At 38.9% G+C, this 461373-nt stretch carries 397 protein-coding genes and 15 pseudogenes (2 of these 412 only partly in view); 246 read left to right on the forward strand and 166 right to left on the reverse strand.

Translation table 11 applies throughout. From position 1 onward, the window contains the following. The 9 genes from tssH to PALI_RS17695 form a co-directional block, all read left to right on the forward strand. Positions 1 to 173: the 3' portion of a type VI secretion system ATPase TssH gene (gene tssH / locus PALI_RS17655; RefSeq protein ID WP_193156890.1), read on the forward strand. It extends 2431 nt beyond the left edge of the window; the window shows 173 of its 2604 coding nt (coding positions 2432-2604); the start codon falls outside the window, past its left edge; the stop codon is at positions 171 to 173. A gap of 249 nt (positions 174 to 422) precedes the next feature. Next, positions 423 to 902, forward strand: a complete 480-nt coding sequence (locus tag PALI_RS17660) for an Hcp family type VI secretion system effector (protein ID WP_077535558.1) — start codon at positions 423 to 425, stop codon at positions 900 to 902. A gap of 73 nt (positions 903 to 975) precedes the next feature. Further along, a complete protein-coding gene (gene tssI / locus PALI_RS17665; protein ID WP_193156891.1) occupies positions 976 to 2829 on the forward strand; it encodes a type VI secretion system tip protein TssI/VgrG in 1854 nt (617 codons plus the stop codon). Between the two features lie 7 nt (positions 2830 to 2836). Beyond that, entirely contained in the window at positions 2837 to 3193 is a 357-nt protein-coding gene (locus tag PALI_RS17670) for a hypothetical protein (protein ID WP_077535560.1), read from the forward strand. A gap of 31 nt (positions 3194 to 3224) precedes the next feature. Further along, positions 3225 to 3515: a PAAR domain-containing protein gene (locus tag PALI_RS17675; RefSeq protein ID WP_077535561.1), complete on the forward strand. Its 291-nt coding sequence runs from the start codon at positions 3225 to 3227 to the stop codon at positions 3513 to 3515. A 2-nt stretch (positions 3516 to 3517) separates the two neighbouring features. Further along, positions 3518 to 4546, forward strand: a complete 1029-nt coding sequence (locus PALI_RS17680; RefSeq protein ID WP_193156892.1) for a hypothetical protein — start codon at positions 3518 to 3520, stop codon at positions 4544 to 4546. After that, positions 4543 to 5394 carry a hypothetical protein gene (locus tag PALI_RS17685; RefSeq protein ID WP_193156893.1) on the forward strand — a complete coding sequence of 284 codons (852 nt, stop codon included), beginning with the start codon at positions 4543 to 4545 and terminating at the stop codon, positions 5392 to 5394. Before PALI_RS17680 ends, PALI_RS17685 begins: the two co-directional genes overlap by 4 nt. Then, positions 5394 to 9977: a DNA/RNA non-specific endonuclease gene (locus PALI_RS17690; RefSeq protein ID WP_193156894.1), complete on the forward strand. Its 4584-nt coding sequence runs from the start codon at positions 5394 to 5396 to the stop codon at positions 9975 to 9977. The genes PALI_RS17685 and PALI_RS17690 overlap by 1 nt, the downstream gene beginning before the upstream one ends. 1 nt (position 9978) lies before the next feature. After that, positions 9979 to 10317, forward strand: coding sequence for an immunity protein YezG family protein (locus PALI_RS17695; protein ID WP_193156895.1), 339 nt, complete (start codon positions 9979 to 9981; stop codon positions 10315 to 10317). Between the two features lie 225 nt (positions 10318 to 10542). Here the strand turns inward: PALI_RS17695 and PALI_RS17700 are convergent. Beyond that, positions 10543 to 11262: pseudogene (locus PALI_RS17700) on the reverse strand (transposase); the annotation flags it as partial. Between the two features lie 89 nt (positions 11263 to 11351). Here PALI_RS17700 and PALI_RS17705 point away from each other — a divergent pair. Beyond that, positions 11352 to 12326 carry a transposase gene (locus PALI_RS17705; RefSeq protein WP_193156896.1) on the forward strand — a complete coding sequence of 325 codons (975 nt, stop codon included), beginning with the start codon at positions 11352 to 11354 and terminating at the stop codon, positions 12324 to 12326. A gap of 249 nt (positions 12327 to 12575) precedes the next feature. Here PALI_RS17705 and PALI_RS17710 read toward each other — a convergent pair whose 3' ends face one another. Further along, complete coding sequence (locus PALI_RS17710) at positions 12576 to 13541, reverse strand: IS30 family transposase (protein ID WP_193154360.1); 966 nt, start codon at positions 13539 to 13541, stop codon at positions 12576 to 12578. 103 nt (positions 13542 to 13644) lie between these two features. On the opposite strand from PALI_RS17710, the gene PALI_RS17715 reads away from it, so the two are divergent. From PALI_RS17715 to PALI_RS17765, 11 genes are all read left to right on the forward strand, one after another. After that, complete coding sequence (locus PALI_RS17715) at positions 13645 to 14196, forward strand: hypothetical protein (RefSeq protein ID WP_193156897.1); 552 nt, start codon at positions 13645 to 13647, stop codon at positions 14194 to 14196. 15 nt (positions 14197 to 14211) lie between these two features. Beyond that, complete coding sequence (locus tag PALI_RS17720) at positions 14212 to 15006, forward strand: hypothetical protein (protein WP_193156898.1); 795 nt, start codon at positions 14212 to 14214, stop codon at positions 15004 to 15006. Continuing rightward, complete coding sequence (locus PALI_RS17725; RefSeq protein WP_193156899.1) at positions 14999 to 15637, forward strand: pentapeptide repeat-containing protein; 639 nt, start codon at positions 14999 to 15001, stop codon at positions 15635 to 15637. Before PALI_RS17720 ends, PALI_RS17725 begins: the two co-directional genes overlap by 8 nt. 179 nt (positions 15638 to 15816) lie before the next feature. Beyond that, on the forward strand, positions 15817 to 16314 hold the full coding sequence (locus PALI_RS17730) for a DUF6795 domain-containing protein (RefSeq protein WP_193156900.1): 498 nt from the start codon (positions 15817 to 15819) through the stop codon (positions 16312 to 16314). A 14-nt stretch (positions 16315 to 16328) separates the two neighbouring features. Beyond that, positions 16329 to 17426 (forward strand): lipase family protein, encoded by a 1098-nt coding sequence (locus PALI_RS17735; protein WP_193156901.1) that lies wholly within the window; start codon positions 16329 to 16331, stop codon positions 17424 to 17426. Between the two features lie 191 nt (positions 17427 to 17617). Next, complete coding sequence (locus PALI_RS17740; protein WP_193156902.1) at positions 17618 to 18391, forward strand: ChaN family lipoprotein; 774 nt, start codon at positions 17618 to 17620, stop codon at positions 18389 to 18391. Next, a complete protein-coding gene (locus PALI_RS17745; RefSeq protein WP_193156903.1) occupies positions 18385 to 18972 on the forward strand; it encodes an SEL1-like repeat protein in 588 nt (195 codons plus the stop codon). Before PALI_RS17740 ends, PALI_RS17745 begins: the two co-directional genes overlap by 7 nt. A 20-nt stretch (positions 18973 to 18992) precedes the next feature. After that, entirely contained in the window at positions 18993 to 19595 is a 603-nt protein-coding gene (locus tag PALI_RS17750) for a hypothetical protein (protein WP_193156904.1), read from the forward strand. Between the two features lie 48 nt (positions 19596 to 19643). Beyond that, positions 19644 to 19817: a hypothetical protein gene (locus PALI_RS17755; protein WP_193156906.1), complete on the forward strand. Its 174-nt coding sequence runs from the start codon at positions 19644 to 19646 to the stop codon at positions 19815 to 19817. Between the two features lie 198 nt (positions 19818 to 20015). Beyond that, positions 20016 to 20714, forward strand: coding sequence for a hypothetical protein (locus PALI_RS17760; protein ID WP_182703193.1), 699 nt, complete (start codon positions 20016 to 20018; stop codon positions 20712 to 20714). Between the two features lie 89 nt (positions 20715 to 20803). Beyond that, a complete protein-coding gene (locus PALI_RS17765; RefSeq protein ID WP_193156908.1) occupies positions 20804 to 21178 on the forward strand; it encodes a hypothetical protein in 375 nt (124 codons plus the stop codon). Here the strand turns inward: PALI_RS17765 and PALI_RS17770 are convergent. Continuing rightward, positions 21132 to 21455 (reverse strand): annotated as a pseudogene (locus PALI_RS17770) (alpha/beta hydrolase-fold protein); the annotation flags it as partial. The gene PALI_RS17765 and the pseudogene PALI_RS17770 sit on opposite strands and share 47 nt — an antisense overlap. A gap of 103 nt (positions 21456 to 21558) precedes the next feature. On the opposite strand from PALI_RS17770, the gene PALI_RS17775 reads away from it, so the two are divergent. Beyond that, the gene (locus PALI_RS17775) at positions 21559 to 21702 is read left to right on the forward strand and encodes a hypothetical protein (RefSeq protein ID WP_193156910.1); all 144 of its coding nucleotides are present in this window, start codon (positions 21559 to 21561) and stop codon (positions 21700 to 21702) included. A gap of 370 nt (positions 21703 to 22072) precedes the next feature. Further along, positions 22073 to 22987 carry an aromatic amino acid DMT transporter YddG gene (yddG, locus tag PALI_RS17780; RefSeq protein WP_193156912.1) on the forward strand — a complete coding sequence of 305 codons (915 nt, stop codon included), beginning with the start codon at positions 22073 to 22075 and terminating at the stop codon, positions 22985 to 22987. A gap of 60 nt (positions 22988 to 23047) precedes the next feature. Here the strand turns inward: yddG and PALI_RS17785 are convergent, their stop codons facing one another. From PALI_RS17785 to PALI_RS20370, 3 genes are read right to left on the reverse strand one after another with little or no spacing between them, the layout of a single operon-like run. Continuing rightward, entirely contained in the window at positions 23048 to 23728 is a 681-nt protein-coding gene (locus PALI_RS17785; protein WP_193156913.1) for a LytR/AlgR family response regulator transcription factor, read from the reverse strand. After that, positions 23722 to 24180 (reverse strand): sensor histidine kinase, encoded by a 459-nt coding sequence (locus tag PALI_RS17790; RefSeq protein WP_404935940.1) that lies wholly within the window; start codon positions 24178 to 24180, stop codon positions 23722 to 23724. Before PALI_RS17790 ends, PALI_RS17785 begins: the two co-directional genes overlap by 7 nt. 35 nt (positions 24181 to 24215) lie before the next feature. Further along, complete coding sequence (locus PALI_RS20370; protein ID WP_193156914.1) at positions 24216 to 24311, reverse strand: histidine kinase; 96 nt, start codon at positions 24309 to 24311, stop codon at positions 24216 to 24218. Between the two features lie 2 nt (positions 24312 to 24313). On the opposite strand from PALI_RS20370, the gene PALI_RS17800 reads away from it, so the two are divergent. Then, positions 24314 to 26173, forward strand: a complete 1860-nt coding sequence (locus PALI_RS17800) for a M1 family aminopeptidase (RefSeq protein WP_193156915.1) — start codon at positions 24314 to 24316, stop codon at positions 26171 to 26173. A gap of 54 nt (positions 26174 to 26227) precedes the next feature. Here the strand turns inward: PALI_RS17800 and PALI_RS17805 are convergent, their stop codons facing one another. Both PALI_RS17805 and PALI_RS17810 read right to left on the reverse strand, forming a co-directional pair. Next, entirely contained in the window at positions 26228 to 26743 is a 516-nt protein-coding gene (locus tag PALI_RS17805) for an ankyrin repeat domain-containing protein (RefSeq protein ID WP_193156916.1), read from the reverse strand. 99 nt (positions 26744 to 26842) lie between these two features. After that, positions 26843 to 28378 carry a catalase gene (locus PALI_RS17810; RefSeq protein WP_193156917.1) on the reverse strand — a complete coding sequence of 512 codons (1536 nt, stop codon included), beginning with the start codon at positions 28376 to 28378 and terminating at the stop codon, positions 26843 to 26845. Between the two features lie 417 nt (positions 28379 to 28795). On the opposite strand from PALI_RS17810, the gene PALI_RS17815 reads away from it, so the two are divergent. From PALI_RS17815 to PALI_RS17835, 5 genes are all read left to right on the forward strand, one after another. Beyond that, positions 28796 to 29470: an HAD family hydrolase gene (locus tag PALI_RS17815; RefSeq protein ID WP_193156918.1), complete on the forward strand. Its 675-nt coding sequence runs from the start codon at positions 28796 to 28798 to the stop codon at positions 29468 to 29470. Between the two features lie 275 nt (positions 29471 to 29745). Further along, on the forward strand, positions 29746 to 31467 hold the full coding sequence (locus PALI_RS17820) for a purine-cytosine permease family protein (RefSeq protein ID WP_193156919.1): 1722 nt from the start codon (positions 29746 to 29748) through the stop codon (positions 31465 to 31467). 34 nt (positions 31468 to 31501) lie between these two features. After that, the gene (locus PALI_RS17825) at positions 31502 to 33025 is read left to right on the forward strand and encodes a mannitol dehydrogenase family protein (protein WP_193156921.1); all 1524 of its coding nucleotides are present in this window, start codon (positions 31502 to 31504) and stop codon (positions 33023 to 33025) included. A gap of 2 nt (positions 33026 to 33027) precedes the next feature. After that, on the forward strand, positions 33028 to 33945 hold the full coding sequence (locus PALI_RS17830; RefSeq protein WP_193156923.1) for a carbohydrate kinase family protein: 918 nt from the start codon (positions 33028 to 33030) through the stop codon (positions 33943 to 33945). Between the two features lie 258 nt (positions 33946 to 34203). Next, positions 34204 to 35670 (forward strand): carbon starvation CstA family protein, encoded by a 1467-nt coding sequence (locus PALI_RS17835; RefSeq protein WP_193156925.1) that lies wholly within the window; start codon positions 34204 to 34206, stop codon positions 35668 to 35670. A gap of 86 nt (positions 35671 to 35756) precedes the next feature. On the opposite strand, the gene PALI_RS17840 is transcribed toward PALI_RS17835, so the two are convergent. Then, positions 35757 to 36275, reverse strand: coding sequence for a TetR/AcrR family transcriptional regulator (locus PALI_RS17840; protein ID WP_024597781.1), 519 nt, complete (start codon positions 36273 to 36275; stop codon positions 35757 to 35759). Between the two features lie 227 nt (positions 36276 to 36502). On the opposite strand from PALI_RS17840, the gene PALI_RS17845 reads away from it, so the two are divergent. The 3 genes from PALI_RS17845 (at position 36503) to PALI_RS17855 (ending at position 38344) form a co-directional block, all read left to right on the forward strand. Further along, on the forward strand, positions 36503 to 37123 hold the full coding sequence (locus PALI_RS17845; protein ID WP_193156927.1) for a glutathione S-transferase family protein: 621 nt from the start codon (positions 36503 to 36505) through the stop codon (positions 37121 to 37123). Between the two features lie 49 nt (positions 37124 to 37172). Then, positions 37173 to 37865 carry a cupin domain-containing protein gene (locus PALI_RS17850; RefSeq protein WP_193156929.1) on the forward strand — a complete coding sequence of 231 codons (693 nt, stop codon included), beginning with the start codon at positions 37173 to 37175 and terminating at the stop codon, positions 37863 to 37865. Positions 37866 to 37963: 98 nt separating this feature from the next. Next, positions 37964 to 38344: a SpoIIAA family protein gene (locus PALI_RS17855; protein ID WP_193156931.1), complete on the forward strand. Its 381-nt coding sequence runs from the start codon at positions 37964 to 37966 to the stop codon at positions 38342 to 38344. A 95-nt stretch (positions 38345 to 38439) separates the two neighbouring features. Here the strand turns inward: PALI_RS17855 and PALI_RS17860 are convergent, their stop codons facing one another. Beyond that, the gene (locus PALI_RS17860) at positions 38440 to 39327 is read right to left on the reverse strand and encodes a LysR family transcriptional regulator (protein WP_193156933.1); all 888 of its coding nucleotides are present in this window, start codon (positions 39325 to 39327) and stop codon (positions 38440 to 38442) included. A 119-nt stretch (positions 39328 to 39446) separates the two neighbouring features. Here PALI_RS17860 and PALI_RS17865 point away from each other — a divergent pair, with 119 nt between their 5' ends. The 3 genes from PALI_RS17865 (at position 39447) to PALI_RS17875 (ending at position 41489) form a co-directional block, all read left to right on the forward strand. Then, on the forward strand, positions 39447 to 40325 hold the full coding sequence (locus PALI_RS17865) for an MBL fold metallo-hydrolase (protein ID WP_193156935.1): 879 nt from the start codon (positions 39447 to 39449) through the stop codon (positions 40323 to 40325). Positions 40326 to 40366: 41 nt separating this feature from the next. Next, positions 40367 to 41017 (forward strand): DsbA family protein, encoded by a 651-nt coding sequence (locus PALI_RS17870; protein WP_193156937.1) that lies wholly within the window; start codon positions 40367 to 40369, stop codon positions 41015 to 41017. An 82-nt stretch (positions 41018 to 41099) separates the two neighbouring features. Next, on the forward strand, positions 41100 to 41489 hold the full coding sequence (locus tag PALI_RS17875) for a nuclear transport factor 2 family protein (RefSeq protein WP_007378859.1): 390 nt from the start codon (positions 41100 to 41102) through the stop codon (positions 41487 to 41489). A 45-nt stretch (positions 41490 to 41534) separates the two neighbouring features. On the opposite strand, the gene PALI_RS17880 is transcribed toward PALI_RS17875, so the two are convergent. The 3 genes from PALI_RS17880 to PALI_RS17890 all read right to left on the reverse strand — a co-directional run bounded on the left by PALI_RS17880 (position 41535) and on the right by PALI_RS17890 (position 46386). After that, positions 41535 to 42482 carry a carbohydrate kinase family protein gene (locus tag PALI_RS17880; RefSeq protein WP_193156938.1) on the reverse strand — a complete coding sequence of 316 codons (948 nt, stop codon included), beginning with the start codon at positions 42480 to 42482 and terminating at the stop codon, positions 41535 to 41537. A gap of 109 nt (positions 42483 to 42591) precedes the next feature. Beyond that, positions 42592 to 44988: a TonB-dependent siderophore receptor gene (locus PALI_RS17885; protein ID WP_193156940.1), complete on the reverse strand. Its 2397-nt coding sequence runs from the start codon at positions 44986 to 44988 to the stop codon at positions 42592 to 42594. A 171-nt stretch (positions 44989 to 45159) separates the two neighbouring features. After that, on the reverse strand, positions 45160 to 46386 hold the full coding sequence (locus PALI_RS17890) for an MFS transporter (protein WP_193156942.1): 1227 nt from the start codon (positions 46384 to 46386) through the stop codon (positions 45160 to 45162). A 176-nt stretch (positions 46387 to 46562) separates the two neighbouring features. Here PALI_RS17890 and gtfA point away from each other — a divergent pair, with 176 nt between their 5' ends. Further along, on the forward strand, positions 46563 to 48035 hold the full coding sequence (gene gtfA, locus PALI_RS17895; RefSeq protein ID WP_193156945.1) for a sucrose phosphorylase: 1473 nt from the start codon (positions 46563 to 46565) through the stop codon (positions 48033 to 48035). A 95-nt stretch (positions 48036 to 48130) separates the two neighbouring features. On the opposite strand, the gene PALI_RS17900 is transcribed toward gtfA, so the two are convergent. Both PALI_RS17900 and PALI_RS17905 read right to left on the reverse strand, forming a co-directional pair. Next, a complete protein-coding gene (locus PALI_RS17900; RefSeq protein ID WP_193156947.1) occupies positions 48131 to 49162 on the reverse strand; it encodes a LacI family DNA-binding transcriptional regulator in 1032 nt (343 codons plus the stop codon). A gap of 82 nt (positions 49163 to 49244) precedes the next feature. Beyond that, entirely contained in the window at positions 49245 to 50138 is an 894-nt protein-coding gene (locus PALI_RS17905) for an AraC family transcriptional regulator (RefSeq protein WP_193156949.1), read from the reverse strand. Between the two features lie 172 nt (positions 50139 to 50310). Here PALI_RS17905 and exaC point away from each other — a divergent pair, with 172 nt between their 5' ends. The 8 genes and pseudogenes from exaC to PALI_RS17945 all read left to right on the forward strand — a co-directional run bounded on the left by exaC (position 50311) and on the right by PALI_RS17945 (position 58282). Then, the gene (gene exaC / locus PALI_RS17910) at positions 50311 to 51831 is read left to right on the forward strand and encodes an acetaldehyde dehydrogenase ExaC (protein ID WP_193156951.1); all 1521 of its coding nucleotides are present in this window, start codon (positions 50311 to 50313) and stop codon (positions 51829 to 51831) included. 382 nt (positions 51832 to 52213) lie between these two features. Continuing rightward, on the forward strand, positions 52214 to 53167 hold the full coding sequence (locus PALI_RS17915; protein WP_193156953.1) for a tyrosine-type recombinase/integrase: 954 nt from the start codon (positions 52214 to 52216) through the stop codon (positions 53165 to 53167). 1 nt (position 53168) lies between these two features. Continuing rightward, on the forward strand, positions 53169 to 54293 hold the full coding sequence (locus PALI_RS17920) for an IS91 family transposase (RefSeq protein WP_226894566.1): 1125 nt from the start codon (positions 53169 to 53171) through the stop codon (positions 54291 to 54293). Between the two features lie 388 nt (positions 54294 to 54681). Further along, positions 54682 to 55035, forward strand: coding sequence for a hypothetical protein (locus PALI_RS17925; protein ID WP_193156955.1), 354 nt, complete (start codon positions 54682 to 54684; stop codon positions 55033 to 55035). 192 nt (positions 55036 to 55227) lie between these two features. Further along, positions 55228 to 55518 (forward strand): hypothetical protein, encoded by a 291-nt coding sequence (locus PALI_RS17930; RefSeq protein ID WP_226894580.1) that lies wholly within the window; start codon positions 55228 to 55230, stop codon positions 55516 to 55518. A 93-nt stretch (positions 55519 to 55611) separates the two neighbouring features. Further along, the gene (locus PALI_RS17935) at positions 55612 to 55941 is read left to right on the forward strand and encodes a hypothetical protein (protein ID WP_193156958.1); all 330 of its coding nucleotides are present in this window, start codon (positions 55612 to 55614) and stop codon (positions 55939 to 55941) included. Between the two features lie 217 nt (positions 55942 to 56158). Further along, positions 56159 to 57217 (forward strand): annotated as a pseudogene (locus tag PALI_RS17940) (transposase); the annotation flags it as partial. Between the two features lie 90 nt (positions 57218 to 57307). After that, positions 57308 to 58282, forward strand: coding sequence for a transposase (locus PALI_RS17945; RefSeq protein ID WP_193156960.1), 975 nt, complete (start codon positions 57308 to 57310; stop codon positions 58280 to 58282). A 331-nt stretch (positions 58283 to 58613) separates the two neighbouring features. On the opposite strand, the gene PALI_RS17950 is transcribed toward PALI_RS17945, so the two are convergent. From PALI_RS17950 to PALI_RS17980, 7 genes are all read right to left on the reverse strand, one after another. Then, positions 58614 to 59567, reverse strand: a complete 954-nt coding sequence (locus PALI_RS17950) for a hypothetical protein (RefSeq protein ID WP_193156961.1) — start codon at positions 59565 to 59567, stop codon at positions 58614 to 58616. A gap of 353 nt (positions 59568 to 59920) precedes the next feature. Then, complete coding sequence (locus tag PALI_RS17955) at positions 59921 to 61441, reverse strand: hypothetical protein (protein WP_193156962.1); 1521 nt, start codon at positions 61439 to 61441, stop codon at positions 59921 to 59923. Next, positions 61441 to 62346: an ABC transporter ATP-binding protein gene (locus tag PALI_RS17960; protein WP_193156963.1), complete on the reverse strand. Its 906-nt coding sequence runs from the start codon at positions 62344 to 62346 to the stop codon at positions 61441 to 61443. Before PALI_RS17960 ends, PALI_RS17955 begins: the two co-directional genes overlap by 1 nt. A 214-nt stretch (positions 62347 to 62560) precedes the next feature. Then, positions 62561 to 63781, reverse strand: coding sequence for a hypothetical protein (locus PALI_RS17965; RefSeq protein WP_193156965.1), 1221 nt, complete (start codon positions 63779 to 63781; stop codon positions 62561 to 62563). Continuing rightward, positions 63756 to 65168 carry an MBOAT family O-acyltransferase gene (locus PALI_RS17970; protein ID WP_064435308.1) on the reverse strand — a complete coding sequence of 471 codons (1413 nt, stop codon included), beginning with the start codon at positions 65166 to 65168 and terminating at the stop codon, positions 63756 to 63758. The genes PALI_RS17965 and PALI_RS17970 overlap by 26 nt, the downstream gene beginning before the upstream one ends. A 227-nt stretch (positions 65169 to 65395) precedes the next feature. After that, positions 65396 to 66940, reverse strand: coding sequence for a M56 family metallopeptidase (locus PALI_RS17975; RefSeq protein WP_193156967.1), 1545 nt, complete (start codon positions 66938 to 66940; stop codon positions 65396 to 65398). 26 nt (positions 66941 to 66966) lie between these two features. Beyond that, the gene (locus PALI_RS17980; protein ID WP_193156969.1) at positions 66967 to 67347 is read right to left on the reverse strand and encodes a BlaI/MecI/CopY family transcriptional regulator; all 381 of its coding nucleotides are present in this window, start codon (positions 67345 to 67347) and stop codon (positions 66967 to 66969) included. A gap of 333 nt (positions 67348 to 67680) precedes the next feature. Between PALI_RS17980 and PALI_RS20430 the strand changes: the two are divergent. Both PALI_RS20430 and PALI_RS17985 read left to right on the forward strand, forming a co-directional pair. Then, positions 67681 to 68003, forward strand: a pseudogene (locus PALI_RS20430) (hypothetical protein); the annotation flags it as partial. A 374-nt stretch (positions 68004 to 68377) separates the two neighbouring features. After that, a pseudogene (locus PALI_RS17985) lies at positions 68378 to 68920 on the forward strand (transposase); the annotation flags it as partial. Between the two features lie 138 nt (positions 68921 to 69058). Here the strand turns inward: PALI_RS17985 and PALI_RS17990 are convergent. Then, positions 69059 to 70012 carry a hypothetical protein gene (locus PALI_RS17990; protein ID WP_193156972.1) on the reverse strand — a complete coding sequence of 318 codons (954 nt, stop codon included), beginning with the start codon at positions 70010 to 70012 and terminating at the stop codon, positions 69059 to 69061. 280 nt (positions 70013 to 70292) lie between these two features. Beyond that, positions 70293 to 71265: pseudogene (locus PALI_RS17995) on the reverse strand (IS110 family RNA-guided transposase). Between the two features lie 432 nt (positions 71266 to 71697). Here PALI_RS17995 and PALI_RS18000 point away from each other — a divergent pair. The 4 genes from PALI_RS18000 (at position 71698) to PALI_RS18015 (ending at position 74900) form a co-directional block, all read left to right on the forward strand. Further along, positions 71698 to 72591, forward strand: a complete 894-nt coding sequence (locus PALI_RS18000; RefSeq protein ID WP_193156974.1) for a hypothetical protein — start codon at positions 71698 to 71700, stop codon at positions 72589 to 72591. A gap of 383 nt (positions 72592 to 72974) precedes the next feature. Then, positions 72975 to 73427 carry a DUF6174 domain-containing protein gene (locus PALI_RS18005; protein WP_193156976.1) on the forward strand — a complete coding sequence of 151 codons (453 nt, stop codon included), beginning with the start codon at positions 72975 to 72977 and terminating at the stop codon, positions 73425 to 73427. Between the two features lie 463 nt (positions 73428 to 73890). Beyond that, a complete protein-coding gene (locus PALI_RS18010; RefSeq protein WP_193156978.1) occupies positions 73891 to 74415 on the forward strand; it encodes an urea amidohydrolase in 525 nt (174 codons plus the stop codon). A gap of 323 nt (positions 74416 to 74738) precedes the next feature. Next, positions 74739 to 74900 carry a hypothetical protein gene (locus PALI_RS18015; protein WP_193156979.1) on the forward strand — a complete coding sequence of 54 codons (162 nt, stop codon included), beginning with the start codon at positions 74739 to 74741 and terminating at the stop codon, positions 74898 to 74900. Positions 74901 to 75563: 663 nt separating this feature from the next. On the opposite strand, the gene PALI_RS18020 is transcribed toward PALI_RS18015, so the two are convergent. The 10 genes from PALI_RS18020 to PALI_RS18065 form a co-directional block, all read right to left on the reverse strand. Then, entirely contained in the window at positions 75564 to 76523 is a 960-nt protein-coding gene (locus PALI_RS18020; protein WP_226894582.1) for a hypothetical protein, read from the reverse strand. A gap of 34 nt (positions 76524 to 76557) precedes the next feature. Next, the gene (locus tag PALI_RS18025; protein ID WP_193156982.1) at positions 76558 to 77265 is read right to left on the reverse strand and encodes a hypothetical protein; all 708 of its coding nucleotides are present in this window, start codon (positions 77263 to 77265) and stop codon (positions 76558 to 76560) included. 278 nt (positions 77266 to 77543) lie between these two features. Continuing rightward, positions 77544 to 78332, reverse strand: coding sequence for a sterol desaturase family protein (locus PALI_RS18030; RefSeq protein WP_193156983.1), 789 nt, complete (start codon positions 78330 to 78332; stop codon positions 77544 to 77546). Further along, on the reverse strand, positions 78325 to 79005 hold the full coding sequence (locus tag PALI_RS18035) for a CDP-alcohol phosphatidyltransferase family protein (protein WP_193156984.1): 681 nt from the start codon (positions 79003 to 79005) through the stop codon (positions 78325 to 78327). The genes PALI_RS18030 and PALI_RS18035 overlap by 8 nt, the downstream gene beginning before the upstream one ends. A gap of 31 nt (positions 79006 to 79036) precedes the next feature. Continuing rightward, the gene (locus PALI_RS18040) at positions 79037 to 79675 is read right to left on the reverse strand and encodes an ATP-binding cassette domain-containing protein (RefSeq protein ID WP_193156985.1); all 639 of its coding nucleotides are present in this window, start codon (positions 79673 to 79675) and stop codon (positions 79037 to 79039) included. A gap of 55 nt (positions 79676 to 79730) precedes the next feature. Next, positions 79731 to 81485, reverse strand: coding sequence for an ABC transporter permease (locus tag PALI_RS18045; protein ID WP_193156986.1), 1755 nt, complete (start codon positions 81483 to 81485; stop codon positions 79731 to 79733). Next, positions 81482 to 82816, reverse strand: a complete 1335-nt coding sequence (locus PALI_RS18050) for an ABC transporter substrate-binding protein (protein WP_193156987.1) — start codon at positions 82814 to 82816, stop codon at positions 81482 to 81484. The genes PALI_RS18045 and PALI_RS18050 overlap by 4 nt, the downstream gene beginning before the upstream one ends. Further along, the gene (locus PALI_RS18055) at positions 82803 to 83636 is read right to left on the reverse strand and encodes a DUF547 domain-containing protein (protein ID WP_193156989.1); all 834 of its coding nucleotides are present in this window, start codon (positions 83634 to 83636) and stop codon (positions 82803 to 82805) included. Before PALI_RS18055 ends, PALI_RS18050 begins: the two co-directional genes overlap by 14 nt. Positions 83637 to 83638: 2 nt before the next feature. Next, complete coding sequence (locus tag PALI_RS18060; protein WP_193156991.1) at positions 83639 to 85792, reverse strand: FAD-dependent oxidoreductase; 2154 nt, start codon at positions 85790 to 85792, stop codon at positions 83639 to 83641. Positions 85793 to 85802: 10 nt separating this feature from the next. Then, complete coding sequence (locus PALI_RS18065; protein ID WP_193156993.1) at positions 85803 to 88163, reverse strand: TonB-dependent receptor; 2361 nt, start codon at positions 88161 to 88163, stop codon at positions 85803 to 85805. Positions 88164 to 88552: 389 nt separating this feature from the next. Between PALI_RS18065 and PALI_RS18070 the strand changes: the two genes are divergently transcribed. Further along, entirely contained in the window at positions 88553 to 88966 is a 414-nt protein-coding gene (locus PALI_RS18070) for a hypothetical protein (RefSeq protein ID WP_077535616.1), read from the forward strand. Between the two features lie 93 nt (positions 88967 to 89059). Here PALI_RS18070 and PALI_RS18075 read toward each other — a convergent pair whose 3' ends face one another. After that, positions 89060 to 89485 (reverse strand): hemerythrin domain-containing protein, encoded by a 426-nt coding sequence (locus PALI_RS18075; protein WP_077535617.1) that lies wholly within the window; start codon positions 89483 to 89485, stop codon positions 89060 to 89062. 380 nt (positions 89486 to 89865) lie between these two features. On the opposite strand from PALI_RS18075, the gene PALI_RS18080 reads away from it, so the two are divergent. Then, positions 89866 to 90084: a DUF6500 family protein gene (locus tag PALI_RS18080; protein WP_138584811.1), complete on the forward strand. Its 219-nt coding sequence runs from the start codon at positions 89866 to 89868 to the stop codon at positions 90082 to 90084. 23 nt (positions 90085 to 90107) lie between these two features. Here the strand turns inward: PALI_RS18080 and PALI_RS18085 are convergent, their stop codons facing one another. The 4 genes from PALI_RS18085 to PALI_RS18100 form a co-directional block, all read right to left on the reverse strand. After that, on the reverse strand, positions 90108 to 91763 hold the full coding sequence (locus tag PALI_RS18085; RefSeq protein WP_193156994.1) for an RluA family pseudouridine synthase: 1656 nt from the start codon (positions 91761 to 91763) through the stop codon (positions 90108 to 90110). Positions 91764 to 92020: 257 nt separating this feature from the next. Beyond that, entirely contained in the window at positions 92021 to 93247 is a 1227-nt protein-coding gene (locus tag PALI_RS18090) for a threonine/serine exporter family protein (protein ID WP_077535620.1), read from the reverse strand. A gap of 116 nt (positions 93248 to 93363) precedes the next feature. Beyond that, complete coding sequence (locus PALI_RS18095; RefSeq protein ID WP_193156996.1) at positions 93364 to 94593, reverse strand: glycosyltransferase; 1230 nt, start codon at positions 94591 to 94593, stop codon at positions 93364 to 93366. After that, positions 94590 to 95594 carry a LacI family DNA-binding transcriptional regulator gene (locus PALI_RS18100; RefSeq protein ID WP_193156998.1) on the reverse strand — a complete coding sequence of 335 codons (1005 nt, stop codon included), beginning with the start codon at positions 95592 to 95594 and terminating at the stop codon, positions 94590 to 94592. Before PALI_RS18100 ends, PALI_RS18095 begins: the two co-directional genes overlap by 4 nt. Before the next feature lie 162 nt (positions 95595 to 95756). Between PALI_RS18100 and PALI_RS18105 the strand changes: the two genes are divergently transcribed. The 4 genes and pseudogenes from PALI_RS18105 to PALI_RS18120 all read left to right on the forward strand — a co-directional run bounded on the left by PALI_RS18105 (position 95757) and on the right by PALI_RS18120 (position 99469). Continuing rightward, positions 95757 to 98225, forward strand: coding sequence for a S9 family peptidase (locus tag PALI_RS18105; protein WP_193157000.1), 2469 nt, complete (start codon positions 95757 to 95759; stop codon positions 98223 to 98225). Positions 98226 to 98275: 50 nt separating this feature from the next. Next, positions 98276 to 98506: pseudogene (locus tag PALI_RS18110) on the forward strand (alpha/beta hydrolase family protein); the annotation flags it as partial. Between the two features lie 50 nt (positions 98507 to 98556). Next, positions 98557 to 98781: pseudogene (locus PALI_RS18115) on the forward strand (alpha/beta hydrolase family protein); the annotation flags it as partial. 70 nt (positions 98782 to 98851) lie between these two features. After that, positions 98852 to 99469, forward strand: coding sequence for a LysE family translocator (locus PALI_RS18120; protein ID WP_138586931.1), 618 nt, complete (start codon positions 98852 to 98854; stop codon positions 99467 to 99469). Positions 99470 to 99621: 152 nt separating this feature from the next. Here PALI_RS18120 and fghA read toward each other — a convergent pair whose 3' ends face one another. Together fghA and PALI_RS18130 are read right to left on the reverse strand one after the other, a co-directional pair. After that, positions 99622 to 100461 (reverse strand): S-formylglutathione hydrolase, encoded by an 840-nt coding sequence (gene fghA / locus PALI_RS18125; protein WP_138586933.1) that lies wholly within the window; start codon positions 100459 to 100461, stop codon positions 99622 to 99624. Between the two features lie 279 nt (positions 100462 to 100740). Continuing rightward, entirely contained in the window at positions 100741 to 101871 is a 1131-nt protein-coding gene (locus tag PALI_RS18130) for an S-(hydroxymethyl)glutathione dehydrogenase/class III alcohol dehydrogenase (protein ID WP_138586934.1), read from the reverse strand. A gap of 885 nt (positions 101872 to 102756) precedes the next feature. Here PALI_RS18130 and PALI_RS18135 point away from each other — a divergent pair. Further along, complete coding sequence (locus PALI_RS18135) at positions 102757 to 103623, forward strand: LysR substrate-binding domain-containing protein (RefSeq protein WP_077535630.1); 867 nt, start codon at positions 102757 to 102759, stop codon at positions 103621 to 103623. Positions 103624 to 103669: 46 nt separating this feature from the next. Here PALI_RS18135 and PALI_RS18140 read toward each other — a convergent pair whose 3' ends face one another. Next, positions 103670 to 104182 (reverse strand): MarR family winged helix-turn-helix transcriptional regulator, encoded by a 513-nt coding sequence (locus tag PALI_RS18140; protein ID WP_193157007.1) that lies wholly within the window; start codon positions 104180 to 104182, stop codon positions 103670 to 103672. A gap of 170 nt (positions 104183 to 104352) precedes the next feature. On the opposite strand from PALI_RS18140, the gene PALI_RS18145 reads away from it, so the two are divergent. After that, positions 104353 to 105240 (forward strand): haloalkane dehalogenase, encoded by an 888-nt coding sequence (locus PALI_RS18145; protein ID WP_193157009.1) that lies wholly within the window; start codon positions 104353 to 104355, stop codon positions 105238 to 105240. Positions 105241 to 105310: 70 nt separating this feature from the next. On the opposite strand, the gene uvrA is transcribed toward PALI_RS18145, so the two are convergent. Beyond that, on the reverse strand, positions 105311 to 107839 hold the full coding sequence (uvrA, locus tag PALI_RS18150) for an excinuclease ABC subunit UvrA (protein ID WP_193157011.1): 2529 nt from the start codon (positions 107837 to 107839) through the stop codon (positions 105311 to 105313). Positions 107840 to 108055: 216 nt separating this feature from the next. Between uvrA and PALI_RS18155 the strand changes: the two genes are divergently transcribed. The 5 genes from PALI_RS18155 (at position 108056) to PALI_RS18170 (ending at position 112160) form a co-directional block, all read left to right on the forward strand. Then, positions 108056 to 108457, forward strand: a complete 402-nt coding sequence (locus PALI_RS18155; protein ID WP_193157013.1) for a hypothetical protein — start codon at positions 108056 to 108058, stop codon at positions 108455 to 108457. A gap of 545 nt (positions 108458 to 109002) precedes the next feature. After that, complete coding sequence (locus tag PALI_RS20185; protein WP_226894583.1) at positions 109003 to 109158, forward strand: hypothetical protein; 156 nt, start codon at positions 109003 to 109005, stop codon at positions 109156 to 109158. A gap of 187 nt (positions 109159 to 109345) precedes the next feature. Beyond that, positions 109346 to 109834 carry a tyrosine-type recombinase/integrase gene (locus tag PALI_RS18160; protein ID WP_264299780.1) on the forward strand — a complete coding sequence of 163 codons (489 nt, stop codon included), beginning with the start codon at positions 109346 to 109348 and terminating at the stop codon, positions 109832 to 109834. After that, positions 109831 to 110919 (forward strand): IS91 family transposase, encoded by a 1089-nt coding sequence (locus PALI_RS18165; RefSeq protein WP_193157015.1) that lies wholly within the window; start codon positions 109831 to 109833, stop codon positions 110917 to 110919. Before PALI_RS18160 ends, PALI_RS18165 begins: the two co-directional genes overlap by 4 nt. 338 nt (positions 110920 to 111257) lie before the next feature. Further along, positions 111258 to 112160 carry a hypothetical protein gene (locus PALI_RS18170; RefSeq protein WP_170174618.1) on the forward strand — a complete coding sequence of 301 codons (903 nt, stop codon included), beginning with the start codon at positions 111258 to 111260 and terminating at the stop codon, positions 112158 to 112160. Between the two features lie 75 nt (positions 112161 to 112235). On the opposite strand, the gene PALI_RS18175 is transcribed toward PALI_RS18170, so the two are convergent. Both PALI_RS18175 and PALI_RS18180 read right to left on the reverse strand, forming a co-directional pair. Further along, positions 112236 to 112409 (reverse strand): hypothetical protein, encoded by a 174-nt coding sequence (locus PALI_RS18175; RefSeq protein WP_016899178.1) that lies wholly within the window; start codon positions 112407 to 112409, stop codon positions 112236 to 112238. Between the two features lie 13 nt (positions 112410 to 112422). After that, positions 112423 to 112593 (reverse strand): group II intron maturase-specific domain-containing protein, encoded by a 171-nt coding sequence (locus PALI_RS18180; RefSeq protein ID WP_264299781.1) that lies wholly within the window; start codon positions 112591 to 112593, stop codon positions 112423 to 112425. A gap of 608 nt (positions 112594 to 113201) precedes the next feature. Between PALI_RS18180 and PALI_RS18185 the strand changes: the two genes are divergently transcribed. The 7 genes from PALI_RS18185 (at position 113202) to PALI_RS18215 (ending at position 119239) form a co-directional block, all read left to right on the forward strand. After that, positions 113202 to 113624 (forward strand): DUF2778 domain-containing protein, encoded by a 423-nt coding sequence (locus PALI_RS18185; protein WP_193157019.1) that lies wholly within the window; start codon positions 113202 to 113204, stop codon positions 113622 to 113624. A gap of 647 nt (positions 113625 to 114271) precedes the next feature. After that, positions 114272 to 114868 (forward strand): hypothetical protein, encoded by a 597-nt coding sequence (locus tag PALI_RS18190; protein ID WP_193157021.1) that lies wholly within the window; start codon positions 114272 to 114274, stop codon positions 114866 to 114868. Between the two features lie 626 nt (positions 114869 to 115494). Next, positions 115495 to 115953, forward strand: a complete 459-nt coding sequence (locus tag PALI_RS18195; RefSeq protein WP_193157023.1) for a nuclear transport factor 2 family protein — start codon at positions 115495 to 115497, stop codon at positions 115951 to 115953. Between the two features lie 257 nt (positions 115954 to 116210). Beyond that, on the forward strand, positions 116211 to 116858 hold the full coding sequence (locus PALI_RS18200) for a hypothetical protein (RefSeq protein WP_193157025.1): 648 nt from the start codon (positions 116211 to 116213) through the stop codon (positions 116856 to 116858). Then, positions 116855 to 117964, forward strand: a complete 1110-nt coding sequence (locus tag PALI_RS18205) for a hypothetical protein (protein WP_193157027.1) — start codon at positions 116855 to 116857, stop codon at positions 117962 to 117964. The genes PALI_RS18200 and PALI_RS18205 overlap by 4 nt, the downstream gene beginning before the upstream one ends. Before the next feature lie 160 nt (positions 117965 to 118124). Next, the gene (locus tag PALI_RS18210; RefSeq protein WP_077535639.1) at positions 118125 to 118532 is read left to right on the forward strand and encodes a PH domain-containing protein; all 408 of its coding nucleotides are present in this window, start codon (positions 118125 to 118127) and stop codon (positions 118530 to 118532) included. Then, positions 118529 to 119239, forward strand: coding sequence for a rhomboid family intramembrane serine protease (locus tag PALI_RS18215; RefSeq protein ID WP_077535640.1), 711 nt, complete (start codon positions 118529 to 118531; stop codon positions 119237 to 119239). Before PALI_RS18210 ends, PALI_RS18215 begins: the two co-directional genes overlap by 4 nt. A gap of 713 nt (positions 119240 to 119952) precedes the next feature. Here PALI_RS18215 and PALI_RS18220 read toward each other — a convergent pair. The 3 genes and pseudogenes from PALI_RS18220 to PALI_RS18230 form a co-directional block, all read right to left on the reverse strand. Then, positions 119953 to 125181, reverse strand: a complete 5229-nt coding sequence (locus PALI_RS18220; RefSeq protein WP_193156519.1) for a PKD domain-containing protein — start codon at positions 125179 to 125181, stop codon at positions 119953 to 119955. A 19-nt stretch (positions 125182 to 125200) separates the two neighbouring features. Beyond that, positions 125201 to 125851 (reverse strand): hypothetical protein, encoded by a 651-nt coding sequence (locus PALI_RS18225; protein ID WP_193156520.1) that lies wholly within the window; start codon positions 125849 to 125851, stop codon positions 125201 to 125203. Positions 125852 to 126107: 256 nt separating this feature from the next. After that, positions 126108 to 126344: pseudogene (locus PALI_RS18230) on the reverse strand (IS4-like element ISPtu1 family transposase); the annotation flags it as partial. Between the two features lie 466 nt (positions 126345 to 126810). Between PALI_RS18230 and PALI_RS18235 the strand changes: the two are divergent. Together PALI_RS18235 and PALI_RS18240 are read left to right on the forward strand one after the other, a co-directional pair. After that, positions 126811 to 127785 carry a transposase gene (locus tag PALI_RS18235; protein ID WP_193156521.1) on the forward strand — a complete coding sequence of 325 codons (975 nt, stop codon included), beginning with the start codon at positions 126811 to 126813 and terminating at the stop codon, positions 127783 to 127785. Positions 127786 to 128026: 241 nt separating this feature from the next. Next, positions 128027 to 128443, forward strand: coding sequence for a hypothetical protein (locus PALI_RS18240; RefSeq protein WP_193156522.1), 417 nt, complete (start codon positions 128027 to 128029; stop codon positions 128441 to 128443). Positions 128444 to 128495: 52 nt separating this feature from the next. Here PALI_RS18240 and PALI_RS18245 read toward each other — a convergent pair whose 3' ends face one another. Further along, on the reverse strand, positions 128496 to 128870 hold the full coding sequence (locus tag PALI_RS18245; protein WP_193156523.1) for a winged helix-turn-helix domain-containing protein: 375 nt from the start codon (positions 128868 to 128870) through the stop codon (positions 128496 to 128498). Further along, positions 128867 to 129235 (reverse strand): helix-turn-helix domain-containing protein, encoded by a 369-nt coding sequence (locus PALI_RS18250; protein ID WP_193156524.1) that lies wholly within the window; start codon positions 129233 to 129235, stop codon positions 128867 to 128869. The genes PALI_RS18245 and PALI_RS18250 overlap by 4 nt, the downstream gene beginning before the upstream one ends. Before the next feature lie 38 nt (positions 129236 to 129273). On the opposite strand from PALI_RS18250, the gene istB reads away from it, so the two are divergent. The 7 genes from istB (at position 129274) to PALI_RS18285 (ending at position 140982) form a co-directional block, all read left to right on the forward strand. Next, on the forward strand, positions 129274 to 129981 hold the full coding sequence (gene istB, locus PALI_RS18255; RefSeq protein ID WP_193156525.1) for an IS21-like element helper ATPase IstB: 708 nt from the start codon (positions 129274 to 129276) through the stop codon (positions 129979 to 129981). A 424-nt stretch (positions 129982 to 130405) separates the two neighbouring features. Then, positions 130406 to 134083 (forward strand): PKD domain-containing protein, encoded by a 3678-nt coding sequence (locus PALI_RS18260; RefSeq protein WP_193156526.1) that lies wholly within the window; start codon positions 130406 to 130408, stop codon positions 134081 to 134083. Positions 134084 to 134093: 10 nt separating this feature from the next. After that, positions 134094 to 136046, forward strand: coding sequence for a Hint domain-containing protein (locus PALI_RS18265; RefSeq protein WP_193156527.1), 1953 nt, complete (start codon positions 134094 to 134096; stop codon positions 136044 to 136046). A gap of 56 nt (positions 136047 to 136102) precedes the next feature. Further along, the gene (locus PALI_RS18270; protein WP_193156528.1) at positions 136103 to 137350 is read left to right on the forward strand and encodes an internalin; all 1248 of its coding nucleotides are present in this window, start codon (positions 136103 to 136105) and stop codon (positions 137348 to 137350) included. 11 nt (positions 137351 to 137361) lie between these two features. Then, entirely contained in the window at positions 137362 to 138201 is an 840-nt protein-coding gene (locus tag PALI_RS18275) for a GEVED domain-containing protein (protein ID WP_193156529.1), read from the forward strand. Between the two features lie 11 nt (positions 138202 to 138212). After that, positions 138213 to 139721, forward strand: a complete 1509-nt coding sequence (locus PALI_RS18280) for a hypothetical protein (protein ID WP_007377871.1) — start codon at positions 138213 to 138215, stop codon at positions 139719 to 139721. A gap of 124 nt (positions 139722 to 139845) precedes the next feature. Further along, a complete protein-coding gene (locus tag PALI_RS18285) occupies positions 139846 to 140982 on the forward strand; it encodes a hypothetical protein (RefSeq protein WP_033030909.1) in 1137 nt (378 codons plus the stop codon). A 94-nt stretch (positions 140983 to 141076) separates the two neighbouring features. Here PALI_RS18285 and PALI_RS18290 read toward each other — a convergent pair. Next, positions 141077 to 142327, reverse strand: a pseudogene (locus PALI_RS18290) (IS256 family transposase). 101 nt (positions 142328 to 142428) lie between these two features. Here PALI_RS18290 and PALI_RS18295 point away from each other — a divergent pair. Further along, a pseudogene (locus PALI_RS18295) lies at positions 142429 to 142590 on the forward strand (VOC family protein); the annotation flags it as partial. Positions 142591 to 142677: 87 nt separating this feature from the next. Here PALI_RS18295 and PALI_RS18300 read toward each other — a convergent pair. Continuing rightward, the gene (locus tag PALI_RS18300) at positions 142678 to 144261 is read right to left on the reverse strand and encodes a tetratricopeptide repeat-containing sulfotransferase family protein (protein WP_193156531.1); all 1584 of its coding nucleotides are present in this window, start codon (positions 144259 to 144261) and stop codon (positions 142678 to 142680) included. 104 nt (positions 144262 to 144365) lie between these two features. Then, positions 144366 to 146771 carry a TonB-dependent receptor gene (locus tag PALI_RS18305; RefSeq protein ID WP_193156532.1) on the reverse strand — a complete coding sequence of 802 codons (2406 nt, stop codon included), beginning with the start codon at positions 146769 to 146771 and terminating at the stop codon, positions 144366 to 144368. 476 nt (positions 146772 to 147247) lie between these two features. Here PALI_RS18305 and PALI_RS18310 point away from each other — a divergent pair, with 476 nt between their 5' ends. Together PALI_RS18310 and PALI_RS18315 are read left to right on the forward strand one after the other, a co-directional pair. Then, a complete protein-coding gene (locus PALI_RS18310; protein ID WP_193156533.1) occupies positions 147248 to 148342 on the forward strand; it encodes an NADH:flavin oxidoreductase/NADH oxidase in 1095 nt (364 codons plus the stop codon). A gap of 72 nt (positions 148343 to 148414) precedes the next feature. Then, complete coding sequence (locus PALI_RS18315) at positions 148415 to 149611, forward strand: MFS transporter (RefSeq protein ID WP_193156534.1); 1197 nt, start codon at positions 148415 to 148417, stop codon at positions 149609 to 149611. An 81-nt stretch (positions 149612 to 149692) separates the two neighbouring features. On the opposite strand, the gene PALI_RS18320 is transcribed toward PALI_RS18315, so the two are convergent. From PALI_RS18320 to PALI_RS18330, 3 genes are all read right to left on the reverse strand, one after another. Continuing rightward, positions 149693 to 150556, reverse strand: a complete 864-nt coding sequence (locus tag PALI_RS18320) for an EamA family transporter (RefSeq protein WP_193156535.1) — start codon at positions 150554 to 150556, stop codon at positions 149693 to 149695. Positions 150557 to 150759: 203 nt separating this feature from the next. Then, positions 150760 to 151746, reverse strand: coding sequence for a Gfo/Idh/MocA family protein (locus PALI_RS18325; protein WP_193156536.1), 987 nt, complete (start codon positions 151744 to 151746; stop codon positions 150760 to 150762). 47 nt (positions 151747 to 151793) lie between these two features. Continuing rightward, on the reverse strand, positions 151794 to 152804 hold the full coding sequence (locus PALI_RS18330) for an AraC family transcriptional regulator (protein ID WP_193156537.1): 1011 nt from the start codon (positions 152802 to 152804) through the stop codon (positions 151794 to 151796). A 102-nt stretch (positions 152805 to 152906) separates the two neighbouring features. On the opposite strand from PALI_RS18330, the gene PALI_RS18335 reads away from it, so the two are divergent. Continuing rightward, positions 152907 to 154511 (forward strand): GMC family oxidoreductase, encoded by a 1605-nt coding sequence (locus PALI_RS18335; protein ID WP_193156538.1) that lies wholly within the window; start codon positions 152907 to 152909, stop codon positions 154509 to 154511. Positions 154512 to 154532: 21 nt separating this feature from the next. Here PALI_RS18335 and PALI_RS18340 read toward each other — a convergent pair whose 3' ends face one another. The 3 genes from PALI_RS18340 to PALI_RS18350 form a co-directional block, all read right to left on the reverse strand. Beyond that, on the reverse strand, positions 154533 to 155348 hold the full coding sequence (locus PALI_RS18340) for a class I SAM-dependent methyltransferase (RefSeq protein ID WP_193156539.1): 816 nt from the start codon (positions 155346 to 155348) through the stop codon (positions 154533 to 154535). A 2-nt stretch (positions 155349 to 155350) separates the two neighbouring features. Beyond that, on the reverse strand, positions 155351 to 155752 hold the full coding sequence (locus PALI_RS18345; protein ID WP_138586387.1) for a hypothetical protein: 402 nt from the start codon (positions 155750 to 155752) through the stop codon (positions 155351 to 155353). Between the two features lie 266 nt (positions 155753 to 156018). Beyond that, positions 156019 to 156438 carry a DUF3429 domain-containing protein gene (locus tag PALI_RS18350; RefSeq protein ID WP_077535659.1) on the reverse strand — a complete coding sequence of 140 codons (420 nt, stop codon included), beginning with the start codon at positions 156436 to 156438 and terminating at the stop codon, positions 156019 to 156021. 278 nt (positions 156439 to 156716) lie between these two features. Here PALI_RS18350 and ahpC point away from each other — a divergent pair, with 278 nt between their 5' ends. Together ahpC and ahpF are read left to right on the forward strand one after the other, a co-directional pair. Then, the gene (ahpC, locus tag PALI_RS18355; protein WP_008134426.1) at positions 156717 to 157286 is read left to right on the forward strand and encodes an alkyl hydroperoxide reductase subunit C; all 570 of its coding nucleotides are present in this window, start codon (positions 156717 to 156719) and stop codon (positions 157284 to 157286) included. A gap of 155 nt (positions 157287 to 157441) precedes the next feature. Then, a complete protein-coding gene (gene ahpF / locus PALI_RS18360; protein ID WP_193156540.1) occupies positions 157442 to 159022 on the forward strand; it encodes an alkyl hydroperoxide reductase subunit F in 1581 nt (526 codons plus the stop codon). A 126-nt stretch (positions 159023 to 159148) separates the two neighbouring features. On the opposite strand, the gene PALI_RS18365 is transcribed toward ahpF, so the two are convergent. The 4 genes from PALI_RS18365 to PALI_RS18380 all read right to left on the reverse strand — a co-directional run bounded on the left by PALI_RS18365 (position 159149) and on the right by PALI_RS18380 (position 162861). Further along, positions 159149 to 159388, reverse strand: a complete 240-nt coding sequence (locus PALI_RS18365; protein ID WP_077535661.1) for a hypothetical protein — start codon at positions 159386 to 159388, stop codon at positions 159149 to 159151. Between the two features lie 31 nt (positions 159389 to 159419). Beyond that, positions 159420 to 161444 carry a hybrid sensor histidine kinase/response regulator gene (locus tag PALI_RS18370; protein WP_193156541.1) on the reverse strand — a complete coding sequence of 675 codons (2025 nt, stop codon included), beginning with the start codon at positions 161442 to 161444 and terminating at the stop codon, positions 159420 to 159422. Between the two features lie 216 nt (positions 161445 to 161660). Continuing rightward, positions 161661 to 161882: a hypothetical protein gene (locus tag PALI_RS18375; RefSeq protein ID WP_007375621.1), complete on the reverse strand. Its 222-nt coding sequence runs from the start codon at positions 161880 to 161882 to the stop codon at positions 161661 to 161663. Positions 161883 to 162087: 205 nt separating this feature from the next. Continuing rightward, a complete protein-coding gene (locus PALI_RS18380; protein WP_193156542.1) occupies positions 162088 to 162861 on the reverse strand; it encodes an undecaprenyl-diphosphate phosphatase in 774 nt (257 codons plus the stop codon). 236 nt (positions 162862 to 163097) lie between these two features. Between PALI_RS18380 and PALI_RS18385 the strand changes: the two genes are divergently transcribed. Genes PALI_RS18385 through PALI_RS18395 form a run of 3 tightly spaced genes read left to right on the forward strand, consistent with a single transcriptional unit; the run spans position 163098 to position 165219 of the window. After that, positions 163098 to 163385: a hypothetical protein gene (locus tag PALI_RS18385; RefSeq protein WP_193156543.1), complete on the forward strand. Its 288-nt coding sequence runs from the start codon at positions 163098 to 163100 to the stop codon at positions 163383 to 163385. After that, the gene (locus PALI_RS18390; protein WP_193156544.1) at positions 163382 to 164977 is read left to right on the forward strand and encodes a PepSY-associated TM helix domain-containing protein; all 1596 of its coding nucleotides are present in this window, start codon (positions 163382 to 163384) and stop codon (positions 164975 to 164977) included. Before PALI_RS18385 ends, PALI_RS18390 begins: the two co-directional genes overlap by 4 nt. Beyond that, positions 164974 to 165219, forward strand: coding sequence for a hypothetical protein (locus PALI_RS18395; RefSeq protein WP_193156545.1), 246 nt, complete (start codon positions 164974 to 164976; stop codon positions 165217 to 165219). Before PALI_RS18390 ends, PALI_RS18395 begins: the two co-directional genes overlap by 4 nt. Positions 165220 to 165243: 24 nt before the next feature. On the opposite strand, the gene PALI_RS18400 is transcribed toward PALI_RS18395, so the two are convergent. Beyond that, complete coding sequence (locus tag PALI_RS18400; protein WP_226894565.1) at positions 165244 to 166692, reverse strand: diguanylate cyclase domain-containing protein; 1449 nt, start codon at positions 166690 to 166692, stop codon at positions 165244 to 165246. 213 nt (positions 166693 to 166905) lie between these two features. Between PALI_RS18400 and PALI_RS18405 the strand changes: the two genes are divergently transcribed. Further along, positions 166906 to 167799, forward strand: coding sequence for a cation diffusion facilitator family transporter (locus tag PALI_RS18405; RefSeq protein WP_193156547.1), 894 nt, complete (start codon positions 166906 to 166908; stop codon positions 167797 to 167799). Positions 167800 to 167918: 119 nt separating this feature from the next. Here PALI_RS18405 and PALI_RS18410 read toward each other — a convergent pair whose 3' ends face one another. After that, positions 167919 to 172427 (reverse strand): EAL domain-containing protein, encoded by a 4509-nt coding sequence (locus PALI_RS18410; RefSeq protein WP_193156548.1) that lies wholly within the window; start codon positions 172425 to 172427, stop codon positions 167919 to 167921. A gap of 165 nt (positions 172428 to 172592) precedes the next feature. Here PALI_RS18410 and PALI_RS18415 point away from each other — a divergent pair, with 165 nt between their 5' ends. From PALI_RS18415 to PALI_RS18425, 3 genes are all read left to right on the forward strand, one after another. Further along, positions 172593 to 173147: an isochorismatase family protein gene (locus PALI_RS18415; RefSeq protein WP_193156549.1), complete on the forward strand. Its 555-nt coding sequence runs from the start codon at positions 172593 to 172595 to the stop codon at positions 173145 to 173147. 97 nt (positions 173148 to 173244) lie between these two features. Beyond that, positions 173245 to 174711, forward strand: a complete 1467-nt coding sequence (locus PALI_RS18420; protein WP_193156550.1) for a methyl-accepting chemotaxis protein — start codon at positions 173245 to 173247, stop codon at positions 174709 to 174711. After that, positions 174695 to 175219 carry a DUF6436 domain-containing protein gene (locus PALI_RS18425; protein WP_193156551.1) on the forward strand — a complete coding sequence of 175 codons (525 nt, stop codon included), beginning with the start codon at positions 174695 to 174697 and terminating at the stop codon, positions 175217 to 175219. The genes PALI_RS18420 and PALI_RS18425 overlap by 17 nt, the downstream gene beginning before the upstream one ends. Before the next feature lie 88 nt (positions 175220 to 175307). Here PALI_RS18425 and PALI_RS18430 read toward each other — a convergent pair whose 3' ends face one another. Further along, entirely contained in the window at positions 175308 to 175865 is a 558-nt protein-coding gene (locus tag PALI_RS18430; protein WP_193156552.1) for a TMEM165/GDT1 family protein, read from the reverse strand. A gap of 462 nt (positions 175866 to 176327) precedes the next feature. On the opposite strand from PALI_RS18430, the gene PALI_RS18435 reads away from it, so the two are divergent. The 3 genes from PALI_RS18435 to PALI_RS18445 all read left to right on the forward strand — a co-directional run bounded on the left by PALI_RS18435 (position 176328) and on the right by PALI_RS18445 (position 178640). Continuing rightward, the gene (locus PALI_RS18435; RefSeq protein WP_193156553.1) at positions 176328 to 176666 is read left to right on the forward strand and encodes a hypothetical protein; all 339 of its coding nucleotides are present in this window, start codon (positions 176328 to 176330) and stop codon (positions 176664 to 176666) included. A gap of 616 nt (positions 176667 to 177282) precedes the next feature. Beyond that, a complete protein-coding gene (locus tag PALI_RS18440; RefSeq protein WP_193156554.1) occupies positions 177283 to 177741 on the forward strand; it encodes a hypothetical protein in 459 nt (152 codons plus the stop codon). Between the two features lie 704 nt (positions 177742 to 178445). Then, positions 178446 to 178640 carry a (2Fe-2S)-binding protein gene (locus PALI_RS18445; protein ID WP_002960627.1) on the forward strand — a complete coding sequence of 65 codons (195 nt, stop codon included), beginning with the start codon at positions 178446 to 178448 and terminating at the stop codon, positions 178638 to 178640. 64 nt (positions 178641 to 178704) lie between these two features. Here the strand turns inward: PALI_RS18445 and bfr (PALI_RS18450) are convergent, their stop codons facing one another. The 5 genes from bfr (PALI_RS18450) to PALI_RS18470 form a co-directional block, all read right to left on the reverse strand. Further along, complete coding sequence (gene bfr, locus PALI_RS18450) at positions 178705 to 179169, reverse strand: bacterioferritin (RefSeq protein ID WP_024593101.1); 465 nt, start codon at positions 179167 to 179169, stop codon at positions 178705 to 178707. Positions 179170 to 179181: 12 nt separating this feature from the next. After that, positions 179182 to 179652 (reverse strand): bacterioferritin, encoded by a 471-nt coding sequence (gene bfr, locus PALI_RS18455; protein ID WP_007375598.1) that lies wholly within the window; start codon positions 179650 to 179652, stop codon positions 179182 to 179184. A 730-nt stretch (positions 179653 to 180382) separates the two neighbouring features. Further along, positions 180383 to 182518 carry a TonB-dependent receptor gene (locus tag PALI_RS18460; protein ID WP_138584641.1) on the reverse strand — a complete coding sequence of 712 codons (2136 nt, stop codon included), beginning with the start codon at positions 182516 to 182518 and terminating at the stop codon, positions 180383 to 180385. A gap of 73 nt (positions 182519 to 182591) precedes the next feature. Continuing rightward, positions 182592 to 183662, reverse strand: coding sequence for a PepSY-associated TM helix domain-containing protein (locus PALI_RS18465; RefSeq protein ID WP_193156555.1), 1071 nt, complete (start codon positions 183660 to 183662; stop codon positions 182592 to 182594). Between the two features lie 299 nt (positions 183663 to 183961). Further along, entirely contained in the window at positions 183962 to 184840 is an 879-nt protein-coding gene (locus PALI_RS18470; protein WP_138583965.1) for a cation diffusion facilitator family transporter, read from the reverse strand. A 246-nt stretch (positions 184841 to 185086) separates the two neighbouring features. Between PALI_RS18470 and PALI_RS18475 the strand changes: the two genes are divergently transcribed. The 6 genes from PALI_RS18475 (at position 185087) to PALI_RS18500 (ending at position 189322) form a co-directional block, all read left to right on the forward strand. Then, entirely contained in the window at positions 185087 to 185566 is a 480-nt protein-coding gene (locus PALI_RS18475) for a GNAT family N-acetyltransferase (protein WP_138583964.1), read from the forward strand. Positions 185567 to 185646: 80 nt separating this feature from the next. Continuing rightward, entirely contained in the window at positions 185647 to 186153 is a 507-nt protein-coding gene (locus PALI_RS18480; protein WP_193156556.1) for a hypothetical protein, read from the forward strand. 12 nt (positions 186154 to 186165) lie between these two features. Further along, the gene (locus tag PALI_RS18485) at positions 186166 to 186777 is read left to right on the forward strand and encodes a superoxide dismutase (RefSeq protein ID WP_077535073.1); all 612 of its coding nucleotides are present in this window, start codon (positions 186166 to 186168) and stop codon (positions 186775 to 186777) included. A gap of 74 nt (positions 186778 to 186851) precedes the next feature. Then, the gene (locus tag PALI_RS18490) at positions 186852 to 188204 is read left to right on the forward strand and encodes a DNA-3-methyladenine glycosylase 2 family protein (protein ID WP_138583963.1); all 1353 of its coding nucleotides are present in this window, start codon (positions 186852 to 186854) and stop codon (positions 188202 to 188204) included. Beyond that, positions 188204 to 188680 (forward strand): methylated-DNA--[protein]-cysteine S-methyltransferase, encoded by a 477-nt coding sequence (locus tag PALI_RS18495; protein ID WP_193156557.1) that lies wholly within the window; start codon positions 188204 to 188206, stop codon positions 188678 to 188680. The genes PALI_RS18490 and PALI_RS18495 overlap by 1 nt, the downstream gene beginning before the upstream one ends. A 48-nt stretch (positions 188681 to 188728) precedes the next feature. Beyond that, complete coding sequence (locus PALI_RS18500) at positions 188729 to 189322, forward strand: thymidine kinase (RefSeq protein WP_193156558.1); 594 nt, start codon at positions 188729 to 188731, stop codon at positions 189320 to 189322. On the opposite strand, the gene ltaE is transcribed toward PALI_RS18500, so the two are convergent. Together ltaE and rlmF are read right to left on the reverse strand one after the other, a co-directional pair. Next, complete coding sequence (gene ltaE / locus PALI_RS18505) at positions 189296 to 190300, reverse strand: low-specificity L-threonine aldolase (protein ID WP_193156559.1); 1005 nt, start codon at positions 190298 to 190300, stop codon at positions 189296 to 189298. The genes PALI_RS18500 and ltaE overlap by 27 nt on opposite strands. Positions 190301 to 190323: 23 nt before the next feature. Then, on the reverse strand, positions 190324 to 191256 hold the full coding sequence (rlmF, locus tag PALI_RS18510; RefSeq protein WP_138583959.1) for a 23S rRNA (adenine(1618)-N(6))-methyltransferase RlmF: 933 nt from the start codon (positions 191254 to 191256) through the stop codon (positions 190324 to 190326). 128 nt (positions 191257 to 191384) lie between these two features. Between rlmF and PALI_RS18515 the strand changes: the two genes are divergently transcribed. Continuing rightward, positions 191385 to 192293: an alpha/beta fold hydrolase gene (locus tag PALI_RS18515; protein ID WP_193156560.1), complete on the forward strand. Its 909-nt coding sequence runs from the start codon at positions 191385 to 191387 to the stop codon at positions 192291 to 192293. Here the strand turns inward: PALI_RS18515 and PALI_RS18520 are convergent. From PALI_RS18520 to PALI_RS18530, 3 genes are all read right to left on the reverse strand, one after another. Continuing rightward, a complete protein-coding gene (locus tag PALI_RS18520) occupies positions 192290 to 193720 on the reverse strand; it encodes a tetratricopeptide repeat-containing sulfotransferase family protein (protein ID WP_193156561.1) in 1431 nt (476 codons plus the stop codon). The genes PALI_RS18515 and PALI_RS18520 overlap by 4 nt on opposite strands. 85 nt (positions 193721 to 193805) lie before the next feature. Then, positions 193806 to 196451, reverse strand: coding sequence for a TonB-dependent receptor plug domain-containing protein (locus tag PALI_RS18525; RefSeq protein ID WP_193156562.1), 2646 nt, complete (start codon positions 196449 to 196451; stop codon positions 193806 to 193808). A gap of 337 nt (positions 196452 to 196788) precedes the next feature. Next, positions 196789 to 196953: an oxidoreductase-like domain-containing protein gene (locus tag PALI_RS18530; protein WP_138583967.1), complete on the reverse strand. Its 165-nt coding sequence runs from the start codon at positions 196951 to 196953 to the stop codon at positions 196789 to 196791. Between the two features lie 104 nt (positions 196954 to 197057). Here PALI_RS18530 and PALI_RS18535 point away from each other — a divergent pair, with 104 nt between their 5' ends. Together PALI_RS18535 and PALI_RS18540 are read left to right on the forward strand one after the other, a co-directional pair. Beyond that, positions 197058 to 197480, forward strand: coding sequence for a hypothetical protein (locus PALI_RS18535; RefSeq protein WP_138583955.1), 423 nt, complete (start codon positions 197058 to 197060; stop codon positions 197478 to 197480). A gap of 88 nt (positions 197481 to 197568) precedes the next feature. After that, positions 197569 to 198933 (forward strand): leucyl aminopeptidase family protein, encoded by a 1365-nt coding sequence (locus PALI_RS18540; RefSeq protein WP_193156563.1) that lies wholly within the window; start codon positions 197569 to 197571, stop codon positions 198931 to 198933. A gap of 43 nt (positions 198934 to 198976) precedes the next feature. Here the strand turns inward: PALI_RS18540 and PALI_RS18545 are convergent. Both PALI_RS18545 and PALI_RS18550 read right to left on the reverse strand, forming a co-directional pair. Further along, positions 198977 to 199240: pseudogene (locus PALI_RS18545) on the reverse strand (VOC family protein); the annotation flags it as partial. An 89-nt stretch (positions 199241 to 199329) separates the two neighbouring features. Further along, on the reverse strand, positions 199330 to 200409 hold the full coding sequence (locus tag PALI_RS18550; protein WP_138583953.1) for a ketoacyl-ACP synthase III: 1080 nt from the start codon (positions 200407 to 200409) through the stop codon (positions 199330 to 199332). Positions 200410 to 200951: 542 nt separating this feature from the next. Between PALI_RS18550 and PALI_RS18555 the strand changes: the two genes are divergently transcribed. From PALI_RS18555 to PALI_RS18590, 8 genes are all read left to right on the forward strand, one after another. Further along, positions 200952 to 201356 carry a nuclear transport factor 2 family protein gene (locus PALI_RS18555; RefSeq protein WP_138586579.1) on the forward strand — a complete coding sequence of 135 codons (405 nt, stop codon included), beginning with the start codon at positions 200952 to 200954 and terminating at the stop codon, positions 201354 to 201356. A 61-nt stretch (positions 201357 to 201417) separates the two neighbouring features. Next, positions 201418 to 202659 carry a HAMP domain-containing histidine kinase gene (locus PALI_RS18560; RefSeq protein WP_193157048.1) on the forward strand — a complete coding sequence of 414 codons (1242 nt, stop codon included), beginning with the start codon at positions 201418 to 201420 and terminating at the stop codon, positions 202657 to 202659. Continuing rightward, positions 202656 to 203183 carry a response regulator transcription factor gene (locus PALI_RS18565; protein WP_193156564.1) on the forward strand — a complete coding sequence of 176 codons (528 nt, stop codon included), beginning with the start codon at positions 202656 to 202658 and terminating at the stop codon, positions 203181 to 203183. Before PALI_RS18560 ends, PALI_RS18565 begins: the two co-directional genes overlap by 4 nt. A 24-nt stretch (positions 203184 to 203207) precedes the next feature. Next, entirely contained in the window at positions 203208 to 203630 is a 423-nt protein-coding gene (locus PALI_RS18570; protein ID WP_193156565.1) for a thiol-disulfide oxidoreductase DCC family protein, read from the forward strand. A 241-nt stretch (positions 203631 to 203871) separates the two neighbouring features. After that, positions 203872 to 205665: a flavin monoamine oxidase family protein gene (locus tag PALI_RS18575; RefSeq protein ID WP_193156566.1), complete on the forward strand. Its 1794-nt coding sequence runs from the start codon at positions 203872 to 203874 to the stop codon at positions 205663 to 205665. Beyond that, positions 205652 to 207409 carry a thiamine pyrophosphate-binding protein gene (locus tag PALI_RS18580; RefSeq protein ID WP_077535089.1) on the forward strand — a complete coding sequence of 586 codons (1758 nt, stop codon included), beginning with the start codon at positions 205652 to 205654 and terminating at the stop codon, positions 207407 to 207409. The genes PALI_RS18575 and PALI_RS18580 overlap by 14 nt, the downstream gene beginning before the upstream one ends. Continuing rightward, complete coding sequence (locus PALI_RS18585; RefSeq protein WP_193156567.1) at positions 207406 to 209118, forward strand: FAD-binding oxidoreductase; 1713 nt, start codon at positions 207406 to 207408, stop codon at positions 209116 to 209118. Before PALI_RS18580 ends, PALI_RS18585 begins: the two co-directional genes overlap by 4 nt. A gap of 237 nt (positions 209119 to 209355) precedes the next feature. Continuing rightward, positions 209356 to 209634 (forward strand): peptidylprolyl isomerase, encoded by a 279-nt coding sequence (locus PALI_RS18590; protein WP_008171402.1) that lies wholly within the window; start codon positions 209356 to 209358, stop codon positions 209632 to 209634. Positions 209635 to 209785: 151 nt separating this feature from the next. Here PALI_RS18590 and PALI_RS18595 read toward each other — a convergent pair whose 3' ends face one another. From PALI_RS18595 to PALI_RS18605, 3 genes are all read right to left on the reverse strand, one after another. Further along, a complete protein-coding gene (locus PALI_RS18595) occupies positions 209786 to 210163 on the reverse strand; it encodes a hypothetical protein (protein ID WP_138586572.1) in 378 nt (125 codons plus the stop codon). A gap of 1 nt (position 210164) precedes the next feature. Further along, positions 210165 to 210653 carry a Panacea domain-containing protein gene (locus PALI_RS18600; protein WP_138586571.1) on the reverse strand — a complete coding sequence of 163 codons (489 nt, stop codon included), beginning with the start codon at positions 210651 to 210653 and terminating at the stop codon, positions 210165 to 210167. Positions 210654 to 210970: 317 nt separating this feature from the next. Continuing rightward, positions 210971 to 211630, reverse strand: a complete 660-nt coding sequence (locus PALI_RS18605; RefSeq protein ID WP_077535094.1) for a DsbA family oxidoreductase — start codon at positions 211628 to 211630, stop codon at positions 210971 to 210973. Positions 211631 to 211849: 219 nt separating this feature from the next. Between PALI_RS18605 and PALI_RS18610 the strand changes: the two genes are divergently transcribed. Further along, entirely contained in the window at positions 211850 to 212929 is a 1080-nt protein-coding gene (locus PALI_RS18610) for a M24 family metallopeptidase (protein ID WP_193156568.1), read from the forward strand. Between the two features lie 37 nt (positions 212930 to 212966). Here PALI_RS18610 and PALI_RS18615 read toward each other — a convergent pair whose 3' ends face one another. From PALI_RS18615 to PALI_RS18625, 3 genes are read right to left on the reverse strand one after another with little or no spacing between them, the layout of a single operon-like run. Then, complete coding sequence (locus tag PALI_RS18615; RefSeq protein WP_193156569.1) at positions 212967 to 213575, reverse strand: flavin reductase family protein; 609 nt, start codon at positions 213573 to 213575, stop codon at positions 212967 to 212969. Between the two features lie 9 nt (positions 213576 to 213584). Then, entirely contained in the window at positions 213585 to 214313 is a 729-nt protein-coding gene (locus PALI_RS18620) for an SDR family oxidoreductase (RefSeq protein WP_193156570.1), read from the reverse strand. Next, positions 214310 to 214708 (reverse strand): thiol-disulfide oxidoreductase DCC family protein, encoded by a 399-nt coding sequence (locus tag PALI_RS18625; protein WP_138586567.1) that lies wholly within the window; start codon positions 214706 to 214708, stop codon positions 214310 to 214312. Before PALI_RS18625 ends, PALI_RS18620 begins: the two co-directional genes overlap by 4 nt. Positions 214709 to 215092: 384 nt before the next feature. Here PALI_RS18625 and ppc point away from each other — a divergent pair, with 384 nt between their 5' ends. Then, positions 215093 to 217738 carry a phosphoenolpyruvate carboxylase gene (gene ppc, locus PALI_RS18630; protein ID WP_077535099.1) on the forward strand — a complete coding sequence of 882 codons (2646 nt, stop codon included), beginning with the start codon at positions 215093 to 215095 and terminating at the stop codon, positions 217736 to 217738. Between the two features lie 435 nt (positions 217739 to 218173). Continuing rightward, the gene (gene cdd, locus PALI_RS18635; RefSeq protein ID WP_138586586.1) at positions 218174 to 219103 is read left to right on the forward strand and encodes a cytidine deaminase; all 930 of its coding nucleotides are present in this window, start codon (positions 218174 to 218176) and stop codon (positions 219101 to 219103) included. Between the two features lie 53 nt (positions 219104 to 219156). On the opposite strand, the gene udp is transcribed toward cdd, so the two are convergent. Beyond that, positions 219157 to 219912, reverse strand: a complete 756-nt coding sequence (gene udp, locus PALI_RS18640; protein WP_077535101.1) for a uridine phosphorylase — start codon at positions 219910 to 219912, stop codon at positions 219157 to 219159. A gap of 456 nt (positions 219913 to 220368) precedes the next feature. On the opposite strand from udp, the gene PALI_RS18645 reads away from it, so the two are divergent. The 7 genes from PALI_RS18645 to PALI_RS18675 all read left to right on the forward strand — a co-directional run bounded on the left by PALI_RS18645 (position 220369) and on the right by PALI_RS18675 (position 232786). Next, a complete protein-coding gene (locus PALI_RS18645) occupies positions 220369 to 221478 on the forward strand; it encodes an arginase family protein (protein WP_193156571.1) in 1110 nt (369 codons plus the stop codon). Positions 221479 to 222149: 671 nt separating this feature from the next. Then, positions 222150 to 223448 carry a hemolysin family protein gene (locus PALI_RS18650; protein WP_138585919.1) on the forward strand — a complete coding sequence of 433 codons (1299 nt, stop codon included), beginning with the start codon at positions 222150 to 222152 and terminating at the stop codon, positions 223446 to 223448. 349 nt (positions 223449 to 223797) lie between these two features. Continuing rightward, positions 223798 to 224967, forward strand: a complete 1170-nt coding sequence (locus PALI_RS18655; protein WP_193156572.1) for an efflux RND transporter periplasmic adaptor subunit — start codon at positions 223798 to 223800, stop codon at positions 224965 to 224967. 12 nt (positions 224968 to 224979) lie between these two features. Then, entirely contained in the window at positions 224980 to 228114 is a 3135-nt protein-coding gene (locus tag PALI_RS18660; RefSeq protein WP_138585921.1) for an efflux RND transporter permease subunit, read from the forward strand. After that, complete coding sequence (locus tag PALI_RS18665) at positions 228111 to 229526, forward strand: efflux transporter outer membrane subunit (RefSeq protein WP_193156573.1); 1416 nt, start codon at positions 228111 to 228113, stop codon at positions 229524 to 229526. Before PALI_RS18660 ends, PALI_RS18665 begins: the two co-directional genes overlap by 4 nt. 171 nt (positions 229527 to 229697) lie before the next feature. Further along, entirely contained in the window at positions 229698 to 230321 is a 624-nt protein-coding gene (locus tag PALI_RS18670) for a TetR/AcrR family transcriptional regulator (protein ID WP_193156574.1), read from the forward strand. 845 nt (positions 230322 to 231166) lie between these two features. Next, positions 231167 to 232786, forward strand: coding sequence for a diacylglycerol kinase family protein (locus PALI_RS18675; RefSeq protein ID WP_193156575.1), 1620 nt, complete (start codon positions 231167 to 231169; stop codon positions 232784 to 232786). 52 nt (positions 232787 to 232838) lie between these two features. Here PALI_RS18675 and PALI_RS18680 read toward each other — a convergent pair whose 3' ends face one another. Continuing rightward, on the reverse strand, positions 232839 to 233147 hold the full coding sequence (locus PALI_RS18680; RefSeq protein ID WP_193156576.1) for a VF530 family protein: 309 nt from the start codon (positions 233145 to 233147) through the stop codon (positions 232839 to 232841). A gap of 54 nt (positions 233148 to 233201) precedes the next feature. Then, complete coding sequence (locus PALI_RS18685) at positions 233202 to 233504, reverse strand: DUF1496 domain-containing protein (protein WP_077535109.1); 303 nt, start codon at positions 233502 to 233504, stop codon at positions 233202 to 233204. Between the two features lie 114 nt (positions 233505 to 233618). Here PALI_RS18685 and PALI_RS18690 point away from each other — a divergent pair, with 114 nt between their 5' ends. Next, positions 233619 to 233852: a TIGR02647 family protein gene (locus PALI_RS18690; protein WP_007375551.1), complete on the forward strand. Its 234-nt coding sequence runs from the start codon at positions 233619 to 233621 to the stop codon at positions 233850 to 233852. A gap of 12 nt (positions 233853 to 233864) precedes the next feature. On the opposite strand, the gene maiA is transcribed toward PALI_RS18690, so the two are convergent. Both maiA and hmgA read right to left on the reverse strand, forming a co-directional pair. Continuing rightward, positions 233865 to 234494, reverse strand: a complete 630-nt coding sequence (gene maiA / locus PALI_RS18695; RefSeq protein ID WP_193156577.1) for a maleylacetoacetate isomerase — start codon at positions 234492 to 234494, stop codon at positions 233865 to 233867. Positions 234495 to 234496: 2 nt separating this feature from the next. Further along, positions 234497 to 235798 (reverse strand): homogentisate 1,2-dioxygenase, encoded by a 1302-nt coding sequence (gene hmgA, locus PALI_RS18700; RefSeq protein ID WP_193156578.1) that lies wholly within the window; start codon positions 235796 to 235798, stop codon positions 234497 to 234499. Positions 235799 to 235949: 151 nt separating this feature from the next. Here hmgA and PALI_RS18705 point away from each other — a divergent pair, with 151 nt between their 5' ends. After that, complete coding sequence (locus PALI_RS18705; RefSeq protein WP_193156579.1) at positions 235950 to 236381, forward strand: MarR family winged helix-turn-helix transcriptional regulator; 432 nt, start codon at positions 235950 to 235952, stop codon at positions 236379 to 236381. 51 nt (positions 236382 to 236432) lie between these two features. On the opposite strand, the gene PALI_RS18710 is transcribed toward PALI_RS18705, so the two are convergent. From PALI_RS18710 to PALI_RS18720, 3 genes are all read right to left on the reverse strand, one after another. Further along, entirely contained in the window at positions 236433 to 239549 is a 3117-nt protein-coding gene (locus PALI_RS18710) for a TonB-dependent receptor (protein WP_193156580.1), read from the reverse strand. 335 nt (positions 239550 to 239884) lie between these two features. Then, positions 239885 to 243064, reverse strand: a complete 3180-nt coding sequence (locus tag PALI_RS18715; protein ID WP_193156581.1) for a TonB-dependent receptor — start codon at positions 243062 to 243064, stop codon at positions 239885 to 239887. A gap of 33 nt (positions 243065 to 243097) precedes the next feature. Then, on the reverse strand, positions 243098 to 243964 hold the full coding sequence (locus PALI_RS18720) for a S1/P1 nuclease (RefSeq protein ID WP_077535115.1): 867 nt from the start codon (positions 243962 to 243964) through the stop codon (positions 243098 to 243100). A gap of 239 nt (positions 243965 to 244203) precedes the next feature. Between PALI_RS18720 and PALI_RS18725 the strand changes: the two genes are divergently transcribed. Both PALI_RS18725 and PALI_RS18730 read left to right on the forward strand, forming a co-directional pair. Further along, a complete protein-coding gene (locus PALI_RS18725) occupies positions 244204 to 245082 on the forward strand; it encodes a substrate-binding domain-containing protein (protein WP_193157050.1) in 879 nt (292 codons plus the stop codon). Then, a complete protein-coding gene (locus PALI_RS18730; RefSeq protein WP_193157051.1) occupies positions 245075 to 246019 on the forward strand; it encodes a hypothetical protein in 945 nt (314 codons plus the stop codon). The genes PALI_RS18725 and PALI_RS18730 overlap by 8 nt, the downstream gene beginning before the upstream one ends. A gap of 167 nt (positions 246020 to 246186) precedes the next feature. Here PALI_RS18730 and ushA read toward each other — a convergent pair whose 3' ends face one another. After that, positions 246187 to 247818, reverse strand: a complete 1632-nt coding sequence (ushA, locus tag PALI_RS18735; protein WP_193156582.1) for a bifunctional UDP-sugar hydrolase/5'-nucleotidase UshA — start codon at positions 247816 to 247818, stop codon at positions 246187 to 246189. Between the two features lie 92 nt (positions 247819 to 247910). Further along, the gene (locus tag PALI_RS18740) at positions 247911 to 248081 is read right to left on the reverse strand and encodes a hypothetical protein (protein ID WP_167368296.1); all 171 of its coding nucleotides are present in this window, start codon (positions 248079 to 248081) and stop codon (positions 247911 to 247913) included. A 238-nt stretch (positions 248082 to 248319) separates the two neighbouring features. Here PALI_RS18740 and PALI_RS18745 point away from each other — a divergent pair, with 238 nt between their 5' ends. The 4 genes from PALI_RS18745 to PALI_RS18760 all read left to right on the forward strand — a co-directional run bounded on the left by PALI_RS18745 (position 248320) and on the right by PALI_RS18760 (position 253511). Further along, the gene (locus tag PALI_RS18745) at positions 248320 to 249066 is read left to right on the forward strand and encodes a peptidylprolyl isomerase (RefSeq protein WP_193156583.1); all 747 of its coding nucleotides are present in this window, start codon (positions 248320 to 248322) and stop codon (positions 249064 to 249066) included. A 368-nt stretch (positions 249067 to 249434) separates the two neighbouring features. Further along, positions 249435 to 252317, forward strand: coding sequence for an insulinase family protein (locus PALI_RS18750; protein WP_193156584.1), 2883 nt, complete (start codon positions 249435 to 249437; stop codon positions 252315 to 252317). 355 nt (positions 252318 to 252672) lie between these two features. Further along, positions 252673 to 252828: a hypothetical protein gene (locus PALI_RS18755; RefSeq protein WP_193157069.1), complete on the forward strand. Its 156-nt coding sequence runs from the start codon at positions 252673 to 252675 to the stop codon at positions 252826 to 252828. Positions 252829 to 253046: 218 nt separating this feature from the next. Then, entirely contained in the window at positions 253047 to 253511 is a 465-nt protein-coding gene (locus PALI_RS18760; RefSeq protein ID WP_226894586.1) for a GNAT family N-acetyltransferase, read from the forward strand. 4 nt (positions 253512 to 253515) lie between these two features. On the opposite strand, the gene PALI_RS18765 is transcribed toward PALI_RS18760, so the two are convergent. The 3 genes from PALI_RS18765 to PALI_RS18775 are packed head-to-tail and all read right to left on the reverse strand — an operon-like array spanning position 253516 to position 256942. Further along, a complete protein-coding gene (locus PALI_RS18765; protein WP_193156585.1) occupies positions 253516 to 254124 on the reverse strand; it encodes a PqiC family protein in 609 nt (202 codons plus the stop codon). Next, a complete protein-coding gene (gene pqiB, locus PALI_RS18770; protein WP_193156586.1) occupies positions 254124 to 255779 on the reverse strand; it encodes an intermembrane transport protein PqiB in 1656 nt (551 codons plus the stop codon). The genes PALI_RS18765 and pqiB overlap by 1 nt, the downstream gene beginning before the upstream one ends. Continuing rightward, positions 255776 to 256942, reverse strand: coding sequence for a paraquat-inducible protein A (locus PALI_RS18775; RefSeq protein ID WP_264299783.1), 1167 nt, complete (start codon positions 256940 to 256942; stop codon positions 255776 to 255778). The genes pqiB and PALI_RS18775 overlap by 4 nt, the downstream gene beginning before the upstream one ends. Before the next feature lie 255 nt (positions 256943 to 257197). On the opposite strand from PALI_RS18775, the gene PALI_RS18780 reads away from it, so the two are divergent. Then, positions 257198 to 257944, forward strand: a complete 747-nt coding sequence (locus tag PALI_RS18780) for a type 2 periplasmic-binding domain-containing protein (protein ID WP_193156588.1) — start codon at positions 257198 to 257200, stop codon at positions 257942 to 257944. A gap of 201 nt (positions 257945 to 258145) precedes the next feature. Here the strand turns inward: PALI_RS18780 and PALI_RS18785 are convergent, their stop codons facing one another. After that, positions 258146 to 258961: a thioesterase family protein gene (locus tag PALI_RS18785; protein WP_077535124.1), complete on the reverse strand. Its 816-nt coding sequence runs from the start codon at positions 258959 to 258961 to the stop codon at positions 258146 to 258148. Positions 258962 to 259201: 240 nt separating this feature from the next. Between PALI_RS18785 and dnaK the strand changes: the two genes are divergently transcribed. The 12 genes from dnaK to PALI_RS18845 all read left to right on the forward strand — a co-directional run bounded on the left by dnaK (position 259202) and on the right by PALI_RS18845 (position 272404). Further along, a complete protein-coding gene (gene dnaK / locus PALI_RS18790) occupies positions 259202 to 261118 on the forward strand; it encodes a molecular chaperone DnaK (protein ID WP_077535125.1) in 1917 nt (638 codons plus the stop codon). 202 nt (positions 261119 to 261320) lie between these two features. Beyond that, positions 261321 to 262460, forward strand: coding sequence for a molecular chaperone DnaJ (gene dnaJ / locus PALI_RS18795; protein WP_077535126.1), 1140 nt, complete (start codon positions 261321 to 261323; stop codon positions 262458 to 262460). Between the two features lie 97 nt (positions 262461 to 262557). Further along, the gene (gene ybaK / locus PALI_RS18800; RefSeq protein ID WP_193156589.1) at positions 262558 to 263019 is read left to right on the forward strand and encodes a Cys-tRNA(Pro) deacylase; all 462 of its coding nucleotides are present in this window, start codon (positions 262558 to 262560) and stop codon (positions 263017 to 263019) included. 95 nt (positions 263020 to 263114) lie between these two features. Continuing rightward, positions 263115 to 263519 (forward strand): DUF1761 domain-containing protein, encoded by a 405-nt coding sequence (locus PALI_RS18805; RefSeq protein WP_077535128.1) that lies wholly within the window; start codon positions 263115 to 263117, stop codon positions 263517 to 263519. 106 nt (positions 263520 to 263625) lie between these two features. After that, entirely contained in the window at positions 263626 to 264003 is a 378-nt protein-coding gene (locus tag PALI_RS18810) for a response regulator (protein ID WP_182702701.1), read from the forward strand. A gap of 100 nt (positions 264004 to 264103) precedes the next feature. Continuing rightward, a complete protein-coding gene (locus tag PALI_RS18815) occupies positions 264104 to 264352 on the forward strand; it encodes a hypothetical protein (protein WP_193156590.1) in 249 nt (82 codons plus the stop codon). 164 nt (positions 264353 to 264516) lie between these two features. Then, a complete protein-coding gene (locus PALI_RS18820) occupies positions 264517 to 264780 on the forward strand; it encodes a CBU_0592 family membrane protein (RefSeq protein ID WP_138585296.1) in 264 nt (87 codons plus the stop codon). Between the two features lie 325 nt (positions 264781 to 265105). Further along, complete coding sequence (locus PALI_RS18825) at positions 265106 to 266836, forward strand: sensor histidine kinase (RefSeq protein WP_193156591.1); 1731 nt, start codon at positions 265106 to 265108, stop codon at positions 266834 to 266836. After that, positions 266829 to 268193 carry a sigma-54-dependent transcriptional regulator gene (locus PALI_RS18830; RefSeq protein WP_193156592.1) on the forward strand — a complete coding sequence of 455 codons (1365 nt, stop codon included), beginning with the start codon at positions 266829 to 266831 and terminating at the stop codon, positions 268191 to 268193. Before PALI_RS18825 ends, PALI_RS18830 begins: the two co-directional genes overlap by 8 nt. A gap of 176 nt (positions 268194 to 268369) precedes the next feature. Then, positions 268370 to 269326: a porin gene (locus PALI_RS18835; protein WP_138583850.1), complete on the forward strand. Its 957-nt coding sequence runs from the start codon at positions 268370 to 268372 to the stop codon at positions 269324 to 269326. 8 nt (positions 269327 to 269334) lie between these two features. Then, the gene (locus PALI_RS18840; RefSeq protein ID WP_138583851.1) at positions 269335 to 270810 is read left to right on the forward strand and encodes an SLC13 family permease; all 1476 of its coding nucleotides are present in this window, start codon (positions 269335 to 269337) and stop codon (positions 270808 to 270810) included. A 175-nt stretch (positions 270811 to 270985) separates the two neighbouring features. Then, complete coding sequence (locus tag PALI_RS18845; RefSeq protein WP_193156593.1) at positions 270986 to 272404, forward strand: coniferyl aldehyde dehydrogenase; 1419 nt, start codon at positions 270986 to 270988, stop codon at positions 272402 to 272404. 112 nt (positions 272405 to 272516) lie between these two features. Here the strand turns inward: PALI_RS18845 and PALI_RS18850 are convergent, their stop codons facing one another. After that, the gene (locus PALI_RS18850) at positions 272517 to 273242 is read right to left on the reverse strand and encodes a tetratricopeptide repeat protein (RefSeq protein ID WP_077538754.1); all 726 of its coding nucleotides are present in this window, start codon (positions 273240 to 273242) and stop codon (positions 272517 to 272519) included. Between the two features lie 985 nt (positions 273243 to 274227). Between PALI_RS18850 and PALI_RS18855 the strand changes: the two genes are divergently transcribed. Together PALI_RS18855 and PALI_RS18860 are read left to right on the forward strand one after the other, a co-directional pair. Further along, positions 274228 to 275091 (forward strand): DUF6279 family lipoprotein, encoded by an 864-nt coding sequence (locus PALI_RS18855; RefSeq protein ID WP_193156594.1) that lies wholly within the window; start codon positions 274228 to 274230, stop codon positions 275089 to 275091. Between the two features lie 164 nt (positions 275092 to 275255). Further along, the gene (locus PALI_RS18860) at positions 275256 to 276293 is read left to right on the forward strand and encodes a GGDEF domain-containing protein (protein WP_193156595.1); all 1038 of its coding nucleotides are present in this window, start codon (positions 275256 to 275258) and stop codon (positions 276291 to 276293) included. Here the strand turns inward: PALI_RS18860 and PALI_RS18865 are convergent. Next, entirely contained in the window at positions 276290 to 277228 is a 939-nt protein-coding gene (locus PALI_RS18865) for a LysR family transcriptional regulator (protein ID WP_077535139.1), read from the reverse strand. The genes PALI_RS18860 and PALI_RS18865 overlap by 4 nt on opposite strands. A 119-nt stretch (positions 277229 to 277347) precedes the next feature. Here PALI_RS18865 and PALI_RS18870 point away from each other — a divergent pair, with 119 nt between their 5' ends. The 5 genes from PALI_RS18870 to PALI_RS18890 all read left to right on the forward strand — a co-directional run bounded on the left by PALI_RS18870 (position 277348) and on the right by PALI_RS18890 (position 286872). Continuing rightward, entirely contained in the window at positions 277348 to 278517 is a 1170-nt protein-coding gene (locus PALI_RS18870; RefSeq protein WP_077535140.1) for an efflux RND transporter periplasmic adaptor subunit, read from the forward strand. 9 nt (positions 278518 to 278526) lie between these two features. Continuing rightward, the gene (locus PALI_RS18875; RefSeq protein WP_138586271.1) at positions 278527 to 281679 is read left to right on the forward strand and encodes an efflux RND transporter permease subunit; all 3153 of its coding nucleotides are present in this window, start codon (positions 278527 to 278529) and stop codon (positions 281677 to 281679) included. Next, complete coding sequence (locus PALI_RS18880) at positions 281672 to 283084, forward strand: TolC family protein (protein ID WP_193156596.1); 1413 nt, start codon at positions 281672 to 281674, stop codon at positions 283082 to 283084. Before PALI_RS18875 ends, PALI_RS18880 begins: the two co-directional genes overlap by 8 nt. A gap of 10 nt (positions 283085 to 283094) precedes the next feature. Then, a complete protein-coding gene (locus PALI_RS18885) occupies positions 283095 to 284123 on the forward strand; it encodes a zinc-binding dehydrogenase (protein ID WP_193156597.1) in 1029 nt (342 codons plus the stop codon). Between the two features lie 493 nt (positions 284124 to 284616). Next, positions 284617 to 286872 (forward strand): acyl-CoA dehydrogenase, encoded by a 2256-nt coding sequence (locus tag PALI_RS18890; protein ID WP_193156598.1) that lies wholly within the window; start codon positions 284617 to 284619, stop codon positions 286870 to 286872. Positions 286873 to 287095: 223 nt separating this feature from the next. On the opposite strand, the gene PALI_RS18895 is transcribed toward PALI_RS18890, so the two are convergent. Then, entirely contained in the window at positions 287096 to 288058 is a 963-nt protein-coding gene (locus PALI_RS18895; protein ID WP_193156599.1) for an integron integrase, read from the reverse strand. A 310-nt stretch (positions 288059 to 288368) separates the two neighbouring features. Between PALI_RS18895 and PALI_RS18900 the strand changes: the two genes are divergently transcribed. Both PALI_RS18900 and PALI_RS18905 read left to right on the forward strand, forming a co-directional pair. Continuing rightward, positions 288369 to 289208, forward strand: coding sequence for a tyrosine-type recombinase/integrase (locus PALI_RS18900; RefSeq protein WP_193156600.1), 840 nt, complete (start codon positions 288369 to 288371; stop codon positions 289206 to 289208). A 1-nt stretch (position 289209) separates the two neighbouring features. Continuing rightward, entirely contained in the window at positions 289210 to 290334 is a 1125-nt protein-coding gene (locus PALI_RS18905; RefSeq protein WP_226894566.1) for an IS91 family transposase, read from the forward strand. Positions 290335 to 291412: 1078 nt separating this feature from the next. Here the strand turns inward: PALI_RS18905 and PALI_RS18910 are convergent. Next, on the reverse strand, positions 291413 to 291568 hold the full coding sequence (locus PALI_RS18910; RefSeq protein WP_193156601.1) for a hypothetical protein: 156 nt from the start codon (positions 291566 to 291568) through the stop codon (positions 291413 to 291415). 372 nt (positions 291569 to 291940) lie between these two features. Between PALI_RS18910 and PALI_RS18915 the strand changes: the two genes are divergently transcribed. From PALI_RS18915 to PALI_RS18945, 7 genes are all read left to right on the forward strand, one after another. Then, positions 291941 to 292906, forward strand: a complete 966-nt coding sequence (locus PALI_RS18915; protein ID WP_193156602.1) for a restriction endonuclease — start codon at positions 291941 to 291943, stop codon at positions 292904 to 292906. A 122-nt stretch (positions 292907 to 293028) separates the two neighbouring features. Continuing rightward, positions 293029 to 293925 carry a hypothetical protein gene (locus tag PALI_RS18920; protein ID WP_193156603.1) on the forward strand — a complete coding sequence of 299 codons (897 nt, stop codon included), beginning with the start codon at positions 293029 to 293031 and terminating at the stop codon, positions 293923 to 293925. A 142-nt stretch (positions 293926 to 294067) separates the two neighbouring features. After that, entirely contained in the window at positions 294068 to 294394 is a 327-nt protein-coding gene (locus tag PALI_RS18925) for a hypothetical protein (protein WP_138585493.1), read from the forward strand. Positions 294395 to 294499: 105 nt separating this feature from the next. Next, positions 294500 to 295168, forward strand: a complete 669-nt coding sequence (locus PALI_RS18930; protein ID WP_193156604.1) for a hypothetical protein — start codon at positions 294500 to 294502, stop codon at positions 295166 to 295168. Between the two features lie 117 nt (positions 295169 to 295285). Further along, positions 295286 to 295906 carry a hypothetical protein gene (locus PALI_RS18935; RefSeq protein ID WP_193156605.1) on the forward strand — a complete coding sequence of 207 codons (621 nt, stop codon included), beginning with the start codon at positions 295286 to 295288 and terminating at the stop codon, positions 295904 to 295906. 126 nt (positions 295907 to 296032) lie between these two features. Continuing rightward, on the forward strand, positions 296033 to 296428 hold the full coding sequence (locus PALI_RS18940; protein ID WP_193156606.1) for a hypothetical protein: 396 nt from the start codon (positions 296033 to 296035) through the stop codon (positions 296426 to 296428). Positions 296429 to 296564: 136 nt separating this feature from the next. Continuing rightward, the gene (locus tag PALI_RS18945; protein ID WP_193156607.1) at positions 296565 to 297143 is read left to right on the forward strand and encodes a hypothetical protein; all 579 of its coding nucleotides are present in this window, start codon (positions 296565 to 296567) and stop codon (positions 297141 to 297143) included. Between the two features lie 31 nt (positions 297144 to 297174). On the opposite strand, the pseudogene PALI_RS18950 reads toward PALI_RS18945, so the two are convergent. Continuing rightward, positions 297175 to 298023: pseudogene (locus PALI_RS18950) on the reverse strand (IS30 family transposase); the annotation flags it as partial. Between the two features lie 37 nt (positions 298024 to 298060). Continuing rightward, positions 298061 to 299026, reverse strand: a complete 966-nt coding sequence (locus PALI_RS18955; RefSeq protein ID WP_193154360.1) for an IS30 family transposase — start codon at positions 299024 to 299026, stop codon at positions 298061 to 298063. Positions 299027 to 299238: 212 nt separating this feature from the next. Between PALI_RS18955 and PALI_RS18960 the strand changes: the two genes are divergently transcribed. Continuing rightward, positions 299239 to 300213, forward strand: a complete 975-nt coding sequence (locus PALI_RS18960; protein ID WP_193156609.1) for a transposase — start codon at positions 299239 to 299241, stop codon at positions 300211 to 300213. 520 nt (positions 300214 to 300733) lie between these two features. On the opposite strand, the gene PALI_RS18965 is transcribed toward PALI_RS18960, so the two are convergent. Beyond that, entirely contained in the window at positions 300734 to 301168 is a 435-nt protein-coding gene (locus tag PALI_RS18965; protein ID WP_193156610.1) for an SH2 domain-containing protein, read from the reverse strand. A gap of 421 nt (positions 301169 to 301589) precedes the next feature. Between PALI_RS18965 and PALI_RS18970 the strand changes: the two genes are divergently transcribed. The 8 genes from PALI_RS18970 (at position 301590) to PALI_RS19005 (ending at position 310440) form a co-directional block, all read left to right on the forward strand. Beyond that, positions 301590 to 302558: an oxidoreductase family protein gene (locus PALI_RS18970; RefSeq protein WP_193156611.1), complete on the forward strand. Its 969-nt coding sequence runs from the start codon at positions 301590 to 301592 to the stop codon at positions 302556 to 302558. A 146-nt stretch (positions 302559 to 302704) separates the two neighbouring features. Beyond that, on the forward strand, positions 302705 to 303334 hold the full coding sequence (gene upp / locus PALI_RS18975; RefSeq protein WP_193156612.1) for a uracil phosphoribosyltransferase: 630 nt from the start codon (positions 302705 to 302707) through the stop codon (positions 303332 to 303334). A gap of 9 nt (positions 303335 to 303343) precedes the next feature. Beyond that, complete coding sequence (locus tag PALI_RS18980) at positions 303344 to 304582, forward strand: uracil-xanthine permease family protein (protein WP_193156613.1); 1239 nt, start codon at positions 303344 to 303346, stop codon at positions 304580 to 304582. A gap of 145 nt (positions 304583 to 304727) precedes the next feature. Beyond that, positions 304728 to 306473 (forward strand): HAD-IIB family hydrolase, encoded by a 1746-nt coding sequence (locus PALI_RS18985; RefSeq protein ID WP_193156614.1) that lies wholly within the window; start codon positions 304728 to 304730, stop codon positions 306471 to 306473. Then, positions 306466 to 307686 carry a glycosyltransferase family protein gene (locus tag PALI_RS18990; RefSeq protein ID WP_138585411.1) on the forward strand — a complete coding sequence of 407 codons (1221 nt, stop codon included), beginning with the start codon at positions 306466 to 306468 and terminating at the stop codon, positions 307684 to 307686. Before PALI_RS18985 ends, PALI_RS18990 begins: the two co-directional genes overlap by 8 nt. 55 nt (positions 307687 to 307741) lie before the next feature. Then, positions 307742 to 309520, forward strand: a complete 1779-nt coding sequence (locus PALI_RS18995) for a sugar phosphorylase (protein WP_193156615.1) — start codon at positions 307742 to 307744, stop codon at positions 309518 to 309520. A 134-nt stretch (positions 309521 to 309654) separates the two neighbouring features. Beyond that, on the forward strand, positions 309655 to 310044 hold the full coding sequence (locus PALI_RS19000) for a cytochrome b562 (protein WP_138585409.1): 390 nt from the start codon (positions 309655 to 309657) through the stop codon (positions 310042 to 310044). 9 nt (positions 310045 to 310053) lie between these two features. After that, positions 310054 to 310440, forward strand: coding sequence for an OsmC family protein (locus tag PALI_RS19005; protein WP_138585408.1), 387 nt, complete (start codon positions 310054 to 310056; stop codon positions 310438 to 310440). An 83-nt stretch (positions 310441 to 310523) separates the two neighbouring features. Here the strand turns inward: PALI_RS19005 and ykgO are convergent, their stop codons facing one another. Both ykgO and PALI_RS19015 read right to left on the reverse strand, forming a co-directional pair. Continuing rightward, positions 310524 to 310658 (reverse strand): type B 50S ribosomal protein L36, encoded by a 135-nt coding sequence (gene ykgO, locus PALI_RS19010; RefSeq protein WP_007378871.1) that lies wholly within the window; start codon positions 310656 to 310658, stop codon positions 310524 to 310526. Between the two features lies 1 nt (position 310659). Continuing rightward, the gene (locus tag PALI_RS19015) at positions 310660 to 310923 is read right to left on the reverse strand and encodes a type B 50S ribosomal protein L31 (RefSeq protein WP_077535161.1); all 264 of its coding nucleotides are present in this window, start codon (positions 310921 to 310923) and stop codon (positions 310660 to 310662) included. A 240-nt stretch (positions 310924 to 311163) separates the two neighbouring features. On the opposite strand from PALI_RS19015, the gene PALI_RS19020 reads away from it, so the two are divergent. The 7 genes from PALI_RS19020 (at position 311164) to PALI_RS19050 (ending at position 316331) form a co-directional block, all read left to right on the forward strand. Beyond that, positions 311164 to 311430 (forward strand): hypothetical protein, encoded by a 267-nt coding sequence (locus tag PALI_RS19020; protein ID WP_077535162.1) that lies wholly within the window; start codon positions 311164 to 311166, stop codon positions 311428 to 311430. 315 nt (positions 311431 to 311745) lie between these two features. After that, positions 311746 to 312225: a hypothetical protein gene (locus tag PALI_RS19025; protein WP_138585407.1), complete on the forward strand. Its 480-nt coding sequence runs from the start codon at positions 311746 to 311748 to the stop codon at positions 312223 to 312225. Between the two features lie 590 nt (positions 312226 to 312815). Further along, positions 312816 to 313631 (forward strand): 2,5-didehydrogluconate reductase DkgB, encoded by an 816-nt coding sequence (gene dkgB, locus PALI_RS19030; protein ID WP_193156616.1) that lies wholly within the window; start codon positions 312816 to 312818, stop codon positions 313629 to 313631. A gap of 79 nt (positions 313632 to 313710) precedes the next feature. Next, positions 313711 to 313998 (forward strand): putative quinol monooxygenase, encoded by a 288-nt coding sequence (locus PALI_RS19035; protein WP_193156617.1) that lies wholly within the window; start codon positions 313711 to 313713, stop codon positions 313996 to 313998. Positions 313999 to 314414: 416 nt separating this feature from the next. Further along, positions 314415 to 314765 (forward strand): PDZ domain-containing protein, encoded by a 351-nt coding sequence (locus PALI_RS19040; RefSeq protein WP_226894567.1) that lies wholly within the window; start codon positions 314415 to 314417, stop codon positions 314763 to 314765. Positions 314766 to 314776: 11 nt separating this feature from the next. After that, a complete protein-coding gene (locus tag PALI_RS19045) occupies positions 314777 to 315748 on the forward strand; it encodes a hypothetical protein (RefSeq protein ID WP_193156618.1) in 972 nt (323 codons plus the stop codon). Positions 315749 to 315926: 178 nt separating this feature from the next. Continuing rightward, the gene (locus tag PALI_RS19050; protein WP_193156619.1) at positions 315927 to 316331 is read left to right on the forward strand and encodes a hypothetical protein; all 405 of its coding nucleotides are present in this window, start codon (positions 315927 to 315929) and stop codon (positions 316329 to 316331) included. Between the two features lie 107 nt (positions 316332 to 316438). On the opposite strand, the gene PALI_RS19055 is transcribed toward PALI_RS19050, so the two are convergent. The 3 genes from PALI_RS19055 to PALI_RS19065 form a co-directional block, all read right to left on the reverse strand. Further along, complete coding sequence (locus tag PALI_RS19055; RefSeq protein ID WP_193156620.1) at positions 316439 to 317029, reverse strand: alpha-ketoglutarate-dependent dioxygenase AlkB; 591 nt, start codon at positions 317027 to 317029, stop codon at positions 316439 to 316441. 136 nt (positions 317030 to 317165) lie between these two features. Further along, complete coding sequence (locus tag PALI_RS19060; RefSeq protein ID WP_077535168.1) at positions 317166 to 318026, reverse strand: delta-class carbonic anhydrase; 861 nt, start codon at positions 318024 to 318026, stop codon at positions 317166 to 317168. A 73-nt stretch (positions 318027 to 318099) separates the two neighbouring features. Then, positions 318100 to 318753, reverse strand: a complete 654-nt coding sequence (locus tag PALI_RS19065) for a DUF6058 family natural product biosynthesis protein (protein ID WP_077538758.1) — start codon at positions 318751 to 318753, stop codon at positions 318100 to 318102. A 171-nt stretch (positions 318754 to 318924) separates the two neighbouring features. Between PALI_RS19065 and dapA the strand changes: the two genes are divergently transcribed. Beyond that, positions 318925 to 319842 carry a 4-hydroxy-tetrahydrodipicolinate synthase gene (dapA, locus tag PALI_RS19070; RefSeq protein ID WP_193156621.1) on the forward strand — a complete coding sequence of 306 codons (918 nt, stop codon included), beginning with the start codon at positions 318925 to 318927 and terminating at the stop codon, positions 319840 to 319842. Positions 319843 to 319898: 56 nt separating this feature from the next. Here dapA and PALI_RS19075 read toward each other — a convergent pair whose 3' ends face one another. After that, positions 319899 to 321719: an Lnb N-terminal periplasmic domain-containing protein gene (locus PALI_RS19075; protein ID WP_193156622.1), complete on the reverse strand. Its 1821-nt coding sequence runs from the start codon at positions 321717 to 321719 to the stop codon at positions 319899 to 319901. Positions 321720 to 321777: 58 nt separating this feature from the next. Continuing rightward, positions 321778 to 322239 carry a DUF3015 family protein gene (locus PALI_RS19080; RefSeq protein ID WP_033030137.1) on the reverse strand — a complete coding sequence of 154 codons (462 nt, stop codon included), beginning with the start codon at positions 322237 to 322239 and terminating at the stop codon, positions 321778 to 321780. 297 nt (positions 322240 to 322536) lie between these two features. Between PALI_RS19080 and PALI_RS19085 the strand changes: the two genes are divergently transcribed. Continuing rightward, on the forward strand, positions 322537 to 323841 hold the full coding sequence (locus PALI_RS19085) for a DEAD/DEAH box helicase (protein ID WP_193156623.1): 1305 nt from the start codon (positions 322537 to 322539) through the stop codon (positions 323839 to 323841). A gap of 130 nt (positions 323842 to 323971) precedes the next feature. On the opposite strand, the gene PALI_RS19090 is transcribed toward PALI_RS19085, so the two are convergent. Continuing rightward, a complete protein-coding gene (locus tag PALI_RS19090) occupies positions 323972 to 325579 on the reverse strand; it encodes an NAD(P)/FAD-dependent oxidoreductase (protein ID WP_193156624.1) in 1608 nt (535 codons plus the stop codon). A 195-nt stretch (positions 325580 to 325774) separates the two neighbouring features. Between PALI_RS19090 and fdxA the strand changes: the two genes are divergently transcribed. Further along, positions 325775 to 326098: a ferredoxin FdxA gene (gene fdxA, locus PALI_RS19095; protein WP_077535191.1), complete on the forward strand. Its 324-nt coding sequence runs from the start codon at positions 325775 to 325777 to the stop codon at positions 326096 to 326098. Between the two features lie 145 nt (positions 326099 to 326243). Then, a complete protein-coding gene (locus PALI_RS19100; RefSeq protein WP_193156625.1) occupies positions 326244 to 328484 on the forward strand; it encodes a carbohydrate binding family 9 domain-containing protein in 2241 nt (746 codons plus the stop codon). Between the two features lie 529 nt (positions 328485 to 329013). Here the strand turns inward: PALI_RS19100 and PALI_RS19105 are convergent. The 8 genes from PALI_RS19105 to PALI_RS19140 all read right to left on the reverse strand — a co-directional run bounded on the left by PALI_RS19105 (position 329014) and on the right by PALI_RS19140 (position 336694). Beyond that, positions 329014 to 329718 carry a TorF family putative porin gene (locus PALI_RS19105; protein ID WP_193157058.1) on the reverse strand — a complete coding sequence of 235 codons (705 nt, stop codon included), beginning with the start codon at positions 329716 to 329718 and terminating at the stop codon, positions 329014 to 329016. Between the two features lie 9 nt (positions 329719 to 329727). After that, positions 329728 to 330945, reverse strand: a complete 1218-nt coding sequence (locus PALI_RS19110) for a BCCT family transporter (protein WP_193156626.1) — start codon at positions 330943 to 330945, stop codon at positions 329728 to 329730. A 157-nt stretch (positions 330946 to 331102) separates the two neighbouring features. Next, entirely contained in the window at positions 331103 to 332770 is a 1668-nt protein-coding gene (gene betA, locus PALI_RS19115; protein WP_193156627.1) for a choline dehydrogenase, read from the reverse strand. Positions 332771 to 332781: 11 nt separating this feature from the next. Then, positions 332782 to 334245, reverse strand: a complete 1464-nt coding sequence (gene betB / locus PALI_RS19120) for a betaine-aldehyde dehydrogenase (RefSeq protein WP_193156628.1) — start codon at positions 334243 to 334245, stop codon at positions 332782 to 332784. Between the two features lies 1 nt (position 334246). After that, a complete protein-coding gene (gene betI / locus PALI_RS19125) occupies positions 334247 to 334822 on the reverse strand; it encodes a transcriptional regulator BetI (RefSeq protein ID WP_193156629.1) in 576 nt (191 codons plus the stop codon). Between the two features lie 409 nt (positions 334823 to 335231). Then, positions 335232 to 335537 carry a hypothetical protein gene (locus tag PALI_RS19130; RefSeq protein ID WP_193156630.1) on the reverse strand — a complete coding sequence of 102 codons (306 nt, stop codon included), beginning with the start codon at positions 335535 to 335537 and terminating at the stop codon, positions 335232 to 335234. Further along, entirely contained in the window at positions 335537 to 335794 is a 258-nt protein-coding gene (locus PALI_RS19135; RefSeq protein WP_008169639.1) for a DUF3081 domain-containing protein, read from the reverse strand. Before PALI_RS19135 ends, PALI_RS19130 begins: the two co-directional genes overlap by 1 nt. Positions 335795 to 335878: 84 nt before the next feature. Continuing rightward, the gene (locus PALI_RS19140) at positions 335879 to 336694 is read right to left on the reverse strand and encodes a helix-turn-helix domain-containing protein (protein ID WP_138584472.1); all 816 of its coding nucleotides are present in this window, start codon (positions 336692 to 336694) and stop codon (positions 335879 to 335881) included. Between the two features lie 85 nt (positions 336695 to 336779). On the opposite strand from PALI_RS19140, the gene PALI_RS19145 reads away from it, so the two are divergent. After that, positions 336780 to 337679: a redoxin family protein gene (locus PALI_RS19145; RefSeq protein ID WP_171037461.1), complete on the forward strand. Its 900-nt coding sequence runs from the start codon at positions 336780 to 336782 to the stop codon at positions 337677 to 337679. Positions 337680 to 337742: 63 nt separating this feature from the next. Continuing rightward, the gene (locus PALI_RS19150; protein ID WP_193156631.1) at positions 337743 to 339023 is read left to right on the forward strand and encodes a flavohemoglobin expression-modulating QEGLA motif protein; all 1281 of its coding nucleotides are present in this window, start codon (positions 337743 to 337745) and stop codon (positions 339021 to 339023) included. Between the two features lie 276 nt (positions 339024 to 339299). Here PALI_RS19150 and PALI_RS19155 read toward each other — a convergent pair whose 3' ends face one another. The 5 genes from PALI_RS19155 to PALI_RS19175 all read right to left on the reverse strand — a co-directional run bounded on the left by PALI_RS19155 (position 339300) and on the right by PALI_RS19175 (position 344841). After that, positions 339300 to 340145 (reverse strand): hypothetical protein, encoded by an 846-nt coding sequence (locus tag PALI_RS19155; protein WP_193156632.1) that lies wholly within the window; start codon positions 340143 to 340145, stop codon positions 339300 to 339302. 100 nt (positions 340146 to 340245) lie between these two features. Further along, positions 340246 to 341049: a DUF1338 domain-containing protein gene (locus PALI_RS19160; RefSeq protein WP_193156633.1), complete on the reverse strand. Its 804-nt coding sequence runs from the start codon at positions 341047 to 341049 to the stop codon at positions 340246 to 340248. Positions 341050 to 341076: 27 nt separating this feature from the next. Next, entirely contained in the window at positions 341077 to 342543 is a 1467-nt protein-coding gene (gene astD / locus PALI_RS19165) for a succinylglutamate-semialdehyde dehydrogenase (RefSeq protein WP_193156634.1), read from the reverse strand. A gap of 7 nt (positions 342544 to 342550) precedes the next feature. Continuing rightward, positions 342551 to 343585 (reverse strand): arginine N-succinyltransferase, encoded by a 1035-nt coding sequence (gene astA, locus PALI_RS19170; protein ID WP_193156635.1) that lies wholly within the window; start codon positions 343583 to 343585, stop codon positions 342551 to 342553. Between the two features lie 50 nt (positions 343586 to 343635). After that, the gene (locus PALI_RS19175; protein ID WP_193156636.1) at positions 343636 to 344841 is read right to left on the reverse strand and encodes an aspartate aminotransferase family protein; all 1206 of its coding nucleotides are present in this window, start codon (positions 344839 to 344841) and stop codon (positions 343636 to 343638) included. 194 nt (positions 344842 to 345035) lie between these two features. On the opposite strand from PALI_RS19175, the gene PALI_RS19180 reads away from it, so the two are divergent. Continuing rightward, complete coding sequence (locus PALI_RS19180) at positions 345036 to 345464, forward strand: Lrp/AsnC family transcriptional regulator (RefSeq protein ID WP_077538768.1); 429 nt, start codon at positions 345036 to 345038, stop codon at positions 345462 to 345464. Positions 345465 to 345901: 437 nt separating this feature from the next. Continuing rightward, the gene (locus PALI_RS19185; protein ID WP_193156637.1) at positions 345902 to 346273 is read left to right on the forward strand and encodes a hypothetical protein; all 372 of its coding nucleotides are present in this window, start codon (positions 345902 to 345904) and stop codon (positions 346271 to 346273) included. 32 nt (positions 346274 to 346305) lie between these two features. Here PALI_RS19185 and PALI_RS19190 read toward each other — a convergent pair whose 3' ends face one another. Next, positions 346306 to 347223: a hypothetical protein gene (locus tag PALI_RS19190; RefSeq protein WP_193156638.1), complete on the reverse strand. Its 918-nt coding sequence runs from the start codon at positions 347221 to 347223 to the stop codon at positions 346306 to 346308. Between the two features lie 548 nt (positions 347224 to 347771). Here PALI_RS19190 and PALI_RS19195 point away from each other — a divergent pair. From PALI_RS19195 to PALI_RS20375, 24 genes and pseudogenes are all read left to right on the forward strand, one after another. Beyond that, positions 347772 to 348074 carry an isoamylase early set domain-containing protein gene (locus tag PALI_RS19195; RefSeq protein WP_193156639.1) on the forward strand — a complete coding sequence of 101 codons (303 nt, stop codon included), beginning with the start codon at positions 347772 to 347774 and terminating at the stop codon, positions 348072 to 348074. A gap of 9 nt (positions 348075 to 348083) precedes the next feature. Continuing rightward, entirely contained in the window at positions 348084 to 350075 is a 1992-nt protein-coding gene (gene malQ, locus PALI_RS19200) for a 4-alpha-glucanotransferase (RefSeq protein ID WP_193156640.1), read from the forward strand. Then, positions 350075 to 352303 carry a 1,4-alpha-glucan branching protein GlgB gene (glgB, locus tag PALI_RS19205; RefSeq protein ID WP_193156641.1) on the forward strand — a complete coding sequence of 743 codons (2229 nt, stop codon included), beginning with the start codon at positions 350075 to 350077 and terminating at the stop codon, positions 352301 to 352303. Before malQ ends, glgB begins: the two co-directional genes overlap by 1 nt. Next, positions 352296 to 354359, forward strand: coding sequence for a glycogen debranching protein GlgX (glgX, locus tag PALI_RS19210; protein ID WP_193156642.1), 2064 nt, complete (start codon positions 352296 to 352298; stop codon positions 354357 to 354359). The genes glgB and glgX overlap by 8 nt, the downstream gene beginning before the upstream one ends. Further along, positions 354352 to 356889, forward strand: coding sequence for a glycogen/starch/alpha-glucan phosphorylase (locus PALI_RS19215; protein ID WP_193156643.1), 2538 nt, complete (start codon positions 354352 to 354354; stop codon positions 356887 to 356889). The genes glgX and PALI_RS19215 overlap by 8 nt, the downstream gene beginning before the upstream one ends. Positions 356890 to 356903: 14 nt before the next feature. Continuing rightward, positions 356904 to 358205 carry a glucose-1-phosphate adenylyltransferase gene (gene glgC, locus PALI_RS19220; RefSeq protein ID WP_193156644.1) on the forward strand — a complete coding sequence of 434 codons (1302 nt, stop codon included), beginning with the start codon at positions 356904 to 356906 and terminating at the stop codon, positions 358203 to 358205. Positions 358206 to 358284: 79 nt separating this feature from the next. Beyond that, a complete protein-coding gene (locus PALI_RS19225; protein ID WP_193157061.1) occupies positions 358285 to 359820 on the forward strand; it encodes a glycogen synthase in 1536 nt (511 codons plus the stop codon). A gap of 88 nt (positions 359821 to 359908) precedes the next feature. Continuing rightward, positions 359909 to 361123, forward strand: a complete 1215-nt coding sequence (locus tag PALI_RS19230; RefSeq protein ID WP_193156645.1) for an EAL and HDOD domain-containing protein — start codon at positions 359909 to 359911, stop codon at positions 361121 to 361123. Positions 361124 to 361153: 30 nt separating this feature from the next. Then, the gene (locus PALI_RS19235) at positions 361154 to 362224 is read left to right on the forward strand and encodes a DUF418 domain-containing protein (protein ID WP_193157062.1); all 1071 of its coding nucleotides are present in this window, start codon (positions 361154 to 361156) and stop codon (positions 362222 to 362224) included. A gap of 86 nt (positions 362225 to 362310) precedes the next feature. Beyond that, positions 362311 to 363312: a 23S rRNA pseudouridine(2604) synthase RluF gene (gene rluF, locus PALI_RS19240; RefSeq protein ID WP_193156646.1), complete on the forward strand. Its 1002-nt coding sequence runs from the start codon at positions 362311 to 362313 to the stop codon at positions 363310 to 363312. 885 nt (positions 363313 to 364197) lie between these two features. Next, a complete protein-coding gene (locus tag PALI_RS19245; protein WP_193156647.1) occupies positions 364198 to 366018 on the forward strand; it encodes a hypothetical protein in 1821 nt (606 codons plus the stop codon). Between the two features lie 20 nt (positions 366019 to 366038). After that, positions 366039 to 366956, forward strand: coding sequence for a hypothetical protein (locus tag PALI_RS19250; protein ID WP_193156648.1), 918 nt, complete (start codon positions 366039 to 366041; stop codon positions 366954 to 366956). Positions 366957 to 367018: 62 nt separating this feature from the next. Next, complete coding sequence (locus PALI_RS19255; RefSeq protein WP_193156649.1) at positions 367019 to 368968, forward strand: hypothetical protein; 1950 nt, start codon at positions 367019 to 367021, stop codon at positions 368966 to 368968. Between the two features lie 71 nt (positions 368969 to 369039). Continuing rightward, positions 369040 to 369591, forward strand: a complete 552-nt coding sequence (locus PALI_RS19260; protein WP_193156650.1) for a hypothetical protein — start codon at positions 369040 to 369042, stop codon at positions 369589 to 369591. 30 nt (positions 369592 to 369621) lie between these two features. After that, positions 369622 to 372000: a PKD domain-containing protein gene (locus PALI_RS19265; protein WP_193156651.1), complete on the forward strand. Its 2379-nt coding sequence runs from the start codon at positions 369622 to 369624 to the stop codon at positions 371998 to 372000. A gap of 15 nt (positions 372001 to 372015) precedes the next feature. After that, entirely contained in the window at positions 372016 to 372516 is a 501-nt protein-coding gene (locus PALI_RS19270; RefSeq protein ID WP_193156652.1) for a hypothetical protein, read from the forward strand. A gap of 12 nt (positions 372517 to 372528) precedes the next feature. Beyond that, on the forward strand, positions 372529 to 373104 hold the full coding sequence (locus PALI_RS19275) for a hypothetical protein (RefSeq protein ID WP_193156653.1): 576 nt from the start codon (positions 372529 to 372531) through the stop codon (positions 373102 to 373104). A gap of 25 nt (positions 373105 to 373129) precedes the next feature. Continuing rightward, positions 373130 to 373708 (forward strand): hypothetical protein, encoded by a 579-nt coding sequence (locus PALI_RS19280; protein WP_193156654.1) that lies wholly within the window; start codon positions 373130 to 373132, stop codon positions 373706 to 373708. A gap of 67 nt (positions 373709 to 373775) precedes the next feature. Next, entirely contained in the window at positions 373776 to 374288 is a 513-nt protein-coding gene (locus PALI_RS19285) for a hypothetical protein (RefSeq protein ID WP_193156655.1), read from the forward strand. A gap of 2 nt (positions 374289 to 374290) precedes the next feature. Next, a complete protein-coding gene (locus tag PALI_RS19290) occupies positions 374291 to 374845 on the forward strand; it encodes a hypothetical protein (RefSeq protein ID WP_193156656.1) in 555 nt (184 codons plus the stop codon). Further along, on the forward strand, positions 374842 to 375345 hold the full coding sequence (locus tag PALI_RS19295) for a hypothetical protein (RefSeq protein WP_193156657.1): 504 nt from the start codon (positions 374842 to 374844) through the stop codon (positions 375343 to 375345). Before PALI_RS19290 ends, PALI_RS19295 begins: the two co-directional genes overlap by 4 nt. Positions 375346 to 375603: 258 nt before the next feature. Continuing rightward, positions 375604 to 376107: a hypothetical protein gene (locus PALI_RS19300; RefSeq protein WP_193156658.1), complete on the forward strand. Its 504-nt coding sequence runs from the start codon at positions 375604 to 375606 to the stop codon at positions 376105 to 376107. A 179-nt stretch (positions 376108 to 376286) separates the two neighbouring features. After that, entirely contained in the window at positions 376287 to 376622 is a 336-nt protein-coding gene (locus PALI_RS19305) for a PBPRA1643 family SWIM/SEC-C metal-binding motif protein (protein ID WP_193156659.1), read from the forward strand. Positions 376623 to 376875: 253 nt separating this feature from the next. Continuing rightward, positions 376876 to 376932: pseudogene (locus PALI_RS20375) on the forward strand (SEC-C metal-binding domain-containing protein); the annotation flags it as partial. Positions 376933 to 377037: 105 nt separating this feature from the next. On the opposite strand, the gene PALI_RS19315 reads toward PALI_RS20375, so the two are convergent. Next, positions 377038 to 380106, reverse strand: coding sequence for an efflux RND transporter permease subunit (locus tag PALI_RS19315; RefSeq protein ID WP_193156660.1), 3069 nt, complete (start codon positions 380104 to 380106; stop codon positions 377038 to 377040). A 2-nt stretch (positions 380107 to 380108) separates the two neighbouring features. Then, positions 380109 to 381191, reverse strand: coding sequence for an efflux RND transporter periplasmic adaptor subunit (locus PALI_RS19320; RefSeq protein WP_193156661.1), 1083 nt, complete (start codon positions 381189 to 381191; stop codon positions 380109 to 380111). A gap of 122 nt (positions 381192 to 381313) precedes the next feature. On the opposite strand from PALI_RS19320, the gene PALI_RS19325 reads away from it, so the two are divergent. The 3 genes from PALI_RS19325 to PALI_RS19335 all read left to right on the forward strand — a co-directional run bounded on the left by PALI_RS19325 (position 381314) and on the right by PALI_RS19335 (position 383512). After that, positions 381314 to 382216 (forward strand): LysR family transcriptional regulator, encoded by a 903-nt coding sequence (locus tag PALI_RS19325; protein WP_193156662.1) that lies wholly within the window; start codon positions 381314 to 381316, stop codon positions 382214 to 382216. Beyond that, a complete protein-coding gene (locus PALI_RS19330) occupies positions 382206 to 382511 on the forward strand; it encodes an MGMT family protein (protein ID WP_077535230.1) in 306 nt (101 codons plus the stop codon). Before PALI_RS19325 ends, PALI_RS19330 begins: the two co-directional genes overlap by 11 nt. A 260-nt stretch (positions 382512 to 382771) precedes the next feature. Further along, positions 382772 to 383512 (forward strand): hypothetical protein, encoded by a 741-nt coding sequence (locus tag PALI_RS19335; RefSeq protein ID WP_193156663.1) that lies wholly within the window; start codon positions 382772 to 382774, stop codon positions 383510 to 383512. On the opposite strand, the gene PALI_RS19340 is transcribed toward PALI_RS19335, so the two are convergent. The 4 genes from PALI_RS19340 to trhA all read right to left on the reverse strand — a co-directional run bounded on the left by PALI_RS19340 (position 383479) and on the right by trhA (position 387632). Further along, a protein-coding gene (locus PALI_RS19340) for an IS3 family transposase (protein ID WP_193156664.1) occupies positions 383479 to 384659 on the reverse strand; the annotation gives its coding sequence in 2 pieces (ribosomal slippage) (positions 383479 to 384401 and positions 384401 to 384659; 1182 coding nt in all). The genes PALI_RS19335 and PALI_RS19340 overlap by 34 nt on opposite strands. A 587-nt stretch (positions 384660 to 385246) precedes the next feature. Further along, entirely contained in the window at positions 385247 to 386155 is a 909-nt protein-coding gene (locus PALI_RS19345) for an endonuclease/exonuclease/phosphatase family protein (RefSeq protein ID WP_193156665.1), read from the reverse strand. A gap of 313 nt (positions 386156 to 386468) precedes the next feature. After that, on the reverse strand, positions 386469 to 386933 hold the full coding sequence (locus tag PALI_RS19350) for a GNAT family N-acetyltransferase (RefSeq protein WP_193156666.1): 465 nt from the start codon (positions 386931 to 386933) through the stop codon (positions 386469 to 386471). Positions 386934 to 387002: 69 nt separating this feature from the next. Next, complete coding sequence (gene trhA, locus PALI_RS19355) at positions 387003 to 387632, reverse strand: PAQR family membrane homeostasis protein TrhA (protein ID WP_193156667.1); 630 nt, start codon at positions 387630 to 387632, stop codon at positions 387003 to 387005. 184 nt (positions 387633 to 387816) lie between these two features. On the opposite strand from trhA, the gene PALI_RS19360 reads away from it, so the two are divergent. The 16 genes from PALI_RS19360 to PALI_RS19435 all read left to right on the forward strand — a co-directional run bounded on the left by PALI_RS19360 (position 387817) and on the right by PALI_RS19435 (position 400095). After that, entirely contained in the window at positions 387817 to 388167 is a 351-nt protein-coding gene (locus PALI_RS19360; protein ID WP_077535236.1) for a hypothetical protein, read from the forward strand. Between the two features lie 217 nt (positions 388168 to 388384). Then, positions 388385 to 388657: a hypothetical protein gene (locus PALI_RS19365; protein ID WP_193156668.1), complete on the forward strand. Its 273-nt coding sequence runs from the start codon at positions 388385 to 388387 to the stop codon at positions 388655 to 388657. Positions 388658 to 388893: 236 nt separating this feature from the next. Then, entirely contained in the window at positions 388894 to 389472 is a 579-nt protein-coding gene (locus PALI_RS19370) for an LON peptidase substrate-binding domain-containing protein (RefSeq protein ID WP_193156669.1), read from the forward strand. A 69-nt stretch (positions 389473 to 389541) separates the two neighbouring features. After that, a complete protein-coding gene (locus tag PALI_RS19375) occupies positions 389542 to 390165 on the forward strand; it encodes a sigma-70 family RNA polymerase sigma factor (protein WP_077535239.1) in 624 nt (207 codons plus the stop codon). Next, the gene (locus PALI_RS19380) at positions 390158 to 390838 is read left to right on the forward strand and encodes a ChrR family anti-sigma-E factor (protein ID WP_193156670.1); all 681 of its coding nucleotides are present in this window, start codon (positions 390158 to 390160) and stop codon (positions 390836 to 390838) included. Before PALI_RS19375 ends, PALI_RS19380 begins: the two co-directional genes overlap by 8 nt. Before the next feature lie 8 nt (positions 390839 to 390846). Then, a complete protein-coding gene (locus PALI_RS19385; RefSeq protein ID WP_077535241.1) occupies positions 390847 to 391800 on the forward strand; it encodes a YbgA family protein in 954 nt (317 codons plus the stop codon). After that, complete coding sequence (gene phrB, locus PALI_RS19390; protein ID WP_193156671.1) at positions 391800 to 393194, forward strand: deoxyribodipyrimidine photo-lyase; 1395 nt, start codon at positions 391800 to 391802, stop codon at positions 393192 to 393194. Before PALI_RS19385 ends, phrB begins: the two co-directional genes overlap by 1 nt. Before the next feature lies 1 nt (position 393195). Beyond that, entirely contained in the window at positions 393196 to 393624 is a 429-nt protein-coding gene (locus tag PALI_RS19395) for a nuclear transport factor 2 family protein (RefSeq protein WP_138586340.1), read from the forward strand. Positions 393625 to 393626: 2 nt separating this feature from the next. Continuing rightward, positions 393627 to 394337 carry an SDR family NAD(P)-dependent oxidoreductase gene (locus PALI_RS19400; protein WP_138586339.1) on the forward strand — a complete coding sequence of 237 codons (711 nt, stop codon included), beginning with the start codon at positions 393627 to 393629 and terminating at the stop codon, positions 394335 to 394337. Beyond that, positions 394334 to 395590, forward strand: coding sequence for an NAD(P)/FAD-dependent oxidoreductase (locus tag PALI_RS19405; RefSeq protein WP_193156672.1), 1257 nt, complete (start codon positions 394334 to 394336; stop codon positions 395588 to 395590). The genes PALI_RS19400 and PALI_RS19405 overlap by 4 nt, the downstream gene beginning before the upstream one ends. After that, the gene (locus tag PALI_RS19410; protein ID WP_193156673.1) at positions 395583 to 396320 is read left to right on the forward strand and encodes a DUF1365 domain-containing protein; all 738 of its coding nucleotides are present in this window, start codon (positions 395583 to 395585) and stop codon (positions 396318 to 396320) included. The genes PALI_RS19405 and PALI_RS19410 overlap by 8 nt, the downstream gene beginning before the upstream one ends. A gap of 39 nt (positions 396321 to 396359) precedes the next feature. Continuing rightward, positions 396360 to 397622 (forward strand): SAM-dependent methyltransferase, encoded by a 1263-nt coding sequence (locus PALI_RS19415; protein WP_193156674.1) that lies wholly within the window; start codon positions 396360 to 396362, stop codon positions 397620 to 397622. Next, the gene (locus PALI_RS19420; protein WP_193156675.1) at positions 397597 to 398109 is read left to right on the forward strand and encodes a DUF2878 domain-containing protein; all 513 of its coding nucleotides are present in this window, start codon (positions 397597 to 397599) and stop codon (positions 398107 to 398109) included. Before PALI_RS19415 ends, PALI_RS19420 begins: the two co-directional genes overlap by 26 nt. A gap of 472 nt (positions 398110 to 398581) precedes the next feature. After that, positions 398582 to 399070 (forward strand): chalcone isomerase family protein, encoded by a 489-nt coding sequence (locus tag PALI_RS19425; protein WP_193156676.1) that lies wholly within the window; start codon positions 398582 to 398584, stop codon positions 399068 to 399070. A 1-nt stretch (position 399071) separates the two neighbouring features. Then, entirely contained in the window at positions 399072 to 399611 is a 540-nt protein-coding gene (locus PALI_RS19430) for a DUF3833 domain-containing protein (protein WP_193156677.1), read from the forward strand. A gap of 208 nt (positions 399612 to 399819) precedes the next feature. Next, positions 399820 to 400095 (forward strand): HU family DNA-binding protein, encoded by a 276-nt coding sequence (locus tag PALI_RS19435; RefSeq protein WP_008166804.1) that lies wholly within the window; start codon positions 399820 to 399822, stop codon positions 400093 to 400095. 79 nt (positions 400096 to 400174) lie between these two features. Here the strand turns inward: PALI_RS19435 and ilvN are convergent, their stop codons facing one another. The 8 genes from ilvN to PALI_RS19475 form a co-directional block, all read right to left on the reverse strand. Next, entirely contained in the window at positions 400175 to 400672 is a 498-nt protein-coding gene (ilvN, locus tag PALI_RS19440; RefSeq protein ID WP_193156678.1) for an acetolactate synthase small subunit, read from the reverse strand. Further along, a complete protein-coding gene (locus tag PALI_RS19445; protein WP_193156679.1) occupies positions 400672 to 402396 on the reverse strand; it encodes an acetolactate synthase 3 large subunit in 1725 nt (574 codons plus the stop codon). The genes ilvN and PALI_RS19445 overlap by 1 nt, the downstream gene beginning before the upstream one ends. A gap of 425 nt (positions 402397 to 402821) precedes the next feature. Continuing rightward, entirely contained in the window at positions 402822 to 403829 is a 1008-nt protein-coding gene (locus tag PALI_RS19450) for an isocitrate dehydrogenase (RefSeq protein ID WP_077535252.1), read from the reverse strand. Positions 403830 to 404043: 214 nt separating this feature from the next. Next, complete coding sequence (locus PALI_RS19455) at positions 404044 to 405732, reverse strand: hypothetical protein (RefSeq protein ID WP_193156680.1); 1689 nt, start codon at positions 405730 to 405732, stop codon at positions 404044 to 404046. 10 nt (positions 405733 to 405742) lie between these two features. Continuing rightward, positions 405743 to 406126, reverse strand: a complete 384-nt coding sequence (locus PALI_RS19460) for a DUF3192 domain-containing protein (RefSeq protein WP_077535254.1) — start codon at positions 406124 to 406126, stop codon at positions 405743 to 405745. Positions 406127 to 406320: 194 nt separating this feature from the next. Then, entirely contained in the window at positions 406321 to 407094 is a 774-nt protein-coding gene (gene xni, locus PALI_RS19465) for a flap endonuclease Xni (protein WP_193156681.1), read from the reverse strand. 10 nt (positions 407095 to 407104) lie between these two features. Further along, a complete protein-coding gene (gene ppnN / locus PALI_RS19470; protein WP_193156682.1) occupies positions 407105 to 408448 on the reverse strand; it encodes a nucleotide 5'-monophosphate nucleosidase PpnN in 1344 nt (447 codons plus the stop codon). A 77-nt stretch (positions 408449 to 408525) separates the two neighbouring features. Further along, positions 408526 to 410061 (reverse strand): GGDEF domain-containing protein, encoded by a 1536-nt coding sequence (locus PALI_RS19475; RefSeq protein ID WP_077535257.1) that lies wholly within the window; start codon positions 410059 to 410061, stop codon positions 408526 to 408528. A gap of 204 nt (positions 410062 to 410265) precedes the next feature. Between PALI_RS19475 and PALI_RS19480 the strand changes: the two genes are divergently transcribed. Then, positions 410266 to 412059: a M61 family metallopeptidase gene (locus tag PALI_RS19480; RefSeq protein ID WP_193156683.1), complete on the forward strand. Its 1794-nt coding sequence runs from the start codon at positions 410266 to 410268 to the stop codon at positions 412057 to 412059. A 142-nt stretch (positions 412060 to 412201) separates the two neighbouring features. Continuing rightward, positions 412202 to 414373: a S46 family peptidase gene (locus tag PALI_RS19485; RefSeq protein WP_193156684.1), complete on the forward strand. Its 2172-nt coding sequence runs from the start codon at positions 412202 to 412204 to the stop codon at positions 414371 to 414373. Positions 414374 to 414898: 525 nt separating this feature from the next. On the opposite strand, the gene PALI_RS19490 is transcribed toward PALI_RS19485, so the two are convergent. Together PALI_RS19490 and PALI_RS19495 are read right to left on the reverse strand one after the other, a co-directional pair. Further along, the gene (locus PALI_RS19490; protein ID WP_193156685.1) at positions 414899 to 415246 is read right to left on the reverse strand and encodes a hypothetical protein; all 348 of its coding nucleotides are present in this window, start codon (positions 415244 to 415246) and stop codon (positions 414899 to 414901) included. Between the two features lies 1 nt (position 415247). Continuing rightward, positions 415248 to 415856, reverse strand: coding sequence for a hypothetical protein (locus PALI_RS19495; protein WP_193156686.1), 609 nt, complete (start codon positions 415854 to 415856; stop codon positions 415248 to 415250). Positions 415857 to 416018: 162 nt separating this feature from the next. On the opposite strand from PALI_RS19495, the pseudogene PALI_RS20380 reads away from it, so the two are divergent. Further along, positions 416019 to 416111 (forward strand): annotated as a pseudogene (locus PALI_RS20380) (S46 family peptidase); the annotation flags it as partial. 533 nt (positions 416112 to 416644) lie between these two features. On the opposite strand, the gene PALI_RS19505 reads toward PALI_RS20380, so the two are convergent. Continuing rightward, positions 416645 to 417538 (reverse strand): response regulator, encoded by an 894-nt coding sequence (locus PALI_RS19505; protein WP_193156687.1) that lies wholly within the window; start codon positions 417536 to 417538, stop codon positions 416645 to 416647. Between the two features lie 98 nt (positions 417539 to 417636). Here PALI_RS19505 and PALI_RS19510 point away from each other — a divergent pair, with 98 nt between their 5' ends. Continuing rightward, positions 417637 to 418437, forward strand: a complete 801-nt coding sequence (locus PALI_RS19510) for a chromosome partitioning protein ParA (RefSeq protein ID WP_193156688.1) — start codon at positions 417637 to 417639, stop codon at positions 418435 to 418437. 134 nt (positions 418438 to 418571) lie between these two features. Continuing rightward, entirely contained in the window at positions 418572 to 419843 is a 1272-nt protein-coding gene (locus PALI_RS19515; protein ID WP_193156689.1) for an O-acetylhomoserine aminocarboxypropyltransferase/cysteine synthase family protein, read from the forward strand. 41 nt (positions 419844 to 419884) lie between these two features. Here the strand turns inward: PALI_RS19515 and PALI_RS19520 are convergent, their stop codons facing one another. The 10 genes from PALI_RS19520 to hisG all read right to left on the reverse strand — a co-directional run bounded on the left by PALI_RS19520 (position 419885) and on the right by hisG (position 427826). Continuing rightward, a complete protein-coding gene (locus PALI_RS19520; RefSeq protein ID WP_193156690.1) occupies positions 419885 to 420076 on the reverse strand; it encodes a DUF1289 domain-containing protein in 192 nt (63 codons plus the stop codon). Positions 420077 to 420078: 2 nt separating this feature from the next. Beyond that, positions 420079 to 420633 carry a hypothetical protein gene (locus tag PALI_RS19525; RefSeq protein ID WP_193156691.1) on the reverse strand — a complete coding sequence of 185 codons (555 nt, stop codon included), beginning with the start codon at positions 420631 to 420633 and terminating at the stop codon, positions 420079 to 420081. Positions 420634 to 420741: 108 nt separating this feature from the next. Further along, positions 420742 to 421356, reverse strand: coding sequence for a bifunctional phosphoribosyl-AMP cyclohydrolase/phosphoribosyl-ATP diphosphatase HisIE (gene hisIE / locus PALI_RS19530; protein WP_193156692.1), 615 nt, complete (start codon positions 421354 to 421356; stop codon positions 420742 to 420744). Next, positions 421347 to 422126: an imidazole glycerol phosphate synthase subunit HisF gene (gene hisF, locus PALI_RS19535; protein ID WP_193156693.1), complete on the reverse strand. Its 780-nt coding sequence runs from the start codon at positions 422124 to 422126 to the stop codon at positions 421347 to 421349. Before hisF ends, hisIE begins: the two co-directional genes overlap by 10 nt. Next, the gene (locus tag PALI_RS19540) at positions 422108 to 422842 is read right to left on the reverse strand and encodes a 1-(5-phosphoribosyl)-5-[(5-phosphoribosylamino)methylideneamino] imidazole-4-carboxamide isomerase (protein ID WP_193156694.1); all 735 of its coding nucleotides are present in this window, start codon (positions 422840 to 422842) and stop codon (positions 422108 to 422110) included. The genes hisF and PALI_RS19540 overlap by 19 nt, the downstream gene beginning before the upstream one ends. A gap of 33 nt (positions 422843 to 422875) precedes the next feature. Then, a complete protein-coding gene (gene hisH / locus PALI_RS19545; protein ID WP_193156695.1) occupies positions 422876 to 423466 on the reverse strand; it encodes an imidazole glycerol phosphate synthase subunit HisH in 591 nt (196 codons plus the stop codon). Continuing rightward, positions 423463 to 424524: a bifunctional histidinol-phosphatase/imidazoleglycerol-phosphate dehydratase HisB gene (hisB, locus tag PALI_RS19550; RefSeq protein WP_193156696.1), complete on the reverse strand. Its 1062-nt coding sequence runs from the start codon at positions 424522 to 424524 to the stop codon at positions 423463 to 423465. Before hisB ends, hisH begins: the two co-directional genes overlap by 4 nt. Beyond that, entirely contained in the window at positions 424521 to 425630 is a 1110-nt protein-coding gene (hisC, locus tag PALI_RS19555; protein ID WP_193156697.1) for a histidinol-phosphate transaminase, read from the reverse strand. Before hisC ends, hisB begins: the two co-directional genes overlap by 4 nt. Beyond that, positions 425620 to 426921 carry a histidinol dehydrogenase gene (hisD, locus tag PALI_RS19560; RefSeq protein ID WP_193156698.1) on the reverse strand — a complete coding sequence of 434 codons (1302 nt, stop codon included), beginning with the start codon at positions 426919 to 426921 and terminating at the stop codon, positions 425620 to 425622. Before hisD ends, hisC begins: the two co-directional genes overlap by 11 nt. Before the next feature lie 5 nt (positions 426922 to 426926). Then, positions 426927 to 427826: an ATP phosphoribosyltransferase gene (hisG, locus tag PALI_RS19565; RefSeq protein ID WP_077535269.1), complete on the reverse strand. Its 900-nt coding sequence runs from the start codon at positions 427824 to 427826 to the stop codon at positions 426927 to 426929. A 394-nt stretch (positions 427827 to 428220) separates the two neighbouring features. Here hisG and PALI_RS19570 point away from each other — a divergent pair, with 394 nt between their 5' ends. The 6 genes from PALI_RS19570 to PALI_RS19595 all read left to right on the forward strand — a co-directional run bounded on the left by PALI_RS19570 (position 428221) and on the right by PALI_RS19595 (position 436029). Next, on the forward strand, positions 428221 to 428457 hold the full coding sequence (locus tag PALI_RS19570; RefSeq protein ID WP_193156699.1) for a hypothetical protein: 237 nt from the start codon (positions 428221 to 428223) through the stop codon (positions 428455 to 428457). 339 nt (positions 428458 to 428796) lie between these two features. Beyond that, complete coding sequence (locus PALI_RS19575) at positions 428797 to 430968, forward strand: M4 family metallopeptidase (protein ID WP_193156700.1); 2172 nt, start codon at positions 428797 to 428799, stop codon at positions 430966 to 430968. Positions 430969 to 431055: 87 nt separating this feature from the next. Then, the gene (locus PALI_RS19580; RefSeq protein WP_193156701.1) at positions 431056 to 432909 is read left to right on the forward strand and encodes a M28 family metallopeptidase; all 1854 of its coding nucleotides are present in this window, start codon (positions 431056 to 431058) and stop codon (positions 432907 to 432909) included. A 94-nt stretch (positions 432910 to 433003) separates the two neighbouring features. Next, entirely contained in the window at positions 433004 to 434920 is a 1917-nt protein-coding gene (locus PALI_RS19585) for an ATP-dependent DNA helicase (protein ID WP_077535273.1), read from the forward strand. Positions 434921 to 434929: 9 nt separating this feature from the next. Then, complete coding sequence (tsaB, locus tag PALI_RS19590; protein WP_193156702.1) at positions 434930 to 435631, forward strand: tRNA (adenosine(37)-N6)-threonylcarbamoyltransferase complex dimerization subunit type 1 TsaB; 702 nt, start codon at positions 434930 to 434932, stop codon at positions 435629 to 435631. A gap of 68 nt (positions 435632 to 435699) precedes the next feature. After that, positions 435700 to 436029 carry a hypothetical protein gene (locus PALI_RS19595; protein ID WP_077535275.1) on the forward strand — a complete coding sequence of 110 codons (330 nt, stop codon included), beginning with the start codon at positions 435700 to 435702 and terminating at the stop codon, positions 436027 to 436029. A 77-nt stretch (positions 436030 to 436106) separates the two neighbouring features. On the opposite strand, the gene PALI_RS19600 is transcribed toward PALI_RS19595, so the two are convergent. After that, positions 436107 to 437396: an alkaline phosphatase gene (locus PALI_RS19600; RefSeq protein WP_193156703.1), complete on the reverse strand. Its 1290-nt coding sequence runs from the start codon at positions 437394 to 437396 to the stop codon at positions 436107 to 436109. A 363-nt stretch (positions 437397 to 437759) separates the two neighbouring features. Here PALI_RS19600 and PALI_RS19605 point away from each other — a divergent pair, with 363 nt between their 5' ends. The 3 genes from PALI_RS19605 to rnd all read left to right on the forward strand — a co-directional run bounded on the left by PALI_RS19605 (position 437760) and on the right by rnd (position 441561). Next, positions 437760 to 438611 carry an alpha/beta hydrolase gene (locus PALI_RS19605; RefSeq protein WP_138584025.1) on the forward strand — a complete coding sequence of 284 codons (852 nt, stop codon included), beginning with the start codon at positions 437760 to 437762 and terminating at the stop codon, positions 438609 to 438611. Between the two features lie 115 nt (positions 438612 to 438726). Beyond that, positions 438727 to 440379 (forward strand): long-chain-fatty-acid--CoA ligase FadD, encoded by a 1653-nt coding sequence (fadD, locus tag PALI_RS19610; RefSeq protein WP_138584026.1) that lies wholly within the window; start codon positions 438727 to 438729, stop codon positions 440377 to 440379. 51 nt (positions 440380 to 440430) lie between these two features. After that, positions 440431 to 441561 (forward strand): ribonuclease D, encoded by a 1131-nt coding sequence (rnd, locus tag PALI_RS19615; RefSeq protein ID WP_193156704.1) that lies wholly within the window; start codon positions 440431 to 440433, stop codon positions 441559 to 441561. Between the two features lie 95 nt (positions 441562 to 441656). Here the strand turns inward: rnd and PALI_RS19620 are convergent, their stop codons facing one another. The 7 genes from PALI_RS19620 to PALI_RS19650 form a co-directional block, all read right to left on the reverse strand. Continuing rightward, on the reverse strand, positions 441657 to 442442 hold the full coding sequence (locus PALI_RS19620) for a sugar phosphate isomerase/epimerase family protein (protein WP_226894568.1): 786 nt from the start codon (positions 442440 to 442442) through the stop codon (positions 441657 to 441659). 129 nt (positions 442443 to 442571) lie between these two features. Continuing rightward, the gene (locus tag PALI_RS19625) at positions 442572 to 443321 is read right to left on the reverse strand and encodes a gluconate 2-dehydrogenase subunit 3 family protein (RefSeq protein WP_193156705.1); all 750 of its coding nucleotides are present in this window, start codon (positions 443319 to 443321) and stop codon (positions 442572 to 442574) included. 1 nt (position 443322) lies between these two features. Then, the gene (locus PALI_RS19630) at positions 443323 to 445002 is read right to left on the reverse strand and encodes a GMC family oxidoreductase (protein ID WP_193156706.1); all 1680 of its coding nucleotides are present in this window, start codon (positions 445000 to 445002) and stop codon (positions 443323 to 443325) included. Position 445003: 1 nt separating this feature from the next. Further along, positions 445004 to 445696, reverse strand: a complete 693-nt coding sequence (locus PALI_RS19635; protein ID WP_193156707.1) for a 3-keto-disaccharide hydrolase — start codon at positions 445694 to 445696, stop codon at positions 445004 to 445006. A gap of 20 nt (positions 445697 to 445716) precedes the next feature. Then, on the reverse strand, positions 445717 to 446943 hold the full coding sequence (locus PALI_RS19640; RefSeq protein ID WP_182702245.1) for an MFS transporter: 1227 nt from the start codon (positions 446941 to 446943) through the stop codon (positions 445717 to 445719). Between the two features lie 13 nt (positions 446944 to 446956). After that, on the reverse strand, positions 446957 to 448012 hold the full coding sequence (locus PALI_RS19645; protein ID WP_193156708.1) for a sugar phosphate isomerase/epimerase family protein: 1056 nt from the start codon (positions 448010 to 448012) through the stop codon (positions 446957 to 446959). Then, positions 448009 to 449175: a Gfo/Idh/MocA family protein gene (locus PALI_RS19650; RefSeq protein WP_193156709.1), complete on the reverse strand. Its 1167-nt coding sequence runs from the start codon at positions 449173 to 449175 to the stop codon at positions 448009 to 448011. Before PALI_RS19650 ends, PALI_RS19645 begins: the two co-directional genes overlap by 4 nt. 140 nt (positions 449176 to 449315) lie before the next feature. On the opposite strand from PALI_RS19650, the gene PALI_RS19655 reads away from it, so the two are divergent. From PALI_RS19655 to PALI_RS19665, 3 genes are all read left to right on the forward strand, one after another. After that, complete coding sequence (locus PALI_RS19655) at positions 449316 to 450038, forward strand: AraC family transcriptional regulator (RefSeq protein ID WP_193156710.1); 723 nt, start codon at positions 449316 to 449318, stop codon at positions 450036 to 450038. 489 nt (positions 450039 to 450527) lie between these two features. Further along, positions 450528 to 453512 (forward strand): TonB-dependent receptor, encoded by a 2985-nt coding sequence (locus PALI_RS19660; protein ID WP_193156711.1) that lies wholly within the window; start codon positions 450528 to 450530, stop codon positions 453510 to 453512. A gap of 142 nt (positions 453513 to 453654) precedes the next feature. Next, positions 453655 to 456504: a discoidin domain-containing protein gene (locus tag PALI_RS19665; protein WP_193156712.1), complete on the forward strand. Its 2850-nt coding sequence runs from the start codon at positions 453655 to 453657 to the stop codon at positions 456502 to 456504. A gap of 361 nt (positions 456505 to 456865) precedes the next feature. Here the strand turns inward: PALI_RS19665 and minE are convergent, their stop codons facing one another. The 3 genes from minE to minC are packed head-to-tail and all read right to left on the reverse strand — an operon-like array spanning position 456866 to position 458650. Then, complete coding sequence (gene minE, locus PALI_RS19670) at positions 456866 to 457129, reverse strand: cell division topological specificity factor MinE (RefSeq protein WP_007377619.1); 264 nt, start codon at positions 457127 to 457129, stop codon at positions 456866 to 456868. Position 457130: 1 nt separating this feature from the next. Then, positions 457131 to 457940: a septum site-determining protein MinD gene (gene minD / locus PALI_RS19675; protein WP_077535291.1), complete on the reverse strand. Its 810-nt coding sequence runs from the start codon at positions 457938 to 457940 to the stop codon at positions 457131 to 457133. Between the two features lie 5 nt (positions 457941 to 457945). Continuing rightward, positions 457946 to 458650: a septum site-determining protein MinC gene (minC, locus tag PALI_RS19680; RefSeq protein ID WP_138586662.1), complete on the reverse strand. Its 705-nt coding sequence runs from the start codon at positions 458648 to 458650 to the stop codon at positions 457946 to 457948. A 155-nt stretch (positions 458651 to 458805) separates the two neighbouring features. Here minC and PALI_RS19685 point away from each other — a divergent pair, with 155 nt between their 5' ends. Then, positions 458806 to 459087: a YcgL domain-containing protein gene (locus tag PALI_RS19685; protein ID WP_138586661.1), complete on the forward strand. Its 282-nt coding sequence runs from the start codon at positions 458806 to 458808 to the stop codon at positions 459085 to 459087. Next, on the forward strand, positions 459080 to 460096 hold the full coding sequence (locus PALI_RS19690; protein ID WP_138586660.1) for a lytic murein transglycosylase: 1017 nt from the start codon (positions 459080 to 459082) through the stop codon (positions 460094 to 460096). The genes PALI_RS19685 and PALI_RS19690 overlap by 8 nt, the downstream gene beginning before the upstream one ends. A gap of 40 nt (positions 460097 to 460136) precedes the next feature. Here PALI_RS19690 and PALI_RS19695 read toward each other — a convergent pair whose 3' ends face one another. Further along, the gene (locus PALI_RS19695) at positions 460137 to 460682 is read right to left on the reverse strand and encodes a GbsR/MarR family transcriptional regulator (RefSeq protein WP_138586659.1); all 546 of its coding nucleotides are present in this window, start codon (positions 460680 to 460682) and stop codon (positions 460137 to 460139) included. 199 nt (positions 460683 to 460881) lie between these two features. Between PALI_RS19695 and adhP the strand changes: the two genes are divergently transcribed. Further along, positions 460882 to 461373 carry the beginning of an alcohol dehydrogenase AdhP gene (adhP, locus tag PALI_RS19700; protein WP_182702252.1) on the forward strand. Its footprint extends 519 nt past the window's final position, so the window shows 492 of its 1011 coding nt (coding positions 1-492); the start codon lies at positions 460882 to 460884; the stop codon falls past the right edge of the window.

A 461373-nucleotide genomic window follows, 5' to 3' on the forward strand; every position in this document is an offset into this window, starting at 1 on the left:
TTGCTAATTGTCAAAATGCAGGTTCAGGTGCACGAAATATTCACACGATTTTACAGAATAAAGTATTACCTTTATTATCAGAGGTTTTACTCTCGAATATGGTAGATGGCAACCAAGTTACCGCTATTTCGCTGCTAATCAACGAAAATGAATTTGAACTGGCGCTGAATTAAGATTTAATTCAATTTAATTAAAAATAACTAGTAATTAAGGTTGTTTCTTTAATTCTAGGGCATTATAATTTTAGCCGTCTTAGGTAACTACATGGAATTTTTGAGACATTGTCTTCATCTAGGGAAAGGAATTCTGAAGACCTTTTCGTTGCTGTAGTAAAGATAATGATTTCAAGGAATTTTGGGAAACCAAAGTAAAGAATCCAGTATTAATGGATAACATTGTTTAATTAAAAGGAGCATTATCAAATGCAAGCAAATACATATTTAAAATACGGTTCAATCAAAGGCGAAACTACTGCTGAGTCTTTCAAAGATTTAATTACAGTTTTATCATTAGATTGGAACGTAAGCCGTGAAATTAGCTCAGCCACTGGTACAGCGATGGATCGTGAATCTAGCTCTACTCGTTTAGGCGACGTAACAATTACTAAACTTCAAGATAAAGCATCTCCGGATCTTTTCAAAGAAGCGACTATTGGTAAAGGTTTACCAGCTATTTTCCATATCACTAAACAAGGTGATAAAGTAGAAGAAATCATGAAAATCGAACTAACAGATGCGATGATTTCTAGCTACTCGGTATCAGTACAAAACGATCGTCCAATTGAAACTATCACTATCAGCTACACAGAAATGATGATGACAGTGACACCTACAGACGACCAAAATAACATTACTGCGCCACTAGTATATGGTTACAGCGGTGTTAAAGGTCAACAAATGTAATATTTGTTGTCTAATAATGGCTCTGGGCTTTGCTCAGAGCTTTTTTTGATCTCTAGGATGGGAAAAGCAAGGAATGCAAAAAGCAACACAAGACAAAAACGTAATTCAAATTAGCACCCCTGCTGGTAAAGATGCCCTTTACTTAACTCGTTTTGTTGCCCAAGAAGCAATGTCAGATTTATTTGTAATGTCTGCTAATATGTACACCATTGGCAAGCAAATAACGCATGAAGACTTAGTGGGTAAGCCTGTCTCAATAAAGGTTAAAAATGCAGATGGGGGCGCAGAGCGTTATTACCACGGTATAGTCAGTCATCTTGTTTCTAATGGTAGTCGCACCGCCGATGTTGACGAACAAAAAAACTACATAGATTACCAAGCAACTATAGTCCCTTTTGCTGCGTCAATGCGTAATCGTAAAAATAGTCGCATATTCCAAAAGAAAACAATTAAAGACATTTTTGCCGATTTATTTGGTCAGCATAATGTCGCTTTTTCAGACAAAACTAGCAAAACCTATCCTAAGTACGAATACTGTGTTCAATACCAAGAATCTGATTTTGATTTTATTCAGCGTTTGCTTCAGCATGAAGGTATTTTTTACTTTTTTGAACACTCAAGCAGCAATCATACACTTGTTTTAGCTGATGATATTACAGCTTACGAATTATGCGATGAGGCTAAAGTTGTTTACTCAACCGGTCACCTTAGCGAATCACATGTATCGCGCTGGCAAGGTGGTTTAAGCATTGCGCCGGGCAGCTTTAAACGTATAGGTTACGACTTTAAACAACCGTCAAGATACCCAGACGGAGAGCAATCTAATCCTGAGTTGCCAACACAATCGGTATCAGAAATATTTGAATACACAGGTGAATCTGAGTGTCACCCGCGTGCTGCTAGCATGGCGTCAGTTCAGTTAGAATCACTGCAAAGAGATATGAAACTATCGAGTGGCCGAAGTGATTGTCGCTCATTCACGGTGGGTAAATTATTTGGCTTTAAAAAGCACGAAGACCCTCGATTAGAAGGTAAAACCTTTGTAATCACGTCAATGATGACGTCGATTACGGTGCCTAATCAATCAGGTGGTCAGCAAAGCGCGGCAGACGAGGTTTATTCAAACCATTTTGAGTGCGTACCTAAAGAAATACCCTACAGAGCACAAATTAATAAGAAAAAGCCTGTAATTAATGGGGTACAAACAGCAATAGTCACCGGTGATAGTGCTGACGAAATAATGATTGACCAGTTTGGTCGCGTTAAAGTGCAGTTTGACTGGGATCGTGAAGGTAAAAAAGACTCAAAAAGCTCGTGTTGGATCCGAGTTTCACAAAATTGGGCCGGAAAAAAATGGGGCGCTTTCTTTTTCCCACGTGTTGGGCAAGAGGTGCTTGTTGATTTTATTAATGGCGATCCAGATCAGCCTATTATCAGCGGTGCAATATACAACGCTGATTTAATGCCTCCGTATGCATTACCCGCTGAAAAAACACAAAGCGGGATTAAAACGCGTTCTACAAAAGAGGGCGGCGCAGATAACTTTAACGAATTACGATTTGAAGACAAAAAAGGCAGTGAGCTTGTTTATATTCAAGCCGAAAAAGATAAGCAACTGTATGTTAAAAACGATCAAAATGAAAAAATAGATAACGATCGAAAAGTCGAAATAGGTAATGACGATAGTTTAAACGTTACGGCAAATCGTCTCTCTGATATAAAGAAAAACGACACGCTAAAAGTGGGTAAAACATTAAATATAGAAGCGGGCGATGAGATTATTATTAAAACTGGCTCAGCACAAATAAAAATGAGCAGTAGCGGTAACATCACTATCGAAGGCACTAATATAGATATTAAAGGCAGCAATATAAAAGTTGATGGTAGTGCAATCACTTTATCTGCTGGCTTAATTAAATTAAATTAATGCAATTATGGAAATAATAAATAGTTTTCAAGCAGGACTTCGAAACGGCATTAATAATAATGGGCATGTTGTATATTGTCGTTATGGCTTGCCCCATTTAGTGTGTTTACCGATTAATAGGCCGGATGACCCTTTGTTAAGCCCTGCTATCAGTCATTTAAAAGCGATGAATGGTTACTTTGCTCAGCAGTTTTTTATTTATTTGCATAACACACTCAATAGCGAAGATGTTGTATCTGGTTTGTATCAGTATGCAATGCAAAGCCCTGTGGCGCTGTCGGATTATACAAAAGGCGAGCTAATTGAAGAGCTATCTCTTTTAGTTACTCAAAATAAGTTATTAATTATTCCTTTATACGAATAAACGTTAAACCGTAATAAGACAAGGAGTCTCAATGGGTAAGCCCGCTGCTACAATAGGACATATGCACGTTTGTCCTAAATTTATAGGTAATGTTCCTCATGTTGGCGGTCCTATTGTTTTAGGTTCGGCTAACGTATTAATAGGCGGTATACCTGCGGCGCGTAAAGGCGACATGATGGTATGCGTTGGTCCACCGGATAGTATTAAAAGTGGCTCTGGCACGGTTAAAATTAACGGTAAACCTGCAGCTCGACTGGGCGATGATAGCTCACATGGCGGCAAAATAGTTGTTGGCAATCCGACTGTATTAATAGGTGGGTAACCTTGCTGTCTAACTACTTAAGTAATCACCCAGCTCAATTACTTGCTATTAGTAATGCGCAGCTGTGTCCGTTTACGTCGGTAGGGCATGTAAAAATGCTGAAAAAAAGAGTGTTAGAATTATGCTGGCTAAACGCCAAATGCAATAACTTATCCCGGGCATTTACAGCGCCAAAGTTGGATTTACTTATTTCGCTTATAGAAAGTGACGAAAATCCAGCCATTGTTTCCCAAGCATGTATTGAAATAATGGCAAATTTGCCTCAAAACATAAACATAACGTTTATAAATAATGTCCTAAATGAGCCCAAATTAACGGTGCTCGCAAAACTTATTATAAGTAAAGTATTGTTGCAACAGCATAGTTTTAATCTTATTCGGTTACTTGACGTTACTACGTTGTTTTTTGCTTACACGGCTCAAAGCGAGCATTCAGAACAAGCACTTATTGCAATAAATCAGGCTATATTAGTCACTGAAGAGTCGAGTAATGAAAGCATGCTCACTATTTTCGATGAACTTTGTAAAAATGAGCTAATTAACTCACCGTTAATGTCACTTTTTTTATTATTACTAAGCGCCGACCAAGTTAATAAAATAGGTAATCACGCAAGTAACACGCTTTGTATTGATGATACCTTACAGGTGCTATTACAAAGTGGTTTTGTAAAGCTTGTGCCTCTTGCTAATGCGTCATTACTGCAATTAGAGCAACCAAAAAAAATTATAGCGCTAATTAAACGTACATTAGGCGAAACACTAGATTTGCTTGTTAATTTTGAAACACAAGTTCAAGCATATAATGATGATGAACATGCCCTTATAGATTTTCAGCAACAGTTAAAGCTAAATTGGCCAAAATACGAAACTCAGCTCTCAACACAACGATTAATAGCGGGTAAAGTGCTTGATGAGCCATTAAATGCAATACAAATGTCAGCAATGGACAGCTACAGCCAAGCTTTATTTAATTTATACACCTACTACCGACATGTAGCGGCAGAAAAAGTAAGCTCTGGAGTGCAAAAATGAGCGCTTTCAGCATTGAAATTAATGATTTTTTGGTTATTGCTGAAACAAGCATTGATGAGCTTGTGTATGGTGAGATCACGGTTGCCTCAGCGAAGTCCGTTTGGCAATCGTGGGATATATGTATATACGACTGTATAGTTAAGTCTAAAGCGTTAATGGCTAATGTAGAGGATTTAAATAGACCACTGGTCTGGCTTTTACCTGCGTTGTCATATCAAAATGAGCTTAAGCAAGTTTTTGAAAGTAGTTTAAAGCAGCTGTATCCAGATCATGTTGAGCACTTATTGTTTTATGGTGCAACGGGTGCGCATGCATTGGTTGCATTAGCTAAAAAAAATAACTGGGATAAAGTAAACGTTATTGCACTTGATGCAACCTTTAAAGCAAATGCTCAAGGTGAATACAGTTACCAAGGCGTTGGTGGTGCACTTGCCACGTTTGAGCATATAAAATCGGGCTGGTCACAATCTGGTTTTGAGTTGGCACCGACTGTCGATTTTTTAAAGCATAATCAATTAAATGGTATGTTTTCGCGAATAGTAGAGCAAACTCAGCAGCCAATAGACATCATTTTTGCGCCAGGAAATGGCATTAATCCCGACGGCGACGTGTGGGTGAATAATTTACAATTGCTCAGTACTTTAATTAATGAGCATACACATTATGAGCTGCCTAATTATAAACTAGGCCAAATTGGTGCCCTTGAGGGATTAGTTAATTTGTACCAATTAACAACAAGCCCCGTGATTATTAATCATTACGAACATGCCTTAATGATTTCGCAAGAGCAAGCAAAACACCAAGCAACAGCATCATACTTATGGATAAGTGAGGAAGTACACAACTAATGCAAAATAATACAGTTGTTTTACAAGGAACGAGTTACCCTATTTGCCTAGTTGCTGGTAAAGGTAGTACGCCGTCTGGTTATGCCCCTGCCGTGGCAAATACTCCTGAAAGCGCAAGCAAGCAAATTGCCCAAGTTGGCAGTACATTAACAAGCGATGCCACTAAGCGCCTCGATGTCATTAATTTACTCAATAGTGCGGGTGTGGGGTGCTCCCGCAGTGCAACTGCACGCGAAACAGCGAGCGCACTCACCCAAGCCCTTATTTCAGGCGCTGTGACGTGTTACCACCAAAAAGCCAAGTCGGCTATTCAGGTAAGCGATAACACAAACAGCGGCTCAGCGGGTAAAAAATCAACGAAAAAGAGCGCGTCTCCTGCATCTGGTAAAAGCGCCGCACAAGCGCCTAAATCTAACTCAGGCAGTGCCAGTAATGCGACCGCAAGTGAAACCCCTATTACTGAGCAAGCATGCCGCTCAGACCCAGTTTCAATGCTATCGGGTGAAGAAATACTGCCGCTTATTGATTTTACTTTAGCAGGCAGCCGCCAATTAATATGGCGACGTTTGTACCGTTCATCCCATGCCGATGTGTACAGTGTGATGGGCAATGGTTGGCGACACGACTTTATGGTGCGCTTAACTGAGCATTACCAGCCGCCACCCAAAGTAGGGCCCAAACAAAAAGGCACGTATTGGTTAGAATACCAAGACGAGCATGGCGCTAAACACCGCTTTGAAAAAGTAAAGCCTGGGCAATCGAGCTATCAGTTAAGCAGTAATCTGGCACTGCATTATCAAACCAATGGCAAGCACGTGCTCGTGACGCCTGACGACCAACACTTGACCTTTAAAGCCGGTGAAAATTCATGGTTGCTTGAAAAAATAATCAATGAGAAAGGTCAACGTATTGGTTTTTATTACGATGCAAAAGAGCGCATAAATCGTATAGAAGTCAACAAAGTACGTGGTTGTATTATTAGTTACAACCAACAGGGTTTACTGAGTAAAATTGCAGCGTATCAGAGCGATAAAAATAATAAACAGCAGCTTATATACCCCGTACTTGCAACCTATGAATACGATGAAAACAACAACCTTGTTCAAGCCACTAATCAGCAAAACGAGACTGAACGCTACGCCTACAACGCCGCTAATTTATTAACTAAGCGAACCCGAGCCAGCGGTTTTAGCCATCACTTTGAGTGGGATAGCTATTCACCGAGTGCTAAATGTATAAAGCAATGGGGCGATAACAACACCTATACCTATCAGTTTGAATACAACCTTGAGCGCGGCGAAACAACCTGTATAGATTCACGGGGCCATAAAGAGCACTTTGTACACAACGCGCAAGGTAAATTGGTAAAACACACCGACCCCAATGGTCATGTGTGGCAATACGCGTATAACGCACAGGGCCAAAAAGTAACCGACGTTAAACCCGATAACAGCATAACGCGTTACAGCTATACGCCTTATGGGCAATTAGCCTCCATCACGCAGTCTGATGGCAACCAAACTCAATTTGCGTATAACCAACTCGGGCAACGGGTATTAACCACCTTGCCAGATGGGCAAACCATTACGCGCAAATACAGCGTAGCGGGTTTACTGCAAAGCGAAACCTTTGCCGATGGCCGCACCACGTTGTACAGCTACGATAAGCTTGGCCAGTTAACACAGCATATTAATAAAAACGGCCAAATCACCCAATTTGTATGGAACGAGCAAGGTGAGCTATTAGCCAAGCACCATAACGACGAGCTAATACGTTACAGCTACGATAATTTAGGGCGTGTAAACGCCACCATCAATAACGCAGGGCTGCTGACTCAATACAAATACAACGCGCATGGGCAGCTTGCGCAAACCACCGCCTTTGACGAAAACGAGCCTGAACATAAACAGCATCAACATTTTAGTTACGACGAAGCAGGGCGGCTAATAAGCTCACAAAACAGCAATGGCGACACCACCGAGCAACACTTTGAAGGGCTAAGCCAGCCACATTGTGTGATTCAGCCCGATGGTAGCGCACTGCATTTAACCTATGACAAAGAGCGTAACTTAACCGCCATTGAGCGAAGCGACGGTCACGTATACCGCATAAGTTACGATGCTAACGAAAACCCAACACAAGTCACTGGGTTTGATGGCACGCTACAGCAATATAAATACGATGCCTGTAACCGCTTAGCCTCGGTAACACAAAGCGATAAACGCCACGTAAAAATAGAGCGCGACAGCCTAGGCCGCGTAACCGCACAACATGCAAGCTTGGCAACCGACTCACATATCGTTAATAACGCCAATTATTACGGCTATAACCTGCAAGGTAAAATTACCCGTGCCCACAACGCACAATCAACCTTAAAGCAGCAGTTTGATAAAGGCGGGCGGTTACTGCATGCCGAGCAAGTACATAACCAGCAACAAGCGCATACCCTAAAGTACAGCTACGACGACTACGGCAGGCGCCAAACACTGACGCTGCCAGACTCAAGCACGCTTAACTACAGCTACAATAAGTTTGGTCAGCTAAGTGCTATTCACTTACAGCAAGCCAACAGCAAAACGAATGATTCAGCTAGCGCAGCAAAGCCGCTCGCAACCTTAAGTTACGACAGCCAAGGCAATATTCAAACGCAAAAGTTTGGCAACAGCATAACCCTTACTCAAGAGTTTGATGTATTCAACCGCTTAACACAGCAACAGCTTACACACCCAGCACAAGCACTATTCGATATCTGTACGTACAATTACGACAGCATTAATCAGTTGATTGCCCGTAAAAACGAAGGTGTAAGCAGCCACAATATCAATTTTGAATACAACAGCTTGGGGCAGTTAATACAACAAACTTTAGCAGGCGAGCAGAACAATAAAATCACCCAATACCAGTGGGATAGCTTTGGCAACCCGCAAAGCCAAACAGTGCAAGCAAGCAAAAGCGATACAGACACTAGCGATACAGATAATAGTAATACAGTAAGTCGCGAGCAGAGTACAAAGTATAATGCTGCCAATAATGAGAATACAGCTAGCTCTTCTATTGATTTAACACGCGCCACCCATAGCGAATACAGCGATTTAGCATCAAATAATTTAGCCCCTAGTAATAATGCCGACTCAGTAGTAAACAATGAGTGCACTAACAACACCACAATAAACAGTGCCACCGACGCAGACCGCCTAACTCACTTTGGCGACAGCGACTTTTACTACGACGAGTTCGGTAACCAAATACGCGAAACCGGCAAAGGCATTAAAACCCGCCGTGAATATAACGCGTTTAACCAATTAAGCTGTTTTAACAACAACGGCACGCTTACTCAATACGACTACGACCCACTCGGGCGTCGTATTGCCAAGCACACCGAACACGGTAAAATTGACTACATTTGGGATAACGACCAGTTAATCGGTGAATGCCAACACGGTGAATATACTTGGTATATTAATCTACCGAATCAATTTCACCCAGTCGCGCTAATTAAAAAAGGCGAGGTGTATTATTACCACCTAGACCAACTGAATACCCCACGTTTTGTGACAAACAACAAAGCAGAAGTTGTATGGGAAAATCAAGCCGATGTGTATGGCTACGAAGAGTTAAAAGCAGAATCAAATAAAGAAGACTCTTTCACTCAACCAATCCGTTTTCAAGGGCAGTATTTAGATGAGGAGAGCGGGCTACATTACAACCGCTACCGCTACTACAGCCCCAAACAACAGCGCTTTATAAACCAAGATCCGATTGGACTAGTGGGTGGAATAAACCATTACCAATATGCGCCAAATCCGGTTAATTGGGTGGATCCGTTTGGGTTGAGTTGTAAGGAAACAAAACCGATTGAAGTGCCTGCTTATGATCACACTGATCCAATGGCAGATGCGATAACGCCGATTAGCATTACTCCTGTAGAATGGCTGGTTGAAGGATTAGCTGATGCTGCTGAATCAATAATGCAAATGGTAGATACGGGTCCAACGGCAGCAGGCGCAGCAGCTGTTGCCATTGCTTTAGTACCAGGGAAAGTCGCAGATAAAGCGCTAGAGCCAATTGTTAAAAAGCTGGATGATGTCATAAAGCTAGATCCAGGTAAAAAAGGTGGTTGGAATAAAGCCCTTAATGGTAAGTTAGAACCAAATACTAAGTATGAAGTTGGTAATTACACATACGCGACTGATGAACTTGGACGAGTAAACTCAGTAAGTGGTAAACTGGATTTATCAAAAGCAGATAGAAATACGTACCAACAAGCTAAGGCGGGTAAGCTAGATGGTATTAAAGATGGACTAGATAAAGATGAAGGTGGTCATTTAATAGCCTCTATTTTTGACGGACCAGGCGAACAGATAAATTATGCAGCTATGGATGGCAACCTCAATAAAGGTGCTTGGAAGAGCATGGAAAATAAATGGGCAAAGGCTTTAAAAGAAGAGCCGCCCAAGAGTGTTGAGGTTGATATTCAAGCTGTGTATGAAGGAGAATCTAAGCGCCCAAGTAAATTTGTTGTTCGCTATAAAGTAGATGGAAAGCCATCTAAGCGTATTTTTAAAAATAAATCAGGAGGTTAGAATGAAAAATAGAGAAATACAAGAAATCTATTTGTCTATAGCTGATGGCATCGTCAATAGCATAAAGAATGACTGGGAAACTGCATCTATCGAAATAGAGTGGTTTGGAGATGCTGGCGATTTTTCTGGAAATTATAAAGTTGGAACCTCAGTTAGTTACTTCGAGGTTGATGATAGTATTTTCGATGATGTAGAAGAACTACATGAAATAACTACTGAAAATGATTCGAATAAGTGGAACCGTGCTGTATTTAATTTGAAGCCAACTGGTGAATTCAATATCGATTTTTCTTGGGATCAAGAATTGGCAGATGAAATTGAACAACTGAATAATGAATGAGTCTAGTAAAAAATTACTATGAAAGTTCTCTAAATTTTTTAAATGTCAGCGAATTTTTTCTGCAAGAAGTTAGAAACTCGCTTTTTCATAATTATCAATATCATTTAAATTTGATCTTTAAAAATATGGATGTTTAAAGACTTAAGCAATTTTGCTTAAGTCTTTTATGGCTATGCAGTCAAGGTAATATTAAAACACAGCATTTTGGTAATTATGTAACTGATGTTACGCAGTTGAGGGCTGCATCAGTTGCCAGGCCCTAAGCGCTTCTTTTTGAGCTTTGATATAAAGCTTCGTTTTCAATCCAAATGTGGTTAAGCTTTTTTTAATACTTAACCCCTCCAACTTTGCCGTTGCAAGCAGTGACATAAAAATGTGATTGCTCTGTGTTTTGACTTTTTTCGCTGGTGATTTTGCAAGTCCTGTATTCGATTTTATATTTTTGTGAAAAACTTCTACTTTCCATCGTTTTTGATAGATTGTTTCCATTGACTCTTTATCCTGTTCAATATCATTGCTGATCAAATATAATATCCCTTCACTGCCATCTTTGTTTTTAAAAATTTGTCGATGTAAAATAATGGGAATATCCATTCCTTTTACCCAACCACAAATTGGGGAGTCTGACCAATCTAATGAATCAATACGCACAAAGCGTCCTTGTAATTTATCTTCTTTGCTAAGTGCTATTAAGCGATTACTTTTTAAGGCGAGTAAAAAATATTTTTTCATCTTCTCATGGATAAACTTCATATTTCCAATAGACGAAAACCAGCTGTCAGCTAATACATAGCGCCACTTTAGCTGATTTTTCTTACATGCTTTGAGTATCGAAATTAAATCTTCATTTTTAGTTGTTTCACTTTTCCTTTTTATTTTTTTCGTAGCAATATCAGAATATTTAATTGGCTTTGTTATGAGTTTAAAGGCAACTGGGATACTTGCATAAATAAACTAGACACCCACCCTAATTTTTGCAGTATGGCGAACTAAGTACTAGGCTTTCATCAGTGTGAAAACAAGCAGGGGGTCTTATGGCAATCGCAAGAAAGCGTCAAGTAAGTTTGGTTGATACAAAGTATTACCACTGTATCTCGCGTTGTGTTCGGCGTGCATTTTTATGCGGTGAAGACCATTTTACGGGTCAATCTTACGAGCACCGCAGAGGGTGGGTTGAAGACAAACTGCTTGAGTTAGCTAAGATATTTTGTATTGACGTCTGTGCTTATGCTGTTATGAGTAACCACACGCATTTAGTCCTGTATGTTGATGATAAAAAAGCGAATAGGCTAAATGATAAAGCGATTGTTATTCGCTGGCACAAGCTGTGCAAAGGCACATTGTTAACGCAAAAGTACATACAGGGTGAAAGGCTAAGTAAAGTTGAGCTTATCTTTTTTAATCAAACAGTAATGGAATATCGAGAGCGCTTATCAAGTATTAGTTGGTTTATGCGATTATTAAATGAAAGCATAGCCCGCAGAGCAAATAAAGAAGATAACTGCACTGGCAGGTTTTGGGAGGGACGATTTAGTTCACAAGCATTATTGGATGAAGCTGCATTGGCGGCCTGCATGGCGTATGTAGATTTAAACCCCATTAGGGCCAAAATGGCTTACACCCCAGAAGAATCTGACCATACCAGCGCTCAACTACGCTTAACATGCGCAAAAGAAGGCAAGCAACCGAAAAAATTGCTCCGCTTTGCAGGCATGCCACGTCAAATCATGCCAAAAGGGCTACCGTTTGAGCTTAAATCGTACCTTGAACTTGTTGAGTTAACAGGGCGTTGTATACGAGAAGACAAACGAGGGTATATTGAAAGTACACACTTACCCTTACTCGAAAGAGTCAATATTTCCTCTGAAAACTGGTTAAAACTCACCACACAATTTACACGCGTATTTCACGGCGCAGTAGGCAGGCCGACCTCACAAGCAAGTTATTGTGAAAACTTAAGCAGAAAACGGCGAGCTAATATAAGTAATTGTGAAAAGCTATTAGCATAAACCTTAAATTACTCAGTAGAAAAGTTAAAACTGCATCATGCAGTCATTTTCATGCGTGTAATTTAGGTTTAAGAGTGATGATTGCAGATTTACTGGATGAAATAAAAGTAACGTAGTCGTAAAACATTAATTATTGACCTAAAAAAGTAAATCTAGGCACAGCTTTACCACTCTAAATTAGAGTGGCTGTCTGGTTTAGTTGGTTTGTAAGCCCGAATTCAGGTTCCAAGTGCACCAAACCTTAAACCACTAATTAATAAAGACTTCTTCAGCTGTCTGATAATTTAGTATTTTCCTTGGGCGAGTATTAATTTTCATTACAACCTCTTGGAGTTGTTCATTAGTTATAGTTGAGAAATCAGTTTTCTTTGGGAAATAACGCCTGATCAGACCGTTTGTATGTTCATTTGTTCCTCGTTGCCACGAACAATAAGGATCAGCAAAGTAAATAATAAAATCTAGTTCTTCTTCCAAGGCTTTAAATTTCGAAAATTCTTTTCCATTATCCAAGGTCAGAGTTAACTGTTTATGCTCTGGAATCTCTTTAAACATCTCTACTGTAGCCGTATTGAATGACTCAGCTTGCTTAGTCTCTATTTTTTGCGCGATTAAATATCGAGAGCTACGGTCAACATGGGTTACAAAAAAACCAGAGCCCTTTTTGCCTTCAATTAAATCACCTTCCCAGTCACCTATTCGGCTTCTGTCTTCGACTATTTTTGGTCGTTCGCTAATACTTACTCTATTCTTAATTTGCCCACGTAAATCGCCATATTTACGTTGTTTACGTCTTTTTTTATGCCTCTTCGCTAAGTCTTTGTATAGCTCTCCACCTGCTTTAAAATCCTTAATCACCCATTGATAGATTGTTTCATGGCTGACATGCATTAATTCATCTGACGGGTTATCCTTCTTAAGCCGACCTGCTATAGCATCTGGAGACCATCCCATTACTATCTTACTCAGCACAAGCTCGTACAGTGCCTTATTGTTTCTTTTTCTTGCATGCCTAGCGACCTTCCTTCTTGCCATCGCTTTTTCGTGCGCTGCCTCATCGAAATAATCATAGTAGGGTGGCTTATTTCGCTTAACTTCACGCATGATAGTTGTATGGTGTCGATTTAATAGTTTACCAATGGATCGGCAGCTTTCGCCACTGTTGAATCGATAGTAGATAGCTTTTCGTTCGAAACTGTTAAGATGTTCGTAAGGCATTCTGAATTCCCTCGATAATGAGTTTGGTCGCACTTACTACATTAGCAAATACTTCAGAATGTCATATTTATTGGTGGGTTATGGTCAATGGTGCACTTGCATAATGAATTCGGGAAGTAGGCACAATCGCGAGTTACCACCAAAAACACGTGAAGACTGGGGTAAATCAAACGAAACCGCTAAGAAAAATAGAGAGCTCGGACAACAAAATGAAAAAGCAGCTCGTGAAGCGTTATCAAAGCATAAAGGAGAGTCGCTAGTTGATAATAACAATGCAGTAGCTAGTGGCGGCAAAGTACAACAACGCAGTGGTAACTCTTTAGATTATAAAACTCGCCCAGATAGTTTGGGCGATACCATTGTGCACGAACACAAACATTTTACGGCTGAAAACAGTAACCCGGTTGTTTATAATACAAAACAGTTAGAAGAACAACGTGATGCATTCCCTGACAAAGATCATGTACTGACAATATCGTCAGATTTACCTATAAGAAATGCAGACCCTTTAAATGAATACGAAACATGTGGTCAACCGCCTTGTCGACCGTCGTTAGGAATTAATAGAAAGAGCGAAGTGTTGTATTTTGATAATGATAAGAACACTATTACTCATGAATGGGATACAGAGGTAGAGTGTTGGTATCCAATATAATTATTAGGAGATATTGTGGATTTTAAACCGTTTAAAGTTCAAGTTGAAATGTTGGGCACAAACCCGCTTAACGATGAAGCTTTATTTACCGAGCTATTAGATGTAATAGAAAGTTTTCCTGAGTTTGCGCCCCAATTTTGGAGCTTAGAAGAGCGTGGTAAGCTACCTTATAATCGTGATGATATTTTAAAAAAAATCAAAGCGGTAGAGCTTGGTAGTTATGCGCATATTTATTTAAAACGCAATAAAGCAGTAAAGTACTTTGGAAGTATTGATGTAGCACCAAGGCAAAACATTTTTTTTGAGTTTGATCCAAAACTGAACAGTAAGCATTATCCTGCTTTGTTCGAGTTTGCGGACCGATTAGTGCAAGTATTTAAGCCTGATGTTGCTTCGGTACATATTGACACACCTGTTTACCCTAGACCATTTGAGTCATCAGAGCACAAAAATTCAAGAATAGTGAGCAGTGCTGCTTCACTAGCACCCGTCGATTATTTTAAGGTCGGCCCCAAAGGGTTAGCAATGCGCACTTATTTAGGCCCGCATTACGTGAAGCAGTTTGGCCAAGAGTTGTTACTGAGCACACCAAAAACGCAAACAGAGCTTCAATCTTGGGGCGGTATTCGCCTTGACTTATCAGAAGCGCCTTGGGAGCTAACAGAACAAGCGCTTATAGAGCATTGGCAAACAGCCATGGCATATCTACGCCCTGTTAAAGTTTTTGCTGATTTGGACGTTTATCAAAATAGGAAATTCAAATATACAAAGGCAGAAAACTGCACTATTGGTGGGTTAAATTATGTCTAAAGAGGGTGTCTTAGCGCAGTTGGATGATTCACGCTCACAAGATAATGTTAAGGGAATAGATATTTCAGGGCTTGATTTAACGCAATGCGATATTAGTGAAACCTCGACTGAAATGCTCAAAGGTGAACGCGTTATATTACGTGGTGGTATTTTAGATTTAGCTTACTTTTTAGATGCCGACTTTACTGCCGCTAACCTTGAAGGGGCAAGCTGCAATCAAACGGCGTTTTTTGATTGTATTTTATATCAGGTTATTAGCCCCAATGCAGATTTTAGCTACGCCAAGTTATCAGCGAGCAGTTGTAACGAAGCTAACTTCTCCTCTTGTGAATTTGACTACGCAAACCTGTGGGCTTCAACGTTTGTTGGCAGTAATTTAAGTGATGCGACAATGTCTTATGTAGAGGCTGCTGATGCCTGTTTTGATGACGCGAATTTAACGAATGCCGACTTATCAAACGGAAATTTCACAGGAACCGTGTTTAGAAAGTCCAACCTTACAGGTGCTGACTTAAGCCATGGTAATTTTACAGATTGTGATTTTACCGGTGCTATTTTAACTGATGTATGCTGGGATGGCGCTATTTTAAAGAATGCTAAATTTGATATAGGTACTCAGCCTAATAAATAGTATGGAAATACCTATTTTAATTGGTAGGCAATAGAAAAAAGTTATCCATTTTTATTAAAGCCGTGGGAACAGGTTTTGCTTGTTGAATGCTATAAAGCACGGAAACAAATAATACAATTGAAATAATGGTGTGATGCTCCACACTTAAAGCATTTTTAATATGGAGGTTTTAAATCAAAATGTTTGGTTTAATAAAAAAACACAGTGTACACATGTGCTCTGAAGTTAAAGGGGTTATTACTTTAAACGGTAATCCAGTTGAGGGTGCTTTAATTAATCGCAGCCTTAAATTTGCACATAAAATTGAAAAAGAAGATCAGGTTATTACAGCTTCCGATGGCACGTTTTCTATGCCAGAGGTTGTTGTTGAGTCAAAAATACCCGGTGATATGTTTTCCCATGAGGTTACTTATCAACTTATTACTGCAATTCATGACGGTGAAGAATATGAGCTTTGGAATTGTGAGCTACGAGGTATTGACGAGCCGAATGAGTATAAACAAAAACTAAGCAGTTTAAACGCTGACTTAGTATCACCTAACGTAGATTTTATATTTCCTAATCATGCTAATGAAAATTTAGATTTTTATGGCTCGACTATTTGTAGATGGGAAAATGACTTTGAAATCTACGAAACTGAAGACGACGATACGGATTACTTTAAAGATTTTAAATAATAAAAGGATTTTACATGAAAATTTTATCCCCTAGCATAGCGGCACAATTGGCTAACTTCGCGTATAAAAGCATTGATGTTTCAGCGGTTGGCGATCAGTCAAAAAAAATAAAGTCAAATCCAATCATTAGTAAGCATTTTGCATTTGATTCAAAAACATCAACACTAACTGGTGTAAGTGGCACTGTAGCAGAGCATGTATTGAACCAATCTACTGGTTTTGGCTTTTTTGGTGTGGGCAAAAGCACTGGTAACTATGCGGGCGAGATTGTTATAGCAATACGGGGTACTGCAGGGCTTGCAGATGCGTTAACAGATTTGCACTGCGGTGTTACCGTTGGCCCAAACTGGACTCCAGTGCATTCTGGATTTAACCGTACTTTTGAAACTATTAAACCGCAACTCGCAGCAATATTGAGTAAGGCAGGAGGGCGCCCAGTTCACTGTGTCGGTCATAGTCTTGGGGGAGCTTTAGCAACGTTAGTAGCCAATTGGATAAAAGCTCAATATAAAGTGCCTGTAAAACTTTACACTTTTGGGTCTCCAAGGGTGGGGCTAAACCCTTTTGCAATTAAAACCGAAACAAGATTAGATGGTATTTATCGAGCTGTTCATCGCAGCGATCCCGTGCCTATGGTTCCAGTTTGGCCGTTTGTACATGCAGGAAGCGAATATAGGCTAAGTACATGTGTTTCATTGGTAGGAGCTGCTCACAAAATGGCTGGTAATGCGCCAGGTTATATTAATACTGCATCTGGTTACCCTGATTATAAAAGTATGCAGAAAGGCTCGATATCTAACTTAACAATGACACGTCTAAAGTATAATAACCGCCATCATGCTTCTTTTAATGCACATTGGTCTGAAAAGATCACAAGTGCTCTCATTACTTTATTACGTGAAAGCGGTAAGTTAGCAAGTATTATGGGGCAAATTGGTACATCAGGTGTTTTAACCATTTATGACTTATTAGCTAGATCAATTGTCGAAATTTCACAAATGTCAACTAAGTTTGCTGAAGACAGTAAAGGGTTAATTGGGCACATACTAAACTTTGTAGGAAAGCCATTTGTTGCCGTTGATATTACTTACGCGGGGGTAAAAAAGCTTTAACTTGGATGCTAGAAAAACTTAAAAAACTAGTAATTGCTGCGATTAAAGTTTCACCGCATTTAGGTCTTAGCTAGTAATTTTTAAATTAAGGCTTGGTTAGTTACTGAGCCTATTTTCGTAAAAGTGGTTAGCCATTAGTATTTAGATAAGTGTTAAGCTGCCCTCTAAACACTCAAACATAAGGAAATACAATGAATAAAATAAACACGGATGTAAACTACAGAACAATGGCGGGTAATGCGCGATTAGTTATGCTTGGCGAATCGAGCCATAGTGCTGCTGGCTATAAATATGAGGCTATAAAAGCGATTAGGCAGTTAAAGGCTGCGGGCTTTACACATTTTGCTATAGAAATGCTGCCTAGCTCGATGCAGGAAAAAATAGAATTTTATCAACGAACAGGTAAAGGCTTTAATTTAATACAGCAATATTTTGATAAATATTGGACACATGGTGATTTTACTCCTCAAGCCTATGGTGAGCTGGTAAAGGCGGCACGCAATGCAGGAATGAAGATTGTTGCATTGGATGTTTCTGTAGAAACGATGGAAGTAATGGATAGTGTATGCCCATCGACAAAAGCCGTGACTGGGGAATGTTTTGATGCGCATACGTTTAGAAACGATCTTTGGGCTTACAATTTAGCTACAATCCTCAAGAGATCTAAGCAGAATAAAATTGTTGCTTTTATGAGTCGATGGCACGCAGTTAAGAATTTAAAGTATCAAATAGGTATTGATTCTTTAATTAAAGAGCACGGTATTCAAAATGTTCGTTTTATTGATTTTATTGGTGGCTTATCTTGTTACAGCGACAGGCCATGTAGGGGGATGTCTAGCCAACAAGAGGCCTTGAAAGAACAATACTTCTACAAAGAGGGCTTTCCGTATGAAAGTACGGTTAAATCATTTCAAGTTCATCTACCAGAAAAGCGTATTAATAATGATGGATCATTCCAATGGTAAAAGCACTAGTCACACTTGTGTTAGCAATTAGTTTTTTTACTTCTATGGATACTAAAGCATCTATGTTTCCGAATATCGATATTAATGATCCGAACTTAACCGTTGAAATTGCAGCTAAGCAATGCGAAAAAAGCTATATGCATGCACCTAACAAATTAAAAGAATGGTGTGAAAAAGCTTACGAAATGGGGCACTTAGAGTCCTTGTATTATATTGGTATGTATACTGGGGATGGTTCTCGTTATTTAGATGAATTAAATACTCGAATTGAACAAGGTGACGCTAATGCTATTAACACATTAGCTTGGTTATACCAAAGCGGCCGTTTAGTTAAAAAAGATTTAAGTGAAGCTGCACGCTTATACAAGCTTTATTTAGCTCAAGAAAATAATCAAGCAATTACACTTAAAACTTCTACACATTTTGAGTTAGCCACAATTTATAGAAAGCTGGGTATGTGGGATAAAGTAATAACTCATACTCAATATGTAATTGATAATGCAAAAAGAGAGGGTCGTAGGGAACTTGCACAAAGATGGCGAGATGAGGCTGAAACATCTTTGAAAGAAAGTAATTTGTGAGTTTTTCACTTGGAAGTCATGTGACAAAGTATTTATTAATTAGTGCACTGTTTACTTTTAGCTTAATTAGTAATGCCGCTGGCCCTCGATGGGATAATTCAATAGATATAAATGCTCCAGATTTGACTGTATCAGCTGCCGCAGAGCAGTGCCATAAAAGCTTAATTAACGCGCCTGAGTATCTCGAGGAGTGGTGTGAAAAAGCTTATGAAATGGGATACTGGAAGGCATTGGTTACACTAAGCCTTCATAATGGAGATGGAACTCGATTATTAGAGGAAGCCAAAAAGCGGGTTGCGGCAAAAGAGCCAAAAGCTTATTCAACTTTAGCTTGGTTATATGGCAGTGGTATGTTTGTGGAGCAAGATATTAATTATGCTATTTCCCTTTACAAAGAGTTTTTAGCATTAGATGCAGAATTGCCAAATCCGTTAGTTGCGGCTGCGCGCTTTAAGTTGGCAAACTTATATAAATCGCAGCAGAATTGGCTTGCAGTAAATGAGCATGCAAAATATGTTATTGACCACAGCCCTTTAGCTTATGATAAAGAACGAGCTGTTGATTTGTTAGAGTTAGCTAAAAAAGAAATTTTGATTAAAAATAAATCATTGAATAAAAACTGATACACAAAGGAGCTATAAACGCCAAAATGAAGGCGTTTTAGAATTATTATGGAACAACAACACCAACAAACACTAACTAACCTTGTATACGCTATTTACGAGGACCCAACCAAAATTGAAGAGCATCGTGTGCTTATTCAACCATTATTGAGCGATTTAGTCGCAAGTAGCCCTGCGGGCTTATTAAAGCTTAAAACCTATTTGCAAAAGATAAACCTTTAGTTTTTATATTAAAAAGTTAAATAAAACTTTAAGGCATACCAAATATCACCTTTAAGAGCACTATTAAATATGCTCAAGTGAGGATAGTTGATCAAGCTGTATGGGTTTTAATATGGTAGTAATGTTTTTAATCTTGGCTAAAGTTTAAACGAAAGTTTTTCGTGATTTTGTAGGGCTATTAGGAGTAAGGGAAAGTTTATGGAATTAAGTGTTCTAGCAATGATTATGCTGGTAATTCAGCCAGTGTTTGTTTATTTGTATATAAAAAGTGTTGTAAGACCAAGTATTTTTATAGCAGCTACGGTTGCGATGAGTGTTTTTTATACTAATGATTTTATGCACGCTTTATTGGTTTTTGGTGGAATTAATTTAGTAGGTGTTCTTTTTGTAAAATTAGCAGAACGTAAAGGGTATACTAAGTTTTCTCCTAGCTATTTTTTTTCAGGGGTAATTTGCTGGTTTATTATTTTTGGAATAATTAGTTTTATTTCTTCACTTATCAGCTTGCCTTCTTTGGACAATGTAAGTGAGTCATTTGATGCCTTTTTATCGTTACCAGAGCCTGTAGCGTGGCCAATCATTACATTTTTTTCGGCAAGTCTTGTTGTTTTGTTTGTAAATGCAACAATTCTACTTTCGCTTAAAAATACATCGATTGCTTTTAAGGTGCTCGTTGTTTACGCAGTAATCAGTCCTCTGCTCCCTCTATTTAGTAATTATTTTTGGCTAAGTCAGATAGTTACATTTTTAGCTGTAATAAATGTACTCGGAACTTGCGAAAAGTATTTTTTTAGAACTAAAATTGAAAACGATCAAGCGATAGCTTTGGCATATGCTGGCTCCCTTTTACTCTCATGCGTGATTTATTTAATAAGTGCTTTTTTTAATTTATATTAATTAACCAGAGTTCAGGTTACTTACATTTTTTTACATAGTTACAATAAAAAGTGTATACAATTTAGCTAATATTTTGTTTAGGATGAACTATGAAAGCACTTATTGCACTTTTGTCTTTTTATTGCCTTTCTGGCTGTACAGTTGCTGGCGCTATTATTGACGGACAAGCACAATCTCAGGCGCGTAATGATAAAAATAGTATTAGCCCGGCGCAGTCAACGCCTTATAAAAACCCACTAGAGCCAGTACCTACAGATAAAAACGGATTTAACTTTACTGATATGGGGTTAAAGATAGATTCTGCTCTTGTTAGCCTAGTTAAAGGGGAAAGCACTACAACACAAGTATGTAGGCAGGTCACTAAAAGTCTAAAAGAGTGTGTAGAGGTAGAAAAGTCATCCCTACACACCAATGAGTCTAAGCAGTTAAAAACGGATGATGAAATAATAAGTGTTGGTCAATAAAGCTGCTTATAAAAAAGTAGCTCTGATCGTAGCCTGCGTGCATTTCAAATGTAAGCGGGTAGCCTTTATTATCAGCAATAGCGACTAAGTTTTCAGGCTTAAGTTGCTCTTGTAAAAAGCCATCAGCATCACCTTGACTCACTAACATGGGTAAGTAATGAGCTTGCTCTGCGTTTTTCATTAGCTCGCAGCTATCATATTGCGTCCAAAGCGCTTTCTCATTTCCTAAATAACCAGTAAATGCTTTCACACCTCAAGGGCATTCAATCGGATTAATAAATTACAGCACCTAAAAATTACCGTGACACCCATCCTAATTCTGATGGGATTATAGCATTAGCCTTTGCATATGAGTCGCTGGCACTCACAAAGATCTTTATTTGATATATAAAAAATTAGGCAACTCGGAAAAGGCTGCAGAGCATAAGCGTTATTTAGATGAAAGTAACTATGTTGCAATTAGAAAAGCGATGTTTAAAAAGCATGCAAAGGAAGCTGGAATATCGCTAGATGATTATAATTAAATGATCAGCATTTAATTAAGTTATTTACCATTTTTCTTGGACTAATTAAATCTACAAAGATCAACAGCCCCTAGGTTGAAGCGCATATGAAGTAAAATAATTAGGATGGACTCATCCTAACTATTACAAAAACCACGAATTACATCATAACTATGAGAGCAGTTTAAAGTGCAGTACTGAATAGCTCAAGTATATTAATATCTAAAAACAATAGGCCATGTTACTAAAGTATTTAGCGTTAAGATAATTATTAGAAAGGCAAAATATTAAAAAATAGACGAGAGACTTAAGCTATTGACTTTGGTTGTTTTATTTGAAAATTACTGTTAATTTAGTTTCAAATTTACGAGTAGTGCTTTTGGATTGGCAAATGGATTTTATATGCAAAAATAAATATACACTATATGGAGTTGCTGCAATATTACTGTGGAGCTGCTTAGTGGCATTACTACGAGATATTTCTGAGTTGTTTAGCCCCATTGGTGGTGCTGCGGCTATGTATTCTGTCAGTGCGATATTTTTAATTTTGGTTATGGGAGTGCCCAAGTTTAGTGGATTTTCAAAACGCTACTTGGTCGTAGGTACTTTATTATTTGTGTCGTACGAAATTTGCTTGGCGCTTTCAATTGGTATGGCAAATAGTCGTCATCAGGCAATGGAAATGGCGGTTATTAATTATTTGTGGCCTACGCTGACTATATTGCTCTCTATTATCATTGGTCGTAAAAAAGTGAGTTACTGGGTTTATCCAAGCATGATTATTGCTTTTTTAGGCGTTGCTTGGTGTATTACGGGCGATCAAGAAATGTCGGTCGATACGCTTGTTACTAACTTTGCTGATAATCCTGCTACTTATTTAATGGCATTAGCTGCAGCGTTTATATGGGCTATTTATTGTGTGGTAACGCAAACGCTGAGTAATGGTAAAAATGCCATTACATTATTTTTTACTGTTACGGCAATGAGTTTGTGGGCGCAATATGCTTTTAGTAATGAATCACAGTTAACTTTTTCACTCAACTCAAGCATGACATTATTATTAGCGGGTGTAGTCGTGGGGAGCGGTTATGCACTGTGGAATCAAGCTATTATTGGCGGTAACTTAATGCTGCTTGGCACGCTTTCGTACTTTACACCGGTGTTTTCTACTATTATTTCAGCGCTATATTTATCTATTACGCTGAGCGCTTCGTTTTGGCAAGGGGTTGTACTGGTAACCGTTGGCTCGCTAATTTGCTATTTTGTAACGCGAGAAAAGCCACAAAGGTTAAGTGCTAAAATTTAGAGTCGCTGATAGGGGGAGCTTAAAGTTATGTTTTAGGTAAACATAAAATAAGATTTCCGATTAAATAATGTCGCGCACTTGTTGTTTAAATGACTTGCCAATTTTAACTGACACGCCTGATGCTAGTTGAACGCTTTCATTACTTAACGCGACCACTTTGTGTTTGTTAATAACGTAAGATTTGTGGACTTGAATAAATGAAGTATCAAGCTCTTGCAATATGTATTTGAGAGTACTGCTTGCAAGTAATGCTTTTTCACCTTGCCATACTTTTACATAATTTCCATAAGCCTCAAACATGTCTATATCGCTTAATTGAATTTTATGTTTTTCACGATCGATTTTAAGTGTGATAGTCAGAGGTGCCTTGGAATTTAGCGTTATGTGTTTTCTTTTTTGCCGTACTTTATTGAGTGCTTGTTCAAGGCGTTGCGCAGAGACTGGTTTTAGTAGGTAGTCAGTTACGTCAAGTTCAAAACCGGCTAAAGCATATTCTTGATACGCACTAATAATAATCACTTGTGGTCGATTCGCGAGCACTTTTAGTAATGCAATGCCCGATAGTTCGGGCATGTTTATGTCTAAAAATAACAAATCAATAGATGATGTGGCTAAAGCACATAATGCATCTTTAGCGTTAAGGTATTGTCCGCTTATATTAATGTCTTTATGTGCACTTAAATGATGCAGTATAACGTCATGCGCGAGCGGCTCGTCATCAACAATTATTGTGTTTAGCATGCAGCCAGCTCCAATTTAAGTGTGGTTTGCCAAAGGTTTTTATTTTCATTAATAATTAATGTGTGCTTATTTGGATATAAAAGAGTCAGCCTACGGCGTAAATTGTTAAGTCCCACCCCATGCTCTGAATTGTTATTAGGTAGAATAGGGTTAGAGGAAAATAGCGTTAGTATGTTATCGGCCATGGTGATTTTAAATACAACCGTTACTTTTTGTGACGTGGGCTCTACACCATGCTTTATCGCGTTTTCTAAAATCATTATTAACAGTAGTGGCGAAATTAAATAGTGTTGTTGATATTCATGCCATTGCATATCAAAGTTGCAGCGCTCAGCGCTTCGTAAACGCTGTAATGCAATAAAAACTTTTAAGTAATTAATTTCTTTTTCTAAACTCACCTGTGCTTTTTGGCCTTCGTAAACACTGTAACGCAGTAAATTAGCTAATTGCATAACAAGATCAGGTGCATTATCTGATTTTTTTAATGTCAGAGCATAGAGGTTAGGTTGTTTAATGTATTAAATAAAAAATGAGGGTTAATTTGCTGTTGAAGTACATTTAACCATTCTATTTTTGATGGCAATTGTGCTTGCCATTATTGCGTGTGTATTTTTGTGTGTATTTAATTTGTGTCGTTCGCAGCTTATTGCGGGTTTGCTAATTGCTGTTATTTTACTGATCAAATTTACACCGATAATGACTTACTTTGGTCTCACGCATACATTGTGGAGTGTTGGTTGGACGCCTTTGCAGGCACCGGATAACTTTTGGGGTTATCGCGCAAGTATCAGTAGTTATTGGCCTTATATATCAGTTTGGTTAGTGGCGTGTATAAGTTTAGTTATAATTACGGGGATTTTTAATCACCGAGGTGCCGGGTTGAGCCAAAGAGTAATGGGGGTTAAACATTTTTGGTTACTTATACCTTTACTTATCACTGTGGCACTATTTACTCAATTACATTTAAGACTGGTTGAGGAGAAGCCTTTAACCAACTCGCATAAACGCGAGGCATTTAAAGCACAATACGAAAAAGCATTCTCACAATGGCGCAATGTAACACAGCCAAACATTGTGCACATTGATGCTAATGTAGACTTTTATCCGCATCAGCAGCAAGCTCATTTTTCCTTAATATATACCTTAAAAAACACCCATCAAGCCCCTATTAAAGAGATATTGGTTGGGCGATCAGGTTTTTATACATGGGCTGATATTGAAATTGATGGCGCGCAAAGGGCTAAAAGCTTTCCATTACTTAATCAAGCTGTGTTTAAGTTTGAGAATGAAATACAGCCAGGAGAAATACGTAAGCTAGTTACTCGGTTTGATGTTCATCAAGCTAAGCTTTGGCCAGTGAGAGGCCATCAGGTAATAACTCCTGAATTTAGCTATATACGATCAGTGCCTTTATTGCCGACTGTTGGCTATCAAGAGAATTATGAATTAACCGATCCTATACTTCGTCAGCAACACGCACTTAAAGTAAAGCAGGCTATTAGACCCACGAAGCTATTTGCTAAAACGGCGAAAAAAAGTACTCATTACCAGTGGCTTACTATGTCAAGTAAAGTGAGTACAACAAGAGGTTACCAGGTTATAACCCAAGGAGAGGAAATATCACGTACCAGCAAAGATGACCGAGCAGTATTTCATTTTGAGACTCGTACACCCATAAATGCAATCCCAGCTTGGGTGACGGTGCCTTATTCACCTGTTACCAAGCAGCAAAACGGCGTGATGTTAAACGTGTTTGCCAAAGAAAAAAGCGAGCCAGCACGAGCTGAGTCTATAGCTGTAAACCTTAGCGCAATGGGCGACACAATAAAATGGCTTAATAATATAAGCCCATATAGAGCAAAACAATTGAGCTTAATAGGCTCGCCTAAATTTGGTGGAACAGGTTATGCCCTGCCGCAACTTATACTTATTGAAGACAGTGTTGGCTTTAGAGCAAAGCCAAGTGTTAATGCAGGCTTTGATCAACGTTATCGCCGTGCAGTTCACGAAACTGCGCATCAATGGTTTGGCCATGATATTGGTAATGGTAATGGAGTATTTTCAGATAGTGCTTTTTTAGTGGAGTCTATGGCAAAGTACATTGAGCTTGTTGTTATAGAGCAGCGTTATGGGAAAGCGACCATGCAAGCGCTGGTTGAGTATGAAACAACACGCTACGAGCAAAGTATGTTGATGAACATAAAGGAGCGATCAGCCTTAGTTGATGCTACACAAAGCTTTGATCAATATTCGCGAGCAACCATTGTTTTTGCTAAGCTACGCGCTGCGATTGGGGATAAACCTATTATTAATGCGCTCAAGTGGGTTTGGAAAAATCATGCTTATTCAAACAATCCCGCTAATTCTATGGATTTTATACGAGCATTAAAACATGAAGCCGGAAAAGAACAAGAAAGCTTAATAAATACACTGTTTTTAGAGTAATTTAAAGTTTATAAGAAAAGTGACAGCCCTTTAAGTAGGGCTTTTCATTTAAGTTTATTTTCCATTATTTACCTGTGCTAGTAACTCTATAACTTTTTGTTGACCAAAGGTTTGTGCAAATTGCTCGGCTGTTTGACCGGCTTTGTTTTGATGCGCATTGTCGCAATCAAGTGATACGAGTGTTTTAGCGATACTAAATTCACCTCTAAAAATAGCGGCCATTAGCGCTGTGTTGCCTCGGTTATCTTCTAAACAGGCATTAGCGCCTAACTGCAAAAGCGTATTAACCGACTTTTTATTACCGTGATAAGTGGCAATCATTAACGCGGTATAGCCTTTATTGTTGTAGCTGTCGATAGGAATACCGGCATCTACAAATTGCTCTATTACGTCGATGTCGTTGGTGCGTGCTGCAGCAAAGTAATAAGCAAATAAGCTTTGGTATTGAGCTTGTACAGAGTGTTGGTTTTTAGTTTGTGTACTCGTTATTTGTATATCTGGTGTATTTTGAGCGTAGACGTTACTGGTAAAGCTTAGCAGTAGGGCGACTATAATTAATAAATTACGCATAACCATTGCCTTGTATAAAAAGAGGAAGGGATTTCCCCTTCCTCATGGTTGTGGTTTAAATAGCTATTTAGTTGGGACTAATTGCTTTTAACTAGTTGCTTATAAGTTAGCTGCAAGTTGTTTAACCATTTTAATATCGCCTTTTACAGCTTTAGTTAAGCGTGTACCGTACTCACTATCAGCTTTGTAAAAGTGGCTAAGCATTTTGTGTTTAACTTTGCTGTTTTGCACTTTTCCTAAATCGCCAGCTAGGTTATTTACTAAGTTTGTACGTTCTTGTTTGCTAAAGCCACGATACAAAACACCCGCTTGCGCGAAGTTTTGCTGCTTTTTAATCGCCGCTTGTTGTACAAAGCCTTTAAGCTCTGTTTGGCTTCTACGTGCAATTGGGTTTTCAGCTACGTCTTCGTGGCTTGGTTGGTAATTCACATTGCTTGTTGTGCTGCCAATATTCATTGCGCCGTCTTGGTTGTAGTTAACCACGTCAACTTTTGCACGGTTAATTGGCAGTTGCTGGTGGTTAGCACCTAAGCGGTACATTTGAGTATCTGAGTACGAAAACACACGACCTTGTAATAAACGATCTTCAGATGGCTCAATACCTGGAATTACATTTGCCGGTGCCATTGCTACTTGTTCCGTCGATTGGAAGAAGTTAGTTGGCATACGGTTTAAGGTCATTGTGCCTACTTTGGTTTCTTTAATATCTAACCACATTTTGGTTGCATCTAATGGGTTGTAATCAAAGTCATCAAGCTGCGATGGGTCAAGCGTTTTAATGTACAGATCCCATTTTGGGAAGTTACCTTTACCAATTTCGCTGTATAGGTCGCGTGTTAAGTGTTGGAAGTCTTGGCTTTGCACTTTAGCTACTTCTTTTGCGTCAAGGTTATCAATACCTTGCTGGCTTACCCAATGAAACTTAACGTATTTAACATCACCCGATTTATTAATCATTTTGTATGCATGTACACCCCAACCGTCCATTTTACGAAGACTTGCTGGTGTACCGTAGTCGCTGTAAACCCACGTTAACATGTGAGTAGAACCTGGTTCATACGAGAAAAAATCAAAAAAACGATTAGGATCTTGAATGTTATCAACCGGAGATGGTTTTAAAGAGTGAACCATGTCTGGGAATTTAATCGCATCACGAATAAAGAATACCGGCAGGTTATTACCCACTAGATCCCAGTTACCTTGGTCGGTATAAAACTTAGTCGCAAAGCCACGTGGGTCGCGCAGTGTTTCTGGGCTGCCTTTTGAGTGAATTACCGATGAAAAGCGAACAAACACCTCTGTTTCTTTGCCTGCTTGTACAAAAGGGGCTGCAATTGTTAAATCATTTAGTTCTTTTGAAGCAACAAACACACCATGTGCACCCGTACCGCGAGCATGTACTACACGCTCAGGAATACGCTCACGTGCAAAGCGTTGTAGTTTTTGAATTAGTTGTACGTCTTCTAACAATACACTGCCGCGCTCGCCAGCAGTCATTGAATTTTGGTTGTCGCCAACAGCCGCGCCGTTGTCTTTAGTCAGTGTTGTCGCTGCACTTGCTGGTAGTGCTATTGCAAGTGCTAATGCACTAAGCGTTAATTTAGTTTTATTTGTTTTGTTTATTTGAGTGTTCATTGTCGACCTCATCTATTTTAAAAGTGCCAGCAGTGGTGCAGGCTGTTTAACTGTTAATGAGTGTATTAACTTTATTAACTTCGGTAAAACTGATTAATTAGATTGATGTGATTTGTAAAATGGATGAAATAAATTTCCAATGTGTTTTTAAGCCTTTGTATCTACGACCTTAGTCGATATGCATTTTTATAAAGTTGATTTAATACAGTGATTTTTAGTTTTAGCTAATCATATTTTCATTCCCTTGGTGCGTTTTATACTTACAGTGTGTTGACATATCCGCGCAATAAAGGGAGTATGCTCAGTAGTTGGGCTTATGCTCAGTGCTGGGTGTCACAAAAAGCTGAATAACATTAATCGCAGTTAACTCGTTATACTTAGATTAGCTAAACCAAACAGTTTTAATAAGGTGACAAGATGAGTACCAACATTGAGCTAGTGATCTTTGATTGTGATGGCGTTGTTATTGATAGCGAAATTTTAAGCGCACAAGTACTCATTAATATGCTTGTTGAAAAGGGCGTTGAGATTGACCGTGCTTATGTACAGCAACACTTTTTAGGCTGCAACTTTAAAATAGTAAGCCAAAAAATAGCGGATGCATTTAATGTCACTCTTTCTGAAAGCTTTGAAGGTGACTACCGCGAAGTACTGTTAAACGAATTTGAAACAGTGCTAACCACGACCGACGGTATAAAAGACGTACTTAACAATTTAGCTGTGCCTATTTGTATAGCTACTAGCAGCAGCCCAGCACGCACCGCAAAAGCGTTGAGTGTAGTGAGTTTAAGTAAGTACTTTAGCGATACGGTTTTTACCAGCTGCGAAGTTAAGCGTGGCAAGCCCGCACCCGATTTATTTTTACATGCAGCTAAACACATGGGTGTAAAGCCGGAGCATTGCTTAGTGATTGAAGACAGTAAAGCCGGCGTAAATGCAGGCATTGACGCTAACATGCAAGTGCTGCATTACAGCGGTGGGCAACATATGCAAGGCTCTGTTAATCATGTGCGCAGTGCTTACCCAAATGTTGATCATTTAACGCATTGGCAAGATTTTTTTAGTGCATACCCTGCACTTAAAAAGCAGTAAACACGCCGCTTTTTAAAAACACAAGGTTTTAAACGCGATTTGCTCGCCTTACTCACTGACAGGCAAGCAAACGCAAAATATAAATGGTTTTGCTTTACTAAAAATAAAACAAAACACGGCAAAACATCATGCGTTTATAAGCCAAATTATAAAAGGCAAAGTATGTAGGTACTATACCAATCTGCTTGAATATGGGGTTTATTTAACTCGTTAAATTATTCAAATAGTTATGCAGATTGGTATCAAATACTTTGCTGTTAACAATAGGAAATACCATGGCAACGAGTCCACACACACACACATTTAAAGATGTAAACGAAGAGCAACTTCCTGTTGCTAATAACAAGCTTCACGGCTGGAAGCATTTTGCAGGCTTATACGCTGGCGAACATGTTGCGGCTACTGAATTTGTTATTGGTGCAACGTTTGTTGCATTAGGCGCTTCAACCATCGACATTCTACTGGGTTTATTAATAGGTAACCTGTTAGCAATGTGTTCTTGGTGGCTAATTACTGCACCCATTGCAGTAGAAACCCGCTTAAGTTTATATAACTACTTAAACAAAATTGCTGGTAACTCAATGACCAAGCTCTATAACTGGGCTAACGTGGTTATTTTTAGTGTGATATCGGCTGCGATGATCACGGTATCCTCCACTGCCGTGCGGTTTTTGTTTGATATACCTGCGCAACTTGATTGGTATCCAAATAGCTTTTGGTTTGTGGCCATTGTTTTAGCTGTAGGCTCCATTGTTGTATTTGTTGCTATGTATGGCTTTTCTACGGTTGCTGACTTTTCGAAACTGTGCGCGCCGTGGCTATTTGTTATATTTATTGCAGGTTCGTTCGCGTTATTCCCTGAGCTTTCAAATCACGTATTAGGTTCTACCTCTTTAACTAGCTTTAGCGACTTTATGACCATAGGCGACTCCTCCATATGGACGGGCACCAATGCCGATGGTGAAAAAGGCATTGGCCTCTTAGAAGTGATTGGCTTTGCATGGGCTGCTAACTCAATTACTCACTTTGGTTTAATCGACATGGCTATTTTTAGATTTGCTAAACGCAAAAGCTATGGCTTGTTTTCTGGCGTGGGCATGTTTTTTGGTCATTATTTAGCGTGGATCTCTGCCGGTATTATGGGCGCAGGTGTTGCGGTATTACTTAAAACAACTATTTCATCACTTGATCCGGGCGATGTTGCATACCATGCATTAGGTTGGACTGGCTTTGTTATTGTAATAATTGCCGGTTGGACTACTGCTAACGCAAACCTTTACCGTGCAGGCCTTGCAGCACAATCTATATTTGTTAATCAATCACGTGAACGCACCACCGCTATTGTGGGTGTTGTAACCGTAATTATTGCGTGTTTCCCATTTGTATTTTCACAAATGCTTCCGCTACTTACCTACGCCGGTTTATTAGTTGTACCAGTAGGCGGCATTGTGTTTGCTGAACATGTGTTATTTCCTAAAATTGGTTTAACACGTTACTGGGCTAAATATAAAAATATTACCCGCAGCGTGCCTGCTATTGCCTCATGGGCGCTTGCACTTGTGTTCGGTTTTGGCTTAAACGCAATTGATGTAATGTCGTTTTACTACTTGTTTATCCCTACGTGGATTTTCACAATCGTTATTTACACGCTTTTAGCTAAAAAATACGGCGCCGGTGATGATTACACACAAGAGATTGAAGCCCAAGAGCAAGAGCAACGTGACATTAAAGAATATCAAGCAGCTGAGGCTAAAGACATTCCAAAGCCAATCATTGATAGCTCTGTATTTACCAAAGTACTTAATGCAGTTTCTACGGTTTCACTGGTTATTATTTTTATATTTGCCAGCCAAGTGATGTTTTTCAGTGAAACTATGAATATTTACAGCGCTAATAAATCGCAGTTCGAAATAGCCTGTTTTATTTGTACTGTTATTTATTTTGTTACTGCGTACTGGTCGTTAAAACGCCATAAAGTACTCAATACAGCATCGTAATTTATATTTTATCTTTGTTTAGTAAGGTCGCATCATGACGCAACAACAACACACTGACGCTCTAGTTACAGGGCTAAACCAACAAAGCTTGGCGCAATTACCAAGCCATGTTGATACACCAACCTACGACCGTAGCGCAGTTAAAGCCGGTATTGTACATATTGGTGTGGGTGGCTTTCATCGCGCCCATCAAGCCGTTTATATTAATGAGCTTTTAAAAACGCCAGGTTCTGAGCAGTGGGGCATATGTGGTGTTGGCCTTTTAGAAGGTAACCGTGGTCTGCGTGATGTTTTAAAGCAGCAAGATTACCTTTATACGCTTACTGTTAGACACCCAGACGGTACAATAGATAACAAAGTAATTGGCTCAATGATCGACTTTTTGTTTGCTCCAGAGGACAAGCAAGCGGTAATTAATAAGTTAGCCCACAGCGATACTAAAATTGTGTCGCTTACTATTACCGAAGGCGGCTACAACTTTAACCCTGCAACGGGCGAGTTTGACACCAGCAATCCAGATATTATTAACGACATTAATAACCCGAATGACCCAATTACAGCGTTTGGTTACCTTACTGCTGCGTTAAAACTGCGTAAAGAGCAAGGCCTGGGCGCGTTTACAGTGCAATCGTGCGATAACATTCAGCACAACGGTAACGTAACACGCAAAATGCTTTTAGCCTTTGCTACAGAGCAAGACAAAAACCTAAGTGAGTGGATTGAGCAAAACGTATCGTTTCCAAATGCGATGGTTGACCGTATTACACCAGTATCAAAAAAGAGTGATATTGATTACGTGGTTGATGCATATGGTGTTAGCGACGAGTGGCCAATTACTTGTGAGTCGTTTACACAATGGGTAATAGAGGACACATTTAGTGGCTCTCGTCCAAATTGGGACGTTGTTGGTGCACAGTTTGTTACTGATGTAACGCCTTATGAAACCATGAAAATACGTTTACTTAATGCAGGGCATTCGGTGCTTGGTTTATTAGGTTCAATCCATGGCTATGGCACTATTGACGAAACGGTATCTGATGCATTGTTTGCCACATACCTGCGTGTTTTTATGGATAAAGAAGTAACGCCAAATCTTGAACCACTTGAAGGCATTGACCTTGAAAGCTACAAGGATACGTTAATAGAGCGTTTTGCTAATCCTAATATTAAAGACAGCCTAGCGCGTATTTGCAGTGAAAGCTCAGCTAAACTGCCTAAGTTTTTAATTGCCACAATTAACGAAAACCTAGTACAAGGTCGAGATGTGTCACTGGCAACGCTTGTTATTGCTACTTGGTGTTTATACAGCGATAAAGGTTTAAGTGAAAACGGCAAGCAACTTGAAATTCAAGATGCGATGCACAAAGAGCTTAATTCTTACGCGCAAGAGACTCTAACTAGCCCGACTGCATTTTTAAAGTTAACGAGCTTGTTTGGTAAGCTTGAGCATAACGAGACGTTTACTGCTGAATATAAAAAGTCGATTGCTGCGTTGTATGCACCTAATAGTAAAATTAAAGCCATTATGCAGGCTGTACTTGATCAAAAGAGTAACTAATTATGAGCATTTTAATTAATCATAAATCAGGCGAAAACGTAAGTGTTAGCTGTTTTGGCGAAGTGCTGTGGGATTGTTTTGATTCAGGTAAACGCTTAGGTGGCGCGCCACTTAATATGTGTGTGCGTATTAACTCACTAGGCATTAAAGCCGATATGATCAGCGCTGTTGGTAACGACGAGTTAGGCGCTGAGCTACTCGGTGAAATTACTAGCAAAGGCGTAAGCTGCGAATACATTGCTATCAATAGTGATAAAAAAACTAGCACGGTTGAGGTAACACTCGACAGCAAAGGTTCTGCAAGTTACGAAATAGTGACAGACACTGCGTGGGATAATATAGCGCTTACAGATGAGTTACTTAGTAAAGTTAAAAGTAGCGATGTATTTGTATTTGGCAGCCTAATTGGGCGAAGTGAAGCGTCTTTGGCAACATTAAACCAACTAGTTGATGTAGCAAACTTTAAAGTATTTGACGTAAATCTACGTGCACCGTATTACAAGCTAGAAACACTGGTAGATTTAATGAATAAAGCAGACTTTATTAAATTAAACGATGAAGAGTTATACGAAATAGCAAAAGCGATGGGTTGTAAGTTTCATTCGCTCGAACAAAACTTAGCGTTTATAGCACAGCAAACAAATACCGATTACTTATGTGTAACCAAAGGTAGTCACGGTGCTTTATTAACAATCAAAGGCGAGAATTTTTATAATTCAGGTTATTTAATTAGCGTAATTGACACTGTTGGCGCAGGGGATTCATTTTTAGGTTCGTTAATTTATCAGCTTTGTAGCAATGACGACGCGCAATATGCCGTTGACTTTGCATGTGCCGTTGGCGCTATGGTTGCCGAAAATTCTGGTGCAACACCCACTTTAACGCATCAACAAATTAGTGAGTTTATGAACCCACTTTAAAAAAATTGTGTGTGAAAGCGGTTATAACGTAAAAGTTTAACCGCTTTTTTTGTGCCTTAAATAAGACGCAGGCGATAAGTGAGTTTTAAGTGCGCAGGTTGCGTAAATTATGGCTTATATCGACTATAGTATTAGCTAAACGTCTTATTGTTTGAAAGGTAAAGCTTTGTTAATGTTCGTCGATTATTCACGGATTGAAAAGGCGGGGCGATACACAATGCGCTCTATAACTAAAATACAAAAAGAGAAACGTGCTTTATGATCATCTTTTTTATCTGCCTCACTATTTTAATAATGGGTTATAAGTTTTACAGCCCATTTGTTGAAAAACAAGCCGGCTTGGATCCAACTGCTGACACACCACAAAAACGCTTTAGCGAAGGTGTCGATTACGTCGCTATTCACCCTGTAAGAGCATTTTTAATTCAGTTTTTAAACATTGCTGGCGTAGGCCCAATATTTGGTCCAATTTTAGGTGCATTATACGGCCCTGTTGCACTAGTATGGATTGTACTTGGTAATGTTTTAGGTGGCGCTGTACACGACTTCTTCTCAGGTGTAATGAGTATAAAAGAAGACGGTAAAAGCCTACCAGAAATTGCAGGCCATTATTACAACGTCGTATTTAAAGGTTTTATGCTTGTATTTACTGCCATGTTACTGTTTTTTGTAGGTGTGGTATTTATTATGAGCCCAGCAGGTTTGCTAAGTAACCTTGATTTTTTTGAAGGGACAATACTGGCAAATAATACCTTTTGGGTACTTGCTATTTTAGCGTATTACTTTTTAGCTACCTTGCTACCAATTGATAAAATTATCACTAAGTTTTACCCAATTTTTGGCGCGCTAATGATTGTAATGACAGTGGCAATTGCTATTTCATTACTTATTAATGCGCCGCACTTACCGGTACCAAGTGACTTTTTAGCCTACTTTGAAGCCGACCACGCACATGACTTTTTAGAACCAAACTCTGATGGATTACCAACATGGCCATTGTTATTTATAACAATTACCTGTGGTGCTATTAGTGGTTTTCACTCTACGCAAGCGCCTATTATTGCGCGCTGTTTAACGAACGAAAAATACGTACGTCCAGTTTATTACGGCGCAATGATGTGTGAAGGTATTGTTGGTTGTGTATGGGCACTTGCTGGTATTGCAGCGTTCCCAGAGGGTTACGCAGGCTTAAAAGCATTGCTTGATCAAGGTGGTCCAGGTTTAGTAGTAAACCATGTAGCGAATAGTTACTTAGGTGTATTTGGCGGTATAATGGCAATTATTGCAGTCGCCGTATTCCCAATTACCTCTGGTGATACAGCGTTTCGCTCACTACGTTTAACAGTTGTTGATGCGTTTAATATTCCACAAAGTTTACGTAACCGCTTATTATTGGCTGTTCCTATACTGACGATTGCGTACTTTATGACGAAGCTCGATTTTTCATTAATTTGGCGCTACTTTGCATTCTCAAACATGCTGCTTTCTACAAGCGTATTATGGCTTGCCACTAAGTACTTGTTTGACCGTGGTACATTTCATTGGATCGCCAGTGTTCCTGCTGTTATTGCCACTGCGGTAACACTGTCTTATATTGCGACCGCAGCGATTGGACTTAACTTATCAAGTGATTTAGGTAAACCTATTGGCGCTGTAGTTACAGTGATTGGCTTAATTGTTTTAGCAATTGTGCACTCAAAGCATAAAGTTAAACCAGCAATGTAATAATAATCACATAAGTTATTTCAAGCATTAAAAAAGCGAGCTATTCATAACGAATAGCTCGCTTTTTTGTGTAGAAAATTTAGGTATTACTGAGTTGCAAGTTCAAAGTAACTGTTATCGTCGAGCGTTTTGCTTATCATCATAGCGCCCTCAAGCAAGCTTACTGTTTGAATAGCCGCTTTAGTAGGATTTAGTTCACCATTAGCTAAGTGCGCAGCGCTAAGCCATGTTAAATTTTGATTAAAAAAGCGTTTTACTTCAAGGCGTACTTTATCTGGAAGGCTATCGCTTTCGGCTCCTAGTAACCCACATAAACACATTTTACGGTCGGTAACTAATGCACTTCTAAAAAGCTGAGTGTACACATCAATAGGATTTTTACCGCTTGCTTTAAGCTCGCTTGGCTCGCCTAACGCAGCTAAAAAAGAATTAGTATATTGATGAGCAAGCTCTGCACCTAAATCGGCCTTAGTCGGAAAGTGATAGTGCACACTGGCGCTTTTAATGCCGACTTCGCTGGCGAGCTCTCTAAAACTAAAATTACTGTACCCGCCAAGGCGCACCTTGTTTTCGGCTGCTTTTAATAAAGCTTCTTTCTTACTCATTTTTAATATTTCCTATCGGCAATAGTAAAATTATCAACCGATAGGTAGTTATTTACAAGCATTTTTATTTTTAAGCAACCCCCTAATTTTACAATGAATTAAGTTAAATCCTATAAATCAGAAAAATTTAAACGTTGACTTAAATTTAGTTTAATATTATAAATTACCTATCGATAGGTAGGTTGCTGCCATTAATTCACTTTTAAACAATAAAGATAGAGATTGCTATGAAAATTTATGATGTAGAAAACTTTCCCAATCCACTTCGTGTTCGTATCGCTTTTGCTGAAAAAAATGCTACTGCAAATGTTGAGTTTGTACCTGTTGATTTATTAAATGGTGAGCACAGAACAGAAGCCTTCTTAGCTAAAAATCCATTAGCAGGAGTGCCCGTATTAGAGCTAGATGACGGCACGTTTATATCAGAAAGTACCGCTATTACTGAGTATATTGATACCGCATTTGAAGGCCCATCGTTAATGGGTAAAACAGCAAAAGAGCGTGCAGTAATTAACATGATGCAAAAGCGCGCAGAATCTATGGTGCTTGACGCTGTAGCAACTTACTTTCATCATGCAACTGATGGCTTAGGCCCAGAGCTTGAAACGTATCAAAATGTGGCTTGGGGTGAAAAACAAGGAGAAAAAGCACGCCAAGGGTTTAGCTATTTTAATAATGTACTAGCGCAATCTGCGTTTGTTGGCGGTGAGCAGTTTAGCATTGCAGATATTACATTGTATGCGGGGCTTGTGTTTGCAGGGTTTGCACAAATAGCAATCCCTAATGAGCTTACCCATTTAGTTGCATGGCAAGGAAAAGTAGCACAACGTCCAAGTGTTGCTGGTTAATTAGGTTGTTAGTTTAAGATTTAAGTGGAGTTACGGTTAGGAGCCAAATATGAAAATTGCTGCCGATTTTAGTAAACGAGTTGTTGTACATAGCGAAACGCTCCCGTGGGTTGCATCGCCAATGGCCGGAGTTGATAGGCGAGCGCTCGATAGAGTGGGCGACGAAGTTGCTCGCGCAACGACCATTGTTCGTTATGCACCTGGCAGTGAGTTTTCACCGCATGTACATACAGGCGGTGAAGAGTTTGTTGTGCTTGAAGGGGTATTTCAAGATGAGCATGGTGACTTTGTGGCAGGTTCTTATATCCGTAATCCACCGCAATCAAAGCATAAACCGGGGTCTGAAAATGGCTGTGTTATATTTGTAAAGTTATGGCAGTTTCAGCCAGATGATCGAGCGCATGTGCGTTTGCAAACAAACTTGATGCAAAGTACGGCGCACCCTAGTTTTAAAAATGTCGCCGTAACTCCTTTATACAAAGACGACTTTGAAGACGTAAGCTTGTTGCACTTTAAGCCCAACGCCTGCATGGTTATAAACGCAAAAGGTGGAGCAGAGTTCTTAGTACTTGAAGGCTCATTTGATGAGCAAGCCGATACTCTTGTAAAAAACAGTTGGTTAAGAGTGCCTATTAATAGCTCCGTTAACGTTAAAGCGGGAAGTAATGGTGCAAAAGTATGGCTTAAAACGGGCCATTTAACTGATGTAGAAAACCAGATATCTCGCGTACAAAATGCATAATTGAGTCGTTTATTTGAGACTATTTATTAATTTAGTTCAGGACTAATTAATTTTAGAAGGTGTACTTTTACCACTCAGCCTATTTAAGGAGAGCAGTAATGGTACACACAGCACATGGTTTATCTATTGGTCTTGAACGTGCAGGAAGAGAGTTTTTTTTAAAACTCAAAGCCGTTGGTACGCTTACTCACGACGATTACAAGATAATTACCCCAATGATAAACTCAGCTCTTGGCGAAGTTAAGCACCCAGTCGTGAACGCCTTAATAGATGGTAGCGAACTTGAAGGTTGGGAATTACGCGCAGCGTGGGATGACTTAAAATTAGGTGTTAAGCACTCTAAAGAATTTAAAAAAGTAGCTATTTACGGTAATAAAGAGTGGCAAGCTCGAATGGCAAAAATAGGTAACTGGTTTATATCGGGTGAGGTTCAATACTTTGAAAATGCTACCGCAGCCATAGATTGGTTAGACGAATAATAAATCCCTTCTCCCAAAAAATAGCGCTTACAAAGCGCTATTTCAACTCTTAAATAAAGGACTTATAGCGAGCGTCTAATAGTTTTTGCTTATTGTTAGGTATCAATTTTATCAAAATACGTTACTAAGCTATCAATAAATGAACGAAGTGCAAGTGATTGATGTTTCCTGGAGCGGTAAATACCGTATATGCTCAAAGTTTGTGGTTTAAGGTGTGGTAGTAAATGTATTAACTTTCCATTATTTATATATTTCTGCGCAGCAAACTTAGGTTGTAGAGTTATTCCTTGATTATTAAGAGCAGCTTTTAACAGTAAGCTCGAATCATTAGCACTGAAGTTACCAGCAATCGCCACAGATACGGGTTTTTCAGGGTGTGAAAAATGCCACATACTTTTTTCAAACCGTGAATAGTTTAAACAGTTATGGCGACTCAAATCATCCGTAGTTATAGGCTTAGAGTTTTTTTCTAAATATTCTGGGCTTGCACATAATACTGAATGGCATTTCCCAAGTGGGCGAGCAATTATATTAGGATCTAAGTCATTGGTAATTCTAATTGCTAAATCTATTCGCTCTTCTACTAAATTTGTAACGTGATTACTAATTTGTACATCAATACTGACTTCGGGGTGAGCGCGTAAGAATTGTTGGAACATATCTGGTAGTACATCATGTGCTAAAAAAGGCGAGCACGACAACCTAATTTGCCCGTTTAATTTGTTATTACTTTCTATCGGCGCACTAATGTTTTGGGCGATGGCAATGAGCTCTCGGCTATGATTAAGTACTTTTTCACCCTCTGCCGTGAGTGTTATTTTTCTTGTTGACCGATGGAGTAGTTGGGTATTTGCCCACTTTTCCATTTGATTCAAATACCGTGTAACCATAGATCTAGACATATCTAAAGCACGGGCAGCACCGGCTAGACTTTTCTGCTCTACAATTTTTATAAATACATCAGCTGCAATAATTCTATCCATTCACTTTGCCTATATGTTCGATTTATGCAACAGATAGTTGCATTCTGGCTAGTTTTTAATTCTTAAATTGCAACATACAATAGCCTCATCTTAACGAAATAACAAACAGGCTACTGAGAATGAAAAAAGTTAAACACGTATTAGCAGCAACAGCTTTATTAGCAAGCACATTAATGCAACCGGTATTAGCGCAAAGTGAATTAGTTGTGGATGTATATAACCCACAAGACAAAAGTATTTTTGCTGTCTCATCAAGCATTATAAGTGGTAATAACGAAGTGTTATTAGTGGATGCCCAATTTCAGCGTAATGATGCACAAGCATTGGTTGAAAAAATAAAAGCGAGCGGTAAAACATTAACAGCTGTTTATATTAGTCACAGCGACCCTGATTTTTACTTTGGTTTAGATGTAATTAAAGCTGCTTTTCCAAAAGCAAAGTTATTAGCGACTAAATCAACAGTAGAGAATATTAAACGCTCAATGCAAGGAAAGTTAAATTATTGGGGGCCTATTTTAAAGAGCAACGCACCAAAAGAACTTATTTTGCCAGAAGTAATACTATCAAATACCCTAACTATAGATGGGAAAGAAATTATTATTAAAAATTTACAGCATGATCCAAAGCATACTTACCTTTGGATCCCTTCTATAAAAACAGTGCTGGGTGGGGTTGTAGTATTTGATCAAATGCATGTGTGGTTGGCTGATTCGAGCACTGCCGCAGAGCGTCAAACTTGGCAGTCAACATTAGATAACATTGAGAATTTAAAACCACAGACTGTTATTCCAGGTCACTTTTTACAGGGCAGTAAACAAGACCTTTCTGGTGTGTCATTCATGAAAGGGTACTTAAATAAAGCGGATAGCGCTGCAAAAAGTTCAAAAAACTCAACTGAATTTGTAGAGATCATGACTCAAGCCTACCCTGGTTTAGGTGCAAGAAGCATTTTAGAGTTGGGCTCAAAAGTGGTTATGGGTGAGATGCAATGGCACTAAGTGCCCTTGCGTTAAGCAATTATTTTGATAGGAAATATTTAATGAAAAACGCAACGTTACATATAATTGTTGACCCTTTATGTGGTTGGACTTATGGCAGCGTGCCCTTGATCACCGCTGCTGAAAATATTGATGGTTTAATTGTAAAAGTACACAGTGGAGGCATGCTAACAGGTGATAATGTCAAACCTGTGACTCCTGCATGGCGTGAATTTGCACTTAAAAACGACAGTGTCATAGCGAAGAAAACAGGTCAGGTATTTGGTAGTAACTATACCGATGGGCTTTTAAAAACCAACGATATTATACTCAACTCGGCTCAGGCTATTACCGCTATATTGGCAGCGCAAGAGCTTGGTATATCAGGTGGGGAAATGCTTAATAGTATTCAACATGCTTATTATGCTCAGGGTAAAAACATTATGCAGCTGCATGTACTGGCTGATATTGCATTGGAGCTGGGTTTAAACAAGGCCTTATTTGAAACCCACTTTAATGCGCTAGAAGGCGATGCAACAGATCAACATATAGCACAAAGCCGCGGCTTATTACACGATATTCATGGGCAAGGTTTTCCTAGTGCAGCATTTGAATTTGACACAGGTAAGTGGAAAAAAGCTGATATAGCCCATTATTATGGAAAAACTGAGCAGTGGGTTACCTACTTACAGCAATCAGTTGCGCTAGTATAGTGTGATGAAACTTCTAAATAATAAAGCTGTTTATATTACAGCTTTATTGAGCTTCCTTTTTATAGTGCAAGGGTGTGTGAAAATGAGCAACATAGACATAATTAAAAGTACGTATGAAGGCACAACATCACAAGAGAATGGGCAAAATCTAGTTGCTCATGCAAGTGATACTATTACTTGGAAAGAGGCTGACGGTTTTGCTTATGCTGGTACATACCATGGTATGAATGACATTACTGAACATGTTTTTCAAAAGCTTGCAAGCGAGTGGTATAACTACACGTTTACGCCACAAAACTACTTATCCCAAGATGATACTGTTGTAGTGTATGGCACGTACTCTGGTACTTATATTAAAACGGGTAAAAAAATGCAAGCTAGGGTCGCGCATATTTGGCAGCTTAAAAATCAAAAAATAACGCACTTTGAACAAATAGTGGATAGTAAAATGGTGTTTGATGCTATGCAGTAACAACGCGTTACTGCATATATTTGAACTTACAAAACATTAGGTCTATTAAAGTACATCAGCCAGCACAGGTAATGCCGGAAATGCCCCTTTAGCTAAACAGGCTTTTGAGCCGCATTTTAGGCCAAAGTTGAGGGCGCGTTTTACTATTTTCTCATCATTTATTTTAGTAGTAAGTAATACATCTTCATTGTTATGGTTTAGATAATATAAAACACCAGCAATAAAAGCATCGCCTGCGCTTGTTGTATCAACTGCTGTAATAATTGGTGCCGATTCACTTAGCGTGAATTCGTTATGATAAACTGTCGCAGGCTCAGGACCATCTGTTAAAAATACTACGCTAACACCAACATCTAAAAGTGATTGTAAATAACCCTCGGGTAGCTGCTTTGTTTGTTCTGCTAAAAAGTTTAACTCATCACGAGAGAGTTTAACTATGTCGCAATACTCATAGCAAGCACGTACATTTGCTTCAATATCATCTATGCTTTGCCATAAGCTGTAGCGTAAATTTACATCAAAGCTTACTAATTTATTGTTACTTTTAGCAAGCTGCAAAGCGCTAAATGTAGTTTGCGCAATTGCGTTATTGGTAAGCGTGTTTGAACAAAAGTGTAGGGTACTTAGTTTCTCCCATTGAATTTGCGCCAAGTGAACACTCGTTAAAAGCAAATCGGCCGTATTTTGGCGATAAAAATTAAAACTGCGCTCGCCTGTATCATCAAGGCTAACTATTACCATTGCAGTTTGCGAGCCCATAACTGTAAATAAGTAGTCAGTGCTTACATTGTATTGTGTAAGTGCTTTAGCAAGTTGCTTGGCAAAGTAGTCATCGCCCATACCACCACAAAAAGCAGCTTTACCACCTAACTTTGCATAGCCTACGGCTACATTAGCAGGTGCGCCGCCTGCGATAGGTAAATAAGCACTGTTTTGAGAGTCTTGTGGCAGCATATCAATTAATAGCTCGCCTAAGCACAGAAGTTTAGTCATTTGGAATATCCTAAAAAGCCTAGCAAGGCTAGGCTAAAAAACGTGAAGGGTGTTATTTATACTTTAAAAGGTGCTACAGTGACTACTCACCGCAGCGCAATACACACATTTAGTTAAAAGCGTATTTTAAAGTTACCGACGTTGTGCGGCCGTTAATAGTACGGGCACGAATAATATTGTTTTCAGGTACTGAGCCTTCTTCGGCTTCTGTAATACCTACTGTATCAAATAGGTTATTCACATTAAGCGCAATATTAAGGTTTTCAGATAGGTCGTAGCTTACAAAGCCATTTACCTGCGTGTAACCATCAAATTTAAGGTCATTATTATCTTGCGCGTAAGCATCAGTTGTACCAATAAAGCTTAAACCTGCCGCACCTTTTTCATAGCTGTAACGAGCCATTAGTGAGTAAATTAAATCAGCTTGACGGCGTGGCGTGTTCCCTACAACGTCAGGAGTTAGGGCATCTTTTGCTATTTCTGCATCGGTCCAGGTTAAATTACCGCGAAAATCCCATGCATCAATAAAGTAAGTAGATTCTATTTCAATCCCTTTTGCTTCGTATTCACGGTCAAAAAACGTTTGTGATGTTGCTTCAAAATTTTGCTCTTCAGTTTCGGCAAAAAACGCAGTAGCAAACACTGATAATGAATCAAAGCGCTTTTTAACACCAAACTCAAACTGGTTTACTTCATCAACAGCGTCTTCTTTTGCAACAGAGCCGTCGGCGCGTACTTTACCAAATAAAAGACGGTCAGCATTTGCACGCCCACCTTTACTAATACGTGCAAACGTAGCAAGGCTTGGGTCAATTTGATAATTAGCACCAATTGAATATGAAGAATAGTTCCAGTCGTAATTTACTGGGCTGGCGTTGGCAATATCAATACCTGCAACGTTTTGTTCCGGAATTGATATTTCACCGTCGCGGTTCATATCTACAGTTGATGTTACGGCACCTGCATAGTTACCGCGAGCTTCGCCACTGTCGTAACGGGCACTTGCATCAATGCTTACGTCACCCAATTTAGTAGAGAATGCAACATATGGTGCACGGGTGTCGTACTCTGTGTCGTAATCACGTTGGCAACAGTTTCCCCAGTAAGGTGTGCCATATGCATATAAACCATTTTCTGAAAATTCAGTACCGTCAGCTGCAGTAACATTTAATAATGCTGCATTGTCGCCTTTAAGCTCCATAAGGTATGAATTCCATAACCACGACATAGCAATGTTTTGAGTTGACGCGTAATAACCAAAGGTAATGCTGGTGTCATCATCAAACGATTTAGTTAGTTTAAAGTCGTTAACTAATGAATCGAAGTCGTTCATTGTTACGTCAAACGTATGAATTCGCATAGCGAGGTCGTCGTTAAATGCAGCGCCCGTGTTTGCGTTACTGAGTGTTGCTCCTACACCACCAATGCTCTGTGCAATAGATGATGCGCTGCCAACCTCTGCAGGAATAAGCGAGTTAAAGTTGCCGCTTATTGATGATTTACGAAAACGGTTTTCGATACGCCAATCGTTATCTAAATCAAATACAGCTTCAAAACCAACAGAGTCAACTTTTGGATTCATACCATCGCGGATATCGCCGCTACTGATTTGGTTTTCACCATTTAAACGTACTGTTTTAGTAAATAACGCTGAGTGAGGTGTGTCTGATTGCGCATCAAAGCCAGCAATAGAGTCACCATTTGAGTACATTGGCATAGGAAGGTAGCCAACACTCTTATCGTCTAAGTGTTTGTAATAAAGGCGAACGTAACCGTTGTCGAAATCTTTTGTAAGGTTAGCTTTTATTTGGCCACCTTTATTAGACGTGTAACCTGTTTCGCGCGGGCCTTCGCCTTGTCGAACAAAGCCACCAACATGAAAACGCACGCTATCGGTTAAATAAGTGCCGTATTCAAAGTCTGTACGAACGCTGTCGTAATCTAAGCCAAGAGTTGTAGATACACTGCCAGATTCGTTTTCGCCATTTTTAGAGATAAAGTTAATAATGCCACCAGGTGCATTACTTGCTGCAGTAGATGCTGAGCCACCACGAATCGATTCGATAGTTTGCACAGTGTTATCTAATCGCATAAAAATATCTGAATTACCAAAAGCGATATCACCGTATTGCAGTACAGGTAAACCATCTTCTTGTAATTGTAAAAATTTTGCACCGCCTGAAGCAACTGGCAGGCCACGAACAGCAATATTTGCATTACCTTCGCCACCTGTCGATTCTGCACGAATACCAGGAATGATTCTAAAAGCCTCGGCTGTTGAGCGAGGAGTAGACACCTGAACTTGTTCAAGTGATACGCTACTAACTGAAACGCTTGAAGCCATGATTGTTGTTCGACGTGGTACGCCGGTTACAACTATTGTTTCAAGACCTTTGTTTTGTGATGCTTCAGGTGTTGCTTGGTCTGTTTCTTGTGCGTTAACGCCTTGACTTACGGCAAGTGCTAAAGCGCTGATTAAATATAAAGGTGTATTGTGTGTTGTCATGTGAACGCCTCGTTGTGTTGATCCCAGTAGGATTTGTTATTTTCACTTAATCGATTAAGTAAAAATAACAAATATTTTACAATAAGCAAATTATTTTGTGTTTAATTTGCTCTTTTATTATTCATATGTTGATTTTAAAAGTATTTTTTATTGTATTGAGATACAAATTTATTAAGCTGTTGGGTTATTTTCTTGTAAAGCACTCATTGATGGGTCGCGTAAATAATTGAATAACATAGCTACAAATAAAATCACGGCAAACCCTGTTGCTAAGTAAAAGCCATAGCGCACATGGCCAAAGTAATCGCTGATCATACCCATAAATAAAGGAGCTAAAGCAGCCGATAATGCGGTAAAAAATAATATAACGCCGGCTACGGCTCCATGGCGCTCAGCAGGAAAACACGATATACCTTTAGAGTTTAAAGTTGGATAAACCATAGACATAAATAAACCTGAAAGAGGTAGTAACCCTACAGCCCAGTCAACGCCACCAATAAGTGTACCCACATAACAAAGCGCAATACCTAAGCTTAAATAAGCCATAACACCTTGCCAGCTATAACGATTTAGTAACCATACGGCAATAAAACGACCTGCAGCACGTAGTATAAAAAATATAGTAAGTGCATAAGTGGCAAGGAGCGGCCAAGAGCCTGTGTAGTCCTTTAATAGCGTCGGCATCCATACATAAATAGCCACTTCAGTCGCTACATAAAGTGCAATAGCTAAAGAAAAGCCAAGTGCATAAGGGTTTTTTACCATTTTCATGGTGGTGGCCAAAGAGGCTGGCTTTTCAGTTGTTTTAACTACGTCAGGATAGTCTGCGCGCCATGCTAATAAAGCAAGGATTAAACACATTATGCCCGCAGTAATATACAGGTATGTCCAACTAACGTTTTGCACTAATAAAACACCAACTAGAGCAGGGCCTACAATAGCGCCAATGCCAAAAAAGCCCTCAACCTTGTTCATGGTTTTAGTATGGTCGTCGTTACTATGTGAAATATCGCCAAGCAATGCCAGCGCGCCGGTTTTAAATAAACCAATGGCCAAGCCTATGCAGCAAAGCAATACTAAAAAGAAAGTAAAACTGGTGCTAAATGCAAATAAAAAACAACTCGCGGAAAATATTAATAGACCTAGCATAATGGTTTTTTTACGGCCAAGGCTGTCAGCTAAAAAGCCTAAAAATAATCCACTAAAGGCAATGAGTGCCATAGGAGCGTAATGAAATGCACTAGCTTGAGTCATGCTCAAACCGAAATCTTTTATAAGTTCGGGGATTATCATGCCGACTGCGTCAGAGGTCATGGCAAACATAAAAAACATCATGTATGTAAGCCAGCGTATTTGTTGCAGTGGGTCGCTGCTTACGTGTGTGTGTGATTTTGTCATGTGTTTATTCCTCGTTAAATTCTCTATTAACACTTCGTAAGTCAGTCAGTTGCTTACTGTAGTATTACGTGAGACACGAAATTTGTATGTAAAATTATTAAAAATTACTTGTAAATTATTACTCGCTAGTTAAAGATATATCTTAATCGATTAAGTTTCAACATGGTAATCACACAATGATGAAGAATAAAGTTCAATTGATCACATATGCTGATCGAATCACTGGCCAAAATATAGGCGCGCTAACCACACTTTTAAACGGCCCTTTAAAAGGCGTATTTGGTGGTGTGCACTTATTGCCATTTTATAATCCTATTGATGGCAGCGATGCTGGCTTTGACCCTATTGATCATAGTGAAGTTGATTCTAGAATAGGCACTTGGGAAGACATACAAGTATTAGGTAAAGATCTCGACTTAATGGCAGACCTAATTGTTAACCATGTATCGGCGCAGTCTTTTCAGTTTCAAGATGTATTAGCTAAAGGTAAGCAATCAGAATTTTGGGATTTGTTTTTAACCAAAGATGATGTATTTCCAAATGGTATGAGTGAAGCTGAGCAAAAAGCAATTTACCGCCCACGTCCTGGTAGTTGCTTTACTCCAATGAAATGTGGTGATGGTAAAACGTATGACTTTTGGACCACTTTTACCGATAACCAAATTGACATAAACGTAAAAGTAGAAGCCGGTGTTGCGTATTTAAATAACGTACTTACTAAATTTTCGGCTAACAATGTAAATATTATTCGTTTAGATGCGGCGGGTTACGCCATTAAGCAAGCTGGCACTAACTGCTTTATGCTTGATGAAACGTTTGGCTACCTAGATAACTTATCTAAGCAAGCAAACGATTTAGGCATGGAAACCATTGCAGAAATTCATAGCCATTATCAAACTCAGGTAGAAGTGGCAAAACGCGTAAATATGGTTTACGACTTTGCGTTACCACCGCTTATTTTACACAGCTTATTTAACAACGATGTAGATGCACTGCTCAAATGGTTACAAATTTCGCCACGTAATTGCTTAACTGTACTTGATACACACGACGGTATTGGCATTATTGACGCAGGTCCAATGGGCGACAAACCAGGGCTATTAAATGCACATCAGATTGATAACCTAGTAGAAACTATGCACGCTAACAGCAACAACCAAAGCCGCCAAGCTACGGGCGCTGCGGCGAGTAATGTCGACTTATATCAAGTTAACTGTACGTACTACAACGCATTAGGCGCTAAAGACTTTGATTACTTACTGTCGCGTGCAATTCAATTTTTTGCACCAGGTGTACCACAAGTGTATTACGGCGGCCTATTTGCTTGCGAGAATGATATGGAGCTATTAGCTAATACAAATGTTGGCCGTGATATTAACCGCCCATATTTAGATGCAAATATAATCGACAAGGCCTTAAATAAGCCTGTAGTAAAAGGTTTAATTGAATTAATTAAAATTCGCAATTCACACCCCGCGTTTGCAGGTGAATTTAGCGCCCAAGGTGAAGGCAGTATGTGTTGTTTATCGTGGCAACTAGATGAGCAAACTATTTCACTCACTGTTGATTTTAAATTACGCCATGCACTTATTACGCAGATAAACGGTGATGAAGAAACAACGATTAACTTAAATTCATTTTTAGCTTAATGTTATAAAAGTAATTTACAAACGCCATGTAAAGCAAAAGCCAAGCTACTTAAGCTTGGCTTTTTAACACATAAAACTATTACAAGGTTTGTAAGCTAACTACTCGCACCTATCTCTAATTCGTAACTAACTTCCTGAGTTTTTTCTTCTTTAGAAATAAATAATTCAGCGGCTATAACGCCTTTTTCTTGGCTGTTTTGATGAATAGTGGTGAGGCGAGGTACAAACCGGGCTGCTTCATCAATACCATCAAAGCCCACAATACGCAGTTCTTCACCTATTTTGATGTCTTGTTTTATTGCTTCTCGCATTGTGGCAAGGGCAATTAAATCACTCATACAAATAATAACGTTAGGACGAGGGGAGGCACTTAAAACCTCCTTAGCAGCAATGCTTGCAAAACGCTCGCTACTTTCAGGAATGTTCCAAATACGATCGTCAGCTACCGTAATATTTGCCTCGCTTAAAGCGCGTTGGTACCCGCGTAAACGTTGATGCGAAATAGATTGTCCGGTTTCAAATTCGTGATGCTCATACACGCGGCATAATACGTTTTCATCAAGTAGCCTAAGCCCTAATATAGCCACTTTATCGCTTTGATTATGCAGTACGTGTTTAGCAATTTCGTAACTTGCTTGCTCGTTATTAATATTTACAGAGGCATTGCGAGCAATATCAAAATCAATTGTCACTACATGTTTAGACACTGTTTTTAACTGCTCAACTAACGCGTTATTACGAGGGCGGCCATAACAAATAAAGCCATCTACAAAGTCGACCACGTTATTAAGGTTATCGCTATTACCTGAAAACAATAAAATATTAATGCCGTTTTTTTCAAGCACCGAGGTAACACCGCGCATAAAGCTACTAGCCACAGGGTCCGATACCATGTATTCCACACTATCGGGCAACACTAAAGCCACAATATTAAATGTGCCGTTACGCAATGATTGCGCGGCCTTATTAGGCCCATAATAACCAAGCTCTTTACATGCATTAAGTATGGCTTCACGGCGTTTGGCAGAGAGTTGATCTGGGCGATTAAACGCGTTAGAAACCGTCGCATTAGACACGCCTAATTCTTTAGCGATACTTTTTAGGGTCCAGCGGATTGGTTTGCTCATTAATTACTCTTAGCCATTAAACAGGGTATTAATAAATTAACATATTCAGCGAGTTAGCAAAGTAAAAAATGAGATTTTAGGGCTAATGTCGGCACTCTTTAGGGGCAATGCCAAAGGTTTGTTTAAATAAACGGCTAAAATGACTCGCACTATTAAATCCAACATCAAAACAAACTTTACTAATTGCATGGCCTTGTAGCAATTGAGTACGCGCTTTTTTTAGTCTTAGCTGTTGCTGCCAAAGGGCTGGGGTAGTGCCAAATGCGAGTTTAAATTGTTGATAAAACTTACTTCGGCTCATGCAGGCTATTTTGCACAAGGTGTTTATGTCGAGCGTTTCACTTAAGTGTTCTTCAATATAAAGCAGGGCATCGCTCACTGTTGTTTTAAGGCGTGGCTTATCGCAGCTAGCTAGCAATAGCTCGCGGCTTTGTTGTTGTAATAAACGGGTGATCAATTCGTTTAACGATAAATCAATCAAGTAATGTCGCTGTGCGCCTTGCTCATTAAATAAATGCACCATGCGCTCTAATAACTGCTGCGTTTGAATATTATGCTGGGTATGCACTAACTGAGGTACATATTCAAATAAGCCATCGAGTGCAAAGTTTTGCTGCATGTTAAGTGCATTAGCCACGCTCGTTATTTTGTCTTTGCTAATTTCAATGGCTAAACAGGTGGTAGGGGTACTCATTGAGGCTTGTGGAAAATCAATTAATACACCTTGCTCTGGCGCTAATACAAACGACTCGTGTGGTAAAAATGCTTTATGGTATTGGCTGCTTTCTACGTGCATTACCTTTTTGCCGCTAAGCATGGCACAAAATAGTAACTCGTTTGAGTGCAGTGCCACCTTTTGCGCACTTTGATACGTGTCGTAAATACTCAACTCACTGTTATCGGCCGCAAACGAAACTTTGTTTTCTATTAATACATCAAGTTGTTGGCGTTTTTTATTTAACTGAGATGTGTGCATATCAATCCTTTAGGTTTTTATTAGTGTGGACTCACAGACAACTTTTGTGGACAGCTAATCAAGTTTTTAGGCGTTTGTTAGTTTAATGTCAAACAACACTGATTAAATATAAAGCATTTTGATTTATATAAATGTTCGACCTTTAGCTAATAACAACAAAGAGAGCACACTCATGATATATGCAAATCCAGGCAGCGACGGCGCACTTTTAAACTTTAAACAACAATACGGTAACTACATTGGCGGAGAATGGGTAAAGCCTGTAAATGGCCAATACTTTGATAATATAAGCCCAGTAAATGGGAAAGTATTTTGCCAAATACCGCGCTCAGACAAAGACGACATAGAGCTGGCTCTCGACAAAGCGCATGCAGTGCGAGCGCAGTGGGGCACAACGTCGGTAACTGAACGCAGTAACATACTGCTAAAAATAGCCGATCGTATTGAGCAAAACCTTGAGTTACTGGCTGTTGCCGAAACATGGGATAACGGTAAAGCAATTCGTGAAACACTCGCTGCTGACATTCCGCTAGCGGCTGATCACTTTCGCTACTTTGCAGGGTGCCTGCGATCGCAAGACGGCACAATAGGTGAAATAGACGAAACCACCGTTGCGTATCATTTTCATGAACCACTCGGTGTTGTGGGGCAAATCATCCCGTGGAACTTCCCTATTTTAATGGCCGCCTGGAAACTAGCGCCAGCACTTGCTGCAGGTAACTGCGTAATTTTAAAACCGGCTGAGCAAACCCCAGCTTCTATTTTAGTATTAATGGAAATTATTGGCGACTTACTCCCTGCAGGCGTATTAAATATTGTAAATGGCTTTGGTAAAGAAGCAGGTGAAGCACTGGCTACAAGCAAACGCATCGCTAAAATTGCATTTACGGGTTCAACGCCTGTGGGGTCACATATTTTAAAATGCGCTGCTGAAAATATTATTCCTTCAACGGTCGAGCTTGGCGGTAAATCGCCTAATATATTTTTTAATGATGTAATGGAAAAAGACGACGCGTTTTTATCCAAAGCCATTGAAGGTGCCGTGCTTGCTTATTTTAATCAAGGCGAGGTGTGTACGTGCCCATCAAGGCTGTTTATTCAAGAAGATATTTACGAGCAGTTTATTGAAAAAATACTCGAACGTACCTTAAAAATTAAACGCGGAAACCCACTCGACAGCGAAACTATGGTTGGCGCACAAGCCTCAAAAGCACAGTTTGATAAAATACTCAGCTACATTGAAATAGGTAAAAAAGAAGGCGCAGAAGTGCTCACTGGCGGAAACGTAGAGCAGCTAAGTGATGACTTAAACGGTGGTTATTACATACAACCTACGCTGCTTAAAGGCACAAATGACATGCGTGTGTTCCAAGAAGAAATTTTTGGCCCTGTTATTTCTATGTCGACTTTTAAAGATGAAGCCGAAGCACTCGAGCTTGCCAACAGCTCAGAGTTTGGTTTGGGCGCCGGTGTGTGGAGCAGAAACATGAACCGTGCTTATCGCATGGGTCGTAAAATAGAAGCAGGGCGAGTGTGGACCAACTGCTATCACATGTACCCAGCACACGCTGCTTTCGGTGGGTATAAAAAATCAGGAATAGGCCGCGAAACGCACAAACTAGCACTCGAACATTACCAGCAAACTAAAAACCTATTAGTAAGCTACAGCGAAGATCCGCTTGGCTTCTTTTAAAAAAATTTAAATACAACAGCCACTCAACAATGAGCGCGCTGCATATTTGCAGCGCTTTTTATTTTAAGGGGGTCATTGCACCACTTACAGCTTGTTGTAATACATAAATAGGATACTAATTGAATTAAAATGTTGAAACTTCAGCTCTCTAAATAATTCATTAACTGCGTTAAAATGTGATTTAATAATACGTACTATTTTATAAACAGCCGCTGTATATATCGACAGTAATATATATTTTGTCTGATATTACTGATCTCCACCATTTTGGTACATTTCCGCACTGACTAAAAAAATTGGCAGCTAACTAATTGTTTACAGGTGTTTATTTGATGGCTAAAATAAATAAATTGTAATATATGGACATTTGTCGGTTTGTAAAATGACAAATGTCGTAGACAAAGTTGTTGAACAAAGCCGCTACGCGGAGCTAGCAACCTTCAGCATAATTGCCACACTTGTCATTGGGACTTCCCCCATTTACCGGAGAAAACCAATGACCCCATTAAGACAACGCGTCATAGACGAGATCCGTTTAAGAGGCTACTCACCACGTACCGAAGAATCTTATATAAATGCACTCGCTCAGTTAGCTAATTACTACGATAAATCGCCTGACTTAATTAATAAGGAAGAGCTTGAGGCGTATTTTAGGTATGTAAACCTAACACAGCACTTGTCGCGTGCAACGATTGCAGTAAAACTCAATGCCGTTAATTTTTTATATAAATATGTACTACAGCGCTCATTCAGCATTGATATTGTATTGCCTAAAAAAGCACACAAAATACCGATACTGCTAACACGGGATGAGGTTCATCGCCTGTTTTTAAATACGGTATCTGCACAACAAAAAGTCATGCTTTGTATTTGCTATGGCTGCGGACTCAGAATAAGTGAATTACTGAATTTACGGGTTGTTGATATTGAATTTAGCCAAGACTGCCTATGGGTTAGAGCAGGAAAAGGGAATAAAGACCGTCGTGTCATATTACCTAAAAGCGCAGTAAGGCGATTAAACGCTTATATAGCAGGCTTTTCCCTTGGCAGTATGCTGTTTTGTACTAATTGGGATAAAGAAAAAGCGATAGATGCAAAAACGTTTAGTCGTGGATTAAAACGTGCGGTAGTGCGGGCTGACATTGCAAAAAATGTATCAGCGCATAGTTTGCGTCACGCTTATGCTACACATCAAATTGAAGCCGGTATGCCGCTTCACCAGTTACAAAAGCAGTTGGGACATACGAGTATTCGTACGACAGAGCGTTATTTACACTGGTTGCCAGAGATGGCACATAGTAGCCATGATTTAATGGCTGCGTGGGAGGAGGACTAAGATGGCAACGACGCATCATGTTGCAGATGTCTTAGCGCAACACCTCAGTAACTATAAAGAAATCCATGCATTAACCTATCAACAACAGCGAGTGTGTCAGCACATACAGGACTGTCGAACCGTAAAGTTAGGTGCTCAGCAATGGCAGTGTGATCGCTGCGAGCATAATAAAACAGTGTACTGCGCATGTAGAGATAGACACTGTCCGCAGTGCCAAGGGCATGTTAGCGAGCAATGGAGTGAACAACAAAGTAAAGATGTTATCAATGCGCCTTATTTTCATCTGGTATTTACACTCCCTCATGAACTAAATGGATTAGCAAGGCAATATCCGCGTGAGATTTACAGCTGTTTATTTCATGCTGTATGGCAAACACTCAGTCAGTTTGCGCAGCGTAAAAAACAGCTACAAGGCACGTTAGGAATGACTGCGGTGTTACATACATGGGGGCAAAGCTTTGCTCAACATATTCATTTGCACTGTTTAATTCCAGGTGGCGTATTAACATCGTCAGGTGAGTGGCGCGGTGTTAAAAAGCCGTATTTATTTGCAGTAAAAGCCTTAGCAACCGTGTTTAGAGCAAAAATGCTAGCAGCCATTAGGGCACATAAACTAATGATACCTCAAAGCGAATTGCTCATGAAAAAATCATGGTGCGTACACAGCAAGGTGAATTTGACCGAGCCGAAAACGGTGTTGAAATACCTTGGGCGCTACACACGTAAAGGCATGTTGCATGAAGGACGACTCAAGCAGGTAACAAAAGAAAGTGTCACGTTTAGCTATAAAGACTACCGAGACAGCAAAATAAAGCGAATGACATTAACGGGCATAGAATTTATCAGGCGCTATTTACTGCATGTGCTCCCAAGTGGATTTATGCGAATACGACACTACGGTTTTTTAGCCAGTGCGTGTAGAGCCAAAAAGCGGGATATTATCAGCGCACAAATAGGTAAGTATGAGGCTGTAAATCAAGGAAAGTCAGAGACACCAGTGCCGGTTAGCGTTAATTGGCCGTGTCCATCATGTAAGCAAGGGCGGCTGATACTGAAAAGCCTCTGTATAAAGGATGCAAAAATAGACGGCCTAGCGACGGGAAGCATCATAATGAATAGTGGTTAATAGTAAGTCGAACCGTTAAAATAACTCGTTAACTAAGTTGGTGTAACAGAGGATCAGCTTAGATGTGGTGCTGCCTAAAATAAGCAAAAAAGATAACAGCAGGCAGAAACGCTATAAAAAAGCGTAGAAATGAAATTAATGAACAGTAACTAACCCGTCTAGTAGTAAAAGGGTGTCCAATAAAACTGCAATCAACGACTTCCCTAAAAAAGAGAATTCCTATAGCATTAAGCATACCAATAAAAATGTTGAGTGAGGAGTATGCTTCGTTCAACAAGGTATTTATACGATACAAACAACGTAACGTATAAATACTAAGACGTTAGTGTGATTAGTTTACTACCAGTGCATTTTTTTAGGTTAAGTTTTTATCAAACGGAACATCAAAATGAGAGCGTTATTTTTAATCTTTATGTTTACAGTTTTATCTGGGTGTTTGAGAGATGTTGATCACAACCCTATTGTTGACCGTGAAAAATTAGTTGGAGAGTACTCTAATTATACTGATACGTTGTTAGTTCGTTCGGATAGAACATATCTTAAGCAAATGATTAATGGTTATGAACAAGGGCATTGGTCGGTTTCTGATTCTAATATGAAGCTAAAGTCAGAAAATAAAATAATTACTTATATTAAAGTTTACGAAGTAGATGGAGTATATGAATTGATTATGAAAGATCGCAAGCGACAAGATCCTGATACTTATGATTTAAGTAAAACGATGAAACGTGTGTTCAATTAAATCACACTAACAAGAACATTAAACGGAAAAAATACAGTTGGCTGTTTCACTCCGTGCACATTATAGCCAACAATATTTTTCCGCTTATGTAAGCGTTATAAGCCAAGGTATATGAATCGAATATTGGTGTTACTTTTCACCATTCTGATTTCAGGATGTGAAATTGAAAATGATAATCGCATAGGTTTCGGCATGAGTGTTGACTTCCTTGTTCCTTTGGATTGCATGAAAGCAACAATTGATGAAAGTGAAGGAGTAAGCAGTCTAGTTTTAACTGATTCAGAGTTTTTCTTTCAAATTGAAAACTACAATGTAACGTTAATGGTTCAAGAGCAAAGTGAAGAGAAAACAAGTTTTGAACTTGATATAGATGGTCAGCATTTTGAAGAAGATAATGGTGTTTTTTATCAAAAAGCCGATTTTATTGTAAAAGATTTTAAAAAACGATTAATAGCTAAATGTGCAATTAACAATGGCTTATAACAAAAACATCATGGTGGGAATTTTATTCGCTGAAAAGGCGCTCCTAAAATCCCCATATGTTAAGCGTTAGGTGCACGGAGATTACCCTCACTCATGGATGAAAATTTAGATTATGCAAAGTATATGATTCGTTGGGTTAATAAACTCGAATTACCTTCCGTAAGTGTCTCAGATAAATCATTTAAACTTCTTCAACAATATTGGCTTGCTGGCAATGAGGTTGATCTAGAAGAAGTTAGGGAACAACTATGGACGTGGGTTGATGAAAACGGAGGACCAGCACCTTCAACGGATAAAGCTATGTGTAATGTCCGAATGGTTTTATGCCTTGCTTATGAAAACAATCAAGAGCTCAAGGAAATGGGTTACTTCGAAGACCTTTTGGTTAATGTCGGTGTACCGAGAAGTGAAATTCAACTATAGTGCACCTAACAAGCTAATAAATAAGGACTAAAAACAGTTTGCTGTTTTCGTCCCTCAACATTTTAGCAAACAATTTTTAGCCCATTATTAGGGCGTTGAGGCTGTAGAATTACTCTTTTTAGGAACGTATTCTACTATTTCAAATTGATTGCTTTTTAACCTTGAATCCATCTGTTCGCTGTGATCTAATAGATATTATTCCCCACGGTAAACTGTTATGGCTAACTACAAGCCTGACTTATCCTGTCAAAATAAATTCATTCCTATCAATTTCGCTGAGCAAATTCTGCCTGGCACTTTTGAGTATGCCCTTTGTTATATTGTCGAAAATAAACTCGATTTATCGGGATTTGACGCGTGGTACAACAATGACAAAACGGGCGCGGCGGCGTATCCACCTTCGGTAATGCTAAAGATTATTTTACTTGGTTATGCACATGGTTTAATTAGTAGCCGCCGAATTGCTAAAGCGTGTGAGACGAACATTTTATTTATGAGTGTGTCGGGTGATATCCAGCCACATTACACATCGATAGCGGGTTTTGTGGCTAAAATGCATGAACAGATTGAGCCACTTTTTACGCAAGTGCTGATGATATGTGATGAAGAAGGCTTGATAGGCCGTAACATGTTTGCCATTGATGGGTGTAAATTAAAGTCCAATGCGAGTAAAGAGTGGAGTGGCACATTCGATGAGTTAGGTCGCAAAAAAGCAAAACTAGAACGCGCAAGCAAACGTATTATTGAACGCCACCAATCACAAGATGGGCTGGGCGAAGAATTGATAACTCAGGATTTAAAACAAAAAGAAAAGCTAGATAAAAGTGCAGGTAAAATTACCGAGTTCTTAGCCACTCACAAAGAAAAAATAGGCAGTAAAGGCAAGCCTGTTAAAAGTAATATCACTGATCCAGATAGTGCGAAAATGACCACGTCAAAAGGGACAATTCAAGGCTACAACGGCATCGCGATTAATGACGATAAACACCAAATCATCCTGCAAGCACAAGCGTGGGGCTCAGTGGGTGAGCAACAAACTCTACAGCCAGCTGTTAAGCAATTAAAACAACAGCTCGATAAATTAAACACTGACAAACCCAAAGACGAGCACACGATTAAATTCACCGCAGACAGTGGGTTTAACAGCGAAGTGAACCTTGAATATATGGCGAAAAGTGGGTTCGATACCTACATTGCGGATAACCAATTTAGAAAACGAAATCCGCTGTTTAAAGACAGCGAAACATACGAAACAGAGCAAGAAAAACGCCGACTAACAAACTAATATTGACACCCACTTTAAATTTTGCACTTTTTAAAATTAAAGACTACGTTTTAGTTAATACAAATAAAAGCAGGATGTCTTATGGCAATCGCAAGAAAGCGTCAAGTAAGTTTGGTTGATACAAAGTACTACCACTGTATCTCGCGTTGTGTTCGTCGTGCTTTTTTGTGCGGTGAAGACCATTTTACGGGGCAATCTTACGAGCACCGCAGAGGGTGGGTTGAAGACAAACTGCTTGAGTTAGCTAAGATATTTTGTATTGACGTCTGTGCTTATGCCGTTATGAGTAACCACACGCACTTAGTGTTGTATGTTGATGATAAAAAAGCGAACCGGCTGAATGATAAAGCGATTGTTATTCGCTGGCACAAGCTGTGCAAAGGCACCGTACTCACGCAAAAATACATACAAGGTGAAAAGCTAAGTAAAGCTGAACTTATCTTTTTTAATCAAACGGTAAAGGAATATCGAGAGCGTCTATCAAGTATTAGTTGGTTTATGCGGGTGTTAAATGAAGACATTGCGCGCAGGGCAAATAAAGAAGATAACTGCACTGGCAGGTTTTGGGAGGGACGATTTAGTTCGCAAGCATTATTAGATGAAGCCGCATTGGCGGCCTGCATGGCTTATGTAGATTTAAACCCCATCAGAGCCAAAATGGCAGAAACGCCCGAAGAATCAGAGCATACTAGCATCAAACAACGCTTAACATATGCAAGGGAAGGCAAGCAACCAAAACAACTCCAGCGCTTTGCAGGCATGCCGTGTCAAATAATGCCAAAAGGGCTACCGTTTGAGCTTAAATCGTACCTTGAACTTGTTGAACTAACAGGGCGTTGTATGCGAGAAGATAAACGCGGGTATATTGATAATATGAACCTTCCTTTGCTTGAAAGGCTTAATATATCCCCAGAAAATTGGTTAAAACTCACCACACAATTTACACGCGTATTTCATGGTGCAGTAGGCAGGCCCACCTCACAAGCAAGTTACTGTGAAAACTTAAACAGAAAACGGCGAGTTAATATAAGTAATTGTGAAAAGCTATTAGCATAAACCTTAAATTACCCAGTAGAAAAGTTAAAACTGCATCATGCAGTCATTTTCATGCATGTAATTTAGGTTTAACAGTGATAATGGCTTATTTAATGAGCACTTTATGAATAATGATATAAAAAGAGACAAACGCCGAGTCAAAAAAGTAAATTTCGTGGTGTAGTTTTGGTTGCTCTATTAAAGTGGCTGTCTAGTTACCACTGTCTAGTTACCACTGAGTAATGAGCGCGCTGCATATTTGCAGCGCTTTTTATTTTAAGGGGGTCATTTCACCACTTACAGCTTGTTGAATTAAGGAATGAACTAGGATGACACTCATTCTAATTACCAATTAGTCCATAGGAATACCGCATGGTGTGTCAGCGTATATGTAGCATGGGTTTTCGTACCTATCAGAATCCATATGAATACCAAAGTCACCGGATATATCTACAGTTAATGAAGAACCTATTAGACTCTTAGTGTTAGTTCGAATCTCGATATATTGCCCTTGCAAAAGGCTCGTCAATTTTTGTTTAACAGTTATTCCTAGATTTCCAAACTTATCATTTGGAATTGCGTTATCTAGTGAGAATAGAGCTTTACTCCATCCATTAGTTTTAGTGTCTAAATAATTGGCAATATCGCTTCGAAGTTCTGCTTCGAGCTTGTTATTAATGTAGTTGCTTAATAGTGGAACACTAAAGCCAAAAATACGAGAGTCAACATTAATATTAAGGTTAATAGGGTTTACGTTTATTACTTGTGACTTACCTGTCATAAAGTCATATTTGGCATCTACCACAATATTGTTAATGGATACATTAGCATATACTTTGGCAATAATTGATGGGACATTTTTAAGTGTATATTTGGCGCGAGCTTTAAAACCAAAGCCATTAACACGGGCTAAAATTTCACCATTTGAATTAGCTGTAAGTTTAGTAGCTAGATTACCTGTCAGCTCAAAGTTTGTATATCGGTGTTTAACCGAACCAGAAGCACTACTTCGTAATTGTTCATCAATTTTAGTTCTTAATTTTGACTCAAGCGCGTTTCGCTTATTATATTGCATTTTGAGTATGTCATACACCTCATTGCTATTTGCTGATATTGTTACACATTTATTTTTACTGCCAGCTCGAACTGTTAACCGTTCAACTCGCTCACTTTGCATATACTTATTCATATTGGACTTTATCCAAAATGGGTCGCATTCATCGATACCATTGGCTTTAACTGGTGTAGTAAGTAATAAAATGGGAGTAAGTACAAGTGGTAAGGTAAATTTTAAAAGTGTCATCATTCTCTCCTTAAATAATTACGTTTAAAGTACAGGGACTAATTGCTGCGATCAAGATTTTTTACATTTTTTTCTTTTTGTTTACAAGGTGAGTCAGCTTTACTTCAGGGGATATCTATATATTTAGCTAACCTGAATCTCGTTTAATAAATGTGGTGCACTTCGACCTTGAATCTGACAATACGCAGGTGCGGGGGTACGCGTTGATAAATGTATGATTATAAATGGCCAGAGCGATTGTATGGCACTACGTGTTAGTGATGATAGCCTTTATATCTCGTAAACAATTAAAGGTCGTAACCCCCAAGTACACAAAAGAGCATCAGGTAAGGTAAAGTCCCCTGATGCTCTTTTAATCAACGGGTTCGTTTAATGCTCATTGTTAATAGCAATAATCCACTAGCAATAGCCAAAAAGTAATAAGGCATTCCTGCATCCCAACTCGACTGACTGTTCACGGCTAAAAAGTCTAAATATAACCCAGCTTGCAGAGGCCCTATATACCAAATAACTAAAAACACGACTTCAAACATTCGCTTTGTTTGCGTAAATGCACCGCAAAAATAGGCTAATGAAACCATAAACGAAATAGCCACAAACAATTGTACCAGCAGCAACCACTCCGCCATCACTACGTACCGTGCAATACTACCTAAACACGCTAATGCTAACAGTCCCCAGCCAGCACTAAAACTCGCCATATTTTGCAATAATGGGGATTGCTTACTGTAAGCCATAATTTCAAAGGTATTTGTTTGCCTCTCTAGCTGCCCTAATGGTGATATAACCAATACACACCACAGCAATGAGATAGGTAAAAAAAGGCTCAATAACAGCTCCTGATCAACAAAAGCTTGGCATACATTCAAAGTGACCAACCCGATGAACCACAGATTTGTTTGCCCTTTGAGCATTAACTTAAACTCTAATCGTAATAAACGTGTAAAAGCGAATGACTTTGTTGCGCCAGCAAATAATCTATCGAGTATTCCTGTGACTTTTTCAATTACGCTGACTATTCGCCATGGCTTTTTAGCCTCTTTCAGTGAGCCATTACTGAAACGATCAAAAAATAAAAATGCTAAACTCAAACCTATTAAGCTGATCATCAACAAAGGCAGCATTCCTAAGAGGTGCACAACACTTGGCTCAAACCCATGCCAAACAAATGTGCTTACAGATTCACTCGCTGTTATGCCAACATTGGTGCCACCTTGCTCTGCTGGAAAACGCGCAGCAACCTCCATATCTAAACTTTCAAGCACCGCACCAATGCCTGACACTCCTTCAATGCTTTGCGTTATCGAGCCAATCCACAAGAAAAAATACGCCACATTACCAAAACCACCTTTGAGCCACGTTATCGACTCAAACAAAATAGCAATAGATGCAATTGCTAATAACAGCGGTAAAACAAACACTAATTGCGGCCAAACAAGTGCCCACATATCAATCTGGTAGCTTTCGCCATAATAAAGTTGGATCAATACACTACTGAGCAACATCGCCAATACAATTGAAAGCAAAATCAGTACATTTACTCCCCACTTAGCGAATAAAAAAGCCTGTTTGCTAATCGACGTTGCTGCAATAAGCTCACACGTTTTTGATTGCCTATCTAACTCAAGTGCATTTTTAACTAAGTAAAAACAAATAATTGGTAAGAACATGACATTCAGCATCGCTAAACATACGCCAATCCACGCGCTGTTATAAATCCCGCGGTAGCCATTAATAACCAATGTTTGGTACTGTGCATCAGGGGATGGAAAATACAATAACGTTAATACAGACATAGCCAACAAGGTCACCATATAACTTTGTTGGCGTGTACGTTGTTTAAAGTCAGCTACCATACATTGCCAAATCTGTTTCATTAACTGATCCTCACTGCGCTGTGAGATACTGATTGATCGCTGGTAAAATACAAGTAAGCATCTTCGAGTGATGCCGCCCGTACCGTAGCTTTAGAGTCAGGACAATGATCCGCAACAAGGTTTAATTCAAGCTTTCCTTCTTTTCGAATGCTGTGGCTAACAATATACTCATGCTGGATCTGTTTCAGCTCCGATGGTTCAACCGTTAGTGTCCAGCATTTATCAGCCACTTTTTGCTGTAATACATCTGCTGTTGCTGATTGGATAAGCGTGCCACCGCGCATAATTACAATGCGATCCGCAATCGATTCAACATCTGACACAATATGCGTAGAGAAGATAATGCAACGATCCGCCGCAAGCTCGGTCAATAACTGTCTAAAGTTAGCGCGTTCATGCGGATCAAGACCAACTGTCGGCTCGTCAATGATCAATAATTTAGGATCATTTAATAACGCCTGCGCAATTCCAATGCGTTGTTTCATACCTCCAGAGTAGCCTTTTAGCGGCTGGTGCGCGGCGTGAGTTAAATTAAGTTTATTTAGTAAATCATCAATAACACTCTTGGCATGGGAACTTTCAAGCCCTTTAAGCCCTGCCATGTATTGCAAAAACTCAATACCCGACAGCTGTTCATACACGCCAAAATATTGAGGTAAATAGCCCAGCTCTTTGCGTAACAATTGTGGTGATTTAACAATATCTTGGCCTTGCCATAAAATGACACCTTGTGTTGGCTTAGTAATGGTAGCCAGAATTCTCATCAAACTAGATTTTCCTGCTCCATTAGGGCCTAACAAGGCTAAAATACCAGGTTCAACTTGCAACGATAATGTATTAATTGCGCATTTTGCATCTTTGCTTTTATTATATTGATGACGTAATGATTGAATATCTAATAGCATGAGTGTCTATTCCTAATTAAGTTACACTCATTCAGCAAATATTAAGCCATATAAATAGCAATTAATAATCAATAACTTAAATTTTAAAACTTTTAAATAAACAATATTGAATAACAACTCTCACCAAATAATGGCGAAAAGCATCAACGTGATAAGTTAGGGTCTTTCTCACCCGCTGATGCATGTAACTTATTCAGCCTAACCACTGTAAAAACTAAAACAAACTTTGATACTGATCTATTAGATAATCTGTGTAAGCAATATCGCCACGATAACGCGATAAATGCGTGGTATCACGGTACATTTGCGGGGTTATTTGCGGTATATTTTGATGGTTTTTCAGCTTAATACCAGTAGCTTGTTCTATTTGCGTAATTACCTCAGCTAAACGTTTTTCTGCCTCTGGTGTTGTTTTTATCCACTTGCTGTTTTTTGGCAGCATGATCACTTCAACGTTCTCAGATACACGTTGAAAGTTTTTTACAATGTTAATAAAGTGATCAACTAATAATGGCTCAAAATGAAGCTGCTCTATATCGGCACTATTAATGCGACTGAGGCGGTCATTTCTCATTGCGTTATCGGTTTGCGTAACGCGGTAATAGTCGTTAAATATGGCTAATGTTTCTGCTGAACGCTCTTGTGGAATAGTCCCGCCACCTTGCCATTCATAGCTCCATTCTACCGGCTTATGATCAGGGTATTCTTCATCAAACTTCTGACCAAGCAATCGCCCTAAGCGACGACGTTGCGCAATAGTTTCATCATCATCTTTAAACGTTTGATGTGACTGAGGAGGAAACATCCCTCGGCCAAAAAAGCTGGTGATCATTTCAGCTGATATATTACCGCGCAAATACTTTATATTGAATAACCGTACGCCACGAGTAAGATCATTTTTTGCAATTTCCATTAACTCCTCGTCATTGGCAAGCAACGTTAAAAACGAGTCTAAAACTGGCGCAGCTCTATCCCAGCGTGTTTGCGTGGTTTGAAACGGATTAAACTCAATCATGGTTAGCTTTATTCTGCGATCTTCTTTGATAAATTCATCCGCAATACGCCGTGACAAAAAATCTTGAAAATATGGGTTTAGCCCACCAAAGCCATAATTAAACGATTTAACCTGCTTACCCCGCAGCGCTAAATCAGCATCAAATTTTCGCGGCGAAAACCCAGCTCGCGTCATTGATGAACCAAAAAACATCACAACATCGTTTGGTTCTTTCACTATCTGTGGCAAAGCCGCCCGTGACTCAGTGACCCTGCCTAATACGCCTTGTGAATTTGCCCCCATCCCATGCAAAATAAGATGAATACTGATAAGTGCGAAAGCCATACATAAGCCAATAACAAGAATCGACTTTCCATATAATTTTTGTGATGTCATTGTTGCTGTACCTTGATGATTAGAATTGGAAATAGATAAACTCATTACTTGGCTCCCCGATAAATAAACACACGCCTTGCCCTAACATCATTAACAGCCAAAATAGCCAGGGTTTATTTTCCAGCTTGTCAGCGCCCTTTATTACGTAAAAATCCATAATATGTACAAGTAGCACCCATATACTGGTCATTACAAAAATAGTCATTGCGTTGCTTCCTGCTGCTATTGTTGAATTAAATACATGTAAATTAGTAATAATATCTATGGCAGAAGTTAAGTCGTTGGCTGCAAAAAATACCCAACCTATAAGGACTAAATAAAACGTGATGGCCCACTTAATAAAAGTAACAAGCAGCGCGTTGGATTGATTAAAACGTGCAAATATTTTCAACCCTGCTAAATAATGCGTGACAGTAATAATAGCGCCATGAAATGCGCCCCATGCAACAAAGGTCCACGCCGCACCATGCCATAAACCACCCAATAGCATAGTTAAAAACACATTGCGGGTACGGTTATTATTTCTGTTTCCGCCTAATGAGATATATAAATAATCGCGTAACCATGTAGAGAGGGAAATATGCCAACGACGCCAAAAATCAACCGGTGAAAGCGCAAAATAAGGCACTCTAAAGTTCAATGGGATACTAAAACCAAGTATCAGCGCAATACCAATTGCTATATCGGTATAGCCCGAAAAATCGCCATAGATTTGCCCTGCAAATGCCAGTACTCCAGTCCAAAGTTCAAGCGTGCTAATAGGGCCTTTTGCTTCAAAAGCATGTTGCGCTGGGATAGCTAATATATCAGCCCCCGTTTTCTTGATAAGCCCAACAGTGATCAGTAAGAAGCCATGTTTTACAGCCGTATATTTAGGTAATGCGATGGCGTGCATTTGTGGCAATATATGGCTTGCACGAAGAATAGGCCCTGCAACCAATTGAGGAAAAAACGATAACGCAGCAACAAATTCAACTAGACCTTTACGTGGCTTCATGTCGCCACGATAAACATCAATGGTGTAACTTAAACTTTGAAAAGTATAAAAAGAAATACCAACGGGCAACACCCAACCTAATGTTTCAATAGAGGCATTGTAACCAAGCGAAGATAACAACTCAGACACAGAGTTAAGTGCAAAATCGGCATATTTAAACACTGCAAGTAAACCTAAATTAAGCACCACAGATAAAGTCACCCATTGCTTTTTACGTTGCAGCGTTGATGCTTTATAAATAGCTTGGGCAATAAAGTAATCGGCTACCCCACTGCCTACCAACAATGGAATAAAACTATAATTCCACGCGCCGTAAAATACTAAGCTACCAACTAAAATTAAGTACACTTTGGGTTTTTGTTTTAAAAACACAAACCCGTAAAACAAAATAAAAATGGCAAAAAACCAAAAGAATATGGGGGTATTAAAGATCATGGTGTCACCTTCGTTGTTATTTCTTGTGTGATATGTGTTCTTTGATAAGGAATATTTGGGTATAAACACACTATTTCCTTTATTTAGAACGAGTTTGGCTAACCCACTAAAAGTAGGGTGAAAATCAATCAACAATTAATTGAAGTAATTTAAATAAACGTGATGCAGGCTAAATAAAGCCAATCGACTTAAAGCACGCTAAGGTGGTAAGTGAAGTAAGATATAGATCATTCGCGTGCGCCATTAGCTATTAGTAGCGCTTTAATTGACTCAGTACGCGCACGATTTAGAGGCGAGCGTCGCTGATAACCGTCAGAAACCCCTGTCGTAACTGCTAAGTTAACATCAGCTCCGCGTGCAACTAATAATTGGCTCATGTCGTAAAAACCAAAATACGCTGCATTGATAAGCGGTGTTTCATCTCGCGGCACAATTGCATTTATATCAGCGCCGTTATCTAACAATAGCGTTGCCAGTTCAATATTATTACTCATCGCAGCGACTATCAGCGGGTTACCATCACCACTTGATGACTGATTTACATCAGCACCTAAGTCAATCAATGCCTGTGTCATTGCTTTGTTATTTTGTTTCACCGCAATCATCAACGCAGTGCCATCGCCAATAACTGGCACGTTAATATCAACCCCATCATTTTTCAGTGCTTTAATTGCGCCAATGTCATTACGAGTAACGGCATCAATCAGTAAGGTACTTTCAAATTGCGGTAATAGTGAGTAATGTCGAGCATCAACGACGGTGTGTTTAATGCTGACTTTAGGTGAAAAGGCCTGTGTAGCTTGAATTGTGGTGACTGTTAGCCCTGCACAAACCAGCATAATGATCGTGATACGTGGCTTTTTAAATTGCTTGTTTTCTAAAACCGCGCCGATACGATAATTCAGCTCTTTTTTCTTACTAAATAGTCCCATTGCCAACACGCTCCGCTGCTCCATCACCATTAATTTTGCACAATCAATCAGTGACTGCGCGTATTGCTGCGTATTTTTAATTTCGTTCACTGCGCGTAAATCACACGCTATTTCACGCTCTACATGAATTTGCTTATTAAGCAGGCGGATCACTGGGCTCCACCAAAATAAGATAGCAATGATCTCCTGAAATAAGCCAAACCAGTTATCTTTACGTTTTATATGCGCGTTTTCGTGGAGCACTATCGCCAGTAATTGCTCATGCTTGAGTTGTTCAGTAATGCTTTTTGGAAGGATGATTTTAGGTTGCTTAAACCCAATAACCAAAGGCGAGGATACTTTGCTTGAAGTATAAACATCTGTATTAATATGGGCCGATAAGTGCGGCGCTTTTTCTATCGTAGAGCGGAGTAAGTTTCGTGTTTGCATATATGACGATAACACCGTAAATCCACGCCATATACTACCTATAAACCAAAGTAGGACACCAATACTGAGTAAAAATGAGAAGTTAAATACAATCTCACTGGGTAAATGCCAGTTACTCTCCTGATCACTCATAGCGACTTTATTATCAGTTGCTGAAAAGTTATCTTCTATTTTTGAATCAACCGATTGCGCAACTGAATTTATAACGCTTGAAGTTTTATCTGCATCCATTGTGATCAAAGTGAAGGGGATGACTGTTGCGACAATAAATGCCGTCATCCATAACCAACTGCGCAGCTCCGCACTCGATGGTACACATTTATTAATCAACGCAATTCCCAATAAAAGGATAAAACCAATAACAAGGTGGTGAAATGCCAACGTTGTTAATAAAGTATATTCAATCATCATAGCCTTGGCGTCCTTATCTTGGTTTGTTAGTCTTTACTTTGGTCGACTTTACGTTGCAGCGCTTCTAGATCATCAAGGTCTATGTCGGTCTCTTGCATTAAGTGTTGCGCCAACACCTTGGGTGAGCCACCAAAAAACTTGTTTAACATTGAGGTTAATGCACTTTGTCGGGCCTCTTTTTGAGTGATTTTAGGGATATAAATAAACGCTTTACCCTCTTTTCTAAAATCAGCATAGCCTTTTTCAGTAAGGATCTTACACAGGGTTTGTGTTGTGGTGTAAGCCGTTTGCTTCTCTTTTGATAGTTCATCCGTTATGTCGCGCACAGATGCTTCACCATTTTTCCAAAGCACTTCCATAATACTTTGCTCACCATCAGTAAGCTGGTTTGATTTATTTCTAGCCATCGTATTTAACCCTTTCTTTTAATCTACTAATTAATTAGTTTTAAATACTATAGCGCGCATAATTTCATCTATCAACTAATTAATTAGTTTTTAAACAAGCGACCACTTAACAGCCATTGAAGATGCTAATAGCAAGCTACAAATAATTAGTTGATGATTTGTAAATAATACATCTATGTTCTAGACCTAAAGAGTACCTATCAAATGGAGCACTTTTATGCCGACAACAAATACGGTTGATAAAAACACAGAGTTTGCCCGCTGTTTGCAATGTAATAAGATAAATACATTCGCTGCATTTCATTAAAGTTAGGATGATACCCATTCTAACTGTTACGTAAATTATCAATTAAAGCAGGGCGTTAAGTAAAACTTATAAATAATGAATTACGCAAAAAACTGAGCAATGCAGACAAAATGAAAGTAAAAATAGATAGCCAAATCGGACGACGATAGCTGTTTATTATAGGACGGCAAACGACTCGGCTGTATTGAACCAGCTTTTCTTTAGGTAAAAAGTGCAATATTACAGTGAATAAAGGCATGAATAAATTGACCTTACGGAGCCAAGCGAAAGTGAATGCCTTTAGTTTGCGCTGCGGCAACTGTATTGCCTTGTTCATAATATAGAAAAACTGCAAAACACGATGCATTAAGAAGGGGAAGGCCTTTTAACCTCAAATAAGCCACTCAGACACCTGTAATCCCTTCCAAAACGCCAATTAAAACAACACCAAACACCTACTTTATATTCTGCATAAAATACAGTAATCGATTGAACCAAAATAGGAACTCAGCTATGGTTTGTTTATCAATAAAAACAAATAAAAAACGAGTTAATCTACAGGCTCGTTGGGCTGTAGAATTACTCTTTTCAGGAACATATCTTACTGTTTCGAATTGATTGCCTTTTAACCTTGAACCCATTCGTTCGCTGTGATCTAATAGATATTATTCACTTACGGTAAATCGTTATGGCTCTTTCTTTGGGTGAGAAGTCAAGCCTGACTTATCCTGCCAAAATAAATTCATTCCTATCAATTTTGCTGAGCAAATTTTGCCAGGCACCTTTGAGTATGCCCTTTGTTATATTGTCGAAAATAAACTTGATTTATCGGGCTTTGACGCGTGGTATAACAACGATAAAACGGGCGCGGCGGCGTATCCACCCTCGGTAATGCTAAAGATTATTTTACTGGGTTATGCACATGGTTTAATTAGTAGCCGCCGAATTGCTAAAGCGCGTGAGACGAACATTTTATTTATGAGTGTGTCGGGTGATATCCAGCCGCATTACACATCTATAGCGGGTTTTGTGGCTAAAATGCATGAGCAGATTGAACCGCTGTTCACGCAAGTACAGGTGATATGTGATGAAGAAAGGCTGATAGGCCGCAATATGTTTGCCATTGATGGATGTAAATTAAAGTCCAATGCGAGTAAAGAGTGGAGCGGCACATTCGATGAGTTAGGTCGCAAAAAAGCAAAACTAGAACGCGCAAGCAAACGTATTATTGAACGCCACCAATCACAAGATGGGCTGGGCGAAGAATTGATAACTCAGGATTTAAAACATACCACTAGTCAAGTGGCTGTCTAGTTACCACTGAGTAATGAGCGCTGCATATTTGCAGCGCTTTTTATTTTAAGGGGGTCATTGCACCACTTACTGCTTGTTGAATTAAGGAATGAACTAGGATGACACTACCAATTAGTCCTTAGGAATACCGCATAGTGTGTCAGCATATATGTAGCATGAGTTCTCGTACCTATCAGAATCCATATGAATACCAAAGTCACCGGATATATCTACAGTTAATGAAGAGCCTATTAGGCTCTTAGTATTAGTTCGAATCTCGATATATTGCCCTTGCAAAAGGCTCGTCAATTTTTGTTTAACAGTTATTCCTAGATTTCCAAACTTATCATTTGGAATTGCGTTATCTAGTGAGAATAGAGCTTTACTCCATCCATTAGTTTTAGTGTCTAAATAATTGGCAATATCGCTTCGAAGTTCTGCTTCGAGCTTGTTATTAATGTAGTTGCTTAATAGTGGAACACTAAAGCCAAAAATACGAGAGTCAACATTAATATTAAGGTTAATAGGGTTTACGTTTATTACTTGTGACTTACCTGTCATAAAGTCATATTTGGCATCTACCACAATATTGTTAATGGATACATTAGCATATACTTTGGCAATAATTGATGGGACATTTTTAAGTGTATATTTGGCACGAGCTTTAAAACCAAAGCCATTAACACGGGCTAAAATTTCACCATTTGAATTAGCTGTAAGTTTAGTAGCTAGATTACCTGTCAGCTCAAAGTTTGTATATCGGTGTTTAACCGAACCAGAAGCACTACTTCGTAATTGTTCATCAATTTTAGTTCTTAATTTTGACTCAAGCGCGTTTCGCTTATTATATTGCATTCTGAGTATGTCATACACCTCATTGCTATTTGCTGATATTGTTACACATTTATTTTTACTGCCAGCTCGAACTGTTAACCGTTCAACTCGCTCACTTTGCATATACTTATTCATATTGAACTTTATCCAAAATGGGTCGCATTCATCGATACCATTGGCTTTAACTGGTGTAGTAAGTAATAAAAGGGGGGTCAGTACAAGTGGTAAGGTAAGTTTTAAAAGTGTCATCATTCTCTCCTTAAATAATTATGTTTAAAGTACAGGGACTAATTGCTGCGATCAAGGTTTTTTACATTTTTTTCTTTTTGTTTACAAGGTGAGTCAGCTTTACTTCAGGGGATATATATTTAGCTAACCTGAATCTCGTTTAATAAATGTGGTGTACTTCGACCTTGAATCTGACGTTACGACTTAAGTGCCCAAACACCCACTCAGGTTTTAAAACCTATGTCATAACCAGGCTGTTTTAAGTCGTAAACTCGGGTGTGATTGGCGTGTAAAATACACATAATTAAGCATCCTTCTGTGTATTTTGCATAGGCTGAGGAGAGTAGAGAGTTTGCTTGGTCAGCAATACCCACATCAGTCGAGCCAATCTGTGTGCGGTGGCGACCACCACACAATTAAAGTGTTTTTTCTCGCGTAATTGATTTATCCACTGGCTTAGCGCATCTGTTTTATGGTGGCTTCTGGCGATAATAGCGCGAGCGCCATGAATAAGTTGTTTTCGTAGGTAACTGTTACCGCGCTTAGTAATACCAGACATTTTACTTTTATCGCCTGACGCATATTGTTTAGGTGTTAATCCTAGCCACACCCCGAGTTCTTTTGCGTTCTTAAATGCCTGACCGTTCCCGATTGATGCTGCATAAGCAGAGGCATTGAGCATACCCACGCCAGGAATGGAGTGAAGTATTTTAGCGTTTGTATCCCGTTCAACGTGCGCAGCAAGCATCGCTTCAATGGCTTTAATGCGTTTAACAAGGGTTTTGTACTCAGTGTAAATATCACTCACCATTGTACGTAATAGCGGGCGAAGCTCAGAATCACTTTCTAAGGCAATTACCCCTTGCTCAAACGCCTTAATACTGACAGGAAATACATACCTGAAATCGACCAATAAACCGCGTAATTGGTTGGTTGCAGCAATGCGATTGTGTAGTAGCCGCTCGCGTATTTTATGGAGCGTGAGTATTTCTTGCTGAGCTTCGGTTTTAATAGGAACGAATTTAATATTAGGGCGTAAATACTCTTCCCCAATAGTGGGAAGAATAACAAGCTTCCATTACCACGCGACACGGAGGGATATTTGCCATAAAGGCGTAAAGCTTAGCTCTGTTTAAGCGTTTATTGTATTCTCTTTTGTGGTGATGATTAAAGCCAGCGACTTGGAATACATTTTTTGCTAAATCAATTGATAATGTGCTAATTTCATGATGGACATTCTCTTTAACTGGATGTGAGTTATAACCAGTTTGGCGCATTGACGCCGTTTTGGGGAGCGTCCATCTCATCACCCATTGTAATTATTACAGAAATCGCCAATAAAAACAGGAAGGTAAGCTCAGTTTATAAATAATGAATCACGAAAAAGACTCAGCTATATAGATAAAACGAAAGTAAATGCCTTTACTTTACACTGCTGCAATAGTATTGCTTTGTTCATAATAGTGAAAAGCTGGAAAGCAAGATGCTTTTTATCACCTCATGTAAGCCACTCAAACAGCAGTAATCCCTTTCAAAATGCCAACTAAAATAGCAGTAAATCTTCTTTTAATTTTTTACGCAAGATTGAAGTAACCAATTGACCCAAAAAAGGAACTCAGCTATGGTTAAAGCATCGATAGATGTAAATAAAAATAAGTTAATATAAGGCTTGTATAAGCATATATTACAAATCAGGCAGGAGAAAAAATATGCCAGTATGTGATGGGAATAATTGTTCAAATAATATTCCATGGAGAATTACTAGTGCTAGTCTTCAGGTTTCGAGTCGAACAGAAAAATTTAAAATAGATGAGATTAAAAAGGTTCTAAATCAAGTAATCCGTACTGCATATGGAGGCTGTTCAAATGTAATAAATGTTGCGGCGAAGGGCGTTGTTTTTAAAAATTATTGTAATAAGTGTTGGTCAAAACAAGCTGCGAGCTGGGGAGATATAGAAACCTACAAAGATGCTCGCGCAAAAACGGATTCTACAGGTATTTATTTTCAGGTTTTGAGTCCTTCATTCATAGTAAATCATTCACCAGATTTAGAGCGAATACTTTCTTGTGCGTGTCACGAATTAATGCACTACTGGTCCCATAACTCTATGGGATTACAGGATTACAACCGAACCATAAATGTAGATTGGGATGAAGCTGTTGCAGACTTACTAGGTTACCTTACCTACAAAGAGTATTTTCGTGGGCGTTTCAAAAAGTATATTACTCCCTATAATAAATATCCTAAATGTATCGACCTTGCTAGGCAATCATTTATGAGTAGGCCTAAATTTCAATGGAACAAAATAATAGAGGGTGGTGATGAGCGTGCGCAATTGCCCACGGAGCTGAAATTATTTTTCGATAAACAAGCCTGGGATAAGTCGATGCCTCAAGTTTTGAAGTTAAAAGCCTCAGATATTGTTTCAGAAATATTATTTAGCTCATTGGTCAAGTGGTTCTTTAATGGACCCCATGAAAGGGCTCCATCTATTGGAAAGAATTGTAGAGAGTTTTTGACTGCAAATGGTATTCAAAAGCTCATTAACACTAGTCAAGTGTTTCCTGCATATGCCGGATATGACACAGAACACATATTATAATTTTCCATTATCGGTTTAGAATTGGGCTACGCGAAAGTAGCCTAACAAGTTGCTGCACTCTGAAATTTACTTGCTACGCTCATCATTTTTGGTGAGCAGCAATTAGGAACACTGGACTTTCTATAGTTTTTTAGAGGTTGTGCACTTCGCTTGAATCTGGCTTTGAATCACTTTACCACTACAGGGAAGAGTTTTTTTCTTCAATTAGAGTGTCTATCAGGTTTAATTCCTTAAAATAGCCGTGAGTTCTCTTATTATATTTTAATGGTAATGCAGCAAACAATTGAACTAAAATAGGAACTAAGTTATGGTTTGAATGCCAATAAAAAGTAAACAAAAAATGAGCTAATCTGTAGGCTCATTATATTAAACAAGGATTGTATATGAATTTTAAATTATTAATGTGCACGCTTAGCTTTTCTCTCCTCTTTGCCTGTAATGACAGTTCCCCAGATAGCCAAACAACAGAATTAACTAATTTAGTAGGGACTAACTATCAAAAGTGGAAAAACTCTAATATAAATACGTACGCATTTACATATCATGCACCGCCTAGTGATTGCCCAGCAACTGATGCACTCCCTCCTGTAGAAATAACGATTGAGAACAATGTAATTACCAAACTTTACATACCTGAACTAGGTGAAAGCTTAGAACTCGATTCTCAGGTGTATCCAACTATTGCGGATGTTTTCGAAAATATGCTTAAGTCAGTTGAACATATCAAAGGTACTCCATCATTTGATAAAACGTTTGGCTATCCCATAAGCTATGAAACGGATATTAGTGATTTAGAATGTGATGGTTATTCAATAACCATAACTTCATTTATGTAAACAGAATGGGTAGCCGGAGGTCTTCGATCTCCAGCCTTAAACTATCCTCAAAACAAATTAAAATAACTCCATCCTAATTATTATGAAAAATGATAAAAAGCTGAGGCACTGAGTCTATTTTTTAAGATTTAAAGGGTAATATTTCTGTCAATCAAGGCATGAATAAATTGACCTTACGCGAGAAAATAAGGGTAAATGCCTTTACTTTATACTGTGGCAACTGTATTGCATTGTTTATAATAAAAAGCTGAAAAGCTTGATGTATTAAGAAAGTTAAGCCCTTTCAGCCTCAAATATATTCCAAAATACCCATCAACCAACATTAAATCCTTTTTATATTCAGCATAAAAGTATTGTAATCGATTGACCTAAAATAGGAACTCAGATAAGGTCAATGTATTAAAAATAAATTTAAAACGAGTAATTCTACAATCTCGTTAAAGCTTAAACCAAGGTGACATAAATGAATTTAACTCCGGAAGGCGCTCGAGCTGCTCAACTAGGCGGGCCTGAAAAGTTACAACTGGCAGGTAGGCTTGTTCGAGGAGAAGAAGATATAAATCGATATGTAAGAGGGGTTTGTTATGATGCGGCCGCTTTTGTTAAATTCCTTTTAGGTAATAAACTACTTCATGGTGGTGCAGGGATCTCAATTGCACAACTGTTAACTACTTCGGGGCAAGGATGGATTTCTAACTTGAACTCAGATGTACGCTGGAACTATCGAGCTCATATACCTGCTGGCAGTGTTATTACATTTCGAAGGTTGATAGATAATCAAGTTTTTCATGCAGCTATAGCGGTAGGTATGACGTCAATTCGTGCTGTGAATGGGCTTAAACTGGGGGCTGGCTGGTCAGTACCAGCTAACTTAAGCACAGTATTAAGGTTGAGTCCTAACCACTCAGCCCGTGATGAAAATGTATTTTTGTACGATAACACGGATATTGTGGTTCAGATCCAAAGAAATCTTGCCTCTATTAGGTAGTTATAACTATATGGTTTTAAAAGTGATTGCAGTCAGTTGACTAAGCTGAGCGCTGGCTGTTTTCACTAAAGTGATTATTTAAGGCAGATTTTTTTGCTCGTTTATTGAGTGGTTACTTTGTTATTAATCGCCTATTGTTTTTTATTTAACTCACTAGGTTACAAATTTTTCACCACGATTAAATCCCCCCAAGACTGAACAAATTTCAATCCACAAAGGTCAACACGCCCTAATGTAATAATTATTAATATAATAACTATTTGAAAGAGTGACTATGATTATAAAAACAAAAAATAGGCTTTAGTACCCTACTAAGTGCTTTATTGATTACACCAGCTTTAAGTTTTGCAAAAACAGATACGCCTACAACTCCTGAACAGTGGCGCAGCATCACTAATAGCGATATAGATGCAGCTTATAACATAACAGTACTAAACCACCTTGGTATGGTTGATTTCAGGTTTAGGCAAGGTGATTGTGCCTAACAAAGTATACGTTAATAGAGCCCGTGGTAAAGGTAATTATTATAAACCAGATATCGCGTAAAGTAGCATTGATTGGATGACTGGTCTGTTACTTGAGGAAATTAAAAGCTGTATTGGTATATATCGTCTTAAATAGCTTTTAGGCGTACCCAGAATATGTATTGCTGTTCAGGTGCCATTGTATACTGATGAACGAAATTATCAGGCTTTAGCATAATCAAACTCTCTTTTTGTGTCTTGATGTCGAAGGCTCAAATCCCAGTGGTTTCTCGGTAAAAGTATAAGATTTGGTCAATAAGTTACCAGTCGAGCCAATTGATTCGATTAAAGTCTTTAATAACGAGTTCTTCTTTTGTTTTCTGTTAATTTTTTATGCCATATGCCATATGCCATATGCCATATGCCATATGCCATCTACATTAAATTTCGAGTAATAGAGGTGTTTATCAATAATTCTGCCACTGTAACCTCCATTCAAAGTTAATTGAGTGTGTTTATCTGTACTTCGTTGATAAAACCACAGTTGCAATTGTCCAGAATAGTTCCCGCTATAAATAATGTTATTGTGTGCGTCGTAATTAGAAACAGACTAATGTTGATATGCTTATAAATATTTATGTAATTTTGATTAAGGATAATAAATATATAGGCGAGTTCAAATTACTATTGTTCTGTCCAAGGCACAGTATAAACTTTATTCTTATTGCTATAGCACACTAAAGTTTTCCCTTTTACAGGATTAGGCTTTTCTTTAGATAATACCTTGGTTATGGATAATGCTTGTAGGGCTAAAGTTGTATTATTAAGTGCTTGTTTGCTTGAGGCTCCAATCCATATTATTGTTTCCTCATTTCCTTGAATAAGTACTTCAATACGTTGCGGTTGGCCCTCAAAATCGGAGCGTTGAATAAGGTAATCTTTATTTTTAGTAATACTTCCTACACTAGTAATATTGAATAGTGCTGCTTGAGTAGGGTTTAGTATATAAATTATTATCTGGTGGTGCTGAATTTGCAAAATAACAGACTGAGATATTCTATTTTCTAATGTTAGATGATACCAACCTCGATTAATTCGACCAATATAATGTTGGTATTTTTCAATTATATATTTTTTTCCATTTGCAATAATACGCCGAATAGGTAGGGTTAGACTGGGTTTATGTATTGCTGTGCTGACTAACTGGCACTCTATTTTCCCACCGTTACCAGTGGTAATTGACAGCGAAATTGTCGATGTATCGTTACCTGAAACTAGGATAATTGATGCATCGCCTTGTTTGTTTTCTGAGCCAGGAATTGTCATTTTTTTTGGCGCTTGTTGATTACTCCAATTTATATCTAGGAAAACGTTTCTGTCATTTTTGGACGTATTGTATATAAGTACACAATAAATTCGTTTAGGAAATAATGAAGTACAGGTTATAGTTTGTCCTTCACGGAGCTCTATTCTTTCTCCTATGCTCCAACTATTTGAATTTTCAAGATTACTTATTGCTTTGCTATAAAAAGAAGGAATGAGGCTGGATGCAAATAAACTCAAAGAAAGCTTAATAAACTTTCTTCGCGCTTTAACTTTTTGACTATTTTGTAGCGGTTCAGGAGAAGATGTTTTAAGTTTCATATTATTTATCTACTCCTGTTACATTAAAGCTAACTTAAATGTATTGAGCAACTATGGTAGAGTCAGACGAATTCTGCTGGCTATCAGCATTCATCCATACTTTTTGCTGACCATTACCTTGGCCTTGATAAGTAATAGTTTGTGGTTGTCCTTGTGGTTTAACAACTTCATAGCTTGAACCTTCAGCTACAGTACCTGTAGGTATAATTATATTACTCGGGTCGCCCACTGGATTATTTATAAATACTTTTGCATGGTTCTCTGAAAACTGAACAGAGATAAACTGAGTTTGCGGGCTATTGAGAGTCAACTGATACCAACGTGACTCGGGTACTGCGTAATATCTAGCGCGTTTGTTAAATTGTTGCAGTTCACCATTGAATGGTAGTTGCATATTTTCAATGCCTGATGTATTCGTTGGCATACCAACGCTACCTATCCATGCATCAATCTTTGCACCACTTTGATGGCTTGTAATCGATACATTGGCGGTTTGTGTATCATTACCTGAAATAAGGGCCAAGGCAGCTAGACCATTATTTCCGGTTGTTCCTGGGACATTGACAGGTTTAGGGGGGTGACCGTTACCTATATTTACGGTTACTGGGATATTTTGATCTTCCCCTGATGCATTATATAAAAATACAGCATAAAGCTGCCCTGCCTTCAGGTTTTCGCACTGTGCTGTGTCACCACCTGTAAGTTGAATAGAACGTCCATCATTCCAAGTAATTGTACTCATAGCTCTTATCTCCAATATAATAAGTTTAAGTTCTAAGTACCAAAATGAGCAATCGTTGCTCAATACATCAGGTTTGATAAGAGTAGTTCTATTTAGCAATAATAATTATTACACTTTATTACACTTGTTTAAGAAGGCTGGATTTTAATATTTTATTGTAATAATAAAATATGAGTATTGTTATTATTTGTCTATTTATTCAACAGTGTGTTTATAAAGTCGTTTAATTCAATTGTAGAGTGCAATCGTTTTTTTAGTGAACATCAAGTTAAGCTCACTTATTTTTTAAATGGCATGATCAATAAGCCCCACAACGAGGCATTTTGCTTTTGGCTTGGGTATTCTTTTAAGCCAATATTTATATCTGCGTCGGTTTTTTTAGCTTTACCTTTGTAACTACCAAATAATTTATCCCACCAAATTACACTAAAACCATAGTTTGAGTTAGTTTCACTAACCAGTTGGCTATGGTGAATACGATGCAATATTTGCGTCATTAGTATTAAGCGCAGCGGCTTTTCAATGGCATTAGGTAGGCGTATATTTGCATGGTTAAATAATGCTAAACCATTAAGTGCTATTTCAAAAATAAGTACCGCAATGGCAGGTACGCCAAGAGCAGTTACTGCAATGAGTTTTATAAGTATGCTCAGCACAATTTCGATAGGGTGAAAGCGCAGCCCAGTGCTGGTATCAACATGTGCATCGGCGTGGTGAACGCGGTGCAAGCGCCATAAAATAGGCACTTGATGAAATAATCTATGTTGCCAATAAATTAATATATCGAGTAAAAGTATGCTCAATATAATAATTAAGCTGCTTGGTAGCGCTATTTGATTAAATAAGCCTATGCCATGCTCTTGATTGTAAAGCGCTACGGCGGTTAGCCCAATAGGGACCACTAAGCGCGCAATAACTGATGATGCAAACACTAACCCAAAGTTAGCAAACCAACGTGTTCTGTTTTTAATCAGGGATTTACGTGCTGGCTTTTGCCATTCAAGCAGCATCATTATAATTAAAATGCTAAAAAAACAGCCCAGTCGCCACCATACTTCATTAGTCATTTATTACCTCAGAATTTGTATTGTTATGCGCGTTTTCAGCTGCTTTATTAGCGTCGGCTTCTTGTTTTTTGAGCGTATGATAACCACCATGTATACGGGTAAAAATAGTTATGCCACACGCAATAGCAAAAATGCTCGCCATAATGGCAAAGTGCTGCGGCCAAATACAAAATGCAATAAATAGCGCTATTGTTTCAGTGCCTTCGGTTAAGCCGTTTAAGTAGTAAAAGCTTTTGTATTTAAATTGCGGTTTTTCGAGTTTAAATTTTTCGGCGGCAATCGCAAAGGCTAAAAAACTGGAGCCCGTACCAATAAAAGTGGCAAGTAATAACGAGCCCGCTATCGCGTTTTGCTCAGGATTTGCCAAAATAAAGCCAAGCGGAATAGCCGCGTAAAATAAAAAGTCGAGTGTGATATCTAAAAAGCCACCCGCGCTTGAACTTTGGTTTGCATAGCGTGCTAATGCGCCATCAAGTCCATCTAAAATTCGATTTAAAGCAATAGCAACTAATGCGCCGTACCACATTTCAAACGCCAGTAATGGCACCGCTAATAAGCCAACTAAAAAGCCTACCACGGTGAGCTGATCGGCGGTTATGCCGCGTTTATGCATAAGCATAACCACAGGTGTTAAAAGTGGCTTAATTACAGGGGTGATAAATTTGTCTAGCATGTTTGTTGCCTTATGCGTTTAAAACTATTCATTAAAGTGCGCTACTTAAAGTAATGAGTTTGCCATTTGCAGCGTCGGCATCGCTATGATCATGAGTAACCATAATTGCAGGTAGCTTATGATCGCGTATTTGGCTAAACACGAGTTCGCGTGTATCAACACGCAGTTGGGTGTCGAGTTTGCTAAAGGGTTCGTCAAGTAAAATGGCTTTAGGTTCGCTCAGCAGCATACGTAATAATGCAACACGGGCTTGTTGCCCACCTGAGAGGTTGTCGGGGTGACGATTACCCATGTCTTTAAGGCCAACTTGTTCAAGCGCGTGTTCTATTTTTCCAAGGCGTTGTTTTTTATTGCCTTTGGGCATTGCAAAGGCAATGTTACCAGCAACAGTTAAATGCGAAAACAACAAAGCGTCTTGATAAAGTACACCAATATGGCGTAAGTGTGGAGGTGTGTTGTCGATATTTTGACCATTAAGCCACACCTCACCATTGGCCTTAAAACTACTTGGTAAAGTACCCGTAAGCCAATTTAATAAGCTTGATTTACCACCGCCGGATGGGCCCATAATAGTCAGAATTTCACCGCCATTTACTTGCTCGTTTAAGCTAAGTAACAGCTCATTTTGGCGATAAAGCTGACAATTTTTAATCTGTAACGATGACTGCATTAAAAAACCTTAACCCTGATAGTGTTAAACATGGGTGCTTTAAATATGTGCACGTTTAAACACGTGCACTTTTGAAAAAATATTTAGGTAAACCCCATGCCAGTATAAATCCAATAAGCGGTAACACCATTTGCATAATAGCGTACACGGCACTGGTGCGTCTGCTTGCGCCATTGGCAAGCGTAACGGCTTCGGTTGTTATTGTGGCTATGCGCCCGCCGCCAGCTAAAAGCGTGGGGAGGTATTGTCCAAAACTAATTGCTAAGCCCAGTGCGGCTGCAATTAAAATAGGAGCAAACAACTGAGGTAGTTTTACTTTAAAAAATACCTTACATGGCGCTGCGCCTAGGCTTGCTGCAACATGAGCAAAACGAGGGTCTAAACGCCTATAGCTGCTCGCAAGTGACAAAAACACATAAGGCAGCACAAACAGTAAATGCGTAAGTACTACATTAAAAAATGCGGCTTGGTTATTTACCAATTGTTGTATCCATACTAGCCCAAACAAAAAGGCAATACTGGGTACTAATAACGGTAAGTAAATAATTAAACTGGTAAAACGAGAAATAGGTTTGTCACTCAATTGCTCTGATTCTAAACACAATAAAGTAAGAATAATGGCAAATAGCGTGGTTACTAAACCGATTGCTAGCGTATTAAAAAGCGGGCTGCTCATCTGCATTAGCGCACTTTTAAAATGCAGTAGCGTAAATTGCTCAGGCATTGCATCCGGAAAGCGCCAAAAGCCTGCAACCGACCACATAACTAAACCAATAAGTGACAACAGTATAAAGCTAATTACTAATGTGGTGAGTACGACCGTTATTTTTTGCCAATAAAATCCGCCGTATTCGCGCACTCCATTAGTGAGCGAGTCGCTAAATAGCACTTTTACGGCTTTTTCTGTGCCAAGCCAAAGCGCTAATAACCCGCCTGTAACAGCTAGTTGTAATAAAGCACCTGCTGAGGCTTTAATACGCAGGTTTAAATCAACATCGTTAAACCAATGCATTATTGCAACGGCCAACGTGGGTGGTGTATTTGGGCCTAAAATGAGTGGCATTTCTACATTGGCACTTGCATAGGCAAGCACGGCTAAAAGGGGTAAACGCAGCAGCGGATAAAGACTTGGCAGTATTACTTTAAAAAAAGCGGTCATTGGGCAATAACCCAAGTTAAGCGCAACCTTATGTTGTTGGTGTAATTTTTTGCCAAGCTCAGGTTGAGCAAGTACGCCCAGTGCCATTAATAATAAAAAGGGAAGCTCTTTGAGTGTTAAGCCTAAAATAATACTAATACCGAACGAATCATGCGGAAATAGTCCGTTTGGCGCAAGTTCCCAGCCGCTTAACCAAGGCGACGCTAAGCGTGAAATCATACCTGAAGGGGCAATTAAAAACCCCACCGCAATAGCCGCTGCGGCATGAGGTATAACTAATATAGGGCTCAATAAACGCTGAATTCGGTTAAGCCACGGGCTATTAAAAAACGCAGCTAAAATCATTAAGGTAATGATAAATGCAAGCAAAGTACTTATTAAGCCTGTTGCAACGCTTAAGGTAACCATTTGGGTAAGGCCAGGTGTTTGCCAAAGGGTATTAAAACCTTGCAAGCTAAACGTTGTTTGCTCCAGTACGGGCGCATAACCAAAGGCAGGCAGCAATACGCTAATTAAGCCACCAAGTACGGGTAGTATAAGTAAAGCGAGTAAAAATCGCGGGCTAAATTTTACAATGCGCGTAAACATATCGGTGCTGCACTGCGTTGTTGCTTTGGTATTTACTAGTACACTTTTTGAAATAACGCTCATTGGCTTACTCCATAACGGGTTTGCCAACCTTGCATAATAGCGTTTACCCAGCTTGGATGAGGTTCGCTCAATGTGCGTTTAATACTGTTTAAAGGCAGTGCACTTGGATGCGGTTTAGCTGTTTTAAATAAGGCTTGCTGATCAGGCGTTAACGTTGATTGAATAAGTACGCTTTTATCGCCCCATATATGCGCTTTTTGTTTTTCAGCTTGCGCTTCAGGGCTGAGTAAAAAATTAGCCACTAATTGCGCACTTTGCTGGTGGCTTGCATTGTAAGGGATTGCCACAAAATGGGTATTACTTAAACTGCCATCACTCATTGCATAGCTGCGAATGCTGTTTGGTAAATCATAGCGTTTTACTGCTGCCGGTACTTCTGGTGCTGAAAAAGTAAAGGCTAAACTCAACTCTGTATCGTCTACTAAGCGGCGCATTTGAGCACCACTTTGCATAAAATGAGTGCCACCACGCCAAAGAGTTGGGTGTAATTTATCTAAAAAGTCCCACAGTGGGTTTAACACTTGCGCTGTATTTTTAGTTGTAGCTGGTTGGTTTAGCTGCGCTTTAATATTTTCGCTGCTTTGCTGATGCAGTACAACTAAGGCGTATTTTAAAAAGCTCATACCTAAAAAGTCAGGCGGCTTTGGGTAGCTAAAGCGACCAGGGTTTTGCGCGCTCCAGTTTAATAATTCGTTTAATGTAGTAGGCAATTTATTGTTTGCCTTACCATTTATTGCAATGCTGTCGTAATAAAAGGTAAGTGACGCTTGCCCCCATGGAGCCTCCATCCCATTGGTAGGTAAACCAAAGTCAAAGGTTACAGCAGGGTTGTTAGCCGGATCAGTTAATGCAAAGTAGGGGAGTTTATTAGCCCATTTTTTTAAAAGCAGAGAGTGCTCACGCATGGTGGCAAAGTTAGCCCCGTTGATCCACATTAAATCTACGCTGCCTTGGTTGTTATTGTTTGCTGATTTTTCAGCAAGTACACGGCTTACAGCTTCGCTGGTATCGCTTAATTTTACATGCACTAGGTTAATGTTGTACTTAGTTTTAACTTGCTGCGCTGCCCATTGAATATAGGCATTTATTTGCGCGTCGCCACCCCATGCATAAAAGTATACATCTTGATTGCGACCAAGAGTTTGAACTTGTTGCCAGCGAGATCCCTGTTGTGTGTTTATTACTAAATTACTTTCACTCTTTGAGTTGATAACGGTATTAGCAAACGCGATGCTCGAAAAAACAGCTAAATTTGCGATTGCACAAACGCAAAACGCGACACAGCAAAAGCTGTATCGCGTCAGTGTTTGCCAAAACTTAATGGCGAACATTTAAATCCCAGTTGTAGTCTAAAAATTTAACTTTCATGTCATCATTTCTAAGTGCTTTTTGCTGAGCGGGTATCAGTTTAAGGGCATCAGGATACTGCAAGAAAAACTGCTGTAGCGTGTTTGCACCTCTAAAGCCTTTTTCAAAGTCATCGCCGTACCACTTAAATATTGAAGACACGCTTAGCGTATTTTCTTGAGCCATATTACGTGTCATATCTGATAAAAAACGCACCGTTTGCTCTTGCAATTGGCTTTCTAAATCAGTGGCGGTATACGCTTCTTCTCGAAGCGCTGGGCAACCAATACTCGCGCAATTTACCGCAAAGTGAATGCGTGGGTCGTTGTATTTACCGCTGCCACGTATTAAATCATGCTCTATCTCATCAAGGCTGCGAGTTTTGCCAAGTAATGGCACAAACTCTTTACTCCACGGCGAGCTAAAAAAACTCCCTAAGTCTTTGATTGATTTAAGATCTGGATACTCTTTACTCGTAAGGTTAGAGACGATTAGTTCTACAGTCCACGCATTATAAGCATTGATTAAAAAAGCGAGTTGCTTAGGCTTTTCCCACGCGTCAAATTCGCTTTGCGTTACAGCCGTTAACGAATCTAAATACGTTTTTAGCTGTGCATGCTCACGTTTTATGGCAGCGTAATCAACCTCAGTACTGTGATTATGGTTAATAGTAACAACATGCTTATTTAACAATGCATTCCAGCTATCGTGCATGTTTTGGGCTTGGGCCGAAAATGACGTTGCAAACGATGTTGCAACTAAAACTGAGCCAAATAACAATGCTTTTAGAGGTGTTTTAAACATAATTAACCTCGACGCCAAGTGTGGTATTTTTCAAGCAAGTTAAGTACTTTTTCAGGTGCATGAGCGCGTTTCCACTCGCCTGCTGCGTATTTGTTACCTTCAGCCCAAGTAGGGTAGCTGTGTATAGTACCTAATATTTTGTTAAGACCTAAGCCGTGTTTCATTGCCAGTACAAACTCAGCAATTAAATCCCCAGCGTGTTCAGACACCACAGTAACACCGAGTATTTTGTCTTTGCCTTTTGGTGTAATTACTTTAATAAAGCCTTTTGTAGCGCTGTCGGTAATTGCACGGTCTAGCTCTTCAAATTCAAAGCGAGTAATTTCGTAATCTATGCCTTTGTCTTTTGCGTCTTGCTCGTTTAAGCCAACACGTGCAACTTCTGGGTCAATAAACGTAGTCCACGGAATAACACGGTAATCGACTTTAAACTTTTTAAGGTGACCAAATAAGCCATTTACTGCTGCGTACCAACCCTGATGGGCTGCCACATGTGTAAATTGGTATGGACCTACAATATCACCTGCTGCAAAAATATTAGGGTAGAGCGTTTCAAGGTATTCGTTAGTTACCACTGTACGGTTTGTCTCTATGCCTAGCTCTTCAAGACCGTAACCTTTAAGGCGTGCACTTCGGCCAACGGCGCATAGTAGCTCGTCGTATTCAATATCTATTTCTTTGTCGTTATGTTTAACAACAATATATTTTTTACCATCGCGAGCTTCACAGCGTAATGCCTGATGCGATGTTAAAATATTAACGCCACTTTCGGTTAACGCTTCGTGAGCAAAGGTAGACACTTCAAGATCTTCTTTGATCATGATGCGTTCCGCCATTTCAATTTGTGTCACGCTTGAACCTAAACGTGCAAAGCTTTGTGCTAATTCGCTGCCAATTGGACCACCACCAAGTACTACAAGTTTTTTAGGTGCCTCATCCAGCTCTGCAAATTTATTCCACAATGTATCGCTTGTTACATAACCAGTTTCTTCGATGCCAGGTAATGGCGGTACAAATGGGCGTGCGCCAGTGGCAATAACAATAGTGCGAGCAGTGAGTGTTTGCGTGCCACCGTCGTTAAGTTTAATTTCTACAGTCCACGGGTCTATTAATTTACCGTAACCTTTTACAACATCTACGCCTAAGTTAGTGTAACGTTCAACACTGTCGTGTGGTGCTACATCGGCAATAACTTTATGTACACGCGCCATTACTTTTTTGAACGAAAACTGTGGTGTTGCGTTTTCTAGGCCGTAGTTTTCACCGTGGCGAATTTGCTCTGCAATTTTAGCGCTTTTAATAACGGCTTTACTTGGGACACAACCATAATTTAAACAGTCGCCACCCATTTCGCCCGCTTCAATAAGGGTTACTTTTGCTTTAACAGCAGCGGCAATGTAACTGGTTACTAAACCACCAGCGCCCGCGCCAATAACAATCATGTTACGGTCGAACTTTTTAGGCTTAGTATAATTTTTGTATACACGGCGTTTTTTAAACACGTTTAAAATTCCTTTTGCAATAAATGGAAAGATACCTAATAAAGCGAACGATAAGATTAAGTTGAATGATAAAATTCCAGATAAGCTCTCTATTTGCGCCAGTTGCGTACCAGCAAGAACAAACACAAATGTACCTGCTAACATACCTAACTGGCTTACCCAATAATAAGTCCATGACTTTATTGCAGTAACGCCCATTAGTAAGTTGATTAAAAAGAACGGAAAAACAGGCACTAAACGAAGGGTGAATAAGTAAAAGCCACCTTCTTTTTCAACACCAGCATCAATTGCGGCTAGGCGCTCAGGAAAACGTTGTTTGATAGAATCACGTAATAAATATCGTGATACTAAAAAGGCAAGCGTTGCACCAATAGTTGATGCAAAAGATGCAACCAATAAACCTTCAACTAGACCAAATAGTGCGCCTGCTGCCAGTGTTAAAATAGCCGCCCCCGGTAAAGAGAGAGCAGTTACTACTACGTATAGCAAAAAGAACCCGCCAATAACTAATAAGGGAGACTGCTCTTTGTACTGGTTAAACTGATCCATCGACCCTTTTAAGCCATCAAGCGTAAGTAGTTGGTGCAAATTAAAGTGAAAGAACAAGCCTACGGCGGCTGCTGCAATCAATAATAAAAATATTTTTTTAATCATGTTCTCTCTCTTAAAAACTATGCGTAAGGGTTAACTTTGCGTTTATTGGTAACTCAGGAAAAGCTAACGTTGCACCAAAGTAACCACCTTCAAATACTGGGCTCCAATTTTTTTGATTTGTGACGTTGTTTACATCTAAACGCAATTTAGTACTAGGTGTAAAAGCGTAGCTAGTATTAACGTTTAAGGTGTACTGATCACGAATTTTAACTGTAGCTAAAAAGTCTAATGGGTAACTCTTTGTATATAGACCTGAAAAACCCGCCTGCCATTTCGTATTTATCGAATAGTTTCCGTTAACACTGAACGATTGTTCTGGAATGCCCTGCACTTGGCTATTTGAAGCCGCAAATGGCGTAAAGTTAGGTGCGCCAACACCGGTACCAGCGATAATATCTGGACGAGAGTTGTCAAATGCATCAGCGACTTGTGCTGAATCTTGACTACTTGCAGAGTTGTCGTAACGCGCATCAATATAGCTGTACCCAGCACTTAACCAATATGGGTAGGCATCGTAAAATACTTGGCCTTCAAACCCTTGTGTACGAATACCGGTATTGCTTCCATCGCGGTTACGTAAACTACGGCGCTGGCTAAATAAAGCGCCATCGGCGTACCAATCGCTATCGGTTGGTGCGTATTTTAAACCAAACTCAACAAGGGTGTTTTCGGTAGCGAAGTTTTGTGCACTGATTGCGTTGTCGCCACCCAGTGATGTGCCACCAGCCATGCTGTTTGATGTAGCTTCGTTATAACTTGCCGCACCGTAAGTGGTGTAATCATTATTTAGTTTGTAATTAAAGCTAACTTGACCCGATTGCAGTGTGTCGCTAATGTTATCACTGGCGGCGACTTGACCTTGTGGTGCAATTGGATCACGTGCTTCTACATCATAATAATCAACACGATAACCTACGCTTGTATGAAACTTATTTGTCCAATCTGAATCTTGCTGAATAGCAAACCCAGTTTGCCACGAGCGAGAGTCCGTAGTGTCTGATAAATTAAAGTCGCCGCTACCATCGTTGTTAATATCGTACTGGCCACCAGGAGATACAAACACACCTGGACTAATTTCAATTAAACGTGCTTGTTGCGCATTGGTTAAAGGAATACGACGATTTGAAATAGGGCCAGTTAAATCAATCGGTAAATCGGCTTCGGTAGTAAATTGGCTGTAACCTAATACACGGTTGTAACGTACATCAAATGCAAAAATTGTTTGTTGTTTGTCACTCCATTGATAAGTTAACTCGGTACGGTTTTGTGCTGTATCGGCACCGTCTATAATTTCCACAAAGCTGTTTTGCGCAATTTCTTCACGTTGTAAGTGTTGAAAATACGTAATGTTTTTTATTGATGCATTGTTAGAAAGTTCACGCTTATAAATACTGTGTAGTAAGTAGGTAGTGGCTTCGTTTTGGTTATCAGGATCGGTAAGTACCGTGCTGCGGTCTATTTTTACTTGTCCAGTAGGCGAAATGATAGACCCTGCTGCTGGTATTGTGCTGCCGTTTGCTTGCACGCCTTGGCCTGTAATGTATAAGCCATGATCTATCAGTGCTTGAGTAGGGCGATTAATACCCGCATTGTCGGTAAATTCAACTTGGTATAACTCAAAATTAATATCCCAGCTGCTTTTCTCATCTGGCAATATTCGTAACGCTGCAAATAAGCTATCGCTTTTGGTGCCAGAGTAGTCGTAGTAGCTGCCATTATCAATGTGCTCAGCGCTTACTCTAAAGCCAACTTTGTTTTTTACAATCGGTGCGCTGTAATCCACTAAAACACGGTATTGATCCCACCGGCCTGCGGATAAACTCGCCTTGCCTTTGCTTTCATCAGTAGACGCTTTTTTAGAATGTAGATTCACAAAGCCACCATTACGTTGGCTCGAACCGAATAAAACCGGTGGTGCGCCTTTTACTACATCTATTTGCTCTACAGGATTAAATGATAACGGCACGCCAAAACCATTGTTACCTGCTTGGCGGCGTGTACCATCTTGGAAAAGTTCACCGAGCTGTCCACGAATTGTTGGCAAACTCGGTGCACCAAATCCACTCGCTGAATAGGTATTAGGACTAACTGCTAGCACATCCTGCAGCGTTGTAATATTAAGTTGTTCTATCAGTTCGCTTGAAATAGGGGTGACTGAGCGTGCTATATCTTGCAGTGCTAAGTTGTCACCAAAAGGCCCATCAACCGTAGAGTCTTTAACCGAAAGACCTTGAGATTTAATAACTTGGCCCGCCACTTCAATGCGTTCTATTGCATCATTTTTTGTTGTTTTTGATTCTTCAGCTGCAAAAGCACTCAGTGGTGTATTTAATATGGTGGCTAAGGATAAAGCCAAGTATGCGTGTTTCAAACGTTTTCTCTCTACGGTTATATGTTGATGGCGATAAAGACCGAAAGGTTTAAAAATAACTTTCAGTAAAATTTTGTTTCTTTTCGTTTTTTAGAACATAACAAAAATAGATGCATAATTAACGATTGCCCAATACAGTAATTGGTCTACATTGAATCTAAATATTTGCTTTTAATGATTTTTTTAATTATAGCCTACTTTTAGCTGTTAACTCTTCATATGTATTTACTTCTATACAAGGTACTTGATACCGAGCTATCCACAGTCCAGGTTAATTACAAGGTTAAGGAGCTACTTTAATTAAAATAATTAAAAATTTTGAAATAAAAACGAATTTATACGGTCTTGGTTACTTCAAGGTTTATTTATATATTTTTAAAGGAAGTTTTATGACAAGTTCAATGAATTCTGACGTTCAAAATCGTCTGCAGTGGTCTCTTTTATCGCTTCGTTTAGGCGTTTTTATCGTAATGATCATGTGGACGTTCGATAAATTCGTAAATCCAGGCCATAGCGCACGTATTTTTGAGCACTTTTACGGGATCAGTGGTTCATCAGATATTGTTGCTTATATACTGGGTGGTTTGCAGCTTATTTTAGTATTAGCATTTGTAGCGGGTATTAAAAAGCGTATCACGTACGGTCTGATATTTGTAATGCATGGATTATCGACTCTCTCGTCATACAATCAATACATCGACGGTTTTAATAATCTATTGTTTTTTACTGCTTGGCCTATGTGGGCTGCGTGTTTTGCACTTTACTTATTACGTGATCAAGACGTAAAATTTACTATTAAGTAGTGCCCACGTTGTTAAAAGAAAAAATGGTTATAAGGCATTTGCCTTATAACCAAACAGTACACAGGGAGTGTATTTAAGTTAAACGGTTTCAAATTAATGCATAGCGTCGTTATATTGCTTTGCTAAGCTTTCCTTTTGTTCTTCAGTGAGTGCTTTTCCTGCCAATTGAAATACTTCGTGCTCTTCTTCGCTTAAATGATGATGGACTAAATGATGCAGCTTTTTAGCTGTAACTAGCCAAGCCGGTGAACTCATTTCGGTAACCTCAAGGTCTTCAATTAACTCATCAATTTCATGATGCTCGGCAACACTGTGACGTGATTTTTCATGAGTTAAATCATCAAGCATTAGCGGGTTATAAAAATAACGCTCTTCAAATTTTGCGTGCTCTTTTAATTCTGTTTTAAGCTGATCCATTAATGTGTGGCGTTCATCTGTGTCGCCATGAGTTTGAATAAGTGCATCTACCAATTTTCGTTGTTTGTCGTGATCATGTCGTAGTGCTTCAAAAATATTCATAACTAATCCTTTCACTTATTATTTAATTGCTTATACCAATAGAGAGCAAGCTAAATGCCAATGTGTAAGTTGTTGAATTTTATTGTTTATGTTTTTAATGGTTCATTTTTTGATTATTATTCTGTAAATTTTACAATGATTTAAGTGCAATAATTTCATGCCTACAGGTATTTAATGGTTGTATGTTTTATTAAAGCGATAAAGTAGTGATACCATTCAGGTAGAAGTGACAACCAACGCTCAAGTGCATAAATAAAAATATCATAAAAGCGACTTTTGTAGGTGAATTAGAAGGATTGTTTTTTAGAATTTTTGTTATTGTTACGCTGTTATTAGCGATTAACAGCAGGTTAATCTATTACTATTCAAATGAGGTATACATGCAAAGTACTTTAAGAGCAAAAATAATTACTGTATGTGATAAAAAAATAGCGACGAAGGGCGAAAATGTGGGTCTATCTTTTTATGCGTTTTTTGCAAATAAAAACGACGATCCTGAGCTACTCATGGAAGCGGCTACATGGTGGATACACACCCATCAATTAGATCATTTTGTAAAAGCATATAAAATCAAACAAATGGTGTTAGATGGGCTTTAACGGGTTCAACGATTAATGTTTGATTAAAAATCGGCGGCTACTTCAAACTCTAATCGTTTTTGGGTAATTGGGTGAGTAAATGCCAAGTATTCTGCATGTAAATGTAATCTATCCGCTTTCTGACCGTAGTGTGTATCACCTACCATTGGCGTGTTGAGTCCTAAACGATGCGCGCAATGCACTCTTAATTGATGGGTACGGCCTGTTTTAGGGTATAACTGCAAGCGTGTAACATTATTTTTACGATTTAAAACATGCCATGTAGTAAGTGATGGTTTACCATTTTTGTAGCACACCATTTGGCGTGGCTTGTCATCAAAGTCGAGTATGAGTGGTAAATCAATCGTTCCGCTATCTTCGGGAACATTTCCTTCAACTAATGCTACATAGCGCTTATCTATTGTGCGTTCAATGAATTGTTTTTGTAGTGCTTTATGAACGCGTTTATTTAAGGCGATCATTAAAAGCCCCGAAGTGGACATATCTAATCTGTGCACAATTAGCGGACCAGATGCCTCTGGAAACTGCGTTTTAATACGCATATAAACAGAATCTTCAATATTAACGCCCGGTACAGATAAAAATTCAGCGGGTTTATTTACCACCAGTAAATCGTCATCTTTATAAATAATGCTTAAATCTTTTCCATCGGCCGGATTAATAAGTAGAGGGTTATCTTCAACGTTTAAACCCTCGAGCATGTGGCCTAATATAGGTTGGCATTTACTGTAACAAGAAGGGTAGTAGTTTTTATGTTGTCTGATTGCAGATTTAGGCGCGGCTCCCCACCAAAACTCAGCCATAGCAATCGGTTTTAAGTGGTGTTTGTACGCATATTGTAGCAACTTTGGGGCAGCACATTCTCCAGAGCCTGCTGGTGGGATCCGCTCAGGTAGTATTGAAAAAATAGTATTTAAGTCTCTGACTTCGTTATTTGCATTTAAAAACTGATATTGAGCAAATAGCTTTTTTTGTAAGTTTTTAGAAAGCGTTTTTCGGCGTTTTTTTAAATGGGCTATTTCATCAGTAATTTTCGTTAATGCGTGCTGAAGTAAATCTATCTTATTTTGCCAATGTAACTTAAGTGCCTGCAACTGTTTTTTTTCTACGATGCTCTGTCCGGCAAGCTTGTTTTTTAACTGCTCAAAATCATTTTCGCTCAGCTCTAATTCGCCTTCGGTACGTTGTATTTTTCGTTGCTGGCGACCGATTTGCATTACTGCCTGTTGAGCTAATAGCGCTTGCTGGTAACTCTGTGTTGCATCATCAAGTTTGCAATTAACGTCATGCAGTTGTTCGCTATTTTCTAACTGCTCAATTTGAGCATTAATATCATTAATTATTTCGCTTTGAGCTAAATAGCAATCGTCGTGTAGCTGCATACTAGAAATAGGAGGTACAAAGGTAATATTGCCTTTATCACCTTCAATTTGCCCAGAGTAAGCACTTAAAAACCCCAACTGCTGCTCAGTATTTTGCACCACTAATACACCAAACATTTTACCTGCATTTTCTGCTTTTAAATGTGTTAATGCTTCAAGTTGCTGTTGTAATTGCTCAGTAGCGGCAACCGCTAATGGTTGTGGCTCGTAATAAAACGGAAAGGTAAACTTTTCAGGAAGCGTGAACTTATCAATGTTTTCAGAAAATAACGTAAAGCAAGGAGCAAAATTTGGCATGGTAATTAGGCGATGAATCAGTAAATAAAAGCATTGGAAGTGATAGTAACATATTCACAGTTAAGCGACTAAGTATCTCAAGGACACTGTATCACCCTGAACTTTGGATAATAAATCTATCTCGAGCAGCTATTTTTAGCGCTAACTGCGTTGAATTTACTGAAAATCTTTTAACCAGAGTTCAGGTTATATCAGTAAAGTGATTGACAGCTGAACTCGCTTTGCTCAATTAAAGTAAAGCGAGTGCTTAATATCAGTTATAAACTCTTTTTAGGCGGTAGGGCAACGTTTGCAAATATTAGCCCTGCAACAAGCGACATAAATATTAAAAACGTTTGTTGGCCTATATGCTCTGCGTACACAAAGTCTTGACCTTCAATCAGAGAATTTAAGCCGATATAGGTTTTACTACCTGGAACTAACACAATCAAGCCTTGCATGGCCACAATTGAGGCGGGCGCATTGGCAACACGGTTAAACAAGTTACTAAATATACCTACCGATAAAGCACCGACAAAGGTACCTAAGGTGTAATCAAGATACATAGCCGAACCGATACTCGTGCCATACGCTATAAAGCCCGATGCAATAGACCAAACTGCGTGTTTAAGTTTGGTTCTAAAAATAACGATTAAGCTGCTACAAAGTAAGAATATAGCCAGCCATGCTGTCCACTTTGGCAATGGTTCTGGCTGTACAAAATCGGCTTGCCCAAATAACGCAAAACCAATACCTATGCCAATGAAACCACCAAAATACAGTTTAAACAGTAGCATAAACGAGTCCATTACTCGCGCGGTACCAGACACCAAATGCCGCGCTGCAAGCTCGGCTAACCCCAGTGCAAGCGCTAAACCAGGTATAAATACAATAATGGCTGAAAGCACCACTAAGCGTATATTTATTTCAGGCGTTATATATACACTCACGGCACAGGCCAATATGGCTGACACAATAGCAACTAATGGTTCTAGCATGTGTGCAACACGTTTTGAGCGGCCAGACCAAAGTACAAATAAATAAACAACCAGAGTCAGTAATGATGACCAAATTACGTCAGTCCAACTGGTACCCATTAGCATAGCAAAGGCACCACCAGAAGTGGCAAATGCAATACCTGTTACAAGCTTGTTGTATGGGTTGGGCATAACGTAAATTGCATCAAGCTGAGCATCGACTTCTTGTAAAGTTAACTTGTCGTCAAGCATTTGATTTACAAGGTCGTCGGTGTCGGCAAGGGAGCCTAAATCGTGATCGCCAGGATCGACTCGCGCAACATGGGTATACTCGTCTTCGTGGCCGTCGGTCCAAATAACAAATGTTACAGAGGTTGGCGACATTACAAATGAGGATTTGAGACCTAAGTAAGTAGCCACTTCCATTAGGTGGGCTTCTAGGCGGTAGGCTGGTGTGCCATACTTATGAAGCATTTTACCTAATTTTACGATAAATTTGCGTTTTTCTGTAAAAGTTGCAGTTTTCAAATCTTTTTGAACCAAATATTGCGATAACTAAGCTAAAAATATAGACAATACAGCTAAAACTGCCCACGTTCGATGGGCGCGATTTTAAACACTAATCTGTGTGTGTCTAGTCATTTTTAATCTAATTTTTTATTTTTTTCAGCTATCCATTGCGACATGTATTGCGTACTGCGCATTGTATGATGTTTGAGCATTTGGCCTGTGAAGTTTTTTTCGCGATGAGCACTTAAATCGCTACTTATTGTGTCAATTTTTTGGATTAACGCAGCGCTCAATTGTGCTTTGTTGTATAGCGCATTAAGTAGTGTATTGCCATCTTGTTGTGCTTGTTCAAAGTCACTTTGGTTGTTGTACATTTCTACAGCTGCATCAGCAAAGTCATCAGCGGTGTTGGCTATTTTACCAGGCCATGGTAACTCGTTATGCATGCCCTCTGCGCCAATGTTGGTGGTAACGCTAGGTGTTTGCATTATCATAGCTTCAAGTAGTTTGCCTTTTATGCCTGCGCCAAAACGCAGTGGCGCTAAACATACACGTGCACTTTGCATTACATCAAACGCATTATCGGCCCAACCTTTTATTAAAAACCCTGTTTTTGGGTTATTAAGTGCGGTGGCTTTAGGCGGAGGGTAAGAGCCATAAATATGCAGCTCTGCTTTTGGTAGTTGCTTGCGAATAAGTGGCCATATTTTTTGTAGGTAAAGTACGGCGTCCCAATTTGGCGCGTGTCTAAAGTTGCCAATGGTCATAAAGTGTTGGCGCTGCTCAAACGTTTTAGTACTCGTTGGTAATGCGCTTAAATCGACCATAAAAGGAAGGTGATGTAATAAGCTTGGCTCTACTTTAAATACACTGTGGAGTAAACTCATCTCATAGCTTGAAATAATTAAGCTTAAGTCGCAACGTAAAATAGCTGCTATTTCGCGTTTGGCTATGTCTGAGTGTAAATCGCTAGTTGAAAACTCACGCTCGCCTTTGAATGCTTCGTGGCGAGCGTTACGCAGGCATTGTAAGTCTTCGGTATCTAAAATTTTAATCGCATGCGGACAGTGTTTATCTACACGCCAGCCAAATTGCTCTTCCATCATAAAGCGGTCAAACATCACTATGTCTGGGTTATAGGCTTTTACGTATTCGTCAAAGCTATCACAGTTTAGTGCAATGCTTTGGCAGGTTATGCCAACGTCGTCAAGGTTTACCATGTGGTCGGTACGTAGTGCGGGCGTTGCAAATTCCACATCCCAGTTTTGCGCTCTAAATGCATTTAATAACGACATCATGTGCGTTCCCGCAGCAGACGAATTTGGCTCTGGCCATACGTAGCCAATTACCAGCACTTTTTTCATTGGCTAGAATCTCTAATTTGTAAGTTTACATTGACCAGTGTTTTGACTGGTGGGGATATATTTTGTAGTAGTTCTTGTAGTACTAAGTGGCACCGCTTAGCGATATCATCGGCGTTAATAACCACAGTACTCACATTGTCAGGCATTACTGTGTAGTGAGGTAAATGATGGCAGCTCGCTACGTTTATATTGTGTTTGGCTGGTATGTTAAGTGAGTGTATTGCAGTAATCACACCGTGCGCAACTATGTCATTTGCGCACACTACGGCATTTAACTGAGGTTGTTTTTTATAAGCTTTAATAAACGCATTTTCAGCGTCAAGCGGCTGATTTTGATCACAGGCGATGGTAACAAGAGGCGTTACATTGTGCTGCGAACAAGCACTCTTAAAGCCACTTTGTAGTGCTTGAGAGTCGCTTAAAGTAAGCTCATGGCCCATAAACGCAATATGTGTGACCCCTTGCGCCAGCAAATGCATGCAGGCTAGATGGCTTGCTTTTTTATAGTCAGGTAACACACACGGAGCAACGCTAAAGGGAACTTCGCGCATTAGGGTAATGACTTTGTATTGTTCACTGAGTGTATCGAGCCATTTTCCACAAGTATGAGCAACGGGGCAAATAATAAACGCGGCAGCATTGTATTCTTTTAAACTTTTAACCGCATTTTTTTGTCGTTCAAGGTTATTATTACTACTTAAAATCATGGCTTGCAAGCCATTTTCGTTTAACAAGTGCTCTATACTTGTGGCAAGTTGTGCCATATATGGATCGTTTAGGTTGTTTATTATTATTGCGACTAAGTTAGATCGCCTTGAGCGCATTGCAGCCGCATCGCGGTTATAAACATAGCCCAGCGCATCAATCGCTTTTAATACTTTTTGTTTGCTTTTATCACTTACTTTATCGCTTTGGGTAAGTACCAGTGACACTGTCGATTTTGATACACCGGCAAGATCTGCAACATCAAAAATAGTGACTGATTTGGTTTTGTTATGCATTTTTAATGTGTCGCAGTGGTCAATAAATAGCGCTGTAGTGTAGCTTAAACAGTACTATTAAGTCATCCATTGGAATACTTAAAACGAGCTTAATGCTTTATGAACAAAGCAAAACGTGTTTATATACGTTTATAAAAGTAAAAAATAACAAAAGGATAAAACATGAACGCTTTTAGGCTGTTAGTTGCCTTTATTTGTAGTGTTACATTGCTGCCAACAAGCTACGCTGAGCAAGGATATCAAACGCCATCACCTGAGCTTGCCGCTCTGGTTGATGCTAAATTGGCACCCTCTAGTTACTTATCAAGCGATGGTCAGTGGCTTGCATTATTTGAGCGTAAGCGTGTAGTGACGCTCGACGAGCTTGCAAAAGAAGAGCTTAAGCTTGCCGGTATTAAGCTAAATCCCGCTAATTTTTCTCGCTCACGTGTCAGTGCCAAGTTTAGTGCTGTAGAGCTAAAGCATGTTCAAAGCGGCACGGTTATTAGTGTTAATAACTTACCAACGGGTATTATTCGCTCACCTAAATGGTCATCTAATAGTAAATATTTAGCCTTTGTTGTTGAGCAACCAACCCAAGCCAACTTATGGCTTTACAGCGTTGTAACCAAACAAGCAAAAGAGTTAACCAGCGCTGCATTAAATTCGGTACTAACTGCCTCACCATATAAATGGCTGCCAGATAGCAGTGCGATTGTTGCAAACCTCGCTGTTAACTTTGCCAAGCCAAGGCTTGAAAATAACAGCCAAAATGTAGTGCCAGTTATTCAACAAAGCACTGGCGAAAAAGCGCCAGCACGTACTTACCAAAATTTATTAACAAGCCCGTTTGATGAATCACAATTTAAGTTTTACGGCCAAGGACAATTGGCTTACATAACGCTTGATGGCAATGCTCAAGCAATAGGTAGCCCTTCTTTATTTAAATCATTTTCGGTATCACCGGATTCTACCAATATATTAGTCGCGGGTATTAATGAGCCGTTTTCGTATCAAGTGCCTTACAGCCGCTTTGCAAGCACGTGGCAAATATGGGGCATGCGCGGCTATGCCTTAGCAGAGCTGGCAAAACAGCCACTTGCCGACAATATTCCACAAGGTTACGACAGCGTTCGCACTGGCCGCCGCGATTTTGAATGGCGAGCAGATCAAGGGGCTGAGGTTATTTGGGCAGAAGCGCAAGATGGCGGCGACATGAAAACCGACGTTGAGCATCATGATTATGTTTACAGCTTACGTGCACCATTTAAACGCGAGCCTAAATTATTTGCAAAAGTTGAGCGCCGTTATGCGGGAATGGAGTGGGGTAACGAAAACGTTGCAATGCTCACTGATTGGCGCTTTAGCGATCGCCAAGTTCGTACTTATATAGTGCAGCCACGTGATGCTGACAAAAATCGCGTTTTGTTTTCAGAGCGTAGTTACAACGATGCGTATAAAGATCCAGGTAGTGCAATTTATGAGCGCAACGATTTAGGCGCCAACGTGATTAAAATTGTAGGCGGGCGCTATATTTACCTGCGTGGTAATGGTGCTTCAGAGCAAGGTAATATCCCGTTTTTAGATAGGTTTGATGTTAAAACAAATAACAGCAAGCGTTTATGGCAATCAAAAGCACCATACTACGAGCGTGTACGCGCACTGCTTGACGACGAAGGTGAGCGATTTATTACTATTCGTGAATCTAAAACTGAGCAACCTAACTTTTTTATACGTGATTTAGATAATGACACGCTAACGCAATTAACAACGTTTGAGCACCCGTATCCAGCATTTAAAGGGGTAACTAAAGAGCAATTACGTTATAAACGCAACGACGGTGTTGAGCTTTCGGGCACGCTTTATTTGCCGCCAGGGTATGACAAAGCACAAGGCCCGTTACCTGTGTTAATGTGGGCTTACCCTCTTGAATACAAAGATAAAGCGGTTGCATCGCAAGTACGTGAATCACCCTACGCGTTTACTTACATTGGCTACTGGGGACCAATGCCTTATCTTGCAAAGGGGATTGCCGTATTTGACGACCCTAAAATGCCAATAGTGGGTATTGATGGCAGTGAGCCAAACGATAACTTTAGAAAGCAGCTAGTATCAAGCGCGCAAGCAGCTGTTGATGTATTGGTTAAAAAAGGCATTGCCGATAAAAATAATATCGCAATAGCAGGGCATTCGTACGGTGCGTTTATGGTTGCTAACTTATTAGCACACAGCGACTTATTTAAAGCAGGCATTGCGCGCAGTGGCGCGTATAACCGCACATTAACGCCGTTTGGTTTTCAAGGAGAAGAGCGTGATTTTTGGCAAGCACAAAGCGTGTACGCTAATATGTCACCATTTTTCCATGCTGAAAAAATTAACGAACCAATGCTGATGATCCACGGACAAGAAGACCCTAATTCTGGCACCTTCCCAATGCAAAGTGAGCGTATGTACGCAGCGCTCAAAGGGTTAGGTAAAGATGCCCGTTTAGTTATGCTCCCTTATGAAGCACATGGGTACCGTGCGCGTAAAAGCTTATTACACGTACTGTGGGAACAAGAGCAGTGGCTAGATAAGTACTTGCTAAGTGATACAGTTGAGTCGATAAAAGTAACTACTGAGCCAGTGACAGAGTTAACACCTAGCAAATAGTAAAGGTGCATTTATGCTGTGAGGGCAAGAAGATCCACTCTTAATCTCACGGCACCTTCCCAATGCAAAGTGAGCGTATGTACGCAGCGCTAAAAGGGTTAGGTAAAGATGCTCGTTTGGTCATGCTCCCTTATGAAGCACATGGTTACCGTGCGCGTAAAAGCTTATTACACGTACTGTGGGAACAAGAGCAGTGGTTAGATAAGTACTTGCTAAGTGATACAGTTGAGCCAATAAAAGCAACTTCTGAGCAAGTGACAGAGTTAACACCTAGCAAATAGTAAAGGTGCATTTATGCTGTGAGGGCAAGAAGATCCACTCTTAATCTCACGGCACCTTCCCAATGCAAAGTGAGCGTATGTACGCAGCGCTAAAAGGGTTAGGTAAAGATGCACGTTTAGTTATGCTCCCTTATGAGGCACATGGTTCCCGTGCGCGTAAAAGCTTATTACACGTACTGTGGGAACAAGAGCAGTGGCTAGATAAGTACTTGCTAAGAGATACAGTTGAGCCCGTAGAAGCTATTACTGAACCAGTGGTAAGTGCTGGGCAATAGTAATAAACATGAGTAAGCAATAACGCGGCTACTTATAGCCGCGTTTTGGTTTTAATATAAGAGTAAATTAATGATTGATGTTGCAGCACTGGCGGTTTTTATTCCTACCTTCTTTTTTGTGTCTATAACCCCTGGTATGTGCATGACCCTTGCCATGACCTTAGGTATGAGCATTGGTGTGCGTCGTACATTATGGATGATGGTAGGTGAGCTATTAGGTGTAGCAAGTGTTGCCATAGCGGCTGTATTAGGCGTTGCAAGCGTGATGCTAAATTATCCTGATGCCTTTGCTATTTTAAAATGGGTAGGCGGTGCGTATTTAATTTATATTGGCTTTAACATGTGGCGAGCCAAAGGCAAAATGTCGATTGATACTTCAGAACCTAAAGATGTAAGTAGGCGCTCGCTTTTTACTCAGGGTTTTGTAACCGCAATAGCGAATCCTAAAGGGTGGGCATTTATGATTTCCTTGCTGCCACCATTTATAAGTGTTGAGCATGCAGTAGCCCCGCAGCTATTAGTTCTACTGAGCGTAATAATGGTGAGCGAATTTTTATGTATGCTGGCTTATGCAACAGGTGGAAAAAGCCTGCGTTTATTTTTAGCCCGTGGTGATAACATTATATGGATGAACCGTATAGCTGGGAGCTTAATGGTTGCAGTAGGTGTGTGGTTGGCGCTAGGCTGATTTCCTTATACCAATCAGCAATAATATCTTAAGCAATAACAACGACAAAAAATGAACGTTGTTATTGCTCTACATTATGTATGATAAGTAAATTCAACGCAGTTAGCGCTGATAATAGCTGCTGGAGATAGATTTATTATCCAGAGTTCAGGTTACTTATTTAAGTGCTGATCATGAAAGCGTAAATGCTCTTCTATAAATGATGAAATAAAGTAATAACTGTGATCATACCCTTCATGAATAGCGAGCTGTAATGGGTAACCATTTATTTTTGCTGCAGCTTCCAACACCTCAGGCTTTAATTGATCCTTAAGGAAATCATCAGCACCGCCTTGGTCAACTTTCGCTGGAATAAATAAGGTCGCTTTACGCATTAGTTCACTCGAATCATAGCTTTCCCACGCTGTTTTATCTTTACCTAAATAGGCCGCGAAGGCTTTTTTACCCCAAGGGGCTTTTACGGGATTACAAATCGGGCTGAAAGCCGACATTGAGGAATATCGTTCAGGGTTACGTAAACCGATAGTTAATGCGCCGTGTCCGCCCATAGAGTGGCCACTAATTGCGCGTTTATCTGAAACAGGGAATGCCGCTTCAATAATATTAGGCAATTCATTCACTATGTAATCGTACATCTGATAATGGCGATTCCAAGGAGCTTGGGTCGCATTTACATAAAAGCCAGCTCCCATACCCAAATCATACGCTTCGTCGTTGGCAACCCCTTCACCACGGGGACTGGTGTCAGGAGCTACAATAGCAATACCTAGCTCTGCTGCTATACGTAAAGCGCCTGCTTTTTGCATGAAATTTTCGTCGGTACACGTTAAACCAGAAAGCCAATACAATACCGGTACTTTTTGACCGCTAGATACATGTGGCGGTAAGTAAATAGCGAAGCGCATTGCGCAATTTAATACTTTTGATTGGTGGCTGTATTGTTTATGCCAGCCACCAAAGCTTTTATTTACACTTATATTTTCAATCGTCATGGCAAAACCTCAAACGTTAGCTTTTTTCATTTTTAATATCAAATAGCTATATCGTTTTATTAAAGTGATTGTAATACCAATTTTATTAAAAAATTGCTTGTTTTAGCAGGTTACTTAGCACATGTACTGTGCTAAAAATGACTCATAAACATAAGTTAATATAGTAATTTCACTTTGTTATCGAGCCATTTACCTATTGCTCTAGTGACTCATTTTTTAATGCAATTGGTATAAGTATTTTCAATAATAAGTAGTACTTACAAAAGTACTACTTGCTGCTTACTTATCGAAATGAATAACAGTGCGGATACTTTCGCCTTTGTGCATTAAATCAAATGATTCGTTAATGTCTTCAAGAGCCATTGTATGTGTAATAAAATCACTTAATTTGAATTCACCAGCCAAATAACGCTCTACGTATTCAGGTAATTCTGTGCGGCCTTTTACACCACCGAATGCCGAACCACGCCATACTCGACCCGTTACCAATTGGAAAGGGCGGGTTGATATTTCTTGCCCAGCACCAGCAACACCAATCACAACCGACTCTCCCCAACCTTTATGGCAGCACTCGAGGGCAGATCGCATTAGGTTTACATTACCAACACATTCAAAGGAGTAATCAACACCGCCGTCGGTTAACTCAACAATGACATCTTGAATTGGCTTATCGTAATCTTTAGGATTGATGCAATCAGTCGCCCCTAATTTTCTTGCTAGTTCGAACTTGCTTTCATTAATATCAATAGCAATGATACGACTTGCTTTAGCCATTGTTGCACCAATAACAGCTGACAAACCAATACCGCCAAGACCAAATATGGCAACCGTTGCGCCTTCTTCAACTTTTGCAGTGTTCATCACTGCGCCCATACCCGTTGTGACACCACAACCGAGTAAACACACTTCTTCCAATGGCGCGTCTTTATTTACTTTAGCAAGTGAGATTTCAGGTAGTACTGTGTATTCAGAGAACGTTGAGCAACCCATATAATGAAAAATAGGCTGACCGTCTTTATAAAAGCGTGTTGTGCCATCTGGCATCAAACCTTTACCTTGGGTTTCGCGAATTTTTTGGCATAAATTAGTTTTACCAGATAAACAAAATTTACATTCGCCGCATTCAGGTGTGTATAGCGGGATCACATGGTCGCCGACTTGAACACTTGTAACACCTTCACCAACTTGCTCAACAATTCCACCACCTTCATGGCCTAAAATTACGGGAAATATGCCCTCAGGATCATCACCAGATAAAGTAAATGCGTCAGTGTGGCATACGCCTGAAGCGATAACTTTTACCAGTACTTCACCTTTGCGCGGCAACATTACATCGACTTCTTCAATAGATAATGGCTGTTTAGGTCCCCAAGCAATGGCTGCTTTTGACTTTATAAATTTATCTGACATATTTATACTCACTTTTAATTTATCTGTAGGTTAATTTTTAATTCAGAGACAAGCATCTGATGTTTAAAGTTAGTTTACTCTCTTTATTTGATGATGATAATCCACTGAATTAGCAATTTACTTTTACCACTATGTAACAATTGGGTGTATTAGATTAATCTATCTAACCTGAACTCTGGTTAAGAGATTTACTAACATATTGAACCATAATGATATTTAAATTTATTTTTCTCTAACCAGAGGTTCTCAATAAATTCAACGCAGTTCGCGCTGATCATCGCTGCTGGAAATAGATTTATTATCCAGAGCAGAGTTCAGGCTATCTATTAAAAAGCGACTACTGAGGTTAACGGCTAAGCGATAGAAGCGTGCCGAGCGCAACTAAATCAATTGTGAACTTTTTATACAAAATTATGTAAGCAGGTTTAATGCTAATACCCTATAAAAGTCGACAATAATGTTGCTGTAATAATCGATTAGCAGCGCATTGGCTAATAGCTTAGTTGAGTATTTATGTGTTGCAAGTTAACACGAGGCATTTATTCCGCACCTTAAAAAGTACATTTAACCTGAACTCTGGTTAAGATATTTACTACACATTGAGTTATTGTGATATTTAGATTTATTTTCTCGAGCCAGAGATTTTCAGTGAAAGCAAGGCGAATTTACGTGTCAATAGCTGGCCTATTGCAAATAAATTCAACGCAGTTAGCGCTGAAAATAGCTGCTTGAGATAGATTTATTATCCAGAGTTCAGGTTATTTAATGCCCCCAAGTAATTTTATATCTTCAAAGTAAAGTGAAGAAATATGATTATGATATTTGTTACTGTAAAAATAGTAATGTATTATTTATTAAAGCAGTTAATACATATAGGTAATAATCATGCAGTGGGAAGGTATTAGCGAATTTGTTTATGTGGCTGAAAATGAGAGTTTTACGCTTGCTTCTAAAAAGATGGCTATATCAACTGCACAGGTTAGCCGTCAAATAAGTGCTTTAGAAAAACGTTTGAATATAAAGTTATTCTATCGAACCACACGCAAGGTTTCTTTAACAGAAGAAGGCCGCGTTTTTTACCAGCACTGCCGCAGTGTGCTGGATGGATTGGATGCCGCTGAGCGTGCTATCACTAACTTACAATCTAAACCCCAAGGCAAAATCAAATTAACCGCATCGGTAACGTATGGCGAGCAGCATATACTTCCTTTAGTGAATGATTTTATGCAGTTATATAGTGATATTGAAGTATCGGCTTATTTAAGTAATAGGAAAATTGACTTAGTTGAAGATGGTTACGATCTTGCAATTAGGCTGGGTAAGTTGAGTGATTCCTCGATGATGGCGAAAAAGCTTGGCAAGCGAACAAACTATGTATGTGCCTCTCCTGTTTATTTAGAAAAACAGGGTATTCCACATTCTATTTCAGAACTTAATAAGCATAGCTGCTTATTGGGTACACTCGATTATTGGCATTTTACCGAATTAAATAAAGAAAAAAGTATTCGAGTAAGCGGCCGCTTACGATATAACAGCGGATATAGTTTAACAGATGCAGCTTTAAAAGGCTTAGGAATAGTGCAGTTACCCGATTATTATGTTCAACAACACCTAGAAAGTGGAAAGCTTGTTTCATTATTAGATAACTATCGTGCTCCTGATGAAGGCATATGGGCAGTTTACCCACAGAACCGTCATCTATCCCCAAAAATAAGGTTACTTGTAGATTATTTAGCTGATCAGCTTTCATAATGGGTAGTTAACTGTTTTATTAAAAGTATTATCCCTAAAATTTCAGTTATTTTATTGCATTCTCTACTGGGCAGCCTTGTTTTCGACATACACCTTCGTTACACAACCTACATATTCTACGCGCTTCTATTTGCTCGGTTGAAAAATTACCGAGTGCTATTTCTATTAAACTTAAAAAGCTTGCCTGTTGTTCATCAGTAAATTTTTCAAGTATTTTAGATGTCACCGTTTCTCTATTACTTAGTATTGATTCGACCCTACAGATGCCTTTACCTGTTACACATAAAACAACGGAGCGGGCATCGTTTACTGATTTTTTTCTTTCTACCAGCCCCTCTTTTTCAAGTGTATTAATTAACCGAACAGCACCAGAGTGGGTTAAATCGAGCACTTTGCTCAACATATCAATAGTTTCATTGGGGTGATTATTAATTGTGACTAATGCGGCTTCGTGGCTAAGACTTCTGCCACCTAATTCAGCAATCTGCTTTTCTATATCAGTAGCTACAGAGGTCGCGAAGGTGCCTATTAAATTTGCTATGTATTTTTCATTTTTCATAAATTTAATTATATGTGATTCGATCATATAAATATAGTGACAAATTAAATAGCTTCGATTATTGTATGACTCAATCATATAATTGGGTTTGTGTTACTTATATTTACTTTCGATAAGTCATAAACAAGAACTCAACGTTAATAATTACTTAAATAAAGTGGAAAAATTTGATGAGAAATGATTCAGAAACATTACGTTATGCAAAAAAGTTTAAAACTGTATTAGATAAAAAAATGGCTTATATAGATGAGGGCGAAGGCGATCCAATCGTATTTTTACATGGTAACCCTACATCTAGCTACCTTTGGCGAAATATTATGCCGTATATGCAAGGACAAGGGCGTTTAATTGCTATCGACATGATTGGATTGGGTGATTCACAAAAGCTAGACAATACCCATGAGGGAAGTTACTCATTAGCTGAAAATAGTAAGTACACATTTGCACTTTTAGATGCGCTCGGCGTAAACAATAATGTTACTTTAGTACTGCACGATTGGGGTTCAGGCGTTGGCTTTAACTGGGCAAATACACATCGCGACGCTGTAAAAGCCATTGCCTTTATGGAAGCAATCGTGACCGATTTTCCAACGTGGGACGATTTTCCTAAAGATCTACATGGTCCGATTGGTACTCTGCGCTCAGCGGAAGGCGAAAAAATGGTGCTTGATGATAACTTTTTTATTGAAACCATATTGCCTGCAACTATTACGCGCCAGTTAACGCAAAAAGAACACGATGAATATCGCAGACCTTTTATCAATGCAGGGGAAGATCGCCGCGCAATTTTAGCGGGCCCTCGCCAACTTCCGATTGCTGGAGAGCCTGCCGATACCGTGGCTTTAGTAAAAAACTATGCGAGTTATTTAGCCAATTCTTATGATATTCCAAAGCTATTTATTAATGCAGAGCCAGGTGCTTTTTTAGTTGGTTACGCACGAGATTTTGTACGCACATGGCCAAATTTAACTGAGGTAACCGTAAACGGTATTCACTATATACAAGAAGACTCTGCGCATGAAATAGGTCAAGCTATTTCTGATTGGTTATCAAAATAAAAACGGGATGTGTTTAACTCGTTATATATGGATGACGCTTTTATGCTCAATTAAAAGCGCCATACTTTAATTATTGCAGTAAAAATGGGGCTGTTTTACTCATCTTTGAACTTGCTACTTTTTCAGGTGAGCCTTGCGCCACAATTAACCCGCCTTCATCGCCAGCACCTGGTCCTACATCAATAATCCAATCACTATTACTCGCCACTTGCATATTGTGTTCAACCATAATGACGGTATTGCCTGCATTAACTAGCCTATTTAACTGCGACATTAACATTGACACATCCGATGGATGTAAGCCTGTGGTTGGCTCATCAAGCACATAAAGCGTGTGCCCTCGTTGCGCACGTTGTAGTTCGGTTGCTAGTTTTATACGCTGCGCCTCGCCGCCAGAAAGCTCTGTTGCAGGTTGCCCTAAACGTAAATATCCAAGGCCTACTTGCATAAGTGCATCGAGCGCGCGCAATATTGCGGGTTCATTTTCAAAAAAAGTGTGCGCTGATTCAACCGTTAAATTAAGTACATCAGCAATGTTTTTATCACGGTATGTAACCTCAAGTGTTTGCTTGTTATAGCGTTTCCCTTGGCACACTTGGCAAGGTGAATATACGCTGGGCAAAAACAGCAGTTCAATACTTACAAAACCCACGCCCTCACAATTTTTACAACGACCTTTAGCAACATTAAACGAAAAACGCCCAGCATCGTAACGGCGCTCTTTTGCTTTTTGTGTTGAAGCAAATAGTTTACGCACGTGATCAAATAAACCGGTGTAAGTAGCCAGGTTTGAACGAGGTGTACGGCCTATGGCTTTTTGATCTACTGTAACAAGTCGGTTTATATTATCGATCCCCTCTGTAATTTTTCCGCTGGTGTGGGTTTGTAGTTCTTGCTCGAGTAAATCGGCTTCGTCGGTTGGTGCTTCTGTGATTGTTTTTTGCCCAAGCGCTTGGTAAACAAGTTCAACTAATGCTTGGCTCACTAAGCTCGATTTACCCGAGCCAGACACGCCAGTGACCGTCGTCATAACACCTAGTGGAAATTCTGCATTGAGCTTTTTGAGGTTATTACGTTCAATATCAACTAACTTTAGCCATGTTTTTGGCTGCCTTTTAATGTTGTTTTCAATATTGCTTTTAGTAAAAAGATGGCGACTGGTATGAGAGTTTTTTACTTTGCTTAATCCCTCAACAGGTCCACTGTAAATAATTTCGCCACCGTGTACTCCTGCATTAGGGCCTACATCAACTATCCAGTCGGCGTGTTTAACAACGTTCACGTTATGCTCAACAACAAATACAGAGTTGCCAGCTGCTATTAGTTCATCAAGCGCTTTTAAAAGTGCTTGTGTATCTGCAGGATGTAAACCCGCTGAAGGTTCATCTAATACGTAAACCACCCCAAATAATTTAGAGCGAATTTGTGTTGCTAATCGCAATCGCTGTAGCTCACCAGGGGATAACGTTGGTGTTGTTCGCTCAAGCGATAAGTACCCTAAACCAAGCATGGTGAGTGCTTCAATACGGGTGAGAATATCGCTGGCAATACGTTGCGTAACAATGGCTTGCTCTGGTTTTTTTGTATTTTTGTTAACTTTAGTATTGGCGGCGTTACTTAGTTTTTTAGCAAGCTCGTTTAAAGTAAGTTGAGATAGCTCGCCAATATCAAGCCCTGCAAATTTAACACTGAGCGATACTTGCTTTAGTTTTTTACCTTGGCAAGTAGGGCACTGCGATATTTGCATAAACTGCGATACGCGTTTTTTTGTACGCGGACTTTGTATGGTCGCAAAAGACTGTAAAACAAAGCGTTTAGCGCTTGAAAAAGTTCCCATGTAGCTTGGATCTTCGTTGTTTTTTATCGCATTTTGCGTTTGCTCATAGGTGTAATCTGGGTATACCGGCACTGTTGGAGTCTCGTCGGTAAATAAAATCCAATCGCGTGCCTTTTTAGAAAGCTTATTCCAAGGCGTGTCTATGTCATAACCAAGTGAGGTAAGAATACGACTTAAATTTTTACCTTGCCATGCTGGTGGCCACGCTTCAATGGCGCGCTGGCGAATAGTTTTTGTATCATCGGGCACAAGTAATTTTTCGGTTACTTCAAATACTCGGCCTATGCCATGACATTCTGAGCAAGCGCCTTGTGGCGTATTAGGTGAAAACGCATCGGCATATAAAATACCCTGCCCAGCAGGGTAATCGCCTGCACGTGAGTAAAGCATACGTAGCGCGTTAGAGATTGTCGTTATACTGCCCACTGATGAACGAACCGAGGGCGCGCCGCGTTGCTGTTGCAGAGCAACGGCAGGCGGTAGTCCTTCAATAGAATCAACATCGGGCTCATCAACTTGATCTATTAATCTACGTGCATAGGGCGATACCGAATCAAGATAGCGATGCTGCGACTCGGCAAACAGGGTTCCAAAAGCGAGCGACGACTTACCCGAACCCGATATACCTGTAAAAACAACCAATGCGTTACGTGGTAAATCAACATCTACATTTTTTAGGTTATGAACGCGCGCGCCCCTTACCTGTATAGTGTTATTTGGATCTGATAAATTAATTACTGAATCATTATGTGTGGTTGTCATACGCTTTGCTCCTATTTAACCGCGCTTTTACATTAAGTGCGCTTTGGACAATTTACTCTTATTAGTCGTTACTGCTACCAATAATATCGCAGGATCACTGAATGCTCGCTTATTCAATATATTACATAAAGTTATGATAATTGCTTGTTTACATAATAGGGTTGGAATGCGAATATAATTTAAATTGATTTATAGTTTAATAAGAAGGAACTGACATTGAGCAAAGCCTTAATAATTTTAATGATGCTTTCGTGGGCCACTCAGGCCGATACACTTAAAGCGCTTAATGTTGACCGTGCAGTACCAAATAGCATGCATTTATCGTTTGCAAACGATAGCAACATAACCCCTAAAAAAGGGGATTTCAAAATCGTTAATTATGTATTAATGAGTAATGAAGAGGGCGAACGCTGGGCTGTTATAACGCTTACTAACTTATCGTCGGGCAACCGCGAACTAAGTGAGGAGCATTTACTTGCACTCTTTGCTGACGGCAGCCGATTCATGCCAATGGAACTTAAACTCGGTTTTAAAGGTAAGGAAACACAATCGCTTACAGTATCGTTTGCCGATTATAAATTTCCTATTTTAAGTGTGTATTCGAGCAATGATTTGTAACTATTATTAGTGCGATCATGCTGCCTTAGGGGCATGTATTGTATTAAATGCCAATTTTGTAATTGGCGGGATCACCGAGATACTATTTGTGCTAGTAATATTTACCCAATCGAAAAGTATGGCCTTAAAAACAGAATAACAAACTCCTATAATGGCAAAATAGTGTGCTGTTGGAGTTACTTTTCAGCTTGGTAATATAGCAAAGGTTTTTAAAGTATTGAGTATCTGCAAATTGAATGTATTCATTAGTCGGCTTTGAGCGATAAGCGGTCATTCAAGTGAGTCGTTATTAACTTAGTAAGAATAAGAGGAAACTTTCCTTTTTTTACATGTTTATATAAGTTACAGAAAGCATAATATTTATAGCTGGTAATAACTTACACTATTTGCTATTAATATAAGTTCATGAAATAAGGACGTTTTCGCGCTAAAATAGGGAAAGTGTCCTTTGATAAAGATGTTGAACTAAGCCGCTACGCGGAGATCCTATTCTGACCATTTGAGCCACACTTACCTTGGGGTTATCCCATATTTGGAGGTAAGTAATGAATACACTCATTGAACAAGTCAAAACTGAAATAGCCTATCTTGGTTATTCACAAAGTACCTGTAAAAGTTACTGCGAGCATTTACTTAAACTCAGCCATTATTTTAATAAACCACTCGATTTAATTACTGATGATGAGCTGAATATCTTTTAAAGATCCCGCTATTCGCAAGCTCTCCAGAGCGAGTCAAAAAATACAAATAAACAGCATTTGGTTTCTGTTTAAGAATATTTTACATCGCCCACTGAACTTAGACATAGCCTTGCCTAAAGCAAAACCTCGGGCACCTACTTATTTATCGCGTGATGATATTCGACGACTTATAGAAAGTTGCACGGATATGCGCTTAAAAACATTGATAGTGGTGTGTTATGGATGTGGTTTGCGTATTGGCGAACTGCTGCGCATCAAAGTGCAAGACATCGATGGACAGCGTAAAACCATTTTAATTGAACATGGTAAAGGAGATAAGTCACGCTATGTTGTTGTATCAGATAGCGTGCTAAATCAATTACGTTGTTATTGGAAAATGTATCACCCAACGGGCTGGATGTTTTATTCACGATGGTTAATGGATAAACCCATGTCACCCTCAAGCTTCAGAAAGGCATTGAAAAAACATGCACAAATGTGTGGTTTAAAGCACTGTAATCCACATGTATTACGCCATGCTTATGCAACACATCAACTTGAGTTAGGGATGCCGCTTCATCAACTGCAGCATCAGCTTGGTCACAGTGACATTAGAACCACGCAAAGTTACTTACACTGGTTACCTGAATTAGGGCATGGTGGCATTGATTTACTCGCAAGTTGGGGAAACCAATGAGCGGCTTGCACCTCGCTGATATTTTAAATTCTGGCCTTGGGAATTATCGGCAGCACCACATAATGAGTTATCAGCAGTTACGTGTCTGCCAACACCTTCAATCATGCAGAACGGGTCAGCTCGGTTATCAAGCATGGCAATGTGATAACTGTAGTGAAGTACAACAAATTGGGTGTAGTTGTCGAGACCGTCATTGCCCACGTTGCCAAGGTATGGCAACGGCTAAATGGGTGCAAAGACAACAAGAGGATTTATTACCGTGTCGGTATTTCCACCTTGTTTTTACGCTCCCGCATGAGTTAAATATCATTGCGCACTACAACCCAAACGCGTTGTATCAATGTTTATTTAAAGCCTCATGGCAAACGCTGTGTAAATTTGCGAAACGAAAGAGGCATGGCCAGCTAGGCATGACAAGCGTACTGCATACATGGGGGCAAAATTTAAGTCAGCATATCCACTTGCATTGTTTGATACCCGCAGGGGCGCTTAATAAAGCGCACTGGCATGAAATAGAAAAAGGCTATTTATACCCCGTTAAAGCATTATCAACAGTGTTTAGAGGGAAAATGCTCGCGGCGCTCAATGAATGCGATAGTTCATTCGCGAAGGTAAGCACACCAACCAAATGGTGTGTGTATAGCAAAGCCTGTTTAACGTACAGTGAAAAGTTAGTCAGTTACCTTGCACGTTATACCCGAAAAGGCGTGATGTCAGAATCGCGATTAGTGTCAGCGACTGAAGAAACAGTGAGCTTTAAATACCGCGATTATGCAGATAACAACCGCGATAAAGTCATGACTCTGAGTTGTGATGAATTTTTACGGCGCTACTTACAACATGTATTGCCCAAAGGGTTTATGCGCATTCGCCACTATGGCTTTTTAGCTAATGCATGTCGTAAACAAAAGTTAGCGTTAATAAGGACTCAAGAGTCACACACATGTAAACCAGTGAAGCCAAAAACAGAAAAAGATCCATTGATACCACATTGGCCCTGTCAATCATGCAAAGTTGGCATCTTACGATTTATTGGTATAGCAGAGTCGGATGCGGCAACAGTTACAACAGAGCGAACGAGTTAGCGGGCTAGCCTGCTTAATAGAATCAATATGTTAACCTGCTTAATTGTTCAGGCTAATAGCGGCTGTGTGTTTTAATAATATGGTTGCTTATCAAGCTAAATTTAGGTGTAATAAGGACATAATAAACGCTGAGCAATGCAGGGACAGCTTAGATACGATATACACGTCAATGAAATTGGCTAAATATCGGTTAGGCCATAAAAAGCAAATTCCCATAGCATAAACAATACCAACGCGAACACACCGAGCAGGTAGCGCCTCAGTCCAACAAGCGATTATGCAACACAAACTGCGTGTCGCATAAATACTAAAATGTTATATTTTAAATGGAGTTTCGTGTGAAATTGATACAATGGACACTTTTCATTGATATGCTTGGTTACCGAGATATTAATGGTGCGATTAATTCGGAGGCTAAAGCAAAGGAATTTATTTCTTTCATGGAAGATAATAAAGGTGGTTTGGATTTTTCTAATCGTCCTGAAGTAAAGGAACAATATAAAAAAGATAAGTCATTTGACCTTTATATGTATTATGACGTTCAGCACGCGTTTATATCTGATTCTCTAATAATAACGTTTACCCCTAAAGAAGTTAAATCACTCAAAAACAATCAGCTAAAGTATATGCACTCTGCTAATGCTTTATTTATCATATTGATGCGCTTACAAGCTGTTATATTTAATTGTTTCTCCCAAAAAGGACTTTTTCTTCGAGGGGGGATTTCAACTAAATACTGTTATATAAAGGATCACTTTGTAGTTGGAGAAGGGTTAATAAGTGCTTATAAAGCTGAAAGTTCATTAGCAATTCATCCTAGAATAGTATTTAGTCCTGAGGTTCTGGAAGATAAGCAATTAAAAAATAGTATTACGAAACTATCTGACATTATGTATGGCGGTCACAATATTATTAAGTTAGATGATGATGGGGTGCATTATCTAGATTATTTGGGGTACAACCTTTCTCAAGTTGACCTAAACGTAAAAATGGTCTCGGATCAAGCTAAAATAAATTTGCCTATGTATTTGTATGGCCTTGAACAGTCCAAACTATTCTTTCAGAGGCACTCCGAAGCTATTGAAGGCAAATTAACTGAATTAGAATCGCGAAAAGCTGGTTTAAATGCATCAGAAATACAAAAACTACAAAAGGTTATTGATAAGTTTATTTGGCTAAAAAACTATCATAATTCAACTCTACTCAATCACGAAAAATTTGCTGAGTATGTTGTTAATTAAAATATAATCGGGTAGCCGGAGGTCTCTAACCTCCAGCCCCCACACCACCCATCATGCGGGTCCGCAATGGGCGGTTCATCTCCCGTAATGAATATTGATCCAAATATCTTTCAATGACACTAAACCTTGTGATGCTAAATAGTCATTACCTAGCGCAATGTTAATTCCTTTTGTTTTTGAGCTTCTACAAGGGCCTTTACTGGTGATACCACAGGCTATGGCGAGTCGCTCGCTAACACCCAATTTCATTAAACTGCGTACTTTAGTGCGGGCTATTCCTTAATAAAGAGCGCCACTGCCGCCAGTAGCACATTCTTATCCTACGGCGGATCCAATGATCTAAATCCACTGTTAGCTGATAAGCGTTGGCTATTAAGTAGTAGTGTCCCCAGCCGCGTAAATACTGCGTGAGTTTATGAATTTGTAGGGTCATTGAGATCCCCCAGTTGCGGTTAGTGAGCTCTCTTACATTTACTTTAAATTTCTTTAGCGCCTGTTCGTGGATCTGCACTTTAGCGTAGCGGAAGGTAAACCCAAGAAATTTCGAGCCTGATACTGGACTGTAGTGGTACAGACCGACTCGACTTTTCGATTCATTCACTTTGAGTTTTAATCGGTTAGTGATAAACGCAGTAATGTCCCGTTGGATTATTAGCCCTTCGCTTTTCGTTTTTACAAAATTAGGAAGACACCCATCCTAATTGCTACTGAAACCGTAATTATAATAGATAGCCAATAGATCGATGACAACGGTTTATTAAACAATGGTGGTAAGCCCTTATCATCTTGCATGGTATTCATCTCAACTAATAAGCTACTCAAACACCTGTAACGGTAATCCTCCCTAAAAATAATTAAAACAACACCAAACTCTTTTTATATTTTGCGTATAGATACAGTAATCGATTGAAGCAAAATAGGAACTCAGCTATGGTTTGTTTATCAATAAAAACAAATAAAAGAACGAGTTAATCTACAGGCTCGTTAGCACTAAAAGGAATTATCGTTATTAATTGTACATTTAAACTTAATGATCAACCTATGAGCACTCTAAAGTGCGGAGCATCTACATTTGATGCATATTCGGGCTTAGAAGCGCATAGAAATAAAAAGCTATCGATTTGTATATCGAGTAAGGGGCCCATCCCTACAGGAGTGTATTACATTATCGATAGACAATCTGGTGGGCTTCTTGGGCCATTAAGAGACTTATTTTCAGATAAAGCAGATTGGTTCGCTTTATACGCTATAGATAAGAAAATCGATGACTCAACGTTTTGTGAAAAAGTTAAGCGAGGGCAATTCAGAATTCATCCAGAAGGTCCTTTAGGTATTAGTCAAGGTTGCGTCACTTTTAAAACAATGTCGGACTTTAGAACTTTTAGCTCAATTATTAAAAGTTCGGGAAAAACAAAAATTCCAAGTACAAGCATTGAATCATATGGGAAGTTAACAGTTTTATGAAATGTTTTCTGAAAATTATGTTATTCATTTTTTGGTATATAGGTATACCTTCTTTTGTTACTTTTATGTGGTTCAACCTCTCTATTTTTGTCCCCTTATCTGAAGCGCTTTGGTCGTTTTTTAACAAATTGACTGGTGAAATGAACGTGGGATATGCATCAGATTTAGAATTTATCACAATTTACTTTTTGGGGGTTATTGTATCTTTCGCTTTAAAGTATTTAGTGCTAACAAGAGACTATGGCGTCAAATAAACAAGACACTCATCCTAATTATTACAAAAAAATCAACAAAAACGGGGCGGCAAGTACAGTTTATAAATAAGGAATCGCGCAAACGGCTAAGCTGTATCCACAAAATGAAGATTAAAATAGTTAGCCAATGGGTCGATGACAACGGCTTATTAAGCAATGGTGGTAAGCCCTTATCACCTTGCATGGTATTTATCTCAACTAGTAAGCCACTCAAACACCCGTATCCGTTCCAAAACACCAATTAAAACAACACCAAACTCTTTTTTATATTCTGCATAAAATACAGTAATCGATTGAAGCAAAATAGGAACTCAGCTATGGTTTGTTTATCAATAAAAACAAATAAAAAAACGAGTTAATCTACAGGCTCGTTAGGCATTTAAGGGGTAGTGTTTGGAAATCGCACCTAATTTTACTGCAAAGCAATGGAAAGAACTTGATCTTGAAAGTAGTGAAGGCGATTGGCAAAAAGCCATAGATGTTCTTGATTCTAGATTGCGCTCTCGATACTTAGAACCTGTAGATAAATTACTTGAGTTCGAAAATGACTTACTAGCCCCAGAAAAACGGTTTGGTTTTACGGTACTAGCTATAGATTTATTATTAATCGAAACTCTTCAAGCATTCAAAGAAGGGCTACCATCCACAGATGGTAAATCGAAAAAAGTATTTATAAGGTTTCTTAGAACAAGTCCACATTTTTGTGAGTATTTTCAAACAAAACTACAGCGTGAAAATTTTTATAAAGATTTTCGCTGTGGAATTCTGCATCAAGCTGAGATTCAGAGTCCCGCATTATTGTGGTCGTTTGGAGATTTATATGAACGTGTTGACGGAATGGAAGTTTTAAATAGAAATGCGGTTCATAATGCTTTAAAAAATGATTTTTCAGATTATATTGAGCTACTTAGAAATCCTGAATCTACTGAACTTAGAAATAAATTTAGAAACAAAATGGACTCAGTGGCTGACCGTGATACAAATGCCTAATCGGGTAGCCGGAGGTCTCTAACCTCCTGCCCCCACACCACCCATCATGCGGGTCCGCAATGGGCGGTTTATCTCCCGTAATGAATACCGATCCAAATATCTCTCAATGATGATAATTAGGATGACACCCATCCTAATTACTACGAAATATCTAAATTAAACAGGTGATAAGCCCTGTTAATACTGTATTATGCGGAAAATGTAATGTTTAGTGAATAATCTAGAAAAGCAGAGAAACACAATAAATTCATAAAAGCTACCCAAGCCGCAGTAATACCTTATAAAACGCCAATTAAAGCAGCATCAAACTCTTTTTTATATTCTGGGCAAAAATACAATAATCGATTGAACCAAAATAGGAACTCGGCTATGGTTGGTTGACAGACCAATATAAAATTAAAAACGAGTTATACCAATTTACTAATGAAGTTAGCTATTTTGAGGTAAGAACATCTTGTTGATAATGAAGCTAAAATCTCGTTATTCTCTTCAATTTCTCTACATCTCTACAGTTGTAAATAATAAATTAAACGCAATTGTCGTCAGGTTTGAGCACTCAAACTGATTAAGTATTATTACGGATTAGTATTAATGTGAGGCTTGTTTGCCTACCCAAGGATGTGTACATGTATCGAAATATATTCCTATTCTTATCAATGTTTTTATCTTTTTCAGTATTATCTGAAACATCCAGTGACAGTAAAAATATACAAAGAGCTGTTCTTGATTACATAGAGGCTCAGCATAAAGTTGAACCAGAACTAATGAAAAGAGGCTTAGATGCGAAACTAGCTAAAAGAACTTACTGGAAATCTGAAGATGGTTCAGAGTTCATTATGGAAACCGATTTTAAAACAATGGTGTGGGTGGCTGAAAACTACAACAAAGAGGGGAATAAATTTGCTGCCTCACCAAAAGTTGATATATCCATACTGGATATTGATAATCGAGTAGCATCAGTGAAGCTAACGGTCGATGATTGGATTGACTATATGCATTTGTATAAAAATGAAAATAAAGAATGGAAAATAATTAACGTTTTGTGGCAATACCATGATCCAAAAAAACACTCGAGTCAAAAGTAAGCTAATAATTTAATAAACTGGGGTATAGCTAGCTTATCCCGCTGTTAAGTATACATCTTTTCATCACACTTAATGGTGGTGTAAATGTGAGTGAGCAATAATTTGTTAGTCCCTAAATTTAAAATTGAACTTAATGGTATAGCGTTCGAAGATTAATTAGGTGGCTTTTCGTTTTATTTTATTGATTCAAATGCATGCTATGCAATAAGCCTTTACTTAATAATAAGTGCAAACAGCTTTTTAAAATGGAAGTTTCTATGAAAACAGCAGTATTAGCTTTAATGATTATGTTATTAACCGCCTGTAAAACAACAAATATAAATACAGTTTTACATCATGAATCATCAACTCAAGGAATCATTTCTGGCAGTATGGCTTGGCCTATTGATGGCCCAGTGTATAACCCTTTAGTTTTTAAATTACGATCAACAGACACCGGGCAAGAGTATTCACTAGAAGTTCGCCCTTCATTTAATATATTTCATGGAAAAACAGAGGTTCAGTTTTCTTCTAATGGTTATGGTGGGACGACGTATGCGCTCGCCTTACCATCGGGCGAATATGAATTTTATAATTACAGCATGTATGATCTAAACGGGACAACGTGGACTTCTAGAAATGATTATTCAATCCCTTTTAATGTATCCGCTAATCAAACTATCTATCTTGGTGAAATTAAGCTTCATGTTAAGAGCAGCACAGATTTTTTAGGCGGAGACGTATACCATGGCGGGTTCTGGACATTTGCAGATAAGCATAAGCGTGATTTAGCTATCCTATCAAAACACCAACAAAACCTATTTAATGAAAACACCTTAGTAAATATTCCAAAGAATAAACGTAAATTTACTGATTTAGTTTTATTACCTAGTGAAAAAATTAATCATGATGAGAGCGAAAAATGAAAATCAAAAATATTAAACCTCTTGCAATAATTATTGTGTTGTTAACTTCACTGCTTGGTTGTCAATCAACAAAAAGCAATAAAGCAGATATAGAGCATAAACAATATGCTACGTATTTTAGTGAACATAAAAACTATAAAGCTGCTATTGCAAATGATAATAAAAAAGAAGCCTACCGAGCACTCAATGCTATGTTTGAGCTCTCTAAATCAAATACAGATTATTATGCACTGACAGGAAATTTGCTAGCGAGTTCATTTGGTTCAGGTGCATTTAATAAATTAGATGAAAAGGAATTTAAAAAAATCGCCGCAGTGCTAGGGGACGAATTAGACTCGCAACTAAAGTTTAAAATTAAAAGTATTGAAAAATACTATGCTTTTAAAAAATTAGAACCAACAAAGCTACTGGCTTTGCATAATAATACCAATAAATATTGTCAAGCGGATAGCATCGCGATGCGTCTACCTATGACCGATGAAAATGAGGCATTACATTATTTAACTAGTAATGATTGTCTAAGTGATGCGTTAAAAGATGATCCAAATGCTAGAGCATTATACATAGAGCACTTAACCTATATTGACAGTAGGCCAGGTATGAAGCTACGCGCTGATGGATTCAAAATTTATGATACCAGCACTAGTCAGTATTCTGCGTTGTCTCAAAAGCAACAATACGCGTTATTATCTGCCAAAGAACAGGTTTTTGCTCATTCTACTAAAACTAGAGCACCGACTTTCTCGCTTTCTGTAAAAAAAGGAGAGTTAGAAGAACCAGAAGCTATAAACAAAATTGCTGAACTATTACCATTAGCCGAAAAGGACCTAGCCAAAAATTATCAGCAGATTGAAGCATTATTTAATGAAATAGAAGTGATAAGTAAACAGAAATCTAAAACAGTTCCTGCGGTTTTAAATTTATTAGTATCGCTGGCTTTAGAGCAAAGTAACTTAATCGCGTTTGATAGTTATGTAAAAAAGATGAATAGTGCACAGTACTTAACTAAAGAGAATAACAATTATTTTAACCTATTAAGAATTATTATTTTCACTAAGAGTGAAGAGTATGTAAACGGTTTGAGCTATGTTGATACTTTAATATAAGCAAAGCCACGACTATTAGGATGATGGCCAATTAATATATGAGGGGTAACTCCTTAATAACCTCAAAAAAGCGGCTTAAAATTTTTTAAAAACATCAACTAAAACAAGTTAATCTAAAGTATTGTTAGGTGAAACTGATTTATCAAACATTGGAATTATAATGAATAAAGAGCAAGCGCAGGCATATATTGAACAAAATATAAAGGAAGACGATACATTAATTGGTTTTTTTCAAGCGGTTTCGCCTCCAAAAATTTGGATGTTTTTCGTACTTGGTCCTTTAGCCATTCTTAGTATGAGAATGTACTTCTTGGCTGTTACTGAAAGAGGAATATATTTTCATAAGCTGAGCTTACTTGGTAAGTTTGAAGATAGTGATTTTTTTGAATTTGATGAAATTGAGAGTGTTAGAATTGGCAAAGGAATATTGCAAAGACCAATGAAATTTCATTTTAAAAACAGTAGAAAAATAAAAGTAAAAGCTCAGTTAAAAGGCCATAAAAAAATTGCTAAAGTGACAGCCGATGTTCAAAGTTATATTGAAAATAGAATCCCTTTAGCACCATGATATTTTTTCTAATATCTAGTGTAATGTATGTTTTAGGGTTGTTGTTAATTAAACCGTCTCCTAATAGTTTAAAAGCTATACCGTTAACATATATGCAAAACTTCAAACTTATTCGGGCTTCACTGTGCTCAGGTGTTTTTCTATTATTTGTTTTTTTAATCATCTCAAATTACGGATTTCTGGCTGTTGATGAGTATATATATACTTTACTAGCTCTAAATAATGATTCAGAAAAAGCACTTTTATGGCCACTTCAATCAATAACGCATTTAATTATTCATACTGATCCAATGCATCTTTTAGCGAATGTTTGTGGGATAGCCTTAGCCTCGGTTTACGAACGCCGTGTTGGAGCTAAAAGGTTCTTATCTGTTTTAGCTATAGGTGGCATAGCTTCAATCCCATCAATATTTTTTTATTCAGAAACTGTGACGGTATGTGGCATTTCTGGCGGAGTATTTGGCTTAGCTGCGGCATATTTCACTGATGAAGATGAATTAACAATAAAAGAGTGGGGCTCTGCAATATTATTATTTGCCTTTTTGATGTTTATATTTTCAATCGAAGGGGAGTTTACAAGTACCTCCGATGAAACGATAAATACACAAGTTGATCATATCGGGCATATATTTGGAGCAATTGGGGCAATTATTTATTGTAGACTCAAACCTTTGCGCCTAACAGCCGAGGCTGACAACAAGCATTAAAGTTTACTTTTTTATGACAAAAATAACTGTAAATAATGCTGGCATCGATCCTAAATTTTGAATGCAAATAACTCCCTGATTCAAAAGTTGTGAGATCTAGGATGGCTGTCTTTTTTATTTTGGTATATATGTAACAAGCCTATTTTATGTTGTTTATAGCCATTTTAAAAGTTCTGTAGTGAACTAGGTGCACCAGGAAGCCTTGTCTAGCAACATTTGAACCGATACAAATCAACCTTGCGTTAGATAGTGGAATTGTTCTAAATTCCATCAAGAATCTATAAAGTCAAAAACTCTAGTTTGATTAGAAAATACCAAAGCGGCCATTAAATTAATATGATTTCAGATATTAAATTTTTATGATTCTATGGCGGTTCGGGGCACAAAGTGAGATAGGTTATATGCATTAAGCAAACCTCACCATCTAAAATGAAACGCTAAGATGATAATTTTCACAAATTCATGTAAGTTCAGTCTGGAAGTTAACTAAAAAATGATAAATAAATTAGGGCTAATTAGTGTGCTTTTTTGAGTGTACTTAAAACTTACAACACCTATTCAATGCGCTGAGCTTATAATTATTATGTTCCCAATGATTCATCGAACCACAACAGTCGGTACAGTTAGATAAGTTTAAGGCGTAAAAACATAGCAAGCATCACTTAATAATGAACCTATTATATTAAGTGATGCTTTTATTTTGAATAAACTAACTAAGGACAAACACCTGCTTTCGGTGTAGGCGGAACCCCTGTAATACTATTAGGTACGCCATTTGTCACACCAAGAAGATCATCAGGAACAGTTTCTAGATTACAGTTATCACCTTTACAAGCTGCTGAAAAAGTAAAGTGTCTATCCTTCAATATCACCACATTGTAGCCATGAGCCAAAGGATCGAGCCGCCCCAAATTTCCTAGTTCCTTAATACCGCTTGCTTCGTTAGACGTTGAAGCTTTGCTAATAAACCAATCGTGGTTTACTTCTTCCGCGGTAGCGCAGCGACGGGTTACATAGCGTGAACCATCTTGGAGGTTTTCAATATCATTAATACAATATTGTAAATCGGAATTGACCGTCCCCGACTTATGGCTACTCAAAGAAACATCACAAACTGTTAAAACATGTGAGCGCTCACAAATAAATTTAGGGCCGCGACAAATCTGACAACTTACTGGTTTAATTGGATTTAACGAAGGTGTGCTGCTATATGTTACATCGCCAGTAGCGGTATCACCATTGGCGTCTGTAACGGTGAGCGATATTTTCCCTGAAATAGCATTACAAGTGCTAGGTACCGCAGGAAAAGCGACGGTTGGATTGTCTGTAGTACCACCGGTAATTACTAAGCCATTGGCATCGGCACCTAGCCCCCAATTATAATGGTAAGGTGGTAAACCTCCCGAGATGGTTGGGACATGCAGTGAATGATTGCCTGCAATACCTGCCACTGTTAGCCCTGTATTCGCACTAAGATCAACAGTTTTAGGCATCGGCGGAGTAGCAGGTTTAATGTCAATAACAAATGACTTGCTGCCTGATTGGTAATGGTTAGCAGAATCACCTGCTGTCATCGTCGCTGTGTAAGTACCTTTTGAAGCGCCAATTGGGTTGATTTCCAAAGTTGCCGTATTCAATCCAGAAAACACCATGTCCAATGTTGCGGGGGGAGTCGGATTAGGGGTAATCGTCCATGTTGTTGTGGCTGGCGTGACGTCACTACCACTTACGCTATCTGCAAAGGTTGTGTCAATAAAGGTCGGCGGCTCCGAATCATCTGCGATTAGGTTAATACGGTGGGCGCTGTTCGTATTTACTACGATGGTTGGTTCGAAAACAGTCACATTAACTGTGTCAGTTCCCGGTATTCCACCACCTGTTACATCAACTTCAAAGGTCAGCGTTGTGTCCGCAGTTACATCAGGCGCGACGAAACTTGCGCCATTGGTATTGCCATTAATCAGCGTTACCGTAGGAGTGCCTACTGTTTGTGACCATGTGTAGTTAGCCGCATTGCTTGATACAGCGTGTAGCTGAACCGTTGCGCCCGATCTAACACGAATATCGCTACCTGCACTTACCGTTAAGGGGTTAGCAGTAATAGTAACAGTAACAGGTACATGTACTACATTGCCTGCGCCTGTTGCGGTAAAGTCAAAGGTCAGGGTTGTATCTGCGTTAACGGCAGGTGCAACAAAACTCGCATTTAAATATTTTACATCGCCTATTGCAGAAGCGTTAGTAATAGTACCTACAGATAGTCCCGCCGAACTCTGAGTCCATGCTAAATTTTCGACAGTACCCGCGCCTGTAACACTACCAGCTAGATTAACCGTTGCTCCCGCATGAACTGAAACATTGTTTGAATGCGCATCAATATCAGGAACGCCCTGAACAACAACATTTACAGACGCACTTTTAACTTGTCCATTGCTGGTGCCTGTCACGGTAAAACTAAACGTTTCTTTCACGCCTTCCGCTTGTGAAGGTGCAATAAAGGTTGGATTAGCCAGTGTTGCATCAGACAATGAAACGTTTTGACCTGCGGTTTGCTTCCATTGCCATATTGCTCCTGCACCATTTACTCCCTGAGCGCGTAATTGAACGGTACTGCCTTCTGTTACCGAGAAGTCAACGCCTGCATTAACACTAAACGGCGGTTGTTCTACGGTCATTATAATACTACCTGAAGCGGTATTATTAAGACTATCGGTTACCGTAACGCCAAATTGTAAATCAACACTGTGGGTAACATTAGGTGCTGTAAAACTCGGGTTATTGGTGCTAGTAGTGCTAAGGCTAGGAGGGGTAGAGTCTGTCCATGCATAACTAAAAGGACCTTTACCGCTAGAAACATTGGCATGTAAATGGCCGGTGTCTCCAGAAGGGATATTTGCCCCCGCCCCTAAGTCGACTCGCATTTTTAAATCACTAATGTTAATAGTAACTGTCGCTTTAGCGGTTGCAGAGTTAGCACTGTCAGTTGCAATAACTTCTAAAATCAAGATTCTATCTTGGTCAACTGCTGGAATATCAAGACTGGTATTAGCTAGCGCAGGGTTGGCAATATCTCCTGTTACCACACCGGTACCGCCATCACTTACAACGCTCCAAGCATAAGTCGCCGTGCCATTTACATCTGTTGTTGATGCAAGTAAATCAACTGTATTTCCTTCAGATACCGAACGTATAGGCGCTCCTGCAGTGAGTTTGATAGCTGTTTGCACTTGATAGCTTACCGTGTCCGTAATAAGGGTATTGTCATTATCTGTTACGGTGACCTCAAGTACTATCGTACCACTGGTTGTGGGCGCCGTAAAACTTGGCGTTGCCGTATTTGCATCGGTAATTATAATGGTTGTGCCACTGGTTTGAGCCCATGCATAAGTCGGCGTGCCATTAGAGTTTGTTACAGTCGCTCTTGGGGTTACCACTGCGTTAGCAACAACTGTTTCATCATTAGACGCGACAACAGTCAATGGTAATTTCGGTGGTATGTTTAATGGGTCAATATCAAAAGTTACTTGCGCTGTTTTGACTTCAGTGCCATCACCCACTTCAACTTCTAATACTAAATTTTGATGACCACCGGTGATGGTTGGCACTGTAAAGTAAGGATTGCCTGTCGTATCACCAATGATACCCCCAACAATATTTGGCCCACTTATTTGTGTCCACTTGTAAGTGATGGTGCCTGCTGCATTCATGACCGAAACAGTAGGGTTCGCTAGACGACCACCAATCACACTTTCATGCCCCGCCATGCTTAATGTTAATGTGGGTTTACTAGGTGAATTATATGGAACAACTTGATATTGAGACTGAACCGTTTTACTAATGCTTTTACCATTAACGCTATAAGAAATAACAGCTTGCAACTCAACAGGTGTTGTACTGGTAACACTAGGTGCACTCACAACAGGCTGTGAAGTATTGGCACCTGCAATGACTAAATCTGCAGGTGCGGGGTTAGGTTTCACTACTGCCCATACATACGTAAAAGTACCACCAGATGCAGCATTTTCGTGTACATCAACACTGGGTTTAAAGGTCTTGCCTGACTCAATTTGATTGTTCTGATGTGTACTTTGATTAGGACCTGTGGCTAGGTTACTGCCGCTTTGGTTCTGATGCGAATTTACCGTAAATAAAGGTTTAGCTGTGTATCTTACACTTCGCGTGATTTGATTAACGCCGTCGCTCACTGCCAAATTCACGACAATGTTAGTGTCTTTGCTGACTGTTGGCACAACAAATCTTGGTGCTGCGGTAGTTTCATCAATCAAGGTAACTACAGAGCTCGTCCAACGAATGGAATAATTGCCTGTGCCTCCACTAATGTGTGATTGCGGCAGAACAGTGTCGCCTTCAGCAACGTCCGCGCTTGCAGGGTGTAATATAGAAACAGCTAACTTAGGGGCTGCTTTTACAGTGACTACATGCGTAGATGTAACTTGTTGGCCATTCGCATCGGTAACGCTTACTACCCACGTAAAGTCTGTATCGGTTGTGACTGTTGGCGGTGTTACATCAGGGTTTTCAGCTGTAAGGCTTGTAATCGGCGCTGTAGGACCACTTGTTTGAGACCACGCATAAGTAAATGGCGCTGTGCCGCCTTGCACTCTGCCTTTTAAGGAGATAACGCCATGGCCATTATAAACCTCGTGCTGCGCACCTTGCTGTGGGCTAAACGGCTTGCCTAATACGTTAACTACTTGCGTTTGAGAAATACTTTTTCCACTGCCAGATTCTGTAGCTGTTACATTAAAAGTCAACTTCCCTGCGACAGAAGGCGCGACAAAAGTTGCGGTAGGTTTAGAGGTGTCGGTATGAATTATAACAACCGGGGTACCCGTGACTTGTACTTGTGTCCAAGCATAAGTAAATGAGCCGCCACCGCCTGTTTGGCTAACTTGTGCGGTTAAGTGAACTGTATCACCGGAAGTAGCTTGTTTTACTGCATGAGCCGTTTGTTGCCCTGTATTCGGTTGATTAGTAAAGGCAATATCTGGGGGGGTTATCGTGACAAACCACAATGTATCAAAAAGTTCACCCGCATCGTTAGTGGTTTGAGCACTAAAGGCAAACTCTGTATCTTGGTTAACATCTGGTGCGGTAAAAGAAAGTTCGCCATTATTTATAATCGGTCCCACATCAAGGCCTTCGTCTTGTGCCCAAGCAATAGTAGCATTCGACTTTACTACGCTGGTTTCTGTATACAGCGCATTTAAAATGACTTCATGAGACGACTTAACCTTAGTGGGTCCACTAATAGTCAACGCTCCTATTTCAACAGGTTGCACTGAGCTAAGCACAGCAACGGACACTTTTTCGCTCACTATCGCGCCTTTGTAGCTTGCTGTGACTAGCACAATCGGTTCGTCAATACCTGCGACTGCAACAAAGTGAGCGGTATTATCCTTACTAGCCAAACCGATTGACTGTGCAGATTTATCTTCCCACTCATAAGTAACTCCACTACTTACATCTGTTCCGTTAATACTGACCATGGCACTCAAGTCGACTGTATCACCGACATCAACTATAGAAGGAGCCGTGACAGATAACTCTAAATTAGGGGGAGGATTAATCGTTATAGTAGTCGTTTTGCTTACAGAGGAATTTTCAAATAAGGCTGTAACCAATATTTTCGCTTCATCAATACCTGCTAAAGTAACAAAGCTAGCTGTATTATTATTATTACTCGTTAAACCTATGGGTTGTGCAGATTTATCTTCCCATATATAAGTTACACCACTACTTACATCTGTTCCGTTAATACTGACCATGGCACTCAAGTCGACTGTATCACCGACATCAACTATAGAAGGTGCATTAACCGTTAAATTTAAATTAGGAGAGGTGTCTGAAGGAACACTTGCTTTCTCGCAAGCGGTTAACCCCAAAAGTAACAATAAACTTACAAAACGAAATAAAATCATAGAAAAGTCCAAAAATTAATTAAAAGTGTAAGCCAAATAAAAGGCTTAAGTTTGGTAAGTGAATCGTGTCATCGCCATCTTCAATGGCGAAGTAAGATAATTTAACGCCAATGTAGGGTTGAATGGCTGAATGCGGCATAAAGTAAATTTGATTGCCTACCTGAAAACCCGTTGCGCCATCACGCCAATCTTGGCCTTTAATTTCACCCTCAGCCCAAATATATGAAACACCAGCATAAACTGAAGATTCCATGGTAGAAGATTGATGCCATTGGTAATGATAATTTAGCTGTATTGATTCAAAGTTAAGCTTGGTGGTTTCTTGGCAAGATTGGTTACCACAATACGCAAGCACATCAGCACTATATTCACCCGTTTTGCTCCAGCCTAATGCAAGGAACGCATTTTGTGGTAATACTTGATGATGTAATTGAATTGAAAAATCCAACCCCAGTTGAGTGTCAGAGTCAGTATCAAATACTTCACTGGTATTTAACTGGTAGTAGTCTTCTGCATTCAAGTAATTGGCGTGCAGGCCTACTTCAAATTGAAATAAGGGTTTATTTGTGACTATATTTGTTTCAGATGCAAAACTGTTAGTTGAAATAAACAAAGCGGGTATAAATAGGCTAGGCTTTATTATTTTTACATTGCTAAATAATTGAAGCATTTTTAATCCTTTAAGCATAATAAATTATTGATATATCAATTCTCTATTTAAGAAATATAGTTATGACTCGCTTTTATTTCAAACTTTTTAAGCCACAAGCTCTAATTTTTTTAATAGCCTAATTAAATTGATCTAATCTAATGGCATTGGGCACTTTGATAATGGATAATATCCTAGTTACTCTAGGTGTTTATGAATCAAAAACGACAAGACCCTCAGGGTCAAATCCTGAAGGAACCCCACAATTGCTAATGAGCTACAAGCACTCACTGCAATCCTTATTTAATTGCTTGAGTGCTTCTAAAAAAGTTTTCAGTTTGATTTTATAACCAAATTTTTCGAAGTATTGCGTCCCCAAACTAAAGCTAGACAGCACGTTTCTATTCTTTATCGTATTCGCCTGAAAGCTTCTATGCACATTCAATATTTTTGCTGTTAAACCTGCTAGCCAAAGGATAAAATTAGCAATTAATGCAATCAATAATGAAGGGTTCCTCAGGGTCACCCATTAGAAAGTTCCGATCAAGCAGGCAGCTGTGTTTTCTTGATCTTTTTATTCAAAAACCAAGTGTTCTTATTATTTAAACTCAATTTAAATATGACTACGCATCCAGTAATGACGTCGATTGGTGTGAATATGCACCTTGGTTTGAATAAAGAACGCCATATGAATTTAGGCAGTTTAATTAAGCATTATTGATGATTAATTAAGGTCCTTGGCTTTCGCCTCAGTCATCGTTTAGTACCAATGTCAGTCCAGTTTCTGGCTGTGTTTACACACTGCGCGGCGCAAATAAACTAGACACCAAATAAACTCCAAATAAACTACAAATAAACTAGACAAATAAACTAGACACCCACCCTAATTTTTACAAATAAACTAGACACCCACCCTAATTTTTGCAGTTTGGCGAACTAAGTACTAGGCTTTGTTTAGTGCAAAAACAGCAGGGTGTCTTATGGCAATCGCAAGAAAGCGTCAAGTAAGTTTGGTTGATACAAAGTACTACCACTGTATATCACGTTGTGTTCGGCGTGCTTTTTTGTGCGGTGAAGACCATTTTACTGGTCAATCTTACGAGCACCGCAGAGGGTGGGTTGAAGACAAACTGCTAGAGTTAGCCAAGATATTTTGTATTGACGTCTGTGCTTATGCTGTTATGAGCAATCATACGCACTTAGTCCTGTATGTTGATGATAAAAAGGCGAATAGACTGAATGATAAAGCGATTGTTATTCGCTGGCACAAGCTGTGTAAAGGTACTGTCCTTACGCAAAAGTACATACAAGATGAGAAGTTAAGTAAAGCTGAATTCATCTTTTTTAATCAAACAGTAAAGGAGTATCGAGAACGCCTATCAAGTATTAGCTGGTTTATGCGAGTGTTAAATGAAGACATTGCGCGCAGGGCAAATAAAGAAGATAACTGCACTGGGAGGTTTTGGGAGGGACGATTTAGTTCACAAGCATTATTGGATGAAGCTGCACTTGCGGCCTGCATGGCGTATGTAGATTTAAACCCCATCAGAGCCAAAATGGCAAAGACACCAGAAGAATCAGACCATACCAGTGCTCAAGTACGGCTAATATGCGCAAAAGAAGGCAAGCAGCCAAAACAATTACTCCGCTTTGCAGGCATGCCACGTCAAATAATGCCAAAAGGGCTACCGTTTGAGCTTAAATCGTACCTTGAACTTGTTGAACTAACAGGGCGAATAATACGAGAGGATAAACGCGGGTATATTGATAATATAAACCTTCCTTTGCTTGAAAGGCTTACTATATCCCCAGAAAACTGGTTGAAACTCACCACACAATTTACACGCGTATTTCATGGCGCAGTAGGCAGGCCTATCTCACAAGCAAGTTATTGCGAAAATTTAAATCGAAAACGGCGAGCTAATATAAGTAATTGTGAAAAGCTATTGGCATAAACCTTAAATTACTCAGTAGAAAAGTTAAAACTGCATCATGCAGTCATTTTCGTGCGCGTAATTTAGGTTTGAGAGTGATAATGGCTTATTTAAAGGGTGAGATGAAAGTAACCCAATAGTAAAAGATAAATTTTTAGCTGAAAAAGTAAATTTAATAGCACAATTTTATTTGTTTAATTAGAGTGGCTGTCAAGTTTAGGGCTTATAACATTTTGAACTTTATTTAATTAAGGAAATTAATATGAATTCATTGAAGCAAGCAACAGACTTGGAACAAGGCAAACCTTTAAAACTAGGTCACCATAGTGTGCCAAAAGGAGACACTCAAGATAAAGCTAGTGAAAACGCAATTGCTGTGATGGATGATAGCTCGGCATATGTAGTAAAGTTTGTTTTTGTTGAGCATAAAGATAGACAGCATATAAAACCTTTTATTTTTTACAGTAATACTCCTTTTACAGGTTCCAAGTCTGAACCTGGTTTGGGTACGAAATGGGTGGCTTTGCCGGGTGTGAGCCATGAAGATTCGAAGGACGTAGCAACTGAGATTTTAAGGCAACTTAAAGATCTTACTCCTTGGCAAGTCAATTACTGCTCAATTGTTTCTTCTCACAAAAAAGATAAATGCTTCATGAGCATTATCTACCCAAATGATTAAATGCTTACTTATTGACAACATAGATAGGCGGCTATCAGTGGCTCACTGATAGCTAAATTAGAGTGGGTGTCAAGTTTAGGGCTTTCTCATAGCGCTTTACGTGTGCCGCTGTTAAGTTATTTAAGTCAATCGCACCAATAAGATTTAATCGTGTTCGACTCCCAGTGGTTGCTAGCGGTTTATCCTGTCCTTTTCTTATCCAACCACAACTTACTTTTGTTGCTTGAGTTGGGTGCATCGCATCAATGAAATAGAGTGTTTCATCAGCTGTTTGCGCTTTTAACTCTTCATACTCTTTAATAAAAATAGCTTGTTTTTCTTCATCAAATTTATGGGGTACGCCCTTAGGATACTTGTAGCTAAAATTGTGCTGATGGAGCCATTTATTCAACCCTGAAATAGAAAAGCGGATCGCATGAGTTTTCAATATGTACTCGATGTTTCGTAAGAATAACGATAAGTATTTTGCGTAATATGTTCAATGACATCCGCAGTTTGCTCGTGACTTAAATAAGGGTGTGAGCCCCCATTTTCAGGTGCTAGCTTGTTTTTACTTATATAATCATTGATGTGTCTGGTAATCGTGGTTTCATGAAGTCGCAATGCTTGAGCAATCATCGCTGCTGACCAACCTTCAGAGCGCAGTAATACCGCTTTGATGCGATCTCGAATACGGCCATCACGACTTGTGTCATGAAAGGCTTCAAGGTCTGCTTTTTGTTCGGCGGTCAGTTCAATTTTGTTAATGCTGGTATCATGATCCTCATTACTGTAAAAATCAAGCACCTTCATTGATCACGGGTATAGCAGTATGATACCGGGAGGTCTACATGGATAACTTCACGGCCTCGCTATCTTTAATGCTGAAACAATTAAAGCTTAGCACTATGCTTCAACAGTGGAATACCCTGGACAAAAAAGCGATAGAAGAACAATGGAGCCCACAGCAATACTTGTCTGAGCTGTGTCATATTGAACTTGCGACACGCGATGACAAACGCCTTCAGCGGCTTTTAAACGATGCAAAATTGCTAGTGGGTAAACACCTTAGCAGCTTCGACTTTCCCCTTGTTGATGGGGTGAGTAAGCCCCTTGTTGCTGATTTAATAAATCAGCCGGATTGGTTGAAGCACGGTGGCAATATATTGTTATTTGGCGCCAGTGGTCTTGGTAAAACGCATATCGCCAGTAGCATCGGTTATGGCCTTATCGAGCAGGGCTATAAAATTAAGTTCGTTGCCGCGTCAGCGATTGTTCAACAACTCCAGCAGGCAAAGCGACATTTACGCTTGCAAGATGAAGTTATAAAACTCGATAAATATAGCTTATTAATCGTTGATGACGTTGGTTACGTTCGAAAAACGGAACAGGAAACGAGAGTGTTGTTTGAATTGATAGCCCATCGCTATGAGCGACACAGCATGATCATCACATCAAACAAATCATTTGAGCAATGGGATGAACTATTTGAAGGTTCAACAATGACTGTCGCGGCAATCGATCGCTTGGTTCATCATGCAACGATTATTCATTGCTAAGGTGAAAGTTACCGACGCAAAACAGCGCTCAATAAGAGCAAATAAAATTCGGTGTCAACCGGCCAAGATAATTGACGCTTGATAAGCTAACGCTTCAGTTTTCAAATTCACTGTAAATTACAAAATGATGACTGTGCTTCGCATCGTACAGACCTTTTCACATCTTTATTAGTTCTCAAAAAATTTAGATTTATTCAACAATAATAATAGGTTAAATAAACAGAACAAAAAAAAATGAAATTAATCTCTAATTTTATTTGTGAATTTTGTGTTAAGTTTTTATTTATTTTATGTTATTTACTTGTTTTAAATTAGTTACTGGGCTAGGGTTTTATTCTTAACAGCACTTATTCGCTCGACTGTTTTAATTATTGAGTTATTGCGTTCAAGTGGAAAGGTATCTTCAAATACTTATGGAGTTAATATGAAAGGATTAAAGTCTCTTTGCGTTTTAGCATTAGCGATAAGTACGCATTGCCATGCAACAGAACGTGTATCTTTATTCAACGACACGCAAAAAATTGCGCCTTCTTTACAAAAAAAACAATCCATATTTAGTAATGCTTCAGATCAAAACTATCTACTCGCGCTAAAAGTATTTGCAGCGCAATACTCAGGTCACACGCTTACATTTCACCAAAGCCAAATTAGTCAAACCAAGCAAAGCCATACAATTACCCAAAAGTACAAAAATATTCCTATTTGGAATCAAGACCTTGTTGTACTGACTGACGAGAGTGGTGTAGTTGAACAAGTTTATGGCGATCTCATTGTTAATGTTGCTAAAGATATATCAACTCTAACTCCCGCGTCAGAAGAACAGCTAAGCGTAGCTCTAGATTCAATAATTTCTCAGTTTAATAATGAACGCCCCAGAGTGTATAGACGTAAATCAGCAGAGGAAGTCATTTATATAGATACTCAAGGAAAAGCACGGCACGCTGCTAAAATTGCCTTTTTCACCGATTTCGAGTCAGGGCCCTTTAAACCACAAAGAATTATCTCTTTTATAGACTTAACGACAAACGAACTCATCAGCCAATCCGATGTATTACAGCGGATCGTTTATGAGGGAGGAAGCGGCCCATCAGGCAATGACAAGGTTTCACGTCCAGATTATAAGCAAGTAGATTATGTTTCTTATCCACCAAAGACTTTTGTTGTTGCAATGGAAACTGACAATCAGCAAACCACCTGTTTATTCGATGCAAAAAACGTTGAGACTAGAAACTATAATCACGGCACAGCGCAAGTTAATAATCCTTATAGCTACAACTGCTCAGATTCAACTCGTAACAATTATAAAGAATATCACGGTGCTCGCTCTGCCTTGAATGATGCCCATCATCATGGACAAACAGCGAATTTAATGTTTGAAGCTTACCTTGGGCATAAGCCTTACTTTAATAAAAAGATAACTCAAAATGTCCATTATGGTCTTAACATGGATCAGGCATTTTACGAAAACGGCGAGGTATATTTTGGTGATGGTGACTACCTCTTCTATCCTATGGTTTCCTTAGATGTAGTTGCGCATGAAATCGCTCATGGTTTTACTGAGGAATTTGGCTCAAATACGCCAAAGTCAATGCTGACAGGACAGGCTCGTGCTATTAATGAAGCTTTTTCTGATATGGCGGGTGAAGCAGCTAAATACTTTTACTTGGGAACCAATGATTGGAAAAGCAATCACGAAACATTTCGCCTCGATGATGCACTGCGTTATTTCAAAACACCTACACTCGATGGAAATTCAATTGATCATGTTGATGATTATGATGACTCAGTAACTTCTCATCATGGCGCTGGGGTATTTAACAAAGCTTTTTACTACCTCACTACAACTGATTTAGATAATGAATCCTCACCTTGGAATACAAAATATTCCTTTATCCTGTTTGCTAACGCAAATAAAAACTGCTGGACCAGTAATAGTAATTATCTTACTGGCGCAGATTGTGTAATGCGACAAACCCACACGGTACGTGATCAGTTGACTCAAGATGGGGTTAAAAAGCAAGATGGTAACCAATGGCAAACCATTGAATTACAAAACCATGTACGTAAGGCGTTTGCGCAAGTAGGTATTGGTCTGAAAGTTGACCGTGGACTCGAAAGCGAACTTGGTTATGACCGCCAATTTTTGGCCTTTGATTTTAAAAATTTGACCCGTAAAGATGGTCAGCAACTTACGGCTGCCAACAGCGAGGGCTGGCAATGGCAGTGGAATTTTGGTGATGGCAGTTTGCAAAGTAGCGTCTTTGAGCCTAAACATAACTTTGCTATTGCAGGCGAATACAACATTGAACTTACGGCTATCGACCCTTCTGGTCAATCAGATATTTTCATGCTGCCTATTGACGTTTTTGACGACTATTGTCTAGCGCAAGGCATTAATCATAGTAAGTATTACTTATCGTCAGTTTCGTTAAATAACTATAAAAATGACTCTACTTCAAGCAATTACAGTGACTACTCATATAATATCGTCGACGTGGAGGACGGTAAAGCACTCAATGTAACGCTAACCGCAGCACCACATCCAGATACTCAAGACAAAACAAAGAACTTTTATGTCTGGTTAGACAAAGACAATGATGGTTTATTCCACAAGACTGAAGAACTCGTGCTCTATGGAAGCACTAAGACACAATTGACTGGCGAGATATCATTGAGTGGCGAGTTAAACCAAACTTATCGCATTCGTACTATGGTGTCATTTGGTTTAGTGAAATCAGCGTGTGGGGATATGTCTTGGGGTGAAGTTGAAGATTACACCGTTAAACTAATCGAAAACAATGACCCTGCTGATTTGAGAATTACCGCTAACCAAGGCGTTAATCAAATGAGTTTTGATAACAGCACGGTAGATGCGCGTGTTACGCGTTGGCAGTGGAAATTTGGCGACGGCACCATTAGTAGCGAAAAATCTCCTATTTATAGATATGCGCAGTCTGGAAACTATGAGGTAGAACTAAAAGCGTATGATAGATTCAGCAAAGAGATAGGAAGTTGGAACAAACAAGTTCAGTTTGATACGACAATCACAGCAAAATTTACACCACAAAGATCTGGTAACACTATTTCTGTAAATACAGATCAAAGTATTATGCCCCAAAACAGTACGATACAGTGGCAATTTGGTGATGGCGATAGCTCTTCGGTTAGAGATACTCAGCACACCTACCAAGCCGATGGTGAGTACACTATTACACTCACAATTGAACATGTCGATGGTACGCAATCGGCCAGTGAAACGGTAAAAATTGGCGAGAGCAATTTTACTCCTGAAGTGAGCTATACGGTAAACGAACAAGCAGATGGTATGTTTAAGGTAAGCTTTAATAACACTACCACAAAATCTGAAAATGCTGCCCATAATCCCGATGTTACTCTAGTTTGGGATTTTGGAGATGGCACAACACTTACACAAAACAGTAATTTTGGCCAAGACACAGAGCATACATATCAAGCCGCTGGAACCTATACCGCTAGCTTAACTATTAGTTACGACAAACCTTTTTGGGATGATTGGGGAAGCCGAGTTACTGGCACCAAAAATATGCTGCTAGAGCTTAAATCAGCACAACCTATTGAGTATTGCACGGCAGTGGATCTCACCGACTATGAACGCATTAGTAAAGTGACTTTCAATCAAGATGGTCCGTTTAGCAATACGCAGCAATCTGGCGTCGTTAACCCGAATAATCCAATCAAACTATATGCCACACAGAGTAATACCTATCGTATTGAAGCCGGTTATGCAGGCAGTGAAACATTCGCTGAGAATTACCATGTCTGGATTGATTTAAATAGTGATGGTCAATTTGGTAATGGTGACTGGAGAAACGACAAATCAGAGCTTTTAATAATGGACTTCGACCAGACTAACCAAGACTACGGTAAAGGTTATGTTGAAGGGGAATTTAGCATTCCAAGCAATAAGTTGTCACAGCCTATCACGACGACTCGTATGAGAATTTTGCAGTATTACGGATTTAGTAGAGTAAATAGTATCAATCCTTGCTCTGACTATAGCAGTGCCGCAACCTCGGGGAGCGGAGAAATAGAAGACTACCTTGTCGAAATCTATAAAAATTAAGGAAAATAACATGAAAAAACTAAACAAAAAGGTGCTCATACCGCTTGCAATCGCTTTAGCAAGCAGTAACGTGGTAGCTGCTAGCAACTATGTTAATGAACAACAAGTTACCACCGCGTCAAAACAGAAGTCTGGGCCTGCAGCAACGAAGGGCACAGCGGTAACACAGCCGGATCAATTTGGGATCCGCAAGCTAGATATGTCAAATCCACAGCACTATCAATTGGCAAAGTCACGATTGATAAAAGCAAATCGTATTGAGAGTGATTATCCGCAACTACATAAAACGCTAGATGTAGCTAAAGGACAGCAGTTATCAGCAAAAATGAACATGACAACGTCTGAAGTGCCACCTGTTAGTGAAGCTGAAGTCGATATCATCAAAGAAGCGCATTTCTTCTTGGATATGAACTTAGCCATTTCATCAGATACAAACGAGCCATATATTATTGTACGTGCAAAAAGCTCACGTTTTGGCGGTACAAAAGCGACTTACATCGACTTATTATTAGAAGATGCAAACGGCAATCAGCTTGCTCCTTTGGGCTCTACATTTAATGTGTTGTATGGCAAAGACACGCTTGCAACTTCGACTATTTCATTGAAATCATTGAAGGCAAACTTCCCAAATTTAGATACCATTTATGCCAGTTCATATGTGGAACTTGAGCAAGAAGATGGCACCATCAGTACAACGATGAAGTATACTGAATACCCCTTCTCATGGGAGCATTTTGAAGCACTTTATGGCTCTGCTTCACCAGCTGCAAAAGGCGACGCTCCAGTATCTGCACTTAACGTTGGGATCAGTTCATCATTGGACACACGTCCAAAATACAATGCAACTGCACCTATCGATAAAAACAATGATGCTGTTATTAAAATCTGTCTAAACCGTAGTCATGCAGACTGTGACTACGCAGCAGATCAAATTGGAGATCCTAACGAAATTACGGATGTAAACATCCCATTCAACGGTGAATTACGCATTCCTCACGAGATCACTGATATTTATCCAACTATAGGTGATTTACCAAACGGTATAGATGAGCCAACAAATATCTATTTACAAGAAGGTATCTATGGTGGCGCGACAAAGCAAAGCTACAAAGGACTCGAAAATGCAGTTAAACAATTTTCTGACTATTTAGAATTTGAAGTTGATAGTGCAAACCAAGAGTCGATCATCCGCTGGAACATCCCGCGTTCAGAAGGTCGTTTTGGCAATGCCAAACTTTTCTCGAATATCGCCCAAGCAAACTGGTATATGACATTTGCTGTTAAAGGTTATCCGTACTTTAAAAAGGGGCGTGGTGGCGCGAATGCATTCCAAGTATCGTTAACGTCAGAGACATCAGCGCGTTTTGGTAACTTTTATAGTGAAGTGTTGCCTATGATGAAGCTTGGTTACAGTTGTTTAGCAACCGGCACAATGATCACTATGGCCGATGGCAAGCAACGCGCTATTGAAGATATTACGAAAGGCGATTTAGTATTAGGTGCACTAGCTTCGAATACTCAAGTTAAAGAACCTATGCAAGTTATTGATGTGTCAGTAGGAATTGAAGCGATTAAGATGTATCGCATAAAAGGCGCTGATGGCTCTGATATCTTAACAACTGAAACCCACCCAATTTCTACCTCTAATAAAGGTCTTATTTGGGCGAAAGAACTGCAAATAGGTGATCGTATTCTTACGGAAACAGGTTCTGTGCTTGTTACTAATGTAACAAAAGAGAAGTACAAAGACAAAATCTACAATTTGAAACTGGCGCCTACAGAAAATTCGAAATTCGCTGAGTCTCGTAATTTTGCAATGTTTGCAAACAGCATGGCGGTAGGGGATTTGGCTACTCAAGACGAATTGAACTACAAAGATCAGAATATTCGCATGTCGGAAGAAGAGATTCTTCAACGCCTTCCTGAAAAGTGGAAAACTGACTACATCAACAGTTTGGATTAATCAGGCCACTAGGCCTTTCTATTCGAAAGGCCATACTTCTCTGTAAGGAATTAAATATGAAATTTACATATTCTCCATTGGCACGTGCCATGGGGGCAGCGGTTTTTTTTGCCTGTAGTTTTTCAACCGCAGCTGAGCAAATAGGCAATTCTAACTTTGCTACTCAAGCAAGTAACTCTGACTTAGATTCAGTCACACTAGGTACCGCTTACCACAGTGAAAAAGAAGGTTTTTATGCACTGCAAAGTGTACTTGGTCAAGTAGATGAAACCTATGGTAATACTGAAATGGATTTTGTTGTCGGTGTTGACATGAGTTATAGCCAACTATCGAGTATGCTTGATGGTAACTTAGGAGCGGCCCTTGATGTTCCCGTAATAAAAGTGGGGGTTGGCGCAAGCTACGCAAAACAAAATACTGCAGATAACTACACCGGTACTTACACACTATTTCTTTCCTTAAAGCCAAAAAAACGGCTGTTAGTTGCAGATCCTGAAACAGGGTTTAAACCTACACAAGCCGCGCTTGATTTGGCCAATGCTAATCCAGGAGACAAATTCAATAATATTGGTAATGAGTTCGTGTCAGCGATTGAATATGGATCTCAAGTGATGATCAACCTCAAGTTCCAATATAAAAATGACGAAGACAAAGTAAAATGGGGGGGACAGCTTGGTGTCGATTGGGCTGGTAAAGTCAATGTCAGTGGGAAATTGCAAAAAGTAGACGAAGACGTGAAACGTAATATAAAAATTACGGTTTCAGCATTACAGTTTGGTGGCGACCCGATAGAGCTTTTGAAGGTGATCCCAAATCAACTCGTCAACTGTACGATGGAAAACCCAACACCATGCTTTGATGTTTTTAAAAACAGCATCGATTACATCAAAACCAACTACGTTGCTCAGTTTGATACCTTGGATAAATATAACGTTGGTAGAGTATTGACACAAAGTTACACCGATTCAGGGCCAAGCCTATCTCCTTTAGTACCTGATGATGTGTACCCAGCTAAAAGCATCTTGACTAAATTGGCGCTCAAAAACATGAGTGATGATTGGGTGCAGACAATTCTCGATAATCGTCGTGCGGATAACGTACTCAATTACTACGCCAGTGAGTTGAATAACTCACATCGAACTGCATTAGAAACCATTCGCGATAATTCACTCTTTAACTCTTTTATTTTGGCGGACGCCGTTGATTTTTGTAAGCGTAATCCAATAGGCAATTATTGCCGTGATAGAGAGCTACAGACTCGTGGCCGCGTTCATCAATATGACCGTAAATGGCTAGAATTATAAGGAATAAGACTATGTTAAAAGTCATGCTAACCAGCACATTAATTACCTCGCTTGCTGCCATAATAGTGCCATCAGTACAAGCGAATACGACTTTATTTGAATCTCGAGATGTACTCACACCACAGCAAGCGTTAGGTCGCTTTCAATGGTTGGAAAAGTGCTATTCAGGATTATTGGTTGAGGTCTCTGATAATATTTTCGACCCCACAACCCCCATTCCAAACGATGAGAAAATAGCGGATCTTAAAAAAGTGATGTTATACGAAAATAATACCCTTAGGGGAGATGCTAAATACCTCACCTTTGGTGACGAAGATAATGCGAATCCTAAAAACTGGTTTGCGGGTAAATTACCAACTACCTCTTGTTTTCAGATCCCGTCTGACTATCGGATCAGTGCTGTTATGGTCACTCCCACAATGCCAAACTATTGTACGACAAAGTCTCGTGAGCGAACCTACGAATTCATCCAATCGGTGAAGTTTTCCAATATTGAGAACACCAGCAGCAACACCTTTTACAGTAACTATGTTGGCGATACCGCGAAAATATATGCAGATAAAAGCTACCAGTTAACATTAACCCCGGGATTTAGTAGTGCAGAAGCATACCCTGAAACTTGGCATGTGTTTATTGATTGGAACCAAGACGGTGATTTCAACGATACAAAAGAAACCTTGTTTGCTGGTGTTTCTGAGCAAGCAACTCAGGTCGAAATTACCCCACCAACAGGTGCAAAAAAGGGCATGACGAAAATGCGCGTTACCATGGATTACTTGGGTGGCAGCAATGATGCATGTAAAGAAGTAGACTCCGGAGAGGTAGAAGATTACCTCCTTTACGTGAAGTAATAGGTGGCAACATGAACTTATACAAACAGACTATCGCGGCACTTATTGCCTGCACTACACCTTTCGCATTCGCAGATTCAAATTTTGTGAATGAAGCACAGCTAATGCAAAAAGCACTCAATGTGAATACCTTCCAAAGTGAAATACCTGGATTGGTGAACGATCACATTGTGTTGGGTACAGCTTATAACAGCGATCAAAAACGCTTTTTGAATGTTCAAACTGTCGCAGGTGAAACCATTGAAACCCTTGGTAATACTCGTGTGCAATTTGAATTAGTAAATAATGGCAGCTACGACGCAGTTCTTCGTCAGCTAAATGGTAATGTTGATGTAGATGTTGGCTTTCCTGTTATTCGTATTAAAGCGGGTGGTCATTTAGCCAAGGAAATGTCCTCTACTGAGTTTTCGAATACTTATACCTTCCAAGCATCGTTGACACCCAAAAAACGTGTTCTTATGCCAACAGATGCCAATATTGGTTATACATTGACACCTTCAGGTAATACGCTAGCAAATGAGTATCAAAGTAAACTAATGAGCATGGCTGGTGATGCCTTTATTAGTGAGATTGAATACGGTGCTCAGTTACTTATTAACATGAAAATTGAGTACTTAAGTGAGCAGCACAAAAGTGAAATTGGCGGTTATTTAGGCGTTAGCTATGGCGCAGGAAATATTGGTATTAGCGTCGATGGTAAGCTTAATTATATTGACGAAGATCTTAAGAAAAGTGTACGTATCACCGTCAGAGCATTGCAAAAAGGGGGGGATCCTAAGCAGCTGCTAAGTATAATTCCTAACAATATTATCACTTGTTCACTTGATAACTATGAGCCTTGCTTTACCTTATTTGAGCAAGCGGTGAACTATGCGAAGAACGATTTTGGCAATCAGTTTAATGCACTCTCTGATTATAATGTTGTGCGTTACAAAGCAACTCCTTACGAGATCAGTTCACAGGATTTACGTCGCTTAGACTCCGGTAATAAAGATATTCGCTTTGAAACTACCTACCGTACTTTATGGCTTGAAGATCAATTCAAAAAGTCGGTTAATCATGAGCACCGTGCTCGTGGTGTGCTTGCACAATACGCTAGCTGGATGACTGATGTACAGCGTCAAAAAGCAGAAAGCGTGCAGGAAGCCGCTTACAATAACGCTTGGATTTATGAGCAATATGCCCGAGTTTGTCGCGATAACCCTTATGGGGCAGCATGTTCAGATGCATGGAATGATTACCTCAACACCTGTGGTGGTAGCGGTGTCGGCTGCATACAAAGCTACACGCTTGCTGATCTGAATATACCAGCGGATAACATGAGCCAATATTTCAAATGCGAAAATGCTCGAGAGGCAACCGCGAACTTTGGTATTGAAGAAAACCATGTATCGCTTGGGTTTAGACAATTAGGTTGGGCACCATCATTTGTTGATGCTAATGACCCCGCTGCGGGTGTGATGGCATGGCTACCATGTAAATCAGCCCTTCCAACCTATGGAGCTGCTTTTGAAAATTAGTGAGTAATAAAAAATGCTAAGATTCAATTAGTAAAATTGGGACGTGGTAAGTAATAAACAATCTAATATTGAGTTATTGCTTCCTCGCCCTTTGCCTCTGCAAACCATTTACAGGAATTTATGTATGCACTTAATAACCATATTAATAGTGCTCTGTGGCCTGTTAAGCTTTTACGCAAATGGACATACCTATTACTCTTTAAATACCGAACAAGAACAGCTTGGACACGGGTTTGAGCAGAAATTAGGCATACCGCTTGAACCATGCCTCGATGGTCAGTGGCAATTTCAAGGCGGTAGTATGGGCGATTTGGCTTATCGTGGCGACTTTGACTCAGATACCATGATCAATACCATCACAGGCAGCGTAAAGGCTGGTATCAACTTGGTTATTTTTGGAGGTTCAGCCAAATTTTCCATGCGCAGGAAAGTAACAAAAAATAGAAATTCTGCCGCCTCGGCAGTAGAATTAACCTATGAAAAAGGAAGTTATAACTTTGAAAATAGAACGACTAAAATGGCTATTCAAGGGCTACTAAATACAGATCCAAATCAAGTAAGAAGCCGCTGTGGTGACAGCTTTATCCACAATATCAAACTCGGCTCGCGTATCTATGTAACAGCCAAACTCCATTTTAAAGATCGCGCTAAATACGAATGGTTTCAGACTAAAATCAAAGTGAAGTTTCTTTTTTTTAGTAAGACTTTTACTAAAACTAAAGTATTTCAAGAAGCTACCAAAGATGCTGTATATACTATTCAGGTGAACACCGATGGTGGTATGACGCCAGAACTAGCAGGGCTAAGTAAAAATGGCACTATGCATTGTAAAACCGATAATCTAACTCCTTGTATAACGTATGCCGATAATTTGTTTAGCTATTTATTTGATGGTGGTGACTATGTTGATGATCTTAAAGACGAACATTTAAATATTTTAAAGTATGAAGTCGAAAGTTACGAGGATTCTGGCCATTATGACTTAGCCTATGCTGGTCAAGCTGCAATATCTGAGCGCTATATTGCGCTGTCCGCAAGGCTCAGAAGCTATCAAGATTTAGTTTATGACGAGATAGAGAGGTTGAGTGCGTTTAAAGCGGTATCTGAAGAGCCGCTTGAAATCGAGCAACTAGCAGCGCGTATTACTGCACGCAATACTCAACGTATCGGACTTGAGCAAGCAGGCGAGTATTGTGCAATTTTGCCCGGAACTACTCTTTGCGAAAGCCGCATTGAGTCTGCGATAGCGAACGTTGACTAGTCGAACAAATATTTGGAAGAATATCTGCGATACTGCACGGTCTTAACCAGTTGTCTAGCCACATTAGTTAGATTGTTCTTTAACTGAGTTATTGTCAAATCTGGTGTATGGGCTCACCTTGATGCTCTGCTTGATCTTGTATTATTCTTTCTCCGTCTTTAAATTTTACGCCTGTTATCACATCCGCTAACAACTTAAAGCCCCTCAGACGATACCACTTTTTCTCCGCTGATTGAGCTAGCTTAAACACCATCATTAGCGTCGTTGTCCTACTGCCACAACTCTTCACTTTATGGGTTCTCAAACGCACCGTTGCAAACGTCGATTCTATCGGGTTACTCGTTCTAATGTGCATCCAATGCTCGGCTGGATAATTATAAAACGCCAGCATTTCATCTTTGTCTTTTATCAGGCAATCTGTTGCACTTTTGTACTTAACTGAATAGTTTTTTACAAATAGATCATACGCTTTATAAGCTGAGGAGCAACTCTCTGCCATCCAGATATCTTGTAAACTTGCTTTGATTTTAGGCTGCATTGATTTAGGCACTTTGTTCAGTACATTAGCTATTTTATGCACCCAACAACGCTGATGCTGAGTCGTTGGCCACACTTTCGTCAGCGCATTCCAAAAACCAAGCGCACCATCACCTATCGCAAGCTTTGGTGGGGTGCCTAACCCTTGAGATTGCAACTAGTTTAACACTTCAGTCCAGCTCTGCTCTGACTCTCGAACGCCATCAACTACCGCTAGTAGCTCCTTTCTACCCGTTTCATCCACGCCCATAATGACTAATAAACACAGTTTGTCATCCATTCGAACTTTACTGTAAATCCCGTCAGCCCAGATATACACATACTGACGTTTAGTTAAAGAACGGCCTGACCATTGCTGGTGTTCTGTCTCCCAAGCGGATTTCAATCGAGAGACGCTGTTTGCGGACAACCCTTTGGCCTGCTCACCTAGCAATGACGCTAAAGCAGGCTGCATATCACCCGTTGAAATCCCTTGTAAATAGAGCCATGGGATCAGTTCTTCTCTATTTTTTGTCCGTTTTAAATAAGGCGGGATCAAAGCCCTATTGAATTTAACGCCTTCTTTTTTCCGGTCTCTTACTTTAGGTATTTTGACTTCAATATCACCTAGGCCTGTTTGAATAGTACGTTCAGGCTGGTGACCATTTTTAACAATCCGCTGAAGCCCTTCGACGGTCTCATGCTGGTATTTAGTAAGCAACTCCGCCTCTATAGCTTGAGCTAACAGCTGCTGAGCCCCAGTTTTTAGTAATTGCTCTAACGGATTTACTGGTGTCTCGATGGAAATAACATTATCATTTTCAGTCATTGTGATGTCTCTCTGGTTAATTGTTGATCCGCCAAGATCAATTAACAGGTTACATCGCAATGACTTTTTCTCATACACCAGAAATGACTATAGCTCGCTGAGAGTTGACTAAGAAAGGTTTTCAGTTTGAACAACAACCGGCAGAGCAGCGGTACTTGTGGAAAGAAGCAATACTTAAAGATCCGTCTGGTAACAAAATCAAACTTTACTGGGCAGGTGAAAACCGCTTAAATCCTCCTTGGAAAGTTGAGAAACGCGTATAACAACTGAGTAAGGTTATGACCGTCCGCTTATGGCACAAAGCCGTCTATCTATAGGTTCATACACCCAACTCCCAAGCTATAAAACCCTTACTCAAAACTGATATTTTGCTTAAAAAAGTAATCTTTAATTTCATCAGTATGTGGCTTAAACGCTTTCCAGCGGCCAATTGCTTGATTGTTGAGTGGCTGGCGTACTTGCACTTTGCTGGCAGTAGATACCGGTGCGGTGTTTAAGTGAAAATCTATACATTGTTCTTGCCATTCTAAATTACAACAGTTGACTAACTCTTTAATTTTTTGCTCGGGCTGTGCGACTAATTCTTCGTATTTTAGTAATTTTATGTTGCTGTGCAGGGCGCTGAAGTGCTGCATTAGTTTGTAAAAACGGCTGTAAAATTTAGCTGTGTCGAGTAAGTCGAGTGAGTAGGCATAGTAGGGGTTATTAATGGTAAATAGCTGGCGGTAGTTACCAATACAGGTGTCCATTGGGTCGCGCAGCATACAAATAATTTTAGCGTTTGGCAGTGCTTTGGTTATTAAATCGATATAAAAAAAGTTAAACGGGAGCTTATCAACAAAGTGTTTATGGCTGCCTGTTATTACGCGTGTTGCGTTTAAATAGGTGCTGCCAAGCTGATTAAAATCAAGCTCATAGGCCTTACTGAGCGTTTGAGTGTCGAGCACATGGTGTGTTTTTGTTTGGCTGAGATTTTTAACACTTAGGCCAAAGTCTTGTAATTCGCCGGCCGATTGTACGTCGCTATGGCTCGATAAAATACGCTCAACCAATGTGGTGCCAGAGCGGGGCATGCCTAATACAAAAATAGGTTCGGCCGTTGGGTTGCCTTGTACTCGCGCTTGTTTGTGCTGCTCACTTAAGCGTTTAATATGTTCAAATAACTCAGTTGAGCTTTTATGATCAAACGGCTGCACAGCACGTTTTGCTACTTTACCTTGCTCTAACGCGTTAAAAGCCTCTGAAAATTCACCAAGATCTTGATACTCTTTTGCTAAGGCATGGCCAATATGCAGTTTTGCATCGGGGTGTGTTACTTGTTCAAACACGTTTTTTAAGCGTTCAATATGATTGTTTTGCACACTTACTTTAGTTAAATCACTTAATGTAAAATGACTTTGATGATGCAGCGGATCAAGCGCTATGGCATGTTCAAAAGCGTGTTGGGCTTTATCGAATAATCCTAAAAACTTAGCGCTTACACCGTAGTTATAATAAAACTGCGGTTGAGCTTTGTTAGCTGCATTAGCCAGTTTAATAGCGCATTCAAAGTAGTTAAGCGCCTGCTTGTGAATGCCTGCTTGAGTAAGGGCTACGCCGAGTGTATCAGCATCAAGTGATTTAGTTATTTGCTTTAATGAAACCGATAGCGCGGTGTTTTTTGCTTTTTGTAATTCGCCAATAAGTGCGTAACATTTAGCAAGTTGCGCGGTGTATTCAATACTTTGACCAAGGGTGAGGGCTTTTTCGATGAGCTTTATTGCTTTGTGTATTTGCCCAACAGTTAAATTAACCATTGCCAGCAAAAAATACCCATCAGCAAAATCAGGTTTGAGTGTAACTAACTCCACAAGGGCTTTGTGTGCTTGCTCTATTTTACCTTGGTTTAGGGAGTGTATTGCGCTTTGATGAAGTTGCTTTAAATTTGGCTGCATGGTTTTTGGTAATTATTATTTTGTAAAAGAAAATAAAAAGGCTCAAATAAATTTGAGCCTTAAAACAGTGTTTAAAAAGTGAGACTGTTTAAAAGTCGCTTAAATTATATTTCAAATTTGTAGTTAAATTTAACACCTACCGTAAGCGGGCGATTAATGTAATGGCCGTAGTTACGCTGTATATCGGCGCCGTTCGCTGATGTTATATCCGCATTTGAACGACGAACTGAGGTAACTGCATATTTGTTAAATAGGTTATCAACATATAGCGTAGTTGACCATGCATCGGCCGTTAATTTAGCAGATATATTACTTAAGCTATAACCCGGTAGTGTTTCGCCGTTATCACGAAGACCCACTCTTGAAAGTACGTCGCTTTGCGCGGTTAAACCGTAGTTAATATCAAGAGTTTTATCGTTAAACACCTCGGCTTGATAGTTTACACCCATCGAAAATTGGTTTTCAGGTGAACCCGGTAAACGATCGCCGTCTTCTGCGCCACCGGTGCCATCGGCGTTAAACAAAAAGGGTGCATCTGATGTTAGCTCTGCTTTTGTATAAGCATAGGTTGCATAAAGCGAAAATGCATCTGATAAAATTGCACGGGTTGAAATTTCAATCCCTTTTGCATTCGCGCTGCCTGCGTTTGAAAGATACGTTAATTGGCCTACATCGGTAGCGCCAGAGATTTGTGCATCATCCCAATCTACGTTAAATAACGCGGCGTTAAAGTGTAGTTGGCTTCTAAACCATGTGCTTTTAAAACCTAGCTCGTAATTTGTAGTGGTATCAGCATCGTAAAGCATTTCGTCAGGTTGGCCACAACCCGTTTGCTGATCGGCAGGCAGTGGATCAGGGCAAGCGACCAAGCCGTTTGAGCCACCAATTCTAAAGCCTTCACTTACCGTTACATAGCCCATTACTGAATCAGTAAACTGGTACTTAGCATTAAATTTAAATAAATTCCCGTTATCACTCGCGTCACTGTTTTCATAATTAATACTGATTCCATTAGGACCAGCGCTACCCGATAAGGTGTTAGCAAGTGGGAAGTCAAACGCAGCTTTTGCTTGTATATCGTATTCATAAAAGCGGGCACCAATAGTCACGTCTAATTTATCGGTGACTTGGTAACCCACCTCGCCAAAAAGTGCAGATTCAGTGATTTTACTGCTGGTTAATTCTAAGTATTCTAATGCATCAGGGCGTACTTGTTCGCCTTTGACAAATACATCGTAGTTTGGAGTAAACTCTCTGCTGGAGGCATCCGTTTCTGTTTTGTTGTAAAAGCCACCCACAATCCAGTTCAAGTCACTGTCGCTTTGCGACACCAAACGAATTTCTTGCGTAAAGGTGTCTTCTTCATCTATTTCTCGGGTAAAAGCAGAGAACGAAGGGAATTCTTCGTAGCCGTAATCAAGACGAATAAGTAGGTCTGTTTGGTCGCGTTGGCCATCGGCATCAAAGCGTGAAATACCGGTTGCCGATACCAGCTCTGCAAAACCTAAGTCGGCTTTTAGCTCAAGGCTTAGTAATTGATCTTTTTTCTCACGGGGCTCCGCATAGCGGTAAGCTGATTCGTATTTACCTATTACGTCGCTTAAACCGTTGTTTGCATTAAGGCTGTTGTAATGAACAATCGAGCGGCCTTCGCTATCTTGGTTTTGGTAAAAGTAGTTTAGCGTCCCTTCAAACGATTCATTTGGTTTGTAGCGAACAGAAATGCGGCCTGTGGTCGTGGTTTCACCGTTGGCGTCTTTTATGTTTTTAAGGTTGTTAGTAACCGCTGAGCTGTCGCTCCAATTAGGATCGGTTATTGATACACCTGGCTCGCGCACAACATAACCGTAATCGATAAAACCTGGGTCTTCGTAAACATTTAAACTGGCGCGCACTGCAAGTGTGTCTTCAATAAGTGGCAGGTTAAATATAAAGCCGCCTTCGCCACCTAAAGAGTCACTTTCTTTTGTTTGAAATAGGTCGCCGTAAACTTCAAGCGATGTAAAATCAAGCTCAGGCTGTTTAAGCATATAACGAATTGCACCGCCTAATGTGCCTGCACCATAAAGGGTGCCTTGTGGCCCAATTAATACTTCAACGCGCTCAATATCTACTAAGCGCATATCTACCGAAACTGGAATTTCGTTTAGATAGGTAGAAACTGTGCCGCCATCCGACGATGGACCAGAAGAGTTTGTATTTAAACCACGAACAATAATAGGTGAGCCAGAGCGACCACCTTGATCGGTAATTGTTAAACCAGGTACCCAGCGTGCTACATCCGCAAGCTCATTGATATTTTGATCTTTCATAATATCTGCATCAAGGGCGGTAATATTTAACGGTGCGTTTTGCACAGAGCCGCTGCGCCTCGTTGCTGTAACTTCGATTACTTCGAGTGATTTGTTTTTAGCGGCAACTTCTTCTTGAGCAAGAGCGGCATTTGGTAATAAAAATACGCTAGAAACAGCGCTCGAAATAGCCAAGGTTAACAAGCTTGGTTTAAACATAAAAAGTGATCCCCAGTTCAAATGTTTTACATTAGTAAATTAAGTTAAGCAGTTTATCAGGGAGTGAAGTAGCTGGGAATATTTAAATTGAATTTTAATTCACTTTTATAGAATAAATATTGATTGTTTTCAGGGTTTTTATTTGGTTAATAGGCAATACAAGCAATAGCTTAGTGGAATTAGGTACAGTTAGGTTAAAAATTACACCCTTGTTTAAAGGTAAATAGTCATTCATGTTTTAAAGCTGGTGTTATGACGTGCTCGTTAAACAGATTATTACATTAAAATTAATATTTCATAATGTCATTACTTATACTTTTATTAGCACTATTAAAGTGTGTTTTTATCCCCACTAAGAGTGGTAGTCGCCATTATAAGTGACAGCATAAGCTTTTGAGTGAGCGTGTTTGATTGCCGCTTCGTATTCTCTTTTTTATTTTGTCCGCACTTTTTTGTGCGTGTTTTAAGGATTAACAATGAGCCAACTATTTTCGCCTTTATCACTTGGGCAAGTAACGTTAAATAACCGTATTATTATTGCACCCATGTGCCAGTATTCAGCAAACAATGGCGCTGCTAGCGATTGGCACACTATTCATTTAGGCCAATTGAGTTTGAGTGGTGCAGGATTGCTAATTTTAGAAGCAACAGCAGTAAATCCAGAAGGGCGTATTAGTTACGGCGATTTAGGGCTTTGGAATAACGAAACACAACAAGCGTTAGATAAAAGTCTAAAAGCAGTAAGGCAATACAGCCCTATGCCTATTGGTATTCAGTTAGCGCATGCTGGACGTAAAGCCTCTACAGGTAAGCCGTGGGAAGATATTGGCGCTATTGCACCTGATGACGTAAATGGCTGGCAAACGCTCGCACCTTCAGCAATTGCGTACGATGATAAAAGCCCTGTGCCAAAAGCAATGAGCCAATCTGATATTGACTCATTAATTAAAGATTTTGTAAGTGCAGCTAAACGCGCTGATGAACTCGGCCTTGATTTAATAGAGCTACATGGTGCGCACGGTTACTTGCTGCATCAGTTTTTGTCGCCACTTTCAAATAAGCGTGGTGATAACTACGGTGGCAGCCTAGAAAACAGAATGCGATTATTACTTGAAGTATTTAAAGCTGTACGCGCTGTGTTCCCAAGTGATAAAGCCGTGGGTGTGCGTATTTCAGCAACCGATTGGGTTGCCGGCGGCTGGGATTTAGAACAATCTATAGTGCTTAGTAAAGCGCTTGATGAACTCGGCTGTGATTTTATTCATATAAGTACTGCGGGTCTAAGCCCTGAGCAACAAATACCGGTAAAACCTAACTTTCAGGTACCGTTTGCAACAGCCATAAAAAGAGCGGTTAAAATGCCTGTTATAGCGGTGGGTTTAATTACACAGGCGCAACAAGCAGAAGATATTATTTGTGAGCAGCAAGCCGATGGTGTAGCGCTTGCGCGTGGCATTTTATATAACCCACATTGGCCGTGGCATGCAGCTGCTGAGCTTGGCGCTACAGTAACTGCACCTAAACAGTATTTACGCTCAAGCCCACATGGGCAGCCATCTCCAATTAAATAAAACACGCCCTAAGCAAAACCCAACCCGCGCTTGCTGGTTGGGTTTTATTATTTTTATAAAGTAGAGACACACATGACTCAAACAGGCGTTTCACCACAACCACTTAGCAATACACTCGTTACTATTATTGCTTTGTGTTGCGGTCTTATTGTTGCCAATATTTACTACGCTCAACCTATTATTGAGTTACTCGCCCCAGAGGTGGGACTAAGTGCGCACAGTGCTAGCCTTATCGTATCGCTTACACAAATAGGCTACGCTTTGGGGTTGTTTTTTGTAGTGCCGTTAGCTGACTTAATTGAAAATAAACGCTTAATGTTGATCACTCTAGCCGTGTCGTTTTTGAGTTTAGTGGGGACTGCACTTGCTGATTCACCTAATGTAATGCTTATTTTATGTTTAATGATAGGTATAAGCTCGGTTTCTGTTCAGGTGCTTATTCCACTTGCTGCGCATTTATCGTCTGACGAGAAGCGCGGGCAAGTTCTTGGCAATATTATGGCTGGCCTGTTGTTAGGTATTTTGCTGGCAAGACCTATATCGAGCTTAATAGCCGATCACTTTGGTTGGCGCGCTGTATTTTACTTTGCAGCAGGGTGTATGGTGTTTATTGCAGGCGTAATTTATTTTGCTATTCCAAGCAGGCAACCTACCCATAAAACAACATATTTTAAGTTATTAAAATCGCTTAAACAGTTAATGATAAGCCAACCACTGCTGCGCCAACGATCTCTTTTTCAAGCATTAATGTTTGCATCGTTCAGCTTATTTTGGACAAGCGTACCGGTTGTGCTTTCCCGTGAGTATGGTTTATCCCAATCAGAAATAGCACTGTTTGCACTAGTGGGTGCGGCAGGTGCTGTAGCTGCCCCCATTGTTGGGCGTTTGGCAGATAAGGGCTATACACATCAGGTATCGTTACTTGCAAAAGTTATAGCGGCTGGTTGCTTTTTACCAAGTTTATTTGAGTTACCTTACGGGATAGTAATTTTGGCGATAACGGGTGTGTTTATTGATTTTGCTGTGCAGGCAAATATGGTACTCGGGCAACGTGCGGTTTACGCACTTGAGCCCCAAAGCCGTGCGCGTTTCAACGCTATTTACATGACGAGTATATTTGTAGGTGGCGCAGTAGGCTCGCTTATTGCCAGCCCATTATATGAAGTGGGTGGTTGGACAGGTATTGCACTGGTTGCCACGGGCATGCCGCTGATTTCGTTGATTGGTTATTTGGTTACAACTAAAAAGCAAAGTAAGGCTATGAGTTAAATAACTATCGCACAGAGCACAATAAAGTCACCATGTTGCGTGGTGACTTTATTTAGGTTATTTAGATTATTTAGTGCTTAATTAAGTAGCCTGTTTTTTTGCGTTTGAAAACGAGCTACCAACAGATGCAGTAATAACAAGCAAAATAGCGAGCCACTGCCATAAAGTCAGTAACTCACCTAAAAGTATAAATCCAGCAATTGAGGCTATTGCAGGCTCTAAGCTCATCATGACGCTAAACCCTTGCGATGGCATATTACGCAGAGCAACCATTTCTAGTGTATAAGGTAATGCACTTGATAAAATAGCAATACCAATCCCTAATGGGATAATTTCCCATGTAAACGAGGCGCTTTGCATAATGCCGCCGTAAGGCACTAGCACTATAGCGGCAACAGTCATGCCCAATGCGACAGTGGCTCCACCAGAACTTTGTACTCCCGTTTTTTTGCCAAATAATATATAGCCTGCCCAACATGCACCCGCCCCAAGAGCAAGTGCTACACCCAATGGATCAAGACTATCTTGGCCACTCATATCTGGAAGCAAAAGCAAAATGCCAGCAATAGCGCAGGCAACCCAAAATAAATCACGTTTTCGGCGCGAGGAAAATAAAGCAACAGCAAGGGGGCCTGTAAATTCAAGTGCGACACCAATGCCTAGTGGAATACGTTCAATGGCGTAATAAAATAAAATATTCATACCACCAAGGCTTAATCCATACACTATGATAGGGATGCGATTACCTTGACTAGGTAGATGTTTCCAAGGTTTAAACACTAAGCAAAGTATGAGGGCTGAAAAACCCAGCCTTAAAGCTGTTGTGCCTTCAGGACCTACAACAGGAAATAATTGTTTAGCGATTGAAGCACCAGATTGAATAGTCACCATAGCAAGTAGTACACACATAACTGCTAATAAAAATTCTTTTGAAGGTGATTGCATTTTTATCCTTTAATGGACGAGTCTGTCAAAAATGAGCGAGTGTGCGTAAAGTTGACGCAGCCTGAGTTAATAGCGGCATAGTATCTTTTTTTTAAATTAGAGGTAAGTGCATACGACTAAAAATAGAAGCGATAGCTCAGTCATCTAAAGGATTGGTGGGCGTTTTTTGTACAAGGCCGCTGAGTGGGTAACAGCCCTACTTGTTAATCATTAGGATAAGTAACACCTAATTGAGTACGCGCAGTATCAAGTACATGCATGACACTTTTTGAAAGCTGATACGTATTAACATCTGACTCACACTTACCTTGATTAACCATTCGCATAAAATGGTTCACTTCAAATTTCATAAAGTGTTCGTCAAACGCGATAGACACTAATTCGCGATCCCCATTATTAGCAATAAATTCTACTTTTTTAAGTTGTGATATGGCCTCGATACGAATACGGCCAAGTTCGCCTTGTATTTCGGTAATATTATCGCCTTGCGATATTTTAGAATAACTAATAACAGCTTGTTTATCAGCGTAGTTTAGTAATATATCGCCAGCGCCATCTACGCCGGTATCAAGTAATACGCCACTGGCACTTATGCTTTGCGGCGCTCCCCAAAGAGCAATCAATAAATACAGTGGGTAAATCCCTAAATCTACCAGTGCACCGTTAGCAAATTCAGGTAAAAATGTATTTGGACGCTCGCCATTTTTATATTTATCGTAGCGAGACGAATACTGACTATATTGACCTATGTATTTACGTGGCGTGCCAATTTTTATCATTGCCTGTTGTAGTCGTGCAAAGTTAGGCAAGTGAGTGGTCATCATCGCTTCCATGTAAAGGCGCTGATGTTTTTTTGCGGTAGCAATAATAGTTGCAAGCTCTTTAGAGTTTGCTGCGGAGGGCTTTTCGCCAAGTACATGTTTACCTGCTGCTAGGCACATAACGGCGTATTGTTTGTGTAAGCTATTTGGCGCGGCTATGTAGACGGCATCAACATTTTTATCTTGGCATACTTGTTCTATTGAGGTGAAAATTTTTGCTTGTGTATTGTGTGGGTGTTTGGCTAAAAATGCTCTGCCGCTCGACTGTACGCGCGAACACACTCCGTATAAATTAAAATCGTTTAACGTATTTGCGGCGGCTAACAATGTGTCACTAATAAAATTAGTGCCAACAATAACAAAGTTCATGCTCACTCCTTAGCTTAAATAAACTTAAATAAAAATAATAAGAGTGTTTAGTTTAACATTTTTTTAGTTCTATATGCTCGAGGAGAACAACCAAACCAGCGTTTAACATTAACACTTAGCGTTGCTTGCTCCTGATACCCTAAAAGCTCAGATATAGTCGATATTGTAAATTGGTTTTGCGCTAAGTAGTGGTCAGCTAAAGCGCGGCGAGTGGCATCTTTAAGTTTTATAAAGCTCGTATTATGTTTGATAAGTTCTCGATGCAGAGTACGCGGGTGCATACCCAGTGCAGCTGAAATAGTTTGGTTACTGCATTGATAAATAGGAAGCATAGGCCTAATTAGTGCACTAACTTGGTTGGGCAATGGTTGGGTGTGTTCTTTGTTATTTGCCAAGAAGCTTAGCGCCGCTTTTACTTTATTTAGTTCAGGGTGGTCAAGCTCAAGAGTTAAATCACTTTTTGAGATTACAATACCAGCGCTGTTGCGATGCTCTATAATGTTACAACCAAAGTAAGTGTTATAGGCACGAGTATTAGTACTTAATTTTTTTGGTAAAAATATATTAATTGGTTTGCAGCGATTATTACTCAGCTTTTTAATAACAGCTAATGCTAAACCAATGGTGAGCTCAATTACTTGGCTTATGTGCGGTAATGGTTTTAAATTAATTTCGAATGATAAAAACACGCTTTTATCATTCTCTAATGGGTGTGAGTTTAAGCTAAGTGCAGGGCTGTGCAAGTGAAGGTATTTAATAACCCAAGTAAGTGCATCCCCTAAATTAGTACTGCTTTTGGCTGCTATTGCAACATGCCCTAAAATATCAAAATTTTGTCTACTTGCGAGCTTAAGGCCAAAACTAGAGCAATTGAACTTAAAAGCACAGTATTCTAATAGCCCAGCGTAATCTCGATAAGGTAAATATTGGTTATCGAGATTTTTAAAGTCAACGTTATTAATATTACAGTTTTGCATTATTTCATGCGGATCGCCGCCAAATTCGCTAATTAGCGTATCTATACCTTGTAATGACGTGGCTCTGATTAGGCTGCTCATGGTTAACCTCAAATAAATGATGTCTAAAAATATCAAGTTTTGTTGAGTTTTTCTATGCACTATTACTGTTAAGGCCATTTAACACTTTTATTAAGGTACACCATGAACAATACAACATTTGATTACATTGTGATTGGCGCAGGTAGTGGCGGCTGCGTTATGGCATCGCGTTTGTCAGAGGATAAAAATGTAAGTGTATGCTTAATTGAAGCAGGCAAGAGCGATAACAGTGCGTTTGTACAAATGCCTGCAGGCATTGCGGCGAGCGTACCTTATGGTATTAATAGCTGGCATTACAATACCGTGCCGCAAAAAGCGCTTAATAATCGTTGTGGGTTTGTACCACGCGGCAAAGTACTGGGTGGCTCAAGCTCGACTAATGCGATGGTTTACATAAGAGGCAATAAATACGATTACGACCAATGGGCGGCTAATGGCAATACGGGTTGGGATTTTGAAAGTTTACTGCCTTATTTTATTAAAGCCGAAAATAATAAAGCGTTTGTGAATAATGATCTCCACGGCACTCAAGGTTTGCTACACGTACAAGAGCTAAGTAATCCAAGCGATGTAAACCTGTGCTTTTTAGGTGCTTGTGCTGAGCAGGGCGTTAATTTAAGCGACGATATAAATGGTAAAGAACAAAGTGGTGCACGTTTATCGCAAGTAACTCAGCATAATGGCGAACGTTGTAGTGCAGCAAAAGCGTATTTAACCCCGTATTTAAACCGCCCAAATTTAACGGTATTAACCAATAGCCACGTTAATAAAATAAATATAAAAAATAAGACCGCAAAAGGCGTGCAAATAGAGCGCAATAATCAAGTTATTGATCTGCTAGCAAAAAAAGAAGTAATACTGAGTGCTGGAGCGATTAATTCACCGCAAATATTAATGCTTTCAGGCATTGGTCCAAAGGAACATCTCAATGCGCATAGTATTAAAGTAGAACACGGACTTGACGGCGTGGGCGCTAATTTACAGGATCATCTAACGGTAGTGCCACTTTATAAATCAAAAACAAGTAAAGGCACCTTTGGTGTAAGCCCGCTTGGTATTGCTAGCATTTTTAAAGAATGTGTAAATTGGTTTACTAAACGAGAAGGGCGATTAACCAGCAATTTTGCTGAATCCCATGCGTTTATTAAATTATTTAAAGACTCGCCTGCACCCGATGTGCAACTAGAGTTTGTAATTGGGCTGGTGGACGATCATAGTCGTAAACTACACACTGGGCATGGTTACAGTACTCACAGTAGTATTATGCGTCCTAAAAGCCGAGGTACTATTACGTTAGCGGATAACAACCCGCGTAGTGCGCCACTTATAGACCCTAATTATTTAAGCCACCCAGATGATTTAACTGTAATGCTTGCGGGCCTTAAAAAAACACTCGCTATTATGCAAAGTAAAGCCTTTGATAACATACGCGGTAAAATGGTGTATCCGCTTGATATAAATAATGATGAGCAGCTGATTGAATTTATTCGTCAAACCGCAGATACCGAATATCACCCAGTGGGGACATGTAAAATGGGACAAGATCCAATGGCTGTAGTGGATACTAATTTGCGAGTTCATGGGATGAGTAATTTACGTGTAGTTGATGCGTCGATTATGCCTAGCATCATTACCGGCAACACAAATGCACCGGTAATTGCGATTGCTGAAAAAGCAGCTGATTTAATTAAGCGCGCAAATGTTTAATTAGGGCGTGTTCAAAGATCCTTAATTATAAAAATCGTTTAGCCATTGTTGCCAATCGCTTTCAAGGTGCAGCATTTGCTGATGCTTTTTAGCATTTATGTGCTTAGTTTCATCTTCATTTGCCATATAGGGGCCAACGCGACAAAGCGGGCAATGATTTGGTGTTAAGTACGCTGGTTTTTTAAGCTGTGCACTTAATTCATTGGTGTGAGTATTCATCGTTTTTGGGCTAAATACGTACGTTATACCGCTGGTATCTTTTACGTGTTTATCGCGGTCAACGTTCCGAATTTTATAGCCTTCAAAGCGACTAATATCAAAAGGCATTTGGCCTAAATATTCAGCGCTTAAACCGTTATTTAAACTGCCTTCTATATTCCATTCGCGATAGGGTTTTACATCTTTAGAGGTAATGTAGCACAGCATAGGACCATTTTTATCAAGCGCGTATTCATTAGCGTATTTAATAAATTGATGCAGTAAAGCGCGGTTAAGTACATTCATGCTGGTTTGGCGCGTGTTGTTTTCAAACGCTTCACGGCCAACAAACGCAGGTATGAGTGGAAACTGAAAAATGACTACATCAAAGCTATTTAAATAACCGTCTAAGCTTTGCCAGCACGCTGTATTTGTGACATCAAAACCATTAAGCACTTCAACGTTATGCGCTTTTAAATTATTGAGCGCATTATCGGGATACTTTTGTTCAATAGTGGTTGCATCATCGTAGGTAGAGGCGACTAATAAATATGGCTTTAGATGATTGTGTATAGCGCTTGAAAACGATAAATCTCCATCGCCAACGGTGAGTATTCGCCAATTAGGATTTAAATACATACTTATTTAGCGGCGCTATTTTTAGCTTGGCTGGTGTTATCGGTGCTTTTTTGAGAATGTGCTGCAAGTAAGCGATGAAACGCGAGTCTGGTTTTTAATCCTTCAATAGCGACTTGTTTAATTATAAGATTAAAAGTAATTAAAATGGCAAATGCAATATGAATAGGGCCGTGGGTAAATCCTGCATCTGTATCGTAAAGTGTTAAACCAAATAATAAAAATAAGACGACTAAAAATATTTCGAGTAATTGACTTGAATAAAAGCTCAAACGACCTTCGCTTTTATGATCTTTTTTTATGCGAATAGCGCAAAAAAAAGGGATCACTTTGATTTTAAATGCAGCGTTTTTCTCTACGTAGTTCTCGCCTAGTTCATCGAGTTGTTGGCGTAATTGGTCAATCATGGTGTGTCCTTAAATAGCAGTGCGCGGATATTACCTTATTACCGAACAATATTTAAGTTTACAGCTGTTATTTAACCTGAACTCTGGTTAATAGATTTGCTAACACATTGAATTATGGTGATATTTAAATTTATTTTCTCTAGCCAGAGATTTTCTGTGAGAACAAGGCGAATTTACGCGTCAATAGCGGGCCTATTGCAAGTAAATTCAACGCAGTTAGCGCTGAAAATAGCGGCTTGAGATAGATTTATTATCCAGAGCTCAGGTTACTTAGGATAAATACTCATACCGATAATAAGGATATGACAAACAAACACAACAGAGGTGAGTACTACACGCATTTTTTGATAATCTTTATGGTAGGTTTGCCATTGTGCAGTCGCTTTTTCAAAAAGTAGTACTAGCCAAAAACTTGCAGCTAACCAACCAAGCGCCCACTCAACAGGTAAAAATGCTAAAAATGGTACTGGTATAACAGGTAGTACAGCTTTTACTGCATCGCTGTAGCGTTGCTCACCTGCACGCCATAAGTTACCAGCCATAAATGCTAATATTGCAATGCTGTAAAAAGTAAAAAACTCTAAATTAATACTATTACTACCAAACACAAGAGGCCAACCTACACAGCCTAAAAATGGGATTAAGCCTAAGTAACCTAATTGAATGTGGTTGATAAATTTTTCCATAATAGTATGCCTTGTATTTATGTGATTAAAAGCGTGGGTATTGTAGCAGTATTGCGATTAGCTATCTTAATAATTCGCCAATATCTATAGTCCAAATAATGCTTACGATAAAAGAGATTATATAGTTCAATCTTAAAAATCGATTGGTTTAATCTAAACAATCAATTTTATTTAATTATCCATTGGCCGTATTGTACTAATCAAGCCAACGCAAGAGGCCATATATTACGGCTGCGTTGAGTAACTTTAATTCTACTTAAATATAAATGAGGAATACCATGAGCACTTCATTAATCAATACAAAATTACAACCATTCAATGCAACCGCTTACCACAACGGTGACTTTGTAGAATTGTCTGAAAAAGATGTTTTAGGTAAATGGTCAATCTTCTTCTTTTACCCAGCCGATTTTACATTTGTATGTCCTACTGAACTTGGCGATGTGGCAGATCATTACGCACAACTTCAAGAAATGGGCGTAGAGGTTTACTCAGTATCTACTGACACTCATTTTACTCATAAAGCATGGCACGATACGTCAGACACAATTGGTAAAATCACTTACCCAATGATTGGCGATCCAACAGGACGTATTACACGCAGCTTTGGCGTAATGATTGAAGAAGAAGGCTTAGCACTTCGCGGTACATTTGTAATGAACCCAGAAGGCGAAATTAAAATTATCGAAACTCACGATTTAGGTATTGGCCGTAGCGCTAAAGAACTTGTTCGTAAAGTACAAGCTGCACAATACATTGCAACTCACGACGGTGAAGTTTGCCCTGCATCTTGGCAGCCAGGTGAAGACACACTTGCACCTTCACTAGACCTAGTTGGTAAAATCTAAGTACCAGATTTTCCAATCAAGTAAGGGCAGGTAACTGCCCTTAAATTGACAAACATACGTTTGTTGATGCCTCATTTATCAATATACTTGTTTAAGCACATGCATTATTTGGCATGGGGGGCTTGCTGTTTAAATTTTTCTAAAAAGGTTAAGCCATGTTAGATAACAACATAAAAAATCAATTAAAAAGCCATTTTGAATCGCTTACTCAACCTGTTGAGCTGCTTATTGCCTTGGATGACAGCAAAAAATCAGCAGAGGTAGAAAGCTTAGCAAACGATTTAGCCTCACTGAGCGATAAATTCACGGTAACAAACAACCCAGATACAAGCGCGCGTCGTCCGTCAATGGTTGTACATTCACCAATTAAAAACACTCATATTACGTTTGCAGGCGTACCTATGGGGCACGAATTCACCAGTTTAGTGTTAGCGCTTTTACATACAGGCGGACATGCAAGTAAAGCTAAAAGCGAAGACATTGAGCAAATACAATCGCTTACTCAAGAGCTCAACTTTGAAGTATATATAAGTTTAAGTTGCCAAACGTGCCCGCAAGTAGTGCAAGCACTCAATACTATGGCAGCGACAAACAGCAATATTAAGGCGACCATGATTGATGGCGCGTTATTTCAAGGCGAAGTAGAAGAGCGAAATATTTTAGCTGTACCGGCTGTGTATTTAAATGGCGAACCATTTAGCCAAGGTGCGCTAAGCCTTACCGACATACTTAATAAAGTAGATAGCAAAGGGGCACAACGCCAAGCTGAGTCGCTAAGCAAAAAAGATAAATTTGATGTGCTTGTTATTGGTGGCGGGCCTGCGGGGGCATCGGCTGCGATTTACTCAGCACGAAAAGGGTTAAATACAGGCATTGTTGCCGACCGGTTTGGCGGGCAAGTGGCAGATACATTAGCAATAGAAAACTTTATTTCGATTAAGGCGACGGAAGGGCCAAAATTGGTTGCCCAGCTTGAAGAGCACGTTAAAGAATACGATGTAGATGTAATGCATAATCAGCGGGCAGCGGCACTTAGTTATAGCAATGGTTACGAAATTACACTAGAAAATGGCGCAGTACTTAAAGCTAAGTCGCTCGTACTTGCCACCGGCGCACGCTGGCGCGAAATGAACGTACCGGGTGAGCAAGAATATCGCGGCCACGGAGTGGCATATTGTCCACATTGCGATGGCCCTTTATTTAAAGGCAAATCCGTTGCTGTTATTGGCGGTGGTAACTCAGGCATAGAAGCGGCGATAGATTTAGCCAATATTGTGCATAGCGTTACGGTACTTGAATTTGCAGACACATTACGTGCTGATGAAGTACTCGTTCGTAAAGCTAAAAGCATGGCTAACATTACTATTATCAAAAGTGCACAAACAACCGAAGTGCTTGGTGACGGTAAAAAAGTAACAGGCTTAATGTACACAGATAGAGTGTCGGGAGAGAGCAAAGAGCTTGAACTTGCCGGTATATTTGTACAAATAGGCTTAATACCAAATACCGAGTGGTTAAAAGACAGCGACCTTGAGCTAAGCAAATTTGGTGAAATACTGATTGATGCTAAAGGTGCGACTTCGTTACCAGGCATTTATGGAGCGGGGGATGCGACCAATACTCCGTTTAAACAAATTATTATTGCAATGGGCAGTGGCGCAACGGCAAGCTTAGGCGCATTTGATTATTTAATTCGCCACAGCGATGAAACCGAACAAGATCAAAGCGCTGCTTAATATTATTTAATAAAAAATTTAATAGAAACATCTCTTGATATAACAGCGTCCACCCTTAGCTGTTTGTTCACCCAAGCCGCCCTTCTCCAAAGGCGGCTTTTTTATGCCTAAAAATTAACATGCGATTTAATCGCAGCCACCACCAGAATCACCACCGCCGCAATTGCTATCCGTATGAGACGTGCCACCGCCTACATAACTTGACGAGCCTCTAGTCGATTTAGCCTTTGTAACAAAAGTTGAGAGTAGTAAAATACTGATCCCCACAATGACAATAATTAATGGTGGCCATTGTTGAGTTGAAAAACCTTTGAATAGCACTATAGCTAATATAGCGAACAATACGGTTCTAAATATATTTTTCATTTTTGAATTCCCTATACAACTATATCTTTTATTAATGTTTGAATTTCAGCCGCTTAGCGGCCGAGGCAATAGCAATTTCTAGTGAGTGCATTTTAAATGGTTTTGAGATAAACATATCCATACCCACTTGCTTACATGCCAATTTATCTTGCGATGAAGTATTGGCCGTAAGAGCAACAATATAGGTTGAATCGGGCGTACAGATATTTTTTGAACGCAGTTGTTTTGTTGCCTCAAAGCCATCAAGTATAGGCATAATACAATCCATAAAAATAAGGTCGTAATGCTTTTGCTCGCATTTAAATATGGCGTCTTGCCCATCTACTGCAAAGTCTGGTTTTATATTAAATTTATTTAGTGAGGCATCAAGAACGAGTCTGTTTATGTCGTTGTCATCAACCACTAAAACAGCAAGCTCACACGCGTTAATATTTATTTTTGATAGTGGATTTAGCTCTACTTTTTGCTCTTTACCTAGTTCTATGGGTATATTTAGCGAAAAAGTAGTTCCTTGATTCACTTTACTACTGACCTTAATTTTCCCGCCCATGTACTCAACAAGTTCTTTAACTATTGCGAGGCCAAGCCCTGTGCCACCTTTACTATTTTTAGCATCAACTTCTTGAGTAAAAGGGGAGAACAAAGACTGAAGAAATTGGCTAGTCATGCCTCTTCCTGTATCAGTTACTTCAATGTTTAACGTTAGTTTATTATTGTTATTAAGAACTGATGTATGCAGTGTTACACAACCGTACTCAGTAAATTTTAACGCATTACTTAATAAGTTAGAGGTAATTTGGCTTAGTCGTGTGTTGTCGCAATATGCCCAGCAGTTATCAGAAATTTCATTTGTTACTTCTAGCTCTACATTACTGCTTTTAAATAAAGGCGTATACAAAGACACCAGATCAGTAAAGGTTGTTTTTAGTAAAACGTTAGTGGGTTCTAGCTTTAATTCACCATGATTTATTTTAGAAAAATCGAGGACTTCGTTGATTATACTCAAAAGTATATCGGCGCTACGTAGCGCTACTCTTATTTTTTCTGTTCTTTTTTCTTCGCTGTGCTCATCTATCAATGTAGTGAGCATGCCAGTAATACCATTCAGCGGTGTTCTGAGTTCGTGGCTTATTTTTGCAAAAAGCATGCTTCTATCATCTAGCAAGCGCTCCGCTTCGGCTTTTTTCTTTTTAAGCGCTTCTCTTAGTGTTACCGCTTCAGTGATGTCTTGAAATGTACCAAATAACCGCGTGCAGTGATCACCATTAAATTGTGCTTCTCCGAAGGTAGACACCCAAATTGTTTGTTTTTTTGCTGTTATAATTTCAAGTTCTAAATGCCACTTTTCACCATGGTGAACAGCATTTTCTACGGCCTTATTTATATTATCTCTGCTTGCACCTTCTTTATAAAAATCGATAGCAGAGTCCATTTCAGGGTTATAGTCTTCATCAACTTGATGAATTCGTTTAGTTTGCTGACTCCAATAAATTTTATTATTAGTGAGATCAACTTCCCAAGTGCCTATATTTGCTACGCTTTCTAATTTTAGCAAATCGTTACTGTTTTTTATTAACTGTTCTTTGGTTATAGCGCGTGCGAACTCTGCGCCTAACCATTGTGCAAATAGCTCTATGTAATCGTAGGCTTCATCTGTAAAAATAGGAGACTGGTTAAGTGAGGAGAAATTTACAGTGCCAAAAATATCGTCACCTATTTTGATAGGCGCACCAATATACGATTCGAGTTGAAAATTTGCATAACAAGGGTGATTAGCTATTACGCTTTGCGAGACGTTATGAAATGCAAGTGCGGAGCCCGCAACAAGAGTGTGTACGCAGTAGGTGCCTTCTAGATCAAATTGAGTGCCTATTTCTAGCGAGTTATCTGGCGTAATAGCATGTAACACGGTATAGCATTTACCCTCAACTTTACTAATGATAGCGACGTCAAGGTTAAACACATTAAGCCCGAATGCTAAAAGTTGATTAATTTTTTCGTCAAAGCTCAGACTTTGGTTAGACACTATGTCGTGAAATTGCCTAAGAAAATTCAAAAGAAAACACCCCGTAAGCTTTTGTTCAATTTATACAGTATAAAAGCCAATTAAAGGCATATTCATTAATTACTAAGTAAGTTTAGCAGTTTTTATCGATGATAACTAAAACTGATGTGTACACTTTAAATTTATAACCTTATGTTTTGTAGTATAATAGAGCATTAATATAACGCTGAGTGTAATATTAATTATATAATGCTCAGTGTTTTATATTTAGTAGGTTGAGTTTGGTGTGTACTCAGGATTTATATCGCCGCCTACTTCCTCTGGGTCAACATCGTTAATAAGCAGTGTTTCACGTACAGCTTCAATGTGATCAAGTACGCTTTGGTAGCGCTCGCCATATTCGTATTTTGTCACTTCAATCGCTTTAGGCATGTAAGTAAAAGCTATTTTAAGTGCGTGGAGTGCTTCTTCGTTTATCTTTTCGCTCATAATATTCTCTTATGTGTAGGCTATAGTTAACCTGAGTTCTGGATAATAAATCTATCTCAGCAGCTATTTTTAGCGCTAACTGCGTTGAATTTCCTTGCAATAGACCAGCTATTGACGCGTAAATTTGCCTTGTTTTCACCAAAAATTTCTAGCTAGAGAGAAACAGACTTAAATATCGTTATTATTTATAGTGTTTTTAAATCTCTTAACCAGAATTCAGGTTAGTTAATAAAATAACACCAAATACGATTCGGTAAAGACCAAAACTAACAAAAGTGAAATTTTCTAGAAAGCGTATGAATAGTTTAATAGTAAAATAGGCGACTATAAAAGACGTTAAAAAACCGACAGCAAGAGCAGTTAGGTCATCTAAGCTAAATAGTTGGTAATGTTTAAGTAAGTCGTACCCTGAGGCTGCTGCAAGTACAGGTAAACCAAGTAAAAATGAAAATTCAGCGCTGGCTTTTCGGTTTAAACCACACAACATGGCACCAACAATAGAACTTCCTGCACGACTAGTCCCCGGAATTAACGCAAATACTTGTGCTACGCCAATCCAAAGAGCTTGTTTATAAGTAACTTGGGTTAAATCTGTAGTTGCGCAGTGGGCCTCTTTATAATTGCGCTCTAATAGTAAAAAAATCACACCGCCTACAATAAACATAACCCCTACTATTGGTACGCTAAACAGTGTTTTTATTACATCACTAAATATAAAACCAATAATCCCCAGAGGAATAAATGCAATGGCAACTTTCACCCATAAATTGAAATGTTTAGGGCTGAACTTGTCTTTATAGTTGGCTAGTACCGCTAAAATGGCGGCAAGCTGGATAATTACTTCGAAGGCGAGGTTTGCGTCTGTTGGTTCAATGCCTAGCCACTTTGACGCTACAATTAAGTGTCCAGTTGATGATATGGGTAAAAATTCTGTTATACCTTCAATAATACCTAAAATAATCGCGTTAATTATATCCACGGTGTACTGCTTCCTGAAAAATTAAAAAGCCCGAGCTTGGCTTAACTGAAATGATGCATTACTGCGTACCTAAATTGCGAGGCGTAGCATAAGAGCTCTTAAGGAAAACCAACAGTGTTTTTAGACTTAATTTGTTTAATAAATTGCATTAAGCATCAAATGCACAATATAATAACAATTGTTATCATTTGCATACGCTGTTTAGTATATGCTTAAGTAAATTTAATGAGCAAACAATGAATAATAAAAAAACGTTTAACGCTACACGTCGGCGACACTTATTAGCCTGCGTGATGGCACTTATTACCGCCGTTATCATAATCCCTGGAATGACCACTTATTTACCCTTTGAGATGAGTGAGCAAATTTTGCTGCCTATTTTGTTGTTTCCAATCATTTGGACAGCGTTATTTATATATGCTTATTTGGCTGAAAAAGTATGGCAGCCTTTTATAGTGATGGGTTTATTGTGTGCTACACACGGATTATTTAGTTTTTGGGCGTTAACGCAGGGGCAAGGATGAAGTCGATTACTTTAAAAAAGCTATTTTTATTACATAGCTGGGTTGGGATAATAACCGCCGTATTATTATTTATTATTGCGTTTAGTGGTGCGTTGGCTGTGCTTTCTCGCCCAGAGTTAAAAATATGGGCAAACCCTGAATTACAATCTAGTCAACACGTTGCGAGTGTTCAAGTAAATCGCTTAGTCAATGAGTACCACAAAAAAGTGCCCAATGAATTCGGGGAAAATATCCATGTATTTATGCCAAGTGGCCATAATTTCTATCTGTTAACCCTTGTATTTGAATCGCACCACGGAGATGAGAATTACAGCGAGGAAGTTGCCAGAGTATTTCAGTTTCATCCCGATACACTTGCTTTGGTGAATACTTACTACGGCCCTAGCAAAGATTTTTATGCAAATAAAAAAACTGATGCCCCGAGCTATATTGGTGAGTTTCATGCTGATTTACATTTAGGTCGTCCTATTGGGTTAATTCTCACTGGCTTTTTAGGGTTAACGTTATTAGTGAGTGCGATAACAGGCTTATTTATTCATCGCAAATTGATAAAAGAGTTATTTACTTTCAGACGCGACAAAGGACTCAATATTGCGATTAGTGATGGCCATAAAGTAATGGGCATTTGGGGAAGTGTATTTAATATTGTGATTGGTTTTTCAGGGGCTTTTTTGGGACTGGCAACAGTTATTTTATTGCCCGCCGCCGCTTTTGTGAGTTTTGGTGGCGATCAAAATAAGCTGATAGAAACTTTTACAGCCATACCAGAAACAGTAATAAGCCATACTAAACAGCCGACACAGCTAGACACCATACTAGAAAATGCACGTAGCCGTTATCCAAAAGCCGTGATTATAGATGCAACAATAATGGCTAACAATGACGCTAACGCGCAGGTGTATTTACGTTTACTTGGTGGAGAAGCGGTGGCTTCTCAGTTACTGCACTATCGTGGAAATGGCGAATTTGTAAAATCGATGAGTAGTTTTGGTGATATATCAGGGATATCAATAAAAGTAATAGAACTTGTATTTCCAATGCACTTTGGTAATTTTGCAGGCATTTTTATCAAACTACTATGGGTGTTACTTGGTTTTTGTACTGCACTTTTACCAGTGTCTGGGATGATGATGTGGCTAGCAAAACGTACGCGAGGGAGTAATGCTAGTTTATCTGAGGTTGCTTACGCGCGTTGGAACCGCTTTATTATAGGAAGTTGCGGTGGTTTAGTGTTAGCAAGCTTTGTGCTTCTCCCGCTGCAGGTAATACTTAATCACAATGTTATTGGTGCTGCGCAAAATAGCTATTTTGGACCTGTATTCTTTAATACTTGGTTAGGTTGGCTATTAATAGGGTTATTGCCTGTAGATTATAAAACCTATTTTAAACAGACACTTTTACTCTGCGGGTTAGCATTGAGTGCTGTGCTGCCATTAAATATTTTATTGAGTCACAGTAATATTATTAATTTAAACAGTGGCTTAGTTGCTATTGTTGATGCTAGCTTTATGTTTGTGGGGGCCATGTGTATTGGCTACGCGTTGAAAATAAAAGCTTCTACAAATACATACATAGAGGCAAAAACTGCATGAATGAATTTTTGATATTTACGGCGATGACGAGTTTATTCGTTATGATGTTCTGCATTCGTAAAAGCACATTAACAATGTTGATTAAATTACCGTTGGTAATAGGCTTGTTTATATTCGCAACAAGCTGTTTGGTAGGCGTTTATGGTGTTATAGGCGGTATAATTTGTACTTTTGCCGGTGCAATGGTTGCAGGATTGCTAACTGCATTTATTGCTGGAAAAGCAATACAATTAACAAATTAAGCTACGAAATTAATGCAGTAAACACTATTCGGATATAAATTCGGATGCTTTATTTCGCCCTGTTTTCTTTGCGTTATATAGGGCGGAATCTGCATTACTAATAAGATCTTCTGGAAGTGTTTTTGTATTGGGAATTAAAGCATAAAACCCCATGCTAACAGTAAGGCGCTTAGCAATATTTGAATAGTGATGCTCAATATTTAAGGTCTCAATTTCTTTTTGAATAAGCGCAGTAAACGCTTTGCACTGTTTTGCATCAGTGGCGGGTAAAATAATAACAAACTCTTCACCACCGTAACGCGCAGCTAAATCGCCTTGACGATTACATAACTTATTAAGTGTGCTTGCAACTATTTTTAAAGCCTCGTCACCTTGTTGGTGTCCGTAGTTGTCGTTGTAATGTTTAAAAAAATCAATGTCGCATATGATTAGTGCTATGGGATGCTGATTGCGCACACAGCGCCTGATTTCATTTTTAAGTGCGCGGTCAAAACTGCGTCGATTGGCTATATTTGTTAACCCATCAGTATTTGCTAATTCATTTAGCTTTTTATTGGCCGTAATGAGTTGTCGCTGAGCTAATTCTAGCTTTTTTCTGTAGTCTATATTTTTAAATGCGTTAGTCAGTATTTCACCTACAAGCTTTAACCTTATTAAATCTAAATCGGTCCACTCCCGTAGTTCTTTTACGCTATCGCAGCCGATAAACCCAACAAGTTCTTTTTCATAACGAAGACCAATGCACAATACAGATTTTATTTCTTGTTGTTCAAATTCGATTTGTTCACTGAGTGCTGCTTTAGGAAGGGTCGATGTATCATTTACTCTGAATAAATAGGTGTCATTCATTAAGCTGAAAAAATACGGCAGTGCACTTTTAGGAACATCTTGTAATGTATCTTTGAAAGGTAAAATGCCTTCATTCACCCATTCATGCGTATTGCTCATTTTTGTATTGTTTTTATTGAATCTAAACAAGTAGCTTCTATCTGCATTTGCAACAGTACCAATGGCTTTCAGGGCATAGTCAATATGCTTATCGATATCGTCAATTTGTATATCAATTAAATCGGTTGATATGCTAGATATCACTTTATCAAAATTATACTCTTCATTTACGTTATTTTTAACTAGCTCAAATACGAGCATTGAAAGCGACTCATTAAAGTGTGCAAGCCTTACATTTAGTAAAAACGTATTACCTTGTTTTTCAATAAGTATTTGGTTACTTGTATGCGGCAGTAAGTAATCATTAAACAGTGATTTTATAGAGAAAATTATTTTGCTGAGAGGGTTTATTAAAGTGAGATGATTAAAATCATTTTCAGTTAATTGAGAATTTGTATTTAAATCAAATAATGTTTGTGTTTGTGTGTTCGCCTGGAAGGTTTGCGATTGCGTATCATGAAGTAAAACAGCAAATGGAAGATACTTTAATGTACTCCATATTTCTTGTGTTGAATGCAAATCCACTGATTCACTCCGCATTAATAAATGATACTGTTTTGTAAGGCATATTTTATACCTACTCTACTACTTTTAGTACATTATTATTCATTTTACTAATTTTTTAGTGCGTTTAAATTACCGACGTATTATAATTGATACTGTATATCATTACTCTTTTCTCACTAAGCCTGTCTATAGGCTTATTTGCATTCTAAGTATAGGTAATTCAAACAATTCATGACAGAGATCACTACACACGAAGCTTCCCGCCGCCGGTTATTAATTGCATTAGCAATTACATGCTCATTCATGGTCATTCAAGTTATTGGCGCATATTATGCAAATTCACTTGCAGTACTTGCAGATGCAGGGCATCTATTTGTCCATAATAGCTCGCTATTTATTGCGTTAATAGCCTCAAGTCTTGCTATTCACTTTGCTAAAACTTATAACGATGGCCATCAGCGAGCAGAATTATTTGGTGGGCTTATTAATGGCGTTTTATATTTAGCCATTAGCTTAGTTATCTTATATGAAGGAGGGGAGCGTTTTATTCATCATCATGAGGGCAATGAGCTTGCCATCAATAGCTTTTTGATGTCGTCTATTGCGGGTATTGGCTTTTTGTTTCACGGCGCGGCAGCGTGGGTTTTGTACAAAGGTCGTAAAGCCAGCATTAATATTTACGCTGTATTTTTGCATTCGTTTTTTGATTTAATTTCAACCGTATCGACTTTTATTGCTGGCGTGCTTATCTATTTTACTGGTTGGGATATTATTGATATTTTATCGAGTATGCTTATTGCATTCTTTGTTTTATTTACAGGCATTAAGGTCATTGTTCGTTGTATTCAAGGGTTACGTTTAAATAAAGAAAAACTTCCAAAAGTTGTTGATATTGAATACGAAATAACTCATATAGAACATGTGCATAGCGTACACAACGTAACCGTTACCCGTAAAGATAAAGAGGCCGTAGTGGGAGCCCATGTAGTACTTAAACAGCACTGTACTATCGAAAAGCATGATGAGGTCTGTCGTTTAAAAGTAGAACAACTATTGTCATTAAAATTTAATGTTAAAAGCAGCGTATTGCAAATAGAAAGTCATGCCGAGCATCAACACGGTTAGTAGTAAACAACACCAACTGGCATCAGTATTTGATGCCATTTAACGAATCAAATAGCCTCTATATTTAAGCAAATTGGTATAAATATCTTCATTGATGAGTCAATACGCAGGTATAGGCTCTAAATTAAGTTAATTATTTTGTTGAAACAGCCACTTTCACACAGCTTTTCAGCTTTCATCGGCTTAGCAAAATAATAACCTTGTTGTGCTAAGCATCCCATATTAGTTAAAAATATCATCTGCTCTCGTGTTTCAACACCTTCAGCGATACAAGATAACTCAAGGTTGTTAGCAAGTGAAAATATACTCTTAATGATAGACTCGTCACCTTTATCTATGCCAATACTATTTACAAAGCTTTGATCGATTTTAATCACATTAATAGGAAATTGACTCAAATAAGTTAATGAAGAATAGCCTGTCCCAAAGTCATCAAGGAGCAACTTGAATCCAAGCGCTTGTAATTTTTGAAGCTGTTTTGCAGCCTTAACTTTATCATCCAACAATGTGTTTTCGGTGATCTCGAGACGCAGCTGCATCGGACTTACCTGATTGTCGTTTAGGATTGAGAGTAAACGCTTTGCTATGTTTTCTTTAAGAATATGCTTTGGCGATAAATTTAAAGAAATATAAAATAACGGATTACTGGATAGTATGGGCGCTAATTCAGATAAGGCCCGTTTTAAAGCTTGCTCAGTGAGCATTTCTATTAAGCCGGTTTCTTCTGCAATAGGGATAAACTGAGCCGGTGATATGAGTTGTCCATCGTTTTCCCAGCGCATAAGCAGTTCGACACCGTTAATTACTTTTGCTTCAATATCGACAATTGGTTGATAATGGTTAAAAAACAAGTTGTCTTTGGCCGCGTCTTTTAAATTATTTTCAAGAATTAACTTTTGTTTTATTTTTTCATTCATTTTTTCGTTGAAAAACTTGAACCCGTTTCTGCCATTTTGTTTTGCATGCATCATTGCAACATCAGCATTCCTAATTAATATATCGGTTGTTTCAGCATCGAAAGGATATAATGCAACACCTATGCTGGCAGATATATTAATAGAAAAGTCTTCAATAATAACTTTGTTTGCAAGCTCCGCGCTGATTTCTTTTACTGTGTGATTTAATGATTTTACTGAGCTGGTATTTTCGATCAAAACTAAAAATTCATCCCCACTTTGGCGGCCCAATGTAGAGTATTCGTCTAATATCGCGCTTACACGTTCAGTAATGTTACACAGTAGTTTATCACCCACAGCATGGCCAAAAGAATCGTTCACAGGTTTGAATTTATCTAAATCAATAAATAAAATAGCGCATTGAGTAACGCTCTGTTGCGCTTTTTCTATAGCTATTTCTATTTTTTGATACATTAAACTGCGATTAGGTAAGCGAGTTAAAGGATCGTAGTTTGCTAAATAGCGTAACTCGTTTTCTGCTCGTTTTTGTTCCGTCAGATCTGAAATAACAACCACATAATAGCTAACGTTATTATCCTCTTTGGCAACGGCTGTGACACTAAGATGGATAGGGTGGTTTTTATTTTTTTTCGTTTTAATGTAAGTATCTGTATGCCAGTTTTGTTTTGGTTTCAACGATTTTAGCTTGGCTGCAAATTTTTTACATTTTGCTTTGCCCATCGCTTTAATTAATAACTTAGTGCTTAATTTTGCCTTAGCTGAGTTGCTTGAAAACGCGTCTAAAAGACTATTGTTAGCAGAAAATGGCATTAACTGAGTATCGAGAATAAGTAACCAGTCATTTATTTGGCTAAATGCTTCACCAAGAACATTAGCTTGCTGCTCATTGGCACGTTGCTCGGTAATATTTGTATATATACCAGATACATACAAAGGTTCGTTTGATAGAGGGTTATATATAATTTGGCCAATGTCTTGGTACCACAGCCAATGGCCATTTTTATGATGTAATCTATAAGTCGCTTGCCAATTTTGCAGTGGTTCATTTTTTTGAATGAACATATTCCATAGGCTTTCGACTCTTCTACGATCATCAGGATGTATAAGGGCAATAAAGTACGCTAACTCAATACGTTCGGGTAAACTAGCGTAGCCTAATTCATTACCTCGCAATGTGTTTACTGTTTTGCTTTTTAAATCGTAATCCCAAACACCACTTTTATTATTTCTCAGTGCTAATTCGGTCTGTTTTTGAGAATGAATAGTTGCGCGATGTGCATTTTCAATTGTAATTTTACGATGACGGTATTGCCAAAAAAGTAAAAACAAAATACTGATAATACTTAAAGTATAAATAGTGTATGCAAGTGGTGACTGCCAAGGTGCATAAGCGATATTAAACAGTAGCGTGCTACTCTCGCTTGTTTTAGAGCTATTTATATTATGTGAAGACACGGTTAAAATGTAGTCGCCAGGGGGAAGTGTAGTAAAGAAGATTTTATTCGATTTCAAATTATCGTAATTGAGCGAGGTAGGGCCCGTTAATGATACTTTGTAATATGTTTTATTGGCATTGTGAAAGTCAAAATTTGAAAAGCTTATTCCAAGGCCAATGTCGTCATGGTTTAGTGCTAATGGAGTTGATGCATATTGCATTGGGTGGTAATTCACTTGCCTTGATAGCAATGTAATATCAGTTATTAACGTTTTAAAAACGGGGGCTTGTTGCGATTGTTTGATAAAGTCAGCGGCATCAAATGAGATTGCCCCATAACTACTGCCAAAAATTAAATTACCATTATTTAATTTATTTGCGCCAATAACACTAAATTGATTAACCGAAAGGCCATCCTTAACGGTGTAAACAGTTAAAGCTTGAGTTTGCGTATCAAGGCGATAGAGCCCATTTTGACTGCTTATCCATAAGAAGCCATACTCATCGAGTTGCAAAGAATACATAGATTCAGTTTTTAAGCCATCACTCATATCAAAATGATATTTTCTCTCATAACTCGTCGAATCCAAGCCAATGAGGCCTTCTTGGCTGGTAGCAAGCCATAATGTTTTGTTATTAATGAGCCAATCATCAATGGTGTAGAGCGTATTGCCTTTTCTATTTTGGGCTGCGTAAATTATTGTAAGTGTTTGGTTTTTTTCATTATAACGAAATAGGTGCGTATATGTGCTGATCAGTAATTCATCAGGGTGGGTATCTAAAGGGCGAAGAAACGTATATGCATCGAATGGGTCAATTTGCTCTTTTAGTCCTTTAATTATCCGTACATTTTTTGTTTTTCCGTTATAGATAAAAAAGTTTTCGTTACTGAAGTATGCAAATGTATCGTTTGCAATTTCAGAAAAGCCGTAAAAATCAATCGGGTTATTTGGTTCTAAATCTATCGTTTGTTTTGAAACTATTTTCTTTGCTTTTTTATCAAATAAAATGAGGTCGTAGTAGCGAACTAGCCATAAATATTGTGATTCAGGCTCTAAATGAGCTGGGATAATATCAAATACTGAAAATTTTCCATAAACGGCTTTATTATCGTCTGATTCTAAATAGTTTTCAGATTTTTTCATATCAGCAGATGCATGAGTGATGCCGTTATCTGTGCCAAACCAAGTTGAATCGTCTTTATCTTGATAAATTGTATTAATAACGTTGTTAGCGGGTAATTTTATTTTGTTAAACCGTCTTGTTTGAATAGCCCATGTAAAAACACCTTGCGTACGCGATGCAAGCCAAAACATACCCGTTGCATCAACCATTAAATCATTAATTGTATTTTCAGTGATATTAAACTTACTGTCGCTAAAATTTAAAATAAATTCAGTGTTACCTGTGTCTCGGTGATACTGGAATAGCCCTTGCTCGGTGGCTATAAACTCTCCGTAGGGTGTTTTTTTATAATCCCAAATATTATATTCAGGAATGATTGTGGATATTTTAGAAGTGTTTAAAAGGGTATTATCATCCAGTGCTACAGCATAAAGCCCCTCTACTGTGCCCACGAGTAGACCTAATTGAGAGTCGATACTTAAAAACTTAACATCATTATTATCGAGTGTATTTTGCGTACGATCGTGTAACTCAAGTTTAGTTAGTTGCTTATTTGCTAAGTTTTGAAAATATAATCCTTTGTTTGCACCGATGAACAAGTCATTTTTGTACACACTCAATGCGCGAATATGATTAGTTTCATCGTCAATGGTAGCCTCTAAAGTGAGTATTTTACTATTTATACTAAACGAGAAAACTTGATTACGTATCGCAAAATAAAAGACATCTTGGATTTGCTCTACAGCTAAAATGGGCGGAATATAATTTGATTTTTCAGAGGTCACTCCGGAGTAAATTTTTACTGTGCTTAAATTAATAGGATCGATTAAATAAGCACCAGAGCTCTCTGTTGATACAATAATTTTGTCATCATGTGTTTTAAATAAACTAGCTATATTGTAACGCTCTAACCCAACGCCCCCATCAAAGATATTAACTTGATGGCCGTCAAATCGATTTAAGCCCTGCGTAGTTGCAATCCATATAAAACCTAAATTGTCTTGTAATGACTTTGTAACATAGCTTTGCGATAAGCCTTCATCGGTAGAAATGCGTTGTAACTGTTGAGCATAGTTTTGCGATGCGAAAACGTTTCCAAAGCAAATTAAAGCAATTGTACTGAGGATGAAAAGCCATTTATTCAAACGCACTAATAAATTCTCTCACTAACATAGATTAGAGTTATAGGTAGGTACTAAATATAGCATGTATTTTTTATTTTGAATTACAAAAACAGATGCTAAGTTAAAACAGTATTCTTTTTGCTGCTAAACTAACTTATATAAGACAATAACTTAAAATTTTATGAGGTCACTATGAGTACAATTTTGAATGTAGATGTAACCCAAAGCTTATTCTTGGTCATTGATCTGCAGGCTCGATTAGCGCCTGTCATTGAAAATTTTTCGGGCGTTTTAAATTGTGCATTACAGTTATCACACGCAAGCCAGGTTCATAATGTGCCAACCCTAATAACTGAGCAGTATAAAAAGGGATTAGGGGAGACGCATCAACAAATAAAAAATGCATTACCAAAGGCCGAATACACTAATAAAACGTTTTTTAGTGCGTGTGAAGAGCCTCATTTTTTAGAAACATTACAAAGCTACGCACGTTCAGAGATTATAGTTATTGGCACTGAAGCACATGTATGTGTGTTACAAACATGCTTGGATTTATTGCAAAATGGTTTTAACGTTATTATCGCTGCGGATGCTGTCGGTTCTCGAAATAAAGAGCACGTTCGCATAGCCCTTGATCAGTTACGACAAGCCGGAGCTATTATTTCGTGTGCGGAAACAATTATATTTCAATGGACTAAAAATTCAGCAACCCCTACATTTAAAGAAATATTGCCTATAGTTAAATAAATATCGGGGAGTTATGTCCTTATTTTTGTTTTATTACGTACGAAATGGCCAAGCATTCTGAGTTACAAAATAAACAATACACATCTAAAGGTTTTTTATGTCCAATGTTAGTCGATTATTTACAATTATTTTTAGTTTGCTATTCATCGAATCCATAGGGATAGGTTTGTATTTTGGGACATTATTACAAGCATTTATTATTGGTTTGCCACTATGTTTGCTGCCTATTTGGCTTTTAAATACTCAAGCTGATAGCAAAGTAACACCGCACATAGTGGCCGCAGCGATTATGATGTTTTCCTTTTTGCACATACAACAAGCGTACGGTTTAATCGAAATACATTTTGAGATATTTATTTTAATGCCAATGTTAATTGTTTTTGTACAATGGCGGGTATTTATCACTGCTATCGTATTTGTGGCGGTTCATCATTTATCTTTTTATTATTTACAGACTCAAAACACAGGTGTTTATGTATTTGATCCTGATAGGCTTGCTTTTTCTACCGTGCTTATACACGCTTGTTATGCAATAGTCGAAGTGCTTGTTGTCGGCTATATTGCTAAAATTTTGCAGCAAGAACGTCGTGCTGGTGCATCACTGAGTTTTGCAACTGAGCAAATTATGTTAGACCCTGAACATATAAAATTATCACTAAGAGCTGATGATGTAAAAAGTGAAGCTGTTAATGGCTTTAATACATTATTAAATTATTTATCTGATGTAATTAAGCAAGTACAAACCCAGTCAGGATCTTTACAAACTAATTCACAAGAACTTATTCAAGTTCATGATCAATTGGCTGATGCTGCTCAGCAGCGTACACAGCAAACAGATGATATTGCAAATTCCGGTGCTCAAGTTGCTGAGGGCTTCAAGTTAGTTGAACAAGAAAGTGAAGTATTAAAGCTTCAGGTTGATAACATTACACAAGCAGCAAGTGGTGCTTTAGACGATGTTTTACAAACGGACAGTAAAAGCAGAGAATTGTTAAAACTTCTTAATCATACCGAAGAGCAGATCAACCATTTAGTTAGTGCGGGGGATGTTATTTCAGGTTTACTTAATGAAATATCGGGTATTGCAGAGCAAACTAACTTATTAGCTTTAAACGCAGCAATAGAAGCGGCCAGAGCGGGCGAGCACGGTAGGGGCTTTGCGGTCGTTGCTGATGAGGTACGTTCTCTTGCTAATAATAGTAAGGCAACGACAGATAAAATTAGTCTTACACTTAAAAATTTAGTGAGTAATAGTAAAACATCAACGCAGTCTATGGGCCAATGCGTAGATTTCGTTGTTGATCTTACTCAAATAAGCACTGGGATGAAAGAAAACATATCAGCGATGAGCGAGCAGATCAAAGCTGTATCTAGTAGTGCAAATTCAGTCGCGCAAGTGGTCGCAGAGCAGGCGGGTAATACTGAGCAAATAGCTCAAAATACCAATAAGATGCTTGAAAACCAATATGTAGACTCAAGTATAGTGAAACAGTTGACGGCTAAAGTTCAACTTATTGATGTCAGTATTGAAGTTTTAGAGCAAAGTATTGCAAAGTTCAAATAGAACTAACTATTTAATTATTACAGTGATTGTAACCTGGTTATTTTTTGTTATAGCAGGGTTCATTTACTTTCAGGTAGGGCAACTGAAAGCATTTGATAGCACGAAAATGCTGATAAAAAATAGCTGGTTTCATAATTTTAAACAGCAGTTAATATGGAAAAATAAAGAAGTTGCATCCTTAATATTGGTTACAGAGCAAAGTTGTGGATGTTTTAAGCAAGCTAAGTCGCACATTTCGTCGCTAACGACTTTAGCCAAAACTAAAGGGCTGGATGTAGTTCAACTGCAACTTACACAAGAGCTTAAGGCTGTTGTACCAGCAACTCCCGCTGCGATTATTATCGACAAAAACGGTGACTTTGTTTATGTTGGACCGCTTTCTGAAGGATTAGCATGCGCGCAAGGTAGTGGGTTTGTTGAAGCTGTGATAAACAACTTAGTTGCAGGATATAACTCAAAACTTTTAATTACCGATACAAAGGGCTGTTACTGCGTTAATAAAGTATAGAGTGATTATGCATATTTATATGATCTAATAAACTTTATTAGATCATATAAGACAAAATCCCACGCATTAAAATAAACCCTTTTACAGTTTAAAGTGCTATCAAACCATATATACCCAACAGTACAAACACACTTGCTGCAATAACACGTACTTTGCTTAGTGGGATTTTTTTAAGCAAGGTGTTGCCAGCATAAATTACAGGGACATTCGCTATTAACATACCAGCCGTCGTCCCCAGTGTTACCCAAAAAACAGATTGATATTGAGCACCTAACAAAATTGTTGCTATTTGTGTTTTGTCACCAATTTCAGCAATAAAAAATAAGACGAAAGTGACTAAAAACGCACCAAAATGATCGTATTTTTGAGTTACCTCTTCATCTTTATCTGGAATAAGCAGCCAAAAGCCTACAACAATAAAGCTGATATTGACAATCAATGGCATGTAGTGAGTTGTAAAGTTACCGCTGAGCCAATCGCCTAACCACGCAGACAAAGCATGGTTAATAATTGTTGCAGCTAAAATGCCTATAATAAGTGCAATTTTATTATGAAAACGAGCGGCGAGAAGTAATGATAAAAACTGTGTTTTATCGCCTATTTCAGCAAGGGTAACAGTGACGGTTGAGGTAAGAAAAACTTCCATTAAAACTACTTTCAGGCGGGATTGTTAAACAAAGGCAAACAACCATCTCCCGCCTCGAGGATAGTGTTCACCTAAGTCTCGCCGATAATGATTGCTACAACATTACAAACTTACCATGCACGTGAGGTGCAATTATGTTGATAAGTTTACTCGTTTATCAATTTATTAAAACACTAGTGCATTAACCAGTTATTTGTTTAGTGAAATTGACATTTTTGAGCGGGCTACTCCCTTAAGAGGCGTGCATTATTCCATAAATGTTTTATTCGGTAAATACTAGAATATGCAGTTTGTCTTTTGCAATTTTATGATTTTAAAATTACGAATAAACGCGGTGACACTATTTATGGTTATGTGTTTATGTCATTAAAGATTAATTTTTTTGTCATTAATTTCAAAAAGATTAATAGATATGATGGTTTTTCTAACAATTAGGTTAGTCAATAATATAGGATCACAGAGATGAAAAATTTATTACTAAACGTAGTATTAAGTCTTGTTTTAACAATATCATTTTCAAGCCAAGCTAAAGTATTTACTTGTAGTGGCATTATTACAGACGTATTTTCAACGTTTAATACTTTTGAAGTTCGCTATGAACGAGCTTCTGGATTTGAGCTCGAGCCTGTAATTGTATACCCAGAGCAGACTTATCTATTAGCACCGATATTAATGGCAATAGCTGAAGGAAAGAATGGCAGTGAATACACCTTAATAATAGAGAACAGAGACGGCAATGATAGCCGTTGTCATGATGGTGAAAGTGAGAATGCATTAATTGGTTTATCAAAAATAAACTAATAATGAGACGTGGTAGCCTTTTAGTCATTAGTAGTATTGTTGCGATTGAGTGACTTAATAGACTATATCCTGCCCCGCTGAAAATTCAATTTCAGAGTCAAGCTAGAAAATTATTATGTTGAATATAATTTATCCTCAGCTTAATGAAGTGTATATTTTAGAGGGGTGGGTGTACGGCATGGGAGTTAGGATGATACCTATCCTAATTTCTAATAAATTATCAATTAAAACAATATTATAAGTACAAATCATAAATCACGTAACAAACCCAGTTACATCGACCTTACGCCGACAAACGAAAATGAATGCCTTTACTTCACATTGCGACAATCGTATTGCCTAATTCATATAACATAGAAAAGCTCCAAAATACGATTCATTAAGAATGGGTAAGCCCTTTTAACCTAAATAAAAGCCACTTAAACACCTGTAATACCTTCCAAAAAGCCAATTAAAACAACATTAAACTCCCACTTTATATTCTGCATAAAATACAGTAATCGATTGAATCAAAATAGGAACTCAGCTATGGTTAAACCATCAATAAAAATAAATTAAAAACGAGTTATTCTACAGGCTCGTAATACAATAATGTCACTACCGGTAGGTCCTGAGTATGCTTAACCCTTTTATTTCTGAAACTTACGAACCGCCTAAGAGTTTTGACAGTGAATCTTTTCATTTCAGAGTTCTTGATGACGAAGTTGCAAAATTAGATTTTGAAGCCGTAATGTCTAGCCAAAAGAGACTACAAGGAATTTTTGGCTTAAGTTCTGAATGGCCTAAAAGTGATATGACACTTGAAGAAAATATCGCTAGCCTAAAAGCTCATAAACAAGAATTTGAATCACGGCAGGCATTTGCTTATTCAGTATTTAATAAGTCAAAAAACAAGTGCCTTGGCTCTGTTTACATCGACCCGAGCGATTCTCCGAATTATCAATGTGTAGTCTATTTATGGGTTCGAGATGATAGTATCGACCTAGATAATGAGCTTTATAAAACAGTTCATAAATGGCTTTCTAAAGAATGGGGCTTTTTTAAAGTAGCATTTCCTGGGCGGTGTATTTTATGAAAAAGATTGGGACTAAGAATTAAGCGTTTTATAACAAGAGAATAAGATTTTTAAAGCCTTAATTAGTTTTTAACCATTCAAATATTGACCTGGGCTAAGTAAAAACCGAGCAACAAAGAGTTAATCGTCCCTAGAAAGAACCCAAAGGGCAGCGCATGTTTGGCATTTATGCTGCGTTATCGCCTATTTATGGGGAATAACCACACTACATAGGCTCTGCCTTGTCCAAATACCAAACAGTCTGCTGCAAAATTAATCACGAAAGGTCAACACGCCCTAGTCTCACCTATATTTAAGGTTTCGCTCCAATCAATAAATCTCAATCTTTGTACCACCAATAGCCACACATTGCTTGAAATTTATCTACTGTTAAGTTGCCACTAAATTTCAGCTTAATTAGTATTATCTAATAAACCTGAACTCTGAATAATAAATCTATCTCGAGCAGCTATTTTCAGCGCTAACTGCATTGAACTTACTTGCAATAGGCCCGCTATTGACGCGTAAATTCGCCTTGTTTTCACTGAAAATCTCTGGCTAGATAAAATAAATATCATTATTATTCAATGTGTTAGCGAATCTCTTAACCAGAGTTCAGGTTAATAAGTTAAAAAAGAGACTTATTAGCCAATAAAATAATTGATAACTATTTTCGTTTAGATTAGTATGTACGTACTAAATGTAATTGAGAGTGGTTTGTATTCATGTATATTTGTCTATGTCACGGTGTGACTGATAAAAAAATTGAGCAAACAATTGACGATGGTGCAACAACCATGCGTGAATTAACTAAAGAGCTTAAAGTGGGCAGCCAATGCGGTAAGTGTTGTGGCTGTACTAAAAAGATCCTTAATCGCAGGCTGATTCAGATTGCTGATGTAACGGATCAAGTTGCTTAATTGCATATAAAATTTAGATATAAAAAAAGCAGCTTATAGCTGCTTTTTTTATGCTTGTTACTATTTACAGTTGAGACTGTAAGTAGTTTTTAATACCCGTATTTTTAATAAGTAATTGTTGGGTTTCTAACCAATCAATTTGCTCTTCTTGCTCATTTAAAATGTGATCAAGGGCTTCACGAGTAATATAATCTTTTTTGCTTTCAGCTAGTTTCACTGCACTTTGTAACTCGCCGATTGTATCGAGTTCAAAACTCATATTAGCTGCAATCATTTCTTCGCTGTTTTCACCAATACGTAATCGGCCTAAATCTTGAAGATTTGGTAAACCTTCTAAAAATAAAATACGCTCGATTAAACGATCGGCGTTTTTCATTTTTTGAATAGATACTTTGTAATCTGCTTTATCTAGTTGTGTAAAGCCAAAATCTTTAAACATGCGTGCATGTAAAAAGTATTGGTTAATACCAACAAGCTCATTAGCGAGTACTTTGTTAAGCGCCGCAATAACGTCTTTATCGCCTTTCATAATATGCTCCTACTAAGCCATTTGTGCTTGATGATAATTTTCAGAGCCAATCTTATCAATTAAGCCAAGTTGTTGTTCTAACCAGTAAACATGATCTTCTTCTGTATCAAATAACAGTTTTTCTAAAATGCTACGAGATTGGTAATCTTGTTGTTCTTCACATATTGCGATTACATCTTTAACACACGCGACTACTTCAAGCTCAAGTGTTAAATCGTTTTGCATCATGCTTTTTACATCGCTACCGATAAGTAAATCACGGCGCTTAGTCATATTTGGTACACCTTCTAGAAACAAGATACGCTTAATAAGCCAATCTGCGTGATCTTTTTCTTCTTCCATTTCGTGGTTAAGGCGCTCGTATAGCTTGTTTAAACCCCAGTCGTCATACATGCGCGAGTGTATAAAATACTGATCGATTGCCGCTAACTCGTTAGCTAACAATGTATTAAACGCATCGATTACTTTTTGATTACCTTTCATGATAAATCGCCTTAACTATTTCAATTGTAGGCAGTGTAGTATAAATCGAATGAATTGCAAGTTTTCTCTATAAAAATCATTGCTTTACTATTGGTTTTGATTCTTATTTAAGTTTGCGTTACTGCTTGGTTTATGGACAGTTTTTTATTTGTATTAGCATCTAATGCAAGATTATGATTGCTAGGGCGTATTGAACTTTGGTGGTTGAATTTGCAGCAGTGTGTTTGGTTTTTAGGCAAGGCAGTGCCTATGTAGTGTGGTTTTTCCCCATAAATAGGCGATAACGCAGCATAAAGACCAAACATGCGCTGCCCAAAAGGTTCTTTCTAGGGACGATTAACTTTTTGTTGCTCGGTTTTTACTTAGCCCACTAGGTTACAAACCTCGCGCCGCAATTTAATCGCCCCTAGATTGAACAAATCTCAATCCACAAAGATCAACACGCCCTAGGTAAAAAGTGAGACGTTTATCTATGTGGGATTTGTTAAGCAACCTGAACTCTGGATAATAAATCTATCTCGAACAGCTATTTTCAGCGTTAACTGGGTTGAATTTATTTGCAACAGGCTCGCTATTGACGCGTAAAGTCGCCTTGTTTTCACTGAAAATCTCTGCCTAGAGAAAATCAATTTAAATATCTCCATGATTCAATACGTCAGTAAATCTCTTAACCAGAGCTCAGGTTAAGTATATAGGCATGCAGGGCATGCCTATAATGTGTGTTTATTCATTAAAATTGGTATGTAGCGCCCAACGTTGCAGTTGTGCCTAACCCTTTAATATTGTACCCACCGTAGGTGTATGCTTGTGCTCGAGCAGGGTAGTAATCGCTATTGAACAGGTTTTCTATCCCAAAATAACCACTCCATTGGGCGTTAACATTGTATTGCCCACTTAAGTTAAATGTGTTGTAGCTACTAACAGGGCCTTGATCGCCAGAGTATTGGCCTTGTGCATTTTTATCAAAGCGCTTTCTGTCGCCTACATATAAAAAGCTCATCGCAAGTGATAGTTTGTCATTCGTTTGCCATGTTAAATTAGCCGTCGCTTTAGGTGGACTAATTTGTCTTGCGCCTAAATATTCATCAGCTTTGCTGTTTTTGCCTTCAACGTAGCTGTAAGTGGCGCTCAATTTAAGATCTTCAGTAATCGTGTAGTTAACTAAACTTTCGTAACCCCATATTTCTTGAGGTGCGCGTACGGGTTCGTAAACCCCTGTTACTTCGTTGAACGCATTACTCGTACCAAGCTCTGAGGTACTTCTGTAAAGGGAAAATTCAAAGCGCACATCTTCAAACTGTGAGGTAAAACCAACTTCATAATTATCGATTATGGAGGCTTGTGTTTGAATAAGTGCAATATCGTTAACGGTCGCGGCGCGAAGTAAACGACCTATATCTGAAATGTCAGATCCCTGCGAGTAACTAAAAAATGGGCTAAACGCGTCAGTTAGATTGTATTTTATACCTGCGTTATACGTTGTAGCCTCGTAATTAATAGTATCACCACGTACGTTTAACGGCACCGAACACTGCGACGCGGTTCTGCATAGCTTTAATGTTTGATAATCACTTACGCTCAAATCAATGCTTTCGTTTCTTACGCCTGCTTTTATAATAATGTCGTCGTTTATTACCCATTTTGTTTGTAAAAAACCGGCAACACTTTCCATGTCCATCTCTGGGACCCAAACACGACCATCAACCAAAGGTTGCGACGTTTTATCGTTTAACGCGTCAATACCATAGATCAGCGTAGCTGCTACGTTTTCAAAATCAAACTGGCTATTAAAAGTAGCTCTTGCCCCTTGTTTGTCTGATTTAATGACAGACTGACCACCGCTATAACCTTCATCAAGATTGGCTAACGCGGTTGAGAAAAAGAATACGTTTTCTATATTTTGTTTATAGAGATCGAGAGTCATTTGTGTGTTATCAAATAACGCATAATCAACATACTTTAGCGTTATATTTTCATTACCTTCTGGTCCTTGCGGTTTACCTTGTTTTTGCAGTGCTAAAGGGACGTGTATAGCGTATGTTTTTTCCCCTATATTGCCATCGCCGGTCACATCGCCTAAATCTGTTTTTTGTTGTGAACTATAAAAGTTGTAGCTAAATTGCAACTGTTTTTCGTCATCAAAATCATAGGTTAGCTTGGTAAAATAGTTTTGCGTTTCGGAGTCAGATAAACCATATTGTAAACCTAAAATATCGCCCTTTGCATCGCGTTGTACGCCGTTTTCTTCATAGCTTGCACTTAACAGATAGCTGAGTTTGTCGAACTTTCCGTTTACGGCCGCCGATAGTCTACCGCCGCCACTTTCTGCTAATTTAACAGCGCTAAAGCGACTTGAAATACTTATTTCACCTTCCGGTTTACCATCACTACGCGCTTGTTTCGTTATGTAATTAATAATGCCACCTGAGGCCCCATTACCATAAATAGACGTTGCACCCTTTATTACTTCAATGCGCGCTATAGCACTTGCATCAAGCGTTTTTACGCCTAAAGAGCCATTACGAAGAGGGGTTGATTGCGGCACGCCATCAATCATTATTAAAGGCGCACGACCGCGTAGTGTTTGTCCTGAATTGCTTGAGCTGCCGGTATCGGGAGCAAGGCCTGGCACCATTTGCGCTAGTAAACTTCCTAGTTCTGAACTTACTTTTAAATGCTGTTGTATTTGTTGTTGATTAATAACCGTAATTGAAGCGGGTACTTCGTCAATACTTTCAGCTATACGGCTACCAGACACAATGACGTGCTCTAACTGATCACCAGTGTATTCATTTTTATTACTTTCATCAGCGAACGTGTTAGCACTTATTGCAACAGCAAGAAGGCAAAGTGAAGTTTTTAACATTGAGGGATCTTAGTTGATAATAACTCCCGTAATGGTAATTATTATCAACTAATGGCGCAAGTGTTAATAAGATTTATTTCCATTTATGACGCTTTAACCAAAAATAGACACCACTTACAATAAAAAATGCGAGTGAAAGGGCGATTAATAACCACATAAATTGCACTATTGGGCCTGCAAAATCACCAATATGAAATTTATATTTAAAGTTCCATACTTGTGTTGTGAAGTTGGTTTTACTTGCGTCAAATGAGTTTAAGACTTTGCCAGTAAATGGGTTGCTCCAAACCCAACTGTAAGCGTGGCTTTCGCCAGGGTTTTGCATTCTCAGCGCTATTGCATCGTCGGTTTTTTTAGGCAAGTAAATTCTATATATTTTACCGTCTGGAAATACGTTCTCTGCATTTTTAATTGCTTCGTTATAGTTTAAAGCCGCTTTTAAAGGTGCGATTATTTTTGGTGCTTTCGGTCTTTGCTCTACGGTGTTAAAGGTTAAAAATTCTAAGACCGATTGAGTTTGTGTTTTCCAATTAAACGCCATGCCAGTAAAGGCAATAAGTACAAGCGGTATAAAAAAGTAAACGCCAAGCACGGTGTGTAATTGATACATGAGCACTCTAAATTTGGCTTTTGGTTTTATTGCTAACCGTTTAATTCTGTTTTTTGGTTTAACCCATAGGTAAAAGCCGAGTAAGGCGTTGACTAAAAGTAGCAAAGCACACACCGACATCCAATTTCTAAAGGTTTTTTCACCCTGACTGTTTTCATATAACAACCAGCGATGTAAGCCTTGAGCAAACCCGTAGATGGTATCTGTTGATCCATAGACGTTTAGTACACTTCCTGAGTAGGGATCAACACTGGCGTAGTATTTATTGGTCAGCCTAAATTGCCATGCTGAGTTTGGCGCTTGCTCAGGCATAAAAAAGGTGATTTTTTGCTTAGTTTGAGCTTGTACATTTTCTATAAGCTCACCGTAAGGCATTAAGTTTTTTTGGGGTGTTACTTGCCATTTTGCAGGCTCTATTAAGTGCTGTATGTCTTTTGCGTAAATCATAACCGCACCGGTTAAGCTCACTATGAATAAAAATAGTCCGCTAATAAGGGCAAGGCTTAAGTGAATTCTACGTAACCAAAGTTTCAAAAAAGTATCTCATTATGAGTTAATGGCAATATTGTAAATGATAATACGAGCTGTTTTTAATTAATAGTCATGTATTTGGTTTTGCTTATTAACCTGAACTCTGGTTAAGAGATTTACTAACGTATTGAATCATGATGGTATTTAAATTTATTTTCTCTAGCCAGAGATTTTCAGTGAAAACAAGGCGAATTTACGCGTCAATAGCTGGCCTATTGCAAGTAAATTCAACGCAGTTAGCGTTGAAAATAGCTGCTCGAGATAGATTTATTATCCAGAGTTCAGGTTTATTATTAATACCATTATGTGAGGCTTTTATTTACGATCGATTGGATTTCTATTATGCAATTTTCGATATTAAAATTGTCGTGCAAAAAGCTTTTTACTACGTGTAAATCAACTAGGTGTTGAGTGCTAATAACGAGCTCGCAGTAACTTTCTTTATCATCTAATTGCCAAAGCTTAATACTGATTACCGATTCGATATTAAATTTACTGCAAATAGTATTTGATATTGTGTGTGTATCAATGTTGTTAGGCGCTGCTTGCATTAAAATTTTGCAGCTTTGTTTTAATAGTAAAACGCCATGATAAATTACATAGATAGAAATAAGGACAGTGGCAATTAAATCAACAATATACCATTGATATAAAATAATTAAGGTGCCCGCAATAATGACCACAATAGATGCCATTGCATCTGAGATATTATGAATAAAGGCTGCTTTTATATTAATGCTGTTATTTGCACCAGCACGGTAGGTTAAAAATGCGGTAGCTAAATCAACAACTAATGCGATGGCGGCAACCCATACAACAATCCAGCCATTAATTAGTTGAGGATTTAAGTAACTCGAAACAGACTCAACTATTAAATACCCACCAATTAAAATTAACGTGCTGCTATTAAATAACGTAGCGAGTATTTCAGCACGTTTATAACCAAAATGATGAGTGCCGTCAGCAGGCTTATTGCCTATTTTACGTGCTACCAAGGCTATGAAAATAGCACCAGCATCACTTAAATTATGAAGGGCGTCGGCTATAAGTGATAAACTGCCGGAAAATATCCCGCCAATGACTTGCGCTATGGTCAGTAATACGTTTATGACAACAGCTACCGTAAGCTGTTTATTACTTTGATTTTCGTCTACATGACTATGTGAATGATTGTGTCCCATAAATCCCTCTAAACTATATTTAAAAAGTAGCACTCATAAATTTTAAGTGTAAAACAAGTAAGCGATTATTATTAAAACACGATCAAAGCATGTTTTATAAAACTATTAATGACACTAATTGCTTATGTTTCAAAGCTTTTAAAGCCCAATGCTTGCGTCTCTTCTTATTTAATGCATTATGAAAGTATATTCTCATAGTCCGATTCAGTTTTTAAAATAAAGCAGTATGCCCTAAGGTGAAAAATAATGAACCAGCCAATTATTCGTGATGCACAACCGAGTGACTCAAAAACAATTCTACATTTTATAAATGAATTAGCTATTTATGAAAAAGAACCTGAAGCTGTAAAAACAAGTGAGCAAGCGATACTAGATACGCTATTTTGTGATGGCGCAACTGCGCACAGTATAATTTGTTTAGAGGGGGATGAACCAATTGGTTTTGCAGTCTATTTTTATAATTATTCTACGTGGTTAGGTAAAAACGGCCTGTACCTTGAAGATTTATACGTAAGCCCAGATAGCCGTGGCAATGGCGCTGGCAAAGCGATTATGAAACATTTAGCTAATAAGGCCATTAGTAATAATTGTGGTCGTTTTGAATGGGTAGTGCTTGATTGGAACAAACCCGCTATCGATTTCTACAACAGCATAGGCGCAAAGCCTCAAAACGAATGGATTATATATCGCTTAACAGGGCAGGAATTGTTAGATTTCGCCAAATAGTTAATGAAAATCATTTGCATTTACACTGTTGGGTGTGTAAGTTAAATACACACTCAATAATTAAACGTGCAGATGATTATATGATCTCAAGTCAAAAAAAAACTCACCCAGATTTACTCTATCTTGAGCATGCATTAAGTCCTTGGCAGTCGAACATAATGCAAGGAAATTATGCATTTGAACAAGGTGCACTACTCGAAGCCCGCGATAAATACTTATTAGCCAAAACACTTGCAGATCATCTTCTTGAGCAGTTTTTATATGCACAAATTAATAATAATGTCATTCATGCTATTGAGCATTGTATACCCGCACTTGTTGTTGCGTCGCATAATTTAGCTGATACCTATATAGCTATGCAACAGCCTGAAAATGCATGCAAATGGCTATGCGAAGTACACTTAACACTCTCTTCATTAATTAAGCATCCTCATTACGATATACAAAAAGTGAGTAAGCACCATTACATTAAAACTTCCTCTGAACTTGTATCATTTGCACGCAGGTACCCTTCTTTTCCAGAACTGATTGAGCAAGTTAATTTTTGTTTAAGCTCAAACACACCTTCAAACAAACAATTGCACTAAAAAGGACTATTTATGACGTTTACTTTACCTAAACTAGATTATGAATACGATGCACTAGAACCTCATATTGATAGTAAAACGATGCATATTCATCATACTTTGCACCATCAAACGTATATCAATAAAGCCAATGCTGCTTTAGCAGATACTGTATATGAAAACGTAAATGCTGAAAAATTACTTAAGGGAATAAACAGCCTGCCTAGTAATTTGCAAAAAGCAGTACAAGAGCATGTAGGAGGGCATTTTAATCACAGTTTATTTTGGCAAGTAATGAGCCCACAAGCCACAGGTGAACCTGAAGGTAGTGTTGCTCAGGCAATAAATGAACAGTTAGGCAGTTTTGATAAGTTTAAAGACCAATTTACTGCTGCTGCAATTAGCCAATTTGGCAGTGGTTGGGCATGGCTATGTGTGACCCCAGATAAAAAGTTGATTGTAGAAAATAGCGCTAATCAAGATTGCCCTTTAATGCAGGGCAATACCCCTATTTTGGGTCTTGATGTATGGGAACATGCCTATTATTTGAAGTATCAAAATAAACGTCCTGACTATATCGCCGCTTTTTATAATGTAATTAATTGGCAAGAAGTACAAAGGCGTTATTTATTGGCTATTGGTTGAGTGCCGAATATGGCTAGTAATGTAAGTTTTTTTGTATAAGCTAGGCTCTATAAGGTTAATTTATAGGGCCGTTTATGGACACTTCACATTGGCAAAAAGCACGTCAGAGTCGCGATCCTCGTTTTGACGGGCTTTTTTACGTCGCGGTAAAAAGTACCGGTATTTATTGCAGGCCTATTTGCCCTGCACCAACGGCTCACGAAAAAAACGTTGCTTATTATCAGTATGCCCATAACGCGGCGCAAGATGGCTTTAGACCTTGCATTCGTTGCAGGCCCGACAGTGCACCAGGCAGCGCTGCTTGGCAAGGTACAAAAACCACAGCTCTGAGGGCTAAGCAATTAGTTGATCAGCAAGATGAACACGACTGCGAAAAATTAGCAGCTCGTTTAGGTATAAGTAGTCGTTATTTAAGGCAGTTGTTTAAGCAGTATTTTGGTGTGTCGATTACGCAATATCGATTATTTAACCAATGTCATTTTGCTAAAAAGCTGATTCAAGAAACACATTTACCCTTAACCGAAATAGCGTTTGCTGCTGGCTTTAAAAGCATTAGGCGCTTTAATGATGCATTTTTGCAGCAATTAAATATAGCTCCCTCGAAGCTGCGCAGTGGCGATAAAAAACCAACGTCAACACTCACATTAACCTTACCATTTAGGCCGCCCTATAATTGGCCTGCTTTGCAGTCCTTTTTACAAAGGCGCTTGATCAAACCAATGGAGTGGATAACGCAAACGAGCTACGGGCGTACTTTTGCAAGTGAGAAATATAAAGGAAGCTTTACCGCTAAATTTATAGCGAGTAAAAACCACTTTAGTGTATCTATCAATATAGACAATACGGCGTACTTACAACCTGTTATTAATAATATACGTCGTGTGCTTGATTTAGACGCCGACATTAATTTAATTCAAACGCATTTAAGCGCCAATATAAACAATGCGTTTACAGTGTGTGAAGGGCTCAGGCTTCCAGGGATTTGGTCAAGTTTTGAAGCCGGAATAAGAGCGGTACTTGGGCAACAAGTGAGTGTTACTGCGGCGCATAATTTAGTAACAAAGTTAGTTGATGAATTAGGTGAAAAAGAGGGCAATGCTATTTACTTCCCCGCAGCTGAAGTTGTTGTTAATAGTGATTTTGCCTTTTTTAAAATGCCACAAGCGCGCAAAAATGCGCTGCATAATTTAGCGCAGTTCTGTGCGCTAAACCCTCAAAACGACGATTTAGACGAATGGCTTAGTTTAAAGGGAATTGGCCCTTGGACGGTAAATTATGCAAAGCTGCGAGGGCAAAGCCAACCCGATATATTACTTGATGGCGATTTGGGTGTTAAAAAAGCTCAAGCGGCGGCAAATCCTTTTGAGCCTGCTAATTGCGCTCCTTTTCGCTCTTACTTAACCTTTCAACTTTGGCAGCAATTATAATGATAATTCAAACATCAATTTCAAGCCCAATAGACGACATAATTATTCAGGCAACCGATAAAGGTGTCAGTTACGTTGGTTTTTACCCACCAGTTGAACACCCTCATACGCCATTTGAGCGAGTCACTAACAAGGCGGTGCTTATTTGCGCTGCACAGTTAAACGAGTACTTTGTAAAAAAGCGTACTACGTTTGATGTACCACTTGATACAAAGGGGACGGTATTTCAGCAAAGTGTATGGCAAGCACTATTAACAGTTCCTTTTGGGCAGTCGCAAACATACGGCTATATTGCTAACCAACTCAATAACCCGAAAGCAGTAAGGGCGGTAGGCGCTGCGAATGGTAAAAACCCGATTAGTATTATTGTACCGTGCCACCGAATTATTGGCGCAAATGCAAAGTTGACCGGTTATGCGGGAGGTTTGGATAGAAAACGCTGGTTATTGAAACATGAAGGGTTAAATTTGTATTAATTTAATATTAAGGTAGCATAAGCGCACTTTTTATTAGATGGCACCCTAATGGCTCAATTATATTTTTACTATTCTGCAATGAATGCAGGTAAATCAACCACATTACTACAATCTGCTTTTAATTATAAAGAACGCGGTATGGAACCTGTGATCCTCACCGCTGCTATTGATGATAGGCAAGGCGTGGGTAAAGTGTCATCTCGTATTGGCTTACAAGCTGATGCTCATGTATTTGATGCCAGTAAAGATGTTTTTGATCTTATTGAATCGCTTCATAGCGACAAAAAGCGCCACTGTGTGTTGGTCGATGAATGTCAATTTTTATCAAAAGAACAAGTTATGCAATTAACCGATGTGGTTGATGAGTTAGGTATACCTGTGCTGTGCTATGGCTTGCGTAACGATTTTAGAGGCGAGCTATTTGTAGGGTCGCAATACTTGCTTGCGTGGGCTGATAAGTTAGTAGAGCTTAAAACTGTATGCCATTGTGGACGAAAAGCTAACCATGTACTGCGTACAGATGAAAACGGTGAAGCAATAGCCGATGGCAATCAAGTAGAAATTGGCGGCAATGACCGATATGTTTCGGTATGCCGCAAACATTATAAAGCCGCGTTAAATATGGGCCGACAAAGTAGTTAAAAATGTATCAATATCTTCGCGGGTAATATCTAAATGCGTTACTAGCCTAAGCTGCTTACTTGGGCTAAATAATATGCCTTGTTGTTTAAGTGTTTGAGCAATCTCTTTGATGTTTTTACTACTAGCGTACGTTGCATAAACCATGTTAGTGGTGTTGCTCATATCGACAGTAAAACCATTCAGTTCACTTAATTTTTGAGCCAAATATCGTGCATTAGCATGATCGTTACTCAAACGATTAACATTATATTCGAGTGCGTATTGGCCAGCCGCTGCAAGTATGCCGGCTTGGCGCATACCACCGCCAAGTACTTTTCTCCATCGCCTTGCTTTATTAATAAGCGCTTGCGAGCCTAATAATAAAGACCCAACGGGGGCGCCTAAGCCTTTTGATAAACAAATAGAAACTGAATCAAAGTGTTTTGTAATTTCAGTGATATCAACATTTAGCTCAATAGCTGCATTAAATGCACGAGCGCCATCTAAGTGCAGTGCTAAATTATGTGTATTAACAAAGTCGCGTGCTTGGGCTAAGTATTCAAGAGGAAGTACTTTTCCGCCAATAGTATTTTCTAGGCTGAGCAAGCGAGTTTTAGCAAAGTGGCAATCATCTGGTTTTATTGCTGCCGTAATTTTTGTAAAACAAATACTGCCGTCTTTTTCATTTTCGATAGGCTGTGGTTGAACAGACCCTAAAACGGCTGCGCCGCCACCTTCAAACTTATAATTATGTGCATTTTGGCCACAAATGTATTCGTCACCTCGCTCACAATGCGCCATTAATGCAAGCAAGTTAGCTTGTGTGCCGGAGCTGCAAAAAATTGCAGATTCAAAATTAAAACGCTTACATGCATAGGCTTCTAGTTGGTTTACGCTTTCATCATCACCATATACATCGTCACCAACCGGTGCGTTATACATAATATCGCGCATTGCTTTTGTTGGTTTAGTCACTGTGTCAGAACGAAAATCTATCATGATGGCTTTATCCTTTTTATAGCTTAAGCAAGCTCACTACATATTTGTTCACGGGTTTCTTTATCAAAATAGGTCCATGCAATAAAGCGGCTAATTTTTTGACCTTGTGCCATATCAACTATTTTATATTGTGCTATTGGGTGAGCTTTTAATACTTCTTCAAGGGCTGCAATATTATCTTTTTTAGACACCAAAGACGTAAACCAAAGTACCTGCTCTGCAACGCTTTCGCTTTCTTTGATCATATTGGAGATAAATTGAACTTCACCGCCTTCACACCATAATTCATTATTATGACCACCAAAATTTAGCGTGCTACTGGGGGCTTTTCCTAAGTTTTTCCATTTACGCTCACTGCCTTTGGTTGCTTCTTCCTCACTTGCATGAAACGGCGGATTACAGAGTGTTAAATGGTATAAATCTTTTTGGTTAATAACGCCTTTAAAAATATGAGATGCATTTTTTTGTTGTTTTAGAGTTATTTTTAAGCCATTAAACTGGGCAATTTGTTTTGCTATTTTTACTGAGGCTACATCAATATCAGTGCCCGTAAAGTGCCACTTATATTCACTTGTACCAGTAAGCGGATAAACCAAGTTAGCGCCAGTGCCAATATCAAGCACCTTAATTTGCTTACCTAGCGGTATTTGTTGTTGATTATCATCACTTAATAAGTCAGCTAAGTAATGAATATAATCAACACGACCTGGAATGGGTGGGCATAAGTTATGCTCAGGAATATCCCAAAAATCAATATTATAGTGTGCTTTTAAAAGTGCTTGGTTTAGTGTTTTAACGGCTTTGTTATCACTAAAATCAATGCTTTTAGTGCCCGCTGGTGTCGTTATAACAAAAGGCAGTAGAGCAGGAAGTGCTGCTGTTAATAAATCAAAGTCGTAGCCATTTTTATGTAGGTTACGAGGGTGTAATTTTGAGCGTGTTTTATTTTCTTTCATGGCTTAATTTTAACAACAGATATGATGTGGCAATTGTAACAAATGCTGGTGAGTAAAGTGCAGACATTTTCTTTGGTATCGCGGATATTGCTGGTAGGATGAGTTGGTAAAAATAAAAAGGAACAACCGTGGCCATTTCTCAGCAATCAATAGCAATCAATTTTACAGCTCAGCAAACACTACACTTACGTCGTATAGCCGATGATAACCAGCAAGGGCCTGTGGTGTTTTTTATGCATGGGGCTGTAGAAAACGGAAAAATATTTTACACGCACTCTAATAAAGGACTTGCCCCTTTTTTAGCCGAGCACGGTTATCGATGCTATGTGGCTGATTTACGTGGACGAGGTGATAGCAAGCCCGTTATTTCGGGTGAATCTGAATATGGACAAACAGAAGCTATTTTGGAAGATATTCCAGCTTTTATTAATCAAATAGAAGTGATTGAAGGTAAAAAACCCGACTATTGGGTCGCTCACTCTTGGGGGGGGGTGTTGATGAACAGTGTATTCGCACGATTCCCTGATTACATAAATAACGTCAAGGCCTGTGTTTATTTTGGCTCTAAGCGCTCATTGCTTAACAATCATCCTAAAAAGTTACTGCAAGCCAATTTTATTTGGTATTTTATGGCACCTATATTGGCTAAAAAGCATGGCTATTTAAATGCTAAAGGTTATAAGTGGGGCAGTGATAATGAAACTCAAAAGTCGCACTTTCAAAGTATGCAGTGGGCTAAAAAAACACCGTGGATAGACTCTGATGATAACTTTGATTATGCAACCACTATTAGTAATCTGCATTTGCCACCTACGCTACATATTGCTGCAGTAAACGATAAGGCATTAGCGCAGCCAATTGATATTCAAAAGTTCATGGATGAATCAGGGCTGGGGGTTCAAAAAATGCGTATTTATGGCCGTAAACATGGGCATAATTTTGATTACGATCATATTAATATGCTCACGCACCCACGTGCGCGTGATGATCAATTTAAAGATTTACTTAATTGGTTTAATGCGCACCCTACACGTTAACTTCCATCAAGTAATTCAAGTAGGGGCGTTTTATAACGCTCCCATTTTGCAATGGCTAAACGATTAATCGGCTCTCGAATAGCATGCTTGCTAAGAGTGGTAACCGCCGATTTGCGCTTATAAAATGCTAAACAATTTTCTTCAAAGGAGCAATCTAAAAAGTTAAGTAATGCAGTTAGTTGCTGTTTTGGGTTGTTTACTAATGCTTCGTAACTGATGTTGTAAATTGGCATACCTTTAAGCGATTGCCAATGAAGCATTAGTTTTTCGTATAATGCATGATATTGCTTAAACTCTACAAGAGAGCAAAAGTAAGGTTCATTTTCTGCGAAATAATTACTAAGTATAGAAAAAGCAGTCGCATTAAAATCGCGTGTTAAATTTATAAATTTAGCATTTGGAAACAACACATAAATAAGGCCAAGTGATTGATAGTTACTTGGTAACTTATTTATTATAAATGGCTTAATAGGTGTGACGGTTTTTAGTGCATTTATATAAATGTCACGTGCTTTGCTAATTAGCTCAGGTGTTAAGTGTTTTAAGCATTGAGGGTATGAAACTGCCGTCTTTTGCTCTAAAAATGCAACCACATTACCGACACTCGAGCTCTCTCCAATGCTTGAATATTGGCTGTGATTTGCCAGCATTTGCTCCAGCAAAGTAGAGCCACTGCGGGGCATACCAATTATAAATACTGGGGTGATTTGGCTAATTAATTGCTTATCGCCGCTGTTTATAAATGAGCGCGTGTTGTGTTTAACTATTTCATCGTAAAAGGGGCTGAGCTCATCAGTATTAAAGTTACTTAACTTGTGTTGTAACTTATTGGCGAGCACAAAATAGCTAAATGCTTGTTCAGTATCATCAAGCTTGTCATAGCTTTTGCCCAGCGCGTAATAGCACACCATTTTAAGGTGTAAGTTATTAGTTTGGGTTAATAAATGATGCAACTTACTTATATAATTATGATTTTTGTCAAAACGTCCTAATTGGACTAATTCAAATAAAATATAGGCAGTAACAGGGTGAACACCCATACTAAGTGCATGTGCAAAAGTGCTATGCGCTTTATCTAAATTGCCATGAGTTAGATAGTGTTGTGCTAAATAATAATGAGGTTCAGGGTTATTGGTTGCTATGCTTTGTGCATACTCAAGGACGGTTAATGCATCTTTAGGTGAGTTAACTCCATTAAACGCATCAGCTAACGCATTTAATGGCTCAAGCATACGCGGTAGACGTTCACATGCTTTTTGCAGTACATACACCGCTGCATCAAAACGCGCTAACCTTAATGCTATTTTACCTAAGCCGAATAAGGCTTCACCATTGTCAGGATCGCTTTTTAACAGTGCTTTATAGTGAAACTCAGCTTCTTTGAGTTTGCCTTGCTCGAGTAGTTGATTCGCTTTTTTAAGTAGCATAACTGCGCATTGATTTTTTTATTTACTATAAAATAAAAAAGGCGAAATGTCTTAACATTTCGCCTTAACTGTTTATGCAAAGGTGTTAGAAAGTATATGTCGCTTTTGCATAGTAAAAACCGCCGTTAATACCAAACGGAGATGTTTCGTAATACTTACCGCCCCAGTTATTATTCGGCGCACCGGCTGCTTCAGCAAAATCAAGTTTTTCAGCATCTTGATCAAACAGGTTTTGAGCGCCTAATGAAAAACTAATAGACTCATTCATAAAGTACGTGATTTCAGCATCAATAGTTACAGCTGCGTCAGCAGTTTTTGCTGTTGCATCGTAATCTACGTGAACGCCTTGGTATTCGCCGTAGTAATTTGCACGAGCAAATGCAGAGATAGATTCCCACTGTTGAGACAATGTGAAAGTAGCACGGTGATTAGGTAAGTCTTCTTCTAAACGCTTAACTTTAAATGCACCGGTAATATCACTAAATTGAGTTACTTCAGTATCATTCCAGTTGTAAGCAAGGCTAAATGTTGAACTCCCCCCAAGCATTTCGGTTGTATAGTTAGCTACTAAGTCAATACCTTGTGTTTTTGTGTCAAAGTCATTAGTAAAAAAGCTAACTTGAGCAAGGCTCTGAACATTTGGGATGCCCGCTGCTTCAAGTATGTCTTTATCGCTCTGACTTAAATTTATTTTATCTGATTGACTAATGCGATCCTCTACTTGAATGTTGTAGTAGTCAACAGTTAAAAATAAATCGCCAAGAGTATAAACAGCACCAAATGTATAACTTTGTGATTCTTCTGGTTCAAGTTCTGTACCACCTAATTGTACTGCGATAGGGTTAGTTGGTGGAAGTAATGCTGAATCTTGTAATACACCATTGTCTAAGCTCGTTTGTACATTACTTACGTTTGCTTGACCAACGGTAGGCGCTCGAAAACCTGTACTTACCGAGCCACGTATATTTAAGTCTTCTGTTACATGGTACTGCGCCATTACTTTATAGTTTGTTGTTGTGCCAAAGCTGTCGTAATCTTCAAAACGAACGGCTAAGCCCATTAAAAACTCTTCGGTAAATGGTGCTTCAATATCTATAAATGCGGCGTAGTTGCGACGTGTATATTCACCAGCATCAGTCGGCTTAAAGCCAGGGAAACCATTAGAGCCAATACCAAAACCTTGCTCAGTAAATTGGCCGGCCGTAAATGATGCAACATCACCTGATGTTACTGTGAATGTTTCTTCATGCCACTCTAAACCGCCGGCAATGTTTACATCGTAAGCAAGGTCAAAATCGAACCCTTTAGATAAGTCTAAATTAAAGTTTTTTTCTAATTGTGAGTATTTACCAGGGCTAAAATCACGAGGGGTGTCTAAGCCTAATGACGCATTAACTGTGTCGTAAATAAAATAGCGTGATTCATTAAATCCTACAGTACCGCTTAAATCATAAAATACATCTTTTAAGAAACCACCAGTAAACTCACCTTTAGTACCAATAGTTAAAGAGGTATCAGTGATATTGCCACCAAAGTTTGGTGTAAACCCTCCTGGCAGAGTTTCATTGAAAGCAAAACAGTTTGCAGCAGTAAGAGAGTCTATAGCAGCTTGATCAGGCACGCCGTTAGCTTGAACTTCTACTAGTGGGCAATCTAGTTGAGCGTCATAACCATCCAAAGAGCCTACTAAGACAGTTGGAGTTGCTGCATCCCAGGCAGTCTGTCCTGCTTCATCAGCAGGGCGGCGCATATTAACGCCGTTAACTTCACGTATGTTCCCACCGTATACACCAGGGCGAGTTGTTGGATTTCGGTAATAAAAACCACCACGTACATCACGCTCAGAGTAGTTACCAAACATGTAAAACTCAGAGTCGTTAGTTAGCTCTAGACCAACATTACCAAAAATTGAAATATCGTCATTTACCTCAGGTGCGCCCCAAACTTGAGCCAGAGGAGATACATCTGGTACACCCGCAGCAGAGAGTGCCGCAGCATCTGGTCGTTGTACTGAACGGCTTGTTGCATCAGACGTTTTATACTGAAAGCTTAAATTAGCAAAACCGCTGTCGGTAAAGGGTAAGCCAACGTTTCCAGAAATTTGAGTTGTGTCGCCATCACCTTCGTAATATTGACCATGACGTACTTCTAACTTACCGCCTTCTGAGGCATCTTTTAGTTGGAAGTTCATTACACCGGCAATTGCATCAGAACCATACTGTGCAGCAGCGCCATCACGAAGTACTTCGACCTGCTTAATTGCAATGCTTGGAATAACTGAAATGTCAGCACCTTGTGCGCCATCATTAATACCACCGCCTAAAAATGCGATTACAGATGCACGATGACGACGTTTGCCGTTTAAAAGAATTAGCGTGCTGTCTGAAGGTAAGCCTCGTAAATTAGCAGGGCGAACAAGGGATGCCGCATCACTAATTGGATTTTGATGAACATTAAAAGAAGGTACTGAGCCTTTTAAAAGCTCAAGCATGTCGGTGTTGCCTGATTTTTCAAGCTCTTCACCGCCAATAATATCAATAGGAACGGGTGAGTCACCGATTGAACGAGGAGCTGAACGCGTACCGACTACGGCAATTTTCTCTACATTTTTGTTCACTTTAACTTGTTGTTCATCGGCTGCAATAGCTGAACTTGAAATAAACAACCCTGCAGTTGTTGTAGCTAGAGCAAATTTTATTGCTTGGTTTAGCGCATTGTTTTTTAATTTCATTCTAATTTTCCCCAGTTAGAATAATTTTTACTTCGATGTTAAATTTCTCATCATTTATTTTTCAACCTCACTATTAGTGCATATTAATTTGAGGTTTTAGCCTCTAAAGTTTAATTAATTAAGCAACCTTTAGTAACGTTGTATCTACAGACTATAGATAAAAAACAAGGAGAGCAATTGCTAATTAACCGTTTTATAACAAAAAAGTTAACTTAGTAACTGTATGCAATAATGATTCAAGGTGAAGGGGGAAACGAAGCGAATGGGTGAAATTGCAGAGTAAAAAGAATTATTAATGCAAGGTTGGGTTTTCAATGTTGCTTTTTTGTTTCTTTACTTAGACTTTTTTAGTTGTTTTTTCAGAGGTTTGCGCATTACGCCACGCTGCTAATTTTTCTTTGTACTCATCCCATACACAGGGACAGCAACTGCCTCCACCGCAACATTCATCAGATTTCGGTCGCTCAGGCTTGATTGTTAGAAGCGTTGTATTTGGTTGCATAAAAGGTTTCATCTAGGCACTCATTGTGTACAAAGAATAAAGTAACGCTTCAGATAAGTAAATTATTCTTTGTGAACGAGAAGGGCTGTGTGAAAATGCCCGTTATGCGATTATATAAAGTTATTCACCGTGCACCGTGGCGGGTAGTTAAAATTAGTAAAAAGCGCCAACAGCTGCGTTTTCGCCGTGCTATGGTGGCGCTTAAAATAGCACTTGCGCAAGAAAAACAAGAAACAAAAGAAATGCTCTCAATTTATAGGCGCTATACTCAAGGGCAGACGAATAAAGCAGAATTAAAACGCGCTAATGAACAGTTTGTTGATATTTTAAAAGGGCTAGGTTTAGGCGTATTTGCCGTTTTACCTTTTGCACCGCTTACAATTCCTTTAGTGGTAAAGCTCGGTCGTATAGTGGGTGTTGATGTGTTGCCAAGCTCGTTTAGTATGAACAAATCAATTAAAGAACTTGACGCTGAAATAAGTCACGAAAATCAAAAAAAAGCTCACAACGAGTCATTAAAAAAGTAATCTAATGTAACCTCAAATTAGCGATACCTTTTAAGTGTGCTTATTGATATGCTCTTAAGTACCATTTTTATATTATACGAGCTATTTAATGAGTGCATTACTTCGTCATACTTCTTCTGGTATTCCTTTATCATTTATTCTCAAAAACGAATTATCTGACTGGCAAACTCAGCAATCTGCGTTTATACAAAACTGGTTAAACAACACAGGCTTTGAAAAGCAAGGATTAGCGCTAATCCCTGATGCCAAAACTGGCGAATTAAGTCACGTTGTTTGCCTTATGCAAAGTAGTGATGATTTTTGGGCTGCGGGTAATTTAGCAAATACATTGCCAATGGGTACTTATCAAATTCAAGGTGATAATGTATTAGTAGAGCACGTTGCTTTAGGGTTTGTGCTTGGTGGGTACGAATTTAGTGAATACAAAGAAAAGCCAACAGCAAAAGCGCAATTAGCCATTAGCGATAAAGCCATGTATGAGCGTGTTAGTCAGCAAGCTGATGCTATTACACTTGCACGCGATTTAGTGAATACCCCAGCTGTGGATATGATGCCGCAGCATTTATCGCAAGTAATGGAAGATTTAGCCGCAACGTACAATGGTGAATTTTCGCAGTGGATTGGCGATGAACTACTAGAGCAAAACTACCCAACTATTCATATGGTGGGTCGTGCAAGCGAAAACAAACCGCGTTTACTCGATTTAAAATGGGGTGCAACAGATGCTCCATTAATTACACTAGTAGGTAAGGGCGTATGTTTTGACTCCGGCGGACTTGATTTAAAACCAAGCTCTGGCATGCGCAATATGAAAAAAGACATGGGCGGTGCTGCGCATGTTATTGCACTAGCACAGCTTATTATGGCAGCCAACTTACCAATTAGACTACGCGTGCTTGTCCCTGCGGTAGAAAACGCTGTATCGCGTAATGCATTTCGCCCAGGCGATGTTGTTAAAACACGTAAAGGTATTATGGTCGAAATTGATAACACTGACGCAGAAGGGCGCTTAGTATTGTGTGATGCGTTAAGTGAAGCTCAAAACGACAAACCAGATCTAATTATTGATTTTGCTACCCTCACAGGTGCATGTCGTGTTGCACTGGGTACTGAGCTTCCGGGCTTTTTCTCAACAGAGCGCGATGTAGCAAACGGTATTATTGATGCTGGTTTAAGTGTATATGATCCTGTTTGGCAACTTCCGTTGTTTGAGCAATACAAAAGCTTTTTGAAAAGTGATGTAGCCGATATGGCTAACTGCGCAAGCACACCGTTTGGTGGTGCAATTACTGCTGCACTTTACTTAAAAGAATTTGTTGAACCAACAACACCGTGGGTACACTTTGATGTAATGGCATGGAACTTACGTGCATTACCAGGTCGTCCAACGGGTGGTGAAGCATTAGGTATTCGGGCTGTATTTACTTACCTACAAAATCGTTTTAATAAGTAAGTTTTTAATTCAATAGTAAGTGCATAACTTGAGCTTATGAGTATTAAACCTCATACAGCTCAAGTGGTAAATTGTCTGGATCGGCAAAAAAGGTAAACTTTTTGCCGGTTATTTCATCCACTCTAATATCCTCAACGTTTACATCGCACGACTCTAAATACGTTTTTGCAATCTGTACATCCGCTACCTTAAAAGCTAAATGTCTTAAGCCTTGTGCTTCGGGATAGCTTGGTCTCGTAGGTGCGCCATCAAACGAAAATAACTCTATTTGACTGCCATCAGGCATGGCTAAATCTAATTTATATGAACGACCACAAGTGTATAAAACAGGTGGTTATTAAAAGCAAAAACGCACTTAATTAAGTGCGTTTTATATGTGCCTTACTACATGTTTTGTTAGCTTGGCTCTGCGTCTTTACACGCTTTAACGGCTGGCGCTACAAGTTCTAAACCTGTTTTATTACACGGTGGTAATACTGCATCGCTTACATTAATAGGCGTTACACGATCGCCCCATTTTATGTAACTTGCAGCCCACGTAAGACCTGCTCCAAACGCAGCAGACATTATATTAGAATGCGGCTTAATTAACCCTTGTTCAACCGCTTCACATAGTGCAATGGCAATTGTTGCAGCTGAGGTATTGCCATACTCACCAATGTTTACCATCACTTTTTCATCAGGTACTTTTAAACGGTGCTGAATAGCTTGAATAATGCGTAAGTTTGCTTGGTGAGGAACTAATACGTTTATATCATCTAAGCTTAAATTTGCTTGCTGAAGTACATCATCACACGCTTCACTCATGCCTTTTACAGCGCGTTTAAAAATTTCACGCCCTTCAAATAACAAATCTGATGGGCCAATTGGTTCATATTTATTTAAATTGCTACCAAAATTTGTGATGTGTAGAATATCGCGATCTTCACTATCGCACCCTGTTTTAGTTGCAAGCAAACCGGCTGGTGTATCTGCTGCTTCAAGTACGACTGCACCTGCGCCATCACCAAACAAAACAGCGCTATCACGGCGCGCCCAGTTCACATACCAAGTCATGCGCTCAGCGGCAATGACCACCGCTTTTTTGATCATACCCGCTTGAATTTGTGCTGTAGCGGCTTGTATCGCATATAAAAAGCCAGAACATGCCGCGTTAGTATCCATAGCAGCTGCGCCTATAGCACCAATATTTTTTTGTACTTGTGAGGCGGTATTTGCCACAACCGTGGAAGGTGTACAAGTTGCTAATATTACTAAATCAATATCTTTTGGATCAACGCCTGCACATGCAATTGCATGTTTTGCTGCAATGGTCGCTAAATCGGCAGTACTTACATGACTCACGCGACGTGATTTAATGCCTGTACGCGTGGTTATCCACTCATCGGTGGTATCAACTATTTCACTAATTTCGTCGTTGCTAATGCTTGCTGGTGGAATGCATTTACCCCAACCAGTGATGTGTGCGTAAGACATGGTATGCTCTCTTAAAAGTGGTCTGACGTGTGTTACTAATAGGGATGTTATATCAAAAATTGCCTTTCAAGACTAGTTTATAAGGTGTTTTCCCCCGTAATAAATTGTAATGAAAGGCAATCTATAAATAAGTTGATTTAAAAAAGAGCAAATGCGAATTACAATGTTAGTGTTTAGGTTGTTATTTGTTGCTTAGCTGTTGACAGGCAGGCAGTATCAGCGATTATGATACTTAACTAATAATAGTAATCGTATGCTCAAATACTGTGCAATACGTTGGTATAGCTGCGTGTTGACCTTTCGTGATTGTAAATGCCAAACATGCGCTGCCCTTTGGGTTCTTTCTAGGGACGATTAACTCTTTGTTGCTCGGTTTTTACTTATTCTTACAGGGATGTAAGCCATTAGAGTAACGCAGGAGCAGTTACCGAGCCCACTCGGTTACAAACCTCGCGCCGCGATTAAATCGTCCCTAGATTGAACAAATTTCAATCCACAAAGATCAACACGCCTAGGTAAGTTTATAAATTATAGGGAAGCATATGAGTAACAAAATAAAAGTGTCGTTATTTAACCATTTGATTGATGCTGAGCGCCAGTTACTCGACCCAGAAATTCGCCAATCTGAGCGTGCGCTAGATGCTTTACTTGATGATGAATTTATCGAAATTGCTGCCAACGGCACTACATTTAATAAATACCAAGTGCTTACCCGTTTACCTACCGAAGTGGTGCCACAGTTTTACAATCAACATTTTAAAGGTCGAATGCTAAGCGATGATGTTGCGCAGCTAAGTTACCAAGCCGCTTATAGGCGCACTGCTCGCAGTGAATTTAATTATTCATTGCGTATGTCGCTTTGGCGTAAACAAGGTGAGCAATGGCAAATGGTGTTTCATCAAGGCACCCCTTGTGCGCCGTTTACAATTTCTATGGATGATGATTAAAAATCATATAACCGTTAAAATAACCTTATTAAACATTTGATTGGGCAATTACCTTTTGTTAATGCGAACCGACCCTTCTATTAGTCGACTATTAATGCTGCGAAGCGGCGCAATTGCTGTGCAGTTAATCGCAGTGTTAAGCGTTTATTTTTTACTTGAGCACCAAATTGCGTTACTGCCTTTACTCACTGTTATTGCGTTAGAGGCTGTTTTTCAGCTAATTAGCCTATTTGCTTATCGTAATGTAAGCCAAGCTAAACCGTTTGGTATGTTAATGCAGCTCACTGCTGATGTGTTGTTTTTAACTGTTTTGCTTTCGCTAAGTGGCGGTGCAACCAATGCGTTTGTTTCGTTGTTGTTGCTTCCCATAATGATTGCTGCTGTTACATTACGTGAAAAGGGATTGGTGTATATCGCCGTGTTAGCGATTGCAGCTTACAGCTTTTTATTGATAAAAATGCCCGATCACAGTATGCATCAAATGAATATGAGCGGGCACTTTATTGGTATGTGGGTCAATTTTGTTTTAAGTGCCAGTGTAATCGCACTTGTGATTGGCGCAATGAGCCGAGCACTTAAAGAGCGAGAGCGAATTATTGCAAACGTGCGAGAAAAACAATTACGTAATGAGCAGCTTGTTACCCTTGATGGAGCTGCTGCACAAATAACCCATCAACTTGCGACCCCCATCGCAAACTTGCAGTTATTGTTTGAAGAGCTACTAGAACAACAACCAAACAATCCTATTGTTAAGCATATGCAAGCGCCGCTGATTCAGTGTAGTAACCAACTTAATGATTTTAGGAAGCTTTCGGAGCAGTTACGGCTTAAAAATTCACAAGAACACGTAACTGTAAAGCACCTGCAAACACAGATCACGGATACTCTTTTACTGCAATACCCTGATCAGCACATTCAGTGGATCACACCGCCTATCGCTGCAACACTAATGAGCGATGTTATGTTATTGCCTGCAATTTTAAATTTATTACAAAATGCGACCCTCGCAAACCAAAAACAAGGTCAAACTCAATTAGAGCTAAGTTGGCAGCAAGACAACCTGCATAGTAAATGTGTTTATTTGTTAATTCGTGATTTTGGCAGTGGTTTTTCTGCACCACAATTAGCAGAGCTGGGCGGGCAACTTATGCCAAGTGTTCAGGGAATGGGGCTTGCTGTGCTTTTATCAAATGTAACATTTGAGCGTTTAAATGGCTCGCTTACCTTGTTTAATCATACAGATGGCGGCGCTGTCGCCAAAGTAAAACTTGCTATTGTAAACACCGAGAAAACAGCCTCATGAAGTTACTTATTGTTGAAGACGATATAAATTTAGCCAACACACTAGCAAGGCGCTTAACTAAGCAGGGCTTTACTTGCGAAGTAGCACATAATCAAAGTGATGCGTTACTCACTGCACGCAAATTGTTACCGGACTTTGTTTTATTAGACATGAAACTAGGCGACGATAACGGACTTGCACTCCTAAAGCCGCTGCGTAATTTGCTTGCCCAAGCTCATATTGTTCTACTCACTGGGTTTGCAAGTATTGCGACCGCAGTAGAGGCAATGCGTTTAGGTGCTAACGATTACCTTACTAAACCAGTTGATATGACGACCCTATTAAAAGCGCTTAACACAAAGCCTGTCACGTCTGCGCCTAGCGCTATTGATGATGCTGTTATGTCGCCAGAGCGCTTAGAGTGGGAACACATTCAGCAAGTATTACACAGTAATAATGGCAATGTGTCGGTTACCGCAAGGCAACTTAATATGCATAGACGTACTTTGCAGCGCAAGCTACAAAAAAAGCCGGTGCAGCAGTAAAGTACTTAATTTAAGGAAGGTGTTATGAGCGATGATGCAGCGACATTAATGCAAAATCAAAAAATTATTTTATTTGATGCGCAATGTAAGCTTTGCAGTGCGTGGTGTAATTTTATTATTGCGAGCGATACGAAGATTATTTTTAAGCTATGCAGCGTGCAGTCCCCTAAAGGTGAGTTGTTGTTAATGCACTTTGGTTTTTCGACGAATGAATACGCCTCAATGGTGTTTATTGAAAATGGTAAAGCGTATACGCAAAGTCATGCTTTTTTTGAAGTAGTTAAGCAACTTGGTTATCCGTACAAGCTCGCAAATATATTTAGTGTTTTACCAAATAGGTTTAATAATTGGTTATACGATAGGGTTGCTTTAAATAGGTATTCGTTATTTGGTAAATATCAGTATTGTAGAATTCCCGCACCAAACGACGCTGCGCATTATTTGTAACTTGGTTGTTATTGGCGTTGCCGCTAAGAATAGAATAACGTTGATATTTATCTTAACTTTTGTCAGATAAATTACAGCGAATCTCTAGTTTATTTCACAGCTTATCTCATTTTCTAATACAAGAACCGTCGTTGCTAGATGTGGTTGGACAGATATTTGCCATCGAGTGTAATAAAGCGTAATAGAACTTTGTAGTCTTTATGGGTAACTTTAGCTTAATCTAGCTAAGGAAAAGACGACTATGAAAAACGAACTTGATATAGCAATTGTTGGTGGCGGTGTGTCTGGTGTTTACAGCGCGTGGAGGCTACAACAGCATGAAGGCAAAGAAAAGCGTATTGCGCTATTTGAATACAGTGACCGCATAGGCGGGCGTTTATATAGTAAAAAGTTACCAGGGTTACCAAATGTAGTTGCCGAGTTGGGGGGAATGCGCTTTATTCCTTCAGATCACGTTATGGTTAATGCATTAGTTAATGATTTGAACCTGAAAACGCAAAACTTCCCAATGGGTTCTTCCTTACCCATGTACCCTGATTCAAAAGATCCCGCTGTGAAAGATATAAAAGCGGGCAGTGAAAATAATCTCTTTTATTTGCGCGGTCAGTATTTTCGTTACCGAGATTTTGCGCAGTGCCCTGACAAAATACCTTATAAGTTAAACGCATCTGAACGCGGCTATGGACCCGAGGATTTACAAGTTAAGGTGATGAACTTAATTTGTCCTGGTTTTGCTGACATGAGCTTGTGCGAGCAAATGAAAGTTAAAGTATTTGGCAAAGAGATCTGGAAGTATGGTTTTTGGAATTTACTTGAGCGAGTACTAAGTAACGAAGCCTATTTATTCATGAAAGAGGCTGGCGGGTACGATGCTAATGTTGCTAATGCAAGTGCGGTTACTCAGCTGCCAGCAACAGAATACAGTGATGACACTGAGTTTCTCACTCTCACAGATGGATTTCAGGCACTGCCATTAACGCTGTGCGCGCAGTTTAAAGCGTTAAAAAGTTGTTTAGCCGAAGACGAAAAAGTACAAATGAATAAACGGCTAGTAAAAATTAACTACCTGAATGATCCTGATTATCGATATGAATTAATATTTCAATCAACGTGTACAGATCAATTCGGCAAAACAATTGATGACGTAACCGTCACTGAGCAGGAAATTGTAAAAGCGAAACAACTAATTTTGGCAATGCCACGACGTTCATTAGAACTTATCGAGTCGGAGTTTTTTGCTGATCCGTGGTTAAAAGAAAATATCCCTTCAGTACTTATACAAAAAGCGCTAAAAATGTTTATGGCTTACGAGCAGCCTTGGTGGCGAAGCTTAGGCCTAGTTGCAGGTCGTTCAGTGACCGATTTACCAATTAGGCAAACATATTATATGGGAACAGAGTGCGACCAAGCAGGCGGTTTACCAAATACAAACTCGTTATTGATGGCATCATATAATGACATAGGCTCTATCCCCTATTGGAAAGGCTTAGAATCGGGTGAGTTATATTCTGGTTATACACCCAGCTATGGATGTGAAGGCTATACCCCACAAGAAATAGTCCCTAAAAGCCAATGCCAAATAACCACAGGTATGGTGGAAGCCGCACATAGACAAATTGAAGCGCTTCATGAGCAAAAAGAATTGGCGATGCCGTATTCTGCCATTTACCAAGATTGGGGAGACGCCCCATATGGCGGAGGATGGCATGAATGGAAAGCAAATTACCGTTTAGATGAAATTATGTGTCGTATGCGCCACCCTGTTGAGAAAGAAAAGATTTATATTATTGGTGAGGCGTACTCATACGAGCAAGGTTGGGTTGAAGGTGCTTTAAATACTGCAGAATCAACACTCGAGGAATTTTTTGATTTACCCACACCATGCTGGCTAAAGCAACAACATAACTATTTACCCGTTGATTGTAATAAAGCCTGTAACGATAAAATTGAAAAAAAACAGCCTAATGCATGCAGTAAAACGCTAGACGAAGTAACAAAATTTGCGTACGAAGGAATTAACCATGAGTACCAATAATTTTACGGTTGCTGACTATTTATTAACGCGCTTAAAAGAGCAAGGCCTAGAAAAAATATTTCAAGTACCGGGTGACTATGTACAGGAGTTTATGAGCGCACTTGATAAGTTTGATGGTATTGATGCGATTGGCGACATAACGGAGTTAGGTGCAGGTTATGCGGCCGAAGGTTATGCTCGTTACAAAGGGATTGGCGCAGTGTCTGTACAATATGGAGTCGGTACATTAAGTGTTATAAACGCAATTGCAGGGGCCTATGTTGAAAGAAATCCTGTGGTGGTGATAACGGCCAGCCCATCAATTGATGATCGAAAAATTATCGCAGATACCGGCGCATTATTTCATCATTCAACGGGTAACTATAAATCAAACCAAACTATATTTGAAAGTGTCACCGTGGCAAGCGAAATACTGTCAGATTCTGAAACGGCTCCTCAAATTATCGATGCAGCGTTGGCGTGTGCAATAAAAGAAAAAAGGCCAATTTACTTAGAAGCTTGGCAGAATGTGTGGGGAGCAGAATGTTCGACTCCAGCGTACCCGCTTGTTATTACCGATACGTCCGTTGATTTAAATATGCAAAATGCATTACTACACGCGGCTATACACAAGCTAGAAACTGCACAACAGCCAGTAATTATGCTTGGCATAGAAATAGCGAGATTAGGTTTACAAGATAAAGTAGAGAAGCTTTTAACTTCGCTTAATATTGCGTATACCACTACCACGTTAGCTAAGTCGGTGATCAGCGAGCGAAGTGGAGTCGGTCACGATTTATTTGTAGGCACCTATGCAGGTGAAGCCTCATTACCTGAAACGTTCGATTATGTGTCGCAGTGCGATGCAATTTTAGCGCTTGGCGCTATTTTTACTGATGATTACCTCACTATGCTAACTAAGCAAGGTTCTGATCTAATAAGAGTTAATATGGATGGTGCGCTTGTTGGCAATAGTGATCACTTCATCCATACCAGCTTAACTGTATTTATTAGCGAATTGACGGCATATTTTGAGCGATCAACTTCGTCTTTGAACTCAGTCTCTTTTAAGTTAAATACACCATTAAACACTGAGCTTGCTGATTTTCACAGTCAAATAAGCTACGAAAGCTTCTTTACTCTTTATCAACAAGAGTTAAACGGATCTCGTAGCTTAAAAGGTTACAACCTTATTTTAGGTGAAAGTTCATCACTTTATATGGCTGCAAGATTGATTGGCATAGAAAAAAGCCACTTTGTTAGTGATGCCGCGTGGGGATCATTGGGCCATGAAACCGGATGCTCTTTGGGTGTGTCACTTGCTAATGATAATCGCAGTATAGTTATTGCAGGTGATGGTGGTTTTATGATGATGTGTCAGACACTCTCAACACTGAGTCGTAATCACTGTAATACCGCTGTATTTGTAATGAGTAACGAGGTGTATGCCATTGAGCAATCATTTGTAGATATTTGCGCATTTACACCTGAGGGGAAATTTGCTCCTTTTGATGAATTACCTTCTTGGAACTACGAAGCATTAGCTCAAGCTTACGGTGTTAAATATTTAAATGTCAATTCGGTGGCGGATCTGCAAAATGCACTTAATATCTTATATGAAGATACGTCAACGCCTTACCTCATTAAAGTTGATATTGCACGTGATGATTTAGCGCCAGCAATCCAAACACTTGCAGAATCAGTAACAGGTCAAAAACGTGACGAGTGTATATGTCACAAGGATAATAAAGGGAATATACGATGAATAACCCAAATACAGTTCATGAAGTTTCGCAGCTGCCGCACGAGCAACTTAAAAGCGCACAGAGCTTGATGTTAAACTATTGGAACAATACGCTTAAATTTGTTCAAGCACTTAAATCTTCGGGTTTTAAGGATGATCAGCTGCTAACTCAAGCATCCCCCTCGGTGTCTGAAACTCCAGGTTTAACAGGGTATCAAGCGCAAACCCTTATATTTAATACTCGTTTGCGATTCAATCCTGCAGTTATCGTAATGTGTGAATCAACAGAAAATGTAGCACAGGCTTATAAGCAAGCAATTAGCTTAAACTTACCGATCCGCGTTCGTTCTGGTGGGCACGATCACGAAGGGGAGTGTACGGGCACCGATGTGATTTTATTAGATTTGAGCCGATTAAAAGAGTTTAACGTTAAGAAAGTGAACGGTGACTATATTGCAAATATAGGCTCCGGTTATCGCTTTTTTCAGGTGGTACCAAAGCTTGCTGACAATAACCCGCCATTGACAATACCGCATGGTACATGCGCAACAGTCGGTTTGGCGGGTTTCATTCAAGGCGGAGGCTGGGGGCCATGGACTCGCAGTAAAGGAATGTGTTGTGAATCGCTGGTGGGGGCTACGGTTGTATTAGGCAACGGTGAAGTTATCGAAGTAAATGCTGAGGAGGATATTGTTGATGCAAACGACCCATCCCATAAAAAACTATTATGGGCACTACGTGGTGGCGGGGCATTAAGCTACGGTATTGTTACCCACTTTAAAGTAAAAGCATTTGAGATCCCAGACGAGATCCATCGCTTTGTAATAAACTGGAATACTAATGACGAACATGCTTTGTCTACGCTTGAGCTTTTATCGCAATGGGAAGATGTTATAAATAATGCAAGTACCGACAAGCTGGTAGGCACTAATTTAAAAATTAATGCTATTGCGGCTAACAGTCAAAACAAGCCTTTGTGCCACCCAAGTACCATGTACGGCTATTGGCAGGGAAGTTGGCAAGCGTTAGAACAATTTGTCTCAAACCACTTTCCAAATAGTACGCCAATACATCAAGGTACAGATACTAAAGCGAACTATAATAGTGCATTAATGGGAAATTGGTCACGAAACTCCCTTTTCGATGTATTAAAAAAGCAAAAGCGTTTAGGTAGTTTAGCTAATGCCGATGGCACGCCATTTACGCCTGATTTTGATGCACCAGCACCCCATAAATTAACCTCTAAGGTTGTAAAAGGTAGCGGTTTAACAAAAAACGGAAAAGAGCAGTTAATTCAAAGTTTAACGTCAGATCTTATTAATGCTAAGAGTAGTCATTTAGGTTTATTCAGCTACGTTACACTTGGTGCAATTGCAGGTCCTTTTTATAATGAAATAAGCGAAAAAGAAGCAAACGCCCGCGTTTCATTTCCTTATTCAAAATCGCAGTACACTATTCAGTACCAAACATGGTGGAATGAGTCTGTTGAGTTAAAAGAACAAGGTCAAAATAATGAAGTCTACAATTACATTAATAGAGCAATGGATTGGATTGAGGTAAGCCGAGAGACCCAAATTGAAGGGACTGAAGGCGCATTTATTAGCTTTAAAGACAGTGCAATTCCTACAAAAGACTATTTTCTTGGCAGTTATGAGGATCTTATGAAGGTAAAAGAAAGGTATTCGCGTGACCCTGCTAACCACCTGAGGTCACGTAAAACGATTATTTAATTTGATTGTATTAAGCTTTTTTAAGCCATAAAAATTTAAGTTAGCTAAAATGTCATTTTTATTTTATTAAAAAGTAAAAATGGCATTTTTAATCGGATATAAGATTCTAGTTAAAATCTATAAATCTTTGCAAGGCGTTTGGTAACTATAGCTATGGTATAAGTAGATGCTAGGTGTATGGGGTTGTGTTAAAATCGCCGCGATTAATTTTAGCTAACGGTAGAAAAGGCTTTTTTCATGGCAAATACAGCACACGCACTTCACATTTTGGTTAAGCACAAAGAGATTGCAGAAGATATTATTAAGCAGTTGGGCAAAGGTGCAAAGTTTCAAACCTTAGCTAAAAAGTATTCGTCATGCCCATCGGGTAAAAAAGGCGGGGATTTAGGCGAATTTGGACGCGGCCAAATGGTTCCACAATTTGATAAAATTGCGTTTAAAGGCGCAATTTTAGAGCCGCACCTAGTTAAAACAAAATTTGGCTGGCATGTAATTAAAGTACTTTATCGTACTTAATTTACTTAAGCAGTTTGGCGCATTGACTCCATCTTGGGAGCGTCAATTTCATCACCCATTCTAAATTTTATACTTTGACGAACTAAGAATTAGGATGGGTATCATCTTAATTCAATAGAAACAAATGAAAGCGAGTTAACCTAAAGGCTCTTTAGTTGCTTTTTTTCTTGGAGCCTTTAATTTTATCCCCAAACATTAACGTAGCAATTACAGCAATTACAGATTGATATTTAACTACAAATATTTTTATTTCGCTATAGACCGACAAAAGAGTTTCCTCTAACTTAGATGGTGTTTGTATGATTTCCCAGACATGGAATACAGTCATGAAAACAATAAGCACTGTTACAATAGTTATTAAAGCAATGGCCCAATCCACCAAAAAAATCCCTATTTTGGTTCTGTTTTCGGATTGCGTTACTTTTTCTTTTTCATGAGCGTCGTCAACTGAGTTTTTTTTATTCTCTCTTTGAGCAATATCCTCAATTGGGGTACTATTTAAGCTGTTTAATAGATCATCTGAAGGCATGCTATTCCTTTCCTAACAAATTCTTTATATAAGCAATATAGTATTTTTTAACCTCTTCATTGTCGATGTTACTAAATGACTTTGAATGATCGTAAGCTTTATCCCAAGGAGTATCTGATTCATGAGTCAAATCTCGTAATGACCATGCTGAAAATGATTTATAAATATCCCACACTTTATTTAAAATATTTTTTGTATCACCGCTTTTGATAACTGGCATGTAAACTTTATTTTCATCGCTATCATAATCCGCAGCATTATCAGAGATCGGTTGATCCCCAAACCGTTTCATTTGGTGATAAATAGAAGGTAATACTGGCCCGTGCTGCCATGCTTGAAACCCTTCTCCATCGGTTAAATCTTTCTCTGTTAAGGCATATACCCACCCAAAACCAATAAACATAAGTTTTTGGAGTTTTAAGTTTGTAAGAGTGACTTTTTCAGATTTAGCTTTATCAATAAAGAAGTTAGCTAATGCGCTACTACACATAGATTTTTCCTTGTTTTTAATTGAATGTAATATACCACTGAATTAAAATCGAGTCTTCAATATTTAAAATAACGGAATAACGCTTACACCCATCCTAATTTTTATGGGTGAAGTTTATTTACGAGAATTTTAGAGGCTGTGCTAGAGATAAATCGCTTGTGATGTTTCGAATAACCACACACATTCAGTGCTGTATGTTGTCGATAAAATATCAAATAAGTTTATAGTAAGGTGATTTTTGTTCGCTTGCTTATACGCAATAGCAAAAAAGGCTGCAATGTGCAGCCTTTTTTAGTTTTAAACAACAATTTTACTCGTTAAGCGTCTTGCTTGGCTTCTTCTTCACTAATTTGTTTAAGTGCTTGAATGAATGAGTCGCTTGGTTGTCCGCCAGTGAGTGCATATTTATCGTTTATGATAAATGTAGGGACTGACGTAATGCCCATTTGTTTAAAGTTGTCTTGCTCTTGGCGTACGTCTTGTACGTATTTGTCTGAGTGTAGAATACCGCGCGCAGTTTCTTTATCAAGACCCACTTTTTCAATAACGTCGAGCAACGCTTCTTCTTGATTTAAATATTTTAAATCAGTGAAGTGCGCTTCAAAAAAGGCAAGTTTAAGCTGCGTTTGCTTACCTTCTTCACGTGCCCACATTAATAAACGATGCAAATCAAAGCTATTGATCATGATGCGTTTGCCATCAAAGTTAAAGGTAAACCCAGCACGTTGGCCTGCTTCAAACATGTTTTTACGATTTTCGTCGCCTTGCTCTTCAGTTAGGTTGTACTTTTGCATTAAATGTTCGTTTAAGTCTTGACCTTCAATTGGCATATCTGGATTTAGTTCAAAAGGATGCCACGTAATATCTGCGCTCATTTCGTCTTTGAGTTGCTCAAGTGCTGTTTCTAGGTTTTTATAACCTACAACACACCAAGGGCACATTACGTCTGACACGATATCAATTTTAAAGTTTTTCATATTTATCCTTTTGAGGATTGCTTATAGCTGAGTATAAAAAGGATATTGGGTTTAATTTAGCTTTATCAATCGTGAAATTAAAAAGATGGGTTAAATAACGTGTAAGCACAGATCTTTTAGCTTTGCTTAAACTATCTAAAGTCATTATTAATTACCGTTAATCGCATTTTTTATTTATATTTTTAAACATTGTTATGATGGCGTAATAAAGGAGAAACCATGCAACCAAATTATCTACAACGTCAAACGGCATTTAAAGCCAATTTAAACAAACACGGACTTAGCGCTATGTTAGTGCTGGGTTATGAAAATATTCGCTACCTTAGTGGCTTTAGCGGTAACGCAGCCTATGCGTTAATTACCCAAAACAGCTGTGTATTAATTACTGACTATCGTTATTTTGAACGGGCGAGCAATGAATGCCAAGGATTTGATGTTATAAGTCGTGATCGTGATAATGAAACGCTTGGGCATTGTATCAACCGTTTTTTACCCGCAAACGCAATGCTGGGCTTTGATGCTGCATTTATTAATGTGGCGTTGTGGCAGCAAGTAGCTGATGAGTTAAAAGTACAGTCAGTCTTGCCTATTCAAGGACTTATTGAGCAACAACGTCTAATTAAAGATGAGTGGGAGGTACGGCAATTAAAAGCTGCAGCAGCGCTGAGCGATGAAGCGCTTGCGCAAACACTCCCATATTTTACTCAAGGGGTAACTGAGCGAGATTTAGCATTAGAGCTTGAATTTAGAATGCAAAAGCTTGGCTCGAAAGGCATGGCATTTGACACCATTTTGATGTTTGCTGAACGCACGTCGCTTCCGCATGGCACGCCAAGTGAACGCCCGTTAGCTGTAGGTGACTTCATTACGTTAGATTTTGGTGCCGTTGTAAATGGCTACCGCTCAGATATGACACGTAGTTATATTTATGGCGAAGCAAGCGAAAAACAAACGTTCATTTACAACGCGGTACGCGATGCACAAATAGCGGCAATGGGTTTATTAGCACCTAATGTTAGTTGTAAAACACTACAACAAGCATCGCAACAGGTTTTAGATGGCTCAGGCTACGGTGAGTATTCGGGGAAAGGTTTAGGACACGGTGTTGGCCTGTTTTTACATGAGCAGCCTTTTATTACTGAGCACAACAATTTTGCGCTGCAAGCGGGTAATGTTATTACTATAGAGCCAGGTATTTATGTACCAGATTTTGGTGGTGTACGTTTAGAAGATGACATCTTAATAACACAGACAGGCTACGAAGTACTTACCCACGCCCCTAAGCCTTTTATCATTTAAAAGTGTCAGGGGAAGTGATTAAACTGCCCCTGCTAAATTACTTTTTAGCGTAAGGTAAACGCGTTAGTTTATTGCTGGTGTGATAGCTGTCAAGGCCAGTTATTGCAACCGTTTCTATCGCTTGTAAATCTAAAAAACCATCGCTTTGCAGTGCTGCTTTATCTAAGTAAACATCCATTATTTCACCAATCACTAGCTCTGTACCATTGATTGCTAGGTGTTGGTTTTCGACAAATTTAACAGCGTATTTTAATCGACTCTCTTGCACAAACGGGGCTGTGAAATCGTCAAAATATTGGGGCGTTAATCCTGTTGCATCAAACTCAGATTCTTCTTTATCGTAGCGAGCTGATGTTTGATGCGCTTGTTTATAAATTGATTTATTTATTTGATTTATAGTGTAAACACCACTTTGTAAAATATTTTCAAACGTGTGGCGAGGCACACTGTGTGGCCGCATTATCATCCCTACCAAAGGTGGATGCGCACCTAAATGAATAACAGAGCTTACAATCGATAAATTGGTATTGCCTTGTAAGTCTTGTGTGCCTATTAAATTTGCACTTTTATAACCCGAGAGCGAATTAATTAAATGAGTGCGAGTATGTTTTTCAAGTGCGTCTATTTGCGCTTTAGTAAAATGCATTAAAGATCCTTACCACGGTATAGTAGCGCCTTGCCAATCTAGATAAGCAGGTTCGCCGTTTAGTTCCAATTCGGGGTTATTATTAGTGAGTTCAAAAAGTTGCTCAGCTACAAACGCAGGCGTAAATAGCTTATCGGTAGGTACGTTTTTTTGAAATGGTTTAGACAGTTCAGTGTCGGTAGTCCCTGGGTGAAACAAAATTAATTTGGTGTTTTTAGCACGACGACTAAGCTCTATAGCGGCTGTTTTAAATAGCATATTGAGTGCCGCTTTAGATGCGCGATAGGTATACCAACCACCGAGTTTATTGTCGTTTATACTGCCCACTCGCGCGCTCAATGCAGTAATAGTGCACCGTGTTTTATGTGTCAGTAGTGGTAATACGCTTTGCAGGCACAGAAGTGGAGTTAGGGTGTTTGCGTTCAAAAGCTCATTAAAGTATTCAGCATTTAAATCTTCTAATTTTTTTTCTGGCATGTGTTGAGTATTATGAAGCTTACCGTTAAACATAATAACTTGGTGTAAATCAGTGTTAGCATCTTTTAAAAACAGGGTAAAGCTTGCCAAACTTTCAGCGCTGTAATCAGTAGCAAAGTGTTCAATATTTGCACTGAGGCTGCTTGCAAAATTACCAGAGCTGACACACACTATTTTAAATTGCGCTGTGTAATCATCTAAATGTTTAATGTAGGCTTTTGCAATAGCGCTGCTGGCACCGAATAAAATAATGGTTTTCATTTATCACCTTTTACTTTTATTTCGCATTGGCCATTACTGCATTGAGTTTTAGGCATTAAAAAGCGACTAATCGGGTGTCGATACTTTGCAAAGAACTGGTATCCGCAGTCAGCGAAAAAACGAATTATTGGCAAGCGAAGGACTTTCAGCCAGCGATGTTTGCCCACTAACTTCCATGCTTGATACGTTACATCAAGTCCGTAAATCATCTCACCAGATTGTTTTTGAGCGTGCAAAAATCTCATCGCCTTTACTTTATTTATAGCTGGGTAACGCTCGCAAAAATCAGCCGCATTAAGATCCTCAAGCACAATTTGTTTTTTGATGTCGGCTTGCTTGAGCTGCTGCATTTCGGTGCTGCAAAGAGGACAGTTACCATCGTAAAAAATGATCATATAGATGCTTTGTGATTATTTTATATATGCTTTTTTACGACAAGACTTTGCAAATGGATCTATTAAATATCGCTTTATGATGATATTAATAAGACTCTAGGGCCTGTTTATCTTTCGAGGTTGAATTTGCAGCAGACTGTTTGGTATTTAGGCAAGGCAGCGCCTATGTCGTGTGGTTATTCCCCATAAATAGGCGATAACGCAGCATAAATGCCAAACATGCGCTGCCCTTTGGGTTCTTTCTAGGGACAATTAACTCTTTGTTGCTCGATTTTTACTTAGCCCACTAGGTTACAAACCTCGCGCCGCGATTAAATAGTCCCTAGATTGAACAAATTTTAATCCTGAAAGGTCAACAGACCCTAGGACAAAGGAGAATGAGAAATGAGTGAACAATATACCGCCTTGCGAGGCAATGTAAATTTGCTTGGACAACTGCTTGGACAAACTATTAAAGATGCTCAAGGCCAAGCGATTTTAGACAAAGTAGAAGAAATTCGTGCTTTATCAAAGTCATCTCGCAGTGGTAACGAAGACGACCGTCAAGCGCTAATAAAAGTACTCCACGCGCTGAGTGACGAAGAACTTTTACCAGTTGCCCGTTCATTTAATCATTTTTTAAATTTAGCTAATGTTGCTGAGCAGTTTCATACTGTTTCGCGCTTTAATGATGTTGGCCTTGGCCAACTTAATCCTCTCACTCAAACATTAAAAGCGTTAGCGACAAAGGCACAAGAAGGCCAACTAGACAGTAATCATTTGGCCGAAACACTCTCAAAACTCCACATAAATCTAGTATTAACCGCTCATCCTACCGAAGTGACGCGTCGCACAATTATTAACAAACATGTTGAATTGAGTGATTGTTTGGCTTCACTTGAGCGAAAAGATAATTTACCCCAAGAACGCAGTAACATTTTAAATCGCATTGAACAGCTTATCAGTCAAGCATGGCATACCGATGATATTCGTCGCTCGCGACCCACTCCTGTGGATGAAGCAAAATGGGGTTATGCGGTCATTGAAAATAGTCTTTGGCACGCGGTTCCACGTTTTTTACGTGAGTTTTCAGCAAATGTTAAAGCGCAGTTAAACTTAGAATTACCCGCTAATTATAGTCCAATTGAATTTACTTCATGGATGGGGGGAGACCGTGATGGCAATCCATTTGTAACGGCGCAGGTGACCACTCAAGTACTTGATCATGGTCGTTGGATGGCGCTTGATTTATACAACCATGATCTAGACACGCTCAGTGCTGAATTATCTATGTCGGATGCCAGCGATGAGCTTATTGAACTAGCGGGGCAAGATTTTGAACCATACAGAGCCGTACTGAAAAAACTCAAAAATCAAGTCGCTGAAACCGTTGTGCATCTTGGCGCTAAAATTAAAAATAAGCGCAGTGATTCACAAGATCTCATCACCGATATTAACCAGCTTAGGCAACCGGTAGAAGTTTGTTATCGCTCATTGTTAAAATGCAATATGAATGTGGTCGCTAATGGATTATTACTTGATTTACTATACCGCATAAACAGTTTTGGTCTGCGTTTAGCTAAACTTGATGTACGCCAAGATTCATCGCGCCACAGTGATGTGTTTTCAGAGCTGACTCGTTATTTAGGGTTAGGCGATTACAACCAATGGCAAGAGCAAGACAAACAAGCCTTTTTACTAACCGAGCTTAACTCGCGTAGGCCGCTTATTCCAAAGCATTGGCAACCCAGCGCTGATGTACAAGAAGTGCTTGATACCTTTGATGTTATTGCCATGCAAGATGAGGCAACATTTGGCCTGTATATTATTTCGATGGCGCGCACCGCATCAGATGTTTTAGCGGTACAACTATTGTTAAAAGAAAGTGGCTGTAGCTTTGATTTACCCGTAGCGCCATTGTTTGAAACACTCGACGATTTAAACGCAGGCAGTGATGTAATTACCACGTTGCTTGATAATGTTTGGTATCGCGGGCACATTAAAAACACGCAAAATGTAATGATAGGTTACTCTGATTCGGCCAAAGATGCCGGCATGATGGCAGCAGGTTGGGCGCAGTACGAAGCAATGGATAAACTTGTACAACTTGCTGATGCACGTGGGATTGAGCTGGTTTTATTTCATGGCCGTGGTGGTACCGTAGGGCGCGGTGGTGCACCTGCTGCACAAGCGCTTCATTCGCAACCGCCAGGCTCATTAAAAGGGGGGTTGCGTGTAACCGAGCAAGGTGAAATGATCCGCTTTAAATTTGGTTTACCCGATGTTGCACTGCAAAGCTTAAATATTTACGCAGGCGCAGTACTGCAAAGTAACTTATTACCACCACCGGAGCCAAAACCACAGTGGCGTGAAGTAATGCAGCTCATTAGTGAACAGTCGTGTGAACACTACCGCAATGTAGTTCGCCACGACGAAAACTTTGTGCCTTACTTTAGAATGGCAACGCCAGAACTTGAACTGTCTAAACTTCCGCTTGGCTCTCGCCCTGCAAAACGTAACCCCAATGGTGGCGTTGAAAGTTTACGTGCTATTCCGTGGATTTTTGCTTGGAGTCAAAACCGTTTAATGCTTCCTGCATGGTTAGGTGCGTTAACCGGTTTAAAAGCAGCGCTTGAGAAGTATGGTGCACAAACTCTAAACGAAATGAGCCTGCAGTGGCCGTTTTTCAGATCGCGCCTAGAAATGTTAGAAATGGTATTTAGTAAAGCCGATTGTTGGTTGAGTGAGCATTACGATAACGCGTTGGTGGAAGATATGTACAAACCACTGGGTATCACGCTTCGTAAAGAGCTTAAAGAAGCCATTACTTTAGTGCAATCGCTGAGCCCGCAAAAAAGTCTGTTAGCTGAGCAGCCTTGGATCAAAGAGTCAATTAGTTTACGTAACCCGTACACCGATCCACTTAATTTATTACAGGTTGAGCTGCTTCGTCGTGCGCGTTCAAACGACAAGCACAACGAAGGTGATATTGATAATGCATTAATGATAACAATGACGGGCATTGCAGCAGGTATGCGCAATACTGGTTAACAGGTTATTTTGTTAGGGCGTGTTGACCTTTGTGGATTGAAATTTGTTCAATCTAGGGGCGATTTAATCGCGGCGCGAGGTTTGTAACCTAGTGGGCTCGGTAACTGCTCCTGCGTTACTCTAATGGCTTACATCCCTGTAAGAATAAGTAAAAACCGAGCAACAAAGAGTTAATCGTCCCTAGAAAGAACCCAAAGGGCAGCGCATGTTTGGCATTTATGCTGCGTTATTGCCTATTTATGGGGAATAACCACACCACATAGGCACTGCCTTGCCTAAAAACCAAACAGTCAGCTGCAAAATCAATCACGAAAGGTCAACACGCCCTAATTAAACGGGAGTACGCGATGTGCTCCCTTTTTTTGCGTTAAATAGGCTGGTATTTAGTATCTTAACCTTTTAAACTACTTAGCCATTGAATAATTAAAAAATGTTATGGCTTCAGCAACTTTTACTGTACAGCAAGATACAGCACTTACCAATTCACACATCTCATTAAACGTAGCGCAAACAGCGTCATTACGTAGCCAATTAAAGTCCCAACGTGGCATTTTAAATTCTAATAATATTAAAGCGTTATGCTCGCAATATGCGGTGTCGGAAGATTCACTATTGCAAGGTTTAGTGCCTCTAGCTTCTGAGTTTTCAGTTGCTCCCGTATCACTTTTCCACGTTGGCGCAATCGTTAAAGCGCTTGATGAAAATGGCGATATACACTTTTATTTTGGTGCAAATGTAGAATTTAATCATCAAGCATTGAGTTTAGTGGTTCACGCAGAGCAATCGGCTATTAATAATGCATGGTTAAATGGTGCTAAAAAAATTCTAAAAATAGCCATTAGTGATGCACCATGTGGATATTGTCGCCAGTTTATGAATGAACTAGCCGATGCTAAAGAATTTGATATTTTACTCCCAAACCAGCAATTTACATTAGCCGAGTTACTACCGCATTCATTTGGGCCAACTGATTTAGGTAATGAATTTAGTTTATTCAATCCAAAACCACAGTTAGCTAAATTTAATCTAGATGGCCTTGATGAAACATTTGCCCGCTTTGCGCTTAATGCTTACGTGCCTTATAGCCAAAATTTTTGCGCAGTAAAAATCGTTACGTTTAATGACGGTGATTTTTATGGAAGCTATGCTGAAAATGCAGCGTATAGCCCAAGCTTATCGCCACTACAAAGCGCATTAAGTCAGTTTTTTTTAGCGGGTCTTAGCTTTAATGAAAGCGTTGTGAAGGGTATTACGTTATTAGAAACCAAAGGGCAAGAAAACCAAGCTGGTGTAGCAAAGGCTGTGTTGGCTAGTTTTAGCAATTTACCCGCACTTGAGATAATTAGCGCCCCACTTAAAGAGTGATCCGCATACAATAAAGCACAGCTAAAAGCTGTGCTTTATTGTAACAGCCGGTATTAATCAAGTAATACTTTAGCTGCTTCAAGTACGACAGCGACAGATTTTCGCTCTATTTCACCATGGTCAACATTTGGTATTTCTTGGCGAGTACGGTTGACAAGTACGCCTGCTACACAAGCTGCTTGTAAACCAAGTGCCGCGCACATAGTAAATAATGTCGCCGATTCCATTTCGTAGTTCATTACACCAAGCTTTTGCCATTCTTCACAGCTACCTTGGAATGCTTTTGGCACGTAACCAGAATGCGTATCGTAACGCTCTTGGCCTGGGTAGAACGTATCGCTTGAAGCTGTAATACCAATATGAAAATCGATATTCAAATTATTACATGCTTGTACCATTGCTTGTGTTGCATAAAAGTCAGACACAGCAGGGTAGCTAAGTGGTGCAAAATGCTGGCTAGCACCGTCTAAACGCACAGATGCTTGGCTAATTAAAATGTCACCTTCGTTTATATGTGGTTGAATAGCACCCGTTGTACCAATACGTAAAAATTTACGTACGCCAAGTTGCGCTAATTCTTCTACAGCAATAGACGTAGATGGACCACCAATACCCGTAGAACAAATAACCACAGAGTGACCATTAAGTTGGCCTAAATAAACATGGAATTCACGTGTTTGAGCAAGGCAGGTTGGATTGTCTAGGAATTGTGAAATGCGTGCAGCACGATCAGGGTCGCCCGGTACAATTGCAAGTTTTGCACCTTTAAGATCGTCAATACATAGTCCTAAGTGAAATACCTTTTCCATAGCTAAGCCTTTTTATAAAAATTGTTGTCAATCAAACATGATTGCTAGAAACGTTTATCAAGTACAGGACGATTGTCCGTTTTATTCTAACTGTTCAAAATTAAGTATGAATATTTTAAAGTGTTAATTTGATTTATTCATCAACAATGAATATTCAATCAAGCATCTATATGCGCGGCCATACGGTGTGGTTGACATGTTTAAGCAGACATAATAAGTATCACTCAAGCGCGTAACTAAAATTAAATAAGCCCTAGCTGTAAATTACTAAAGTTTAATTAATTCAATTGATTGTATTAGCTTTAACTATTTTTAAGCAAATGTACTTATACGGATCAGGCACGGACTTATTAAGCAAAATAGAATTTATTTAAAGTTTAGGCATTTTTAAATATTTTGCATAACTAATCAAAATTAGTTAGTTGCGGACAGAACAAAAAATCGTAAGGGTTTATTATGAGCACACAATTTCAAGCATTTAAAAACAAAGTTGAGCACTGCTTGTGCGCACCAGGTGATGGTGTATACACGGTAAATACAGCCAAAGAGCGAAAAGCAGCACTGAGAAATAAACTTTACGGGCAAACTGAAAACGTTGATAACCTATGGCGTGAGTCGTTAAATAAATTACCAAATTCCCCGCATAAAGCGGTTATGTTAGGTATTAGCTCTGATTGCGGTGGCGGTATTTTACGTGGCGCAAATTGGGGACCGTTATTTGTGCGCTCAGCATTGATTGATCAACAACCACAGTGCCATTCGTTTGATTTGGGTGATGTGCGTGTAATTCCACATTTATTGCATGACAAATACCTAAATGATGCAACAATTTCTAACTGCCAAAAAGCGTTATACGGTAATGAAGATAATGATTATTATGTGAGCCCATTATCGATTACTGAAGACGTATGCGACAGCTTTTACGCAACATTTACAGACAAAGGCATATTTGGTATTGGTGGCGATCACTCAATTAGTTATCCACTGACTAAAGCGTACTTAAAAGCTAAGCGTGAGCAGGGCAAACGCACTGCTATTATTCACTTTGACGCGCATACAGATTTACTCGTTGAACGCTTAGGTATTGATTTATGTTTTGGCTCGTGGTGTACACATATTTTAGAGTTTTTACCGGCACCGCATCATTTAATTCAATTTGGTATTCGTTCAAGCGGTAAGCCAAAAGCGCACTGGGAAAGTACGTTTGGTGTTAAGCAACATTGGGCACATGAAATCATAGAACGTGGCGCAGCCGCAGTTGCTGCTGAGGCTATTGCACAATTAAAAGCTGATAACGTTGATGAAGTGTATGTTAGTTTTGATATTGATGCGCTGGACGCTGAGTTTGCATCTGCTACGGGTACGCCAGAAGATAACGGTTTAACACCGCAACATGCGCTTGATATTTTATCAGCCATTGCCGATGAGTTCCCTATTACAGGTGCTGACATGATGGAAATAGCGCCGTTCACCGACAGCTCTTTAGTTGGTCAGTCAAGTTCTGAAACAACGCTGCGCGAAGGTGCTAAAATTTCAGCATTTTTGATTGATGCAATGAATAAGTAATACCAATTGCATTAGGGTCTGTTGATCTTTTAAGGTTAAATTTGCAGCAGTCTGTTTGATATTTAGGCAAGGCAGCGCCTATGTAGTGTGGTTATTCCCCATAAATAGGCGATAACGCAGCATCAATGCCAAACAGGCGCTGCCCAAAGGGTTCTTCCTAGGGACTATTTACTCTTTGTTGCTCGGTTTTTACTTATTCTTACAGGGATGTAAGCCATTAGAGTAACGCAGGAGCAGTTACCGAGCCCACTAGGTTGCAAACCTCGCGCCGCGATTAAATAGCTCAATAACAAGGCTAAAATTATGATACATAGTTGTTCTACATAAATAATTTTTAACGTAGTTAGTGAGTTATTTAATACGTTAAAGTGATCATGTTTTAATAAGATTGGTATAATTCGCACTATCAGGATAGCGTTGTTATCGCGTCCTATTGCAAGCCCTGTATTTATAGGGCTTGCGTTTAGCGCTTTGATGCAAACCAGTCCTCAATTTTCATAATATTTTATATTCCACTGTAAAACACCCCACTTTCAACTCAAAATACCTCTTTAACACATTGAAATATAATGACTTATATATATTTATTAAATATAAATTGCTGCGTTTAAAAAACCGATTATAATCCAGCTGCTTTTTGTTTAAAAAGCGCTAACTTTTTGGAGCGTTAAATGGGTGATTTAATCGGGATTAGTTTGTTGATCTTGATCAGTGCGTTGTTTGCTATGTCTGAAATAGCAATTGCAGCGTCGCGAAAAATAAAACTGCGAGTAATGGCAGATGAAGGTAACGTAAAGGCGGCTGCGGTATTAAAACTGCAAGAAAATCCAGGTGCTTTTTTTGCGATGATCCAAATAGCGCTCAATGCGATTGCTATATTAGGTGGCATTGTGGGCGAGCAGGCTTTATCGCCGTACGTTGAAAGTGTGTTGGTGTTATTTTACCAAGGTCCGCACTTAGAGAAAATTAGCTTTTTATTCTCGTTTTTTACTATTACCTCACTATTTATTCTGTTTGCTGATTTAATGCCAAAGCGTTTAGCGATGATTATGCCAGAAGCGGTGGCTGTGAGAGTGGTTACAATAATGCGTTGGGTGACCTTTGCATTGACTCCTTTGGTGATGTTTTTTAACGGGGTCACTAATTTTGTATTGCGGTTGTTCAAAGTCCCTGCTGAGCGAGAAGATAATGTAACAACCGAAGACATTGTCGCTATGATGGATGCGGGTGCGGCATACGGCAGTTTACAAAAACAAGAATATGAATTAATAGGTAATGTGTTTGACTTAGAAGCGCGGTTTTTATCGAGCGTAATGACTCCTCGCGACCAAATTGTTTATTTTGATTTGAAAGAATCTAGCCATGATATTGCAACTAAAATTATTGATCATCCTCATAATCACTTTTTAGTGGTGTCAGGGAACTTAGATAAGTTGCATGGCTCAGTTGAATCAAAAGATATTTTACGACAAGTCCTTAAAGGTGAAGCGGCTAATATCAATGATGAGCTGATTGATACAGATGTTTTTTACTTGCCCGAAACACTGAGTTTGTCTGAGGCGCTAAATGCCTTTAAAAGTGCAGCTAAACCGTTTGCCGTTGTTGTTAATGAATATGCTTTATCGGTAGGCATTGTTACTGTAAAGGATTTAATGAAAGGCTTTATGGGGGATTTGATCACCCACCAAGGTGACGAATTGATAATAGCGCGCGATAAAGACTCTTGGTTAGTAGATGGTTTAACACCAATCACAGATTTAGCAAAAGTATTAGATATAGAAGAATTTCCTGAACAAATGCACTACGAAACGGTTGCTGGTTTCTTAATTTACACCATGAAGCGCATTCCCAAACGCGCTGAGCATTTAACCTATGCCGGTTTTAAATTTGAAGTTGTTGACGTTGAAGGGATAAGGGTAGAGCAGTTACTTGTATCAAGAGTCATATCCTCAGCCGCAATAACTCAATAAACTTGATGTAATTGCGATACTCGTTATTTATAAGCCAAGCCACGCTTGGCTTTTTTTATGTCGGTAATATCAATTGGCATAAGCTTTGAACAAATTAAATAGCCTGAGTTCAGGTTAGTTAAAATTTTACCTTGTTATTGACGCTATTTTCTTACCTCAAAATAGTCCACTACATCCCATGTTATTTGACCAACCCCACGGTTCCATAACAAATAATTTCCTTCCAAATCTTATTACACATCCGGAAAAATAATAAATGTAAATTTGTGTAAAAAGTGATTGATTAACATATATTAATAGTTGAATTTAATTTAGAATGATCGTTCACTCTAAATTAAAGGTATTTACCATGCAGCGTTCCCGCATTGCTTTATTTGTATTATCGGTTCTTGCCGGTTCTGTTATTTTAACTGGTTGCGATCAGGCGGTAGAGCAGTCACAAGCTTCAGCACCTCAAGCTGTCCCTGTGGGCGTAGTGACCCTTAAAAACCAATCACTTACTTTAAAAAAAGAACTGCCTGGACGTATTAGCGCTTTTCAAATTGCTGAAATTCGTCCCCAAGTAAGTGGTATTGTGCAATCGCGTTTATTTGTCGAAGGTAGGCAAGTTGAGCAAGGCCAAGCGCTTTATCAAATTAACCCTGCCACATTTGAAGCTGATTTAGCGGCCAGTGAAGCCGCCGTTGCACGTGCACAGGCAAGTATTGCAAGCAGTAAATCTAAAGCATCACGCTATAGTGAACTTTTAAAAATAAAAGCGGTAAGTCAGCAAGATTTTGATGAAGCAGATGCCACATACAAACAAGCAAATGCCGAATTACTAACGGCAAAGGCCCAATTGAAATCAGCGCAAATAAACCTTGATTACAGCCATGTGTCGTCACCTATTAGTGGCCAAATTAGCAAATCAAGCGTAACGGTTGGTGCGTTAGTTAGCGCTAACCAAACAATGGCTTTAGCCACTGTGACACAATTAGACCCGATTTATGTTGATTTAACACAATCGAGTAACGAGTTAACGCAACTTAAAAAAGCGATCGCTTCAGGCGCTTTAAGTGTTGATTCTACGAGCCAAGCAGACGTTGAACTAATGATGGAAGATGGTTCAGTGTATTCTCATAAAGGCACTTTACAGTTCTCAGAAGTCACTGTTGATCCAAGCACTGGCTCGGTAACGTTACGCGCTAAATTCCCCAATCCAGAAAAGTTATTACTGCCTGGCATGTATGCACGTGCATCAATTATCGAAGGTGTTAAAGCGGATGCTATTTTAGTGCCGCAACGTGGTGTTAGTCGTAATTCTAAGGGGGAACCAACAGTAATGGTTGCTAGCAAAGAGGGGATTGCTGAAAGTAGAGTATTAAAAATAGATCGCTCAGTTGGCGCTAGTTGGTTAGTAACTGCGGGATTAAGCGAAGGCGACCAGTTAATTGTTGAAGGGCTGCAAAAGATTCGTCCAGGTGTTCCTGTTAATCCTTCAGAAGTTCAATCGTCTGGTACCGCCGGTAAAGCGCAATAACGGAGAATTTCAATGTCACGATTTTTTATCGATAGACCAATATTTGCTTGGGTACTTGCTATTGTAGTGATGCTCGCAGGTATCTTAGCTATTAATAGTTTACCTATTGCGCAGTATCCATCTATTGCACCACCGGCTATTAGCATAACAGCAAATTACCCAGGTGCATCTGCGCAAACTCTTGAAGACTCTGTTACACAAGTAATAGAGCAAAAAATGAAAGGATTAGATGGCTTGCTATATATGTCATCTACATCAGAGTCCAGCGGTTCAGCTTCGCTAACCCTGACGTTTAGTGCGGGCACTGATCCAGATATTGCGCAGGTTCAAGTACAAAATAAATTGGCGACAGCAACCCCTCTTTTACCTGAAGAAGTACAAAGGCAAGGTGTGGTTGTGGCAAAATCTGCAGACAGCTTCCTGCTTGTCGTTGGATTTGTGTCGCAAGATGGCAGCATGAATAATATTGACATTGGTGATTATGTTTCATCAAATGTGCAAGACATAGTATCGCGTGTCAATGGTGTGGGTGAAGCGCAATTATTTGGTTCACAATATGCTATGCGAATTTGGCTAGACCCTGCCAAGTTACAAAACTTTAAACTTACGCCAGCAGATATTAGCGCGGCAATTAGCGCGCAGAATGCTCAAGTATCGGCCGGTCAATTAGGGGGTATGCCTGCGGTTTCTGGGCAACAGCTTAATGCAACGGTGACGGCGCAAAGTCGATTACAAACGGCCGAACAGTTTGAACAAATATCAGTTAAAACTAACAGCGATGGCTCAGTTGTTCGCCTTGAAGATGTAGCAAGAGTTGAGCTTGGTGGAGAAAACTACGGTGTTATAGCACGTTTTAATGGTAAACCTGCATCAGGCCTAGGTGTAAAACTAGCCAGTGGTGCAAATGCCCTTGATACCGCTCAAGGTGTTAAAGATGCACTTAAAGAGTTAGAGCCCTTTTTTCCAGAAGGTTTACAAACAGTGATCCCCTACGATACAACACCGTTTGTATCGCTATCGATAGAAAAAGTAATACATACGCTAATTGAAGCCGTTGTGTTGGTTTTCGTCGTGATGTATTTGTTCTTACAAAACTTTAGAGCAACGCTCATTCCTACCATTGCGGTGCCTGTGGTTTTACTTGGTACATTTGGTATTTTATACGCATTTGGGTATTCAATAAATACGCTAACAATGTTTGCGATGGTACTTGCGATAGGCTTATTGGTAGATGATGCAATTGTTGTCGTTGAAAACGTAGAGCGCTTAATGACTGAGGAGAAACTCTCCGCGCTTGAAGCCACGCGTAAATCAATGGATGAGATAAAAGGCGCTTTAGTCGGTATTGCTATGGTGCTTTCAGCCGTATTTATACCAATGGCATTTTTTAGTGGCTCGACGGGTGTTATTTATCGTCAGTTTTCTATTACGCTTGTATCGGCTATGGGGTTATCGGTTTTAGTCGCGCTTATTTTAACGCCTGCTTTATGTGCAACGCTTTTAAAGCCGAGTCACGTTCATAACGATAGTTCTTTTATTGGTAAGTTTTTCTCTGGATTTAACCGTGGATTTGATAAAACAAACGCCGGTACACAAAACTTTGTGAGCCGTATGCTTACGCATTCTAAGCGTTACTTACTTATTTATGGCGTAATTGTTGGCGGTATGGTGTATGTGTTTTCAAGCTTGCCTACGGCATTTTTACCAGATGAAGACCAAGGTATTTTGTTTAACCAAGTCATGCTGCCAGCAGGTTCAACAACAGGGCAAACACTTGAAGTTGTAAAAAAAGTAGAAAATCATTACCTAAACGATCAAGCTGAAGCTGTGAATGGTATTTTTAGCGTTATTGGCTTTAGCTTTGCGGGATCTGGACAAAACTCAGCACTTGGCTTTGTTAATTTAAAGCATTGGGATGAACGCCAACGTGACGACTTATCGGTCAACGCAGTTGCAGGAAAATCAATGGGTTACTTCTCTACAATAAAAGAAGCCTTTGTATTTGCATTTCCACCGCCTGCGATTGTTGAGCTTGGTACCGCTAACGGATTTAATTTGTTTTTACAAGACCGTGTGGGCCTTGGTCATGAAGGCTTACTGGCCGCTCGTAACCAATTATTAGGGTTGGCTAGCCAAAGTCCTATTTTGGCAGGTGTTCGTCCAAACGGACAAGAAGACATGCCAGAGCTACAGTTAGATATAGACTTGGCAAAAGCGCAAGCACTTGGTTTATCGCAAGGTGATATAAACAGTACGCTTTCTACTGCGTGGGGAAGTAGTTATGTAAATGACTTTATTGACCGTGGGCGCGTTAAAAAAGTATACCTACAAGGTGAAGCTGAAGCACGCATGGTCCCTGAGGATCTGAATAAGTGGTATGTACGTAATAACAACGGTGACATGGTCCCATTTTCAGCTTTTGCGAGTTCATATTGGTCTTATGGTTCACCGCGACTAGAGCGTTACAATGGTTTTTCTGCTATGGAAATCCAAGGGAGTGCGGCGCCAGGTTACAGTACCGGTCAAGCAATGGATGAGATGGAGCGTTTAGTGAAAAAGCTACCAAATGGCTTTGCATCTGAGTGGTCAGGTATTTCTTTTCAAGAGCGCTCAAGTGGCGGGCAAGCGCCGATGTTATATGGTATTTCCCTATTGTTTGTATTTTTATGCTTGGCAGCTCTATACGAAAGCTGGTCTGTACCATTTGCAGTAATGCTTATCGTGCCACTGGGTATATTTGGGGCAATTATGGCGGCGTTAATGGGTGGATTATCCAATGATATTTACTTACAAGTTGGTTTATTAACCACCATAGGGTTGGCGTCCAAAAATGCAATATTAATTGTTGAGTTTGCAATTCATCAGATGGACGAAGGGCTTGGTTTGGTTGACGCTGCAATTGCTGCTGTACGCCTTCGTTTGCGTCCAATTTTAATGACCTCAATGGCCTTTATTTGTGGTGTTATACCGCTTGCCATTGCATCTAGCGCTGGCTCTGGTGCACAAAATGCATTGGGTATTTCAATTATTGGTGGCACGCTTGCCTCATCAATTTTGGTTGTGGTATTTGTGCCGTTGTTTTTTGTATTAGTTCGCCGTGTATTTCCCCGCAAAGCAGACGGCGTTGCGAAGGAAAGTGCAGAATGAGATTAAAAAACGTCAATCTTAAAACATTGAGTTTAAGTGCAATTACAGTCGTTATCTTAAATGGTTGTCAGCTCGCACCCGAACAAGCAAAGTTAGTGTTACCAGTACCCGATGCATATGCATCGGATACTGGGCAAGCAACAGTGACTTCTTTAAAGTGGCAACAGTTTTTTAGCGATGAAAAATTACAAACACTAATAGCGCAAAGTATTAAGCATAATAAAGATATGCAAATAGCCGTACTTAATGTGCAGCGCGTGCGTGGTTTATATCAAATTGAAGACTCTGCACTGTACCCTTCACTGGATTTTAATGGCGCAGGGACTCGCCAGCGTTTGCCAGCTGACTTATCGAGTGGAAATAACCCGACAATTAGCTCTCAATATAGCGCAACGGTAGGAATTACATCGTACGAGTTGGATATTTGGGGAAAAGTACGTAATCAGTCAACGCAAGCATTGCAAAATTTATACTCAACTGAGCTTAGTCAATACAGTACACAAGTATCGCTGGTGGCTGAACTTGCTAATGCATGGCTAAATTATGCTACGGATCAGCAGTTGTTAGCACTTGCCCAAGAAACGCTGAGTTCTCAGCAGGAGTCATTGTCACTGACCCAAAAAAGCTTTGATTTGGGTGCAGCTTCAAAAATTACCCTTGAGCAACTAAGAAGCACAGTCGCGACTGCAAAAGTAGATATTGCAACATACAAACGTTTATTGAAACGCGATAAAAATGCACTGGATTTACTCGTAGGCAAACCTGTAGCGAATAACTTACTGCCAAGTGAATCATTACATTCACTTTTAAGTTTACCATCAGTACCCGTTGGATTACCGTCCGACTTATTAACGCAGCGCCCTGATATTAAAGCTGCTGAGCATCTGTTATTAGCTGCAAATGCGAATATAGGGATTGCTAAAGCTGCTTTTTATCCGAGTATTAGTTTAACGGCTAATGCAGGCAGTGCGTCTAGTGAATTGAGTGGTTTATTTGATTCAGGCTCAGGAACATGGAATTTTGTACCATCGGTGAGCTTACCAATTTTTAATATGGGCCGAAATCAGGCTCGATTAGATGTGGCAAAAGCGGATCAAGAAATTGCATTGGTTACCTACCAGCAAAAAATTCAACAGGCTTTTCGTGAAGTAGCAGATGCATTAGCTGATACAGAAGGTTATCAAGAGCAGTTAACAGCGCTTGATATGTTACTACAAAGCCGCCAATCAACGTTTGATTTGTCGCAAGCGCGCTACGACAACGGTGCGGACAGTTACTTGCAAGTACTTGATGCACAAAGAACCTGGTACAGCGCGCAGCAACAGCACATTGTGGGACAGCAAGCATTACTTGCAAGTCAAATCAGCTTGTACAAAGTTGTAGGTGGTGGTTGGAACCAGCACCTTAATTAGTCAAGCGCTGTAATATAAATAGTTGCACTTAAGCTCATGTGCAGCTGTTTAATTGCGTATAAGATTTAAATAGGTGTTTATATTTTTCAGTTAACTATGTTCATATTGCGCACTTAACTGTTTGTTAAAATATCTATTGTCGGATCAGTAGATTCGGTATTGGAGTTTCGTATGAAAACTAAAAGACACACAGATCCAGCACTCGCAGAGGCGCGCCGTCAGCAAGTACTGACTGCTGCGGCCGATTGTTTTCGCCGTAAGGGGTTTCATGCTGCAGGCATGGCTGAAATATCAAGAATGGCGGGAATGAGTGCAGGCCATATATATAATTACTTTGAAAGCAAAGAAGCGATCATAGAAAGCATTATTGAAAAAGATATGGAAGAAATGTTTTCAATATTTGAGGGTTTTGAAGGACAGCCGCAAGACACACTAACAGTACTACTTAATGGTTTAAATATAGGTGTGCAAAGGCATATGGATACTGATACAGGTGCCTGTGCGGTTGAGTTGGAAATGCTTGCAGAAGCGGGGCGAAACAACAAGGTCGCTACTTTATTACGTGATGCTGACACTCAGGCACGTAATAAAATGCGCCAGCTACTGACAAGTGAACGTAGTGTAATTAAAGATATTGATGAAGTGGAGTTAGAAAGCCGCATTAATGTTATTTTTTCTGTTATGGCGGGGTTATTACTGAGAAAAGTACTTTATCCCGACTTAACAGAAGAAACCGTTTTAATCGCACTTCGCCCAGCAATGAAAACATTGCTAATGCCATTTGAATCACATTAGTTTAGGGCCTGTTTATCTTTCGAAGTTAAATTTGCAGCAGACTATTTGGTAGTTATACCAATTGCATTAAATTAGAGAACTATTATAGCGATAAGAAAATAGCGCAATAACAAGGCTAAAACTATGATATATAGTTGTTCTCTATAAATAATTTTTAACGTAGTTAGTGAGTTATTTAATACGCTAGAATGATCATGTTTTTAATAAAATTGGTATTAGGCAAGGCATTAACTATGTAGCGTGATTCGTCTTCATAAAAAGCTAACGCATTGTTAGCTTCTTCCTCCCATGAACGAATTTCAGTAAATCGCGTTATATGAATTTATGACTGATAAGCACGTAAATTTGGCAAATTTTAAAATAAAATTAAATCATTGTTTATTTGTTTAAATTCACTGAACGAATACCCATCCGCAATAAAAATCACCCAATTTTAGAGATAAAACCTCACGCTAACCACATAAAAATCCTTATAAAAAACAACTAAGTAATAAGTTTTTTACTTTTTATCGACACGATTTCATAGCCTCAAAATAGGTCACTTAATTAAGCGAATTGGTATACTATAATTTATAAATAAATTAGATGGTGCGTAATTTGCTACAGAACAGTAGGATTTAACTAACCTGAGCTCTGGTTAAGAGATTTACTAACGTATTGAATCATGGTGATATTTAAATTTATTTTCTCTAGCCAGATATTTTCAGTGAAAACAAGGCGAATTTACGCGTCAATAGTTGGCCTATTGCAAGTAAATTCAACGCAGTTAGCGCTGAAAACAACTGCTTGAGATAGATTTATTATCCAGCGTTCAGGTTAACTAATAATATATCAAAGGAGAAACTATGTGGGCTGCAATAAGTTATTTAGTACTAGCATTACTGTTTATTTTTATTGGTTGGGAGGTTAATTCCGTTTACTTTTCACTGGTATTTTATTGGACTGCTTTATCACTTCTGCTGGTAAGTGCTGCTTATCTATTTAATGCGGGTAAAATATTTAGAAAAAGAGAAAGTGGTGTCATTCCTTTTTATATTCGCTGGGCCTTTATCCCTTTTTTATTCGGTGTTCAAATTTATAATGCATACGCTCGCAAGCACGATAAAGTACCGCCTATTCAGCAAATTAATAACAATTTATTTTTAGCCTGTCGATTATTTCCATCGGATATAGACACACTAAAGAGTAATGGAATAACAGCCATTTTAGACGTAACCTGTGAATTTGATGGCTTAGAATGGAGCTCAACACAGGAAAATATAAAGTATTTGAATATCCCGGTGCTTGATCACAGCGTACCGACGCACTCGCAGCTTAATCAGGCTATTAATTGGATCCATCATCATATCAAAGAAAATCGTCGAGTCGTGGTGCATTGTGCTTTAGGCCGAGGGCGATCAGTGTTTGTTATGGCAGCTTACTTGCTCAGCCAGAATAAAAATGCGGATGTGCATCAAATACTCGCACAGATCAAAGAAACGCGTGAAACTGCAAATTTAAATAAACACCAATTGCGCCATTTAGCAAAACGCCATAAAAATGGAGAACTTGTTATAAAGAATAAAGCCATTTTGATAGCAAACCCGGTATCGGGCACTAAATTATGGCAAGAAAAGGAGCATTTAATTGTTGCTCGCTTATCAAGTTATTATGATTTAAAAATACTCACCACCAATAAAGAAACCAACGGCATAACTTTAGCTAAGCACGCCATAAAAGAGCAACCTGATATTATTATTGCCTGTGGCGGAGACGGAACCGTTGCAGAAGTCGCCAGTGTACTTGTTAATACACAATGTAAATTAGGTATTATTCCTTTAGGTACAGCAAATGCACTTGCGCATGTATTAATGGGGATCAGCTCTAAATTTATTCCTGTAGAGCAAGCTTGCGATTTAATTATAGATGGCCAAACAAGTTTAATGGATACGGCTTATTGTAATGATGAATTGGTATTGTTACTGGCGGGCATTGGTTTTGAACAATCCATGATTGAGAAAGCGGACAGAGAAGCAAAAAATAAATCAGGGCAATTAGCTTACCTAAATGGTTTCTTTCAAGCTTTTGGTGAGCAAAAGTCACAATCGCTTACTGTAAAACTAGATGACAATGAACCTCAAGAAATTTGCACTAATAGCTTTATTGTCGCTAATGCGGCACCTTTTACTACATTACTCGCTCAAGGGGGGGGGCAACCAAATCATAATGATGGTTTGCTTGATGTGAATTGGTTAACTCCCAACAAAGATGATTTCACAACAGTTTTGAGTATTGCAGAGCTTATGTTTAGCAGTATTACTCAGACGCATTTAGCTATAAATTCGCATCATACCAATGCTAAAAGAGTTGAAATTACTGCAGAGGATGAGATTAGGTATGTGTTAGATGGTGAGGCTAAAACAGCTAAACGCTTAGTAATTATTATCGTACCAGCATCACTTAATGTTATTTGTAAAGAGGTGTAAAAAGGGATGTTGAGATAAAGATGCATAATATAATTATGCATCTTTATATCATTTACTTTTTAATAGAAGGCCAAACAAACCCTGTTGTATCCGGGGCTTTATTTGACGTTTCACTAGGCGCACTTTTTGGTCTGCGAATAGGTCTATTATTTATCGTATGTATATAAAGGGCCTCTACTTTGTCTCGGGCCCATGGTGTTTTACGCAAAAATTTCAAACTAGATTTAATGCTAGGATCGTCAGTAAAACACTTGATTTTAACTTGCTCACCTAATGTTCTCCAGCCAAGTCTTTGTTCTAACTCAACAAGTATTTGTTCTAATGTTACCCCATGTAATGGGTTTTTAGGTTGATTATTCATAGCCATACTACTTATTTAAACTGTGCGTATTGTAGCTTAATTCGTGCATAGAGGCTAATTCACCGTAATTGTTTGCGGCTTAGTTGGGTAAATAGCATTCCCTTGTTTATCTAGTTTGAGCCAGATCAGTCGGCTATTATTATGTTGCGGGGTTTTAGCGCCACAAATTAAAGTGAACGAGTGAATTTGTATTAATGCACCTTCGCTGTAGCGTTTATTGTCGTACCAACATTGGGTATCGGCATTTATAAACTGATCAGCGTCGACAACTGAGAGTGTTTTGATGGTATTTGCTTGGCTTAGCATTGTGAATGTTAAGCAAGTAAAACAAAAACATAGAATAAATAAATTACGCATTTTTCACCTTAAATTGTCATGAGTTTAAAAATAGTACACAAAGCTAAAAAACATGCTAGGGTAAGTTTAGTACAACACATTTAGTAAAACACAAAACAATAAAAAGGTGAACACATGCAATTTAACCAAACAATGATAGAAGAGTTTACGCTATTGGCTAAATTTCCACGCGACAGTAAAATGCAGGGAATTAAATTACATTCAGATGCAGAGCCAAGTTTACTTAGTGCAGCGCAACGGTTATTTGAAAAAGGGATTATAGATAGCCCAGATGGCGGTTATTTAACTGATCTGGGCTTAGACTTAATTGAGCACGTTACGGTTATTCATAGTGCGCTACAAAGTTAGTTTTAAATTAGCTCAATTTGCATCGGGCTGATTTTGCGGAGCAGCATCATTAAATGCAGCCAATTTATTACAACGCGCGTAAATGGCTGCAATTTTTGGATAAGCAGCCATATCAACATTAAAACGAATGGCATTAAACACTTGCGGGACTAGGCATATATCCGCGAGCGTTGGTTGATCACCAATGCAATAGTCATCATTTTCGTTTAGCATAAGTTCTATTTTTTCAAAGCCTATCTCAATCCAGTGTCGATACCATTTATTTTTAGCCTCATCATCTACCCCTAGCTCATTTGATAGATATTTAAGGACACGTAAATTATTAACAGGGTGTATATCGCAGGCAATCGCAAAACTTAAATTTCTTATTTGCGCTTTTTGCCACGCAGTTCCTGGAATTAACGGCGACTGAGGGTACGTTTCATCAAGCCATTCAAGTATCGCAAGCGATTGGGCTAATACGCCGTCATCGGTTTCAAGTGCAGGGAGTAAGCCTTGTGGATTCATTTTTAAATAGTCGTCGCCAAGTTGCTCTGACTTTAAAAGGTTAACAATCGCAAGTTCATGATCGATTGCTTTTAAATTAAGCGCTATACGGACTCTGTACGCGGCTGATGAACGAAAGTAGCTGTATAATTTCATAATTAATCCTGTGAGCCTGTAAATTGCTTTTTAATAGTACGCCAGCAGTCAGTGTAATTTGGCTGGCGTTCTTGTCCTTCTAATGCGTATTTTGTCGGCGAAATGATATAGCGCGACTCAAACATAAAGGCTAGGGTATTTTCGTATTTTTGTGGAACCAGTTCCGCATTAGATGCTTTTTCAAATACATCGGCTTCAGGACCATGCGGCGACATACAATTGTGTAAACTCGCACCACCTGGTACAAAACCGTGCTCTTTTGCATCATATACACCTTCGATTAAGCCCATAAACTCGCTCATAATATTGCGATGATAGTAAGGCGGCCTAAATGTATTTTCGGCGACCATCCAACGAGGCGGGAAAATAACAAAATCAACATTCGCCATGCCTTCAGTGGCTGATGGCGACGTCAATACCGTAAATATAGACGGGTCGGGGTGATCAAAACTAACCGTATTCATGACGTTAAAACGCGATAAATCGTATTTATACGGCGAACTATTCCCTGTCCATGCGACTACATCAAAAGGAGAGTGCTTAATTTCGCAGCTAAATAAATTACCATTAAACTTAGAAACCAGTTCAAAATCACCTTCTTTATCTTCATAGGCTGCCACTGGGTATTGAAAATCTCGGTCGTTGGCATAACCATTAGCACCTACAGGGCCACGCTCTGCAAGCTCTAATGCATGGCCATAATTTTCGCAAATATAGCCGCGCGCAGTATCGTCAATTAAATCAACAGAGAATTTGATGCCTCGTGGGATCACAGCAATTTCACCTGGTTTAATGCCTAATTTACCGCATTCGGTGTGAATTAATAACTCACCTTGCTGCGGGACAAATAACATTTCGCCATCGGCATTACAAAAGTAGCGGTCTTGCATTGACTGATTGGCTACATATACATGAATGCCAATACCCGATTGTCCGTTTGCGCTACCGTTCGCGGCCATTGTTACTAATCCGTCTATAAAATCGGTCGGTGCAGAGGGTATATCAATTGGGTTCCAGCGAAGCATTGTTGGTGGTGTTACAGCTTCTGTTATGGGTGCTGTTCTTAGTGAACCGTTATCTATTGCACGATAATCACCTTGCACCACCGACGGACGAATTCTGTAAAACCAAGTTCGACGATTTGCAGCACGCGGAGCAGTGAAGGCCGTTGAACTAAATTGCTCAGTGTATAAATCGTATTTAACTTTTTGTGGACTAAATTGACCTATTGGTAATGCACCGGGCAGCGCTTGTGTCTCAAATTCATTACCAAAGCCGGTCATATAATTTAACTGTGTGGCCATTACTGACTCCTGTGAGAGAAGGTTGGTTTTATGTTTTTATTATTTAAGGTAAGATACTCTCAAGTGAGACTAATATCAAATGTGCTAACATGCATCTGTGTAAATAAAAATGAACAGATAAGTAAACTTTACAGAGCTGGAATACCTGAAAATGCAAATAGATTTAGCAACGTTTTTACCTTATCAATTAACCAATATCGCAACGCGTGTCAGTAACGACTTTGCCGAGGTTTATCAAACTAAATACGGTTTAACTATTCCTCAGTGGCGAATACTTGCTAATTTAGCGCAGTATGGGCAAAGCAACGCAAAGGATTTATGCCTTCAAGCAAATATGGATAAATCGACGTTATCGCGTGCTGCAAAAGTATTGATAGATAAAGGCTTAATTCGTAGTCAATTGAATGAGAATGACAAGCGGGCGGTACTACTTATGCTCAGTGAAGCAGGGCAAGAAATATATCAACAAATAGCCCCCGATGCGCTCGCGTGGGAAAAAAAATTATTAAATTCATTAAGTAGAGAGGAATATACAGTATTAATGAGCGTTTTTGATAAGTTGCATAACACATTAAAAGAATAAAAAAGCCCACAAAGTAGGCTTTTTTAATAGTAACTAATTTAAATTATTAAATTAGAAAGTGTAACGAACACCTACACGCATTTGCCATACAGATGCATCAGTTTGTACTGACGTATTTGCGTTATTACCGTTAAAGTCTGAGTACACGTAGCGACCTTGGTCGTCCAAAGACGTTGAGATCATGCTTGCGCCTACGAAAGGACCTTTCTTAAGTACGCCCCAGTCATCATTTAGCATGTTTGTAAGGTTGTCGATTACGAAGAATGCTTCACCTTTATGACCTTCCATAAAGCCTGGTAATTCTTGTGTAATCTTAAAGTTAAACTTAACAAACCAATCTGAATTCTGTTGGTTGCGACCAGTAATTTCGCCACGTTTTAAGCCTTCAGATGAAATGAAATCATTGAATTCATTAATCTCGTCAGCTGACATGTTATAAACAACGTTAGGATCGTTTTCAAGTGGAACATACAATAGTTGGCGGTTACCATTCCAGTTGTTGTCACCAAAAGTGCCATCGCTTCCATCAAATGTGAAGCTGTAAGGTAGGCCTTTGTAAGCTTCACCGAACAGATTAAAGCGTGTTTCAAAGCCGTCTACAAACTCATATTTGTAACCAAGCGTCATAGTAAAGCGATGCGGAATTTCATAATCTGAAGATGCAACACCAGGGTTACCTGGGTTAGAAAGCGCGATGTTACCGTAGTTTGAGCCGGCAACAGAGCTGGTCATTGGGTTAACATCGTCAGAATCTGTGTAAGCGTAACCAAAGTTGACGCTAATGCCATTATCAAACATCTTGCTAACAGCTAATGAAATAACAGATGAATCACCACTATCGCCATTAACATTAGTTAGTAAGTACTCGTTTCCACGACCTTCAATTGATTTATAGATAGGACGACCATCAAATGTATCCTCACCAGAATCCTGAAGTGCGATGTCACGCATTAGGGCAGCGTCTTTTTTCTTAGAGTATAAGTAGTCTAGTGAAATAACATACTCGTTTTCAGTTGTGTATGTTGCACCAAGTGAGTACTTCCACTCTGAAGGAATTTCGAAATTAGGATCTACAGCATTAGCAGTTGCGTCACCAGAACCAATTTTTGTACCAGCAACAATATCGAACATTTCTTGCGGAACATCGAAACCAGGTGTGCCACCATTTACATTGGCTGTATTAAATAAATCTACGCCCCGGAATTGTGTACTAATGTTTGTAATACCGTCGTTTGAGTATGAGTTTGATAACCAAACGTTAGGGTTACCACCAGAGAATAAGCCTAAGCCTGCACGTACTTCGAGCTCATCGGTTGCATACCACTGAAAACCAACGCGCGGTTGCAACAAGCTGATACCATCAAATGTAGATTGGTTGCTGTAACCGTAACGTGTAGTGAAATTTTGATTAAAGTTAGGTACATCATCACTTGTGTATTTATCGTAACGTAAACCAAAGGTGATATTTGCATCTAAATCAGAGAATGCATATTCATCTTGAACATAAAATGTATGTTGAGCATACTCAAAGCTCGCAGCAGCATCATTTGGATCGTTTGTACCTGCTGCATTGTTGTAGTAAATACGTGCTGCTTGACCCGCTTCAAAATCTTCTATTGAATCAAAACGCCACTCACCTTGAGTATGCTGTACAAATAAATTGAATACAGATAGCTCTTCAAACTCATAGCCAGCAGTAACTGTATGTTGGTCTAGGTAGTAAGTACCAGCCACTTTAAATGTTGTCGTATCATAATCTAGATCATTCGATTGACGCGAATCATCTGGACCAATGAATACTGTACCACCGTTAGCTGTGCGAATTTGCATCTCACCAAAGCTGCTGGCAGCATCAATAGATTGTACAGTTTTGTCTAGCTCCGACTTACCTAAGCGTACTTCAGTAGAGAAGTCATCTGACCAATCGGAATAAACAGAACCGATAATTGATGTAAGCTCTGAACTTTCATTAAAAAAGTGATTAGATAGAGAAACACGGCTAGAACCTGTGTCCGATTGTGAAATAGTGTTACCGTCATTGTAGTTATAAATTAAATTCGCACGGTGATCTTCGTTGATATTCCAATCTAATTTAATGAATATTTTCTCATCTTCAACAGGCATACTTGATGGCATACCACCTGCATCGTAGCTATAAATTGACTGTGAAATACTTTGAATACGTGAAATGTCATCGGCTGTTACACTGCCAGTATTTAAGCCGTCGTAGTTAAACTGACGAACACCTTCAAGTTTCTCGTAAGAAGTGAATAAAAATAGTTTATCTTCAATTAGTGGAAGACCTACGTTAAAGCCGTAACGTTTTTCAGTATAGTTACCGTTATCAACGTCATCACCTTCAATTTCATCACCTTTGAAAGAGTCGCTAGTGTAATCAAAGAAAACAGCGCCATGCACATCGTTGCCACCAGATTTAGTTACAGCGTTGATGTTACACGATGTAAAGCCACCGTATTGAACGTCAAAAGGGGCTAGCTCAGCTGAAACTTGTTCAATAGAGTCGAAAGAGAAAGGGGCACGGATAGTAGGGTAACCGTTTGAGCTTAAACCAAAGTTATCGTTCATGCGAACGCCGTCAAGCGTTAAGCTGTTGTAACGTGGGTTACCACCACCACAGTTGATTGAACCACGGCTATCATCAATTGTGATACGTGGGTCAATACGAATAATGTCTTTTAAATCACGGTTAATAGCTGGCGTATTTTCAAGGTCAGTTAGCGTAAATGTAGACGCAGGACCAGTTCCACCAGACATAGAGCTAATTGGAGCACCCGTAACGACAATTTGTTCCATACTTGATTGTGACTCAAGAGAAACGTTTACTGGGTAATCGTTACCAATGTTTAATATGATGTTATTAAACTCTTGGTCTGCGTATACATCTGAATCTACAACGACTTTATAAGGGCCACCAACACGAAGGCCTTTAGCTGTAAAATAACCCGCATCATTTGCTTCCGTTGTTTTTACTGATCCAGAAGGCACATGTAAAATTGTTACTTTTGTTCCTGCTGCTGGATTACCATTAGGACCTGTGATCTGACCTTTAATTGCAGAGGTTGTTTCGTTAGCAATTGCAGCACCACTTACACCAACACATGCCGCAATGGCAAGTGAAAGAGCTGTTTTGCGAAGTTGAGTTTTCATTTAATTTTCCCGTGTAGTTATTAATTAAATTTTTATATTTTTATATTTGATGCTTTAGCGAACAAAGCGAAGCGCTAAATTTACTAAACATCTTGGCTATTGTACTTCATTTGTTCGTTACAAATAAAATACAACTGTAATATTTTTTTAATAAGCGGTTATGCTTATAACTATTTACAGCTTTTGTGCGATAACATTTAGCAAAAAAATATACTACGCGGGTTTTATGACAAATATATGAAATGAAAATTTGAGGTATAAAAAACCCACTACAAAGTTGTAGTGGGTTGTTAATATAACTTAGTTAAGGCTTATTATGTGCCTAAAGTTACAGCTTAAAACTTATAGCTTACGCCAATTTTAGCCTGCCAAGCAGACGAAGAACTAATGCGTGAGTAATTACGAACGTCGGCACCTCGGAAGCTATTGTCTATCTTGTATCTACCTTGATCATCTAAGCCACCAAAGTCATAAATAGTTTGGTTAGAGTAGCTTAGGCGTTCCTCTATACCCCAATCGCTATTTAGCAGGTTTGCGAAATTATCTATCATCAGATACACCTCGCCACTATGACCTTTAGCAAAACCAGGTATTTCTTGCTTAATACTCACATCCATTGTAGTAACCCAAGGTTGAGTCGCGGTGTTTTTACCTAAAATACCTCCGCGTTGAGATATACCAGCACGCTCTAATAACGGCTCTAGTTCAGCCCACGTCATTTTAGACTCATCCCAGTTTACATTTGCATCGTCTGCACCTGTAGGAATATATGGTAAGTAAGCACCATTCGAGAAGAAAGTACTTGTATCGCCTAAATGACCATCTTTATACATATTCATTGTGTAACTAAATGGGCGACCAGAGCGGCGCTCAAAGTAAACGTTGAATTTAGTTGCATATCCTTCAATGAACTCAGTGTTATATGCTAAATTAATTTTAAAACTGTGTTCAACTTCATAAAAGCCGCGCGCTGCAATATCTTGATTGCGGTTTACAGTAATATTGTGCTTATAGTTCCCTTCGGCTTGAGATGCAGAGCCAGCTGATGATTCAGTCACATCTTGGTGCGCATAACTTGCTGATACAAACAAGCCATTATCCCATTCTTTAGCAATACCAGTTGAAATAATGATTGAGCGCCCATCATCTGATGAATTAGTCATCTCTATATCAGCATTATCTCTTAAAGAACCACTGTATATAGTTTGGTTTATTACGCGTTCACCATCAGCAGCAACACCTACTGGGTTAATAGATGAATTATGCCATACGGCTTCATTTTCTTTTTTATGGTAAGCAATCTCAGCTTGCCATTTAAAGCCGTCGCCTAATAACTCAGAATCAAAATCATACTCAAAACCAATTTGGGTACGAATACTTGAAGGTAGTTTAAAATTAGGATCGATATAAGCTACGCTACCAGCACCTTGGTTTAATGAATTCTTAATTTCATCAGGTACTTTAGTGATATCTGCAGGATTATTTGCATAATAATCATTTATTACATTATTAGGAGCCGATACTAAGGTTATACCATCACTTTGGAATGAGTTGTTATACCAAACATTAGGGATACCACCTTGGAAACGACCAATACCACCATTAATGGTAAGTGCTTCAGTTGCATAGTATTTAAATCCAACGCGTGGCAGGATAATATCTAAACCATCAAGATTCTCTTGGTTGGTAAATCCATAAGTGCTAGCAAAACTCTCATTTAGCGTTGGTTTGTCATCTGAAGATAGGCGCTCATAACGAACACCGGCAGTAACTTCTAAGTCATCACCTACATAAAAAGTATCTTCAATATACAATGCTAGTTGGTTACGTCTAACGTCGTATGCTGTATCAGCAGAGTTATTTGTATAAGCATTTTGGTAAGAGAAATCATATGAACCAACTTCACGATTTTCGAATTTTTCTAAGCTATCGAATTTCCATGAGCCCAGCGAGTTTTGAGCAAATAAATTATACAAACGAAGTGACTCGTACTGAGCTCCAAAGTTTATTTCGTGCTCATCCATTAAATATGTAGCATCTAATGTAAATGTTAGATTTTGTGTTTCAGAGCGATTTGCATGACGGTATTGATCCGTACCAAAGCTATAAGAAGGTCCATTTCGGCCATCTTCATCTACAGAAATACTACCTAAGTTAGAACGAGTTGCACTATCAGAGCTAACATCTTTGTAAGAAATACCAATTTCAGTTGAAAAATCTTCGTTCCAATCAGAATAAAGTTTAGTTGCAAAATTATTAAATTTAGTAACATAAGCATAAGTATTTGATCGTAACACTATAGAGTTACCACCATTGCTAGAATTACGTTCGTCTTGATCATCCTGCCATTGGTAAGTAAAGTCTAAACGATGATCATCACTTGCATTCCAACTCAATTTAACTAATAGATTTTTATTTGTATTTTCAGGTGCGCCTGCTAATGAATCAGTTAACCCGTATTCATTATTTAAAATAGAAATAAAGCGGTTATAGTTAGCTTCAGACGTATTAAACTCATTTGCAGCACCTGAGCCTTCAAATCCATAATCTAAATCTTTTTCTTCTGACCACTCAGCGTAATTCACAAAATAAAATAATTCATCTTTAATAGCTGCGCCACCAACATTAAAGCCAAACCTTTCTTCAGTTTTAATTGGTTCAACTTTATTTGTTGAGTACGTTTTGTGACCTAATTCATCCAAGTCATCTTCTTCACGAATGCTTTTAAGATCGCCTGCAAGTTCTGGTGTTGAAATCTCGTAAAAGCCTGAAAACTTGAATTCGTTAGTACCACTTTTTGTTACAGCGTTAATTGTGCCGCCACCAAAGTTACCTTTAGATGCAGAAAATGGCGATACATCGACAGAGACTTGCTCAATCGCATCAAGTGCTACAGGAGGCTGAGATGTTGGGTAACCGCCAAAATTCAGACCAAAATCATCATTTTGACCAATACCATCAACAGTTAAACCGTTTGTACGTGGGTTACTACCAGCAAACGTTAGTTCACCGTTACCGTTGATGCTTGCTAATGGGTTTAAGCGCGCAATATCTTTAATATCACGGTTAAAACTTGGCATATTCTCAATTGTGTCAGCACCAAAAGTACTGCTAGAACCGCCTGATTGCTGAACTATTTTATAACCAGACACTTCAATTTTTTCAATGTTCAATGGCGCCAGTTGTGAACTTAAACGGTATGTTTCACCAAGGTTTAAGAAGATATTTTCAACTGTAGTATCATTGAATGTGTCAGAATCGATGATTACCGTGTATGGACCACCTACACGTAAACCATTCGCGATAAACGTACCGCTTTCGTTAGTTGTTAGCTCACTAATAGTACCAGTAGGTTGGTGAACAACTTTAATTTTAACGTTTGCAGCACTGCCACCTGAAGGCGTTGTAATTTTACCACGCATTGCAGATGAAGTGTCAGCAGCCATTGCGCTTGTAGAAACACCTAGAGCTAAAATTACGGCTCCAGTTAATTTCGAAAGGCGAAGCTTAGTCATAATATTGATTTCCCGTGTGTAGGTTATTTAAGTTTAATTTGCAGTTTGTTGATCAGTATTCATTTTAAGTGCTGTTTCTAACTCTTTGGCTGACGGATCAAATAGAGTATTGAGTAATCCAGCTAAGCGAATTCCAGCTTGTTGTAAACGCGTTTTTACTATCGGCGTGTTGTTGTATATGTAGCTGTAGCCAATTTCTTCGTTCGTTGATTTGTAGATTTTATTTGCTAAATTACGTGATTCTTCAAGCCAAGTTGTTGGCGAACTTTGTAAATAGTCAGCAATTAATTCACTATTGTTGGTATCTATAAATTGTGCAAACTCGGTATACGACAGGTTTTGATTTTCGATTAACTTTGTATCCCAAAGACTATGAAGGTTTGTTTCTTCTCTAAAAAAAGAAACTTTAATTTTGTTACCGCCTCGGTCTTCGCTTCTGCCAGCATGAAATGGTTGATGACTATCACCGACCAAGTGCACTAAAAAACGTAAACTAAATTGCTTTGCATCAAGTGAGCTCTTCGCATCAGTCAATGTTTGCATTGAATAATGAATGCCTTCAAGAATATTACTAACAGACTCTTTAGCATGCGTATGTGCATGGTTTAGGCTCAATGCTTTATTTGGTGCTGCGTTAATATAATGCCAGCGAGAAGATTTTTTTTGCCAAAACTCGCCAGGGGCAGAGCGCATTTCATCAGGCCATGTAGATATTTGTGCTAACGATTCACCATCAAGAAAAGGAAGTATGGCTGCTTTAGTTGTTTCGCTTATGTGAGACTCTGCAAGTTTTCCTATAATACGATGACCATTTTGGCCCCAAGCATACGAATCAGTGCTTGTGAAAATTGCACTAATTAACAGTGCAGAAGATATCGAGTATTTTAAATTGTTATGCATTAGGACTTCCTAAATGAATGCTTCATGTCGTTGCTACAAGTTAATGCGGTCAATTGTCCTCATTTTTAACGTTAATAGGAAGGACTCAATAAAATTCATAATTTCTCATTCATAGTCATTTTAATTCAATAGCTTAGGCTTGATGGGTAAAATTACTTGTTGTAATGAGTAAGTAAAGTTGTTCAAATGCGTTAAACAACTTAATTTTGAGTAACACTTCGTTGAATTTTAAAAAAGTCATGTTGCAAAAAACTTCAATTGTTACATTTTTGTTTCTATTTCTGGTTATTACATGGATATGCGGTCAATTTATTGTTGACAACGATGACTTACATTTTCCGGTAATGATTGAAACCTCAACCGAATGCCAAACAACGGCAACGAGTAATAATGGTCAACTGATAGTTTTTACACAATCAAAAAAAATAGCAAAATCGTTAACACAAAACCTGTGTTCTGATAACGTTGTGGCTAAACAATATGGCTCAGTAATAGGTTACTGGGGTTACAGAACCGCAGATAGTTTTGAGTTTGTAGGAAAGGGAATTGCAGATTTAATTTTAGCTAAGAATAATATAATGGCCGCGTTTAAGGCTGAATCTACTTATAACTATCAGCCTGTTGTTGGGTTTGCTGATTACACGGCATTTTTTATTTCATCGAGGGAGAAACCGCGTCTAACAAAAGAGTATTTTTTAGATAAGCGAGTTGGTTTGCTCGATTACCCTACAAGTCGATCTGGGCATATTTTACCGAAACAAACATTTAAAGAGTTAGATATTAACTTAGCTAATTTAGATGTTACGTATGCTCGTTCGCACAACGAGCTCCGCGATTTACTGGCTAATGGGCAAGTAGACATTATTGCTTCGTTTTGGAAAGAAAGTGACGCACAGCGTTTTTCAAAAAACTATATTACGCCGTTAAGTAATAATGTCTCTGGAACACGTTGGTATTTAAAAATGCAGCAACAAAATACTGATCTCTTGTGTAGTGTTCAAACACACTTATTGGCAATGTCTAAAGATCAGGCGCTACATTATTATCAAGACGTTGAGGCATACTGGAACTGCGAGACTAAAAACGTCAGCTTTAAAGGTGAGTTGGATGATGAGTAAATTGACTATACCGGTTTTTACCCTGATCTTATTTTCTATGTTTTCCAGCGTGTTTTATATCTCCGCTAAGCAAAAGCAGCAAGATGTAGTTAAGCTAAGAATCAATGAAATAGAGAAGCAGGTTGCACTTGATTTACCACTTCTGGATTTATCTAATAAATTATTGAAACATGTGGGTAATAAAGAAGCCATTGACGACTACATTAAAAAGTTAAATGGTCTGCTACCTAATAACAATGTAACACTTAAAAATATAACCCCCGCGAGTGAATCAACGGTTAAATTAGCGCTAGATGAGAGCGTTAGTTATTTACGCGTTAATAATGGGCATGTTCTACTTATATTTAATACGCAAAATAAAGTGATAACAGTACGCCACTTTATTGTATTTGCAATACTTTTTGTATTGAGTATATGCTTGAGTATGTGGCTAAAATTGATTTTGGTTCAAAGTAGTCACAATACAAAGCATCCAAATTTAAGCAACGACGCTTTCGAGCACGCGCCGTTTTCACTTATTATTGACCTTAACAGTAAAACACTCTCTAGTTCCTATGCCATTGACTTGCAGACGTCCTTAGCTAATAAGCCTCTATGTTTTTATTTGGCTCTTGTTGAATTTTGCGAACGCCATAGTGATAGCGTCCTTAATCAAAATAAAAACGTGCCAGATGAGCTTGTTGAGTTGGCAAATAAGTATTTTCATCGGTTAGTTGAATTAGGGCATACAGTAAGAAAGCGGCCTAATTTTAATAGTAGCCTTGAAAAAACATTAAGTGAAATTCGCGCTGCACTTGATGAAGTGCTGAATGACTATCCTGATCAAAAAGATATTTATTATCCACCAAAGGCCTATGGTGAGGGTTCACGTTCACGATTACATAGTTATGGGTTAGTCAATATAGATAAGGGACATATTGAAATTATAGGAAAGTAAGCAAGTCCAACAAGCTGTATACGTGTTTGGGCTATTAAACGCATAAAATCACTCTCTAACGTCGGTAAAATTTTAATAACGTGAGAGAGTGATTTTCCAATCTAAGATTTTTTGCTTAAACAGCTTGGCATTTAACCTGAACTCAGGTTATTTAGCAATTCATACCTTTATTTTGGTGAATACTCAGTTACCTTTATAGGGCTATTTTGAGAAATAAAGTTTTTAAGTGCTTGTGCATCGGTTTCATCGGTACTTACATAGCCTTGCAATTTAGTAATCGTTGGGTATCCATCGCCGCCAGATGCATTGTAACTATTAAGACTCATGCGATAAATTTTATTTTTGTCCAACGGTTGCCCATTAATGGAGACCTTAATTAGTTGCCCATTTTTACGTTCAAACGATAGTTTATGATATTGTAAATAAGCGCCAGAATCAGCCGGAAAGGCTGTTACTACATTTAGATAATTCCATAAGTCGCTGCCTTGCCAATCCATATAAGTGATACGGTTTTTGAAAGGGTGCACTTTTAAAATGTCTTTATAACTTACTTCCCCAGCTTCAATTGAGCTGCGAATACCGCCACCACTTATTAATCCAAAATCAGCACCTACCGTATTCATTTGTGCCTGAATGATTACCCGTGCTAGGTTAGTTTGTTGATAGCGTACTTTGTTTCTGTCGCCTTCTAAACGAGCATCAACATCGCCTATTTTACCTTCAATTTGTTTAGCGCCTTTAGCTTGATATACCGCTAAAAAAGATTCAAGTTTTGAGTCTGGTTTAATGTACTCGTTTGCTAATACTGCTTTGGTAGAGCCATCAGCTTGTACTTTATCTACATATAAATTAACTGGCATAAGTTTGTAGTCAAGTAATGTTAATTTACCATTTTCAAGTTTAAACTCAGCTTTACCCACATACTTCCCCCATTCATGGGCTTGCATTATGTATGTGCCATTTTGTTGATCAGGTTTACAGGCAAGACCTGGCTTAAAATTATCGTCGTTGACATTTTTACCTGCCATACAAATAGGCTCTTGAGAGTGCCCACCTATTATCATATCAAGAGTATTGGCAGGTAATGAGCGAGCTAGCGTTACATCGCCAAGCGCATTAATACCAAATTGGGCATCTATGTAATGGCCCATATGGGTAAGTGCAATAGTGATGTCTGGATTGTATTTCGCTTTAATTTTTTTTGCTAAGGCCGCTGTTATTTCTACTGGATCTTTAAATTCTAAATGCCCAATGTACTGCGGGTTACCTATTTTGGCTGTGTCTGTTGTTGTGAGGCCAATCACAGCGATGGTTAATCCATTTTTTTTAAATATTTTATAACTGTCGAACGCATGTTCACCAGTCGATTTTTCAAAAATGTTTGCAGATAGGAAGGGGAAATTAACCCATTTTTGCTGCTGTTTTAATATAGCGATAGGATTATCGAATTCGTGATTACCTAGTGCCATTGCATCGTAACCAATTAACGCCATTCCTTTAAAGTCGGGCTCTGCTTTTTGTAAGTCAGACTCAGGTATGCCGGTATTTATGTCACCGCCGGATAACAGTAATACGGCATGGCCTTGTTTTTGTGCATTATTACGTAATGAGTCGATAAGCGTTTTACGGGCCGCCATTCCATATTCACCTTTCTCATTATGCCAAAAGCGACCATGGTTATCATTAGTATGAAGTATTGTTAAATATTCAGTAGAAGAATTACTTGATACAGGATCTAAAGTTGAAGATGTACAGCCAAGTACACTTAAAATAAACGTGAAAAAAATAATTATACGCATAAAACACCTATGGATTAAGGTCTACTCAATTTATTAGGTGGGTAGTTTAAACTAGTTTTATGCTAAAAAAACGTAGTTATTTATTTTTTCGTTTAATTACAATTAGTGGCAGCACGCTCTCTTCGTTTTAATTCTTTGCTCGCGATCTCTGCTTTGTGATGTTTAGCCGCTATCATCCATGTTAAAAAGCTTGCAGGTAATTTTGTGTAAGCTTGGCCTTTGTGTAAACCGAAGTCACAAATTGTGTGGTTTGTATCAGACATAGGTATTTTCTATGGTTTGTTATTTTTATTGATATTAACAAATGTACTGAACTGGGAAAGATGATTTAGTTACATATTAGTGGTTTTGTATAACTAAAAAGAATATTAATGTAACTAAGTTGTTATCAATGCGGTATGATTTGTATTAATTATCGCTTTTAGATCGATTTTTAAAGTGGCTGATATTATTCTGCCCATGAAGCACTCTCCTAAATAAATATAAAAACAGGAATACAACATGAAAAAAATTTTAATTGGCTCATTATTGGCTACAGCTAGTTTTACAAGTACCGCAACTCTTGTAGAAATGAAAACTAGCCAAGGTGTTATCGAAATCAATTTATTTGATAAGCAAACCCCTAAAACAGTGAGTAATTTTTTAAGTTATATTAATGATGGTTCGTATAATCAAACGGTGATCCATCGTTCAATAAATGACTTTGTAATTCAAGGGGGGGGATTTACTTTTTCTGATTCACTAGACCCAATTACCGTTAAACCAGCCGTTGTGAATGAGCCTGTGTTTTCAAATGTTAAAGGCACTATTGCGATGGCTAAGAAATCAGGTAATGCAAATAGTGCGACAAGCCAGTGGTTTTTTAATATGGCTGACAACAGCGCAGGTAGCCCAAAACTAGATACTCAAAATGGTGGTTTTACAGTGTTTGGGCAAATTACTGCGGCAAGTCAAGTGACGCTTGATAAAATAGCTGCGCTGGTTCATTGTAAAGAAATGCCTGTTGTTAATTATACTACTGCGCAATGCTCAAGCAGTGATGCAACCATGAGTAATGCCAATTTGGTATCTATTGAAAGTATATCAATCGTAAATGATGATCCTGATTCATCACAAGGTTTAACTGCTGTAGTAAATACCTTAATTAAAAAAGACACATCGTCTTCAAATAGCAGTTCAAGTGGTAGTCTGGCGTGGATTTTAGGTGCCTTCTTACTTGTATTACCTAGGTTAAAGCAGGTTAAGTAAATATTTATGAGCGACTTTAAAGTCGCTCATAAAACTTGTATTGTATGTTTACGAGGATCCTTACTAATATTTTCTACCACTCCCTCTCTAAAGGATAGCTATAGAGCCGCAATGTATTTTTTGAGTCAAAATTATCCCTCATCACACCGTCGTATTCATTTTTACAATATGTTACATAACTATATGGTATTTAGTGGCTTGTTGTTAGGTGATAATGTTAATTTAAGCTCATAGATTTAAGTATTACGTCTTCATTTGACTGTGACTACAGTCGTCGTTTATAGGGCGATTATCAAGGCGTTTCTAGTCTTCGACCTTAAGTATATTAAATTAGCTATTTATTTTTGTTATCTTAAAATGGAAAAAAAATGAAAAAAATTATTGGCTTTAGCGCCATAGCACTTGCTGTTTTAAGCGGTTGCTCGAATACGTCTCCTATCTCTCAAGCACCACAGGCTTCTTTACTGTCAGACACTTTAGTTGTTAGCTCGAATGACAATCGTCAATACAAAACTCTTAAGCTAGCCAACGATATTGAAGTTATTTTAGTTTCAGATCCAAGCGCAGAAAAATCAGCAGCTTCATTGAGTGTTGGTGTCGGCTTGTTACACGATCCTATGTCGCAACAGGGAATGGCGCACTATTTAGAGCATATGTTGTTTTTAGGCACTGATCGCTACCCTGATACCAAAGGGTATTCTGATTTTATGACCAAAAACGGGGGGGCGCACAATGCGTATACATGGCTTGATATTACGAATTACATGTTTAAAGTTAATAACGATGCGTTTGATGAAGGGTTAGACCGTTTTGCTGATTTTTTTAAAACACCTAAGTTATACCCTGAATACACAGATAAAGAAAAAAATGCAGTAAATGCTGAGTGGTCAATGCGTCGCGAAATGGACTTCTTTGGGCAATTTAAATTAGCCCGTAAAATGATGGGTGAACACCCAGCAAATCGTTTTTTAATTGGTAACTTAGAGACATTAGGCGACAAAGAAGGGAGCTCGCTTCATAAAGAAACAGTTGATTTTTATAATCAATATTACTCTGCAAATATTATGAAAGTTGCGCTTATTTCAAATTTAACGATAAGTGAAATGGAGCAAAAAGCACAAAAATACTTTGCTGATATAGAAAATAAAAATATCGACAAACCAACAGTGACAACAAAACTTGATTTTGATAACGCAGGCGGTAAGCGTGTATTTTATGCGCCAAATGAAGATGTAAAACAGTTACAACTCGATTTCACTATTGCTAATAATAATAGTGAATTTGCAGTTAAACCAAACCGCTTTGTAGCCTATCTATTAAGTAACGAAATGCCAGGTAGCCCAGCACAACTGCTTCGCGACAAAGGTTGGGTATCTCAGCTTTCAGCTTCATCAGCACCTAATCAATATGGTAACTACGGGTCATTAAGTGTAAATGTAGAGCTGACAGATGAAGGTATGAAGAATCGCGAAATGATTGTCGCAACTATTATGCAGTACATCGATTTAATTAAACGTGAAGGCGTAGACAGTAAATACTTTAACGAAATTCGCACGTCACTCAGTAATCAGTTTAAGTTTTTAGAAAAAGGTGATGAGTTTAATTATGTCAGCGCACTTACGCAAAGCATGCAAGATTATCCTTTAAATCACGCGATTAATGCGCCTTATCATTATGCGAAGTTTGATGCTGATGCGGTAAATAAAGTATTAGAGCAGTTAAATGCCGATACGCTTCGCATTTGGTATATTTCACAGCAAGAAGAAACAGATTCGAAGCTACATTTTTACGATGGTAAATACCGTATTAGTGATATTGGCGAACAAGAAATCGCCAGCTGGAATAAACCAAGTGAGTTTATGCTTGTACTGCCAAGCGTTAATAATTTATTACCAGAAAGTTTTGCAATCAAAACGCATGCATTTAAAGAGCAAAAACACCCTGAGCTGGCTTACGATAAAAATAGTGTAAAAGTATGGCGCCAAGCAAGTCAAAAATTTGCTGAACAACCAAAAGGTTTGGTTGAGGTGTACATAAATACAGAATCTGGTTTGAGCGATATTAAGGCGGAAGTTTTGTATTCTGTTTGGGCTGATTTATACAATATTCAACAAAGCCAGCTAAGCACTGAAGCAGCTGTTGCGGGTATGAGTGTGAGTCTTGTGCCTAGTAACGGACTTGTTTTATCGATGAGTGGTTTTACGGATAAGCAAAACGTTCTTCTAAAGCAAGCGTTAAGGGGGCTAAATAGTCATATTACAGCGCAAGCTTTCAATCAAGCCATTGACCGTTTTAAGCGAGACTTACTAAATGAGCAAAAGCAATTTCCATACGCACAAGCTTTTGGTGAATATTCAAAACTAATTCGTACAGGCAGTTTTGATACAGATGCACTTATTAAAACGGCAAATTCGCTTACCTTAACAAGCTTTAATGAATTAAAACAAAGCACATTGGCAAATAATGATTTACGTGTGTTTAGTTACGGAAATTATAACCAGCAAGATATTGATGCAATAGCGGGTGAGCTAGCCTCTATTTTACCTAACAATCATAAACATACTGATTTTGTTCGCAGTAAAGCATGGTTACCGCAAGCGGGTGAAACGCTTGTTCTACAAAAAGATATAGATGTAGCCGATGTTGCCGTCGTTGACATGACAATAAATCCAACCCCAGGCTATAAACAAAAAGCACAGGCTGCAATACTACAAGGCCATTTTAGTAATATCGCATTTGACAAAATGCGTACTGAAGAGCAACTTGCATACGCAGTAGGGGCATTAGCGCGCCCAATTGAAGAGTACTCTGCAATTGGTTTATTTATTCAAACGCCGGTTAAAGGGCCAAAAGAGATTCAAGCTAGGTTTGATAAGTTTAAAAAAGAATACGCAGTTGAGCTAGATAACATGACTGAAGAAACCTTTGCACAACTTAAAAACGCAACGCTTGTATCCCTCAAAGAGCAACCTAAGAACCTAAGTGATGAAATGGGCCCGCTTATAAGTGATTGGTACCGTGAAAACTTTAACTTTGATTCTAAGCAAAAGCTGATTAACGAAGTTGAAAAAGTAACGCTTGCTGACATAAAAGATTACTATAAGCAAACCATGCTTAACCCTAATGCCGCCCGTTTAAATGTGCAGTTACGCGGTACGAAGTTTATTGAAAGTGATTTTGCCGATTTACCAAATCAAACTAAAATCACAACGCTTGATGCCTATTACAAAGGTATAAAACTACAAAAGTAGCTAGTTAACTATTAACGCGTTAAAAATAAACCCAGTGTAGTTATACACTGGGTTTTTATTTTATAGCTATAAAGCAGTTGCTTAGCTGTGTGGCAAAAGCCTGAAGGTTTAGTACCAAACTGCATAAATCTTTGATCAATTTAACGAGTTAAATTGCACTATAACGTCGTTAAAAATTTTTCATTTAGAACAACTAGATACAAAAATTTTTGCCTAGTTCTAGCGTAATTTTCTTAACGTTAAATAGACCCCATATATAAGCAGATTGGTATAAGTATTTTAGTTTTGACACGCGAAAAGACATAAATAATTATGTTAAATCAAAGGGCTTGCTTCAAATAATAGAAAGGAGGGATTGACATTGAATGCAGTATTTAAAACAAACCGATTACTGTTGCGCCATGCAAATGCAAGTGATGCAGCTGTGCTACTAAGACTAGGGCGTGTTGATCTTTGGTGGGTGAATTTGCAGCAGACTGTTTGGTTTTTAGGCAAGGCAGAGCCTATGTAGTGTGGTTATTCCCCATAAATAGGCGATAACGCAGCATAAACACCAAACATGCGCTGCCCTTTGGGTTCTTTCTAGGGACGATTAACTCTTTGTTGCTCGGTTTTTACTTATTCTTACAGGGATGTAAGCCATTAGAGTAACGCAGGAGCAGTTACCGAGCCCACTAGGTTACAAACCTCGCGCCGTGATTTAATCGCCCCTAGATTGAACAAATTTCAATCCACAAAGGTCAACACGCCCTAGTTAATCAGGCTGATTTTATAAAGTACATTGGTGACAAAGCAATTTATACGCTGGATGATGCAAAAGATTATATTGAGCAGTCATTTATTGCAGCTCATAAAAATCAAGGCTTTGGGCCTTACATTATAACCTTGTATAACGATGTTGTTGTAGGCGTCGTGGTGCTTTATAAACGCTCGGCACTACAATATCCAGATTTAGGCTTTGCGCTTGTAAGCGGTTTTGAAAAAAAGGGTTATATTTTTGAAGCGGCTAATGTACTTGTGCAAAATATACATAAGTTAGGGATAACACAACTCAGTGCCATAACTTCAACGGACAACATGGCATCGCAAAATGTGTTAGCTAGGCTGGGATTTAGTAAAGTAGGTGTGGTAGTTATTAATAACGATAAAACCGCCGTTAACGTATTTTTACTAAATAACCAGAGCTCAGGTTAAATAATTAAAGCCTTGCGTGCTCTATTTTTTTTGCAACAGCTAGATTAATATTTAGCCATGTTTTTTCAAGTGTTGATACCAAACCGTCATAGCCGTCATCATCAATAGCCACTACATTTGAAAAATTATGAATGCTTACAAGGCGTCGTCCGGTTTCTGGGTGTGTATAGTACAAACGCCAAAGCCCCGAAATATCAGCATTGCCTTGCATATCACCATTAAAGTGGTGTATTTCGTACTCAAGTTCATAAAATGTTTGCTGATCGAGCTCGGTGATAACCGGTAACCCTTTTATTACCATCCAATTTGGCATGGCAGTAAAAAGAGTTTGTTGCGCTGAAGCAGTTAACATCACATCTGGCGATTCGCCCCACAAGTTGTAATTAGCAGCGTGAATTTGGTTACTGTCTAATTTCATAGCAATACCCACGTTATTTAAAGCCCCTCTAAGCACAACGGTTTGTATCCTTAATTGTGCATCTGTCTCGCTCACGTTTCTTGATGATTCGCCAATAGGTTGTTCAAATTGGTAATACTGTGTCGCGGTTTGTATTGATGAGCTACAACCAGCGAGTAGTAACAATAAGTTTGTAATTAAAAATAATGATTTCACTATCGTTTCCTTGGTTTTGGATCAGCCGGCAATGACTTATCAAAAATCAGCATATTTGGTTGCTCATTTAAGCCGCGAGTCAATGGCTGCAGCCCTTCGCTTAAACGTTTAAATTCTTTTAGAGTTTGCTGTATTTGATGATGAAGCTCAGAGCCTGCTTGATAACTGGCCATTGTTTTATCAAATTGGCGCATGGTGATTTCAAATTGCACCATGCTTTTTGTCATTTTTTCGAAGTTACGATTAAAGTCACCGGGTAAGTTTTGTGTATCTTTTTGGCTCAATAATTCGCGCATTTCATTCGCCAGTGCTTGGTAGTCTGTAAATGTCGCTTGCATCTGCGCTAGATTATCTTCAATTTTTAAGTTATTGACTTTATTTAGTACATCGGATACCTGGTCAGCGAGTACCGTTATACCGCTCGACACACTTGGAAAAACATCATACTGCACAAGTTTACCTAAATAGGCTTTGGGGGCATCAGGATATATATCAAAATCAACATACACTGCACCTGTTAATAAATTGCCAGGTTTTAACGAAGCGCGCATACCATTTTCAATCCAGCCATCAAGACTGCCTCGCCAAAACTCTTTGGCTGAAGCACTGTCGTGATATAAGCGTCCGTATTCTACTTTTATGAGTACCGGAACTGCCGTATTGTGATTTCTAAAATGAGCGGGTCTTCCATTAATAATAACGTTAGCAGGCGCTTCTACAACGGTACCAATACGCATACCCCGATACTCGACAGGCGCACCTGAGCGTAGACCGCGTACTGATTGTTCAAACTCAATGAGGAAGTAATCAAAATCATAAAAACGCTCTTCAAGTGCCTCTTTATAGCTTTGACTCAATGAAAAGCTATGGTCATCTTGGGCTATTTCTCCAGGGGTTTGTTGTTCAGGTAAACCAACCGATATACCGCCTTTTAAAAGTTTACTTAAAGAGCCTGTATTAATATTGATACCATCGGCAGATAGGTCAATTTGAATACCTGCATTTACCCAAAAAATGGAGTTTGTTGTGATCAAGTTTTGATAAGGTGCATTAATAAATACCCCGTATTTCATTGCTTGATTTTCCCAATCAAATACAGCAGTCTCTATTTGACCTATTTTGTAGTTTTTAAAAAATATTCCCGTACTTACATCCAGTACTTCGGCATTATAACTAAGGAGCTTAAAGCGCCCGCCTTTAACATCTTTACCAATTAAAGCAGGCTCGTCTTGTAATGTGAAAGTACGTTTCACGTTTTTACTTTCACCAGGTGAAAACTCTAAGTAAACACCCGATAAAAGTGTACTCATGCCACTGATGCCGGTTTCATCTATACGGGGTTTTACAACCCAAATTTTAGCGTCGTCAGTCAATAAGTTATTATAATTTTTATCTATTTGAGCACTTGCTATGACGCTATCTTGAGTGTCGGATAAACGAACGTGATCAATTTGACCTATCTTTACACTGCGGACTTTAATTTCAGTCTTACCTGCAATTATACCTTCTGCTTGTGGCATTTGGATAAAAATAGTTGGGCCTTTATTCGCTTGGTATTGATATAACATCCACATGCCAACTAACAGCGCAATTGCAGGAATGATCCAGATAGCGGAAATTTTTGGTTCTTTTGTTACTTCAGCAATCTCGGTCATGCTTTGTTCTCTGAGGTTTTATTTTTAGGTGAATCCCACAATAAACGGGGGTCAAAGGCATGCGCTGCCATCATTTGGCATATTACCATAACCGTAAAGAATACAATGCCTAATCCTGGGGTTACCGACATTAAATTACCTAATTGAACCAAGGCAACTAAAATAGCGACAACGAATACATCTATCATAGACCATTTACCTATGAATTCAGTTAATTGATAAATGCGGGTATACCCTTTCGTGTGCCTGTTTGCTGGCCGTGTAACCATAAAGCATAAAAAGCTTAGAACGAATGCTTTTGCTAGTGGCACAACGACACTGGCTAAAAATATAATAGCGGCTATAGGGTACGAGCCACTTTTCCATAGTGTGATTACACCACCAATTAATGTGGAAGGAGACTCATCACCTAAGCTCGTTGTGTGCATTATAGGTAAAATATTAGCTGGAATGTAGCACACAACAGAGGTTATTAACCAAGCGACGGCTTTTTGCACGCTATATGGATTTCGTACATATGTTTTAGTGTGACAGCGCTGACAAATATTGCTTGTACATAGCTGATGACACACATGGCATGCTTTAATATTTTCATCAATTGCACGTTTTGCATGTTCAGCCCCTGTCAGTATTTTTACTGGTTTTATTTGTGCCCATAAACGTGGCCGGTTTAAATGAGCAAGCGCGGCTATATACAAAATTACAAAGCATACGTACGCCCAGAAACTTGTACCAAAACTAATATCGGCTAACGACATAATCTTAACCATGCTAACCAGCACACCGATCAAAAATATTTCCGACATAATCCAAGGCTCTAACGCAAGGGTAAATTTTAATAGTCGTCTGGCAATCCCCTCTGGGAGAGTATTTAAGAGCCCAAGATGCAAAGGTATTAAAATAAGCAATAAAGCCATTGGTAGGGCAATAATACTCAAATCTATAAATAGACCAAGCAGTTCACTGTCATAGTTAAATAAAATTCGGGCCGCGTCGGGCAGGGTAATCGTTTGCGTTATTCCACTGCTACTAAAAGAAATAAAAGGGTAAAACATACTGCTTAGCAGCATTAATAAAGCACTAAAACTGAGGGCTACAATGCGGCTATCGTTATTCATATCAGCTTGACAAAGTTTATGGTGGCAATGCGGACATAGCGCCATTTGTTTTGCGATTATGCGAGGTATATCTATAATTAGGTCGCAACAAGGGCATACAGTTTGCAATGTGTGAGCCTAATGCTAAGTAGAGTGATTTAATTTTGCTATAAATTGAGTGTAAATACAAACTAGTTCAATCAAGAGTCAGTTCAAAAATTCAATTTTACGGTGGATAAAGACTCGCTTAAACATATTTCATATGCGTAAAAATACAAAGGATCGACAGTGAAAAACCTATTAATCGTTTTGGCCCTGTTAATGAGCACTAAATTACAGGCTTTGGCACAGTCGAGTAGCGTACAAAAGTCCGACAGTATAATCATCGCCGTCAGTCCTTATGTTGCTCCCTACGTAATACAAAAAAATGATTCAGGTATCCAATTAGAAATTATTAAAGCCGCATTTAAAAATCAAGGTATCAATAATATTTCAATCGAATATATGTCGAATAAACGCGCGGAGTACCAGTTAAACAATGGTGCTATTGATGTGGCAATGAATCATTCTAACTTTTATTTACCTGGTATTTATGTCAGTAAGCGTATTTTGAATTATCAAAATGTGGTTATCAGCCTACTCAAAAACAACTACACAATTAATTCTGTGTATGATTTGTCAGAAAAAAGTATATTGGCGTTTCAACATGCGCCAGCTTACTTACCGCACTCATTCAAATTGGCTTTGTATAAGGTTAGCTCTTATGAGGAAGTGATAAATCAAAGAGCACAGGTAGATCATTTAATGAAAGGGTGGGTAGACACGATTATTTTAGATAAACGTATATTTTTATACTATTTAAATGAGTATCGACAAACCAATGAAACATCGCATGTTGCGATTCATTCGATATTCCCAGAAGCACCACGACCGGCTTATTTTAATAGTAAAGTTTTACAAGAGATATTTGATGAGGGATTGACCAATATTATTGAAAATGGCCAATACCACAGCATTTTAATAAACCTTGAAGCGCAATATGCACAAAACCCTGAAGTTTCAAATTAATCAAGGTTAATTACGCTGCCCTTTGGGTTCTTTCTAGGGGCAATTAACTCTTTGTTGTTCAGTTTTCACTTATTCTTACAGGGATGTAAGCCATTAGAGTAACGCAGGAGCAGTTACCGAGCCCACTAGGTTACAAACCTCGCGCCGCGATTAAATCGCCCCTAGGTTGAACAAATTTCAATCCACGAAGGTCAACACGCCCTAGTCAAATAACGCCACTGTTTGGCGCGTAAGAGCGATTAACTCACCTGATTGTGACCATATACAACCATCTTCTAAGCCGTAACCATCTTTTGAATGATGCGTAATAGCTTCAAAGCCAAGCCATTCACCAGGTGCTAAGTTTGGCTCTTGCACAAACTCCAAATACCACGACATGCTACTTGCCGGAGCGGGTTGTTTAAACATTTGTAAAAGTGTTGGCGGCCAAGCATCAGTCAATGCAATTACATGGGCCTCTGTAATTTGCTTTGGGGTGTGCTTAAAGCGCATCCAGCCACCTAAATGAGAGGTTTCTGCACTACTAAATGGCATGCCGCCTTGTTGTGGGCACAAATCAACATGTTGAAAAAACTCAGGCATCTGATCTTTTATAAAAGGTAATGTGTAGCGTTCATCAACGGGTTTCAAACTAATTGACTTTGAGACGGGAACGTTAATAGCTGACTCCCTACTTTTGGCAAAACATGCCTGCACTATTACGCATACTTGTTCATTTTGAATTGCTTTAGCTAACACCTGCGTGCTGCTTTTACCTTGTCGAAGTATTTCTACGGATAAAGAAAAAGGGGTATCGGCAAGTAATGGCCCTACAAAATTGGTGCTGAGTGAAAGCAGTCGACGATCGTCTGTTACTTTACCTCTTATTGCTTGATATAACAGCGCAGCTGAAAGCCCGCCAAATGCGGTTCTGCCCTGACACCAATTTTCGGGGAACTGCATTGTAGATATTAATTGCTCAGTGTTTTTAGTGTTGCCTATCTTTGCTGCTTGCTCAAGTAATTGTTCAAAATGCATAAAGGTGTCCTTTTAAAGTGCGATTTAATAAATTTATAACATAACAAAACTAGTCAGACCAGTAATTAAAAGCAGTCCAAGCGGTGTAAAAATCATCATTCCTTACAATTATTAAGGTCATTTTGTAAATAAATTAAAAAAAATGAGTTTTTTTTCATTTTTACAGTTGAAATAAGTTTGCAGCAACCCTATTTACTAGTCATCGAACGTATTAACGAATATTGAAGTTGGAGAAATTTCATGGGTAAAATTATCGGAATTGACTTAGGTACTACAAACTCTTGTGTTGCAGTACTTGATGGTGGCAAAGCACGTGTTATTGAAAACGCGGAAGGCGATCGCACAACCCCGTCTATCATTGCTTATACGCAAGACGGTGAAACATTAGTAGGTCAATCTGCTAAACGTCAAGCGGTTACTAACCCGACAAATACCTTGTTTGCAATTAAGCGTTTAATTGGTCGTCGTTTTGAAGACGAAGAAGTTCAACGTGACATCGGCATCATGCCGTTTAAAATCATTAAAGCCGACAATGGCGATGCATGGGTAGAAGCGGGCGGCGAAAAACGCGCTGCACCACAAATTTCTGCTGAAGTACTGAAAAAAATGAAAAAAACAGCTGAAGACTTCTTAGGTGAAGAAGTAACAGAAGCCGTAATCACAGTACCTGCATACTTTAACGATTCACAACGTCAAGCAACGAAAGATGCTGGTCGTATTGCGGGCCTTGAAGTTAAACGTATTATCAATGAGCCAACGGCTGCGGCACTTGCTTATGGTATGGATAAAAACCGTGGCGAAAACGTAGTTGCAGTATATGACTTAGGTGGCGGTACTTTCGATTTATCAATTATTGAAATTGATGAAGTTGAAGGTGAGCACACTTTTGAAGTACTTGCTACAAACGGCGACACTCACTTAGGTGGTGAAGATTTCGATAACCGTGTAATCAACTACTTAGTAGCTGAATTCAAGAAAGATCAAGGCTTAGATTTAAAAAATGATCCGCTTGCAATGCAGCGTGTTAAAGAAGCTGCTGAAAAAGCAAAAATTGAACTTTCATCTGCACAGTCTACAGAAGTAAATCTTCCGTATGTAACTGCTGATGCATCTGGCCCTAAGCACATGAACGTGAAACTAACACGCGCTAAGCTTGAGTCTTTAGTTGAAGATTTAGTAACTAAAACAATTGAACCACTTAAACGTGCACTTGCTGATGCAGATTTATCAGTAAGCGACATCAACGACATTATTCTTGTTGGTGGTCAAACACGTATGCCTTTAGTACAAAAAATCGTTGCAGAGTTCTTCGGTAAAGAACCTCGTAAAGATGTTAACCCTGATGAAGCAGTAGCCGTAGGCGCAGCGATTCAAGGTGGTGTACTTGCTGGTGACGTTAAAGATGTACTATTACTAGACGTTTCTCCATTATCTCTAGGTATTGAGACTATGGGTTCAGTAATGACGGCATTGATTGAGAAAAACACGACGATTCCTACTAAGAAATCGCAAACGTTCTCAACAGCTGAAGATAACCAATCTGCTGTAACAATTCATGTACTTCAAGGTGAGCGTAAACGTTCAAGCGACAATAAATCTCTAGGTCAATTTAACCTAGAAGGTATTCGTCCAGCACAACGTGGTACACCGCAAATTGAAGTAACATTTGATGTTGATGCCGATGGTATCTTACATGTATCTGCTAAAGACAAAGATACAGGTAAAGAGCAAAAAATCACGATTCAAGCATCTTCTGGTTTAAGCGATGACGAGATTGAAGCGATGGTTCGTGATGCAGAAGCACATGCTGAAGACGATAAAAAGTTTGAAGAACTTGTTGCTGCTCGTAACCAAGCTGATGCTTTAGTTCACGGTACGCGTAAGCAAATCGAAGAAGCGGGTGATGCATTACCAAGCGAAGACAAAGAAGCGATTGAAGCGGCTGTTGTAGATTTAGAAGCTGCAATTAAGAGCGACAATAAAGAAGAGATTGAAGCTAAAACGCAAGCGCTTGCTGAAAAATCTCAAAAACTGATGGAAATTGCACAAGCGAAAGCGCAGCAAGGTTCAGCAGATGCAGGCGAACAACAGCAATCAGCTAAGCAAGATGACGACGTTGTTGATGCAGAGTTTGAAGAAGTGAAAGACGACAAATAATTGTTGCTACCGCTTCTTGCTAACCAAAAACACTTAACTACGTTAGATGTTTAGGTTAGGATGAACAATTGAGGCGCGCGAGCAATAGCTTGTCGCGCCTTTTGCATGTGTTTAAGGTTCAAAAATTCAATGATAAATCGATGCGATTTATCGGTTTATCCAGCAGCTTACGTTGCAAACAGAAAAGAGTAGTGTGATAGATATGTCAAAACGCGATTATTACGAAGTCCTCGGCGTAAGCAAAGATGCGAGTGAGCGAGACATAAAAAAAGCGTATAAACGCTTAGCGATGAAATATCATCCAGATCGTACCGCAGGCGATAAAGATCTCGAAATAAAATTTAAAGAAGTTAAAGAAGCATACGAAATATTAACCGATGATCAAAAACGTCAAATGTATGACCAACATGGTCATGCAGCCTTTGAACAAGGTGGCGGTGGAGGTCACGGTGGTTTTGGTGGCGGACATGGCGACTTTGGTGATGTATTTGGCGACGTATTTGGCGATATTTTTGGTGGCGGCGGTGGTCGACGTCAATCTCGTCAGCAACGTGGTTCCGACTTACGTTACAACATGGACTTAAGCTTAGAAGAAGCTGTTCGTGGTAAAGAAGTTGAAATTAAAGTGCCAACATGGGTTGGTTGTGAGCCGTGTGATGGCAGTGGTGCTAAAGCAGGTTCTAAACCTAAAACATGTACTACGTGTCATGGTGCTGGCCAAGTGCAAATGCGCCAAGGTTTCTTTGCTGTTCAGCAGACCTGTCCAACGTGTCAGGGGCAAGGTCAGATTATTTCAGATCCTTGTAATAAGTGTCACGGTCAAGGTCGCGTAGAAAAAACCAAAACGCTTTCAGTTAAAATTCCAGCCGGTGTTGATACAGGCGATCGTATACGCTTAACGGGCGAAGGCGAAGCTGGAATGCATGGTGCTCCGGCGGGTGATCTGTATGTACAGGTGTCGGTACGAGAACATAAAATATTTGTGCGCGAAGCGAATAATTTATACTGTGAAGTGCCAATTAGCTTTACGACAGCAGGTCTTGGTGGCGAAATTGAAGTGCCAACGCTTGATGGTCGTGCAAAACTTAAAATACCTTCTGAAACGCAAACGGGTAAAATGTTTCGTATGCGTGGTAAAGGGGTTAAGTCAGTACGCAGTGGTGCTCAAGGCGATTTAATTTGTAAAGTAGTCATTGAAACGCCAGTTAATCTTAACGAACGTCAACGTGAATTACTGACTGAATTAGATGAAAGCATGGGTACAGATAGTTCGAAAAACCGCCCTAAAGAGCAAGGTTTTTTTGATGGTGTTAAAAAGTTTTTTGATGATTTAACTAAATAATTTTACGTTAAGTAAATAAAAACGACGCTTTTTAGCGTCGTTTTTTTTGCTTTAAATATAATTTTTGTTACTGTAAATAAAAACACCATTAAATATTATGACACCAGCAATAGCGTTACTCAAAAAGCAAAAAATCTCTTTTGAACTGCTAAGTTATGAACATGATACGAGCAATAGTCATTATGGGCAGGAGGCCGTTGAAAAGTTAAACTTAAAGAGTGAACAAGTATATAAAACGATTGTATTAGAAACATCTGAGAATGAATTGATCGTTGCAATCACTCCGGTATCTCAACAAGTTAATTTAAAAAAATTGGCAAAATTGTGTAGAACAAAAAAAGTCGCGATGGCAGCAGCACAAAAAGTTCAAGCAAGTACAGGGTATATTTTAGGAGGAGTGAGTCCTCTTGGTCAGAAGAAAAGATTGCAAACATTTATACATCACAGTGCACTGCAGTTTACCCATATATATGTAAGCGCGGGTAAACGTGGTTTAGAGGTGATGCTAAAAACAGCGGACTTAACTTTGCTAACAAATGCGAGCTTTGAGGATTTTTAGTATGGAGATCCATAGTTACAATTAAGAGTTTGCTGCTTTGATGAATGTTAACTACAGTCAAGTTAACCTACTTGTTGAAAGCTTCGGTGTTATCTATGAATTTTTCTGATATTAATTATTTTGCAATACTCGTGGCTGCACTCTCGTCGTTCATGCTTGGTGATATTTGGTATTCTAAAATCATGTTCAAACAGGCGTGGTTAGAAAGCTGTGGTTTAACGGAGCTTGATTTACAATCAGCAAACCCTAAATGGATATTTGGCGGTAGCTTTGCCTGTGTGTTTTCGGCTGCATTTATATTGTGTCTTTTTTTGGGAAATGACGCAGGAGTAGCTCAAAGTATAGGCACCGGTTTCGCTATTGGTTTATTTTTGGTAAGCAGTTCGCTGGGTTTGAGTTATATATATGAGCAACGCCCAGCTAAATTATTCTTAATTAATAGCGGCTTTTCTATTTTACAATTCTCCTTAATGGGCTTTATTTTAGGTGTTTGGCCATGACGTTATGCATATAATATAAATAATTTGCTTACTGATTTTTAATACGGTTAGTATTTTTACTCGATATATTACAAAAGTTTAATATTTAAAAATTGGCTGTTAAACAATGAAAATACTGGTTGTCGACGATATGCCGTTAATACGTCATGTATTAATAAATATGCTTAGAAAGTTACAGTTTGACGATCTTGTTGAAGCAACTGACGGAGTTCAAGCGTTTGCTTTACTGCATCAACAACATTTTGATCTACTCATTACAGATTTATATATGCCAAAAATGGATGGTAAAGTTTTACTTAAACGAATTCGTGATGATGAAAAGCTGGCATCTCTGCCTGTTCTAATTGTGACATGTGAAGATAGCTGTGAAGCTGTTAAAGAAATAATTGCGGCTAAAGTCTCTGGCTTTATTATTAAACCATTCAATTTAAAAGTATTATCAGATCATCTAAATCTCATTATTGCAGACGCCAATAAAAAGTAATGCTGTATTTGCTTATACCTATTTTAATTTTAATTGATAGTTATTTACTCTAAACTTACCGACCTCAAAGAGGGCAGTATTGTGAATCAATGGAGGAAAAATGGCTAAACCTAATAAAAAAGGGCCGACAAAGACAGTTGATATTTTTTGCTCTGCTTGTAGGGCTTCATTATTTAAATACCGAAAAGGCGGAAAAGGGGCTTTAGTTAAGTGTTTTATAGAGCGGATCAGCCAAGATTTTACCAAAGAGCCTTGTATTTGCCCTCAGTGTGATCGCCTTTTTGCAAGAGTTACGATAATACGAGGTACCCCTGCCTATAAAATAATTGGCGGGAAAGTGACATTTTAATAAACAGGTTATTGATAAACATTCGATGCGGACATATGGCCTTGTTAGAATTTACCATACTGATAAGATCCCTCGGTTTTGCTGTTTCAATGAATGAAAAAATACCCTCCCCATGGATCGGGCCAGTTTTTTGGGTTATTTAAAAATGGATAAAGGATAGTTTCGTGATAGCACTCTTATTTGACATCATAGGTATGACAGGTACTTTTTTGGTCGTTGGTTCATTCTTTTTACTACAGCTAGGTAAAACATCTCCAACGAGCTTGATGTATAATATGATGAATTTAACAGGGGCAATTTTATTATTAATTAGTCTTTGTTATAACTTTAATTTAGCCAGTTTTGTGATTGAAATTTTCTGGATTGCGGCTTCATTAATTGGTTTATATAAATACGTTAAAAACAGATCAACTTCAGCTAAAAATTAAGCACTTTTAAGGCTTGATACCAAACTGCATAAATCTTTGATCAATTTAACGAATTAAATTGCACTATAACGTCGTTAAAAATTTTTTATTTAGAACATAGATACAAAAAATTTTGCCTAGTTCTAGCGTAATTTTCTTAACGTTAAATAGACCCCATATATAAGCAGATTGGTATAACAGATCGCTGTAGACACCTTGTTTACGGCGATTTTTGTTTTTAAATACGAACAATACACTTGTTAACAAAAAGTTTATATCGCTGCAAGATTTTAGCCGTTACACTAGCGTCTTAAAATTCTCTCGGTTATTTTTTTGCGAGCTGTTAATGTACTCCTTTTCTAAAAAAATCATTAGTATAGGTATATTACTCATACTTATATTAGTTGTTACGTTTTGGCTTGGCCGTGCTCATGATGTTGGGCAAGCAGCGCTTCAGGCCAAGCGTCAAGTAACTCAATTAAACAATTATATTGATACGGAACTTGCCCGCTTTTCTGCCATTCCTCAGTTGCTTACGCATAACGAGTCGTTGGTTAATTTTCTCAACGGTGAACAACAGCACTACAGCGCTATAAATAATTACCTTGCTGATATTCAACAAGCCAGTGGGGCATCAGATGTGTTTGTTCTGGATCCGCAAGGTGCTGTAGCGGCAAGTAGCAATTGGCAGACTGATTATTCTTTTTTAGGTAGCAATTTTGCTTTTAGGCCTTACTTTAAGCGCGCATTTGCAGGTGAAACTGTTGCTTATTTTGCATTAGGTATGCGTTCTGAGGAACGTGGTATTTATTTTTCTCAAGCTGTTTATAAACAGAGCCAAGCGATTGGTGTTGTTGTACTAAAAGTGAATGTAAATAAGTTCGAAAATGACAGAAAGCTTTTAAATACATCACAAGGTAGTCATTTTTATTTACAGTTAGCAGACGAAATTATTGCAATGTCAGATGTTGAACAATGGCGCTTAAATAGTTTTACTCAGCTAGATATTACAGCACGGCGTGATATTAAATCTCGTCGAGCCTATCTGGACCATCAACCTAAATACATCAAGCAATTTCAATTTAGTAATGAAGGCATTACACACTTTAAAATAGACAAATCATTGTATGTTACAGCAGCCATGCCTCTGCGTTATTTCAATGCCACTATGCACGTACTTGTCGATATATCTAAAATTAATGCTGCACAAGTGCCTCGCTTATTTTGGGCGTTTTTTATCTATAGCTTACTCATTATTATTGGCTATAGCTTATTAACACGTTTTGCTGGGTATAAAAAATTATTGTATTCACGGCACAGTTTAGAGCTTGAAGTGATAGAGCGAACTCAAGCTCTTGAAAAAGTACAAAGTGCCTTGGTTCAATCGGCTAAGCTTGCCACCATAGGGCAACTTAGTGCGGGTATCAATCATGAAATTAATCAGCCGCTTAGTGCAATAAATACCTACCTCGCTAGTGCTAAACGTTTATTGGGCAAAGGCAATATTTCGGCTTTAGATGAGAGTTTAACTGTTATTGCAGGGCTCGTTGAACGTGTGCACAAAATAGTTGGCCAGCTTAAGCATTTTAGTAAACCATCAGATATGCAATTAAGGCCTTATCCTTTAGCTGGCTTATTAAATAATGCATTAATGATATCAAGTGCACAATTAAAGCAAGACAACATACATGTTGATCCTCCAAGTTTTAATGAAAATATTATCGTTTGGGTAGATGCACTTAAATTTGAGCAAGTACTGGTTAATTTAATTACGAATGCGAGCCAAGCGATGAGTAACGCTGCTGTTCGTAATTTAAGTTTTCAGGTGGAGAGTTTTGAAGAACGGGTAAAGTTATCCATTTTAGATTCGGGTTCTGGCATAGAGCAACATGCATTCGGGAACCTGTTTGAGCCTTTTTATAGTACTAAGTCGAGTAATGGTTTAGGGCTTGGTTTATCTATATCAAAGCAGATAATTGATTCATTTAACGGCTGCTTGAGCGCGCATAATCGGGTAGAAGGCGGAGCTGAATTTATAATCAGTCTGTCAAATAAGCAGGAAGGCAAACATGATTAATAGCTCATCGTGTAATAACATTATAGTCATTGATGATGAAGCAATGATCAGAGATTCTTTAAAGCAATTGCTAACCCTCGAGGGGTACATCGTTGAATGCTTTAATAACGCAAGTACGGCCCTTAGTAAACTTAACCGACGTTTTACTGGGATCGTTTTGAGCGATATAAATATGCCGACTATGGACGGCCTAACACTTTTGGAGCAAATAACCGCTTTTGATAGTGAGCTTCCTGTTATCTTTTTAACAGGCTACGCTGACGTATCCATTGCTGTCAAAGCAATGCAATTAGGCGCATATGATTTATTTGAAAAACCGGTTAATGAACATCTGCTAGATTGTATTGCAAGGGCATGCGACAAACGCAGCTTAGTTATGGAAAACCGCGCATTAAAAGTTGCCGTACAAAAAACGTCAGCACCCGGTGTGCGTATATTGGGTGATACGCCTAAAATGCAAGATATGATGCACTTGCTAAACACGATTATAGATACGCCAACAGATGTCATGATTGAAGGTGAGACAGGGACAGGCAAAGAGCTTGTAGCACGTTACCTACACGACCAAAGTAATCGCTCTAGTTGTAACTTTGTTGCTATTAATTGTGGTGCTGTACCAGAGCAATTAATAGAAAGCGAATTGTTTGGTGCAGCAAGTGGTGCATACACGGGCGCGACGCAGAGCCGAAAAGGCAAGTTTGAATATGCTCAAGGTGGTACAGTATTTTTAGATGAAATAGAAAGCACCCCAATGTCACTGCAAGTTAAGTTACTGCGCGTATTAGAAGAGCGAAAAGTGACCCCCGTAGGTGATAATAAAGCAATTGATTTAGATATAAGGATTGTGGCAGCGAGTAAAGTAAACTTACTTTCGCTAGTTGAAAACGGTCAGTTTAGGGCTGATTTATATTACAGACTGAGTTTGGTCAACGTTACTATTCCGCCATTACGCTCTCGAAAAGCCGACATATTACTTTTGTTTAAGCACTTTAGTTCTATTGCTGCTACTCGCTATCATAAACCGCCTGCAGCAATTAGTTCTGAGATACAACAGCGTTTAGTTGCATATGATTGGCCTGGCAATGTCAGAGAACTCAGAAATCAAGCAGAGCGAGCCGTATTGCTCGGTGCTGAGCTTGCCTTTGCAGAAGTCAAAACACAGCAGTTTGGTGGTTTATCTGCCGATTTGAGTTTATCCGAAAAAGTGTCTTTTTATGAGCAGTCACTCATTGAGTACGCGCTTGAGCAAAATCATGGCAGTATTAAAAACACGATGGAAACACTACAAATAGCACGAAAAACACTTTACGATAAAATGAGTAAATACAACCTCAACAGAGATATGTTTACCGATTAAAATGGGTGGATTTGGTGACACTACTCACTTTTTTAATGTGTGCTGATCCGCACGTTTTTATTAAAACTTAATAGTTTATATTATCAAGTTATTGAAATGATGAGTTTTTATATACTTGGCAGTAAAGTTGCCTTATTAGCACTACAACAAGTAGATTCTAATAATCAGGGCGCACAATGACAAAAACTACACACACTCGTATTTTATTACTATCAATTGGCTGTTTAGCCACATTTTCCCACACCGCTTTTGCTACAGATTACACTGTTTACGGTAAAGCCGAAGTGCAAATTGCCACTACTGATACGGGCATAATGCGTTATGTCAAAGAAGGTACTCAAATTGAGGCGCCATACTCACGTATAGGCATTAAAGGCGCACATAAATTAAATGAATATTTAACTGCGGTTTTTAAATATGAAGTACAAGTTAAGGGCTTTGAAGAAGATGATACACAAGAGCCATTCACTGCACGTAATACTTACTTAGGTTTAAAAGGTGCGTTTGGTGAGGTCGTTGTAGGCAGAAACGATACTCGATTTAAGTACTCAGAAGGAAAGCTTGATAATTTTAACGAAACGCAAGCAGATATAGCACAAGTTATTGCAGGGCAGGACCGACTTGGCGATACTATTAGCTATACCTCAAACTCTTGGCATAATACGCAGTTTTCTTTTACTTATGCCCCAAAAGACGATAATAAAGACAACAAAGCAGGTTACGCTGCCACATTTATTTATGGCGACCGTAATTTAAAAAATACGCCGTACTATATCTCTTTAAGTCGAGTTGATTCACTTAATAATATAAAAGCAAATCGTCTTGCTGGTGTTTATAAATTTGAACAATTACAACTAGGTGTACTATACCAGCATTCTGAATCGGTAGATGGTACTAAATCGGGTAATGGTTATGTGTTAAGTGCCAGCTATACACTTGATAAGTGGGTGCCAAAAATTCAGTTTGCGAAGGATGATTCAGCGCTTCGCCAACAGACTGATGCAACTCAATGGACTACTGGTCTCGACTATGTATTTGATAAACAAACTACCGCTTATCTACTGTATACCGATTTAGACTTGGACGAAAATACAGACAGTAGTGTTGCACTTGGCCTTAAATATAAGTTTTAGGAAAAATAATGACTCAACAAATTTTAAAAAATAATTCTCCTAAAAAGCAAAGCATGCAATGGTTTTGGTTATTGATGGGCCCAAGTATTATGTTGCTTACTTGCCTAGTGACCCCACCGGAGGGAATGTCGGTTGCAGCATTTAATACGGCAGGGTTGGCATTTTGGATGGCCTCATGGTGGGTAAGTGAAGTTGTGCCTATACCTGCTACGGCTTTGCTACCATTAGTTATTTCACCCTTAGCTGATATTGCAGCAATAAAAACGGTTGCTGCACCTTATGCACACCCTTTAATCTTTTTATTTTTAGGCGGATTTTTAATATCTATTGCAATGGAACGGTGGGGGTTACATAAACGGATAGCCCTGAGTACTATGCTTTATGCAGGTACAAAGCCTAGTTTGCAAATTTTAGCGATGATGCTAGTAACCGCATTTTTATCTATGTGGATGTCCAATACTGCAACGGCGGTAATGATGCTACCAATTGCGCTTTCAATAACTAATTTAGTTAAGCAATCAGATCCTAGCAATGAAGGGTTTGGTAAAGCATTGTTATTATCAATCGCATATGGGGCTAGTATTGGTGGCATTGCCACATTAATAGGTACACCCCCTAATGCGTTAATGGCTGCCTATTTATCTGATAGCTACCAAATTGAAATTGGCTTTGCGCAGTGGATGATTGTAGGGGTTCCTCTTGCTTTAAGTATGTTGATTATTAGCTGGGTTTGGCTTACTAAGTTTGCATATAAAGTTGATGCTAACATGAAAGCCGATCAACCAATTGATACAAAAAGGGTGTTTTTAACGCAGTTAAAAAACTTAGGAGTACTACAGCGTGCCGAAAAAGGCGTGTTATTTGTGTTTGTATTAGCAGCACTGTGTTGGATATTTAGACCTGTACTTGGCGAGATCACAGGACTGAAAATTTCTGATACCGGTATTGCGATTGCTGCAGCATTATTATTGTTTGTTTTACCCGCAAACAAGGGCAGTGACGAGCGTATTCTTGATTGGGAAAGTGCAGCTAAAGTACCGTGGGGCGTTTTATTATTATTTGGGGGAGGGCTTACACTCGCATCTCAAATTAAATCATCAGGGCTTGCTGAATTTATTGCTCACCTAATTGAAGGCGCCAGCGCTATTCCACTTGTTATGGGTGTGCTTGTTGTGGTGGCATTAATTACATTTTTAACTGAGATCACCAGCAACACAGCCACTGCTGCAGGGTTCTTACCGTTATTAGGACCCGTTGCAGAATCAATAACGGGTTCACCTCTTGTATGGGTTATTCCTGCTGCTATTGCTTGTAGTTGTGCGTTTATGATGCCCGTTGCAACCCCTCCAAACGCAATCGTATTTGGCTCAGGGCAAATACAAATGCGCGATATGATAAGGGCGGGCTTTGTACTCAATATTGTCGCCATTGTTTTAATAACACTGGTCACTATGACGATTGCAGCTCACGTATTTAAATTCTAATCGTTTCAAGTCACGTATAGCAGGGTAGTTTTGTATATTGATTGTTTAAAAATAAAACTACTCTGTGTCTATATTTTTACTCTTAAAGGAGTGCTTTAAATAAAATTAGTGTTATTGCTCGAAAAACAGAACAAGGTTATAGTCGCTAATAACTTTAAAAATCGAGCAATCTATTTTGACAACAGATACATCACAAACGATTTCTTTATTAGCTCAGTTTAATGGCTTACAAAATGCCTTTTTAGAGACACCCTATTTATCTATAAATAAACGCATTACGATTTTAAAAAAGCTACGTGCACGCGTTGTCGAGCTTGAAGAAGAGCTCGTTGATGCGGTTTCAAAAGACTTTGGTTACAGAACTGCATTTGATACGTTGCTTGGTGATATTTTGCCAACAGTGCAAGGTCTTGCTCATATAATAAAAAAGTTACCAAAATGGTCAAAGCCAAGCAATCGTGCCGTGGGTTTAAGTTTATGGCCCTCTAAAGTGAGTGTAACTTATCAACCTAAAGGGGTCGTCGGAGTTATAGCGCCGTGGAACTACCCTATTCAGTTGGCCATAGTACCTGTTATTACAGCTATTGCCGCAGGTAATAGGGTGATGTTAAAGCTAAGTGAGTTTACCCCGCATACAAATGTTGTTCTTGAAAAACTATTTAGTGATGAAATGCAAGAGCATTGTAAAGTAATTCAGGGGGGGAGCGATGTAGCAAGCGAATTTTCATCACTCCCGTTCGCCCATTTACTATTCACTGGTTCGACAGCGGTTGGTAAATTAGTAATGGCCTCAGCAAGTCGAAATTTAACGCCTGTTACGCTTGAGCTTGGTGGTAAGTCTCCAGTGATCATTACCGAGCAGGCTGATATTCAAAAAGCAGCACAGACACTGTTATTTGGAAAGATGGCTAACGCAGGGCAAATTTGCGTTGCGCCCGATTATGTATTTGTCCCTAAAGAGCTTGAGCATCAGCTTATTCAGCAATTATGCGAGCTTTATAAAAAGCATTTTAAAGACGGTGTTGAAGGTAAAAACTTAACATCGATTATTAGCGATGTACATTACAAACGTTTATCGGGCTATTTAGCGCAAGCACAAGAACTCGGCGCAACTATTGTAAAACCGCTTGAGCAAAATCAGCAAGATGCAGAAAAGCATCGTATGGGGCTACATATAGTTACTCAAGTCACAGACGAAATGCAGCTAATGCAAGATGAGTTATTTGGTCCTATATTGCCGATAATGAGTTATAACAAACTCAGTGAGGCAATTGATTACATTAAACAACATCACCATCCATTAGCACTTTATATTTTAGGGCAAGATAAACGCGCTCAAGACTATATTATTAAGCAAACACTCAGCGGTACAGTTGCTGTTAATGACACGCTAGTGCAAGTTACGGCAGATGATGTACCATTTGGCGGTGTTGGGCACTCAGGTATGGGGCATTATCACGGTAAAGAAGGTTTTTTAACCTTTAGCCATGCTAAAAACACATTAGTTTCTGGTTCTTTTAATCCACGGGTTGGCATGTTACTTAAGCAAAGTAAGTTACTGATCAAATTGCTTAAGTGGTTATATATTAAATAACCAGAGTGCAGGTTAAGCATTATTGCGAATTGGTAAAATCTAGAAAATAAAAAAGCTGAACGATTAGCGGCTACTAAATCGCTCAGTTCAGCTTTTATTATTTTAAAGTTGGTTAAAATAAGCGGCCTTCGCCTGCATAAGTACCCGCTAAAATTCTTGCATATATAGCGTCTGCTTTTTCTTTCGCTTCTTCAACTTCTTTAGGGAGCATTTTACGCTCATCGAGTTTGCGGCTATGGCTTGCTTGCATATTACCGTTGTACTCAGCAATAGTGTTCCAAATGTATGACTTTTCGAGATCTTTAGGCATACCTAAGCCTTCAAAATACATGAGTGCTAAGTTGAATTGCGCGAGGGAATAGTTATTTGCAGCCGCTTTTTCGTACCATTTTTTTGCAAGTTCAAAATCGTGACTAACGCCATCCCCGTTTGCGTACATAACACCTAGGTTAAATTGTGCTGCGGGTAAGTTTTTATTTGCTGCTTTTTCAAATAGGCTCAAAGCCATTTGCTTATCGAGCTTAACACCTTTACCTTCATCGTAAAGTACAGCTAATGCGAACATAGAATCGACATGATTCTTTTTAACACCCTGTTGATAAAGCTGCGCGGCTTTATGGTAGTCGCGTACTACGCCAAAGCCACCTTCATATAATTTCCCAAGTTCGTATATGCCAGGTGCAAAACCTTTGTCGGCTAGGTATTCAAACTCTTTTAATGCGTATTCAAATCGACCTTCGTTAGCGGCTATAATGCCCTCTTCTAATGTTGCATGGGCAAAAGGGCTTGCAAATAAAACGCCAGCAAGTATTAATGGTTTTAAATTAAACTGTGACATAGTAATGTCTCCAATTAGTAATAGTTGCAATATGTATCGATACCAATTTAATGCCATCGGCATAACTAAACGTAAATTCATTATCATGGTGCACTAATATCAATTGGCATAAGTATTTGAACAATCTAACGAATTAAAGCACCCCATAATATCGTAAAATTTTTGCCTTGTTGATAGTGCCATAATCTTATCGTTAAGTAGATCCTATCTTTAAGTCGGTCAGTATAAATGAGTGATTAAAACGTTTACATGTGGTTGCAAAAAACAATGCCTATTGTCCTGTTTACACCGGCTTAAATGTAAAGGCAAGACAATGCACTTTTCGTTTACATGTATAATATTTTATAGGTCAAAATAAGTTTTTTTGCACTGAAGAAGTGTAAGATACAGATATCACAGAAAATTTAAAGAAATAAAAAAAGCCCGTTAGGGCTTTTTTGAGTCATATCAACCGTCACTAATATGAGCAATGTAGCAAGTAATTGTGATCTTAGGTATTTATTACTTGGGTCGAGTAAGTAATAGATACGAAGCGGCACAGTCTTCTTAATTAAATATCAGCATCCTTGCTGTAATTTCTTCCCTAGGGCGTGTTGACCTTTGTGGATTGAAATTTGTTCAATCTAGAGACGATTTAATCGCGGCGCGAGGTTTGTAACCTAGCGGGCTAAGTAAAAACCGAGCAACAAAGAGTTAATCGTCCCTAGATCGAGCTCAAAGGGCAGCGCATGTTTGGCATTTATGCTGCGTTATCACCTATTTATGGGGAATAACCACACTACATAGGCTCTGCCTTGCCTAAAAACCAAACATACTGCTGCAAAATCAATCACGAAAGGTCTACACGCCCTTGGACTGAGGTCGTTACACTGTGTTTATGCGAACGATTATTAATTAGATTAGCGCGCATGTCAATACTAAATGATAACTATTATCAAAAAGATTATGTGTTTATATATTATTAAAGTAGTGAGGTGGCGTTACAATGTTTAGTAAAATTATAATAAAAAAAATAGCGAAGATTATTACAGTGCTGAGTATGTTGCTACTTAGCGCTTGCTCAACTTCTTTTGCTTACAATAACTTGCCTTGGCTTTCGTCTTTTTGGGTAGACGACTACATTGATTTAAATAAAAGTCAGGCCAAACAGCTCAAACAAATTATTGAAAATACGCGAAATTGGCACAGACAAACTGAACTGCTCAAATACAAACAAGATCTAACAAATTTACAAGCGATGTTTAATTCACAGTTAAATAAAGAGGAGCTGACTAAACAAATCACGCTTGCTAAAGGTCATTGGGGAAATCTGCTTGATTATGCAAGCCAACCTCTGATCACGTTAGCTAAAACGCTTACATCAAAACAGCGTAAAGAACTTATTGATAATATAACCGCCGATATAAATGATGAGTTTAAAGAGCACAATGAACTCAGCTTGCAAGAACATAAAGACATGCGTTTAGACAAACAGTTTGATTACTTTAAACAATGGCTAAACAAACTCACTCCTGAACAAGTGCGATTAATAAAAGCCGCTAACGAGCAACATATTAATACATTTTTACTATGGCAAGATTATAAACGGGATCGCTTACGTGCACTTGAGCAAACGTTTTCCAACTTACAACTTGATGAACAGCAATTTGCTACACAGCTTGAGATAATCATTACCGATCGCGATGCATTTATTGGTGATGAGTTAAAAGCTAAGAATGAAAATAATTTAGTACTCTATATAAATTTACTTATTGACTTAAATAACACACTTTCTAAGCAACAACGAAAAAGCGCTAATGAACATTTTGACGATTTAATGCAGACAATTAATGAACTTAGAAATGATTAAGCGTTTCAAATCCAGCAACAAAGATTTATGATAGGTTTTATTATTAGTAAAGATGGCCACTATCGTGTTTTTGACGTATGAGGCACCGTTGTTATAGGTACACTGCTTGTCATCTCAATTTTTCACGTTAAACTGAATTTTTATTTTTTTATTAAGTTGTTTGAATGGATATTACTGCTCTTAATAGTACTAAGGCATTAAGAAGGAACGTCTTAAGATGGATGTGCTTATGTTTTGGTTGTGTATCGCTAATTTTTGCTGGGTTTAATTTACTCATTAATAATTTTGCGGTACTGGGCTATTTAGAGTTGGGACTGTGTGCTTACTGTGTACACACATTTGTGCGTCTAAACAGACATGCATTGCAACTACGCCAATCGCTTATTATGTGTGCATTAGTTACGTTAGTTATTGTGTTAGGTAACTATTTCGCTTTGATAAAAAATGGCTTGTTTATTTGGTCATTTGCATTACCCGTTTTGTATTACCTGTTGTTAGGTAAGCGCTTTGGGATCCTCTTTTCTGCAACATTACTTTTTTTACAGGTATTTATCTTAGTAAATAAAGCCTCGTTATTTCCTTTTTTACCGCTAAATTTTGGTCTTAATTTACTGTTTGTTTATGTAAGTATTTGGGCTGTTTCTCATGTTTTTGAAGGGAGCAGAGCACTTTCCTCTAAACGCTTGAAAAGTCTAGCCTTGTTAGATCCATTAACGGGTGCTGGTAATCGACTTTCGATGAATCATTATTTTGAGGTCGAATTAACAGATAAATCTCAGTTGTACTTATTTTTATTAGATTTAGATTACTTCAAGCAGGTAAACGACAAATATGGTCACGACGTAGGTGACAAAGTGCTTATTGAAGTTGCAACGTTATTAAGAATTACGTTAGCTAAAGGGTATGTATTTAGAGTGGGTGGAGAAGAATTTGCACTTATTAGCTCATTTAACAATGCAGATGATGCGTTAAATACAGCTGAAAAATTAAGATCTGTCATAGAGAATACAGTGATTGATATTAATGGTGAAAAAATAAATATCACTATAAGTGTAGGGGTTGCTTCTTATCAACAGGATCAATCACTCGAAGAGTTTGCTAAAGAAGCTGATAAACAACTTTATAAAGCAAAACGCTTTGGACGTAATAAAGTATATGCTAAGTCAAGCACACATCAAAAAATTGAATTAGAATCGGTTTAATACATTTGCTCAAAATTAGGGATTCTATTTTCCCAAATAGGCTTGTCTTTTCCTAAGTATTCGCGCACAGCATCAAAAAATAAACGTGTTCTTACTGGTAAATCTCTGTGCGGATAAACAGCATACATTGCGCTGTAATCCATCAACTTTACATCCGTTAATATAGGTATTAATTTACCATCGGTAATTTCGTCACCGATTATAAATGCTGGCGCTACAAAATACGCTGTGCCAGATATGGCTTTCATGAGCAGTGCTTCGGCATCGTTAGCGCGATATACACTTTTTATTTTTTGCTCACATGGTTCACCCGAGCTGTTGTAATAATCAACTGTTTCAACCCTCATCGTATTACTGGCATAACTTGCGGCGGGTAATTCGGCCAATTCTTCCATACTGGATGGCATGCCATAAGTGCTGATAAACTCGGGAGCGGCAACAATGAGTAAACGATTACGCGCAATTTTACGTGCAATTAGAGATGAATCTTTTGGCTCTCCCACTCTAAATGCCAAATCGAACCCCTCAGAGACAATATCAACTAAACGATCGTCCAAGCGAAGCTCTACTTCAACTTGTGGAAAACGTTTTTGAAAGTCATTAAGTACAGGCTGTAAATAGCGCCGACCTATTAACGTAGATGAGGTTATTTTTAATACGCCTCGGGGCTCTAAATGGTAATTCTCAGCCATACGAATTGTATCACCGAGTAATTCTCTAAGTTCAGCAGCCTTTTTTATCATTTCTGCGCCAGCAGCGGTTAACGAAAAAGAACGAGTTGTTCTGTTTAATAACCTAACACCGAGTTCATCTTCTAATCGGCTAATTTGTTTAGAGATAACAGAGCGGTCAATGTTACGAATTTCAGCTGCCTTGGCAAAAGAGCCTTGTTCAACTACTTCAAGCAGCATTAAAAGCCGACTGGTTGTATCCATAATTACACCTTTGCTACGTTATTGATGCCATTTTGGCATTAATGAATTTAAAAATCTATGGTTTTTGTCCGCAGGTTTAATCCGTACTATGCAAAGCTAATTAAAAAAGGAGCGTCTTCATGAAAAAACATTTAATTGCTGCTGCACTCGCTGGCGCATTACTAACACTTGCAGGTTGTGCCGATGAAAGCACAGCACCTTCGACTCAAGCACAGCATCTTCAACCAATCGATGTTGCAGCGGTATTAGTTAAACCAGTACAAAGCTGGCACACCTATACAACGCGTTTAGAGTCTCCTCAAGAAGTCGCGTTAATGCCACGCGTATCAGGTGTCATTGAGCGTATTGCATTTAATGAAGGCGACAATGTTAAAAAAGGCGACTTATTATTTAAGTTAGACGACCGTCCATTTGCAGCGGTTGTAGCAAGCCTTGATGCGCAAATTAACAGTGCACAAGCTGCGTTAGAACAAGCAAAAAGTGAAGCTAAACGAGCTGTGCGTTTAACGCAGCGTAAAGCAATCTCTACTGAGCAGGCTGAATCTCGAACCTCTGTTTTACGCCAACGTGAAGCGCAGCTTGCGGCTTTGCAAGCACAGCTTACAGCAGCTGAACTTGATTTAGAGTTTACGTCAATTGTATCGCCAATTGATGGGGTTATTTCGCGCGCAAATATTACTAAAGGCAATAATATTATTGCGGGCCAAAGCGTATTAACAAGTATTGTCTCAAACGAGCAAATGTATGCGTACTTTGATATTGATGAACGCACTTGGAACAGTGCTTTTAGCAATGTAACAGCCGCTAGCCGTCAACCTGTTGTTATGCAAAAAGTAGGGCAAAACGATTTTGCATACAAAGGGCACATCAATTTTATTGATAACCAAATCAATGCCTCTACAGGCACTTTGCGTGTGCGCGCTGTGTTTGATGAAGATAACAACCAGCTTCGCTCGGGTTCATTTGCACGCATTAAATTAGCTGCTAACTCAATCTCTGAGCAAGTTATTGTGCCAGATAGAGCCATTGGCACCGATTTAAAAAATCGCTTTGTATTAACCGTTGGCGAAAATAACGTGCTTGAGTACAAATTAGTCACTGTGGGTGAGCGTTATGGTTCGCTTCGCGCAGTAACATCAGGTCTTTCACAGGGTGATGTCATTGCCGTAAATGGTCCTGCTCGTGTAGGCCCAGGCATGCCAATTAAGCCAAATACAGTAACAATAGACAGCAGTGATGTTGCATTCACTCTTTCTAATGACGAATCACGTTTAGTGGCTAAGCAATAAGGTTTATTGATGAAATTTTCACACTTTTTTATTCAACGGCCGATATTTGCGGCTATGTTGTCTTTAGTTATTTTAATTGCCGGTGGTATTTCTTTATTTCAGCTTCCGGTAAGTGAATACCCTGAAGTGGTGCCACCAACAGTGGTTGTCACAGCGAGTTACCCAGGCGCTAACCCAACCGTTATTGCGCAAACGGTCGCAACACCACTTGAACAAGAAATTAACGGCACTGAAAACATGTTGTATATGTTTTCACAAGCAACCAGTGATGGACGTATGACCCTAACGGTGACGTTTGCACTAGGTACAGATTTAGACCGTGCTCAAGTACAAGTACAAAACCGTGTAAATAGCGCATTACCGCGTTTGCCGCAAGAGGTGCAGCGCTTAGGTGTTGTTGCTGAAAAATCATCGCCCGATTTAACCATGGTGGTGCATTTATATTCGCCAGAAAAAACACATGATACCGCGTATTTATCTAATTATGCCGACTTGTATATTAAAGATGAAATTGCACGTTTATCGGGTGTCGGCGATATTCGCCTATTTGGTGCTGGTAAATACTCAATGCGTGTATGGTTAAACCCTGATGCACTCGCGGCACGTGAATTAACAGCAACCGACGTTGTTACTGCACTTCGTTCGCAAAACCAACAAGTCGCGGCAGGTAGCTTAGGCGCTCAGCCGGTATCAAACGACAGTCAATTTCAAATACTGTTAAATGTAAAAGGGCGTTTAAACAGCATTGAAGAGTTTGAACACGTTATTATTAAAGTGGGTGATGAGGGGCAATTAACACGTTTATCTGATATTGCACGCGTTGAATTAGGGCAAGATACTTACTCACTTCGCGCAGAGCTAGACACTCAACCAGCATTGGCCATGCCTATATTTCAACGCCCAGGTTCTAATGCGATTGAACTGTCTGATCAAGTGCGCGAAACCATGGCACGTTTATCAAAAGACTTCCCTGAAGGGGTAAAATACGACATTGTTTACGATCCAACCGTATTTGTACGCGGCTCTATTGACGCTGTAATTACAACGTTGATTGAAGCCATTGTACTGGTTGTTATTGTCGTTATTGTATTTTTACAAACATGGCGTGCGTCAATTATCCCACTTATTGCGGTGCCTATTTCACTCATTGGTACGTTTGCAGTGATGCAGTGGTTGGGTGTATCGATTAATACGTTATCGTTATTTGGCTTAGTACTAGCTATAGGTATTGTTGTCGATGATGCGATTGTTGTTGTTGAAAATGTTGAACGTAATATAGAGCAAGGCTTGTCGCCTCTTGAAGCAACACGCGTTGCAATGAGTGAAGTAACGGGGCCTATTATTGCGATTGCACTTGTGCTTTGCGCGGTGTTTATTCCAACCGCATTTATTACCGGTTTATCGGGGCAATTTTACAAGCAATTTGCGTTAACAATTACCATTTCAACCGTCATTTCTGCTTTTAACTCTTTGACACTTTCGCCCGCATTAGCCGCGTTATTGTTAAAATCGCACGATGCAAAGCCAGATGCATTTACACGTTTATTAAACAAATTATTTGGTCGCTGGTTGTTTCAACCATTCAACCGCGTATTTGACCGTGGTGCAAAAGGGTATGAAAAACTAGTTAAAAAGCTAATTCGCTTAAGTATGATTGTAATGGTGGCGTATGTCGCACTCGTTGGCGGTACTATTAAGTTGTTTGATACCGTACCTGGTGGCTTTATTCCACAGCAAGATAAGCAATATTTAGTGGCAATTGCGCAATTACCTGATGCAGCTAGCCTTGACCGCACAGAAGATGTATTAAGACAGATGCAACAAATAGCCTTAGATGTTCCGGGCGTTGCAAATACGGTTGCTTTTCCTGGTTTGTCTGTAAATGGTTTTACCAATAGCCCTAACAGCGGTATTGTTTTTACGCCCTTAGACGCGTTTGAAGACCGTGCCGATCCAAGTAAATCGGCGATGGCGATTGCTGCGCAGTTAAACCAACGTTTTGCTGCAATTGATGAAGCATTTGTCGCGGTATTCCCGCCGCCGCCAATTCAAGGCCTAGGCACAACGGGTGGTTTTAAGTTACAAATTGAAGACAGATCAAACAAAGGGTTTGAAGCATTATTTAATAGCCTGCAAACGGTTATTGGTAAAGCACAACAAGATCCAGCGTTAATGGGGCTTTACTCAAGTTTTCGTATTCAAGTGCCACAAATGGATATAGATGTTGATCGCGAGCAAGCGCTTATTCAAGGTATCCCTCTAGATGAAGTGTTTAATGCACTGCAAATTTATTTAGGCTCAGTGTATGTGAATGACTTTAACTTGTTTGGTCGTACGTATCAGGTCAATGCGCAAGCAGATGCTGATTATCGCCTAGACCCAGATCAAATTCTTAATTTAAAAGTAAGAAACCGCGCGGGTAACATGGTGCCATTAGGCTCAGTATTAACGGTTACACCAACAATTGGCCCTGACCGTGTAATGCATTACAACGGGTATCCAAGTGCAGAGCTTAACGGCAGCCCAGCGCCTGGTTACAGCTCTGATCAAGCACAACTGGCTATTGAAGCAATACTTGCTGATAACTTGCCAAGCGGCATTGAATACGAGTGGACAGAAGTGACTTATCAACAAGTACTTGCGGGTAATACTATGGTGTATGTGTTCCCACTGGTAGTGCTACTGGTATTTATGGTGCTTGCTGCTCAGTACGAAAGCTTGCGTTTACCATTAGCTATTATTTTAATTGTGCCAATGACCATATTTTCAGCGTTACTTGGTGTGTGGTTTGTAGGCTCAGATAACAATATATTTACGCAAATAGCGTTAATAGTATTGGTAGCCTTAGCATCTAAAAATGCAATTCTGATGGTTGAATTTGCAAAAGATAAAAACGATACCGGTTTATCTCATATGGATGCAATATTAGCGGCGTGTCGTATGCGTTTACGTCCAATATTAATGACTTCAATCGCCTTTACAGCAGGTGTTATACCGCTTGTGTTGGCAACCGGAGCAGGAGCCGAAATGCGCCATGCAATGGGGAATGCAGTGTTCTCAGGCATGATTGGTGTAACCGTGTTTGGCTTATTGTTTACCCCAGTATTTTATATGCTTGTTGTAAATAAAAAAGAAAAATCGCAGGAGTTACCACATGACTAAGTTAGTAAATAAAACGCTAAAAACACGCTTAACAATAAGTGCTGTAGTAGTGGCTGCGTTTTTATCTGGCTGTGCGAGCAAAATAGATACGCTCAGTGAGCAAAACGCAATTAATGAGTTTGTTGCAAAGGCGGCGGTTGCAGAGCAACTTGATGGTGCTGACGAAACGAGCTGGTGGAAAGGGCTTGGATCAAGCCAATTAGACTTGTTAGTCACCCAAGCGCTTGCAAATAATCATGATTTACAAACAAGCCAGTTAACGCTTAAAAGTGCGTTAGCACGACTAGGTGAGCAAAAAGCACAATACCTGCCGCAAGGTGGCGTAGAAATTGGTGCTAAACGCAGTGGTTTAGGCGATGTAAACAGCCGTCAGTCGAGTGCTAATTTAGCACTTGATTGGCAGCTTGATTTATTTGGACGTATTACGGCACTGGTTGATGCAGCAAATGCATCGGCCATGAGCCAAGCAGAGCAAGTCCGTTTACTACAAATTGAAGTCGTATCGGCGGTTGTTAAAGGCTTTGTTAGCTATCAAGGTAATGTTGAAAAACAGCATATTGTAGCGCTGCAAATAGAGGCGCTTGAGCAAAGTATTGAGGTGCTACAAGCTCGCGTTGATGAAGGTGTTGCAAGCGAACTTGATTTAAATCGTACAATGGCGCAGCTTAGGCAGCAACAAGCACTTGTGCCTGCTTTTGAATATGCAAAGTACCGCGACTTATCTACGCTTGCTGTGCTTACAGGACGTTTAACTCAGCACGTTGAATTAAATAATGAACGGGCTATTTTAGAGCATCAGTTTGAGGTGGCTTTTAATGAGCCAAATAACGCAATTGCACTAAGGCCTGATATTAGCCGAGCACTTTACGACTTTAGCCAAGCGAATAGTTTAAGTGTTGCAGCAAGCAAAGCACTTTTACCCGATATTAGTTTAAGTGGCTTTGCAGGCGTTGTGAGTCTTGGTAGTAATGGCTTTAGCGATACTCAACAGCAATGGCAAGTAGCACCACAAATTAAGTGGTCGCTACTGAGTTATCCTGCACTTTTAGCACAACGCGATGCACAACAGTTTTTAAGTGAAGCGGCGTACAGCGACTATCAACAAGTGGTGCTTAAAGCCGTGAACGAAAGTGAACTTTCGCTGCAGCTTTTAACCAATCAAGCACAACAAAAACGCTTTGCTGATGATCGTTATAGCTTCGCAAATAAAGCATTCTTACAAGCTCAAGCAATGTACGAAGAAGGGCAAATTCCTTATCTTGAGTTGTTAGATGCACGTCAGGATGTTTTAATAGCGCAAGAAAACGCTGTCGATTCCACAATTTCATCGCTACTTGCTAAGGTTAATGCCTATCAGTCATTTAACGGGCGATGGAGTTATGCTTTAAGCAACACTAAGAAGTAGAGTTATATTGATGCCCAGTACTGATGTTTTACATGAATACACCGTACCGCTTACTATGCGTGCCATTGTATTGCCAGAGCCTAATGAGCAAATCAATTTAGCTGACGTTGAGTTACCTGTACCTGAGTGTGCAGATAACGAATTACTTATAAAAGTAGAGTACGTTGGCTTAAACCCCGTTGATGGGCAGTTTGCTAAATCGGGTTTTTGTAAATGGCAATATCCTCATATTTTAGGGCTTGATGCTGTAGGGGTGGTAGTAAAAGCCAGCAAAGGTATTTTCCCCAATGTAGGCGAGCGGGTAATGTGGCACGCGAGTGTTGGCGATCAAGGTGTGCTCAGTGAATACACAAAAGTGCCTAATTATGCGGTGTCGGTTTTGCCTGCAGGATTAAACCCAGCAGTGGCTGCTATTTTACCGTGTGCTGGTATGGCTGCACTCATTAGCTTAGATAAGCTAAGTATTAGCGAAGGCGATACTATACTTATTGAAGGAGGAGCCGGGGCCGTAGGGCAATTTGCTATTCAGTATGCTAAGCAGCGCGGAGCGGACGTATTTGCAACCGCATCAAAGCGAAACCATAAATTGGTTAAGCAGCTTGGTGCAGACATGGTTTTTGATTACAACGATAAAAAGTTGTGTGAAAAAATTCGCAGAGAGCTCGGCCCACAAGGTTTTGACGCAGTAATCGATACCATTGGTGGAGAGTCAACAGCTCGAAATATTGAGCTAATGCGTTTTTGTGGCAAAATTGCATGTTTAAACCCATTACCCTGTTTTGATCAGGAGCTTATGTATCGTAGGGCGCCTAACATTAGCGTGGTATCGCTGGGCGGTGCATGGCTTGCTAATAGTTTGTGTGCGCAACAGCGTTTAAGCTTTATGGGTAACTTATTACTAGAAGGTGCGTGTAATGGCGATATTAAAACGCCGACACTAACCGCCGTTGAGTTTAATGCACAGGCGGTGTCTGATGCGCTTAATAAGCAATTGGCGGGTGGCTTTACCGGCAAACAGGTTGTACACGTAGCGCCATAAATACTAGGGCTATTTTTTAAAAACGCAGCATTATTATGTTGCGTTTTTTTATGTCTTTTTTATGCTCTTTTCATTCTATCAAATCGTATTTTTATTTATTAACCTGAACTCTGGTTAAGAGATTTACTAACATATTGAATCATGGTGATATTTAAATTTATTTTCTCTAGCCAGAGATTTTCAATGAAAACAAGGCGAATTTACGCGTCAATAGCTGGCCTATTGCAAGTAAATTTAACGCAGTTAGCGCTGAAAATAGCTGCTAGAGATAGATTTATTATCCAGAGTTCAGGTTTATTAGCTGTTTTATTCGTCATTTTAATAAAAATAGTTACTTTCAGCGTACAACTGTAAGCCTTTGTGTTTCAACAGTTTACGTTCAGGTAAAGAAAATAAATTGAAAAAACTGTTAATTTATTGGATAGAGTAATTGATCTAAACGGTTTTTTATGACGTAATGTAGGTATTATTAGCTGGTCGGATGAGTTCAATCATGAGTTTACGTACAAAATTAAAAAAAGTATTGCCAAGTATTTCTATCACTGAACAAGAAGCGCTAGACGCAGGTGATGTATGGCTTGAAGGGTCTATTTACCAAGGTAAACCTGATTTCAGCGCATTACGCGACGTACCTGCAGCTAAACTAAGCGCAGACGAGCAAGCGTTCTTAGACGGTCCAGTAAAAGAGTTATTGGGCATGATTGACGATTCAGTGATTCAAAATGGGATTCATTTACCAAATGACATTCTAGAATTTTTGAAAAAAGAGCGTTTTTTCTCGCTTATCATTCCTAAATCGTTTGGTGGTTTAGAGTTTAGCCCTTATGCAAACTCTACTATTGTAGGCACAATTGCTACTAAAAGCTCAGCGGTAGCGGTAACTGTAATGGTACCTAACTCGTTAGGCCCAGGTGAGTTACTACTTCATTTTGGTACGCAAGAACAACAAGCACATTACCTACCACGCCTAGCAAATGGTACAGACATTCCATGTTTTGCATTAACAAGCCCAGAAGCGGGTTCTGATGCAGGCGGTATTCCAGATGTGGGTACTGTTACTAAAGGTATATATAACGGCAAAGAAGTGCTTGGTTTAGAAATCACATGGGACAAGCGCTACATTACGCTTGCACCTATTGCTACCGTACTTGGTTTAGCATTTAAAGTAGTTGATCCAAATGGTTTACTAGGTGGTAAAGAAAACCTAGGTATTACTTGTGCACTTATTCCAAAAGAGCACCCAGGTGTAGAGCTTGGTAATCGCCATGATCCAATGGGTATCCGTTTTTACAACGGTACTACACGTGGTAACAAAGTATTTGTACCAATGGACTTTGTTATTGGTGGACAGAAAAATATCGGTCGTGGTTGGCAAATGCTGGTTAGCTGTTTAGGTGCTGGCCGTGGTATTTCATTACCTGCACTAGGTGTGAGTACAGCGCAAGTTGCATTTAAATCAGCGTCTGAATACGCAGCAGTGCGTGAACAGTTTGGTTTAGCGATTGGCCAATTTGAAGGTATTCAAGAAAAACTAGCTGACATTGCAGGTAAAACATACCTACAAGAAGCAATGCGTGTACTTACAACTGAAGGCTTAGGCATGGGCTTAAAACCATCAGTAGTAACCGCAATCGCTAAATACCACATGACAGAGCTTGGTCGCGACGTACTTGATTCAGCAATGGATATTCAAGCAGGTAAAGCGATTCAAAACGGTCCACAAAATACCTTAGCAAGTGGTTATGTTGCACAACCGATTGCCATTACGGTAGAAGGCGCGAACATTCTTACTCGTAACCTGATGATTTTTGGTCAAGGTGTTATGCGTTGTCACCCATATTTACAATCTATGGTTGAGTCAATTCATAGCGAAGACAAAGGCGCAGATAAAGAATTTAACGGTATTTTACGTAAAACAATTGGCTACAGCACAGCAAACAGCTTACGTGCTTTCCGCTTAGGTGTTTTACCATTTACAGCAAGTGCTAATTCTGAATTGCCAGAAGTACGCGACTACGAAAAAGCAGTCCATAAACTATCTGCAAAGCTTGCAGTGTACGCTGACTTTTCGTTATTAGTACTTGGCGGTAAGTTAAAACAAGCAGAAATGCTATCGGCACGTTTAGGCGATGTAATGAGCTTCTTGTACGCAGCTATGGCATCAATTAAATACTACGAGCAAAAAGTAGCAAGTAGTGACCGTGAGCAAGCTGCGCCGTATTTTCATTACGCGACTCGTTTTGCTCTGCAAAGTGCAGAAGAAGCATTGCATAAGTTTTTAGATAACTTCCCTGCAAGTGGCACTCGTAAGTTTATTCGTTTTATTACAATGAACTACTCAACTAAAATGCCAAAAATTAGTGATGATCTAATTCGCGAACTAGCTAAGCAAGCACAGCTTGATACCGCATTTAAAGCGCAAATCACGCATTTAGTTAAGCCAGTTGAGGGCGATGGCCATCATATCAATGAGCAAGCTTACAAAGCTAAAATGGCATCATTGGTTGAATTATCGAAAGTTAAAAAAGCACTGCGTGCTAAAACGATTAAAGCAGGCGCACGCTTTAACATTACGCTTGATAACGCACTAGCGGCAAACGTAATCACGCAAGCTGAACATGTTCAGTTAATTGATTACAACATCAAACGTGAAAAAGCGATTCGTGTAGATGAGTTCGATTTTGATATGAACATCCTAGATGACAACGCACAGCCAGTTAATCCGCTTAAAAGCGTAGTTAATCAGTAAGCTGTAAAATTAATTCAATAATGCAAAGCGCCAGAGCATCGGCGCTTTTATTGATACAAAATTAGTGTGGAGTCCTGCTTGAGTAATATTAAGCGGGGCTTTTTTATGTGTTTTTTAAAGTAGCAGTAGACGGCGGAATTCGTTTGTAAAGGGAGCTGGTTTAAGGTTGATTAAAAAAGCATAGATCTTTTGGGTTGTGCTTTTTTGTTTTAAATAGGGGAGTTTATAATCTTGAAAAAGGGCTAATAACCCCGTTGGCACCTTGTTGTAGTACATGAGTATATATTTGTGTAGTACGCACGTCGCTGTGACCTAATTGTATTTGTACTGTACGTATATCAGCGCCGCTTTGCAGCAAATGCGTAGCGAAAGAGTGGCGTAAAGTATGTGGGGTAACGTGTTTATTAATATTTGCATCAAAAGCGGCTTTTTTAACAGCGCGTTGTAATTGCTTTTCATCAATATGATGGCGCCTTAATTGTTTACTCTCGGGATCAAGACTTAATTTATGTGATGAAAATAAATATTGCCAGCCCAGCTGTCTATTGTGGTTTGGATATTTTTTACGTAACAAATGCGGCATGTACACACCGCAATACAAAGGGTTTTTAAGATCTAATTGTAGATAACTATCAACTAATTGTATTTGGGAACGTAATTGCGGTGTGAGCTCTACGGCAAGGGTTACAACACGATTTTTGCCTCCTTTGCCATCCCAAATTCGAATGCAGTTATAGTCAAAGTCAATATCGTGTACCCGTAAACGCAGTACCTCCATTAATCGCATACCACTGCCATAAAGTAATCCACAGGGTAAATAATGCTTTGCAGAGCACACTTTAAAAAAATTATTTATTTCTTGCTGCGTTAAAACTACCGGTAGTTTAGTTGCTCGTTTGCTCTTAATAAAACTTAATGATAATGAAAGTGGCTTTTTAATCACTTCTTTAAATAAAAAGCTCAACGCATTTAAGGCTTGTGTTTGAGTGTTAGGAGCAACATTTTGTTGATTGACTAAGTAATTTAAAAAAAGTTCGACCTCATTATCTCCCATCGTTGTTGGGTGCCTCATAGAGTTAAATCGAATAAACGAAGCTATCCAGTATAAATACGCTTTAATAGTACTTTTAGCATAACGCTTTAGATACATTTGTTCGGCTATCATAGTTAAAAAAGGTGATTTCATGATATGAATCTCTAGTAAAAGTTAACTGTATATATAGACAGTGCTTGTTGTTTTGTCCAATATTACTGATCTCCACCATTTCGGTGTATTTGTGCATTGATTAAAAATAATTTCCAGTTAACTAATTGTTTACAGGTGTTTATTTGATGGTTAAGATAAGTGCACTGTAATATATGGACATTTGTCGGTTTATAAAACGACAAATGTCGTAGACAAAATTGTTGAACAAAGCCGCTACGCGGAGCTAGCAACCTTCAGCATAATTGCCACACTTGTCATTGGGACTTCCCCCATTTACCGGAGAAAACCAATGACCCCATTAAGACAACGCGTCATAGACGAGATCCGTTTAAGAGGCTACTCACCACGTACCGAAGAATCTTATATAAATGCACTCGCTCAGTTAGCTAATTACTACGATAAATCGCCTGACTTAATTAATAAGGAAGAGCTTGAGGCGTATTTTAGGTATGTAAACCTAACACAGCACTTGTCGCGTGCAACGATTGCAGTAAAACTCAATGCCGTTAATTTTTTATATAAATATGTACTACAGCGCTCATTCAGCATTGATATTGTATTGCCTAAAAAAGCACACAAAATACCGATACTGCTAACACGGGATGAGGTTCATCGCCTGTTTTTAAATACGGTATCTGCACAACAAAAAGTCATGCTTTGTATTTGCTATGGCTGCGGACTCAGAATAAGTGAATTACTGAATTTACGGGTTGTTGATATTGAATTTAGCCAAGACTGCCTATGGGTTAGAGCAGGAAAAGGGAATAAAGACCGTCGTGTCATATTACCTAAAAGCGCAGTAAGGCGATTAAACGCTTATATAGCAGGCTTTTCCCTTGGCAGTATGCTGTTTTGTACTAATTGGGATAAAGAAAAAGCGATAGATGCAAAAACGTTTAGTCGTGGATTAAAACGTGCGGTAGTGCGGGCTGACATTGCAAAAAATGTATCAGCGCATAGTTTGCGTCACGCTTATGCTACACATCAAATTGAAGCCGGTATGCCGCTTCACCAGTTACAAAAGCAGTTGGGACATACGAGTATTCGTACGACAGAGCGTTATTTACACTGGTTGCCAGAGATGGCACATAGTAGCCATGATTTAATGGCTGCGTGGGAGGAGGACTAAGATGGCAACGACGCATCATGTTGCAGATGTCTTAGCGCAACACCTCAGTAACTATAAAGAAATCCATGCATTAACCTATCAACAACAGCGAGTGTGTCAGCACATACAGGACTGTCGAACCGTAAAGTTAGGTGCTCAGCAATGGCAGTGTGATCGCTGCGAGCATAATAAAACAGTGTACTGCGCATGTAGAGATAGACACTGTCCGCAGTGCCAAGGGCATGTTAGCGAGCAATGGAGTGAACAACAAAGTAAAGATGTTATCAATGCGCCTTATTTTCATCTGGTATTTACACTCCCTCATGAACTAAATGGATTAGCAAGGCAATATCCGCGTGAGATTTACAGCTGTTTATTTCATGCTGTATGGCAAACACTCAGTCAGTTTGCGCAGCGTAAAAAACAGCTACAAGGCACGTTAGGAATGACTGCGGTGTTACATACATGGGGGCAAAGCTTTGCTCAACATATTCATTTGCACTGTTTAATTCCAGGTGGCGTATTAACATCGTCAGGTGAGTGGCGCGGTGTTAAAAAGCCGTATTTATTTGCAGTAAAAGCCTTAGCAACCGTGTTTAGAGCAAAAATGCTAGCAGCCATTAGGGCACATAAACTAATGATACCTCAAAGCGAATTGCTCATGAAAAAATCATGGTGCGTACACAGCAAGGTGAATTTGACCGAGCCGAAAACGGTGTTGAAATACCTTGGGCGCTACACACGTAAAGGCATGTTGCATGAAGGACGACTCAAGCAGGTAACAAAAGAAAGTGTCACGTTTAGCTATAAAGACTACCGAGACAGCAAAATAAAGCGAATGACATTAACGGGCATAGAATTTATCAGGCGCTATTTACTGCATGTGCTCCCAAGTGGATTTATGCGAATACGACACTACGGTTTTTTAGCCAGTGCGTGTAGAGCCAAAAAGCGGGATATTATCAGCGCACAAATAGGTAAGTATGAGGCTGTAAATCAAGGAAAGTCAGAGACACCAGTGCCGGTTAGCGTTAATTGGCCGTGTCCATCATGTAAGCAAGGGCGGCTGATACTGAAAAGCCTCTGTATAAAGGATGCAAAAATAGACGGCCTAGCGACGGGAAGCATCATAATGAATAGTGGTTAATAGTAAGTCGAACCGTTAAAATAACTCGTTAACTAAGTTGGTGTAACAGAGGATCAGCTTAGATGTGGTGCTGCCTAAAATAAGCAAAAAAGATAACAGCAGGCAGAAACGCTATAAAAAAGCGTAGAAATGAAATTAATGAACAGTAACTAACCCGTCTAGTAGTAAAAGGGTGTCCAATAAAACTGCAATCAACGACTTCCCTAAAAAAGAGAATTCCTATAGCATTAAGCATACCAATAAAAATGTTGAGTGAGGAGTATGCTTCGTTCAACAAGGTATTTATACGATACAAACAACGTAACGTATAAATACTAAGACGTTATATGCTTTAAAGAATTAGCTTTAGAAAAAGTGCTTTCTAGTGCATAGTTTTTCGCTAAAACTAGTTAGCATTAGCACTAATAAGCATTGCCTCTTTTACCTTTTTCAAAGGTGGCAACGCTATTAATTTTGTTCAACCTTTCGTGTGTAGCGTAAAAGTTCACGGTTAGGTTTTATTATTACGGTTGACTTAAGTTCATGCAGTGTTTGGCTTCAACCACCGCTGCATATAACAAGTTGCTCAACAGGACAAATAACAGTTGGCTGCGCTTCGCGCATTATAGCCAACCATTATTTGCCCATTAGCAAAGCGTTATATGCTAATAAAAATAAGCTTTAGATAAAGTGCTTTCTAGTTTAGTGTTTTACGCTAAAACTAGAAAGCATCAGCATTAATAAGCATTGCCTCTTTTACCTTTTTCAAAGGTGGCAACGCTATTAATTTTGTTCAACCTTTCGTGTGTAGCGTAAAAGTTCACGGTTAGGTTTTATTATTACGGGTGACTTAAATTCGTGCAGTGTTTGGCTACAACCACCGTTGCATATAACAAGTTGCTCAACAGGACAAATAACAGTTGGCTCGCGCTTCGCGCATTATAGCCAACCATTATTTGCCCATTAGCAAAGCGTTATATGCTAATAAAAATTAGCTTTAGAATAAGTGCTTTTTAGTTCATAGTTTCACGCTAAAACTAGAAAGCATCAGCATTAATAAGCATTGCCTCTTTTACCTTTTTCAAAGGTGGCAACGCTATTAATTTTGTTTGATCTTTCGCGTGTAGCGTAAAAGTTCACGGTCAGGTTTTATTATTACGGGTGACTTAAGTTCGTGCAGTGTTTGGCTACAACCACTGCTGCATATAACAAGTTGCTCAAACGGACAAATAACAGTTTGCTGCGCTTCGCGCATTATAGCAAACCATTATTTGCCCCTTAGCAAAGCGTTATATGCTAATAAAAATTAGCTTTAGATAAAGTGCTTTCTAGTTTAGTGTTTTCCGCTAAAACTAGTTAGCATCAGCATTAATAAGCATTGCCTCTTTTACCTTTTTCAAAGGTGGCAACACTATTAATTTTGTTCAACCTTTCGTGTGTAGCGTAAAAGTTCACAGTCAGGTTTCTATATTACGGGTGACTTAATTACGTGCAGTGTTTGGCTACAACCACCGTTGCATATAACAAGTTGCTCAACAGGACAAATAACAGTTGGCTGCGCTTCGCGCATTATAGCCAACCATTATTTGCCCATTAGCAAAGCGTTAGATTGCACTGCAGAGTAATTATGACTATTGAATCCGATGATTTTGAACAACAAATTAAAAGAATACATGACGTATTGTTGCAAGACCACGGTATTGTGACTTGGAATGACAGGATTCCAGATCCTGATAATCCCAAGCAATCTAGGCAAATAGATATTTCGGTGAGAATAAATGACGAATTTATTCACATTGAATGTAGGTACCATAAAGCTAAGCAAAACACTAAATGGGTTGAAGAACTATTTGGTAGAAAAATTAGCCTAGAAGCATCATCTATGATCGGGGTTTCTTCTTCTGGTTTTACTGACGGAGCGATTAAAAAAGCAAAAAGACTAGGTGTATTTCTTTATGATCTTAGCGAACTTAATGATGAAGCAATTAAAAGCTGGGGTAAAAAAACAACAATAAAGTTCCAATATTATAGGTTCTATAATATTGAGGTTTGTCATTATCTTGAGAGTATAAATGGATTAAATCATGAAGAAGTACAAAGGGATATTTTTTCTAAGCCCGAGTATTATGACATTCTATTTAATCAAATTAAGTATGAGCTAGTAAAAAACACTGACTTCTATTTACCGTACGGGTTTAAGTTTAATAATATTTCTGGTGGAAACATTGAAATACTGGGTAAGCCGATAATGGGGTTATCTGTTCGAGGTTGTGTTGACAAGGTTTATTCTGACTTCGAGTGCCCATCTATATTTAGTTTCAACTCTCCTGAACAATCTGAATTAAGTATTGCAAGCGTAGAAAAAACAGATAATACCAGCTTGGAAATAATAAAAAGTAGCTCAGGTTTTTCCCGCGTTAGTATTGATCTAAGCATTGCTCCTAACGCACCTCCTAATTCTGTTTTTATTGGGATTGAATTTGATAAGTTGCCAGGTAGCAAAAAATACCCTCCAAAAATTGATATTATTGGATCACATGAGAATCCTATTTATTTAAAAGATGCAAGTTTTGTTGTAGCAGAAATAAGCTAATGGCAATCTAACAAGGCAATTAAACGGAACTAAAACAGTGGGTTACGTTTCGCTTCGCTCCACATTTTAACCCACTGTTTTAGTCCGCTTATTGCGGCGTTAAATCTCTTAAGGAGGTCAAGGTGTTCCCTATTAAAGAATATTTACAATATGTGAACTTGGCAGAGTTACATAAAAAAATCACTGAATTTAGAGATCTTGATATTAAGAATCTTAAATATACAGAAATACAAGAATCAATATTAAAAGTAATATCATTTACTACTCCAATTGGAGATTGTTGTTTGTTGAAACCACATATGGCCTCATACCCCAAAGGTACTAGGTTTTATAGAATTCGAGCAATACCAGAGGGAATAGATGATTTTCCCTTAAAGTCCATGTCGACAATTAGTGATTGCTGGGAGCCTCCAGCTCATGTTGTTGGTATAGGCAGATTGAACAAGGTGAATGAGTCGTTACTGTATGTTTCCCCTACACCAGATACAGCTTGTGAAGAGCTTAGGGTATTAAATAACGAGTATTTCTCTTTAATTGTCTATGAAGCTTTAGAAGAAATTAAAGTTTCATGCATAGGCTTTTCTCCTAATGTAAATGGTTTATCGGAAGAAGAAGCGTTAAAGCTGCTAATGATTCAAGATTTTCTAAAGCATGAATTCATTCGTGATGTAGGTAAAGGTATTGAGTTTCTTTATAAGATTTCTGAATCTATAACCAAAGATTATTTTGATTTACCTCCAGAATTACAAGATGCTTGGTGTTATCCATCAATAGCGAATAAAGGTGGTTATAATGTTTGCTTTAAACCTCAAGATCGTAATAAATTGAAATTACATGGAGTACAAATTGCTAAGGCATTTAAGTTCGATGAAGGTTATGCATTTAAGGTGAAATTGGTTGGCAAGCTTAGTTCAAATAATAATGATTTATCTTTTTATACAATTGGAACCAATCAACAAAAAGAATTATTTCCTGAAATATCGACTCAGATTCCAGAGGGTGTTGTAGAAGAAATTTAACAAATGCATCAACACGATTTGCTACATTCGGCATTCTAGATTTCTTTTGGTTTACCGCATTAAGTGGTAAATTTGAGCTTAATCTGCATGGTAGCAAACGTGTTATGCAGGCGTTATGTGTTTCAGGAGTATGGTGTTTTCAATGGATAATGGTGACGTAAAAATGGTAGAAGCTAAAATAGAGTTAGAACGTATTTCTGAGCTTCAAAAATATAAAGAAGAATTTGATAAGCTTGGTTCAAATGATTGGGGGCTTAAAGATTTTCTTTCTATTATTGCGCCATTTGGCTTGCTTCTACTTGCAAATAGTTTCTTTACAATCGAGAGTGAGTTATTTCAAATAATGTGCGTTATTTTCATTGCCTCATCTTTTGTTCAAGGCATGGTTACCGCTGAAAGTAAAAAGACAAACCGCAGAATTGATTTACTGCTTAAAATCATCAAACAAGAACAGAGTAAAAACACATAACAAGCTAATTAATAAGGACAAAAAACAGTTGGCTGTTTTCGTTCCTCAACATTTTAGCCAACAATTTTTTGCCCATTATTAGGGCGTTAGATTTACAGGGGAATCATGCAAGCAATTGATTATGTACGCTCTATAAAAAACAAAGAGTTAAACCAACTGACTATTGAAGAGCTTGCTCATGTCCATTTAAATAGTGGCTTGTACAATGAAATAAAAGGAGCTCTTTTAGATTCCTCATTAACTACATTGATAGATGAAATAAGGCATGCAAAATTTCAACATCGATCTAAAAGTTTTTTACCAGTCACGGCCGCATTTACAATATTAGATCAATTAGGGTTTTGTTACTCTAGAAAAGATATGCCTCTATATTCAAATGTTAATGCCAGCAATATAAAAAAATCGCTATATTATTTTTGTGGTTTTGAAGAAAACGATAAAGCAACCAAGACTCTATATGCATTGAGAAACTCATTCTTACATACTGCTTCTATATTAGCTAAAGCAGAATTTCCAAACCAACCAAATCATAGATTTGTTTACGACCGAGAGCAGAGTGATTTATTAAGATTTCCTGAAGTTGAATGGGATGGTGATTTCAATAATTTGACCAGTGAAATGAGTACTCGGATAAATCCTGAAATTTTTGTAAACATGGTGGAAGATGCTGCTCGTAATGCAAAGGAGCATCTTTATAATAATAATTTGAACATTGATTGTATAAATGGTGAACCTGAGTTTTACTATCGTTTTCTGGGTTACAGAGCAAAGTAAATCTAACAATCGCATCAACTGGATTTTAAAAGTTTGGCTCCTCTCACTTCGTTCGTTATTATAGCCAAATCTTTTAAAACGCAGTTATGCGGGCGTTACCTGTCCCGAGTGTGAATTTTGAATAATTTTGATTTAACAGTTTTTAAGTTAATTGCACGAGAAATCGAAATTTCAAAATTCGAAAAGTGGGTTTATGAAGAAAGAAAGTTAGAGGGAATATTAACTCCTGATGAGTATTTAGAACTAATTTCACAAGCTTATAAGCAGCCTTCATCTTTGTATGAAGCGGAGAAGATTCTCAAGCGATATGTCAATATTGGTAATTACCATGAATGGTATTTACGTCGTATTCTGCAAAAGATAATTGATCGCTCTGTAGATGCACACAAATATATAGAGGAATGCTATGACTTGTATTGCAAGGGTTATGGTTTTTTAGACAACCTAGGGTTGGGTTATGGCTTAGCTATCACCGTCCCACCTTCTAATTACAATGGTGGAAGTTGGGATAAGCTTGAATCTCCAGAGCAGATTAAGCTACTAGATAGTTTTTATCCTGATGTTAGGAGAGAGGCTGAAAAAGTATTGGGATGGCTTGATTCGGGTGAAATATCTATAACAGGGCATGACGGTAGTTCCCAAGGCATAGAATATATGGATATACGAAAAAAAGAAGATAAAGAGCCTACAGGCTATAAAATAGCTTCTCCATCCAAAAAATGGTGGAAGCTGTGGTAAATAGCGCAGGTAACAAACAACTGCATCGGACAATTTTTCGATGTCACCTTTTGTGCAAAAGCACGCACAAAAGCCGCCAACAAAAAATTGCTCGTTGAGTCGGGCGTTAGTTTTCTAGGGATAGTCATGAAGTGTATTTATCTAGTTTTACTTTCTTTATTATCTTTCAATTTAAGTGCCGAAACATTAGTTAAAAAGGATTTGATTGGTCGCTGGGAACCTCATAATGAAGTAACAGCCGCAACTTCAAAGTTTGTTGAGTTCAAAAGTAGTGGTGATGTACTTTACTCTCACAATTGGAAAACTGATGAAGTTTTTGAATCTAAAAAACTAAATGTCGTTGATGACCTTTTTATTATTACTTTTCCCAAAGTTGATGGCTCAAAGCGTTTTAAATTGGCTGTATCAGGTTGGAAGTCTAAGGTTAGTGGAAAAATGTTGATTGGTACTTTGTATGTGTATTATAAAGGGCAACAGACAAATGGTATCCCTGTAAGTTATTGGTCTAAAAACGAAAACTAACAAGGCATTAAAGCAGGACTAAAAACAGCGGGCTGTTCGCTTCGCTCCATTTTAGCCCACTATTTTTAGCCTCTTAATGAGGCGTTAGGCTATTATGATGATGACTTTAGATCCAATTACACTGATAGTTTTAGTTATGTTGCTTGTCTGGATAGTACAAGCATTGCGAATTCTACTTTCTCAAAAACGCTTCACATGGAAGGCTGGGCTAAACATGATTGCTAGCTGTTGCTTAATTGTCGGCGCAGTAGGCTTTTTTGGTACTTTTCTATCTATGAAACTTCCTAATTCATTTGAATGGCCTGTAGGTCAAACAGACGCCGCTATAATACTGGATGAGGGTACAACAATTGTTCCGCATGAGCCAAGTGGCCGTGTTCAGATTTACAACGACCAGCTAATATTTCAACGTGGCTGGGTCGTTAATGGCGGTGGTGGGCCATTCAAATTGACGCAGGGCTCAGATCGTAATTTTTATGTGCATGCGTCGAGAACAGATCGTACTTACCTTTATGACTTGAATGGCAATGTACTATCTACGGAAAACTTAAAGAGTGGTCAGTATTCTAAAATCAGTGCGGCATCTAATAGAGTAGAAGTTCCAACGCCTTTCTATCTGAAATTGTTTACAAGCCCTATAGGCCCTTGGCTAGTTGCAGCATTTGGAATGTTTCTGTTGTTTTTAACGGGAGAGGGTCGTGGTAAAAAAGCCTAGTATCAAGTTTAAAGTGCGACAGTCATAGCTATTAAGCATAAAACAATTCCTCTGGTGTTTTATAGTTGTGACGCTTTCTAGGTCTTTCATTTAACTTCTTCGCTATTGCGTTACATTGGGCCTGAGTAACTTTATGCATCGACGTTCCTTTTGGTAAGTACTGACGAATTAATCCGTTAACATTTTCATTGCTTCCCCTTTCCCAGGAATGATATGGATTAGCAAAATAAAACTTAACAGAAGAAGCCTCTTCAATTTTAGAATACTGATGAAACTCAGTTCCGTTATCTGCTGTGATTGTTTTAAATTCGGCAGGGCAACGGTTTATAAGCATCTTAGTTTTTTTATTCAGTTGTGCAGCGGTTTTGTTAAGCAATTTCCAAATCATTACAAAACCCGTTTTTCGCTCAAGAAGAGTTACGATACAATCTGAACTCCCTCGACCATGAACAGTGTCTATTTCCCAATGCCCCTTATATTTACGCCTTTCGACACTCGCGGGTCGTTCAGAAATATGGCGTTTATTAGCAAGGCGACCACGGCTATCGTATGCGTTGTAGCGCTTTCGGCGTATCTTAGAAGACTGACGTAAATTCTCCCATAAAGAGCCACCTTGTCGCTTATCTCGCCAAACGTATTTATAGATAGTTTCATGGCTTATAGGTCGAACTAAAAGCTTGTGGCGCTTGATATGGCCTGCTACTTGTTCAGGTGACAATTTTTTAATTAGTAAGCTCTTTATAAGCTTGAAATCTTCATCTGAGAAATGTGTGTTCCTCCTTGATTGACGCCGTCTTGCGACAGTTCGCCGCTGCGCCTTACTTGGGCGATATGCCCCGTCTATTTTATAGCAGCAGTTGCGATTCAATTCGCGATAAACCCGAATTCAGGTTCCAAGTGCACCAAACCTTAAACCACTAATTAATAAAGACTTCTTCAGCTGTCTGATAATTTAGTATTTTCCTTGGGCGAGTATTAATTTTCATTACAACCTCTTGGAGTTGTTCATTAGTTATAGTTGAGAAATCAGTTTTCTTTGGGAAATAACGCCTGATCAGACCGTTTGTATGTTCATTTGTTCCTCGTTGCCACGAACAATAAGGATCAGCAAAGTAAATAATAAAATCTAGTTCTTCTTCCAAGGCTTTAAATTTCGAAAATTCTTTTCCATTATCCAAGGTCAGAGTTAACTGTTTATGCTCTGGAATCTCTTTAAACATCTCTACTGTAGCCGTATTGAATGACTCAGCTTGCTTAGTCTCTATTTTTTGCGCGATTAAATATCGAGAGCTACGGTCAACATGGGTTACAAAAAAACCAGAGCCCTTTTTGCCTTCAATTAAATCACCTTCCCAGTCACCTATTCGGCTTCTGTCTTCGACTATTTTTGGTCGTTCGCTAATACTTACTCTATTCTTAATTTGCCCACGTAAATCGCCATATTTACGTTGTTTACGTCTTTTTTTATGCCTCTTCGCTAAGTCTTTGTATAGCTCTCCACCTGCTTTAAAATCCTTAATCACCCATTGATAGATTGTTTCATGGCTGACATGCATTAATTCATCTGACGGGTTATCCTTCTTAAGCCGACCTGCTATAGCATCTGGAGACCATCCCATTACTATCTTACTCAGCACAAGCTCGTACAGTGCCTTATTGTTTCTTTTTCTTGCATGCCTAGCGACCTTCCTTCTTGCCATCGCTTTTTCGTGCGCTGCCTCATCGAAATAATCATAGTAGGGTGGCTTATTTCGCTTAACTTCACGCATGATAGTTGTATGGTGTCGATTTAATAGTTTACCAATGGATCGGCAGCTTTCGCCACTGTTGAATCGATAGTAGATAGCTTTTCGTTCGAAACTGTTAAGATGTTCGTAAGGCATTCTGAATTCCCTCGATAATGAGTTTGGTCGCACTTACTACATTAGCAAATACTTCAGAATGTCATATTTATTGGTGGGTTATGGTCAATGGTGCACTTGCATAATGAATTCGGGAAACAGCAGTAAATAAACTAGACACCCACCCTAATTTTTGCTGTTTGGCGAACTAAGTACTAGGCTTTGTTTAGTGCAAAAAAAAAGCAGGGTGTCTTATGGCAATCGCAAGAAAACGTCAAATAAGTTTGGTTGATACAAAGTACTACCACTGTATATCACGGTGCGTACGCCGTGCATTTTTATGTGGAGAAGACTATTTTACGGGTCAATCTTACGAGCATCGTAGAGGCTGGGTTGAAGACAAACTGCTTGAGTTAGCTAAGGTATTTTGTATTGACGTCTGTGCTTATGCTGTTATGAGCAATCATACGCACTTAGTCCTGTACGTTGATGATAAAAAAGCGAATCGGCTGAATGATAAAGCGATTGTTATTCGCTGGCACAAGCTGTGCAAAGGCACATTGTTAACGCAAAAGTACATACAGGGTGAAAGGCTAAGTAAAGTTGAACTTATCTTTTTTAATCAAACAGTAAAGGAATATCGAGAGCGCTTATCAAATATTAGCTGGTTTATGCGGTTGTTAAATGAAGACATTGCGCGCAGGGCAAATAAAGAAGATAACTGCACTGGGAGGTTTTGGGAGGGACGATTTAGTTCACAAGCATTATTAGATGAAGCAGCGCTGGCGGCCTGCATGGCGTATGTAGACTTAAACCCCATCAGAGCCAAGATGGCCAATACCCCAGAAGAATCAGAGCATACTAGCATCAAACAACGCTTAACATATGCAAAGGAAGGCAAGCAGCCAAAACAATTACTCCGCTTTGCAGGCATGCCACGTCAAATAATGCCAAAAGGGCTAACGTTTGAGCTTAAATCGTACCTTGAACTTGTTGAACTAACAGGGCGAATAATACGAGAGGATAAACGCGGGTATATTGATAATATAAACTTTCCTTTGCTTGAAAGGCTTACTATATCCCCAGAAAACTGGTTGAAACTCACCACACAATTTACACGCGTATTTCATGGCGCAGTAGGCAGGCCTATCTCACAAGCAAGTTATTGCGAAAATTTAAATCGAAAACGGCGAGCGAATATCAGTAACTGCGAAAAGCTGCTCGCATAAAGTTTAAACGCCCCAGTAAAAAGTTAAAACTGCATCATGCAGTCTTTTCATACGCGTAATTTAGGTTTAAGAGTGATAATGGCTTATTTAAAGGGTGAAATGAAAGTAACCCAATAGTAAAAGATAAATTTTTAGCTGAAAAAGTAAATTTAATAGCACAGTTTTATTTGTTTAATTAGAGTGGCTGTCTAGTTTAGTCATTTAAGAGTGGCTGTCTAGTTCGTCTAGTTTAGTCTAGTTCGCATAAAGTTTAAACGCCCCAGTAAAAAGTTAAAACTGCATCATGCAGTCATTTTCATGCGCGTAATTTAGGTTTAAGAGTGATAATGGCTTATTTTAAGGGGGGAAATGAAAGTAACGCATTAGTAAAAGATAAATTTTTAGCTGAAAAAGTAAATTTAATAGCACAGTTTTATTTGTTTAATTAGAGTGGCTGTCTCGTTTAGTCTAGTTTTACCTAGTAGCTATCGACCGATTAAGTCTTCATTTTTAGGGCGATTTAATCGGTGGGTTCCTGTTATTACGAGCCGATTACTCTGACAATCGTGGGATTACTTGAGTTGTATTGCACATAATGATTAGATCTACTGAAGCAATTGACATTGTACTGGTCTCCAGTAGCATCTACAAAGTAATAGTCATAATTCTCTACGTTCGTAAATTCTAGGTAGTAGCTATACACCTTAAACGAAACTCTTGGCCCATATACGTTATACCTTGTGATCCCTGTAGTTCTCAGGAAGTCTGAATCAGTTGTTTTCCACTTGTCATCTTTAGATGGTGGCCAATTAACATCCACTTGAAAGTCTTTTTTAGCTGAAAGTGAATCGGATCCTTTTTTAGTTTCGGATTTTCTATGCCCAACGTGAAACGGATTTCCATTTTTGCTGGTAAACTCTTCCCATATAATATCTGGATCTTCCTCGATGCGAACTACTTTCTTTTCCGTTATCATTTTTTTGTTACCTTTTTATGTTGTTTCTGTGTTAAAGGCAATGGTCTTTATCCACACTACCTCATTATCATTTCATGGTCTTTTAACACACTATTTGGCAGTTAAAGAGCCAGTATTTTTTGTGTCAGGCTCAAATAGAGCCATTTTCAAAAATACAGATGAAATATAAAACATTAATTATTAAAAAAGTATTACGCGTTATTACACGAGAAATTATTTTTCTGACGGAGTTTCATGTTGAATTGTTTTCATTGACTACGGGGGGTAATGGCATAGTGATTTTGGCCACCCATTAAGAAAGAAATATTATGCTGTTTACATACAGAGTTGTATAAAACCAAATTGGGCTTTTTTATGCCGTAGTTTTATTAAAACGCCCACTAATGTTAAACTACAAAAAATTTAATTACTTAATATTACCATGGCATTTTACCTTCCTTTATTACACCCTTACTTTAAGCAGATTGAAATTGGCGATACGCTAACCTCCCTATGGAGTGGGTGTGGCAGTATTGTGCAGTGCCAGCTAGATGATGAGCCATGTGTAGTTAAGGCTATTAAAATACCCCGTTATATAAACCATCCTAAGATTAAGCAAAGCGAATTTGCACTTAAAAGAAAGCAGCATTCCTATAGTGTTGAATACACTTTTTATAAGCTGTATAGCCAGCATTTACCAGCGCATGCGCAAAGTATTGAATGTATAAGCGCAATTAATAAAGATGATGAGTATGCGCTGGTATTTAAAAATTTCACCAAGCATGGCTTTGTTCAAGCAAGAAGCGAACATATAAAAGCCATATTAAAGTGGCTAGCGCACTTTCATGCGTTTAACTTAAATAAACCCGCTGATGGTTTATGGCAGCAAGGTAACTATTGGCATTTAAGTACGCGGCCAGATGAGTTTAATAAACTAAAAACTAGCGCCAACAAAAAGTCCGATATTAAAAACGCTGCGCATAAAATAGATGAGCAGCTACAACGTTGTGAGTATAAAACCCTGATCCATGGCGATGCGAAGATCGCTAACTTTGCTGCTAAATTGGCGACTAGTGAACCCAGCAAAATACTCGGGTATGACTTTCAGTATGTTGGTGCGGGCACTGGAATAGTTGATGTAATGTATTTTATGACTAGTTGCTTAAGTGATACACAATTACACGAGAGCGCTGATGAGTATCTTGCATATTATTTTGATAGCTTAAAAACAGCTATTACGATTTATCAGCCTAAAGCAGCTGCTGATAAAATAGCTAACGACTGGCTCGCTTTGTGGCCTGCAGCTTGGGCTGACTTTTATCGTTTTTTAGCTGGCTGGAGTCCTGAGCATCAAAAAATAAATAGCTATATGCTCAAGCAGGTAAACAACTGGTTAGCCGCTAACATTTAATAAACAGTCCGTGTTAGCTACTTGCATAAATATCAAGCAATAATGTGTATTTAGGTACGATGTATGAAAATCTCTTTAAAATTACAGGTCAAATGACCTTTTTTAATATAAAATACCGCTAATTATTGTATTAGTAGGTTTTTATCATGGCTATTCACGTTATTACTCATCCTCTTGTTCAACATAAACTTGGTTTAATGCGCGCACATGGCATTAGCACTAAAAGCTTTCGTGAATTGTGTTCTGAAGTAGGCACATTATTAACCTACGAAGCCACTAAAAACCTTCCGCTTGAAGACAACGAAATCACCAGTTGGGACGGTAACAAATTAAACGTACAACATATTAAAGGTAAAAAAATTACCGTAGTGCCAATCTTACGTGCAGGCCTTGGTATGATGGACGGTGTAATGCAATTATTACCGGCTGCTAAAGTAAGTGTTGTAGGCCTGCAGCGCAATGAAGAAACACTAGAGCCAATCCCCTATTTTGAAAAGTTAGTCGGTAATATTGAACAGCGCTTAAGCTTGGTAATTGACCCAATGCTTGCAACCGGTGGCTCAATGATTGCCACTATCGACATGCTTAAAAAAGCAGGCTGTAAAGAAATTAAAGTAATTATACTTGTAGCGGCACCAGAGGGCGTTGCAAAAACACTTGAAGCTCACCCAGACGTAGAAATATTTACTGCATCAGTAGACAGCCATTTAAACGACAAGGGGTATATAGTGCCGGGCTTAGGTGATGCTGGTGATAAAATATTTGGTACAGTTTAGGAGTGTTCAGTGCAAAATAATGCCACATTTTCGATAAAAACCATTTTAACAGGTGCGCAAATGCTGTTTGTCGCGTTTGGTGCATTGGTGCTTGTGCCGCTATTAACTGGGCTCGATCCGAGTGTGGCATTGTTTACAGCAGGGTTTGGTACTTTGCTGTTTCAGCTTGTGACTAAAGGGCAAGTGCCTATATTTTTAGCTTCGTCGTTTGCTTTTATTGCACCTATTATTGCTGCAGTGCAAATGTGGGGTGTGCCCGCGACAATGGGGGGCTTAATGGCGGCAGGTTTTGCGTATATGCTATTGAGCTTGTTAGTGAAATTTAAAGGCGTAGCTACGCTTCATAAAATTTTACCGCCCGTAGTGGTAGGCCCTGTCATCATGGTTATTGGTTTAGCGCTTGCACCTGTTGCTGTAAATATGGCAATGGGTAAAAGTGGCGATGGTAGTGTGCAATTAATTGATTACAACAACGCTATTTTTATTTCGATGATTTCGTTATTAGTAACGCTTATTTTTGCAGTATGGGGAAAGGGCGTATTTAAACTTATTCCTATACTGGCTGGGGTTGTTGCGGGTTATGGCTTATCGCTTGTTCTAGGTGTTGTGCAATTTGACGCAGTAAATAATGCACAATGGTTTGCTGTGCCTAACTTTACGTTACCAGAGTTTAAATGGCAGGCTATTTTATTTATGGTGCCTGTGGCTATTGCACCTGCAATTGAACACATTGGCGATATGATGGCGATTAGCCAAGTCACTAAAAAAGACTTTTTGAAAAAACCTGGTTTGCACCGCACCTTGTTTGGTGACGGGTTAGCTACATCAGCCGCGTCACTATTTGGTGGACCTCCTAATACCACTTACTCAGAGGTAACAGGGGCCGTTATGCTTACTAAAAACTTCAATCCAAAAGTAATGATGTGGACTGCAATTATTGCCATTGCGTTAGCGTTTATCGCTAAAATGGGGGCTGGGCTGCAAACAATACCAGTCCCTGTGATGGGCGGTATTATGATTTTACTTTTTGGATCTATTGCGGTTGTTGGCCTAAATACACTGGTTAAGTCGGGAGATGATTTAACCGCACCCCGTAATTTAAGCATCGTTGCGCTTATTTTAGTGTGCGGTATTGGTGGTATGCATGTTGGTGGTAGCCAATTTAGTTTAGAAGGCGTAAGTTTATGCGCTATTTTAGGCATTGTGCTTAACTTGGTGTTGCCAAAAGCGGAGCCTGAACAGGCTTGATTTTGCACACACGCTAAATAGTTTGCACCATAATAGCGCATTTTAAATGCGCTATTTTTTTAACTCATTAAAATATATGAAGAAATAATATTGGTCTAGTATCTGCATTTAACTCCCAGAACGCATTGTATGCAAATAAGTTACTATGTCAGAGGTCAATATTGTGGATATAACCCCGTTTTTAGCAAAGCACCAACTGCCTTTAAAATATCAATATTTGAGTGAACATTATTTTGTTCCACTTGCGCATGACATTCTCGAATCTAAAAAAACAAATACTCCTATTTTTGTTGCTATAAATGGCTGCCAAGGCTCAGGAAAAACAACACTCGCTGATTTTTTAGTTACGTGGTTTTCTAAAAATACATCCCTTAACTGTATTGCTTTGTCTATTGACGATTTTTATTTAGCTAAGCAAGCGCGTAAACAACTCGGCGAAGATGTTCATCCATTATTCGTGACTCGTGGCGTGCCTGGTACTCACGATACTGAATTAATGAATAGCACTATTTCACGGTTGTTAGCGGGTGATATAAATGTGCCGCTACCACGCTTTAATAAACACCTAGATGATTGCGCCCCTCAAAATGAGTGGCTAACTAATTCAAAACCTATCGATATTGTTATTTTAGAAGGATGGTGCGTGGGTAGTGAACCGCAGCCATTATTTTCATTGAGTGAACCGCTTAACGAGTTAGAGCAACAATTTGATAAAGAAGGCGTTTGGCGCCGCTGTGTAAATAGCTGTTTAGCAAATGAATATAAAGCCGTTTTTAACCTAATTGATTATACCGTTATGCTAAAAGCACCGAGTTTTAGTGATGTTTTTACATGGCGACAAGAGCAAGAGCAAAAACTAATAGCCAAAAAAGGTGAAGGTAAAGGCACCATGACCAACGAGCGATTGGTGTGGTTTATTTCTCATTTTGAACGTATTACGCGTGAGAACTTAAACACACTGAGTGCTAAAGCAAACGCTTTAATTGAACTTGATAGCAACCGCGATATTAGTGGTATGCATTTAATTAGTGACGACACCCTGCAACCTATTATTTTTACCGATTTGGACGGCACCTTGCTTGATCATACCAATTACAACACTAGTAATGTGAGCGAATTATTACAACAATTACAAAGCGCATATATTCCAGTGGTGTTTAATACGAGTAAAACATTTTACGAAGTGACTGAAATTCAAAATGACTTAAACCTTCAGCAGCCTTTTATTATTGAAAATGGCGCTGCAGTTTATATGCCCGATCATTATTTTGAACTTAAACCGCTTGGCTGTAAAAAAGTAGGTGCTTATTGGTGCTTTGCGTTAGCTAAGCCGCTATCGCGCTTATTAAGTGACTTAGCGTCGCTCGATTCTAAATACAAAGCGCATTATAAATTATTTAGTAACCTAACCTGTGAACAAATATCTGAGCTAACCGGATTAAGTGATGCACAAGCAAGGCAAGCACAAACACGAGAGTACTCCGATCCTCTTTATTGGTACGGCAACGACGAATTGCTCACAGCTTTTGTAAACGATGTTGAGGCACTTGGCTATGAGATAAAAATAGGCGGGCGTTTTATTCATATTGCCAAAAATACTGATAAAAGCGCTGCGCAGCAGTGGTTAGTTAAACAGTTTACCCAACATTTTAGAAAGCCTCTCACCGTCATAGCACTGGGTGATAGCGATAACGATAAGCAAATGTTAGAGCAAGCAAATATTGCCATTATTATTGCCAATCCGGCGAGTAAAAAACCGGTTAAATTATCGCACAACAAAGCACGATACTCTCAATTGCCAGCACCGTTGGGTTGGATTGAAGAAATAATATCGTTGCCGTGTATTAGCAGTATTTTACGTATTACTAAGGAGCAAACATCGCATGGCTGACTTTTACCAAAATGGCGTAATTACTACATTACATAATATTGCAGACCGACCAATTGAAGAGCTAGAAAAAGAGTTAGTTGGGTTTAGCAAGCAGCGTCCTATGGGGCTTATATTACCGTCGTTATTTAGCGAGTTAGAAGGGCCGGCACTTAAAAACATAGTTAGCGAACTACGCGAAGTACCTTACTTATCGCAAATTACAATTGGCCTTGATAGAGCTGATGAAGCGCAATATCGCCACGCACTTGGCTTTTTTAAAGAGTTAAATCAAAACCATAAAGTACTTTGGAACGATGGTCCTCGTTTGCAAGCACTCGATAAAGAATTGCAAGCGCTTGGCGTAGCGCCACGAGAGCTTGGAAAAGGCCGAAATGTTTGGTATTGCATGGGTTATAAATTAGCAACAGCTGAGGTTGAATCGATTGCATTGCATGATTGCGATATTTTAACTTACGACAGAAGCTTACTTGCTAAGTTAATTTACCCAGTTGCGCACCCACGCTTTAACTATGAATTTTGTAAAGGCTTTTACCCGCGTACTGCAAATGGGAAAATTAATGGTCGTGTATCTCGTTTATTAGTAACACCGCTGTTGCGCTCATTTAAAACCATATTAGGCAATCGTGATTATTTAGAATACATGGACTCGTTTAGGTATCCGCTTGCGGGTGAGTTTTCGTTTAGACGCGATGTACTAAACGATATTCGTATACCGAGTGATTGGGGATTAGAAATTGGCGTACTAAGTGAAATGTACCGTAATTATTCACATAATCGCTTATGCCAAGTAGACATTGCCGATAATTACGACCATAAACACCAAGCGCTATCACTTGATGATCAAAGTGCTGGGTTATCTAAAATGTCGATTGATATCACTAAAGCCTTATTTAGAAAGCTAGCAACGCAAGGCGTTACCTTTACCAGTGAAACTATTCGCTCACTTAAAGCAACGTATTACCGTATTGGTTTAGACTTTATAGAAACCTACCATAACGACGCCATTATGAATGGTTTAACGCTTGATGTGCACCAAGAAGAAAAAGCAGTTGAAATGTTTGCGCAAAATATTATGAATGCTGGTCAGCAATTTTTGGATAACCCAATGGAAGCCCCATTTGTGCCAAGTTGGAACCGCGTTGTATCGGCAATGCCAGACGTACTTGAGCGTTTAAAGGAAGCCGTAGAGTTAGATAACAAAGAATATAGTTAACCTAAGCACAGGTTAACTAGCCTGTAAGTCTAAACAATAAATATTAGGGGCGCATGTGATTTCAGTTAGCGAACTATTTTTACAGCGGGTAGAGCAGCATCTTCGAATAATTTATGACGATGTAGAGCTACCTTTGTCAATTACTGAGCTTGCTCAGCAACTAATTACCGTTATTTTAGGCAGTAGTCCACTGCGCGACCCTACACCCCATAAAAACCGATGGGATGAGCAAGACATCGTTTTAATTGCGTATGGCGATTCCATAATACAACACGATGATAGCGAGTTTGCTGTATCGAGCCCAATGGAAGCCCCGCTTAAAACACTACACCGATTTATAAAAGAGCAATGCGATAGGCAACTTAATGCGCTGCATATATTACCATTTTACCCTTACAGCTCAGACGAAGGCTTTGCGGTAATGAATTACGTGCAAGTAAATGAGTCGTTAGGTGATTGGCAAGATATTAAGAATATAGCTAATGATGTAAAGCTTATGGCTGACTTAGTGATTAACCATTGTTCGAGTCGGAGTGTATGGTTTGAAAACTTTTTAAATGATTTACACCCAGGTAAAGATTACTTTAAAACAGCCAGTTTAAATGACGATTTAAGCCAAGTAGTTCGCCCTCGTACATCATCACTGTTACATACAGTAAGTACGCCAAGCGGTGGGAAACACGTGTGGTGTACGTTTAGTCATGATCAGGTTGATTTTGATTTTGGCAATCCTGATGTACTTAAAGAGTTTGTGGGTATTATTCGTCATTACTTAGACTATGGTGTGCGCTTATTTAGACTCGATGCAGTTGCATTTTTGTGGAAACAGTTAAATACGGACTGTATAAATTTACCGCAAACCCATGAGGTTGTTAGGCTATTACGCACGCTTATTGAGCACGTAGAGCCAAGCGTTGTGATAATTACCGAAACTAATATCCCAAATCAAGAAAACTTGTCGTACTTTGGAAACGCTAACGAAGCCCACGCAATTTATAACTTTGCATTGCCACCACTATTACTGCACACATTATTAAGTGGTGATAGTACTGCGCTTAAACATTGGATGATGAGTATGCCGCCCGCACAAAACGGGACGGCATATTTTAACTTTATAGCATCGCACGATGGAATTGGACTTCGCCCAATCGAAGGGTTATTGCAACCCAGCGAAGTAGCGTCCTTAGTGAGTACTACAATGCAATATGGTGGGCGCGTATCTATGCGAACCAGTAACGACGGCACACATACACCGTATGAACTAAATATTGCATTATTCGATGCGCTACAAGGTACACATAACGGCCCTGATAAGTTTGGCCTTGAGCGATTTATGTGCGCTCATGCAATTATGTTTGCGCTTGAGGGGATACCTGGGCTTTATATTCATAGCTTACTTGGCACCACAAACGACTATGAACGTTTTGAAAACTCTCAACACAACAGAGCTATTAATCGACACCGTTGGCAAGAGTCAAAATTGTTAGCAGCGATTGATGAAAAATATAGCCATCATCATAAAGTATTTAACGGCATTAAAACGCTATTGGCTGTACGCAAAAAGCAAAGCGCGTTTCACCCTAATGCCACTCAGTTTACACTGCATTTAGCGGGGGGATTATTTGGTTTTTGGCGACAGAGTATCGATCGTAGGCAAAGTGTATTTTGTGTTTATAATATAAGCGATAAATCACAAACCTTGATACTCGCTGATTTAAACTTAATAGATACACAGCAATGGTTTGATTTAGTGTCAGCAAAAACAATAGAGCAAGGGCAGATGAATATTGAACTCGAGCCCTATCAAAGTGTATGGTTGAGCAATCTACAGTAATCTATTTAGTATTTAAAATATAGAACTAACTGTAAAGGGGCTTTACAGTTAGTTTTTAAGCCATTTCACTGCACGAGTTACTTTCATTTATATCCTTGATACAATCTATACGTTTTTAACTTATAAGGTTGTTCATGAAGTCTTTTTATATATTTTTCACATTGTTATTTAGCTCATTCGTATTTGCTGATCAGCCTGTTGATCTTGAAATAAACATGAAAAACACTGGCCTTGCCTATAAGCAAGCTGTTCAAGCAACGGAGCTTGCAGAATTTAATATCGCAATCGATAAGTTTATTAAGCTGGTAAAAGTAAGTAAAACCGCTAAATTTTATAAAGAACCAGAGCAGTCATTGCAAGGCCTAGATAAAGTAATAGCACAGGCTGAACGAGCTAAAAAAGCAGCTAATGAACACGGGCTCGATAGCGCGAAAGCCCCACTAAAAAATATAGATAACTTACGTAAAAAATACCACGAACTACACGAGCCGCCAGGTTTTTTTGAATTATTGTTTGGAAAATAAGGAAACACAATGGAAATTTCAGTTTCAATGTTAGAAGGCCAAAAGCAAAGCGCAAAATTTGGCGATTTAGAAGTTATAAGCGATCAAAGTGTAAACGCGGGTGGTAATGCTGAGCACCCAGAACCGTTTGATTATTTTTTAGTGAGCATGGTGTTATGCGCTGGCTTTTATGCACGTAAATTTTGTGAGCAACGTGATATTTCAACACAAGGAATGACGTTGACTCAAAATAACGAAAACGTTGATGACAATGGTAAAAAGTTATTTGCTATTGAAATTAACTTACCAGAGGGCTTCCCTGAAAAGTATAAAAAAGCACTTATTGCGGCTGTTAATACATGTACAGTTAAAAAAGTAATTCAGGCTGTTCCTGAGTTTTCGGTAGTTGTTAAATAACCACCTACGTATAAAATGTTAAAAATACCGCTGAGGAAAATTATAACTCAACACGCCCCAGCGGTATCACTACAACAATTCTGCTATTTTTTCTTCATCCCTTGCACTGCTTTAAAGCGAGGATTACTTTTACAAATAACGAACACGCGGCCTTTGCGTTTAACTATTTGACAACCAGCGCGCTGTTTAGCACTTTTAAGTGAACTCAGTACCTTCATGTTATGCCTCGCTTTTTCCAGATGAAAGACTCTTAAATCGACGATTAAACTGTGCAACACGTCCATCAGTGGTGACTGTTTTTTGCTTACCTGTATAAAATGGATGTGAATCACTTGAAACATCAATTGGTACGTACGGATAAGTTTTTCCGTCCACCTCAACTGTGCGGCTGGATTTAATTGTAGAGCCAATAATAAAGTAAGAGTCGGCAGCGGTGTCGTGAAAGGCAACCACTTGGTAATCAGGATGGATATTTGGTTTCATAAAGCGTCTCAATAAATGTTATGTGATATTATATCATTTAATTTAACGCACTTTTTTGTTCTTTGCAAATAGTTTTAAATGCTGTGAAAAGCATCAGTTTGGCGGCTATTTACGCAAATAAATCAAAAAATAAGCACTTAGATCAAAAATGCTGGCTATTAGCGTTTAGGCTGTTATAACTATATTTAAGTTATTTAAAACACTAACAACTGCATTTACAGTAGATCACAGAGGTAATGTATGAGCGACGCAATAAAACAAGAACAAATAGATCAAGGGGTAATGGATACCCTAAGAGAGCGCGACCATAGTGCCTTAGCACAACAAGTTAACCCGCTAAGTTGCAACCATAACGATATTATCGAATTATTAGCGCATTATATGGCGCTCAGTGAGCAAGATAACGATGAGTTGTTTGACGATTGGTTTGATAATCTATCAAAAGAGCAACACACCGTATTAAAGGTATTTGAGGTGTATAGAGGGCAGTACGAACACCAAAATTAATTTTAAAATCAATAAGGTGTGCCCTATTTAGCTGCTTCAGCGAGCAAACCACCGCGTTTAAAGTTATATATGTACAAATGTTGGCAAAACCATTTGAATTTATAATATTAAATTCAAATGGAAACCCCTTCACGCACTCCTGATGTTTTAAAGATTAACACCAATTACATTAAATTAGTGAACTACTATAGCGATAAGAAAATAGCTGTTTGAAAAAGGTTATTATCTAGAGTTCAGATTACTGATAGGTTTGGAATGATAATTGCTTCTAATTATAAAAATAAAGTCGTCAATTTTTAGACACATGAGGCAAAAATGAACTTTGGAACTCTTTCTTCACAGTTATACAATGACAACAGCTATTCAAATCTTAGTAATTTAAATAAAAACACTGTAAAAACGGATGATACTGATAAAAATGCTGAGGCTAAAGCCGATACTTTATTAAATCAAAATGCTGAAAAAACAACAAACTCGCCAACAGTTACTGAAGAGACAAAGGCGGTTAGCAACAGTAAAACAGAAGATTCGAGCGACGATGCCGCAGTGCAAATGAATAAAGCAATCGAATCAATTAAAGGCTTGCAGGGTAAAATTAAAGAAATGACCAATAACTCTGATGCACCTACAGGGGAAGCTGCAGAAGAGCTAAGCAAACTGAAAAAGCAACTTGAGAGTGAGTTATCGTCAATACAGTTAACTGTGCGTAAAAATGTTTCAACTTTAATGGATTCACTTTTTTCATCATCTTCAGATAATAAACACTCAGGTTTGTTTTTTAATAACAAAGCATAAACTGACGTTAACATATGTATAAATTTAATCGTGGCTTTGTAACAGCTAAAAAAGCCACAATTATTGATTATTAGGTGTTTTTACAACCCTAAATAATAGCCCTTAATAGTCGTCCTAAATAACAGTCCGATTAATATTTTTACTTATACCCTCCCTCAATAATTCAACGTACTTATACACAATAACGTTGTCTATGCGCAGCTGAACTCCTTTATGCATACCCATAAGCTACTAAATCAACGCGAGATTCAGCCAGAGTAATACCAAACTGCATAAATCTTTGATCAATTTAACGAATTAAATTGCACTATAACGTCGTTAAAAATTTTTTATTTAGAACACTAGATACAAAAATTTTTGCCTAGTTCTAGCGTAATTTTCTTAACGTTAAATAGACCCCATATATAAGCAGATTAGTATAAAGGCGTTCTTTCGTAAGTTTATCAAGCCTTGAAACTTAAATAAGTGACCTCATACCAATAGTAAGGTCATTAATTTTTAAGTGACAGTCGTAATAAGAAGTAAAAGGTGTATTTCGTAAAGCTTTAAAAGAGCTTGTTTTTAACCGATTATTTTATAAGGATAGATCCATGACACAACGTGTAATTGAAATGCCAGATTTAGGTATGGGAACATTCCGCTTAGAGGGCGACACAGCATACAACTCAGTAAAAATGGCGCTCGAAGTTGGTTTTCGCCATATTGATACCGCACAAATTTATGGCAACGAAGAGCAAGTAGGTCAAGCCATAAAAGATAGTAATATTCCGCGCAGTGAAATATTCTTAACTACCAAAGTGTGGAATAACAAATTAAATAAAAGCGACTTTATTCCAAGCGTTAAAAAGTCACTTGAAAAGCTACAAGTTGATTCGGTCGACTTACTGCTAATTCATTGGCCATCGCCTGCTAACGACGAGCCAATGAGTGAATACTTTACTGAATTACTAAAAGCGAAGCAGCTTGGTTTAACTAAACACATTGGTGTATCAAACTTCACCATTGCAAACTTAAACTTGGCTCTGCAAACACTCGACTCGCGTGAAATATTTACTAATCAAGTTGAGGTGCACCCGTACTTAACTAATACTAAATTGCGTGCATTCTGTGCTCAGCACGATATACACGTAACGGCGTATATGCCATTTGTAGTAGGCAAAGTACTTAACGATCAAACCATTATCGACATTGCTAAAAAGCACGATGCAAGCCCCGCGCAAGTTGTTTTAGCATGGGTAAACGCTAATGGCATGACGACAATTCCATCATCAACTAAGCGTAAAAACTTAGAAGATAACTTTAATGACCACGTTAAATTAGATGATGAAGATATAGCTCGCATTGATGCTCTAGATTGTGGCGACCGCCAAGCAACACCAGACTTTGCGCCGCAGTGGGATCAGTAAACTTACCAAAAACGCAAAGTTAAACTAAATATTCTAAGGTGTAGATTATCTACACCTTAACTTTTAAAAAGGAATACACATGTTAACGGTTATAGCGGCACTGTCGTGCAAAAATATTGATGCAGATGTCATGCTTACAGCACTTGAAAACTTACAAAAGTCATCGCGCCAAGAAGTAGGGTGCTTACGTTATGAATTATCGGTAAAAAGTGATGATGAACATACAGACTATGTAGTTAGCGAACAATGGGCGTCTGATGAGCACTTTGAAGCGCATAAAAACGAGTCTCATTTTAAAGCCTTCGGAGCGCAAATTACTGGGCTTTTAACCAATAGTAGTATTGATGTATATAAATCAATTGGTTAACAGGTATTCATTATACGGCTAATATTGTAGCTGACTGAATTACTTAAATAGGCGATGTCACTTACATCGCTTTTTATTTTTTAAGGATATTACCTATTCAGCAGATTTACTCTTTGCTGTATGCATGAATGTTAGTAATATGCGAAACTTTACTCAATTTTTAGTAATGCAGAAGCAATTATCGAGCCCGGTTGGTTACACATTTTGCGCTTAAATTGTCCTTGGATTGAACTAATCTTAATCCTAAAAGGTCAACAGATGCCATAAGCAGCTTATTTATGGATTGCAAATATTGTTTAATGTTTTCAAAAGCGATTAGGATTTATTTCTGCTCTCTTTTAGGCAGTTGCTTTTAATTAAATTCGGTTGTTGCAGTTATTTTTACAGCCTTGTTAAACCACATACATGGAGTGTTTATGCATATGTTCAAATTTATAGCTATTTTAATTTCAATTACTTCTTTAAATGCCTTGGCTGGAGAGGAGGTTAAACTTGGAGTTTTAGGTAACGTTGGAGCTGATGGTTTTTTTAGCCCAAAAATAACGTCATTTACTATTGAAAAAGTAGAGCCTAATTCACCAGCAGAAAAAGCAGGAATTGTAGCCGGACAGAAAATTATTGCTATCGAAAAATGTAAAATTCCGGGTTGTCCTGCCAGTGAAGCAAAAGAATTAATGCGAAAGGAGTCTGGAGAGATACTACAACTACTTTTAGAAAATGAAGATGGTAGCCAATTACCTTTAAAAGTTACTATGAGTGTTTGGTAAGTCTATTGAGCATGTCGATGAGGACTGATTTTAGCTTCATGTTTCGTTTTGCTGCAGGGTGTAAGTACTGCGCAAAGCATGAAATAAATATGGCGTCCACTCTCATTACAAGTTTACCAAGTCTTTATTCACTTCTTCATAAAACGTTAACTTTATCGGTACTAATGCGTATTATTATACTTTTTATGTTTTTATCGTGTCCTTCTTACGCCGTTGTGAAAGAGCATTATATTGAATTTACTTTTTTAACGGAGGCAGAGCAAAAAGAATTTAGATCTAAGGCTATTAAAAGTAAGCTAGAGCTTTTGGCTAGTGAATTAGATGAAGGAAGGGAGCAATTTTTCACATGGTGTTTAGGCATTTTAGGTGATGAGTGTTGTAACCAAGGCTGGAAAAATAAGTTAGAAAAATTGATTGTCCAGCAAAGAAAAACAATAGAATCGATGAATACCTCTTGGGATGAAAACACGTCATGGAAAAGTTATATTCATAAAAATGATTTATCGTTTTGGTTTCCTGAATTGGTGAATACTGATGATGTAAGGGTTGATTATGGCAATGGTGATTTTATTTTCTTTGATAGTAGTGGTGCTAAAAAGTGGTTACTTGAAATAGCTTGTAACGAGAGCAACATAAAAGAATTAGCTCTGTGTTCATTTGAGAGTAGTGAAGCAGGCATATTGTTTAATATACCAATGAAATTTGAAGGCAATGTAAATGGTGAAGTTCCTTTAGTAATACCTGCTGATGAGCAATTAGCTCACTTGCTTATTGAGCAAAGATCTTCAATGGTAGATTTACATTCAGATGAGGGCTATTTCAAAGAAGCTGAATTTGGTTCGATTACACAATATGAAAAAGATTGGCGTATTAATTTTTACAAAGGAAATTGTATTTCATATGAAACATTTTACTTTGCACCTGAACATAAAAAATTCATATACCTTAATCATGGTCTTGGTCGATATAGTTACTGTAAGTAACCTAAATTTTTGCCTTGTTATAGACACGACTTTCTTACCTCAAAGTAGATCACTTAATAAAGTAAATTAGTATCAAAAGTGTTAAATACACAATACAGCAGGTGTTAAAGCTGCATCAAAATATGCTCTATTTGATAATCAGTTGTATAAATAAACTATTAATATAAAGGTCGTAATAATGAAAGGTGCAGGTGGAAGCTCTGGTGGTATTGGGCATTTTTTTATTGGTCTAATTATGATGTGCGGTGGCTTTTATATGCTGCTAAACGCAATTTCGGTGACCTCTAATTTTGGGCTTAGTTCGCGTATTTACAGTGTTAGTGCTTTAGGTGGCTTTGGCGTTACAGGCGGCATGGTTATGATCCCGTTTATTTTTGGAGTAGGGTTAATTTTTTATAATTCTAAAAATATTTTAGGGTGGTTACTATCCTTTGGCTCGTTAAGCGCATTAATATTTGGCGTAATATCGAGTGTTCGATTTAGTATGCGTACTATGACCTCGTTCGATTTGATTGTTATTATAGTTTTAGCGTTTGGTGGCTTAGGGCTCTTTTTACGCTCGCTCAAATCTATTGATACTTAGGGCGTGTTGATCTTTGTAGATTGAAATTTTTCAATCTAGAGGGATTTAATCGCGGCCCGAGATAGATTTATTATCCAGAGTTCAGGTTAAATAGTAAGTGCTTATGGCTAAACAGGCCAAGCAAATTGCCTAAATGAGATGTTAAATCTTGGACGGGTTGCTTTATGCGCACTCGCTAGAGCGTGTTGGTAGTTATCTTGAAATCCTTGGCCCATGATAAGGAGTGAGCCATCTTCTAGCGTGAGACTATGCTGCTCTTGAGTGTTACTTTGGCTGCGGATTAAAAATTCGCGCTCTGCACCTAAACTTATTGACGCAATAATATCTGTAGGGCCAAACGCGGGTAGATCACTATGAAAGCTTAAGCTTTCTTCTCCGTCTGGGTAATAAAGGCACACCGCCACACTAAATTCGACACCCGTAAGATCAGTTATTTGCTGTTGTAATTGGCCTAAAAGAGGGAACCAAGCACTGTGACGACCATGATATGAAGGAAAAAGCTGGGATTGTTCTAATTTGGGATCTAAAAAAATCATTCGCCAAGGAAAAATACTTAGTTCACTACCATTGGGCATTTGCATAAATTCAGGCTCATTAAGATTACAATGTGATGCTAACCATTCATATATGGCAGTACTTTGTGAGCGAGGCATAAACTGTGAATGGTAAGACGCATCGCAACTTAGTGGCAGCTTCATTTATTAATTCCTTTCATGTTAATACTTATTCTAATCTGAGCCTAGTCGCTTTTAGCTCATTAAACGCAATATTTGCTCTAAAATTAATAATACAGCCCACTAACTAGCGGGCTGTTTGTCTATCACTTAACTTAAGTTATTTAATGATAGAGAGTAATGCTGGGTTTGTAACTAGATTACGCACGCCATGAGCATGATCTTCGTTAAAGGTGTTACTTTCACACCATTTACCAATGCTGTTTATATCTACTTTAGCTACTTTTGGTTTAACTGACCATGTTACTTGAAAAGGAGAGCCTGCTTCGTTATAACTAGGGCCAGTAGTTGAACCGCTATAAACAACAGGTTCACCCGTATTTATAGGTGTAGCAATCGCTTGATAGTAACCATTAACAAATGACACCGTGCTGATTTCAGTAAAATCAAGTGCGTTAGCATCGTTTACTAACACATATACTTGCGCTTCAACACGTAGTTGTGGATTTTTAATCGAATCACTCAAACAGCTACCCAGTGTAGGGCCAGGTTTAACTATTGCTGATGTATGAACGTTATGCACTTCAATTGTATCGCCAACTGAAAGTGCACCGTGAATACTTGGACAAATCTGTGCTTTTATAGATTTACTCTCGTTTTTAGTTAAAGCACCTGAATACAAATAACCACTTTGAAACCCTTTTCCGTCGCCATTACCAGCATATTTACTAAATTCCCCACCGGCATGCTCTGCATTTTTATGAAAATGGATATTACATAAGTTCATCTGTGATGACGCAGGAGATGGAGAAAAAACGATGATATTTTCGCCAGTAAGGTTATCAATATTACGTGGCGACTGCGGGCCAAAACCTTTGTTTTCTGTATTTTCAGCAAGTGCCACGCGCTGCATTTTTAGGACATTGTCACTCACGCTTTCATGGTTAGCTTTAGCAACGGTATGAAAAGAAACGAGGGTTAGTGCAGCAGAAATTAAGCTTATTTTTACTTTTAGTGTCATTTAGTTAGTGCCTGTAAAGTTATTTACTACGTGGTCATTTAATTAGCAGATCTAATTGCTTGTAAAATAATAATTATTTAATAGATAAATCGTATTTTAAAACGAGGGCATCGATATAGCGAGTGCGCAATGTACTTTGCTTTTCATGATCGGCCCCATGACTTAATACGCGGTTTAAAAGCTTCATAGCGGGGTGTAACTGAGTACGTTCGTCCTGATCTAAACTAGCTTTACTGCGCAGCTCAGTAATATCGTCAACAACGAGCCTACCAATATCAACCGATACTATTTCGTCAATTAGTCCGTTTTGGGTAAGTACGCCGTACTTGCTGCACAAAAACTGTTGCCACACTTGTTGTAAATGCTCGTCTATTTCGCAGCCAAATAATTCTTCGCTAAACTTGAACCCTTGTTGAGCTAGTTTTGTTAAGCTGGCGGTGTATTGTTGTGCAAAGTAATTAAAAGCATGACTCGATGACTCTATTTTTTGTTTTAGTAAGCCTTGCCCCCAATTTACACAACCTCGGGGGTAGTAATCGTCATACTCTTCGCATTCATACAAACCTGAATATGAGCTACAACTCAACTGACTTTTAATGCAATAGCTTGGTTTGGGGAAAACGCTGCGCTCTTGCCAAGCTAAAAGCATGTCTGCATCTATATTTAATGCTTGGCATAGTTCATCGGTATTATAAAAATGAGTTGCTAAGTAGTCAGATAAACGCATAAAGCCTCTGGTATTGTTAAAAATAAAATACTGTTTATATATACAGCTATTTATTTTGTATTACCAAACTCAATAACACAAGAGATATTATAATTAAATGTGGGCTTACACCTCCAAAAATACCGGCAAGTATGTTACAAATAGCGCAAGTTTTATAAATAATGAATTTTTATGCGCACCCTAGAGCAAATTAAACAAGCAAGCCTTATTACAGCTATTAAAACGCCATATTTAGCAAATGGTGAAATAGACCTAGTAAAATACGATGAACTCGTTGAAATACAAATTGCAGCGGACGTTGATGGTATTGTAGTAGGTGGCACAACCGGCGAAGGCCAGTTAATGAACTGGGAAGAGCATTTAATGCTTATAGCGCACAGTGCAAACAAGTATGGTGACAAACTGGTTATTGTGGGTAATACCGGTAGTAACAACACGCGTGAAGCGATTAAAGCAACTAAATATGGTTTTGCTAGCGGTATGGATGCGGCATTGCAAATTAATCCGTATTACGGGCGCACGTCTATTGCGGGTGTAAAGGAGCATTTTAAGCGTGTACTTGATATTGGCCCAGCCTTTATTTACAACGTGGCAGGGCGCACAGGGCAAGATTTAACGCCAGACATAATAGAACCACTTGCTAAGCACGAGTATTTTATTGGTGTTAAAGAATGTGGTGGTAATGAGCGTATAGCCCATTATGAGCAACAGGGTATTGCATGTTGGTCGGGTAACGATGACGAAAGCCACGATGCGCGCCACATTCATAAAGCGCACGGTGTTATATCGGTTACATCTAACCTTATTCCTTGCTTGTTCCGTGAGTTAATGGATACAAAAAATGATACGTTAAATACTTCGCTACAACCTTTAATGAATTGGTTATTCTGCGAGCCAAACCCAATAGCAATCAATACCGCATTAATGATGACAGGGGCTGTAAACCCTGTATTTAGATTACCGTATTTACCGCTTAGCGATGAGCAACAAAAAATCGGTTTGCCGCTAATTAATCAACTCAGCGAAAGCGATGTCGTGGGTGGTAAGGCGCAGTGCTTAAATTTAGCTAATGTGTTAACTCTTTCTTAATTATAGTTTTTGGCCATTAGTAATGCGTGTTTACATGCGCCTACTTATGGCCTTTTTTATTGCCAGTAGTAATTGAGTTTAAGTTTCCAGCTTGTTAAGTTTGTATGTTTATAACTAATGCGAATATCAAAATTTTGATTTATAGGTATTGATATTTCAGCTTGAGTTGTTGATTTTTCATCATTACCCAAGATAAATTGCTCGTGAGATACCCTTAATTTAATATCTGAATACAATGTTGTTATTGCACCGAGCGCCAACGATGAATCGTAAAGCGGCTCTGTTACTGCAAGCTTCCCTACATAAGCGTTAGCAAGCGTGAAAACCAGCGTTTTATTGTCATTAAATAAAAAAGATTTACCCAGTCCCCCCATTAAAAATGTGCTTGTACAGCTTTGGCACAGTGTACTTTGTCTTTCAAACCCAGCATTAACTTTCCAAGACCAATTATTCTCTTGTGGCCATTTTACATAGGCTGGCGTGAACGATTCTAAATCGAGTAGGTGTAACTTATCGACGTATAAATTTGAATTTAACAAAGACACTTCTAAATCAACCATTTCTAAGTTAGAAAACGCAATACGTGCCACATCTGAAGCTAACGAGTCAAAGTAACTGAGTCTAAAGCCTAACCCCAGGCTGCTTTGTTCATTTATACGTGTTGAAGAGGTAGAGATGCTTGATGGTTTTTGACCTTTGTGAGGTGCTTGTTGAGAATATGACGAAACAATCATCTCGTTGCCAATAGAGAGCGCTAATCTCGCTTTAACGAGCGTGTTTTTTAAGCCTTTGATATGCTCAACATCTTGTTTTTTTATTTGTTGTAATTGCACTAGTTCAAATAATGTTTCAATAATTCGCTTTTTACTTTTTACATCTAGTGTTGAAAATTCATTATGCTTAATAAACTCAGGTGAGTTGTATATCTTCTCTGCAATAGCTGATTCGTTGGCAGTGAGATTATCCATGAACTTAATGAAAACAGTGCTTCGGGATGGCGTAAATAGTATTTTTTTCAATAATTTATTGTTGTTATAGGAAGCTTGGTGCAATTTTGAAAAAACAGTTGTTGGGATCATCCACGGTGAGCTGTTATTTGTTAATTGCTCTCCAATGACGAGTTCAATTAGTTGCGCAATGTGAAAAGCGCAGTTTTCATCAGCAAAATAATAATCGAACTGTGCGCCGAGTAATTCCCACAAGTGATTTGCAATAAATGTTGTGTCGTCATTATTAAGATTGAGCTTATATTCCCACAGGTCTCTTAGCTCTATTTCACCGTAGTTATGCTGATGGCGATAAAATAATTGATCGGAAAACCCGGCTTTATACCCACCAAATAACCCTTTAGTGATATACACAAGGCCGTTTTCGTTTTCTGGCACATGAGCACCATAATTTATACTGTAATCGAGTAATTTATTTTTTGTGGCTGTTGAACGATTAAGTTTTAACAACAAATGGCCATAAAGTGACGCTGGATTACTCATATAGCCTGATGCAAATATAAGGCTTATTGAATGAATAGGTTGCTCATCTCGCCATTTGAATAATTCGGGGCATAGAGCTGTGGGCTGAGAAAATGTTAACCCTTGTTTTTTTAACCACGAGTATCGAGCAGGGTACTTACATTGTATTTGCAAGTCGTTATTAAAGCGGTGCACGGTCGCCCTAAGTTCATCAAAAGGGCTCTTGTGGCCGTTAATAGATATAAAAAAAGGCTTGTTGGTAATATAGCTTTTATCGAACGCTGGCTTTTTGTAATGACCTAGTTTTAACCATGTAGGGTGCTGGGCTAACTGCTGTAAATTTGTTGATGCTTGAAGATTAAATGATGTAATAAAGAAAATAAAAAATATAAACGTGTAAGCTTTCATAAATACCCAGCGGGCTTGGGGCAAAAGAGTAAAGGGGCTAAATTAGCCCCTTTATAAATTATATCGCAGAGCAGTTAGCCGAGAACTGGCTAGCGATATTGCTTTCAACAAGTGTGTAAAGTGCTTGTGCATCGTTTACAGATGTTTGAGCAAAATCGTTACGGATAGTTGAGATCATTTGTGGGTGAGCTGCACTGTCACAACCACGAACGTTTAACATTGCAGAAATGTATTCGCCTTCACCTTGTGCAATTTCTTGCTCTAGGATTGGAAATGTTTGCTGAATAAACTGTGCTGTTTTAACATTAGCGCCTTTACAACTCTCTACAGATGAAACGTTAGATGAAACTGCAGTTGTTCCTAAATCCCAAATAACATTTGAAATAGCAGCGGCAGTGCCGTTGTCAGGAAAAATCATTGCGCCGATACCACATTGTTGCCACGGGTTAACGTTAGCTTGAGCTGGGGTTACTATGAATGCGCTTGCTAGTACTGCTGCAGTTAAACATTTTTTTATCATTATTAAATCCTTATTTAAACGTCCCTTGAATGGGGCTTGCATTCTATAGATATGCCAGCTTTAGGGCAATAATACTTCTGATAAATTTAAGAAAAAGTCTATTTTGTTAAATTTAATGAGGGCGTAGCTTCATTTTAATCCAGTTTTACAGTATCAAATCGAAGATGTTATTCAATCAATAGCTTTGCGATTCAACAAAACTAATTTTTAGCTTTTAATCCAGTTTAAAGCTAACTGTTGACGCGTTTTTACTGTATAATTTGCGACCCTTGATAATGTGGCCGTAGGTTATACAGCATGAATTTTAAATCTTTTAGTTTCGCTCCTGAAATCATCCAGGCGTTGGACGAACTTAACTATCACACTCTTACGCCCATTCAGCGCGCAGCAATCCCTGCTGTTCGTAAAGGTAAAGACGTTTTAGCCAGTGCACAAACTGGTACCGGTAAAACTGCCGCGTTTGCTTTACCTATTATCCAAAAATTAGTTGAGTCTGAACTCAGTACTACGAATGCGCCTCATGCATTAGTCCTTGCGCCAACACGTGAGCTTGCAGAACAAATTGCAAATAACTTTAGAGATTTTGCAAAGCATACATCGCTTAAAGTAGTGAGCTTATTTGGTGGTGTGAGCACTGCCGGCCAAGCAAATTCTTTAAAAGAAGGTGTTGATGTTGTTGTTGCAACACCTGGTCGTTTATTTGACCATATTCGTTTAGGTAATTTAAGCCTTGCCAGCGTTAAACACCTTGTTCTTGATGAAGCTGACCGTATGCTTGATATGGGCTTTATTGAAGATATGCAAAATGTCATTAAAAGCTGTGCAGAAGAGCGCCAGATTTTACTGTTCTCTGCAACATTCCCAGCAGCAATTAAACAATTTGCATCTAAAGTATTAAAACAAGCCGAAATAGTTCGCGTCGATCAAACTAACAGTACAGCAAGCACGGTTGAGCATGTTGTTTACCCTGTTGAAGAACGTCGTAAACAAGAGCTACTTTCTGAATTAATAGGCAAGAAAAACTGGCAGCAAGTGCTTGTATTCGTAAACATGAAAGAAACAGCTGACGAGCTTGTAAAAGAGCTTAACCTTGATGGTATTCCAGCTGGCGTTTGTCACGGTGATAAATCTCAAGGTAATCGTCGTCGTGCACTTCGTGAATTTAAAGAAGGTAAAGTGCGCGTATTAGTGGCTACAGAAGTGGCTGCTCGTGGTATCGATATTGACGGTTTACCGCGCGTAATTAACATTGATTTGCCGTGGCTTGCAGAAGATTACGTACACCGCATTGGCCGTACAGGTCGTGCAGGTCGTCAAGGGCAAGCTATCTCATTTGTGAGCCGTGAAGAAGAAAACACCTTGTTCGAAATTGAAACGCTAATTGGTCAAAAGATTAAGCGTGTATATTTAGAAGGTTACGAAGTGAGTAACCGTGAAGTACTGATTGATAAAATTGGTAAAAAACCAGCGCATTTACGCCGTACACGCGCTAATAAATTATCAGGGCAGGCAACGGGTGAAGCTCGTGCAGTTAACCGCTCACGTATATCAAGTATTCGTAAAAGCTTAAAAGGCGAAAAACTGTCACTTAAAAAGTCATAGTTAACGCCGTTTAGTTAAAAAAAACCTGAGTTTACTCAGGTTTTTTTGTGCCTTGTGAAAACACCTCTCGAAAAATAGTAACACCATTAAGTAATAAAACACTTGACCAATGGTGTTAACAAAAAGAAGTTTAAACGTTTTCTAGCATAGAGAGTGCAACGGCTTCAGCCGCTTTAATACCGTCAATACCTGCTGATAAAATACCGCCAGCGTAGCCTGCGCCTTCACCTGCTGGGTAAAGCCCTTTAGTATTAATACTTTGGAATGTTTTATCACGCTTAATGCTAATAGGCGACGAGGTACGTGTTTCAACGCCGGTTAATAATCCATCGTTAGTTGAAAAACCACGAATTTGTTTATTAAACGCAGGTATTGCTTCGCGAAGTGCATCAATAGCAAATTGTGGAAGTACTTTACTTAAATCCGTTAATTTAATACCGGGTGTATAAGACGGTTGCACTTCACCTAAATCTGCAGATGATTTGCCTTTTAAAAAATCACCAATTAACTGTGCTGGTGCATCGTAGTTACTACCACCAAGCTCATACGCTTGCTCTTCCAGTTTGCGTTGTAAATCTATACCAGCAAGTGGATTGCCTGGGAAATCTTGCTCTGGTGATATACCTACCACAATAGCGCTGTTAGCGTTACGCTCACTTCGTGAATATTGGCTCATACCGTTGGTAACAACGCGACCTTTTTCAGACGTTGCAGCAACTACGGTGCCACCTGGACACATGCAAAAACTATAAACTGTGCGACCATTATCACAATGATGAACAAGTTTATAATCGGCAGAGCCTAAAATAGGGTTACCCGCGTTTGTACCAAATCGACATTCATCAATCATTGACTGTTTATGCTCAATTCTAAAACCAACTGAAAATGGTTTAGCTTCAACATAAATGCCTTTTTTGTGGATCATATCAAACGTGTCGCGAGCACTGTGGCCAACAGCTAATACAACATGGCGAGTGTTTAGTTGCTCGCCATTTGAAAGCGTTAAACCTGTGACTTGCCCGTCGTCTAAATGAATATCGTCAACACGTGTGCTAAAGCGAATTTCACCGCCGAGTTCAATAATGCGTGCGCGCATTTTTTCAATCATGGTGACAAGTTTAAATGTACCAATGTGCGGCTTACTCACGTATAAAATTTCATCGGGGGCGCCTGCTTCTACAAATTCAGTAATGACTTTACGGCCGTAATGTTTTGGATCTTTTACTTGGCTGTATAACTTACCGTCTGAAAACGTACCTGCGCCGCCTTCACCAAATTGTACGTTTGATTCTGTATTGAGTGTACGTTTACGCCAAAAGCCGAATGTGTCTTTTGTGCGCTCGCGTACTTCTTTACCGCGCTCTAATATAATGGGTTTAAAGCCCATTTGAGCAAGTAATAAGCCAGCAAATAAACCACACGGACCAAAACCAATAACCACAGGGCGCTCTGTTATATTTTCGCTGGCTTGGGCTACAAATTTATAGTTTGTGTCTGGCGCTACTTTTACATGTTGATCTTTTTCAAATACAGCGAGTAGCTCGGCTTCGTTATCAACTTCTATATCGAGTGTATAAATAAGTAAAATAGCTGATTTTTTACGTGCATCATAACCACGTTTAAACACATTAAAGCTGTGCAATTGTTCTGGTTGGATTTTTAGTTTATTTACAATGGCTTGGCCTATTGCATTTTCGTCATGATCAAGTGGCAGCTTTATTTCGGTTAAACGTATCATTTATATCTCTTTTAGGTGTCATAGCGGGGATTTATTTACCGCTCACAATAAGGGGATGCAGGGCACAACGGGTGTGCAAACATTAGGCGCGCATTTTACGTTAAAATAGGGTGATATGGCACTTATTTATTGTATTTTTGGAGTGGATGGGTATGATCCACAACTGTTGTTTAAAATCTTAGGTATTAAAATAGTATGGCGTTTGTAGTTACCGAAAATTGTATAAAATGTAAGTACACCGATTGCGTATCAGTGTGCCCAGCAGATGCATTTTTCGAAGGCCCTAATTTTTTAGCTATTAGCCCAATTGACTGTATTGATTGCGGTCTGTGCGTACCTGAATGTTCAGCTGATGCTATATACCAAGAAGATGAATTACCTGAATCCCAAAAAGAGTTTACAGAGCTAAACGCGGAGCTTGCACTAGTATGGCCGCGAATTACACAAGTAAAACCCGCCCCTGATGATGCTGATATGTGGAATGGGGTGGCAGATAAACTGAAACTCCTCGACACATAACGGGTAAAAATAGTACGCCTTTATTATTAATTAGTTAATATTTTGCATTATAATTTTTGCAAGGTATTAACAAATGTACCTGCATAAATTACAATCCAACTTAACAGTTGCTCTTATTGAGTCAGATCAGTTTAAATGGATGTTTATGCACTATTTTATAATTATAAAAAAACAACTATCTCTTTTCTTATTAACGCTAGCCTTGTTGACTAGTGCCAACGCTTTTGCCGATAAGCAGCATTTTTCTCTAGCCCGTATTGACGATAATATTACAGTCGATGGCGTTATGGATGAACCTCAATGGAAAAATGCGACGCACATTCCTCTCATTTACCAAGATGAACCCAATGAAAAAGGGGTGCCGCCAGTAAAAACGGACGCTTATATTTATGATGACGGTACTAACTTGTATGTTGCTTATATAGCGCAAGATCCTGATCCAGAACAAATACGTGCATCTTTACGTGACCGAGATACGCTTTGGCAAGATGACGTAGTCATTCTTGTTATTGACACATTTAATGATGAGCGCACGGGCTACGAGTTTCATGTCAATCCGCTTGGCGCGCAAGGCGATATCCGCATGACCGATACAGACGGGTGGAGCTCTGATACTTCATGGAATGCTATTTGGGATAGCGCTGGAGAAATTAATGAGGAAGGCTATGTTGTTGAAATGCGTATTCCTTTTAAGGCACTGCGTTTTCCTGAGAATGAAAAAGAGCTAACATGGGGCTTCTCAGTGATGAGAAATTACCAAAGGGATGTGCTATATCAGCTATCAAATATGGGCTTTGATCGCGATGTAAAATGCAGCCTTTGCCAGTTTGATAAAATAACCGGATTTAAAGAAATTGAGTCAAGTAGCAATGTTCAACTTACACCCACATTAACGACGTTACGCCACGATACTAAATCAAAAGTTCCAGGTGATTGGAATAATGGCGATATTGACACCGAAGTGGGTTTAGACCTGCGTTGGGGCTTAACAAAAGATGCCGTTATAAACGCAACCATTAACCCTGATTTTTCACAAGTAGAAACCGACTCACTAGAGCTTGATGTTAATACTACATTCTCAGTTTACTATGCTGAAAAGCGACCATTCTTTTTAGATGGCGCATCTTATTTTAAAAGCAACTTATTTGAGCTTTTATACACGCGTACGATTGCAGAGCCAACAATAGGTGCAAAGTTAACAGGGAAAACAGGCGATCATAGCTATGCACTTATGTTAGCGGATGACGACAATAGTAATATTTTGCTTCCAAGTAATCAAAACTCAAGTGTTGCAGCTTTAAATGATAAAACGAATGCTGCCGCAGCAAGGTATCAGTTTGATATGGGCGAAAACGGCACAATTGGTATTTCAAGTACTCACAGAGAGAGTGATGATTATCATAATACAGTCTTATCGGTAGATGGTAGCTATTGGTTTAATCAGTCAGACACGTTTATGTATCAGGTTGCTACAGCTGATACGCATAACTCTAATTTTTTAGTTAAAAATTATAGTTTAGCAGAAACGCAATCTGATCAAGCTTACTCATTAGAACTCACTCGTGATAAACGAGATTATAAATTATTTACATCGTATGAAAATATTGGAGAAGATTACCGAACTGATTTAGGTTACCAAGAGAAAGTTGACTACGAAAAAATTGTTTTTGGTGGCGGACAGACATGGTACCGAGATGAAAGTGACTTATTGACATCCTGGTCATATGAAGCGGACTGGGATAAAACATGGGCGAAAAATGGTGATTTACTTGAAGAAGAGCATGAAGGTTTTTTAAGCTTTAAAGGCCAAAAACAGTCCACTTTTGAAATTGGCTTCGTACACCGCTATGAAAATTATAACAATAGTTTCTATAACCAAAATATTGGTTATATTTACACCACTTTTAAACCCAATAAAGATTTAATGGTTTCGTTATACGCTGAGTATGCAAGTCGTATTGATTACGCAAATGAACAACTAGGTGATGTACTCAATACGCAAACTCAAGTGGTATGGGATATTAACGATCATTGGCAGCTTGACGTAAAACATAAATATAGTCAGTTAGATAATCCGCAAAATGAGCGTGTATTTACTGCTAACTTAATTGATTTTAGACTTTATTATAAGTTTAATATGCGTTCAATGCTCAAGTTAATTTTACAATTTGAAGATATTGATAAAAATAAAGACGCATATTTTTATCAAGTAAGCAGAACGAATAAGGATTACGGTAGCCAGCTTGTTTACTCGTATAAAATTAACGCACAAACATTATTTTATTTAGGTTACTCAGACAAAGGTTATCAAGACGATAAACTCAATAGTGTTGAGCGAGATAAGCGTACATTTTTCACAAAAGTGAGTTACGCGTGGCAGTTGTAATAATGTGTGTGCATTTTGGTGCATAAATTACCGCTAAACATCTCGGGGCTTTAAACAATGGTTTATAGCCCGAACTTAAAGCATTTAATCAGGCAACAACGCAGCATAAATACCAAACATGCGCTGCCCAAGGGTAATTTACTCTTTTTTGTCTACGTGGATGTCACAGGTAGGTACTTCATAGGTAGGTACTTGAGAAAAATTTTAAGTAAAGCCTTAAAAATTTGGCTCTACCTCATACTGAAATACTCTTGTTTTTTGATCGCGGTTGGGGTGCGCCCTAGCTGCATTTTCTCTCAGAAAGTCAAATGCTCCATTAACTGCATTTAATAATCCTTTCCTATGCTTCCTAATAATCGCTGTTAATATGTTAATCCACTAAACTCCCGTTGTTCTTGCTACTGTCATTGTAGACATTTCAGTTTTTAATATCTTTTCAATACAGCCAGTTAAGAATATTTTAAGCGTGGTTACTATTTAAACGACATAAAAAAAGCCTCATAAAGAGGCTTTTTTAGTGATTTTTGAGTTACAAATCAAATGTGCGTGAAATTGCTAAAACAATACGCTCATCTGCATAATCGTAATCTAAGCTTGTGTTTTCAGCAGCTACTTCAATACTAAATCCTTCATAGCTTGTTTGATAAGCTAGGCGATAATGGTTGTAAGATTTCTTCTGCTTTGCAGCATCCCACATGAATTTATCGCCATCAAGTGAGTTTGAAATATCAAAACTAGCACGTATTGCATGATTTGGCGCTATTTCAAACGTGTGCGCAATCATAGAAATTACATGGCCTGTATCGTAACCAAAGTAATCCCAGCTGTACCAAAAGTTAAGTTCTGTTTGGCCATACTCACTGGCATAACCAAATTTAGTATAAGCCTCAGCGTAGTTACCGTCACTGTTATTACCTTGGTAAGTGTAATAAGCAATACCGTAGTCAACACTAAATTGCTCATTAAGTTGCACGTACTTGCCTACGTAAGCATCAAGCTCGAAATCAGTATCATCACCAAAATCTACATTTGAAGCCCATACACCAGCGTAGACGCCGCTATCAAAAGCATAATCTAAGCTACCTTGAATCGCTGGATCATTGTCTGTTTGTGTTACACCATTAAAGGTGTAGTCAGACGCTGCTGTGATTGTTGTTGACCAATCAGCTGCTGCAGTTGTTGATAAAAGTGCAAATGGCACTGCTACTACAAGTTGTTTTAGTTTGTTATTCATCATTAATCCCTAGTGTACTGTGTCTATTTTTGTGTAATCTATTTTGTTTGCTTTTGGTGAACTGTCTATATCTGTTACTGTTTTGAATTTACTGTACCCAATAAATGCAGCGCAGATAAAGAATAAACCTATAACGAGTGCACCGACCCATTGAATTTGTAGAAATTCTAATTTAAACAATAGTGTAAGTAACGACAAAGCGACAACATTTCCAAGTATATATTTCATTTTACCAAAACGTTTCACGGTAAAGTTTAGGTTATCCGTATATAAACGCACTAACGAATCGAGTGAGTTAATAACAAATACGATACCTACAAATACCATGGCAAAGTTTTTGATTCCTTGAGTCGGAATACCTGCTTCGTGGTAGTGATAAAGTACGCTAAACCAAATTGCGATTGGAATAGAAGGGAAAATTAACATCGCCCCTAATACTTGGTAGGTTTTAAGCCCGCCTACAAAGCGTGATGTAAATTGACCAATCATTATGCTCCACGCAAACCACCAGAATAGATAGAATTCATGGTAATCATTTAGCGGTAACACAAATTGATTGATATTAGCAAAGTAAGTACCAATTGAGCCTAAGTTATTTGTAAATGCAGACATTTCGCTGTCGCCAACTACAAATGCGCCAACCCACATAAAACCAATGAGTGCTAAGAATAACCAAGTGGTAGCAATACTTAAAATACGCACATATTTAATGTCGGTACTTGAATACACTGCAAAACATATTGCTGCAAATACAATAAAGTAAAACTCAGTGACTACGCTGGTGCCATCACCTAACTCAGGTAAGTACCAAGGTAGATTGGTCAATAATAAATAAGCGGTAAATGCACACGTACCAATAATTACAACATTATTGATAAATTTAACCCAAGGAATTTCGAAAAATTTAACTTTAGGTTCTATTACACAGAAATAAAAGCACGTAAGAAAGTAAAATCCCCAGATCAAGAATCCCCAATAGCCAAATTCTATAGCAAGCGGGTTTGCAAACGCGTATTCTGGGCTTGCTTTTATGTCTGCATAACCTGCAAACTCAGTTAAAGGAAACATAATAAGGCCAACATCAAGGCCAGAAGTAAATAGTATTGCTATAAATGTGAAGGTTCTTACTGGTGTTACACCTACTACGCGAACATTACCCCATTTAATTAAAATAGTGATAATGGCAAGTAAGGTAAAAATGATGCCTGCATTAAGCCAAATAGTCATTGTTACCCTCCAAAGATGAATAAAAATAATTCATAAGCACTCCGTATTTTATTGTTTTGTTCTTGCATAAACACAACGTAACCTATTTACATCGTGTGCCACTGCAAGGCATGCATTGATTTAGCCCGACGAGGCTAAATCAAGCACATGGCTAAAGTTAGAACTGTGTACTACGTTGCGTTTCTTGCCAATTTGACGTTATGGCAACATTCACATCCGATTTTGGTAATGGCTTGTTCCCTAAAATTATATCTGCCGCTTTTTCGGCAACCATAATGGTTGGTGCATTCAAGTTTCCGTTAGGAACGGTTGGGAATATAGATGAGTCAACAACACGTAATCCTTCAATACCATGTACTTGCGTATTTGAGTTAACAACGGCCATATCATCTTCACCCATTTTGCACGAGCAAGAAGGGTGGTAGGCACTTTCTACAGCTTGGCGTACAAAGGCATCTATTTCTTCATCTGTTTGAATATGTTTACCTGGTTGAATTTCTTCATCGCGGTATTCATCAAAGGCACTTTGCTCGATTATGTCGCGTGTTAAGCGAACGCACGCTCTAAAGCCTTCAATATCATCTTGATGTTCAAGGTAATTAAATAAAATCGTTGGTGGTTGCTCAGGGTTCGCTGAAGCAATTATTACACTACCACGGCTTTTTGGTTTGTTATGGCCAACATGTACCTGAAAACCATGACCTGCAAATGCACTTCGTCCATCGTAACGCATAGCCGCTGGTAAAAAGTGATACTGAATATCTGGCCATTCAACGCCTGGTTTTGAGCGAATAAACGCACACGATTCGAAATGATTCGTTGCACCTAAACCCGAACGCGTTAATAACCAGCGCGCGCCAATTAACCCTTTTGAAATAAGCCCTAATTTGCCATTTAGCGTGATTGGCTGCTTACATTTGTATTGAAAGTAAAATTCGAGATGATCTTGTAAATTTTGACCAACACCTGGTAGATGATGCTGTACTTCAACGCCTGCTTTTTCAAGCGCTTGAGTATCACCAATACCAGAAAGTTGTAAAATATGTGGAGAGCCGATTGGGCCTGCACTTAATATAACGTCTTTTGCAGCATGCGCGGTTTTAACATCGCCATTTACTTTGTATTCAATGCCAGTGGCTTTTTTACCATCTAAAATCACGCGTTGTGCCAGTGCACCTGTAATAATCGTTAAATTACTACGCGATTTAACAGGGTCTAAATACTCACGAGACGCAGAGCTGCGCACGCCGTCTTTAACGGTCATGTGCATTGGGCCAAAACCCTCTTGCTGCGACGCGTTGTAGTCATCGCTAGAAGCATAACCGGCTTGTACACCTGCTTTTATAAACGTGCGGTAAAGCGGGTTTTTCATTTCGTTGCCGTTATTAACGCCAAGCGGGCCTTTGCCACCACGGTAAGTATTTTCACCAAGGTAAAAGCTTTCTGCTTTTTGAAAATACGGTAAACATGATTGGTAATCCCAACCCTCAGCACCGTGTTGTTGCCATTCGTCAAAGTCTTTAGCGTGACCGCGTACATACACCATGCCATTAATAGATGACGAACCGCCTAATACTTTGCCTCGTGGACAATGCATCTCACGGTTATCTAAATGAGGCTCTGGTTGTGTATGAAACTGCCATGCGTATTTGTCACTATTCATTGGGATAGATAACGCGGTTGGCATTTTTATAAAAATGCTTTTATCACTGCCACCGGTTTCAAGTAACAAAACACGGTTACTTGAATCTTCAGACAAGCGATTTGCTAAAACACAACCCGCCGAGCCTGCGCCAACAATAATATAGTCGTAATGATTACTCATAGTTAGGCGCCTTAAAATGGACTTTCTATGTCGGCCATACCAACATAAATAGATTTGGTTTGCGTGTATTGATCAAGTGTTTGAATACCATTCTCGCGGCCAATACCCGATTGCTTATAACCGCCAACGGGCATTTCAGCAGGTGAGTTACCGTAAGCATTGATCCAACAAATGCCAGCTTGTAGTTGATGAATAACGCGGTGCGCACGTTTGATATCGGTAGTAAATACGCCAGCCGCTAAGCCTAGGTGTGTACCGTTAGCGCGTGCAATCACATCGTCTTCATCGTCAAAAACAAGCACGCTCATTACTGGACCAAATATTTCTTCTTTAACGATAGTCATCTCGTCATTACAATCAATAAACACAGTTGGTGCTACAAAGTATCCATTAGGTGCAGATTCAGGTGAAAGCGTTGTACCACCGGTTAGTAGTGTTGCGCCTTCTTCAATACCTTTATGAACGTAGCTCATTACTAGGTCTTGGTGCTTTTTAGAAATAAGTGCGCCAAAGTTTGTATTTAAATCTTGTGGGTCGCCAGCAATAATGTTTTTCTCAGTGCGCGCTTTAAGCTCATCAATAAACTGCTGATAGATATTTTTATGAACGTAAATACGTGTACAGTTAGTACAAATTTCGCCTTGCGTATAAAAATTACCTAGCATAGCGGCGCTAACCGCTTGCTCAATGTTGGCATCATCAAATACTAATAGTGGAGATTTACCACCGAGTTCCATCGTGACATCTTTTAACGTACCGGCAGCACTTGCCACTACCTTTTTGCCTGTACCCACTTCACCCGTGAAGGATACTTTGTCAATCTCGCTATGCTGCGTTAGCCACTGGCCTACATCGCCCGCGCCTTGAACAACATTAAACACACCTGCAGGTACGCCAGCTTCAACAAATACTTCTGCAAGTTTAAGAGCGCCCAGTGGCGTTTCTTCTGATGGTTTGAATATAAATGCATTACCCGCTGCAAGAGCAGGGCCCGACTTCCAACATGCAATTTGTAGTGGGTAGTTCCATGCACCAATACCCGCACAAATACCTAATGGTTCTTTACGTGTGTAGTAAAAGTCATTACCAACCATTTGCTGTTGGCCAACTTGTGCTGGCGCCAAGCCTGCAAAGTATTCAATTACATCAGCGCCAGTTTCAATATCAACACAATTTGCTTCTTGCATTGGTTTACCTGTGTCGAGTACTTCGACTAGTGCTAGCTCATCGTTGCGCTCGCGTAAAATAGCCACTGCTTTTAATAAAATACGGCTACGCTCGATTGGCGACATTGCTGACCACTGGGCAAAACCTTGTTTTGCACTTTCAATAGCTGCGTTTTGAATAAATTCGTCGGCAATTTCTACTGCGTAAATAACTTCGCCTGTTGCAGGGTTTGTTACATCAAATGTTTTGCCGCTCTGGTTTGCAAGGAAATGGCCGTTAATAAAATTTTGATAGACAGGTGTAGTCACGCTAAGCTCCATATTGCTTTATAAGTGAAAGTACGTAGTTTTTTGCTAACTTTTCACTGTGTTTAAACTGATTATTGTCTGACTTGCTCAGTACTGCTCTTAACCATAGGCCATCAATCATTGCGGCGCTAAGTTCTGCAGCTTGTTTTGCTTGCTCAGTAGGCATTAATTGCTTAAAAGAAAATGCTAAATTACTTTGCAAGCGTTTACTGTTTACGTTTTGTAATCTGTGTAGCTCTTCGTCATGCATCGATTGCGCCCAAAAACTTAACCACGTTCGGGTTGTATCATTACGCTGCTGTACAAGTGCAAAGTTGGCTTCAATAATAAACATTAAACGTTCAATGGCATTTGTTTGACAGCTGACCTTGCCTATCAAATCTTGCTTTAAGCTTGTTAATAAGTACCTTACAGTGGCTTCAATGAGCCCCTGCTTACCACCAAAATAATGACTTATTATGCCTGACGATAAACCCGCATTTTTACTAATGCTGTTTATAGTTGTCCCTTGCAGTCCTTTATTAGCAACTGACTCTATAGTGGCGTCAATTAACTGCTGACGCCTGACCGGTTCCATTCCTACTTTAGGCATAATTTTTATTAATTGAACGTTCAATAAAGATAAGCTTAAGGTAATAGCTCTAACAATTCAAGGCTGTACTGAACATATAGATGCCAAAGTGTAGACAATTTATTAATGTTTTTATAACTAATGAGTCAAGCGCTAGAATTTTCAACCCGATTTAAAGTAAATAAAAACAATGGGTTAAATTAATTGTGATTGCACATATACAGAGTAACGATTTCTTTACTGATATAAGCAGGTAAAAAGATTAAAAAATCGTTAGTAGGTTAATAGTTAGAGTGCTAATAGTATTGTTTTAATACAACCAAAAGTAAAAGGGCTAATTACTTAGTGTTCTAATAAATAGCAGTCAAGCATAATATGTGTATTTAAATTGCGCATTAAACACGGGGATAGGGGATTAAACACGACTGATAACGCCTTTAAAAAGTAATGGGTAGCGTCTTAGCCTGTTGCCAATATAGTCATCAGCTAAAATTTGCTGACAGATAAAGTTAATGTCTGTACTTGCTTCGAAAACCCAATCAAAGCGCTCTATAGCCAGCAAGAACCCACGCTTTAAATGAGTTTGAGAGCGGTATTGTTCTAGGTTGTTTTGAATAATTGATATTTTGCTTGGATCGGCTCGAAGCTCTTCTACTACTTGGTTAATAAAAGTAGTATTGAGCTTACTGGTAGGGCGGTTTCTTATTTTTCGTAGATGCATTAGCTCTCGTTTGCAATGTTATATAATTTTTTTAAAAAGTCGTCTTTATGCTTTTCATGTTCGTAGTCAAGGTGGTAGGTGTTATGAAAACCAAAGCGCAGTTCAACACCACTACCTTGTAAATATACCGTATAGCCATCTACGTCTGAATAAGCTGTAACACCCTGATAATGTTTACCTTCATCAGTCATTTCACCTTTTTGGATGATACGTTCATACACGGCCAAAATTTGTTTGTTATCGAGTTCATTTTTCATGTGCATTCCTTAGTTTTATTATGCTACGTGTAAAACTTTTAATTGGTTTACTTTACAAGTAATTACATTGAAATTATTTATAATTTAGGCGGTTTTGTGCTTTATCTGTCGATAATTTGCAGGCGTTACACCGATTATTTTTTTGAACTGATTAGTAAAGTGTGCCTGATCAAAGTAATTTAATGTTAAAGCAAGCTCGGCTAGTGGTAAATTGGGTTGTGTTTTTATAGCCTGCATCGCCAGCTTTGCTTTTATTATTTGAGAGCATTGTCGAAAGTTCATACCTATATACTCGGCAAATAAACGCTCAATTTTTTTTGTATGTAAGCCCGTTTTAGTACTCAAATCATCTAGCGTTAAATTCCCACACATTTTACTCACTATACCAAGTAATGATTGGCTAATGTGTTGCTGTGCAATATTTATTGTTTTTGTGTGCAGATGAGCTGTAAAAAAGCCATTTAAAAAGTGGACTTGTGCGCAAAAGGAGTCATGGTTAGCTAGTTGATCATACATATAATTAGTTGAAAATGTGCATACATCTGTAGTAATTAAATCTCTAATATCTTTAGCCTGAAAGTCGGTGAATAATTTTGTCGCAGCAGGTTTAAACCTTACACCTAGCGCATCAATGTTTTTTGTTAAATTTAGCTTCTGTGACTGAAAAAATGTGGTGCAGATATAACCGTCACTATCTAAACGAGAGTCGTTAATTGTGAGTGGTTGTTGAAAGTTAAATATTATTCCCGAAGCACAGTCAGAGTGCAAAAAATGGGTTGTTTTGGGAGCATACTCGGTACTTTTTATACACCAATAGCTGTCAATAAAGGAGCTTAATACTGGACTGACACTTGCTTTTTGAAAGCCATCTAATGCTATCGGTTGTGCGTTAGGTATCACGATTAATCTCCTTATTACATGTCGTAATCTTACAATACCACAGTTTATCGTAATGATATTCTGCTTTTACTTTAAGGAGATATATATGAGAAATAAAGTGATTAGTTGTTTAGTTGGGCTAATTTTATTCAGCATTTGCCATACGATAAAAGCAACTGAACCATCACTCGTTTTACAAAGTGAATTAGGCGAGCAAATTAGTTTGGATGACTATGTAGGTAAAAAGCCCACCTATTTGAAATTTTGGGCAACGTGGTGCGCGCCTTGTATGGAGCAAATGCCACACTTCGAACGAGCATTTGAAGTATATGGAGATAAAATACAGTTCATCGCGATCAATATCGATTTAAACGAAACTCAAAAAGCGATTCAAAGCGTTAAGAAAAAATTTGGTTTGAGTATGCCGATGATGACAGATAATGCGGGGCGCGTGGCGCAATATTATCAATTTTTAGGAACCCCTTATCATGTGCTACTAGATCGAACTGGTAAAGTTATTTATCAAGGACATGATGCAGATAGCGCATTGAATAAAACCCTTAAATTATTATCACACGATGGCCTTAGCAAACAAACCCAACTTTTAGCTGCCCAAGGTAGACATCAGCCTGCGTTGCTGCGCATACCCGAGAAGGGGATCAAAGGGGTGTATTTTACCGCAGCATGGTGCGATTGGTATTTAGCTGACTCGCGACCAAGCATGTCTAAAAACTGTATTAATGGACAAAGCCAAGTAAATCGATTGTTTAAGCAAGGATTTACAATTGAATCACGTATTAGTCAGCTATGGACAGATGCGCATGCGGCGACAGAGTATATTACTAAATTTAATGTTCGACACCCAATCAGTATTGATTTTGGTAATGAACTATTTATTGAAAATAGCATATCAATTGTGCCCACTTTGATTATTTATAAAGATGGTAAAATAATCGAACGGATCACTGATTTTTCAACGCACATTAGTCTTGAAAATATTCAATAATTCACTTTGAGAATCGCGTATTCTAACCTATGCTCTAAGCTCATTTTTTGTTGAGCTTAGAGCATGATAGACAAGGCGTTACTACTTAAAACTCGTGAGTTATCCGATCAACTAATTGTCCTGCAAACACCGATCAGGATACTTGATGCAATCAATTGGGATAAACAAACTAAGGAGGAGTTTTTTAGGCAAAAATGCCAAAAAAACCCACTTATCGATCGCGCATATTACCAACAGCGCGACCTCGGTTTTGTACCTAGTGAGCTGCGCCAAGCGTTTTCTACTTTGCACCGCAACATTATTAACCAATTGGGGCAGTTAAATCCGATTGCTCAATACATGGGAAAAATGTGTACTGAGTATAAAACAGTATTGAGTATGCTTGAGTATCGTGGCACGCCAGAATTTCATGATTTATCGGTGGAGTTGTTTGGCCATCCTAAAGACTTATTTCACGCAGGTGAGCCATCACTTTCCGAGCTTGCTAATATGTTAGATAAACCATTAAAAAACTTGCTCGTCGCTGACATATTACCTGATGATCCTAAAAATATTGATGCAGTTGATGCTGTACGCATTTTGTCAGAGCAAGTTAATGCGAGTATGGCGGGGATAAATGTAGAGGTCATGCTTAGCGATGGTATTGTTAGTGATGCAGCGGCGGGCGCTAATAATATTAAGCTTAATCAAGATGTAAAATTCTCCCAACGTGAGCTGGATATTTTAGAAGTACACGAAGGGTGGATACATGTTGGCACAACTCAAAATGGCTTAGCGCAGTCGTATTTAACGTGTTTAAGTAAAGGTACGCCTAGTTCTACCATTACTCAAGAAGGACTCGCTGTTTTAACCGAAATTATTACTTTAAAATCGACCCCTAGGCGCTTATCAAAATTAGTTAATCGTATTCAAGCCGTAACAAAAGTAATTGATGGGGCTGAGTTTGTCGATATTTACCGTGATTACGTAGCGCAAGGTTTATCAAAAGACGACAGCTATACACTCGCGCAGCGTGTTTTTAGAGGCAGTACAGCAACAGGTCTTCCTTTTACAAAAGATATTGCCTACATTAAAGGCTTTGTTTTGGTATATAACTTAATTCGAGTGGCAATTCAGCTTGGTCGAATCGATAGGCTGCCTTTATTACTGGTAGGTAAAATATCGATAGATGATTTTAGATTAATATCTCAACTACATGATTTAGGTGTAATAGAAAGCCCACAGTTTGTGCCACCACACTTTAAAGATTTACGCGGTTTAGCAACTTGGCTGAGCTTCGGTCGCTTTATTGGTGATTTATCGTTTGAAAAGTTAGAAAATGACTATAAACCGTTGTTTTTGTAATTTACTTGACCACTGGTTAGTTAAATCACTATTTGCATTCAGGGAACGTCTATTTACTTTTTAATATAAAAATAAAAACCGCAGTTGGGATGAGCAACTGCGTTTTAATTGTGTAATTACACCTATACGGTCACATATAGGGGCTGTAAGTTCTCAATTAAAACGCTCTTCGTGGAGCAATAGACCTTTAATACGAATACCTAACTGTTTCCGTAAGCAATAATTTCAATCGCCATTTTGGGTTACAGCCAAACATTAACTTATTGATGAATCAAGCTAATTGTTTATTTTAGTTATTGGTTTTAAAGGGGTTACATTATGTTTTGTTTCGTACACGTGCATCATGCGTTTAGCAGTATCTGCATCGAATCCGTCATAGTGAACTCCCTTAAGAAATTCATACATAGCGGGGGTACGCATATACTGATTAACTAAGGTTATTGCTTTTTCGCCTTCGACTGTTTGACTGCAAGCAAAGTAACCATTAATAAACTCAGGGTATTCACTTATTGAACGGCTATCTAGTTGGGCATATTGTTCGTCGGATAAAAATGATTTAACAGTATATTCATAGTCAACAATTATATCGATACGCTTATGTGTGAGTAGTTGTCCTAATTGTGCAAAGCTATCGGCACTATTTATAGAAGCGACTTGATGCTGATAATCTGCGAACATGGTATCAAGCTGTTGGTAGCTTGTTGAAGAAAGGATCCCAAATGTTTTATTATTAGAAAGTAGTTTGGAAACAGACACTGTTTCTGGTAGCCCTTGTAGGGTTTCTTTATACCCAAAAAGTTTACGCTGTACGAACATTGTTGTGGGTATTTCAGAGAACAAGAAAAGCTTTTCTCGTTGCTTTGTTTTAATCAAATTATAACTGCATACAGGCTGCGTTCCGGATAAACGCTTTATTAAGCGAGCATGGTTGGTCCATTCTGTGGTGATGTTAAATTCATCGCGTAGTATTTGTTGAAAAAGAGCATAAAAGCGTTTTTCAGCTGTACGCTCAGTCGTATCGTCATTGTACGCGCGGGACAATATAGTGAGTGAATATTGAGCATCAGCTAGGAGAGGTAAACTAAGTAAACTAATGAAAATACAACATTTTAAAATATTCATGCAATTTCCTTTTTGTTTAAAACTACCAAGAAATGCTTGAGTTGTCTTTATAAAAAAAGCCCATATGGGCTTTTTTTATACTTAAACACAACAGGTTCAATTAACGTGCGTTGGTACTTTCAAAAATTTTGTCAGCTGAGGCTGCTACAAAACCAGTATAAAGCTCGCCGTCTGCTTTAGGGTAACGAATCGCAAACTCATAAAAGCAGCTAGGAATGCTCATGTCACCATCACTAAATGTGACAGCGTAATCATCAGCAAGTGTTGATGATTGCTCAAGTAACACCTCTGGTGAGCCTTTAACCTCACCGCCTGATGTATTAAGTACAAAGCCGGCATCTTTTAGCGCTTGGTTAACGTCATGTATATTATTAAACTTAGCAAGCGTATTGATATTCACGGTAAAGTGATTAGCACGATAACCCCACGCTGACATCCACGCCGCGTATTCACTTTCGGCTAGCAATTGTTTATAAGTATCAGTACTTACTTTCCAATGCGTGCCTGAATACAAAAAGTTATCAGCAGTGACAGCACTTTCGTCAATTTGGCTTACCATATCGGTTACGATAGCTTGTAGCTCCGGCGAGCATTTTTCGACTAATAGCTCAGAAATAAACACTTTTGGCTGATTCGGATCGCTATGTTCATAGTGCTTTGCGTAAAGTTTTTTAGCTTCAAAGTGGTACTCACCACATTCTTTGTAACCAATAGCTAGAAAATGAGCGGCTAGCTTTTCAAGGCCTACTTTTTCAATATTGAATGTACGTAGCGCAATATGATCGTTAATGATGTCATCTTTTTGCGTTGAACCTAAAAGGTCATGAATTTTCTCGGCCGATGGCGTCACTGTTAAATAGTTGCTCCAAAGGTTATCAAATAATGTGTTTACATTAGAATGCATTTTAAATCCTTAAATTTGGTTATTTAGTTACTCTATTATTAAGCCCGGCGCGAGGGTTTTCGGTAAGCTCACTGTGTCTGATTCAACAGATGCAACAGGGTAAGCACAATAATCAGCAGCGTAATAGGCACTTGCTCTGTGGTTACCACTGGCACCTATTCCACCAAACGGTGCAGCACTAGAGGCGCCGGTAATAGGGCGATTCCAGTTAACAATACCGGCACGAATACGCTTTAAAAAGTGTGTGTAATCATCTTCGTTATCAGCTAGTAAACCAGCAGATAAACCAAAACTTGTGTTGTTAGCTTCAATAATTGCGTTGTCAAAATCAGTATAACGATATACTTTTACAAGCGGCCCAAAGTGCTCTTCATCGGGCATGTCAGTAATGCTTGTTACATCAATAATACCTGGGCTTACAAAGCCTGTACCTGGTTTTAATTGTTTTAGTTCAACAAGTATTTGCGCACCTTTTGAGACTAATTCATTTTGTGCGGTGACCATACCAAGGGCTGCTTTTTCGCTTATCATTGCACCCATAAAAGGCTGCTCTGTAGCAAAGCTGTCATCTACAACTATGTTTTTAGTCGCACTTATTAGCTTTTCTAAAATAGCATCGCCATTAAGTGATTTCTCAATAAATAAGCGGCGTGCACACGTACAGCGTTGACCTGAAGTGATAAAGCCTGATTGAATAATGTCGTGCACAGCAGCGCTCACATCACTCACGTTTTTTACAATAAGAGGATTATTGCCACCCATTTCGAGCGCTAATATTTTGCCTGGGTTTCCTGCAAATTGTTTATGCAATAGGTGTCCGGTGTTTGAGCTACCTGTAAAAAACAAGCCATCGATATCTTTATGAGAGGCAAGTGCTTTACCTGTTTCAATTTCACCTTGTACAAGGTTAATAACGCCTGCGGGTAAACCTGCTTTTAGCCAAAGAGAGAGGGTAAATTCTGCAACGTGCGGTGTAAGTTCTGATGGCTTAAATATCACGGTGTTGCCTGCTAAAATTGCAGGAACAATATGCCCGTTTGGTAAATGTCCAGGAAAGTTATACGGACCAAAAATAGCTACAACGCCATGCGGTTTGTGTCTAATAAACGCTTTAGCACCGGGCATAGGGTTTTCGGTTGTGCCAGTACGCTCATGGTACGCTTTAACTGAAATCGCTACTTTTCCTGTCATTGCGCCCACTTCGGTGCGCGTTTCCCATAATGGCTTACCTGTCTCGCGCGCAATTATGGTCGCAAATTCTTCGCTGTGTTCTTTTAATTGCGCTGCGAAGCTTTCAAGAATGACTATACGCTCTTCAAGCGGCTTGTCTGCCCATTGTATTTGCGCAGCTCTGGCTGCTTTTACCGCTGAATCGACTTGTTCAGCGTTTGCACCATTGCCGTGCCATACCCCATCGCCATTACTTGGATTAATTGACTCAAATGCTGGACCAAGGCCCACATGCCATTGGTTATTAATTAGATGTGTATTCATAAGTAATTTACAAGCGAAAGAATCGCGCTGCATCTCCTTGGCTCAAATTAAGCGCATTAGCCACCTCTTGGCTAATAACGAGGGTATGTTTTGCATGATTGTAATGTGCATCTTTGGTAAATGTTGCTCTAAAGCCACTCACGCCTTGATTACATACAGCCAGCGTATCAGAGCTATTTTGCGAAATGTGATCAAGCTCACCAATAGTAATAGGGCAAACTTGAGAGTCGCGAATACTGCGAATATTACCAAGCTTTGCTTCAACCGTTGGGCCTGCGTCAAATAAGTCAACGTAGCCTCTGTGCTCAAACCCTTCTTTTTCTAATAATTTTAGCGCAGGTTTTGTTTTTTCATGCACATGGCCGATAACTGCTTGGGCTTTTTTGCTAAGCAAATTTACATAAATAGGGTATTTAGGCATTAACTCGCTAATAAATACCTTATCGCCTAAGCCCACTAAGTGATCCGCTTCTGGAAATTCGATACTAAAAAAGTGCTCTTGCAGCCATTGCCAAAAAGGCGAGTGACCGTCTTCGTCGCTAACACCACGCATTTCAGCGATAACAGTGTCGGCAAAACGCTCGCTATGTTGAGCCATAAATAAAAAGCGTGAACGTGATAAAAAGCGACCCGTTAAACCTTTGCGGCTGTTTTCGCGCAAAAACAATGTGCATATTTCAGAGCAACCTGTGTAGTCGTTACACATGCTTAAAATGTCGACAGTGTTATATACATTTAAAGTAGGTGAGTGGTGTACCGTTTTACCTAAATGATAATGATATAAAGGCACCGATAAGCCTACTGCGGCTTCAATAGCAGTTGTACCAACTACTTTACCTGTTTCACTGTCTTCTAAAACAAATAAATAGCTTTCATCGAGTGGTTGATTAACATTCTTAGCAAAGCTTGTTTCAGCACGTTCAATTTTTTCTTTAAGTTGTGCGTCGTCCACAGGTAAAGAGGTAAATCCATGGCCTGATTCAATCGCAATTTGTTTAAGCGCGTCAAAATCATTGGCAGTAATAGGACGTAATACTTGCATTTATTGCTTGCTCCAATAGCACGCCAGTAGGCGTGCTAATTTAAACTATATTAACCGTTTACTACATCGCTAACGGCTTTTTCAAAGCGCGCTAAGCCTTCTTTAATATCTTCAAACGGAATAACTAAAGATGGTGTAAAGCGGATCACATCCATACCCGCCACTAAGTTCATTAAGCCATTGTTAGCACTTGCTACTAAAAAGTCGCGAGCGCGTCCGGCAAACTGCTCATTCAATACCGCGCCAATTAATAAGCCTTTACCGCGTACTTCACTAAATACGTTGTACTTTTCGTTAATAGCGTTTAAACCGTCACGGAATAACTGCTCGCGCTCTTTAACACCATTTAGTACGCCAGGCGTATTTACAGTATCAAATGCGGCTTCTGCAACCGCACATGCAAGTGGGTTACCACCATACGTTGAGCCGTGTGTACCAATTTTTAAGTGAGCTGCAATCTCAGTTGTGGTGATCATTGCACCAATAGGAAAACCACCGCCAAGTGCTTTTGCCGTTGTTAAAATGTCAGGTACAACCTTTAAACCTTCGTACGCGTATAAATCGCCCGTGCGGCCAACACCTGTTTGTACTTCATCAAAAATGAGTAATGCGTTATGTTTAGTACACAGCTCTCGTACTTTTTTAGCAAAGTCATCTGTTGGTGAGATTATACCGCCTTCACCTTGTAATGGTTCCATCATAACGGCACATGTTTTATCGCTGATCAGCGCTTCGAATGCAGCAATGTCGTTAAAATCACAATGCACTATGTCAGCAGGTTTTGGGCCAAAACCATCTGAATAAGCGGCTTGCCCGCCCACGGTTACTGTAAAGAACGTACGGCCGTGGAAGCCTTTATTAAAGGCGATAATTTGTGTTTTTTCAGTGCCGTGTACATCTAATGCAAAACGACGCGCTAGTTTAAGCGCTGCTTCGTTTGCTTCAGCGCCTGAATTTGCAAAATACACTTTTTCAGCAAAAGTCGCATCGACCATTTTTTTAGCTAAACGAAGCGCAGGCTCGTTAGTCATTACGTTTGATAAGTGCCAAATTTTTTCACCTTGCTCTTTTAATGCTTTAACTAGTGCTGGGTGGCAATGACCTAAACAGTTAACGGCAATACCACCGGCAAAATCAATAAATTCATTGTTGTTTTGATCCCACACGCGAGAACCTTCACCACGAACAGGGATAACCGCTGAAGGATTATAGTTTGGTACCATTACATCGTTGAATAAATCTCTAGTTACTTGCATTTTGTACACCTAAATTGAGGGCTTAGATAAGATAGTAGTTGCTAAATCAAAGAAGAATATAGCCATTATTCTTCAGCAAACACGGTATTAGTTTTAATAAGATGTCATTATCGAAGGTTGTTAGTTAAATTTGCAGTGCTATTTTGTGAAAAATGATTAAAATAAAAGTCAAAATAACGAAATTAATAACCATTATGATAACTCCACAAGACGAAAAGCTATTATCGATACTAAAAACAAATGCCAGAGCGAGTATTTCGGATCTTGCTAGGCTGCTAAATTTATCACGCTCTACAGTGCAAAGTAGGATGTTGAAGTTAGAAGAAAATGGAGTCATTAAAGGTTACAGCGTCGATTATGGAGATGACTACCTAAGTAAGATGGTGTCGGCGCACGTGTCAATAAAGGTAAAGCAAAAGCTCACGACTAAAACTAATTTAGAACTAAAGCAAATTGATGCGATATCGCAGCTTTATGCCATAAGTGGTGAGTTTGATTTAATTGCCGTTGTCCAAGCGCAAAATTTAGAGCAACTGAGTCATTTACTTGATGATATTGGTAACCTTGATGGGGTGGAGCGCACAACATCATCTGTTATTTTAGAGACTAAGTTTAAACGCTAATACATTTGTATCATAGTTGTCCGCAGTTCAGGTTATTTATTTACGTGATAGATTTTCTATGGGGTCTGTACGAGGGCGTGTTGGCCTTTTGTGATTGACTTTGCAGCTGACTGTTTGGTTTTTAGGCAAGGTAGAGCCTATGTGGTGTGGTTATTCCCCATAAATAGGTGATAACGCAGCATAAATGCCTAACATGCGCTGCCCTTTGGGTTCTTTCTAGGGACGATTAACTCTTTGTTGCTCTGTTTTTACTTATTCTTACAGGGATGTAAGCCATTAGAGTAACGCAGGAGCAGTTACCGAGCCCACTAGGTTACAAACCTCGCGCCGCGATTAAATCGTCCCTAGATTGAACAAATTTCAATCCACAAAGGTCAACACGCCCTAGAATTACCGATAACGGAGTCAGCTGTTTGCTGTCATATTTAAGGACAATTGTGAAATCATTTATTTTAGTTTTATTATCGGCTTTAGCTATCGGGTATTACCTAACGGCAAAAGCGAACAGTGGTACTTCTATTAACAGTACCGATGTTGAAAAGTATAGTGATATATTCTTTAAATTAGAGACGTCACCGGTAAGTATGCGTGAAATTATTGTTGGTGCTAAACACTTTGCTATCACGTTGTGTGAAGATGGTGGTTATCAGCAAGCTTTGGGTGGCTCTGTTAGTGCGTGTAAGCTTAATTTTGATAGAACTAAAGACATGTGCTCCAGATACCCTGTTGCAGAGAAAGAGCAATTTTACACCGACAAAGCAATAGTTTCTTTATTAGCTGAACAGTTTATAAACTGTGTCAGTAGTTAACGTGACTCTCTATTAAGCAAATTGGTATGAATTCATTTATCGAGAGGTCTGCTTACGATTACTTTTTTTACCTCATCAAGCTTAATAAAATAAGCGTTTCCGCCAATTCCGTTAAACTCCTCATCTGTAAATACTATCGTATTGTCATCAAAAAAAGTAACGGCTTCTTTTTGAGTAACAATCCCCAAGTCTATTTTTGATACATCACCAGAGAAAAATTTATCACCTTCAAAGTTTTCAAATAACCAAATGCTGGTTGAATCAAGTAATACTAATTTTTTACGATCGGGGCTTAATGCCGCAGAGGTTATCCAACATAATTTTTCCATTGTGGTACAGGTTTTAAATGAACCAATTAACTGTGCTTTAAAGTTCGCAGCGTGGTCGCCTACCTTATAAACCTTAGTTATGCCGTCGAATGGCTCTGTACGGTTTTTAGTAAATAGATACAAATGACGACCTAGTGCGACAAATGCTTCTAAATCAAAATTACGATTATTTGGCTTTATGGGACTGCCATCCATTTCTGGATAAGTAAATTTAATTATTTCAGCCTGAGTAGTGTCGGTTTTTATATCTATTGGGTTTTCTATTTTATAAATAGTAAGCCATCTTCGATCGTTCTTATTATTACCAAAATCGCCTAAGAAAAAGTGCCCAAACTTATTTTGAGTCATGTCTTCCCAATCAATGTTTTTAGCGTTTTCAACCAATATTTCTTTAGCGATAGAGCCGTCCTTATTAAGCCGATAAAGCTTAGGATCATTGCCTCCATCGTTAATAGCCCATAGCCGTTTATGCTTATCAAATTCGATACCTGATATTTCTTTTAATTTAGGATCAATTGAGATTTCTTTTTTACTGTAAAGGGTATAGATTGAAGAGCCAACAAAAGTCGCTATTATTAAAATTGCGATGGCCATAGTAAGTAAAATGTTTTTTTTCAACATGAAATTTTAGATATTTCAGAGTGTTAATATATATGTATTATCGCTTATGGGGGGACATAACGAAAGTGTTTTATATTGTAAAGCACTCCCTTTGTATGTTGGTTAAAGTAAAAAGACATGTTATTAAATAATAACTGACTCGGCTCGCTGTTGGTTTAGAAATTGCTACAATAAATAGAACTTTGTCAAAGTGGTACGGTTGACGTTTCAACTGCACTAAATGCGTGCAATAGCAGAAATATTTGCACTGTAATAATGCTTAAATAAAGTTTTGTTTAACTTATACCAATTGCATTAAATAGGTGATCTATTATAGCGCGAAGAAAATAGCACAATAACAAGGCGAAAATTGTGACATATAGTTATTCTATATGAATAATTTCAACGCAGTTAGTGAGTTATTTAATGCGATAGAAAGATCATGTTTTTAATAAAATTGGTATTATTCGCGTTAAATGATTTTGAATGGAATCCACATCGCCTTTTAGTTTAGTTGTATGGCTTGTGGCAAAAATTAAGTCCCTTTTTTGGTTTAGTTGGAGCCTGCTATGTTGAATAAACGTTTTTTTAAAACAAAAAATGAAGCTGAAGTTACTTTTGAATTTACTCACCCTGAAGCAGAGCAAGTCTGTTTACTCGGTGAATTTAATGATTGGCAACCAGTGCCTATGAAGCTTAATAAAAAACAGGGCGTGTTTAAATGTAAGCAACGCCTTCCAATTGATCAACAATTCCACTTTCGTTATTTGATAAATGGCAACATTTGGGATAACGATCATCAAGCTGATGGCTACATTGGCAATACATTTGGTACAGTAAATAGCATAGTTAATACGCAACGTATAAATTAAGGTAGAGATATGGACGCTCTTTCGCAGTTGTTTTACCTGCATGGCATTGGCTATGAGTTCACTAAATATAACGGCGAACAGGTTTTTTTTAGCGAAGAGACACGTAAGCGAGCTTTGCAATGTAGTGGTGTAAATCCCGACGATAACAATCAAATTGCGCACCTAAACTATGAGTTAGATGTGGCTGTGTGGTTACAATTAGTACCCAGTGTTAGCTTAGTTGAGTCACCCGAGAATACGTTAAAAATACGCATTGATGAGCGTCAAAGTCACGCTGTTACATACGTCAAAATAGAATCACTGGGTGTTAATTTAACATTTCAAACGCTACATGGTTTACCTATTGTAGGTGAATACTACCTAGACGGCGTTCGCTATATTGAACTTGCTCTCTCATTACCAAATATTCCTGTGGGATATCATGATGCAACGGTGCAAGTTGGAGAGCAACTAACACAGACGCAAATTTGGTCTGTGCCTGAGCAAGTTTATCAAGTAGCCAATAAAAAATGCACCGGGCTGTCCATTCAGCTCTATACTTTAAAAAATAAAGCGCAATTAGGGATTGGAGATTTCGGCGATTTATTAGCCTTAACACACTTATGTGGTGCGCAAAGCATGGATTATATTTTACTTAACCCTCTTCATCTATTATTCGCTGATATGCCACAGCGGGCGAGTCCTTATAGCCCAAACAGCCGTGCTTTGCTAAACCCTCTTTATATCGCCATTGATCTATGCGATGACGCTAAAAATAATCTAGAACTCAATACATTAATGCAAAGCGATGACCTAACTGCGCTGATGCAAAGTAATGAAAAATTTATAAATTACGAAAATGTAAGCTGCATCAAATATAGGTTATTTAAAACGCTTTATAATCACTTTGAGAAAACGGCTTGCCACGAGCGTCGCCAAGCATTTACTGATTTTTGTAATGCGTATTCAACTACATTAAAAACGCTAGAATCAGATAACTTAATGTTTGATTATTACCTGCAGTGGCAAGCACATTTGCAATTGGCACTTTGCCAGAATAGTTGTGTGGCGCAGGGAATGACGATTGGCTTAATAAACGATTTAGCAGTGGGATGTGCTGGTGATGGTGTTGAATTTAACGCCCAACAAAGTTTATTTAGTCAAGGTGCACATGTTGGGGCTCCGCCAGATCCATGGGCTGAAGCGGGCCAAAATTGGGGATTACCTGCACTTACCCCTCAAAAACTTGGCAATAACCACTACCAGTTTTATCGCTCACTCATTCGCGCCAATATGCAAGATGTTGGTGGGCTGCGAATTGATCACGTAATGGCTATTAGGCGCTTATGGTGGTGCTTTGAAACCAACGGCAAACAAGATGGCTGCTATGTTTATTATCCATTCGAACACTTACTCGCAATTTTAAAAATTGAATCGCATATTAATCAGAGTCTTGTTATTGGTGAGGACTTAGGTGTCGTCCCTCCTGAGGTAAGGCACGCTTTGGCATCTAGCGGTATTTTTTCTAACAGTTTGTTCTATTTTGAAAAGCAGTACGATGGCGAGTTTATTTCAATAAATGATTTATCGCCCCATTGCTTATTAATGATTGCCAATCATGATGTACCTCCCTTTAAGGGCTGGTGGCAACACGACGATTTAGACATAAAGCAGCAATATAATTTAATTGATGAACAGCTATGCACCAGCCTTGCTAAACAGCGAGTTGAAGAGCGACAAAAGCTACTGCGCTTTATTAACGCCAATCAAACACAAGAGCTTGACTTACAAAGTAATGCAACTGATGTATATCAATCACTTGTATTATGTTTAGCCAAATCTCAGTCTCGATTATTTGCCTTGCAAATAGACGATTTAGATGAGCAGCAATACCCTGTAAATATTCCAGGTACTGATACTGAGTACCCAAATTGGCGTCGTGCTTTAAACCACACGTGTGAAGAAATTTTTAATAAGAATGCATCTTTTTTAGCTGCTATTGATTCAATAAGGAAAGGTTAATGAACAGCTCTGTAGTAGATAAGATTGGATCATCTTTTAATAATTACGATGCACAAGTGCAAGCCCTAAATATTGGGCGATTTAAAGACCCATTTAGTTTTCTTGGGGTACATAAATTAAATAACTTAAACATAGAGTTACGGTTGTATTTGCCGACTGCTTTGAATGTGACGGTTGATTCTTTGGGTAAAAAAATAAAAGCGCAGCGATATAAGCAAAGTGACTTGTTTATTGCAAAGCTCAACGATTTGCCGACGGCTCCTTACAAATGTGAAGCTGAATATGAAAATGCAGTCATTACGTATTACGATGAGTACAGTTTTAAGAGTGAGCTTGATGCACAGGCAATGTATTTATTTAATGAAGGTAGTTTAGAGCATGCATACTCGCACTTTGGTGCGCATTTTTGCACCCAACAAAACATAGAAGGTGTGTGCTTTTGTGTTTGGGCACCCAATGCAGCTAGTGTATCTATTATTGGTGAGTTTAATTTTTGGCAAGCTAATCGTCACTTTATGCGTTTTCACCCTGCCAGTGGTGTTTGGGAATTGTTTATACCCGGGCTTGAAGCCGATATGTGTTATAAATTTGCAATTACCACGCAAAGTGGAGACGTACTAGAAAAAGCAGATCCGTTTGCATTTAAAATGCAACAAGCGCCAGGGACTGCCAGCGTCTTACAATATAAGCCAGATCCTATAACGCTTGATGAGCAAGCGATAAATAATAGACAAAAGCGTAACCATATTGATGCGCCTATCAGTATTTATGAAGTACATTTGGGGTCATGGCAACGCGGTGACAACAATCGTTATTTAAGTTACGCAGAGCTCGCTGACACACTCGTTAACTATGCGCTGGAAATGAACTTTACTCACTTGCAACTAATGCCTATCAGTGAATACCCTTTTGATGGCTCGTGGGGTTATCAGCCGGTGGGTTTATTTGCACCAACCAGCCGCTTTGGCGATTACAACAGTTTTAAATATTTTGTAGAGCAATGCCACAAAGCTAATTTAGGCATTTTAATAGACTGGGTACCGGGGCACTTTCCAAGTGATCCGCATGGCTTGCATCAATTTGATGGCACCCACTTGTATGAGCATGCCGACATGCGCCAAGGTTTTCACCCCGATTGGAACACCTATATTTATAACTATGATCGCCCTGAAGTTAAAAGCTTTTTGATTTCCAATGCCATGTATTGGTTGCATCAATTTGGGCTTGATGGTTTGCGCGTAGATGCAGTGGCTTCCATGCTGTACTTAGATTACAGCCGTAAAGAGGGGGAGTGGATCCCTAACTGTTTTGGTGGACGCGAAAACTTAGGTGCAATTGAGTGCTTAAAGCAAGTCAATCTTCGCAGCTATAAAAATAATTCTGGCATTATGATGGTGGCTGAAGAATCAACTGCATGGCCTGGGGTTACACAAGATGTTCAGCACAATGGTCTCGGATTTGGCTATAAATGGAATATGGGCTGGATGAACGATAGTTTGCAATACATGCAACGCGATCCACTTTACAAACAGCATCATCACCACGAAATGACATTTTCGATGGTGTACGCCTTTAGTGAAAATTTCATTTTGCCATTAAGTCATGACGAAGTCGTGCATGGTAAAGGCTCGTTGATTGAAAAAATGCCAGGCGATGATTGGCAAAAATTTGCAAATCTACGTGCGTACTATGCGTTTATGTGGGCGCATCCAGGTAAAAAACTATTGTTTATGGGGTGTGAAATAGCGCAGCGAAGTGAGTGGGGGCACGATCATTCAATTGATTGGCACTTATTAGAGCATCAAAGTCACATGGGCATAAAGCAAACGATTAAAACGCTTAATTACATTTATAAAAACCAACCTGCTTTATACGAGCTTGATACAAGTGCAACTGGTTTCACTTGGATAGACAACAATAATAACGAGCAAAGCATTTTAAGTTTTGTGCGCTATGCTAAACGCGCACGTGATTTTGTAGTAGTGATAGCCAATTTTACACCAATGTCATATCAACATTACGATATTGGCGTCCCCTGTAAAGGTTACTATCAAGTCATTTTAAATACGGATGAAACGCAATTTTTTGGCTCGGGGATCGAAGTAACCCAAAATGACGGGCAGCTTATTAAAGCATCTGCTGTTGCAAGTCATGGATTTGAGCAAAGTATTTCTATTGCTATTGGCGGTTTAACGACTATTTATTTGCAAAAGGTTGACGATGAGTAATCAATTTAAAATCACTCATGGCCACGTTGAACCGTTAGGCTCAATTATTGCTGATGGCGGTGTTAACTTTGCACTCTATGCGCCAAAAGCAGCGCAAGCTTATCTATGTTTGTTTGATAAAAGTGGCCATTCAGAAATCCTAAAAATAGCGATGAATATTAATGAAGGTGGTATTTGGAGTATTTATATATCGCCTTTAAATGAAGGCGCTTTGTATGGCTTTAGAGTCGAGGGGGAATACAACCCTAAGCAAGGGCAATTATTTAATGAAAAAAAACTACTAATAGACCCCTACGCAAAAGACTTGTTTGGCGAATTTACTTGGAGTGAGCGTCATTACGGACAAATGCCCATTGGCACTAAAAGCACCGTTGATAATGCTATTGATATATTTAAATCAAAAGTAATAGCGCCTTCGCTTTATGCCCATAAAAAGCCAAACCATAGATGGTCAAACACCGTTATTTACGAGTGCCATGTAAAAGGGGCAACGTATCGTCACCCTAAAATACCTAAGTCTCTGAGAGGGAAGTTTTTAGGGTTAAGTCATCCAAGTTTTATTGAACATTTACAAAGTTTTGGTATTACAGCCGTTGAACTTTTGCCAGTTCATTCATTTATTAGCGAGCAGTTTTTAACAGGAAAAGGACTGCAAAACTATTGGGGATACAACACTGTTAACTTTTTTACGCCTCACAAAGACTATTTGGTTAACGATGATATCAATGAGTTTAAGCAAATGGTGCAGCAGCTTCATGCCGCTGACATCGAAGTTATTATTGATGTCGTATACAACCACACCGCTGAGGCTGGTAATGACGGCCCTATACTCTCCCTCAGAGGCTTTGATAACTTAACTTATTACCGTACTGTAAACGGTCAACCTGATGTATATATAAACGATACGGGTTGTGGTAATACGATTAACATTGATCATCCCCGCGTATTACAACTTGTCCTCGATAGCCTTCGTTACTGGGTCGAGACGATGGGCGTTGATGGCTTTAGGTTTGATTTGGCGACGATTTTAGGACGCTCTCAGTCAGGGTTTAGTGCGTCGCATACTTTTTTACAAGCAATTGCCCAAGATCCTATTTTAAACAAAGTAAAGCTTATTAGTGAGCCTTGGGATATAGGCCCTGGTGGCTATCAGTTAGGCGCTTTTCCTTCACCATGGCGAGAGTGGAACGATCAATACCGCGATGTAATAAAACGCTTTTGGAGAAGCGAAGAAGGTATTATTGCTACCGTTGCTAAACGTTTACATGGCTCGTTTGATATTTTTGAGCACAGCGAACGGGGTCCTCTTAATAGTATTAACTTTATAACCAGCCATGATGGTTTCACACTTGCTGATTTAGTGAGCTACGAAGAAAAACATAATGAAGCAAATGGTGAGCAAAACCGAGATGGTCACAGTGCGAACTATTCTTTTAATTGTGGTGTGGAGGGCTTTACTGACGATCCACTTGTTACAGCACTTCGCTTACAGCAACAGAAGAATTTTTTGCTCACACTAATTCTATCTAAAGGCGTGCCGATGCTCGCATCAGGCAGCGAAATGGCCCACTCTCAAGGTGGCAACAATAATGCCTATTGCCAAAATAATCGTACGAGTTGGCTTGCATGGAAAGACTCGCAATTAAATCATACCTTAACCCGATTTGTAGATGATGCACTAAAGATTCGCCGTGCCCACAGTGCATTTAAACACAGTGTATTTTTAAATGACATAGACGAGCGTTTTACCGTTAGATGGTTTACCGAGGATGGGGCAACCATGTCTGATGCGCATTGGCATGAAAGTACACGGCAATTTTTGATGTACAGTTTGCTCGACAAGCAAAATAAACATGCGCTCTTGATTATATTTAATGCCAGTAAAAAAGTAGTCTCGTGTCAATTGCCGCCTTCTCCAATAAAAGCGCCTTGGCAAATGGTTTTATCAAGTGTCAATAATGCATCTATTAGTAGTGATAGCGGTGCGATGGTTGAAATTTCGGCACAAAGCAGCTGGGTATTCAGTGCAAATTTAGAGGAAATAGGTCATGGCTAAACAAGATGAACAAGTATGTGTAGTAAAGGGTTGGCAAGACGGCCCCGTGATTGATGAAAGTACACTAAAGGATGACTTAACACGGCATTTTTATTATACCCTTGGGCGCGATAAAATTGGCGAATCACAGCTATATTTATACCATGCGTTAGCATTGACTATTCGCGATAGGCTCGTTGCACGCTGTAGAGAAACCAATCAGCAAATTAGGCAAAAAAAATGCCGTAAAACTGCTTATCTGTCTCTTGAGTTTTTAATGGGCCGCGCACTGGGTAATGCAATACTAAACCTTGACTTAGACGGACAGGTGGCAGGTGCATTACAAGAGTATTGTACAACCATTGAGACGCTTGAAGATGCTGAGCATGATGCAGGGCTTGGTAATGGCGGTTTAGGTCGTTTAGCTGCTTGCTTTTTAGATAGTTGTGCAAGTCTCGCTTTACCTGTAATCGGCTATGGTCTGCGATACGAATATGGCATGTTTAATCAATCTATTGACGATGGGAACCAAATTGAACAACCCGATAATTGGTTGCGCGAAGGGCATCCGTGGGAACTAAGTGCACCAGAGCATGCTAAGCGCGTTAAATTTGGTGGCTATGTGCAAAGTTATACGGATAAATTCGGACGCGCGCATCGTCAGTGGATAAGTTCGCACGATGTACTAGCGGTGCCTTATGATGTACCAATTCCTGGTTATAAAAATAATATTGTTAATACTCTGCGCTTATGGAAATCAGAAGCGACGGACGAATTTAATTTAACTGAGTTTAACGCCGGTAGTTACTCAGAAGCGGTTGCACAAAAGAACCTTGCTGAACAAATCACCATGGTGCTTTATCCAAATGACAGCAGTGAAAATGGGAAAGAGCTTAGATTACGTCAGCAATACTTTTTATCATCAGCGAGTATTCAGGATATTGTTGATCAGTGGGTTTCACAACAGGGTGAGAGTTTTAGTGATTTTTCTGACTTTCATGTTTTTCAATTAAACGATACACATCCAAGCATTGCCGTTGCAGAGCTTATGCGTATTTTGATTGATGATTACGAGCTTGATTGGGATGATGCTTGGCGCATTACAACTAAAACAATGGCCTATACAAATCATACATTGCTACCTGAAGCACTGGAAAAATGGTCAGTATCATTATTTGCGAGGCTACTGCCACGTATCTTAGAAATCGTTTACGAAATAAACGCACGCTTTTTAGCGCTGGTGGCACAGCACTGGCCAGGTGATGTGAGCAAACAACGTGCGCTGTCGCTGATTGAAGAAGGTGATGAACCGCAAATACGCATGGCTTATTTAGCAATAGTTGGCAGCTATTCTGTAAATGGGGTCGCGGCATTGCATACTGAGCTATTAAAAGCCGGTTTGTTTAAAGAGTTTTATGCGCTATGGCCAGATAAATTTAACAATAAAACAAATGGCGTAACGCCACGTCGCTGGCTTGCACACTGTAACCCGATTTTGAGCAGCCTAATTAGTGAAAAAATTGGTAACGATTGGGTCGGCGACTTTGCTCAAATTAGCCAGCTACGCCGCTTTTTTGATGACCAAGTATTTCATGGACACTGGCAATCAGCTAAACGCGAAAATAAACAACGTCTCGTTGATTTAGTCAAAACACGCTGCGATGTTGAGTTTGATGTGTCGATGATGTTTGACGTGCAAGTAAAGCGTATCCACGAATACAAACGTCAGCTACTTAACATACTGCATGTGATTCATTTGTATGACCGCATTCGCCGAGGTGATACGCAAGGACTTGTACCACGCTGTGTATTACTTGGTGGTAAAGCGGCGCCTGGTTATTACATGGCTAAAAAAATTATCAAGTTGATTAATAATGTTGCCGAGGTGATTAATAAAGATCCCCTTGCCGCACCGTATTTACGGGTTGCTTTTTTGCCAAATTATAACGTAACGGCGATGGAAGTTATTTGCCCCGCAACCGATTTATCAGAGCAAGTGTCTACCGCAGGTAAAGAAGCATCGGGCACCGGCAATATGAAGTTTATGATGAATGGTGCATTAACAATAGGGACGCTAGATGGCGCAAATATAGAAATTAGAGATGCGGTAGGCGCCGACAATTTCTTCTTGTTTGGGGCACAAGCCCATCAAATTGATGAGATAAAATCGCGTTACAATCCAGCGCATATAATTGCAGAAAATACTGATTTAGCAAATGTAATGCAGCTTTTAGAAAGCGGGCATTTTAATTTGTTTGAGCCGTGTTTATTTGACGATTTAATTAACGCAATTAAGAGTTCGAACGATCCTTGGCTGGTTGCACACGATTTTGAAAGTTACATTAGTGCTCAAAAAGAAGTAGATAAAGCTTACGCAGATCAAACCTCCTGGACACGAATGAGTATTTTGAATACAGCAGCCAGTGGCATGTTTTCAAGTGATAGAACGATAAGCCAATACAGTGACGACATTTGGCATCTAGAACCCCTTAATATTAGTGCAACTGACTTAACGACAACTAAAAGTCATATCACTAACAGCAAAGACTAAATGGAGAGAGTATTATGCCCAGTTATGCAAATCGTTATATAAGTAGCCTTACCAGAGAAACTTACGCACTAATACTAGCAGGAGGTCGCGGTTCACGGTTACACGAGTTGACCGATTGGCGTGCAAAGCCTGCCGTTTATTTTGGTGGTAAGCATCGGATAATCGACTTTCCATTATCTAACTGCATCAACTCAGGGGTTCGGCGCGTCGGTATTGCTACGCAATATAAATCTCATTCGCTTATTCGGCATGTGAATCGTGCTTGGGGGCACTTTAAAAAAGAATTGGGTGAATCGGTTGAGATTCTACCAGCATCACAGCGTAAGGGCGACGACTGGTATTGTGGGACAGCTGACGCAGTTTTTCAAAACATAGATATTATTCGTCACGAATTACCTAAGTATGTAATGATTTTATCTGGGGATCATGTATATCGTATGGATTACGGTGCCCTTTTAGCTAAGCACGTAGAAAATGGCGCTGACATGACCGTTTGTTGTATTGAAGTGCCAGTAGAAGAAGCTGCTGATACGTTTGGTGTCATGACGGTAAATGAAGATAACCGTGTTTGTCGTTTTGATGAAAAGCCAGCAATACCAAGTTCTGTGCCCGGAAAGCCTGGAACCTGTTTAGCATCAATGGGCAACTACGTATTTAATACAGAGTTTTTATTTGAGCAACTTAAAAAAGATGCCGAAAATGAAGGGTCTGGTCGCGATTTTGGCCACGATATAATACCTGCGATAATAGAAGAGCATAACGTATTTGCCTTTCCATTTATGGATCCCCTGCAAGGTGCTCAACCTTACTGGCGCGATGTAGGTACGCTAGATTCGTTTTGGGAAGCTAATATGGAATTAGTGATGCCTGAACCTCAACTTGACTTGTACGATCCAACATGGCCTATTTGGACGTATCAAGAACAAGTTCCTCCTGCAAAATTCATATTTGATGACGATGACCGTCGTGGTATGGCGCTTGATTCTACTGTATCGGGTGGGTGTATTATCTCCGGCTCTGTAGTTAGAAAATCATTATTATTTTCTAACGTGCATGTACGTTCATTTTGTGAAATCGAGGAGTCAGTGATTTTACCCGGCGCTATTATAAATCGAAGCTGCAGAATTAAGCGGGCAATAATAGATAGAAGCTGTGAAATACCTGCAGGGCTTGAGATTGGATTCGATCGTAAAACAGATGAAGATAACGGCTTTCGAGTATCCAAAAAAGGTATCGTACTGGTAACACGTGATATGCTCATTGAACTTGCAAAAAAACTAGCACGTCAAGCAAATGAAAATAAAAAATTAGCGTAATAACAAGTTAGATAAGTACGACAACAAAGCTTGCTCATTTATGAGCAAGTCCACACAGGTTAAAGGAAGTAGTAAATTAATGCATGTACTTATGGTTGCAGCAGAAAATGACGCGTTACCAGGCGCTAAAGTAGGTGGAGTGGCTGATGTGGTGCGCGATGCGCCAAAGGCACTTGCAGATCAAGGGGTAACCGTTGAAGTTGTTATTCCAGATTACGGCTTTGAGCCGCTTACACGTATTTATATTGGTGAAGTAACCGTTGTATTTAATGCTCAGCCTCACGTGTTAACACTGTTTAAAATACAGCAAACGAATAACAATGTGAGTCAAATTGTTGTTAGCCATCCGCTGTTTAGCGGATCTGGTAGTGTGTATTGTAACGATGCGCCAGGTAGACCGTTTGCAACCGATGCAACTAAATTTGCATTATTTAATGCAGCCGTGTGTGAAGCGTTATCACAAGGCTTACTTACACGCCCCAATGCATTGCATTTACATGATTGGCACAGTGCCTGTGTTGCTGTTTTGATTAAGTTTGAACCTCGTTATAGTTCACTAAAAAATATACACATTGCTTACACCGTTCACAATATTGCACTGCAAGGTATCAGACCATTTAAACATGATGAATCAAGCTTGGAGACATGGTTTCCCTCACTGAACTATAATGGTCAGCATTTATGCGATCCGCGTTATCCACATTGTTTTAATCCAATGCGAAGTGCTATTAATTTAGCCGACAAGGTGCATTTAGTGTCGCCAACCTATAGCCAAGAAGTGCTTAGTCCGAGTAACAATGACAGAGGTTTTTTCGGTGGTGAGGGGCTTGAGCACGATCTGCAAAATAGTGCTAAACAAGGCAAATTAATTGGTATTCTAAATGGCTGTGAATATCCAGAGTCGAATACTAAAAACGCTGACTTGGACACTTTATATAAAAAAATTGAAAATACATTATTTGGCTGGATGAGTAACAATGAACAACTACAAAGCAGCTACTATATTGCACACCAACGACTACAGCAATTTAAAGCCACAGCTGCTAATGGCCCCTTAGTAACAAGCGTAGGGCGTCTTACAGAGCAAAAAGTATTATTACTGTGTCAGCAGGTAGATGGCCGTTTAGCTATTGATAGCGTATGTCAAATAATTAATAAGTATAATGGTCGACTCATTATTTTAGGCTCAGGAGATAAAGAGCTTGAAAGTATTTTTAGTAAAGCGATGGCGCGTAATTCAAATCTGTTATTTTTAAAAGGCTATGGGCAAGGTATTGGGGATTTAATGTATCAACTAGGGGATTTGTTTTTAATGCCTAGTTCGTTTGAACCTTGCGGTATTAGCCAGATGCTGGCTATGCGCGCCGGACAACCGTGTTTAGTGCACAGTGTTGGTGGATTAAAAGATACCGTTGAACATGATGAGAATGGTTTTAGTTTTAATGGCACTTCTTTAGCGTTGCAAGCAAGTAATCTGCTTAACTGCTTGGATGAAACTCTATCACTTAAAAAGCACGATCCTAAAAAGTGGCATAAAATAAAAGAAAGTGCACAACAAGCGCGTTTCTCATGGATTGAAGTAGCGGCTAATTACATAGCGCAGTTATATCGATAAATTGTTAAAGACAATAAAGTTTCGTGACAACTGTACCCGTTTAATGTTTAATTGCTTAGTCTGATATAAAAACTAAGAAGTAGGTAATGTGTCTGTATTTGTTGCGAGGCAAGCAATCTTCAATCGAAGTCAAAAAGTGGTAGCTTACGAGCTACTTTTTCGTGATAGCCCTAAAAATTATTTTCCAGATATAGCCGATGGGCAGGCTACAGCCAGACTTATTATGGAGAACCAGCTTAACCTCGGTACTCGTCATATTACATCAGGCAAAAAAGCGCTTATTAATATAGGGCCTGAATCATTAAAACTTGATTTATGTGCTTTTTTACCTTGCCAAGATGTTGTTATCGAATTACTTGAAACAATAGAGCCTACCGATGACAACTATGAATTATGCAAAGGCTTATTCCATAGTAATTATAAGTTAGCCCTCGATGATTTTGTATACACCCCCCAGTGGGACCGTTTTCTAAAGCTGGTTAAACTCATAAAATTTGATATCGCAATCACTCCTCTTGATGACATACTCCCTGTAGTAGAAAAACTCCAAAAACATAAGCAAATAAAAATATTAGCTGAAAAAATAGAAACGCAAGATGATTACCAACTAGCATTTGACATGGGGTTTGATTATTTTCAGGGGTACTTTTTTGCAAAACCGACCATGATAAAGCAAAAAGATATTAATTATAACTACGGTTTAATTGTCGCCATTTACGCTGAAATTATGAAACCAAGCCCAGATATAAAAATTATTTCTGGTCTGTTTGAACTCGATGCAGCATTGGCTTATAAATTACTGCGTTTAATTAATAGCGGCGTATTTCCGATTCAAGGTGAAATTTCATCTTTAAAACAAGCACTTGTTTATTTAGGGCACGATCGTTTAAAGAAGTTTGTCAGCTTAATTGTGACCGCTTATACCGCAGATAAAAAACCAACCGAATTGATGCAAGTGTGCGTAGTGCGTGCGCGTTTTAGCGAGTTAATTGCTAAAAGAGTAGCAAAGCACCAAGTAGGTGAAGCTTTTTTAACCGGTTTGTTTTCATTGCTCGATGCAATTTTAGATCAACCTATGGGGCTACTCGTCGAAAAATTACCATTCCCTGAAGAAATAAAAGCCGCATTACTCGATGAAAAAAATACACTGTACTATATCTTAAATGTTGTTAAAGCATATGAAACGGGTAGCTGGTGGGCACTTGAGCAAGCTGTTATTCTGCTAAATATTGACAGTGCGATATTACCTAAAATTTATCAACAGTCTGTCGACTGGGCTGATAATTATAAAAATAATATTTAACGGACACTAGCTTTAATGCGCAACTATAATATGGATTTTATACGGGGTATTGCCGTACTTGGTTTAGCTTACATGAATGGCTATGCGTTCGGGCTTTTTGAGCTAGGCTACATTGGCTTGAATAACCCACCAATAAGCGATGCAATTATCCACATCATTAGCACTTTATTTGTGGACGGTCGATTTAGAACGCTTTTCAGCTTGCTATTTGGGGTTGGACTTTACATTCAATGGCAGCAACATAAATCAACGGTGCGGTTAAAAAGCAGGCTTTACTGGTTAATACTATTTGGTTTAGCGCATGGTTTTTTACTCTGGGCTGGTGATATTTTATTTGTTTATGGTTTGTCAGGCTGGCTTGTTATTAAATACCTAGAAAGTGACAATGAATTACTTTTAAAGCATGGTGTCGCGTTTATTTTGTTGTGCGGTGTTACTACAGGGCTTGTGATGTATAGCTCACCAACCGATATTATTTTTCGCGATTCTCAAGATTTTACCTCTTTGTACAGCCCGCACTATATTGATTACTTTATTAGCAACTTAGGTATGAATGCATTAATGGTATTTATTGTACCAATAATGACTCTGTGGATGTGCGCAGGTATTATGCTCATTGGTATTTATTTGTATAAACAAGGTGTATTTAGTGAAGGCTTAAACACACAACAGCTAATAACCGTCATTATTGCAACCACCGCTTTTAGTGCGTTAAGGCTCTATACCTCGCAATACAACAGTGGCTTTATGTATGCAATACAAGAGTTACTAAATATGTTTGCTGCGCTTGGTATGGCTACGTTTTATATTCATTTAATTGTTAAGTTTTGTAATAACAGCCCACAAATAGGCACGCTTATTCAGCAAGCGGGGCGGTTAGCATTTACCTTGTATATTAGCCAAACGCTTATACAACTGTTGCTATATAAAGTGCTATTTACGCATTGGGTACTTAGTTTTAATCGAATTGATTATTGGTTAGTAGCGACTGCATTGGTTGTATTGCAACTGATATTTACAATTATATATAGTCGTTATTTTAATCAAGGGCCGCTTGAGTGTCTGTGGCGCAAATTAACGCAAGCAAAAATTAATGCTTAAACAGTTATAAATATTAAATTAGGGGAGAAAAAATAGTGCGGGTGGTTTACACTACTCGCCTTAAAAATTACTACGCCATAAGTGTCATGACTGAATTAAAACGTTTAAATAAATTTATTAGTGAAACAGGGTTTTGCTCTCGCCGCGAAGCCGATAAATATATTGAGCAAGGTCGTGTCAGCGTTAATGGAAGCTCCCCTGAAATGGGCGTAAAAGTAGCTGCCACCGATGTCGTATTAGTGGATGGAAAGGCCCTTAAAGAAACACCAAAGCGTGTTTATATTGCTTACAATAAACCGGTTGGTATAACGTGTACAACCGAAAGTAAAATTCAGAGTAATATTATAAGAGCAGTTAATTATCCAACGCGTATATTTCCCATTGGGCGTTTAGATAGACCTTCTGAAGGCCTTATATTTTTAACTAATGAAGGCGACATTGTTAATAAAATTTTGCGTGCGGGTAATAATCACGAAAAAGAATATATCGTTACAGTAGATAAACCACTTAATCGTCAATTTGTTACCAAAATGGCAAATGGCGTGCCTATTCTCGATACTGTTACTAAAAAATGTAAAGTGACACAAAGCGGTCCTAAAGAATTCAAAATAGTCCTTACACAAGGTTTAAACCGTCAAATACGACGTATGTGTGAATACCTAGGTTACGAAGTTGTTACCTTAAAACGTACCCGTATAATGAACGTGACACTCAAGGATTTAAAAGTAGGACAGTGGCGTCACTTATCAGATATCGAAATGGCGCAGATAAACGACTCAATCGCAGACTCAGGTAAAACTCAAGAGCATTCGGTCGACACCAATAAACAATCAGAAAATAATACGCCGGCAGTCACTACAAAACGTGATTTTCAGGGCGAAAACCCACGACGCTTTAGTCAAGGCGAGCGAAGTAGTGAGCGCAACGTTCAAAGAAGTAACGGCAGTAGTGAACGTAAAAACGAGCGAAGTAAAGCCCCATACCAAAAGCGCTCTACAACCTATGTTGGTAAGCCAAAGAGTATTAAAGAGAATCAATCCTCTGACTCTAAATCGAGTTCCAGAAAAATCCTGACTCTAAAAAAATAGATTGAAGTGTCATTATTTCAAATTTAAATCAGAGCCTGTTGACCTTTTAGTTTAAAAACCTCTCAATCTAAGGGCTATTTATCTAGGGACTATTTAATTGAGCAAAGCCTCTGAGCTTTGCTCTCACTTCTTCCTCATCTCTATGTTGATAACACAAAGTAAATCGCCCCTAGACAGGACTCGAAGAGCTGCGCGTGTTTGACATCTATGCATTGTTGTCGACAATAGCCTGCACCAATGCAATCGTAAATCAAAAGTTTTTAACGCAGTTACCGTTAGTTTTAAGTCCTCAATAAAGTCAGTATATAATACCAAACTGCATAAATCTTTGATCAATTTAACGAATTAAATTGCACTCTAACGTCGTTAAAAATTTTTTATTTAGAACAACTAGATACAAAAATTTTTGCCTAGTTCTAGCGTAATTTTCTTAACATTAAATAGACCCCATATATAAGCAGATTGGTATAAGTGTATATCTAACCTCGCTGTATAAAATATATTGATTCTATAGCCTTTTATCTTCTTGTTTTTAAATTTAGCTTGCTAAGCTTATTTTATTTTTAAAATGTTAAATTCTTGTATTTATACTATAGCGGATGATTTTAAGGGTATAAATAGATTAATTAGAATCTTTATGGCCACTTTATAAAAAACGTATTAGTGAATTCAAACTTTTGTATTTTAAATACTTTAAATAATACGTATATATAATTATTCAGATGGAATGGACTTTTGTATTAAATCTTCATCAGTATGAAAAAGGATCAACTTTTACTTGATTTATATTTTTTAGGGACTAAAGTAAACAAAAAGTTAAGCGTTTGTGGCTTGGTTGGGTACTTACTATGGATAGACGGTAGCTATATTAAAAGGACTTTAATAATGATTAATTGTGTTCAGAGAACTTTAAGCTTAAATATCACGCTTTGTATTCTTGGTCTATGTAATATAGGCAGTGCGCTGGCTATAGATAATACGTGCGATGCTAATTTTCAAGTAGTTAATTATACACCTCAAGTATGTTATTCAGAGTATAACCAAAATACCTGTGTTGATACTTGTGAGGCGGCTGATCCTGAATTTCAACCGCTTTGCTTTAAGCCCCTCTCCATTCCCTGCGACACACTTACGGATTTGCGTAATACAGCGAACGGTTTTCAACAACGTGAAAATTATTCTTGGTTTCATGTTTCTGATTTATTAACTTATGAAGCGCTTTTATCCGATTTAAATATTTTCCAGCAGCAATTATATATAGAGCTTTACGCTGAATTTATTAACCCACCAGGCTATTTTGGCTTTAGCCCCGCAAGCGATCAATTTAGAAGAGAAAATTTTCGTTTAGGATTACTTTCATCACTTGAAAGGCTAACAACACCTTTACGTTATGCTGCTGTGTATCGACGCTTTACATTGGGTGTCTCATTAGAAAACACACTAAATAACTCACTTTCAGAGATGTTTAGACAGATAGATACTTTTCCCTACTTTTCTAGTACTCAAAAGTCAGAACTAAAGACTGAGTTAAATAGTGTGCAAGCTAGACAAGTTCGTTTTTGGCAGTTGTTGAAAAATTATGAACCCGAAAAAATAGCATCAGGTAGAGTAAATTTACTCAACCGACGTCTTGAGACCTATGTAAGTACCTTAAAATCACTTCCAATTGAGCTGCAAGATAAGCTTATAAATAAATCATCGAACTTACCTGACGATATTAACGTTCAATTAGCGAAATGTGGTAACGACATTTGTTTTAATAAAATAGCAGCCCCTTCAAATGCTTTGTTTTACCCCGATGTCGACCTGCAGCTCTTAAACTTTGAACGCGTATTAGTTGCGCTCAGTAATGAAGCCGCAGCATTCACTAATGTGTATGACGGCGATTATCAAGTCGTTGAACCTAGCCTTTTAAAATCTCCAGATTTTGCGGGATTTATTAATAACAAATTAGCGGATTATAAAGCACTTCGCTCTCACGTGAACTTAGAACGCTTAGCAACCGCTATTAATATTGCTTATCTTTCAAAAAATCAGACAGGCAAAGAAATTCTTGCAAGGTTAGCGCAGCAAAGCGATACAACTGAAAATATGGGTTTGTCGAGTATTGCAGCATTGGATAAAAAACCAATATTACTTTGTAAAGAATTCAGAGAAATCAACCCCGAACTGAGCTCTATTCAACAAGAGAGCTTTGATTTAGCACTGCAAGGTCGAGAGATGATTAGCTTAATCACTCAAGGCGGTTATACGCAAGCATTGATGGATCAACTTACTTCTCTAATAACACGTCTAAATGAGTTAGCAGCCAGAAGTGTTGTGATCGCAAATATTGAACAGTTTACGGATGATCGCTTACTCACTATGGGCTGGTCATTATTTGACTTACATGAGCTAAATGAAAATAAGCAACTAATAGAAATAGAATACTTTGAATACAACGGTATGTTTTGGACGCCGACAATGTCGGCAGGTTTATCTGAATTATTTCCTGCGATTGAAAGTATAGGTACATCAATAAACTCGATGTTGCCAAACGGTATTGCTGCTAATTCACCACTTAACGATTTACAAATTACTCTGAAGCAATCTGCATACAATGCCTGTTCGCTAAACAATCAAGAAATAAATATGGTGATCAAAGTCACAGATGAGCAGGGAAGCATTAGCAGACAAGTTTTAACGTCGAAGTTTGAACAAATCTAATCAACTTAAAGGATATAAGAATGAAAATAATCTTACTTGCAATCGCCTCATTAACTACTTCGGCGTATGCCAGCGATTTTCCTGTCGACGTTTTTGATGCGAGTACTCAGTGTACTTCAAGAATGACGGGGACGGGTGAGCGATTTGTACCTCCGTGTCAATTTTCTGAGGTCAGTCTTGATTCGGATCAAAATACTAACTACAGCAATAGTTCGATTGTTCGAAGTGGTTTATTTAAAACGGTTTTAGACTATAGCTTTACCTGCGAATCTATTCGACCTTTGTCGGTTCGTTATAATCTAACTGCGGGCGTTGATGCAAGCTCTTCCAATAGAGTATCGGGCTCACGTTCGTATGAAAATAGTAATGTAGAGCTAACGCATGGATTTACAAATAGTATTTTAAATTTTGCAAGTTTAGAGGGGGTCACAGGGTTTCAAGCTATAAAACCTGGCTGTAAATTAACAGTTCAACAATTACTTACTTACCCAGAGCCACGGTACTTTAACCAATTAACAACCCATTTGGTTTCTTATAATAATCAATTAAAGTTGCTAATTAATATAGCAACACCTTCTAGTAATCATATCAACTTAATAAGCACAATTGATAACACATTATCCACATTAGAGTTTTTACAATTTGATATAGAAGATGAGTTTTTACTTGATACAGTTCAGGTAACTATTGCTGATCTTATTGAGTCAAAATCACATTTAACCAATAACTGCAGTGCAGGCAGTAGCTCAACGTTATGTAGTGCTGAAATTTCAAACCTCAGAAACTTTATTTCTAATAGTTTAGTGTTTAACGAAGGTCGAATATCTCAATTATACAATTTTTTAAATGAGCAAGTTAGCTGGCTCAGTGGTAAACCTTTAGGTCGAGATCAATTTATTCTATCAAATGGACTAAATAAATTGAGCAGCCAACTTTAGTAAATATTTAACGCAGCCATCTGGCTGGAAGGATCTATAACCCCAGTAAAGGAACTTTAAAAATGTATGGAAAATTAATAACAGCGACTGTTGTTACTGCATTGCTGCAAAGTACTGCTGCACATGCTTTGCCTGATTCACGAAAGGGAAACCCTCTCGATGCAATCGGTATTCAAACCCCAGCAGGAGTTGGTGATGTTATTGTCGATCATGAAAATGCAAATACATTGCATGTTGGGCCCGCGTCAGTAAAGCAAATTCGCGGTACTTACGCGGAGCTCGGTGCTGCAGGCCCTCAATGCGCTGATTATATTAATATTAAATCTCAAGCATATAGACAACTTGCGACTCCAGTATTACAAGAACAAGCTTACTTAAATAATGATTTTGTAAGTAACTGGTATCAACTGACATACGGTATACCACGTGCAAATATTGATGGTTTAAACGAAATTAAAAATGCCCGTAAAATAATTAATGACGCAGCGTTAGAAAATGATGGTGTGATTGATAACTACTACAGACTAAAAACACAATGGACTGGTATTGAAACAGAGTATGCATTACTGCTCGAAGAGCGTGATAAATTAGACCGCGCGCAATCGGACGAAACAACCAATTGTATTGTAACAAGTGGCGGTGACTCTAACAGAATGTACTCTTGTATTGTTGGCGTAATGAATAAATATCAGCCACTTAAAGATACCTTAGCTGTAAAAATCACCTCAATTGAAGGACAGCGAAATGCAATTCGCTCGGACTATTATGTAGCGAAAGGTTTGTACGACGCTTATAAAGAAAAAATAGAAGTGGTTAGTGACAATGTTGCTTTTCATGCTCAAATTCTGGCTGCACAAACTATTATTTCTAAAAGTGCTTTTGAGCTAGAAGATAAGCTAGTTAAAACTGAAGGGGTTAAAATTACTGGTTTAGCAAGTGCCGGTTATAACCTTTGGGACCAAGAGCGAAATCTACTTGCTAATGCGCTTTATAATGCAGGACACGGTAATTATAGCGTGAAACAACTGGATGTATTTAATGTGCGCTTAAATTCCGGCGTCACCCGTAATAATCCAAATGTTGATGTTGAAGGTCAAAGTGTCTTTTCGAAAAACGTGTGGAGTTTCCCAGCTGATACTTTGTTAAACAATAACATAGTTAGTGATTGGTCGATGCCATTTGAGCGGGAAAATCGTGGCGATACAATCCACTTTGACGCGATGGATAAAAATTCATTTGCGGCAGGCGGAATTGACTTTTTTGTTACCAAAGATGCGCGTTGTGGTGAATATACTCAGGAAGTCGAAGAGCATTATTCGGGTACTAATAACAATGTAACCGTGTCTTGGAAAGTAATACGAAAACTATACGAACCTCAACCAAACCGAGTTGTTTTAACTGCTAACTTGGGACTTGCTTATAACTATTACGCATACCCAGGTCCTATCAAAGGCGAATGTTCAATTGACGTTGATCGTATGAACAGTTACTGGAGAAATAGTGGTAAATCTAAAGGTTGGAGTTGGTTTAGAACTAAAACAAATAGCTGGGATAACATTCGTGAGTCTGCCCGTGAAAACTTAGGTATGGATTGTAAGCTCGATCTAAAACCTCAATCAAATGATCCAACTGTTGCTGCAGAAATTGCACAAAATATTGAAGTGCAAATGTACAACGATATGTGGCAAATGTTCCTATCAGTTTACGCAGAGTCTTACGATATTGATGTTGCTGAGCCTGCTGTAACTGATGCCGGTGAAAGTGATGTTGGCGCAACATTAGGCAGTGGTTTAACTAAAATATGCCCGATGAACGTTTATTGCCAATTCGGTAACATTGTTTTACGAACACTCGATAAAATTGGTGGCTCTAAAGCACAAGGCACTACTTCTCATGTTTCAACTCAATACGGAAAAATTTGGAAACGATTTGAGAAAAACACATGGAATGTGCAAGAAGGAAGTGCATTGATTAGAGCTAAAGTGTGTGTAGATGAAACACAGTGTAATTAGTTTATAAGTATAAAATGGGGAGGTTACTCCCCATTTTCTCAAGATAATTTATTTATATATAGGATTTAGTTATGAAAACAAGTTTGATTACTGTAATCGTGATTATTATATCTTTAGCAAGTTATTTGGGGATAGTTAATTACAATCAGAGCAATCATGTGTCGCAAAACGAGGGTATAGCCCAATCAATTAATGATGATTCGCACAAGGAAACCTCGACTTTAGCTGATCCGCTTCACACAGATGAATTAAAAATAAAGAATAAATTGAGTACTGAAAAAGTGTCAGGATCAGTTGATATACAAGAGATTGTTCAAGAAAGCTTCGAAACCCCGCTTAGCCAAGAAGATGAATATTATAGTTTTATAATTTCGGAGTTTCCTCAGCTAGAAGATGATGTGACGACTTACCGCAGCGCTGTAAAAGCGCAACGCGATAATGTTGAAATTTACGAAGCCCATGTTTCTGAACGCAATAAACGTGTTGCAGCTAACAAAAGTACGAGCTCAGGCTCTGATACTGAATTGACCTACCAAAGGGACTTACTCCTAGAGCAAGCCAAAGAGCTTGGTAAGCAAGCAATGCTTCTGAACGAAGCAATAAGAAATGCGGCATATAATTAGTCCAATAATAAAATAATCAAGGAATAGAATATGAAATGGAAAAATAGCATAGCAGCATCAACATGCATTTTAATGTCAGCTTGTGGTGGAGGCTCGGGTGGTGATGAACAACCCAAAAGCGTTGGTACAGCAAAAACTAACGCAACCCCTGTTGCGCAAATTATGCCAAAAACATCAAATTTAAATTTAGGCTCTGCTACGACATTTAACGCATCAAAAAGTTATGATTCTGACGGTGATGCTTTGGAATATAATTGGGAATTAATTCGCAAGAATGATCAAGTATCTATACCTCTGGATAAAAACGATAGTGAAGAAATTATTATTACTCTACAAGATGAAGGAGAGTATATACTTCGCTTAAAAGTAAGCGATGGCAAATTATTTAGCCCTTTAGCTGAGTTACCTTTAAAGCTAGTTGGTAGTGCGGACTTAACGGCTCGTGCCGGTACTAATTTTACTGTAAAAAAGGGTCAAGTAATTAATCTCAATGGGGCTGATAGCCGCACCCTAGATGGCCTGATTACAGCTTATAGTTGGAATATCACTGAAAAACCAGCTGGCAGTACTGCAACTATATTTAGTAACCAACGCGTGAAAACAAACTTTGTAGCGGATGCTATAGGTAAATATACAGCCGAACTTACTATTGAAAATAGTTCAAATCAGGTCGCAAAAGATACGGTTGTGATTACAAGTGATGATTTAGCTAAAAACTCATCACCCGTTGCTATTTTAACAAGCGAAAAAACGCTTATTCGCCCTAATGAAATACTCCAAATTGACACAAGTAAAAGTTATGACCCTGATCGCTATGAACAACTTTCATATAGCTGGTCCGTGCTTTCTTCACCAGCAAATAGTGACGCAACACTGAGTTCGCAAACGGGCGCTAGCAATAGCTTTTCAGCATCTGTAAATGGAAGTTATGAAATAGCCCTACGGTTGACCGACTCTCAAGGTGATTACAGCGATGCTCCTTATCAAGTTGAAGTTGGAACAAGTAATCAAGCCCCTATCGCTAAGTTAGGCTCTGATACTTCGATTACTCTAGAGACTCCAATTTCATTGGTATGTGACTCATGCTTTGATCCAGAGGGAGCCGATCTTAGCTTTGTTTGGAAGTTACTAGGAAAACCTGCCAATAGTAATCGTGAAATTGAATCACCAACAACAGCAAATGCAACGCTTACACCGGATGTTATTGGGGAGTATATCATTGCTGTTACCGTTTCTGATGGTCAGTTACAAACAGCATCCAATACTCAAGTACTCGATGCTAGGGTTAACAAAAAGCCTATTGCAAAAATATTAACATCTGATGAAGCATATTTAGGCAATAAAATACTCTTAGATGGATCAAAAAGCTACGACCCTGAAGGTGCAACGTTAAGCTACGAATGGAAAATCATTGAACAACCTAGTAATGATGAAATTTATACCGAAGCGAATGGTAAAGCTCATTTTACTTCTTCAAGCACAGGGAAGTACGTTGTCTCATTGCGCACTAATGATGGCGTTCAGTTCTCAGATCCTAAAACCATAGCAATTAGCGTTAAAGATGATCTTGCACCAGTCATTGTACTAAAAGGCGAGAATAACCGCACCATTGCGTTAGGTGACACTGTGACTATCGATGCCACTCAAAGTTATGATCCAGAGGGCACGGCGCTTACATATTCGTGGTCATTACAAAAACCTGTTAATTCATCAATTAGTATAGTTGATAGTAGTGCACAAATAGTTGAGTTTACTCCTGATATAGGCGGTATTTATATCGCAGAGTTGATGATTAAAGATGCAGCGAATAATACCGCGAGTAAAAAAGTAACCGTTGAAGTGACTCAACAGTCAAACACTCTTATCGGAACAGTGAAAGGACGTATTGTAGATACCACTTTAAATGGTGTCGAAAATGCGGCATTCAATATTAATGGAAAAAAATATAGTACTGATAAGCAGGGTGTTTTCGATGTTGAAGTAAATATTGATGAAGGCAGCTTAATTACGGTAACAACAGAGGATGAACGCTTAGCTGAGTCTAAATATGTCACTGCGGCCATTTCTCAACAAGATTTTATTATTGATATGGGGGATTCATTTGTACCGGTCAAGCAGGACGTTGATACTTACCTATGGACTTGTGCTGAGTACAGTGGATCTAAGAATGTTAATTTGCGCTTTAATATGGTTGATACTTTTCCTGAGGCAACAAAATTCGTTCCTACATTTGATCAAACATTTAGCCATACTGTTGATACGAATAAAATAATTGCACTCCCTTCAACAGCAACGTTTGAACTAATGGTCGATGAGGGCTTAGAAATCACCGCACCAGGCTCGAGAGTGACCATCTATTATGCACCAGTTCTAGGGGCTATGAATATTATAACCATTTGTAACCAATAAAAAGGAAATTAAAAAATGAAGTTTGTTAAATCTTTAATGCTATTGATGTTACTTACTTTTGGAGCCAGTGCGGTAGAACCAATTTATGTCGGCGGCACCCAATATAGCTATACAGATGGTGATTTCGAGCCAATCTTCGTTAATGGAAGCGTGACGGGTTATGAAGCCGAAATAGATGTTTTACTCGATGAATATGATGAATATCTAGGGGGTTACCCTGAATTGATTTTTGATATTAGTGGTGGTGCCGCTGGCTCAATTGGTGGGCAGCCATTAAAAGTTGAAATGGATGTTTCCTGTTCGGGTATTGACGTTGGTTATGATGCAGATTTGATATTAAATCGCAGAGGTAAACTAACACCAGCGCGTTTTTCTATTTATAAGCGACTACAAACAGATGGGCAATGTAAAAAGTTAAAACTGAAAGTAAATAAAATGGGCTCTTCAGCCTTGGACAATGAAGCAACAATAGATGCTTTTAACGTTAATTTAATCATTTATTTAAACTTAATTTAAAGGAATAAAAATATGAAAAAACAAATAGTAATGCTAATTTTTTGTGCATTGAGTATGCTTTCATCAGAAGTAATGGCCTTTGATGAATCTCCTCTTGTACGATGTTGTGACTTTAGAGATAGATTTTGTGAACCTTTTGAAATAAATCACTCTTTTTCAGAGCAGCAAATGCTTGATGCTGCTAAGCCTATGAATTTAAGTGCTCCAATATATGTTGGGGGTGCCAGATATACTTTGAATAAGTCAGATTTCAATCCAGTTTATTCTACAAGGGTGATTCATAGACCTTGCCGAGGAGGTGATCCTATAATCATTAATACTTTGGTTGGTTATGAAGTTACTTTTCCTGTAGATGGAGATTATGGTCAAGAGCTTTTCTTTGACATAAATGGCCGCTCAAATAAGTCAATGAACTTAGCCGCTTCGTGCGGTACTTTTAATGCTAGTGATTCTGGGAATAAATTTGTTATTTCTAAACAACAAAATACAGCGCAGAGCTGTAAAAATATGAAATTGAAATTTACGTTTCCAAGTAATTCGGCACCTGCCACTATAGATCTCACAGTAACGATATCTGAACAACTTTAATTTTAGACTCAATGGATACTTAAAAATGAAATTACAGAGCTTCCTTATTGGAGTCGTCATATCTCTTACTTTAAGTAGTGCAGTGCTTGCAAAAGTTGATGGGGAAATGAAAACGGTAATTATTGGTCCCCCAAAACCACCAAGGCCTCCAGTGGATTGCGCATATATTAAAGATCCAATTTTAGACCCGTTGCAATATATTAGCCAAATGCAAACACCTGATCCTATTTATATAGGTGGGGAACGTTATATATTGAATAAAGAGAATTTCACGCCCATTTTTACGACGGTTGTTTACACTTGTCCAGGGCTGGATCCACTCGTAGTACGCAAATATACGGGGTTTGAAATATCACTGCCTGTTTATAATGATTTTGGCCAGCCAATATTTTTTGATATTGCAGGTCGAACAGACAGACATATGAATTTAACAGTATCTTGTGGAACGTTTAGCGCCTCTGACTCGGGGGATAAATTTTATATCTCGCAATCGGTAGTAACAAACGGGAGTTGCAATACATTGTCAATGAAGTTTGATTTCACTGCTACGGCAATTCAGCCTCGCACCCTAGATTTGAGCCTTTCTATTTCTGAAGAGTTATAAATTAGTGGGTTCAGTGCTTCATTTTACAGCTAAGTGAAGCACATTTAATAAACAATAAGGATGTAGAATGAAAAATTTACTGATAGCTATCGCCTTAATTACAGGTGCTGGCAGTAGTTATGCCGAGGAGCAAACGAATTCGCTCAATGTTGACCAAAAAATGGTTATTTTAAATGAGACGGATTTTAGACCTGTTGTTGTATCTTGGGCAAATAGGGATGTTGTAACTGGCTATGAAGCATTAATAGATATTACGGGCACTAAGTCTTCACTTATTTTTAATGCAAATGGTGAAATATCTGCTAGATGGTTTGCTTCTAATTTTGCTATGACAACTAAGCTCAGTTGTAATGGTATCCCAATAGGTATGAGCAAAGTATATGGTCAGCGAAAAGCAGGTCAATCTATTCCTGCAAAGCCTGCTATTACTGAATTGAGACATAACCTTGACGGATGTGAGCAGCTAAAGGTTGAATTATTTAAGGAAGGGTCTTTGAGTCGTCAGTTTTATACGCGAATTCAAAGTATTTCATTGTCTATTTCAGTCCAAGCTCTTGATATAACTCAAGGAGAGATATAAAAATGTTTAAAATTATCATAGGTGTAGGCTTACTCACCGCAAATTCAATGAGTTTTGCCTCAGAAATTGGCCAAGTATTTTCTAATGTCGATATGGAACAACAAAATAATCGATATGAGCTAGTATTGTACCCAAAACAGTTTGAAAGTGCTGCAGTGGTAGACCTTAAATTAGATGTGCAGGGTAATGGTGAGTTAATGTCACAAATGCAACCGGTTTGCACTCAGTGGCAAGAGAATATGTGTACGGGTTCGTATAAAGATATTCTGCACAATGAATTTTTGCACGAAGTCGATGTAGCGCTTTATTGTGATGATGAGCTGTTATATCAAGAAAGAAAAAATAATAGCGAATTCACAAATGAAGAAATTAGCTCATTAAGCAGCCACTTGTCATTTAATAAATCGTTAGTAAAAACTATCTCGTTAAGTTGCAATGAAGTTAAGCTTACTATTCAAACTATGCATGGTGATAATGCCGCTATTATCCAAGGAAGAATTAACTTGTTGAACAGTACTTCTGGTTTGAGTAACGAAAACTATGAGCTTATAAAATGAAGGCACTACTTTTAATATCTAGCTTATTTTTTTGCTCTGCTGCTATTGCACAACCTGTTGATGTTGGGGGAGCGATATATGAACTGCAATTTAGTGATTTCTTGCCAATAAAAGTACCCTATGCTGGTAGCGAAGCGGTTATAGCTTACCAAGCAAAAGTTAATGTAGACGGTGATTATGCTCAGGACTTAACGTACCGCATTGGTGGAAAAGTGGAAACAAGGTGGTTTGCAGGCAACATGGCGGTGAGTTTGTCTGCTACCTGTGATTCACCATATATAGATCAACCAATATTTATTGGTGAAGATCTTGATTATGGTGATAGATACCAAAATATTTCTTACTTAGCTAAGCCAAGTTTTGCTAATACGCTAAATACGGGTGGAAATTGCCAAGCACTGACTGTTCGAATAGATAAAGAAGGACATTTAAGTCGTCAATTTTATACCCGTGTCACAAATCTTGAATTTAATGTTCAAATAATAGAAAAGTTATTTTAATCACTGCAAGGCACTTATTTAGTGCCTTTTCAGTATGGCTTTTTATCTTTCGAGGTCAAATTTTAGTCCTTAAAGATTAACCGGTCCTAATACACACGCTAAATAATCAGTTACCACGACAGAGAAATAACTCAACAATAAAGTATAAATTACATTATGTGGTTGCCATGTTTAAGTGAACTTTAACACGGCAAGTAGGTTTTTTAGTCCGTAAAACTGATTAATATTTTATAAAAATGGTATCGTAAGGAACAACCCATGAAATATTTTTTAATGTTGTGCGCTTGCTTGATTGCAAATAATACTTTGGCTCTACCGACCTATTTTATTGGTGAAGCTATGCATATTAATAAATCCGATATGCAAGCAATAACACAATTTTATAGACGAGATAATGGGGTCGATAAATACGCAGAAGTAGCTTATGAAGTGGAATTTCCGATATATGGAACATTCGGGTTAAATGAAATAGACATTGAGCTTACTGGGGGTATAAATTCGGCGTGGTATTCGTCAAACTTTGCAATGAAGGTTATTGTATATTGCAATGATATAGCGTTAGCGAGTGACCTTTCGTATGGCGTACGATACGAACGCGCCAGCTACATAGTTAAGCCTCAAATTCGCAGCGAACGCCAAGCCATACCGCAAGGGTGTGATACTGTTAAAATAAGAATGGAGAAGCAAGGGAACTTGTCTCGTATGTACTTTACTAACATCGAAAAAATTGACGTCAGATTATATATCACAAACAAGTTTTAATAGTAACTTGGTGAATTAAACTTCAGGAATCAATAGCAGTGATAGATTTATTATCCAGAGTTCAGGTTAGTTAAGCCTTTTTACTAAAGCTATTGTTTATACAGGCATAGGCTTAGTTATGTTATGGGTAAGCTGCTAAGATACGCGCTCTAATGATGTAGAAAGAGTATAGAAGTAACATGTCAAAGTTTTTCTTTATGGGTAAGCTCGACATAATGGGCAAAAACAACAGTAATGGGTTTGCGCCTAAACGTACAGCAAAGCCAGGCACAGAGTTATACCCGCTCACGTTAATTGTAAACTCAGTTGAGCGACAATCAGAAATAGAAGTCATATTAGAAGAGCATTCGCTGTTTGCTTCAATTGAAGTCAAAGCAGAAGTACCAGAAGATATTCGGGAACTTGACTTTGCGCTTAGTAAGTCAACACCACAAGTATTTGATAAAGTATTAGGGTCTGTTGACCTTTCAGGATTAAAATTTGTTCAATCTAGGGGCGATTTAATCGCGGCGTGAGGTTTGTAACCTAGTAGGCTCGGTAACTGCTCCTGCGTTACTCTAATGGCTTACATCCCTGTAAGAATAAGTAAAAACCGAGCAACAAAGAGTAAATTGCCCCTAGGCAGAACCCAAGGGCAGCGCATGTTTGGCATTTATGCTGCGTTATCGCCTATTTATGGGGAATAACCACACACCATAGGCTCTGCCTTGCCTAAATACCTAACAGTCTGCTGCAAATTTAACCTCGAAAGATAAACAGCCCCTAGAACGTAACGCACCATGTTTATGCGGTAGTGAAAAAAAGTATAAAAAGTATTGTGCTTAGTTTAATACGATTTTTATAAATAGCCTTTCTTATTTTTATAGTATTAAAAATGCCACTGAGTTTTAATCAGTGGCATTTTTTATGCTCGCTTAGTTATAAACTCAACTACTTTCGTGGTTCGTAATCTATTCCAAAGATAACGGTATAAAGTACTGGAACCACAATTAAAGTAAGAATGGTGGCAAAGCCTAAACCAAACATAATGGTCACTGCCATTGATTGGAAAAACACATCAAACAGCAGAGGTATCATCCCCAAAATTGTTGTGATTGCAGCCATTGCTACCGGCCTTACACGGCTCACGCCTGAGTCAAATACAGCCTCATAGGGTGATTTACCTTCTCGCAGCTCCAAGTTTATTTGATCGACCAACACAATGCCGTTTTTAATTAACATACCACTTAAACTTAATAAGCCAAGTAACCCCATAAAGCTAAACGCTGTATTCATAATGAGTAAGCCCGCGCTGACACCAATAATAGCTAATGGCACCGTTGCCCATATAACCAAAGGTTGCTTAACTGAATTAAACAGCAAAACAGTCACTGCAAACATCGCTAAGTAACCAAGTGGTAATGAGCCAAAAATTGCTTTTTGAGCTTTACTCGATGATTCAAACTCGCCGCCCCATTCCAACTCATAACCGCGTGGTAATACCATGTTTTCTATAGGGCCGCGAATACGAGCAAATAGCTTAGCGGGTGTTTCGTCGCCTAATACATTATTATCTGCCATTACGGTAATGGTTCGTTTACGATCACGGCGCATTATTAGGCTATCTTCCCACTGCACAATAAACTCATCAACAACTTGAGTTACAGGCACGAATACACTTAGAACAGGGCTATATATTTGTAAATCATGCACGCTTTCTACGTTTAAACGCTCGTTAGCTGGTGAGCGTGCAATAATAGGCAACAGCTGCGTACCATCACGGTATACACCTACTTGCTTACCCGAAAGACTGGTAAGTAAAACGTTATCAAGATCTGATTTGCTGATCCCTAAGCGACGTGCTTTTTGTTCATTAAATTGTGGGCGAATCATTTTGGTACGTGCACGCCAGTCATTACGAATATTATAGGCACCATCATCGTTACCAATCAGCTCTTGCGCTTTTGCAGCGAGCTGTCTTAAAACAACGGGATCAGGACCAGAGAAACGCGCCTCTATTTTAGCATCAGTAGATGGGCCTATTTCCATAGGTTTAATTTTTAGCTGAGCAGAGAGCGCATGATTTACTGAATAATCTCGTACTTTTTGCATTACTGTTGCAACGGCTTCTCTATCTTTTACGCGAATAATCAATTGCCCGTATGCGGGGTATGACTTTTCGGGTGCGTAGGTAAGCATAAATCGCGGCGCGCCTTGACCTGTTGTACTTGTAATTTCTTTTACTAATTCATTACTTTGTAAATATGCTTCAAGTTGCTTAATACCTTCTAAGGTCGAGCGAATGTCAGAACCTTGATCTTGCCAGTAATCAACATAAAACATAGGGGTGTTAGAAGCAGGGAAAAACGATTGTTTAACAGATCCAAAACCAACCACAGCAGAACACAATAAAATAACCATTAAAACAAGTGTGGTTTTTCTAAAGTGCATTGCACCATCTAAAATAGCTTTATAGCCATTAAAAATAAACCCTTTGTACGGATCGTCTTCTTCTTGGCCTTCCTCATTTTTAAACTCAGTTTCTTTAAACATTAAGTTGGCAAAAAATGGAGTGAGTGTAATGGCTGTTATCCAGCTCAATAAGAGTGAAATAAATAACACCCAAAATAAACTACCTGCAAATTCACCACTGGCATCAGAGCTTAAACCTATGGGGGCAAAGGCCGTAACTGCAATAACGGTTGCTCCCAGTAATGGCCACTTTGTTTGTTCGACTATATTAACGGCAGCCTTTAGTTTAGTTTGCCCGCGCTTAAGGTTTATTAAAATACCTTCGGTTACCACTATCGCATTATCAACCAACATCCCAAGGGCAATAATGAGTGCGCCCAGCGATATACGTTGCAAGTCGATAGCAAACAATTTCATAAAGATGAAGGTACCCAATACAGTAAGCAGTAAAATACCACCAATCAAAATACCGCTTTTTAAGCCCATAAATAACAGTAATACAACAATAACAATCGCAATTGCTTCTAATAGGCTAACAATAAACCCATCAACCGATTTTTCCACTTCTTTTGGCTGGTTATATACTGAGCTTATGTCAATTCCATGAGGACGTTGGTACTCAAGCGATGCTAAATGTTTATCTATATTTTTACCAATATCAACGACATTAACGCCAGATGTAAACGACACGCCAATTAAAAGTGCTTGGTTGTCGTTAAAGCGAATAACATTGTTTGGTACTTCAGCGTATTCTCTATAAACCTTGGCCACATCACCTAAATAGATAAGTTCGCTTGCACCTGGTTTTGAAATAAGAAGGGTTTCGAGTTCTTTTACATCCTTAAATTCACCAGTGGGGTGTAAGCGGATGGATTCATCGCCGACGCGAATTTTTCCTGCATTTGATACCGTATTTTGCGACTGCAGTAATTGAAAAATATGACTAGGCGCAATCCCTAGTTGAGCTAGCTTTCGGGTAGATATTTCTACGAGCACTTGGGCTTGTTGCTCGCCAGCTATTGTTATTTTACTCACCCCTTTAACAAGGACGAGTTCGCGTTTTAAGTAATCTACGTAATCTTTAAGTTCATCATACGAATAACCATCACCCGTTACCGAGTACATAACACCGTAAACATCGGCAAAATCGTCCAAAATAGTACTAGGGTAAACACCACTTGGCAGAGAAGGCGAAAGATCGTTAATTTTACGTCGCATTTCGTCCCAAATTTGGCGAAGTTGCTCTTTACGGTACGTACTTTTCATTTCTACCGAAATTTGCGACTTACCATTTGAAGAGATAGACGTAACGTAGTCAACATAGGGTAACTGTTGAATTGCATTTTCGATAGGAAAGGTGACTTCTTCTTCAACCTGTTGCGGCGAAGCACCCGGGTACATGGTAATCACCATAGCCTTTTTAAGTGTGAATTCTGGGTCTTCTAATTGCCCTAAATCAAAATACGAGACACTACCGCCAATTAATAGCAGTAAGGTAAACATCCAGCTGATGACTTTTTTCTCTATGGAGAGTTGTGCAAAGCTCATATTTATAAGCCTCGCTCTTTGTTCCATGCGCGTACTTTCATACCTTCTTTTAACGAATGCACACCCGCTGAAACAACAATTTGACCTTCCTCAATACCGCTGAGTACTTCAATACCATCGCGGTGAAGTTGGCCAATTTTAACCGCTTGTTTGTGTACTTCACCAGTTGCTGAGTCAAAAAGCCATACATAGGCATTGTCTTTTGTGGATTCTTGCGGTTCAGAAAAAACTGATTCGATAGGTAAAATAGTGTAAGCCACCTGCGAGCGCGTTACTTTACTTAAATCTATTAAAACGCGACCAGTCATACCCGCGAGTAAGTTAAAATCTTTAGGCACTGGCAGTGAAAAGACAACTTTATAGGTAAGCGTTGCAGGGTTTGCCTGAGTATCCCATTCTTTAATTGTCAGTGTGTACTCTTTATCGTCGTAGCCATCAAATTTAACGGTAGGCTGATAGTTAGTTCCTTTTTTGAAACGTGCGACTATTTTCTCAGGAACCTGAATTTCTACATCCATTAAGTCACGTGTTTCTAAGCGCAATATATTTTGTTTTGCTTGAATGTTCTCAAAGTTTTTCACAAACACTTTAGCAACTGTGCCGCTAAATGGCGCTCTAAGCTCACTATATTCGAGATTTGTTTGTGCAATTTTAAATGCTGATTCAGCAATTTGCATATTAGCAGTGGCTTGATCTAATTCTGATTGGCTCGTTATTTTTTTCTCAAATAATTGCTCAATTCGACCAAGTTGTGATTTTGCCAGCTCAAACCGTGCTTTACGTTCGTCGTACTGCAGTTGAAAATCTTCTGGGTCAAGTTTTGCTAATAAATCCTCTTTTTCAACATGCTCGCCGGCAAGTACCGGAAATTTAACAAGTTCACCATTTACCCTAAACGCAAGATATGAGCCCTGATTAGCAACTACTTCAGCGGGAAAACTGCGAATATTTATTTGTGAATCATGGCCTATGTTGAACAATTTAACAGGACGAATCGGGTCTTCTTTAACTTGCTTTTCTGGTTCAGAGCAAGCTATTAAGCTAAGTAATATAGTTGTTAAAAAACATAGACGAAAGAGTTTCATGTTTTCTCCGTTGCAATGATGGCAAAATAATTAAGTGCAGCATACGCTGCAAACATATAAAATAAAAATCATTAAATCTTAGAAACTCAATAAGTTTTATTTATGATGTTGCAGAGTGGTATATGAAGCTGAATCAATTAATAATTTTAGATGCCATAGTGCAAAGCGCAAGTTTAAGTGGTGCGGCATTAAAACTACATAAAACACAGCCAGCGCTTACTTTAGCGATTAAAAATTTAGAAGCAAAAATTGGCTTTGAATTACTAGATAGAAGCAAATACAGATTACAGCTTACTGAAAAAGGGCGTGTTTTTCACCGTGAAGCACAACAGCTTCTTCATGCAAATGATGAATTAGCGCAACTCGCTAAAGAATTAGCATTAGGAAACGAACCCCAGTTTAGAATTTGTTATGAGCAGCTTTGTCATATGCAAAGTTACAATGAGATCATAAGCAATACTTTTAGATTATTCACAAGCACAGAATTTAGCTTAACAAGTGGTAAACGCTTTATTTCATTAGAGCATGTCAATAGTGGTCAAGCCGAACTAGGGATTGGCCCTTGGTTTGATTTATTTCATGCGACAGGTGATTTAGAAAGCTTACCGATAGGCAAGCTCGACATAGGTATTGTAAGTGCCAAAGGGGTCATCCCTTCAGCACTTAGTTATAGCGAGCTGCAAACATATCCGTGTTTAGCTATGTTTGAAAGTGATTTAAGTATAGACAGTGAAAGATTATCCTACTCAAAGGGCGCTGCTATGATGAAAATTGATGACGTATCAAGCTTAAAGTCATTTTTACTCTCAGGAGCTGGTTGGGCAATGATGAGCCTAGAGCATTGCGCGCCTGAAATAGAAGCGGGATTACTGCAAGAAATAAAAATAACCGACAGAGAGCATCAATTTAGTGCGCAAATTAGAGCCTTTAGACAGCATGCTATTCATCACGGCCCTGTAGCACGCACTATTTGGGAGCAATTTAAGAAATTAAGTAAGGAGTATTCTAGCAACAATGGCTATTGATAAAGAAACACTTATTTATACTGTTATCGCAGGTATACCAATGGGGAAAGTAGCAAGCTATGGACAAATAGCAAGCCTTGCGGGATACCCTCAAAATTCACGGTTAGTGGGGCGCTTATTAAAAATGATGCCAAGCGACTCTATTATCCCTTGGCATCGCGTAGTTAATAGCCAAGGCAAAATAGCGTTCCCAGCGGGCAGCGAAAAATACCAAGAGCAGCGCGAGAAACTATTATCAGAGGGCGTATTGTTTAAAAACGACAAAGTGAATATGCGTGAGTGCCGGTGGGAGTGATGTGATTATTATCGTCGGATAAGTTGCAGAAGCGGCCTTTCCGGTTTAACTCATTTCTGCCCCAAAACGAGTTAACGTAAATACTCTATAGGTCAGCTTTGAGCGAATAGCGGCCGTTGATAAAATCTCATCAATGTGCAAAATGCACGACCTGACCCCGTTAGATCCCATTTTGCAAGAGGTGATGTGGACACATTTACTAGCATCAATAAAGGTGTAAAATGCAGACTTATTAATAAGTTGCAGTTAAGGAATTTTCAATGAATGAGCTATTTACTGGTGTGTTAGTTTTCTTAGTGACAGTGATTGTTACTTCTTTATGGAACTTTTATATAAAAGGTTATCTAGTTAAAAAAGGGGAGTTTGAGCAAATTGTTGAGGATCAGGGGAAAATATTAGATCACTTAGAAGCCAGTACGTTAGTTGCTGAAACTGTAAAAGATAATATTAATCGGCAATTTTTATCCAATGAAAAGTTGTGGGATGTAAAAAAAGATGCATATGACAACATATGGAAAAACGTTTTAGAGCTTGAAGATTTAGTATTAGAGCGGCTTAAGGTAACTGAAATGTACTTTGAGGCTTTTTGTAACCATGGTGGTTGGACTGGTCCGTCTGATTATATGCCAGATGAGGAAGTTGAAAAGTTTTATAAATTTGCAGAGGAAGATATTGAAAGACAACAGGCCGAATTTAAGAAGTACAAAAGTGAAAAATACTTGATGGAGCAAAAAAAGGCGGAGCTACAATTTAAGGAAAAAATTGAACGCTTGGTCACCAACCTAAAATATAGCTCAATTTATATGAGCCAAGATATTATTAAAATAATTAACTTTTTAGATAGTGCTCATAAAGAGCAGTTTAAAGATAAAAGTTTCACTTATGAGAACTCAGAAGAGGGAGTTCTTGATGAGCGTGAGTGGTTCGAACATGTAATTTATGAATATGAAGGTTTCATCTGTAGTGGTCAACTAATTTTGGCCACAGTTTTAGAATCTTGATATCTAACCTCAGATTCATTTGGCGCTAAACCAGCATTATAATGATGTGGCCTAACATTATTGTAATATCCATTTATGTAATCGCTCACGCTATATTTAGAGTCTATAAAGTTTCCATATCCAACCTTTGGCATCCATTCTGTCTTAAAACTTCTAAAAAATCGCTCCATTGGCGCATTATCCCAACAATTTCCACGTCTACTCATACTTTGTGTCATTTTATAGCGCCATAAACGTTGGCGATATTTTAAACTTGTATAATGGCTACCTTGGTCTGAATGGAACATGAGTCCTGTCGGTTTCCCTCTGCTTTCATATGTGAGTTCAAGCGCTTTTAGCGTTAAATTAGTATCTGGCGACAACGACATTGCCCAGCCAACCACTTTACGTGCAAATAAATCAATAACGACGGCTAAATAAGCCCAGCGATTGCCTGTCCAAATATACGTCACATCACCGCACCACACGGTATCTGGTTCAACAACATCAAACTGTCTATCAAGCAGATTTGGGATTTCAAGGTGTTCATTACCACCGCGTTTATATGAATGTTGAGGTACTTGGCAGCTTTCAAGCTTTAATTTAACCATTAGCTTAGCTGCACGATAACGGCTCAATTCAAAATCATTGTTCGTTGCTATCGCTGCGATTGTCCGTGCACCTGCTGAACCACCACTCATCGCATGTATTGCTTTTACTTCAGCCTCTAACCTTACTTGCTCAGGTGTCGGCGTTGTATCGCGTATGGCCCAGTATTTATAGCTGCTGCGATGCACATTGAATACGCTGCATAGCACACTAATTGGATAACGCTCTCGTTGATTCAATTTCTCAATTAATGAGAATTGTTCAGGGAGTCGGACATCAAGAGAGCGGTAGCCTTTTTTAATATATCCTTTTCTAATTCAATGCGTTGGATTTGTTTTTTAAGTTCACGGATTTCAATTTGTTCGGGCGTCATTGGTGAAGCTAAAGGTGTCTGACCATTACGTTCTAGCTTTAATTGAGTAACCCACTTACTGACGGTTGATTTACCCACCCCCATCGCTTTTGCTGCGTCTTCTTGCGTATAACCTTGGTCTACTACAAGCTGAGCCGTTTCTAATTTAATTGCCGCTGAATATGTTGCGCGTTTTAATTTCGTCATTTTTTTACCCAAATTTGTATGCTTATTAGCATAACATTTCTTTCTTAATGGGTGGCCAAAATCACTGTACCACTACAAAATAAAGAAAGAAGAAATAATTGAACTATGCAAGAAGGAATTGCACCTCTAAAAAATATGTAAGCTAGTTTACCTTATACAACGCGGTAAGTTGGGTTTTCTGTTCATTATTGTCGGGTTGTGTGGCTTCGCCACTCACCTGACCTATATAAACGTGGTAGGTTGGATAAACAGAGGGCGTCACCCAACATGATTTCAAATACAGCATTGAAAATCAGCCTCTGGCACAGAACCGCCCGTCGGTTCTAACTCATAATTGTCCAAAAACGAGTTTACCCGACCGTTCGCTCTTCGCTCAAATCAGACTGTCTCAAAGAACAGCAAAGACATCCACTTTAAATTTCAGGAGCCACTAAGGCTACCTATTCTGAATACACATGTTTTGTAGCTTTTTACTATTGTAAACAAGGCAATACAGTAATTGCCTTGTTTAAATTAACGATTTAGAAGCAGCACCATCCTAATTTCTATTAGCATCGATACAAGGCCTATACACATCTTGATACCTATTATTTTTCCGTCGCTATTCTAATCAAAATGGGGCTATGATCTACTTGTGCGTTAGTGGCGCAGCCTATCGCTTTCCCTTGATTATCCATTCCAATATCACACCAAATATTATCTAGTACTTTTAATTCTTTAACATGCCAATCCAGCGGCAAATCTCGGACCAATATATAATCAATCCGGCTTTTATCGTAGTATGTATGACCCGGTTTATTATCGATGTTTGGATATTTCTCTCGCCATAAATCAATAAAGCCTTGGTCAAAAAAAACCTGCATTTCGCCGCGCTCTGGATCGTTATTCCCCCATGGATTATCTCTATCAGCATTAAAATCACCGGCCAATATAACAGGAGCCGAGTCAGAAACATGGTGATTAATAAGCTCTGCAATTGTTTCAAAATCACTGAGTCTTGTTGTATCAGTGGGGCTTGTTACAAATGCGGTGTGTGCAGACCAAATCCATACAGGCTTGTCATTAATTAAGTACTTTGCCCCTAAAACAGTACGGCCGTGTATCTCTCTAATTATTTTATCAGAGAGTGTTTTGAATTTGCTGGCTAATCCAATTCCATAGCTACCAGCAGAGCCTTCTCCACGCCCGGGGTATGCCTTATTTTCTGCACACCACATCTTTTGTATATCAAAATCAATATTAGGACGTAATAGGTTATAAAATCCAGAACCACAGCGCTTAACTTCTTGTAAAGCAATAATATCAGGCTTATAAGAAAGCAACTGCTCCCTAACTTGTAAAAATGGATAATTATTTTTCTGTCCCATTTCCCATGCATTCCAATTTATAAGTGTAAATTCTTTTTTTTGAATCTCACAGGCTATTTGATTTGCTAAGCCATAAAAAGGAATTAATAACACGATTAGTATCGAGAATAATTTATATTGCTTTATCATTTTTATCCTTAACTTTGGTTATATTGGGAGTCAATTAATACAAAGATCAACAAAATAAGCTATTAACGTATAGCGTTGTTATGACAACAATATGATTAAGAAAATAAAATGTGTGAAAGCTTAAATGGTTATTAAAAAGTTAATAGCAATCTTGCTTATATGTGGGCTTATTTAATTCGTTAAATTGCGCAAAGATCTATGTAGGTTGGTATAAATGCAGGGATCATAATAGGTAGAAGTAGGGCGCTTGAAATATCTCGCAATGACGGCGCTTTGAAAAAAATTCAGTGAGCTATTGGGGAGTTAGCATAACTCATAGCCACTTTTCCAGCACGTAATTAGTAAGTACTTGACCACGAATTTTTACTTGCTGTTTTTTAACTTCTTTAAAGCCGAAATATTCAAAAAATGGTTTAGCGGTAATACTTGCGTGGCAATATAGCCGATCCATGCTTTCTTTACGTCCAGTAGAGGTTATTGTTTGTATTAGTGCTTTACCAATACCTTTGCCTTGATGTTTGCAATGGCAAAAAAAGTGATCGATATAACCATCATCTTGAACATCGGCATAACCTACGATTTCACCATTTAAAATAGCTACAAAAGGATCAATAGCGCTGATCCGTTTATACCATTCAGGCTGGTCATAATCATCAGGAGCCCATGCTTGAACTTGTACCTCTGAGTAGTCTTTAATGTTCACGTTCCTGATTGTGTTAAAAAAGATTTCTCTTAATGTTAGCTCATCACCATTTTGAAACTTTCTAATAATCAGCATATGTACCACTTTATTTAGCGAAAAATAAGTATATCGCTGTAAGTTACATTTTTAGAAATTACACATAGCCTAATATACATAATTACTAATCGAGATATAGTGACAAACACAACCAGCTATAACGAATAAATGCCAAATTGCGTGGCTAAATTGGGTGCTTTTAGCACTATAAAATAAAGTACCAACGCTGTAAAAAATACCACCGGCGAGTAACCAGTAAAGTGCGTTTACATCAACACGCGAATAAAGTGGGTACACAATGGCCAGTGCAAACCAGCCCATCAGCAAATAGGTGGCGAGTGATATTTTTTTATTACCGTTTTTTACAAGTATTTTATAAGCAACGCCTGCAAGTGCTACTGTCCAAATAAAGGTAAGCGTAGCCCACGACCACATGCCGTCTAATGAGAGTAATAAGAAGGGAGTGTAAGTACCCGCGATAAGTAAATAAATAGCGCAGTGATCGCACTTTTTATAAAAGTCTCTTAAGCCTGGTTGGATACTGGCGTGGTACAAAGTGGATGACAAAAACAGCACAAATAGGCTGCTGCCATAAATTGCAGTACTAACATATGCTTTAGTGCTGGTGGCTTGGCTAAATAAGTCCCAGATAACAAATACGGCAAAAATAATACCTAGCGCATGACTAATAACATTGAGTTGTTCTTCTTTACGAGAATAGGGCGCTTCTAGCGACATAACAGATCCTACCACTGTTGGAATGGATTTTAGTGTACAAGTGTACGCTGAAATTTTCAATCTAAGTTTTGAGTCATACTGAAGCGCCTTATTTAATAAACGATTTAGCTTTTACTTGATTTTAAAGAAAATTAATTCACTATGCTTACCTCTACTATAATCTAAATGATGAGTTGAAATAAACATGAAAACAGATTTAAAAGCAGCTTTACTTACTGCTGTTGTTTATCCTGGGGCTGGGCATTTTTCTTTAAAAAAACACTTAATAGGCGCCATTTTTGCGGGGGTATTTTCTGTACTGTTAATTTTAACTCTTCAGGATATATTTGCGATTGCTCAGTGCACTGCAAATGAAATTGTTTCGGGTAAAATTCCCATGTCGGTGACGGCTATTTTAAATGCTGCACATGAACCGTCAGATGCATGCGCTAAATTCGCAGAATATAAGTATTTACCTTTAATGATTGTGGTTTGGGTCTTGAGTATTGTCGATGCATATCGTTTAGGTAGAAAAGTTCTGCCCGTTAAAAAATAAGCTCCTTAATCGGAACTCAAATAATAGATGTAAACTTTAACTAAAAAATAGTCAAAAAATTAAAATATGTGGCTAAATTAACGAGAGGTGAATGGTTGTAATTAAGTGGTTTTACTAAAAGTTATTTAATTACAATTGGTTATATTTTATTTTGATGTTGGCATATCCCTTGATTGTATAACTATGTCTAAACAATACACAAACAAGGAATACCATTATGAAACATTCAATTAAAATCGCTATGGCCAGTTTATTAGTATTAGGTTCTTCGCAAATACACGCAACAGAAGTTGACCTAGATGTAGCTAGCATAGTGTCTCAAAGTGTAGCTAGCTACGTAAATCAAACTACATTTGAGCTTGAAAAATCTGTAAAAGAAACGCTTTATTTTGATGCTAAAACTATTTTAGATGGGTTATTAGAGGCGCCTACTGTAACGAATAATACAGTGTCTGAAAATACTGATGCTAGTGTTAAAAACGTCAAATAAACCATCTAAAGGATTAAAACGATGAGCAGTGAACTTGGATTATTTGCACTAATGTTAGCACCAGTAGTAAGCATGATCAGCGCTTATTACTCGGTTCAAATATTTAAATTTATGGGTGGTTGGTTTAATATTTAACTAATTATATGGCAGGTAATTAATTCGAATCATTTAAAGCTGATCGACTTAGCAAAAGCGCACGTAAATAAAGGCAGAGTGTTTGAAATAAGTAGATTTTTATGAAACGTGCGATTTTTCCATTACCGATTTTTATTTTACCAGAAGGCTACACGCGATTACGCATATTTGAACCTCGCTATTTAAATATGGTTAAAACCGCGTTAAAAAATAATACAGGGTTTGTGCTTTGCACGTTTGAGCATGACACACCATTTAATATTAGCGCACAAGGCTGCCTAGTTGATATTATTGACTTTGATCAAGACGATAACGACGTGCTTTTAATTGATGTATTTGCATCACAAAGCGTGCAAATAAACGATGTTTACCAAGACGAGGACGAACTACGACATGGTCTCGTTTCACAATGTAACACGCCTTATTGGTACAAAGATTCTAACAACGAAATTGGTGAGAACGACCGCTTACATGATGCGCTAAAAAGTGTATTTTTGAGTAGCCCAGAATTAAACACTTTGTATAAGCAAACACACTTCAATAAGTTGCCTTGGATTGCCGCCCGCTGGCTTGAACTGTTACCTATATCTATTGAGAAAAAACAGCAACTTGCGTTTGAGACAAACTTTGATAACTTACTCCGTTTCCTCCATACTGTAATTAATAACGAATTTGCCTAAATTTTTATGATCCTTAACTAATTATTGCCCGTATTACATTACACAAAAGCAATAACGGGGTAAATTATTATGGTAAGTCAACAACAAACACTACGTTGTGAACCTAATACAGGTAAGTATACTGCCATGCCAGAAACGCCTAGTTCTGAACTAATGCAAGCATTAATAGCGGTTGCACAAAATCGTGATAAGAAAGCATTCGCTTATTTATTCGAGTATTTTTCGCCAAAAATTAAACGCTTTGGGATAAAGCAATTTGGTGTTGAAGCGCAAGCCATGGAGCTTGTGCAAGAAACACTAACATCTGTTTGGCGCAAAGCGCATTTGTACAACAGTGAGAAAGGGGCTGCCACTACGTGGGTTTACACCGTTATGCGCAACGCCTCGTTTGATATGCTTCGTAAAATGAAGAGTAATAAAGAAGAAAATATAAGCGAAGATATTTGGCCGCTGTTAAATGATTCTGAAGATACAAACCATGAATACAGTGATCACTTAGAAGATCAACAAATTAAACGCTACCTTGATAAACTACCAATCGCACAAAGAGAGGTAGTCAGAGGGGTTTATTTTCAAGACATGTCGCAAGAGCAATTAGCTCAGCAACTTAATATTCCAGTAGGCACGGTAAAATCACGATTACGTTTAGCCTTGCAGAAATTACGTAATGAAATGGGAGATAAGCATGATTAAACATCACCCGAGTGAAACTTTAATTACAGAGTATTGCTCAGCATCGTTAAGCGCTTCTTTGAGCTTAGCTGTGTCTATCCACGTTGATATGTGCCCTGTATGCCAAGCAAAAGTTGCTAAAATTGAAGCAAGTAATGCAAATGAGCTATTTAGTGAGCAGTCGACTCAATTTGAGAAATCTCATACCGAGCAATCTGAGTCATTTGAAGAATTTGAATTAAACCTACTAGACATGATCACATCTGACAATTCGATTGATGAAGTCTACGAAGTTGCACCTGTGTCTATTAAAGTCAATGAGCACAAATACCAACTGCCACGTGCTTTAACACGTATTTCCCACAGTAAATTTACGCAAGTAGGTAAATTAGCTCGCTCTCGTGTTGCGCTTGACGATGGAGCTCTACGTTCTAGCTTGCTGCATATTGATGCGGGTGGCGAAATACCAGAGCACACACACACAGGATTTGAGGTCACATTATTATTAGATGGTGAATTTAGCGATGAAGAAGATAGCTACGTTCCAGGTGATTTTATATGGCAAGATGGTAGTCACCAACATACCCCTTTAACAAAAGATGGGTGTTTGTGCTTTACAGTTGTCAGTAGTGCACTACATTTTAATAAGGGCTTCAGTAAGTTACTTAATCCAATAGGTAACTTGATTTATTAAGAGAATCTATGCAAACAGATACAATAAAAATAGGTATAAGCGCCTGCTTAGCAGGCGAAAAAGTTAGATTTGATACGGGTCATAAAAAATCAAATTTTTGTATGGACGAGCTAGGAAAACACGTTGAATACACGCGGTTTTGTCCTGAAGTTGCGGTAGGTTTACCGATCCCTCGTCCAACCATTCGTCAAGTGAGAGTGGGCGATACCATTAAAGTATGCCGTCCTGATGGGTCTGGTGAGGTTGGTCAGCAACTCACCGAATATGGTAAAAAAATTGCAACTGAACAAGCCAAACAATTAAGCGGATTTGTATTTTGTGCTAAAAGCCCAAGCTGCGGCATGGAACGCATTAAAATATATAACGAAGCAGGAACAGGGAATACCTCTGAAGGCATTGGTTTTTTCGCTGAGCAAATAATGAAGCACAACCCGTTATTGCCATGTGAAGAAAACGGACGTTTAAACGACATGCATTTACGTGAAAACTTTGTAATGAGAATTTACGTATTCAAAAATTGGCAAAAGTTAGTGCAGGAGCCGCTTACGGTTCATAAGCTTACTCAATTTCATTCTCAGTATAAGTATTTGTTAATGGCTCATAATTATCAAGCTTACCGTGATTTAGGTAACTTATTGGGAACTTACGTCGGCGACGACATTAACGCACTTGCAGATGAGTATATTTTAGGTTTAATGACAGGCCTTAAAAAACCAGCTTCTCGCAGAAACAATTGCAACACGTTGATGCATTTACAAGGTTACTTTAAAAAAGAGTTATCGAAAGTAGAAAAACAAGAACTTCGTGATGCAATCGACGAATATCGCGAAGGTTTGGTGCCTTTATACGTTCCACTTACCTTGTTAAAACATCACTTGAAGGTTCATCCAAATGAATACCTTGAAAAACAGGTGTTTTTTAACCCTTACCCTCATGACTTAAAACTACGATTTGGTATTTAATGGATACACTATTTTGGTTTAGGCGCGACTTGCGCCTTTTTTCTAACGAAGCGTTAATTCAAGCGCTAAACAATGGCGCTAAACACGCCATTTTTTTTGTGTCTGAAAAACAGTGGCAACAACATCAAGCCGCGCCTATTCAGATTGACTTGCTAAAACGAAGGGTTTCTTATCTTCAATCTCAGCTTGCAGATTATGGTATTACTTTACACATTATAGAAGCACCAAGCTTTTCTGATTGTGAGCGTGAGCTTATTGATTTTTGTAAAGCGAATGATGTAAAACACATAATTGCTAATGCAGAGTATGAGCTTAACGAAGTAAATCGTGATAAGGCGATTTTAGATAAATGTGACGAGCTCTGTATTACATTTACTTTGTATGAAGGCGATTTAATAGCGCCCGTTGGTTCGGTTAAAAACCAAAGTAACGAAATGTATAAAGTATTTACTCCGTTTAAACGAGCATGGTTAAAACAATACCAAGATACACATTTTAGTTTACCGCTGTGGCCTTTAAGTTCTGAGCCCGTTGAGTTTGATGAAAGTGGCTTATTAAAAAGTGATGGCAGCTCTGAAAAGTGGCCAGTTGACGATGAAACACTGGCAACTGTGGTTGATAACTTTATCTGCGACAAACTCACCAGTTATGATGATCAGCGTGACATACCAAGTATAAAAGGCACTTCAGGATTAAGCCCTTATTTAGCGTTGGGTATAGTGAGCACTAAGCAATTATTGATCAATATTCAGCAGCGTTACCCAGACATACTAACCACATCAAAAAGTAAAACCTTTACGTGGATAAATGAGCTCATTTGGCGTGAATTTTACAGACATCTCATTGCTGAATTTCCCAAGCTTTCCCGTGGCGACAACTTTAACGAAAAGTACAATGCAGTTGTGTGGCGCAAAAGTGAAAGCGAGTTTACAGCGTGGTGCGAAGGACGTACAGGTTACCCATTAGTTGATGCCGCTATGTTGCAACTAAAACAAACTGGTTGGATGCATAATCGTTTACGGATGGTGGTTGCAAGCTTTTTAACTAAGCACTTATTAATAGATTGGCGTGAAGGCGAGCGTTTTTTTATGCAGCACCTAATTGATGGCGATTTAGCCTCAAATAATGGTGGGTGGCAGTGGGCAGCAAGTACAGGATGCGATGCACAGCCTTACTTTAGGGTTTTTAATCCAATCAGACAAAGTGAGCGCTTTGATCCAACGGGCAAGTTTATTCGTAAGTATTTGCCAGAGCTTGAAAACGTGCCAGATAAACACATTCATTTCCCACATACTTACCTAGCCGCAACGGGTAAAGATAAGGAGTGTTACTGGCCAGCAATAGTTGATCATAAAGCAGCACGAGAGCGTGCGCTTAGCGCATTTAAGGTGTGATATGGATAACCAGTTACCAGTAGATAAGTTTATTTCAATATACCAACAGCTTAACAGTACCAATCTTGATTTATTAAATGATATTTACTGCGACAACATACAATTTATTGACCCTATGCATCAAATAAATGGCATTGTAGAATTACGTAAATATTTTGCTAATTTATATTGCAATGTTAAGCATTGCCAGTTTGATATTAGTGATTCGTTCCACAGTGATAATCACGCTTTCATTTACTGGACCATGTACTACGCACACCCAAAGCTTTCCTCTGGTAAAACCATCTCGGTTGAAGGACATAGTAAACTCATCTTTGAAGGTGGCAAAATTATTTTGCACAGAGATTACTTTAATGTGGGTGAGCTGTTGTACAAGCATATTCCCTTACTCGGCAGTGTTATAAAGTTAATAGATAAAAGGGCAGGCTAATTATGATCACACTTATAACAGGTGCTACCTCAGGCATTGGTGAGCAGTTAGCAATTAAATACGCACAAATGGGAGACACTGTCATCGCATGTGGGCGTAATAGTGAAAAACTCGCAGAGCTTGCTAAACACGAAAACATTCAAGCGTGCAAATTTGACGCTACCAACCTACAAGAGATCAAGGAAGCCACAATCGGTTTTCCTCATTTTGACCGCGTTATTTTAAATGCGGGTAACTGTGAATACATTGATGATGCTCGAAATTTTGATAGTGCACTTTTTGAACGTGTCATAAATGTAAATTTATTATCAATGGGGTACTGCCTTGAAGCTCTACTTCCTAAAATAAATGCGGGTGGACAGCTTGTGTTAGTTAGCTCAAGTGTGACTTACCTTCCTTTGCCGCGCTCAGAAGCCTATGGCGCATCAAAAGCGGGCGTAAGTTACTTAGCTAAAAGTTTAGCCGTGGATTTAAACGATGTTGATGTGACTTTGGTCCACCCTGGTTTTGTAAAAACCCCGCTGACGAATAAAAATGATTTTCCTATGCCTATGGCAGTTACGGCCGAAAAAGCCGCAGACTATATGATCAAAGGAATACACAAACGCCGCAAAGACGTACATTTTCCGTATCGTTTTACACTTATATTAAAAGCATTACGAATATTACCTCTACCGCTTTGGCTTAAAATAGCAAAAGGATTAACCCGTTGAAAAAAATAGCAATAATAGGGACTGGTGTATCTGGTTTAACATGTGGACATTTACTCCACAAACATTATGACGTCACATTGTTTGAAAAAAATGATTACATTGGTGGCCATACTGCAACTGTAGATGTAACTGTAGAAGGCGTTAAATACGCAGTAGATACTGGTTTTATAGTTTTTAACAATAGAACATACCCCTATTTTGAAAAACTACTTTCTCGGATAGGCATTAATAAACAAGAAACACAAATGAGCTTTAGTGTTCATAATGAAGCCACTGGTTTTGAATACAATGGACACACGTTTACGAGTTTATTTGCTCAACGCAGAAATATTTTTAGACCTAAGTTTTGGCGCTTATTATCCGACATTGTAAGATTTAATAAGTTATGTAAAGCATTGCATGAAAAAGATGATTACCAGCGTGAACAATCATTAGGTCAATTACTCGACAAAAATAAGTTTAACGATTTTTTTAAATCTCATTACATTCTCCCTATGGGGGCAGCTATTTGGTCCACAAGCATAAAAGAAATGGAAAATGTAGGGGTTGAATTTTTTGTTAAGTTCTTTTTTAATCATGGTCTTCTCGATATAACAAATAGACCACAATGGTATGTAATACCCGGTGGTTCTCGCCAGTATATTAATCCATTGATTAAAGGCTTTGCAGACAAAATTAAACTTAATACAGATATTAAATCGGTTATTCGTGAAAACGATGAAGTTATAATCGAATTTGCAAATGGTGAGCAAAGTAAATTTGATAAAGTAATATTTGCATGTCATTCAGATCAAGCGCTTGCATTGCTTGGCGATGCAACGCAGCAAGAAAAAACAGTATTAGGCGCTATTCCTTACACTAAAAACTCAGTGGTACTGCACACAGATACAAACTTGTTACCAGATAGGAAAGCAGCATGGGCTAGTTGGAATTATTTACTTAATGATAATACTGATAAAGCGGCCGTTGTTACCTATCAGATGAATATATTGCAAGGAATCCAATCAGATACCCAATTTTGTGTCACGCTTAATCACCTTGAAGGGATAGATAAAAGCAAAATTTTGCGCGAATTCACCTACCATCACCCCGTATTTAATCAAGATTCTATCGCAGCGCAAAAACTTAAACACAGTATCGATGGCCATAATAATAGCTATTTTTGTGGTGCCTATTGGTACAACGGTTTCCATGAAGATGGCGTACACAGCGGTGTAGATGTGGCAAAACAACTTGGGGTCGAGTTTGACTAGTGCAGTCTATTTAGGCGATGTAAAACATCGCCGTTTTGCTGTTAAAGAGCATCGCTTTAGTTATCCTTTATATATGATGTGGGTAGATATAAATAATCCTCAACAATTAAATGGTATCCATAAGCAGTTAGGAACATGTGGTTTTAAAGCGCTAAAATTTCAGCAAACCGATTATCTAACACACGTACCACAGCCAAATACATACTCCCTTATTGAACGTGCACATCACCAACTTGCCGTATTGGGGGTAAGTGAAACATTTAGCCATGTTTATATGCTCGGACAATTGCGTTGTTTAGGTATTTATTTTAGCCCCGTGAACTTCTACTTCTTTGGTAATAGCGATAATAGCTTTACGTACATGATTGCTGAAGTAAGTAATACACCTTGGAATGAACGCCATTACTATTTAGTCCCCCTAGAAAAAAAAGTGAACTTTAAGAAGGTTTTTTCCGTATCACCTTTTATGAATTTGGATATGAACTATCATTGGCATATCAAACATTCAAATGATAAAACATTGATACATATTGAAAATAAGCGCGATGAAGAGTTATTGTTTGATGCAACATTACGCCTAAAGCGTATAGAGCTCACCAACAAAGAAGTGAGTAAGTTACTAAAACGCTTTCCGGCCATGACATGGTCAATTTTTAAAGGCATTTATCATCAAGCATTAAAGTTATTCATAAAAAAAGTGCCTTTTTTGGGGCATTCGGGCAAACCATGAATCACATACAGATAGTTAGAAAAATAAATAGGTATTTAAATGGAAAAAGTGTCGAGCTTAAATTGTGAACAAAGTACTGGCTGGTTCGCCAATTTATATAAAAAATTAGTTATTAGAGCATTTTCTTCAATTAAAACAGGGCAGATTGTTTTAGATGATAATAATGAACGAACCGTATTTGGTGATATATTATCTGATTTTAAAGTAACTGTTACGGTTAATGATAGAGCAATGTATAAAGCATTTGCTCTGTCTGGCAGCGTAGGCGCTGGTGAAGCATATATTTTAGGGCATTGGTCTTGTGATAATTTAACACGCTTCATAGAAATATTTGCAATAAACGAAAAGCAGCTTGATGAGTTCGAAAAAAAGTTCGCTTTTCTTAGTAATATTGCCCACCGGTTTAATCACATTAAAAATAAAAATTCTGAATCCGGTTCGAAAAAAAATATCGTCGCTCATTACGATCTAGGCAATGACTTATATGAGTCATTTTTAAGTAAAGAAATGCTTTACTCAAGTGCCGTTTATCCTACAAAAGAAGCGACACTTGAAGAGGCACAACAATACAAACTTAAACGTATTTGTGAGCAAGTTGAGTTACAACATGGTGACTCAGTAATAGAAATTGGGACAGGGTGGGGAGCATTTGCAATTTATGCTGCCACTAACTTTGATTGTCATGTAACCACCACGACTATTTCAGACGAACAACATGATTATGTGGCCAAAAAAGTTAAAGAGCTTGGTCTTGATAGTAAAATAACACTGCTCAAACTAGATTACAGACTGCTTAAGGGGAAATACGATAAGTTGGTATCTATTGAAATGATAGAAGCGGTTGGTCATGATTATCTACCAAGTTTTTTCACTCAATGCGGTGAGCTGTTAAAAGATAACGGTGCTATGCTTATTCAAGCGATAACAATTGGCGATCAGCGTTATAAACATTACCTAAAAAACTCTGATTTTATTCAGCAGTATATTTTCCCAGGTGGTTGTTTGCCGTCCCTTAACGAGATGAGCGAGCAAATCAAAAATAACACCGATATGGTTATTCATACAGTTAAAGATATTGGCGCGCATTACGCGAGAACACTAGCTGATTGGCGCACTCGCTTTATACAAAGTTGGCCTGATTTAGACCGTTCTAAATTTGATGAGCGCTTTTACCGCTTGTGGTTATTCTACTTTGCCTATTGTGAAGGAGCATTTAGAACACGCTCAACAAGTACGGTACATCTAATGGCTCGTAAACCTCGTTTTGTTAGTAATAATGACTACATTGCACTCGCTTATTAATTTTGCTTTGTTTCAAGCAGTCTGGTTTTTATCCCTGCTGCTTGAAGCTAATTCACTTATTTTCAGTGGATTGATTGTTATTTTGATGTTTTTTTTGTCAAAACAAAAAAAACAAGACACCTTATTATTAATTAAGGCACTTCCCTTAGCCCTGCTTTTAGAATTTATTGCTGTTAAAGTAGGTTTGTTAGAATTTAAAGTTTATCCCTTTCCGCTATGGCTCGTTTTTTTATGGACCGCGCTGTTACTTTCTTTAAATACATCCATGCTTTTTCTAAGTAAATTAAAACTCTGGCAGTCATTTTTGGTTTGCCTGATTTTTGCGCCTGCAAGCTATTGGGCTGGAGCACGCTTTGGAGTTATAAGTTTTGGATTACCCCTATGGCAAGTTTGGCTTGCATATGGGTTACTTTGGTCATCAGTATTCACACTCATTGTTTTTATAAATCAAAAAATAAAGTCATCGGTAGCCATTGATCGAACCTAAGGCATTAGCCGTAATGTAATATCAATTTTATTAAAAACATGATCGTTCTAGGGCCTGTTGGCCTTTCAGGATTAAAATTTGTTCAATCTAGGGGCTATTTAATCGCGGCGTGAGGTTTGTAACCTAGTGGGCTAAGTAAAAACCGAGCAACAAAGAGTAAATTGCCCCTAGGCAGAACCCAAGGGCAGCGCATGTTTGGCATTTATGCTGCGTTATCGCCTATTTATGGGGAATAACCACACTACATAGGCTCTGCCTTGTTTAAATACCAAACAGTCTGCTGCAAATTTAACCTCGAAAGATAAACAGGCCCTAGCGTATTAAATAGCTCACACACTACGTTAAAAATTATTTATATAGAACAACTATGTATCATAATTTTAGCCTTGTTATTGAGCTGTTTTCTTATCGCTATAATAGACCACTAATTTAATGCAATTGGTATAATTCATCTAAACGAAAGGATTTTATTTTGAAAGTTTTATTTAAAATTATTGTTTTTTATCTACTTACAACGCCCTTGGCATATGCAAGTGCTGAGTTTAATAAAGTAGGCGAGGCAAGAATGGAGTATTTATTTTGGGATGTGTATGACGCTCAATTATTCACTCATTCAGGTGATTACAGTGCTGGGACACATCCTGTTAAATTTAAGCTCACTTATTTACGTAATTTTGATGCTAAAGAAATTGTAAAAGCAACCAACGAGCAATGGACACATTTAGGTAAATCAAAGCTGTCTGCCAAATACGATACTAAGCTATTGTCTATTTGGCCTGATATTAAAAAAGGTGACTCGTTAACTCTTATTACAAATGAGCAAGGCGTAAGCACTTTTTATCATAACGATAAAAAAACGGGTCAGATCGAAGAGCCTGAATTTTCGAGCGATTTTTTAGCCATTTGGCTTGATGAAAATACATCTGAGGCAAAACTACGTAAACAATTATTAGGGAATTAAGATGAACGTATCAAATATGCTAAAACTGGTTGCTGTTAGCTTACTTGCTTTCCTTTTGGTGAGTTGTTCTGCGCCTAATGTCGAACATTATAAAAATACATCACCCAACTTTGACTTCAAAACGTTTTTTAATGGAAATTTGAAAGCCTACGGCGTTGTACAAGATTTTAAAGGTGAATTAACCCGTAAGCTTGTCGTAGACATGAAGGCGACTTGGGATGGTAGCGAAGGCGTTATTGAGGAAGACTTTATTTATGATGACGGACAAACACAGAAACGCATTTGGAAAATAACGCTAAATGATGATAACTCATTAATAGGCACAGCTGATGATGTTTTGGGTATAGCCAAAGGAAAAAGTCAGGGGAGTGTATTTCACTGGAATTATAATGTTGAGTTGCCATACGATGGATCAACTCTTGAGGTGAATTTTGACGATTGGATGTACTTGGTTACACAAACACGCTTGATAAACCGCACATCTATTGTTAAGTTTGGAGTCGAGGTTGGGGAAGTGACCTTAGTTATCGAAAAAATATAGTTGATTTAAATGTTACTTAACATGCGCCAAAATTGAACTTAAATTAAGTCTTTGTTAACCCAACACGCTGTATTTTACAGACAATTATTTAAATTTTACGTGTTTTTTAAGATTTTAAGCAAAAAATGCAATTTGCTGTTGCTAACTCTTCAAAAATGCATAAAGATAGGTTTTGCGAAGGCAAAATAATAACGAATAGGAATCTAAAATGAATAAAGCTCAATTAGTTGAAAAAATTGCTACTGATGCAGAAATCTCTAAAGCCGCTGCTACTCGTGCACTTGACGCGTTCACTGGCGCTGTAACTTCTTCTTTAAAAGAAGGCGATTCAGTAGCATTAGTTGGTTTTGGAACTTTCTCAGTAAAAGAACGCGCAGCGCGCACAGGCCGTAACCCGCAAACGGGTGCTGAGATCCAAATCGCAGCGGCAACTATCCCAAGCTTTAAAGCAGGCAAAGGTCTTAAAGACCAAGTAAACCTTTAATAGGTTTTATGCATTAAATAAAAAAGGGCTATTTAGCCCTTTTTTTTATGTTTAAAAAGGTAGCTTATTACGTTTTTTGTCAGGCTTTAAGTGCTTTATCGCCTCTACCTATGCCTACAGCTCCTGAGCGTACAACTTCGATAATGTCGGTTTCGTGGCGCAAGGTATCCAAAAACGATTCTATTTTATCTGTGCTGCTTACAAGTTGTAGACTATAGCTTTGTCGGCCCATATCTAAAATAAGCCCTTGGAAAACATCAACTACACGAGTTACTGCTGCGCGTGTCGTTTCGTCTTGTGCAAATACTTTAACTAATAGCAGCTCACGCTCAATATGGCTCATCTCGGTTAAATCTATTATTTTTAACACGTCTACAAGTTTATTAACTTGTTTAGTTATTTGCTCCACAACTCTGTCATCACCCATAGTGGTAATGGTGATCCGTGATAATGATTTATCGTCGGTTGTGCCTACCGTAAGGCTATCTATGTTGTACGCACGTTGTGAGAACAACCCAACGATACGCGACAGTGCACCAGGTTCGTTTTCTAATAAGATAGATAAAATACGACGCATTATGCTTTTACTCCTTTTCGTAACCACATCTCGTCAATGCTGCCTAATTTAATTTGCATTGGGTACACATGTTCTTTTTCGTCAACAAGAATATCTAAAAAGACTAAACGATCGTTGATGCTCATTGCTCTATCTATAGCCGGCTGCAGTTCATCAAGTGTGTTTACTTTAATACCTACATGGCCGTAGCTTTCAACTAACTTAACAAAGTCAGGCAGAGAGTCCATATAAGATGATGAATGGCGACCACCGTATACCATGTCTTGCCATTGGCGTACCATGCCAAGAGAGCGGTTGTTCAAAGACACAACTTTTACAGCTAAATTATATTGTAAACAGGTAGACAGCTCTTGGATATTCATTTGAATAGAGCCATCACCTGTAACGCAGACAGATTCTTTATCAGGAAATGCAAGCTTTACACCCATAGCGGCAGGTAATCCAAAGCCCATAGTGCCTAAGCCGCCTGAGTTGATCCATTGACGAGGGTGCTTAAAGGGATAGTACTGCGCTGCAAACATTTGATGTTGACCAACATCAGAGCTTACATATGCATCCCCATTGGTGGCTTTATAAACAGCTTCAATTACTGCTTGCGGTTTTATTTTTTCGCCATCCGTGTTGTAGCTTAAACATTTTTGCTCACGCCAGCTTATAATTTGTCGCCACCAGTCCTCTTGCGCGCTGCGATCAATTTGAATTGGGCTTTTGTCAATACCTGCTTTTAGTTGTTCAAGTACTGTTGCTAGGCAGCCTACAACGGGAATATGTGCTTTGATAGTTTTAGAGATAGAGGTTGGATCTACGTCAACATGAACAATGGTGGCACTTGGACAAAACTTTTTAACGTTATTGGTTACTCTGTCATCAAAACGAGCGCCTAACGCTAAAATAACATCGGCATTTGCCATCGCTTTATTGGCTTCAAGCGTGCCATGCATCCCCAGCATGCCAATAAAGTTAGGATGTACACCCGATATACCTCCAAGGCCCATTAAGGTATTTGTAATTGGTGCATTTAGCGACTCAACTAAACGAGTTAGCTGCTCTGATGTATTAGAAATAACAATACCGCCACCGGAGTAAATAACGAGCTTTTTAGCCTCTAAAATGGCAGTAACGGCTTTACGAATTTGTTTAGAGTGCCCTTTAGTATTGGGGTTGTACGTTCTGAGCTCTGTAGTTTGAGGGAATTGGTATTCAAACTTAATCGCAGGGTTAAGCATATCTTTAGGTAGTTCAACTACAACAGGGCCTGGGCGACCTGTGCTGGCAATATAAAACGCTTTAGCTAAGATTGTTGGAATTTCTTTCGCGCTCCTACAGTTAAAGCTATGTTTAACTATTGGGCGAGAGCAGCCAACAATATCGGTTTCTTGAAATGCATCGTCACCAATTAAGTTTGTAGGTACTTGGCCTGATAACACAACCATTGGAATAGAATCCATGTAGGCTGTAGCAATACCGGTAATACAATTTGTCGCTCCAGGGCCGGAAGTTGCAAGTACAACACCTACTTCCCCTGTCGCACGCGCATAGCCATCAGCCATATGTGTGGCTGCTTGCTCGTGGCGAACTAAAATATGTTCAATATCATCTTGCTGAAAAAGTGCATCATATAAATCTAATACCGAGCCACCGGGGTAGCCAAATATGTATTTAACCTTTAATTCTTTTAATGCCTGAACGACTAGTTCAGAGCCATTATATTGTTGTTTACTCATCCTCATTCCTCTGTGCTGTATTTTATGCATAAAAAAACCCCCGCGTAGTGCGAGGGTTTTTAAAAAGCAGTATCACTTTTCAATACATCCCCGCTGGGCTTATCACTAAGACCAGTACGAGTACGACAGAAAGGCGAATTTGCATTTTCATAATTTATCACTGTGTTACAAAGCAATACATTGCTTTAAATTAAAAATTCTCTATGAAGCTATTTTTAAGGGTTTTTAGCTCACATGTCAACCGAGAAATGCCTTTTTTGCATTGAAATTTCATTTAATATTGTTTTTTTAATTTTAAATTGCAAAGGCCGTCGTTTTTATTGGCCTGTAAGGAAGAAATTATGCAGCTTAGAATGGGTAATGCAGGAATATATAAAAACAAAAAAGCCAGCATTGCTGGCTTTTCATAGTAAATGAACGATCAATTACAGACGATCAATCACAGCTTGAGTGAAATCTGTAGTACCGTGGCTACCGCCTAAATCGCGAGTCGTTCTATCGCCTGACTTAATTACGTCAGCAACGGCACTGCGAATACGCTCTGCAGTGTCGCCCATATCTAAATGCTCAAGCATTTGAATTGACGCTAAAATTACAGATGTAGGGTTAGCTAAGTTTTTACCAGCGATATCGGGTGCACTGCCGTGTACAGCTTCAAATATTGCTGCATCTTCGCCAATGTTAGCACCTGGTGCCATGCCTAGGCCGCCTACTAAACCAGCACAAAGATCTGATAAAATATCACCAAATAAGTTTGTAGTAACAATTACATCAAACTCTTCTGGGGTCATTACTAGTTTCATACACGTTGCATCAACAATCATTTCTGTTGATTCAATTTGTGGGTAACGTTCAGCCACTTCGCGTGCAACTTTTAAAAATAAACCCGATGTTGATTTTAAAATATTTGCTTTATGAACCGCAGTTACTTTTTTACGACCTTCGCGCACAGCTAGCTCGTATGCAAATGTGACGATTTTTTCTGCGCCTTCGCGGGTAATGACAGATTTAGCTTCTGCTTCGTTACCGTCCTCAGAAACAATTTGCCCTGCACCTGAGTACATACCTTGTGTGTTTTCACGAATCGTAATGATATCAATATCATCGTAACGTGCTTTAGTGCCTACAAATGATTTAACAGGACGAACATTTGCATATAAACCAAATTGCTTACGTAAAGTCACGTTTATAGACGTAAAACCTTCACCCACAGGTGTTGTTAAAGGGCCTTTAAGTGTGATTTTGTTTTTAGCAATGGTATCAATTGTGTCTTGCGGAAGTAACTCACCTGTTTTTTCAAGTGCAGCTAGGCCAGCATCAACAAATTCATAATCAAAATCGCATCCTGCGGCTTTTAGTATTTCAAGTGCTGAGTCGATAATGCTCGGACCGATGCCGTCGCCTTTGATCACAGTGATGGTTCTTTTGGCCATTAACTTTTCCTTTAAAGAGTTTGATTTACGCATAAACTATTACTCTGAGAGAGCAACTGCTTGTTAGATCATTCATGCGATTGAGGGTTGAAAATTTTAAGGGCGCATTTATACCAATATCTCGCCCATTTTGCCAGTTTATACCACAAATAATGGGTATAAACTGTGTTTATAGTCATAATAGGTTTACTAAATAATCTAAGCCTGAGTCAGATTAAATACTATTCGATAAATTTAGCGCTAGCAGCTGCTGATTAAAAGTAGATTGATTTGACCAACCTTGTAATTTTAATTGCTCATTCAATATTTGCTTTTGCCATACCGTTAGTGCTAACTCAGGTTTAAATACACTTTGCGCGACTACTTTTAATGTTATCCAAAGCTTGTGTTGACTATTAAATTGCTTTTTAGGTATTTGCTCTGCTTCTAAAAGTGCGTGAGTCCACGGGTTATCACTCAATAATTGCTTAAGTTGAGCGCTTAGCTGCTCTTGATCAATCCCATCGACGCCGAATAAAACACAAAATGGATCGCTTAAATCATTATTTGGCGTTTCGCTTATTAAAACTTTTCTTGAAAGCTGTGTACTGCATTGAGTTAATAAATAGTACGTATAAGCATATAAAGGCAAAGCAATATGTTCAAATTGATAGTTTTTGTTGTGCTTAACGATTAATCCCATAATGTTTACTAAGCAAGTTAAGCGCTTTAAAACAAATTGCTGTAGTGGATGCGGTGTTACATTGACAAGTCGCTCAAACACGACACGCTGAATAATCGCCGGCACATTTAAGTAACCAACCATAGACAAACTATGTTTTAAATCTTTAGCGAGTTGATGTTCTTTGTTGTAAGGTCTTACTGCTTCGCACAAATTAACTATTATTTGGGGATGCTCAGCCATAATTTGGCTCAAACCTTTATAACTGTATTCATGTTGTAACTTAATACGACTTATTAAATCAAGTAACTGCAACGATTCATTCGCTGATACATCATTTGTTGTTTTAATATGTTCGCTATTCCAAACCATTAAGTGTAATTTTTGATTTGTGCAATACCATTGCTTCGGATTGTCATTAAGCGATGCTTTTACGCGATACCACGTTATTTTATTTTTTTCGTTAGTGCTTATTAGAATGTGGCGTTGCAATGTATTGGTCATTAAATAGAGCATCGATTGCTCAGAATATAGCACCTGACTACCCGGTAATAACGGTCCTATATGTGCAATCAGCGCTTTTATTAATTGCTGAGCAAATAAATTTGGTGTTCTTATATATAAATCGCCGAGTGCTTTAAAAAGGTCAATATGTTTTTTCTCAGCATTGTAAGTCGTATTCATTGCGATGATATTCGCGAGTGCGACAAGCGTTATACCCCCATCGTAAAGCATAATCTTAGGCGTGCTAACAAGTGCCTGCTTGTATTTGCTCAATTTAGCTAAAATTTGTGCTATTGGCTTTGCTGACTCTCCTGCGCTTAAAATAATTTTAGCCGCTAGCTGATGACGTAGCTGCCATACTTTTTTGTCATTAACATTAAAGTCAGTATGCTCAGCAAGTTTATTGAGTTGCTTACAAACGCACAGATGCTCAACAAGTGCGACGCTTATATAAAGTTCGCTTAATTCGTTATTATAATGCTGACTTGAACAAAGTGCTGTAGTTAATACACATTGGCTAATAACGAGGTTTGTTGAATAGTCATATTTTGGATTAAATAGCGCCAGTTGCGCTTGCAGTGAAAATGGATTTTCGTTGTATAAAAGTCGAAATTGTTCAGCTATTTTGCAAATGACAGGGTAGAGTGTTTGCCATTGCTTTTTATTGTTAGAGGAGGCTAAAAACAACTGGGTATTTTCAAACAGCTGGTTTAATTTTATTGAAATAGGTTCATCCATTATGGCTCACCTAATTATTTTCCTGATACTTTTTGTAGGCATTGGGTCCCCATAAAATAAGCTGTCCATTTTTAAATAAAAGCCCTGTACATTCGTCAATAGTGGTAATGCCATCAGATGCAATATGCTGTGTACGGTAAAAAATAATTTGCAGTACTTGTTCACCTTCACGTTTTGCATAAGTAAGATCGGGGCTGCCCAAATAATCAAGTACACTATTGAGAGTTGTTTGCTTTTTAAGGGTTAGCTTTTCAATATAGCGTTTATTAAATGCTTCACGGTCTTGCCAGATCATTGCTTGTGGATCGTCTTTGTAAAAAGTGATCACTAAGGCTGCAATAAGTGCGTAAAGTCCCAAACCTAAAATTAAATACCGAGAAAACTTTTTCAACATGAATTACTCTAACTGCCATAACTAACAATAGTATACGTATTGTAATAAGTACGCGCTATTAATACCAATCCGCAATAATACCTAATCAATTTGAGATGACGCTAACGGCGTTAAATATTTCTGATACAGAACAACTAAATAACGAAATTTTTGCCTTGTTATCGACACGATTTTCTTGCCTCAAAATAAATCACTTAATTAAGCCTTAGCTGCTTTAAACTAAAACCTAGATTTATATCTGAGCGTAAACTTACCAGTTGTTTTGAAATAACATACATTTGCATATTAGCGTCTAGTTTTTTATGAATACTTGGACTAAGTGATTCATCTTCAAGCGCATCTTCAATTGTATTGTAATTATTAACAAGCTGCTGAGCTGATTTTGCTCCAATACCTTTTACACCAGGAATATCATTGGTTTTATCTCCCGCTAAAGCCCAAAAATCAACAAGTTTGTTTTTATTAACGCCAAAGCGTTCCTTTATACTGTGCTCATCAAGATACTGTTTTTTAAAATAATCATAAACAGTAATATCAGCTCCTAGGTGTGGTAAAAAGCCTTTATCGGTTGAGACAATTGTATTCGATACCTTATTACTCGCCGCTTTGCACGCGAGTGTGGCAATAATGTCATCGGCTTCATCATTTTCGGGTTCAAATACTACAATTCCAGTGTCTTCAATTGCGGTTTTAAAGTGGACTAATGCCTCTTTTAATGTATCGGGCATCGGTGCACGAGAATGCTTATAGTCTTTATAAAAGTGATAACGCCAACTTTTATCACCGTCAAAAACGGCAATAGCGTGGGTTGCATTAGTGATACTTAAGAGTTTTTTACATGCTTGGGCAACACGTGCAGAGCAGGTTTGTATCATTTGCTCGTCATTGTGATGCTTTTGATTCATGTCGACTGCGTAAATGCGCCTAATTAAATTAAGCGCATCGATAAGAAGTAAATGGGGTTTCAAACTATAAGGCTCATGCTTTTATTTTGTAACACGGAACATACTTACTACCTGGGAGTTTCATTCTCCCTTGCTCAACAAAAGCTTGTAGCAATTTATCCATATCTTTCATTAAGGCGGGCTCGCCACTTAAAATGTAAGGGCCATTTTGTTTTATGGCTTTTATACCTTCATCTTTTACATTTCCGGCAACAATACCTGAAAATGCTCGGCGTAAATTTGCGGCTAATTGTTGTTTAGGTTGATCAAGATGTAAATCAAGGCTGGCCATATTCTCGTGCGTAGGTGCAAAAGGTTGTTGAAAATCATTATCGATTTTCAAAGTCCAATTAAAGTAATAAGCATCGCCTTCACTTTTACGGTAATTACGTACATCAGTCATTGCTGACTTTAATTTTTGACCGACAAGTTCAGGGTTATCAATAATGACTTCAAATTTATCTAATGCTTCTTTACCAAGAGTCATTTGTATAAATTTACATAATTCTTTAAAGTACGTTTCACTTTCTTTTGGGCCCGTTAAAATAACCGGCAGGCATTGCTTGGTATTATCTGGGTGCAGTAATATACCTAATAAATACAGCAGTTCTTCTGCTGTCCCCGCACCACCTGGGAAAATAATAATCGCGTGAGCTGTTCTTATAAAGGCTTCAAGGCGTTTTTCAATGTCTGGTAAAATGACTAATTCGTTTACGATTGGATTAGGTGGCTCAGCGGCAATAATACTTGGCTCAGTTAATCCTAAATAACGGTTATCTTTGATACGCTGTTTTGCATGGCCAATAGTGGCACCTTTCATTGGGCCTTTCATCGCGCCTGGACCACAACCTGTGCAAATGTTTAATCCGCGTAAACCTAATTCATAACCTACTTGCTTAGTGTACTTATATTCAAGTTCATTTATTGAATGTCCACCCCAGCAAACAACCATATTGGGCTCAATATTTACACGCAATGCGTCTGCATTTCTGAGCATATCAAATACCATATGGGTTATGGCTTTTTGCTCTTTAAGGTTTTTCTCATACTTTTGACAAATAAATAATATATCGCGAATAACAGAGAAAATATGTTCGTGAATACCTGTGATTATTTCGCCATCGACGAATGCTGTTACTGGTGGGTTTTCAAGTTCTATTTTTATGCCACGCTCTCTACTGACTAAGCGTATATCAAAATCTTTATATTTGTCGTAAATTTCGTTGCTTGAATCGGTATGGCTACCGACATTAAGAACCGCAAGCGCACAATTTCTAAATAGCTTATAGCGTTCACTCGCAGAGGATTGCTCTAATAAATCAACTTCTAATTGCGACAGTAAATCTAAAACCCCAGTTGGGTTTAACTGTATTAACATCGGCATTCTCCTTGCTACTTATTTATGTAAATTAAATGCTTAGCCATAATTCTTAGCATATTTATCAAAACATGGCGTTATTTACTGATACAAAGGCGATCCCGACCTGTATTTTTAGCTTCGTAGAGCGCATCGTCCGCTCTATCAAAAGCGATAATAGGTGTATCGCCTTTTTTAAATTGTGTTGCACCTAATGAAATCGTAATTTCTATTTGCTTATCCCTAAATTTAAAAGGAATGCTTTTTATCACTTTTCTAAGTTTTTCTAGCGGTGCTGCTGCACTATCTATCGTGGTATTTGGCATTAGTAGTACAAACTCTTCACCACCATAACGTGCAATAAAGTCTGATTTTCTTATTGATTTTAATAATGCTTTAGCAATAACTTGTAACGTGATATCACCTGCGGTGTGGCCAAACCTATCATTGATTGATTTAAAATGGTCTACGTCAATAACGGCAAGGGTAACATCGGATGTTTGCACATTAAATAAATGTACTTCGTGATTATAACGTTCGTCAAATGCAGCACGATTAGGTAACTTTGTTAAGCTATCAAGAAGGCTTTTAAAGCGCTGTTCATTTAAACGTTTTTTGTATTTAGTCAGTTTGCTTTCAAGGCTACCAATTCTGCTATTGATTTGATCAAAGCTTGAAATCAGCGTTTCTCTATCTTCACGTTCTAACTTTTCTTTTGCGATAAAATCTTGGCTTAGCGATTTAAGCTCGTTATCAACGAGCTCTTTTAAAGATGAAATTGAGGTTGCATTTTGCGTTTGTATATTCAGATTTTTTATTTTGCTTTCTATGCTTTTATTCAACGAATCAAACTCAACGCCCATCGATTTTGAGTGTTTGCTCGTAGAAACAATCGAGTGGTGCAAGTCTTCAAGTGTTTGGTTTAGTGAAGCCAAAAAACTCTGTGCAGACTGGCGCTCTTTGGTGATGTTTTTTACGACGACTGAAATTATATTTATGGCTGCTTTTAACAGAGCGTCCAATTTATCGTTTTCAGTAATATTGTTTTTTATGTATTTAACTTCTTCAGCCGCTTCATCCTCAAGCATTAAATCGTTAGCAAGTTCTAATAATTTTTTTGCAAGTTCAGGTGTCGCATCACATTGTTCGCTGGAGGTGCCTGTCAGCTTTGTATTTAGTGCTTGATGGTAAAAAGAAACCAGCTTATCGAGTAAAGGAATAAAATCATGAGTTGAATGAACATTATTAATATCGTGATCTAATAGATGACGTAATGTTCTACGCGTGTCATCAGGTAGGCCTTTGGTTTTTTGCAGTTGTTTTCCAGCATTTAATACACTGGTGTATAAATCTCGCTGTTGAGCTAGTTGTACCGACTCTTGGTTTTTTAATAAAACAATTGTTTCATCTATCAATGGCGATAAGTGCTCAAAGCTAACGCCTTTAGTTAGCGCATTTCTAAATTTAGCTAACCGGTTGTCCAGCTCGGTATCAAGTCCTTTACAGCTTAATGATAATTTGGCTGAAAAATTAGTCAGGGTATCGACTTGATATTTACGAGCATCCTCAACAGCCATACGCGCATCGATCGCCTGTTTGAGTTTTTTATCTGTAGCGTTAGATTTTTCAGACACCTAAGCATACCGCCATCGAGTTAGTTATATTATCCTCAGTTTACAACAAATTCTTATTAAGTGTAGTTATCTAACTAAAAACTTAGCAATTTTTAGTAGGCTATTGCGTATAAACTTATATACAGGGTCATTTATCGCTTTTAATTCACTTTTAAATTGGGGATTGTTAGTCTTACCGCAATCAAGTTTCCATTAAGAGTTTCTATGAAAAAATTATTAGCGTTATCTATTTTAGCTGCCTGTTCAACATCTGCTTTTGCCGATGTAAATTACGCATTAAGCATATCTCAACCTGAACATCATTTAGGAAATGTAAGTGTTGAGTTTCCAAAAACCGCACAAGCGCATATTGACGTAAAGCTTCCTGCTTGGCGCACTGGCCGTTACGAAATTCTTAATCTTGCCAATGGTGTGCGTTATTTCCACGCGAAAGATGAAAATGGCAAAGCGTTAAAATGGGAAAAAATAGATCACAGTACGTGGCGTGTTCATTTAAATCAGCCAACCGAAGTAAACCTTGACTATCAAGTCTATGCAAACGAGCTAGGAAAACGTGCCCGTCATATTGATGACAGTCATGCCTTTATTGATGCTTCAGGCTTTTTTATGTTTAGCGAGTCGTTTCGCCAAGAGCCAGTTACTGTAAATTTAGATGTGCCTAAAAAATGGCGCTCTGTATCGGGGATGGATAACCTCAAAGGTAAAAACACCTTTAAAGCAGCTGACTACGACGTATTAGTTGATTCGCCTATTGAAACGGGTATTAATCAGTTGCATACCTTTGAAGTAGACGGACGAGAGTATGACTTAGTGGTGTGGGGCAACGGTAATTACGATATAGACCTTATGCTTAGCGATCTTAAAAAGCTCGTCGCGACAGGTAACGTAATTTGGGATAGCTATCCGTATGAGCGTTATGTATTTATGGTACATGCAACGTCGGGAGCAGGCGGTGCAACAGAGCATTTAAATTCGACCATTATCCAACGCCCACGTGACCGTTTTGCAAAGCGCGAAGATTACTTAGGCTTTATTAGCACCGCCGCCCACGAATTTATTCATACGTGGAACGTTAAAGCGTACCGTCCTAAAGGATTGGTTCCTTACGATTATACCAGTATGAACTATTCAAAATTATTGTGGATAGCCGAGGGTTCAACAAGCTACTTTGAAGATCATTTATTAGTTCGTTCTGGCATAGAAACCACGGATGAGTTTTTTAAAGTGATGACTAAAACGATTAATCGTCATTTACAAACACCGGGTCGCGAAGTGCAAAGTGCAAGCGAAACAAGTTTTGATAAATGGATTAATCAAGGTGGCGATCATGCGCGTAATTACGGCACTAACATTTACTCTGAAGGTTCGCTGCTTTCAATGGCATTAGACATTGATTTGTTAGAGAAAAGCCAAGGTGAAATTAGCTACCGCGACGTTCACAAAGCACTTTATAACGCTCATAAAATGCCAGAAGGATTCACAGAGCAAGATGTACTCACAATTTTAAACGATCTTACTGGGCGCGATTACAGTACTTGGTGGAAAGAAAATGTTGATGCTCCAGCAAACTTAAATTTTGATGAACTACTTGACAAAGTAGGCCTAAAACTAGAACGCCCAGAAAAAGCAAAAGCATTAGCAAGTATGGACGCTTTAGCTAAATCAAGCGGCGAGCTACTCACTTTATCACATGTTCGCAGAGGTGGTAGTGCATGGAAAGCGGGCTTAACAATCGCTGATAAAATCGTTGCAATAAATAAGCATCAAGTAGGTAAAGACTTAAAAACAAGTCTAGAAATGTTTAATGCCGGCGATAAAGTAACAATTGATTATATACGTCGTGATGAATTAGCAACGACCAGTATTGTTTTGTCAGAAGATTTTGATAAGCCAAAAAAAGTAGTTTCGAATAAAGACGCTACGCTTGAACAAAAAGCGCTATTTAAAGCGTGGATCGGTGTAGAACACCCAGCAGATGTTAAAAAAGACGAAAAGTGATTTGAATTTAGTTCAAATACATTAATTTAAAGTAAGGGAGTGTGTGCTCCCTTTACTTTGTCATTTACCCATCGTAGTAATGGCTCAATTATTTAATAAGTAGCTATGTTACTACCGCACAAACAATAAAAAGGACTCTATAATGCGTTTAAAACCCCTAGTAGCTTCGTTAGCAGCTACATTTGCACTTTCCATCTCGGGCAGTGTGGTTGCCGATGAAGGGATGTGGCAGCCACATCAGCTTCCAGAATTAGAATCAATTTTAAAAGCCAAAGGGTTGGAGATAAGTGTTGATTCAATTTCTAAATTAACCGAATTTCCAATGAATGCAGTTATTAGTTTAGGTGGTTGTACGGCATCGTTTGTATCGCCAAAAGGATTAGTGGTGACAAATCATCACTGTATTTATGGCTCAGTTCAGTACAATTCAACGCCTGAAAATAATATTCTAGAAAACGGCTTTTTAGCCAAAACGCCAGCTGAAGATTTACCAGCTGCACCAGGTGCTCGCGTATACGTGACTGAAACCGTGACCAATGTCACCGACCAAGTCATTAAAGGCACTGAAACATTAAGCGCAAAAGCACGCTACGACGCACTAGAAAAAAACGAAAAAGCCTTAGTAGCCCAGTGTGAAGCTGATGAAAGCTACCGTTGTAATGTGTATTCTTTTCATGGTGGTTTGGAGTTTTACTTAATTAAGTCACTTGAAATTAAAGATGTACGCTTAGCATATACACCCGCTATGGGCGTAGGTAAGTACGGTGGCGATATAGATAACTGGATGTGGCCGCGCCACACTGGCGATTTTGGTTTTTACCGTGCATACGTAGGCAAAGACGGCAAACCAGCAGAATATAACGTAGATAATGTACCTTACGTACCAGACTCTTACCTAAGTGTAAGTGCTAAAGGCGTACAAGAGGGCGATTTTGTCATGGTTACAGGCTATCCAGGGCGTACCAATCGTTACCGCATAGCCGCAGAAGTTGATAATGTATTTAACAATAGCTACCCAAAAGCACGTGTACATAATTCAAAATACGTGTCGCTTATTGAAGAAAATTCAGAAGACGGCAGTAAAGCGCGTATTGCTTACGAAAGCACCATAGCAGGTTACAACAACTACATTAAAAATTATGGTTCGATGATCGAAAGCTTTAAAAAAGGCACTATGTTTGAGCGTAAAAAACAGTTTGAACAAGAACTAACTAATTGGATCAATAGTGATAGTACACGTAAAGAGCAATACGGAAGTGTACTAGGTGAGCTATCAGAGCTAATTGCGCAATCACAAGAGCACAGTGAACGGAGACGTATGTTAGGTTATGTGCACCGCTCACAGATGATCAGCACAGCACGACGTTTGTACCGCTTAGGTTATGAAAAGCAAAAGCCAAATAGCGAACGTGAATCGGGTTATCAAGAACGTGACTTGCCACGCATTAAAGCAGGCCTTGAGCGTATGACGCGCCGTTATGATAGCAAAGTAGATAAAGCTATTTTACTGCACTTTTTAGAGCTATATGCAGCACTTCCAAAAGAAGAGCGTTTTAGCGACGTTGATAACGTATTTAGCGTACAAAATGGGTTTGATAAAGCAACCCAAAGCGCGTTACTTGATAGCATGTATGAACAGTCGAGACTTGATAATGCCACTGTTCGCAATTCATTATTTGAACAAACATTTAGCCAGCTAAATCAAAGCCAAGACCCATTTGTGCAGTACGCTAAAGCTATATTTAAAGTAATGAAAGCTGAGGAAGATAAATCAAAAGCACTTGCAGGTAAATTACAAGCAGCTCGCCCAGAGCTAATGAGCGCAATTATTGCGTTTAATAAAGCTAAAAACAAACCGGTATACGCCGATGCCAACAGCACACTACGTGTAACCTATGGCACGGTAGGCGGCTACTCACCTCAAGATGGCTTGGTAGCAACGCCGTTTACATCGCTTGAAGGGTTACTTGCTAAAAACACTGATGTTGACCCATTTAATGCGCCTGAAAAGTTACAAGAGCAAATTAAAGCAAAACTATTTGGTGATTACACGGGTGGCATGAACACAGTGCCCGTTAACTTTTTATCAAATGTAGACACTACCGGTGGTAACTCAGGTTCACCTACACTTAACGGCAAAGCAGAACTTGTAGGCTTACTGTTTGATGGTGTGTACGAAAGTATTATTGGTGATTGGGATTACAACCCTGAGCTTAATCGCTCAATCCACGTTGATTCACGTTACATGCTGTGGGTAATGGATAAAGTAGATAATGCACAAAACTTATTAGACGAAATGAAAATAGTAAAATAAGTAATTAGTGAGTTAAAAAAGGCGCTTACCGTAATGGAAGCGCCTTTTTTATTGAGTGTGATTCAGTTTGCAGGTTTTTAATGCAGTTGGCTTTACGTATTCACTTTCATTCGCGAGTAATGTCAATCTTCTCATAGCTTAGTTAAAGGCTAAATTTGAAGTGAATACATTTTTCATTTTTTTATTTTGAACTCTAAATTATCTTGAGATGCCAATATGTATTGCCCAGGTACAAAAATAATGAATGGAAAGATAATCGAACATAAAATAACAACTTTTACTATATCCCCAGAAATTACAGAACCTAATAAATTCATGCCTAAAAGCATTGATATAGTCGATACTTGGTAAACTGTTTTATGCCTAGGAGTAAACTGGTGCAAAGCACCACAATTGACACATCTGTTCTTTGTAGAAAACATTGCCCATGCAAACCACGAAAAAGATAGATTAAGTGAGCAATTTAAACATTTAGGCATCATAATTCAGTCCATATATAATAGGCGTGATTTATTAAAGATATAATTAACGTGTTAGTATATATGTACCTAGCGGCGTTTCTAAATGAAACCTGTCAGAGTCCAGAAAAAGTATTTTCCATTCGTAAACAGTGTCACCAGAAGTTACATGTAAAATATCCGCTTCCCTGTAATAAGGGTAGCTTCTATTTCCATACTTTTTCATTATCTCTAATATGGTACTTTTATCGATTACAATAAAGTCACCCGATTCCACTTTCACAATACTTCCATCAGAATCTATAATTTCAGTTATTTTCCATTTATGCTGAATATCAATGTCTTTTGCATGCAACGAAACTGAAAAAATTAATAGAAACCATAAAAAAATAAGTTGGCTAGATTTTTTTTGCATATTATTTATAGACCGAAGAAGTATTTTTAGGAGGCGTACTGGCTAAAAACCGACCTAAACCATCAGGGAGTTGATCAAGAGCATACTTTTTATTACTAATATGTCGACCAAATTCATTACCAAGATGGTCCCTAGATATTCCTGTGATTCTTTGGGTTAATGCTCTTCCAAAATAAGGATGTGGTGACCAAGAAAAGTCGTATTCGAAAATTATTTCATAGCTCCAGCCCCTTGCCATTCTTGGGTATGGGACGTTTGCTAAAAACTCACCTTGAAGTATGTTAGACAGCATACCTACGACTGGGCCCGTAAAAGCTCCTAATGTAACAAAGCTTACCGCAACACCTAAAATTGCAGATGCTACATAGCCACCTTGTCTTATTGTTTTTTCCCATTCCAAATTCCATTTTGTAGCCGCATCATCAGTAAGGAAATTAATAGTATGTGCTGATTTGCTTCTTAGTTTTTCTCTAATGAAGCAATTTGGGGCTTTTCCATTTCCCATCCAATGTCCGCCATCAGTCCAATTCAATCTATTTCCACATTTAATTTCTAACTCTTTTTTCTCTTTTAGAGATAATCTTTGAGTTCCAAGTGTTAATGTATCCATTATAATTCCTTTTAATATGTATAATATATCGTTAACTAAAATATTAATATTATATTATTTTGTCAAGTGAAACTCACTTGATGCTTATCTTTTTTACGTGATAGTAAATTTAAAACATCGCTTCATGACAACAACGCTTTTTAATGTCATCTTTATTCATACTCAATCCACGTTGATTCACGCTACATGCTGTGGGTAATGGATAAAGTAGATAATGCACAAAACTTATTAGACGAAATGAAAATAGTAAAATAAGTAATCAGTGAGTAAGAAAAGAGGCGCTTACCGGAATGGAAGCGCCTTTTTTATCGTAAATATTATTAGGGCCTGTTTATCTTTCGAGGTTAAATTTGCAGCAGTGTGTTTGGTATTTAAGCAAGGCAGAGCCTATGTCGTGTGGTTGTTCCCCATAAATAGGCGATAACGCAGCATAAATGCCAAACATGCGCTGCCCTTGGGTTCTTTCTAGTGACGATTAACTCTTTGTTGCTCGGTTTTTACTTAGCCCACTAGGTTACAAACCTCGCGCCGCGATTTAATCGCCCCTAGATTGAACAAATCTTAATCCTGAAAGGTCAACAGGCCCTAGTGATTAATTCACAAAGAGGGCAAAGAGACGCTGCGCTTTTAAAGAAACATAACATGGCGCAACGTTTAAAGCTTTAGCTTCTTTGATAAAGATAAAGTCGCTGATTTTGATTTACACATTTGTGGTCTCTTAAATACTTGATACTTTTTATAATATAACGGCCATCTAAATAAAAAACACTAAATAACCTGAACTCTGGTTAAATACCAACCAACATGATTTTACCTTGTGCCATCCCCTCAAGCTGACAACTAAAATCAATTCGCTTTTCTGCAGGAGTTTTATATAGCAAAGTGAGTTTGTGAAAAGGCGCTGTAATAACTTTGACGGTTTTAATTTGTAAACTAACTCGCGTTCGTTTGTCTAAAAAGGCAAAAGCAGTTTCGCTAAGTGCCTTTTTACATGCAGATAATGCCGCATTCGATACTGCGCCCGATATTATTAAGCTACTGATATCGCCAGTAGACAAGGTATTATATCCGCCAGCCATTACACAGGCTGCATAAATATCAAGTATGGCAATGGCACGTACTTTTTGACTTTTTGGATCCTCATAAACAGCCATGACACAGGGGACTTTAGACTCATCGAATACCTGCGGTTGTATTGTGTTTACGATTAAAGACTGACTTATATGTTTATGAAACAAACGTTCTAATTGCGACAGTTTTGGTAATGCTAAATCACTGTTTAATTCAATTTCATCAGGAATTATTTCGTTATTTTCTACAAGTTGCACCAGAGGTAATAATTTATCGTGAAGTTGTTCGTCGGTAAAAGGTTTTGATAGAACAAAAGATGCGCCAAAGCTAATAGCTTCTTCAATTTTAGACTTTTCATCAACAGTGGTGAGCATCGCGACTATTATATTAAGTTGTCGTTGCTTAATAGCACGCAATAACATTACTCCTGACATTTCAGGCATATGCCAATCTGTGAGAACAATATCCGGATGCCAGCTGCCAATAAGTGTCAACGCAGATTTAGCATTGTTGGCTTTCTCTATTAATAACTTTCGATAGCCAAATTTTTCCAACCCCCGGCGTACTATTGCGAGTGTTGCTTGACTATCATCAACGATAAGTATTTTCACGCACGTTACTTTTTTTTAAATGTTGTTGTTATTATGGCATATTATTTTGACAGCGCTAAACTCTAGTAAATTGACACTTAATTTAAGATAATTAAATAATGCCATACGTCGTATTTCCTCCTGAGGTTTATCAATATATTGCTATAAATTTTGGGCTACTTATTTTAGCTGCTTGGTTTTATATTCTTTTATTGATACTCAGAGAGTTTAGGTCGTTTGCGCTTAGCATGGTTAAAAGTACAGGGGGGATGGATGATGCTACGTTAGCTATGTGTAGGGAATCTGTTGATAATGCAATGAGCTATGTTAACGATAATCGAAAGACAATTGCTGAGTTAGTTAATTTACAAATACTGTTACAGCAGCAATTAACTGAGGTTACTTCATCAACCAAAGATCATGTTACTGAAAAAGAACAACAGCTAATCGATGAGCTTAATAATAAATTAAAACGCTCGCATAACTTAATACGCAAACTTAAAGGGGATCTCGACAAAAGTGTCGAAAAATTAAAAGTAACTCGTCAAAAGCTCTATGCACAATATGATGCAGTGACTGTGCTTCAAGAAGAAAAAGAGCAGTTACAAGCAGATTATAAAGCGCTTAAAAAAGCGAGTGAAAATAGTGATAAAACACTAAACGTAGATGTATCTTCAACGCAAGATCAAACTAAGCTACTTAACACTTTAAACGAATATAAAAGACAAATTGCAGAGCAAGATCAGCTACTACAGCAATTGCAGTTACAAACTGACGGGCCTGAAAGTAGTGAGGAATTAGACACTCTTAAGCAAGAGCTAGAAAAAACGCGGTATGCACTCAAGCACCTTACAAAAGAAAAAAAATTTATTGAAGGGCGATATTTAGAAATGATGAAAAATACACAAAAACCAAGTTAGCAAAGAAGTCCGGTATTTGCGCCTAGCCACCTTTAGCTTAAATCGAACCGCCTCAACACCCTTTAATATATTTCATGTGCATTTTGTAACCAAGAAGTGCTAGGTTAGTGGTAAATTAATTGAAGGAAATAATTATGAAATTAGAGTCACTAGCACTTCACCACGGTTACGAATCTGAGGCTACGACTAAATCGGCAGCCGTGCCTATCTATCACACTTCTTCTTATACATTTGATAACACGCAGCATGGCGCTGATTTATTCGATTTAAAAGTAGCTGGTAATATCTACACCCGCATAATGAACCCGACCAATGCCGTTCTTGAACAACGTATTGCCGCAATGGAAGGGGGCATAGGTGGGTTAGCTGTTGCCTCTGGGATGGCTGCTATTACCTATGCTATTCAATGTTTGTGTGAAGTAGGTACTAATATTGTGAGCACCAGCCAAGTATATGGTGGCACGTATAACCTATTTGCGCATACTTTACCTAGGCAAGGTATTGAAGCACGCATGATTAAAGCTGATGACTTTACCGCGTTCGATAATGCGATTGACGACAACACCCGCGCTGTTTTTTGTGAATCTATTGGTAATCCTGCAGGTAATATTGTTGATATTGAGCGTTTAGCACGTATTGCACACAGCAAAGGTGTGCCGCTTATAGTTGATAATACCGTGGCTACGCCGTATTTATGTCGCCCATTTGAGCTAGGCGCCGATATAGTGGTTCACTCACTTACAAAGTATATAAACGGGCACGGTACAGCCATTGGCGGCATGATTGTCGACTCAGGTAAATTTGATTGGAAAACGAATGCTACGCGTTTTGCAATGATGAATGAGCCCGACCCGTCGTATCACAACGTGGTGTATACCGAAGCTTTTGCTGAAGCGGCGTTTATTGGTCGCTGTAGAGTTGTGCCACTTAGAAATACCGGTGCAGCGCTTGCGCCTAAAAACGCATCTGACATTTTAATTGGCCTTGAAACTTTAGGCTTGAGAATGGATCGCCACTGCGAAAATGCACAGCATCTGGCTGAGTATTTAGAAAATCATCCAAAAGTGCTTTGGGTTAATTACGCAGGGCTTAAATCAAGCCCGTATAACGAAATGAGTCAAAAAATTACCAGTGGTAAAGCATCGGGTATTTTAAGCTTTGGTATTGCTGGTGGACTAGAGGCTGGTACTCGTTTTATTGATGCGCTAAATATGATTTTACGCTTAGTTAATATTGGCGATGCCAAGTCGCTTGCGTGCCATCCTGCATCAACCACACACCGTCAATTAAATGATGAAGAACTTGCTAATGCGGGTGTAAGTCGCGATTTAATTCGTTTGTCGGTTGGTATTGAAAACATTGCAGATATAATTGCCGATGTAAGCCAAGCGCTCGATAAAGCATAACGTTAATTTAAAGCCTTGAGGTATCGAGGCTTTTAGCTCTATTACGCTTTTGTGATATCGGCTCGTGGTGTTTCTAAAATCGCTTTTTTTTCATTTTCAGATAATATAATCCAATCAAAAATTTCTTGGTTGGTACGCCCACAACCGGTGCAGTAACCGCTGCGGCGCTCACATATTCCTAAGCAATCGGTTTTAAATTTAGATCGTTTTTTGTTTTGATTTAATTGGCGCATTATTAAAGCCCTAACGGTGGTGCAATTTCAAAGCGAGTAGTGAACCCACTACCTTCTTGATTGGTAGAGAGTGTAATGGCTGGGGTTTTAGTATCAAGTACAAAGGTGCTGTAAATTGAACTTGCTGTTTCTTTTTGGCTTTCAAACCAGCCTGTTTTTGTTAAACATTGGCGCAATTGCTTAGCCAGTTTTTGGTGAGATTCTACTATTTGCGTTTGTGTTTTAACTTGCGTTTGGCACTGGTAACTTGCTTGCTCTGATTTATTTAAAGTAACCGTACAGGTTGTTCCAATAATATGAGTATTAGTGCGCCACTGTTCAGTAAACTGGTTGTTTACTTTATCTGTTTTGATTGAATTAAAACCAGACTCATAACCATTTATTAGGTTATTTATGGTGCTGCATTCATCGGGTGTTACTGTGGTTTTTACAGACTGATTCGTTGTAGTAGTTGTTGCTGTAGTTGTAGTCTGATTAGTTTTGCTGGTACAGCCCGCTAAAATAAACGCGACGACTAAAATGAATGCGACAATAGAAGGAGTAATATAGTTTTTCATAGTTCACAGTAACCGATTAATTTAGCCACGCACTATATCACACGTGATTTACTGTAAAAATAAAAAGGCCCATATAAATATGAGCCTCTTTGTTAGTCACAACTAATGCTATTTATGACGACCTTGCAAGCATTTAACTACATCTTCAAGGGCTAAGCCTTGGCGTTGAAGTAATACTGTCAGGTGATAAATTAAATCAGCAGACTCATTAGTAAGCTCATCGTTATCGTGTTTCATAGCGGCAAGGGCTACTTCTACGCCTTCTTCACCTACTTTTTGACAACTACGGCTTAAGTCTTTTGCAAATAATGACGCTGTGTAGCTTTTTTCAGGGTCGTCGTTTTTACGCGCAACAATCACATCTTCTAACTGTGCTAAAAAGCTTAAACTTGGTTTTGCTTCATCACCAAAACAGCTTTGTGTGCCTAAGTGGCACGTTGGACCTTCTGGGTTGGCAAGGACTAAAATTGAATCGTGGTCGCAATCGGTATGAACAGATACTACATTTAAGTAGTTTTCTGATGACTCGCCTTTAGTCCATAAACGCGATTTTGAACGCGAGTAAAACGTCACTTTATTGGTATCAAGCGTAACAGCGAGTGCTTCGCTGTTCATAAAGCCTTGCATTAAAATAACACCCGAGCGGGCATCTTGAATAATAGCAGGGATCATGTCACTTTTAGCGAAATCGACTTGAGCTTGGTTTTGTTGTGTTACTTGCATAATCTTGCTGCCACTTGGTTATCTGTTAAAAATTGTTTTAGTTCGCCAATGTTAATCACATTTTTATGAAAAACGCTGGCGGCTAATGCACCATCTACTTTGCTTTGTTTAAATACATCAACAAAATCTTGCATACTACCCGCACCGCCAGAGGCGATTAAAGGAATGTCACACAGCTCGCGAATTTTACTTAGTTGCTCGTTGTCGTAACCGTTACGAACGCCATCTTGGTTCATACAGTTTAATACAATTTCGCCTGCGCCTAAGTCTTGTACGCGTTTAACCCATTCTTGTGTTTTATAGCGCGTACGGCTTGATGCATTAGGATCGCCGGTTAATTGATACACTAAATATTCACCGGTCGTTTCATCAAAAAAGCTGTCAATACCGACAACAACACATTGCTTACCAAACTCATCGTGTAATTCTTTAATAAGTCCAGGGCGCGCAATAGCAGGGCTGTTAATACTTATTTTATCTGCGCCGCGCTCAAGTACTCGCGCTGCATCAGCGACTGATTTAATACCGCCGGCTACACAAAATGGTATATCGATATTACGTGCAATGCTCTCTACCCAATTTACATCAAGTAGGCGTTTTTCAACGCTTGCACTGATCTCGTAAAAAACCAGTTCATCGGCACCGGCTTCGCTGTAGGCTTTAGCCATTGTTAAAATGTCGCCAACAATTTCATGGCCTTTAAACTTAACGCCTTTAACTACTTGGCCGTCTTTAACGTCTAAACACGGGATTATGCGTTTTGATAACATGCCAGTGCCTCCTCAACGCTAAATGCGCCATCAAGCAATGATTTACCTAAAATAACGCCGCCAACACCTAGCTCTTTAAGCTTTTTAATGTCGTCTAACGAGCTTACCCCACCTGAGGCTTGCACTTTTATATCTGCATTATGATTAATTAAATCTTCATAAAGTGCAAAAGAAGGGCCAGTCATGGTGCCATCCTTACTGATGTCCGTGCATAAAAAGTCAATAACACCTAAGCCCACATAAAAATCTACCAGCTCAAGTAAACCAAATTCAGATTCACTTAACCAACCGTGCGTAGCAGGTGCCCAGCCCGTGGCTGTTTTATTTACATCAAGAGCAATTACAAAATGCTCTGCGCCAAATTGTTCAATCCAGGCTTTTACTTGCTCGCGTTTTTCTACTGCCATTGAACCAATAACAACTTGGTTTGCACCGGCTTTTAGCCAATCACTTACATCTTGCTCTGAGCGAATACCGCCGCCTACTTGGTACGGTACCTTAAGTGCTTTGGTTGCAGCTTGAATATGTTGCCACTGTTTTTTACTTGGATCGCGTGCACCTTCTAAATCAACAAGGTGTAACTTACCTGCGCCACTGTTGGCGTATTCTTTTAAACGCGCGCCAAGTTCGAAAGGGTAAAATTGTGCTGTATCGTATTTACCTTGATACAAGCGCACAATTTGATTTTGTAATACGTCTAATGCTGGAATAATCACAAATAATCTCTTTTTTGTTAGTTAATGGGCAGCTTACAACTGCCAATCAACAAAATTTTGTAATAAACGTGCGCCAACTTTTGCGCTGCGCTCTGGGTGAAATTGCATGCCCGCGTAATTGTCTTTAGCAACAATGGCTGAAAAGGTTTGACCATATTCGCCGCTCACGAGTGTGGCGTCGTTTACGGTGTGCGCAAAGCTGTGAACAAAATACACTTGCTCATCGAGCGTCAGCCCTTTAGTTAATGCATGCTCTTTGTTAACATTTAAGTTATTCCAACCCATATGCGGCGACGTTAAATTGCCTACATCAAGCACTTTTACTTGTCCTGGTATTTTACCTAGGCACTGTACGTTACCTTCTTCGGTGCTTTCACACAGTAACTGCATACCTAAACAAATACCCATAAGTGGGCGCTGGTATTCATTTATAGCTTGTTGCCAGCCATTATCGACTAGGCGCTTCATAGCAACCGATGCATGACCCACACCTGGTAATATAGCGCGCTCAAAACCCGCTAATTGATCTGGTGATGTAATTACTGTTGACGTTTGGCCTAAGCGTTCAAACGCAAAGCGTACTGAATTTATATTGGCACAACCAGTATTAATTATGGCAATCATAAACATCCCTTAGAGCTGGCTGTTTGTTGGGTCGTGTCTTGTGCTACTGCCATGCGAAGAGCGCGTGAAAACGCTTTAAATAAGCCTTCTACTTGGTGATGACAGTTACCATCGCTTACCGATAAAATAAGGCTAATCGCGGCGTTATCACTTAAGCTTTTGAAAAAGTGCTCAACCATTTGTACGTCTAAATCGCCTGCTTTTTCGCGGCTAAAGTTAGCGTTTAATACAAATGATGCACGGCCCGATAAATCAATTTGTGCTTCGGCTTTACACTCATCCATAGGAAGCGCAAAACCATAGCGCGCAATTTGCGATTTAGTGCCAAGCGCTTGTTTAAGTGCGACACCAAGAGCAATACCAATGTCTTCAACAAGGTGGTGCTCGTCTATGTGTAAATCGCCTTTGGCTTTAATGTTTAAACCAATGTTTGCGTGCGTACGAATTTGATCAAGCATGTGATCAAAAAAGCCAAGTCCGGTGTCTATGCTGCCATTTTTAGTTTGATCTAGGTTTATTGCCACATCAATTTGGGTTTCTTTAGTGTTGCGTGTAACACGACCTTCGCGGTTTGCGGTGGTCAATTTAGTTACTATGGCACTCCAGTCGCCGTCGTATAAAATACCTTCACAACATAGGTTTTGAGCAAGGCCAATATCAGTTTCACGGTCGCCAATAACAAAAGAGCGTGCTAAATCTACTTTGCCTGAGCGCATAAGCTCGGTAAGTAAACCTGTTTTAGGTTTACGGCAATCACAGTTTTGCTCGTTAAAGTGAGGGCAAATTAATACGGTCTCAAAGCTAATGCCTTGGCTTTGCATTATGTCCATCATTTTGTCTTGTGCAATGTCAAAATCAGCAGTAGGAAAGCTATCTGTGCCTAAACCATCTTGGTTAGATACCATCACTAAACGGTAACCTGCAGCTTGTAATTGTAATAAAGCTGGGATAACGCTAGGTAAAAAGGCAAGCTTTTCAAGGCTATCTACCTGTTTGTCGGTAATTGGCTCTTCAATAATAGTGCCGTCGCGGTCGATAAATAAATAGGGGTTACTCATGATACTTCGTTTCCTGCTAAAGATGCTGCGGTAGTTGGCAATTGCAGGCCATCTAACCAAATTTTTACTTGTTTAAGTTCTTGTTCACTACCAATTGAAATTCGTAGCCAGTCGTCTTCACCGTATAGCGTAAAAGCGCGCATCACTAAACCTTGCTCAAGTGCAATTTTAAAGTAGTTTTTATCGGCTAATTTTAAAGTAACAAAGTTACCTTCACCAGTGAGAATTTTTAATGCAGCAGGGGAGGCGTTTAGCCAATCTACTAACTTAGCTTTTAAGCTATTTAAAATAGTCACTTGGCGGCGCATCGATGTAATTGCATCGGGTGCAATTGCTTGCGCTGCAATACTTGCTACTACGCCCGATACCGGATACGGGGCAATGACTTTACGAATTGGCGCAAGAACGCTTGCTTGTGCAAGGGTAAAACCGGTTCTGAGGCCAGCTAGCGCAAAGGCTTTAGAAAGCGTACGCAAAACCACTACATTACTAAACTCAGTAATAAGTTGAGTAGCGCTTTGCTCTGGACAAAACTCTATATAGGCTTCATCAACAATAACTAATGCCTTACCTGCAAGTGCTGTTGCAATCGCTTTTACTTTATCAAGTGGTGTTAAGCTGCCCGTTGGATTATTTGGGTTACAAATAAATACCAGTTTTGAGTTGCCAACAGCTGCAACTATTTCGTCAGCACTGCCACTTAATAATAATTCTTGGGTAAGCGCGTTAATACTAACGTTGTGTGTATCGGCGGTTACTTTGTACATACCGTAGGTGGGTAAAAATAGCGCAATACTATCTTTAGCTGGCTCGCAGTATGTGCGCACTAAAAGCTCAATGCCTTCATCTGCGCCGCGGGTCATTAGTACATTTTCGCTTTCAAGCTCTGTATAATCTGCGTACCTGTCAATAACCAGTTGCGGTTGTGGATCGGGGTAGCGATTTAAATCTTCAATACTCAGTTCAAGATTTTTAGCATACGGGCTTTCGTTAGCATTTAGCCACGTAGTACCGGTTAGCTTTTCACTTTTTGCCGAGCTGTATGCAGCAAGGGCTGCAATATTCTTAGGTAATAAGCTAGACGCTTGTGCGCTCTTATTGCTCATTTTTAATTGCCTCTAAACGAATTGAAACCGCATTAGCGTGGGCATCAAGGCCTTCCGCATCTGCAAGTGGTAAAATAGCTTTTGAAAGCTGTGTTAAACCACTCTTAGTAATTGTTTGCACTGTGTATGTACGGAAAAAATCAAGCAAGTTTAAGCTCGAGTAAGTGGCACTGTAACCATAGGTTGGTAACACGTGGTTAGTACCCGATGCGTAATCGCCTGCAGATTCTGGCGTGTAGTCACCCACAAATACAGAGCCTGCGTTTTTAACTTTATCTAGGTAAGGTGTTGCATCGCCTAGTTGTAAAATTAAGTGCTCTGGTCCGTATTGCGCTGATACATCAAATGCTTGCGCAATTGAATCAACTAAAATAAGTGAAGAATTAGCGAGCGCTTGCTCAGCTGTTTCTTTGCGGCTCAAATTAGCTAACTGGCGTGTAAGTGCCTGCTGTGTTTGTTCTATTATACTTTCGCTGTTACATAATAAAATAACTTGCGAATCTGCGCCGTGCTCTGCTTGTGAGAGTAAATCGGCGGCTATAAATTCTGGGTTCGCACGTTCATCTGCAATAACTAATACTTCAGATGGACCTGCTGGCATATCAATGGCCATACCTGGAATAGTTTGCGCAACGAGCTGTTTAGCCATTGTTACAAAGCTATTACCTGGACCAAATATTTTGTTCACTTTAGGAACTGATTCGGTGCCATACGCCATTGCTGCAATTGCGCCTGCGCCACCACTTTCTATTAAAGTAGTAATGCCACATAACTTAGCTGCATATAAAATAGCAGGGTTAATCGCTTTATCACCTTGAACTGGTGTAGCAAGTACAACGGTTTTTGCGCCGCTTAATTGCGCTAATACACCCTGCATAATAACCGACGATGGCAGTGGAGCACTGCCACCGGGTACGTAAATACCGACTGCTTCGATGGCTTGATATTTCAGTTCACATACAACGCCTGGTTGGGTCGATAATTTAATATCTTTTGGCAATTGCGCTTCGTGAAAACGTTTAACGTTTGCATAAGCGGTATCAATTGCGTATTTAAGCTCTGCACTTAGTGCTTGCTCTGATGCGTTAATTTCATCAAGCGGAACACATAAGCGAGGGTTAGATCTATTATCAAACTCTTTAGCCATGCTAAGTAAGGCTTTATCACCTTGCTCTTTTACGTTAGCTAAAATAGTTTTGCAAATAGCTTCAACCTTGGCACTGGCAGAAACTGCAGGGCGCATTAGCGCCGCTGCTTGTACTTGTGAAGATTCCTCATTCCAACGAAGCATGGCACTTACTCCATCATTTTTTCAATTGGCATAACTAAAATAGAGTTAGCGCCTAAGGCTTTTAACTGCTCCATTGTTTCCCAAAATAATGTTTCGCTGCTTACCATGTGCAGTGCTACGTATTCATCGTTACCAGCAAGGGCAAGTAGAGTAGGTTGACCAGAACCTGGTAAAATTTCACAAATTTCATCAAGCTTGCTTTTTGGTGCGTGTAGCATGATGTATTTGCTTTCTTTAGCTTGTCTAACACCACGTAGGCGCGGCATAAGCTTATTGATTAGCGCTAGTTTGTCAGCATCTTGAAGGTCTTTATTTTGAATTAAACACGCGTTTGATTCTAAAATTGTTTCGCCTTGAATTAAGCCGTTCGCTTCAAGTGTTGCGCCAGTAGATACTAAATCACAAATTGCATCAGATAAACCCGCACGCGGTGCTACTTCAACAGAGCCCGTAAGCATTACTGTACTTGCGTTAATGCCTTCGCGCTTTAACCACTGAGTTAAGATTTCTGGATAGGTAGTCGCAATACGCTTGCCTTCAAACCAGCTTTTATCGCGAGCGCCAAGCTCTTGTGGCCATGCAAGTGCAAGACGACAGTAACCAAAATCTAGTTTTGAAAGTTTGGTTACTTCACTTGGTACACCTTGGCGCATCCGTTCTGCTTGCACTTCTACTAGTACGTTTTCGCCAACAATACCTAAGTCACATACACCGTCCATTACTAAACCCGGAATATCGTCATCGCGCACACGTAGTACGTCAATTGGCATATTCGTTGAGTGTGCAATTAAGCGTTGTTCACGAAGGTTAAGTTTAACACCTAACTGTTTAAGCAGATCTTGACAATCTTTAGATAGGCGGCCGCCTTTTTGGATGGCGATACGTAGACGATTACTGTTGTTCATTATTCATTTTCCTTTAATTTAAAAACTAAAAACCCCGAGGGAACCTCAGGGCGAAAATGAATCAATATGTTTTGAATCGCCAGAGGTTCCTTTAGGAATAACCTCTCAGCGAAAGACCTGACAGGTTATTCCGATGAATGGTGGTGATGATGTACTGTTGTCAGGTTTAAGCGCATTTTTTATCCTATGTAACTGCCCGTCATTTGGCTAACGTTCAGTTGTTATCTGTTTAAATAAATTTCGCATTTATAAAAACATAAATAGCCTGATTATGGCAAGTTTTATTTAGCTAAATTAAAGTATATCTTATAACTGTCGATACTATAGAAGATAATACATGTAGTTTTAATAATGTAATTGTTTATTAGTCAAACAGTTAAATAAGGAAGTACGTATGGACATCATGATCCCTTACTTAGGAACTATCACTCGTTTAGCTGTTGAATCTAAAGGGGCATTTCATATTGCGGGTGTACAAAGTGGAGCCGCAGCTGAAAAGGTCGATCTAGAAAATAAAAAAAAGCGTGAGTTACAAAAAAAGAAAAAGCTCAATACGCTTGACGAACAAACAAAAAAAACAAAAACTAGCCCTGATGATGACGACCCCCCACATTTAGACACATGGGCCTAATGAAGATCCCGTAATTAAAGTAAAGAGGCCCAGATAGGGCCTTTTTTAATGTGTATATGTAATTCTAAATGTAATTTTATTGTTAATTAACCACCTAAAAATGAAACTAAAAGTAAACTTATGTGTACGAAATGTTATCTGTTAGTTTCTTTTTTCTTACCTCTATTATACCAATATATTGAATATAAATAACTTAATTTGTTATCTCATACTTTAATTGTAAATTATTTGTTTCATTTTCATTTATGTTATTTGTAACCTAGGCTGATCCTTAATCGGGAACAGGTAGTGCCGATTAACAAAGTACATTAAAACTAAATAATCTAATGGAGCGTAAACGTGAAATTATCAAAAATAACAATTGCAACTCTTGCTGCTTTTACACTAATGCAAGCATCAAGCGCAGTAGCCGCAAATAAGAAATACCTAAATGAACACGTAAATACTAATAATACGTTGTCTGCATCAACAGCGACCCCAGATCAATTAGTTGGCTTAGAGGCTGGGAACAAATTAGTTGTAATTAAAGAAATAAAAAGTAATAACGGCGACACAACTCGATTATTTCAGCAAGTATACAATGGCCTACCTGTTATAGGTGACAGGGTGAGTTTAACCTTTAACAGCAACGGGCAGTTTAAACATGCTCACGGTGCTGCGGTATATGACATTTCAAGTGATATAAACACGGTAATCCCAAAGATAAATAAACAGTTAGCGGTAGCTAAGGGATTACAAAAATCTCCTCAGGCGCTTCATTCTGTCGGTTTAGAAAAGCATGACGAGAAATCGCAATTAGCAATTTGGGTTGATGAGCAAGGTAAGGCGCATCTTGTTTATGAAGTATCTTATGTTACTTATGGAAGTAATCCATCTCGTCCATATCAAATCATTGATGCGAACTCAGGTGAGCTACTATTTAGCTTGGACAATCTTCAACATGCAGATGCGACTGGCCCAGGCGGTAATTTAAAAACGGGCAAATATATTTATGGTACTGATTTTGCCAGCCTAGATGTTACGCAGTCTGGTAATAACTGCACAATGAGTAATAGCAACGTAAAAACCATTAATTTGAATGGTGGCACCAGTGGTACAAGCGCATATTCATTTACTTGCCCTGAAAATACGTTTAAAGAAATCAACGGTGCATATTCACCACTTAATGACGCACACTTCTTTGGTAACGTAATTTTTAACATGTACAACGATTGGATTGGTTCGCCACCACTTTCATTTCAACTACAAATGCGAGTGCATTATAGCAGCAACTATGAGAATGCATTTTGGGATGGTCGTGCAATGACATTTGGCGATGGTCTAAATACGTTCTATCCACTCGTGAGTTTAGATGTGTCTGCTCATGAGGTGAGCCATGGCTTTACTGAGCAAAACTCTGGCTTAGTTTATAGTGGAAAATCAGGCGGCTTAAACGAGGCTTTTTCTGACATGGCGGGTGAAGCTGCTGAATTTTACATGAAGGGCAGTAATGATTGGTTAGTCGGAAAAGAGATATTTAAGGGCAATGGCGCATTGCGCTATATGAACAATCCGACACAAGATGGGCGCTCAATAGACAATCAAAGTAGTTATTCTTCAGGAATGGATGTGCATTATAGCTCAGGAGTATTTAATAAAGCGTTTTATAACTTAGCAACAACACCAGGTTGGGATACGAAAAAAGCATTTTTAGTCATGGCGCGTGCAAATCAACAATATTGGACAGCAAGTACAAACTGGGATCTTGCCGGTAATGGGGTTATGGATGCAGCCTGTGACTTAAATTATGAGCCAAATGACGTAAAAGCGGCATTAAGTGCTGTTGGTGTTACCTCTAGTTTGAGTGCTGGTAGTTCGTGTGATTCAGTGCCTCCAATTGAAGACGAAGCACTCTCAAATGGCGTACCACGTCCTGACATCAGTGGCTCAGCGAAACAGCAAATATTCTTTACACTTGATGTTCCTGCAGGTGCGAGTAATTTAGCATTTACCACGTCAGGTGGAACAGGTGATGCTGATTTATATGTACAATTTGCGACTAAGCCAACGCTTACTAGCTTTGATTGTAAAAGCACAACTTCAACCAGTAACGAAAGCTGCTCTATTAGTAATGCTCAAGCGGGTACTTATTATGTAATGGTTGAGGCGTGGGATCAAATTTCAGGAGTCTCGTTACTTGGTAGTTTTGATGGCGATACGGGTGGCACAACACCAATCAATCGAACTGAAGAAAATGTGAGTGTCAATGCTGGAAACTGGACTCGATTTACTCAAAATTTGAGTGCAGGCTACAGCTCACTTAATGTTTCAATTGCAGGAGGCAGTGGTGACGCTGATTTATATGTAAACTTTGGAACAGAGTCGGGTACAAATGCTTACGTTTGTCGCCCTTATAAAAATGGCAATAACGAAAGTTGTACTATCGATAATCCACAAGCGGGAACTTGGCATATCGATTTACAAGGTTTTCGCACTGCAAGTGGTGTAACGCTAAATATTAAAGCGAACTAAATTCATTCCTGGGGAGCATCCGCTCCCTTTTTTATCTTAGTAATGTCACTTTCTATGAATATAGCTCGATTTAAAAGGAATCAATTTATGAAACATTTACTAAATGTCGCGTTAGTTAGCGCCAGTACCTTAATTGTTCAACCACTGTATGCACAAGACAACGAAAATATTTGGGTGACAATAGATCCTATTGCAGCAAAACATTACCAGCAGACTCAAAAAACAGTAAGCAAATCACGTGAATCATTAAGTATGCGTACAACTGAATTAGATACGGTTAACTTTTTGCAGGTAAAGCCCGAAAATATAGCAGGCCTGAGTGAATTTATGCATGATAATTACCACCGGTGCGGTGGTTTTGTAGCGCATGAATCGCTTGATGAAGCTAAGCAATACACGCAGCAACTAGCTGCTGTTCAAAATCAAAGTGCTTTGGCTTTTAACTATAGTATTGATAACGCGCAAACAACACAGCAACTAATAAATAGTGTCAGCCCAAATAATTTAACAAATACTGTTAATTCAATGAGCAACTTCTACAACCGCTACTATACAGCTCAAACAGGAATAGATGCATCACAATGGCTAAAAAACTATTGGCAACAATTAGCCACAAATCGCAGTGATATTAGCGTTGAATACTTTACACATAGTTGGGCGCAATCTTCAATTATAGTCACAATACCTGGGGATGAAAAAGCGGATGAGATTGTTGTTATAGGTGGACATTTAGATTCGATTAACCAATCAAATCCAACAAATGGACGCTCTCCAGGTGCGGATGATAATGCCTCAGGTATTGCTGTATTATCAGAAGTGCTAAGAGCAATTGTCGATAATAACTACAAGCCACAAAGAACAATTCATATAATGGGGTTTGCAGCTGAAGAGGTGGGTTTAAGAGGGTCAAAGGCGATTGCCTCTGCATATAAATCACAAGGCAAAAATGTTGTAGGTATGGTGCAGTTTGATATGACGGGCAACAACGGCAGCAATGAAGACATTGTGATGATGACTGATTACACGACCAATGCTCAAAATCAATTTTTGGGTCAGCTTATTGATACTTATTTGCCTTCTATTAGCTACGGTTTTGATCAATGTGGATATGGATGTTCGGATCACGCATCTTGGTATCAACAGGGGTTTACAGCATCGATGCCATTTGAATCAAAAATGGCCGATATAAATCGATTAATTCACACTGTTAACGACACTAACTTTGACGCTGATCATGCGAGTAAATTTGCAAAATTAGCTGTGAGTTATGCATCTGAAATGGCAAAAAATGCAGGTGACGTAGTACCACCAATCGATAACGAACTACAAAATGGTGTTGCAGTGTCTGGTATCACTGAAAATGCAAAAGCGGAACGTGTGTACACATTAAAAGTACCCAGTAATGCAACTAATTTAAACTTCGCTACATCAGGTGGTACGGGGGATGCCGATTTATACGTTAAGTTTAATTCAGCTCCGACACTCACTAGTTTTGACTGTAAAAGCACAACGTCTTCAAGTAATGAGCGTTGTGAAATAAGTAATGCTCAAACGGGAGTTTATTATGTCATGGTCCAAGCATGGGATGCGATTACTAATGTTTCTCTGACTGGTAGCTATAATGAAGGTAGTGGACTTGAGCCAATCAATCGGGTAGAAAATAATGTTTCTGTAACAGCAAACAATTGGGCTCGATACACACAAGATCTTGATGCAGGATATTCAGCATTAACGGTTAATATGAGCGGCGGTAGTGGGGATGCGGATTTGTACTTAAATTTTGCAAGCCCATCAACAGAGTCTGTATATCAATGTAGACCTTTTAAAAATGGCAATACCGAAACCTGTCGTATCGATAACCCGCAAGCGGGTACATGGTACATAGATTTAAAGGGCTATAGTTCAGCAAGTGGAATTACCTTATCTATTAACGCACAATAATAATTAGTAGGGGGCAATGCCCCTTTATTATATAACTTAATTACTTGCCCTTGATGTTTAGCTTACGTAAAATCGCGCTATTATTTCTTGTAAAGTGATTGGTATTATCAAACAACTGTTTAGTGCAACTGGGCCTTTGGCATTATCTTTAGATGGATATACACCACGTCAACCCCAAATAGATATGGCTGTTGCCGTTGCAGATGCATTAAAAAACAGTTCGCAATTGGTAGTTGAAGCGGGCACGGGGACAGGTAAAACGTTTGCCTATTTAGCGCCTGCACTTAAATCAAAAGGTAGAACCATCATTTCCACCGGTTCTAAAGCCTTGCAAGAGCAGTTATACCACCGCGATTTACCGCAGCTTGTTAAAGCGCTTAGTGCCTCTAAAAAAACCGCCTTATTAAAAGGGCGTGCCAATTACCTATGTACCTACCGACTTAACCAGCATGTTGCCCATGTACCTACTGATGATTCAGACGTAATGCATCAATTAGCTATGGTCGCTAAATTTGCCAGTGAAACACAGTCAGGTGATTTAGCCGATTGCATTGGTATAGAAGATGATGCCAAAGTACTGCCTTATGTAAACTCAACGGCAGATAACTGCTTAGGCAAAGAATGCCCCGACTTTCAAAGCTGCTATATACGCAAAGCGCGTTTAACAGCGGCCGATGCCGATGTGGTTGTTATTAACCACCATTTGTTTTTTGCCGATATGGCCGTAAAAGAAAGCGGCTTTGCTGAATTGATGCCAAAAGCAGATGCCTATATATTTGACGAAGCCCATCAGTTAAGCGAAATTGCCAGTGATTATTTTGGCGAGAGTGTAAGTACTAAAAAGCTGGTGGATTTAATTAATGACTTACGTGCTATTTATAGAGCTGAAATACCCGATATGCTGCAACTCGGTAAAAGCTTAAATAAGCTAGAGACAAGTGTTGCAGATTTACGATTGCAGTTTGGTGTTGATGGTAGCAGAGGTGACTGGCGAGAAAAACTGAGCGACAAACAAATTTGTGCAGCACTTCATCGTGTGATCAGTGATTTAGATTTTGTTTATCAGGTACTTAAACTGTGTTTAGACAGAAGCGATAAAATAGAGCATCCGTTTGAGCGAACACTTGCTTTTAAAGGCCAGTTAGAACGTGTGTTTGACACGGCTCAAACTGGTTTTAGTTATTGGTATGAAACAACACGTCGTTATTTAACGATTAATATAACACCACTTAATGTCTCCGCTAAATTTGCTCAAATGATGCAAGACACTGGCGCAGGCTTTGTGTTTACATCAGCTACGCTTTCGGTCGACAACAAATTAGCGCACTTTAACGCAAGTTTGGGTTTAAAACCAAAGCAAAGCATGATGGTAGACAGCCCGTTTGATTACCCTAATCAGGCATTGTTATGTTTGCCACGTTATTTACCTGAATCACACGCTGATAACATGCCCCACGCAATTGTAAAACTCACACTCGAACTTATAAAATCAGCACAAGGGCGCTGCTTTGTGCTTTTTACTAGTTATCGAATGATGCATTTGGTCGCTGAAGGACTCACCACACAAATAGACTACCCAGTTTATATGCAGGGGCAAATGTCTAAGCGTATTATCTTAGAGAAGTTTACCCGCCATGGTAATGCGGTGTTACTCGGCACAGCTTCTTTTTGGGAAGGTGTTGATGTACGCGGCAGCACACTAAGCTGTGTTATTATTGATAAATTACCATTTGCAGCCCCCGATGACCCTTTATTACAAGCCAAAATGCAAGATTGCCAAATGCAAGGAAAAGACCCTTTTGCACACATACAATTACCGCAAGCGGTGATTGCACTAAAGCAAGGTGTCGGGCGTTTAATTCGTGATAGCAAAGATAAAGGCGTCCTTGTAATATGTGATAATCGCCTAGTTACACGTCAGTATGGGCAAGTGTTTTTAAAGAGCTTACCGCCAATGCGCCGCACGCGGAGTTTAGAAGATGCCAATAAATTTTTACAACAAATTAATTAGAGTAATAAAATGATTAAAAGTAATATCCTCGCCCTCGACGCTTCTACTGAAGCACTGTCAATTGTTTTACATTTTCAGGGCCAAACATTTCATCATTTTGAAGAATGCCCACAGCAGCACAGCCAAAAAATACTTCCACTCGTGGATGAGTTGTTAACCAAGGCTAACTGTAAATTGAAAGATTTAGATGTGATTGGTTTTGGTCAAGGACCCGGTAGTTTTACTGGCGTGCGTATTAGTGTTGCAATAGCACAAGGGCTTGCGTATTCAACAAACTTACCACTAGTTGGCGTTTCAACACTTGCTATTATGGCGCAACAAGCGTTTGAACAAAACGGCAGCCTTAGTGTTTTCCCTAGTATAGATGCGCGTATGGGGGAAATATATTTCGCCCATTACCAAGCAAAAAATAATTTAGTGCAACTGGTCAATCAAGAGTGTGTAATAAAGCCGGACCTATTAAGCGATGACTATATTACTTCTACTGAGCCATCTATCGCAGTGGGCACTGGGTTTAAAACCTACCCAGGTGCGCTTAATAACTTTGAAAACGTGACAATTAATAGTGAGATTACATTACCTGATGCACGATATATGTTAGCGCATGTTGAAGCCGCGTTTTTATCGGGTAATATTGTCAAAGCAAGCGATGCTCAACCTAAATATGTTCGTGATACGGTAACTTGGAAAAAGCTACCTGGGCGTGAGTAATCGTATTATTTGCAAATTGGTTGTTTTTAAATCATAATTTTAAACAATATTAAGGTTGGAGACGCGTAATGACGCTGCCTATTGGTTCAGGTTTTTTTACCGGAGATATTCCGGGGAGGGTTAGCTCTACTCAAGTCGTTACTAATAAACCACAGAGTTTAGTAGAGCAACCGGCTACACAAAAAGCGAATACCGATTATGTAAAAAGCAGTAAAAAAGGCGAAGAGCTTGCCAATCAACTGTTTAAAAGCAGCGCTAAAAGCAACGAATACAGTCAAACAATTTACGACCAACCATCAGCTCAAGTAAGCAAAGCAATTTCTACTTATACTGAATTTGCTAATTTAGAGCGCCGTGCTGAAGTGCAAAATTTAATAGGTGTTGATATTTACGCATAAAGTTTATTAGCACGCTTTAAAGACAGAATAAAAAAGCCCGAACACACATTCGGGCTTTTTTATTACAGTGTCAAAGTTTACTTTTCAATAAAGCCAATCAGCTTATCAGCAATGTCAGTATTGTTCTGTGATCCAATAAAATGCTCGCTACCTTTACCATAGGCAAATACTTGAACATCTACAGCTGTATGTCCGCCTGTTGTCCAGCCAGTAAAGCTAGTATCACTAATAATACTTTTAACGGCTAAATTAAGCGCTTTGTCGCCCATTTTTTTAGCTTGCTCAAGTTTAATTTGATTTTCAGTTGTGAATTCAATGTTCGTGTTAGTCGTCCACACTGATTTTAAATCTTTTGCATCAAGTAATAACTGAGTAAGTTTACCTGCGGTTGCTTTAACGCCTTTAACTACTTCAGTTTCCCACTTGTATTGACCGTGTGCCCCAAGAGTTAATCCTCCTGTAGAGTGATCGGCTGTTACTACTAAAATAGTATCTTTATTTTTGTCGACATAGGCTTTTGCTTTTTCAATTGATTTTGCAAAGTCGTCCATTTCAGCCATCGCACAAGCAATATCATTTGCATGACCACACCAATCTATTTGACTGCCTTCAATCATCACAAAAAAACCGCTTTTGTTTTGAGTATCTAGTAAATCAAGCGCTTTGGATGTTAGTTGCGTAAGGCGAGTTGGGTTCTCATCAAGTGCAAAAGGTAAACCTTTTGGCGCATACAAACCTAAAGCGGGTATTTGAGTTATTTGGCCGAGATTGCTAATGTCATCGCCATATTGATAGCCAGCGGCTTTAAACTCATCAACTAAATTACGATCGTCTCTAATAAAGTATTTAGTACCACCACCTAACATTAAATCGACTGGTAATTTACCAACAATTTTATTATCTATGTAGTCGTTAGCAATCGCATCGTAATTATTACGCGATTCATTATGCGAAGCGAAGCTTGCAGGCGTTGCATGATTTATTTGTGATGTTGCAACAAGTGCCGTTGTCATACCGCGCTCTTTTGCAATTTCAAGCATGGTTTTAACCGCTTTTTTGTGTGTATCTACGGCTATAGCGCCATTGTAACTTTTATGCCCGCTGCTAAGTGCTGTCGCACCTGCTGCACTATCGGTTACATACGTATGGTCATCCGGATAGGTATGCGCCATGCCCTTTAATATCGTATCAAAAACGGTACCTTCGATTTCTTTAGTTGCAGGGTCATCTTTAAAATAGCGATAAGCTGTGGTGTATGCCGGACCCATGCCGTCACCAATCATATAAATTACATTTTTAGGCGCTGACTCTGCGTAAGCACCTGATGCAGAGCACAAAAGTGCTAATAAGCTGAACTGTTTTTTCATAGTTGTACCTTTTGAGTGTACCTTATTTAAAAGCCTGCGTTATTGTATACCTTAAGCATGATAAATAAATTAATATATGAGATGAATTACAATAAGTGATGTTGTTTTTAAAAGAGTATTGGGTTGGTATTTATAATCTCTATAGTTAAAAAATATATCGCTTTTATGTACTAATACCAAACTGCATAAATCTTTGATCAATTTAACGAATTAAATTGCACTATAACGTCGTTAAAAATTTTTTATTCAGTTAAGGATATTAGCTAAAATATATTTTTATCAGTTATAAAAATGGCTAACGATATGTTAGTGGTCTGACAACTAGTATGTTATAAATAAGCTAAAAGTAGGAAGAGGTCGGGTGTGCAGCCATTTAATATTAAAATCAATAATTCAAATATTCATGGCTTAAAGAAAGGCTCCGGTGGTGATGTTGTTATTGCGCTTCATGGTTGGCTTGATAATAGCAACAGTTTTTTTCCTATGCTTAATAAGGTGCAACCGAGTCAAACTTGGTACTGCATTGATTTTGTTGGGCACGGGTTGTCTTCGTGGAAAAGTGATGATGCGCATTACTACTTTGTTGATTATATTGATGATGTGTATCAATTTATCAATACATTAGGGGTTAAAAAAGTACACTTAGTTGGTCATTCGATGGGGGCTATGGTCGCAGGGATTTTTGCGAGTTGTTTTAGCGATTATGTTAAGTCGGTCAGCTTTATTGAAGGGATCGGTTGTGTTACTACCCCCAGTGAAGCGGTATGTGAGCAGCTAAAAAGTGCAGTATTAAATAGAGCGCGTTTAAAAAATAAAAAATCTAGAATTTATAAATCGAAAGCGCTTATTTACGAAGCGCGATCACAAACAACTGATTTAGATGATGAGCTAATTGCGCTATTAATGGACCGAAACATAAAACCAGTAAATGATGGCTTTGTGCTCACAACAGACCCAAAGCTTAAAAATCACTCAGGTTTTAGGTTTGATGAGGCGCAATGCATTGGTGCAATAAAAGATTTATCTGCACCATGTCAGTTAATTTTAGGGAACGAAGGTTATTCGTTTGTAAAACAAAACTTAGCAAAGTATATTAGCTATTACAGTAACTTGAGTGTAATAAACGTAGATGGCGGTCATCATTGCCATATGCAAAGTAGTGAGCTATGTTTTGAACACATTCATGCATTTATGGTGCAAAGTGGTGCATGTTAATTGTATATTAACGCTAAATGTGGGATTATTCGCACATTAGAGTATTTGCTCAATTGTTAAAGTGCCTTACTTAGATTAAGGTTAATAAAAATATAATTATAAACAGGGGCTAAGAGTGGAAAAAATCTGGCTTAAGCGCTACCCAGAGGGTATGCCTGAAACAATCGATCCTGAGCATTACAACTCGTTACTCGAAGTTTTCGAAAAAAGTTTTAGTGATTACAAAGATCTACCTGCATTTACTAATATGGGTAAAACACTATCTTATAACGAAATAGATACTGCAACGAAAAAAGTAGCGTCTTATATTCAACATGATTTAGGTCTTAAAAAAGGCGACAAAGTGGCCGTCATGATGCCTAACTTGTTGCAAACACCAGTATCAATTTTAGGTATTTTAAGAGCCGGTTGTGTCGTTGTTAACGTTAACCCGTTATACACGGTTCGTGAATTAGAACACCAACTTAAAGACTCGGACACTGCAGCAATTTTTATACTTGCTAACTTTGCAGACACGCTCGAGAAATCACTTGCGCATACTGATGTTAAACACATTGTAGTAACGCAAGTGGGTGATATGGTTGGTGGTATTAAAAAGCACATTGTAAATTTTGTCGTTAAACACGTTAAAAAAATGGTCCCTAAGTACAGCTTACCGAATCCAATTAAGTTTTCTGATTTATTAGATGCGGATGAAACTGCATATAAACGACCAGAAATGAACTTAAGTGATTTAGCATTCTTGCAATACACTGGCGGTACGACAGGTGTATCTAAAGGTGCAATGCTAAGCCATGGCAATATGGTAGGTAACCTTGAACAAGTGTCTGGTTGTTTAGATAAAGTATTAGAGCGTGGTAAGGAAGTGGTGGTTACTGCATTACCGCTTTATCATATCTTTGCTTTAACGGCTAATTGCTTAACATTTATGAAGTACGGTGGTTTGAATTTACTTATTACCAACCCTCGCGATATGAAGGGCTTTGTCAAAGAGTTAGGGCAAGCTAAATTTACTGCTGTTACGGGTGTTAATACATTATTTAATGGTTTATTAAATACACCAGGCTTTGCAGATCTAGATTTTAGCCATTTAAAAATGTCGCTTGGTGGAGGAATGGCTGTTCAACGTCCTGTTGCTGAAAAATGGCAAAAAGTGACGGGTTCTAAACTTATGGAGGGTTACGGCCTTACAGAGTGCGCCCCTTTGGTCACTATTAGCCCATACGATTTAGAAGCATATAATGGTTCAATTGGTTTACCTGCGCCGAATACTGATATTAAGTTAATGCTTGATAATGGTGAAGAAGCCGCTAAAGGAGAGCCTGGAGAGTTATGGGTTAAAGGCCCACAGGTTATGCTTGGTTATTATAATCGCCCAGATGCAACTGCTGAATGTTTAAAAGATGGTTGGTTTGCTACTGGTGATATTGCCACATACGATGATGAAGGTTTCTTTTTTATAGTTGATCGTAAAAAAGACATGATCATTGTGTCAGGCTTCAATGTATTTCCAAATGAAATAGAAGAAGTTGTTGCGATGCACGAAGGTGTACTTGAAGTAGCCGCTATTGGCGTACCTCACGATGCAAGCGGCGAACAAGTTAAAGTTTTTGTTGTGAAAAAAGACCCATCTTTAACTGAAAAAGATATAATAAAGCACTGCCGTGATAATTTAACTAATTACAAGGTTCCAAAACTCGTTGAGTTTAGGGATGAGTTACCTAAAACAAATGTAGGTAAAATACTCAGAAGAGCCTTGAAAGATTAGCAACCTATAAAAAAGCCGGCATATGCCGGCTTTTTTATTGTAGGAGACTAAGTGCAATACCAATTGATCCAAACACAAAACCAGCTTAATACGTTCGTTGAGCAGATCCAAAATAAACCCGTTTTAGCTATAGATACTGAGTTTATGCGTCGCCGTACGCTGTATCCTGAAGTTGCACTTATTCAGGTATACGATGGTGAGCATCTTGCGCTTATTGATCCACTGGCTGAGTTATCATTATTTGATTTTTGGCAAATTTTAAAAGATCCTGCTGTTTTAAAAGTATTACATTCTCCTTCAGAAGACATCGAAGTATTTCAAAAGTACGCAGGGTTTGTACCCGCACCATTATTCGATACACAATTTGCTTTGCAATTACTTGGTGAAGGGAATTGCATGGGCTTTGCGCTGATGGTAAAAGAGCTGCTAGGCATAGAAATAGATAAAAGTGAGTCTCGCACTAATTGGCTACAGCGTCCATTAACCCCTAAACAGCTTGATTATGCAGCAGCTGATACATTTCACTTATTACCATGCTTTGATCTAATTATTGAGCGTATTAAAGCGGCTGATTTATTTGACATCGTTATCAACGAAAGTGAATTAATTGCAAATAAGCGCGCATTTCAAACACCAGATGAATTTTTATATAAAGATATTAAAAATGCGTGGCAGCTTAAACCGCATGAACTAGCTGTATTAAAAGAGCTTGCTACTTGGCGCAGAAATAAAGCCATTAAAAAGAATTTAGCACTTAATTTTGTACTAAAAGAGCATAACATGGCGGAAATAGCTAAACGCGGTCCGTCTAGTTTAAATGCACTTAGACAAATATCAGGTGTTGAAGCGATTGAAGTTAATCGCTCAGGTGTAGAAATTTTAAAATGTATCGAGATTGCTAAGTTGATACCGCAAGAGCAACATCCTGCTGTGTTAAAGCGCTTAATTGATTTTCCTATTTATAAAAAAGTAGCAAAAGATGTTAAACAAAAAATTACTAAAGTAGCAAAAGCGCATAATATTCCTGATGATGTGATGGCTTCTAAAAAACAAGTCAATCAATTGATAAGTTGGAATTGGAAGTTAACAGCAGAGCAAAAAGTTAAATATATAAAACCCGACTTATTGAGTTCTTGGCGTTATACATACGTTAAAGACGTACTAAAAGAGTGGGACAGCTAAACAGTATTGCTTTAATGTGAGTTAATAACGGGATGTTTACTGCTAATTTAACGGGGGCGATATATGGCCCCCTTTTGTTTGAAATTTCAGCAAGCTTACTCTGTCATTTCTTTTAAAATTTTATCTAAGTTACTTTTTGATTGAGCAACACTTTCAAGCGGCGTTAAGTTATTAGGGTATTCCTCTTGTTCAATGACGAGCCACTGCAGATCACCGTCCATAATTAGCGAATTTATTATTACTTTCCATAGATAGTCATTTTCACCAAATATTGGGCTTAGGCCATCGCCTTGATGCGTTCTTACTTTTAAATGTGTTGAAAAAGTACGCCCTGGATATTTCTTTATGTAATGAGTAGGCTCTTTACCAGCAAAATGCACCCAGCCAATATCTAGCTGAAGCGGCAATGATTGCGGTGTGTTTTTTGCTATATAGTCCCAATACGTAGCGTCGTTAAATTGATTAAATTCTTTATCATGATTATGAAAACCAATATGCATATCATAGCGCTGTGCTATGTCGTTCATATGCGCCAGTTGTTTTGTAAGGGCTGTAACCCCCGTTGGATGCCACGCTCTTTCATCCCAAGGTACAAATAATACCTTTACACCCAATGTTTTGTAAAAGAGTAGGGTGTTGGTAAGTGTTTTTTCTGTGAGTGAATCAAAGCCGATATGCGCGCTGCTTGCAACAAGATTGAGACTAGCAAGTTTCTTTTTAAGTTTACTAGGGCTATTTTTATAACTCCCTAAATCACCGGCAAACTCTACCCCATCAAATCCCATTTCAGAAAGGGACTGCAGTGTACTATCAAAATCTTTTTTAAGTGCTTCTTTTACCGACCATAACTGCACGCTCACTCGTGGCGTTGGTTTAGGCATTGTAGCGAAAGCGCTCAATGAGTAGAGAGTAAAAATTAGGGTGGTTAAAACTATAAATGTAGTGTGTAAAAGTGTATTTTTAAACATTATCAAATACCTGTTAAAGCAGAGAATACTCCCTGCTTTTTATTAATCTTTATAGGCGTATTGGGTTAAGCCAAGTTCAGCTAAAACGTTATCAAGGTGAGCTTTTGCTTGCGCTGTAGGGCCTGGGTAGTCACCGGCAATAGGCACATTTCCTAAATAACCTATATCTTTACACCCCTGAGGTGTACAGAAATAAGCGCCTAAAATTAAATTTTTGAAGCGTAAAAACGCATTACCTATACGCTGAAATTGTGCCGGTGTATTATCGTCAAAATAAGCAATGTCATCTAATATTGCTTTTTGTTCCACAGCTTTAAGTTTCGCAAAAATCTTTTTATAACGAAGTATTGATTCGTCATCAATCCACGCAAGCCCATGTAAAATTGTTACCCGGTCTTTTTGTTGACCATTATAAGGGGAGCTAACCCATTCATTAATGACACTCGGTACATCAACGTCTGAGGCGCTCGGTGAATCACCTTCTCGGGGAACAATGTAATCTGCAAGTATTGCCACGAGAGTGAGTTGTTCATTTGTTAAGGTAAGTGGCCAAGGCGACTCAGGTGGTAGCAACATATTAGGATCAGTACCATAGCCTTTCGCTGTAATGGGTGGCAGCTCTAAACTTGGCCAATGGCCTTGGGTGCTAATCGTTTCTTCGAGTACTTTACTACAACCGGCTGTTAGTGAAACGGCAGAGCCTGCAGCGAGTAGGCCTAACCATTTAAGGGACTCTCTGCGTGTCATGCCTGAACTATATTTATATGAGTCAACACTCTTTTGTGAATGCATGTTAAAGCACTCCTTTTTCAATCTGTTTAGCGATCCACGTAGAATTGCGCATTGCCAATGTCATAATTGTTAATGTGCAGTTTTTATGTGGGTTAGAGGCAAATACACCGGCATCCATTACAAAAAGGTTGTCACAATCCCATGTTTGCCCCCATTGATTAGTAACAGATTCTTTGCGCGAGCTACCCATGCGAGTGGTACCCACTTCATGAATTATTTCACCGCCTTTTGAAATTGCTTTTTCAGCAGGTGGGAGCTTATCTATTTTTGCCCCTAAGTTTTCTAATATTTTTTTCGCTGTTTTTAAACCATGCTCAATTTGCTTAAGTTCACGATCAGACCATTTAAAATGAAATTTTGAGACGGGGATCCCCCATTTATCCTTAACGTTTTCGTCTATTTCCATATACGAGTCATCGTTTGGTAACATCTCACCTCGCAAAGCAAACCCTACATAAGAGCCGTACGCATCGCGCACTTGCTGTTTTAACTCAACGCCATAACCCCGCTTGTCACCAGATACACCAGAGCCAGGCTGATTAAAACCACTGCTTATTTCAAAATGATAACCACGTGGAAAATTAAGTTCACCTTTAGCGTGTGCTTGGTGTCCCCACCAAGGAATAAATAGATGATTTCCCGTATGCCCATCTTCGTTATAGCGTGGTCGGCCTTTAAGTGCGGGTATTTGTGCGCCTAACCATGCACCGGTAGAATCCATTAAATTTTTTCCAACTTGGCCACTTGAGTTTGCCAGTCCTTTTGGATGTTTTGTGTGTTTTGAATTTAATAAAATACGTGCAGATTCACAGGCACTTGCAGCAAGAATGACGATATCAGCGGATACTACATGCTCACTCGTGGATTTTTTATCAATGTAGGTCACTCCAGTGACTTTGCCATCGTCATTAACTGCAACAGACTTAACCATAGCATCTGTAATTATTTCTAAATTCCCCGTTGCTTTAGCCATAGGTAAAAGCGACGTTGTGGTTTGAAATGCCGCACCAATAGAGCAGCCATGTCCACAAGGTGTTGCATAAAAACAGGCCATTCGGTCGTCTTTATTACGTGTTAATACGGCTCTGTGCATGGGTACAGCTGCAATCCCTAATTTTTTAGCGCTTGCTGCAATTAATAGCTCGGGAACCCTAGGTGTTGGCGGCGGCTGCAATACGCCAGGCGCTGATGGCGGCATGTCATCCAGGCCGGTATTAGTACCACAAATACCGACTAGTTCTTCTGTTTTGTCGTACCACGGGGCTATGTCTTCATAAACAAATGGCCAATCTGCACCGTGGCCGTCCTGGCTTTTTCCTTTAAAATCATGTTCACTAAAACGTAATGAATAGCGTCCCCAGTGATTAGTTCTACCGCCGAGCATACGGGCACGCCACCAATAAAAATCACTGCCTTTTGCAGTGGTATAAGGTTCATCAGGAACTTGCCAGCCACCATCAACGGTTGCATCGTAAAAACCAAAGTTTTTATCTTTATTGCCTGCGCCCATTAAGGGAGCTTCGCTGTTACGACGAAACATCGGGCTTTCTTTTTTTGGGTCGTAATCGCGGCCCGCTTCGAGTAACAGTACTTTATGACCTAATTTGGTTAAGGTGTAAGCTGCCATTGCACCACCAGCACCCGAGCCGACCACTAAAATTTTATGATTAAATGCTGGCATGTTACAGCTCCTTAATTTTAATGTTTTTAAACCATACTTTGTCACCATGATCTTGTAAGCCAATATGGCCTCGATCCGCAGTTGCAAAATTTAGCCATGTAGAAAATTTACTATTTTTAACAAGCGTGTCCCACGTGGTACTGCCTATAACAATACTTAGCGTACTAATCCCATTTTGCCAAACCTGTAGGTGTTTATCGTGCATTTGAATACGGACTTTATTCCAAGTGTTTGCAGGCTTATGCGCGGCTTTTGGCGCTGCAAACAGATCGTAGATAGAGCCCGATAAATGCGAGTCTATTTCATTGTCGGGATGTTCTTCATTATCGATTATTTGCACTTCAGGTGCGTGAGAATAAATCATACTTCCCAGTTCGTCCGCGAGCACAAATATCCCACTATTTCCTTTAGTTGAAATTTTCCAATCTATTTTAAGATCAAAGTTACGGTACATTTTTTTAGTTAAAATATCACCGCCACCTTTAGTGAGCATCATTGCTCCGTCAGTAATTACCCATTGCGGACTTATCTCATCACTTTTAAAATTTCGCCAATGAGACATATCTTGGCCATTAAAAAGCAATTGCCAACCTGCTTTTTGCTCTTCGTTGGTAAGTTGATTATCAACAGTGTGGGCGTAAGCACTGCTACTAAGAGCAACTGCAAGTGATAGAATTTGGATTGATTTAAACATATGTAACCTCTTATATTCTTTTACTTATTGCTACTAATATACGTTTTTTCAACGCTTTTATTTTTTGTTATAAATAGGTGTAAACCAATAAAAACAACAATTAACACGATTGGAAAAATGAGTAAATTTTGTAAAACGGCCTGACCTGCCACTATTTCTACTTGTTCTACGCTGATGTTATTTGTTTGTGCGTTAAGGCGAGCATTATCAATCCAATGACCAATAACAGGGTTCCACATACTGACAGCAAACATGCCCGCACCTCCCATCAGTGACATGCCTAATGCGCCTGTTTTTGGTGCATATTCAGCAACGCAGCCGATCATAGTGGGCCAAAAGTAAGTCACGCCAAGCGCGAACATGGCTGCGGCAAAGTAAATCGCATCACCTTGAGCTTGGCTCATTAAAAATATCCCAAGTGTTGAGAAAATAGCAGATCCGAGTAACACACCCGTTGGACTAAATTTATGTACTATAGGGCCTGCAAAGAATCGTCCGAGTGCCATTAGGCCGGTGATCAACGCTAAGATAACCATTGGGGATGCGCCGGATGAACCTAAAATTTGCTCTATCCATTGTTGTGTTCCAAATTCAGTAATAGCTGTGATCGTCATACAAACAATGAGAAATAAATACAGTGGCGATATTAGATTTTTTACATTCGTGGCAGTTGAGTTTTCTTGACTATCGAATTGTGGAAATTGCGATTTAACAACCATCACGCCATATACAATAGTAGGAATAAGAATAAGCGATACTTGCCATTGCCAATTTAGACCAACGGATGTCATAGCATTTGAAGCCAGTGCACCTATAACAATACCGCCTGGAAACCACACATGAAAACGATTTAACATTGTGGTGGTATTTTTAGGGTACATTTGAGCAATTAATGGATTACAACCAGCCTCTACAGAGCCATTAGCAAAACCAATTAAAAATGTTGAGATTAGCAATCCCCAAAAACCATCTGCCGTGATAGTTAAAAGTAACCCGCCCAAGTGACAGATAAAGGCCAACGCAACCAGCTTTTTAGCGCCGATAACATTATAGATAATCCCACCTAGCATCGTCGCTACTGGGAATCCTAAAAATGCCATTGCATTAACCCAGCCTAATTGAGTGCCACTGAGGCCAAACTGTTCACCTAATTCACCTAAGATACCGGCACGAATAGCAAAGGTCATTGAGGTAACAATGAGCGCTATACAACAGAGCCGAAATATAATGTTATTGTTATTATTCATTCTAAATATCCTGTTAACTTAAACCTAAAATACGGCTGTTTCGTTCGCTATTAGTCTCTGTTGCTGAGAAATCATCGAATGCTTTATCGGTTGGGCGTATTATGTGGTTTTCAATAAAATGAACGCCTTCTTTAGCACCATCTTCAGGGTGTTTAATACAACATTCCCATTCTAAAACTGCCCAACCGTCAAATCCGTATTGTGTTAGTTTGCTAAATATACACTTAAAATCAACTTGCCCATCACCTAAAGAGCGAAACCGCCCTGGTCTGTCTTGCCATTCTTGATATCCTCCGTATACGCCGGAACGACCATTTGGCGTAAACTCCGCATCTTTAACATGAAAGGCTTTAATTCTAGTGTGATAAATATCAATAAATGATAAGTAATCAAGCTGTTGTAAAACAAAATGGCTAGGATCGTAAAGTATATTAACGCGTGGATGATTATTTGTGGCAGCTAAAAAACGCTCAAATGTTATACCATCGTGTAAGTCTTCACCAGGATGAAGTTCGTAACAGACGTCCACGCCCATTTCATCAAAGTAATCTAAAATTGGCAGCCAGCGTGCTGCTAATTCTTTAAATCCTTGCTCAACAAGACCTTTTGGTCGCTGTGGCCACGGGTAAAAAGTATGCCAAAGCAGTGCGCCTGAAAAGGTGACGTGCGTTTTAAGACCTAATCGCTTGCTGGCTTTTGCGGCCATCATCAGTTGTGCTTGTGCCCATTGTGTTCTTGCGATTGGATCACCGTGCACAGTCTGTGGCGCAAAATTATCAAACATTTCATCATATGTCGGGTTCACAGCAATGAGCTGGCCCTGCAAGTGAGTGGATAACTCCGAAATACAAAGCCCTGCATCTGCGGCAATACGCAGCACGTTATCGCAATAATCTTGGTTTTGGGCTGCTTTTTCTAAATCAAATATTTGTGGATTTGATGTCGGGAGTTGAATTGCTTTGTAACCTAAATTTCCTGCCCACTGGCAAATAGCGTCAAAACTATTGAAGGGCGCTTCATCGCTTATAAACTGCGCTAAGAAGATAGCCGGGCCTTTTATTTTTTTCATCGTTCATCCAATTTAAAAGTATGCCATTTTGTATTTTTGCTCGAAGCTTCAACTGCATTTTCAATAAATGCCATCCCACGTATCGCATCTTCAATACCTGGGACATCAAATTGATGATTATTTACAGCGCGTCCTGCTTTTTTTGCTTCAATCAATTTTGTGAAATTAACGTATATATTGGCAAACGCTTCAAGGTATCCTTCAGGATGCCCAGCTGGAGTGCGTAATGCATTGCGCGCGGCTTCACTTTGTAAAGCAACGCCAGCACGAAGTAGAGTTGTCGGTGCATTGTGTGATTTCAGCCATAAGCTGTTTGGCTCCATTTGTGACCACTCTAGGCTGCCTTTATCACCATAAATACGTAGATTAAGATTGTTTTCTTCACCTAATGCTATTTGGCTGGCCAGTAACACGCCTTTACAGCCATTATCAAAGCGCAACAAAACGGTGCCGTCATCATCCAGTGTCCTACCGGGCACGACATGATTTAAGTCCGCGCACAGAGCCTCGATTGCAAGGCCACTAACGTACTCGACTAAGTTTGCCGCATGTACGCCAATATCGGCTATACAACAACTGATCCCTGCTTTTGTTGCATCTAAGCGCCATTGCGCTTGTTTGCCAGCTTCATCTTCTTGTGTAGCAAGCCAGCCTTGACTGTACTCAACGACTACCTTACGAATTGCGCCTAGTTGTCCTTGAGCAATACGATAACGGGCTTCTTTTACCATAGGGTAACCTGTATAGGTATGGGTTAATCCATACAGGCAGTCGCTACTATTAATTAGGGTTTGTAATGCGCGTGCTTCTTGTAAATTTAATGTCGCTGGCTTGTCAGATAGCACATGAAAGCCTGACTCTATCGCGAGCTTGGCGATAGGAAAATGCAGATGATTTGGCGTTACAATAACAACAAAATCAATGCGTTGATTATCTGCAAGCTTTGCCTCTTCTTGAAACATATCTTGGTAGGTGTCGTAACATCTTGCTGGATCTATCCCAAGCATGGTTGCTGTAGACTGACTACGGGCTGGATCTGAACTAAAAGAGCCAGCCACTAAATCAATCAAACCATCTAAGCGTGCTGCAATACGGTGAACTGCACCAATAAAAGCGCCTTCAGCACCTCCGATCATGCCCATTCGGATTCTGGCTTTATTCATACAACACTCCATTAGTTAATATCATGTTATTAATAATAGGGAGTGAGTTGAAAAAGGGATAGCAAAAATTCGGTTGACAATGCAACAAAATCGGCGTTTTAATCAAAGCTGTTAATTATATTTACATCAGGGTGGCAAGTATGAAAATAGATGAGATCATAGCCAGAGCAGGCGTTAATCAGTTGATTGCGGCTTTTGATTTATTACATGACATTCTTTTTTGGGTAAAAGATAATGAAAGTAGGGTTTTATATGCTAATCAACATTTTATTGAGCATCAAGGCTATAAATCATTAGATCAAATTTTATTGAAAACAGATTTTGATTTTTCACCCAAGCATTTAGCTTTCCAATATGTGAATGATGATAAGCGGGTTATGAGCGGTTACATTGTGACAGATAGATTGGAGCTAAATCAGACTTCAAATGGTGAATTAGCGTGGTTTTCAACATCTAAAAAAGTGATCACAGATGAGAGTAATCAAATACTCGGTACTTATGGGATAACACGGCATTTGCAAAAAACATCAAAGGCATTGTTGCATGTAAGAGCAATAGAGGGTCCTGTTAATTATATACGTGAGCATTATCATCGTCATATTTGTATTGAGGAATTAGCACAGCTCGCCCACCTTTCAGTCAGTGCATTAGAGCGTCGCTTTAAAAAGCATTTAGCGAAAACCCCAAATCAGTTTATTAATGAAATACGCTTGGAAAATGCCAGAAGGTTACTGGTTGAAACACAATTACCCGTGTCGCAAATCGCTTATGAGTGTGGTTTTTCAGAGCCAAGTTATTTTAGTAAACAATTTAAACGCTTATTTGGCGAAATACCTTCACAAATGCGCAATCAAATAGAGTGATATGTACGTTACTTAGGCTGCGCAGAGAGGTGTTGTTTAGTATTTTTAATTTAAGTTCTGTTTATTTTACTCACCCTAACTATTGTTTTATCACTTTTTATAAAGCGATAAATTATCAATCATTAACTGCTCATTTATATTTTTTTTCATCATGTTGTTACTTAATTTATTTTATTCTTCAGGTAGGTGTTATTCATATGCGCTCAGTGATTTAAAAATATTAATATAAAATCAACGGGTTAAGAAATGGTTGGCAGTTAGTTGCTGTTATAAATGAGATTACTTGTTTAGCCTAATTTAATACCTTTACGCTGTATCGGCTAAAGCTCATATCGTGTTGTTTTTAGCCTTAACGCCGATTTTGTTTTAGTAGCGACCGAATTTCTATTATCACTTTTTTACTCATAACCCTATTCTAAAACGCAGTTTAACAAAATGTTAACTCATACACTGACAATTGCACATAACACATCAAGATTGGAGATAGGCATGGCTAATAATAATAACAGCCGAGAATCAATACGGCTTTCACGACGTTTTGAAAAATCGACATTGTTTCTTGCTTTAATGAGCGCATGCAGTGGCGTTTATGCACAAGAAGAAGTAAATGAAAAAGAAAGTGACTTTGAGATAATTGAAGTACGCGGTATTCGTGCCTCAATGGCTGAAAACCTAGCCATTAAGCGCCTCTCTAATTCTATTGTTGATGCGATTACTGCAGAAGATATAGGCAAGTTCCCTGATAAAAATGTGGCCGACTCGTTACAGCGAGTACCTGGGGTGGTTATAACCCGAAGCGGTGGTGAAGGTGAAAACGTGAGTATTCGAGGCCTTTCATCAGATTTAACGCTGACACAACTCAATGGTAATTTTATTGCCTCGTCACCGGGTTCTCCATCGCGCTCTTTTAGTTACTCATTATTACCATCGACGATGGTGCAATCGGTTGAAGTTTTTAAATCCTCAGAGGCACGTTTAGATGAAGGTGGCGTTGGGGGAAGCGTTATTTTACATAGCCGTACACCACTCAATATGGAAGCAAACTCAGGAGCCTTTAATATTGAATACACCTATGCAGATGTGACTAAAGATTATGAACCTAATTTTAGTGGTGTTTATTCGTGGAAAAATGATGACGAAGACTTTGGGTTTTTAATCGGCTACACCAAGCAAGAGCGTACTAATCGCTCTTTAACCGGTGATATGTCGGGTGGTGGAGGCTGGCGTTGGGCAACGGGTTCTGATTTACCTGCCAGTGATATTAATGGCAAGGAAATTGCTGATAGTACGCGCCGTTTTGGTGCATTAGAAGATGCATATGACAATACCTACGATGGAGTATGGGCACCACAAGTTGCCGGTGTTGGGGTAACAAAAGAAAAACGAGAACGAGTAGGTTTGCAAGGTACAATTCAATGGCGAGTCAGCGAGGATCTAGAGCTAACCTTTAATCACTTTCATTTTGAATTGGGCCAAGACCGCACAACATCTCAGCTAATGATCCCTGAGTGGAAATACAATCCCGATTACTTAACCGGTGTAACACTTGATGACTCCGGAACGATTGTCACTGGAATGGACTTTACAAGTGGTGCAGGAGGCGCAGAAGGTAACTTAGAGTTTCCATGGATCATAGGAGGTTATACAAAAGAAAAAGACACGTCAGATACCTACGATTTAGCATTTAAATATTCTGGGAACGTATTTGATTTAAAGGGAAAGTTTGGTAGAACAAAAGCAAGTGGAGGGCCATCAGAGTCATGGAATGCAGCCTATAAAAGTGGTCAACCTGCCAGTCGAAGTGATTCAGGTAACAACGAAAATGCAGCATCATTTGCAGGCTGGCGTTTAGGAGAGCGTGTTGCTTTGTATGCCGATCCTGCTCTTTTGACTAACTTACAGGCAGGAATTGCCGGCGATCCAGATCCAGGTTCAACAGGTTCTAGTTTTGTAGTGAGTGACTTACACGAAGATTACGCTCAGCTAGACTTAGATTACCATATTAGTTATTCCATCATAGATACACTGCGCATGGGTGTAAAACATCGAAAAGCATCACTGCATAGAGAAACGAATAATACTTTTTTTATAACGCAAGATGGCGCAAACAGAATTGCCAGCGGTGAATTAGACCCATTTAGCCAAGGTGCTATTGACGAAGTTGCTTATCAATGGATTGGCGGGATGCCCAATCTTGACGATGTTTTAAACCGTGAATCGGAGCAAAATATTGCAGGTGGTTTTGAAGTCAATACAATGCCGACCATAAATTGGGATCAATATCGCGATATTGTCACCAATGAGTATGTTAAATATACCCGTCGTGAACCCGATTTCGTTTTTGATATTGAAGAGAAAATTACCGCTGCCTATCTGCAAGCTGATTTTTCGTTCGGTGATTTTAGGGGGAATATAGGTGTACGTTATGTTGAAACGCAAACACAGATTATGTCATCCGATAAAATCAACTATTTCTTAGATGACATAGAAGATGCAACTGGTGAAGATATTTTAGGTAGCGCACGTTTAGTTGATATTGAAACAACCACAAAGCGTACAGTAAAAGATCAACGTTTTTTACCGAGTTTTAATCTTGTATGGGACGTTAGCGATTCATTCGTTATCCGTGCAGCGGCAGCCAAAACTATGTCTCGTGCCCCTTTTAATGATTTAGGCGCCCCAGAGCAACTAACCTTTATTTCACAAGAGTGGGCAGACGATAGACTTGAATTTAGGAGTAACCCAGTTGATCAAGGTTGGAGTGGTTCAGGGGGGAATAAAGCGTTAAAACCATTCGAATCTGTTCAATTAGATTTATCTGCAGAGTATTACTATAGCAACGGCTCAGCTGTTGGTATTGCATTATTTAATAAAGATGTTGATAACTTTATTGTTCCTTTAATTATTACTTCAGAGCGACCATTTGACGGTTTTACCAACCCTAATACAGGGGTTGAAATTGTACCTGCTGGCAATATCACGGTCACGCCATTTACGACCACAGCAAATGGTACGAATGCGACTTCTCGTGGCGTTGAATTGTTTGCTCAACATGCATTTGATAATGGATTTGGCTTAAACGTTAATTACACGCTTAATGATACCAATCAAGCTGATATTAGTGTTGATGGTGAAAAAGTTGGCGAATCGGCTTTAGTGGGAAGTGCGGATAACCAATTTAATTTTTCGGCTTATTTCGAAAATGATACTTATAGCGTAAGAGCATCTTATAACCGTCGTGGAAAGATGGCATTAGGGCTAGCCGATGGGCTAACAGTCTCTCAAGAACCATTTCAGCAAGTTGATTTAAATGCGTCGTACAGTGTGTTCGACAATTTAGTTTTTTCAGCATCTGTGATCAATTTAACGAAAGAAGAATCAAGAACATTCTATGGCGCTGATAGTGAAGCAAGGTTACGCAGCAGCAGTTATAGCGGCAGACGCTACTATGCTGGGCTTACTTACCGATTTTAATATTCATAGTGATGAATATTAAGCAGCTAAATCAACTCGCTAACTAAAAATCCGTAGCAAATAAGAATCAATAAATAATCTCAATATAGGCTAAATAGGATTTGTTAGCGTGTCATCAACGTTGAGCAGATAAGGCAATATTATGAATACATTAAATATGTTTAAACTGGCAAGCACATCACTTATAGCGGCAAGCTTACTAAGTGCATGTGGTGGTTCAGATAACGATCCAAAAATAGATAACATACCTGTGGTCCCCGAGTTTACAGTTGCAGAAGTCGCAGGTGCAATGATCAAGGGCGCGGTTAGCAATGCAGATGTATCAGTAACTGCACTTAATGGTAGTCACCTCACCATAGGCGCAGCTCGCAGTACCGATCAAAATGGTGTTTTTTTGGTTGAACTAACCAGTGATGCTGGCTTTGGGATTAATACAATTGTTAAGCTTAACGTGGCCGCAACAGATAGTTCGGCCATGCAGTGTGATGCCCTTCGTTGTGGCGATACTGATTTTGCACAGGCTACTAACGCAACTGCGATAGCAGGGACTGTGTTTTCAACATTAGGGCATCTTAAAGTACCTTTTGGCAATAAAGCCGATGGTGTTGAGGATATGACGTTACAAGTAAATGCATTAACAACCCTTGCAACACGATTAGTAGAGCTGCAAATTTCACAAGGTCGTAATGTATCGACACCTGCTTTGATGGCAATCGCACAAGCTGATATGTCTGCTTTACTGTTACGTGTGTTTGGGTGGCAAACTGGAAATACTAATGTATTTACAATGCCGGTTGTAGCCGCTGATAAATTAGAGAATTTTGTCAAGGGCGAAACATGTGAAAACAATGACAGTGGCGAACAAGTGTGCTCAACACAGTTTATAGATGAAGCAACGATTAAACTTTCACTTTTAAACGCATCATTTGCTCAATTTTCTAGCGATGAAAATTTAAAGTCAGTGATGGATGCAGCATACTCAAACTTAGGCAGTGCATTAGAAGGTAAAGCGGATCCGTTAATGGCGCTTCGCCAACGTATTTTTGAAGCAATAAAAATACATCCTTTAACGAGCGAATTGGGGCTGACCGCTGAGTCTGTCGTTGATTTATCCTTAGCACTGTTTGATGAAGCCTCATCAAGTGGTCCACTTATAGAGGTCACCACGGCGAGTAACCTCGCAGGCGCAGTATTTTCTGCTCGAAACGCAATTAGTGATGCAGAAAGTGCAAGTAAGGCATTTGATTCGAATCTTGATACTAAATGGCTCGATCATAATGACTGGCTAGGTGCACCAAGTAAAGAGTCACCGTCTTGGATACAAGTTGATTTTGCTCAAGCACATGCTGTTAACCGCGTTTTTATTACCAGCGCAAATGACGCACCAGAGCGAGATCCAGAAGACTTTACAGTACTGGGATCCAATGATGGCGGACAAACATGGATTACATTAGCAACTATTATCGGGGCGTCGTTTGAACAACGCCTTTCTCGTCAGGAATTTGTATTCACTAATGGGCAAAAATACCTAAGCTATCGAATTAACATCACAAAAAATAAGAATAACGACACTCTAGTTCAACTCGCGGATATTCAATTAGTGGGTCCGGTATTTACGACTCTTGATCACACTAATATCGTCGCAGGTATTGCCAGTGCAAGTAACAGTATTGGGGACGCTGAAAATCAAGATAAGGCGTTCGATAATGACCCGACAACAAAATGGCTCGATCATAATGATTGGCAAGGTCCACCAACAGAAGAAAAACCATCATGGATCCAGATGGATTTTACAGAAGCTGTAGCGGTTGATCAGTTAGTACTTATTAGTGCGAATGACGCACCAGCGCGCGATCCTGAAAATTTTTCTATTTTAGCATCTAGCGATGATGGCGCTACTTGGCAAAAACTAGCAAGTTGGGTCGGCGAATCTTTCGATGCACGAGGTGAGCGAAAAGCGTTCTCGTTTACAAACCAACTCGCTTTTACTAGCTATCGCTTAGAAGTGACTAAAAACAAAAATAATGATGGTTTATTACAAATTGCGGATATTGACTTCGTGGGTCTTGAAGTTCCTGGTCAAAACCATGCAACAGTTACTGGAGCGACTTACAGTGCTCGCTTTAGTATAAGTGATACTGAAGGCGCAGCCCAAGCTTTTGATAGTGACATAAACACTAAATGGCTCGATCATAACGATTGGAAAGGTGCCCCAACAGTACAAAATCCAGCCTGGTTGCAAGTGGCTCTGCCTCAAGCACACGCGGTTAATACGTTAAGCATTACTAGTGCGGGTGACGCACCAGAACGAGATCCTGAGTCGTTCGAACTTCTGGCATCAAATGATGGAGAAAATTGGATCAGCTTAGGTGCTTGGGCTGGTGAAAGCTTTTCTGAGCGATCACAACAGCGTATTTTTGGTGTTGCAAATGCATTACCTTATACACATTATCGGTTAGCGATAAGTAAAAATGCTAATAATGATGGCTTAGTACAAATAGCAGAGGTAGGTATGGTTGGGCCAAACTATGCGTTTAAGGATTTAACAACCAATCCAAGTACCGCATTTAGTGCTCGATTTAGTATTGGGGACGCAGAAAGCGCCGATAAAGCATTTGATGGCGATACCAATACAAAATGGCTTGATCATAATGATTGGAAGGGCGCGCCATCAACCGAAAACCCGGCATGGATACAAATAGATTTTAGTGATCCACATGCTGTCAGTGGGCTTGCTATTACAAGCGCTAACGATGCGCCAGAGCGAGACCCTGAAAACTTTAGTTTGTTAGGCTCTAACGATGGCGGTGAAAGTTGGACGCTGGTTTCTACTTGGGTAGGAGAAAGCTGGGACGAGCGTTTACAAAGGCGCTCATTTGATTTTAATAATGGCTTTGAGTTTTTGAGCTATCGCCTAAGTATTAGCAAAAACGCTAATAATGATGGACTACTACAAATTGCCGAAATAGAGTTACTTGGCTTAGATAAATAACCTGAACTCTGGATAATAAACCTATCAAAAGCAGCTGTTTTCAGCGCTAACTACGTTGAATTTACTTACAATAGGCCCGCTATTAATGCGTCAATTCGCCTTGTTTTGACTGAAAATTTCTGGCTAGAGAAAATTAATTTTGACAGACAAAAGATCAGAAACTAACGTTTTTGGTCTTTTTTTATTTTCAGTTTTTTATTGTGCTGCTGTATTAAGCCATCAAATTGATTAAGTATTACTATAGATTAATATTATTAAGGCAGGGGGTATCGTCAGGGGGGTTATTTTTAGCAACATATTTAATGGTTGAAGCTTTAAATAGCTTCAATAAAAACGGACGCTTAGAGCGTCCGTTTTTTAATTATTTTTTTTCTTCATCGGGTAACGTAACGTTTAGTTCAAGTACGGCTAAATCATCTTCGTTCTGATCGAACTGTACCTGTACTGCATCGCTACTTACGTTCACGTATTTACGGATCACATCTAAAATATCTTGTTTTAATTGTGGTAAGTAATCCGGCGTACCTCGTTGAGAACGCTCGTGCGCGACAATGATCTGCAATCGCTCTTTTGCTAATGACGCACTGTTTTTCTTTTCTGAGCGGAAGTAGTCAAGTAAAGACACGTTAACCTCCAAAAATCCGTTTAAATAAGCCTTTTTTCTCTACATCTAAGAAGCGAAAATCGACGGTTTCACCGAGTAAGCGATTAATGGCATCTGCATAAGCTTGCCCTGCGTCAGACTCACTATCGAGAATAACGGGTTGGCCTGAGTTAGATGCACTTAGTACCGCTTGTGATTCAGGGATCACACCTAATAAATCTATTGCTAAAATATCTTGCACGTCTTCAACCGACAGCATTTCACCTTTAGCAACACGCTCAGGGTTGTAGCGTGTTAATAGTAAATGCTCTTTAATATTTTCTAGGCCTTCTTCAGCGCGTTTTGATTTACTGTGTAGAATGCCTAAAATGCGGTCTGAATCTCGCACCGACGATACTTCTGGATTAGTTGTTACAATTGCTTCATCCGCAAAGTACATTGCCATCATTGCACCAGCTTCGATACCCGCTGGTGAGTCACATACAATATAGTCAAAGTCTTCTTTGAGCTCGTTTAAAACACGCTCTACACCTTCACGTGTTAGTGCGTCTTTATCGCGTGTTTGCGAAGCGGGAAGTAAAAATAACTTATCCACTCGTTTGTCTTTAATCAGTGCTTGGTTAAGCTTTGCTTCACCGTTAATCACATTCACAAAATCATAAACCACACGGCGTTCACAACCCATAATTAAATCTAAGTTACGTAAACCAATATCAAAGTCGATAATAACTGTTTTATAGCCTTTTAACGCTAAGCCGGTGCCAATTGCAGCACTTGATGTTGTTTTACCAACACCGCCTTTACCCGAGGTAACGACAATTACTTTTGCCATGAGATTTATCCTTTAACCAAAGCTGAAATTTCTAATGAATCATTTTTTTGTTGTATTTGCACAGCATTTCCCCAGTGTTCACCTTGAAGCGAATCACTGATCCAGTAATTGCCATTTATAGAAACAAGTTCTGCTTCTAATCGTTGACAAAAAATGTGTGCGTTTTTTAATCCTTTCGCGCCGGCAATCGCTCGTCCACGAAGGGTTCCATATATGTGTACATTGCCATCGGCGATTACTTCCGCACCATGACTTACCGCACCCAATACAATGAGGTCCCTGTCTTTTGCATATACTTGCTGACCAGAACGCACTGTACCGTTAATAATTTGTGCCGGTAATATTACATTTTTTTCGACAATTGATGTATTAAGCTCCTGTTTAACAGGTTCACTCTTAACATCCTGTGAATAATTTAATACAGACAGGCCCGCTGCTTTAGCTTGTGCATGTTGCTCGTCGGAGCCATTACACACACCAACAGCATTAAAACTCATACGTTCTATTAATGACTTTAAATGTACAAAATCAAGAGTACTGTTTTTTATCTCAATTAAATTGACAACGATAGGCGCACCCTCAAAAAATTTAGGGGCCTGGGCAATTTTGATATACAGTTGTTCTGCTAATAGGTTTATATCAGTACTATAAAGATGTAAAACTGATAACGTAAAAAGATTTCCTTTTAGCTCAAAAATTTGGTCTGACATACACGCTCAATTGAATTGTCTGATCAGAAAATAATTTTAGATAAACGCAGGCTGAATAAGGCCTTTATTGAAATTTATAATCTAATATTTCTAACTTATTATTACTCTCATGTTATAGTGTGCAGCATTGTTAAGCAAGAATTTATAGGGCCATAATGCTCACTGCAGTATATAAAAGTAAGAAAAAAGCGGATACTTTCTTATTTGTCGAAAAAAGAGATGATTTTAGCAAAGTACCTGAACCTTTAATGGCTACGTTCGGTCAACCTCATTATGTAATGATCATCAACTTAGCAAAGCGTCACCATTTAGGGGGGTCTGATTTAGAAACAGTTAAAAGTGCATTAACTGATCAGGGCTATTATTTACAACTTCCCCCACCTGAACAAAATCTGTTAAGTGAACTACGAAAACAAAATGGAGCCGATAGTGATTAAAAAACTGGTAGTCGTATTATGTGGACTGTGCCTAAGCTCATCTGTAATGGCAAAAACACAAGCTGAATTTAAAGACTATATAACTAATTTAAAACAAGAAGCTATTGCAAAAGGCTATGAAGCCAAACTTATAGATGACGCGTTTGCAACAGCAACATACAAAGAAAAAGTAGTGTCAGCTGATAAAAATCAGCCTGAAGTAAAAGAAACACTAAAAACCTATTTACCTAAACGTGTACCGCAGTGGAAAATTGATCGTGCACGAAAGCTGTATGCTGAAAATAAAGACATACTTGAACAAGTTGCTAAAGAGTATGGTGTACAGGCACGTTTTATCGTGGCACTTTGGGGTCTTGAGAGTAACTTTGGTGCAATACAAGGCGGGCACAATGTAATTTCATCGCTTGTTACGCTTGCATTCGATGGTCGCCGAGAAGCGCTTTATAAACGCCAGCTATGGGCAGCACTCGATATTTTAAAATCAGGTCATATTACATTAGATAAATTTAAAGGCTCTTGGGCTGGTGCTATGGGGCAAACGCAATTTATGCCTACCTCATTTAATGCCTATGCGGTTGATTACAATAATGATGGCCGCAAAGATATTTGGACCACAAAAGAAGATGCGTTTGCTTCAATTGCTAATTATTTAAAGCAAGAAGGTTGGAACGATTCTCTTACATGGGGTCGCCAAGTTCAATTGCCTGACAATTTTGATAGTAAATATATTTTGGTGCGTGGCACAAAAACACGTAAACAATGGCTAGAATACTGGAATGATTCTGAGCGTTCATTAGCCGATTGGCAAGCCTTAGGTGTTCGCAGAGCGGATGGGCGCGACCTACCCAATGTTAATGTGCGTGCTGCACTTGTTATGCCTGATGACATTAATGGCCGCATGTATCTAGCCTACGATAATTACAAAGTGTTTATGCATTGGAATCGCTCTTATTACTTTGCAACCAGCGTAGGTTATTTATCAGATAAAATTGCTTACCCTAAAATTTAATTATTTAAATGCATGAATAAATAAAGTCGCAGTGGCGGCTTTATTCTTTTTTAAATATTTTATCTTTTAAGTCAATAACTTTACCAATTCCTGATCCAAGCTTCATCAGTTTATTAAGCTGCTCAGGCGTTAAGCGTTGTAGCTCGGATGACCATTTGGTCACGGTTTCAAGTAGGTTATGAATTTCGCCCATTTGCTTTTGAGCATAAATTTCGTCGTCATTGATAGCTTTGTCTAATAAATTGTCGCGCAGTAAAGTAAGTGTAGGCTCTATTTCTCGTTTTTTTCGCTCTTCAAATACACGATTGGCCATATCCCAAATATCACCCGCCGGGGCGTAGTATTCTTTTCGATCGCCTGGAATATGCTGTACTCTAATTAGCTGCCACGATTGTAATTCTTTAATACCCATACTCACATTCCCACGCGAAATACTTAATGCGTCGGCAATTTCATTGGCTGTCATTGGGTTTTTAGTGATAATCAGCAAGCCACACATTTGCCCGATTGTGCGATTGAACCCCCAGCGGCTGCCCATTTCACCACAATGCATTACAAAGGCAAAATTCTTTTCGGATAAACTCATAGCTTATTAACTTTCAATAATTTCAGAAACTAAATGCTAGCACGCTGATTTTGGATAGCAAGATCTTAGCGTCCCTTAAATACATTATTTATTACTAAAGTTTGATTTAGATTAACGTGTATCGCTCTAGGTTAAGTTATGTTGTAAAAAAGTGACGAATACATGTTTTTTACTATTTCTTACACAGGATGGAATGATTATGAAAGCTGCAATAAATAATGAATTTAAAGGTAAATTAGAAATCACAGATTTGCCTATTCCTGAGGTGGGTGTTAATGATGTACTCGTAAAAATAGCAGCCTGCGGTGTTTGTCATACAGATTTACACGCGTGTCATGGTGATTGGCCCGTTAAACCAAAAATGCCATTAGTACCAGGCCATGAAGGTGTTGGGGTTATTGAAAAACTAGGCTGTAATATAAAGCATCTTAAAGTTGGGGATAGAGTTGGTATTCCTTGGTTATACAGTGCTTGTGGGCACTGTGAATTTTGTCTCGATGGTAAAGAAACACTCTGCTTATCGCAGCATAATACTGGTTACTCTATTGATGGCAGCTATGCAGAATATTGTTTAGCGCACGGAGACTACGTTATAAAAATACCCGATGAACTTGGGTTTTCTGAAGCTGCACCGCTATTTTGCGCAGGCGTTACAACGTATAAAGCATTAAAAGTATCAGATGCGAAACCA

The organism is Pseudoalteromonas aliena SW19 (assembly GCF_014905615.1).
Classification (GTDB): Bacteria; Pseudomonadota; Gammaproteobacteria; order Enterobacterales; family Alteromonadaceae; genus Pseudoalteromonas; species Pseudoalteromonas aliena.

Coding starts and splice junctions, on each gene's coding strand:
- PALI_RS18215 (WP_077535640.1), top strand. CDS start 118,529: ATGATATTTTTTCTAATATCTAGTGTAATGTATGTTTTAGGGTTGTTG.
- PALI_RS18265 (WP_193156527.1), top strand. CDS start 134,094: ATGAAAAAACTAAACAAAAAGGTGCTCATACCGCTTGCAATCGCTTTA.
- ahpF (WP_193156540.1), top strand. CDS start 157,442: ATGTTAGATAACAACATAAAAAATCAATTAAAAAGCCATTTTGAATCG.
- PALI_RS18075 (WP_077535617.1), bottom strand. CDS start 89,485: ATGAATATTTTTGAAGCACTACGACATGATCACGACAAACAACGAAAA.
- PALI_RS18135 (WP_077535630.1), top strand. CDS start 102,757: ATGCAGTGGGAAGGTATTAGCGAATTTGTTTATGTGGCTGAAAATGAG.
- PALI_RS19005 (WP_138585408.1), top strand. CDS start 310,054: ATGGAAATTTCAGTTTCAATGTTAGAAGGCCAAAAGCAAAGCGCAAAA.
- PALI_RS17900 (WP_193156947.1), bottom strand. CDS start 49,162: ATGAGCAAACCAATCCGCTGGACCCTAAAAAGTATCGCTAAAGAATTA.
- PALI_RS19460 (WP_077535254.1), bottom strand. CDS start 406,126: ATGTTGAAAAAGTTTTCTCGGTATTTAATTTTAGGTTTGGGACTTTAC.
- minD (WP_077535291.1), bottom strand. CDS start 457,940: ATGGCAAAAGTAATTGTCGTTACCTCGGGTAAAGGCGGTGTTGGTAAA.
- PALI_RS18005 (WP_193156976.1), top strand. CDS start 72,975: ATGAATTTTAAATTATTAATGTGCACGCTTAGCTTTTCTCTCCTCTTT.
- PALI_RS17730 (WP_193156900.1), top strand. CDS start 15,817: ATGTTTGGTTTAATAAAAAAACACAGTGTACACATGTGCTCTGAAGTT.
- tssI (WP_193156891.1), top strand. CDS start 976: ATGCAAAAAGCAACACAAGACAAAAACGTAATTCAAATTAGCACCCCT.
- dkgB (WP_193156616.1), top strand. CDS start 312,816: ATGACACAACGTGTAATTGAAATGCCAGATTTAGGTATGGGAACATTC.
- PALI_RS19195 (WP_193156639.1), top strand. CDS start 347,772: ATGTTGAATAAACGTTTTTTTAAAACAAAAAATGAAGCTGAAGTTACT.
- PALI_RS18835 (WP_138583850.1), top strand. CDS start 268,370: ATGACAAAAACTACACACACTCGTATTTTATTACTATCAATTGGCTGT.
- PALI_RS19000 (WP_138585409.1), top strand. CDS start 309,655: ATGAAGTCTTTTTATATATTTTTCACATTGTTATTTAGCTCATTCGTA.
- PALI_RS18035 (WP_193156984.1), bottom strand. CDS start 79,005: ATGCTAGACAAATTTATCACCCCTGTAATTAAGCCACTTTTAACACCT.
- PALI_RS19290 (WP_193156656.1), top strand. CDS start 374,291: ATGTTTAAAATTATCATAGGTGTAGGCTTACTCACCGCAAATTCAATG.
- PALI_RS17875 (WP_007378859.1), top strand. CDS start 41,100: ATGAGCAACATAGACATAATTAAAAGTACGTATGAAGGCACAACATCA.
- malQ (WP_193156640.1), top strand. CDS start 348,084: ATGGACGCTCTTTCGCAGTTGTTTTACCTGCATGGCATTGGCTATGAG.
- PALI_RS18625 (WP_138586567.1), bottom strand. CDS start 214,708: ATGATCATTTTTTACGATGGTAACTGTCCTCTTTGCAGCACCGAAATG.
- PALI_RS17805 (WP_193156916.1), bottom strand. CDS start 26,743: ATGCGTAATTTATTAATTATAGTCGCCCTACTGCTAAGCTTTACCAGT.
- PALI_RS19015 (WP_077535161.1), bottom strand. CDS start 310,923: ATGAAACCAAATATCCATCCTGATTACCAAGTGGTTGCCTTTCACGAC.
- PALI_RS19360 (WP_077535236.1), top strand. CDS start 387,817: ATGAAAACAGATTTAAAAGCAGCTTTACTTACTGCTGTTGTTTATCCT.
- ilvN (WP_193156678.1), bottom strand. CDS start 400,672: ATGCGTCGTATTTTATCTATCTTATTAGAAAACGAACCTGGTGCACTG.
- PALI_RS19650 (WP_193156709.1), bottom strand. CDS start 449,175: ATGAATAAAGCCAGAATCCGAATGGGCATGATCGGAGGTGCTGAAGGC.
- PALI_RS18325 (WP_193156536.1), bottom strand. CDS start 151,746: ATGAACTTTGTTATTGTTGGCACTAATTTTATTAGTGACACATTGTTA.
- PALI_RS18745 (WP_193156583.1), top strand. CDS start 248,320: ATGAAAAAAATTTTAATTGGCTCATTATTGGCTACAGCTAGTTTTACA.
- PALI_RS18050 (WP_193156987.1), bottom strand. CDS start 82,816: ATGTTCGCCATTAAGTTTTGGCAAACACTGACGCGATACAGCTTTTGC.
- minC (WP_138586662.1), bottom strand. CDS start 458,650: ATGTCAGACCAAATTTTTGAGCTAAAAGGAAATCTTTTTACGTTATCA.
- hisG (WP_077535269.1), bottom strand. CDS start 427,826: ATGAACAACAGTAATCGTCTACGTATCGCCATCCAAAAAGGCGGCCGC.
- PALI_RS18830 (WP_193156592.1), top strand. CDS start 266,829: ATGATTAATAGCTCATCGTGTAATAACATTATAGTCATTGATGATGAA.
- PALI_RS18025 (WP_193156982.1), bottom strand. CDS start 77,265: ATGAGTACAATTACTTGGAATGATGGACGTTCTATTCAACTTACAGGT.
- PALI_RS17965 (WP_193156965.1), bottom strand. CDS start 63,781: ATGAGTTTATCTATTTCCAATTCTAATCATCAAGGTACAGCAACAATG.
- PALI_RS17660 (WP_077535558.1), top strand. CDS start 423: ATGCAAGCAAATACATATTTAAAATACGGTTCAATCAAAGGCGAAACT.
- PALI_RS18390 (WP_193156544.1), top strand. CDS start 163,382: ATGAAGTCGATTACTTTAAAAAAGCTATTTTTATTACATAGCTGGGTT.
- PALI_RS18890 (WP_193156598.1), top strand. CDS start 284,617: ATGAGTTTACGTACAAAATTAAAAAAAGTATTGCCAAGTATTTCTATC.
- PALI_RS18930 (WP_193156604.1), top strand. CDS start 294,500: ATGCAAGCAATTGATTATGTACGCTCTATAAAAAACAAAGAGTTAAAC.
- PALI_RS18670 (WP_193156574.1), top strand. CDS start 229,698: ATGAAAACTAAAAGACACACAGATCCAGCACTCGCAGAGGCGCGCCGT.
- PALI_RS17915 (WP_193156953.1), top strand. CDS start 52,214: ATGACAAATGTCGTAGACAAAGTTGTTGAACAAAGCCGCTACGCGGAG.
- PALI_RS18445 (WP_002960627.1), top strand. CDS start 178,446: ATGTATATTTGTCTATGTCACGGTGTGACTGATAAAAAAATTGAGCAA.
- PALI_RS18210 (WP_077535639.1), top strand. CDS start 118,125: ATGAATAAAGAGCAAGCGCAGGCATATATTGAACAAAATATAAAGGAA.
- PALI_RS18430 (WP_193156552.1), bottom strand. CDS start 175,865: ATGGAAGTTTTTCTTACCTCAACCGTCACTGTTACCCTTGCTGAAATA.
- PALI_RS19085 (WP_193156623.1), top strand. CDS start 322,537: ATGAATTTTAAATCTTTTAGTTTCGCTCCTGAAATCATCCAGGCGTTG.
- PALI_RS19055 (WP_193156620.1), bottom strand. CDS start 317,029: ATGAAGCTGCCACTAAGTTGCGATGCGTCTTACCATTCACAGTTTATG.
- PALI_RS17765 (WP_193156908.1), top strand. CDS start 20,804: ATGAAAGCACTTATTGCACTTTTGTCTTTTTATTGCCTTTCTGGCTGT.
- PALI_RS19100 (WP_193156625.1), top strand. CDS start 326,244: ATGCACTATTTTATAATTATAAAAAAACAACTATCTCTTTTCTTATTA.
- PALI_RS18285 (WP_033030909.1), top strand. CDS start 139,846: ATGCACTTAATAACCATATTAATAGTGCTCTGTGGCCTGTTAAGCTTT.
- PALI_RS19330 (WP_077535230.1), top strand. CDS start 382,206: ATGGCTATTGATAAAGAAACACTTATTTATACTGTTATCGCAGGTATA.
- glgX (WP_193156642.1), top strand. CDS start 352,296: ATGAGTAATCAATTTAAAATCACTCATGGCCACGTTGAACCGTTAGGC.
- PALI_RS19400 (WP_138586339.1), top strand. CDS start 393,627: ATGATCACACTTATAACAGGTGCTACCTCAGGCATTGGTGAGCAGTTA.
- hisIE (WP_193156692.1), bottom strand. CDS start 421,356: ATGCAAGTAACACAACAAAACCAAGCTCAAGTCGATTTCGCTAAAAGT.
- PALI_RS18965 (WP_193156610.1), bottom strand. CDS start 301,168: ATGATAACGGAAAAGAAAGTAGTTCGCATCGAGGAAGATCCAGATATT.
- PALI_RS19250 (WP_193156648.1), top strand. CDS start 366,039: ATGAAAATAATCTTACTTGCAATCGCCTCATTAACTACTTCGGCGTAT.
- PALI_RS19600 (WP_193156703.1), bottom strand. CDS start 437,396: ATGAAAAAACAGTTCAGCTTATTAGCACTTTTGTGCTCTGCATCAGGT.
- PALI_RS17925 (WP_193156955.1), top strand. CDS start 54,682: ATGAGAGCGTTATTTTTAATCTTTATGTTTACAGTTTTATCTGGGTGT.
- PALI_RS19175 (WP_193156636.1), bottom strand. CDS start 344,841: ATGCAAGTAACTAGAGATTTATTCAACGATGTAATGGTACCAAACTAT.
- PALI_RS17785 (WP_193156913.1), bottom strand. CDS start 23,728: ATGCTAAACACAATAATTGTTGATGACGAGCCGCTCGCGCATGACGTT.
- PALI_RS18725 (WP_193157050.1), top strand. CDS start 244,204: ATGTTGCAAAAAACTTCAATTGTTACATTTTTGTTTCTATTTCTGGTT.
- phrB (WP_193156671.1), top strand. CDS start 391,800: ATGGATACACTATTTTGGTTTAGGCGCGACTTGCGCCTTTTTTCTAAC.
- PALI_RS18415 (WP_193156549.1), top strand. CDS start 172,593: ATGAGTACAATTTTGAATGTAGATGTAACCCAAAGCTTATTCTTGGTC.
- PALI_RS18690 (WP_007375551.1), top strand. CDS start 233,619: ATGCAATTTAACCAAACAATGATAGAAGAGTTTACGCTATTGGCTAAA.
- PALI_RS18885 (WP_193156597.1), top strand. CDS start 283,095: ATGCCCAGTACTGATGTTTTACATGAATACACCGTACCGCTTACTATG.
- PALI_RS18595 (WP_138586572.1), bottom strand. CDS start 210,163: ATGCCTTCAGATGATCTATTAAACAGCTTAAATAGTACCCCAATTGAG.
- PALI_RS18480 (WP_193156556.1), top strand. CDS start 185,647: ATGATCTCAAGTCAAAAAAAAACTCACCCAGATTTACTCTATCTTGAG.
- PALI_RS18320 (WP_193156535.1), bottom strand. CDS start 150,556: ATGCAATCACCTTCAAAAGAATTTTTATTAGCAGTTATGTGTGTACTA.
- uvrA (WP_193157011.1), bottom strand. CDS start 107,839: ATGACAACCACACATAATGATTCAGTAATTAATTTATCAGATCCAAAT.
- PALI_RS18100 (WP_193156998.1), bottom strand. CDS start 95,594: ATGCATAACAAAACCAAATCAGTCACTATTTTTGATGTTGCAGATCTT.
- ltaE (WP_193156559.1), bottom strand. CDS start 190,300: ATGATAGATTTTCGTTCTGACACAGTGACTAAACCAACAAAAGCAATG.
- glgB (WP_193156641.1), top strand. CDS start 350,075: ATGAACAGCTCTGTAGTAGATAAGATTGGATCATCTTTTAATAATTAC.
- PALI_RS17705 (WP_193156896.1), top strand. CDS start 11,352: ATGGCAATCGCAAGAAAGCGTCAAGTAAGTTTGGTTGATACAAAGTAT.
- PALI_RS19270 (WP_193156652.1), top strand. CDS start 372,016: ATGAAGTTTGTTAAATCTTTAATGCTATTGATGTTACTTACTTTTGGA.
- PALI_RS17840 (WP_024597781.1), bottom strand. CDS start 36,275: ATGAGTAAGAAAGAAGCTTTATTAAAAGCAGCCGAAAACAAGGTGCGC.
- PALI_RS17725 (WP_193156899.1), top strand. CDS start 14,999: ATGTCTAAAGAGGGTGTCTTAGCGCAGTTGGATGATTCACGCTCACAA.
- PALI_RS17810 (WP_193156917.1), bottom strand. CDS start 28,378: ATGAACACTCAAATAAACAAAACAAATAAAACTAAATTAACGCTTAGT.
- PALI_RS19345 (WP_193156665.1), bottom strand. CDS start 386,155: ATGATAAAGCAATATAAATTATTCTCGATACTAATCGTGTTATTAATT.
- PALI_RS18080 (WP_138584811.1), top strand. CDS start 89,866: ATGCAAAGTACTTTAAGAGCAAAAATAATTACTGTATGTGATAAAAAA.
- PALI_RS18880 (WP_193156596.1), top strand. CDS start 281,672: ATGACTAAGTTAGTAAATAAAACGCTAAAAACACGCTTAACAATAAGT.
- PALI_RS19135 (WP_008169639.1), bottom strand. CDS start 335,794: ATGAAAAATGAACTCGATAACAAACAAATTTTGGCCGTGTATGAACGT.
- PALI_RS18305 (WP_193156532.1), bottom strand. CDS start 146,771: ATGTTTAAACCAAGCTTGTTAACCTTGGCTATTTCGAGCGCTGTTTCT.
- tsaB (WP_193156702.1), top strand. CDS start 434,930: ATGATTAAAAGTAATATCCTCGCCCTCGACGCTTCTACTGAAGCACTG.
- PALI_RS17980 (WP_193156969.1), bottom strand. CDS start 67,347: ATGGCTAGAAATAAATCAAACCAGCTTACTGATGGTGAGCAAAGTATT.
- PALI_RS18660 (WP_138585921.1), top strand. CDS start 224,980: ATGTCACGATTTTTTATCGATAGACCAATATTTGCTTGGGTACTTGCT.
- PALI_RS18910 (WP_193156601.1), bottom strand. CDS start 291,568: ATGCGCGAAGCGCAGCAAACTGTTATTTGTCCGTTTGAGCAACTTGTT.
- PALI_RS19145 (WP_171037461.1), top strand. CDS start 336,780: ATGAGAAATAAAGTGATTAGTTGTTTAGTTGGGCTAATTTTATTCAGC.
- PALI_RS18225 (WP_193156520.1), bottom strand. CDS start 125,851: ATGCTTCAATTATTTAGCAATGTAAAAATAATAAAGCCTAGCCTATTT.
- PALI_RS17970 (WP_064435308.1), bottom strand. CDS start 65,168: ATGATCTTTAATACCCCCATATTCTTTTGGTTTTTTGCCATTTTTATT.
- PALI_RS19570 (WP_193156699.1), top strand. CDS start 428,221: ATGGACATCATGATCCCTTACTTAGGAACTATCACTCGTTTAGCTGTT.
- PALI_RS19110 (WP_193156626.1), bottom strand. CDS start 330,945: ATGACTATTTGGCTTAATGCAGGCATCATTTTTACCTTACTTGCCATT.
- PALI_RS17945 (WP_193156960.1), top strand. CDS start 57,308: ATGGCAATCGCAAGAAAGCGTCAAGTAAGTTTGGTTGATACAAAGTAC.
- PALI_RS18205 (WP_193157027.1), top strand. CDS start 116,855: ATGAAAATCAAAAATATTAAACCTCTTGCAATAATTATTGTGTTGTTA.
- PALI_RS19450 (WP_077535252.1), bottom strand. CDS start 403,829: ATGGCCAAAAGAACCATCACTGTGATCAAAGGCGACGGCATCGGTCCG.
- PALI_RS17825 (WP_193156921.1), top strand. CDS start 31,502: ATGACGCAACAACAACACACTGACGCTCTAGTTACAGGGCTAAACCAA.
- PALI_RS17790 (WP_404935940.1), bottom strand. CDS start 24,180: ATGCAATTAGCTAATTTACTGCGTTACAGTGTTTACGAAGGCCAAAAA.
- PALI_RS18600 (WP_138586571.1), bottom strand. CDS start 210,653: ATGTGTAGTAGCGCATTAGCTAACTTCTTTATTGATAAAGCTAAATCT.
- PALI_RS17675 (WP_077535561.1), top strand. CDS start 3,225: ATGGGTAAGCCCGCTGCTACAATAGGACATATGCACGTTTGTCCTAAA.
- PALI_RS18045 (WP_193156986.1), bottom strand. CDS start 81,485: ATGAGCGTTATTTCAAAAAGTGTACTAGTAAATACCAAAGCAACAACG.
- bfr (WP_007375598.1), bottom strand. CDS start 179,652: ATGAAAGGTAATCAAAAAGTAATCGATGCGTTTAATACATTGTTAGCT.
- hisC (WP_193156697.1), bottom strand. CDS start 425,630: ATGAGCAATAAGAGCGCACAAGCGTCTAGCTTATTACCTAAGAATATT.
- PALI_RS18540 (WP_193156563.1), top strand. CDS start 197,569: ATGAGTGCATTACTTCGTCATACTTCTTCTGGTATTCCTTTATCATTT.
- PALI_RS18960 (WP_193156609.1), top strand. CDS start 299,239: ATGGCAATCGCAAGAAAACGTCAAATAAGTTTGGTTGATACAAAGTAC.
- PALI_RS18435 (WP_193156553.1), top strand. CDS start 176,328: ATGAAAAATTTATTACTAAACGTAGTATTAAGTCTTGTTTTAACAATA.
- PALI_RS19225 (WP_193157061.1), top strand. CDS start 358,285: ATGCATGTACTTATGGTTGCAGCAGAAAATGACGCGTTACCAGGCGCT.
- PALI_RS17860 (WP_193156933.1), bottom strand. CDS start 39,327: ATGGATAGAATTATTGCAGCTGATGTATTTATAAAAATTGTAGAGCAG.
- fdxA (WP_077535191.1), top strand. CDS start 325,775: ATGGCGTTTGTAGTTACCGAAAATTGTATAAAATGTAAGTACACCGAT.
- PALI_RS18330 (WP_193156537.1), bottom strand. CDS start 152,804: ATGAGCAGCCTAATCAGAGCCACGTCATTACAAGGTATAGATACGCTA.
- PALI_RS18805 (WP_077535128.1), top strand. CDS start 263,115: ATGAATTTTTCTGATATTAATTATTTTGCAATACTCGTGGCTGCACTC.
- hisB (WP_193156696.1), bottom strand. CDS start 424,524: ATGAGTAACCCCTATTTATTTATCGACCGCGACGGCACTATTATTGAA.
- PALI_RS18730 (WP_193157051.1), top strand. CDS start 245,075: ATGAGTAAATTGACTATACCGGTTTTTACCCTGATCTTATTTTCTATG.
- astA (WP_193156635.1), bottom strand. CDS start 343,585: ATGCAAGTATTACGTCCTATTACTGCCAATGATTTTGACGCGCTTAAA.
- exaC (WP_193156951.1), top strand. CDS start 50,311: ATGATATATGCAAATCCAGGCAGCGACGGCGCACTTTTAAACTTTAAA.
- istB (WP_193156525.1), top strand. CDS start 129,274: ATGGATAACTTCACGGCCTCGCTATCTTTAATGCTGAAACAATTAAAG.
- PALI_RS18610 (WP_193156568.1), top strand. CDS start 211,850: ATGCAACCAAATTATCTACAACGTCAAACGGCATTTAAAGCCAATTTA.
- PALI_RS18070 (WP_077535616.1), top strand. CDS start 88,553: ATGACAAGTTCAATGAATTCTGACGTTCAAAATCGTCTGCAGTGGTCT.
- PALI_RS18555 (WP_138586579.1), top strand. CDS start 200,952: ATGAGTAACAAAATAAAAGTGTCGTTATTTAACCATTTGATTGATGCT.
- PALI_RS19160 (WP_193156633.1), bottom strand. CDS start 341,049: ATGCATTCTAATGTAAACACATTATTTGATAACCTTTGGAGCAACTAT.
- PALI_RS17815 (WP_193156918.1), top strand. CDS start 28,796: ATGAGTACCAACATTGAGCTAGTGATCTTTGATTGTGATGGCGTTGTT.
- rlmF (WP_138583959.1), bottom strand. CDS start 191,256: ATGAAAGAAAATAAAACACGCTCAAAATTACACCCTCGTAACCTACAT.
- PALI_RS18130 (WP_138586934.1), bottom strand. CDS start 101,871: ATGTCAGATAAATTTATAAAGTCAAAAGCAGCCATTGCTTGGGGACCT.
- PALI_RS17835 (WP_193156925.1), top strand. CDS start 34,204: ATGATCATCTTTTTTATCTGCCTCACTATTTTAATAATGGGTTATAAG.
- PALI_RS18955 (WP_193154360.1), bottom strand. CDS start 299,026: ATGCCTTACGAACATCTTAACAGTTTCGAACGAAAAGCTATCTACTAT.
- PALI_RS18970 (WP_193156611.1), top strand. CDS start 301,590: ATGGCATTTTACCTTCCTTTATTACACCCTTACTTTAAGCAGATTGAA.
- PALI_RS18585 (WP_193156567.1), top strand. CDS start 207,406: ATGAATAACCCAAATACAGTTCATGAAGTTTCGCAGCTGCCGCACGAG.
- dnaK (WP_077535125.1), top strand. CDS start 259,202: ATGGGTAAAATTATCGGAATTGACTTAGGTACTACAAACTCTTGTGTT.
- PALI_RS19580 (WP_193156701.1), top strand. CDS start 431,056: ATGAAACATTTACTAAATGTCGCGTTAGTTAGCGCCAGTACCTTAATT.
- PALI_RS18925 (WP_138585493.1), top strand. CDS start 294,068: ATGGATAATGGTGACGTAAAAATGGTAGAAGCTAAAATAGAGTTAGAA.
- PALI_RS18720 (WP_077535115.1), bottom strand. CDS start 243,964: ATGCATAACAATTTAAAATACTCGATATCTTCTGCACTGTTAATTAGT.
- PALI_RS18345 (WP_138586387.1), bottom strand. CDS start 155,752: ATGATTGACCAATTACGCCAACAACTCGATGAACTAGGCGAGAACTAC.
- hisD (WP_193156698.1), bottom strand. CDS start 426,921: ATGCTTCGTTGGAATGAGGAATCTTCACAAGTACAAGCAGCGGCGCTA.
- PALI_RS17760 (WP_182703193.1), top strand. CDS start 20,016: ATGGAATTAAGTGTTCTAGCAATGATTATGCTGGTAATTCAGCCAGTG.
- PALI_RS17885 (WP_193156940.1), bottom strand. CDS start 44,988: ATGACAACACACAATACACCTTTATATTTAATCAGCGCTTTAGCACTT.
- yddG (WP_193156912.1), top strand. CDS start 22,073: ATGGATTTTATATGCAAAAATAAATATACACTATATGGAGTTGCTGCA.
- PALI_RS19515 (WP_193156689.1), top strand. CDS start 418,572: ATGAAATTAGAGTCACTAGCACTTCACCACGGTTACGAATCTGAGGCT.
- PALI_RS18895 (WP_193156599.1), bottom strand. CDS start 288,058: ATGAAATCACCTTTTTTAACTATGATAGCCGAACAAATGTATCTAAAG.
- PALI_RS19050 (WP_193156619.1), top strand. CDS start 315,927: ATGAAAGGTGCAGGTGGAAGCTCTGGTGGTATTGGGCATTTTTTTATT.
- ybaK (WP_193156589.1), top strand. CDS start 262,558: ATGACACCAGCAATAGCGTTACTCAAAAAGCAAAAAATCTCTTTTGAA.
- PALI_RS19245 (WP_193156647.1), top strand. CDS start 364,198: ATGATTAATTGTGTTCAGAGAACTTTAAGCTTAAATATCACGCTTTGT.
- PALI_RS20185 (WP_226894583.1), top strand. CDS start 109,003: ATGAATACACTCATTGAACAAGTCAAAACTGAAATAGCCTATCTTGGT.
- PALI_RS18185 (WP_193157019.1), top strand. CDS start 113,202: ATGAGCACTCTAAAGTGCGGAGCATCTACATTTGATGCATATTCGGGC.
- PALI_RS19320 (WP_193156661.1), bottom strand. CDS start 381,191: ATGAAACTCTTTCGTCTATGTTTTTTAACAACTATATTACTTAGCTTA.
- PALI_RS19630 (WP_193156706.1), bottom strand. CDS start 445,002: ATGCCAGCATTTAATCATAAAATTTTAGTGGTCGGCTCGGGTGCTGGT.
- PALI_RS19495 (WP_193156686.1), bottom strand. CDS start 415,856: ATGGATACATTAACACTTGGAACTCAAAGATTATCTCTAAAAGAGAAA.
- PALI_RS18200 (WP_193157025.1), top strand. CDS start 116,211: ATGAAAACAGCAGTATTAGCTTTAATGATTATGTTATTAACCGCCTGT.
- PALI_RS17695 (WP_193156895.1), top strand. CDS start 9,979: ATGAAAAATAGAGAAATACAAGAAATCTATTTGTCTATAGCTGATGGC.
- PALI_RS19045 (WP_193156618.1), top strand. CDS start 314,777: ATGTCGATGAGGACTGATTTTAGCTTCATGTTTCGTTTTGCTGCAGGG.
- PALI_RS18315 (WP_193156534.1), top strand. CDS start 148,415: ATGACTCAAACAGGCGTTTCACCACAACCACTTAGCAATACACTCGTT.
- PALI_RS18280 (WP_007377871.1), top strand. CDS start 138,213: ATGAACTTATACAAACAGACTATCGCGGCACTTATTGCCTGCACTACA.
- PALI_RS17740 (WP_193156902.1), top strand. CDS start 17,618: ATGAATAAAATAAACACGGATGTAAACTACAGAACAATGGCGGGTAAT.
- PALI_RS17845 (WP_193156927.1), top strand. CDS start 36,503: ATGAAAATTTATGATGTAGAAAACTTTCCCAATCCACTTCGTGTTCGT.
- PALI_RS19080 (WP_033030137.1), bottom strand. CDS start 322,239: ATGATAAAAAAATGTTTAACTGCAGCAGTACTAGCAAGCGCATTCATA.
- pqiB (WP_193156586.1), bottom strand. CDS start 255,779: ATGACCGAGATTGCTGAAGTAACAAAAGAACCAAAAATTTCCGCTATC.
- PALI_RS18165 (WP_193157015.1), top strand. CDS start 109,831: ATGAGCGGCTTGCACCTCGCTGATATTTTAAATTCTGGCCTTGGGAAT.
- PALI_RS17935 (WP_193156958.1), top strand. CDS start 55,612: ATGGATGAAAATTTAGATTATGCAAAGTATATGATTCGTTGGGTTAAT.
- PALI_RS18095 (WP_193156996.1), bottom strand. CDS start 94,593: ATGAAAAAAGTGCTGGTAATTGGCTACGTATGGCCAGAGCCAAATTCG.
- PALI_RS18160 (WP_264299780.1), top strand. CDS start 109,346: ATGCGCTTAAAAACATTGATAGTGGTGTGTTATGGATGTGGTTTGCGT.
- PALI_RS18530 (WP_138583967.1), bottom strand. CDS start 196,953: ATGCAACCAAATACAACGCTTCTAACAATCAAGCCTGAGCGACCGAAA.
- PALI_RS19660 (WP_193156711.1), top strand. CDS start 450,528: ATGGCTAATAATAATAACAGCCGAGAATCAATACGGCTTTCACGACGT.
- ushA (WP_193156582.1), bottom strand. CDS start 247,818: ATGCGTATAATTATTTTTTTCACGTTTATTTTAAGTGTACTTGGCTGT.
- PALI_RS19485 (WP_193156684.1), top strand. CDS start 412,202: ATGCGTTTAAAACCCCTAGTAGCTTCGTTAGCAGCTACATTTGCACTT.
- PALI_RS19350 (WP_193156666.1), bottom strand. CDS start 386,933: ATGCTGATTATTAGAAAGTTTCAAAATGGTGATGAGCTAACATTAAGA.
- PALI_RS19215 (WP_193156643.1), top strand. CDS start 354,352: ATGGCTAAACAAGATGAACAAGTATGTGTAGTAAAGGGTTGGCAAGAC.
- betI (WP_193156629.1), bottom strand. CDS start 334,822: ATGGAACCGGTCAGGCGTCAGCAGTTAATTGACGCCACTATAGAGTCA.
- PALI_RS18655 (WP_193156572.1), top strand. CDS start 223,798: ATGCAGCGTTCCCGCATTGCTTTATTTGTATTATCGGTTCTTGCCGGT.
- PALI_RS19020 (WP_077535162.1), top strand. CDS start 311,164: ATGAGCGACGCAATAAAACAAGAACAAATAGATCAAGGGGTAATGGAT.
- PALI_RS19435 (WP_008166804.1), top strand. CDS start 399,820: ATGAATAAAGCTCAATTAGTTGAAAAAATTGCTACTGATGCAGAAATC.
- PALI_RS19325 (WP_193156662.1), top strand. CDS start 381,314: ATGAAGCTGAATCAATTAATAATTTTAGATGCCATAGTGCAAAGCGCA.
- PALI_RS19430 (WP_193156677.1), top strand. CDS start 399,072: ATGAACGTATCAAATATGCTAAAACTGGTTGCTGTTAGCTTACTTGCT.
- glgC (WP_193156644.1), top strand. CDS start 356,904: ATGCCCAGTTATGCAAATCGTTATATAAGTAGCCTTACCAGAGAAACT.
- PALI_RS19285 (WP_193156655.1), top strand. CDS start 373,776: ATGAAAAATTTACTGATAGCTATCGCCTTAATTACAGGTGCTGGCAGT.
- PALI_RS18300 (WP_193156531.1), bottom strand. CDS start 144,261: ATGCAGCCAAATTTAAAGCAACTTCATCAAAGCGCAATACACTCCCTA.
- ahpC (WP_008134426.1), top strand. CDS start 156,717: ATGAGCACTTCATTAATCAATACAAAATTACAACCATTCAATGCAACC.
- trhA (WP_193156667.1), bottom strand. CDS start 387,632: ATGTCGCTAGAAGCGCCCTATTCTCGTAAAGAAGAACAACTCAATGTT.
- PALI_RS18855 (WP_193156594.1), top strand. CDS start 274,228: ATGTTTAGTAAAATTATAATAAAAAAAATAGCGAAGATTATTACAGTG.
- PALI_RS17890 (WP_193156942.1), bottom strand. CDS start 46,386: ATGACAAAATCACACACACACGTAAGCAGCGACCCACTGCAACAAATA.
- PALI_RS17715 (WP_193156897.1), top strand. CDS start 13,645: ATGAATTCGGGAAGTAGGCACAATCGCGAGTTACCACCAAAAACACGT.
- PALI_RS18825 (WP_193156591.1), top strand. CDS start 265,106: ATGTACTCCTTTTCTAAAAAAATCATTAGTATAGGTATATTACTCATA.
- hmgA (WP_193156578.1), bottom strand. CDS start 235,798: ATGGCCACACAGTTAAATTATATGACCGGCTTTGGTAATGAATTTGAG.
- PALI_RS17690 (WP_193156894.1), top strand. CDS start 5,394: ATGCAAAATAATACAGTTGTTTTACAAGGAACGAGTTACCCTATTTGC.
- maiA (WP_193156577.1), bottom strand. CDS start 234,494: ATGAAATTATACAGCTACTTTCGTTCATCAGCCGCGTACAGAGTCCGT.
- PALI_RS17855 (WP_193156931.1), top strand. CDS start 37,964: ATGGTACACACAGCACATGGTTTATCTATTGGTCTTGAACGTGCAGGA.
- PALI_RS19300 (WP_193156658.1), top strand. CDS start 375,604: ATGAAATATTTTTTAATGTTGTGCGCTTGCTTGATTGCAAATAATACT.
- PALI_RS18705 (WP_193156579.1), top strand. CDS start 235,950: ATGCAAATAGATTTAGCAACGTTTTTACCTTATCAATTAACCAATATC.
- upp (WP_193156612.1), top strand. CDS start 302,705: ATGGCTATTCACGTTATTACTCATCCTCTTGTTCAACATAAACTTGGT.
- PALI_RS18120 (WP_138586931.1), top strand. CDS start 98,852: ATGATTGATGTTGCAGCACTGGCGGTTTTTATTCCTACCTTCTTTTTT.
- PALI_RS19395 (WP_138586340.1), top strand. CDS start 393,196: ATGGATAACCAGTTACCAGTAGATAAGTTTATTTCAATATACCAACAG.
- dapA (WP_193156621.1), top strand. CDS start 318,925: ATGCGCACCCTAGAGCAAATTAAACAAGCAAGCCTTATTACAGCTATT.
- PALI_RS18715 (WP_193156581.1), bottom strand. CDS start 243,064: ATGACTAAGCTTCGCCTTTCGAAATTAACTGGAGCCGTAATTTTAGCT.
- PALI_RS19510 (WP_193156688.1), top strand. CDS start 417,637: ATGCCATACGTCGTATTTCCTCCTGAGGTTTATCAATATATTGCTATA.
- PALI_RS18985 (WP_193156614.1), top strand. CDS start 304,728: ATGTCAGAGGTCAATATTGTGGATATAACCCCGTTTTTAGCAAAGCAC.
- hisH (WP_193156695.1), bottom strand. CDS start 423,466: ATGATTGCCATAATTAATACTGGTTGTGCCAATATAAATTCAGTACGC.
- PALI_RS19155 (WP_193156632.1), bottom strand. CDS start 340,145: ATGAATATTTTAAAATGTTGTATTTTCATTAGTTTACTTAGTTTACCT.
- PALI_RS18490 (WP_138583963.1), top strand. CDS start 186,852: ATGGACACTTCACATTGGCAAAAAGCACGTCAGAGTCGCGATCCTCGT.
- PALI_RS18385 (WP_193156543.1), top strand. CDS start 163,098: ATGAATAATAAAAAAACGTTTAACGCTACACGTCGGCGACACTTATTA.
- PALI_RS19335 (WP_193156663.1), top strand. CDS start 382,772: ATGAATGAGCTATTTACTGGTGTGTTAGTTTTCTTAGTGACAGTGATT.
- PALI_RS19655 (WP_193156710.1), top strand. CDS start 449,316: ATGAAAATAGATGAGATCATAGCCAGAGCAGGCGTTAATCAGTTGATT.
- PALI_RS18020 (WP_226894582.1), bottom strand. CDS start 76,523: ATGAAACTTAAAACATCTTCTCCTGAACCGCTACAAAATAGTCAAAAA.
- PALI_RS18375 (WP_007375621.1), bottom strand. CDS start 161,882: ATGAGCGAAAAGATAAACGAAGAAGCACTCCACGCACTTAAAATAGCT.
- PALI_RS18945 (WP_193156607.1), top strand. CDS start 296,565: ATGTTGCTTGTCTGGATAGTACAAGCATTGCGAATTCTACTTTCTCAA.
- PALI_RS18685 (WP_077535109.1), bottom strand. CDS start 233,504: ATGCGTAATTTATTTATTCTATGTTTTTGTTTTACTTGCTTAACATTC.
- PALI_RS19370 (WP_193156669.1), top strand. CDS start 388,894: ATGAAACGTGCGATTTTTCCATTACCGATTTTTATTTTACCAGAAGGC.
- PALI_RS18785 (WP_077535124.1), bottom strand. CDS start 258,961: ATGCATTTTGAACAATTACTTGAGCAAGCAGCAAAGATAGGCAACACT.
- PALI_RS18275 (WP_193156529.1), top strand. CDS start 137,362: ATGTTAAAAGTCATGCTAACCAGCACATTAATTACCTCGCTTGCTGCC.
- ppnN (WP_193156682.1), bottom strand. CDS start 408,448: ATGTTAATACAGTTAAACCCAACTGGGGTTTTAGATTTACTGTCGCAA.
- PALI_RS17865 (WP_193156935.1), top strand. CDS start 39,447: ATGAAAAAAGTTAAACACGTATTAGCAGCAACAGCTTTATTAGCAAGC.
- PALI_RS19295 (WP_193156657.1), top strand. CDS start 374,842: ATGAAGGCACTACTTTTAATATCTAGCTTATTTTTTTGCTCTGCTGCT.
- PALI_RS18310 (WP_193156533.1), top strand. CDS start 147,248: ATGAGCCAACTATTTTCGCCTTTATCACTTGGGCAAGTAACGTTAAAT.
- PALI_RS17710 (WP_193154360.1), bottom strand. CDS start 13,541: ATGCCTTACGAACATCTTAACAGTTTCGAACGAAAAGCTATCTACTAT.
- PALI_RS19665 (WP_193156712.1), top strand. CDS start 453,655: ATGAATACATTAAATATGTTTAAACTGGCAAGCACATCACTTATAGCG.
- PALI_RS18775 (WP_264299783.1), bottom strand. CDS start 256,942: ATGGCGCTATGTCCGCATTGCCACCATAAACTTTGTCAAGCTGATATG.
- PALI_RS18520 (WP_193156561.1), bottom strand. CDS start 193,720: ATGCTACTTAAAAAAGCGAATCAACTACTCGAGCAAGGCAAACTCAAA.
- PALI_RS18990 (WP_138585411.1), top strand. CDS start 306,466: ATGGCTGACTTTTACCAAAATGGCGTAATTACTACATTACATAATATT.
- PALI_RS18645 (WP_193156571.1), top strand. CDS start 220,369: ATGAGCACACAATTTCAAGCATTTAAAAACAAAGTTGAGCACTGCTTG.
- PALI_RS19445 (WP_193156679.1), bottom strand. CDS start 402,396: ATGAGTAAACAACAATATAATGGCTCTGAACTAGTCGTTCAGGCATTA.
- rluF (WP_193156646.1), top strand. CDS start 362,311: ATGACTGAATTAAAACGTTTAAATAAATTTATTAGTGAAACAGGGTTT.
- PALI_RS18220 (WP_193156519.1), bottom strand. CDS start 125,181: ATGATTTTATTTCGTTTTGTAAGTTTATTGTTACTTTTGGGGTTAACC.
- PALI_RS17745 (WP_193156903.1), top strand. CDS start 18,385: ATGGTAAAAGCACTAGTCACACTTGTGTTAGCAATTAGTTTTTTTACT.
- PALI_RS19255 (WP_193156649.1), top strand. CDS start 367,019: ATGTATGGAAAATTAATAACAGCGACTGTTGTTACTGCATTGCTGCAA.
- PALI_RS18565 (WP_193156564.1), top strand. CDS start 202,656: ATGAAGTTACTTATTGTTGAAGACGATATAAATTTAGCCAACACACTA.
- PALI_RS19305 (WP_193156659.1), top strand. CDS start 376,287: ATGTCAAAGTTTTTCTTTATGGGTAAGCTCGACATAATGGGCAAAAAC.
- gtfA (WP_193156945.1), top strand. CDS start 46,563: ATGATGAAGAATAAAGTTCAATTGATCACATATGCTGATCGAATCACT.
- PALI_RS18180 (WP_264299781.1), bottom strand. CDS start 112,593: ATGACCCTACAAATTCATAAACTCACGCAGTATTTACGCGGCTGGGGA.
- PALI_RS19150 (WP_193156631.1), top strand. CDS start 337,743: ATGATAGACAAGGCGTTACTACTTAAAACTCGTGAGTTATCCGATCAA.
- astD (WP_193156634.1), bottom strand. CDS start 342,543: ATGAATACACATCTAATTAATAACCAATGGCATGTGGGCCTTGGTCCA.
- PALI_RS19525 (WP_193156691.1), bottom strand. CDS start 420,633: ATGAAAAACTATATTACTCCTTCTATTGTCGCATTCATTTTAGTCGTC.
- PALI_RS18365 (WP_077535661.1), bottom strand. CDS start 159,388: ATGAAAAATATATTTAGAACCGTATTGTTCGCTATATTAGCTATAGTG.
- PALI_RS19685 (WP_138586661.1), top strand. CDS start 458,806: ATGCTCACTGCAGTATATAAAAGTAAGAAAAAAGCGGATACTTTCTTA.
- PALI_RS19620 (WP_226894568.1), bottom strand. CDS start 442,442: ATGCCTAAACCAACGCCACGAGTGAGCGTGCAGTTATGGTCGGTAAAA.
- PALI_RS18675 (WP_193156575.1), top strand. CDS start 231,167: ATGTGGGCTGCAATAAGTTATTTAGTACTAGCATTACTGTTTATTTTT.
- PALI_RS17735 (WP_193156901.1), top strand. CDS start 16,329: ATGAAAATTTTATCCCCTAGCATAGCGGCACAATTGGCTAACTTCGCG.
- PALI_RS18485 (WP_077535073.1), top strand. CDS start 186,166: ATGACGTTTACTTTACCTAAACTAGATTATGAATACGATGCACTAGAA.
- PALI_RS18535 (WP_138583955.1), top strand. CDS start 197,058: ATGCGATTATATAAAGTTATTCACCGTGCACCGTGGCGGGTAGTTAAA.
- PALI_RS18850 (WP_077538754.1), bottom strand. CDS start 273,242: ATGTCACAGTTTAATTTAAAACCATTAATACTTGCTGGCGTTTTATTT.
- PALI_RS17975 (WP_193156967.1), bottom strand. CDS start 66,940: ATGATGATTGAATATACTTTATTAACAACGTTGGCATTTCACCACCTT.
- PALI_RS17755 (WP_193156906.1), top strand. CDS start 19,644: ATGGAACAACAACACCAACAAACACTAACTAACCTTGTATACGCTATT.
- PALI_RS18335 (WP_193156538.1), top strand. CDS start 152,907: ATGAACAATACAACATTTGATTACATTGTGATTGGCGCAGGTAGTGGC.
- PALI_RS18195 (WP_193157023.1), top strand. CDS start 115,495: ATGTATCGAAATATATTCCTATTCTTATCAATGTTTTTATCTTTTTCA.
- PALI_RS18030 (WP_193156983.1), bottom strand. CDS start 78,332: ATGACTAATGAAGTATGGTGGCGACTGGGCTGTTTTTTTAGCATTTTA.
- PALI_RS19315 (WP_193156660.1), bottom strand. CDS start 380,106: ATGAGCTTTGCACAACTCTCCATAGAGAAAAAAGTCATCAGCTGGATG.
- PALI_RS18235 (WP_193156521.1), top strand. CDS start 126,811: ATGGCAATCGCAAGAAAGCGTCAAGTAAGTTTGGTTGATACAAAGTAC.
- PALI_RS19635 (WP_193156707.1), bottom strand. CDS start 445,696: ATGTTTAAATCAATCCAAATTCTATCACTTGCAGTTGCTCTTAGTAGC.
- PALI_RS18105 (WP_193157000.1), top strand. CDS start 95,757: ATGAACGCTTTTAGGCTGTTAGTTGCCTTTATTTGTAGTGTTACATTG.
- PALI_RS18810 (WP_182702701.1), top strand. CDS start 263,626: ATGAAAATACTGGTTGTCGACGATATGCCGTTAATACGTCATGTATTA.
- PALI_RS19265 (WP_193156651.1), top strand. CDS start 369,622: ATGAAATGGAAAAATAGCATAGCAGCATCAACATGCATTTTAATGTCA.
- PALI_RS19625 (WP_193156705.1), bottom strand. CDS start 443,321: ATGCATTCACAAAAGAGTGTTGACTCATATAAATATAGTTCAGGCATG.
- PALI_RS18140 (WP_193157007.1), bottom strand. CDS start 104,182: ATGAAAAATGAAAAATACATAGCAAATTTAATAGGCACCTTCGCGACC.
- PALI_RS18000 (WP_193156974.1), top strand. CDS start 71,698: ATGCCAGTATGTGATGGGAATAATTGTTCAAATAATATTCCATGGAGA.
- PALI_RS18010 (WP_193156978.1), top strand. CDS start 73,891: ATGAATTTAACTCCGGAAGGCGCTCGAGCTGCTCAACTAGGCGGGCCT.
- PALI_RS18055 (WP_193156989.1), bottom strand. CDS start 83,636: ATGTTTAAAACACCTCTAAAAGCATTGTTATTTGGCTCAGTTTTAGTT.
- PALI_RS18650 (WP_138585919.1), top strand. CDS start 222,150: ATGGGTGATTTAATCGGGATTAGTTTGTTGATCTTGATCAGTGCGTTG.
- PALI_RS17955 (WP_193156962.1), bottom strand. CDS start 61,441: ATGAAACAGATTTGGCAATGTATGGTAGCTGACTTTAAACAACGTACA.
- PALI_RS18840 (WP_138583851.1), top strand. CDS start 269,335: ATGACTCAACAAATTTTAAAAAATAATTCTCCTAAAAAGCAAAGCATG.
- PALI_RS18615 (WP_193156569.1), bottom strand. CDS start 213,575: ATGCATTTTACTAAAGCGCAAATAGACGCACTTGAAAAACATACTCGC.
- PALI_RS18780 (WP_193156588.1), top strand. CDS start 257,198: ATGAGCACTAAATTACAGGCTTTGGCACAGTCGAGTAGCGTACAAAAG.
- PALI_RS19490 (WP_193156685.1), bottom strand. CDS start 415,246: ATGCAAAAAAAATCTAGCCAACTTATTTTTTTATGGTTTCTATTAATT.
- PALI_RS18240 (WP_193156522.1), top strand. CDS start 128,027: ATGAATTCATTGAAGCAAGCAACAGACTTGGAACAAGGCAAACCTTTA.
- PALI_RS18175 (WP_016899178.1), bottom strand. CDS start 112,409: ATGAAATTGGGTGTTAGCGAGCGACTCGCCATAGCCTGTGGTATCACC.
- PALI_RS18860 (WP_193156595.1), top strand. CDS start 275,256: ATGGATATTACTGCTCTTAATAGTACTAAGGCATTAAGAAGGAACGTC.
- PALI_RS19365 (WP_193156668.1), top strand. CDS start 388,385: ATGAAACATTCAATTAAAATCGCTATGGCCAGTTTATTAGTATTAGGT.
- PALI_RS18145 (WP_193157009.1), top strand. CDS start 104,353: ATGAGAAATGATTCAGAAACATTACGTTATGCAAAAAAGTTTAAAACT.
- PALI_RS18580 (WP_077535089.1), top strand. CDS start 205,652: ATGAGTACCAATAATTTTACGGTTGCTGACTATTTATTAACGCGCTTA.
- PALI_RS17830 (WP_193156923.1), top strand. CDS start 33,028: ATGAGCATTTTAATTAATCATAAATCAGGCGAAAACGTAAGTGTTAGC.
- PALI_RS19075 (WP_193156622.1), bottom strand. CDS start 321,719: ATGAAAGCTTACACGTTTATATTTTTTATTTTCTTTATTACATCATTT.
- PALI_RS19415 (WP_193156674.1), top strand. CDS start 396,360: ATGGAAAAAGTGTCGAGCTTAAATTGTGAACAAAGTACTGGCTGGTTC.
- bfr (WP_024593101.1), bottom strand. CDS start 179,169: ATGAAAGGCGATAAAGACGTTATTGCGGCGCTTAACAAAGTACTCGCT.
- PALI_RS19065 (WP_077538758.1), bottom strand. CDS start 318,753: ATGCGTTTATCTGACTACTTAGCAACTCATTTTTATAATACCGATGAA.
- PALI_RS18665 (WP_193156573.1), top strand. CDS start 228,111: ATGAGATTAAAAAACGTCAATCTTAAAACATTGAGTTTAAGTGCAATT.
- PALI_RS17930 (WP_226894580.1), top strand. CDS start 55,228: ATGAGTGTTGACTTCCTTGTTCCTTTGGATTGCATGAAAGCAACAATT.
- PALI_RS18575 (WP_193156566.1), top strand. CDS start 203,872: ATGAAAAACGAACTTGATATAGCAATTGTTGGTGGCGGTGTGTCTGGT.
- PALI_RS18560 (WP_193157048.1), top strand. CDS start 201,418: ATGCGAACCGACCCTTCTATTAGTCGACTATTAATGCTGCGAAGCGGC.
- PALI_RS18680 (WP_193156576.1), bottom strand. CDS start 233,147: ATGAATAATCAACCTAAAAACCCATTACATGGGGTAACATTAGAACAA.
- PALI_RS18750 (WP_193156584.1), top strand. CDS start 249,435: ATGAAAAAAATTATTGGCTTTAGCGCCATAGCACTTGCTGTTTTAAGC.
- PALI_RS18495 (WP_193156557.1), top strand. CDS start 188,204: ATGATAATTCAAACATCAATTTCAAGCCCAATAGACGACATAATTATT.
- PALI_RS18270 (WP_193156528.1), top strand. CDS start 136,103: ATGAAATTTACATATTCTCCATTGGCACGTGCCATGGGGGCAGCGGTT.
- PALI_RS17670 (WP_077535560.1), top strand. CDS start 2,837: ATGGAAATAATAAATAGTTTTCAAGCAGGACTTCGAAACGGCATTAAT.
- PALI_RS19090 (WP_193156624.1), bottom strand. CDS start 325,579: ATGATACGTTTAACCGAAATAAAGCTGCCACTTGATCATGACGAAAAT.
- PALI_RS18570 (WP_193156565.1), top strand. CDS start 203,208: ATGAGCGATGATGCAGCGACATTAATGCAAAATCAAAAAATTATTTTA.
- PALI_RS19420 (WP_193156675.1), top strand. CDS start 397,597: ATGACTACATTGCACTCGCTTATTAATTTTGCTTTGTTTCAAGCAGTC.
- PALI_RS18040 (WP_193156985.1), bottom strand. CDS start 79,675: ATGCAGTCATCGTTACAGATTAAAAATTGTCAGCTTTATCGCCAAAAT.
- PALI_RS18525 (WP_193156562.1), bottom strand. CDS start 196,451: ATGAAATTAAAAAACAATGCGCTAAACCAAGCAATAAAATTTGCTCTA.
- PALI_RS19235 (WP_193157062.1), top strand. CDS start 361,154: ATGGATTTTATACGGGGTATTGCCGTACTTGGTTTAGCTTACATGAAT.
- PALI_RS19035 (WP_193156617.1), top strand. CDS start 313,711: ATGTTAACGGTTATAGCGGCACTGTCGTGCAAAAATATTGATGCAGAT.
- dnaJ (WP_077535126.1), top strand. CDS start 261,321: ATGTCAAAACGCGATTATTACGAAGTCCTCGGCGTAAGCAAAGATGCG.
- PALI_RS18340 (WP_193156539.1), bottom strand. CDS start 155,348: ATGTATTTAAATCCTAATTGGCGAATACTCACCGTTGGCGATGGAGAT.
- PALI_RS19260 (WP_193156650.1), top strand. CDS start 369,040: ATGAAAACAAGTTTGATTACTGTAATCGTGATTATTATATCTTTAGCA.
- PALI_RS17870 (WP_193156937.1), top strand. CDS start 40,367: ATGAAAAACGCAACGTTACATATAATTGTTGACCCTTTATGTGGTTGG.
- PALI_RS19455 (WP_193156680.1), bottom strand. CDS start 405,732: ATGGATGAACCTATTTCAATAAAATTAAACCAGCTGTTTGAAAATACC.
- PALI_RS19645 (WP_193156708.1), bottom strand. CDS start 448,012: ATGAAAAAAATAAAAGGCCCGGCTATCTTCTTAGCGCAGTTTATAAGC.
- PALI_RS18085 (WP_193156994.1), bottom strand. CDS start 91,763: ATGCCAAATTTTGCTCCTTGCTTTACGTTATTTTCTGAAAACATTGAT.
- PALI_RS18460 (WP_138584641.1), bottom strand. CDS start 182,518: ATGTTAAAAACTTCACTTTGCCTTCTTGCTGTTGCAATAAGTGCTAAC.
- PALI_RS19040 (WP_226894567.1), top strand. CDS start 314,415: ATGCATATGTTCAAATTTATAGCTATTTTAATTTCAATTACTTCTTTA.
- PALI_RS18395 (WP_193156545.1), top strand. CDS start 164,974: ATGAATGAATTTTTGATATTTACGGCGATGACGAGTTTATTCGTTATG.
- PALI_RS19380 (WP_193156670.1), top strand. CDS start 390,158: ATGATTAAACATCACCCGAGTGAAACTTTAATTACAGAGTATTGCTCA.
- PALI_RS18470 (WP_138583965.1), bottom strand. CDS start 184,840: ATGGGACACAATCATTCACATAGTCATGTAGACGAAAATCAAAGTAAT.
- PALI_RS18250 (WP_193156524.1), bottom strand. CDS start 129,235: ATGAAGGTGCTTGATTTTTACAGTAATGAGGATCATGATACCAGCATT.
- PALI_RS19385 (WP_077535241.1), top strand. CDS start 390,847: ATGCAAACAGATACAATAAAAATAGGTATAAGCGCCTGCTTAGCAGGC.
- PALI_RS19280 (WP_193156654.1), top strand. CDS start 373,130: ATGAAATTACAGAGCTTCCTTATTGGAGTCGTCATATCTCTTACTTTA.
- PALI_RS18875 (WP_138586271.1), top strand. CDS start 278,527: ATGAAATTTTCACACTTTTTTATTCAACGGCCGATATTTGCGGCTATG.
- PALI_RS19130 (WP_193156630.1), bottom strand. CDS start 335,537: ATGCATCTACGAAAAATAAGAAACCGCCCTACCAGTAAGCTCAATACT.
- PALI_RS18905 (WP_226894566.1), top strand. CDS start 289,210: ATGGCAACGACGCATCATGTTGCAGATGTCTTAGCGCAACACCTCAGT.
- cdd (WP_138586586.1), top strand. CDS start 218,174: ATGGCTTCAGCAACTTTTACTGTACAGCAAGATACAGCACTTACCAAT.
- fghA (WP_138586933.1), bottom strand. CDS start 100,461: ATGACGATTGAAAATATAAGTGTAAATAAAAGCTTTGGTGGCTGGCAT.
- PALI_RS18550 (WP_138583953.1), bottom strand. CDS start 200,409: ATGTCTTACGCACACATCACTGGTTGGGGTAAATGCATTCCACCAGCA.
- PALI_RS17850 (WP_193156929.1), top strand. CDS start 37,173: ATGAAAATTGCTGCCGATTTTAGTAAACGAGTTGTTGTACATAGCGAA.
- PALI_RS18590 (WP_008171402.1), top strand. CDS start 209,356: ATGGCAAATACAGCACACGCACTTCACATTTTGGTTAAGCACAAAGAG.
- ykgO (WP_007378871.1), bottom strand. CDS start 310,658: ATGAAGGTACTGAGTTCACTTAAAAGTGCTAAACAGCGCGCTGGTTGT.
- ppc (WP_077535099.1), top strand. CDS start 215,093: ATGAGTGAACAATATACCGCCTTGCGAGGCAATGTAAATTTGCTTGGA.
- PALI_RS18420 (WP_193156550.1), top strand. CDS start 173,245: ATGTCCAATGTTAGTCGATTATTTACAATTATTTTTAGTTTGCTATTC.
- PALI_RS18815 (WP_193156590.1), top strand. CDS start 264,104: ATGGCTAAACCTAATAAAAAAGGGCCGACAAAGACAGTTGATATTTTT.
- PALI_RS19190 (WP_193156638.1), bottom strand. CDS start 347,223: ATGTTGAAAAAAAACATTTTACTTACTATGGCCATCGCAATTTTAATA.
- PALI_RS19520 (WP_193156690.1), bottom strand. CDS start 420,076: ATGCGCCAATTAAATCAAAACAAAAAACGATCTAAATTTAAAACCGAT.
- PALI_RS19480 (WP_193156683.1), top strand. CDS start 410,266: ATGAAAAAATTATTAGCGTTATCTATTTTAGCTGCCTGTTCAACATCT.
- PALI_RS18870 (WP_077535140.1), top strand. CDS start 277,348: ATGAAAAAACATTTAATTGCTGCTGCACTCGCTGGCGCATTACTAACA.
- PALI_RS18710 (WP_193156580.1), bottom strand. CDS start 239,549: ATGAAAACTCAACTTCGCAAAACAGCTCTTTCACTTGCCATTGCGGCA.
- PALI_RS18740 (WP_167368296.1), bottom strand. CDS start 248,081: ATGTCTGATACAAACCACACAATTTGTGACTTCGGTTTACACAAAGGC.
- PALI_RS18620 (WP_193156570.1), bottom strand. CDS start 214,313: ATGAAAACCATTATTTTATTCGGTGCCAGCAGCGCTATTGCAAAAGCC.
- hisF (WP_193156693.1), bottom strand. CDS start 422,126: ATGTTATCAAAACGCATAATCCCGTGTTTAGACGTTAAAGACGGCCAA.
- PALI_RS18350 (WP_077535659.1), bottom strand. CDS start 156,438: ATGGAAAAATTTATCAACCACATTCAATTAGGTTACTTAGGCTTAATC.
- PALI_RS18405 (WP_193156547.1), top strand. CDS start 166,906: ATGACAGAGATCACTACACACGAAGCTTCCCGCCGCCGGTTATTAATT.
- PALI_RS17685 (WP_193156893.1), top strand. CDS start 4,543: ATGAGCGCTTTCAGCATTGAAATTAATGATTTTTTGGTTATTGCTGAA.
- PALI_RS17820 (WP_193156919.1), top strand. CDS start 29,746: ATGGCAACGAGTCCACACACACACACATTTAAAGATGTAAACGAAGAG.
- PALI_RS18475 (WP_138583964.1), top strand. CDS start 185,087: ATGAACCAGCCAATTATTCGTGATGCACAACCGAGTGACTCAAAAACA.
- PALI_RS19105 (WP_193157058.1), bottom strand. CDS start 329,718: ATGAATAACAAACTAAAACAACTTGTAGTAGCAGTGCCATTTGCACTT.
- PALI_RS18915 (WP_193156602.1), top strand. CDS start 291,941: ATGACTATTGAATCCGATGATTTTGAACAACAAATTAAAAGAATACAT.
- PALI_RS17920 (WP_226894566.1), top strand. CDS start 53,169: ATGGCAACGACGCATCATGTTGCAGATGTCTTAGCGCAACACCTCAGT.
- PALI_RS17950 (WP_193156961.1), bottom strand. CDS start 59,567: ATGATGACACTTTTAAAATTTACCTTACCACTTGTACTTACTCCCATT.
- PALI_RS18260 (WP_193156526.1), top strand. CDS start 130,406: ATGAAAGGATTAAAGTCTCTTTGCGTTTTAGCATTAGCGATAAGTACG.
- PALI_RS19060 (WP_077535168.1), bottom strand. CDS start 318,026: ATGACACTAAAAGTAAAAATAAGCTTAATTTCTGCTGCACTAACCCTC.
- PALI_RS19025 (WP_138585407.1), top strand. CDS start 311,746: ATGAACTTTGGAACTCTTTCTTCACAGTTATACAATGACAACAGCTAT.
- PALI_RS19180 (WP_077538768.1), top strand. CDS start 345,036: ATGATAACTCCACAAGACGAAAAGCTATTATCGATACTAAAAACAAAT.
- PALI_RS19595 (WP_077535275.1), top strand. CDS start 435,700: ATGACGCTGCCTATTGGTTCAGGTTTTTTTACCGGAGATATTCCGGGG.
- PALI_RS19375 (WP_077535239.1), top strand. CDS start 389,542: ATGGTAAGTCAACAACAAACACTACGTTGTGAACCTAATACAGGTAAG.
- udp (WP_077535101.1), bottom strand. CDS start 219,912: ATGGAAAAGGTATTTCACTTAGGACTATGTATTGACGATCTTAAAGGT.
- PALI_RS19640 (WP_182702245.1), bottom strand. CDS start 446,943: ATGAATAATAACAATAACATTATATTTCGGCTCTGTTGTATAGCGCTC.
- PALI_RS18900 (WP_193156600.1), top strand. CDS start 288,369: ATGACCCCATTAAGACAACGCGTCATAGACGAGATCCGTTTAAGAGGC.
- PALI_RS18940 (WP_193156606.1), top strand. CDS start 296,033: ATGAAGTGTATTTATCTAGTTTTACTTTCTTTATTATCTTTCAATTTA.
- PALI_RS17960 (WP_193156963.1), bottom strand. CDS start 62,346: ATGCTATTAGATATTCAATCATTACGTCATCAATATAATAAAAGCAAA.
- PALI_RS19275 (WP_193156653.1), top strand. CDS start 372,529: ATGAAAAAACAAATAGTAATGCTAATTTTTTGTGCATTGAGTATGCTT.
- PALI_RS18440 (WP_193156554.1), top strand. CDS start 177,283: ATGCTTAACCCTTTTATTTCTGAAACTTACGAACCGCCTAAGAGTTTT.
- PALI_RS18865 (WP_077535139.1), bottom strand. CDS start 277,228: ATGGATACAACCAGTCGGCTTTTAATGCTGCTTGAAGTAGTTGAACAA.
- PALI_RS17990 (WP_193156972.1), bottom strand. CDS start 70,012: ATGATGACACTTTTAAAACTTACCTTACCACTTGTACTGACCCCCCTT.
- betA (WP_193156627.1), bottom strand. CDS start 332,770: ATGAGTAATCATTACGACTATATTATTGTTGGCGCAGGCTCGGCGGGT.
- PALI_RS17905 (WP_193156949.1), bottom strand. CDS start 50,138: ATGCACACATCTCAGTTAAATAAAAAACGCCAACAACTTGATGTATTA.
- PALI_RS18605 (WP_077535094.1), bottom strand. CDS start 211,630: ATGAAAAACTTTAAAATTGATATCGTGTCAGACGTAATGTGCCCTTGG.
- PALI_RS19695 (WP_138586659.1), bottom strand. CDS start 460,682: ATGAGTTTATCCGAAAAGAATTTTGCCTTTGTAATGCATTGTGGTGAA.
- PALI_RS18500 (WP_193156558.1), top strand. CDS start 188,729: ATGGCTCAATTATATTTTTACTATTCTGCAATGAATGCAGGTAAATCA.
- PALI_RS18060 (WP_193156991.1), bottom strand. CDS start 85,792: ATGATTAAAAAAATATTTTTATTATTGATTGCAGCAGCCGCCGTAGGC.
- PALI_RS17880 (WP_193156938.1), bottom strand. CDS start 42,482: ATGACTAAACTTCTGTGCTTAGGCGAGCTATTAATTGATATGCTGCCA.